At 71.8% G+C, this 326,891-nt stretch carries 296 protein-coding genes, 3 tRNA genes, 4 pseudogenes and 1 riboswitch; of the genes and pseudogenes, 177 read left to right on the top strand and 126 right to left on the bottom strand.

The features are described 5' to 3' along the window. Positions 1-143: 143 nt before the first annotated feature. The 4 genes from ACFYM0_RS24645 to ACFYM0_RS24630 all read right to left on the bottom strand — a co-directional run bounded on the left by ACFYM0_RS24645 (position 144) and on the right by ACFYM0_RS24630 (position 5,290). The gene (locus ACFYM0_RS24645) at positions 144-1,400 is read right to left on the bottom strand and encodes a sensor histidine kinase (RefSeq protein ID WP_388504885.1); all 1,257 of its coding nucleotides are present in this window, start codon (positions 1,398-1,400) and stop codon (positions 144-146) included. Positions 1,401-1,416: 16 nt separating this feature from the next. Beyond that, positions 1,417-2,154, bottom strand: a complete 738-nt coding sequence (locus tag ACFYM0_RS24640) for a hypothetical protein (protein WP_388504882.1) — start codon at positions 2,152-2,154, stop codon at positions 1,417-1,419. 175 nt (positions 2,155-2,329) lie between these two features. Next, a complete protein-coding gene (locus ACFYM0_RS24635) occupies positions 2,330-4,369 on the bottom strand; it encodes an FUSC family protein (RefSeq protein ID WP_388504879.1) in 2,040 nt (679 codons plus the stop codon). Between the two features lie 93 nt (positions 4,370-4,462). Then, a complete protein-coding gene (locus ACFYM0_RS24630; RefSeq protein WP_388504877.1) occupies positions 4,463-5,290 on the bottom strand; it encodes a hypothetical protein in 828 nt (275 codons plus the stop codon). 121 nt (positions 5,291-5,411) lie between these two features. Between ACFYM0_RS24630 and ACFYM0_RS24625 the strand changes: the two genes are divergently transcribed. The 3 genes from ACFYM0_RS24625 to ACFYM0_RS24615 all read left to right on the top strand — a co-directional run bounded on the left by ACFYM0_RS24625 (position 5,412) and on the right by ACFYM0_RS24615 (position 6,810). Further along, positions 5,412-5,885, top strand: coding sequence for an RrF2 family transcriptional regulator (locus ACFYM0_RS24625; RefSeq protein WP_388504875.1), 474 nt, complete (start codon positions 5,412-5,414; stop codon positions 5,883-5,885). 33 nt (positions 5,886-5,918) lie between these two features. Beyond that, positions 5,919-6,326 (top strand): RidA family protein, encoded by a 408-nt coding sequence (locus ACFYM0_RS24620; protein ID WP_388504873.1) that lies wholly within the window; start codon positions 5,919-5,921, stop codon positions 6,324-6,326. A 70-nt stretch (positions 6,327-6,396) separates the two neighbouring features. Next, complete coding sequence (locus tag ACFYM0_RS24615) at positions 6,397-6,810, top strand: hypothetical protein (protein ID WP_388504871.1); 414 nt, start codon at positions 6,397-6,399, stop codon at positions 6,808-6,810. 275 nt (positions 6,811-7,085) lie between these two features. Here the strand turns inward: ACFYM0_RS24615 and ACFYM0_RS24610 are convergent, their stop codons facing one another. The 5 genes from ACFYM0_RS24610 to ACFYM0_RS24590 form a co-directional block, all read right to left on the bottom strand. Further along, the gene (locus ACFYM0_RS24610) at positions 7,086-7,244 is read right to left on the bottom strand and encodes a hypothetical protein (protein ID WP_388504869.1); all 159 of its coding nucleotides are present in this window, start codon (positions 7,242-7,244) and stop codon (positions 7,086-7,088) included. A gap of 150 nt (positions 7,245-7,394) precedes the next feature. Beyond that, positions 7,395-7,775, bottom strand: coding sequence for a hypothetical protein (locus tag ACFYM0_RS24605; protein ID WP_388504867.1), 381 nt, complete (start codon positions 7,773-7,775; stop codon positions 7,395-7,397). 133 nt (positions 7,776-7,908) lie between these two features. Then, entirely contained in the window at positions 7,909-8,592 is a 684-nt protein-coding gene (locus tag ACFYM0_RS24600; RefSeq protein WP_388504865.1) for a hypothetical protein, read from the bottom strand. Between the two features lie 585 nt (positions 8,593-9,177). After that, complete coding sequence (locus tag ACFYM0_RS24595) at positions 9,178-10,077, bottom strand: hypothetical protein (RefSeq protein WP_388504863.1); 900 nt, start codon at positions 10,075-10,077, stop codon at positions 9,178-9,180. A gap of 35 nt (positions 10,078-10,112) precedes the next feature. Further along, positions 10,113-11,375 (bottom strand): 3-oxoacyl-[acyl-carrier-protein] synthase III C-terminal domain-containing protein, encoded by a 1,263-nt coding sequence (locus tag ACFYM0_RS24590; protein ID WP_388504860.1) that lies wholly within the window; start codon positions 11,373-11,375, stop codon positions 10,113-10,115. Between the two features lie 128 nt (positions 11,376-11,503). On the opposite strand from ACFYM0_RS24590, the gene ACFYM0_RS24585 reads away from it, so the two are divergent. Beyond that, entirely contained in the window at positions 11,504-13,042 is a 1,539-nt protein-coding gene (locus tag ACFYM0_RS24585; RefSeq protein ID WP_388504857.1) for a hypothetical protein, read from the top strand. A gap of 57 nt (positions 13,043-13,099) precedes the next feature. Here the strand turns inward: ACFYM0_RS24585 and ACFYM0_RS24580 are convergent, their stop codons facing one another. Together ACFYM0_RS24580 and ACFYM0_RS24575 are read right to left on the bottom strand one after the other, a co-directional pair. Then, the gene (locus tag ACFYM0_RS24580) at positions 13,100-13,654 is read right to left on the bottom strand and encodes a GNAT family N-acetyltransferase (RefSeq protein WP_388504855.1); all 555 of its coding nucleotides are present in this window, start codon (positions 13,652-13,654) and stop codon (positions 13,100-13,102) included. 43 nt (positions 13,655-13,697) lie between these two features. Then, positions 13,698-14,639, bottom strand: coding sequence for an SMP-30/gluconolactonase/LRE family protein (locus ACFYM0_RS24575; RefSeq protein ID WP_388504852.1), 942 nt, complete (start codon positions 14,637-14,639; stop codon positions 13,698-13,700). A 305-nt stretch (positions 14,640-14,944) separates the two neighbouring features. On the opposite strand from ACFYM0_RS24575, the gene ACFYM0_RS24570 reads away from it, so the two are divergent. Then, a complete protein-coding gene (locus ACFYM0_RS24570; RefSeq protein ID WP_388504849.1) occupies positions 14,945-15,328 on the top strand; it encodes a Ser-Thr-rich GPI-anchored membrane family protein in 384 nt (127 codons plus the stop codon). 85 nt (positions 15,329-15,413) lie between these two features. Here the strand turns inward: ACFYM0_RS24570 and kdpC are convergent, their stop codons facing one another. Genes kdpC through kdpF form a run of 4 tightly spaced genes read right to left on the bottom strand, consistent with a single transcriptional unit; the run spans position 15,414 to position 19,968 of the window. Next, positions 15,414-16,046, bottom strand: a complete 633-nt coding sequence (gene kdpC, locus ACFYM0_RS24565) for a potassium-transporting ATPase subunit KdpC (protein ID WP_388504847.1) — start codon at positions 16,044-16,046, stop codon at positions 15,414-15,416. 51 nt (positions 16,047-16,097) lie between these two features. Then, positions 16,098-18,197: a potassium-transporting ATPase subunit KdpB gene (gene kdpB / locus ACFYM0_RS24560; protein WP_388504844.1), complete on the bottom strand. Its 2,100-nt coding sequence runs from the start codon at positions 18,195-18,197 to the stop codon at positions 16,098-16,100. Beyond that, positions 18,194-19,873: a potassium-transporting ATPase subunit KdpA gene (kdpA, locus tag ACFYM0_RS24555; RefSeq protein ID WP_388504842.1), complete on the bottom strand. Its 1,680-nt coding sequence runs from the start codon at positions 19,871-19,873 to the stop codon at positions 18,194-18,196. Before kdpA ends, kdpB begins: the two co-directional genes overlap by 4 nt. 5 nt (positions 19,874-19,878) lie before the next feature. Continuing rightward, entirely contained in the window at positions 19,879-19,968 is a 90-nt protein-coding gene (gene kdpF / locus ACFYM0_RS24550) for a K(+)-transporting ATPase subunit F (protein WP_388504839.1), read from the bottom strand. A 409-nt stretch (positions 19,969-20,377) separates the two neighbouring features. On the opposite strand from kdpF, the gene ACFYM0_RS24545 reads away from it, so the two are divergent. The 3 genes from ACFYM0_RS24545 to pucL all read left to right on the top strand — a co-directional run bounded on the left by ACFYM0_RS24545 (position 20,378) and on the right by pucL (position 23,763). Continuing rightward, positions 20,378-21,145: an SDR family NAD(P)-dependent oxidoreductase gene (locus tag ACFYM0_RS24545; RefSeq protein ID WP_388504837.1), complete on the top strand. Its 768-nt coding sequence runs from the start codon at positions 20,378-20,380 to the stop codon at positions 21,143-21,145. 65 nt (positions 21,146-21,210) lie between these two features. After that, positions 21,211-22,590, top strand: coding sequence for an aspartate aminotransferase family protein (locus ACFYM0_RS24540; protein WP_388504835.1), 1,380 nt, complete (start codon positions 21,211-21,213; stop codon positions 22,588-22,590). 255 nt (positions 22,591-22,845) lie between these two features. Then, a complete protein-coding gene (gene pucL / locus ACFYM0_RS24535; protein ID WP_243330865.1) occupies positions 22,846-23,763 on the top strand; it encodes a factor-independent urate hydroxylase in 918 nt (305 codons plus the stop codon). A gap of 63 nt (positions 23,764-23,826) precedes the next feature. On the opposite strand, the gene ACFYM0_RS24530 is transcribed toward pucL, so the two are convergent. Beyond that, the gene (locus tag ACFYM0_RS24530) at positions 23,827-24,300 is read right to left on the bottom strand and encodes a histidine phosphatase family protein (protein ID WP_388504832.1); all 474 of its coding nucleotides are present in this window, start codon (positions 24,298-24,300) and stop codon (positions 23,827-23,829) included. A 121-nt stretch (positions 24,301-24,421) separates the two neighbouring features. On the opposite strand from ACFYM0_RS24530, the gene ACFYM0_RS24525 reads away from it, so the two are divergent. The 5 genes from ACFYM0_RS24525 to ACFYM0_RS24505 all read left to right on the top strand — a co-directional run bounded on the left by ACFYM0_RS24525 (position 24,422) and on the right by ACFYM0_RS24505 (position 28,965). Next, positions 24,422-25,708: a phytase gene (locus tag ACFYM0_RS24525; RefSeq protein WP_388504829.1), complete on the top strand. Its 1,287-nt coding sequence runs from the start codon at positions 24,422-24,424 to the stop codon at positions 25,706-25,708. Between the two features lie 55 nt (positions 25,709-25,763). After that, a riboswitch (cobalamin riboswitch) is annotated at positions 25,764-25,900 on the top strand. Positions 25,901-25,938: 38 nt separating this feature from the next. Beyond that, positions 25,939-26,157: a CbtB-domain containing protein gene (locus ACFYM0_RS24520; RefSeq protein WP_266879623.1), complete on the top strand. Its 219-nt coding sequence runs from the start codon at positions 25,939-25,941 to the stop codon at positions 26,155-26,157. Positions 26,158-26,187: 30 nt separating this feature from the next. Beyond that, on the top strand, positions 26,188-26,940 hold the full coding sequence (locus ACFYM0_RS24515; RefSeq protein WP_388504828.1) for a CbtA family protein: 753 nt from the start codon (positions 26,188-26,190) through the stop codon (positions 26,938-26,940). 40 nt (positions 26,941-26,980) lie between these two features. Next, the gene (locus tag ACFYM0_RS24510) at positions 26,981-27,334 is read left to right on the top strand and encodes a hypothetical protein (protein ID WP_388504825.1); all 354 of its coding nucleotides are present in this window, start codon (positions 26,981-26,983) and stop codon (positions 27,332-27,334) included. Between the two features lie 110 nt (positions 27,335-27,444). After that, a complete protein-coding gene (locus ACFYM0_RS24505; RefSeq protein WP_388504822.1) occupies positions 27,445-28,965 on the top strand; it encodes an alpha/beta hydrolase in 1,521 nt (506 codons plus the stop codon). Here ACFYM0_RS24505 and ACFYM0_RS24500 read toward each other — a convergent pair. Then, a complete protein-coding gene (locus tag ACFYM0_RS24500) occupies positions 28,919-29,557 on the bottom strand; it encodes a TetR/AcrR family transcriptional regulator (RefSeq protein ID WP_388504821.1) in 639 nt (212 codons plus the stop codon). The two genes, ACFYM0_RS24505 and ACFYM0_RS24500, sit on opposite strands and share 47 nt — an antisense overlap. 132 nt (positions 29,558-29,689) lie before the next feature. Here ACFYM0_RS24500 and ACFYM0_RS24495 point away from each other — a divergent pair, with 132 nt between their 5' ends. Further along, positions 29,690-30,634 (top strand): alpha/beta fold hydrolase, encoded by a 945-nt coding sequence (locus tag ACFYM0_RS24495; protein WP_388504818.1) that lies wholly within the window; start codon positions 29,690-29,692, stop codon positions 30,632-30,634. Between the two features lie 17 nt (positions 30,635-30,651). On the opposite strand, the gene ACFYM0_RS24490 is transcribed toward ACFYM0_RS24495, so the two are convergent. Further along, a complete protein-coding gene (locus tag ACFYM0_RS24490; RefSeq protein WP_388504817.1) occupies positions 30,652-31,725 on the bottom strand; it encodes a GlxA family transcriptional regulator in 1,074 nt (357 codons plus the stop codon). A gap of 164 nt (positions 31,726-31,889) precedes the next feature. Between ACFYM0_RS24490 and ACFYM0_RS24485 the strand changes: the two genes are divergently transcribed. The 3 genes from ACFYM0_RS24485 to ACFYM0_RS24475 all read left to right on the top strand — a co-directional run bounded on the left by ACFYM0_RS24485 (position 31,890) and on the right by ACFYM0_RS24475 (position 35,041). Beyond that, complete coding sequence (locus ACFYM0_RS24485; RefSeq protein WP_388504814.1) at positions 31,890-32,516, top strand: TetR/AcrR family transcriptional regulator; 627 nt, start codon at positions 31,890-31,892, stop codon at positions 32,514-32,516. 12 nt (positions 32,517-32,528) lie between these two features. After that, positions 32,529-33,101, top strand: coding sequence for a GNAT family N-acetyltransferase (locus ACFYM0_RS24480; protein ID WP_388504811.1), 573 nt, complete (start codon positions 32,529-32,531; stop codon positions 33,099-33,101). Positions 33,102-33,211: 110 nt separating this feature from the next. Beyond that, positions 33,212-35,041, top strand: a complete 1,830-nt coding sequence (locus tag ACFYM0_RS24475; protein ID WP_388504810.1) for an alkyl/aryl-sulfatase — start codon at positions 33,212-33,214, stop codon at positions 35,039-35,041. A gap of 18 nt (positions 35,042-35,059) precedes the next feature. Here ACFYM0_RS24475 and ACFYM0_RS24470 read toward each other — a convergent pair whose 3' ends face one another. Next, positions 35,060-35,605, bottom strand: coding sequence for a hypothetical protein (locus tag ACFYM0_RS24470; RefSeq protein ID WP_388504807.1), 546 nt, complete (start codon positions 35,603-35,605; stop codon positions 35,060-35,062). 362 nt (positions 35,606-35,967) lie between these two features. Here ACFYM0_RS24470 and ACFYM0_RS24465 point away from each other — a divergent pair, with 362 nt between their 5' ends. Next, on the top strand, positions 35,968-37,338 hold the full coding sequence (locus ACFYM0_RS24465; protein ID WP_388504804.1) for an FAD-binding oxidoreductase: 1,371 nt from the start codon (positions 35,968-35,970) through the stop codon (positions 37,336-37,338). Positions 37,339-37,459: 121 nt separating this feature from the next. Here ACFYM0_RS24465 and ACFYM0_RS24460 read toward each other — a convergent pair whose 3' ends face one another. The 7 genes from ACFYM0_RS24460 to ACFYM0_RS24430 all read right to left on the bottom strand — a co-directional run bounded on the left by ACFYM0_RS24460 (position 37,460) and on the right by ACFYM0_RS24430 (position 44,487). Beyond that, complete coding sequence (locus tag ACFYM0_RS24460; protein WP_385367191.1) at positions 37,460-37,798, bottom strand: MerR family transcriptional regulator; 339 nt, start codon at positions 37,796-37,798, stop codon at positions 37,460-37,462. An 868-nt stretch (positions 37,799-38,666) separates the two neighbouring features. After that, on the bottom strand, positions 38,667-39,821 hold the full coding sequence (locus tag ACFYM0_RS24455) for a N(5)-(carboxyethyl)ornithine synthase (RefSeq protein WP_388504801.1): 1,155 nt from the start codon (positions 39,819-39,821) through the stop codon (positions 38,667-38,669). Between the two features lie 281 nt (positions 39,822-40,102). Then, entirely contained in the window at positions 40,103-40,414 is a 312-nt protein-coding gene (locus ACFYM0_RS24450; protein ID WP_388504799.1) for an SCO5918 family protein, read from the bottom strand. A 52-nt stretch (positions 40,415-40,466) separates the two neighbouring features. After that, a complete protein-coding gene (locus tag ACFYM0_RS24445) occupies positions 40,467-40,640 on the bottom strand; it encodes a hypothetical protein (protein ID WP_388504797.1) in 174 nt (57 codons plus the stop codon). 43 nt (positions 40,641-40,683) lie between these two features. After that, entirely contained in the window at positions 40,684-42,207 is a 1,524-nt protein-coding gene (locus ACFYM0_RS24440; protein ID WP_388504794.1) for a DEAD/DEAH box helicase, read from the bottom strand. A gap of 308 nt (positions 42,208-42,515) precedes the next feature. After that, the gene (locus tag ACFYM0_RS24435; protein ID WP_388504792.1) at positions 42,516-42,719 is read right to left on the bottom strand and encodes a cold-shock protein; all 204 of its coding nucleotides are present in this window, start codon (positions 42,717-42,719) and stop codon (positions 42,516-42,518) included. A 313-nt stretch (positions 42,720-43,032) separates the two neighbouring features. After that, on the bottom strand, positions 43,033-44,487 hold the full coding sequence (locus ACFYM0_RS24430) for a helix-turn-helix domain-containing protein (protein WP_388504790.1): 1,455 nt from the start codon (positions 44,485-44,487) through the stop codon (positions 43,033-43,035). Positions 44,488-44,815: 328 nt separating this feature from the next. Here ACFYM0_RS24430 and ACFYM0_RS24425 point away from each other — a divergent pair, with 328 nt between their 5' ends. Continuing rightward, complete coding sequence (locus tag ACFYM0_RS24425; RefSeq protein ID WP_388504787.1) at positions 44,816-45,535, top strand: DUF4232 domain-containing protein; 720 nt, start codon at positions 44,816-44,818, stop codon at positions 45,533-45,535. A 7-nt stretch (positions 45,536-45,542) separates the two neighbouring features. Here the strand turns inward: ACFYM0_RS24425 and sigJ are convergent, their stop codons facing one another. After that, positions 45,543-46,508, bottom strand: coding sequence for an RNA polymerase sigma factor SigJ (gene sigJ, locus ACFYM0_RS24420; protein ID WP_388504784.1), 966 nt, complete (start codon positions 46,506-46,508; stop codon positions 45,543-45,545). Between the two features lie 171 nt (positions 46,509-46,679). On the opposite strand from sigJ, the gene ACFYM0_RS24415 reads away from it, so the two are divergent. The 3 genes from ACFYM0_RS24415 (at position 46,680) to ACFYM0_RS24405 (ending at position 49,976) form a co-directional block, all read left to right on the top strand. Further along, entirely contained in the window at positions 46,680-47,084 is a 405-nt protein-coding gene (locus ACFYM0_RS24415; RefSeq protein WP_388504783.1) for a hypothetical protein, read from the top strand. Positions 47,085-47,286: 202 nt separating this feature from the next. Continuing rightward, positions 47,287-48,288, top strand: coding sequence for a hypothetical protein (locus ACFYM0_RS24410; protein ID WP_388504782.1), 1,002 nt, complete (start codon positions 47,287-47,289; stop codon positions 48,286-48,288). A 728-nt stretch (positions 48,289-49,016) separates the two neighbouring features. Beyond that, complete coding sequence (locus ACFYM0_RS24405) at positions 49,017-49,976, top strand: helix-turn-helix domain-containing protein (protein WP_388504780.1); 960 nt, start codon at positions 49,017-49,019, stop codon at positions 49,974-49,976. 306 nt (positions 49,977-50,282) lie between these two features. Here ACFYM0_RS24405 and ACFYM0_RS24400 read toward each other — a convergent pair whose 3' ends face one another. Next, the gene (locus ACFYM0_RS24400; protein WP_388504778.1) at positions 50,283-51,866 is read right to left on the bottom strand and encodes an ice-binding family protein; all 1,584 of its coding nucleotides are present in this window, start codon (positions 51,864-51,866) and stop codon (positions 50,283-50,285) included. 639 nt (positions 51,867-52,505) lie between these two features. Beyond that, complete coding sequence (locus ACFYM0_RS24395; protein ID WP_388504776.1) at positions 52,506-52,724, bottom strand: hypothetical protein; 219 nt, start codon at positions 52,722-52,724, stop codon at positions 52,506-52,508. Between the two features lie 256 nt (positions 52,725-52,980). Between ACFYM0_RS24395 and ACFYM0_RS24390 the strand changes: the two genes are divergently transcribed. Next, positions 52,981-53,208 carry a hypothetical protein gene (locus ACFYM0_RS24390; RefSeq protein WP_388504918.1) on the top strand — a complete coding sequence of 76 codons (228 nt, stop codon included), beginning with the start codon at positions 52,981-52,983 and terminating at the stop codon, positions 53,206-53,208. An 809-nt stretch (positions 53,209-54,017) separates the two neighbouring features. On the opposite strand, the gene ACFYM0_RS24385 is transcribed toward ACFYM0_RS24390, so the two are convergent. The 4 genes from ACFYM0_RS24385 to ACFYM0_RS24370 form a co-directional block, all read right to left on the bottom strand. Further along, on the bottom strand, positions 54,018-54,710 hold the full coding sequence (locus ACFYM0_RS24385) for a response regulator (RefSeq protein WP_388504773.1): 693 nt from the start codon (positions 54,708-54,710) through the stop codon (positions 54,018-54,020). Further along, positions 54,707-55,882: a sensor histidine kinase gene (locus tag ACFYM0_RS24380; RefSeq protein ID WP_388504770.1), complete on the bottom strand. Its 1,176-nt coding sequence runs from the start codon at positions 55,880-55,882 to the stop codon at positions 54,707-54,709. Before ACFYM0_RS24380 ends, ACFYM0_RS24385 begins: the two co-directional genes overlap by 4 nt. Before the next feature lie 17 nt (positions 55,883-55,899). Continuing rightward, a complete protein-coding gene (locus ACFYM0_RS24375) occupies positions 55,900-56,676 on the bottom strand; it encodes a hypothetical protein (RefSeq protein ID WP_388504767.1) in 777 nt (258 codons plus the stop codon). Between the two features lie 216 nt (positions 56,677-56,892). After that, positions 56,893-56,963 (bottom strand) — tRNA-Gly (locus tag ACFYM0_RS24370). 454 nt (positions 56,964-57,417) lie between these two features. Between ACFYM0_RS24370 and dcd the strand changes: the two genes are divergently transcribed. Together dcd and ACFYM0_RS24360 are read left to right on the top strand one after the other, a co-directional pair. Further along, positions 57,418-58,005: a dCTP deaminase gene (dcd, locus tag ACFYM0_RS24365; RefSeq protein ID WP_053675430.1), complete on the top strand. Its 588-nt coding sequence runs from the start codon at positions 57,418-57,420 to the stop codon at positions 58,003-58,005. Next, complete coding sequence (locus ACFYM0_RS24360; protein WP_388504764.1) at positions 58,002-58,514, top strand: phosphoribosyltransferase; 513 nt, start codon at positions 58,002-58,004, stop codon at positions 58,512-58,514. Before dcd ends, ACFYM0_RS24360 begins: the two co-directional genes overlap by 4 nt. A gap of 111 nt (positions 58,515-58,625) precedes the next feature. On the opposite strand, the gene ACFYM0_RS24355 is transcribed toward ACFYM0_RS24360, so the two are convergent. Beyond that, positions 58,626-59,552, bottom strand: coding sequence for a Yip1 family protein (locus ACFYM0_RS24355; protein WP_388504761.1), 927 nt, complete (start codon positions 59,550-59,552; stop codon positions 58,626-58,628). Between the two features lie 256 nt (positions 59,553-59,808). Here ACFYM0_RS24355 and ACFYM0_RS24350 point away from each other — a divergent pair, with 256 nt between their 5' ends. After that, positions 59,809-60,870, top strand: coding sequence for a hypothetical protein (locus ACFYM0_RS24350; RefSeq protein ID WP_388504758.1), 1,062 nt, complete (start codon positions 59,809-59,811; stop codon positions 60,868-60,870). 96 nt (positions 60,871-60,966) lie between these two features. Here the strand turns inward: ACFYM0_RS24350 and ACFYM0_RS24345 are convergent, their stop codons facing one another. Both ACFYM0_RS24345 and ACFYM0_RS24340 read right to left on the bottom strand, forming a co-directional pair. Then, a complete protein-coding gene (locus ACFYM0_RS24345; RefSeq protein ID WP_388504755.1) occupies positions 60,967-63,432 on the bottom strand; it encodes a heterodisulfide reductase-related iron-sulfur binding cluster in 2,466 nt (821 codons plus the stop codon). A 288-nt stretch (positions 63,433-63,720) separates the two neighbouring features. Then, complete coding sequence (locus tag ACFYM0_RS24340; RefSeq protein WP_388504753.1) at positions 63,721-64,263, bottom strand: sugar transferase; 543 nt, start codon at positions 64,261-64,263, stop codon at positions 63,721-63,723. A gap of 235 nt (positions 64,264-64,498) precedes the next feature. Between ACFYM0_RS24340 and dnaK the strand changes: the two genes are divergently transcribed. The 4 genes from dnaK to ACFYM0_RS24320 all read left to right on the top strand — a co-directional run bounded on the left by dnaK (position 64,499) and on the right by ACFYM0_RS24320 (position 68,728). Further along, entirely contained in the window at positions 64,499-66,349 is a 1,851-nt protein-coding gene (gene dnaK / locus ACFYM0_RS24335) for a molecular chaperone DnaK (protein ID WP_388504750.1), read from the top strand. Next, a complete protein-coding gene (gene grpE / locus ACFYM0_RS24330; RefSeq protein ID WP_388504747.1) occupies positions 66,349-67,023 on the top strand; it encodes a nucleotide exchange factor GrpE in 675 nt (224 codons plus the stop codon). Before dnaK ends, grpE begins: the two co-directional genes overlap by 1 nt. Before the next feature lie 63 nt (positions 67,024-67,086). Then, on the top strand, positions 67,087-68,274 hold the full coding sequence (dnaJ, locus tag ACFYM0_RS24325; protein WP_388504745.1) for a molecular chaperone DnaJ: 1,188 nt from the start codon (positions 67,087-67,089) through the stop codon (positions 68,272-68,274). Position 68,275: 1 nt separating this feature from the next. Further along, positions 68,276-68,728, top strand: coding sequence for a heat shock protein transcriptional repressor HspR (locus tag ACFYM0_RS24320; protein WP_388504742.1), 453 nt, complete (start codon positions 68,276-68,278; stop codon positions 68,726-68,728). Between the two features lie 177 nt (positions 68,729-68,905). Here the strand turns inward: ACFYM0_RS24320 and ACFYM0_RS24315 are convergent, their stop codons facing one another. Further along, positions 68,906-69,949, bottom strand: a complete 1,044-nt coding sequence (locus ACFYM0_RS24315; protein WP_388504739.1) for a helix-turn-helix transcriptional regulator — start codon at positions 69,947-69,949, stop codon at positions 68,906-68,908. Positions 69,950-70,231: 282 nt separating this feature from the next. On the opposite strand from ACFYM0_RS24315, the gene ACFYM0_RS24310 reads away from it, so the two are divergent. After that, positions 70,232-70,543, top strand: coding sequence for a (2Fe-2S)-binding protein (locus ACFYM0_RS24310; protein ID WP_388504736.1), 312 nt, complete (start codon positions 70,232-70,234; stop codon positions 70,541-70,543). 168 nt (positions 70,544-70,711) lie between these two features. On the opposite strand, the gene ACFYM0_RS24305 is transcribed toward ACFYM0_RS24310, so the two are convergent. Beyond that, positions 70,712-71,158 carry a pyridoxamine 5'-phosphate oxidase family protein gene (locus tag ACFYM0_RS24305; RefSeq protein WP_388504735.1) on the bottom strand — a complete coding sequence of 149 codons (447 nt, stop codon included), beginning with the start codon at positions 71,156-71,158 and terminating at the stop codon, positions 70,712-70,714. Positions 71,159-71,268: 110 nt separating this feature from the next. Here ACFYM0_RS24305 and clpB point away from each other — a divergent pair, with 110 nt between their 5' ends. Beyond that, entirely contained in the window at positions 71,269-73,854 is a 2,586-nt protein-coding gene (gene clpB, locus ACFYM0_RS24300) for an ATP-dependent chaperone ClpB (RefSeq protein ID WP_388504733.1), read from the top strand. A 235-nt stretch (positions 73,855-74,089) separates the two neighbouring features. Then, complete coding sequence (locus ACFYM0_RS24295; RefSeq protein ID WP_327254071.1) at positions 74,090-74,647, top strand: YbjN domain-containing protein; 558 nt, start codon at positions 74,090-74,092, stop codon at positions 74,645-74,647. A gap of 25 nt (positions 74,648-74,672) precedes the next feature. On the opposite strand, the gene ACFYM0_RS24290 is transcribed toward ACFYM0_RS24295, so the two are convergent. Continuing rightward, on the bottom strand, positions 74,673-75,851 hold the full coding sequence (locus ACFYM0_RS24290) for a mannosyltransferase family protein (RefSeq protein WP_388504731.1): 1,179 nt from the start codon (positions 75,849-75,851) through the stop codon (positions 74,673-74,675). A 134-nt stretch (positions 75,852-75,985) separates the two neighbouring features. Continuing rightward, a complete protein-coding gene (locus ACFYM0_RS24285; protein WP_388504730.1) occupies positions 75,986-77,170 on the bottom strand; it encodes a pyridoxal phosphate-dependent aminotransferase in 1,185 nt (394 codons plus the stop codon). Positions 77,171-77,308: 138 nt separating this feature from the next. On the opposite strand from ACFYM0_RS24285, the gene ACFYM0_RS24280 reads away from it, so the two are divergent. The 16 genes from ACFYM0_RS24280 (at position 77,309) to ACFYM0_RS24205 (ending at position 93,379) form a co-directional block, all read left to right on the top strand. Next, on the top strand, positions 77,309-77,554 hold the full coding sequence (locus tag ACFYM0_RS24280; protein WP_388504728.1) for a hypothetical protein: 246 nt from the start codon (positions 77,309-77,311) through the stop codon (positions 77,552-77,554). Between the two features lie 376 nt (positions 77,555-77,930). After that, positions 77,931-78,512, top strand: a complete 582-nt coding sequence (locus ACFYM0_RS24275; RefSeq protein WP_388504725.1) for a DUF2617 family protein — start codon at positions 77,931-77,933, stop codon at positions 78,510-78,512. 169 nt (positions 78,513-78,681) lie between these two features. Continuing rightward, complete coding sequence (locus tag ACFYM0_RS24270) at positions 78,682-80,355, top strand: polyamine aminopropyltransferase (RefSeq protein WP_388504723.1); 1,674 nt, start codon at positions 78,682-78,684, stop codon at positions 80,353-80,355. 87 nt (positions 80,356-80,442) lie between these two features. Beyond that, positions 80,443-81,339 carry a CoxG family protein gene (locus tag ACFYM0_RS24265; protein WP_388504721.1) on the top strand — a complete coding sequence of 299 codons (897 nt, stop codon included), beginning with the start codon at positions 80,443-80,445 and terminating at the stop codon, positions 81,337-81,339. 66 nt (positions 81,340-81,405) lie between these two features. After that, entirely contained in the window at positions 81,406-82,194 is a 789-nt protein-coding gene (locus ACFYM0_RS24260) for an aldose 1-epimerase (RefSeq protein ID WP_388504719.1), read from the top strand. A 21-nt stretch (positions 82,195-82,215) separates the two neighbouring features. Further along, positions 82,216-82,755: an orotate phosphoribosyltransferase gene (gene pyrE, locus ACFYM0_RS24255; protein WP_388504717.1), complete on the top strand. Its 540-nt coding sequence runs from the start codon at positions 82,216-82,218 to the stop codon at positions 82,753-82,755. Positions 82,756-83,009: 254 nt separating this feature from the next. Next, positions 83,010-84,032 carry a class II fructose-bisphosphate aldolase gene (fbaA, locus tag ACFYM0_RS24250; RefSeq protein ID WP_112446238.1) on the top strand — a complete coding sequence of 341 codons (1,023 nt, stop codon included), beginning with the start codon at positions 83,010-83,012 and terminating at the stop codon, positions 84,030-84,032. Positions 84,033-84,137: 105 nt separating this feature from the next. After that, on the top strand, positions 84,138-84,551 hold the full coding sequence (locus tag ACFYM0_RS24245) for a DUF3151 domain-containing protein (RefSeq protein ID WP_388504715.1): 414 nt from the start codon (positions 84,138-84,140) through the stop codon (positions 84,549-84,551). Positions 84,552-84,792: 241 nt separating this feature from the next. Continuing rightward, positions 84,793-85,641: a tryptophan 2,3-dioxygenase family protein gene (locus ACFYM0_RS24240; RefSeq protein WP_388504713.1), complete on the top strand. Its 849-nt coding sequence runs from the start codon at positions 84,793-84,795 to the stop codon at positions 85,639-85,641. Beyond that, positions 85,634-86,857, top strand: coding sequence for a kynureninase (gene kynU, locus ACFYM0_RS24235; RefSeq protein WP_388504712.1), 1,224 nt, complete (start codon positions 85,634-85,636; stop codon positions 86,855-86,857). The genes ACFYM0_RS24240 and kynU overlap by 8 nt, the downstream gene beginning before the upstream one ends. A gap of 170 nt (positions 86,858-87,027) precedes the next feature. Continuing rightward, positions 87,028-87,924, top strand: coding sequence for an alpha/beta hydrolase family protein (locus ACFYM0_RS24230; protein WP_388504709.1), 897 nt, complete (start codon positions 87,028-87,030; stop codon positions 87,922-87,924). 355 nt (positions 87,925-88,279) lie between these two features. Then, positions 88,280-89,551, top strand: coding sequence for a hypothetical protein (locus ACFYM0_RS24225; RefSeq protein ID WP_388504706.1), 1,272 nt, complete (start codon positions 88,280-88,282; stop codon positions 89,549-89,551). 98 nt (positions 89,552-89,649) lie between these two features. Further along, on the top strand, positions 89,650-90,921 hold the full coding sequence (locus tag ACFYM0_RS24220; protein WP_388504703.1) for a hypothetical protein: 1,272 nt from the start codon (positions 89,650-89,652) through the stop codon (positions 90,919-90,921). Positions 90,922-91,093: 172 nt separating this feature from the next. Next, positions 91,094-91,597, top strand: coding sequence for a hypothetical protein (locus ACFYM0_RS24215; RefSeq protein ID WP_388504700.1), 504 nt, complete (start codon positions 91,094-91,096; stop codon positions 91,595-91,597). A gap of 88 nt (positions 91,598-91,685) precedes the next feature. Beyond that, entirely contained in the window at positions 91,686-92,240 is a 555-nt protein-coding gene (locus tag ACFYM0_RS24210) for a hypothetical protein (protein WP_388504697.1), read from the top strand. After that, positions 92,237-93,379, top strand: coding sequence for an MAB_1171c family putative transporter (locus ACFYM0_RS24205; RefSeq protein ID WP_388504695.1), 1,143 nt, complete (start codon positions 92,237-92,239; stop codon positions 93,377-93,379). Before ACFYM0_RS24210 ends, ACFYM0_RS24205 begins: the two co-directional genes overlap by 4 nt. A 98-nt stretch (positions 93,380-93,477) precedes the next feature. Here the strand turns inward: ACFYM0_RS24205 and ACFYM0_RS24200 are convergent, their stop codons facing one another. After that, entirely contained in the window at positions 93,478-94,761 is a 1,284-nt protein-coding gene (locus ACFYM0_RS24200; RefSeq protein WP_327254123.1) for an adenylosuccinate synthase, read from the bottom strand. A 184-nt stretch (positions 94,762-94,945) separates the two neighbouring features. On the opposite strand from ACFYM0_RS24200, the gene ACFYM0_RS24195 reads away from it, so the two are divergent. Continuing rightward, entirely contained in the window at positions 94,946-95,929 is a 984-nt protein-coding gene (locus ACFYM0_RS24195; protein ID WP_388504692.1) for a diacylglycerol kinase, read from the top strand. Between the two features lie 23 nt (positions 95,930-95,952). Continuing rightward, a complete protein-coding gene (locus ACFYM0_RS24190; protein ID WP_388504690.1) occupies positions 95,953-96,675 on the top strand; it encodes a hypothetical protein in 723 nt (240 codons plus the stop codon). Positions 96,676-96,747: 72 nt separating this feature from the next. Here ACFYM0_RS24190 and ACFYM0_RS24185 read toward each other — a convergent pair whose 3' ends face one another. Together ACFYM0_RS24185 and ACFYM0_RS24180 are read right to left on the bottom strand one after the other, a co-directional pair. Continuing rightward, positions 96,748-96,891 carry a hypothetical protein gene (locus ACFYM0_RS24185; RefSeq protein ID WP_388504687.1) on the bottom strand — a complete coding sequence of 48 codons (144 nt, stop codon included), beginning with the start codon at positions 96,889-96,891 and terminating at the stop codon, positions 96,748-96,750. 30 nt (positions 96,892-96,921) lie between these two features. Beyond that, positions 96,922-97,449 (bottom strand): GbsR/MarR family transcriptional regulator, encoded by a 528-nt coding sequence (locus tag ACFYM0_RS24180; RefSeq protein ID WP_388504685.1) that lies wholly within the window; start codon positions 97,447-97,449, stop codon positions 96,922-96,924. Positions 97,450-97,512: 63 nt separating this feature from the next. Here ACFYM0_RS24180 and ACFYM0_RS24175 point away from each other — a divergent pair, with 63 nt between their 5' ends. Together ACFYM0_RS24175 and ACFYM0_RS24170 are read left to right on the top strand one after the other, a co-directional pair. After that, positions 97,513-98,427 (top strand): ATP-binding cassette domain-containing protein, encoded by a 915-nt coding sequence (locus tag ACFYM0_RS24175; protein ID WP_388504683.1) that lies wholly within the window; start codon positions 97,513-97,515, stop codon positions 98,425-98,427. Further along, positions 98,424-100,010 (top strand): ABC transporter permease, encoded by a 1,587-nt coding sequence (locus ACFYM0_RS24170; RefSeq protein WP_388504681.1) that lies wholly within the window; start codon positions 98,424-98,426, stop codon positions 100,008-100,010. The genes ACFYM0_RS24175 and ACFYM0_RS24170 overlap by 4 nt, the downstream gene beginning before the upstream one ends. Before the next feature lie 70 nt (positions 100,011-100,080). Here ACFYM0_RS24170 and ACFYM0_RS24165 read toward each other — a convergent pair whose 3' ends face one another. From ACFYM0_RS24165 to ACFYM0_RS24130, 8 genes are all read right to left on the bottom strand, one after another. Then, positions 100,081-100,749 (bottom strand): response regulator, encoded by a 669-nt coding sequence (locus ACFYM0_RS24165; protein ID WP_388504678.1) that lies wholly within the window; start codon positions 100,747-100,749, stop codon positions 100,081-100,083. After that, entirely contained in the window at positions 100,746-102,071 is a 1,326-nt protein-coding gene (locus tag ACFYM0_RS24160; protein WP_388504675.1) for a sensor histidine kinase, read from the bottom strand. The genes ACFYM0_RS24165 and ACFYM0_RS24160 overlap by 4 nt, the downstream gene beginning before the upstream one ends. An 89-nt stretch (positions 102,072-102,160) precedes the next feature. Beyond that, on the bottom strand, positions 102,161-102,835 hold the full coding sequence (locus tag ACFYM0_RS24155) for a response regulator (RefSeq protein ID WP_388504673.1): 675 nt from the start codon (positions 102,833-102,835) through the stop codon (positions 102,161-102,163). Further along, complete coding sequence (locus ACFYM0_RS24150) at positions 102,832-104,205, bottom strand: sensor histidine kinase (RefSeq protein WP_388504670.1); 1,374 nt, start codon at positions 104,203-104,205, stop codon at positions 102,832-102,834. The genes ACFYM0_RS24155 and ACFYM0_RS24150 overlap by 4 nt, the downstream gene beginning before the upstream one ends. Continuing rightward, a complete protein-coding gene (locus tag ACFYM0_RS24145; RefSeq protein ID WP_388504915.1) occupies positions 104,198-105,538 on the bottom strand; it encodes an acyltransferase in 1,341 nt (446 codons plus the stop codon). Before ACFYM0_RS24145 ends, ACFYM0_RS24150 begins: the two co-directional genes overlap by 8 nt. Beyond that, positions 105,531-106,529: an alpha/beta hydrolase gene (locus ACFYM0_RS24140; RefSeq protein ID WP_388504667.1), complete on the bottom strand. Its 999-nt coding sequence runs from the start codon at positions 106,527-106,529 to the stop codon at positions 105,531-105,533. The genes ACFYM0_RS24145 and ACFYM0_RS24140 overlap by 8 nt, the downstream gene beginning before the upstream one ends. 187 nt (positions 106,530-106,716) lie before the next feature. Further along, the gene (locus ACFYM0_RS24135; RefSeq protein WP_388504664.1) at positions 106,717-107,166 is read right to left on the bottom strand and encodes a nuclear transport factor 2 family protein; all 450 of its coding nucleotides are present in this window, start codon (positions 107,164-107,166) and stop codon (positions 106,717-106,719) included. A 70-nt stretch (positions 107,167-107,236) separates the two neighbouring features. After that, positions 107,237-108,946, bottom strand: coding sequence for a serine/threonine-protein kinase (locus tag ACFYM0_RS24130; RefSeq protein ID WP_388504661.1), 1,710 nt, complete (start codon positions 108,944-108,946; stop codon positions 107,237-107,239). A 238-nt stretch (positions 108,947-109,184) separates the two neighbouring features. Between ACFYM0_RS24130 and ACFYM0_RS24125 the strand changes: the two are divergent. Continuing rightward, a pseudogene (locus tag ACFYM0_RS24125) lies at positions 109,185-109,502 on the top strand (GNAT family N-acetyltransferase); the annotation flags it as partial. On the opposite strand, the gene ACFYM0_RS24120 reads toward ACFYM0_RS24125, so the two are convergent. Beyond that, positions 109,499-109,915, bottom strand: a complete 417-nt coding sequence (locus ACFYM0_RS24120; RefSeq protein ID WP_388504660.1) for a MarR family winged helix-turn-helix transcriptional regulator — start codon at positions 109,913-109,915, stop codon at positions 109,499-109,501. The pseudogene ACFYM0_RS24125 and the gene ACFYM0_RS24120 sit on opposite strands and share 4 nt — an antisense overlap. A 196-nt stretch (positions 109,916-110,111) precedes the next feature. After that, positions 110,112-110,792: a type 1 glutamine amidotransferase family protein gene (locus ACFYM0_RS24115; protein WP_388504658.1), complete on the bottom strand. Its 681-nt coding sequence runs from the start codon at positions 110,790-110,792 to the stop codon at positions 110,112-110,114. 166 nt (positions 110,793-110,958) lie between these two features. Between ACFYM0_RS24115 and ACFYM0_RS24110 the strand changes: the two genes are divergently transcribed. From ACFYM0_RS24110 to ACFYM0_RS24095, 4 genes are all read left to right on the top strand, one after another. After that, on the top strand, positions 110,959-112,311 hold the full coding sequence (locus tag ACFYM0_RS24110) for an aspartate aminotransferase family protein (RefSeq protein WP_388504656.1): 1,353 nt from the start codon (positions 110,959-110,961) through the stop codon (positions 112,309-112,311). A 298-nt stretch (positions 112,312-112,609) separates the two neighbouring features. Then, positions 112,610-113,290, top strand: coding sequence for a GntR family transcriptional regulator (locus ACFYM0_RS24105; protein ID WP_388504653.1), 681 nt, complete (start codon positions 112,610-112,612; stop codon positions 113,288-113,290). Beyond that, positions 113,287-115,833, top strand: coding sequence for a glycosyltransferase family 2 protein (locus tag ACFYM0_RS24100; protein WP_388504651.1), 2,547 nt, complete (start codon positions 113,287-113,289; stop codon positions 115,831-115,833). The genes ACFYM0_RS24105 and ACFYM0_RS24100 overlap by 4 nt, the downstream gene beginning before the upstream one ends. A gap of 119 nt (positions 115,834-115,952) precedes the next feature. Further along, complete coding sequence (locus tag ACFYM0_RS24095) at positions 115,953-116,603, top strand: hypothetical protein (RefSeq protein WP_250744899.1); 651 nt, start codon at positions 115,953-115,955, stop codon at positions 116,601-116,603. 59 nt (positions 116,604-116,662) lie between these two features. Here the strand turns inward: ACFYM0_RS24095 and ACFYM0_RS24090 are convergent, their stop codons facing one another. Continuing rightward, a complete protein-coding gene (locus ACFYM0_RS24090) occupies positions 116,663-117,388 on the bottom strand; it encodes an SLATT domain-containing protein (protein ID WP_388504648.1) in 726 nt (241 codons plus the stop codon). Positions 117,389-117,656: 268 nt separating this feature from the next. On the opposite strand from ACFYM0_RS24090, the gene ACFYM0_RS24085 reads away from it, so the two are divergent. From ACFYM0_RS24085 to ACFYM0_RS24055, 7 genes are all read left to right on the top strand, one after another. Next, entirely contained in the window at positions 117,657-118,001 is a 345-nt protein-coding gene (locus tag ACFYM0_RS24085) for a YbaB/EbfC family nucleoid-associated protein (protein ID WP_112450812.1), read from the top strand. A gap of 90 nt (positions 118,002-118,091) precedes the next feature. After that, the gene (gene recR, locus ACFYM0_RS24080; protein WP_243330636.1) at positions 118,092-118,691 is read left to right on the top strand and encodes a recombination mediator RecR; all 600 of its coding nucleotides are present in this window, start codon (positions 118,092-118,094) and stop codon (positions 118,689-118,691) included. Then, positions 118,684-119,331, top strand: coding sequence for a DUF5063 domain-containing protein (locus ACFYM0_RS24075; RefSeq protein WP_327254142.1), 648 nt, complete (start codon positions 118,684-118,686; stop codon positions 119,329-119,331). The genes recR and ACFYM0_RS24075 overlap by 8 nt, the downstream gene beginning before the upstream one ends. Positions 119,332-119,452: 121 nt before the next feature. Continuing rightward, positions 119,453-120,730, top strand: a complete 1,278-nt coding sequence (locus tag ACFYM0_RS24070; RefSeq protein WP_266906273.1) for an aspartate kinase — start codon at positions 119,453-119,455, stop codon at positions 120,728-120,730. After that, on the top strand, positions 120,727-121,815 hold the full coding sequence (locus tag ACFYM0_RS24065; RefSeq protein ID WP_388504644.1) for an aspartate-semialdehyde dehydrogenase: 1,089 nt from the start codon (positions 120,727-120,729) through the stop codon (positions 121,813-121,815). Before ACFYM0_RS24070 ends, ACFYM0_RS24065 begins: the two co-directional genes overlap by 4 nt. A gap of 256 nt (positions 121,816-122,071) precedes the next feature. Beyond that, on the top strand, positions 122,072-122,791 hold the full coding sequence (locus ACFYM0_RS24060; RefSeq protein ID WP_388504641.1) for a SigE family RNA polymerase sigma factor: 720 nt from the start codon (positions 122,072-122,074) through the stop codon (positions 122,789-122,791). Continuing rightward, the gene (locus tag ACFYM0_RS24055; RefSeq protein ID WP_388504639.1) at positions 122,788-124,107 is read left to right on the top strand and encodes a hypothetical protein; all 1,320 of its coding nucleotides are present in this window, start codon (positions 122,788-122,790) and stop codon (positions 124,105-124,107) included. The genes ACFYM0_RS24060 and ACFYM0_RS24055 overlap by 4 nt, the downstream gene beginning before the upstream one ends. A 69-nt stretch (positions 124,108-124,176) precedes the next feature. On the opposite strand, the gene ACFYM0_RS24050 is transcribed toward ACFYM0_RS24055, so the two are convergent. Next, positions 124,177-124,977 carry an SURF1 family protein gene (locus tag ACFYM0_RS24050; RefSeq protein WP_388504637.1) on the bottom strand — a complete coding sequence of 267 codons (801 nt, stop codon included), beginning with the start codon at positions 124,975-124,977 and terminating at the stop codon, positions 124,177-124,179. A 43-nt stretch (positions 124,978-125,020) separates the two neighbouring features. Then, complete coding sequence (locus ACFYM0_RS24045; protein ID WP_388504635.1) at positions 125,021-126,883, bottom strand: prolyl oligopeptidase family serine peptidase; 1,863 nt, start codon at positions 126,881-126,883, stop codon at positions 125,021-125,023. Positions 126,884-126,994: 111 nt separating this feature from the next. Between ACFYM0_RS24045 and ACFYM0_RS24040 the strand changes: the two genes are divergently transcribed. The 3 genes from ACFYM0_RS24040 to ACFYM0_RS24030 are packed head-to-tail and all read left to right on the top strand — an operon-like array spanning position 126,995 to position 129,092. Beyond that, on the top strand, positions 126,995-127,162 hold the full coding sequence (locus ACFYM0_RS24040) for a hypothetical protein (RefSeq protein WP_266906264.1): 168 nt from the start codon (positions 126,995-126,997) through the stop codon (positions 127,160-127,162). Positions 127,163-127,178: 16 nt separating this feature from the next. Then, entirely contained in the window at positions 127,179-128,486 is a 1,308-nt protein-coding gene (codA, locus tag ACFYM0_RS24035; RefSeq protein ID WP_388504632.1) for a cytosine deaminase, read from the top strand. A 6-nt stretch (positions 128,487-128,492) separates the two neighbouring features. Further along, positions 128,493-129,092 carry an HD domain-containing protein gene (locus ACFYM0_RS24030; RefSeq protein WP_388504630.1) on the top strand — a complete coding sequence of 200 codons (600 nt, stop codon included), beginning with the start codon at positions 128,493-128,495 and terminating at the stop codon, positions 129,090-129,092. On the opposite strand, the gene ACFYM0_RS24025 is transcribed toward ACFYM0_RS24030, so the two are convergent. Together ACFYM0_RS24025 and ACFYM0_RS24020 are read right to left on the bottom strand one after the other, a co-directional pair. Continuing rightward, positions 129,089-129,535 (bottom strand): DoxX family membrane protein, encoded by a 447-nt coding sequence (locus ACFYM0_RS24025; RefSeq protein ID WP_388504628.1) that lies wholly within the window; start codon positions 129,533-129,535, stop codon positions 129,089-129,091. The genes ACFYM0_RS24030 and ACFYM0_RS24025 overlap by 4 nt on opposite strands. Positions 129,536-129,646: 111 nt before the next feature. Then, a complete protein-coding gene (locus ACFYM0_RS24020; protein ID WP_388504626.1) occupies positions 129,647-130,795 on the bottom strand; it encodes a sulfite oxidase in 1,149 nt (382 codons plus the stop codon). Between the two features lie 102 nt (positions 130,796-130,897). Here ACFYM0_RS24020 and ACFYM0_RS24015 point away from each other — a divergent pair, with 102 nt between their 5' ends. Then, positions 130,898-131,287 carry an SHOCT domain-containing protein gene (locus ACFYM0_RS24015; protein WP_388504624.1) on the top strand — a complete coding sequence of 130 codons (390 nt, stop codon included), beginning with the start codon at positions 130,898-130,900 and terminating at the stop codon, positions 131,285-131,287. Positions 131,288-131,370: 83 nt separating this feature from the next. Here the strand turns inward: ACFYM0_RS24015 and ACFYM0_RS24010 are convergent, their stop codons facing one another. Together ACFYM0_RS24010 and ACFYM0_RS24005 are read right to left on the bottom strand one after the other, a co-directional pair. Beyond that, the gene (locus ACFYM0_RS24010) at positions 131,371-132,018 is read right to left on the bottom strand and encodes a sigma-70 family RNA polymerase sigma factor (RefSeq protein ID WP_388504621.1); all 648 of its coding nucleotides are present in this window, start codon (positions 132,016-132,018) and stop codon (positions 131,371-131,373) included. Positions 132,019-132,350: 332 nt separating this feature from the next. Continuing rightward, the gene (locus ACFYM0_RS24005) at positions 132,351-133,196 is read right to left on the bottom strand and encodes a hypothetical protein (RefSeq protein WP_388504618.1); all 846 of its coding nucleotides are present in this window, start codon (positions 133,194-133,196) and stop codon (positions 132,351-132,353) included. A gap of 366 nt (positions 133,197-133,562) precedes the next feature. Between ACFYM0_RS24005 and ACFYM0_RS24000 the strand changes: the two genes are divergently transcribed. Together ACFYM0_RS24000 and ACFYM0_RS23995 are read left to right on the top strand one after the other, a co-directional pair. Further along, on the top strand, positions 133,563-134,672 hold the full coding sequence (locus tag ACFYM0_RS24000; RefSeq protein WP_388504912.1) for an MFS transporter: 1,110 nt from the start codon (positions 133,563-133,565) through the stop codon (positions 134,670-134,672). Next, positions 134,669-135,847 carry a sugar ABC transporter permease gene (locus ACFYM0_RS23995; RefSeq protein ID WP_388504616.1) on the top strand — a complete coding sequence of 393 codons (1,179 nt, stop codon included), beginning with the start codon at positions 134,669-134,671 and terminating at the stop codon, positions 135,845-135,847. The genes ACFYM0_RS24000 and ACFYM0_RS23995 overlap by 4 nt, the downstream gene beginning before the upstream one ends. Before the next feature lie 86 nt (positions 135,848-135,933). Here ACFYM0_RS23995 and ACFYM0_RS23990 read toward each other — a convergent pair whose 3' ends face one another. Continuing rightward, entirely contained in the window at positions 135,934-137,160 is a 1,227-nt protein-coding gene (locus tag ACFYM0_RS23990; protein WP_388504615.1) for an acyl-CoA dehydrogenase family protein, read from the bottom strand. A gap of 160 nt (positions 137,161-137,320) precedes the next feature. Between ACFYM0_RS23990 and ACFYM0_RS23985 the strand changes: the two genes are divergently transcribed. Further along, positions 137,321-139,189, top strand: coding sequence for a CoA transferase (locus ACFYM0_RS23985; protein WP_388504614.1), 1,869 nt, complete (start codon positions 137,321-137,323; stop codon positions 139,187-139,189). Next, the gene (locus tag ACFYM0_RS23980; protein ID WP_388504611.1) at positions 139,186-140,910 is read left to right on the top strand and encodes a class I adenylate-forming enzyme family protein; all 1,725 of its coding nucleotides are present in this window, start codon (positions 139,186-139,188) and stop codon (positions 140,908-140,910) included. Before ACFYM0_RS23985 ends, ACFYM0_RS23980 begins: the two co-directional genes overlap by 4 nt. A gap of 87 nt (positions 140,911-140,997) precedes the next feature. On the opposite strand, the gene ACFYM0_RS23975 is transcribed toward ACFYM0_RS23980, so the two are convergent. From ACFYM0_RS23975 to ACFYM0_RS23965, 3 genes are read right to left on the bottom strand one after another with little or no spacing between them, the layout of a single operon-like run. Further along, positions 140,998-141,828, bottom strand: coding sequence for an ABC transporter substrate-binding protein (locus tag ACFYM0_RS23975; RefSeq protein ID WP_388504609.1), 831 nt, complete (start codon positions 141,826-141,828; stop codon positions 140,998-141,000). Beyond that, positions 141,783-142,658 carry a metal ABC transporter permease gene (locus ACFYM0_RS23970; protein WP_327254157.1) on the bottom strand — a complete coding sequence of 292 codons (876 nt, stop codon included), beginning with the start codon at positions 142,656-142,658 and terminating at the stop codon, positions 141,783-141,785. Before ACFYM0_RS23970 ends, ACFYM0_RS23975 begins: the two co-directional genes overlap by 46 nt. Beyond that, positions 142,655-143,278, bottom strand: a complete 624-nt coding sequence (locus ACFYM0_RS23965) for a metal ABC transporter ATP-binding protein (protein ID WP_388504608.1) — start codon at positions 143,276-143,278, stop codon at positions 142,655-142,657. The genes ACFYM0_RS23970 and ACFYM0_RS23965 overlap by 4 nt, the downstream gene beginning before the upstream one ends. 304 nt (positions 143,279-143,582) lie before the next feature. Between ACFYM0_RS23965 and ACFYM0_RS23960 the strand changes: the two genes are divergently transcribed. The 6 genes from ACFYM0_RS23960 (at position 143,583) to ACFYM0_RS23935 (ending at position 148,559) form a co-directional block, all read left to right on the top strand. Then, the gene (locus ACFYM0_RS23960; protein WP_388504606.1) at positions 143,583-143,762 is read left to right on the top strand and encodes a hypothetical protein; all 180 of its coding nucleotides are present in this window, start codon (positions 143,583-143,585) and stop codon (positions 143,760-143,762) included. Positions 143,763-144,084: 322 nt separating this feature from the next. After that, a complete protein-coding gene (locus ACFYM0_RS23955; protein WP_388504910.1) occupies positions 144,085-144,564 on the top strand; it encodes a DM13 domain-containing protein in 480 nt (159 codons plus the stop codon). Between the two features lie 84 nt (positions 144,565-144,648). After that, positions 144,649-145,701 carry a PucR family transcriptional regulator gene (locus ACFYM0_RS23950; protein WP_388504604.1) on the top strand — a complete coding sequence of 351 codons (1,053 nt, stop codon included), beginning with the start codon at positions 144,649-144,651 and terminating at the stop codon, positions 145,699-145,701. 120 nt (positions 145,702-145,821) lie between these two features. Further along, positions 145,822-146,331 (top strand): hypothetical protein, encoded by a 510-nt coding sequence (locus ACFYM0_RS23945; RefSeq protein ID WP_388504601.1) that lies wholly within the window; start codon positions 145,822-145,824, stop codon positions 146,329-146,331. A 155-nt stretch (positions 146,332-146,486) separates the two neighbouring features. Continuing rightward, the gene (locus ACFYM0_RS23940) at positions 146,487-147,950 is read left to right on the top strand and encodes a flotillin family protein (protein ID WP_388504599.1); all 1,464 of its coding nucleotides are present in this window, start codon (positions 146,487-146,489) and stop codon (positions 147,948-147,950) included. A gap of 99 nt (positions 147,951-148,049) precedes the next feature. Beyond that, positions 148,050-148,559, top strand: coding sequence for an SRPBCC domain-containing protein (locus tag ACFYM0_RS23935; protein WP_388504597.1), 510 nt, complete (start codon positions 148,050-148,052; stop codon positions 148,557-148,559). Positions 148,560-148,572: 13 nt separating this feature from the next. On the opposite strand, the gene ACFYM0_RS23930 is transcribed toward ACFYM0_RS23935, so the two are convergent. The 4 genes from ACFYM0_RS23930 to ACFYM0_RS23915 all read right to left on the bottom strand — a co-directional run bounded on the left by ACFYM0_RS23930 (position 148,573) and on the right by ACFYM0_RS23915 (position 151,969). Then, positions 148,573-150,060: a SulP family inorganic anion transporter gene (locus tag ACFYM0_RS23930; RefSeq protein ID WP_388504594.1), complete on the bottom strand. Its 1,488-nt coding sequence runs from the start codon at positions 150,058-150,060 to the stop codon at positions 148,573-148,575. Between the two features lie 130 nt (positions 150,061-150,190). Continuing rightward, positions 150,191-150,264: transfer RNA gene (locus ACFYM0_RS23925), tRNA-Pro, on the bottom strand. A gap of 40 nt (positions 150,265-150,304) precedes the next feature. Continuing rightward, positions 150,305-150,994, bottom strand: a complete 690-nt coding sequence (locus ACFYM0_RS23920) for a Pr6Pr family membrane protein (protein ID WP_388504592.1) — start codon at positions 150,992-150,994, stop codon at positions 150,305-150,307. A gap of 36 nt (positions 150,995-151,030) precedes the next feature. Further along, positions 151,031-151,969 (bottom strand): metallophosphoesterase, encoded by a 939-nt coding sequence (locus ACFYM0_RS23915; protein WP_388504590.1) that lies wholly within the window; start codon positions 151,967-151,969, stop codon positions 151,031-151,033. A 79-nt stretch (positions 151,970-152,048) separates the two neighbouring features. On the opposite strand from ACFYM0_RS23915, the gene ACFYM0_RS23910 reads away from it, so the two are divergent. Next, the gene (locus tag ACFYM0_RS23910) at positions 152,049-152,510 is read left to right on the top strand and encodes a GatB/YqeY domain-containing protein (RefSeq protein WP_388504588.1); all 462 of its coding nucleotides are present in this window, start codon (positions 152,049-152,051) and stop codon (positions 152,508-152,510) included. 174 nt (positions 152,511-152,684) lie between these two features. Here ACFYM0_RS23910 and ACFYM0_RS23905 read toward each other — a convergent pair whose 3' ends face one another. Then, positions 152,685-154,964, bottom strand: coding sequence for a transglycosylase domain-containing protein (locus tag ACFYM0_RS23905; protein WP_388504585.1), 2,280 nt, complete (start codon positions 154,962-154,964; stop codon positions 152,685-152,687). A gap of 386 nt (positions 154,965-155,350) precedes the next feature. Here ACFYM0_RS23905 and ACFYM0_RS23900 point away from each other — a divergent pair, with 386 nt between their 5' ends. Beyond that, positions 155,351-155,701 carry a WhiB family transcriptional regulator gene (locus ACFYM0_RS23900; RefSeq protein ID WP_327254199.1) on the top strand — a complete coding sequence of 117 codons (351 nt, stop codon included), beginning with the start codon at positions 155,351-155,353 and terminating at the stop codon, positions 155,699-155,701. A gap of 29 nt (positions 155,702-155,730) precedes the next feature. On the opposite strand, the gene ACFYM0_RS23895 is transcribed toward ACFYM0_RS23900, so the two are convergent. After that, positions 155,731-157,098, bottom strand: a complete 1,368-nt coding sequence (locus ACFYM0_RS23895; protein ID WP_388504582.1) for an ArsA family ATPase — start codon at positions 157,096-157,098, stop codon at positions 155,731-155,733. Beyond that, entirely contained in the window at positions 157,095-158,075 is a 981-nt protein-coding gene (locus tag ACFYM0_RS23890) for an ArsA-related P-loop ATPase (protein ID WP_388504579.1), read from the bottom strand. The genes ACFYM0_RS23895 and ACFYM0_RS23890 overlap by 4 nt, the downstream gene beginning before the upstream one ends. Before the next feature lie 76 nt (positions 158,076-158,151). Between ACFYM0_RS23890 and ACFYM0_RS23885 the strand changes: the two genes are divergently transcribed. The 4 genes from ACFYM0_RS23885 to ACFYM0_RS23870 all read left to right on the top strand — a co-directional run bounded on the left by ACFYM0_RS23885 (position 158,152) and on the right by ACFYM0_RS23870 (position 160,881). Continuing rightward, the gene (locus ACFYM0_RS23885) at positions 158,152-158,316 is read left to right on the top strand and encodes a DUF4177 domain-containing protein (RefSeq protein ID WP_112447450.1); all 165 of its coding nucleotides are present in this window, start codon (positions 158,152-158,154) and stop codon (positions 158,314-158,316) included. After that, on the top strand, positions 158,313-158,786 hold the full coding sequence (locus ACFYM0_RS23880; protein ID WP_266906135.1) for a RidA family protein: 474 nt from the start codon (positions 158,313-158,315) through the stop codon (positions 158,784-158,786). Before ACFYM0_RS23885 ends, ACFYM0_RS23880 begins: the two co-directional genes overlap by 4 nt. A 296-nt stretch (positions 158,787-159,082) precedes the next feature. Continuing rightward, positions 159,083-160,039, top strand: a complete 957-nt coding sequence (locus ACFYM0_RS23875) for an NUDIX hydrolase (RefSeq protein WP_388504575.1) — start codon at positions 159,083-159,085, stop codon at positions 160,037-160,039. Further along, positions 160,036-160,881, top strand: coding sequence for an MBL fold metallo-hydrolase (locus ACFYM0_RS23870; protein ID WP_388504572.1), 846 nt, complete (start codon positions 160,036-160,038; stop codon positions 160,879-160,881). The genes ACFYM0_RS23875 and ACFYM0_RS23870 overlap by 4 nt, the downstream gene beginning before the upstream one ends. Positions 160,882-160,897: 16 nt before the next feature. Here the strand turns inward: ACFYM0_RS23870 and ACFYM0_RS23865 are convergent, their stop codons facing one another. Together ACFYM0_RS23865 and ACFYM0_RS23860 are read right to left on the bottom strand one after the other, a co-directional pair. Further along, positions 160,898-161,707 carry a nucleotidyltransferase domain-containing protein gene (locus tag ACFYM0_RS23865; RefSeq protein WP_388504571.1) on the bottom strand — a complete coding sequence of 270 codons (810 nt, stop codon included), beginning with the start codon at positions 161,705-161,707 and terminating at the stop codon, positions 160,898-160,900. 205 nt (positions 161,708-161,912) lie between these two features. Beyond that, on the bottom strand, positions 161,913-162,587 hold the full coding sequence (locus tag ACFYM0_RS23860; RefSeq protein ID WP_003981529.1) for a Crp/Fnr family transcriptional regulator: 675 nt from the start codon (positions 162,585-162,587) through the stop codon (positions 161,913-161,915). Positions 162,588-162,984: 397 nt separating this feature from the next. Here ACFYM0_RS23860 and nth point away from each other — a divergent pair, with 397 nt between their 5' ends. From nth to ACFYM0_RS23845, 3 genes are all read left to right on the top strand, one after another. Further along, positions 162,985-163,794 (top strand): endonuclease III, encoded by an 810-nt coding sequence (gene nth / locus ACFYM0_RS23855; protein ID WP_388504567.1) that lies wholly within the window; start codon positions 162,985-162,987, stop codon positions 163,792-163,794. A 177-nt stretch (positions 163,795-163,971) separates the two neighbouring features. Continuing rightward, entirely contained in the window at positions 163,972-164,736 is a 765-nt protein-coding gene (locus tag ACFYM0_RS23850) for an NUDIX hydrolase (protein WP_388504565.1), read from the top strand. A 13-nt stretch (positions 164,737-164,749) separates the two neighbouring features. Then, positions 164,750-165,952, top strand: coding sequence for a MarP family serine protease (locus ACFYM0_RS23845; protein WP_388504908.1), 1,203 nt, complete (start codon positions 164,750-164,752; stop codon positions 165,950-165,952). Between the two features lie 374 nt (positions 165,953-166,326). Here the strand turns inward: ACFYM0_RS23845 and ACFYM0_RS23840 are convergent, their stop codons facing one another. From ACFYM0_RS23840 to ACFYM0_RS23820, 5 genes are all read right to left on the bottom strand, one after another. Beyond that, complete coding sequence (locus ACFYM0_RS23840) at positions 166,327-167,295, bottom strand: alpha/beta fold hydrolase (RefSeq protein WP_388504562.1); 969 nt, start codon at positions 167,293-167,295, stop codon at positions 166,327-166,329. Then, positions 167,292-167,750 (bottom strand): phage holin family protein, encoded by a 459-nt coding sequence (locus tag ACFYM0_RS23835; protein ID WP_388504560.1) that lies wholly within the window; start codon positions 167,748-167,750, stop codon positions 167,292-167,294. Before ACFYM0_RS23835 ends, ACFYM0_RS23840 begins: the two co-directional genes overlap by 4 nt. Positions 167,751-167,803: 53 nt before the next feature. After that, positions 167,804-169,249 (bottom strand): Na+/H+ antiporter NhaA, encoded by a 1,446-nt coding sequence (gene nhaA / locus ACFYM0_RS23830; RefSeq protein ID WP_388504557.1) that lies wholly within the window; start codon positions 169,247-169,249, stop codon positions 167,804-167,806. Positions 169,250-169,455: 206 nt separating this feature from the next. Beyond that, on the bottom strand, positions 169,456-171,411 hold the full coding sequence (gene acs, locus ACFYM0_RS23825; RefSeq protein WP_388504554.1) for an acetate--CoA ligase: 1,956 nt from the start codon (positions 171,409-171,411) through the stop codon (positions 169,456-169,458). Between the two features lie 270 nt (positions 171,412-171,681). Further along, entirely contained in the window at positions 171,682-174,063 is a 2,382-nt protein-coding gene (locus tag ACFYM0_RS23820; RefSeq protein ID WP_388504551.1) for a SulP family inorganic anion transporter, read from the bottom strand. A 237-nt stretch (positions 174,064-174,300) separates the two neighbouring features. Between ACFYM0_RS23820 and ACFYM0_RS23815 the strand changes: the two genes are divergently transcribed. Continuing rightward, a complete protein-coding gene (locus ACFYM0_RS23815; protein ID WP_388504549.1) occupies positions 174,301-175,650 on the top strand; it encodes a hypothetical protein in 1,350 nt (449 codons plus the stop codon). Here ACFYM0_RS23815 and ACFYM0_RS23810 read toward each other — a convergent pair. Then, positions 175,604-176,614 carry an ATP-binding protein gene (locus ACFYM0_RS23810; RefSeq protein WP_388504547.1) on the bottom strand — a complete coding sequence of 337 codons (1,011 nt, stop codon included), beginning with the start codon at positions 176,612-176,614 and terminating at the stop codon, positions 175,604-175,606. The two genes, ACFYM0_RS23815 and ACFYM0_RS23810, sit on opposite strands and share 47 nt — an antisense overlap. A gap of 109 nt (positions 176,615-176,723) precedes the next feature. On the opposite strand from ACFYM0_RS23810, the gene ACFYM0_RS23805 reads away from it, so the two are divergent. Further along, complete coding sequence (locus ACFYM0_RS23805) at positions 176,724-177,611, top strand: oxidoreductase (RefSeq protein WP_388504546.1); 888 nt, start codon at positions 176,724-176,726, stop codon at positions 177,609-177,611. A gap of 455 nt (positions 177,612-178,066) precedes the next feature. On the opposite strand, the gene ACFYM0_RS23800 is transcribed toward ACFYM0_RS23805, so the two are convergent. Beyond that, the gene (locus ACFYM0_RS23800) at positions 178,067-178,936 is read right to left on the bottom strand and encodes an HAD family hydrolase (protein WP_388504543.1); all 870 of its coding nucleotides are present in this window, start codon (positions 178,934-178,936) and stop codon (positions 178,067-178,069) included. Between the two features lie 491 nt (positions 178,937-179,427). Between ACFYM0_RS23800 and ssd the strand changes: the two genes are divergently transcribed. The 7 genes from ssd (at position 179,428) to ACFYM0_RS23765 (ending at position 184,465) form a co-directional block, all read left to right on the top strand. Next, positions 179,428-180,615, top strand: coding sequence for a septum site-determining protein Ssd (ssd, locus tag ACFYM0_RS23795; protein ID WP_388504905.1), 1,188 nt, complete (start codon positions 179,428-179,430; stop codon positions 180,613-180,615). Then, positions 180,612-181,760, top strand: a complete 1,149-nt coding sequence (locus ACFYM0_RS23790; RefSeq protein ID WP_388504541.1) for a TadA family conjugal transfer-associated ATPase — start codon at positions 180,612-180,614, stop codon at positions 181,758-181,760. The genes ssd and ACFYM0_RS23790 overlap by 4 nt, the downstream gene beginning before the upstream one ends. Then, entirely contained in the window at positions 181,757-182,641 is an 885-nt protein-coding gene (locus ACFYM0_RS23785) for a type II secretion system F family protein (RefSeq protein WP_388504538.1), read from the top strand. The genes ACFYM0_RS23790 and ACFYM0_RS23785 overlap by 4 nt, the downstream gene beginning before the upstream one ends. Continuing rightward, the gene (locus tag ACFYM0_RS23780; protein WP_388504536.1) at positions 182,641-183,417 is read left to right on the top strand and encodes a type II secretion system F family protein; all 777 of its coding nucleotides are present in this window, start codon (positions 182,641-182,643) and stop codon (positions 183,415-183,417) included. Before ACFYM0_RS23785 ends, ACFYM0_RS23780 begins: the two co-directional genes overlap by 1 nt. 145 nt (positions 183,418-183,562) lie before the next feature. Then, a complete protein-coding gene (locus ACFYM0_RS23775; protein ID WP_388504904.1) occupies positions 183,563-183,754 on the top strand; it encodes a DUF4244 domain-containing protein in 192 nt (63 codons plus the stop codon). Continuing rightward, the gene (locus tag ACFYM0_RS23770; RefSeq protein ID WP_388504533.1) at positions 183,741-184,106 is read left to right on the top strand and encodes a TadE family type IV pilus minor pilin; all 366 of its coding nucleotides are present in this window, start codon (positions 183,741-183,743) and stop codon (positions 184,104-184,106) included. The genes ACFYM0_RS23775 and ACFYM0_RS23770 overlap by 14 nt, the downstream gene beginning before the upstream one ends. After that, positions 184,103-184,465: an Rv3654c family TadE-like protein gene (locus ACFYM0_RS23765; RefSeq protein ID WP_388504531.1), complete on the top strand. Its 363-nt coding sequence runs from the start codon at positions 184,103-184,105 to the stop codon at positions 184,463-184,465. Before ACFYM0_RS23770 ends, ACFYM0_RS23765 begins: the two co-directional genes overlap by 4 nt. 427 nt (positions 184,466-184,892) lie before the next feature. Here the strand turns inward: ACFYM0_RS23765 and ACFYM0_RS23760 are convergent, their stop codons facing one another. Then, positions 184,893-187,370 carry a DEAD/DEAH box helicase gene (locus tag ACFYM0_RS23760; protein WP_388504529.1) on the bottom strand — a complete coding sequence of 826 codons (2,478 nt, stop codon included), beginning with the start codon at positions 187,368-187,370 and terminating at the stop codon, positions 184,893-184,895. An 81-nt stretch (positions 187,371-187,451) separates the two neighbouring features. Here ACFYM0_RS23760 and bldG point away from each other — a divergent pair, with 81 nt between their 5' ends. The 12 genes from bldG to ACFYM0_RS23700 all read left to right on the top strand — a co-directional run bounded on the left by bldG (position 187,452) and on the right by ACFYM0_RS23700 (position 205,586). Beyond that, entirely contained in the window at positions 187,452-187,793 is a 342-nt protein-coding gene (gene bldG / locus ACFYM0_RS23755) for an anti-sigma factor antagonist BldG (protein WP_243339893.1), read from the top strand. 101 nt (positions 187,794-187,894) lie between these two features. Then, complete coding sequence (locus ACFYM0_RS23750) at positions 187,895-188,335, top strand: ATP-binding protein (protein WP_388504526.1); 441 nt, start codon at positions 187,895-187,897, stop codon at positions 188,333-188,335. Positions 188,336-189,087: 752 nt separating this feature from the next. Then, on the top strand, positions 189,088-191,505 hold the full coding sequence (locus ACFYM0_RS23745) for a sodium-translocating pyrophosphatase (RefSeq protein ID WP_388504523.1): 2,418 nt from the start codon (positions 189,088-189,090) through the stop codon (positions 191,503-191,505). A gap of 175 nt (positions 191,506-191,680) precedes the next feature. Further along, positions 191,681-192,247: a small secreted protein gene (locus ACFYM0_RS23740; RefSeq protein WP_388504520.1), complete on the top strand. Its 567-nt coding sequence runs from the start codon at positions 191,681-191,683 to the stop codon at positions 192,245-192,247. Positions 192,248-192,551: 304 nt separating this feature from the next. Beyond that, positions 192,552-194,123, top strand: a complete 1,572-nt coding sequence (locus ACFYM0_RS23735; RefSeq protein ID WP_388504518.1) for a methyltransferase — start codon at positions 192,552-192,554, stop codon at positions 194,121-194,123. Positions 194,124-194,305: 182 nt separating this feature from the next. Next, positions 194,306-194,503, top strand: coding sequence for a hypothetical protein (locus tag ACFYM0_RS23730; protein ID WP_327254223.1), 198 nt, complete (start codon positions 194,306-194,308; stop codon positions 194,501-194,503). A 479-nt stretch (positions 194,504-194,982) separates the two neighbouring features. After that, a complete protein-coding gene (gene topA, locus ACFYM0_RS23725) occupies positions 194,983-197,799 on the top strand; it encodes a type I DNA topoisomerase (RefSeq protein WP_388504515.1) in 2,817 nt (938 codons plus the stop codon). A gap of 292 nt (positions 197,800-198,091) precedes the next feature. Continuing rightward, positions 198,092-201,343 carry a dTMP kinase gene (gene tmk, locus ACFYM0_RS23720; protein ID WP_388504513.1) on the top strand — a complete coding sequence of 1,084 codons (3,252 nt, stop codon included), beginning with the start codon at positions 198,092-198,094 and terminating at the stop codon, positions 201,341-201,343. Between the two features lie 160 nt (positions 201,344-201,503). After that, positions 201,504-202,715 (top strand): DNA polymerase III subunit delta', encoded by a 1,212-nt coding sequence (locus ACFYM0_RS23715; RefSeq protein ID WP_388504510.1) that lies wholly within the window; start codon positions 201,504-201,506, stop codon positions 202,713-202,715. A 182-nt stretch (positions 202,716-202,897) separates the two neighbouring features. Next, positions 202,898-204,469 (top strand): alpha/beta fold hydrolase, encoded by a 1,572-nt coding sequence (locus ACFYM0_RS23710; RefSeq protein ID WP_388504508.1) that lies wholly within the window; start codon positions 202,898-202,900, stop codon positions 204,467-204,469. 117 nt (positions 204,470-204,586) lie between these two features. After that, a tRNA-Thr gene (locus tag ACFYM0_RS23705) sits at positions 204,587-204,660 on the top strand. 359 nt (positions 204,661-205,019) lie between these two features. After that, positions 205,020-205,586, top strand: a complete 567-nt coding sequence (locus ACFYM0_RS23700; protein WP_388504506.1) for a Uma2 family endonuclease — start codon at positions 205,020-205,022, stop codon at positions 205,584-205,586. Between the two features lie 204 nt (positions 205,587-205,790). On the opposite strand, the gene ACFYM0_RS23695 is transcribed toward ACFYM0_RS23700, so the two are convergent. From ACFYM0_RS23695 to ACFYM0_RS23655, 9 genes are all read right to left on the bottom strand, one after another. Beyond that, the gene (locus ACFYM0_RS23695) at positions 205,791-206,021 is read right to left on the bottom strand and encodes a hypothetical protein (RefSeq protein WP_388504503.1); all 231 of its coding nucleotides are present in this window, start codon (positions 206,019-206,021) and stop codon (positions 205,791-205,793) included. A 7-nt stretch (positions 206,022-206,028) separates the two neighbouring features. Further along, the gene (locus ACFYM0_RS23690; RefSeq protein WP_388504500.1) at positions 206,029-206,502 is read right to left on the bottom strand and encodes a hypothetical protein; all 474 of its coding nucleotides are present in this window, start codon (positions 206,500-206,502) and stop codon (positions 206,029-206,031) included. A gap of 333 nt (positions 206,503-206,835) precedes the next feature. Continuing rightward, entirely contained in the window at positions 206,836-208,572 is a 1,737-nt protein-coding gene (locus ACFYM0_RS23685; protein ID WP_388504497.1) for a type IV secretory system conjugative DNA transfer family protein, read from the bottom strand. Positions 208,573-208,740: 168 nt separating this feature from the next. Further along, positions 208,741-210,807: a peptidoglycan DD-metalloendopeptidase family protein gene (locus ACFYM0_RS23680; protein ID WP_388504495.1), complete on the bottom strand. Its 2,067-nt coding sequence runs from the start codon at positions 210,805-210,807 to the stop codon at positions 208,741-208,743. Positions 210,808-210,813: 6 nt separating this feature from the next. Next, positions 210,814-211,494: a hypothetical protein gene (locus tag ACFYM0_RS23675; RefSeq protein WP_388504492.1), complete on the bottom strand. Its 681-nt coding sequence runs from the start codon at positions 211,492-211,494 to the stop codon at positions 210,814-210,816. A 192-nt stretch (positions 211,495-211,686) separates the two neighbouring features. Then, a complete protein-coding gene (locus tag ACFYM0_RS23670) occupies positions 211,687-212,421 on the bottom strand; it encodes a DUF4913 domain-containing protein (RefSeq protein ID WP_388504489.1) in 735 nt (244 codons plus the stop codon). A gap of 30 nt (positions 212,422-212,451) precedes the next feature. Continuing rightward, positions 212,452-213,486, bottom strand: a complete 1,035-nt coding sequence (locus tag ACFYM0_RS23665; protein WP_388504486.1) for a hypothetical protein — start codon at positions 213,484-213,486, stop codon at positions 212,452-212,454. Then, positions 213,483-214,106: a hypothetical protein gene (locus ACFYM0_RS23660; protein ID WP_388504484.1), complete on the bottom strand. Its 624-nt coding sequence runs from the start codon at positions 214,104-214,106 to the stop codon at positions 213,483-213,485. Before ACFYM0_RS23660 ends, ACFYM0_RS23665 begins: the two co-directional genes overlap by 4 nt. Before the next feature lie 48 nt (positions 214,107-214,154). Further along, entirely contained in the window at positions 214,155-214,544 is a 390-nt protein-coding gene (locus ACFYM0_RS23655) for a hypothetical protein (protein WP_388504482.1), read from the bottom strand. A 357-nt stretch (positions 214,545-214,901) separates the two neighbouring features. Here ACFYM0_RS23655 and ACFYM0_RS23650 point away from each other — a divergent pair, with 357 nt between their 5' ends. The 14 genes and pseudogenes from ACFYM0_RS23650 to ACFYM0_RS23585 all read left to right on the top strand — a co-directional run bounded on the left by ACFYM0_RS23650 (position 214,902) and on the right by ACFYM0_RS23585 (position 228,993). Then, complete coding sequence (locus ACFYM0_RS23650; RefSeq protein ID WP_388504479.1) at positions 214,902-216,581, top strand: conjugal transfer protein; 1,680 nt, start codon at positions 214,902-214,904, stop codon at positions 216,579-216,581. Between the two features lie 77 nt (positions 216,582-216,658). Further along, positions 216,659-216,928 carry a hypothetical protein gene (locus tag ACFYM0_RS23645; RefSeq protein WP_388504477.1) on the top strand — a complete coding sequence of 90 codons (270 nt, stop codon included), beginning with the start codon at positions 216,659-216,661 and terminating at the stop codon, positions 216,926-216,928. Positions 216,929-217,012: 84 nt separating this feature from the next. Then, positions 217,013-217,576, top strand: coding sequence for a hypothetical protein (locus tag ACFYM0_RS23640; RefSeq protein WP_388504475.1), 564 nt, complete (start codon positions 217,013-217,015; stop codon positions 217,574-217,576). Positions 217,577-217,583: 7 nt separating this feature from the next. Then, positions 217,584-220,571 carry an ATP-binding protein gene (locus tag ACFYM0_RS23635; protein ID WP_388504472.1) on the top strand — a complete coding sequence of 996 codons (2,988 nt, stop codon included), beginning with the start codon at positions 217,584-217,586 and terminating at the stop codon, positions 220,569-220,571. 59 nt (positions 220,572-220,630) lie between these two features. Further along, on the top strand, positions 220,631-221,221 hold the full coding sequence (locus ACFYM0_RS23630) for a hypothetical protein (RefSeq protein WP_388504469.1): 591 nt from the start codon (positions 220,631-220,633) through the stop codon (positions 221,219-221,221). Positions 221,222-221,269: 48 nt separating this feature from the next. Beyond that, positions 221,270-221,830 (top strand): hypothetical protein, encoded by a 561-nt coding sequence (locus ACFYM0_RS23625; RefSeq protein WP_388504467.1) that lies wholly within the window; start codon positions 221,270-221,272, stop codon positions 221,828-221,830. Positions 221,831-221,888: 58 nt separating this feature from the next. After that, positions 221,889-224,234 (top strand): hypothetical protein, encoded by a 2,346-nt coding sequence (locus tag ACFYM0_RS23620; RefSeq protein WP_388504464.1) that lies wholly within the window; start codon positions 221,889-221,891, stop codon positions 224,232-224,234. 11 nt (positions 224,235-224,245) lie between these two features. Then, on the top strand, positions 224,246-224,869 hold the full coding sequence (locus tag ACFYM0_RS23615) for a hypothetical protein (protein ID WP_388504461.1): 624 nt from the start codon (positions 224,246-224,248) through the stop codon (positions 224,867-224,869). A 29-nt stretch (positions 224,870-224,898) separates the two neighbouring features. After that, complete coding sequence (locus ACFYM0_RS23610) at positions 224,899-225,525, top strand: hypothetical protein (protein WP_388504458.1); 627 nt, start codon at positions 224,899-224,901, stop codon at positions 225,523-225,525. Next, entirely contained in the window at positions 225,522-226,553 is a 1,032-nt protein-coding gene (locus tag ACFYM0_RS23605; RefSeq protein ID WP_388504456.1) for a hypothetical protein, read from the top strand. Before ACFYM0_RS23610 ends, ACFYM0_RS23605 begins: the two co-directional genes overlap by 4 nt. Next, on the top strand, positions 226,550-227,182 hold the full coding sequence (locus ACFYM0_RS23600; RefSeq protein WP_388504453.1) for a hypothetical protein: 633 nt from the start codon (positions 226,550-226,552) through the stop codon (positions 227,180-227,182). Before ACFYM0_RS23605 ends, ACFYM0_RS23600 begins: the two co-directional genes overlap by 4 nt. A 127-nt stretch (positions 227,183-227,309) precedes the next feature. Continuing rightward, positions 227,310-227,585, top strand: a pseudogene (locus tag ACFYM0_RS23595) (hypothetical protein); the annotation flags it as partial. 282 nt (positions 227,586-227,867) lie between these two features. Then, positions 227,868-228,740, top strand: a complete 873-nt coding sequence (locus ACFYM0_RS23590) for a hypothetical protein (RefSeq protein ID WP_388504921.1) — start codon at positions 227,868-227,870, stop codon at positions 228,738-228,740. A 13-nt stretch (positions 228,741-228,753) separates the two neighbouring features. Then, entirely contained in the window at positions 228,754-228,993 is a 240-nt protein-coding gene (locus ACFYM0_RS23585) for a hypothetical protein (protein WP_327254251.1), read from the top strand. Positions 228,994-229,030: 37 nt separating this feature from the next. Here ACFYM0_RS23585 and ACFYM0_RS23580 read toward each other — a convergent pair whose 3' ends face one another. Next, positions 229,031-230,581: a DHA2 family efflux MFS transporter permease subunit gene (locus ACFYM0_RS23580; protein WP_388504450.1), complete on the bottom strand. Its 1,551-nt coding sequence runs from the start codon at positions 230,579-230,581 to the stop codon at positions 229,031-229,033. A 13-nt stretch (positions 230,582-230,594) separates the two neighbouring features. Next, on the bottom strand, positions 230,595-231,227 hold the full coding sequence (locus ACFYM0_RS23575) for an NADPH-dependent FMN reductase (RefSeq protein ID WP_388504448.1): 633 nt from the start codon (positions 231,225-231,227) through the stop codon (positions 230,595-230,597). Positions 231,228-231,396: 169 nt separating this feature from the next. Between ACFYM0_RS23575 and ACFYM0_RS23570 the strand changes: the two genes are divergently transcribed. The 5 genes from ACFYM0_RS23570 to ACFYM0_RS23550 all read left to right on the top strand — a co-directional run bounded on the left by ACFYM0_RS23570 (position 231,397) and on the right by ACFYM0_RS23550 (position 235,944). Continuing rightward, positions 231,397-232,050, top strand: coding sequence for a TetR/AcrR family transcriptional regulator (locus ACFYM0_RS23570; RefSeq protein ID WP_388504446.1), 654 nt, complete (start codon positions 231,397-231,399; stop codon positions 232,048-232,050). A 133-nt stretch (positions 232,051-232,183) separates the two neighbouring features. Then, on the top strand, positions 232,184-233,347 hold the full coding sequence (locus ACFYM0_RS23565) for a serine hydrolase domain-containing protein (RefSeq protein WP_388504902.1): 1,164 nt from the start codon (positions 232,184-232,186) through the stop codon (positions 233,345-233,347). Positions 233,348-233,439: 92 nt separating this feature from the next. Then, positions 233,440-233,973 carry a GNAT family N-acetyltransferase gene (locus tag ACFYM0_RS23560; protein ID WP_388504444.1) on the top strand — a complete coding sequence of 178 codons (534 nt, stop codon included), beginning with the start codon at positions 233,440-233,442 and terminating at the stop codon, positions 233,971-233,973. Positions 233,974-234,038: 65 nt separating this feature from the next. Next, positions 234,039-234,548 carry a SigE family RNA polymerase sigma factor gene (locus ACFYM0_RS23555; protein ID WP_388504443.1) on the top strand — a complete coding sequence of 170 codons (510 nt, stop codon included), beginning with the start codon at positions 234,039-234,041 and terminating at the stop codon, positions 234,546-234,548. 115 nt (positions 234,549-234,663) lie between these two features. After that, entirely contained in the window at positions 234,664-235,944 is a 1,281-nt protein-coding gene (locus ACFYM0_RS23550; RefSeq protein ID WP_388504441.1) for a hypothetical protein, read from the top strand. A gap of 3 nt (positions 235,945-235,947) precedes the next feature. On the opposite strand, the gene ACFYM0_RS23545 is transcribed toward ACFYM0_RS23550, so the two are convergent. Then, positions 235,948-237,606, bottom strand: a complete 1,659-nt coding sequence (locus ACFYM0_RS23545; RefSeq protein WP_388504440.1) for a bifunctional 3'-5' exonuclease/DNA polymerase — start codon at positions 237,604-237,606, stop codon at positions 235,948-235,950. A gap of 218 nt (positions 237,607-237,824) precedes the next feature. Between ACFYM0_RS23545 and ACFYM0_RS23540 the strand changes: the two genes are divergently transcribed. Beyond that, positions 237,825-239,003 carry a DUF2786 domain-containing protein gene (locus ACFYM0_RS23540; RefSeq protein WP_388504438.1) on the top strand — a complete coding sequence of 393 codons (1,179 nt, stop codon included), beginning with the start codon at positions 237,825-237,827 and terminating at the stop codon, positions 239,001-239,003. A gap of 39 nt (positions 239,004-239,042) precedes the next feature. On the opposite strand, the gene tatA is transcribed toward ACFYM0_RS23540, so the two are convergent. Then, on the bottom strand, positions 239,043-239,228 hold the full coding sequence (gene tatA, locus ACFYM0_RS23535) for a Sec-independent protein translocase subunit TatA (RefSeq protein WP_388504435.1): 186 nt from the start codon (positions 239,226-239,228) through the stop codon (positions 239,043-239,045). Between the two features lie 375 nt (positions 239,229-239,603). Between tatA and ACFYM0_RS23530 the strand changes: the two genes are divergently transcribed. Next, positions 239,604-241,709, top strand: coding sequence for an FUSC family protein (locus tag ACFYM0_RS23530; RefSeq protein WP_388504432.1), 2,106 nt, complete (start codon positions 239,604-239,606; stop codon positions 241,707-241,709). 104 nt (positions 241,710-241,813) lie between these two features. Continuing rightward, the gene (locus ACFYM0_RS23525) at positions 241,814-242,050 is read left to right on the top strand and encodes a DUF397 domain-containing protein (RefSeq protein ID WP_215011402.1); all 237 of its coding nucleotides are present in this window, start codon (positions 241,814-241,816) and stop codon (positions 242,048-242,050) included. A 120-nt stretch (positions 242,051-242,170) separates the two neighbouring features. Here the strand turns inward: ACFYM0_RS23525 and ACFYM0_RS23520 are convergent, their stop codons facing one another. Further along, positions 242,171-242,680, bottom strand: a complete 510-nt coding sequence (locus ACFYM0_RS23520) for an ATP-binding protein (protein ID WP_388504429.1) — start codon at positions 242,678-242,680, stop codon at positions 242,171-242,173. Positions 242,681-243,012: 332 nt separating this feature from the next. Between ACFYM0_RS23520 and ACFYM0_RS23515 the strand changes: the two genes are divergently transcribed. The 7 genes and pseudogenes from ACFYM0_RS23515 to ACFYM0_RS23485 form a co-directional block, all read left to right on the top strand. After that, the gene (locus tag ACFYM0_RS23515; protein WP_388504426.1) at positions 243,013-243,873 is read left to right on the top strand and encodes a helix-turn-helix domain-containing protein; all 861 of its coding nucleotides are present in this window, start codon (positions 243,013-243,015) and stop codon (positions 243,871-243,873) included. A gap of 101 nt (positions 243,874-243,974) precedes the next feature. Continuing rightward, positions 243,975-245,432 (top strand): aldehyde dehydrogenase family protein, encoded by a 1,458-nt coding sequence (locus ACFYM0_RS23510; protein ID WP_388504423.1) that lies wholly within the window; start codon positions 243,975-243,977, stop codon positions 245,430-245,432. 60 nt (positions 245,433-245,492) lie between these two features. Next, positions 245,493-247,562 (top strand): annotated as a pseudogene (mrdA, locus tag ACFYM0_RS23505) (penicillin-binding protein 2); the annotation flags it as partial. Positions 247,563-247,669: 107 nt separating this feature from the next. Then, positions 247,670-248,224, top strand: coding sequence for a DinB family protein (locus ACFYM0_RS23500; RefSeq protein ID WP_388504421.1), 555 nt, complete (start codon positions 247,670-247,672; stop codon positions 248,222-248,224). Positions 248,225-248,316: 92 nt separating this feature from the next. Continuing rightward, positions 248,317-248,916 carry a PadR family transcriptional regulator gene (locus ACFYM0_RS23495; protein ID WP_388504419.1) on the top strand — a complete coding sequence of 200 codons (600 nt, stop codon included), beginning with the start codon at positions 248,317-248,319 and terminating at the stop codon, positions 248,914-248,916. 82 nt (positions 248,917-248,998) lie between these two features. Further along, complete coding sequence (locus ACFYM0_RS23490; RefSeq protein WP_388504417.1) at positions 248,999-249,751, top strand: MerR family transcriptional regulator; 753 nt, start codon at positions 248,999-249,001, stop codon at positions 249,749-249,751. An 85-nt stretch (positions 249,752-249,836) separates the two neighbouring features. After that, positions 249,837-250,502, top strand: a pseudogene (locus ACFYM0_RS23485) (DedA family protein); the annotation flags it as partial. Positions 250,503-250,636: 134 nt separating this feature from the next. Here ACFYM0_RS23485 and ACFYM0_RS23480 read toward each other — a convergent pair. Further along, entirely contained in the window at positions 250,637-252,349 is a 1,713-nt protein-coding gene (locus ACFYM0_RS23480; RefSeq protein ID WP_388504900.1) for a threonine/serine exporter family protein, read from the bottom strand. Between the two features lie 210 nt (positions 252,350-252,559). Next, positions 252,560-253,054, bottom strand: a complete 495-nt coding sequence (locus ACFYM0_RS23475) for an inorganic diphosphatase (RefSeq protein ID WP_030756147.1) — start codon at positions 253,052-253,054, stop codon at positions 252,560-252,562. Between the two features lie 181 nt (positions 253,055-253,235). On the opposite strand from ACFYM0_RS23475, the gene dacB reads away from it, so the two are divergent. The 6 genes from dacB to folE all read left to right on the top strand — a co-directional run bounded on the left by dacB (position 253,236) and on the right by folE (position 260,790). Continuing rightward, complete coding sequence (gene dacB, locus ACFYM0_RS23470) at positions 253,236-254,669, top strand: D-alanyl-D-alanine carboxypeptidase/D-alanyl-D-alanine-endopeptidase (protein ID WP_388504415.1); 1,434 nt, start codon at positions 253,236-253,238, stop codon at positions 254,667-254,669. A 48-nt stretch (positions 254,670-254,717) separates the two neighbouring features. Further along, complete coding sequence (locus tag ACFYM0_RS23465) at positions 254,718-255,869, top strand: zinc-dependent metalloprotease (protein WP_388504414.1); 1,152 nt, start codon at positions 254,718-254,720, stop codon at positions 255,867-255,869. Between the two features lie 234 nt (positions 255,870-256,103). Next, positions 256,104-257,228 (top strand): tRNA lysidine(34) synthetase TilS, encoded by a 1,125-nt coding sequence (tilS, locus tag ACFYM0_RS23460; protein WP_388504412.1) that lies wholly within the window; start codon positions 256,104-256,106, stop codon positions 257,226-257,228. Positions 257,229-257,294: 66 nt separating this feature from the next. Further along, positions 257,295-257,855, top strand: coding sequence for a hypoxanthine phosphoribosyltransferase (gene hpt / locus ACFYM0_RS23455; RefSeq protein ID WP_243339812.1), 561 nt, complete (start codon positions 257,295-257,297; stop codon positions 257,853-257,855). A gap of 182 nt (positions 257,856-258,037) precedes the next feature. After that, entirely contained in the window at positions 258,038-260,071 is a 2,034-nt protein-coding gene (ftsH, locus tag ACFYM0_RS23450; RefSeq protein WP_388504408.1) for an ATP-dependent zinc metalloprotease FtsH, read from the top strand. A gap of 110 nt (positions 260,072-260,181) precedes the next feature. Next, positions 260,182-260,790, top strand: coding sequence for a GTP cyclohydrolase I FolE (gene folE, locus ACFYM0_RS23445; RefSeq protein WP_274548881.1), 609 nt, complete (start codon positions 260,182-260,184; stop codon positions 260,788-260,790). 285 nt (positions 260,791-261,075) lie between these two features. Here folE and ACFYM0_RS23440 read toward each other — a convergent pair whose 3' ends face one another. The 6 genes from ACFYM0_RS23440 to ACFYM0_RS23415 form a co-directional block, all read right to left on the bottom strand. After that, positions 261,076-261,561: a DUF3180 domain-containing protein gene (locus ACFYM0_RS23440; protein WP_388504406.1), complete on the bottom strand. Its 486-nt coding sequence runs from the start codon at positions 261,559-261,561 to the stop codon at positions 261,076-261,078. Between the two features lie 93 nt (positions 261,562-261,654). Next, positions 261,655-262,251, bottom strand: a complete 597-nt coding sequence (gene folK, locus ACFYM0_RS23435; protein ID WP_388504897.1) for a 2-amino-4-hydroxy-6-hydroxymethyldihydropteridine diphosphokinase — start codon at positions 262,249-262,251, stop codon at positions 261,655-261,657. 8 nt (positions 262,252-262,259) lie between these two features. Next, entirely contained in the window at positions 262,260-262,619 is a 360-nt protein-coding gene (gene folB, locus ACFYM0_RS23430; protein WP_030010912.1) for a dihydroneopterin aldolase, read from the bottom strand. A gap of 141 nt (positions 262,620-262,760) precedes the next feature. Beyond that, positions 262,761-263,204, bottom strand: a complete 444-nt coding sequence (locus tag ACFYM0_RS23425) for a nuclear transport factor 2 family protein (RefSeq protein WP_388504403.1) — start codon at positions 263,202-263,204, stop codon at positions 262,761-262,763. Beyond that, complete coding sequence (gene folP, locus ACFYM0_RS23420; protein WP_388504400.1) at positions 263,201-264,106, bottom strand: dihydropteroate synthase; 906 nt, start codon at positions 264,104-264,106, stop codon at positions 263,201-263,203. Before folP ends, ACFYM0_RS23425 begins: the two co-directional genes overlap by 4 nt. 184 nt (positions 264,107-264,290) lie before the next feature. Then, complete coding sequence (locus tag ACFYM0_RS23415; RefSeq protein WP_388504397.1) at positions 264,291-266,150, bottom strand: phosphatidylglycerol lysyltransferase domain-containing protein; 1,860 nt, start codon at positions 266,148-266,150, stop codon at positions 264,291-264,293. Positions 266,151-266,302: 152 nt separating this feature from the next. Here ACFYM0_RS23415 and ACFYM0_RS23410 point away from each other — a divergent pair, with 152 nt between their 5' ends. Continuing rightward, the gene (locus ACFYM0_RS23410) at positions 266,303-267,409 is read left to right on the top strand and encodes an alpha/beta hydrolase-fold protein (RefSeq protein WP_388504394.1); all 1,107 of its coding nucleotides are present in this window, start codon (positions 266,303-266,305) and stop codon (positions 267,407-267,409) included. Between the two features lie 20 nt (positions 267,410-267,429). On the opposite strand, the gene ACFYM0_RS23405 is transcribed toward ACFYM0_RS23410, so the two are convergent. Continuing rightward, a complete protein-coding gene (locus ACFYM0_RS23405; RefSeq protein WP_388504391.1) occupies positions 267,430-268,401 on the bottom strand; it encodes an ABC transporter ATP-binding protein in 972 nt (323 codons plus the stop codon). 133 nt (positions 268,402-268,534) lie between these two features. Here ACFYM0_RS23405 and ACFYM0_RS23400 point away from each other — a divergent pair, with 133 nt between their 5' ends. The 4 genes from ACFYM0_RS23400 (at position 268,535) to ACFYM0_RS23385 (ending at position 272,199) form a co-directional block, all read left to right on the top strand. Next, positions 268,535-269,269, top strand: a complete 735-nt coding sequence (locus ACFYM0_RS23400) for an ABC transporter permease (RefSeq protein WP_388504390.1) — start codon at positions 268,535-268,537, stop codon at positions 269,267-269,269. Further along, positions 269,269-269,934 (top strand): ABC transporter permease, encoded by a 666-nt coding sequence (locus tag ACFYM0_RS23395; protein WP_388504387.1) that lies wholly within the window; start codon positions 269,269-269,271, stop codon positions 269,932-269,934. The genes ACFYM0_RS23400 and ACFYM0_RS23395 overlap by 1 nt, the downstream gene beginning before the upstream one ends. A gap of 59 nt (positions 269,935-269,993) precedes the next feature. Continuing rightward, positions 269,994-270,986, top strand: a complete 993-nt coding sequence (locus ACFYM0_RS23390) for an ABC transporter substrate-binding protein (RefSeq protein ID WP_388504385.1) — start codon at positions 269,994-269,996, stop codon at positions 270,984-270,986. A 97-nt stretch (positions 270,987-271,083) separates the two neighbouring features. Beyond that, a complete protein-coding gene (locus ACFYM0_RS23385; protein WP_388504382.1) occupies positions 271,084-272,199 on the top strand; it encodes a hypothetical protein in 1,116 nt (371 codons plus the stop codon). Positions 272,200-272,231: 32 nt separating this feature from the next. Here the strand turns inward: ACFYM0_RS23385 and ACFYM0_RS23380 are convergent, their stop codons facing one another. Genes ACFYM0_RS23380 through ACFYM0_RS23370 form a run of 3 tightly spaced genes read right to left on the bottom strand, consistent with a single transcriptional unit; the run spans position 272,232 to position 274,577 of the window. Further along, positions 272,232-272,447 (bottom strand): hypothetical protein, encoded by a 216-nt coding sequence (locus ACFYM0_RS23380; RefSeq protein WP_388504380.1) that lies wholly within the window; start codon positions 272,445-272,447, stop codon positions 272,232-272,234. Positions 272,448-272,499: 52 nt separating this feature from the next. After that, complete coding sequence (locus ACFYM0_RS23375; protein ID WP_388504378.1) at positions 272,500-273,408, bottom strand: arylamine N-acetyltransferase; 909 nt, start codon at positions 273,406-273,408, stop codon at positions 272,500-272,502. Between the two features lie 26 nt (positions 273,409-273,434). Next, complete coding sequence (locus tag ACFYM0_RS23370; protein ID WP_327305297.1) at positions 273,435-274,577, bottom strand: NADH-quinone oxidoreductase subunit D; 1,143 nt, start codon at positions 274,575-274,577, stop codon at positions 273,435-273,437. A gap of 124 nt (positions 274,578-274,701) precedes the next feature. Between ACFYM0_RS23370 and ACFYM0_RS23365 the strand changes: the two genes are divergently transcribed. Together ACFYM0_RS23365 and ACFYM0_RS23360 are read left to right on the top strand one after the other, a co-directional pair. Then, on the top strand, positions 274,702-275,193 hold the full coding sequence (locus ACFYM0_RS23365) for a PH domain-containing protein (RefSeq protein WP_388504375.1): 492 nt from the start codon (positions 274,702-274,704) through the stop codon (positions 275,191-275,193). Then, positions 275,190-276,536 carry a PH domain-containing protein gene (locus tag ACFYM0_RS23360; RefSeq protein WP_388504372.1) on the top strand — a complete coding sequence of 449 codons (1,347 nt, stop codon included), beginning with the start codon at positions 275,190-275,192 and terminating at the stop codon, positions 276,534-276,536. The genes ACFYM0_RS23365 and ACFYM0_RS23360 overlap by 4 nt, the downstream gene beginning before the upstream one ends. Before the next feature lie 82 nt (positions 276,537-276,618). On the opposite strand, the gene ACFYM0_RS23355 is transcribed toward ACFYM0_RS23360, so the two are convergent. Next, the gene (locus ACFYM0_RS23355) at positions 276,619-277,314 is read right to left on the bottom strand and encodes a response regulator transcription factor (protein WP_266880250.1); all 696 of its coding nucleotides are present in this window, start codon (positions 277,312-277,314) and stop codon (positions 276,619-276,621) included. 2 nt (positions 277,315-277,316) lie between these two features. Beyond that, positions 277,317-278,516, bottom strand: a complete 1,200-nt coding sequence (locus tag ACFYM0_RS23350; protein WP_388504368.1) for a sensor histidine kinase — start codon at positions 278,514-278,516, stop codon at positions 277,317-277,319. 106 nt (positions 278,517-278,622) lie between these two features. Here ACFYM0_RS23350 and ACFYM0_RS23345 point away from each other — a divergent pair, with 106 nt between their 5' ends. Further along, complete coding sequence (locus ACFYM0_RS23345; protein WP_388504365.1) at positions 278,623-279,633, top strand: SAM-dependent methyltransferase; 1,011 nt, start codon at positions 278,623-278,625, stop codon at positions 279,631-279,633. Positions 279,634-279,730: 97 nt separating this feature from the next. Here the strand turns inward: ACFYM0_RS23345 and ACFYM0_RS23340 are convergent, their stop codons facing one another. Together ACFYM0_RS23340 and ACFYM0_RS23335 are read right to left on the bottom strand one after the other, a co-directional pair. After that, on the bottom strand, positions 279,731-281,281 hold the full coding sequence (locus tag ACFYM0_RS23340) for a M28 family metallopeptidase (RefSeq protein ID WP_388504362.1): 1,551 nt from the start codon (positions 281,279-281,281) through the stop codon (positions 279,731-279,733). Between the two features lie 305 nt (positions 281,282-281,586). After that, positions 281,587-282,711, bottom strand: a complete 1,125-nt coding sequence (locus ACFYM0_RS23335; RefSeq protein ID WP_388504361.1) for a DUF5937 family protein — start codon at positions 282,709-282,711, stop codon at positions 281,587-281,589. 356 nt (positions 282,712-283,067) lie between these two features. Here ACFYM0_RS23335 and ACFYM0_RS23330 point away from each other — a divergent pair, with 356 nt between their 5' ends. Then, the gene (locus tag ACFYM0_RS23330; protein WP_388504359.1) at positions 283,068-283,277 is read left to right on the top strand and encodes a hypothetical protein; all 210 of its coding nucleotides are present in this window, start codon (positions 283,068-283,070) and stop codon (positions 283,275-283,277) included. 76 nt (positions 283,278-283,353) lie between these two features. Here ACFYM0_RS23330 and ACFYM0_RS23325 read toward each other — a convergent pair whose 3' ends face one another. After that, a complete protein-coding gene (locus ACFYM0_RS23325) occupies positions 283,354-284,460 on the bottom strand; it encodes a threonine aldolase family protein (protein ID WP_388504895.1) in 1,107 nt (368 codons plus the stop codon). 428 nt (positions 284,461-284,888) lie between these two features. On the opposite strand from ACFYM0_RS23325, the gene ACFYM0_RS23320 reads away from it, so the two are divergent. The 11 genes from ACFYM0_RS23320 (at position 284,889) to ACFYM0_RS23270 (ending at position 293,492) form a co-directional block, all read left to right on the top strand. Continuing rightward, positions 284,889-285,896 carry a Rossmann-like and DUF2520 domain-containing protein gene (locus ACFYM0_RS23320; protein ID WP_388504357.1) on the top strand — a complete coding sequence of 336 codons (1,008 nt, stop codon included), beginning with the start codon at positions 284,889-284,891 and terminating at the stop codon, positions 285,894-285,896. Beyond that, positions 285,893-286,915 carry a pantoate--beta-alanine ligase gene (gene panC / locus ACFYM0_RS23315; protein ID WP_388504356.1) on the top strand — a complete coding sequence of 341 codons (1,023 nt, stop codon included), beginning with the start codon at positions 285,893-285,895 and terminating at the stop codon, positions 286,913-286,915. Before ACFYM0_RS23320 ends, panC begins: the two co-directional genes overlap by 4 nt. Continuing rightward, positions 286,912-288,708: an L-aspartate oxidase gene (locus ACFYM0_RS23310; RefSeq protein WP_388504353.1), complete on the top strand. Its 1,797-nt coding sequence runs from the start codon at positions 286,912-286,914 to the stop codon at positions 288,706-288,708. The genes panC and ACFYM0_RS23310 overlap by 4 nt, the downstream gene beginning before the upstream one ends. A gap of 50 nt (positions 288,709-288,758) precedes the next feature. Next, positions 288,759-289,709: a carboxylating nicotinate-nucleotide diphosphorylase gene (gene nadC / locus ACFYM0_RS23305; protein ID WP_388504892.1), complete on the top strand. Its 951-nt coding sequence runs from the start codon at positions 288,759-288,761 to the stop codon at positions 289,707-289,709. A 3-nt stretch (positions 289,710-289,712) separates the two neighbouring features. Further along, positions 289,713-290,522 (top strand): type III pantothenate kinase, encoded by an 810-nt coding sequence (locus ACFYM0_RS23300; protein WP_388504352.1) that lies wholly within the window; start codon positions 289,713-289,715, stop codon positions 290,520-290,522. Positions 290,523-290,779: 257 nt separating this feature from the next. Then, positions 290,780-290,965 (top strand): DUF397 domain-containing protein, encoded by a 186-nt coding sequence (locus ACFYM0_RS23295; protein ID WP_327254297.1) that lies wholly within the window; start codon positions 290,780-290,782, stop codon positions 290,963-290,965. 72 nt (positions 290,966-291,037) lie between these two features. Continuing rightward, positions 291,038-291,661, top strand: a complete 624-nt coding sequence (locus ACFYM0_RS23290) for a hypothetical protein (protein WP_388504349.1) — start codon at positions 291,038-291,040, stop codon at positions 291,659-291,661. Between the two features lie 13 nt (positions 291,662-291,674). Next, positions 291,675-291,848, top strand: coding sequence for a hypothetical protein (locus ACFYM0_RS23285; RefSeq protein ID WP_327254299.1), 174 nt, complete (start codon positions 291,675-291,677; stop codon positions 291,846-291,848). A gap of 134 nt (positions 291,849-291,982) precedes the next feature. Continuing rightward, entirely contained in the window at positions 291,983-292,447 is a 465-nt protein-coding gene (locus ACFYM0_RS23280; protein WP_388504347.1) for a BlaI/MecI/CopY family transcriptional regulator, read from the top strand. 9 nt (positions 292,448-292,456) lie between these two features. Continuing rightward, entirely contained in the window at positions 292,457-292,987 is a 531-nt protein-coding gene (locus ACFYM0_RS23275; RefSeq protein WP_388504346.1) for an amino-acid N-acetyltransferase, read from the top strand. Between the two features lie 166 nt (positions 292,988-293,153). Then, a complete protein-coding gene (locus ACFYM0_RS23270; protein WP_250752815.1) occupies positions 293,154-293,492 on the top strand; it encodes an Lsr2 family protein in 339 nt (112 codons plus the stop codon). Here the strand turns inward: ACFYM0_RS23270 and ACFYM0_RS23265 are convergent. Then, a complete protein-coding gene (locus ACFYM0_RS23265; RefSeq protein WP_388504343.1) occupies positions 293,474-294,142 on the bottom strand; it encodes an SCO3374 family protein in 669 nt (222 codons plus the stop codon). The genes ACFYM0_RS23270 and ACFYM0_RS23265 overlap by 19 nt on opposite strands. Positions 294,143-294,629: 487 nt before the next feature. Between ACFYM0_RS23265 and ACFYM0_RS23260 the strand changes: the two genes are divergently transcribed. Then, complete coding sequence (locus ACFYM0_RS23260) at positions 294,630-297,155, top strand: ATP-dependent Clp protease ATP-binding subunit (protein ID WP_388504340.1); 2,526 nt, start codon at positions 294,630-294,632, stop codon at positions 297,153-297,155. 86 nt (positions 297,156-297,241) lie between these two features. Here ACFYM0_RS23260 and ACFYM0_RS23255 read toward each other — a convergent pair whose 3' ends face one another. Next, positions 297,242-300,229 carry an NACHT domain-containing protein gene (locus ACFYM0_RS23255; RefSeq protein ID WP_388504337.1) on the bottom strand — a complete coding sequence of 996 codons (2,988 nt, stop codon included), beginning with the start codon at positions 300,227-300,229 and terminating at the stop codon, positions 297,242-297,244. 387 nt (positions 300,230-300,616) lie between these two features. On the opposite strand from ACFYM0_RS23255, the gene ACFYM0_RS23250 reads away from it, so the two are divergent. Continuing rightward, positions 300,617-301,225 (top strand): M23 family metallopeptidase, encoded by a 609-nt coding sequence (locus tag ACFYM0_RS23250; RefSeq protein WP_388504334.1) that lies wholly within the window; start codon positions 300,617-300,619, stop codon positions 301,223-301,225. Between the two features lie 16 nt (positions 301,226-301,241). On the opposite strand, the gene ACFYM0_RS23245 is transcribed toward ACFYM0_RS23250, so the two are convergent. The 7 genes from ACFYM0_RS23245 to ACFYM0_RS23215 form a co-directional block, all read right to left on the bottom strand. Continuing rightward, a complete protein-coding gene (locus ACFYM0_RS23245) occupies positions 301,242-302,504 on the bottom strand; it encodes a LamG-like jellyroll fold domain-containing protein (RefSeq protein ID WP_388504332.1) in 1,263 nt (420 codons plus the stop codon). Between the two features lie 85 nt (positions 302,505-302,589). Beyond that, positions 302,590-303,903 carry a two-component system sensor histidine kinase CseC gene (cseC, locus tag ACFYM0_RS23240; RefSeq protein WP_388504328.1) on the bottom strand — a complete coding sequence of 438 codons (1,314 nt, stop codon included), beginning with the start codon at positions 303,901-303,903 and terminating at the stop codon, positions 302,590-302,592. 49 nt (positions 303,904-303,952) lie between these two features. Continuing rightward, positions 303,953-304,657, bottom strand: a complete 705-nt coding sequence (cseB, locus tag ACFYM0_RS23235) for a two-component system response regulator CseB (RefSeq protein WP_388504325.1) — start codon at positions 304,655-304,657, stop codon at positions 303,953-303,955. Between the two features lie 49 nt (positions 304,658-304,706). Next, a complete protein-coding gene (locus ACFYM0_RS23230; protein WP_388504890.1) occupies positions 304,707-305,363 on the bottom strand; it encodes a hypothetical protein in 657 nt (218 codons plus the stop codon). A 38-nt stretch (positions 305,364-305,401) separates the two neighbouring features. Next, positions 305,402-305,962, bottom strand: coding sequence for a SigE family RNA polymerase sigma factor (locus ACFYM0_RS23225; protein ID WP_053678383.1), 561 nt, complete (start codon positions 305,960-305,962; stop codon positions 305,402-305,404). Between the two features lie 179 nt (positions 305,963-306,141). After that, on the bottom strand, positions 306,142-307,071 hold the full coding sequence (locus tag ACFYM0_RS23220; protein ID WP_388504322.1) for an A/G-specific adenine glycosylase: 930 nt from the start codon (positions 307,069-307,071) through the stop codon (positions 306,142-306,144). A gap of 74 nt (positions 307,072-307,145) precedes the next feature. Beyond that, positions 307,146-307,754: a phosphatase PAP2 family protein gene (locus ACFYM0_RS23215; RefSeq protein WP_388504320.1), complete on the bottom strand. Its 609-nt coding sequence runs from the start codon at positions 307,752-307,754 to the stop codon at positions 307,146-307,148. Positions 307,755-307,913: 159 nt separating this feature from the next. On the opposite strand from ACFYM0_RS23215, the gene ACFYM0_RS23210 reads away from it, so the two are divergent. Then, entirely contained in the window at positions 307,914-308,744 is an 831-nt protein-coding gene (locus tag ACFYM0_RS23210) for a hypothetical protein (RefSeq protein ID WP_388504317.1), read from the top strand. A 78-nt stretch (positions 308,745-308,822) separates the two neighbouring features. Here ACFYM0_RS23210 and disA read toward each other — a convergent pair whose 3' ends face one another. Both disA and radA read right to left on the bottom strand, forming a co-directional pair. Continuing rightward, positions 308,823-309,947 carry a DNA integrity scanning diadenylate cyclase DisA gene (gene disA / locus ACFYM0_RS23205; RefSeq protein WP_274548915.1) on the bottom strand — a complete coding sequence of 375 codons (1,125 nt, stop codon included), beginning with the start codon at positions 309,945-309,947 and terminating at the stop codon, positions 308,823-308,825. A 155-nt stretch (positions 309,948-310,102) separates the two neighbouring features. After that, entirely contained in the window at positions 310,103-311,518 is a 1,416-nt protein-coding gene (gene radA, locus ACFYM0_RS23200; RefSeq protein ID WP_388504313.1) for a DNA repair protein RadA, read from the bottom strand. A gap of 251 nt (positions 311,519-311,769) precedes the next feature. Here radA and ACFYM0_RS23195 point away from each other — a divergent pair, with 251 nt between their 5' ends. Next, entirely contained in the window at positions 311,770-313,632 is a 1,863-nt protein-coding gene (locus ACFYM0_RS23195) for a hypothetical protein (protein ID WP_388504310.1), read from the top strand. Between the two features lie 9 nt (positions 313,633-313,641). Here the strand turns inward: ACFYM0_RS23195 and ACFYM0_RS23190 are convergent, their stop codons facing one another. Next, positions 313,642-314,469 (bottom strand): hypothetical protein, encoded by an 828-nt coding sequence (locus ACFYM0_RS23190; protein ID WP_388504309.1) that lies wholly within the window; start codon positions 314,467-314,469, stop codon positions 313,642-313,644. Positions 314,470-314,532: 63 nt separating this feature from the next. On the opposite strand from ACFYM0_RS23190, the gene ACFYM0_RS23185 reads away from it, so the two are divergent. The 4 genes from ACFYM0_RS23185 to ilvD all read left to right on the top strand — a co-directional run bounded on the left by ACFYM0_RS23185 (position 314,533) and on the right by ilvD (position 319,234). Next, complete coding sequence (locus tag ACFYM0_RS23185; protein WP_388504307.1) at positions 314,533-315,480, top strand: Ppx/GppA family phosphatase; 948 nt, start codon at positions 314,533-314,535, stop codon at positions 315,478-315,480. Positions 315,481-315,623: 143 nt separating this feature from the next. Further along, on the top strand, positions 315,624-316,457 hold the full coding sequence (locus ACFYM0_RS23180; RefSeq protein ID WP_388504304.1) for a sugar phosphate isomerase/epimerase family protein: 834 nt from the start codon (positions 315,624-315,626) through the stop codon (positions 316,455-316,457). Further along, entirely contained in the window at positions 316,454-317,179 is a 726-nt protein-coding gene (locus ACFYM0_RS23175; RefSeq protein ID WP_388504301.1) for a TetR family transcriptional regulator, read from the top strand. Before ACFYM0_RS23180 ends, ACFYM0_RS23175 begins: the two co-directional genes overlap by 4 nt. Positions 317,180-317,380: 201 nt before the next feature. Next, positions 317,381-319,234, top strand: a complete 1,854-nt coding sequence (ilvD, locus tag ACFYM0_RS23170; protein WP_388504299.1) for a dihydroxy-acid dehydratase — start codon at positions 317,381-317,383, stop codon at positions 319,232-319,234. Between the two features lie 99 nt (positions 319,235-319,333). Here the strand turns inward: ilvD and ACFYM0_RS23165 are convergent, their stop codons facing one another. After that, entirely contained in the window at positions 319,334-321,469 is a 2,136-nt protein-coding gene (locus tag ACFYM0_RS23165) for a serine/threonine-protein kinase (RefSeq protein WP_388504296.1), read from the bottom strand. A 104-nt stretch (positions 321,470-321,573) separates the two neighbouring features. Here ACFYM0_RS23165 and ACFYM0_RS23160 point away from each other — a divergent pair, with 104 nt between their 5' ends. The 5 genes from ACFYM0_RS23160 (at position 321,574) to proC (ending at position 325,068) form a co-directional block, all read left to right on the top strand. Next, positions 321,574-321,876 (top strand): peptidase, encoded by a 303-nt coding sequence (locus ACFYM0_RS23160; protein WP_388504294.1) that lies wholly within the window; start codon positions 321,574-321,576, stop codon positions 321,874-321,876. A gap of 81 nt (positions 321,877-321,957) precedes the next feature. Continuing rightward, the gene (locus ACFYM0_RS23155) at positions 321,958-322,491 is read left to right on the top strand and encodes a hypothetical protein (protein WP_388504888.1); all 534 of its coding nucleotides are present in this window, start codon (positions 321,958-321,960) and stop codon (positions 322,489-322,491) included. Positions 322,492-322,587: 96 nt separating this feature from the next. Continuing rightward, positions 322,588-323,409 (top strand): ABC transporter ATP-binding protein, encoded by an 822-nt coding sequence (locus ACFYM0_RS23150; RefSeq protein WP_388504292.1) that lies wholly within the window; start codon positions 322,588-322,590, stop codon positions 323,407-323,409. Further along, positions 323,406-324,143 carry an ABC transporter permease gene (locus ACFYM0_RS23145; RefSeq protein WP_388504289.1) on the top strand — a complete coding sequence of 246 codons (738 nt, stop codon included), beginning with the start codon at positions 323,406-323,408 and terminating at the stop codon, positions 324,141-324,143. Before ACFYM0_RS23150 ends, ACFYM0_RS23145 begins: the two co-directional genes overlap by 4 nt. Positions 324,144-324,258: 115 nt before the next feature. Continuing rightward, the gene (gene proC, locus ACFYM0_RS23140; RefSeq protein ID WP_327254323.1) at positions 324,259-325,068 is read left to right on the top strand and encodes a pyrroline-5-carboxylate reductase; all 810 of its coding nucleotides are present in this window, start codon (positions 324,259-324,261) and stop codon (positions 325,066-325,068) included. Positions 325,069-325,133: 65 nt separating this feature from the next. On the opposite strand, the gene trpS is transcribed toward proC, so the two are convergent. Beyond that, positions 325,134-326,141, bottom strand: coding sequence for a tryptophan--tRNA ligase (trpS, locus tag ACFYM0_RS23135; protein WP_388504286.1), 1,008 nt, complete (start codon positions 326,139-326,141; stop codon positions 325,134-325,136). Positions 326,142-326,891 lie beyond the last annotated feature (750 nt).

The following is a 326,891-nucleotide window of genomic DNA, read 5'->3' as shown; positions in this document are numbered from 1 at the left end:
GCGGCGGGGCGGGCGGGGCGGCCGCCCGCCACTCACCCCACCTCGGGGGGGTGTGCGGGCGGCCCGGCGCCGGGGGGGGGGGGGGGTGGCCCGGGGGGGGGGGGGGGGGTTTTCCCCCCCACACCCCCCCCCCCCGCCCCCGCTCAACTTCCGTCCGGCAGGCGCCCGACCGGCAGTAGGAGCGTGGTCACGGCGCCCCCGTCGGGGGCGTTGGAGAAGCGGAGTTCGATCTCCAGTACCTCCGCCTGCCCGGCGGCGATGGTCAGGCCGAGCCCGTGGCCCCGTCCGCGCCCCGGATCCCCGGTGCGGAAGCGCCTCGGGCCCTGTTCGATCAGCTCGGCGGGATAGCCGGGCCCGTGGTCGCGTACGGTCACCAGCGGGCCGGTGACGGTCACTTCGACCGGCGGCAGCCCGTGTTTGTGGGCGTTGACCAGCAGGTTGGCCAGGATCCGGTCCAGCCGGCGCCGGTCGGTGAGCACCACCGCGTCCCGCTCGACCCGTACCGTGACCGGCAGCCGGGTGCTCGCCGCAGCCCGCTCCACCGCGCGGCCGAGTTCCACCCTGGCCAGGTCGGCCCGTTCGACGCCCGAGTCCAGCCGGGAGATCTCCAGCAGGTCCTCGGTGAGCAGGTGCAGGGCCCTCAGCCGGTCGTTGATCATCTCCTTGGGCCGCCCCTCGGGCAGCAGCGCGGCCGCGGCCAGGGAGCCCGTGAGCGGGGTGCGCAGCTCGTGCGCGACGTCCGCCGTGAACCGCTTCTCCGCCTCCAGCCGGGCCTGGAGCGAGGCCGCCATGGAGTCGAGGGCCTGTGCCACGTCCCGCACCTCGTCCCGGGAGCGGGGGCGCGACCCTTCCCCTCCGGCCGGGAAGCCGACGCGTGCGTCGAGGTCCCCGGCGCTGATCCGGCGGGCCACGGCGGCCGTGGTGGCGAGCCGCCGGCTGATGCGGTTGGCGAGGAAGAGGCCGGCGAGGGCCACCACCCCGGCGGCGAGGACGGCGGAGACCAGGATGGCGGCGTCGGTCTCCCGGAGCCGGGTGCGGGTGCTCTCGTAGGGGACCCAGACGGCGAGGGGCTTGCCGTCGGCGGGTCCGGCCGCCCACATGACGGGTTTGCCGTCCTGGGTGCCGGTCATGCTGCCCGTCAGTCCGCGGGCGACGAGCTCGCGCAGCGGGGCCGGGAGGCCGGGCGGGTCGAGGGCGCTGTTCCCGTCGCCGTGCGCGGTGCCGTACTCGTACTGGCTCAGGGCGTAGTCCAGCTCCCGGTCCACGTCCTTGCGGACCTCGCCGACGAGCTGGCGGGCGACCACGTTGTGCACGAGGATGCCGAGCACGGCCGCGACGGCGCAGCACACCGCCGTGGTGGTCATGGCGATCTTCCACCGCAGGCTGCTCGTGCGACGCATCGGGATCCCGGCCTCCTCAGCCGGTGCCGGTGCCGGTGCCGGTGCCCGGGAGAGGGCAGGGGGAGGTGTCGCCCTGGTTCGGGCACTCGTCCAGGGTGAGCTGGGAGAGGTTCATGATCCCGGCCTCCGGGTCCCATACGTAGTCGGAGATGGAGACCTTCTTCGGGTTCGAAGTCGGCTCGCGCACTGCCAAGTGCTCGGCGGCCACTTCCACGCCTTCCAGCACCCCGCGCCGGGACAGGATGCGGGCGATGGTTCCGTCGTCCTGGACGGTGTAGACGCGCAGTTCGCTGACCCGGCCGTCGATGTCCAGGGCGGTGATCAGCTCTTCCGTGCCGTTGCCCGTCACATCGGCCAGTACCGCGGGCCGGACGGGGCAGTCGGGTCCGCCGTCCACAGCCTGTGTACAGAGCGCGATGCGCTGGATCGCCCGGGGGTCGACGAGCCGGCCGGTGCCGGCGTCGGCGGTGTTGGCGGCGGTGATGTCGGCCCGTACGACGTCCACGGCGTTCACGCCCCGCATGGACAGCCCGGGGACCTTGGCGAGACCGGGGACGACGGTGGCCGTGCCGGGCTGCTGGCCGGGGGCCGGCGGGTCGGGGCGGATGTCCTTCCACAGGGTGCGGGGGGCGCGGGCCGTGCCCAGGTCGCCGTCGCTCTGGAGGCCCTCGACGTCGGCGCAGCCCGTCGTGGCCGCCAGGGTGGCCGTGGCGGCCGTGAAGAGGATCGCCCGGCTGCGCCGGCGGAGGCTCATGCCCCGATGCTCCCCCGTGGGACCGGGGCGGGCCCGGGGGCAGAGCCATTGGAGGGACGGCGCGACGCCGCCGAGGGGCTCCGCCCCCGGACTCCTGCGCCTCGAGCGCCGGCGGGGCTGGATTCGGGCGAGCCCGGCGGGCGGCGTGGGCCAGGCAAGATCCGAAAGAGACGGCCTAGTCGTGGGTGGGGTGGGCGAGGGCTCTGGCCGCCGCGAGTTCCTGGCGGACCGGGGAGAGGACGGAGGTTTCGTCCACCTCGGGGGGCGGGGTGGGGCGGAGCAGGGTGGGGGAGTCGACCCGGCGGACGCCGTGGGCCAGGGCCCGGAGGTCTGCCGCGATCCCCTCGACCTCGTGGGGGCCCGGGGGCTGCGCACCGTGGTTGACCCGGACCCGGGCGGCCGTCGTCGCGTCGACGATCCGCTCCACGGCGACCACCAGCGGCCACCACGCGGCGGCCCGTTCCCCGGTCGGCGGCGGCTCGGTCAGCGCCCGCTGGAACTCGCTGCGCACGCCGGACAGCTCCCGGTAGATGCGGCGGCGGGCCTGGAGCCGGGCGGTGCGGGCCGCCCGGAGTCCGGCTTCGGTGTCGGGGTCGCCGCCGAAGGCGCGCTCCACGTACCGGGCGGCGTCGTCCACCGCGTCGGCGAGCCGGTCGCCGATCCGGGTGTGCCAGCTCTCCGGCCAGAGCATGTACCCGGCGACCAGGGTGATGGCGCAGCCGATCAGGCTGTCGAGCAGCCGCGGCCGGACCAGGTCGAAGCCCTGGTGGTTGAGCAGGTCGGAGAGGAGCAGGATGACCGGGGTGATCGCCGCGGTCTGGAAGGCGTAGCCCTTGACCGAGAAGACGGGGATGAGGGCCGCCAGGACCACCATGACGGGCACGTCCCACCACCCCCGGGGCACCTCCGAAAGCACGGCGGCCGCGACGACGAGCCCGCCGGCGGTGCCCAGCGCGCGCAGCACGGCCCGGGAGAACACCGAACCGAAGTCGGGCTTGAGGACGAAGGTGACGGTCAGCGCGACCCAGTAGGAGCGCTCGATCTCCACCACCGATACGAGGGACTGCGCCAGCCCGATGCACAGCGCGAGCCGCAGCCCGTACCGCCAGGAGGCCTCGGAGAACATCATGTCGCGGACCACCCTGCGGGCCCGGACCCGCAGTGCGGCGGGCCGGCCGAGGCGGTCGTCCACGTTGTGCATGTCAGGCTCGGCCAGCGGAACGATGGTCGCGGCGTGCCTCAGGGCCGCGTCGATGGCCCGCTCGGACTGGCCGTCCGGCGCGGGCAGGTCGAGTACGGGGGTGTCCGTGCGGCCCTCCTCGACCGCCGTCGCCAGTTTCCGTACGGCCTCCGGGATCGCGGGGGACAGCGGTCTGCGGCGCAGGTGCGCGGCGGGCGCGGCCTCGACGAGCGGGATCAGTACGTTCAGCTGGGCCAGCATCCGCACCAGCGAGGGGCTGTGGCCGTGCACCCGGGCCCGGCGGCCCAGTACCAGGTCGTAGGCGTGGTTCAGGGCCTGGGTGACCTGCTGGCGGCGCGCCTCGTACGCGGGTCCGGGGCCGCCCGCGGCTTCCAGGGAGTCGGCCAGGGCCCGGTAGGCGGCGGCGACGGCTGCTCGCTCCGGTTGCCGGCCGCGCAGCGGCCAGCCCAGCAGGGTCAGCAGGAGGACGAACAGCCCGCCGGCGCTCAGCAGCAGCGGAGCCGTCCACCAGGGACTGGGCATGGGCAGGCCGGCGCCGACGACGGCGTTCAGCAGGAGCAGCAGCCCGGAGACGGAGGCCACCGTGCCGATGGAGGAGATCATCCCGGAGACCAGGGCGATCAGGGTGAGGACGCCGACCGCGACCCAGCCGTGCCCGAAGACCAGGGTGCCCAGCGCCACGCCCACGGCCCCGAAGAACTGGGGCACGGCGATGTTCAGGATCCGCATCCGGTAGGCGTCCGCGGTGTCGCCGATGACCCCGGACAGGGCGCCCATCGAGACGAGAGCGCCGTACTCGGGCTCGTCGACGGCGAAACCGACCGCCAGCGGCAGGGCCAGGGCCACGGCAGCGCGCAGCGCGGCGGCCCAGGGGACCGGTGCGGAACTCGGCCGGAGACCCTTCAGCAGCCAGGCGGGCGGCGCCAGCGGACCGAACCGTCCGGCTGCCGGCCCGGCCCGGTCCGTCCGCCCGGCCCGCCCGGACGGTATGTCTTCGGTGCGTTCGGTGCTCATTCCCGCTTCCGTGCCGCCGCTCGTGAATCGGTTCTTCTGCGCTGTTCTACGGATTGTTCTACGGATTTGCGCGTCAATCCGCCCGTTCCGAGCTTATGGGGTGCGGCGCAGTCGGCCCGTCAGCCAGGCGGCCAGCGCGGCGGCCAGCCCGACGGCCAGCACCACCCAGACGGTGGTCCGAAGGAACGCGGTGAGGGCGTCGTACACGGCTTCGGCGGCGGCCCGGTCGATGTCGGCCGGCAGGTCGTCCAGGGTGAGGCGGCGGCACAGGACCACGGCCGCCCACAGCAGGACGGCTCCGACGGCCAGCCCCAGCCCGGTGGCCAGGACGGCCCGGCGGCGCCGGACGGCGACGGCGATGGCCGTCGCGGCCAGCAGCACGGTGAGCACGGGGAGCCAGACCCCGGCGATCTGCAGCATGCGGAAGCCCTTCCGGAGCGCGCCGAGGTTGTCGTACTCCATGACCTTCACCGAGAGGTGGGTCACGGGGATGCGGTCGGCGAACGGCACCCCGTTCTCGACGAGGTCGTCCTTGACCCGGGCGATCACGGGCGCGAGGTCGATGGTCACGGCGTTGCCGTCACCGGTGGTCAGTGCCTGGAAGAAGGCGCCGTGGGCGGCGCGGTTCGCGGCGTCCCAGGCGGTTCGGTAGGCCGGGGTGGAGACGAAGGAGCGCAGGGCCTCGCCGAGCAGGGCGTCGACCCCGCCCTGGAAGGGGCCGGCGTCGAGCTGCCCGGAGAGGGCCCGGCCGGCCTGGGTGACGACGAGGTTCTGCACGGCGGGATCCGAGGCGAGCGGGGACATGGCCGCGGTGTAGCGGTCGGCGCTGCCCAGTTCGTGATCGGCCCAGTACGCGACGGCGCTCGCGGGCACCAGCAGGGCCACGAGCGCGATGAGTACCGCCGAGAGGAAGGTCCGCACGTCACCAGGGAAAGGGGGCCGGGCGTGCGGCGCGAGCCGGGTTGCTGCGGCCGGGTGGTGGGAGAGGGGAGGGTCTCCCTTGCCCACCTTAATCTGGACATCTAATATCCAGATTATGAAAATGAGCGAGGGCGTCGAATGGGCCCTGCACAGCTGCATCAACCTGGCCTGGAGCGGTGACGGCCGGGCGGTCTCGGCGGCGCGGCTGGCGGCCTGGCACGAACTGCCCGCCGCGTACCTCAACAAGCAGCTGCAGGCCCTGGCCCGGGCGGGCATCGTCACCTCCACGCCCGGCCCGCGGGGCGGCTTCCGCCTCGCGCGCCCGCTCGACTCCGTCTCGCTCATGGACGTGGTCGCCGCCGTCGAAGGGCCGGACGAGGCCTTCCGGTGCGCGGAGATCCGCCGGCAGGGCCCCGGCGCCGGCGAGGAGCCGCCCGCGGCCGACTGCGCCATCGCGCACGCGATGGGCCGGGCCGAACTGGCCTGGCGCCGCGCGCTGGCCGCCCAGACCCTCGACGAGATCCGGCAGGAGGCCGAACGGCAGGCCCCAGGGTCCCCCGAGCAGCTCCGCGCCTGGCTCGCCGCCGCCCGCTGACCCACCCTTCGGACAAAGCCCCAGGAGCTCGGAATGACGCGCAGCATCACCAACCCGGCAGAACTCCACGACCCCACCGGCTACGGCTACAGCCACGTCGTCTCCGCGCCCGGAGAGCAGGTCTTCATAGCGGGCCAGTACGGCTCCGACCCGACCGGCCACGTCGTCTCCGACGCGTTCGACGCCCAGGTCGGGCAGGCCTTCGCCAACCTCCGCACCGCCCTGGAGGCCGTGGGCCTGGGCCTGGGCGACGTCGTCCGCATCGGGACGTACGTCGTCGGGCACGACCAGGAGAAGCTGGAGGTGCTGCTGGAGCACCTGCACGCCGCCTGGGGCACCGAACTGCCCGCGCAGACGCTGATCGGGGTGGCCGCGCTCGCCCTGCCGGACATGCTCTTCGAGATCGACGCGGTGGCGGTCCGGGCGCCTTCGGCGGCCTAGGGCCGGACTGCTCCGGTTGCCGGTCCCGGGTTGCGGGTGTGCCCTGGAGGATGGGAGAGAGGAGCCCGTCATGGCACATGCGGCACCCACCGCCCCCCGGGGGCACCGGCAGCCGGCGTCCGGTACGGCGGCCCACACGAGCAGGTCGGCCCTCGTACGACCGTTGCTCATGGGACTGGTCTACGGCGTCTACGCCGCCTTCATGAAGCGTCAGATGGGGCCCGTCGACGCGGGAAACGTCTTCTACGGGATCCTGTGCGGCGCGATCTTCGCCGCCTGCCTGGTGGCGCTGGCCCGGATCGGCCCGCGGCTGGCGCAGGAGCCGCACGCCGCGGCGTACGGGATCTTCGCGGGCATCTCCTTCGGCTACCTGTACAGCCTGGCCGGCGAGTCCATCCTGAAGAGCTCGGGCCTGGGTCTGCTCGTCGGTGCGGGGGTCGGCGTGGCCGCCTTCTACCGCTACCACACGCGCAACGCCTCGTAGGAGTAGGAGCCGTCCGAGCCCGACGGAGCCCCGGCCACCCGCCGTGCGCGGGGGGTCGGGGCTCCGGCGTACGTCATGGGGGACAACTCGGCTGGACCGGTACTTTCGGCGGTGCAAATACGGACAAAAGACCGAGGTGGGTGGGCGGGTGGTGGCCGAGACTGAATGAGGCGCCGGTTCCCGTGCCCCGTGGTCGAACCTCACGTGACCACTCTCCGTTGCCGAGGGCGCGGGAACCGGTGCCTCCTCATGTCGGGACGCCCCTGCGCGACGCCCTACGCGGCCGTGTCGTCTCCGGCCGGGGCCTCGGCGGCGGTCTGGGCGGTCTTGGCGGACTCGGGTTCCTGCTGGCGTGCGGGCGGGGCCGGCGGGGAGAAGCGGGCGGCCTCGGCGCGGAGCATGGCGTTCAGGGCGAGGTACGGGTCGAAGGGCATGGCGGAACCTCACGGTGTTCGGGGGTGTGGGGGGACGCGCGCCAGGGGTGCTCGGGTGCCCGGTGTGCCCGGTGTGCCCGGTGTGCCCGGTGGGCCGGCCTTGTAGGCCGTGCCGGGCGCGCGGTGCTGCTGCTCGGCCTCTCGGCCCCGTCAGCAGCGCAGGACCACACTCCGTACCGCCCGCAGGGATGCCGCGGATGCGATCGCCCCCGTCGGGTCCGGGACCGGCTCCTTGGGGCCGGACCGGGCAGGTTTCACGTGAAACACCGGCCGCTGTAGTCCCCGTACGCCGGGGACGCCGCGCGCGGGCACCCGTACCGCCACACGTACTTCGGGATCGCCGGCCGGATCGGCCGGTGCCTCGGTGGGTTCGGAGGGGGCGGTGGGCGCGGGCCGGGGGCCTTCGGCCGTCGCGGTGGACGGACCGGCGCCGCCGATGCCGAACAGGCACAGCAGCACGACGCAGAGCACCGTCAGGGCCGTCATCAGGGCCCTGTCCGGTGCCGTCGGCGCACGTCGCGTCCCGCTCATGCGGAGGGTGTGCCCCGACACGCGGGCGGACTCTCCGCCGGGACCGCAGCGTCCCTCGACCGGGGGACGAAGACACCCCCCACGGACCGTCAGGTGGCCGCAGGGGGTGTCCGCCTTCAGGGGCCGCCGCCGGTCAGCGCGGGGTGCGGCGGTGGCCGGTGAGGCGGGCCAAGACGGCTGTTTCACCGCTGACCAGCCGGAGTTGGGCCCGGCCGGACGGTCCGCCCCGCCCGGAGATCCCGGGAGAGACCCTGGTCACGGTGAACACGGCCGTACGCCGGTCGGCGCGCGTGACCTCGATCGTCTGCCCGCGCCGGAGTTCGCCGAGCCGGGGGAGGTCTCCGGAGACCACGGCGGTGCCGGCCGCGCCCGGGGCCGGGCCCGCGGAGTCCCACACGGCGTCGTCCGGGGCGGGGGGCTTGGCGTCGGCGGCCCCGGGTTCGAGGTCCGCCGCGTACGGCCCGCCGGGCCCGGCGTCCCTCGCGCCCGGCGGGGTACCGCCCGTCAGCGGTACGTCCGTCAGCGGTACGTCCGTTCCGAGGGCCGGGATGAGCAGCCGCAGCGGCGGCGAGGCCGGAAGGGCCGTGACCCCCGACCGTCCGGGCCGCCGGGAGCCCTTGCCGGTGGTGTGTCCGCCCGAATGCTCCAGCTGCCGGGCCAGCCGGCGCGGGCCGGACAGCCCCAGGACCCGTGAGGGCAGGGCGTCGCCCGCGGTCGGGGCGGTAGGCCGGCCGCCTTCGGTGGTGCGCAACACCCCGAGTCCGGTGCACAGCAGAGTCACCGTCAGTACGCCGACCACCCACTTGGCGCGGGGCATGGGAATCCCTCCTGGTCCGGCTCGGGCGGCCGGTCCCGAGAGCAGTGGACCCCTCCCCACCCCCCGGCGGGGCGCGTAACACGGACAACTGACGGCAAGTCATCGCCGTACGGACCTCCCTCGGGCACGTCTTCGCAGATGGCGGGCGGTGGGCCGGGGCCGGACCGGGTGTGGGGGGTGTGCGCCCGAACGGGTGAGAACGTCAAGGGCGGACCTTGGGCGTGTCGGATCGGCGGCACGTTCTGCCACATGCGAAAACCTGTCAAGCGGACCGATGTGCCGGGCCGTCGGCCTGAGTTGCGAGGGCGGCACGGGCCGCTTGTCCTTGGATCATGAATGATCCATACGCATATGCCCTGGCCATGGGTTCCCCTCACCTTCCGGACTTTCCCACCCGGTCCGCTTCGGACTGCCCCGCCGAAGCCCCGGCCGCTGCCACTGCCCCTACCGCGGTCCCTGCGTCGTCTCCTGCCCCCTTCGGAGGTGTCGGGCCGGTGCCCGGGAAGCGTTCCGAGGCGGCCTCCCGCAGGGCGTCCGCCAGGCCGTCCACCACGCGCCGCTCCCGCCAGGGGCGCTCCACCGCGCTCACACCCGCTCCGCTGTCCGGACGGGCTGCCGGACGGGCTGCCGGGCGGGCTGCCGGGCGGGAGACAGGACGGGCGCCGCAGCCCGGGTGAGGTACCCGGTGCCGAGCGGCGGGCCGTCCAGTTCGGTCGTGGCGGCCGCGGGCTGGAGCCCCGACAGGCGCCGCAGCAGGCCCGGGGCCAGTTCGGGGCCGACCGCCCGGCTCAGCGCCGAGGCTTCGGTGGGGTGTGCGTGCACCCAGCCGATGTGGCGCAGCCCCGACCAGCCCGGTTCCTCGGCGGCCTCCGCCAGGGCGCGGGCGGCGGGGGCCAGCGGCAGCAGGCTGACCGTGGCCGGAGCAGCCGGCTCCGGAGCCCCCGCCGGATCCGGCCGGACGGACTCGGCGACCGCGAGCCGGGTGAAGGCGGGCCGGGGCAGCTCCCCGTGGTCGGCGAGGTCGCTGACGGTCGGGGCCAGGCAGTGCACCCCGGCGGGGAACCCGTCCCGTACGGCCGCGGCGGAGACCGTACGCCCGGCCGGACCGGCGTCTCCGACGGTGACCAGATGGAATGCCGTACGCCTCCCCCCTCCGGAGGCGAGGGGCAGCAGCGCGGCCGCGGTGGCGGCGGGCTGCTCCACGCACCAGACGGCGTCGAAGGGTTCCGTCGGGGCGGAGGGCACCGGAGACGCGGGTGTGGAGCCGGCCAGGACGTCGGCGCCCCGGCGTGCGTCGAGCCGGGCCGCGAGGAGGTCCACGTACTCGGGATACAGCCCGATCAGCGCGAGCTGACGGGCCAGCAGGAGCCTGCTCTGCCGTACGTCGGTGGCGGTGAGCAGGGTCAGGTGGTGGCCGCGGCCGAGGAGTTCGGCGGCGAGCCGGATGCCGGTGGGGCTGGCGGCCCCGGCGAGGGCGATGTGCACGGCGGACTCGTTTCGAAGGAGGTGGGCGCGTGCGTCTACGTGGTGGCGGTGCTTCCGGGGGCTCCGGGCCCGACGGCCTGGACGGCCCGGGCGGTCTCGGTGGCCCCGGCGGTCTCGGCGGCGGCCGGGACGGGCGGCAGCGGTGCGGTGACGGTGACCTCGCCCGGGATCGCGACCCGTGCGAGGAAGGCGCCGCGCTCGGGACCGGCGCCGATGACGGAGAAGCAGACGGTGTCGCCCGCGCCGACCAGGCCGTTGATCACATCGGTGTAGAAGAGCACCGGTGTGGCGGAGGTGACGAGGTTGCCGAGTTCGCGGGCGTGCGCGGGGGCCTTGCGGGTGTCCAGGCCGGCGAGCCGGTGGTAGTCCTCGACCAGGGCCGGGCCGGCCTGGTGCGTGTAGATCCGCCGGACCTCGTCCACGAAGCCGGGACGGTGGGCGTCCATGGTCTCCTGGTTCAGCATCATGCCGCGCGAATAATAGCGGGCCAGTTCCGGTCCGTTGAGTCCGAATGCGGAGAGCTCGACGGATCCGGGAAAGCCCGGCGGGTGGGCGGCCCCGCCGCCGGGGTAGTGGATGAGCGGATCGCTGAATCCGGGCTCGCCCCCGAAATCGAGGGAATCGCGCGAATAGAAACCGAGCCCGCCCTCGAAGCTTTCGTCCCGCTCGAATACGAGCGCGGTCGCGGCATCGGAGAACAGCGCGCCGGAACACCACAGGGTGTGCGCGAAGGGATGCTCTCCGTCCGCCCCGCTGTACTGGGAAATGATGCCGTTCTCGTCGATTCCGATGGGACTCGCGGCGTTGTACGAGATCACCAGCGCGCGGCGGGCCCCCGACCGGGCCAGGTGCGCGGCGACGCGGGAGAGCCCGCCGCAGCCGGCGCCGAGCTGGAAGGGGGGCACGCTGTCCGGGATGCGCAGGCGGCGCAGCAGGTTGAAGGCGTCCTGGTCGAGCATGATCTCGTACGGGGTGCACGTGGCGACGAAGACGGCGTCGATGTCCGCCGGCTCGGCGAGGGCGGAGCGCAGGGCAGCGCGCGCGACGTCGACGACGGTGTCCAGCGAGGCGAAACGCTCACGGTCCCAGCTCTTGGAGGTGACCCCGAGTATGCGCTCGATGTCCGCGCCGCTGATTTCCTTCCCGGCCCGCTTCCGGTGCGGGATGTGCGCGAGCCGGGCCCATTCCTCGACGGAGATGACCTCGCCGATCTGGGCGCCGGCACCGGAAATCCGATAGGGGAACGGGTACGCGTACGCGGCGGGTGCGGGGGGATTGGCCGTTTCCGAGGCAGACATGCTTCTCCGGTCCGTGGAATCCGATGGGAACGGCTCCAGCCAACACCAGGGAGCGGACGGGGAGAAGGGAATGCGGGGGGTGCAGGGGTGAAAGCGTTGAATACGGATTTTCGTCGGGGGTGGTCCTCGTGAACGGGCCGCGGGTGGCCAATGCCCGGCTGGGGGACCTGCTGGCGGAGGCCGGGTGGAGCGGGGCGGAGCTGGCGCGGGCCGTCAACGCGCTCGGGACCCTGCACGGGCTGGCCCTGCGCTACGACCGGACGGCCGTCGCGCACTGGCTGTCGGGCACCCGGCCGCGCCGGCTCGTGCCCGAGCTGATAGCGGCGGCGCTGACGGAGCGGTGCGGGCGGCTGGTCACGGTGACCGAGGCCGGCCTCGGCACGGGCTCGGCGGGACCCGGCGTACGGCCGGGCCCGGGGGCGGGGGCGGCGGCCGAAGACGGGGGTGGGGGGCTGCTCCGGCTCGCGCTGCAGGCCAGGGCGGACGTGGACCCGCACGGCAGGCCGCCACTGCTGCGCAGCCCGTACCAGCCGGTGCCGGTACCGACCCCGGTGTGGGACCGGGAGCCGGCGCAGGGCGGCGGCGAGGCCGCCGCGGGCACGCCTCCGCGCACGCGAACGCCCCTGCGTACGCACACGGGCGCGGACACCCGCACGGTCGCGGACACCGCCGCGGGCACCGACACCCGCACGGGCATCGCGGAGCTCGCCGCGCGGCGGCATCTAGCGGCCCACGCCGAGCAGTTGAGGGCCCTCGCGGGGAGCTTCTCGGGTCTCTACCTCGCCCATGGCGGCGTCCACACCCGTGCTGCCCTGGCCGCCTGGCTGGCCCAGGACGCAGGAGCCTTCGCGGCCCGCCACACGGACGGTCCGGGCCCCGCCGTACGCGGACGGGGAGCACCGGGCCGCGGCCGCGGGGCGCCTGGCGTGTGGCGGGGGTACGCCCAACTCGCGCACCTACTCGCGGAGATGACGGCCGACTCCGGGTACCACGGGCTCGCGCAGGAGTACCACGGCATCGCCCTCGGACTGGCCCGGCAGGCCGGCGACCGGCGGATGTACGCGATCACCCTGCGCGCGATGAGCGCGCACGCCGGCCGGCTCGGGCAGCCCGCGCACGCGGTACGGCTGGCCCGGACGGCGGTGGAGACCGCGCCCGCCGACGGGGAGCCCGGCACGCTGGCGTTCCTCCTGGTCCAGCGCGCGGCCGCGCACGCCCATGCCGGTCAACGGGCCGCCGCCGCCGCGGATCTGGCCGCGGCCGACCGCTTGCACGTGAGGCACGCGGCGAAGCCGCCCGACGGGCCCTTCGACTCGTACGCCCGGGCCGATCTCGACTTCGCGCGGGCCCGGACCCACCTCGCGCTCGGCGAGTTCCCGGCCGCGGCCGACGCCCTGGAGCGGTCCCTGCGCGGCCGCGCGGCCGACCAGCACCGGGCCACCGCGCTCACGCACGCCGCGCTCGCCGAAACCCTGCTGCGCCTCGGATACCTCACCCGGGCCTGCGAGCACTGGCGGGCGTTCCTCACGGCGGCCCCGGCGGTGCAGTCGCGTGCCGTACGCGAGGCACTCGCCCGGCTGCTGCGCGATTTGACCCCGTACCGGCGGGCGCGGGAGGCGGTCCCGACCGTGGCGATGGCCCGGGCGCTGGCGGAACGGCTGCCGTGAACGCGCCGGGATGGTCGGCGGCAGCAGCCCGCTCGGTGCGTGCCGGCGGCTGCCCGCTCAGTGCGTGGCAACGGCCGCCCGGCGGTAGCGGAGTTCGGGAACCGGGGAGCCGTCCGCGTACTCGACGAGTTCACCGCCGTCGGGGTGGAAGCCGGCGACCTCGTAGAACCGGCGCGCCCGGGCGTTGCCTTCGACCACCCAGAGCCGTAGCGCGGGGTAGGGCGCCCGGCGCAGCACCTCGGTCAGCAGGGCGCGGCCGACGCCGGTGCCGATGACGTCGGGCCGCGCGTACAGGGCGTACAGCTCGCCCTCGTCCGGGGCCGTTCCCTCGGGATCCGTGCTCGTGGCGGGTCCGAAGGCGGCCCATCCGACGACTGCCCCGTCGGGGCCCTCGGCCACGAGGTTGGTCACGGCGCTGGCCGGATCGGCGAAGGCCGCGCGCCGCTGCTCGGCCTGCGCGGCGACGCTCATCCCGTCCAGGTAGGACTGCGGCATCAGCCCGACGTAGGCGTAGCGCCATGCGCTGGTGCGCACGGCGGCTACGGCGTCTATGTCGGGCTCGGTCATCTCGCGTATGCGAAGGCGGGGCTCACCCGCGGCTGTGTCGTCCATGCCGGGAGTGTGCCAGCGCGGTCACGAGCCCGGCACCGGGATTTCAGGGCCGGCCGGGGCCGTCCAGCCACGGCCTGCGCCCCGGCCCGGTCGGGTGGGTGCCGGTGACGCCCATGACCGCCGAGTAGAGGCTGGTCTCGGCGGTGATGAAGAGCCGGTTGCGCTTGGCCCCGCCCCAGGCGATGTTGGACACCGTCTCGGGGACGCGGAGCCGCCCGATCAGTGTGCCGTCGGGGTCGTAGCAGTGCACGCCGTCGCTCATGGCGGCCGCCCAGAGCCGGCCGCCGTCGTCGAAGCGGAGGTTGTCGAAGCGGGCCCCCGGTCGGGCCGCCGCATCGGCGAACACCTTGCCGTCGCCGAGGGTGCCGTCCTCGCGCACGTCGAAGACCCGGATGAGGCCGCCACGGGTGTCGGAGACGAGGAGCTGCCGCTCGTCGGGGGAGAAGACGAGACCGTTCGGGGCCTCGAAACAGTCGGCGACCAGGCGGACTTCACCGGTGCCGGGATCGATGCGGTAGACGTTGTTGGAGCCGATCTCGCTCTCGGCGACGTAGCCCTCGTAGTCGCTGGTGATGCCGAAGTCGGGGTCGGAGAACCAGATCGAGCCGTCGGACCGGACCGCGGCGTCGTTCGGGCTGTTCAGGCGCTTGCCCTGCCAGCGGTCGGCCAGCACCGTGATCGTGCCGTCGTGCTCGGTCCGCGTCACCCGGCGGTTGCCCTGCTCGCAGGTGATCAGCCGGCCCTGCCGGTCGAGGGTGTTGCCGTTGGTGTGCCCGGCGCTCCGCCGGAAGACGGCGACGGCCCCGGTCTCCTCGTCCCACCGCAGCATCCGGTCGTTGGGGATGTCGCTCCAGACCACCTGCCGCCACGCGGGGACGTAGACGGGCCCCTCGGCCCAGCGGCAGCCGGTGTGGAGGACTTCCAGCGCGTCGTCCCCGTTCATGCACCGTCCGGTCCTGAACCGGTCGTCGAAATTTTCGTACATGAGATTCCCCCTCATCCCGAACGTTCCGAATCTCGTTCGGCCCAAAAGCAACACTGCAAGATCTAGTATGGCCAACACAAGATCATTCCGAAGAGAGAGGCGTGGATCACAGTGGCCGCAGCCCCGTCGGGTCGAGGTGGGACCGGCCAAAAGGACGAGGCGGGACGAGCTGCCCGGCAGCGACCCTTGAAAGAGGACCGAACCCCGGACCGGATCCCCGGACCGACCCCCCCGGACCGGACCCACCACGGACCCACCACGGAGACCGCCGCGCAGCCGGCCACGCACCCAGCGAAGGAGCCCCCATGTCGATCGCCGCCCCCTCCCTGAAGTCCCTCGCCCGGCGGGTCTGGCAGGGCCTGAACCGCCCCGAGGTCGCGGTCCTCTCGGCGTCGGAGAACCTCCTGGTGCACACCCCCGGGCCGGACGCGGTCTGGCCCCGCGGCAGCAGGCAGGCCGTGGCCTGGTACCTGGTGGGCCCCGCGGGCGACGTGGTGGACATCGAGCTCGTCACGATGGACGGCACGCAGTCCCGGACGAAGGCCGTCCTCGCGACCGGCATCGCGACCCACCGCACCGGCGTCACGGTCACGGTCCCCGCCCTGGCCCCGGGCCGCTACCTCGTCCTGGTCACGTCCGCCGCGGGCGCGCTCGACTCCTACAGCCAGCCGGTCACCCTCACCGCCTGACCCGGCCTGACCCGACCTGACCCGTACCTGACCCGGCCTGACCCGTGCCTGAACCGGCCGGGTCAGGCACGGTACGTTCCCGCCCTCACCGCTTCAGGTCACGCAGGGCCGTGTTCAGTTCCAGGACGTTGACGCGCGGTTCGCCCATGAAGCCGAGGGTGCGGCCCTCGGTGTGGGCCTTCACCAGCTTCGCGACCTCCGCCACCGGGAGCCCGTTGCGCTGTGCGACGCGGGCCGTCTGGAGTTCCGCGTAGGCCGGGGAGATGTCCGGGTCCAGGCCGGAGCCCGAGGAGGTCACGGCGTCCGCGGGGATCTGGGCGGGCCGCGGGGCGTAGCCCGGGACGGTGTTGTCGAGCAGCACCTTGGCCTTGGCCTCCTGCACCGACTTCAGCAGGTCAGGGCTGTCCGCCGCCTTGTTGGTGGCGCCGGAGACCAGCAGTTCGTACTGGGTGTTGACGGTGTTCTTGCCGAGTCCCGCCGCCGGACGGCCCTGGAACCAGCGCAGGTCGTCCCCGTACGACTGGCCGATCAGGGAGGAGCCGACGACCTTGCCGCTCGCGTCCTGGACCTCGGAGCCGTTGGCCTTGTGGCCGAAGGCGGCCTGGGCGATGCCGGTGACGGCGAGCGGGTAGAGGACGCCGCACAGCACGGTGAGGACGAGGAGGGCGCGCAGCCCGGCGCCGAGGAGGCGGGCGGTGTTGCCTACGGAGTTGTTCATGGGGATCAGCAGGTTCCTAATGTGACGCGGCCCGAATTCAGCGCGGCTGGTTCAGCGCAGGCCGGGGATGAGGGAGACGACCATGTCGATGAGCTTGATGCCGATGAACGGGGCGACCAGGCCGCCGAGTCCGTAGAGCGTGAGGTTTCGGCGGAGCATCTTGTCGGCGCTGGTGGGCCGGTACTGGACGCCCTTCAGGGCGAGCGGGACCAGGGCGATGATCACCAGCGCGTTGAAGATGACGGCGGAGAGGATCGCGGAGTCGGGGGAGTGCAGGCCCATGATGTTGAGCTTGTCCAGCCCCGGGTAGACCGCGGCGAACATGGCCGGGATGATCGCGAAGTACTTCGCGACGTCGTTGGCGATGGAGAAGGTGGTCAGCGCGCCGCGGGTGATCAGCAGCTGCTTGCCGATCTCCACGATCTCGATGAGCTTGGTGGGGTTGGAGTCCAGGTCCACCATGTTCCCGGCCTCCTTGGCGGCCGAAGTGCCCGTGTTCATCGCGACGCCGACGTCCGCCTGAGCCAGAGCCGGGGCGTCGTTCGTACCGTCGCCCGTCATGGCGACGAGCTTTCCGCCTGCCTGCTCGCGCTTGATGAGGGCCATCTTGTCCTCGGGGGTGGCCTCGGCGAGGAAGTCGTCGACACCCGCCTCCTCGGCGATGGCCTTGGCGGTCAGCGGGTTGTCGCCGGTGATCATGATGGTCTTGATGCCCATGCGCCGCAGCTCGTCGAAGCGTTCGCGCATGCCTTCCTTGACCACGTCCTTGAGGTGGATGACGCCGAGGACCCGGGCGCCCTTCTCGTCCTCCAGCGCGACGAGCAGCGGGGTGCCGCCGGCGCCGGAGATCTCGTCGACCTTGGCCCGCGCGTCAGGGGCGACCGTACCGCCCTGTTCGCCGACCCAGGCGATGATCGAACCGGCCGCCCCCTTCCGGACCTTGCGGCCGTCCACGTCCACGCCCGACATGCGGGTCTGCGCGGTGAAGGGGATCCATTCGGCGCCGACCAGTTCGCCCTGGTGGCGTTCGCGCAGGCCGTACTTCTCCTTCGCGAGGACCACGATGGAACGGCCCTCGGGGGTCTCGTCCGCGAGCGACGACAGCTGGGCGGCATCGGCCAGCTCGGCGGCGACGGCGCCGGTGACGGGGACGAACTCGGAGGCCTGTCGGTTGCCGAGGGTGATGGTGCCGGTCTTGTCGAGGAGCAGGGTCGAGACGTCGCCGGCCGCTTCCACCGCACGCCCCGACATGGCCAGGACGTTGCGCTGGACCAGGCGGTCCATGCCCGCGATGCCGATGGCGGAGAGCAGGGCGCCGATGGTGGTCGGGATGAGGCAGACCAGCAGCGCGGTCAGCACGATCATCGACTGCTTGGCGTGCGCGTACATCGCGAACGGCTGGAGGGTGACGACGGCGAGCAGGAAGACGATGGTGAGCGAGGCGAGCAGGATGTTGAGCGCGATCTCGTTGGGCGTCTTCTGCCGGGAGGCGCCCTCGACCAGGTTGATCATGCGGTCGATGAAGGTCTCGCCCGGCTTCGTCGTGATCTTGATGACGATCCGGTCCGACAGCACCTTCGTGCCACCGGTGACCGCGCTGCGGTCGCCGCCCGACTCGCGGATGACCGGGGCCGATTCGCCGGTGATGGCGGACTCGTCGACCGAGGCCACGCCTTCGACCACGTCACCGTCGCCGGGGATGACGTCTCCGGCCTCGCAGACCACGAGGTCGCCGATCCGCAGGTCCGTGCCCGGGACCTGTTCCTCGACGGCGCCGTTCAGGCGGCGGGCCACGGTGTCGGTCTTGGCCTTGCGCAGGGTGTCGGCCTGGGCCTTCCCGCGGCCCTCCGCCACCGCTTCGGCGAGGTTGGCGAAGATGGTGGTCAGCCACAGCCAGACGGTGATCGCCCAGCCGAAGAGGTTGCCCGGGTCGGAGATCGCCAGCGCGGTGGTCAGTACGGAACCGATCAGCACCACGAACATGACCGGGGACTTGACCATCACCCGGGGGTCGAGCTTGCGCACCGCGTCCGGGAAGGACTTCAGCAGCTGCTTCGGGTCGAAGATGCCGCCGCCGATCTTGGCCTTTTCGGGCTTGTGACCGCTGGGCAGGTCCCCGTGCGGGGCTCGGGTGGGGGTGGCGGTGCTCATGAGGCGAGCCCTTCGGCGAGCGGGCCCAGCGCCAGGGCCGGGAAGTAGGTGAGGCCCGTGACGATGATGATCGTGCCGACGAGCAGGAAGGTGAACAGCGGCTTCTCGGTGCGCAGGGTGCCCGCCGTCGCCGGGACCGGCTGCTGTTCGGCGAGCGAGCCGGCCAGGGCCAGGACGAACACCATCGGCAGGAAGCGGCCGAGGAGCATCGCCAGTCCGGTGGTGGTGTTGAACCACTGGGTGTTGGCGTTCAGGCCCGCGAAGGCCGAGCCGTTGTTGTTGCCGGCCGAGGTGTAGGCGTAGAGGACTTCGGAGAAGCCGTGCGCGCCGCCGTTGGACATGGAGTGCCCGGGGGTGGGCAGGGCCATCGCCAGGGCCGTGAAGCCGAGCACCACGGCCGGGGTGATGAGGATGTAGCAGGCCGCGAACTTGATCTGGCGGGTGCCGATCTTCTTGCCCAGGTACTCGGGGGTGCGGCCGACCATCAGGCCGGCGATGAACACCGCGATGATCGCCATGATCAGCATGCCGTAGAGGCCGGAGCCGACGCCGCCGGGCGCGATCTCGCCGAGCTGCATGCCCAGCAGCTGGATCCCGCCGCCGAGGCCGGTGTAAGAGGAGTGGAAGGAGTTGACCGCGCCGGTCGAGGTCAGCGTCGTGGCGACCGAGAAGATCGCGGACGCGCCGATCCCGAAGCGGGCCTCCTTGCCCTCCATCGCACCGCCCGCGGCCTGGAGGGCCGGGCCGTGGTGGCCGAATTCCGTCCACATCATCAGGGCGGTGAAGCCGAGCCAGATGGTGACCATCGTGGCGAGGATCGCGTAGCCCTGGCGGACCGAGCCGATCATCCGGCCGAAGGTGCGGGTCAGTGCGAAGGGGACGAGGAGGATCAGGAAGATCTCGAAGAGGTTCGAGAAGGGGGTCGGGTTCTCGAAGGGGTGGGCGGAGTTGGCGTTGAAATAGCCGCCGCCGTTGGTGCCCAGTTCCTTGATGGCCTCCTGAGAGGCGACCGCCCCGCCGTTCCACTGCTGCCCGGCTCCCAAGCCGTGCCCGTTGACGAACTGCCCGACCTCGTGGATGCCGGAGAAGTTCTGGATGACTCCGCAGGCCACCAGCACGACGGCGGCGATCACCGCGAGCGGGAGCAGGATGCGGACGGTGCCGCGCACCAGGTCGGACCAGAAGTTGCCGAGTTCGCCGGTGCGGGAGCGTGCGAAGCCCCGTACCAGGGCCACCGCCACGGCCATGCCGACGGCGGCGGAGAGGAAGTTCTGTACCGCGAGGCCGCCGGTCTGCACGAGCGGACCCATGGCCTGCTCACCGGCGTACGACTGCCAGTTCGTGTTCGACACGAAGGAGGCGGCCGTATTGAAGGCCTGGTCCGGCTTGATGGAGACGAAGCCGAGGGAGCCGGGCAGGTGGCCCTGCAGGCGCTGGAGCAGGTAGAGGAAGAGGACGCTCACCGCCGAGAAGGCGAGGACCGAGCGCAGGTACGCCGGCCAGCGCATCTCGGCGTTCGGGTTGGCTCCGACCGCCTTGTAGATCCACTTCTCGGGGGCGTAGTGCTTCTTCGAGGAGTAGACGCGGGCCATGTGGTCGCCCAGGGGGCGATAGGCGAGGGCGAGGGCCAGCACGAGCGCGAGCAGCTGGAGCACCCCGGCGAGGACGGGACTCATCGACGCTAGAACCTCTCCGGGAAGACGAGGGCGACGACGAGGTAACCCAACAGGGAGACGGCGACCAGCAGGCCGACGACGTTTTCGGCGTTCACAGCTTGGCCACCCCCTTGGCGACGAGTACCACCAGCGCGAAGACCGCGATCGTGGTGACGACGAAGGCCAGATCGGCCATCGTGAGCTCCTGGAGGGTTCGTGGGCGGGCGTTTTCAGGACATCTCTTCGGACACCTCTGAGTGGAACGCCTTTTCGGCCCCTCACAGGCTTCCTTGACGGGGCCCATACGCCCGTGGGTGCGGCCTTGACGGGTCCCTAACGCGGAGGGGTGTGGCGTGGGCTCAGGCTAAGCGCGTGTACACCGATATGCCCGCTATGTGGCTATTGGTGCACCATGGGCGGAAGATCGAATTCCGTATCCTGGAAATATAGTTCCGCCATGCGGTATCTGCGTTATGCTCCGGCCGTCCGCACGCCGAAACCGCAACCCCTGCCAGGAGGAACGCCATGTCCGAGGACCGCGCCGAAAGCCGTGTCGCCCTGATCACCGGCTCCTCTTCCGGAATCGGCGCCGGCATCGCCCGCAGGCTGGCCGCGGCCAGCATCCGCGTGGTCCTGAACTCGGCGCGCAGCGAGGACGCGGGCAAGGCGCTCGCCGCGGAACTGCCCGAGGCGGTCTACGTACGGGGCGACGTCGCGGACGCCGACGACGCGCGGCGGATCGTCCGGACGGCGATCGACGCGTACGGACGGCTCGACATCCTGGTCAACAACGCGGGCGTCACCCGCTTCATCCCCCTGGGCGACCTGGACGCCGCCGACGCCGACGCCTGGCGGGAGATCTTCGAGGTCAATGTCGTCGGGACCTGGCAGATGATCACCGCCGCCACCCCCCACCTGCGGGCGTCCGGGGCGAGGGGCTCCGGCGCGGGCTCGATCGTCAACATCTCCTCGGTGTCCGCGACCCGGGCACTGGGAAGCTCCGTCCCGTACGCCGTCAGCAAGGCCGCGGTCAACCACATGACCCGGCTGCTGGCCTCCCAGCTCGGACCCGCCGTCCGGGTGAACGCGATCGCGCCCGGCCTGATCGACACCCCCTGGTACGAGGGCGAGGACCAGGTCTGGGAGAGCTCGCGGGAGTGGATCACGGAGAACACCCCGCTGCGCCGCGTGGGCACCCCCGAGGACGTGGCCGAGGCCGTGCTCTACCTGGTCGACGCCGCTTACACGACCGGCGACGTGCTCACCGTCGACGGCGGCCGGCACGTGGTCTGAGGCGCCCCGCTCTCTTCCGGGCCATCCCCACCGGATTCCACATCGTGGACAACTACCCTCGGAATATGAACGCAGAAGCCGACGCACGCGACGCCGCCGCACTGGCCACCTCCGCAAAGGCCACGGTGAAGGACAACGACCGCAAGCACGTCTTCCACTCCTGGTCGGCCCAGGAGCTCATCGACCCGCTCGCCGTCGCGGGCGCCGAAGGCTCCTACTTCTGGGACCACGACGGCAACCGCTTCCTCGACTTCTCCAGCGCCCTCGTCTACACGAACATCGGCTACCAGCACCCGAAGGTGGCCGCGGCCATCGCCGAGCAGGCCGGCAAGCTCTGCACCGTCGCGCCCGGCTTCGCCGTCGACGTGCGCTCCGAGGCCGCCCGGCTGATCGCCGAGCGCACCCCGGGCGACCTCGACAAGATCTTCTTCACCAACGCGGGCGCCGAGGCCGTGGAGAACGCCGTCCGCATGGCCCGGGTGCACACCGGCCGCGCCAAGGTGCTCTCCGCCTACCGCTCGTACCACGGCGCCACCTCCACCGCGATCAACCTCACCGGGGACGCGCGCCGCTTCGGCAACGACACCGCCACCGCCGGCGTCGTGCACTTCTGGGGCCCCTTCGCCTACCGCTCGCCCTTCTACGCGGCCACCCCCGCCGAGGAGTGCGAGCGCGCGCTGCGCCACCTGGAAGACACCATCGTCTTCGAGGGCCCGCAGTCCATCGCCGCGATCATCCTGGAGACCGTCGGCGGCGCCCCCGGCGTACTCGTGCACCCCGACGGCTACCTGGCCGGGGTCCGCGCGCTCTGCGACCGCTTCGGCATCGTCTTCATCCTCGACGAGATCATGGTCGGCTTCGGCCGCACCGGTAAGTGGTTCGCCTCCGAGCACTGGGACGTCACCCCCGACCTCATCTGCTTCGCCAAGGGCGTGACCAGCGGATACGTCCCCCTCGGCGGGGTCGCCATCTCGGCCGCCATCGCGGAGACCTTCGCCCGCCGGCCCTACCCGGGCGGCCTGACGTACTCCGGGCACGTGCTGGCATGCGCCGCCGCCGTCGCGACGATCAACGTCATGGAGGAGGAGGGCACCGTCGAGCAGTCCGCCCGTACCGGCGCGGAGCTGCTCGGGCCGGGCCTCGCCGCCATCGCCGAACGCCACCCGTCCGTCGGGGAGGTCCGCGGGCTCGGCACGTTCTGGGCCCTGGAGCTCGTACGGAACAAGGAGACGCGCGAGCCGCTGGTCCCGTACAACGCCGCCGGCGCCGACAACGCGCCGATGGCCGAGTTCGGGGCGGCCCTGAAGAAGGCCGGGCTGTGGCCGCTGCTCGCCGGAAACCGCATCCACGTCGCGCCGCCCTGCAACGTGTCGGCCGAGGACGTGGAGAAGGGGCTGCGGATCATCGACGAGGCTCTGACGGTGGCCGACGCGCACACCATCTGACCTGCGCAGATCGTACGGTTGCCCAAGCCGTGGGTGCCTGTTCTCGGAGGATCCGCTCTCTTACGAACGGCATGCGGACGTGCTGGAATCAACAGGCACCTACGGACCGGGATGCACGTCAGTCCCGGGGCGGTCCACGCGAGGAATCGGCGTGACCGAACGGCGGGGGGCGGGCTGCGCGTCCGCCGGACGCCGGGCGTACGGGATCCAGACCACCGGACTCCGTGTTCCCGAGTACCCGAAGGAAGACAGCGCATGAGCAAGCACATCCTCGCCCAGAACCAGTACGGCAAGGCCGAGAACCGCATCGTCAAGGTCACCCGCAAGGGCAGCGACGGTTCCTGGCACGAGATCCGCGACCTCAACGTCTCCGTCGCGCTGCGCGGCGAGTTCCGCGACGTCCACCTCACCGGTGACAACGCCAACTGCCTGCCGACCGACACCACCAAGAACACGGTGTACGCCTTCTCCAAGGAGCACGGCGTCGCCTCCCCCGAGGCCTTCGGCATCCTGCTCGCCAAGCACTTCGTCTCCTCCCAGGCCCCGATCCGCGAGGCACAGATCCGCGTCGAGGAGTACGCCTGGGAGCGGATCCCGGTCCCGACGCGCAAGGAGCAGCACTCGTTCGCCCTCAAGGGCACCGAGGTGCGCACCGCGCAGATCACGTACAGCGAGACCACCGGTCTCCAGGTGATCTCGGGTCTGAAGGACCTGACCGTGATGAACTCGACCAACTCCGAGTTCCACGGCTTCATCAAGGACAAGTACACGACGCTGCAGGAGGCGTACGACCGCATCCTGGCGACCAAGGTCACCGCGCGCTGGGCGCACTCGGCGCTCGCCGCCGACGACGCCGAGTACGACTGGGACCAGTCGTACAAGAAGGTCCGCAAGAACATGCTGGAAGCCTTCGCGGAGACCTACTCGTACTCCCTGCAGCAGACCCTGAACCAGATGGCCGAGCGCGTGCTCGACAACTGCCCCAAGGTCAACGAGGTGCGCCTCAACCTCCCCAACAAGCACCACTTCCTCGTCGACCTGGAGCCCTTCGGCCTCAAGAACGACAACGAGGTCTACTTCGCGGCCGACCGCATGTACGGCCTCATCGAGGGCACCGTGCACCGCGACGGCGTGCAGCCGGTGATCGCGACGAGCGACTGGATCGTGGCGTAACGCCCGCTCCGCACCTTCGGTGTTCGGCCCGGACCGCGTCGCGGGGTCCGGGCCGTTCCGCGTTCACCCCGCGTCCGGGTCCGGGGACTCCTCCGGCTGCCCCACGAGCAGGTTCCAGCGCCCGGAGCGCCCCGTCAGCGCCGTCACCGACCCCGGCCGCACGTCGAGCCGCCAGAAGGCCGCCGCTGGCAGCTCCAGGGCCCACACCACGGCCGCCCGTACGACTCCCTGCCCGGCCACCGCCCGGTGCGTCCCCGGCGCCAGCGCGCCCAGGTGTACGCCGACCCGCGCGATCAGCGCCTCCACCGACTCCCCGCCGCCCGGGGGCGCGTACGAGGTGTCGGTCATCCACCGCCGCAGCCCCTCGGGGTCCTGCCCGGCGACTTCGTCCATGCTCCGCCCGGCCCAGGCGCCGTGATCCTGTCCGCGCAGCCCCTCGTGCCCCGGGCGCGGATCCCCGTAGGGGAAGCGGTGCAGGCGCGCCGCTTCGTCGAGTGGGGGTGTCACGAGCCGGACTCGTACGATGGTGGGGTGCACCGCTTGAGTGTCCCGGGGTTTCGCATCGCGTTCAACCATCGGACATCCAATGAGCGCGGACATGACAATCAACCCGGCGAGCGTCTTCCCCTCAGGGCAAAACCCTTGTAAAGGAAGAACATTGACCATACGTTCGGCCGCCCGCGCCTCCGTACTCGTGCTGTGCACAGCACTCGCCGCGTCCGTCGCGCTCCCGGCACAAGCCTCCTCGATCAGCACCGTCCGGCCCAAGGCCGAGACCGCGCCGCTGTACGACGACGAGGCCGGCGGCGACGCCAACGCCGACGACCCGGCGATCTGGCGCAACGCCGCCGACCCGGGCCGCAGCCTGGTGATCGCGACCGCCAAGCAGGGCGGCCTGCGGGTCTACGACCTGGAGGCCCGGCAGGTGCAGTCGCTGCCCGCCCCGGCCGGACCCGGCGCCGACGACGCACCCGGCCGCTTCAACAACGTCGACCTGGTCAACGGCCTGCGTCTGGGCGGCGGGCGCGCCGATGTCGCGGTGGTCAGCGACCGGGGCAACGACCGGCTGCGGATCTACCGCATCGACCGGAACCGGCCCGGCGGCCCGCTCACCGACGTCACCGACCCGGCGGCGCGCCCGGTCTTCTCCGCCGGCCAGACCGAGATCAACGAGCAGAAGACCGCGTACGGCCTGGCCACCTGGACGGACCGCAAGACCGGCCGGTCCTACGCGGTGGTCAGCCAGCGCAACCGGACCCGGATCGCCTTGCTGGAGCTGGTCGCCACCCCCGCCGGCACGGTCGACTACCGCGAGGTGCGCACGCTCGACCTGCCGTCCTCCTTCCGCCTGCCGAACGGCGCCGCCTGGACGCCCTGTCTCGAGCCGGGCGAGCTGCCGCAGGTCGAGGGCATGGTCGTCGATCCCGCGGACGGCACCCTGTACGCGGGGCAGGAGGACGTGGGCATCTGGCGCATCGACGCGGGCCTCACCGGCACGCCGAAGCTGATCGACAAGGTGCGCGAGTACGGCGTGCCCGGCACCTACGACGAGGAGACCGAGGAGTGCACGCCCGGCGCCGATCCCGGCTACGGCGGCAAGCGCCTGAAGGCCGACGTCGAGGGCCTGACCCTGGTCACCGAAGCTGACGGGGACGGCTACCTGCTCGCCTCCAGCCAGGGCGACGACACCTTCGTCGCCTACGACCGCGAGCGCGAGGACCACAACGAGTTCGAGGGCGCCTTCCGCGTCACCGCGGCCTCCGCCACCCTCGACGGCTCCGAGGTCTGCGACGGCGCCGCCGCCCTCAACGCCCCCCTCGGTACGCGCTACCCCCGCGGCCTGCTCGTCGTCCAGGACGGCCAGGAGACCCCCGGAGACGGCGACCGCGAGGCGACCGGCTTCAAGTTCGTCGACCTGGGACAGGTGGTCGACGCCATCGACTGATGGGAAGACCGGTGAGATGGGACGGAGCCCTCCTGCAGGGACGCTGTAAGGCCGCCATAAAGAGCGGTACGGTGGCGGACGACAAGACGACGGTATGACGGAAGTCCGGTTGAGAATCCGGCACGGTCGCGCCACTGTGAAGCCTCCCGGAGGGGGAGGTAAGTCAGACCCGCCACCGTCGTCGAAAGCACCACTGACCGGGACGCGTGTTCCCTCTGGAGGCTCCTGCCATGGCCAACTCCGCCGTGCCCACGACTGCCACCCCCCTGGCCGTCGCACCCATCTCCCTCACCGCTCTGGCCCCCTGGGCGCTGTTCGCCGGTGTCCTGATGCTGGTCCTGCTCTACCTCGTCGGCGCCGAGCAGGGCGCCACCGCGATCTTCGAAGGCGACACCATCCACGAGTGGATGCACGACGGTCGCCACCTCCTCGGCTTCCCCTGCCACTGATCCACCGATCCGCAAGGGACCGAAAACTCCATGAACACCATTTCCCCCCGCGTGCTCCTCGTCCGGGGCATGCTCGCCGGCCTGCTGGCGGGCATCGCCGCGTTCCTCGTCGCGTACCTCCTGGGCGAGTCCCAGGTCGACGCGGCGATCGCCATCGAGGAAGCCGGAGCCCACGACCACGGTGACGCCGAGGCGGCCCCGGTCAGCCGGGCGCTCCAGGCCACGGCCGGCCTGGGCACCGGAACCCTGCTCTACGGCATCGCGCTCGGCGGCATCGCCGCGCTCGTCTACTGCTATGCCCTGGGCCGGATCGGCCGCTTCGGCCCCCGGGCCACGGCGCTGCTGGTGTCCGGTGGTCTGTTCGTCACCGTCTCCCTGGTGCCGTTCTTCAAGTACCCCGCCAATCCGCCGGCCGTCGGAGACCCCGAGACCACGGTCCAGCGGACCACCCTCTACGTCCTGATGCTCGCGCTCGGCCTGCTGCTCGCGGCGGCCGCGCTGATCCTGGGCCGGCGTCTCGCGCCGGGCCTGGGCAACTGGAACGCCTCGATCGTCGCCTCGCTCGCCTTCGTGGTGGCCGTCGGCATCGCCTACGCGCTGCTGCCGGGCATCAACGAGGTGCCGGAAGGCTTCCCGGCGGCGCTCGTCTGGCAGTTCCGGCTCGCCTCGCTCGCCATCCAGGCCGCGATGTGGAGCACTTTCGGCCTGGCTTTCGGATTTCTTGCCGAACGGGCCCTTGTCCCCGCCCTCGCTCCCAAGGAGGCTGTACAGCCTGCGAGTTGACGTCTTGCGTGCAGGTGACTGAAAGGCTGGTGACGGCGCGGTGACGACGGCGACCCGAGAGCTCGGGGACCACCGAAGACCCAAAGGCCGCCGGGAGGGATCGCGCCTCCCGCGCCGCCCCCACCTGCCGGGCCTGCCGAACCGGCAGCAGTGGCGGGAGATGCGGGAGTGGCGGGGCTGGACGGGCGCCGCCCCGTTCTGGCTCAACGCGGTGCTCCTGCTGCTGACCCCGTTCACCACCGTCACCCTGCTCGCGCAGGTCGGCATCATCGCGGGCCTCACCGCCATCGGCGGCCTGGCCCGCCACCTCTGGTCGGGTGACTACGGCCATGCGGCCATCCACTCCGCCGCCGTACTCATGGGTGCGGCGGCGGTGGCGGTCGTGGTGGTCTGACCGGGGGGCGGACGGAGAGCCGGGCGGAGGGTCGGGCGGGGGCTAGCCCCCCGAACGGCCTTCCCGGCTACCGGATGTAGCGCCGGAGGATGCTCAACCATCCTCGTTGCATGACCACTTACCGCAGCAAGACCGGACTCGTCGCCCTCTGCGTCACGGCCGTGGCGGCCACGCTGACCGCCACCACCGGGGCCTCGGCCACGGCTGCCTCCCGCGGCGCCGTGACGCCCGCCCCGCCCGCCCTGGCCTGGACGGCGTGCACCCACACGGGCCACCTCGACGGGCAGCAGTGCGCGAAGCTGTCCGTCCCCCTGGACTACGCCGCCCCGGCCGGCCCGCAGGTCGAGCTCGCCGTCTCCCGGCTGCCCAGCACCCGCCCCGCAGCCCGGCGCGGGACGCTGGCCGTGGTCCCCGGCGGGCCCGGCAGCTCGGGTGTGCAGCGGCTCTCGCAGAAGGGGGCGGCGCTGGCCGGGCAGTTGGCCGGCGCGTACGACATCGTCGCGCTCGACCCGCGCGGAGTGGGCGGCAGCGTCACCGCCGCGTGCGGCCTGGACGCGGCCGACCGGCGCCTGACGACCCTGCGTTCCTGGCCCGGCGCCGACGGGGGGATCGCGGAGAACGCCGACCGCTCCCGCCGGGTGGCCGAGGCCTGCGCCGCGAACGGCGGCGCCGAGCTGCGCAGTTTCACCACCGCCAACCAGGCCCGCGACATGGACCGCTTCCGGGAGGCCCTCGGCGAGCGGAAGCTGTCGGTCTGGGCCGTCTCCTACGGGACCTACGTGACGGCGGTGTACGCGCAGAAGTTCCCGCAGCGCACCGACCGCCTGGTGCTGGACAGCAGCGGTGACCCCGATCCGACGCGGGTCGAGCGGGGCTGGCTCGCGAACATGGCGCAGGGCGCCGAGGACCGCTTCCCCGACTTCGCGTCCTGGGCGGCGGACCCGGCGCGGGCGGGGGAGGGGCTTCGGCTCGCCGAGCACCCGCAGGACGTACGCCCGTTGTTCCTGGCGCTGGCCGCGGAACTGGACCGTGCCCCGAAGCCCTCGAGCGTGCCCGGCCTGCCGCTGACCGGCACGATGCTGCGCCAGGCCATGCAGCTCGCCCTGTACGGCGACGCCCAGTTCCCCGCCTTCGCCCGCCTCGTCCGCGAGGCCCAGGACCCCAAGGCGGTCCCGCAACTGCCCCAGGAGCTCGCCGCGGTGCTGCCGGACTCGGACGCGGCGCTGATGGTGGGGGTCATCTGCAACGACGTGGCCTGGCCGAAGGACGTCTCCGGGTACGAGCGGGCGGTGGCCGCGGACCGGGCCGCGCACCCCTTGACGGCCGGGATGCCGGCGAACATCACCCCGTGCGCCTTCTGGAAGGACGCCCCCGCCGAACGCCCCACCCGCATCACCGGCCGGGGCCCCTCGAACATCCTGATGGTGCAGAACCTCCGCGACCCGGCGACCCCGTACGCCGCCTCCCTGAAGATGCGCGAAGCCCTCGGTTCGCGCGCCCGGCTGCTGACCGTCGACCACGGCGGTCACGGCGTCTACCTGGGCAACGGCAACGCCTGCTCCGACCGCACGGTCACCGGGTACCTCACGACGGGGGAGCGTCCGGCCCGGGACTCCTCGTGCCCGTCCTGAAGATCCGGTCCAGGTGGTGGCGCAGCACCGCGACGGCCGACTCGGGGCCCCGCTGGCCCACCAGGATGCTGGTGCCCATGGTCGCCGCCATGGCGAGCAGGCTGATCGCCTCGATGCGCGCGTCGACCTCCGGGTCGGCCAGGCCGGATTCCTGGGCCTGGCCGATCAGCCCGGCCACCGCGTTCTCGGCGGCATCGGGGTTGTCGATGAAGGGCTGGGCGGCGAGCGCCTCGTCGGTCACGGACAGGACCGAGTAGGAGCTGTAGAGCAGGTGGAAGGTGCGGCTCTCCTCGTCGGTCGGCAGGGAGGCCAGCAGCAGCGCCTCGATCGTCGCGCGCGGGCCGGGGGCGGGGCCGGCGGCGGCGAGACGGGCGCCCACCCGTGCGGTGAAGCGGTCGGTCAGGTGCTGGAGCCCGTAGAAGAGCAGCTTCTCCTTGGTCTGGAAGTAGTACTGGACCAGGCGCAGGGAGACCCCGGCCTCGGCTGCCACGTCGCGCATGCCGACCGCGTGCAGCCCGCGCCGTCCGGCGACGCGGATGAGTGCTTCGGCGATCTGGGTGCGCCGTTCCTCGTGGTCCACGCGTTTCGGCATGTGCTGGTGTCTCCGCCCGTCGGTGCCGGTGGGTGATGAGCCCGCGGCTCGTTTTCATGGTACCGCCGTATCAACATCATGGTACGGTCGTATCACGAAGAACGGATCCCCGGTCCTCCAGGAGGTGCCCCCGTGCCCGACAACAAGCCCCGTGTACGCCGCGACATCGGCCACTACGTGAGCGACGAGCTGCGCGACCGCTACTTCGCCGCCTGCGACGCCCTCTACGCGAAGGGAGCGCCCGCCCGCTCCGAGACGGACGTGGAGACGAGCTTCGGGACCACGCACGTCTACCGGTACGGCCCCGCGAATCCGGCGGCGGAATCCCGTACGCCGATCGTCCTGATCCACGGTTCGGGCGGCTGCTCGGCCCAGTGGTACCCCAACACCGTCGCCCTCAGCGCCGACCGGCCCGTCTACGCGCTGGACACCCCCGGCGACCCGGGCCGCAGCGTGCAGCGCGAGGTGATGTGGCAGCCCGAGCGCGCGGCCCAGTGGATGGACGAGGCCCTCGACGCGCTGGGCCTGGACCACGTCCACCTGGTCGGCTCCTCCTACGGCGGCTGGCTCGTCATCAACCAGGTGCACCTGCGCCCCGGCCGGCTCGCCTCGGTCACCGCCCTGGACCCGGGCGGCCTGGAGAAGGTGGGGCTGCGCTTCTTCGTGTGGATCTTCGCCAGCCTCTTCGCGACCTTCGCCCCCAAGGCGCTGCGCCCGACCCTGGCCAAGTGGCTGGAGCAGCCGGTCCTGGTCGTCCCCGAACTGCGGGCCTGGATCCAGGCGGGCGTCCGCGCCTTCCGGATCCGCCGCCCGGCCCCGCTGCCGCTGTCGGACGCGGAACTGGGCTCGATCCGCACGCCGTTCTACCTGATCATGGGCAAGCGGAGCCTGCTGGTGCACCCGAAGCGCCAGCTGGAGCGGGTGCCGCGGCTGATCCCCGGCGCCCGTGCCGAGATCGTCTCCGCGACCGGGCACGGCCCCCAGATCGACCACCCCGAGCTGGTCAACGCCCGGATGCTCAGCTTCTTCGAGGACGTCGACTCCCTCGACCCGGCCGCCCGCGGGGCGGCCGCGTAGCGCGGGCGTGGCGCCGCTCAGCCCGTCCGGAAGCGGAGCCGGTACTCCGTCGGCGTGGTGCCGAGCGTGCGGCGGAACGCCCGTACCAGGGTGTCGGCACTGCCGAACCCGCAGGCGGAGGCGATCCGTTCGAGCGTGGCATCGGTGGTCTCGAGCCGGCTCCGCGCCAGCTCCACACGGGCCGACTCGATGTAGGCGGCCGGGGTCGTGCCCAGCTCGGACTTGAAGATCCGGGCCAACTGCCGCTCGCTGACGTGCGCGTACGCGGCGATGTCGGCCAGGCTGAGCCGGCCGCCGAGGCGGCGCCGGATGAAGTGCCGCAGGTCCTCGCCGCGCCGCGTCGCGGAGACGGGCTCCAGCGGGACGCTGAACTGGCTCTGCCCGCTCGGCCGCTTCAGGTACATCACCAGCTGCCGGGCCACGCGCAGGGCGACCCCCTCGCCGAAGTCCTCGGCCACCAGGGCGAGCGAGAGGTCCAGGCAAGCGCTGATCCCGGCGCCGGTCCACACCTCGCCCTCCCGGATGAAGATCGGGTCGGCGTCCACCTCGACCGCCGGATGGTCGGCTGCGAGCTGCTCCGCGGTGGACCAGTGCGTGGTGGCCCGCTTGCCGTCGAGCAGCCCGGCCGCGGCCAGCAGGTGCGCCCCCACGCAGACGGACGCGACCCGGCGCGTGCGCCCGGCGAGCGTCCGCACCCAGTCGACGACCTCCGGGTCGGTGAGGGCGCGGACGCGGCGCTCGGCGTCCAGCTCGACCGCGCCGGGCACCAGCAGCGTGTCGATGCTCCGCGTGGCGGCCTCGGAGAAGGTCAGGTCCGGCAGGATGCGCACCCCGGCCGAGGTGGTGACGGGGTCGGGCGTCCGGGCGGCCAGGACGACCCGGTAGCCGGCCGCGTCGTCCGTCTCCCGGGGGACTAGGGAGAACACCTCCGGCGGCCCGGTGACGTCCAGCAGGTCGACGCCCTCGAAGAGGACGATCACGATCAGCCGTGTGACGGGCCCCCGGGGCGCGGAATCGAGGTCCAGCCGGTGTCCATGGCGCTCCGCCGTCTCCGTTGTTTTCGTGGTCTTCGTGGTCTTCGTGGTCTCCATGACGCGTCTCCGTGGGGTTTCCGGGTCCTTCTCGGTGGCGCTCACAAGCAGATGTGCGCAACGCTAACATAATCAGTAAGCGTTGATTACGATGCCTCGTAGTTGCCTGGTCCTGCAACGCCACCCACCAGGTCGGAACTGTTAGCGCTGCTACCATCGACGCCATGTCAACGGCCCGAGAGCGCATTCTGGAAGCCACCGCTGAGCTCCTCGCCACCAAGGAGGCACCGGCGATCTCCACCCGGGCCATCTGCGACCGGGCCAAGGTCGGCATGCCCGAGATCTACCGCCAGTTCGGTGACAAAGAGGGGCTGCTCACCGCGGTGGCCGACCTCGGCTTCGAGCGCTTCCTCGCCAACAAGCGCCGCAATCCGCGGACCGACGACCCGGTGGCGGACCTGCGCGCGGCCTGGGACAGTCACGTGGCGTTCGCGCTCGGCAACCCGCACCTCTACCGGCTGATGTTCACCCCGGCGGGAGAGGCCAGACCGCAGGCGATCGGGGAAGCGCAGGCCCTGCTCCTGACGGCCGTCGAGCGGTGCCGCGACGCCGGCCGGCTGCGGACGACCCCGGCGCTGGCCGGCCAGTCGATCCTCTCCGCGAACGTGGGCGTGTGCCTGATGGCGCTGTCCTTCCCCGGGCTGTACGGGGGCCTGGACGTCTCCCGGTCGGTACGGGACGCGGTGATCGGCAAGGTCACCGGCGACGAGCGGGAGGATACGAGGATCGGCGCCGCGACCGTCCTCGCCCAGGCTCTGGTCGACACCCTCACCGGAGCGACCCCGCCGTGACATCGTGGCCCCATGGCCATCGAAATCCGCCCGGCTTCGGTCTTCGGGGACGTCCGTACGCTGGTCGGCCCGAAGTCGCCCGAGGCCAACGTCTGCTGGTGCCTGAGCTATCGGATCCCGTCCAAGCTCAACAACGAGCTCCGCGGACCGGCCCGCGGCGAGTACGTCGCCCGACTGTGCCGGGCCGGGACCCCTCCGGGAGTGCTCGCCTACGACGGTGACGAGCCGGTCGGCTGGGCCGCCGTCGCACCCCGCTCGGACACCTCCTTCGCGCGCAGCCGGAAGATCCCGTACGTCGACGACCTGCCGGTCTGGTCGCTGTGGTGCGTCCGCGTACGCCCCGGTCACCGGAAGAAGGGGATCTCGCACGCCCTCATCGCCGGGGCGGTCGAGTTCGCCCGGTCCCACGGCGCGCCGGCGATCGAGGCGTACCCGCTCGACAGTGGTGGTGCCAGGGTCGACCTGACGATGGCCTACGCCGGGATCCGGAAGAACTTCGAACGTGCCGGGTTCACCCACGCCGCCGACACCACCTCGGTGCTGGCCGGTCATCCCCGGGTCCTGATGCGGCTCGACCTGCGGTGAGGGACGCTCCTTCGGGCCAATCCCCCAAAAGATCTCAAAGTGCACCCAACCGGGTCTGATGTTGAGATGGGGCGATGCCCGGCGTCGACCCCCGCGGAATGGAGCGAGAGATGGCCAGCCTCCCCGTTGAGACCCTCCCCTTTGATGACGTGACCGACTTCGAGAACGCCGACCGCGGATTCATCGGCGCACTCGTGCCCGCCGTGGTCAAGGGCGCCGAGGGCCGCACCGTGTGGGACAACGACGCGTACTCCTTCCTGAAGGCCGACTGCCCCGACACCGCGAACCCCAGCCTGTGGCGGCAGGCGCAGCTCAGCTCCAAACAGGGCCTCTACGAGGTCGCCGACGGCGTCTACCAGGTACGGGGCCTCGACCTCTCGAACATGACCCTCGTCGAGGGGGACCGCGGGGTCATCGTCATCGACCCGCTCATATCCGCCGAGACGGCGGCCGCCGCGCTCGGGCTGTACCGGGAGCACCGGGGGGACCGCCCGGTCACCGGAATGATCTACACGCACTCGCACGGCGACCACTTCGGCGGCGCCCGCGGCGTGCTCCCGCGCGGCACCGAGGAGGGCGTGCCGATCCTCGCCCCCGAGGGATTCCTGGAGCACGCGGTCAGCGAGAACGTCTACGCCGGAAACGCCATGACCCGCCGCGCCGTCTTCATGTACGGGGACCGGCTGCCCAAGGCCCCCGACGGCCAGATCGGCGCCGGCCTGGGCATGACCACCTCCACCGGCACCGTCACCCTCATCCCGCCCACTGTGGACATCACCTCGACGGGACAGGAGGAGACGGTCGACGGCGTGCGGATCGTCTTCCAGCTCACCCCCGGCACCGAGGCGCCGGCCGAGATGAACTTCCTCTTCCCGGACAAGCGGGCGCTGTGCCTGGCGGAGAACGCCACGCACAACATGCACAACATCCTGACCCTGCGGGGCGCCGTCGTCCGCGACTCCCGGATCTGGTCGCGCTACCTCGACGAGGCGATCGAGTACTTCGGCGACGACTACGACGTGGCCTTCGCCTCCCACCACTGGCCCACCTGGGGCCGGGAGAACGTCGTCGCGTTCCTCTCCGCCCAGCGCGACCTGTACGCGTACATGCACGACCAGACCCTGCGCCTGCTCAACGACGGCCTCACGGGACCCGAGATCGCCGAGGAGCTGCGACTGCCGCCCGCCCTGGAGAACTCCTGGCACGCGCGCGGCTACTACGGCTCGCTCTCCCACAACGTCAAGGCGATCTACCAGCGTTACCTCGGCTGGTTCAACGGCAACGCCGCGACCCTGTGGGAGCACCCTCCCGTCGAACTCGCCAAGCGGTACGTCGACTCCCTGGGCGGCCCCGGGGAGACCCTGGCCAAGGCCCGCGCCTACGCCGACTCCGGCGACCTCCGCTTCGCGGCCACCCTCCTGAACCACCTGATCTTCGCCGAGCCCGGCCGTACGGACGCCAAGGAGACCCTCGCCGGCGTCTACGACAAGCTCGGCCACGGCGCGGAGAACGGCCCCTGGCGGAACTTCTACCTCACCTCCGCCATGGAGCTGCGCCAGGGCGAGAACGCCGCCCTGCTCGACATGGCCAACCCCGAGATGGCGGTGGCCCTGACCACCGACATGCTCATCGACTCGGTCGCCGTCCGGATCGACGGCCCCCGGGCCTGGGACGAGGACCTCACCATCGACCTCGTCCTCACCGACGAGGGCGGCCACCACCGCCTCACCCTCCACCACGGCGCCCTCACCCACCGCACGGTCACCGATCCCCGCACCCCGGCGGGCCTGACCCTCACGCTCACCAAGCCCCAACTCCTGGCCGTCCTCGCGGGCCGGACCCCGGACGGCATTTCCACGAAGGGATCCCCGGAGCTGCTCGCCCGCCTGTTCTCCTACGTGACGAAGCCCGACACCGCCTTCCCGATCGTCACGCCGTGACGCCGTGACGGGACGGGGTCAGGCCGCGCGGCAGAGGTTCCCGGGGGCGGCCGTGGCCGAGGCGCGGGCCACGGCCACGGCCACGGCCGCGGGTACGGGGCGGGCGGTGCGGACGGTACGGACGGCGGACGCGCTCTGCGAGCGGTGCTGCGCGAAGACGACGAGGCGCAGCACCGCGAACCGCGCGGCACCGGCGAGCGCGGAGGCGGACAGGTAGACGACCTGTTCGCGCACGGCACTGGGCGACGCCTCGATCTGCCGCAGGACGAGCATCGCCGCGCAGGTCACCGCGTACGCGGCCGCAGCGGATCCCGCCGACTGCGCGTGCTGGCGCCAGGTCGCCCGCCCGCCCGCGCCGAAGGTGAAGCGGGCGTGCAGCTCGGTGGCGAAGAGCGTGGAGACCACGGTGATCAGGGCGTTGGCCAGGATCCAGGGGATCCAGGTGGAGAGGCCCGCGACGGCGAAGCTGGAGGCGACCCCCACCCCTCCGCCGCAGAGCACGAAACGGGAGAAGGCGGTGAAGGCGCCGGATGCCGGCTGCTTCCGGCTCTGCACTGTCTCCATGATCCAACCCCTCCGATGGTGACTCCGTGAACGTGCGGGCTCCGGGCGCCGACGGCGAGGTGCGCCGGCGTGGTGCCATGATGGCACATCTGTGGCGCCACTGCGATGGTTTTAGTGACGCCACTAGCGCGGCTGGTGGCGTCATGGATGGAGCCTGAAGCTCACGGGGTCCTACGGTCCAGGGGTTCGCTTCAATGTGTATACGAGCGTATAAATCCGGGCTGTGGCACACAGGCCGGTCGCCCCCCGGCCGCGTAAGGGGGCTACCCCCAGCACGCGGAGCGCCGGGGGCACCACGGATCTCGAGTTGAGGCCTCGCGCCATCGGCGTAGCGTGAAAGAGGGCCGAGAGGAGCGAACGCGATGGGCAAGCTCTCGATCGAGCAGTTGCGCGAACGTGTCCGAGGGGCGGTCACCACCCCTGACGACGATGCCTACGACGAGGCGCGCAAGGTCTACAACGCCATGATCGACAGGCGTCCGGCTGCCGTAGTGCGCTGCGTCAACGCGGGCGACGTCATGGCCGCGGTCGACTTCGCACGGGAGAACGGGCTCGATCTCGCCGTGCGCGGCGGCGGGCACAGTGTGCCCGGCTTCGGCACCTGCGACGGCGGAGTCGTGGCCGACCTTTCCGGGATGCGCGGTGTGCGCGTCGACCCCGTACGACGGACGGCACGTGCCGAAGGCGGCGCGACCTGGGGTGACTTCAACGCCGCGACGCACGCCTTCGGTCTGGCGACGACCGGGGGAATCATCTCGACGACGGGGGTCGGCGGACTCACGCTCGGTGGCGGCATCGGCTATCTCTCCCGCGGACTCGGGCTGAGCTGCGACAACCTGGTCTCCGCCGATGTGGTGACCGCGGACGGCCGGTTGCTCGTCGCGAGCGAGGAGGAGAACGACGACCTCTTCTGGGCCCTCAGGGGCGGCGGCGGCAACTTCGGCGCGGTGACCTCCTTCGAGTTCCGGCTCAGCCCCGTCGACCAGATCTACGGCGGGCCGATCCTCTTCGAAGCGCAGGACGCCGCCACCGTGCTGCGCTCCTTCAGCGAATACATCGCCGGTGCGCCGGAGGAACTCGGCGCGTTCCCGGCCTTCCAGCTGGCCCCGCCCCTCCCGTTCATCCCGGAGAACCGGCACGGCGAGCCCTTCGTCCTGATCGTCTCGTGCTGGGCTGGGCCGCTGGACGAGGGCCCGCGCGCCCTCCAGGCCTTCCACGACTTCGCCCCGGTGGTCGCCGAGCACGTCGGGCCCATGCCGTATCCCGCGCTCAACAGCGCCTTCGACGCGCTGGTGCCGCCCGGCCTCCAGCACTACTGGAAGGCCAACTTCGTGACCGAGCTCAGCGACGCCGCGATCGCGGCGCACGTGCAGCACGGGCCACGGTTGCCGGCCCTGAACTCGACGGTCCACATCTACCCCATCGACGGTGCCTGCCACCGGGTCGCACCGGAGGCGACGGCCTTCGCCTACCGCGACGCCTCGTTCGCCACCGTCATCGCCGGCATGTGGCCCGACGCATCCGCGAACGAGGCCAACACCGCATGGGTGCGCGACTACTACGAAGCGACCGCCCCGCACTCGGAGGCGGGCGGATACATCAACTTCATGGCCGACGACGACCAGAGCCGGATCAGGGCCAACTACAAGACCAACTACGACCGCCTCGTCGAGGTCAAGCGGAAGTACGACGCAGGAAACCTCTTCCACCTGAACCAGAACATCAAGCCCTAGGGCTTGGCGATCTGGACAACAAACAAGCCCCAGGTCTCTGACCTGGGGCTTTGTGGAGTTTCTGCTCGGGGTGGTTCCGGTCGCGGGATGTAGCGTCCCGGACGGACACCTTCGCCTCAGGTCAGGCCGAATCCGACGGGGTGGACGCTTCTGCGGCGCGGCGATATTCGGCGTTGATGCGCTGGGCTTCCTCGAGCTGGTCTTCGAGGATGACGATGCGGCAGGCCGACTCGATGGGTGTGCCCTGGTCGACGAGTTCGCGGGCTCGGGCAGCGATGCGCAGCTGGTAGCGGGAGTAGCGGCGGTGTCCGCCGGCGGAGCGCAGCGGGGTGATGAGACGGGCTTCGCCGAGTGCCCGGAGGAATCCCTGCGTGGTGCCGAGCATGTCCGCGGCCCGGCCCATGGTGTAGGCGGGGTAGTCGTCGTCGTCGAGACGGCCGAACGAGTCGTCTGCTGTCATTGAACCTCTCTCGTGGAACGCGTGGAGGGGCCCTGGCGCCTATGGCACCAGGGCCCCGAAGGAACTACTACACCATCTGTCGGCCCTGATACTGCGCCGACCCTGTGATTCCGCCGACCCGGCCGAGATGCTGCCGGGGGTGCGGGGATCGCGGTTGCTTGACCGGAGACCACCTCGCTATCGATGTCCTGCGGTACCCGGGCTCAGACTTCCACCCGGGCGATCCTGATGGTGCTCGGCTCCTCCGTTCTTCCCTCGGTGATCAATTGCTTGCTCACTGCTGTTCTTCGGCAGCCAGCCCCGTTGCCCGTCGTGCGTCTGCTCTGGCTTGGAACCCCACTGCCGAACTTCCCGGTGCGCGCGTCCGCAGCCGACGCCTTCACCGAGGTGCTGCTCTCAATGACTTCACTGCTGGGTACTGCGACTTCACTGCTGGGTACTGCGTACTGCATTCACGGGTACTGCCACTGCGTTGACTGCTGTCCTGCTCTCGGCGGCCCCTGATCACCGCGGGCCACCCGGTCCGGTCGTCAGTCCCGTCGCCGTACCGCAAACGCTCTGGCTTCGACACTCCACGACCGCACCGCACTGCTGAACTGCGATAGCTCGTACTGCGGGTACCGCTGCCCGGCAGTTCGTCTCTGCCAGGCCCTGCTGTCTCTCTGGGTTACGAGAGAAACCATAACCACGCCGCGGCCCAATGTCTACCGCAGCCGCGATAGATTTTCGTTCGGCCGGCGAAGAGGTAATCGGTATCGTCCGCTCCCGGACGTGAGGCCCCGGAGGCGGTGACAGGCCGCCGCCATGCCGTCGCCCCTGGTCGGCGGTGACCCGGCGTGGGTGCGCCGCCGACCAGGGTGGCACCGGTTCAGAGCAGGGCGTGCGGGTACTGGGCGGCGCGCTGCTGGAAGGCCAGGACTGCCGGATTCTGGACGGTGCCGCCGCGGATTTCGATCGCCCGGCGAATGGTGGGGTCGCCGTCCCAGCCGGCCGGCCCTTCGAGGACCGACCGCAGGAACGGGATCAGCGCCTCGCTGTTCTCCCAGGTGGCGGCGTCCCACAGGTAGGAGGGGCTGTGATCCACCGCGTAGTAGTGGACCTGGTCGCCGACGGTGAACATCGGCGCGTCGAAGGTGGTGGCCCGGGCCCAGGCGAAACCCATGCCCTCGTCGCAGGAGACGTCGATGACGAGGGTGCCGGGCGCGAGCTTCGGCAGGTCCTCCTGTATCAGGAACATCAACGGAGCCGCGGTGTCCTGGAGCACGCAGTTGACGATGATGTCGTGCCCGGCGAGGAAGTCGGCCAGTGGCTCCGGGCCGTCTTCGGTGAGCACGATGCTGCGCCGCGGGTCGAGGGTGTCGTCGGCCGCGTCGTGGTCGAAGTGCACGATCCGTGCCGAGTGGATCGGTGAGCTGACGGCGGTGGTGCCGCGGGCGGTCAGGACATCCACGTCGTGAACGCCCAGCGCGCTGAGGGCGGTTACCGCTCCGCGTGCGGTGGCACCGAAGCCGATCACCACCGCACGCCGCCGGCGCCCGTAGTCACCGGTCGCCCCGGTCAGCTGCATGGCGTGCAGCACCGACGAGTAGCCGGCCAACTCGTTGTTCTTGTGGAAGACGTGCAGGCTGAACCCGCCGTCCCGGGTCCAGTGGTTCATCGCCTCGAAGGCGATCACCGTGAGCCTGCGGTCGATGGCGGCCTGCGTGACCTTCTCGTCCTGCACGCAGTGCGGCCACCCCCACAGCACCTGCCCCTCCCGCAGGTCCTCCAGGTCTTCGTGCAGCGGTTTGGCCAGCAGGATGACGTCGCACTCCGTGATCAGTTCCTCGCGTGAGCGGAAACCGGCTACCCACGGAGCGAGCTGACCGTCCGAAACGCCGAAGTGATCGCCGTAACCGGTCTGCAGGTAGATGCTGGGCTGAAGGTCGGCGTCGATGCGTTCGAAGTGCGCCGGGTGGATCGGCAGACGGTGTTCGTTCTCTTTACGGGTCTGCGACAGGATTCCGAGCTTGAGCTGCTGCAAAATGCCCCTTTGATTACTACCTGTCTAGCACACGCCGGAGTGCAAGGGGGATCTCGTCGGCAGCCTGGCCACGAGGGAAGCCATGGCCGTGCCACCGCCCAATGTCTACTCCGACCACGACAGGTTTTTATGTGGTCGAGGATGAGGTAATCGGCGCCACTGGCCGGGTGCCACTGGCCGGGTGCCACGTACGAAGCCCCGTACGAGGGAGGGCCCGACCGGTGTGTGCCGGTCGGGCCCTCCCTCGCCGTTCGGGTGCCGGCTCGCGCCGGTCGAATCGGTCAGACCGCCACGGGGGCGCCGAGCATCGCGGACGCGTGCTGGAGCGGACTGAGGGCGCGCGCGGGCGCGGCGGCCCGGGGGAATCCGCGGCAGGTGAAGCCGAGTTGCGTCATGGCCCGCAGGACTTCACCGACGCTGAAGTCACGCCTGTCCTGGCGGGTGATGACCTGGCCGACCTGCTTCACGGGGTAGACGCGGCGGCCGATGATCACGGAGTCGCCGACGACCTCCTCGGGCTTGATGCCCTTCATCGAATCCAGGACGCCGCTCTTGGTCAGCTCGAACGGGAAGCGGGCGATGACACAGCGCATGGTGCCTCACAGGAAGAAGGAGAGGTGGGCGGTTCTGTCGTGGTGAGGCGGGTCAGTGCGCGAGGGCGAGGACGCCCGGAGCGCTGCCCTGTTCGTCGACCACGGGCGGGGGGTCGTGCCGGCGGTGGCTCATCGTGCGTTCCGCCTCGGCCATGACGGCCAAGGCCACCTCGACCGTCGGGTTGGCTCGGGCGGAGCGGGGCTGCATCCGGACCAGCGTCACCACGCGCCTCCTGCAGAGATGGGTCAGTCTTCTGATCACGTGGTGGTCAGGCCGCCGCGTCGAAGGCGGACTGCCGCGCGCTCGCGCGCCGGGCGGCCGACATGGGCCCGCGCCGCCCGCGGGAGGAGCCGCCGCTGCGCTTGGGCCGCTCGGAGACCGGCGCGGTGATGGTGACGGGGATCCCGGAGGGGGCCTGGGCGCCGGTGATCCGGTTGAGGGCCTCGTCACCAGAGCGGACCTGGGTGGTCTGCGGGCTGATCCCGGCGGCTTGCATGAGACGGGTCATCTCACGGCGCTGGTTGGGTGTGACCAGGGTGACGACGCTGCCGGACTCGCCTGCGCGGGCGGTGCGGCCGCCGCGGTGGAGGTAGTCCTTGGGGTCGGTCGGCGGGTCCACGTTCACGACGAGGTCGAGGTTGTCGACGTGGATTCCGCGGGCGGCCACGTTCGTGGCGACCAGGACGGTGACGTGCCCGGTCTTGAACTGGGCCAGGGTCCGGGTCCGCTGCGGCTGGGACTTCCCGCCGTGCAGGGCCGAGGCGCGGACCCCGCTGTCGAGGAGGTCCTGGGTGAGGCGGTCCACGGCGTGCTTGGTGTCCAGGAACATGATCACGCGGCCGTCGCGGGCGGCGATCTCCGTCGTCGTCCGCTGCTTGTCGGCGCCGTGGACGTAAAGGACGTGGTGCTCCATCGTGGTCACCGCGCCCTGCGAGGGGTCGACGGAGTGCACGACGGGGTCGGTCAGGTAGCGGCGGACCAGCAGGTCGACGTTGCGGTCGAGGGTGGCGGAGAACAGCATCCGCTGGCCCTCGGGACGCACCTGGTCGAGGAGCGCCGTGACCTGCGGCATGAAGCCCATGTCCGCCATCTGGTCGGCCTCGTCGAGGACGGTGATCGCGACCTGGTTCAGCCGGCAGTCGCCGCGGTCGATGAGGTCCTTCAGGCGTCCGGGGGTGGCCACCACGACGTCGGCGCCGCCGCGCAGGGCGTGGGCCTGGCGGCCGATGGGCATGCCGCCGACGACGGTGGCGAGGCGGAGCCTGACCGCACGGGCGTACGGGGTGAGGGCGTCGGTCACCTGCTGGGCCAGTTCGCGCGTGGGTACGAGGATCAGTGCGAGCGGCTGGTGGGGCTCGGCGCGCTGCCCGGCGGTGCGGGCCAGCAGGGCGAGGCCGAAGGCCAGGGTCTTTCCGGAGCCGGTCCGGCCACGGCCGAGGACGTCCCGGCCCGCGAGGGTGTTGGGCAGGGTGGCGCCCTGGATCGGGAAGGGCACGCTCACGCCCTGCGCTCCGAGGGCGGCGAGCAGTTCGGCGGGCATGTCGAGGTCGGCGAAGGCTTCGACGGCGGGCAGCGCGGGAGTGATCGTCTTCGGCGGCGCGAACTCGCCCTGCACCGCGGCGGGCCGGCGGCCCGAGCCGCCTGAGCGGCTCGGACCTGCGGAACGGCTTCGAGCCGGGGAGCCGAATCGGTTGCCCCGCTCCGAACCGGCGCCGTTGCCGTTGCCGAAAGCGGGGCCGCCGGTGCGGCTCCGGGTACGGGACGAGCGCTCGTTCTTGCGTGTGGGGTTCATGCGTGACCTTCCTTGATACGGCACGTATCAAGGAATTCCCGCAGCAGAAGAGCAGCGCGGGGAATTGCGAGAACGGACCGAATGGAATGCGGAGGCGGATCCGGCCCGCGAGAAAAATGCGCGGATACGGGCGCTGAAATGAGGGTGGCGTCGGACGGACGCGAAACCGGAGAAATGAGCTCGGGTGTGGCTCCGATGGGGGAGCATTCCGTGCCGGGTCCCGCGGGTGGACGCACCGCGGGAGATGTGTGCAGCTGGGGCCCGCACCCCGAGGGATGCGGGCCCCAGCTGCCGAACGCGAGTCCGCGTCAGGCGAGAACGATGTTCTCTGCCGTCGGGCCCTTCTGGCCCTGCGCGATGTCGAAGGTGACCTTCTGGCCTTCGGTCAGCTCGCGGAAGCCCTGGGCGGCGATGTTCGAGAAGTGGGCAAAGACGTCGTCGCCGCCACCGTCCTGCTCGATGAAGCCGAAACCCTTTGCCGCGTTGAACCACTTCACGGTGCCAGCAGCCATGTCATATCTCCTTAGGGGCAGTACACCGGCGCCCGCACTGTGCGGAGACCGTGTCGCCGCGATGATGCCCCGCCCGGAAACTGACCGGAAATATGAAGCACCACCATGCGACGCGGAGGTCGACTGGAGACGCCTTAAGTTTTTGGGTACCAAAACTGCAACTGAGATCGACAGTAGCACGCCGCAGTGGATTGTATGGGCCGAATATATTTAGCCCCTGTGCCGCGGTAAGAAACCTCCTCGCGATGCCGGTCAAATCCTCAGACCGCCGGGACAGATATTGATTCACCCCGAGTGCAGTGTTGTGGGTCTTTCATTCCGTGTACGGCAGCCAGGCGTTCTTGTTCTCGTTGTACCAGTAGCTGTGGCCGGCGTTCAGGGCGACCGTGCGGAACGGCCGGCCGTGGTCGTCGATGCGGGTGGTGCCCTGGCGGTCGCCGCTGCTCCAGGCCAGCTCCAGGTACCAGCTGACGTCCTGACCGAGCGTGGCGGCGTCGATGTTCAGCACCTGGGGGTCGGTGGCGGAGACCTTGTACGGGAAGTCGGTCGAGGCCGTCGGCCGCTCGCCCTCCTTGCCGGGTACGGGCCTGGCCCTTGGGGAGGCGTCGTCCAGGTCCACGGCGAAGGACGCCGGCACCAGCGCGCCGCCGCAACCGGAGCCCATCGTGTACGCGTTCAAGCCGGGAGCCTTGCGGCCGCTCACGACATGCACGTACAGCGCGTGCAGGACCGCGGCCTTGCCCTCGGTGCCCTGGACGGTCAGCTGCATGCGCAGGTGCCCCGCCGGGACGGCGTGCAGGGCCCGGGCCCACCCTTCGGTCGCCTGCCCGGCGGGGGGCGGGGGGACCGTGTCGGGTGCCTTGTCCAGGGCGAACCACTGGTCGCAGGGGCTGTCCCAGTTGTCGGGCAGGACGTTGACCGTGAACGGGGCGGTGGGCGAGCCCCCCTCCTCCGCGGTGGACCGCGAGGTGGACGCGGACGGTGCCGAGGTGGAACCGGACGGTGCCGAGGGGGACGACGGTCCGGGGCTGGACGGGACCGCGGAACCGGCTGTGGGCGTGGGTGACGACGACCCGCCGGACGGCAGGGCCGGGCCCGCCGCCCGCTCGCGCGAGGACTGCTGGGCGGCGCCGCGGCGCGTGTCCCCGTGACCCGTGTCTCCCATGGCGGAGACGGCGGCGGCCGTCCCCGCCACCGCGGCGGTGGCCACGGCGGCCGCAACGGCGAGCAGCAGCCGAGGACGCCGGGCCCGCGGCACGGAAGCCCGGTCGGGGGTGGGCGCCGGGGTGGACCCGGCTGCCGGCGCCGGGGTGTCTGCGGACGCCGGGGTGTCTGCGGACGCCGGGGCGTCCGCGGGGTCGGTCTCCGCCCGCGGCCGGCCCGCCTCAGCCTCCCCGGCCACCACCACCGATGCGGGCGGCACCACCGATGCGGGCGGCACCTCCGGCGCGACGTCATCGCCCTGCGGCGCCGCGGAGATCGCCGCCCCCGACGCCGAGGCCTGCCCCTCCGTCACCCCCTGCCGCCGCTCCAGCAGCGCCAGCAGCCACTGCCGGTGCAGCGCGAGCAGTTCGTCGGCCGAGGCACCGCAGACTCGGGCGAACCGCTCCACTGGGGCGTATTCCGTGGGCACCGCCGCGCCGCTGCAATAGCGGTGCAGCGTCGAGTTGCTGGAGTGCAGACGCTTCGCGAGCGTTCCGTAGCTGCGCCCCGAGCGCTCTTTGAACCCGCGCATCAGCTCCGCGAACCGCTCCGTCTCCGTGGCCATTCCACCCTCCCCCTCATCCCGGAACACGTTCCAGGCTCGCCCGATCGCCCAGGTGAGAGGGGTCGGGAGCGTTCCAGGGTTCCTACTATCCCGCTCCGGACGCCATTGGAACGAAACCGGCCCCACAGTTGCGTCATCAGCCCGCCGGTCCGCAGATCGGATCGGCGGTCGGATGCGACGGTCGCAACGGGAGGGCCCCGCCCGCCCCACCGACCGCCCTCGGCCGCCTGCAGCAGCAGCCGACCGGAACAGCAGCCCCACCCAACGTCTCGTCAGACGGGAAGCGGAAGCCTCCGTCTGACGACCGCACCGACACGGAGAGTTCCCCATGCGCACCTACCGACTCCGCACCACCGCCCTGGCCACCGTCACCGCCGGCCTCGCTCTGGCCCTGACCGCCTGCGGCGGCTCGGACAGCGCCGGCGGCCCGACCGCGAACTCCGCCGCGGCCAAGAGCGCGGACAAGCAGGTCTCGACCGGGACGGTGACGCCGTCCGGGGAGGGCGCCTCCGCCGCCCCGTCCGCCGGCAAGGTCACGGGAACCGGCACGGCCACCGCCACCCCGGCGAAGGCCGGTTCGAGCGGCAAGAACAAGGGGGACACCACCGGCGACTCCTACGCCTACACCCACCCCTGCTCGGCGCGGAACCTGACCGTCAAGGTCACGTCTCCGGCGGGCGCTCCGGCCACCGTCCGCATCATCACCGTGACCAACAACGGTTCCACCTCCTGCGGGCTGGACTACTTCCCCACCGTCGGCTTCAGCGCCAAGGGCAGCGCGCTCGGTATCCAGGCCACTGCCCCCGGTGGTCTGGGCGGCGCCCCGGCGTACCCGGTGCGCCCCGGCGCCACCGCGTACGCGGCCGTGAACCTCAACCCGTCGGGTGGCAACGGCCCCGTGGCCGACGAGGTCAACGTCCTGGCCGACAAGGAGCACATGCCGAACGCGGACGGCGTCAGCCTCAAGCTGGCCAAGCCGGGCACCGTCGCCAACCCGAAGGTCGGCCTGTACCGCACCAACACCCGCGACGCGCTGAGCGCCTTCTGAACGGAGTTCACTGCGCCGGGTGGCTGTGTCCGTTCTCGGTCCACGGACGGAGCTTCTCCGGGTTGCGGACCGCCCAGATGCGAGTGATGCGGCCGCCGGTGAGGCTGAACGCCGCAACGGTGACGGTGACGCCGGCCTGTTGGGCGACCAGGCCGGGCCGGCCGTTGACCGTCCGCTCCAGGAGCGTCAGCCCAGGGGCCTTGTCGGCGATGTGGATCAGGTACTGGGCGATGCGCTCACTGCCCTCGACCGGGCGCAGGACGGTGCCGACCAGGCCGCCGCCGTCGGCGGTCATCGTGGCGTCGGGGTCGAGAAGGTCGACGAGGGCCTTGATGTCCTTGGCCTCCCACGCCTCCTTGAAACCCCGCACCAGACCGGCCTGTCCGCTCGTCGCGGCCGCCGGAGCCTGCCCGGCGCCAATACGCCGACGGGCCGAGGACGCCAGCTGCCGGCAGGCCGCGGGCGTCCGGCCGACGATCTCGGCGACCTCGGCGAAGGGGTACCGGAAGACGTCGTGCAGGATGAACGCCACGCGTTCGGCCGGCGTCATCGACTCCAGCACGACGAGGAAGGCCATGCTCACCGACTCGTCCAGGGTGACCCGGTCGGCGGGGTCGGCCGGATCGGTCCCGCCGCCGCTCGCCGGGCCGCTGAACCACTCCGTACGGTCGGGCAGCGGCTCGGGTATCCATGCGCCGACGTAACGCTCGCGACGGGCCCGGGCCGATCCGAGCATGTCCAGGCAGATGCGGCTGGCCACCGTCGTCAGCCAGGCACCGGGAGACTCGATGGCCTCCTGCCGTTGGCGCGACATCGCGTACCAGCGGGTGTAGGTCTCCTGCACGGCGTCCTCGGCCTCGGCCAGCGAACCGAGCAGCCGGTAGGCGAGATTGATCAGCTGTCGCCGCTCGTCGACGACAGCTCTCAGACCCGGTTCGGACCGTTCGTGCCCTGGCTCGGATGGGGTGCTCATGGTCACGACCGCTCCCTGGTTCTTCTCGTCCGATTCCGCTCTCGACACTTCGACGAAACACCGCACCGGAGTGTGAGGCCGGCGCTTGGCCTCACATTTCGAGGAGCTGCGTCGTCGGACCGACGAGACACCACCGATCCACCGCCGCGAGGCAGAAGAGGGGACCGCGTCATGGCCACACAGACGACGGCAGTACGGGGCAGGGTCACTTTCCCGCAGGTCGCGATAGCCCTGCAGACGTTGGCCCTCTTCTTCCAGGCGGTCACCGCCGGCATGTTGCTGTCCTCGTCCCTCGGCCATGCACTGCACGACGCCGGATCGAAGGTGATGTACGGCGCGTCGATGCTGTACGTGCTCGCCGCGATCCTGGCGTGGCGGCCGGGCGGCGGGTCACCCCGCCCCATCCTGTACGCGTCCGGCTTCCTCGTACTCGCTTCGGCGCAGGTGGTGCTCGGCATCGCGCACATGCCGTCGCTCCATGTCCCCCTGGGCATCCTGATGTTCGGCCTGAGCGTGTTGGCGCTGGGCCGGGTTCTGTCCACCCGCCTGCCGGAGCGCACCGGCACCCGGTTGTAAACGAAGCAGGCCCAGGTCGCTGACCTGGGCCTGCTTGCAAGAGCGTGCCAGTGCCTGTCATCCGTGGTCGGTCGTCATCCGCACTGCCGACTGCCTGTCGTTACCCCTGAGGTAATCGTCTTCGCCGGCGCCCTCGAAGAAGCTTGATCCATCGAAGCGATCAAACGATCAAACGATCAAGCGCTCACGAACGGGGAACGACATGAACATGCGGCGGTACACGCGCACCGGAGCGTTCGCGGCGGCCACTCTCCTCGCAGGCCTCACCATCGGTGCCGGGCCGGCCACCGCCACCGCGGAGGGCGGCGAGTGCGCCGCGGTCCGCGAGAAGGTGGACCGGCTCGAAGGGCGGATCACCCCGAACGCCTGCGCCTTCATGAAGCGGCAGATCGTCTTCGGCGAGGCCCCCAGTCTCCAGACCTACCTGGACATCTTCGACGAGGAGGCCAGCCTCTGGGAGGCCGGCGGCAAGCCCCAGCGCGGCCACGAAGTGATCGGCGCCTCGATCAGGACCTCACTCCGCCTTGTGCCGGACCTCCGCTACCGCGGCACGAACGTGGTCGCCGACGGCGCCGTGATGATGTTCGGCCAGCAGAACACGGTCACCCTCAAGGGCCACAAGGTCAGCTACCCGCAGATCGCCCGCAACGTCCTCGGCGATGACGGCAAGACCATCCAGGCCCGCCGCTACTACGACCGCTACGAGCTGGTCCAGGTCTTGCCCGAGTCTCAGCGGCCCCGCCCCCTCTTCGCCGGCATCGCCGACCCGCTCCGCCCCGGCCCGCGCGGAGCGGCCCCCGACCGGTTCCACACCCAGGAGATCCCGGCCCGCCTCGCCGCCTGGAACAGCGGGGACGCTGCCGCGCTGGCAGCCCGTACCGGCAACGCCGGGCTGGCCGGGCCCGGCCTGGACCGGGCGCTGACCACCCAGGACGGCAAGACCGCCTACCTGCGGCGGCTGTTCGAGAACGCCGACGTCGAGTTCAGGGCGGGCCAGGTCGCCTTCGGCCGCACCACCACCTACATCGAGTGGCACGGCACGATGACCGACCCCAGCGGCACCGACGCCAAGGGCACCGACATCCCCTTCGGGATCGTCGAGCGCATTGGCCCGAAGGGCGAGTGGGAGCTCTACTTCGACACCCTGCCGGTGATCGCGGACGAGGACGAGATCCGCGGCCTGTTCAAGGCGCTCGCGAGCTAGGTCGTGCACCGGCCGCTCCCTGAGCCGGCCTCCGGCCCACCGGGAAGCCCAGGAGCCCCCCCCCGCGAAGCCGGCGGCGACTCGGCGAGCAATCCGGAGCGCCACCAGGGCAGTTATGGCAAGCAAATGGCGCGCGGGCCGGAATAGGTCTAGACAACGACGAAGCCCCAGGTCGCTGACCTGGGGCTTCGCAGAAGAGCGGATGACGGGAATCGAACCCGCGCTACAAGCTTGGGAATCTATGGCGCCCGAGCGATCCATATGGCTCCTGACCTGCTAGAACAGCCTGCCGAATGCGCTGTCGCGAGGGTCCGCCCGTACCCGTATTGACCGCTGCGCACCGCCCCGAAGGGCATGCGCGGGGCGCGGCCCTTCCGGCGCTGCGTGAAGATCGATTCGCCGAGGCAGCCGTTTGCCGGTCTCCCGGAAGGCGGAGAGCGTCAGGTCGGAGCAGTCGCAGCGCTGGCATATTACGCAGAAACCTGCATCTGATGGCGGCCCCTTCGGGGTGATTCCGATTCTTCAAGTCACTGCGAGACGGTGTTCCGATTCCTCTTATTTTGAACCGGAAAATATGGGCAACCGGCTGAGGTTGAATGCGAGTTCAGTTCGATCTCCGCCCGGCGCAATCACCGTGCGCGACACGGGGTCAAGGCGGATCCGGCAGCCCCGACCATGGCAGTCTGTTCGCTAGTGCAAGGCCTATTTGGAGCGGAGGTAAGTGTCTTGTGGGCGTCACTGTGAATCCCACCGTGAGCAGGCGCCGGCTGGGGTCGGAGCTGCGCAGGCTTCGGGAGATCAGCGGAATGACGACGCAGCAGGTGGCGGAACGCCTGCTGATCTCCCAGCCCAAGATCAGCCTGCTGGAGAACGGTCACCGCCTCATCAAGCCGCGCGACGTGCGCGATCTCTGCGGGCTGTACGGAGTCCAGGACCAGCAGCGCGTTGACTACTTGATGCAGCTGGCCACGGAATCGGGTCAGCAGGGCTGGTGGAACTCCTACGGCGACATCTCGTACGGCGCCTACATCGGCCTGGAGGCCGCGGCGGCCACCATCCGTTTCTACGAGCCGATGGTGATCCCCGGCCTGCTGCAGACTCCTGCCTACGCCGAGGCGGTCATCGCAGGAACGATCCCTCTCGCCAATGCGGAACAGGCCGCCACGCGTCTCCAGGTGCGGCTGCGGCGCCAGAGCCGGCTGGGCGTCGCGCGCAACCCGCTGCGCTTATGGGCCGTACTGGACGAATCGGCACTGCGGCGCGTCGTGGGCAGCCGCGAGGTCATGCGCGAACAGCTGGACCATCTGATCCACCTCAGCGCCCAGCCACACATCACCCTGCAGGTGCTCCCTCACGACGTGGGTGCGCACCCGGGTGTCTCGGGACAGTTCTCGCTGCTCGAATTTTCCGAGGCCACCGATGTGAGCGTGGTGTATCTGGAAAGGTTCACCAGCGACCTCTATCTGGAGAAACGATCCGACGTTCTTCTCTACAGCGATATGTATGCGCACCTGCAGGCCCAGGCGCTGAGCCCGGTCAGTACCCGGCGTTTCATCGACGAAGTCGTCAAGACGTACGGTCGCAGGGAGTTCTTGGCCGACGCCTGCCCTTTGCCCCTGTCGAACCGTGACCGCCGGCCAAGGCAGGGAGTGCAGCACCTGCAGGCACCCTGTCCCTCGACGTCCTGACAGCCGGCCCGTCCGTAAACCCCGCCGCCGGCTGACTCCTCACCGCCAACTCCCTTCCCTGTGCGGCTGTTCCGAGCAGCCGGATCTTGGTCCCCCGGGGCGGTAGGGGTTACGGCGTTCCGGACGCCGCGGTATCCGAGCGCCACTGAGCCCCTGGACGACGAGTCCAGGGGCTCAGTGGCGGAACGGCTGACAGGACGTCCTATGGGCTTGATCGAGCTTCAGCCCCGCCCTTGGGCTCGGTGGTCATGCCGAGCGCTCGAGACCGATGACTCAGGTGCGTGAGGCGGTCACGTACGCGATGGGCTAGTCCTGTCGAGTCGCCGTACGCCGGACTCTCTTCATGGTGAAGAGGACCGAGCCTCCGATGAATGCGAGCGCGGCCGCGGAGGCAGTCATGATGCCGGGCCCGTTGCTTGCGTGGTTCGCGGCGAGTACCGGCGACGCTCCCTCAGGCCGCTGGCGGGTGGCGGCGCTCACGGGGGTGAAGTTGACGCTCTTGGCCGTGTGGCCGGGAGCCAAGGGGCCCAGAACATCGTGGAGGTTGCCCGGCAGGGAGCTGGTCCATGGGGGCTTGCCGTTGCCATTGCCGTGGTCGCCGTCACCATGACCGGGGCCGCCGTGGTCGTGGCCGTCCTCGTCCTCGTCCTCGTCGTCGTGACCGTGGCCGGGCCCGCCCTCGTCGTGGTCGTGGTGCCCGTGGCCGTGCTCGCCGTGGTCACCCTTCCCGCCCTTGTCGCCGCGAGGCCCCTTGGGTCCTGCGGGTCCGGCAGGCCCGGCAGGCCCGGCGGGTCCTGCGGGTCCTGCGGGCCCGGCAGGCCCTGCGGGTCCGGATGCGCCGACGGGTCCGGGGCTGCCGGGGGTACCGGGTGAGCCGTTGGGGCCGGGGGCGCCCGTCGGACCGGGACTGCCGATCGGTCCGGGGCTGCCTGTGGGGCCGGGAGCGCCGGGGCTGCCGGGGGTACCGGGTGAGCCGTTGGGGCCGGGGGCGCCCGTCGGACCGGGACTGCCGATCGGTCCGGGGCTGCCAGTGGGGCCAGGAGCGCCGGTCGGGCCGGGCGAACCCGTCGGGCCGGGCGAACCCGTCGGGCCGGGCGAACCCGTCGGGCCGGGAGGCCCAGGTGGGCCAACGGCGCAAGCCGCCCTCGTAATGGTGTTGTTGTCCAGCGTGACCGCGCCATTGCGCGCCAGGGCGCGGCCTTCGATCACGGCGCCGGTGTTCACCGAGATGGATTCCAGGGCCAGGATGTTGCCCTTGAACTGGGAGGTCGTGTCGATGGTGGCGGAGCTGCCCACCTGCCAGAACACGTTGCAGGCATTTGCTCCGTTGATGAAGGACACGACACTCGCCGGAGCCGTGATCAGGGTCGATGCGATGCGGAAGATGAAGACGGAGGCGGGGTCGTTCTGGCCGTCGAGAGTGACGGTCCCGGTGATTCCCACGGTCGGGGACGAGTAGACGCCGGGAGCCAGCGTGAGTCCGCCGACTTCGGCGGAAGCGAGCACCGTTCCGGGGCCCCGGCCTGCCGCGTCGTTGTAGGCGGTGACGAGGTCGGTCTTCGCCTGAAGGGCGGCGGCATTGGGGGCAATGCGCTGCACTCCGTTGACGATGCCGGGCGGAAAGCCGGTCACCGATGTGCCCGGATGGAGCCCCAGGTCGCCGTTGATGATGGTGGGGGTGTTCGTGTTGGTGACCGTCGAACCGGCCAGAACCGCGTAATTGGTGGCGGTCCCCAGTCCCACGGGGGCTTCCGCGGCGTGGGCGAAGCTCGGTACCAGGCTGGCCGCTGCGAAGACCGCGGCGGGGAGCAGGAAGCCGCCTCCCCGTTTGAGCAGGCTGTGCCGGGGCCGTCTGTTGGGTGGAGCTGACCGCATCGCGTCCAATGCCATGGCAGGACCTTTCTTGTTGATTCGGTTCTCCGGCCTCCCGCAGGAGGATTCCGAGCGCCCGCGACGATGCCTGCAGGGCTGCAACCCCGGACCGGCCCTCCGCGCGGGCTCACCCTGAGCGGGGGCCGCAGAACGACTCCCTGCCGGAGATGTGATGCACCGTCATGCGGGAGTATTCACGCATATTGCACCGCAATAGACCGCAAATCGGAAAAAGGGTCTGCATGGGTGACTCGACGTCAGAGAGGCGGACCGCGCGCCGCACGCCCGCGCGAATCCGGTGGGTCGTCAAAATGGAGAACCTGCCGGCGTCCCCTACCGCCGCATCGCTGAACCGATGGGCATCTTGTGGCCGGCCGCGGTCTACGGCGAGCACGGCAAGGCGGGCGTTGCCGCCCCAGGCCGTTCGGGGCAGTGATACAGGGCGACTACGAGAAGATCTGGGATCCGGTCGACCGGGCCTGCGAACGCCCCGGCTGCTGAGACGTCTCCGGGTGCGGTGATCAACACCGATGAGCCGTGATGTCAGCGCGTGCGGCTGCGAGCCTCAAGGCCGACGTGGGGCGGGACGCGACAGAGCCCGGCCGGGGTGACTGCGGACCGGCCGGGCCCTGCGTGTGTGGGGGAGCGTTGCTTTGCTCAGAGGTTCTCGTCGTGCAGGTCCTCTTCGCGCAGCAGGTCGTCCTCGCGGCGGCGCGAGGTCTCCTTCTGGCCCTGCTTCTGGTTCTGCCCCTGCTTCTGGCCCTGGTCGCGGGACGGCTTGCCCGGCTGGGCGTGCGCGGGGTCTCCGGGGCGATGGTGCTCCTGCGCCTCGCGGCCTTTGCCCGGCTCCTGGCGCTTGTCCTGCTTACCGTCCATGACGTCGACTCCTCTTGGCGTGTGGGGTAAGAATTCCTCTCGGATCACGCTGACACGCAGCGTGACGGTCTGCATCACGTCGACTGCGAAGCGAGGCACACGGGTGACGCCGGTCCCCGATGTGGCGGCGCCGGGAGGCGGGGCACCCCTTCAGTGCCGAAGATGGGCGCGATCCCCCGGCCCCTGCTGTCAGGAGCCCGTCTCATGCTGGAGCGCACGCTGCGCAAGGACCGCACGGAGATCACCTTTGTCCTCTGTGCCCGTCGACACCCCACCCGGCCCGGTGAGCGTGGTGGGCGACTTCAACGACTGGCAGCCCGCTGCCCACACCCTGCGGCCGCGCAAAGACGGAAAACGGGCCGTCACGGTCCAGCTGCCGAGCAAGGGCACGCATTCCTTCCGGTACCTGGCCGCCGGTGACTACTGGTCCAACGACGAGAGCGCCGGCGACCAGGACGGCCCCAACAGCCGTCTGCACACCTGATGGACCCATCGGCGTGACCCGGGTGTGGATTCGAGTTGTTGCTCGGCGTGCTCGAGCCAAGTCCCTTACCAGCGCGCGAAGTCATGCCCGGTGGACACGATCCCGCCATCCATCGGTCTCAGGTCTTCCCCGATGGAGCCTCGGGGCGGGCCTGTCATCACGATCAGTGACGCATAGCCGCAGCCCTGCTCGCTGAGGAACACCGCGCCGTCCTCCTGGGCATCGTTCGGTTCCTCGTATCGAGCGTCCCGGGCCTCGTGCGCGCGCCGGAGCGCATCGTCGGCCGTGAGGTGTCCTTCGCGAACTCCTGTGCCTCGAGCGCGGCGAGCTCGCTCTGCAGGGCCTCGGTCATGAAGGGCCGTCCGGCGAACTCGGCCGTGGTCGGCTGTGCGACGGAGGTGAGCTCATACCGGACTGAGGCGAGAGCCATGGCCCTGCGCCAATGAGAGCCAAGGCATCTGGCACGGGCCTGGCGCGGGACTATTGGAAAGGTCTAGACAATACGAAGGCCCCAGGTCGCTGACCTGGGGCTTCGTAGAAGAGCGGATGACGGGAATCGAACCCGCGCTATAAGCTTGGGAATCTATGCCGCGCAAGACATTCGTATGACGTCTGACCTGCGCAGATAGCCCGCCGAACACCCTTTCGCGAGGGGCTGCCCGTACCCGTATCGACCGCTGTTCACCGCTCGGAAGGGCACGGATAGGGCACGGGCCGGCCGCACGGAGAGCCGCAGTGTTCTGGTCCTGCTCGCCGAGTGGATGTTCAGGCGGCAGCGTTCTGGTACCTGCGTGGGTCAGGGCCGTCTCTCAGCGCGCTCCCAGGCCACCGTCGGAGGCCGACACGACTCCGGACTCGTACGCCGCTATCACCAGCTGGGCGCGGTCGCGGGCGCCCAGCTTGGCCAGGAGGCGGCCGATGTGGGTCTTCACCGTGCCCATGCTCAGGTGCAGACGCGCCGCGATCTCGTCATTCGACAGGCCCCGCGCGATCAGCTCGAGGACCTCGCGCTCCCGCTCCGTCACTCCCGTCAGCGGGGCGGGACCCCGGCTCGGGGCCGGGTCACGCCTGCTGGTGAAGTCCTCGATCAAGCGGCGCGTGACGGACGGAGCCAGCAGGGAGTCACCGGCGGCGACGACCCGGATGGCGGCCAGAACCTCTGCCGGAGGGGCGTCCTTGAGGAGGAAGCCGGAGGCACCGGCCCGTAGGGCCGCGTAGACGTACTCGTCGAGGTCGAACGTGGTCAGGATCAGCACCCGTACCCCGGCGGTCTCCGGGGAGCCGCAGATCTGCCGGGTTGCCTCGATGCCGTCCATGACGGGCATCCGAACGTCCATCAGGACCACGTCCGGTCGGTGCAGGCGGGCCAGTTCGATGGCTTCGGTCCCGTCACCCGCCTCTCCGACGGCGGTGAGACCGGGCTCGTTGTCGACGAGGATCCGGAAGGAGCCCCGCAGCAACACCTGGTCGTCGACGACGAGTACCCGGGTCGCGTCGGTCATTCGGTCCTCCTCGCGCCGTCCCGGGGCAGGCGGGCGGAGACCATGAAGCCACCCTCGGTACGAGGGCCCGCGCTGAATGTCCCGCCGTACGTCATCGCTCGCTCCCGCATGCCCACCAGGCCGTGCCCGCCCGGCGGCGCGCGGTCGGGGCCGCGGACGCCGTCGTCCGTGACATCGATGCGCACCTCGCGGGGGTCCGCCTCGACCGTCACCCGGCAGCGTGCGGGAGCCGCGTGCTTCACCGCGTTGGTGAGGGACTCCTGGACGATCCGGTGAACGGCCAACGAGATTCCGGCGGGCAGACCTTCGTCCGGGACCCGGACCGCGAGCTCCACCGCCACGCCGGCCCGTCGGGCCTGATCGGCCAGTAGGGGGAGGGCGTCGATGCCGGGCGTCGGGCCCAGCGGTACGTCGACGGCGCCGGCGTCGGCGCGCAGCACGCCAAGGGCGCGTCGCATGTCGGTCATGGCGGCGCGGCTGGTCTGCTCGATGACACGCAGGGCGTCCACAGCCTCCTCCGGGCGGTGCTGGGCGACGTGACCGGCGACGCCCGCTTTCACGGCGATCAGGCTGAGGCTGTGCGACACGATGTCATGCAACTCGCGTGCGATCCTCAGACGCTCCTCGACGATGGCACGTTCGGTGTGGCGGGCGGCGTGGTCCGCTTCCCGGGCCCTGCGGGCGCGCACCGCGAAGCCCGCCGCCCAGCCGCCGCCCAGGACCAGCCAGACGATGGCGGCGACACCGGCCGCCCCGCTCCAGCTCTCGGCCGGGGTGACCACGGCCTCCCCGGTGAGCACGGCAGCCGCCGAAGCGGCGAGTGTGGCGGCCAGCACCGGTACGGAGTGGCGCGGGGCCCGGGTGAGGGCGACCGCGTAGAGGGTGAGGCCGACCGCGAGGTACGGCTCGCGCGTGATGTCCAGGAGGGTGGCGGCGACGGCTCCGGCAACGGCCGTCAGCGCGGCCGGCACGGGCCACCGCCGGCGGCCCGCGACCGGGAGGCCGACCGCTGCGGCCACGAGCAGGCCCGCCCACACCGGTCCGGTGTAGGCGGGCTGGGTGACGCTGCCGGACATCCGGGCGAAGCCGGCGTACGTGGCAGCGATCAGGATCGCGGCTGTCGCGTCGAGTGCGAGGAGACGGCTGTCGTGCGGTCGCCGGAGGAGACGCATGGCCCGACCGTACATCGTCAACCAACCCGACCGGCAACGGTCATGACCGCGAGGGCCGTGATCACCGCGGCGGTCCAGCACAGTACGGCGGCCCGGCGCGGTGCCGGGCCGTCGCGAAGGACGGTGACACCCAGCGGGACGAGGGCGACGCAGAGTCCGGCGACAGCCACGACCGACAGCGGAGTGGTGCCCTTGAGCACGCCGAGCGGCAGCGCGGCGGCCGCCGCGAGGGCGAGGGCGCGTACCCGGCCGAGTATCCGGGCCCGCCAGGCGCCGATGGCGAGGAGCAGCCAGCCGCCCATGATCGCAAGGTTGAGGGCGCTGAAGATGTGGAAGGCGCCGTACGTCTCGCCTACGAACCGGGTTGCGGCCTCGGCGCCTTGTCGGTCGGCGAGCTGGAAGGCGAGGTGGTCCACGCCGACGTGGAAGGTCCGGGCGAAGAGCCCGAGGACGCCGAAGATCCCGCCCCACAGGGCCAGTCCGGGGCTGCGGTGGCCGATGCGGGAGGCGAGTGCGGCCAGGGCGGGCCAGAGCAGGACGGTTCCGGCGGCGAAGGCGCCGTAGGAGGCCGCGATCAGGCCGGGGTGCTCGACGCGGGCGGCGAGCTGCTCGGGGTAGAAGAAGTGGAACGGAAGTCTCAACAGGACTCCGGTGCCCAGGAGTAGCGGCCCGGCGACCAGCGAGACCCCGCCCGCCCAACGCCCGGGAAAGCCCGACCACTCCATCGGCAGCAGCCGGGCCTTCGCCGGGACGGCGGTGTCGTCTACGAGGGGTGTGCTCCGTATGGTCGTCATGCCGTGAACGATCCCGCCCGCAAGGGACCCGCCGCGTCGGAGCACGGTCCGCTTCCCGGCATCGGCCCCAGGTCCGACGATGCCCTTCTCCCCAGCCCCGGTGTCAGACCACGGTCCGACACCGGGCGGGACACTGGTGCGCTAGTGGTGCACGACTCCTGAATAGGTCTAGACAACGACGAAGCCCCAGGTCGCTGACCTGGGGCTTCGCAGAAGAGCGGATGACGGGAATCGAACCCGCGCTATAAGCTTGGGAAGCTCATGTTCTACCATTAAACTACATCCGCGCAGTGATCCAGTTGCCTGGAGCGCTATCGTTTCTCACCCTACCCCATGATCGACCCCTGGTGAATTCGCCCTGGGGGTGGTGTCGCGTGCGGGGTGCACGGAGGGTCGTGGGGGCGGGAGTTGGGGCGTACCTTGTGCGTGCGGAGCGGCGGCTGGAGTGGGTCTTGTTCATCCCCTAATGTGGCGATTCATCGCAGTACGGCTGGTTGGGGAAAGGGACTCGATGGAGCACACCGTCGTCCGTTGTGCCGAAGGGCACGTATTCAGCACCGCTTCGTTCCCGCTGCAGCACCTCGGTGCCGGCCGGATCGGGCCGGGACGGCTGCTGCGGTGTCCGCGCTGTGCGCGGCTGCGGCATGCCGTGCCCGTGGGAGCGGCGCCGAAGCGGTAGACACCGGCGCGCGGGTTCCGCCTCGATTGGGGCGGCCCGCGCGCTCTGCGTATCCTCGGGACGTGCTTCTCTCTGATAAAGACATCCGGGCCGAGATCGACAGCGGACGGGTTCGCATCGACCCCTTCGACGAGTCGATGGTGCAGCCCTCCAGCATCGATGTACGTCTCGACCGGTTCTTCCGGGTCTTCGAGAATCACCGCTACGCCCACATCGACCCCGCCACCGAGCAGAGCGATCTGACCCGGATGGTCGAGCCGGACGGTGACGAGGCGTTCATCCTTCACCCGGGCGAGTTCGTGCTCGCCTCGACCTACGAGGTCATCTCGCTGCCCGACGACATCGCCTCCAGACTGGAGGGGAAGTCCAGTCTCGGCCGGCTGGGGCTGGTGACCCATTCGACCGCCGGGTTCATCGACCCGGGGTTCTCCGGGCACGTGACGCTGGAGCTGTCGAACCTCGCCACGCTGCCGATCAAGCTCTGGCCGGGTATGAAGATCGGGCAGCTGTGCCTGTTCCGGCTCAGCTCGCCCGCGGAGTTCCCGTACGGGAGCGAGCGGTACGGATCGCGGTACCAGGGCCAGCGCGGCCCGACGGCTTCGCGGTCCTTCCAGAACTTCCACCGGACCCAGGTGAGGCACGAGGCATGAGTGACGGAGTGAGTGACGGAGTGCGCGAGAACCTCGACTACGAGGGATTCGGCCGGGCCGTGCGCGAGCTGGCGCAGACCATCGCCGACGACGGCTACGAGCCCGACATCATCCTGAGCATCGCCCGGGGCGGCGTCTTCGTCGCCGGGGGGCTGGCGTACGCCCTCGACTGCAAGAACATCCATCTGGTGAACGTGGAGTTCTACACCGGGGTGGGGACCACCTTGGAGATGCCGGTCATGCTGGCGCCCGTGCCCGAGGCGATCGACTTCACCGCCAAGAAGGTGCTGATCGCCGACGACGTCGCCGATACGGGCAAGACGCTCAAGCTCGTCCACGACTTCTGTCTCGGGCACGTCGCCGAGGTCCGGTCCGCCGTGATCTACGAGAAGTCCCACTCGCTCGTGAAGTGCGAGTACGTGTGGAAGAAGACCGACGAGTGGGTCAACTTCCCCTGGTCGGTCGAACCGCCCGTCGTGAGGCGTGAGGGACAGGTTCTCGACGCCTGAGGCCCTGTCGGCCCGTCGTTCAGTCGTCCCGTTGTGTGAGGAGGGGCCCGCCGCACGGTTCTCGTGCGACGGGCCCCTCCTTGCGTGCGCGTGTGCGCCTGTGCGCGTCCGCTAGATCGTGCCCAGCTTGATGATCGACAGCAGTGCGATCAGCTGGATCGCCGACGCGCCCAGGGCCTTCGGCCACGGCAGGTCGTGCGACTTGCTGATCAGGGCGGTGAACAGCGCGCCGGCCGCCACCCAAGTGGCCCAGCCCAGGATCTGGACGAGCATGTTGTCGCCGCCCAGGAACATGGCGAACAGCAGGCGCGGTACGTCCGTCAGGCTCATGACCAGCATCGACAGGCCCACCGTGGGCTGCCAGGATCCGTCGCCGCCCAGCTGGCGGGCCAGCGTGTGGGTGACGGCGCCGAGGACCAGGCCGCAGATCACGAAGGCCACGCCCGCAGAGAGCACGATGGGGAAGGCGTTGGGGAGGGTGGCGTTGATGACGTCGTTGCGGGTGTCGTCGAGGCCGAAGACGGCGAGGAGGCCGTAGAGGAAGGTCACGATCAGCGCCGGCCCCCAGACGGCGTAGTCGCGCATCTGCAGGAAGGTCTGGCCCGGGCGCGTCACGATGCCGCGGAGCAGTTCCTTCCACGGCAGCCGCGGACCGGTGGGGGCGGCGGCCTGGGCCCCGCCCGCCTGGTAGGTCCCGCCCTGGGTGTACGGGTACGGGTCCTCGCCGATGGAGAAGGCCTGGGTGTAGCCCGGGGAGTCGCCCGGGCCGCCGGCTCCCTGGCCCGGACCCGGGCCGGGGGGATGGCCGTAGCCGTATCCCTGGCCCTGGCCGGCGTTGCCGCCGTGCGGGTCGAAGTATTCGGGCTCGCCGTGGCCCCCGGGAGCGGCCTGCTGCGGCCACTGCTGGGGGGCGTAGGGCTGCTGGCCGTACGGCGGCGGCGCCTGGGGCGCCTGCTGCTGACCGTACGGCTGCTGCCGCGGGGGTTGTTGCGGGGTGCGGTTGTTGTCCCGGCCGCGTCCGATCCTGAATCCAGCCACGTGATCGAAAGTACCCGCTCCCGGGCGACCGGGTGGCCGGGCCGGGGGAAGAAGCCCCCTTTGCGGCTGAGCTGTGACATCCCCTAGGGGGTACCTGGAGGGGCTTCTCGGGGTGGTTTCCGGGTGGGTTACGTGGCTGCGCGGCAGTCTGCTGATTCCTGTTACATCTCCGACGGAATACGGACATACCGGCTCCGTAGCTTCGTAGACGTAGCCACCGCCACGAAGCACGAACGAGCACGAGAAGAGCCCCGTCATGCGTAGTCCGCACCGTCGTACCACCCTCCGTACCGCCGCAGTCGTGGCCGGTGCGGCCGCCGTCCTCGCCCTTCCGGTGGGGTCCGCATTCGCGGATTCCCCGGCAGTACCGGACCCGCAGGACCTGCCCGGCGTCGAGCAGCCGTCCGTGGACCCGCAGCAGCCGCAGGTGGATCCGCAGCAGCCGCAGGTGGACCCGAGCGTCCAGCCCACCACGCCGCCGACCGTCCCGCCGACCACGCCGCCCGTGAATCCTTCGGTCCGGGACTACGTCACGACCGTGAAGCTGGCCGACGGTTCGGTCGCGAAGATCTACAAGTTCGGCGACGGCCATTTCGAGGCCGACATCTTCGCGGGTGGCACCAAGCTGGACACTCTGGTCAGCAAGGGCGGCCGGCCGGCCTACGGCCAGAACAACGGGCTGCACGTGGTCCTCCAGCCGAACGGCACCGTCACCTCGTGGGTCGAGGGCGCGACCAAGCCGGTCGAGAAGCCGGTCGAGAAACCGAAGCCGACCCCGAAGCCGGTCGAGAAGCAGGAGAACTCCGTTCAGGTCGCCATGCCCGACGGGCGCAACGCGCGGCTGATCGACGGCCCGAACGGCAAGCGCGTCGAGCTGTCGATGCCGAACGGGAACGTCTTCGGGACGATCGACCTGAAGCACCCGAGCGCGACGAACGACGGCTGGACGTACAAGCTCGTCCGGGACGGGAAGCGCGTGAAGTTCGTCGTCATCGACGGCAAGAGCGGTGGCAACAGCTGGGTCTACGACTTCACCAGCGGCAAGCTGATCGAGACGTACAAGGTCGCCAAGAGCGGCACCAAGCCCGTCAAGCCCGTCAAGCCGGTCGAGAAGGTCGAGAAGGTCGAGAAGAAGGCCGTGGAGCGGGTCGTGCCCAAGGGTGGAGTGAAGGCGGGCGCCGAAGGCATGGTCCCGGTGGCGGCGGAGACCGACACGCAGACCCCGCTGCTGCTGGCCGCCGGCGGGGGCATGGCCGCGGTGGGTGCGGCCGGGCTGGGCTTCGCGATGCTGCGCCGCAGCCGGAGCGAGCGGTCCTGACCGCGCTCCGCCCCGGACCCCGACCCCGTACGCCGGAACGGCCCGCCCCCACGGGGGACGGGCCGTTCCGGCGTTCAGCGTTCGGTGCTGCGCGGCCTACTTCGCCTCGGCGTCGCTCTCCGGCTCCGCCGGGGTCTTCGCCTTCGGCTCGGGCGCCTCGGCCTCGGCCGCGGGCTCCGCCGCCGGCTCCGCCGGGGTGTCGGCCTTCGGCTCGGACGCCTCCACCTCAGCCGCCGGCTCCGGCTCCTTCACCGGCTCCTTGGCCGGCTCCGGCTCCTTCACCGGCTCCTTGGCCGGCTCCGCCTCAACCACCGGCTCCGGCTCCGCCTCGACCTCGGGCTCGGCGACGGGCTCCGGCGTCTTCACCGAGTCCAGCAGCAGCTGCGCCACGTCCACCACCGTGACGTGTTCCTTCGCCTGGCCGTCGTTCTTCTTGCCGTTCACCGAGTCGGTGAGCATGACGAGGCAGAAGGGGCAGGCGGTGGAGACGATGTCCGGGTTCAGGGACAGGGCTTCCTCGACGCGCTCGTTGTTGATGCGCTTGCCGATCCGCTCCTCCATCCACATCCGCGCGCCACCCGCGCCACAGCAGAAGCCCCGCTCCTTGTGGCGGTGCATCTCCTGCTGGCGCAGGCCCGGCACGGCCGACATGATCTCGCGCGGCGGCGTGTAGACCTTGTTGTGCCGGCCCAGGTAGCACGGGTCGTGGTACGTGATCAGCCCGTCGACCGGGGTGACCGGCGTGAGCCGGCCCTCGTCGATCAGGTGCTGGAGCAGCTGCGTGTGGTGGATGACCTCGTACTCACCGCCCAGCTGCGGGTACTCGTTCGCGATGGTGTTGAAGCAGTGCGGGCAGGTGGAGACGATCCGCTTCGCCGACTTCGGCTTCTTGGTCTCCGGGTCCTCGTCATCCTCGCCGAACGCCATGTTCAGCATCGCGACGTTCTCCTGGGCCAGCTGCTGGAACAGCGGCTCGTTGCCCAGGCGGCGCGGGGAGTCACCCGTGCACTTCTCGTCGCCGCCCATGATCGCGAACTTGACGCCCGCGATGTTCAGCAGCTCGGCGAAGGCCTTCGTGGTCTTCTTCGCCCGGTCCTCGAGGGCACCGGCGCAGCCGACCCAGTAGAGGTAGTCGAACTCGGAGAGGTCCTCCGCGTCCTTGCCGATGATCGGGACCTCGAAGTCCACCTCCTTGGTCCACTCGACGCGCTGCTTCTTGGCCAGACCCCAGGGGTTGCCCTTCTTCTCCAGGTTCTTGAGCATCGTCCCGGCTTCGCTCGGGAAGGCGCTCTCGATCATCACCTGGTAGCGCCGCATGTCGACGATGTGGTCGATGTGCTCGATGTCCACCGGGCACTGCTCGACGCACGCGCCGCAGCTCGTGCAGGACCACAGGACGTCGGGGTCGATGACCCCGTTCTCCTCGGCCGTGCCGATCAGCGGGCGCTCGGCCTCGGCGAGGGCCGCGGCCGGGACGTTGGCCAGCTGCTCCGGCGTGGCCTTCTCGTTGCCCTCCATGTCCTTGCCGCCGCCGGCCAGCAGGTACGGGGCCTTGGCGTGCGCGTGGTCGCGCAGCGACATGATCAGGAGCTTGGGGGAGAGGGGCTTGCCCGTGTTCCAGGCGGGGCACTGCGACTGGCAGCGGCCGCACTCGGTGCACGTGGAGAAGTCGAGGATGCCCTTCCACGAGAACTGCTCGACCTGCGAGACGCCGAAGACGTCGTCCTCGCCCGGGTCTTCGAAGTCGATGACCTTGCCGCCGCTGGTCATGGGCTGGAGCGCGCCCAGCGCGACCGCGCCGTCGGCGTTGCGCTTGAACCAGATGTTCGGGAAGCCGAGGAAGCGGTGCCAGGCCACACCCATGTTGGTGTTCAGCGAAACGACGATCATCCAGATCAGCGAGGTGCCGATCTTGATCATCGCGGTGAGGTAGATGGCGTTCTGCAGCGCGCCGAGCGACATGCCCTTGAAGGCCAGCACCAGCGGGTACGAGACGAAGTACGCCGGCTCGTACGAGTCCACGTGGTGGATCGCGCCCTCGAGGCCGCGCAGGCACAGGATCGCGAGGCCGATGGTCAGGATGATGTACTCGACGAAGTACGCCTGCCAGGCCTTCGAGCCCGCGAAGCGCGACTTGCGGCCGGCCCGCGAGGGCAGCGAGGCGAGACGGATCCCCATCAGGACGAGGATGCCGAGCACGGTCATCAGGCCGATGAACTCGATGTAGAGCTCGAAGGGCAGGAAGCCGCCGACGATCGGCAGCACCCAGTCGGCCTGGAAGAGCTGGCCGTACGCCTGCAGCAGCGTCGGCGGCAGGGTCAGGAAGCCGATCGCGACGAACCAGTGCGCGAAGCCGACGAGGCCCCAGCGGTTCATCCGGCTGTGGCCGAGGAACTCCCGGGCCAGGGTGATCGTTCGGGATTTCGGGTCGTCCGTACGGCTGCCGGCCGGTACGGGCTGTCCGAGCTTCACGAAGCGGTAGATCTGCGCCACGGCTCGGGCGAGCAGCGCGACGCCGACCACGGTCAGGACCAGCGACACGATGATCGCGGCGAGTTGCATGGGAAGGCTCCTCGGGCGGCACTTACTAAGCGGTAACTTATCCAGTCAAGGCTTGAGGTTACCCAGTCCCGACGCCGCAATGTAGCCGAGCGCGCGGTGATCTGCGTCGCTCGCCCCCGCCGCGACGGGCCGCGTCCCCGCCGGGTCCTCGCCCGAGTCCCCGCCGGGTCCTCGCCCGCGTCCCCGCCGGGTCCTCGCCCGAGTCCCCGCCGGGTCCTCGCCCGAGTCCCCGCCGGGTCCTCGCCGAGTCCGCGCCGCGTCCCGCCGAGTCCCCGCCCGGTTCCCGCCTCAGAGCCGCCCGTGCCGCCAGGCCGCCCGCGGGGTCTGCGCGAGGATCGCCAGGTCCATCCCGAGCCAGTGGTTCTCCACATAGTGCCGGTCCAGCAGGTCCATCTCCTCCCACGGCAGGTCCGAACGTGCGCTCACCTGCCACAGTCCGGTCATCCCGGGCCGTACGAGGAGCCGCTCGGGCCGGTCCGACGCGCTGTTTCCGGGTCGCGGCCCGACCAGCGACATCTCGCCCCGCACGACGTTGAGCAGTTGCGGCAGCCGGTCCAGCGAGCACCGCTCCAGCGCCGCCCCGACCCGGCCCTTCCCCGCGCGCAGCCGCCAGGCCCGGTAAGGCCGCCCGGCCAGGCCCGCCGCCGGTTCGCTTACGAGGACGCCCGCGCCCTGGGTCGCGTACAGCAGGGCGGCGGTCAGCAGCAGCGGTACGAGCAGCACCCCGATCAGGAACGCCGCTCCGGCGAGGTCGAGCACCCGCTTGGCCGAAGGCCTGGCCGGCCATGGCCATGGCCCTGGCCGGGCGGGGAGGCGTAGCAGCAGAGGCATGCCTGCACCGTGCCGTACGGCTCCGGCGGCGGGGCGGTGCCGCGCGGCCGTGGTGCCCCGTTCGGGTGCGGCCCCGCCGGATCTTGCCCGTGGGCGCCCGGTCGCCCGGGCGGCGCGGCGGTTGCGCGTAAGCGCAGCCTAAAGGTTGAGCCCCCTCGACTCACCTCTGTTGACACCCGCCGAGCGGTGCGGCACTCTTGAGTCTGTTCCACTCAAGTCAGCTGGAGGAATCAAAATGGCACGTGCGGTCGGCATCGACCTGGGCACCACTAACTCCGTCGTCAGCGTTCTGGAAGGCGGAGAGCCCACCGTCATCACCAACGCCGAAGGCGCCAGGACCACGCCGTCCGTCGTCGCCTTCGCCAAGAACGGCGAGGTCCTCGTCGGCGAGGTGGCCAAGCGCCAGGCGGTCACGAACGTGGACCGGACCATCCGCTCCGTCAAGCGCCACATGGGCACTGACTGGAAGATCAACCTGGATGGCAAGGACTTCAACCCGCAGCAGATGAGCGCCTTCATCCTGCAGAAGCTGAAGCGCGACGCCGAGGCGTACCTGGGCGAGAAGGTCACGGACGCGGTCATCACCGTCCCGGCCTACTTCAACGACTCCGAGCGTCAGGCGACGAAGGAGGCCGGCGAGATCGCGGGCCTGAACGTCCTGCGTATTGTCAACGAGCCGACGGCCGCCGCCCTGGCCTACGGCCTCGACAAGGACGACCAGACCATTCTCGTCTTCGACCTCGGTGGCGGCACCTTCGACGTGTCCCTCCTGGAGATCGGCGACGGCGTCGTCGAGGTGAAGGCCACCAACGGTGACAACCACCTCGGTGGCGACGACTGGGACCAGCGCGTCGTCGACTACCTGGTGAAGCAGTTCCAGAACGGCCACGGCGTCGACCTGTCCAAGGACAAGATGGCGCTCCAGCGTCTGCGCGAGGCCGCCGAGAAGGCGAAGATCGAGCTGTCCTCCTCCACGGAGACCTCGATCAACCTGCCCTACATCACGGCTTCCGCCGAGGGCCCGCTGCACCTGGACGAGAAGCTCACGCGCTCGCAGTTCCAGCAGCTCACCGCGGACCTGCTCGACCGCTGCAAGGCCCCGTTCCACAACGTCATCAAGGACGCGGGCATCAACCTGTCCGAGATCGACCACGTGGTCCTGGTCGGCGGCTCCACCCGCATGCCGGCCGTCGCCGAGCTCGTCAAGGAGCTCACCGGCGGTCAGGACGCCAACAAGGGCGTCAACCCGGACGAGGTCGTCGCCCTCGGCGCGACCCTCCAGGCGGGCGTTCTCAAGGGTGAGGTCAAGGACGTCCTGCTCCTCGACGTGACCCCGCTGTCCCTGGGTATCGAAACCAAGGGCGGCATCATGACCAAGCTCATCGAGCGCAACACCACGATCCCGACCAAGCGGTCCGAGATCTTCACGACGGCCGAGGACAACCAGCCGTCCGTGCAGATCCAGGTCTACCAGGGCGAGCGCGAGATCGCGGCGTACAACAAGAAGCTCGGCATGTTCGAGCTGACCGGCCTGCCGCCGGCCCCGCGTGGCGTCCCGCAGATCGAGGTCTCCTTCGACATCGACGCGAACGGCATCATGCACGTCACTGCCAAGGACCTGGGCACTGGCAAGGAGCAGAAGATGACCGTCACCGGCGGCTCTTCCCTCGCCAAGGACGAGGTCGACCGCATGCGCCAGGAGGCGGAGCAGTACGCGGACGAGGACTCCCGCCGCAAGGAGGCGGCCGAGTCCCGCAACCAGGGCGAGCAGCTCGTCTACCAGACGGAGAAGTTCGTCAAGGACAACGAGGACAAGGTCCCGGCCGACGTCAAGGAAGAGGTCGAGGCCTCCATCGCCGAGCTGAAGGAAAAGCTCAAGGGCGAGGACGCCGCCGAGATCCGCACCGCGACCGAGAAGCTCGGTGCCGTCAGCCAGAAGCTCGGCCAGGCGATCTACGCCGACGCCCAGGCCGCCCAGGCCGCCGGTGGCGCGCCGACCGGTGACGCCGGCCAGGCCGACGCCAACGACGACGTCGTCGACGCCGAGATCGTCGACGACGAGAAGCCGAAGGGTGGCGCTGCCTGATGTCGGAGGAGACCCCGGGCTTCGACGAGAAGCCCGAAGTCCCCGCCGACGCCGCGCCTGACGACGCCGCCGAGCCGAAGGCCGCAGCTTCCTCCAAGGAGGAGGCCGCGGCCCCGGCCGGGGACTCCGGAGCAGCACAGGATGTCGCTCTCCTGGCCCAGCTGGACCAGGCCCGTACCGCGCTCGGCGAGCGCACCGCGGACCTCCAGCGGCTCCAGGCGGAGTACCAGAACTACCGCCGCCGGGTGGAGCGGGACCGGATCGCCGTCAAGGAGATCGCGGTCGCGTCCCTCCTGACGGAGCTCCTCCCGACCCTGGACGACATCGGCCGGGCGCGGGAACATGGCGAACTGGTCGGCGGCTTCAAGTCGGTGGCCGAATCGCTGGAGACCGCCGCGGCCAAGATGGGCCTGCAGCAGTTCGGCAAGGAGGGCGAGCCCTTCGACCCGACGATCCACGAGGCACTGATGCACTCGTACGCGCCGGACGTCACCGAGGACACCTGCGTGGCGATCCTGCAGCCGGGGTACCGCATCGGCGAGCGTACGATCCGTCCCGCGCGGGTCGCGGTGGCCGAGCCCCAGCCGGGCACGGCGCCGAAGTCCGAGGCGGCGGAGGGCGCGTCCGCGGCCGACTCGTCGGACGAGGACGCGGATGCCCCCGACAAGGGCTGACGCTGAGCCGCCCTTTGCACGACATGCAGGACAAGAAGTAGCGCGAGAGGAGGGACACCGGGGATGAGCACGAAGGACTTCGTCGAGAAGGACTACTACAAGGTCCTCGGTGTCCCGAAGGACGCCACCGAGGCCGAGATCAAGAAGGCGTACCGGAAGCTCGCCCGCGAGTTCCACCCGGACGCCAACAAGGGCGACTCCTCGGCCGAGGAGCGCTTCAAGGAGATCTCCGAGGCGAACGACATCCTCGGCGACCCGAAGAAGCGCAAGGAATACGACGAGGCCCGCGCCCTGTTCGGGAACGGCGGCTTCCGCCCCGGTCCCGGCGGGGGCGGCGGCTCGTTCAACTTCGACCTCGGCGACCTCTTCGGAGGCCAGCCGCAGGGCGGGGCGGGCGGCGGCTTCGGCGGCGGCGGCCTGGGCGACGTCTTCGGCGGCCTGTTCAACCGCGGCGGCGCCGGTGCGGGTGCGGGCACCCGTACCCAGCCGCGCCGCGGGCAGGACATCGAATCGGAGGTCACCCTCTCCTTCACGGAGGCGGTGGACGGGGCCACGGTCCCGCTCCGGATGTCCTCGCAGGCTCCCTGCAAGGCCTGTTCGGGCACCGGCGACAAGAACGGCACGCCCCGCGTGTGCCCGACCTGCGTCGGCACCGGTCAGGTCTCGCGCGGCAGCGGCGGCGGCTTCTCGCTGACCGACCCCTGCGCGGACTGCAAGGGCCGCGGCCTCATCGCCGAGACCCCGTGCGACATCTGCAAGGGCAGCGGGCGGGCCCGCAGTTCCCGGACCATGCAGGTCCGGATCCCGGCGGGGGTCTCCGACTCCCAGCGGATCCGGCTGCGCGGCAAGGGAGCTCCGGGCGAGCGCGGCGGCCCGGCCGGTGACCTGTACGTGGTCGTGCACGTGGACGCGCACCCGGTCTTCGGCCGCAAGGACGACAACCTCACGGTGACCGTTCCGGTGACCTTCGCGGAGGCGGCGCTGGGAGCCGACATCAAGGTCCCGACCTTGAACGGCCCCTCGGTGACGCTGAAGCTGCCCCCGGGCACCCCGGCCGGCCGCACGATGCGGGCCCGCGGCAAGGGAGCGGTCCGCAAGGACGGCACCCGCGGCGACCTGCTGGTGACGGTGGAGGTGGCGGTCCCGACCGAGCTGAACGACAAGGCCCGCGAGGCCATGGAGCTGTACCGCGAGGCGACGGAGTCCGAGGACCCGCGTTCCGCGTTGTTCGAGTCCGCGAAGGGAGCATGACATGGACGGCCGCCGCAGGAGCCACTACCAGCTCACCGATGAGACCCCGGTCTACGTGATCTCGGTGGCCGCCCAGCTCTCGGGCCTGCATCCGCAGACCCTGCGCCAGTACGACCGCCTCGGCCTGGTCTCCCCGGGCCGTACGGCCGGGCGCGGCCGGCGCTACTCGGCCCGTGACATCGAACTGCTCCGCACGGTGCAGGCGCTGTCCCAGGAAGAGGGCATCAACCTGGCCGGCATCAAGCGGATCATCGAGCTGGAGAACCAGGTCGCCGCGCTCCAGCAGCGCGTGGCCGAGCTCTCGACGGCCGTCGACGGAGCCGCGGCCGTCCTCCGGCAGCGCGAGGCCCAGGTGCACGCCTCGTACCGGCGCGACCTGGTCCCGTACCAGGCTCCGCAGCCGGGCAGTGCCCTGGTCGTCTGGCGGCCGGCGCCGAAGCGCCCGCTGGACTGAGCGGGCCCCGGCAGGACCCGTACGCCGGTACGCCGGCGGGACGCCCCCTTGTGCGCGGGCCCCGCCCGGACCCTTCCCGAAGGGCCTGGGCGGGGCCTTTGCGCGTGTCCGCCGGCCGTATCCGTCCCCACCCGCTCCCACCACCCGTCCGCGCCCCTCAGCGTCACCGAGCGTCCGTCAGCGCGGCTCCAGCGGCCCCTCGGCGTCTCCGGGGCCCGAGTCGTGCAGGATGCCGGATTCGGCGATGAGGTAGCCCAGTTGGGCCCTGCTGCCGCTGCCCAGGGCGGTGGCCAGTTTGGCGATGTGCGCGCGGCAGGTCCGCACGTTCATGCCCAGCCGCCGGGCGATGGCCTCGTCGACGTGCCCCTCGATGAGGAGGTGGGCGATGGTGCGCTGCACTCCGGAGATCCCGTCCGGGCTGTGCGTGTACGTGACCTTGTCGTTCAGCGGCACGGCCCTGCGCCACAGCTGCTCGAAGACCTTGATGAGGTACTCGATCAGCCCGGGGTGCCGCAGTTCCAGGGCCACCCGCCGGTCGTGACTCGCGGGGATGAAGGCCACCGTCCGGTCGAAGATCATGAGACGCTCGATCAGCTCTTCCAGCGTGCGGATCTCCACCTTGCCCGTGGAGATCCTGTCCACGTAGGCGAGCGTGCCCTGGCTGTGCCGCACGGTGTGCTGGTAGAGCGTGCGGATCTTCACCCCGCGGTCGATCATCGGCGAGGCCCGCTCCAGGGACTGGCTGAGACTGAAAGTCGGCCGGGCGCCGCCCGGCTGGACGGTCAGGGCCTCGGTGTGACACTCGGCGGTGGCCAGGTCGATGGCGGCGTTGATCTGGTCGAGTCCCTCCAGCACCGTGATGGCGTGGGTGTTGGCGGGGCTCTGGGCGCTGAGGGCGAGGAACGGCTCGAAAGCGTCGGTGAGATCCACGGCGGTTCGCCTGCGGTCCTGGATCTCGCGCTCGATCGGGTGGAGCCGTTGGGCGAGTGCGACGGACGGGGGAACCGCGCGCAGCTGGTTCGCGTCGTCCGGGTCGGGGCGCAGCAGAGCGAATTCGAGCAGGCAGGGGGCGTTCTTGACTTCGCCGCGGGCGACGCGGCCGGCGCTCAGGGCCGCTGCGTACAGTCGGGTTCCCTCGGCGCACATCTCCGTGACGGGGTGGTGATGCGTCGGGTTTGTTGTGCTTTGCGGCAAATCTCCACCCCCCAGGGTCCTGAACATGTAAGAACATGATGCATCGTCCCTGTGGCACTGACGTGCCTGAATGAGCCATCGTCTGTCAGTGCGGGGGAGAAGATTCCATCAAGTGAGGACGAAGCCGACCATGTATAAGAGAATGCTTCGCTCGGCGCTTGCCGTTGTTTTCTCCGTCGTCGCGATCTTTGGGGCAGTCGCCGCCGTCAACGGGGACACGGGAAGCGCTGGTACCAGTGCGATTGCACCGGCCGAGAAGAAGGTCGGGAACGACTTCGGCTGGGAAACCATCCCTGCGCGGGTTTCCTGATGACCCCCGACGACCACGGATTCCGCCGTGAAATGGCATCGGCCTACCGCTCCGGCTGGCAGTTCATCGATCTCACGAGTGCCATTCCTTACGCCGGTGACTCGCTGAAGGTCACCCTCTTCGGCCAGCCCATCATCGTGGTGCGGGAAGAGGACGAGGACGTCCGCGCCTACCGCTGTCTGCGTCGTCCCCGGGGCGCGCCGCAGCCCGTCCGCTGCGAGATCCGGTACGGCATGGTCTTCGTCAATCTGGACCAGCGTGATCACCAACTTTTCGAGCCCGACTCCGCCGCCACCCCCCGCAGTGCCTGAAGCGATTCCCCTGTCGTCGCAGATCGCTCAGGCACTACCCCCACACAGCGACGCCATCGTGGACCTGACCACGATGGCGTCGCTGTGATGTCCGTGTCCAGTGGTTGAACCGGACATCATCGAACGGGCCACGGCCGGACCGGACATCGCCGGACCGGGCGCCGCCGGCTACGCGCGCCCCATGGCCCGGTCCAGGGCGATCTCCACGACCACCCGGTCCGGGTTCGGCGAGGGCGTGCGCCCGTACCGCTCCGCGTAGCGCCGTACCGCCTCCGCGACCGCGGCCTCGTCCGTACGGACCACCGCGCGGCCCTCCAGGGTCGCCCAGCGTCGCCCCTCCAGCTGGCACACCGCCACCCGGGCCCCGCCCTGCGGGCCGCCCTGCGACGCCAGCACGTTGCGGACCTTCTTGCTGTTCTTGTTGCTGATCACCCGTGCCAGGCCGGCTTCCGGGTCGTAGGTCACGCCCACCGGGACCACGTGCGGGCTGCCGTCGGGACGGTGCGTGGTCAGCGTGCAGATGTGCCGCTCCCGCCAGAAGGCGAGGTACTCCGGCGTCGGGTTGAGTACGTCTTGGGTCGGGCGGGCCGTGCCGGCCGGGATGGGAGTCGACATGCGCGAAGGGTACGTCGCGCCACCTTGAGTGGAATAGACTCAACTTTGTGCAGGTTGCTCATGTAAAGCACACGCAGTAGGGAACCGAAGCAGGAAGGGAGAAGCCGCCCGTGGATGCGGAGCTGACCAACAGGAGCCGGGACGCGCTGAACGCGGCCACGACCAGGGCCGTCAAGGACGGGCACGCGGATCTGACGCCCGCGCACCTGCTGCTGGCGCTGCTCGCCGGCGAGGACAACGAGAACATCACCGATCTGCTCGCCGCGACCGACGCCGACCAGGCCGCCGTACGCGCCGGGGCGGACCGTCTGCTGGCCGCGCTGCCCAGCGTCACGGGCTCCACGGTCGCGCCCCCGCAGCCCACCCGCGAGCTGCTCGCCGTACTGGCGGAGGCCGACGCGCAGGCCGGGAAGCTCGGCGACGAGTACCTCTCCACCGAACACCTACTCATCGCCATCGCCGCCAAGGGCGGCGCGGCCGGTGAGCTCCTTTCCGCACAGGGCGCGACCGCGAAGAAGCTGCGCGAGGCCTTCGAGAACGCAAGAGGAGGGCGGCGGGTGACCACCCCCGACCCCGAGGGCCAGTACAAGGCCCTGGAGAAGTTCGGCACCGATTTCACGGCGGCCGCCCGCGAGGGCAAGCTCGACCCGGTCATCGGCCGTGACCACGAGATCCGCCGCGTCGTCCAGGTGCTCTCGCGCCGTACGAAGAACAACCCGGTGCTCATCGGCGAGCCCGGCGTCGGCAAGACCGCCGTCGTCGAGGGCCTGGCCCAGCGCATCGTCAAGGGTGACGTCCCCGAGTCCCTGAAGAACAAGCGGCTGGTCTCCCTGGACCTCGGCGCGATGGTGGCCGGTGCCAAGTACCGCGGCGAGTTCGAGGAGCGGCTCAAGACCGTCCTCGCGGAGATCAAGTCCAGCGACGGCCAGATCATCACCTTCATCGACGAGCTGCACACGGTCGTCGGAGCGGGCGCCGGCGGGGACTCCTCCATGGACGCGGGCAACATGCTCAAGCCCATGCTGGCCCGCGGCGAGCTGCGCATGGTCGGCGCGACCACCCTCGACGAGTACCGCGAGCGGATCGAGAAGGACCCGGCGCTGGAGCGCCGCTTCCAGCAGGTGCTGGTGGCGGAGCCGAGCGTCGAGGACACCATCGCGATCCTGCGCGGGCTCAAGGGCCGCTACGAGGCCCACCACAAGGTCGTCATCAACGACAGCGCGCTCGTCGCCGCGGCCACCCTCTCCGACCGCTACATCACCTCCCGGTTCCTGCCCGACAAGGCCATCGACCTCGTCGACGAGTCCATGTCCCGGCTCCGCATGGAGATCGACTCCTCCCCGCTGGAGATCGACGAGCTCCAGCGCTCGGTCGACCGCCTGCGCATGGAGGAGCTGGCCCTGAACAACGAGTCCGACGCGGCCTCGCGCGAACGCCTCGACAAGATCCGCAAGGACCTCGCGGACAAGGAGGAGGACCTGCGGGGCCTCACCGCCCGCTGGGAGAAGGAGAAGCAGTCCCTCAACCGGGTCGGCGAGCTCAAGGAGCGCCTGGACGACCTGCGCGGCCAGGCCGAGCGCGCCCAGCGCGACGGGGACTTCGACACCGCCTCCAAGCTCCTCTACGGAGAGATTCCGGCCCTGGAGCACGAGCTCGCGGAGGCCACCGAGGCCGAGGCCGAGGTCTCCAGGGACACCATGGTCAAGGACGAGGTCGGCCCGGACGACATCGCGGACGTGGTCGGCGCCTGGACGGGCATTCCGGCCGGCCGCCTCCTGGAGGGCGAGACCCAGAAGCTCCTGCGCATGGAGGAGGAGCTGGGCCGCCGCCTGATCGGCCAGGGCGAGGCCGTGCGCGCCGTCTCCGACGCCGTGCGCCGCACCCGCGCGGGCATCGCGGACCCGGACCGGCCGACCGGCTCGTTCCTCTTCCTCGGGCCGACCGGCGTGGGCAAGACGGAGCTGGCCAAGGCCCTCGCGGACTTCCTCTTCGACGACGAGCGGGCCATGATCCGCATCGACATGTCGGAGTACGGCGAGAAGCACAGCGTGGCCCGCCTCGTCGGCGCGCCGCCCGGCTACGTGGGCTACGAGGAGGGCGGCCAGCTGACGGAGGCCGTCCGCAGGCGCCCGTACTCCGTCGTCCTCCTGGACGAGGTCGAGAAGGCCCACCCCGAGGTCTTCGACGTCCTGCTCCAGGTCCTCGACGACGGCCGCCTCACGGACGGCCAGGGCCGCACCGTGGACTTCCGCAACACCATCCTGATCCTGACCTCGAACCTGGGGTCGCAGTTCCTCATGGATCCGTCCACAGCTGTGGACGAGAAGAAGGCCCGGGTCCTGGACGTGGTGCGGGCCACCTTCAAGCCGGAGTTCCTCAACCGCCTCGACGACCTGGTGGTCTTCTCCGCCCTGAGCGGGGCCGAGCTGGCCCACATCGCCGAGCTCCAGATCGGCCGCCTCGCCAAGCGGCTCGCCGAACGCCGCCTGGCCCTGGACGTCACTCCCGAGGCCCTGGCCTGGCTGGCGGACAAGGGCAACGACCCGGCGTACGGCGCCCGCCCCCTGCGCCGCCTGATCCAGACGGCCATCGGCGACCGCCTGGCCAAGGAGATCCTCTCGGGCGAGATCCGCGACGGCGACACCGTCCGCGTCTCCGTGGCGGGCGACGGCCTGCTGGTGGGCAAGGCGCTGTAGCCACCCGGTCCCGAGCCACCCGGTCCCGTCACCGGCCACCCGGTCCCGTCACCCGGAGTGACAAGGCGCGGCAATCCGCCGCAATACCGCCTCAGCCGGGTCCCGGAATCCCCGGGGCCCGGCTTACCCGGGCCATACTCCTGTCCGCCCTGCGCGGATCGGGCCCTTCCGGGGTGGACACGGGGTGGGCGCGATGGGGGAGGATGGCCGCATCCGCACGAAGGGAAGTCACACGGTGAGCATCGACCCGGCCTCGATTCCGAACTTCGGAGGGCAGCAGCCCGATCCGCAGGCCACAGGACCGGCGGGCCCCGTCGTCCCCGACCAGGATCTGGTCAAGCAGCTCCTGGAGCAGATGGAGCTCAAGTACGTCGTCGACGACGAGGGCGACCTCGCGGCGCCGTGGGAGGACTTCCGCACGTACTTCATGTTCCGCGGTGAGGACGAGCAGCAGGTCTTCTCCGTGCGGACGTTCTACGACCGCCCGCACAAGATCGAAGAGAAGGCTCAGCTCCTCGAGTCGATCGACGACTGGAACCGCCGCACGCTGTGGCCCAAGGTCTACAGCCACACGCACGACGACGGCTCCGTCCGCCTGATCGGCGAGGCGCAGATGCTGATCGGCACCGGCGTGAACCTGGAGCACTTCGTGTCCTCCACGGTCAGCTGGGTCCGCGCGTCGATCGAGTTCGACAAGTGGCTCGTCGAGCAGTTCGGCCTGGAGAAGGAAGTCGACTCCGCCGACGAGAAGGCCGACGGCGAAGGCGAAGACGGCGACAGCGAGACCAACTAGGTCCTCGCGGTCCGCGTCCCACCCCTCACGGCGCCACTCCGGACACGAGCAGCAGGTACGGCCCGTATCCGTACGAGAGCCCGGCCAGCACCACGGTCACCACGACCGCGGTGCGCGGCCGGGCTTTCGCCATGAGGGCCACGGCCGGCAGCAGCAGCGGGAACGCGGGCAGCAGGAAGCGCGGCTTCGATTCGAAGAAGCCCGCGCCGCCGTAAGTCATCACCAGCAGCACGCCCGTGTACACGAGCAGCGGCAGCGGGATCCTCCGATCGGCCGCCAGTAGTCCGGCGAGCACCAGCGCGGACGTCAGCAGGACCACCGTCACGGTCGTGGCGAGCTCCACCTGCCCGATGCCGGACAGCGCGTGCCGCGCGGAGCGCAGCGCCCCCGCGCCGAAGTCGAAGCGCGAGCCCCAGCCGCTCTGGACGGCGAAGTAGCCTCCGAGCGGATCCCCCCGGCGCACGCCGACGAGCAGGACGTACGAGGCCCAGCCCGCGGGAGCGGCCAGCCCCGCGGCCCACACCGCCGCGGGCGCGCGGCCCCGGCGCCGGCAGATCTCGTACGCGGCGGCCGCCGTCACGGCCGCGGCGACCGCGATGCCGGTGGGCCGGGTCAGCCCCGCGAGGACGGCGAGCCCCGCCGCCCAGCCCCAGCGGCCGCGCAGCAGGGCGTACAGGGCCCAGGCGGCGAAGGCCGCCAGCAGGGGCTCGGTGTAGGCCAGGGTCAGCATCAGGGCGTGCGGCAGTACGGCCCACAGCGCGACGAGCAGCACCCCGGCGCGGGCCCCCAGCAGGTGCTCCCCGACCCGGTACACCCCGACGGCGGCCGCGCCCGCCGCGATCCAGGCCACGGCCAGCGCGGCGACGGTGAGGGAGCCGGGCAGCAGGGCGGAGGCGCAGCGGATCAGGGTGGGGTAGAGCGGGAAGAACGCGGAATCGCTCTGTACGGACCCGATGCCGGGATAGATCTGGGTCCGCCCGTACCCGTACTCGGCGATCCGCAGGTACCAGACGGAGTCCCAGGACTCCCCGAGCACCCGTACGGGGCTGCGCCCGGTCCACCAGGCCGCCACGGCGACCGCCAGCACCCCGGCCCCGCGCAGGGCCGCGTACACCCCGAGCGCAAGGACGGAGCCCGGGATCCGGCCGGACCGGCTGGTGCGCCGCGCGGGCCGTGCGCCGTTCGACAGCGTTTCCGTCGCCATGCGTCCCGTCCTTCTGGGGCTCCCGGTCGGGGTCGCCACGATGGAGGAACACTACGACGCCAGGGCCGCCGGGCCTCCGGGGATCGACCCCGGCCCGTCGCGTCCGACGTCCGCGTCCCGCGTCCGCGCCCGGCTCAGAGCCGCCGCAGCCGCTCCACCGCCTCCTCCAGGACGTCGGTGCGCTTGCAGAAGGCCCAGCGGACGTGGCTGGCCCCGGCGGCCTTGTCGTCGTAGAAGACCTGGTTCGGGATGGCCACCACTCCGCAGCGTTCCGGCAGGGCCCGGCAGAAGGCGAGGCCGTCGCGCTCGCCGAGCGGGGTGATGTCGGTGGTGACGAAGTAGGTGCCCTGCGGGCGGAAGACCTCGAAGCCGGCCGCCGCGAGGCCGTCGGAGAGGAGGTCGCGCTTGGCGGCCAGGTCCGCGCGGAAGGAGTCGTAGTACGCGTCCGGGAGGTCGAGGGCCTCGGCGATCGCGTACTGGAACGGGCCCGAGGACACGTACGTCAGGAACTGCTTCGCCGAGCGGACCGCCGTGACCAGCTCGGGCGTCCCCGTCACCCAGCCGACCTTCCAGCCCGTGAAGGAGAAGGCCTTGCCGGCGGAGGAGATGGTGACCGTGCGCTCGCGCATGCCCGGCAGGCTCGCCAGCGGCGTGTGGGCACCCTCGAAGACCAGGTGCTCGTACACCTCGTCCGTGATGACCAGCAGGTCGCGGGAGACGGCCAGCTCCGCGACCGCGGCCAGCTCGGCGGGGGTCAGGACGGTGCCCGTCGGATTGTGCGGTGTGTTCAGGAGCAGGAGGCGGGTGCGGGGGGTGACCGCGGCCCTCAGCGCGTCCACGTCGAGGCGGAAATCGGGGGCGCGCAGGGTCAGCGGCACCCGGACGGCCCCGGCCATCGCGATGCAGGCGGCGTAGGAGTCGTAGAAGGGTTCCAGGGCGATGACCTCGTCACCCGGTTCCAGCAGGGCCAGGAGCGAGGCCGCGATGGCCTCGGTGGCTCCGGCGGTGACGAGCACCTCGGTGTCGGGGTCGTGAGCGAGGCCGTAGAAGCGCTGCTGGTGGGCGGCGATCGCCGTACGCAGCTCCGGGACGCCGGGGCCCGGCGGGTACTGGTTGCCCCGGCCGTCCCGGATCGCGCGCGCCGCGGCCTCGGCGATCTCGGCGGGGCCGTCGGTGTCGGGAAAACCCTGGCCGAGGTTGATCGCCCCGGTGGCGGTGGCCAGGGCGGACATCTCCGCGAAGATCGTCGTGCCGAAGGCCGCCAGCTTGCGGTTGAGGAAGGGGCGGGCGGGGCCGTTGCTGCGTTCGGGATCGCTCATGGGCGCAATCCTGCGGGGAAGCTCTGGACTTGCTCAAGTGTGCTTTGGGCCGCGTAGGCCGCGGGCATCCCCCCAGCACGCGGGACGACAGGGGATCCCGCACCCCGGGGAACCGGGGGAGCTGAGAGGGGTCGGGGGATGATCCTCGGAATCGTGATCTTCGTGGTGGTGGTCGTGGCGATCGTCGTGATGGCGGTCAAGGCCGGACGTGGGGGCGGCGGGGGCCGGGGCGGCGGCAGCGGGGACGCGGGCTGGTGGGCCGGGAGCGGCTCAGCAGGTTCCTCCTCCTCGTGCGGCTCCTCCTCGTCCAGCTGTGGTTCGTCCTCCTCCAGCTGTGGTTCGTCCTCCTCGTCCTGCGGCGGCGGAGGATGCGGTTCCAGCTGACTCGGGGGAGCATGGATCCGTGGACGATGGCTTCCGCCTCCGGACCGCCTTCGTACCGCTTCCCGCATAGGTGAGGCGCCCGCCGGGCACAACTTCCGTCGGGCGTCTTCTTGTTCGGACGTCACGGCCGCGCATTACGGCGTACGGGCGGCATGTCGTTGAACACGTGAACTGTGTAGCCCCCGAGGGGATGTAAACCCCTGCAACTTGGGTAAAAACGCTGTGAGTGCCGTGCCTTTCATGATTCCCTCGGTTGAGTAGACCAGTCCTCGGACCTCCCTGGACTTCCTGTGGACCCGTGCCGGTGTCCCCCCACCCGTTGACTACCGCTGGCGGGCCCCGGCCCATCTCCCTCGCGCGTTTGCGGAGCCGACTCATGCTCACGACCCTCCAGACCACCTATACCGACACGCGTGCCGCCGATCTCGCCTGGGCCCTGGGTCGGGAGCGGCTGCCCGCCCTGGCCGTACTGAACCTCGAACTGGGTGGCGCGAAAGTGGAGTTGCGCCTGCTCGGGGCCTCCCATCAGGTACTCCTGGAGGAGGGCGACGTGCTCTGCTCCGAAACCGTCGCCTGTATGCCCGGCAGCAGCACCCCGCTTCCGCTCGGCGTGGCCAAGCGCGTCGGCGACTGGGAGTACGAGTTCGCCGCGCGGGTCGAGAACCTCTCGCGCGGCTCCTTCGCCGGGCGGGCGCAGGAGCTGCTCGCGCTGGTCGCGGACCACCCGAACGGGCTCGCCGGGACCTTCCCCGGCAGCCCGCACGCCTTCACCGCCATGCTCGCGCAGCGCTACGAGGGCCAGGTGCGCTGGCGGACCTGGCACGCGTACCCGCAGGAAGGGCAGTTGGTGGCCACCCGGACCCGGGTCGGCGTACGGGCGGCCGGTCCGACGGGTGCGGGTACGGGCGCGGTGGCCGCCGCCGCGGAGGCGACCATGGAGTCGCCGGTGCTGATCTAGACCGCCGGCGCCGATCCGGGGTGCCCGGGGTGCCCGGGGTGCCCGGGGTGCCCGGGGGGTGCGGAGTAGCGGAGTTGCCGGACGGTTACGCCAACTGCCCGAACCAGTGCGCCACTTACACCCATGTGGGTGACCGGATGCGAGCAGGCGGTGACGTACGGTTCGCTTCATGATCGACCGTTCCACCCCGCGCGGGGTGCTTCGCACCCGGTGGCGCCGCCCCCCGGCTCCGGAGCCGCGCGGTGTGGGCCGCGTCCAGGCCGTCCTGCCGGTACGGCCCAGGACCGGCCGACTCCTCGTCCTGGCCACCGTGTTCGTCTGCGCCGCCTGCGGGCTCGTATACGAACTCGAGCTGCTCGCCCTCGGCTCGTACCTCATCGGCGACTCCGTCACCCAGGCCTCGGTCGTGCTGTCCGTCATGGTCTTCGCCATGGGCGTCGGATCCCTGCTCGCCAAGGCCCTGCGCGCCCGCCCCGCCTTCGGCTTCGCCCTCGTGGAGGCGGGCCTCGCCCTGCTCGGCGGGCTCTCCGCCATAGCGCTCTACGCCAGCTTCGCCTGGCTAGGGGAGTCCCGGCCCGCGCTCGTCGCCTTCTCCTTCGCCATCGGCGTGCTCATCGGCGCCGAGATCCCGCTCCTGATGGTCCTCATCCAGCGCATCCGCAGACAGGACGCGGGCGGCGCCGTCGCCGACCTGTTCGCCGCCGACTACGTCGGCGCCCTCGTCGGCGGCCTCGCCTTCCCCTTCCTGCTGCTGCCCGTCCTCGGCCAGCTCACCGGGGCCATGTTCACCGGCACCGTCAACGTCATCGCCGGCGGCGGCCTCGTCCTGTGGCTGTTCCGCCGGGACCTGAGCCGCCGTGCCCGCTGGCTGCTCATCGGCGTCAACGTCACCGTCCTCACCGTCCTGGGCTGCGCCACCGTCCTCGCCGACGACTTCGAACGCGTCGCCCGCCGCGCCGTCTACGGCGGCGAGGTCCGCGTCGCCGTCCAGACCGGAGTCCAGGAACTCGTCCTCACCGGCCCTCCGACCGGATCCCCGCGCTCCCTCGAGCTCTTCCTCGACGGCCGCCTGCGGGTCAGCGGCTACGACGAGTACCGCTACCACGAGGCCCTCGTGCACCCCGCGATGACCGGTCCGCACACCCGCGTCCTGGTCCTCGGCGGCGGAGACGGCCTCGCCGCCCGCGAGGTGCTGCGCTACCGCGACGTCGCCTCCGTCACCGTCGTCGAGCTGGACCCCGGAGTCGTACGGCTCGCCCGGACGGACCCGATGCTCTCCGCGCTGAACGGGCGGGCGTACGAGGATCCGCGCCTCGGCGTCGTCACCGAGGACGCCTTCCGCTGGCTGCGCGCACCCGCCTCCCGGGACCGCTTCGACGTCATCGTCTCCGACCTGCCGGACCCCGGGATCACCCCCAGCACGAAGCTGTACTCGCAGGAGTTCTACGGGCTGGCCGCGCGGGCCCTGCGCCCCGGCGGGCGGTTCGCCGTCCACGCGGGGCCGCCCGGCACCAGGCCCCGTACCTACTGGACCGTCGAGGCCACCCTGCGCGCGGCCGGCCTGCGCACCGCCCCCTACAGCGCGGGCGGCCGCCTCTCGGGCTTCGCCGCCGGCCCCGACCGGGTGCTCGGCGCGGCCTCCGCCTCCGCCGCGGCGCTCCCGCAGGACTGGGGCTTCGTCCTGGCGGCCCGCGAGGACGTGCCCCGGCTGCGGGTGGACCGGGAGACGCCCGCCCTGCGCTCCCTGTCCACGCGGTCCCTGGCCGACGCGGCCCGGGACACGGAGCGCACCCGGGTGGCGGGGCTCCCGCCGTCGACGCTGCCGCACCCGAGGTACTCGTAGCCGGGGCAGGTGTGCCGGGGTACGCGTGCCGGGTACGCGTGGCCGGGGTACTCGTGGCCGGGCGGTCGCGTCGGTAGGCTCGTCCGCATGGAGCATCAGGTGTTCGTACCGGTCCCCTCCGCCGACGTCCGCGCCGTGCTGCGCGACCCCGCCCGGCTGGCGCGATGCGTGCCGGGGCTCCAGCAGGACGCCGATACCGAGGCCGGGCCGCTGTCCGGCCGGCTGAAGGTGCGGGTCGGTGGGCACACCGTCACCTACCGCGGCACCCTCTCCGTCACCGAGCAGGACCCGGACCGCTTCACCCTCGCCGGAGAAGGCGCCGAAGTGCGGGGGAGCGGGACCGTCAAGCTCTCCCTCGCACTGCGCCTGACCGGGGCGGACGGGGGCACCCGGCTGGAGTTCACCGCCGAGTCCGCCGCCGACGGCCGCGCCGCCGCCTTCGCCCCCGGCGCGGCCGCCACGGCCGCACACCGGCTCCTGGACCGCGCCGCCGGGCACCTCGCGGCCCTCGCGGGCGACGGCGCCACCGGGCCCGACGCCGCGGGGCCGGCCGACGCGGCAGCGGCGGCCGGCGGGGACCCGGAGCACTTCGACACCGATGCCGATACCGACGCCGGTGTCGGTATCGGCCCGGACCCGGACTCCGGCCCGGGGTTCACCGAGGTCACCGCGTCCGTGTTCGACACCGAGGTCCCGCCCCCGTCCCTGGACCCGTTCCTGGAGGGCACCTTCGAAGGCATGGCCGACCTCGGTGACCTCGGTGGACCGCCGCGCCCGCCGGCCGAGGCCGCGCACGCCCGCCGCACGATGATCGGCCGCAGCGCGGAGGAGGTCGACCACGCGCCCCCGCGCGGCCGCTACGCCCCGGTCCCGGCCCCCACCTCCGCCTCCGCGAACGCCAACCTCCGCTGGATCGCCCCGGCCGCCGCCGTGGCCGTGGCCTCGGCGGTCCTCCTGGGCCGCGCCCTGCGCCGCCGCCGCTGACCCGGGGAACTCGCCCGCTTCCCGGCGCGGACCTGATCACCCCGTCGGGCTGACTAAGGTCATGGCATGAGTACGCAACTGCGCGCCGGCGGCGCCGAGGTGACCATCGACCAGGAGAACGGCTGCCGGATCAGCAGTCTGCGCATCGACGGGACGGAACTGCTGCGGCAGGGGGACCACTACGGGTCCTTCCCCATGGTCCCGTGGTGCGGCCGGACCAGGGACGGGCAGTTCCAGGACGGGGCGACCCTGCACCAGCTTCCGCTCAACCATCCCCCGCACGCCATCCACGGCTTCGGCCGCGACGCCGCCTGGCGCCGCGCCCGGGCCACTGCCGCCGAGGCCGCCTTCACGTACCCGCTCGCCGACCCGTGGCCCTACGAGGGCCTGGTCACCCAGATCTTCGAGCTCGGCGAGAACGCACTGACCCTGACGCTGGGCATCGAGACCTACCAGGACTCCTTCCCGGCGCAGGCCGGCTGGCACCCCTGGTTCCTGCGCAACCTCGGCGGGGGCGGGTCCGACGTACGCATCGACTTCGAGGCCGCCTGGCAGGAGGAGCGCGGAGCCGACCACCTCCCCACCGGCAACCGCATCGACCCCAAGCCGGGCCCCTGGGACGACTGCTTCGGCATGCCGTACGGGGTCGACGTCACCCTCACGTGGCCCGACGCCCTGGAGCTGAAGGTCACCAGCCGCTCCGAATGGGTGGTCGTCTACGACGAGCAGCCCGAGGCCGTCTGCGTGGAACCGCAGTCGGGCCCGCCGAACGGACTGAACACCCTGCCGCAGTTGGTCACCCCCGTGGACCCGCTGGAGATCTCCACGACGTGGACGTGGCGGCGGCTCGGTTAGTGCCCAATTAAGCTCGGGGCCATGAGTGACGTACGCGATGCGCTTCTGCAGCAGATCAAGGACAAGGCCGTCGTGCACGGCAAGGTGATCCTCTCCTCCGGCCGCGAGGCCGACTACTACATCGACCTCCGCCGGATCACGCTGGACGGCGAAGCCGCCCCGCTGGTCGGCCAGGTCATGCTGGACCTCACCGCCGACCTGGAGTTCGACTGCGTCGGCGGCCTGACCCTGGGCGCCGACCCGGTGGCCACCTCGATGCTGCACGCCTCCGCCGCGCGCGGGGCGCGCCTGGACGCCTTCGTCGTCCGCAAGGCGCAGAAGGCGCACGGCATGCAGCGCCGTATCGAGGGCACCGACGTGAAGGGCAGGCGCTGCCTGGTCGTCGAGGACACCTCGACCACCGGCGGTTCCCCGCTGACCGCCGTCGAGGCGGTCCGCGAGGCCGGCGGCGAGGTCGTCGCCGTCGCGACGATCGTCGACCGCGGCGCGGCCGGCGCCATCGCGGCCGCCGGCCTGCCCTACCTCACGGGCTACCAGCTCGATGACCTCGGTTTGTCCTAACCCTCGGACAGTGGGTCGTGCTTCCGCACAACTGGTGACTTAGGTCCCCGGAAGTCCGGAAGTGGGCTCTGACCTGCGGCTTTCCGGCCGGGGGGAGTGTTTCACGTGAAACACTCCCCCCGGATCGGCCCGCGCGGCACCGCCACGGAGGTGGAGTGGGGGCGCGAGTCTGGAAAGATGGGGACGACGGCAACGTCGCCCCCAGGTCAGGGCCCGCAATAAGCACACTCCCCGCACATCCAAGGAGCGGACAGATGCCCATCGCAACCCCCGAGGTCTACAACGAGATGCTCGACCGGGCGAAGGCAGGCAAGTTTGCCTACCCGGCGATCAACGTGACCTCGACCCAGACCCTGCACGCTGCACTGCGCGGCTTCGCGGAGGCCGAGAGCGACGGCATCATCCAGATCTCCACCGGTGGTGCGGAGTTCCTGGGTGGCCAGTACAACAAGGACATGGTCACCGGCGCCGCCGCCCTGGCCGAGTTCGCGCACATCGTGGCCGCCAAGTACGACATCACCGTCGCGCTGCACACGGACCACTGCCCCAAGGACAAGCTGGACACCTACGTCCGCCCGCTGATCGAGATCTCGGCCGAGCGCGTGGCCCGCGGCCTCAACCCGCTCTTCCAGTCGCACATGTGGGACGGTTCCGCCGAGACCCTGGCCGACAACCTGGCCATCGGCCAGGAGCTGCTCGCCAAGGCCGCTGCCGCGAAGATCATCCTCGAGGTCGAGATCACCCCGACCGGTGGTGAGGAAGACGGCGTCAGCCACGAGATCAACGACGAGCTCTACACCACCGTCGACGACGCGCTGCGCACCGCCGAGGCCCTGGGCCTGGGCGAGAAGGGCCGCTACCTGCTGGCCGCCTCCTTCGGCAACGTGCACGGTGTCTACAAGCCGGGCAACGTCGTCCTGCGCCCCGAGCTCCTCAAGGACCTCCAGGCCGGCGTCGGTGAGAAGTACGGCAAGTCCTCCCCGTTCGACTTCGTCTTCCACGGCGGCTCGGGCTCCACGGCCGAGGAGATCGCCACCGCGCTGGAGAACGGCGTCGTGAAGATGAACCTCGACACCGACACCCAGTACGCCTTCACCCGTCCGGTCGTGGACCACATGTTCCGCAACTACGACGCGGTCCTGAAGGTCGACGGCGAGGTCGGCACCAAGTCGAAGTACGACCCCCGCACGTGGGGCAAGGCCGCCGAGGCCGGCATGGCCGCGCGCGTCACCGAGGCCTGCGCGAACCTGCGCTCCACGGGCACCAAGCTCAAGTAGCAGCGGCTCACGCGGCAGCGGCTTTCCCGGGAGGGCCCGGCTCCACCGTCCACGGACGGCGGGGCCGGGCCCTTCCCGTAGGCCCGCATCCCCCAGACTGTGGGCATGTCTCTTCACCAGAACCTCCTCGGGGGCCCCGCCCCCACCCACCTCCCCGACGAGCCGGGCATCGCGGCCATCGCCGCGGGCACCCCCGCCGTCGAGGTGGCCGCCGCGCACCCGACCTCCTCCCTCGCCTGGGCCCTCCTCGCCGACGAGGCCTTCGCGGCCGGCCGCACGGTCGAGTCGTACGCGTACGCCCGTACGGGCTACCACCGCGGCCTGGACGCGCTGCGCCGTGCCGGCTGGAAGGGCCACGGCCCGGTGCCGTGGGAGCACGAGCCGAACCGCGGCTTCCTGCGCGCCCTGAACGCCCTGGCCCGCGCGGCCGGTGCGATCGACGAGAAGGAGGAGTACGAGCGCTGCTCGACCTTCCTGCGCGACTCCTCCGAGACGGCCGCGGACGTCCTCGCGGTCTGAGGCCCACGGTCTGAGGTCTGAGGGCTCTAAGGGCTCTGAGGCCCAGGCCCGACGCCTTCGGCGCCCGTTCCCGGGCGGGTTCCCGCATGGGGCCCGCCCGGTCGCGGAAGGTGACGTGCGCCACTGACTATTGAAGCCCTGCGGCACGACGGTCTTATGATGCGGACAGGGGACCGGAGCTCCACTCACCTCACCGGAAGGAGCGGACCGCTACCCGGAAGCACGTATCGAGGAGACAGCGATGTCGCACGCCCTTGATGCCTCCGGAGACGGCGGTTCGGACACTCCGAACCTCGACTTCGCCGGCACGACCCCCTACGAGGACTACGTCCAGGCGGACGTCCTCACCCACCTCCAGCACCTCCGCTCGGACGACCCGGGCGAGATGGTCTTCCTGGTCACCACCCAGGTCATGGAGCTGTGGTTCACGGTCATCGTCCACGAGTGGGAGACCGCCTCGAAGGCGCTCCGCGAGGACCAGCTCCCCGTCGCGATGGACGCGCTGAAACGATCCCTCCGCGAGCTGGAGGCCCTCAACGCCTCCTGGCGCCCCCTCGCCCAGCTGACCCCGGGCCAGTTCAACGCGTACCGCGCCGCCCTCGGCGAGGGCTCGGGCTTCCAGTCGGCGATGTACCGCCGGATGGAGTTCCTGCTCGGCGACAAGGCCGCCTCCATGCTGGTCCCGCACCGCGGCGCCCCGCGCGTCCACGCGGAGCTGGAGAAGGCCCTCCAGGAGCCCAGCCTCTACGACGAGGTGCTGAGCCTCCTCGCCCGCCGCGGCCTCCCCGTCCCGCAGTCGGTCCTCGACCGCGACCTCTCGCAGCGCTACGAGCCCTCTCCCGAGGTCGAGGCCGTCTGGACGGCCCTGTACGCGGCCCCGGACGCCCACCTGGACCTGCACCGCCTCGGCGAGGTCCTCACCGACGTCGCCGAGCTGGTCTGGCGCTGGCGCAACGACCACCTGGTCGCCACCCGCCGCGCGATGGGCGCGAAGACGGGCACGGGCGGCTCGGCCGGCGTGACCTGGCTGGAGAAGCGCGCCCAGAAGAACGTCTTCCCGGAGCTGTGGACGGCGCGCAGCCATGTCTGAGCGGACCGCCGGCCCGGGCCCGGACCTCGACCTGGCGGCCCGCGCCGAAGCCCTGGACGCGGCCGACCCCCTCGGCAAGCTCCGCGACCGCTTCGCCCTTCCCGAGGGCGTGGTCTACCTCGACGGCAACAGCCTCGGCGCGCTCCCCGCAGGGGTGGCCGCCCGGCTCGCCGAGGTCGTCACGGAGCAGTGGGGCACTCGCCTGATCCGCTCCTGGACCGAGGGCGAAGCCAATTGGTGGAATGCCCCCGAGCGCATCGGCGACCGGATAGCCCCGCTGGTCGGCGCCGCCGCCGGCCAGGTGGTCGTCGGCGACTCCACCAGCGTCAACCTCTTCAAGGCCCTGGTCGGCGCCGCCCGGCTGGCCGCGCCCGGCCGGACCGAGCTGCTCGTGGACGCCGCCACCTTCCCCACCGACGGCTACATCGCCGAATCGGCGGCCCGGATGACGGGCCTGCGCGTCGTCCCGGTCGACCCGGCCGCCGCTGCGGGGGCGATGGGCCCGGACACCGCCGTGGTCCTCCTCAACCACGCCGACTACCGCACCGGCCGCCTGCACGACCTGCCCGCCCTCACCGCGGCCGCGCACGCCGCCGGGGCGCTCGTCGTCTGGGACCTGTGCCACACGGCCGGGGCGCTGCCCGTGGGCCTCGACGCGCACGCGGTGGACCTCGCGGTCGGCTGTACGTACAAGTACCTCAACGGAGGCCCCGGCGCCCCCGCGTACCTGTACGTCGCCGCCCGCCACCAGTCCGCCTTCGACTCCCCGCTGCCGGGGTGGAACGGTCACGCGGACCCGTTCGCGATGATTTCCTCCTACGAGGCCGCGCAGGGCGTGGCGCGGGCCCGCGTCGGCACCCCGGACATCCTGTCCATGCTCGCGCTGGAGGCCGCCCTGGACGCCTGGGACGGTGTCGCGGTCGAGGACGTCCGTGCGAAGTCCCTCGCGCTGACCGACTTCTTCCTCGACTGCGTGGCGGCGTACGTCCCGGCGGGCAAGGTCGAGCTGGTCACCCCCACCGGGCACGAACAGCGCGCCAGCCAGGTGTCGCTGCGCACCGAGAACGCGGACGCGGTCATGCGCGAGCTGATCTCGCGGGGAGTGATCGGGGACTTCCGCGCCCCCGATGTCCTGCGCTTCGGATTCACTCCGCTGTACGTCGGCTTCGCGGACGCGGAACGTGCGGCACGCGCACTGGGTCACATTTTCGGGTGAACCGGTAGCGAAACGTCACATCACCGCGCGGGCGGGGCTACGGCCCCGCCCGCGCCGGTATCCGCTCCGCCCGCCACGGAGGGGACCGTTCCGGCCTGATACGGTCCCGCTCTGCCGGAACACCGGAACACCAGTCCCCCTTGTCCCATGCGTTACCGGAGGTTGAGCCGATGACGGACCCCGCAGTCGAACGGGACGCCGCCGAGGCCGCCTCGGCCTTCTCCCATCCGCCCGTAGTCCCCGACTCGACGGCCGCCTACGGTGAACACCCCGACCAGATCGTCGACTTCTACGCCCCGCGCGGGGAACGGGCGCAGCCGGGCGTCGCGCGTTCCGCCCCGCTGGTCGTCGTCCTGCACGGCGGGGCCTGGCGCGGCCCGTACGACCGGCAGCACATCACCCCTTTCGCGGACTTCCTGGCCCGCCGGGGTTTCGCCGTCGCCAACATCGAGTACCGACGGGGGAGTTCGTTGCCCCACCAGGACGCCGAGGGCCCCGTGGCGGGCCGCTGGCCCGAGACCTTCGACGACGTGGCCGCCGCCCTCGACGCCCTGCCCGGCCTGGCCGCCGACAGCCTGCCGGAGGCGGACCCGCGCCGCACGGTCCTGACCGGCCACTCGGCCGGAGGCCACCTCGCACTGTGGGCAGCGGCCCGCCACGTGCTCCCGTACGACGCCCCGGCCGGCTGGAGGCTGCCCTCGCCGCCGCTGCTGCGCGGCGTGGTGGCGCTGGCCCCGATCGCGGACTTCACGGTCGCGGAGGAGCTCGGGGTGTGCGGGGGCGCCTCGGCGCAACTCCTGGGCGGGGCGTCCGGCTTCGCCGCGCGCCGCCCGTACGCCGACCCGGCGGCGCTGCTCCCGACGGGCATCGCCACGGCGGTGGTCCAGGGGCGGAGCGACATCGTGGTCCCGGAGGCGGTGTCCGAGGCCTACGTGGCGGCGGCCGCGCTGGCGGGGGAGATGGTGGGGCTGACCCTGCTGGACGCGGTCGGCCACTTCCCGCTCATCGACCCGGCGGCGGACGCCTGCGCGGTGGTGGCGGAGGAGATCTCGCAGCTGGCCTGGTAGCGCCCGGCGACCCGGTGTCGGAGCCTCCGCTCTCTCCATCGATTCAATTTAAAGTGAAAGATCGAGCCAAAGACTCGAGCGTTCCACGGCATGCGAATCGCCAGGAGTCGTCTCGGCGAATCCCGCTATTTCAGGGCGAGTTGGCGCCAGGTTGGGGCGTGATCGCGCCACTCAAGCCTGCGGGCATTTTCAATAAAGATTGACAGTCGTTGGGCCTCGTAGGGATGCTTCCCCCATCTGAACCAGCGTCACTCCAGCACCTCGGGCTCGCTCCCGCCGTCATGCCTACCAGGCGGACGAGCCCGGCGGGCCGGACGTGACGCACGTCATGCATCCGTCTCATGGGGGGACTTTCATGTCGAACACGCATGCCCTGACCCGCGCACTGGCCGCCACGGCCGTCGCCGGTCTGGCGGTCGGCCTTCTGGTCACCGCACCGGCCCACGCGGGCGAGCCCTCGAAGGGCCTGTCCGCCGTCTCCGTCGCGGACGGCGGCGACCAAGGTCCGTCGGTGGCGTACCAGCTCGCCGCCGGACCTCAGATCAAGCGCAGCGAGGTGATCAGGCGGGCCGCGTCCTGGGTCGGGCGGGGGCTCGTTTACGACGGGGGCGGCACCTACGAGGGGTACCGGAGGGACTGCTCGGGCTATGCCTCGATGGCCTGGAGCCTCGGCAAGCCCGGCCTGGACACCACCAGTTACGTCCCCAGCGGCGTCGCTTCCTGGATAGACAAGAGCGACCTCAAGCCCGGTGACGCCCTGCTCAACGATGCGGCCGGGGCTCTGGGCCACATCGCCATCTTCGCCGGCTGGACCGACTCCTCGAAGACCTCGTACGACGCCTACGAGTTCACCAAGTCGGGCGTGCAGCACAAGGCGATTCCCTACCCGTACTTCTCGGGTCACGGCACCTTCAGGCCGGTCCGCAACAACAGCATCGTCGACGATGCGGTCGCTTCCGGTCCGGACAACGTCGGTGTCTTCCGGCCGTCGACGGGTGAGTTCCATCTCCGTTATGACAATGGTTCGTTGGCGAAGGTGGCGTGGGGTCAGAGTGGTGACCTGCCGGTTTCGGCGAACTGGGACGGTGCCGGTCCGGACAATGTCGGTGTCTTCCGGCCGTCGACGGGTGAGTTCCACCTGCGTTATGACAATGGTTCGTTGGCGAAGGTGGCGTGGGGTCAGAGTGGTGACCTGCCGGTTTCGGCGAACTGGGACGGTGCCGGTCCGGACAACGTCGGTGTCTTCCGGCCGTCGACGGGTGAGTTCCATCTCCGGATGGACAACGGGAGTCTGACGAAGATCGCCTGGGGTCAGAGCGGCGATCAGCCCGTCTCGGGGAACTGGGACGGCGGTGCGGCGGCGAACGTCGGTGTCTTCCGGCCGTCGACGGGTGAGTTCCATCTCCGGATGGACAACGGGAGTCTGACGAAGATCGCCTGGGGTCAGAGCGGTGACCTGCCGGTCACCGCGAACTGGGACGGTGCCGGTCCCGACAACATCGGGATCTTCCGGCCCTCGACCGGTGAGTTCCACCTGCGGATGGACAACGGAAGCCTGACCAAGGTCGCCTGGGGCGCGCAGGGCGACCTCCCCGTCTCCGCCAACTGGGACGCCAACGCCGGGTGACCTCATCCCCGGAGGGGCGCGGCGACAGGCCGCGCCCCTCCGGGGAGCTCATGTGACGACACCTCATTGCCACCCGACCGGAAGCAGGACATCTCACCGTGAACCGCACCGTACGTCACCACTTCTCGGCCGTCGCCGCCACCGTGGCCCTCGCCGCCGGCGTCCTCGCCACGGCTCCGAGCGCCCTGGCGGTCGAGGGGGACGACCTCTCCGATCCGGCCACCGTCTTCTCCACAGCGAAGTACTCCTGTGGCACGGAGACCGCCTCCGACCAGGCCGTTGCCAGTCAGCTCAACGGTCAGCTCACCGGAACCCTGCGCGGGAGCCTCACCTCCTACCGGGTTTCGTGCGCCCGCGCGATCGTCAAGGCCGTCGAGGCCCGCGGCCTTCCGCATCGGGCCGCCGTGCTCGCCGTGACCACCGCCATAGTCGAGACCACTTTGGTGAACTATCCGAGTGGGGACCTCGACAGCGTCGGTCTGTTCCAGCAGCGGGACTCCTGGGGTTCCTTCGAGCAGCGCATGGATCCGACCTGGGCGACCAATGCCTTCCTCAACCAGTTGCTCAAGGTGAGCAACTGGCAGACCAGGCCGATAGGCGAGGTCTGCCAGGAGGTCCAGAGGTCCGCGTTCCCCGACCGCTACCAGGTGCAGGCCCCCGATGGCCAGCGCATCGTCGATGCCCTGTTCGGCACGCCCCATGCCGGTCCGGACAATGTCGGTGTCTTCCGGCCGTCGACGGGTGAGTTCCATCTCCGTTATGACAATGGTTCGTTGGCGAAGGTGGCGTGGGGTCAGAGTGGTGACCTGCCGGTTTCGGCGAACTGGGACGGTGCCGGTCCGGACAATGTCGGTGTCTTCCGGCCGTCGACGGGTGAGTTCCACCTGCGTTATGACAATGGTTCGTTGGCGAAGGTGGCGTGGGGTCAGAGTGGTGACCTGCCGGTTTCGGCGAACTGGGACGGTGCCGGTCCGGACAATGTCGGTGTCTTCCGGCCCTCGACGGGTGAGTTCCATCTCCGGATGGACAACGGGAGTCTGACGAAGATTGCCTGGGGTCAGAGCGGCGATCAGCCCGTCTCGGGGAACTGGGACGGCGGTGCGGCGGCGAACGTCGGGATCTTCCGGCCGTCGACGGGTGAGTTCCATCTCCGGATGGACAACGGGAGTCTGACGAAGATCGCCTGGGGTCAGAGCGGTGACCTGCCGGTCACCGCGAACTGGGACGGTGCCGGTCCCGACAACATCGGGATCTTCCGGCCCTCGACCGGTGAGTTCCACCTGCGGATGGACAACGGAAGCCTGACCAAGGTCGCCTGGGGCGCGCAGGGCGACCTCCCCGTCTCCGCCAACTGGGACGCCGGAAGCTAGGAAGGCGGCCCGGTAGCGGGCGGCCTGTCGGTCCGGCTCTCGAGCGGCCGGCTCGGAACTGCTGCAGGGCCCGGGAGGTACAGCGCTCCCGGGCCCAAGGCCTCGTAGCAGGCTTCGGGTATACCTTTCCCGACGGCTAGAGTGCCCACCAGCCGGTTTGAGGAGGCAGGTCATGACCGACGAGGACGCAGTACCGCCCGAGGTCCAGGCATCGCAGGACGGACCCGGCGGAGAGGCGGAACTGCTCGGTCAGCGCGTCGAGTACCTCCTCACGTACGTGCAGCCGCTCGGCAGGCGCTACACGCTCCAGGAGGTCGTCGACGGCATCAAGGAAGCCGCCGGTACGAACGACCCGAAGCTGTCCGTCGGCCGGCTGTGGGCGCTGGCCAAGGGCAAGGTGGCCAATCCCACCATCGGCACGCTCCGCGTCCTCGGGGAGTTCTTCGGCGTGCCGCTCGCCTATTTCATCGACGACGAAGTGGCTGCGCGGGTATCGGCACAGCTCGCTCTGGTGGCGGCCATGCGCGCCAACGACGTGCGTTCGGTGGCCCTGCGCGCGGCCGCCGTCGCGACGATGTCCACGCAAGGCATCGAGGCGGTGCGTTCCCTCGTCGAGCAGGGACGCGTCATGGGCGACGGCCCGGCGGGCGCGGGGAGCCCGATCCCCAAGGCCTGAGGGCCTCCACCCCAGTACAGTCGGCCCGGGGAGATCACGCGGGGCCGCCGGGCGGCCGCGTGTTCGGCCGATACGGCGGGGCGGGGACATGCGACGCGATGAATGGCGACAACTGCGGGCGCGATACGAGCAGGTGGTGCAGCCCTACGACCTTCCGCACCCCTTCGAGGTCGAAGACCTCTGCGCCGCCGTGGCCGCTGAACGAGGACGCCCGCTGACCCTGCTTCCGATGCCCGCCGGCTTGGCCGACGGCTCCGGAATATGCGGGATGTGGGTGTCCATGGGCGCCGCGGACCTCGTCTACTACACCCCTGTCGCGAGTCGGCCCCACCAAACGCACATCATCCTGCACGAGCTGGCCCACATCCTCCTGGATCACCGGGAGCCGAGCCTTCCGCACCCCGAGATGCTGGCGCAGCTCTTCCCCGACCTGGACCCCGAGATGGTCACCCGGCTCCTGGGCCGCGGCCGTACCAAGGCCACCACCCGCCAGGAGCAGGAGGCGGAGCTGCTTGCTTCCGTCATGTGGCAGCGCTTCAGCGCGACCCCCGTCGCCGTTGCGACGGCGACTTCGGACACGGCGGACACCCTCAACCGGGTGCTCGGAGCGTTCACCGGACGCAGCGGGCAGGTGTCCACATGAGGCTGTTCGACATCGTCGTCGTCCCGCCCCTGTGGCTGTTCGCCCTGTGGAAGCTTCCGCATCTGAAGTCGGCGTCCAGGCGCGACCGCGTCCTGTGGACGATGTGGATGCTGTGGGCCGTGCTCTTCACCATCGGAGTGCCGGCGGTGCGAACGGTTCTCGACGCGGCCGTGGGCATGGAGGGCTTCGCCAAGCTGCCGGTGCACATGCTGGGCCTGTGCGCGATGACGGCGTTCGTCGAATTCATTCGGGAGGCGACCGGTGCCCGGCGGAACTCGAAGGCGTGGCTGCGCTGGGTTCTGCTGGGGCTCGCGGAGGCCGGACTGGTCACCGCGTTCTTCGCGTCGCCGCTCCCGGAGGGTGATGCCGACCTGGTGACTCGGACGGATCTGCCCCAGATGCAGGTGTACTGGGCGATCTTCCTCGCCTACATCGGCCACGGGGTGGTCAGGAAGATCCACCTGTGCTGGCGCTACGGCCGCCAGGCCTCGCCCGGCCCGTCGCGCACCTCGATGAACCTGCTGGGGCTGGCCAGTTGTTTCGGTCTGCTCTACGTCGTCCACCGACTGGTGTACCTCGTGGCGGCCGTGGCCGGAGCGACCAGTACGGCCGGATTCTTCGCCACCTCGCAGACACTGCTGGCCTGCACTCTCGTGCTGTTCCTCGCGAGCATGGCCTATCCCTCTCTGGCCGGAGCGGCAAAGCGCCACCGGTTGCGCAAGGACCGCCGGGTCCTGCGCCCCCTGTGGGAACTGCTCACGGCCGTGACGCCCGAAGTGGTCCTGCCGTTGCCCGAAGTGCTCAGCCGGGACCACGAGTTCGTACGGTACCGGTACGTCATAGAGATCCGGGACGCCGCGCTGGCGGTGTCGGGCCACGTGCGGCCGGAGCAGGAGGCACGCGTACAGGAGGAGCTGACCGGCACGGGGCTGGCGGGAAGCGCGCTGGACGCGGCCTCGGAAGCGGCCCTGGTGCTGTTCGCCGTGGAGAGTGAACGAGCGGGGGCGGCGCCGTCGGCCGCGGAACACCCGCTGCTGCGGGAGGGGCCGGACATCGACGCGGAGATGGCCTGGATGCGGAGGGTGGCGGCGGCCATGTCGACTCCCGCCGTCGAGGCGGCCGTCGGCCGTCTGCGGTGAGCACGCCTGCACCCGGGCGGGCATCTCCTTGCGGACCTCGGGTACGCCGAAGGGGCGGCCGGTTCGGGCCGCCCCTTCGGGCTTGGTGCGGGTACCGCCTAGAGGAACGAGTTGATCTCGATCGTCTCGGTGCGGCCGGGGCCGACGCCGATCGCGGAGATCGGGGCGCCCGACATCTCCTCGAGGGCCTTGACGTACGCCTGGGCGTTCTTCGGGAGGTCCGCGAAGGTCTTGGCCTTGGTGATGTCCTCGGACCAGCCGGGGAGGTTCTCGTAGATCGGCTTCGCGTGGTGGAAGTCCGACTGCGAGTAGGGGAGCTCCTCGACGCGCTTGCCGTCGATCTCGTACGCGACGCAGACCGGGATCTCTTCCCAGCCGGTCAGCACGTCCAGCTTGGTGAGGAAGAAGTCCGTCAGGCCGTTGACGCGGGTCGCGTAGCGGGCGATCGGGGCGTCGAACCAGCCGCAGCGGCGGTCGCGGCCGGTGGTCACGCCGCGCTCGCCGCCGATGCGGCGCAGGGCCTCGCCGTCCGCGTCGAACAGCTCGGTCGGGAACGGGCCGGAGCCGACGCGGGTCGTGTACGCCTTCAGGATGCCGATGACGCGGCTGATCTTCGTCGGGCCGACGCCCGCACCGGTGCAGGCGCCACCGGCGGTCGGGTTCGAGGAGGTGACGAAGGGGTACGTGCCGTGGTCGACGTCGAGCAGCGTGCCCTGGCCGCCCTCGAAGAGCACGACCTTGTCCTCGTCGAGCGCGTTGTTGATGATCAGGGTGGTGTCGGCGACGTACGGCTTGATCTGCTCCGCGTACTGGAGCATCTCTTCGACGATCTGGGCCGGGTCGATCGCGCGGCGGTTGTACAGCTTCGCGAGGAGCTGGTTCTTGCCCTCCAGCGCCGCTTCGACCTTCTGGGTGAGGATCGACTCGTCGTAGAGGTCCTGCACGCGGATGCCGATGCGGTTGATCTTGTCCGCGTAGGTCGGACCGATGCCGCGGCCGGTCGTACCGATCTTGCGCTTGCCGAGGAAGCGCTCGCCGACCTTGTCGAGGGTGACGTTGTACGGCGTGATCAGGTGCGCGTTGCCGCTGAGCAGCAGCTTTGAGGTGTCGATGCCGCGCTCGTTCAGGCCGCGCAGCTCGGAGAGCAGGACGGCCGGGTCGACGACGACACCGTTGCCGATGACCGGGGTGCATCCGGGGGAGAGGATGCCGGAAGGGAGAAGGTGCAGTGCGTACTTCTGGTCGCCTACGACGACCGTGTGGCCGGCGTTGTTGCCGCCCTGGTAACGCACTACATAGTCAACGGATCCACCGAGCAGGTCGGTGGCCTTTCCCTTGCCCTCGTCACCCCACTGAGCTCCGAGCAGCACAAGAGCGGGCACAGGCGTACACCTCTTCCGGATGGGGCATGTCCAAGGTCAGGGGGCGTACGACGATGTACACCGCAGGCTGAGCCGTCGGACCGGTACCCCGGAATAGACGAAGGCCCTGGCGCAATAGCGCAAGGGCCTCTTGCACAAAGATGCTACCCGAGGAAGGACCGAGGTGTCGGCTCCAGAGCCCACCATGAGCCATGCGGGCGCGCCGGTAGGCGGCCTGCTCGTGCTCGTCGACCCGGTCGCCCGCCGTCTTGACGGCGAGTCCGTGCGAATCGCGAAAGATGTGCTGTCAGCGGGAGCGGCAGCGAAAATTTGTCTCCCGGACTCGCAGGAGGAGTTTGCGCGGGCCCTCGCCCGCCGGGGTCATCGGCAGCCGGTGATCGTGGGCGACGACCGCGCGCTCGTCCGGGCCGTCGGGCTTCTGCACCGGGAGCGGGCGCTGTCCGAGGGGGCCGTTTCGCTGATTCCGGTGGGGCCCGCGGGGTCGCTGGTACTGGCGCTGCAGCTCGGCGTGCCGCTGTCGGCCGTGTCGGCCGCGCGGGCGGTCCTGGACGGGGCCGTCGGCATGCGGGACCTGCTGGTCGACGACAGCGACGGGGTGGTGCTGGGCGGGATCGGCATCCCGCCGCCGCCCGCAGGGGCGGCGGCGGGGTCCCGGCCGGGGTCCGGTGGCGTGCCGCGGCCGGCCGGGCCGTCGGTGTGGAACGCGTACCGCTCGCTGGTCCGTACGTTCGCCCGCCCGCCCGCCGGTGCTTCCTCCGCGGGCGGATCCGGCGGGGGCCACCGGCTGCGGGTGGAGGCCGACGGGGTGGTCCTGGCGGATGTGGACCGGATGGTGGAGGGCGTCACCGTGTCGGCCCGGGAGGGCGACGGGCTGGCGGACGTACTGGTCCGGATGGGGGCGGTCACGGCGGTGGGCCTCGGCTCCGGGTCCGGGTCCGGCGCCGGCCCCGGAGCCGGCTCGGACTCCGGTGCCGGTTCCGACGCCGGCCCTGGTTCAGGGTCCGGTTCCGGTTCCGGCCGGGTGGTGCGGGTGCGGGCGTCGGCCGTGACGGTGTCCGGGGAGGATTTCCGCTACCGGTCGGACGTCGGCATCACCGGGCCGGTCCGCCGCCGTACGTGGACCTTGCACCCGGGGGCGTGGGGGCTGACACTGCCGCTGCAGCGCTGACGAGGGGGAGGGAGGGCGGGGCCGTGGCGGAGACCGTGGACGTGGGTGAGGCACCCGGGCCCGTACCCGAGCCCGTAGCCGTAGCCGTAGCCATGCCCGTCCCGGGTCCGGCGGATGATCCGGGCGGTGCCGGGCCGCCCGGGGAGGCGGCCGTCCGGGACGCGCTCGGTGACTGGCGGCAGGATGCCTTGCTGCTCTGTCTGCTGCCGGTGCTCTGCTGGCCCGCGCTGATCGGAGCCCTCGTCACCAGGCCCGCACCGTTGCGGGTGGTGTTGTTCGGGCTGCTGGGCCTGCCGCTGCTCGTCGGACTCCGGGAGCTGTACGTGGTCCGGCGCGTGCGGGGCCTCCTGCGCGCCCCGGGGCTGCGCTGGACCCCGTACGACGTGCGGGTGCTGCGCGGCCGCGGGCTGCCGCCGCTGCTCGCCCTGGGCGGCGACGGCGCAGGCCGGGTGCTGACCCTGGGGCCCCTGGGGCGGCGGGTGCTGGCGCCCCAGGGGCCCCGGACGCCCCGGGACCGGCGCCGCGGCGGACCGGGCGCCCTCCCGCTCCCGCTCCCGCTCCCGCTCCCGCTCCCGGGCGCGGGCGCGGAGCCGGACGCCTCCGGCCCGCCGACGGAGCGGCTCGTGTGGCTGGTCGGGGATCCGGGGCCCGGGGCCGTGGTGTGGGCGCCGCGCGCCCGGGAGCTGGGCCGGGCGCGCAGGCTGCGGCGGCGGGGCGGGCTCAGGCGGAGGCGGCCGCCTCGATGAGGTCGCAGACCGGGCCGGGCAGGGAGGCGCGGCAGGCGTGGCTCGCGTCGAGCTCGACGGTCTTGCGGGGGTTCATGCGGGCGGCCATGCGGCGCTCGTTGTCGGGTGGATCATGCGGTCCGCGGCGGAGACCCGGTACCAGGACGGCTTCGCGCGCCAGGCGGGCGCGGTGATGGCGTCGCCGAAGGCGGAGGCGAGCGGAGCCTTCTGGGTCACGCGCCTGACCAGGGCGGCCGGCAGACCCTGTCACGGCAGGTTCAGGGTCGCGCGGTGCGTGCGCCAGCGGTCCATCAGGCCCAGGAGTTCCGCCTGCATGAACTCGAAGAACGCCGCTGTCTCGGCGATCCGGGTGCCCGCGGGGGAGTCGGGGCCGAGGCTGGCCGCGCCGTCGCGGAGGGTCTTCTCCCAGAGGGTCAGGATCTGGTCCCGGCGGGTGAAGGTCTCGTACCAGAGCTCGTTGTGCAGGACGTAGCGGTCGCGTCGCGATCCCGGTTCGCGCTCCCGGCTGACCATGTTGACCTGGGACAGGTAGGAGACGGCTCCCGATACCGCCGCGGGGCTGATCCGCAGGGCCTCGCCCAGTTCCGCCGAGGTCATCGCGCCGCCGTCGCTCGCGAGCAGCCGGGCGAAGACGCGCGCCGCCATCCGCTGCATCCCCGCCTCGGTCAGCTGCGCGGCGAACCGCTCGACGAAGCGGGAGACCGCTTCCTCGTCCCGGGTGTCCGCATCGCTCTTCACGTCGTCGTTCCCGGAGTCGTTCACGTCTTCAGCCACCCTCCCGACTTTACGCGATTCCCGACCTTCACAAAATTGTGAAAGAAGCGTACGTTCGGAATCATGACGAAGGCAATCAGCGTCGCCGGACTCCACAAAGCGTTCGGCCGCACCCACGCACTGGACGGCCTCGATCTCGAGGTCACCACCGGAGAGGTGCACGGATTCCTCGGCCCCAACGGCGCCGGCAAATCCACCGCGATCCGGGTGCTGCTCGGCCTGCTGCGCGCCGACTCCGGCCTCGCCCGGCTGCTCGGCGGCGATCCGTGGGCCGACGCCGTCGAACTGCACCGCCGCATCGCCTACGTACCCGGCGACGTCACCCTCTGGCGCAACCTCTCCGGCGGGGAGGTCATCGACCTCTACGGACGCCTGCGCGGCGGCCGCGCGGGCCTCGACCGGGCGCGCCGAGCCGAGCTGATCGAGCGGTTCGAACTCGACCCGGCCAAGAAGGGCCGTACGTACTCCAAGGGCAACCGGCAGAAGGTCGCCCTCGTCGCCGCCTTCGCCGCCGACGTGGAACTGCTCATCCTCGACGAGCCCACCTCCGGCCTCGACCCGCTGATGGAGGAGGTCTTCCGCAGCTGCGTCTCCGAGGCCCGGGCCGCCGGCCGCACCATCCTGCTCAGCTCGCACATCCTCAGCGAGGTCGAGACCCTCTGCGACCGGGTCAGCATCATCCGCAAGGGCCGGACGGTCGAGACCGGCAGCCTCGCCGAACTGCGCCACCTCACCCGTACGTCGATCAGCGCCGAGCTCGCCGGACCGCCCAACGGGCTCGCGCACCTGCCGGGCGTCCACGACGTGGAAGTACGGGGCCGGAAGATCCGCCTCCAGGCCGACACGGACAAGCTGGACGCCGTACTGCGGTCGCTGGCCGCCTCGGGGGTGCGGTCCCTGACCGCGACCCCGCCGACCCTCGAAGAGCTCTTCCTGCGCCACTACGCCCGGGACGACGAGGCGGGAGAGCTGCGATGAAGCACCGCCAACTGGCCGGGACCGGAACCCTGCTGCGCCTCGCCCTGCGCCGCGACCGCGTCATGATGCCGGTCTGGATCCTGGCCGTGGCCGCCCTCGTGCTCAGCCTGCCCGCCTCACTCGAATCGGTGTACGGGACCCCGGCCGAACGGGCCCGCCTGCTCTCCACCCTGAGCGCGAACGGCTCGCTCCGAGCCCTCTACGGCCCCGCCTTCGGAGATTCGGTCGGCGCGCTGACCGCCTGGCGCGGCGGGGTCTTCGCCGGACTGCTCGCGGGGGTCATGAGCCTGACCATCGTGATCCGGCACACCCGCGAGGAGGAAGAGACAGGCCGTCAGGAGCTGTTGTCGGCAGCGATGGTGGGGCGCAGGGCCCCGCTGACGGCGGCGCTGCTGGCGGCCCTCGCCGCCAACGCGCTGGTCGCCCTCCTCATCGCGGCCGGGCTCGCCGGACGGGGCACGGGCGGAGCGCTCGCCCTCGGTCTCGGGATCGGCGCCACCGGGATGCTCTTCGCGTCCGCGGCCGCCGTCACGGCGCAGCTCACCGAGGGCGCGCGGCTCGCCAAGGGCCTGGCAGGGGCGCTGCTCGGCGCGGCCTTCCTCCTGCGCGCCGCCGGCGACGCGGGCTCGGCGGACGGTTCCTCGGCGCTGACCTGGATCTCGCCGCTGGGCTGGCTGGAGCACCTACGGGCCTTCGCGGCCGAACGCTGGCCGGTGCTCGTCCTGTTCGCGGCGGCCTTCGCCCTCCAGACGGCCGCGGCCTACGCGCTCGCCGGCCGCCGCGACCTCGGCATGAGCTTCCTGACGGTCCGCCCGGGCCCGGCCGAGGGACGGCTTGCCGGTGCGGGGGCGCTGGCGTGGCGGCTGCAGCGGGGCGGGCTGCTCGGCTGGAGCCTCGGATTCCTGGTGGCCGGAGCGGTCTTCGGGGGAATGGCGGACGGGGCCACCGAGCTGGTCGGCGACAACGCCAGGACCCGGGAGATCGTCGAACGGATGGGCGGCGCGGGCGGCCGGGCCGGCCTCACCGACGCCTTCCTGGCGACGATGGCCGGGATGCTCGGACTGGTGGCGGCCCTCTTCATCGTGTCGTCGGTACTGCGCCTGGGCGCCGAGGAGTCGGGGCAGCGCGCGGAACCCGTGCTCGCGAACGCCGTCGGCCGCCTGCGCTGGGCCGCCGGCCATCTGGCCGTAGCCTTCGGCGGCTCGGCGCTGATCCTGCTGCTGGGCGGGCTCGGCCTGGGCCTCGGCCATGGCGCGGGCCTCGCGCAGACCGTCGGGGGCGCTCTCGTGCAGCTCCCCGCGGTGTGGGTGATCGGGGCCGTCGCGGCCCTCCTGTACGGCGCGGTCCCCGGCCGCGCGTCGGCCGCCTGGGCGGTGGCAGGGGCCGTGCTGGCCCTCGGCTGGATCGGCCCCGCGCTGAACCTCCCCCGGGCGGTCCTCGACCTGTCCCCCTTCGCGCACCTGCCCCGGATCCCCGGCTCCGAGGCCCTGACCTGGGCCCCTCCTCTGATGCTGACCGCGCTGGCGGCGGCTCTCCTGGCCGCTGCCCTGACCGCCCTGCGCCGCCGGGACCTGATGGCCTGAGCCCCGATGTCCCTTGATCCACTATCTTCCGAAAAGTTGTCCACAGCTGTGGACAACTTTTCGGAGCGGCCTAAGCGGGGGTCACCAGCCGCGTCTCGTACGCGAACACCGCCGCCTGTGTGCGGTCCCGCAGTCCCAGCTTCACCAGGATCCGGCTCACGTGCGTCTTGATCGTGGACTCGGCGATGATCAGGCGATCGGCTATCTCCGCGTTGGACAGCCCCTGGGCGATCAGCACCAGCACCTCGGTCTCCCGCTCCGTCAGCTCCGTCAGTTCCGTGACCCCCGCGGAACCCACCTGCGGCCGGGTGTCCGACAACTTCGAGAACTCCGTGATCAGCCGCTTGGTCACGGAAGGGGCCAGCAGGGCTTCCCCGGCAGCCACCACCCTCACCCCATCGGCCAGTTGACGGGCGGAGGCGTCCTTGAGGAGGAACCCGGAGGCGCCGGCCCGCAGTGCCTGGTACACGTACTCGTCGAGGTCGAAGGTCGTCAGGACCAGCACCTTCGCGTCCGTGTCGGCGGCCACGATCTCCCGGGTCGCCTCCAGGCCGTTCATCTCCGGCATCCGGATGTCCATCAGCACCACATCCGGCTTCAGCGCCGCCACTTGGGCGATGGCCTCCCGCCCGTTCACCGCCTCCCCGGCCACTTCGATGCCGTCCATCGCGTTCAGCAGGACGGAGAATCCCTCACGGACCATCATCTGATCGTCGACGATGAGCACTCGGATCGTCATGCCGGATCCTTCGCCGTTTCCGGGCGGCTGCCGGCCACGGGTATGAACACCGCCACCTCGAACCCTCCGGAGGACCGCTCCCCGGCGGTCATCTCACCTTCCAGCATGGCCACCCGCTCGCGCATCCCGGTGATCCCCTGCCCTGCCCCCGGCGAGGGCCGCACATCTTCGGTGCCGGCCTCGTTGACGATGCGCAGGCCCAGCCCGCCCAGCACGTACGAGATCTCGACCCCGGCGGAGGCGCCCGGCGCGTGCCGCAGAGAGTTGCTCAGGGCCTCCTGGATGATCCGGTAGGCGGAAAGCTCCACCCCCGGAGGCAGCTCGCGCACCGCGCCCGTCACCGTCTTGTCCACGCTCAGCCCGGCCTCCCGCACATTGGCCAGCAGACCGTCCAGCGAGGCCAGCGTCGGCTGCGGGGCGTCCGGCGCCTCGTAGTCCGCGGAGCGGACGACGCCCAGCACCCGGCGCAGCTCGGTCAGGGCCGCCACCGCGTTCTCCCGGATGGTGACGAACGCGGCCTCCAGCTCCGGCGGCGGATTCTTCACCCGGTAGGGCGCGGCCTCTGCCTGGATGGCCACCACCGACATGTGGTGGGCCACCACGTCGTGGAGCTCCCGTGCGATCGTGGTCCGCTCCTCCAGCAGGGTCCGCCGGTCCCGCTCCACGGCGGTGACCTCCTGCTGCGCGGTGACCTCCTGCTCCGCCTGCTTGCGGATCGTGCGGATGCTCACGGCCAGCAGCGCGATCGCCGAGGCGAAGGCCATCGGCCCGATGTTGAGGGTCTGGCCCCGGCCGAGCACGATGGATATCCCGCTGCCGAGCAGCACGGTCAGTAGCCACATCCAGCCCGCGGTCCGAGGCCTGGTCCGCATGGCCACCAGGGTCACCGTCGCCAGGTACGAGGCGAACGTGACGGGAATCCAGGGCCAGTTGGGATCCCATTGATTGGGGAGCGAGAAGATCAGGGTGACCGCCATGGCCGCCCAGAACGCCGCGACCGGCCGGACCAGGGTCAGCACCACCGGGAGACCCGCCAGCAGCCCCATCACCAGGGAGACGGCCTGGGGCAGCCCGCTCGTGACGGTGGCGAAGACCACGATGAAGAAGGCCACCGTGCAGACGACCGCGTGCGGCAGCTGTGCGGCCTCCACCCGTATCCGCTGCGGGAGTCGCCGGATCAGCGGCCCGTCCGTGCGCATCGGGGGCAGTGGGCGGTAGGCGAAGGCGTCGGTGATCAGAGCCTGGCGAAGGCTCTGGATGAGGCCCGAAGCCAGCCGGATCTCTGGTGTCCGGGGGGTCGCCCCGGGGGTCGTCTCGGTCATGCTCCCCACGGTAGGTGGGCCCTGGCCTGGTCCGCGTCGCCGCTGAAGGGGATTTCCCGGGGTCCCCCTCAAGTACTACCGGGGCCGCTTCAGTAGCCCGTCGGACGGATCAGGCCCGTCTCGTACGCGAACACCGCCGCCTGTGTGCGGTCCCGCAGGCCCAGCTTCACCAGGATCCGGCCCACGTGCGTCTTCACCGTCTGCTCGGCCAGGATCAGGTGATCGGCGATCTCCGCGTTCGACATGCCCTGGGCGACCAGCGACAGGACCTCCGTCTCCCGCTCCGTCAGCTCGTCGATCCGCGCCTTCGAGGGCGCCCTCGGAGCTCCCAGCCGGGAGAACTCGGTGATCAGCCGCTTCGTGATGTTCGGCGCGAGGAGGGCCTCCCCGGCCGCGATCACGCGGACCGCCTCCGCCAGCTGATCGGCGGAGGCGTCCTTGAGGAGGAACCCCGAGGCGCCGGCGCGCAGCGCCTCGTACACGTACTCGTCGAGGTCGAAGGTGGTGAGCACGAGCACCTTCACCGCGGAGCCCGGGGCGGCGGTGATGAGGGAGGTGGCCTCGATACCGCCCATCCCGGGCATCCGGATGTCCATCAGCACCACGTCCGGGGCCAGCTCGGCGACCTTGGCCACGGCCTCGGCACCGTCTACGGCCTGACCGACCACCTCGATGTCGGGCTGGGCGTCGAGGAGCACGGTGAAGCCCTGGCGGACCATCATCTGGTCGTCGGCGATCATCACCTTGATCGGGGCAGCAGTCATGACTCCTTCTTCGTCTTCTTCGTCGTCTCGGCAGCGGGGGAAGGACCGCCGCCCGGGGACACGGGATCCATCGGCAGCACGGCGCTCACCTCGTACCCTCCGTCGGGGCGGGGGCCGGCGGCCAGCTCGCCCCCCAGCATGCCCGCTCGCTCCCGCATCCCCAGCAGCCCGTGCCCCGCTCCCATGGTCGGCGGGGCCGGCCGGGTGGGCGCGCTGTTGGCGACGCACAGGTGCACATCGCGGGGTCCGTAGGCGATGCCGACCTCCACACGGGAGCCGGGCGCGTGGCGCAGGCAGTTGCTCAGGGCCTCCTGAACGATCCGGTAGGCGGTGAGCTCCACCCCCGGGGACAACGGGCGGCGGATGCCCGCGATCTCGGTGGTGACATCGAGCCCGGCGGCCCGCACGTTGTCCACGAGGCCGTCCAGTTCGGCCAGGGTGGGCTGTGGATGGTGCGGACCGCCGTCCTCGTCGGGTTGCTCGGAACGCAGCACCCCCAGGACGCGGCGCAACTCCGTCAGCGCTTCCACGGCGTTCGCACGGATCCCGGCCAGGTTCTCTTTGAGCTCCTCCGACGGGTTCTCCACGAGGAAGGGGGCCACCTGTGCCTGGATGGAGATCACCGACATGTGGTGCGCGACGACGTCGTGCAGCTCGCGGGCGATCCGGCTGCGCTCCTCCAGCAGGGTGCGCCGGGCGCGCTCCTCCTCGGTGAGGGTCTCCTGCCGGACGAGCTGCGTGCGGGTCAGCCGGGTCGCGCGCAGGGCGTAGCCGAGGAGCCCGGTGAAGGCGAAGAGGAGGACGGCCCCGGGGGTGCCGGTGCCGCTGTTCTCGGGCCTGAAGAAGGCCTCGGCCAGACCGGTGGCGCCGACGACGACGGTCACCGCCCCGACGGTCACCCGGGGCGGCACCCGCAGGGACACCAGTAGCAGCACCGGGGCGAAGGCGAACATCCCGGCCGGCATCCACGGCCAGCTCTGGCCCTGCCCGACGTGGCCGTGAATCTGCCCGGCGACCAAGCCCGCCGCGGTCAGGCCGAGCCAGTACCCGGCCATCGGCCACCGCATCGCGATCACGATGGACCCGCCGACCATGGTCGCCAGCAGGGACCGGACGGAGCCGTGGACCTCGTAGTGATTGCTGAGCTGCTCCGTGGTGACGGCGAAGAAGGCGGCCGCCAGATAGAGGAGCACCACGTGCGGGAGCCAGGCCAGCCAGCGCGGTTTCGACATCCTCGGCAGGGGATCGGCCTTCAGGTCCAGGAGCCCCCGGGCCACGCCCGCCACCACGGCCGAGGCGGCGTTCTGGGCCGGGCCCGGGGCCGGGGTCGGGGGCTCGCTCTGCTCGTTCACATCGTCCAGCCTAGGCATGGAGGGTCTCCTTGGCGGGAGCCAGCGGGCCGGTGACTGTGCTTTCACCGGCCGGAGTTGAACCGGTGAGGGCGTTGGGGGAAGCGTTCCCCGGGGCCGGGGCCGGGGCCGGGGCAGTGGCAGTGGCAGTGGCAGTGGCAGTGGACGAGGCGACGATCCGGGAGGGGGTGGCCGGAGTCCCGGAGGATCCGCGCCGGGTCCGGCCGCCGGGGCGGCTGCCGACCTGTTCGTAGGTGTGGAAGGCGGCCCAGCAGACCGCCAGCGCGGCAGCGAACGCGGGGAGCCACAGCAGCCGGACGGCTATCCACTGCGCGGAGGCGGGCACGGTGTGCAGGCCGGGCAGATCGGTGGAGACCAGCAGCCCCAGCGCGGTGACGGCCATCATCGCGGTCTGGTGCCACAGGAAGATCGTCATGGCGGACAGGTTCACCAGCGCCACCTTCGCCCAGGCCCGCGGCCGGCTCATCACCCGGGTCAGCGGCCCCCGGAGCAGCAGTGCCAGCCCGCACTGGGCCAGGCCGAACGCCACGGCGGCCAGCGTCGGCGGGTTCAGATTCGAGATCGCGGCCCCGGGGACACCGACCATCGAGGCCGGGTACCCGCCCCAGAGGATCAGTGCGGCCGTGGCGGCGATCCCGCCGCCCAGCAGGAGGGCGGCCCCAGTGCGCCGGGCGAAGGCGCCCCGGGACCAGGCCGCGCCCAGGGTGTAGGGCACCAGCCAGCCGGCGGCCACATTGACCCAGCCGATCCATTCAGGCCCGCCGAACCCGAAGCGCCAGACATCGACCGAGGCCACCACGGCCAGCGGCCACAGCGGGCTCAGCCGGGCGACGAGCGGGGTCGCGGCGGTGAGTGCGGCGAAGACGAGGAGGAACCACAGGGGCGACAGGACGAGCTTGAGCAGGGTCCGGACGGTGTCCGTCCCGACGCCGCCGAGCAGCATGCCACCGGCGGCGACGCTCCAGAGGACCAGAACGGCGGCGACCGGCCGGAACAGCCTGCCGAGACGCTGGCGGACCCACGGCCCGTACGGGACTCCGCGGTCGCGCGCCGACGCGTACCCCTGGGCCGCGACATGGCCGCCGACCAGGAAGAAGACGGCCAGGGTCTGGAACACCCAGGAGACCGGGGCCAGTCCGCTCATGTGGGCCAGCGGGCTGGTGGTGCTGAGGCTGCCGTCGGCGCTGGTCAGCGCGGTGACCAGCCAGTGGCCCAGTACCACGCCGAGGATGGCGAAGGCCCGGAGCGCGTCCACGGCCCGGTCCCGGTGGGCCGGGGTTCCTGCGTCGATGCGGTCCGCGAGAACGGACCAGCGGGTCTGCGGTTCACGCACGCGCACGGGAGACCTCCGGAGCAGCGGGGGCGGACGGGGAGGAGCCGAGCACGATCCCGGCCAGGCCGTTCAGGGACTCGCTGCCCGGCTTGAGGTAGTCGCTGTGGCCGCCGGAGCCCGCCGCGAAGGGCAGGGCCCCGAAGGCCGGGTCCACGGGATCGGCGCCGAACCCGATCCCGCCCACGCGGACGTGCGGGACACCGGAGATCCAGTCGTCGCCGCCCCGGCCGGCCCAGACCCGGGCCCGGGTCGGCAGGTCCGCGGCGGATTCGGCTCCCGTGCCCGGACTGCCGAACAGTGCGATGTCGGTGACCTCGGGGCCCGTCTCCGTACGGGCGCAGACGACGGACCCGTAGGAGTGACACAGGAGCGAGAGGCGGGCCTCCGGGGCGGCCAGCCGGGCCAACCGGGGGAGGAAGGAGCCCAGTTCGGCGGCGGCCTCGTCGGCGCGGCCGGTGGTCAGGACGGCCGGGCTGACCGTGCCGGGGGTGTCGTACCCGAGCCAGGCGACCACGGCGGAGCGGGGGTGCTCGGCGCGTAGGCGCTGCTGAAGGGCGACGGCCCCGGCGCGGAACCTCTGGTAGGTGTCCAGCGTCGTGTCCGACCCGGGGACCAGGACCGCCACCCGGTCGGCGGTCTCCAGGTCGCCGAACACCTCTATCGCCCGGCCCTTGCCGCGCCCGTCGAAGACGAGGAACCGGGCGTCGCCGCCCGCCTCCATCGCCCGGAGCTTCGCCGCACGGCCGGCACGCCCGGCGTTCTCCGCGGTACGGGCCGCCTCGGCGAGGTCGGCGAGATGGGCTGCGTACCGGTCGGGGAGGGCGGCGCCCTCCCCGAGGACCGAGGGGGCCGGCGCGGGGACATCGGGGGAAGCGGCGGCGGAAACGGGGAACACCACGGCCGCGGCGACGAGTCCGGCCAGCAGCGTGCGGCGCAGACGGCCGCTGCTGCGGCCGTCGGGGCGTGCGGTGGGTCGGGGTCGGCGGCTCATGGATCCGGTCCTTCACTCGTGCCAGAGGGGGCGTTGGTGCGTTGCGTTGTTCTCTGGTCACGAAGTTAGGAATCGGGAGCCCTCGTCGGCGTCCCACTGGGGAGCCCACTTCCCAGGTAGCTCTCAGGTATGACAGGGCTTACTCAGGGGGCAGGCAGGCCCCGCCCGTTGGGTGCGGCTCGCTCGCTCAGTCCACCGCCAGGAACTCGGCGAGCGGATCCACGAGCGGATCCACGAGCGGATCCACGAGCGGATCCACGAGCGGTTCGACGAAACCGGCACGCCAGCGCGGTGCCGGGTCCTGGCCGGGGCTGGTCCAGTACTCCCGGGCACCGGCCACCTGCCCGTTCCGTACGGTCCACAGGGAGACGGCGCGGTAGACGACGTGGTCCTGGGGTATCTCCACCTCGGTCACGACGAGATCGCCGTCCGCGAGGATCCGGAGCACGTCGACGGATCTCTCGTCCGCGTAGTCGTCGTCGCTGATGACGGCGATGAAGTTGGCGCGACCGACGATGCGTTCGCTGCTCACGGGCCATTCGATCACCGCGTCCTCGGCGATCAGCAGGGCCACTCCGTCCCAGTCGCGTGCCTCGATCCGCTCCCACAGTCGTGCCACTACCCTCAACGGCTCCATGTGCCGCAGTGTGCGGGGGCGCCGCGGAATGCAACAAGCTTTGCTTACAGGCTTATTGACATCGACATAATCAGCGCCGCCGGTACGTGAGCGGGAGGGCGGTGCTGCCGTCGAGCTCCCGCACCAGGTTCCCGTTGGGAAGCAGCCGCAGTGTGCTCCGCCCGCCCGGCGAACAGGACGGCGGGGCGCCGGAGATCACCGTGGACGGGTCGAGCCCGACGCTGTCGGTGGTGGCGGAGCGCAGCGGCGCGGTCCAGGCGCAGCTGAGTCCGGGGGCCCGGAGGGTCAGGGACATCACGGGGGAGCCGGTCGTTCCGGGGGCGAGGGTGAGCTGCCAGCTTTGGTCGCCGTAGGTGGTCCGCCAGGTGCCGGCGTAGGCCTCGGGGAGCGTGGCCGGCGTGACGGAGGGGGAGGGAGTGGTGCCGGCACCGGTCGCGTCCCCGGTGCTCCGCGGGCCGGAGGAGCCGGCCGGGGCGGCGCCGGGGCGGGAGCGGGTCGAACCGTCGCCGGATCCGCTCATGACGGTGTACACCGTGCCGCCCGCCGCGACGGCGACGACCGCGGCGACGGCGACGAGCAGGGCCGTCGAGAAGGCTGCGGGCCGGGAGCGGGCGCCGGCGAAGGGGCTGGTACCCGGGACCGGGTCCGCGTCCGGGTCCGGGTCCGGGTCCGTCCCGGGCACCGGAGTGAGCGTCGGGGCGGGCGCGGGGCTCGGCGCGGACCGGCCCGGTTCCTCCGTGGTGCGCTGGGCGGGCACGACCGCGCGCTCGGGCCGGTCCGGGCCGGCGTCCACGCGGTCCAGCAGGGCTATGGCGTGCTGCCCGAGCCGCACGACGAGGGGTGCGGGCAGCCAGGACCCCGGGGTGTCCTTCCGGCCCGCTGCGAGCCGGTCGAGGATTTCGGCGGGGGCGGGCCGGGCGGTCGGGTCCTTGTGCAGGCAGTCGCGTACGAGGTCACGCAGGTCGGCCGGTACGCCGGCCAAGTCCGGTTCCGCTTCGGTGACGCGCAGCAGGAGCGCGGCGATGCCTCCGGGCTGGTCCGGGTCCCCGAAGGGCAGCCGGCCGGTGGCGGCGTAGGCGAGGACCGAGCCGAGGCCGAACACGTCGCAGGCCGGGGTCACGGGGGTGCCTTTGATCTGTTCGGGGGCGAGGAAGCCGGGGGAGCCGAGGAGTTCGCCGGTCTGCGTGAGGGCGGGGTCGGCGGTGGCACCCAGGGCCCGGGCGATGCCGAAGTCGATGACGCGGGGGCCGTCGGCGGTGAGCAGGATGTTGCCGGGCTTCAGGTCCCGGTGGACGAGTCCGGCCCGGTGGATGTCCTGGAGGGCGTACGAGAGCCCCTCGCCCAGAACCCGTACGGAGCCGGCCGGCAACGGTCCGAAGTCGCGGCCCACGGCTTGGCGCAGGCTCGGCCCGGCGATGTAGGCGGTGGCCAGCCAGGGGATCTCCGCGTCGGGGTCGGCGTCGAGGACGGCGACGGTCCAGTCCCCGCCGACGAGGCGGACGGCGTCGGCCTCGCGGCGGAAGCGGGTGCGGAAGTCGGGGTGGGCGGCCAGGTGGGGGTGGATCAGCTTCACGGCGGCGGTGCGGGTGCCCGCGCGGGGGCGGGTCCGGGTGCCGGTGCGGGTGGCCGCGCCGGGGGAGGTGCCGGTGCCGGTGACCGTGCCGGGGTCGTGCTCTTCGGCGCGGCCGAGGTAGACCTGGCCCATTCCGCCGGTTCCGAGGCGTGCGAGCAGGCGGTACGGACCGATGTGTTCGGCATCGCGCGAGTGCAGTTGTTCCATGACAGGTGGTCCTCCCCCTGGGACTCGCCGGAGCCCGACAATAGTGGGGCGGGGCGCGATGCCGGTTGCGGGGGCGGGGGCGGGATTGCCGCGCGCCGGCCATGGAGGCGGGGCTGCCGGAATCCAGGACACACCCGGTACAGGAATTGCACCAGGCGTACGGGCAGCGCGTGTTGGCACGCTGGATCGAAGCGGGACCGCTCCGCGGGGTGCCGGCCGGGGCGGCGGGACGATCCGGGGGCCCGTGTCGGAGATCGGCTGGATGGTCCTGCCCGAACACCAGGGGCGCGGACTGGCCAAACGGGCCGTCCGCATCCTGCTGGAACAGGCTCGGGACGAGGACCGTTGGGGACTCGTGCACGCATTTCCCGCGACGGGCAACGGCGCTTCGAACGGCATCTGCCGCTCTCTCGGCTTCCGCTTCGTCGCCGCACGCGATGTCACGTTCGCGGACCGGGTCCTGTCGGCCAACCACTGGGTCATCGACCCGCGCGCCACCCCGCCGGGACTGCGTCCGCCCGCCCCCGCACGGCAACCCCCGGCAGGGCCCGCCTAGGCCGGGGTGTCCGGTGGGGGTGGCAGGGTGTCCAGAGCGGCCGTCAGGCGTTCCAGGACCCGTACCGTTTCGGCGAAGCCGTCTTCCCCGAGGGCCTCCGCGAGACGGGTGGCCAGGGATGCGTGACCCGGGCCGATCCTGGCGACGGCGGCGCGGCCGGTGTCCGTGGGGCGCAGCAGCTTCGCCCGGCGGTGGGCCGGGTTCGGGACGTACTCGGCGAGGCCCTTGGCGGCCAGCAGATCGGCGATGCGCTGCACGCTCTGCCGGGTGATGCCCATGGCCCGGGCGATGCCGGCGACGGGCAGCGGCTCGCGGAGCACGGCCCCGAGCACCTGCCACGAGGCCGCGGTCAGTCCGGCCGGGCGGGCCAGCTCCTCCGATACGGAGAGGAACTGGCCGTTGAGCCGGAACACCCCGAGGGCGGTGCGGCTCAGGAGGTCCTGCCGGGTACGGAGGGGGTTCTCCCGCGGGCCTCTGCCGCGCGCCGCCGGAGCCGCGCCGACCGCCTGCGGATGTTCTCCGACGGCCCGCGGACGTTCTCCGGCCGACGGCCCCGACGGCCCCGACGGCCCCGACGGCCCCGTACCCCGGGGGCGGGGCGGGGGCTGGTCAGGCATTGCTCGGGTCCGCCGCCATCAGGACCGGGTACGCGCTCGCGTCCGAGTCGTGGAACAGGCGGTACCAGGCGTCGAGCACGTGCGGCTCGTACACCCCGAGACGGGCGAAGACCTCGCGGGCGAACGCCACCGGTTCCGTGGGGCCCGCCGTGATCAGGTCGCCGTCGGTGACAGCGTCGGCCTCGACGTAGCGCTCGGCGCCCCCGTAGCCGGGCTGGCCGCCGAGGTAGAAGGGGGCCGCGCTGGTGTGCGTACGTCCGTCCAGGACTCCGGCGCGGGCCAGGCCTGCCGTGGCTCCGCAGATCGCGGCGACCGGGACGCCCGCCGCCAGGAACTCCTCGGCCTTCGCCGCGAAGGGAGCCAGCTGGTCGCCCGTGTCCCACAGTGCGGCGCCGGTCAGGATCAGGAGGGCGGACTCCTCGGGGCGCAGGTCCGCCAGGGCCAGGTCGGGCTGGATGCGGAGGCCGCCCATCGTGGTGACGGGCCGTCCGGCGGTGGCGCCGACCGTGCGGACCTCGTAGCCGTGCTGGGTCAGGTGCGCGGTGGTGTGGCCCGTCTCCCAGTCGGCGTAGGTGTCGTACACCGCCACGTGGACCGTGGGGCGGGGCTCCGCCTGCGCCCGGTCCTCCGCCTGCGTCTTCGCGTGCGTCGTCTGCGTCTGGGTCTCGCTCATCGTGCTCGCCCTCCGGTGTCGCCGTCGCCGTGCGTCTATGACAGTAGGCTGCCATCATGACAGCGTGCTGTCAATACTTCCCCAGACAGACTGCCGAGACCCGCCCCCCACCCGCATACAGACCGCCGATATCCCTCCCCACCTGCGCACTTCTACGGTTGCGGCCATGACCCCTCACGTCACCCCGGGCGCCACCGTCAAGGCCGCCGACCGCGCTCACGTCTTCCACTCCTGGTCCGCCCAGGCCCTGATCGACCCGCTCGCCGTGGCCAAAGCCGAGGGGTCGCACTTCTGGGACTACGACGGCAAGCGCTACCTCGACTTCTCCTCCCAGCTGGTCAACACCAACATCGGCCACCAGCACCCCAAGGTCGTCGCCGCGATCCAGGAGCAGGCCGCCAGGCTCTGCACCCTGGCCCCGGGCTTCGCCGTCGACGTCCGCTCCGAGGCCGCACGCCTCATCGCGCAGCGGACCCCCGGCGACCTCGACAAGATCTTCTTCACCAACGGCGGCGCCGAGGCCGTGGAGAACGCCGTCCGCATGGCCCGGCTGCACACCGGCCGGCAGAAGGTGATGTCCACCTACCGCTCGTACCACGGCGCCACCTCCGCCGCGATCAACCTGACCGGCGACCCGCGCCGCTGGCCCTCGGACACGGCCGCCGCGGGCGTCGTGCACTTCTGGGGACCGTTCCTCTATCGCTCGCCCTTCCACGGGACCACCGAGGCCGAGGAGTGCGCGCGCGCCCTCACGCACCTCGCCGACACCATCGCCTTCGAGGGCCCGGCGACGATCGCCGCGATCATCCTGGAGTCGGTCCCCGGCACGGCCGGGATCATGACCCCGCCCCCCGGCTACCTGGCCGGCGTGCGCGAGCTCTGCGACCGCTACGGGATCGTCTTCATCCTGGACGAGGTCATGTCGGGATTCGGCCGGACCGGCAAGTGGTTCGCCGCCGAGCACTTCGACGTCACCCCCGACCTGATCACCTTCGCCAAGGGCGTCAACAGCGGCTACGTCCCGCTCGGCGGCGTCGCGATCTCCGGCGCGATCGCCGAGACCTTCGCCACGCGCCCCTACCCGGGCGGGCTGACCTACTCCGGTCACCCCCTCGCCTGCGCCGCCGCCGTCGCGACGATGAACGCCATGGAGGAGGAGGGCATCGTCGAGCACTCCGCCCACCTCGGCGAGAACGTGATCGGCCCGGCCCTCGCCGAGCTCGCGGAGCGCCACCCCTCGGTCGGGGAGGTACGGGGTCTGGGCACCTTCTGGGCCCTGGAACTCGTACGGAACAAGGAGACGCGCGAGCCGCTCGTTCCCTACAACGCCGCGGGAGCCGACAACGCGCCGATGGCCGAGTTCGCCGCGGCCTGCAAGGCGTCCGGGCTGTGGCCGTTCGTCAACATGAACCGCACCCACGTCGTCCCGCCGTGCAACATCACGGAAGCGGACGCGAAGGAAGGCCTGGCCCTGCTGGACGACGCGCTGACCGTCGCCGACCGGCACGTTTCGGCCTGACCGAGGTCTCGCCGACGCCTGCCGGGACGCGAGCGGGCGTGACGCGCACCCCCGGGACCGAGGCCGGGGGTGCGGGCCCGGACGGGCCTCGCACAGCCTCTGAACAGGCTGGGAGCAGCGACGACGACCCTGCGCGGGTGCCCAGAGCGGGCCCCGCGCAGGGGTGAATGATCAAGAGGAGAAGCGCCGTCCGTCCGGATAACGGGCACTAAATCCACATAGCGGCCACAAACCGATCGGTTTCGGCCGTGCTGCCTGGCCTAAGGTGTCCGAAGCCCACAGATGGAGACGGACCCCTATGCCAGGCAGCGGCGCTGTCACCCGCAACACACTTCGCCAGCAGATCGCGGACGCGCTGCGTGACGAGGTGCTCGCGGGGCGTCTGGCGGCAGGGAGCGAATTCACCGTCAAACAGATCGCGGAGCAGTACGAAGTCTCCGCGACCCCCGTCCGCGAGGCCCTCGTCGATCTCTCCGCACAAGGCCTGCTCGACTCCGTCCAGCACCGCGGCTTCCGCGTCCGAGTCTTCTCCGTGGATGATTTCCGGGGCATGATCGAGGCTCGTACGTTGATCGTGGAAGGCATCTTCCGCAGGCTCGTGGAACGCGGCACCGCCCCCGGCTCCGGGGAACGGCTGGTCTCGGTGCGCCGCCGGGCGGAGGAGGCGCAGCGGGCAGCGCTGAACGGCTCGCTCGACGTGCTGATCGGCTACGACCTGCGCTTCTGGAGGGAGCTGAGCGGGCTGGTCGGCAACATCTACATCTCCGAGTTCCTGCACCGGATCCGGGTGCAGTGCTGGGTTTTCGCCGTGCCCCACCTGAAAGCGGAGCCGGACCTGCGCTCCGGCTTGTGGGCCGGCCACAACGAACTGATGGACGCGGTGACCCGCGCGGACGCCGAGGAGGTACGACGCCTCGTGCACGCGTACAACCAGCACGGTCTCGACTGGGCCGCGGGCCTGAAGGCGGCCGGCGCGTGAGCGGCGAGAGCGCCGCGAGCGCCGGCCAGGAGAACGTGAGTGCCGACCGGGGGAACGTGAGCGCCGGCCAGGACGAGCGGGCCCCCGCCGGTACGCGCTGGCTCGGTACCGTCGGGCTGTCCGTCGTCATCCCCGCTCCCGTCCCGGAGCAGACCCTCGCCACCCTGCGCGCACACCTCGACGCCCACTGCGGCACGGGACCCGGCGCCTGGGAACTCATCGTGGTCGCCGGTGACGCGGCCGCCGCCGCGGAACCCCGGATCCGGCTGATCCGCGTCGGTGACGGCGACGGCGACCGCCATGACGGCGACAGCCGGGCCGCCGGCGGCAAGGGCGCCGCCCTCCGCGCCGGAGTGCTCGCCTCCACGGGCGACCGGGTGCTGCTCACCGATGCCGCGCTCAGCACCCCGCTCGACGAGCTGGCCCGCCTCGAGGAAGTCCTGGACCCGGGCACGGGCGGCGACCAGGGCACGGACCGCCACCCCGGCACGGACGGCCACCCCGGCACGGACGGCGCACCCCCCGCCGTGGTCCTCGGCCGCTCCCGGAACCGCCTGGTCCGTACCCTCGGCATCCCCGGCATACCGGGATTCCGCGCCGACACGTGCGCCTTCGCCCTCTTCGACGGCGACCGCGCCCGCGCCGCCTTCGGCGCCTCCACCCTCGACGGACCGGCCATCGACGCCGAGGTCCTGCGCTGGGTCCGCCGCCAGGGCTGGCACGTGGCGGAGGTCGAACTCCCCGTGCACCGCGGCCACACCCGGACGGCCGTCGCGAGCGCCCCGCGCCCCGACCGCCGCCGCGCCCTCGGCGACCTGTTCCGCCTCAACGCCGGCGGCCTCGCCGTGGCCGCCGCCTTCATCGCGCTCTCCCTCTACGTCTTCCACGGCCTGTGGGCGGACCTCGACGGCGCCTACCTCGCGGACGCGCTCCAGGACCAGAACCAGTGGGAGTGGTTCGTCGGCGTCACCACCGACAACATCACCCACCTCCGCAACCCGCTCTTCACCCTCTCCCAGGGCATGCCCGACGGCGTGAACCTGATGGCCAACGCCACGATGCTCGGCCTGAACGTGCCGATGATCCCGGTCACGCTGCTCTTCGGCGAGACCGTCACCTTCGCGCTGGTCCTCACGCTCGGCATGGCCGCCAGTGCCTGGACCTGGTACTGGCTGATCCGCCGCCGGTTCGTGCGCAGCCGCTGGGCGGCCGCCGCGGGCGGGGCGCTCGCGGCCTTCGCGCCGCCGATGGTCTCGCACGCGAACGGCCACCCGAACTTCGTCGTCCTCTTCATGATCCCGCTGATCATCGACCGGGCCCTGCGCCTGTGCGAGGGCCCCCGCGAAGGTCGCGGTGTGACGCGTGACGGGGTACTGCTCGGGCTCTTCGCGACGTACCAGATCTTCATCGGCGAGGAACCGCTGCTCATCGCCGCGCTCGGCATGCTGGTCTTCTGCCTGGCCTACCTCCTCGTGGACCCCCGCCGCGCCCTCGCGGCGGCGCGGCCGCTCGGTTCCGGTCTGGTCGTGGCGCTCGCCGTGTGCCTGCCGCTGGTGGCCGTCCCGCTGTACTGGCAGTTCTTCGGCCCGCAGAGCTACCACTCGGTCCTGCACGGGGACAATGCCGGGAACAGCCCGCGCGCCCTGATCGAGTTCGCCTCGCGCTCGCTCTTCGGCGACCCCGAGACGGCCGGCAAGCTCTCGCTGAACACCACCGAGCAGAACGCCTTCTACGGCTGGCCCCTGCTCGCCTTCGGCGTGGCCGTGTGCGTGTGGCTGTGGCGGAGCAAGGCCGTACGGGCCCTCGCGCTCACCGGCTTCGTCGCGCTCCTGCTGTCCCTCGGTCCGTGGGTGCCCGTACCCCGTACGGAGATCGTGCTGCCGGGCCCGTGGCGCCTGATGATCAAGCTGCCGCTCTTCGAGTCGGTGATCGAGGGGCGCGTGGCGATGGTGTGCGCCCCCATCCTGGCCATCCTGCTCGCCCTCGCGCTCGACCGGATCCTCCGGCTGCCCGCGCGCGAGCTGCGCACGCTGGGCCTGCTGGGCGCGGCGGCCGCGCTGATCCCGGTCCTGCCGCTGCCGCTGAACGTGCGGGACCGCGCGCCGGTGCCCGCGTTCATCACCTCCGGGGACTGGAAGCGCTACGTCAAAGACGGGGAGGCACTCGTTCCGGTACCGCTGCCGGACCCGGGACAGGCGGACGCGCTGCACTGGCAAGTGGAGGCGGACTTCGGCTTCCGGCTGGCCGGCGGCTACTTCAACGGCCCGTGGGGACCCGACCGGATCGGCATCTACGGGGCCACCCCGCGGCACCTCTCGAACCTCCTGCGCGACGTCCGCTACGGCGCGCAGCCGCCCGAGGTCGACGCCTCCTGGCGGGGACAGGCCCGCCAGGACCTTGAGTACTGGAAGGCCGGCGCGGTCGTCCTGCCCCGTCAGGACCGGGACACGGAACTGCGGGGACTGATCACAGGGCTGCTGGGCCGGGAGCCGGAGCAGGTGCGCGACGTGTGGGTCTGGAGGGTGGGCCCGGGCGAGCCGTAGCCGCTGATCCGGCACGGATCCGGGGCGGTTCGCCTCCCAAGGTTCTACTCACCCCTTCGCTGAGCGTGTCCGGCGCACTACGCTGGCCCGATCGGCGACAACGACTGATCGGAGGCCGAGTGGCCTGTGACCTGTGGCTGGTCCCCCTTGTCGACGTGCTGTGCCACAGCCCCGACAACCCCTTCGCGGAAGAGATCGCCTCGTACGACAAGGCGCTGGGTGAGGCCGGACTGCCGTCCGTGCCGGTGTTCGCGTACATGCCGGGGCTGTCCGGGGACGTCGCCCCGGTGGCCGGTTTCGACTACGACGCCCTGCACTTCCTGCGGAGGGCGTACCTGCTCCAGATCTGCGGGCTGCCGGTGACCCCGGTGGACGAGCTGGGCGGCGACTACGAGCAACTGCTGGAGATGTTCGAACCGACGGCGCAGCAGTCGCACCTGGTGTGGCACTACGACCACGCGGGGGCCTATGTCCCGGTGGACTTCGCGTACCCGCTGGCCAACGAGGAGCTGCTGGCCGGGGGCGGGCCGCTGGGGTCCGCGCAGGGGCTGCTGCGCGAGCTGGCGCTGGTCGCTCCCGCGATCGGGATAGACCCCCGGAATCCGCCGCTGGCTCCGGCGCCCCCGGGCCGGCCGACGTCGCTGGAGGAGCCCGCCGGGCCGATCCCGTACGACGACAGCCCCTTCGCGCGGGAGCGGCACGTATGGCTGGGCCTGCACGCGGCGGCCACCCGGAGCCTCGGCCAGGGCTCGATGATCATCTTCAGCTGACGCGGTCCCCACGCACGGGACGGGGCCGGCTCCGCACGGTGGAGCCGGCCCCGTCCCGTTCAGCGCGGCTGCTCCGGCGGTCTCTGGCGGGGCATGTTCGGGCGGGTGCCCGGGGGGAGCGGGAAGCGGGCCGGCGGGACGTACGCGTCCGAACGCGATCCGCCCGCGCCCAGGGACTGCATGACCAGCGGGGCAGGGCCGGAACTGAACTCGACCATCCACTCCGCGGTCTCCGACCGCACGAGCTCGGTCACGTCCTCCGAGAACCGGCGCAGCACGGTCAGACATCGCTCCGCGGCCTCGCTGGCGGTGCCCTCCGTCGGGCCCAGGATCTCGCGCACGTTCTCCGTGGCCCAGTCGAACTGCAGGGTCTGCAGTCGTCGCTGCACGGCCTGCGCCGTCGCCACGTCCCGCATCCAGCCCGAGGTCAGGCCGAAGAACCGGTCGCAGCCCAGGCAGGCCGCGCCCAGGAGCAGTGCGAGATAGCCGTACGAGGCCGCCCCGGGCACGGAGCCGGTCAGCTCCAGCAGCGGCATCGCGGCGCCCGTGACCGCGCCGGCGGCGGCCCCGATCCGCAGGATCCGGGCACCCCGGCGCTTCCACGCCCGGTCCGACAGGTACCACTCGGCGGTGCGCAGCGCGTCGGCCTCGACCCGTCGGTAGAGCTCGTCGAGCCGCTCGGCGGGCTCGCCCCAGTCCCCGAGAGGGAACGGCCGGCCGGTAAGGTCGCCGTCCTCTGCGGGATCCCGGGGTGGCCCCTCGGGCTGCATCTCCGGCTGACTCACCCGGGCACTCCCTCTGCCTGCGCTGAACGTGTGGTGGTGCGCGTGTGCGCAATGGTGCGCATGCTCTTCCTACCTTCGAATGAGACGCGGTGGGCGCCGATTCCCGGGATTTCCGCCCGCAAGGAGGGTGCCATCAGGTACGCGCACGCCCCGTCTCTCACTCGAAAGAGTTGGTCCTCACGGCGTAGGGCGCGGCGCCCGGGGAGCACGTAGGCTCGGATTGACCAAGCCGCCGGCGCTTGGCCCGACGCTACGGAGTGAGTGACCTGTGATTCCCGGTGGTGGTCAGCCCAACATGCAGCAGCTGCTCCAGCAGGCCCAGAAGATGCAGCAGGACCTTGCCGTGGCGCAGGAGGAGCTGGCGCAGGCCGAGGTGGAGGGCCAGGCCGGCGGCGGCCTGGTGAAGGCGACCGTCACCGGTTCCGGTGAACTGCGCGCGCTGGTGATCGACCCGAAGGCCGTGGACCCCGAGGACACCGAGACGCTCGCGGACCTGGTGGTCGCGGCGGTCCAGGCGGCCAACGAGAATGCGCAGGCGCTCCAGCAGCAGAAGCTGGGCCCGCTGGCGCAGGGGCTGGGCGGCGGCAGCGGTATCCCCGGTCTGCCCTTCTAGGCCCCGTCTCCAAGTCCGTCCGGCTCGCCCCGCCCGTCCCGCCAGAACTCTTCAGACCACTTCAGTCCAGAACCGAAAGAAGGCATTCCGTTGTACGAAGGCGTGGTCCAGGACCTGATCGACGAACTGGGCAGGCTGCCCGGCGTCGGGCCCAAGAGCGCGCAGCGGATCGCCTTCCACATCCTGCAGGCCGAGCCCACCGATGTCCGCCGCCTCGCGCACGCGCTGCTGGAGGTCAAGGACAAGGTCCGGTTCTGTGCGGTGTGCGGGAACGTGGCGCAGGAGGAGCGGTGCAACATCTGCCGCGATCCGCGCCGCGATCTGACGGTCATCTGTGTGGTCGAGGAGTCGAAGGACGTCGTCGCGATCGAGCGGACCCGCGAGTTCCGGGGCCGGTACCACGTCCTCGGCGGCGCGATCAGCCCGATCGAGGGCGTCGGCCCGGACGATCTGCGCATCCGGGAGCTGCTGGCGCGGCTCGCGGACGGTTCGGTCACCGAGCTGATCATCGCGACCGACCCGAACCTGGAGGGCGAGGCGACCGCCACCTACCTCGCCCGCATGATGAAGCCCATGGGCCTGAAGGTCACCCGCCTGGCCAGCGGGCTCCCCGTCGGGGGAGATCTGGAGTACGCGGACGAGGTCACGCTCGGGCGGGCCTTTGAAGGAAGGCGACTTCTCGATGTCTGACGCAACACTGCACGCCCTGGGACAGGATCCGGACGACTTCGCGGCTTCGATCGCGGATCAGATCGAGTCCTTCATCGTCGCGGTCACCGAGGTGGCCAAGGGCGAGGACCCGGACAGCGCGGTGCCCTTCCTCCTGCTGGAGGTGTCCCAGCTGCTGCTGGCGGGCGGCCGGCTCGGCGCCTACCAGGACGTCCTGCCCGACGAACGCTACGAGCCCGACCTGGGCCCGGAGCCGGACGTGGACGACCTGCGCGAGCGGTTCGCGGTGATGCTGGAGCCGGTCGACGTCTACTCGGAGGTCTTCGACCCCTACGAGCCGCGCAAGGCCCCGGTCCCGCACCGGATCTCCGACGACCTGGCGGACGTCGTCGCCGACCTGCGGCACGGCCTCATCCACCACCAGTCGGGCCGGATCACCGAGGCGCTGTGGTGGTGGCAGTTCTCGTACTTCACCAACTGGGGACCGACGGCATCGGCCACGCTGCGCGCCCTCCAGTCACTGATCGCACACGTCCGCCTCGACCAGCCGCTGGCCGCGCTGGACGGCCTGGACACGGACGAGGACCTCGCGGAGGACGAGCTCGCGGAGCAGGCCGGGCAGGTCATGGCCGAGGAGCTCGGCGGGCTCGGCCGGAAGTAAACGCCCCGGTGGGGGAACGTTTGCTGTGATCTTTTCGTCTCATGATGTGGTACGAGGCGGTCGTATTGCGGCCGCTCGTTAGACTGCACCAGCAATGAGACGGACTGAGCGAGGAGCGCACGTGGGCCTTGTCGTGCAGAAGTACGGAGGCTCCTCCGTAGCCGATGCCGAAGGCATCAAGCGTGTTGCCAAGCGGATCGTGGATGCCAAGAAGAACGGCCACCAAGTGGTCGTCGTGGTTTCCGCGATGGGCGACACGACGGACGAGCTGATCGATCTCGCCGAGCAGGTGTCCCCGATGCCTGCCGGACGCGAATTCGACATGCTGCTGACCGCCGGAGAGCGGATCTCCATGGCCCTGCTGGCCATGGCGATCAAAAACCTGGGCCACGAGGCCCAGTCGTTCACCGGTAGCCAGGCAGGCGTCATCACCGACTCGGTCCACAACAAAGCGCGCATCATCGATGTCACGCCGGGCCGTATCCGCACCGCGCTGGACGAGGGCAACATCGCCATCGTCGCCGGCTTCCAGGGTGTGTCGGCGGACAGCAAGGACATCACCACCCTCGGCCGGGGCGGCTCGGACACGACCGCCGTCGCGCTCGCCGCGGCGCTGGACGCCGAGGTCTGCGAGATCTACACCGACGTCGACGGCGTCTTCACCGCGGACCCCCGCGTCGTGAAGAAGGCCAAGAAGATCGACTGGATCAACTCCGAGGACATGCTGGAGCTCGCGGCCTCCGGCTCCAAGGTGCTGCTGCACCGCTGCGTCGAGTACGCGCGCCGCTACAACATCCCGATCCACGTCCGCTCGTCCTTCTCGGGACTGCCGGGCACGTGGGTCAGCAACGAGAATCCGCAAGGGGACGAGCCGGTGGAGCACGCCATCATCTCCGGAGTCGCTCACGACGTCTCCGAAGCCAAGATCACGGTCGTCGGCGTCCCGGACAAGCCGGGTGAGGCCGCGGCCATCTTCCGCGCCATCGCGGACGCCGAGATCAACATCGACATGATCGTGCAGAACGTGTCCGCCGCCTCCACGGGGCTGACGGACATCTCCTTCACCCTCCCCAAGGCCGAGGGCCACAAGGCCATCGACGCCCTTGAGAAGGCGAAGGGCACCATCGGCTTCGAGTCCCTGCGCTACGACGACCAGATCGGCAAGATCTCCCTGGTCGGCGCGGGCATGAAGACCAACCCGGGCGTCACCGCCTCGTTCTTCCAGGCGCTGTCCGACGCGGGCGTGAACATCGAGCTCATCTCCACCTCGGAGATCCGCATCTCGGTCGTGACCCGCCAGGACGACGTCAACGAGGCCGTCCGCGCCGTGCACACGGCCTTCGGACTCGACAACGACAGCGGCGACGAAGCCGTCGTCTACGGCGGCACGGGACGTTGAACCCGCCCGCGGCCCGGTCCGCCCCGGCACTCGCCGTGGTCGGGGCGACCGGAGCCGTCGGCTCCGTCCTGCTCCAGATGCTGTCCCAGCGGGCCGACGTCTGGGGCGACGTACGCCTGATCGCCTCCCCGCGCTCGGCCGGCCGCAGGCTGACCGTGCGCGGTACGGAGACCGAGGTGCTCGCCCTCACCGAAGACGCCTTCGACGGCCTCGGGGCGGGCGACATCGCGCTCTTCCTGACTCCGGCCGAGGTCTCGGCCCGGTGGGCCCCCGTCGTCACCGCGCGCGGGGCCGTCGTGGTGGACCAGTCCGCGGCCTTCCGCGAGGACCCCGACGTACCGCTCGTGATGCCCGAGGTGAACGGGCACGCGGCCCGGATCCGGCCGCGCGGGATCGTCGCCGGACCCGACTGCGTGACCGCCGCGATGATCGCGGCGCTGGGCGCGCTGCACGCCGAGTACGCACTGACCGAGCTGGCCGTCTCCTCCTACCAGGCCGCGAGCGCGGCCGGCCGGGCCGGCTCGGAGGCGCTGCGCCGCCAGCTGTCGCTCGTCGCCGGCAGCACCCTGGGGGAGCACCCCGGGGACGTGCGCCGGGCCGTGGGTGAGGACACCGGGCCCTTCGCGGGTCCGCTCGTGCTCAACGTGGTGCCGTGGTCCGGGGAACTGTGCGAGGACGGCTGGTCCTCGCACGAGCTGGCCGTACGGGCGCAAGTGCGCCGGATCCTGGACCTGGCGGAGCTGCCGGTGTCCGTGACCTGCGTACAGGTACCGGTACTGACCGGCCACTCGCTGACCGTACGGGCCCGTTTCGAGGGCGCCGTCGAGGCCGTGCACGCCCGGGAGATCCTGGAATCGGCTCCCGGTGTGGTCCTGGTGGACGATCCCGCCGCGGGGGAGTTCCCGACCCCTTCGGATGCCGCGGGGACGGATCCGGCCTGGGTGGGACGGGTGCGGCGCTCGCTGGACGACCCGCGTGCGCTGGAGTTCTTCGTCTGCGCGGACAACCTCCGTCAGGGTGCGGCGTTGAATGCCACACAAACTGCGGAGCTCATCGCGGCTGGTTTTAGCTCCTTCAGTTTGTAGGATCATCGTTAAGACCTTGATCGAGGTGACGGCCCGACGGCTGTCGTCGTACGACGACGCGCCCGGGTGTGCGGCTACGCAAGAAGACGATGAGAATCCCGCCGATGAATCTGCCGTGCGCGTACAACCCTGCCAGGGGGACGCGAGTCCAACTGGCGTGGCAGAAGCATTGCTCGAACTCCCCGTCCTTGCGGCGCGCACCGGGACGCCCCCGATCCCGTCGCGTCTGCGATCCCGCGCGCCCGGTGGGTTCCCGGTGATCGTTCCCGTTCCGCCCGCCTCGACGGCGCCCGGAGCTCCCCTGCTGCCCGGGGTGCCCGCCGCGCCGGGCGTCCGCACGTCCGGACCGGCCGCGGACGGCCGGGTGCCCGGACCCCGCGACAGCGCGGAGGACATCGGGAGCACGAAGCCGGCCGAGCCGGTTGCGGTGGCCGAGCCGGTTGCGGTGGCAGAGGCGGCCGAGGTGGCCGAGGTGGTCGAGGGGACCACCGTCGACCACCTCACGGAGACCTACCAGGCCCACTACCGCTCGCTCCTGGGCCTCGCCGCGCTGCTCCTCGACGACACCGCCTCCTGCGAGGACGTCGTCCAGGAGGCCTTCATCCGCGTCCACTCGGCCCGCAAGAAGGTCCGGGACCGGGAAAAGACCCTGGCCTACCTGCGCCAGACCGTCGTCAACCTTTCGCGCTCCGCCCTGCGCCGCCGCATCCTCGGTCTGAAACTTCTGTCGAAGCCGATGCCGGACATGGCGAGCGCCGAGGAAGGCGCGTACGACCTGCTGGAACGGGACGATCTCATCAAGGCGATGCGCGGGCTCCAGCGACGCCAGCGCGAGGTGCTGTCGCTGCGCTACTTCTCGGACATGACGGAAGTACAGGTCGCCGAGACGCTCGGCATATCGCTCGGCTCGGTCAAGGCGTACGGATCGCGGGGCATTGCCGCGCTGCGGGTGGCGATGGAGGCTGCGCAGTCATGAGTGAGGACCGCAAGACGAACGAAGGCGAAGACCGGGAGCTGCCCGGCCCGGCCGGCGGATCCGTCTCCGGGGGACCGGAGGCCCTGCGGGAGCTCGTGTTCGGCACGCCGAAGAAGCCGGACACGCCGAAGAAGCCGGACCTGACGGCCCCGGCGGCCCCGGCGGACACCGAGGGGGGCGCCATTGAGCCCGCCGCCAAGCCCGCAGCCCCCAAGCTCTCCGTCGTCAAGCCCGCCGCGGCCGAGCCCGCCGCCTCCGGACCTGTGGGTGAGGAGGACGAGCTGCGCGTTCTGCTGCGCGGGGTCGTCGGTGGGCTCGAGCCCTCCGGCGACGCGCTGGAGCGGCTGCGGCACGCCGTCCCCGCCCGCCGGGTCCGCAACCACAGGATCCTCGTCGCCGCGGCGGCGGCCGTGGTGGTGCTGGGCGGCTCGGTGCCGGTGGGCCTCTACATGACCTCCGGGGCGGGCGGAAACTCCGGCCGTTCCCTCACGGCGGGGCACGGCCAGTCGGGCGACAGCTCGAAGGACGGGTCAGGCCTGCACCAGAACGGCTCCGCCCGTCCGAAGCCGAAGAGGTCCTCCGACAAGGACAAGGACAAGGACAGGGACAAGGACAAGGACGGGGAGAACGGCGCCAGCGCCTCGCCGACCCCGCCCGGCGGGTTCCCGAGCACCGGCGGGCCGGACATCACCCCGCCCCGCGCGACCCCCGGAAGCGGCGCCACCGGCAGTGTCGGGGGTGGCGCGCTGCCCCCGCCCGCGTCCTCGGAGGTGCCCAACTGCACCCAGAGCCAGGTCGGGGTGTCGGGCAGTACCCGGGCCCCGTCCGCCGGCGGCAAGGTCTACGGCAGCTTCAAGGTCACCAACGTGTCCTCGAAGGGGTGCACCGTCCGCGGTCCGGAGAGCCTGACGGCCGGCCCGGCGAGCGAGGGCGGAGCCGGGGTGGCGGTCGTCAACCACGTCACGGGCGATGCGGCGACCGGGCTGCTCCCCGACCCGTCGGTGGAGACCCTGAAGCTGGTGCTCTCGCCGAACGCGTCGTACGAGGTCCGCTTCGCGTGGGTGCCGCCGGAGGGCGGCTGCCCCGGTGCGGACGGCACCGGGGAGTCCGGCACGCCGGAGGGCGGTTCCGGGGACACCCAGGATGCCGGAGCGGGCACCGACACGGGCCAGGTCCAGGCGGAGACTCCGCCGCTCGGTGCCGTGGTGTCCCACACGCCCAACACGTCGGGTCCGGACGGTCCGACGACGCAGACGACCATCGCCGAGGCGTGCGGCGGAACGGTATACCGGACCGGCGTCATCCCGCTCGGCTGAGCCCGGGACGGGACCGGGCCCGCAACCGGGCCCGGACCGGGCCCCGGACGCCGGACCGCGCCCCGGACGCTACGGCCGATCGGAGCCCGCACCGGCCGGGGCCGGCTCCGCCGGGGTCTCGGCGACGAGGCCCGCCTCCGCATCGCGCAGGGTCTCCACCTCGCGCCGGTACAGCCGGAACCACATGAAGAGCACGAACGCGGCGAAGACGAACCACTCGCCGGTGTAGCCGAGGTTCTGGAAGGCCTTCAGGTCGAGCCCGGTGTTGACCGGAGCCCGCGCCGGTACCGGGGTCATCCCGTCGGCGGGCGTCTGCACGGTCAGCCAGGCGTCGTACAGGCCGTAGGGCACGATGTTGACGAGCGAGGCGGCCCCGATCACGCCGAGTTGCCCGGCCGGCAGCCCGCCGGCGGAGTAGACGCCCTTGCTGGTGGAGTTCTCCGAGGCCTGGAGCGCGCCCGTCACCTCGACCCGTCCGGCCGGCGGGGCCGGGGCCCGGCCCGCGTCGGCGGTGCCGGGCAGCCAGCCGCGGACCACGGGTACGGCCTTGCCGGTGTCGGTCTTGAGCAGGGTCAGGACGTAGAAGCCGGACTTCCCGTCGAGCCGCCGCTCGGGGACGAGCAGCTGGTCGGCGTACTCCCCGGAGACCGTGGCGAGCCGTCCGGAGGTCCGCTTGTCCACCGGGAGCAGCGACTCCAGCGGCGCGGCCGCCTGTTCGGCGGGGCGTGCGCTGGTCGCCTCCTTGTGGGTGTCGACACGGTCCTCGAACCGGCCGAGCTGCCAGGTCCCCATGAACAGGCAGAAGGGAACGCCGAGCGCGACGAAGACGTTGATCCCCCACCAGCGCGGGGTCAGGAGAAACCGGTGCACCCCACCACCGTACGGGGGGTGCACCGGTCCGCCGTTGCCGGGGCTAGGCCGGCTCTTTCGGATCTTGCCCGGATCCGAAAGAGACGACCTGGCGCGGCAGGTGCTTCAGCGCGAAGTCGATCTCCATCCGGACCTGCTTGATCCGCTCCTCCACGACGAGCGAGCCGTGCCCGGCGTCGTAGCGGTACACCTCGTGCTCGGCCCCGCGCGCCGCCAGCCGGTCCACGTAGTTCTCGATCTGCCGGATGGGGCAGCGCGGGTCGTTGAGGCCCGCCGCGATGTGCACGGGCGCCTTCACCGCGTCCACGTAGGTCAGCGGCGAAGAGGCCTCGAATCGCTCCGGGACCTCCTCGGGGGTGCCGCCGAAGAGGGTGCGGTCCAGGGACTTCAGCGCCTCCATCTCGTCGTGGTACGCCGTCACGTAGTCGGCGACCGGTACGGCCGCCAGCCCCACCGCCCAGACGTCCGGGTGCCTGCCGAGGCCCAGCAGGGTCAGGTAGCCGCCCCAGGAGCCGCCGGACAGCACGAGGCGCGCCGGGTCCGCGAGCCCGGAGTCCACCGCCCATTCCCGTACCGCTTCGACGTCCTCCAGCTCGATCAGGCCGACCCGGTGCTTCAGGGCGTCGGTCCACTCGCGTCCGTAGCCGGTCGAACCGCGGTAGTTGACGCGGACGACCGCGAACCCGTGGTCGAGCCAGGCCGCCGGGGTCGCGGCGAAGGCGTCGCTGTCGTGCCAGGTGGGCCCGCCGTGGATCTCGAAGACGGTGGGGAAGGGCCCGTCGCCGTGGCCGACGGGCCGCTGGGCGAGGGCGTGGATCCGCCCGCCGGGGCCTTCCACCCACACGTCCTCGACCGGTACGGAGCCGGGCGGCCGGAAACCGGGAGGGTCGAGCACGACCCCGCCCGCGGTCGAGCGGATGACGGAGGGCTCGGCCGCGGAGGACCACTGGTACTCCACCGACCCGTCGGGCCGCGCCGTCGCACCCGCCACCGTCCCCGGCGGGGTGTCCAGCCGTACGAGCTCCCGCGCGGCCAGGTCGTAGCGGAAGAGCTCGCTGCGCGCCTCGAAGCCGTGCTCGATCAGCAGCGCGGACCCGTCGGGGTACCACTCGGCGCCGACGTCGCCCGGAAGGTCGACGGCCAGGCCCTCCTCGGTGCCCGCGGCCACGTCCCACACCATCGGCTCCCACCGGCCGCGCCGCTGGTGGCCGACCAGGAGCCGGGTGTCTCCCGCGACGGGCGCGAAGCCGAGCACCATCAGGCCCAGCTCCTCGGTGCCGTCCTCGGAGTCGTCCAGCTCGGCGACGGTGGCGCCGTCCAGGGTGATCACCCTCAGGGCTGAGTGCATCGCGTCGCCGTGCTCGGTGTGCTCGACGGCGAGCAGGGTCCCGTCCCGGGACAGGTCGCCGACGCCGGCCGACTCACGGTGCCGGTAGACGACGGCCGGCTCCGACCCGTCGGGCCGGACCACGTGGATCGTGGTCCCGTCCTCGTCGGTGGAGCGCCCCACGACGGCCGTCCCGTCCCGTCCGATGGCCAGCCCGGCGGGGTACGAGGCCTCCAGCCCGGGGGTGGCCGGCTCGTCGGGGCCACCCGCGAAGGGCTGGCGGACCCAGGTGCCGAACTCGTCTCCGTCGGTGTCGGAGAACCACCAGACCCACTCGCCGTCGGGGGAGAGGGTGCCGTCGGTGGTCCCGTTGGGCCGGTCGGTGGCCTGCCGCTGGGAGCCGGTGGCGCGGTCCCAGGCGTACAGCTCGTAGGTCCCGGTGGCGTTGGAGACGAAGAGGGAGCGGTCGGGTGCGTCCTCGGCCCATTCGGGCAGCCCCACGCGCGGGGCCCGGAAGCGCTTCTCCCAGTCGGGCACGGCGGCGTTCGTGTCGGCGGTGGCGTCAGTCATGCACCCCATGTAACCGGATCGGCCGCGGCCCGGCCCCCGAGATGCCGACGGGGCCGAACGGGCGCAGGGTGGTGTGCGTACGCGGTCCCGCGTACGAGGCCGGGCAGAGGAGTGGCGGTCATGGCGAAGAAGGCGCGTACGGGCAAGCCGTCCCACCACGATTCGGAGCGTGCGATGGCCAAGAACACGGCGGCCGAGGCGCGTGCCAAAGCCGCCGTCCGCGATGTGCAGTCGGTCTCCGCGAAGACCCGGGGCATGCAGCAGAAGGCCCAGGCCAAGCGGGGTTGAGCCGTAGGCTGACGCGATGCGGATGATCGTCCGGGGCGCCCGGCTGCTGCACAGCGAAGGCCTGCACGACGTCGAGGTCGCGGAGGACGGGCGGATCGCGCGCGTGCTCCCGTACGACGACCAGAAGGAGCCCCCGGCGACGGGGGTGCTGATCGAGGCGCACGGAGGCCTGCTCAGCGCGCCCTTCGTCGAGCCGCACATCCACCTGGACACGGCCCTGACGGCCGGAGATCCGCGCCCCAACGTCTCCGGGACCCTCTGGGAGGGCATCGCCTGCTGGAGCGAGCGCAAGAAGACCCTGACCCGTGAGGACGTCGTCGCGCGGGCCACCGAGGTGCTGCGCTGGCAGGCGGCGCAGGGCGTGCTGCACGTGCGCACGCACTGCGACGTCACCGACCCGGCGCTGACCGCGCTCGACGCGCTGCTGGAGGTGCGCGACCGGGTCCGGGACGTGATCACCCTGCAGATCGTCGCCTTCCCGCAGGAGGGCATCGTCTCCTTCCCCGGCGGCGAGGCGCTGCTGCGCGAGGCGGTCCGGCGCGGGGCCGACGTGGTCGGCGCGATCCCGCACTTCGAGGACACCCGGGAGGACGGGGTGGCCTCGCTGGCCGTGGCCTTCAGGCTCGCCGAGGAGCAGGGGCTGCGGGTGGACGCGCACTGCGACGAGATCGACGACGAACAGTCCCGGTTCGTGGAGGTGCTGGCCGCGCACGCCCTGCGCTCGGGGCTGCGCGGGCACGTGACGGCCTCCCACACGACGGCGATGGGTTCCTACGGCGGCGCGTACAGCTTCAAACTCCAGCGCCTGCTGGCGCGGTCCGGGATCAACCTCGTCTCGAACCCCTTCGCCAACCTCAACCTCCAGGGCCGCTTCGACGCCTACCCCAAGCGGCGCGGCCTCACGCAGGTCAAGGAGATGCTGGCGGCGGGGGTCAACGTGGCCTTCGGCCACGACGACGTGATGGACCCCTGGAACGCGCTCGGCACCGGAAACCCGCTGCAGACCGCCCTCGTCGGGATCTACGCCGCCCAGCTCACGGGAGCGGACGAGATCCCGGTGGCCTTCGAGATGGTGACCGAGCGCGCGGCGCGCGTCCTGGGCCTGTCGCCCTCGGAGTACGGGGTCCGCCAGGGCAACCCGGCCTCCTTCGTGCTGCTGCCGGCCGAATCCCCCACCGAGGCCGTCCGCCGCCAGGTCCGCCCCCGCTACGTGGTCTCGCGCGGCACGGTCCTCGCGGAGACCCCGGTGGCTCCGCCCCGTCTGCTGGCCTGGCCGGGGGAGGAGGGGCCCTCGGAGGTGGACTTCCGTCCCCGTCTACGCTGACCGTCCATGACCTTTGTGACATGGACTCTTGACACTCCGTCCGGCCGGGCCGCGCTGGAGATCGCCTCCGAGTACGCGGACGCGGCGCTGCTGAACCACTCCGTCCGGTCGTACGCCTTCGGGGCCGAGTACGCGGACCGGCACGGGCTCTCGTACGACCGCGAACTCTTCTACGTCAGCGCGCTGGTGCACGACCTCGGGCTGACCGTGCCCTTCGACAGCCACACCCTGCCCTTCGAGGAGGCGGGCGGCCACGTCGCGCGCGTGCTGACGGCGGGGCTGGGCTGGCCGGCGGCGCGGCGGGCGCGCGCCGAGGAGATCATCGTGCGGCACATGCGCGATGACGTCACGGCCGCCGAGGACGTGGAGAGCCACCTGCTCCAGATCGGTACCACCGCGGACGTCTCCGGGGTCGGCGTCGGTGACGCCGACCCCGTCTTCACGGCCGCGCTGCTCGCGGAGTACCCGCGCCTCGGCTTCGGCGACGCCTTCTTCGCCCTGGTGGCCGACCAGGCCGCGCGCAAGCCGCAGTGCGCGGCGGCGGCCTACGTGGCGAGCGGCGCGAAGGAGCGCATCGCGGCGAACCCGCTCGACCGGCGGGGCTAGAAGATCCCCAGGGCGTTGTCCAGGGACCAGACCTGCCAGCCCATCGCGAAGAAGGCGACCCCGGAGATCAGGGCCATCATCAGGTTCTGCCCCTGCTCGCCCCAGTCGTGGATCATCAGGATCAGGTAGACCAAGTTGAGCAGCAGTCCGGCGAGCAGGGCTATCGGGGTGAGGAACCCGACGATGAGGCCCAGGCCCAGGGCCAGTTCGGCGTAGGCGACGAGGTAGGCCATGAAACGCGGGTAGGGCTTCACGACGATGTCGAAGCCGCGCGTGACGAACCCCCAGCGGTGCTTCTCGGCGACGCCGGCCGCCCAGCGGATGCCGCCTCCGCCGAACCAGTCCTTCTTGTCCTTGTGCCGCCAGCTCTCCAGCCACCACAGCCCGAGCCCGATCCGCAGAACGGCGACCCATTCGGGCCCGCCGAGCCAGATGGTCTGCATCCTCGGTTCCTTCCCTCGTTCTCTCGCAATGATCTGACGATGTGTCAGTTTCGGGGGAAGGGGAGGGGCGTGGCAAGGGGTTGGCCGACAGAAGGGGGCGGCCGCCGGGGTTCAGCGGCAGACGACGGAGACCGCCTGGACCTGGTTGTTGCCGAAGCCCCCGCGGTTCCACGGCTGCCGGAGCGGCTGCGTGCGCCCCGAGGCGTCGGTGGCCCGGACCAGGAGGGTGTGGGTGCCCGGGACCGCCGTCCAGTCGGCGTGCCAGCCCTGCCATGCGTACGGGTGCCCGCCTCGCGGCAGCACCTCGGCGTCGACCCAGCCGCCGCCCCCGTCGGGGCCCCCGTCAGGATCCCCGCCGGTGCTCAACTCCACGCGCACGACCGCCCCGTAGCCCGACCAGGCGCGCCCGGCGAGCCGCACGGGACCGGGGCGGACGACCCGGGTGCGGGACATGAAGTCGGGGAAGCCGGGCGGGATCAGCAGGGCGCGCGGGGCGATCCGGGTGACGGGCTCTCCGGCTTCCTCGGCAGCCTGCTTGTACCGGTAGGCCGTGGCCTGCTGGTAGCCGCCGAACGGCGTGTCGACGAGCTCGATGTCGCGCAGCCACTTCACGTGCGCCATCCCGTACCAGCCCGGGACGATCAGCCGCAGCGGATGCCCGTGCTGGGGCGGCAGGAGCCCGCCGTTCATCGTGTGGGCGAGCAGCACGTCCTCGCCGACGGGCAGTGGCAGGCTGCGCCGGTAGTCCTGCTCGACGCCCCGCTCCACCCCGTGGTCGGCGCCCGTGAACACGGCCTCCACGGCGCCCGGAGCCGCCCCGGCCTCCGCGAGCACCGTGCGCAGCGGCACCCCCGTCCAGTCGGCCGTCCCCACCGCTTCCACCAGCCAGGGCTGGCTGACCGGCCGCGGGGAGAGCCGGGCGCGCCCGTTGCCGGCGCACTCCATGGTGACCCGGCGGGTCACCGAGGGCAGGGACCGGAGGTCGCGCAGGTCCAGCTCCAGGGGGGTGCGGACGTGGCCGCGGAGGGTGAGCCGCCAGGTGTCGGCGTCGGTGTCCGAGCCGGTGCCCGTGCCCGTGTCGGGGATGTCGTAGTGCACGAGTACGTAGTGCAGCCCGGCCGGGGTGACCTCGTAGCGCAGGGCCTCCAGCGGGAGCCCGTGGTTGCGCGCGGCGAGCGACAGCTCGTCCTGGCCGATGCCCTCCCCGGGGGCGGCGATCCGGCCAGGGGGGCTGATCCCGGTGAGGGGGCGCTCCTCCATGGGCTCATGGTCCCGCGGTGGGACCGGACCGGCTACTCCGCGTGCGGATCGGATCGGTGGGCGGTATGAATTGATCTGTCCCTTATGTGATCGGAGTGACGCGTGGACGACTATCCACTGCTCAACCTGTTCTGGACCATGCTCTGGCTCTTCCTGTGGGTCATGTGGTTTTTCCTGCTGTTCAAGGTGATCACCGACATCTTCAGGGACCACGAGCTGCACGGCTGGGGCAAGGCCGGCTGGCTGATCCTGGTGCTCCTGCTGCCCTACCTCGGCGTCCTCGTCTACCTGATCGTCCGCGGCAAGAGCATGAGCCGGCGCGACGTGAAGCAGGCGCAGGACAACGAGAAGGCCTTCCAGGACTACGTCCAGAAGGCCGCGGGTCCCCGCAGCAGCCCGGCGGAGGAACTCGCGAAGCTGTCCTCCCTCAAGGAGAAGGGGCACCTGACCCAGGAGGAGTTCGACAAGGCCAAGGAGAAGCTCCTGGCCTGAGGGCCGTCCTTCCTGCCCGCCGAACGGGGGCCCGACCGCGATCTCGCGGTCGGGCCCCCGTTCTGCCGTTCGGCCGTTCCGGGTCAGGCCGCGGTGGGGTCCGCGTCCTCCAGCAGGCCGATCAGGGACGAGCGGGCCCGGGCCACGCGGGATCGTACGGTCCCTATCGGGCAGCCGAGCATGAGCGCCGCCTCCGCGTACGGGAGACCCATGAGCTGGGTGAGGACGAAGACCTCGCGGCGTTCGGCCGGGATCGCCGCCAGTAGCTCCGCGAGCGCGACGCCGTCCTCGAAGCCGGGTACGCCGCGGGGCTGGCTCTGCTCGGCCGCGGTCTGCCAGTCGTCTCTGTCGGCGATCTTGGGGCGGGCCGCCTTGTGGCGCAGGCTGTCCACCACGGTGCGCCGCGCGATGGAGAGCAGCCAGGTGCGCGCGGAGGAGCGGCCCTCGAAGCGGTGCAGGCTGCCGAGGGCGCGCAGGAAGGTCTCCTGGGTCAGGTCCTCGGCGGACTGCGGGTCGGCACTGAGGTAGGCGACGTAGCGGAGCACGTCGCGGTGCAGGGCGCGCACGAACCGGTCCACCGCGACGGGATCGCCTTCGCGGGCGGCCAGCGCGAGGAGGGTGACGGCCTCGTCGGGACCGGCGGTGCGGCGGGTGGGGGCGCCGGTGGCCGTGGGGATGGCGGCGGTGGGGGTGGCGGTGGTGGTCGGGCGGGTGAGCAGTGCAGTGGTCATCGCCTGGTGTCCTTCTGGGAATCCGGCCGGATTCGATGCCGCGGTGCGGGCGGCGAGGGCGGCGAGGGCGGCGAAGGCAGCGTGGGCGGTGTGGGCGAGGACGGCGCGGGCGCGTGCGCAGCGCCGTGCCGTGCCCGCGGTTGCAGGGGTGGCCGAAGCGACCGAGCGACCGCGAGGACCGCACTGCCCGGCGTGCCGAGAGCCCTGAGCGCGGGCATCGCGAGGCCGGTGAACGGGTGTACGGCCTGCCGGACGGCAAGACCGATGCCCGAGGCGCGGTACGGGTACGGGTACGGGTGCTGGGTGCCCGTGGCGCGTCGGGGAGCCGGCTGTCAGACGACAGCGATCCCGTGAGGTGGACCCCGTGAGGTGAGGGCGTCGGCGAGCAGCAGCCTGCGGGGCGTCCGGACCCGGTGGTCGCGGGGAAGGCGGACGCGGGGCCGGTGCGGGGGCTCGGGGAGCCGGAAGAGGAGTTGCAGTGGTACGAGGAACCGGGCGGCGACGGCGCGCAGGACCCGGAAGGCCCCGCGTTCCCCGTACGCGAGCCAGAGTCCGCAGGCCAGGGCTGCCAGGAGGTGGCCCGCGAGCATGCCCGCCGGTGACACGGAACCCATGGCGTGCGCGGCCGGCATCGGCAGGGCGGCCGCCGCCGTCGAGGCGGAGTCGTCGGCCATTGCGTGCAGGGCGTGCGTCGCGTGCATGCCGTGCGTCCCGGCCATGCCGTGCAGGTCCTGCACGGCCTGTCGGGTGGTGCTCCCGGTGCCCGGCGGCCCGGTTGCCTGCGGACGGAGCACGGAGGGGGCGCAGAGGAGGTACTGGATCCAGCGGCGGCCCAGTGAGGTCAGGGAAGCCAGGGACGGAAGCGAGGTCAGGGAGGTCAGGGAGGCTAAGGACGTGCCCGGTTCCCGCGGCCGCGTCGCCGCCGCGGCCTGGGCGAGCGAGAACCCGCCGTGCAGGGCGGCCTGGACGCCGACGGTCGCGGCGACGACGGCCGCGAGGCCGCGCTCCCGCCCGGCGAGGACCCAGCCGGCCGCCGAGGTCGCGGCGAAGGCCGCGGCCATCCCCCACCAAGGGACGGAGGTTTCCGACATGAGGATGTGCCCGAGGGCCGAGAGCAGCACGCAGGTGGCCGCGAACATCGCGGCCCGTACGGCTCGGCAACATCGACCCGGTGTCATGGCGGGGTCATCGTTGCACCGGCCGGGCGGGGGGCGACAGAGGGCATCAGGTTTTCTCATCCGGAATTCGAGTCCTGTTTGCGCTGTGGCGCACGCCACAACAGGCGCTGGGAACCCGGGCGTTCACTGATCCGACTGCTGTCCCGGAAGTGACGGCCGCAGACCGAGGGCGAACAGCGGGAACGGGGTGGGCGAGCGGTGGCGGACAGGAGCCGGCCGGTGAAGACGCCCGGGACACCGGGGACGCCGGGGACGGCCGAGGGCCTGACCGGTGGCGGAACGGGCGCCGGAACGGGCGCCGGAACGGGCGTGAGCGCGGGCGTGGGCGACGAGGCGGGCGGGCTCACGGCTCTGCTCACGGGGGCCATGGCCTTCTCGATGCTCCAGCTCTTCCTCCTCGGCGCACTGGGTCCGCGTCTGGTGGGGGAGTTGGGGGTCTCGCCCTCCGTGCTCGGCTGGACCACCACGGTCGGGTTCGGTACGGCGGCCGTGCTGTCTCCGCTCGGCGGCAGGCTGGTGGACCGGATCGGGCCGCGCCGTTCCCTCGTCCTGCTGCTGTCGGTGTCCGCGGCGGCGCTCGCGCTGATCGGCGCCGCGCCCGGCCCCGGCTTCCTGCTCGCCGCCGTCGCGCTGGGCGGACTGCCCCAGGCCCTGGCCAATCCGGCGACCAACAAGGCGATCCTCGCCGCCGTGCCCTCCGGCCGCCGGGGGCCGGTGACCGGCATGAAGCAGTCGGGCGTCCAGCTGGGCGCCTTCGCCGCCGGGCTGCCGCTCACCGCACTGGCCGGCGGGATCGGCTGGCGCGGGGCGGTGTGGACGGCCGCCGCCACCGCAGCGCTGACGGCCCTGTGGGCGCTGCGCGCCCTGCCCGCCGATCCGCGGGCGGCCCCGGCCGGGCCCCGTGCCCCGCTCGTCCCGCGGGGTGCCATCGCCTGGTTGGCGGTGTTCTCCCTTTTCCTGGGCTGCGGGATCGCCTCGGTCAACACGTACGTCGCCCTCTTCGGCGCGCAACGGCTCGGCATGGGCCCCACCGCGGCGGGCGCGCTGGTCGCGGTGCTCGGCGTCGCGGGCATCGCCGGGCGGGTCGGCTGGTCGAAGGCCGCCCGGCCGGGGCGCGCCGAGTGGCTGCCGGGAGGGCTCGCCGCCGGCGCGGTGGGGGCGGCCGCCCTGCTGGTCGCGGCGCCGGGCGCGGGTCCGCTGGTGTGGGTGGCCGCGGTGGCCGTGGGGGTGTTCGCGGTGGCGGCCAACGCCGTCTCGATGGTCTTGGTGATGCAACGCTCCGCCCCCGGCCGGGCCGGGCAGGACTCCGCCCTGGTGGCCGCCGGCTTCTTCACCGGCTTCGCCGTCGGCCCCCTCCTCTTCGGCCCCCTCGCGAACGCCGGCCGCTACGGGACGGGCTGGCTGCTGGTGGCGGCCGAGTTCGCGGTGGCGTGCGCGGTCGGGGTGGCCTGGGTGGTGCGGGGGCGGGGACGGTGACCGCGGGCAGTGGCCATGACGGGGAGGCGAGCGAGTGGGGGAGCGAGAGCCCGTTGACGGGTGTGCGGGTGGTGGACGGGTGGGCGGCGCAGGCGTTGGCGGAGGTCCTCGAGCAGGTGGCCGTCACGGCGGCCGATGTCGCCGAGGGCCGGTTCCCGCTGTACGCGGAACCGGACACGGGGCGGTGGACGACGACCGGCCGGGGTTCCTGGGCCGGGGGGTTCTGGGCGGGGCTGCTCTGGCTGAGGGCCCGCCACACGGGATCCGAAGGAGACCGGACCGCCGCCTCCGCCTGCACCGCACGGCTGGCCGGCTGGGTGGACGCCGACACGTCCACGCGCGGGCTGATCCTCTGGTACGGGACGGCCCTGGCCGCCGGGGACACCGGGCCCACTGGGGCCGGTGGGGCTGCCGGTGACACCGGCGCCGAGCAGCTGCGGGCGCGGGCGGCCGCCGCCTGTCTGGCCGCGATGGACGAGGAACTCGGGCTGCTGCCCTGGGGATCGGCGTTCGGCGGCCCCCGGCTGCTGGCCCGGGTGGACGGCCTGGCGGGCACAGTTCCCCTGCTCGCCGCCGTCAGCCCCGCGGCAGCGGCCTCGCACCTCCAGCGCCACCTGACCCTGTGCCTCCCCGGCTCCGGGACGGAGGCCTGCCGCGCCCGCGACCTCGTACCGGCCTGGTCCTACGAGGCGGAGCGGGGCTGGCTGGCCTGCGCGGAGCCGGCGCCGGGCTGGAGCCGGGGCCCGGCCTGGCTGCTGCTCGCGCTGGCCGACGTACTGCACCGGCCCGCCGTCACCGCGTGGCTGCCGGGGCACCCGCGGGCACGGGCGGAACGCCTTGCCGCCGCATGGACGGGCCCGGGGACACCCCTCGTACCGCCCGCCGATGCGACCCGCCCGGACGGGCCGGCGGACACCTCCGCCGCGGCCGTCACGGCTGTCGCGCTCCTGAAGCTGTCCCTGCTTCCCGGACCGCGGTCCGCGCGGTACGCGCACCGCGCGGTGGAGATCCTGAAGCACCTCGTCGACCACCACCTCTCCCGCGGCCGACTGCTGAACGGCTGCTACGACGCCGGCAAAGGGCTCGCCGTCCGCCACGAACTGGTGTGGGGCGACTTCTTCCTGGCGCTGGGACTGGCCGGACTCGCCGGGCTGGCAGACCTCCGCACCGTCTGACCGCCCCGCGAAGCAGGACCGGCCACCCTCCGGTGCCGACGTCCACGGCCGACGTCCACGAGAACCCGACGGCGCCCGGCCCGGGATCACGACCGCACATGCCCGTCACCTGCCGGGGGGACGCCTCCGTACCCTCCGAGCACCCTCCGGGCCACCCCCGTGATGTGCAGTTCGTCCGGGCCGTCCAGGATGCGCGCCGCGCGGCCCGAGCGGTAGAGGGCGGGCAGGGGGGTGTCGGGGCCGAGGCCCGCCGCGCCGTGGATCTGGATGGCCGCGTCGGTCACCTGCTGGAGCATGCGGGCCGCGGCCACCTTCGCCAGGCCCACCTCCACGTGCGCGTCCCGCCCGGCGCTGATCCGGGCCACGGCTTCGTGGACGAGCGGCCGGGTGCCGCGCAGTGCCAGGAGCGACTCGAAGACGTGGCTCTGCACCAGCTGGTGGTTTCCGAGCGGACCGCGCGACCCGGTACGGGAGTTCACTCGCTCGCACATGAGGTCGAACGCGCGCTGCGCCTGGCCGAGCCAGCGCAGGCAGCGCAGGGTGCGGCCCAGTTGGAGCCGTTCCCCGGCGATGGCCAGGGCCCGGCCGCGTTCGCCGAGGAGGTGGTCGGCCTCCACGCGCACCCGGTCGAACTCGATCTCCCACTGGCCGGCCGCGCCCAGCACCGGCAGTTCCCGTACGACCCGGAAGCCCGGCGCGGAGGTGGGGACGACGAGCAGCGACAGACCCGTTCGGTCTCCCGGCTGCCCGTCGGTGCGGGCCAGGACGGTGACCAGATCGGCCCCGGCGGCGTGCGAGGTGAACCACTTGCGGCCGCTCACGGTCCAGCTCCCGTCCGTCTGTTCCACCGCGCGCGTGGAGGTGAGGAACGGGTCGGTGCCCGGGGTGTCCGGGTCGGTCATCGCGTAACAGGCGCGCAGTTCGCCGGACGTCAGCCGGCCCGGGTACAGCGCGCGCACCCGTTCGCCGCCGTGCCGCCACAGCATCGTCGCGTCCAGCAGCGGCGCCGACCCGAGCGCGGCCGGTCCGTGGTCGCTCGCCCCCTCGGCCTCGGCGAGCCGTGCGTAGCGCGCCAGATCCAGGCCCTGGCCGCCCAGTTCCGCGGGGAGCGGCAGTGCCCACAGGCCCGCCTCCTTCGCCCCGGTCCGCAGCTCCCGCAGGGCCGCCGCCGCGGCGGGGCCGCCGGCGTCCAGCACGGGCTCGCGGGGCATCACCCGCTCCCGTACGAACTCCGCCACCCGTGTCCGCAACTCCGCGTCGTAACCGGCTTGTTCGCGCGGTTCGTCGGGCGTGCTCCCTCCGCTTTCCGTCACTCGGTTCTCCACCACTTTCCTCCAGCCCGCCGGGAACCCGTGGGAACGCCAGTCCGACTGCCTTCCCGTGGAACTGGTCGGGCGGGCCCGCCCCTTGGTTCCCGCGTACGGGATCACCTGCGGCGCCGGCCGATCGCCGGGCCCGGAGAAGAGGAGAGGCATGGCGTCACCCGCCGTCACCCAGACCGCCCGGCCGCTCGACGGGCTGCGCTTCACCACCTCGGGACCGCCCGCGCTCACCGGCCCGGTCGCCGAGCACCTGAGGGCGCTGGGAGCCGTCCCCGCGGATCCCGGGCCGGCCCAGGGGGGCGACACCGGTACGGCCCGCGTCACCGTGGCGGATGCCGCCTTCGGGGACGCCGCGGGCCGGGCCTCCGGGACCGGCCCGCCCGCCCGGGCGACCGCTGTCATCGCCTGGCAATCGCCCCTGCCTCCCGCGTCGGCCACCCCCGACGTCACCGACGAGGCCACCGCCCAGGCCGCGACCGGCATCATGGCGGTCCACGGCCGCCGCGACGGCCTGCCGCGGGGGCTCGCCGTCGACTACGCCACCGCCGCGACGGCCGTCCTCACCACGCAGGGACTGCTCGCCGCCCTGCTGGCCCGGGCCAGGGGCTGCGAGGGCGCCGCCGCGCAGCCGCACACGTACGTGGACCGGGCCGGGCTGCTGGTCGTGTCCCAGTACCTCGCCGCGAGCGGCGCCGACGAGGGCGAAGCCGCCGAACTGGCTCCCGGCGGGCCGCCCTTCACCGCGGCTGACGGCACGCTCTTCGAGCTGGAAACCCTGGATCCGGGTGCCTGGGCCGGGTTCTGGCGGGCCCTGGAGGCCCCCTCCGACGCGGTACGGGCCGGCTGGCGGCCCTTCCAGTTCCGGTACGCCACCGCGTGCGCACCCTTCCCCGAAGCACTGCACGCCACCACCCGGGCCCACGGATGGCAGCGCATCCGCGACGCCGCGGCCGTCTCGGGGGCCGAGGTCTGCCGACTGCGGAGCCTGGCCGAGCGGGCCGCCGAACAGGACGGAGCCGCCCCCTGGACCCTGGCCCCGTACGGCCCGGGCGGCCGTGCCCGCCCGAAGGCGCCGCCCTCCGCCCCCGGCCCCCTCGCCGGCATGACCGTCCTGGAGGCGGGCCGCCGGGTCCAGGCGCCGCTCGCCGCCCATCTGCTGGGGCTGCTCGGCGCCGAGGTGATCCGGATCGAGCCGCCGGGCGGTGACCCGCTGCGCGGCATGCCGCCCGCCTGCGCGGGCATCTCGGCCCGCTGGCTGGCCCTGAACCGGGGCAAGCGTGCCGTGGAGATCGACATCAAGTCGCCCGCCGACCGGCTGCGGCTGGCCGGGCTGGCGGCCGGCGCCGACGTGTTCCTCCACAACTGGGCCCCGGGGAAGGCCGCCGAGCTGGGCCTGGACTCCGACGACCTCGCGCGGGCGAACCCCGGGCTCGTCTACGCGTACACCGGCGGCTGGGGCACGGGCCGGATCGCCGATCCCCCGATGGGCACGGACTTCATGGTCCAGGCCCGCACCGGCGTCGGCGAGGCCGCCCGTCCCGAGGGCGAGGTGCCCGCGCCCTCCCTGATGACCCTGCTCGACGTGCTGGGCGGGCTGCTCGGCACCGAGGCCGTCCTCGCGGGGCTGCTGCTGCGCGAGCGCACCGGACGCGGGGTCCGCGTGGACTCCTCGCTGCTCGGCGCCGCCGATCTGCTCACCGCCCCGGCCCTGCGCCGCCTCCGGCGCGGGGAACACGGCCGCCGGCCCGCGGGGTTCCGTACGCCCCTGCGCGCCGCGGACGGCTGGATCGCCCCGGCCGACGCGGATGCCCGCGCGGTGGCGGCCGTCGTCGGCGGTGCGCAGGGGTTCGCGGAGCTGTCCACCGAGGACGCCCTACGGGCGCTGCGGGCCCGCGGCCTGGCCGCGACCGCGGTCACCACCGACCTTGCCGACCTGCACCACGACCCGCGCTTCGCCGGCTCGATCAGCCGCGACGCGCATGGTGCCCCCGCCGTTCCCGACCCCTGGAGCTTCGTATGACCGTCGCACTGCACGATCTGCTGCCCGTGGGCCTGCGCCGCTCGTGGGCGGTCGACGGAACCTGTCCCGACCTCGACCTCTACAGCCTGTTCCGGGCCCGCCAGATCGCCGACCTGCACCACACCGCGGTCATCGACGCCAAGGGCAAGCTCTGCTACACCGCGCTCGACCGCAAGGTCCGATGTCTGGCAACCGGCCTCGCGGAGCTCGGCGTACGGCCCGGCGACGTGGTCGGCGTCCAGCTCCCCAACGGCCGCAACGCGGTCATCGCGGACCTGGCCCTGGCCGCCCTCGGAGCGGTGGCCCTGCCCTTCCCCGTGGGCCGGGGCGGCCAGGAGGCCCGATGCCTGCTGCGCCGGGCCGAGGCCGTGGCGGTGATCGCCGCCGTGGAGCACCGGGGCCTGCGGCACGCCGCCGAACTGCGGGACCTGGCCCCCGAACTGCCCGCGCTGCGCCACGTCATCGCGGTCGGAGGACCCTCGGGCACGGGCGCCGGCCCGGCACAGCCCGAAGGAACGATTCGGCTCGCGGACCTGCTGCGCTCCGATCCGGCCGCCTTCGTACCCGCCCGGCCCCACCCCGACAGCGCCGCCCGCATCCTGGTGTCCTCGGGCTCGGAGGCGGAGCCGAAGATGATCGCGTACTCCCACAACGCCCTGGCCGGCGGCCGCGGCAACTTCCTCGCGTCGCTGATGCCCGACGGGACGCCGCCGCGCTGCCTGTTCCTCGTACCGCTCGCGTCCGCCTTCGGTTCCAGCGGCACCGCGGTCACCCTCGCCCGGCACGGCGGAACCCTGATCGTCCTCGACCACTTCACGCCCGAGGCGGCCCTCGCGGCGGTGCGCGAGCACCGGCCCACCCACGTCCTCGGGGTGCCCACGATGATCCGCATGATGCTCGACCGCCTGGAGACGGAGGCGGAGGAGGCCGGGGGCGACGCCGTCCCGCTTCCCACCCCCACCGCCCTCATCCTCGGCGGCGCCCCGCTCGACGAGACCACGGCCGAGAGCGCGAGCCGCGCCTTCGGCTGCCCGGTCGTCAACCTCTACGGCTCGGCCGACGGGGTCAACTGCCACACCGGACTGGGCGCGGCCGTCCCGGAATCCGAGGGCACGGGCATCGCCGCGGGCCGTCCCGACCCCCGCGTCGCCGAGATCCGCATCACCGACACCGAAACGCACGAGCGGCTCCCCGACGGTGCGATCGGGGAGATCATCGCGTGCGGCCCCATGACCCCCATGTGCTACGTCGCCTCCCCCGACCTGGACGCCCGGTACCGCACGCCCGAGGGCTGGGTCCGTACCGGCGACCTCGGCTTCATCGACGAGGACGGGGTCCTGCACGTCGTCGGCCGCCTCAAGGACATCGTCATCCGCGGCGGCGCCAACATCAGCCCCGCCGAGGTGGAACGGGAGCTCTCCTGCGATCCCCTCGTCCGTGACGTCGTCTGTGTCGGGATCCCCGACGAGGTGATGGGCGAGCGCCTCGCCGCCTGCGTCGTCCCCCGCGGCACGCGCCTCCCCACCCTCGAATCCCTGGCCGGACACCTCACCCTCCGCGGCCTGGAGCGCCGCAAGCACCCCGAACACCTGCTGCTGCTGGCGGAGCTCCCGCTCACCCCGGCCGGCAAACCCGACCGGGCGGCGCTGCGCGCACGGGCCCGCGCAGCCGCCGCGACCGCCGCTCTCGCCGTCGAGACGCCCGCCGGGGTGGGCGCGTAGGCGAGGGCCCGCGCGCGGACGGGGGCGGGGCGGCCCCGAGTGGACCGCCCCGCCCCCGTCTGCGCACCGCCCTGCTTTGCCCTGCCCTCAGGCCGTTTTGGCCATCGCCTTCTTCAGCTCGGCCCCCGCGTTGCGGTAGACCGGCAGCAAGTCCAGGTCGGTGCCGGGGTAGTTGACGATCTGCACCTGTCGCGCGCCGGAGTCGGGCAGGACGGTACCGGTCGACATGTGCGCGTTGTCCAGTACCAGCGCCGGCTTCTTCGCCGACAGCTCGGCCAGCTGCGCCGGGGTCACCGCCTCGGGACCGTAGGTGCCCACCGTGGTGGCGCCCGCCAGCTTCGCGGACCAGGCGGTGAACACCTGGCTCACGACCGACGGGCTCTTCCCGCCGGGCCAGGCGGCCTGGACGTCCTTCGCGACCCGCCCGTACTCGGCGTCGAAGTCCGCCGTCCACTTCGCGGCGGCAGCCTGCGTGCCGAACAGCACGCCCAGCCGGGTGACTTCGGCCTTGACCTTGTCCGCGTCGTTGTCGAGGTTCACCTCCACCAGCTCCGCCTTCGATCCGGCGGCCTCCTTGATCTTCGCGGCGTACGGCTCGAACGGCGCGTACAGCACGAAGTCGGCCCCGGCCACGGCGGCGAGGTCGGAGGGCTTGGGGTCGTAGTCCGGCGCGTGGTGCACGGACTGCGGCACGATCACCTTGACGTCCTGAGCGCCCGCGGCCTTGGCGAAGGCGCCCTCCCAGGTGGTCGTCACGACGACGACCGGCTTGCCGCCCGTGGCGGTGTCACCGCCACGCCCACTGGCGGCGGTGTCGGTGTCGCTGTCGCCGCAGCCGGTCACCAGGGCCAGTGCCAGGCCCAGTGCCGTACTCAGTGCGAGGAGGGAAGTGCTGCGGACGCGGGTTCGCGGCGCCATGAGCGGATTCTCCGTTCGGGTACGAGGTGCACCGCGAGGACGAGCGCCCCCGCGGTCAGGACGAGGACGGGCCCGGGGGGCCAGTCCAGCCGGAGGGCGATGAGGAAGCCGGTCAGGTTCACGAAGACGCCGATGGCCACCGCCCACCCGGTGATCGATTTCAGGGAGGTGCCCAGCCGGCGCGCGGCCAGTGCGGGCAGCAGGGTCAGTGCGTCGACCAGCAGGGCGCCGGTGAGTTTGATGGCCCCGGCGACCGCGACCGCGACGAGCACGAGCAGGACGGTGGTCAGCGCCCGCACCGGCACGCCCGAACACTGCGCCAGCTCGCGGTCGTACAGCAGCAGCGCCACCTCGCGCCGCCGCCACCAGAACAGGCCGGGCACGAGGACGGCCAGCACGCCGAGCACCACGAGATCGGCGCCGCCGACGGACAGGATCGAGCCCCACAGCAGCGCGAACGCGCCCGAGGCGTTGACCCCGGAGACCGCGAGGAGCAGCAGCGCGGCGGCGATCGCCAGGCTCATCAGCAGCCCCATCGCCCCGGAGAGCCCGTCCGGCGTCCGGGCCAGCGGTGCGACCCCGGCTCCGGCCAGGGCGCAGGCCACCAGCGCGCACAGCATGGGGTCCAGCCCGGTGAGCAGCCCGACGGCGATGCCCAGCAGCGCGACGTGCATCATCGCGAAGCGCACCGGCATGATGTCCAGCCCGACGATGACCACACCGATCACGGGCAGCCCGACGGCGGCCAGCAGCAGGGCGAAGCCCGCCCGCTGGACGGGGGCCAGTTGCAGCAGGGTGCCGAGGTCGGCGGCCGCGAGGGTGGCGCTCACCGGACCTCCCGCAGCCGGCCGGCGGCCATTTCCAGGACCCGGTCGCAGCGTTCCGCGAGCGCCCGGTCGTGCGTGACGACGACGAGCGTCACGGGCAGCGCGGCCAGGACGTCGGCGGCCTCGTCCTGGCCCGCGAAGTCCAGGGCGGCGGTCGGCTCGTCGGCGAGCAGGACGCCGGCCCCCGCGGCCACGCAGCCGATCGCCCGGGCCAGGTACATCCGCTGCAACTGCCCGCCGGACAAGGTGTGCAGTGGCCGCCCGGTCAGCGGCCCCACCCCCAGCCGGTCGGCGGCCTCGGCAGCCGCGCGGTGGTCCCCGCTGCTCGCGAGGAGTTCGCCGCCCAGGAGCGGGAAGCGTCCGGCGGCGGGCTTCTGCGGGATCCACGCGCACGCCCGCCGCCGCCAGGCCGGGTCGCCCGTCCGGCCGCCGACCAGGATCTTCCCGCTCACCTGCGGGTGCAGTCCGAGTACGGCGCGCAGCAGGGTGGTCTTGCCCGATCCGTTGGTGCCGGTCAGCGCGACGCGCTCGCCGGCGGCGATCTCCAGGTCGACGCCGGTCACGGCCTCGACCCGCCCGTGCCGGCAGCCCACCCCCTCCATCCGCACGTCCAGCCCGCCCATTCCACGCCCCTCCGCTGTCACCGGCCCGTCTCCGCCGTCTCCGCCGTCTCCGCCGTCTCCGCCGTCTCCGCGTGGAGTTGGTCGGCCGACGGGGGCCCTGAGTTCCGGCGATCCGTGATCTGTCGGCAGCGGCCGGGCGCGGGGGCAGGACCGGTGGCGGGTTCGCGCCGTCCGGCCGGGCGGGACCGGCCATTCCGCGGGGGCGTTCCGATTTCTACAAGCGTCCCGGTCCGCCTCGGGCCATGATCACGCCGCCACCTCCCGTGGTGATCGACAGGCCTGTGATGGAAGGGAGCCGAGCGCCATGTCCGAGAACGTCCGCACCCCTCGCAGTGCTGACCTCCGCAGTGCCGACCTCCGCAGCGCCGCCCGCCGGAGCACGCTCCGGCTCGGCGTCCGCTGCCCGTGGGACGCCACGGACCGCCCGGCCCTGGGCGGCAAGACCGCGAACCAGGTCTTCACGACGAAACCGCGCACCCCCTGAGCCGACTGACCGGCCGACCCGCGGGCCCGACCTGACGGGCCCGACTTGACGGGCACGGCCCCACCCGGCCGGATGACGTAAGCCTTTCGTCATCCGGCCGGGCCTGGTCGCAGCCCGCGCCCGCGCGTTCAATGCCCATGACGGCCTGACGGGCCGAACGCGAGGAAGGGCAAGCCCAGTGACGCAGAACGCGACGCCGAACCAGCCGCAGCACCCGGCGCCGAACGAGCCGCCGAACGAGCCGCGGAGCGAGCCGCGGACCTCGGCGAAGAAGCGGGGCGGCCGCCGGCTCCCGGCCTTCCTCGCCCTCCCGGCGGCCCTCCTGCTGGGCTTCGGCCTGTACTGGTTCCAGCCGTGGAAGCTCTGGCAGGACGCCACGGTCCACGAGTCCCTCCCGGCGGCGGCCCCCTCCGCGGCCGCGCCGGCGCCCACCCGCTCGCCCGCCACCCCGCGGACCCTCGCCCAGGGCACGCTGATCAGCCACGAGCACACCACCACGGGCACCGCGAAGCTCATCCGGCTCCCGGACGGCTCCCACACCCTGCGCCTGGAGAACCTCGACACCAGCAACGGCCCCGACCTGCGGGTCTGGCTGACGGACGCCCCGGTGAAGGAGGGCACGGCGGGCTGGCGGGTGTTCGACGACGGCAAGTACGTCAGCCTGGGCAAGCTCAAGGGCAACAAGGGCGACCAGAACTACGCGATCCCGGCCGGTGTGAACCCGTCCGACTACGGCAGCATCACCATCTGGTGCGACCGCTTCGACGTCTCCTTCGGCGCGGCGGCCCTCACGAGCGTGTGACCCGCGACCGCGCGGAGACCGCCATGTCACGCTTGTCCCCGTACCAAGGACGCGTCACGGGCGCGTCGGGATCGGGGGCACACCGTGGCGGGACCACAGGCACCGGAGAGTCGTCTCCCGGGATACGCCGACCTGCTCGTCGACGCCTGCGCCACGGGACGCCGCCTGACCCGCGAGGAGCTGGAGGCGCGCCGCGAGGAGGGGGAACGGGCGGCGGAGGCCGGGCTCCCGCTCCGCGCCCTGATCCGCGAGCACCTGGCCGCGGCGCAGCTCGTACGTCCCCTCCCCGCATCCGGCCCGCTCCTGGCGGCCGTCGAGCAGGCGGTGGACGCCTTCGTCGAGGGCTACGAACGAGCCCAGCACCAGGCCGTCCGCCAGGAGGAGGCGGCGCGCCGGGAGTTCATCGACGACCTCCTCTACGGCGGCAGCGACCTGGGCCGGCTGGCGGAGCGCGCCGGGCGCTTCGGGCTGCGCCTCTCGCAGTCGCACGGCGTCGCCGTGGCCACCGGCCCCGAGACGTACGGTGACGGCTACCCCATGGCACGCGGCATCGAGTCGGCGGTCCTCGCCCGGTTCCCGGGCCGGCAGATCCTGCTGACCACGAAGGACGGCCGGCTGATCTGTGTGGCCCCGGGGGACCAGCCCGAGGTCTTGGAGTACTTCGCGAAGCGGGCGCACGCGGCCACCGACGGCGGCCGGGTCGGGATCGGCCGCTCGCACCCGGGCGCGGGCGGGGTCGTCCACTCCTACGAGGAGGCCCTGAACGCACTCGACCTGGCCCGGCGGATGGACCTGGACGGACCGGTGCTGCACGCCGTCGACCTGCTCGTCTTCCCGGTGCTGACCCGGGACCGCCAGGCCATGGCCGATCTGGTCGAGAGCACCCTCGGCCCCCTGCGCACCTCCCGCGGCGGCGCCCGGCCGCTCCTCGACACGCTCACCGCGTACTTCGACAGCGGCTGCGTCTCCACCGAGGCGGCCCGGCGCCTCTCGCTCAGCGTGCGCGCGCTGACGTACCGGCTGGACCGCATCCACACCCTCACCCGGGCCGACCCGGCCGACCCGCTGAACCGCTACACGCTCCAGACGGCGGTGATCGGTGCCCGCCTGCTGGGCTGGCCGGGCGGCGACGCGTGACCTGAGTCCGTGCGTCAAAGAACCGTAAAGATTGCCGACGGCAGGCAATGCGCGGAGCGCGCCTCAAATGACACGATGCGGATGTCCGGCGGAAATGCCACTGGGGCGGGGAGGTGTTGCATGGGCTTGTTTCTTGGTCTCGGCATTGCGGGCATCGTGCTGCTGGCCTTCTCCCTGCTCCTCGACGGCGTGCTGGAGGGCATCTTCGACGGCGCGATCGGCGCACTGTTCGACGGCTGGCTGTCCCTTCCGGTGCTCGCGGGCTTCGTTTCGATGCTCGGGTTCACCGGGGCGATCGTGCTCGGGACCACGGGGTTCGGGCCGGGCCCGGCGACCGCCGCGGGCGCCCTCGCGGGAGCCTGCGCGGGCTGGGCGACGTACCGCCTGAGCCGCGCCCTGATGCGGGACCGCGGCGGGGCCGCCCCGCACCAGGACTCCCTCATCGGCTCGACCGGGACCGTGGTCACCGCGATCCCGGCGGCCGGCTACGGCGAGGTCCTCCTGCGCCTGGCCGGCCAGCCCGCGAAGTACGCGGCCACCGCCGAGGGCCCGCTGGCCCGCGGCGCGGAGGTGTGGGTGACGGCGACTCCGTCGTCGACCTCCGTCAGCGTCCGCGCCGTGGAGCACTGAACAACCGGTCCCGACCCGTCCACCGAACCCGACCCGTCCACCGGACCCGTCGATCCCACTCGTCGATCCCACCCGTCACCGATGGCCGTCGCCGATGGCCGTCACCCGCACCCACCACCGATCTGCCCCCACGGGGGAGGCAGGGGAGATCCGTCATGAGTCCAGTCGTCACCGCGGTCGTGGGAGTCTTCGTACTCCTCGTCCTGCTCGCCCTGGTCGTCGTCACGCGCTACAAGGTCGCCGGGCCCAGTGAGGCGTTCCTGATCACCGGCCGGCGCGGCAAGAGCTCCACCGACCCGGAGACCGGGCGGATATCCACCGACAACAGCGGCCAGAAGGTCGTGGTCGGCGGCGGAGTCTTCGTCGTCCCCTTCGTGCAGCAGCGCTACACCCTGGACCTCTCCAGCCGCCACATCCCCGTCGCCGTACGCGGCGCGGTCACCCTGCGCGGCATCAAGGCCAACCTCGAAGGCGTCGCGATCGTCAAGGTCGGCGGCAACGAGGACGCCATCCGGGCCGCGGCACAGCGTTTCCTCCAGCAGCAGGACGGCATCGTCGGCTTCACCCAGGAAGTCCTCTCGGGCGCCCTGCGCGCGATCGTCGGCCGCATGTCCGTGGAGGACATCATCCGTGACCGTGCCGCCTTCGCGGGGCAGGTCGCCGAGGAGGCGGAGGCCAGCCTGTCCGGGCAGGGCCTGGTCCTGGACGCCTTCCAGATCCAGGACATCACCACCGAGGGCTCCTACCTCGAAGACCTCGGCCGTCCCGAGGCCGCCCGCGCCAAGCAGGAAGCCGACATCGCCGAGGCCAACTCCCGCCGCGCCGCCGAGCAGGCCCGCCTGAAGGCGGAGGAGGAGATCGCGGTCGCCGAGCGCACCCTCTACCTGCGCCAGGCGGAGATCAAGGCCGAGACCGACGCGGCCGCGGCCCAGGCCAATGCCGCCGGCCCGCTCGCCGAGGCCGATCGCCAGCAGCAGATCCTCGCCGAGCAGGAGAAGGTGGCCGAGCGGCAGGCCGCCCTGACCGACCGCCAGCTCGACACCCAGGTCCGCAAGCCCGCCGACGCCCGCCGCTACGAGGCCGAGCAGGAGGCGGAGGCCAAGCGCGTGGCCCGCGTCAAGCAGGCCGAAGCCGAACGCCTCGCCGCGATCGCCGCCGCCCAGGGCGAGGCCGAGCGCGCCCGCCTGACGGGTGAGGGCGAGAAGCAGCACCGCTCCGCCCTGGCCGAGGCCGTCCGCCTGGAAGGCGAGGCGGAGGCCGCGGCCATCCTGGCCAAGGGCTCGGCCGAGGCCGAGGCCATGCGGAAGAAGGCCGAGGCCTTCGAGCGGTACGGAGACGCGGCCATGATCCAGATGATGGTCGAGGCGCTCCCGCAGGTCGTGGCCAAGGCCGCGGAACCCCTCTCCGCCATCGACAAGATGACCGTCATCTCCACGGACGGCGCGAGCAAGCTCTCCCGCACGGTCACCGACAACGTCGCCCAGGGCATGGAGCTCCTGAGCTCCACCACCGGCGTCGACTTGGCCCAGCTCCTGAAGGGCCTCACCGCGGCCGCCCCGAAGGCCTCCGCCACACCGGACGCGCCGGCCCCGAACGGAAAGATCGAGATCACCGGCTGACCCCTGGCGAGCCGACCCCTTGGTGAAACGCCCGTGAGGCCCGCTGCCGAGCAGCGGGCCTCACGGCCGCGGCCACCTCGTCGCGGAAGAATGGCCCGCATGACGCCCCCCGAGACTCCCGCGACCGGGACTCCCGCGACTCCCGCGAATCCCGAGACCCCGATGGACACCGTCACACTGGAGCGCCGCATCGCGGCCCGCCCCGAAACCCTCTTCGCCTTCCTCACCGACCGGGAGAAGTGGCTGTCCTGGATGGGTGCCGACGGTACGTTCGCGTTCGAGCCCGGAGGCTCGTACCGCATCCGCGTCACCGGGGAGGACATGGCATCCGGCCGCTTCCTGACGGTCCACCCGCCCGAGCGGCTCGTCTTCACCTGGGGCTGGGAAGAGGGCGGTACGCCCGTCGGGGCGGCCTCCACCACGGTGGAGATCACCCTCGAACCCACGGCCCGGGGCACCCTGCTCCACCTGATCCACAGCGGCCTGCCCACCTCGGAGGCGTGCGAGGCGTACGCGGAGGGCTGGCAGCACTACGTCGACCGCCTCGCACTCCGAGCCGAAGGCGGCGACCCCGGCCCGGACCCGTGGACGCGGCACCCCGCGAGCTGACCGCCACGGCCCGTCAGGAACCCGCGCGCAGCTCGCCGGTGAGGGATCCGTGCATCCGGGCGCTGTCCTCGTTCAGCCCCGTGATCTCCACGCTCTTGCCGCGCCGGCGATACCTCTCCTCGATGGCGTCGAGCGCCGCGACGGAGGACGCGTCCCAGACGTGCGCGCCGGAGAGGTCGATGACGACCGTGCCGGGGTCGCCCGCATAGTCGAACAGCCCGACCAGATCGTTGGACGAGGCGAAGAACAGCGCGCCGGTCACCGAGTACACCACCATGCCCCCGTCGGGGTCGGTGACGGCGGTGACGTCCACGAGGTGCGCCACCCGTTTGGCGAAGACGACCATCGCGGTGACCGACCCGGCGACGACGCCGACGGCGAGGTTGTGGGTGGCGACCACGCAGGCCACGGTCAGCACCATGACGGTGATCTCGCCGGCCGGCATGCGCTTCAGCGTCTTCGGGGCGATGGAGTGCCAGTCGAAGGTCGCGAAGCAGACCATCACCATGACGGCGACGAGCGCCGCCATCGGAATCTCGGAGACCGCCGGCCCGAAGACGATGCACAGCACCATGAGGAACACGCCGGCGAGGAAGGTCGACAGCCGCGTCCGGGCCCCCGACACCTTCACGTTGATCATCGTCTGGCCGATCATGGCGCAGCCGCCCATGCCGCCGAAGAACCCGGTGACGATGTTCGCGACGCCCTGGCCCACGGACTCGCGGGTCTTGCTCGACCGGGTGTCGGTGATCTCGTCGACGAGCTTCGCCGTCATCAGCGACTCCATCAGCCCGACCACCGCCATGGCCAGCGCGTACGGGGCGACGAGCGTCAGCGTGTCCAGGGTGAACGGCACGTCCGGCAGACCGGGGACGGGCAGCGAGGACGGCAGCGCCCCCTTGTCCCCGACGGTCGGTACGGCGATCCCCGCGGCGACCGTGATGCCGGTGAGGATGACGATGGCCACGAGCGGCGCCGGCACCACCTTCGTGACCTTCGGGAAGAACACCATCAGCGCCAGCCCGCCGGCGAGCAGCGGGTAGACGGCCCACGGCACGTTCCGCAGCTCCGGGACCTGGGCCATGAAGACGAGGATGGCGAGGGAGTTGACGAAGCCGACCATCACCGACCGCGGCACGAACCGGATCAGCTTCGCCACCCCGAGCGCCCCGAGCACGATCTGGAAGACCCCGCCGAGGATCACCGCCGCGACCAGGTACCCCAGCCCGTGCTCACGGTTGAGCGGCGCGATCACGAGCGCGACGGCCCCCGTCGCGGCGGAGATCATCGCCGGCCGGCCGCCGACGACCGAGATCACCACGGCCATCGTGAACGAGGAGAACAGCCCGATCGCCGGATCCACCCCGGCGATGACCGAGAAGGAGATCGCCTCGGGTATCAGCGCCAGCGCGACGACCAGACCACCCAGCACCTCGGTCCGCACCAGCTTCGGCGACAACCGCGCGGGCCGCGCGGACAGGGGAGCAGGAAAGGAAGACACGGGCACGGACCTCAGGTTCGGCGAGAACACCCCACCCCCCGGCGAGCGGGTGCGCGGAGAACAGTCTCCGCAGACGCAGGAAGGGCCTGACCCACTAAGTGGATCAAGCCCTTGACCTGGTCTTACGAAGTCGGGGTGGCGGGATTTGAACCCACGACCTCTTCGTCCCGAACGAAGCGCGCTGCCAAGCTGCGCTACACCCCGATGTCCACCCTTGCAGCGCTTGCTGCCCTGGCGACATCGATTACTTTAGCGGACCCTCGGCCGGAGACGAAATCCGGTTTTCGCGTGGCGGGCGGTAGCGGTCCGCGATGACCAGGGCGAGGCCGACGGCGTAGAAGACGAGGCCGAGGACCACCGCGTTCAGGGCGACCCTCGCGTAGCCGTACTGGGCGGCGTCGATGAAGGGGTAGGTGTAGCGGCTCGGGACGTCGGGGGAGAGGAGGGCACCGCGGATCAGCGCGAAGACCACGTAGAGCAGGGGGTACGCCAGCCACTGCGCGGCGTAGCGCGGGCGCAGGGTGCGCGGGGCCGTGAGGAAGAGGAAGTCCAGGACGGCGCCGATGGGGGTGACCGTGTGGAGGAGCTGGTTGGCGACGGACTTCGCGCCCGACAGCTTGTCCAGGGAGTCGAGCACGTTGAAGGGGCTCGACGGGTTGGCCAGGACCAGGTGGAAGACCAGCCCGGTGATCAGGATGAAGAGGAGGACCCCGCCCCGCCAGAAGGGGGCCACGTCCGGCTCGCGCCGGTGGAGGCGGTGGGCCGAGAGCCCGAAGGTCACCGCGACCAGGATGTTGGTCCAGATCGTGAAGAAGCTCAGGACCACGGGCACGCTGCCGTACGCGCACTCGATGACCAGGCCGGTGCCGGCCGCGGCCGCGATCAGCGCGCGGAAGGCGACGGTCGGCAGGCGGAGTGCGGCGGGTGTGATCATCCTGTCAACGTACCCGCAGGACCGGGCCGGACCGCGTCAGGCCTTCGGGGTCAGAGTCAGCAGTGTCGCTTCGGGCGGGCACGCGAAGCGCACCGGGGTGAAGCGGTTGGTCCCGCAGCCCGCCGACACGTGGAGGTACGCGCGCTGCCCCTGCGTCTCGTGCGTCGAGAGGCCCTTCACCCGCTTGGTGTCCAGGTCGCAGTTGGTGACGAGCGCCCCGTAGAAGGGGATGCACAGCTGCCCGCCGTGCGTGTGGCCGGCCAGGATCAGCGGGTACCGGTCCGCGGTGAAGGATTCGAGGACGCGCAGGTACGGGGCGTGGACCACGGCCATCGAGAAGTCCGCGTCGGCCTCCGGCCCGCCCGCGACCTTCGCGTACCGGTCGCGCTTGATGTGCGGGTCGTCCAGGCCGGTGAAGGCCAGCTCCAGCCCGTCGAGCTTGAGCCGGCCCCGGGTGTTGGTGAGGTTCAGCCAGCCGGCCGCGTCGAAGGCGTCCCGCATTCCCTCCCACGGGTTGTGGACGGCCCCGACGACCGGCGCGTTGCCGTTCAGCCCGTGCCGGCCCTGCGTCTTCTCCAGCAGGTAGCGGCCGGGGTTGCGCAGCCGGGGCCCGTAGTAGTCGTTCGAGCCGAAGACGTACACGCCGGGGAATTCCATCAGCGGGCCGAGCGCGTCGAGCACTTCCGGCACGCCTTCCGTGTCGGAGAGGTTGTCGCCCGTGTTCACCACGAAGTCGGGGCGAAGCCCGGCGAGGGACTGCAGCCAGGCGCGCTTCTTGCGCTGCCCGCCGACCATGTGGATGTCCGAGACCTGCAGGACGCGCAACGGGCGCATCCCCTGCGGGAGCACGGGAACCGTGACCCGGCGCAGGCGGAAGGAACGGGCTTCGAAACCGGCGGCATAGGCCAGACCGGCGGCCCCCGCCGCGGCGATCCCGGCGGTGACCTTCAGGGGTACTCCGTAACGCGCACGCATGCCCACATGTTCGCAGACCCGGCAAGCACGCCGGGAAACCGGCGGGCGCCCGGGCCCCCGTACCTGGCAGACTCGGGGCATGACCACGCTCAAGGCCAAGCTGCAGGAAGACCTCACCACCGCCATCCGCGCGCGCAACGAGCTCGCCTCGTCCACGCTGCGCCTGACCCTCTCCGCCATCACCAACCAGGAAGTCGCGGGCAAGGAAGCCCGGGTGCTCTCCGACGAGGAAGTCCTCAAGGTGATCGCCAAGGAGGCGAAGAAGCGCCGCGAGGCCGCGGACGCCTTCGCGCAGGGTGGCCGTCCCGAGCAGGCCGCGCGGGAGACCGCCGAGGGCGAGTTCCTCGACACCTACCTCCCCCAGCAGCTCGGCGAGGCGGAGCTCGATGCGATCGTGGCGCAGGCCGTCGAGGAGGCCAAGGCGGCGGGCGCCGAGGGGCCGCGGGCCATGGGCGCCGTGATGAAGATCGTGAACCCGAAGGTCGCGGGTCTGGCGGAGGGCGGGCGCGTCGCCGCCGCCGTCAAGAAGCACCTGTCCTAGCCGTTCCGGTACGCGGGCCCCGCAAGGCAAACAGGGAGGGCCCCCACCGATCCGGATGCGGATCTGGTGGGGGCCCTCCCCCGCTTTTCCCTACGAGGAGTTCCTGTGGGGGTTCCTGTGGGGTTCCCTACGCGGGTTCCCCACGCGGGTTCCCCACGGCTTCGCCGGCGGGTCCTAGTCGCGACCGCCGATGACGCCCGGCGGGAGGGTGATCCCGCCGAGCGGGTCGGTCCCGCCCGTGCCGCCGTCCGTCCCGCCGCTGTTCCCGCCGGAGTTCCCTCCGGACGTCTGCCCGCCGGGCCGCCCGTCACCGGGCTTGCCGTCCCCCCGACCGGGCTTGCCGGGCTTGTTGGGCTTGCCGCTGGGCTTGCCGCCGGGGGAGGGGCTCGGGGTGTCGGGGATGTTCACCGTGACGAAGCTCGGGGCCTCGCGGCCGGAGAGCGCGCCGGAGACCGCCTGCTTCCAGATCGGGCCGGGCAGGCCACCACCGAAGACCTTGTCGTAGTACTGGCCGCCGATGGTGATGTTCTCCATCGACACCTGCTTGGCGCCGCCGGAGCCGACCCAGGTCGCGCCGGACATGTTCGGGGTGTAGCCGACGAACCAGGCGTTGTAGCGGCTGTCGGTGGTACCCGTCTTGCCCGCGTTCTCCCGGTCCTTCAGGCCCGACTGCTGGCCCGTACCGGAGTCGACCACGCCGAGCAGCAGCGTGTTGATGGTGTCGGCGGTCCGCTCGGTCATCGCACGGCCGCACTTGGACTTCGGGACCGTCAGCGCCTTGCCGTGCGAGTCGGTGATCGACTCGATGGTGACCGGGGTGCAGTACACGCCGCGGTTGGCGAAGGTGGCGTAGGCGTTGGCCATGGTCAGCGGGGACATGCCCTGACTGCCGAGCGCGATGGCGGGGACCTCGGGGAGCTTGACGCCGTCGGCCTGGATCACGCCGAGCTTGGTGGTCATCTCGGTCACGGGGCACAGGCCCACCTCGGAGATCATCTCCACGAAGTAGGTGTTGACCGACTTGGCCATCGCCTCCTTCATCCCGTACGGGCCGACCTCGGACTCGGTCTCGTTCTCCACCTTCGCCCGGTCGGTGTTGACCCAGGGCTTGTCGCCGCAGGTCCGCACGGGGCTCGGGTAGTCCATGTCGTACGGGGACTGGTACATCTTCGTCGGCGGCAGTCCGCCTTCGAGGGCCGCGGCCGCGACGAACGGCTTGAAGGTGGAGCCGGTCGGGAAGCCGAAGTTCGAGCCGCCCATCTTCTTGTCCACCGAGAAGTTGATCTGGGTCTCGTTCTTGCCGAAGCCGTACGGCTTGGACTGCCCCATGGCGAGGACCCGCCCGGTGCCGGGCTGGACGAGGGTGACGGCCGTGGCGACCTTGTCGTCCTGGTCCACGTGGTCCTTGATGGACTCGTTGACGGAGTCCTGCGACTGCGGGTCCAGGGTCGTACGGACGGTCAGGCCGCCCTGGTTCCAGACCTTGGCCCGGTCCTCGCGGGTCTTCCCGAAGGCGGTGTCGTCGAGGAAGGTGTTGCGCACGAAGTCGCAGAAGAAGCCCGCGCCCTTGACGGCGGTGATGCAGCCGTTCTTCGGCTTGGTCACCTTCAGCGCGACCGGCTTCGCCTTCGCGGCGTCCGCCTCGGCCTGAGAAATATCCCTTATGTCCGCCATGCGCTGAAGGACGACGTTGCGTCGCTTCATCGCCTCCTGCGAGTCGTTCAGCGGGTCGTACCGGCTCGGCGACTGCACCACGCCCGCCAGGAGCGCCGACTCGTCCAGGGTCAGGTCCTTGGCGGACTTGCTGAAGTAGCGCCGGGCGGCGGATTCGATTCCGTACGCCTGCTGCCCGAAGTACGTGATGTTGAGGTAGTTCTCGAGGATCTTCTTCTTCCCGAGCTCCTCCTCGACCTGGATCGAGTACTTCAGCTCGCGGATCTTGCGTCCGAGGCTCTTCTCCTGGGCCTCGCGCACCTTCGTCTCGTCGTCGCCGGCCTCTTCGACGAAGACGTTCTTCACGTACTGCTGCGTCAGCGTCGACGCGCCCTGGGCCGCGCCGCCCTCCTGGGCATTGCGGTTGACCGCACGCAGGATGCCCTTGAGGTCGATCGCCCCGTGTTCGTAGAAGCGGGAGTCCTCGATCGCGACGATGGCCTTCTGCATGTACGGGGACATGGCCGTGATCGGGACCACCTGCCGGTCACGTGAATAGACCGTGGCGATCAGGCCACCCTCGGAGTCCAGAATCGTGGTGCGCTGACTCAACGGTGGTGTCTTCAGATTGGCCGGGATCTCATCGAACCCCTCGACCGTGCCCTTGGCCGCGAGCCCCAGGGCGCCGGCGCCCGGGATCGCGATCCCCGCGAGTACAACTCCGGAGAGAACGGACACACCGAGGAACTTGGCGGCCTGCTGTGGCCCCGTGAGCCCGCCGCCCGAGCGCTTCTTTCCCATAGAGGGCAGCCTACGTTCTCATTCGCCGGACACGCGCGAATGCCTTGGCCTAAGCTGTCCTCAACTGTCACAGCAGTGCGGTGGGACATCAACCCCCCGGCTTGTTTTTCACCCTTCCCGAATGGGGTGGACGCATGTCCGAATCTAGCCTCCTGTGATCAGCGTGCCCCGTCGATTTCACCCAAATCGCCGGAATGGTCGGGCATGTCGCAGGATCACTCCGTCGGGTGATCTGCCGCTTACCCATAGTCCGTTCGGACCATTCAAGATTGGGCCCGTCGGGGGTGTTGCACTGTGCCCACCTTCCGTAACGTCCTCAACTGGCAGCGGTGAATATGCCGCTACCGCCGTGGGGGAGCCTCGATTCGGGAGAGGACGGCGCCGGGATGGGCTGGGTTACCGACTGGAGTGCGCAGGCAGCCTGCCGCACTACCGATCCGGATGAACTGTTCGTTCAAGGAGCGGCACAGAACAGGGCCAAGGCGGTGTGCACCGGATGTCCGGTGCGGACCGAGTGCCTGGCCGACGCGCTCGACAACCGTGTCGAGTTCGGAGTGTGGGGCGGAATGACCGAGCGGGAACGACGTGCGCTGTTGCGCCGGCGTCCCACCGTCACCTCGTGGCGGCGACTGCTCGAAACCGCACGCACGGAGTACGAGCGCAGTACGGGCATCCTCACCATGGATGCCGATGAGGAGATCGACGTTCCGTACGAGGCGTACCTGGCAGCCGGGTAGACCACCCGGGCGCCAAGTCGTAGGAACGCCTAAGCTCCGGCCGGAACCCCGGCCGCGAGTCGCTCTCCGATGGCCCGCAGCCCGGCGAGGTCGTGTACGTCGCCGGGCAGGGCAGCCACTTCGGCCACCGCCACTTCGGGGTGCAGCGAGGTGAAGCGGTCACGCGTGCGCTGTTCGCGCGCGATGACCTGCATGCGCTCCGCGTGCAGGCGGAGCAGTCCTGCCGTGATCACATCCACGTCGGCGTCCGCGCCGGCGTGTGCGTCGGCCTCCACGGCGACGTCCTGGTCGACGTCTACGGCGTCGGTGCCGGTCTCTCGCGCGGTGCGGGGGGCGGTGTCGGAGTCGGAGGCGGAGGCGGAGCCGGGGTCCGTAGAGTCACGAAGTCCAGCTTTCCCGGACTCCTGATCCACAATGCGGCCTTCTTCAAGATTCTCCGCAGCGGCCAACGCCCGCTCCGCCGACAGCTGTTCGGCGCCGCTGCCGTGCACCCGGTTCAGTACGAGCCCGGCCAGCGGCATCCGCTCGGCGGCCAGCCGCTCCACGAAGTACGCGGCCTCGCGCAGCGCGTCCGGTTCGGGCGCGGAGACCACGAGGAACGCCGTGCCGGGAGCCTGGAGGAGCTGGAAGGTCGCGTCCGCACGGGTGCGGAACCCTCCGAACATGGTGTCCATGGCGGCCACGAAGGTCTGTACGTCCTTCAGCAGCGAGGCACCCATCAGCTTGCTCAGCGTGCCCGTCATCATCGACATGCCGACATTGAGGAACTTCATCCCCGCCCGGCCGCCCACCTTCGCCGGAGCCATCAGCACCCGGATGAACTTCCCGTCCAGGAAGGACCCCAGGCGCCCCGGCGCGTCCAGGAAGTCCAGCGCGGAGCGGCTCGGCGGGGTGTCCACCACGATCAGGTCCCAGTCGTCCCGGGCCCGCAGCTGCCCCAGCTTCTCCATCGCCATGTACTCCTGCGTGCCCGCGAAGCCGGCCGACAGGGACTGGTAGAAGGGGTTCGCGAGGATGGCCTCGGCGCGTTCGGGGTCGGAGTGGCCCTCGACGATCTCGTCGAAGGTCCGCTTCATGTCGAGCATCATGGCGTGCAGTTCACCGCCGGCGGCGCCCTGGACGTCCTTCACCCTGCGCGGGGTGTTGTCGAGCGAGTCGATCCCCATCGACTGGGCCAGCCTGCGCGCCGGGTCGATGGTCAGGACCACCACCTTGCGCCCGCGCTCGGCCGCCCGTACCCCGAGCGCCGCCGCGGTCGTGGTCTTGCCGACGCCGCCCGCACCGCAGCACACGATGATCCGGGTCTGCGGATCGTCCAGCAGCCGGTCGACGTCCAGCCGCGGGGGAGCGTCCATCTTCGCCTCCATCTTCGCTTCCACCGTCCCGGCCTCGCTCATTCCTCGCCCACCTGCTTGCGCAGCTCCGCGGCGAGCCCGTAGAGCCCGGCCAGGTCCATCCCCGAGCCGAGCAGGGGGAGTTCGTACGTCGGCACGTCCAGCCCCGCCAGTACGGCGCGCTGGGCGCGCTCCAGCTCCACCCGGCTCGCGTGCTCCGAGGCCTGCGCGAGCAGCGGGTCCACCAGCCGTTCGGCCAGCCCGCCGCGCCGGGCGCTGCCGAGGCCGGCCCGGGACAGCGCCCGGGAGACGTCCGAGCGCCGCTCGCCGGCGGCGGCGCGCAGGGCGTCCTCGTCGAGGTGGTGCGGCCGGACCATGTTGACGACGACCCGCCCCACCGGCAGGCCCGCCTGCTGGAGTTCCGCGATCCCGTCGGCGGTCTCCTGCACGGGCATCTCCTCCAGCAGGGTGACCAGGTGCACGGCCGTCTCGGGGGACTTGAGCACCTTCATGACGGCCTGCGCCTGGTTGTGGATCGGCCCGAACCGGGCCAGGCCCGCCACCTCGTCGTTGACGTTCAGGAAGCGGGTGATCCGGCCGGTCGGCGGAGCGTCCATGATCACGTGGTCGTAGACGAACCGGCCGGACTTGTCCTTGCGGCGGACCGCCTCGCACGCCTTGCCCGTCAGGAGCACGTCCCGCAGCCCGGGCGCGATGGTCGTCGCGAAGTCGATGGCGCCGAGCTTCTTGAGGGCCCGGCCGGCCGAGCCGAGCTTGTAGAACATCTGGAGGTAGTCCAGGAGCGCCCGCTCCGCGTCGATGGCGAGCGCGTAGACCTCCCCGCCGCCCGAGGCGACGGCGATCTTCCGGTCCTCGTAGGGGAGCGCCTCCGCCCCGAAGACCTGGGCGAGGCCCTGCCTGCCCTCGACCTCCACGAGAAGAGTCCGCTTGCCCTCGCGTGCGAGGGCGAGCGCGAGTGCCGCGGCGACCGTGGTCTTGCCGGTGCCGCCCTTGCCGCTGACCACCTGGAGCCTGCTCACAGGGCCCGAGCCTAATTCCTCCCGTGCGGCGGCGGTGGTGGCGGGGCCCCGCACGGCAGGCACTACGCTCGCTCCCATGACCAAGAAGTTCGAATACGCGACCGTCCCGCTGCTGGTCCACGCCACCAAGCAGATCCTGGACACCTGGGGCGAGGACGGCTGGGAGCTCGTCCAGGTCGTCCCCGGGCCGAACAACCCCGAGCAGCTCGTGGCCTACCTGAAGCGGGAGAAGGCGGCATGAGCGGAGTCGTCGAGGCGAAGCTGGCCGAACTCGGCCTGACCCTCCCCGAGGTCGTCCCGCCGCTGGCCACGTACCAGCCGGCCGTGCGGTCGGGTGCCTACGTGTACACCGCGGGTCAGCTCCCGATGGTCAAGGGCAACCTGCCGGTCACCGGCAAGGTCGGCGCCGAGGTCTCGGCGGAGCAGGCCAAGGAGCTGGCCGCGACCTGTGCGCTGAACGCCCTGGCCGCGGTGAAGTCCGTCATCGGCGACCTCGACAAGATCGCGCGCGTCGTGAAGGTGGTCGGCTTCATCGCCTCCGCCCCCGACTTCACGGCCCAGCCGGGCGTGTTGAACGGCGCGAGCGAGCTGCTGGGCGCCGTCCTCGGCGACAAGGGCGTCCACGCCCGCAGCGCGGTCGGCGTGGCGGTCCTCCCGCTGGACGCCCCGGTCGAGATCGAGATCCAGGTCGAGCTGGTCCCGGGAGCCTGATCCCAGCGTTCTCACGCCGGCGGGGCTGGATGCATCCAGCCCCGCCGGCGTTTGCTTTTCAGCCGTCCGGCGTTTGAGGACCGGGGTCTGGGGCGGAGCCCCAGGGTCTTCACGGGTCCGGGCAGCGCCCGGGGGACGGTGGAAGGGCGGTAGGGGACTCCGCCCCGCGCAGCGGCAAGGGTTGCAGCGGGGACTCCGCCCCGCGCAGCGGCCCACCCGCAGCCGGACAGGCCCCGCGCAGCGGTGTGCGGAGGCCGCCCCTCGAACATCGGCCCGGATGCCCGTAGCATCCCGCCATGCCGAATGGTCAGTACGGTCAGCAAGAGACCTCCGCCGGAGGTCAGTGGTACCCCCCGGAGTGGCCCGACCGGATCCGCGCCCTCGCGGACGGCGCCCTCACCCCGGTGGAACCGAGGCGCGCCGCCACCGTGATGCTGCTGCGCGACACCCCCGACGGCCCCGCCGTGCACATGCTGCGCCGCCGCGCCGAGATGGCCTTCGCCGGAGGCGCCTACGCGTATCCCGGCGGCGGTGTGGACCCCCGCGACGAGGACCACCTCATCGGCTGGGCCGGCCCGAGCCGCGCCGAGTGGGCCGAGCGGATGGGCACCGACCCCGCCACCGCCCAGGCGATCGTCTGCGGAGCCGTCCGCGAGACCTTCGAGGAGGCCGGGGTCCTGCTCGCGGGCGAGTCCGCGGACACCGTCGTCGGCGACACCACCGGCGAGGACTGGGAGGCCGCCCGCGCGGCCCTGGTCGCCCGTGAGCTGTCCTTCGCCGAGTTCCTCGACCGCCGTGGCCTCGTCCTGCGCTCCGACCTGCTCGGCGCGTGGGCCCGCTGGATCACCCCGGAGTTCGAGCCGCGCCGCTACGACACCTGGTTCTTCGTCGCGGCCCTCCCCGAAGGCCAGCGCACCCGCAACGCCTCCACCGAGGCCGACCGCACGGTCTGGATCCGCCCCGCCGACGCCGCCGCCGGCTACGACAAGGGCGAGCTGCTGATGATGCCGCCCACCATCACCACCCTGCGCTCCCTGGAGCCGTACGGGAGCCCCGCCGAGGCCCTCGCCGCGGCCGGCGCCCAGGACCTGACCCCGGTCCTCGCCAAGGCCACCCTCACGGACGGGGAGCTCGTGCTCAGCTGGCCGGGCCACGACGAGTTCACCAAGCGCGTCCGCCTCACAGGTGCCGCCCCCGCGGGGCCGGGCCACGCGGAGCCCGGCCCCGCGAACCCGGGGGGAGCCCCCGCATGACCGATGCCGCCGCCCTGCCCGGCCAGCCCCGCGGGCTGGTCGTCTCCGGGCCCGCCACCGCCCGCGCGGTGAACGTCCTGGCCCCGAACGCCTCCGCGATGACCCTCGACGGCACCAACACCTGGCTCGTCTCCGAGCCCGGCTCCGACCTGGCCGTGGTGATCGACCCCGGCCCGCTGGACGACGTACACCTGTGCGCGGTGATCGCCGCCGCCGAGCGGGCGGGCAAGCGGGTCGCGCTCACCCTCCTCACCCACGGACACCCCGACCACGCGGAGGGCGCGGCCCGCTTCGCCGAGCTGACCCGGACGAAGGTCCGCGCCCTGGACCCGGCCCTGCGCCTGGGAGACGAGGGTCTGGCCGCCGGGGACGTCATCCGCACGGGCGGTCTGGAACTGCGCGTGGTGCCGACGCCCGGCCACACCGCGGACTCGCTCTGCTTCCACCTGCCGGCCGACCGAGCGGTCCTGACCGGTGACACGATCCTGGGGCGCGGCACCACCGTCGTCGCGCACCCCGACGGGCGGCTCGGCGACTACCTGGACTCCCTGCGCCGGCTGCGTTCGCTGACGGTCGACGACGGGGTCCACACGGTGCTCCCGGGGCACGGGCCGGTCCTGGACGACGCGCAGGGCGCGGTGGAGTTCTACCTCGCCCACCGGGCCCACCGCCTCGCGCAGATCGAGACGGCGGTCGAGAACGGCCTGACCACCCCCGAGGCGGTCGTCGCCCACGTCTACGCCGATGTGGACCGGTCGCTGTGGCCGGCCGCGGAGTGGTCCGTACGCGCGCAGCTGGAGTACCTGAAGGAGCACGGGCTGATCCCCGGGGCTCCCGAGTGAGCGGGCAGGGGGCGGGCTAGCCCGCCGGGCGGGGAGTCTTCTTCCCGTGCCGGGCCGTGTACTCGTCCGCGAGCCACGGCCCGAGGTCCTCGACGTAGGCGCGCAGCACGGCCGGGTCGGCGACCGGGTCCAGTGCGGCGGCGGCCGCGGCGCGCATCTGGTCGGCGCGCTCCGGGTAGTACTGCCCGAACGCCTCCGCCGACTCGGTGAGGTCGCTGGTCCAGCCGCCCCACCGAGGCATGACGAGGGTGAACCCGGTCCGTACGAGGTGCCGGGAGACGCCCCGGCACAGCTTCCGGTACTCCTCGGGCGTGGCCGCCTCGCGGATCCGCTCGCGCACCTTGGGCAGCAGCTCGGCGAGGTCGCCGTTGGTCTCGCGGGCGAGCAGGCCGTCCGGCCGGTAGCGGGGCAGGTGCTCGGCCAGGTCCGCGCCGAGCAGCGGGGTGCACAGGCAGGCGAGGAACCAGCCCAGGTCGTAACGTTCCTGCTCGCTCAGCAGCCGGTCCTTGCCGTACAGCAGGATCCCGACCCCTTCGATCTCCGCGAACTCCTCGTCGAGGCCGCGCGCCAGAGCCTCGGTGGTGTCGCGGTCCTCCTCGCCGGGCGCGTGGTGCAGGGCGATCAGCAGGTCGAGGTCGGACCGCCCGGGCCGGGCCGTCCCGCGCGGCACGGACCCGTACAGGTAGGCGCTGTGCAGCCGTCGCCCGTACGCCTCCCCGATCCGCTTCCGCGCGGCGGCGACGAGTCCCCGGAACTCGGCCTGCACTTGCCCGAGCGAGCCTTCGCGCTCGAAGTACCCGTACGCGTCGAGGCCTCTGTGCTCCATGGGTCCACTGTGCCTCGCCGCAGGCTCCGGGCCTCCTGACAAAACGCCGGGGTTCCTCCCCTCGGGACCGATGCGCAGCCAAAATCAGCCCCGCCGGCGTTTGGGGCGCGGGGGCGCGGGGGCAGAGCCCCGGAACGGCGCCGCAGGTACACGAAAAGGGGCCCCGCCCGACCGGGCAGGACCCCTCGACCAGCCAAGACCAGCGTCAGCGCGACCGCTTCGCCAGCCGCTCCACGTCCAGCAGGATCACCGCGCGGGCCTCGAGGCGGAGCCATCCGCGTCCCGCGAAGTCGGCCAGTGCCTTGTTCACGGTCTCGCGCGAGGCGCCGACGAGCTGGGCCAGCTCCTCCTGCGTGAGGTCGTGCACCACGTGGATGCCTTCCTCCGACTGCACGCCGAAGCGGCGCGACAGGTCGAGGAGCGCACGGGCGACGCGGCCCGGAACGTCGGAGAAGACCAGGTCGGACATCTGGTCGTTGGTCTTGCGCAGGCGCCGCGCGACGGCGCGCAGCAGCGCGGTCGCCACCTCGGGCCGGGCGTTCAGCCAGGGCTGGAGGTCTCCGTGACCCAGACCCAGCAGCTTGACCTCGGTCAGCGCCGTGGCGGTGGCGGTGCGCGGGCCCGGGTCGAACAGCGACAGCTCGCCGATCAGCTCTCCGGGGCCGAGGACGGCCAGCATGTTCTCGCGGCCGTCGGGGGAGGTGCGGTGAAGCTTCACCTTGCCCTCGGTGACGACGTAGAGCCGGTCACCGGGGTCGCCCTCGTGGAACAGGGCGTCACCACGTGCGAGGGTCACCTCGCCCATGGAGGCGCGGAGCTCCGCGGCCTGCTCGTCATCGAGCGCCGCGAAGAGCGGGGCACGCCGCAGTACGTCGTCCACGAGTCTCTCTCCTATGTCGACCAGCCGGGGGATCGCTCCCCCATTTTGCCGGACGGCTCAAACAGTGCGATCAATCACGTTCATCACAAGGATGCCGGACGTACGGGTGTGCTGTGCGGCGAGAGGCCGATCGGGGTGGTGTTACCTGAGGTCCGGGGCGGCCGTCGCCGCCGTGTCCCGGACCTGCGGGGTGTCCAACAGGCCGGTGAGAGCACAGGCCAAGGGGTCCGGGGGAGTGACGGCGACAGTAAATTCAGCCGTGGGCGAACACGGCCTGGTGGGAGCCCTCCCGGAGCAGTCACCCCCGCTTCAGGGCAAAACTTCGGCCAAGAAACCCCCGCCGGGCGGAGCTCACGTCCGGCCACGGGCGGAGGGCCGCGCGGCGTAGCCTTCGGGGATGGCAGAGAGCAAGGTCAAGAAGGCCGGGACGAAGCCGGAGAGCCATCTGGCGATGGTGCGGCGAGCACGCAGGATCAACCGCGAGCTGGCGGAGGTCTACCCGTACGCGCACCCGGAGCTCGACTTCCGCAACCCCTTCGAGCTGCTGGTCGCCACCGTCCTGTCCGCGCAGACCACCGACCTGCGCGTGAATCAGACGACCCCGGCCCTTTTCGCCGCGTACCCGACCCCCGAGGACATGGCCGGAGCCGATCCGGAGGCGCTGGAGGAGATCATCCGGCCGACCGGGTTCTTCCGGGCGAAGGCCAAGTCCCTGCTCGGCCTCTCACAGTCCCTGCGCGACAACTTCGGCGGTGAGGTGCCGGGCCGGATCGAGGACCTGGTGACGCTGCCCGGGGTGGGCCGCAAGACGGCGAACGTGGTCCTCGGCAATGCCTTCGGCGTCCCCGGCATCACGGTCGACACCCACTTCGGGCGCCTGGTGCGGCGCTGGAAGTGGACCGAGCAGGAGGACCCGGAGAAGGTCGAGGCGGAGATCTGCGCGATCTTCCCGAAGAGCGAGTGGACGATGCTCTCGCACCGCGTCGTCTTCCACGGCCGCCGGATCTGCCATTCCCGCAAGCCCGCCTGCGGGGCCTGCCCGATCGCACCGCTCTGCCCGGCCTACGGGGAGGGCGAGACCGACCCGGAGAAGGCCGCGAAGCTCCTGAAGTACGAGAAGGGCGGCCAGCCCGGCCAGCGCCTGACCCCGCCCCCGGACTACCCGGGCCTCCCGGCGCTACCGCTGGGCGGCTCCTCCGCCCCGTGAGCAGCCCCGCGGCCTCTTCGAGCGCAGCCGCGTCCCGTCCGGCCCCGGCCAGATCCAGCCCCTCCGGCGTTTGAGGAGCGGGGGGTCCGGGGGCCGGCCCCTGGCAACGGACCCGCAGTGCCAGGAACGAATCGCTACCCGCACCGCGTTTGGCGGTGTGGGGGAACACGGACAGGGGTGCCTATGACAGAGGCCACGCAGAACCGCCAGGCGGGCACCGCCGCGCAGGAAGTTCCGTACGGCGGCCCGTACGACACCCGGAGCGGCCGGCGCGGAAGCACCGAGCTCCGTACCCAAGGCCTGCCCGACTGGCTGGACCCCGTCGTCGGGGCGGCCCGGACGGTGCGGCCCACCCAGCTCAGCCGGTTCCTGCCGCCGGAGGACGGCCGCGGCCGCCAGTCCGCCGTACTGATCCTCTTCGGCGAGGGCCCCCGCGGCCCCGAGCTGCTGCTGATGGAGCGCGCCGGCACCCTGCGCTCGCACCCCGGCCAGCCCTCCTTCCCCGGCGGCGCCCTCGACCCCGAGGACGGCGACCCGCACACCACCGGCCCGCTGCGCGCCGCGCTGCGCGAGGCCGAGGAGGAGACCGGTCTGGATCCGGCCGGGGTCCAGCTCTTCGGGGTGCTGCCCCGCCTCTACATTCCGGTCAGCGAGTTCGTCGTGACCCCGGTGCTCGGCTGGTGGCGCGCCCCCAGCCCGGTCGGCGTGGTCGACCCGGCCGAGACCGCCCGCGTCTTCACGGTGCCCGTGGCCGATCTCACGGACCCCGAGCACCGTGTCACCGTCGTGCACCCCGGCGGCTTCCAGGGCCCGGCCTTCACCGTGGAATCGGCTCTGGTCTGGGGTTTCACCGCCGGGGTGATCGACCGGATCCTGCACTTCGCCGGCTGGGAGCGCCCCTGGGACCGGTCCCGGGAAGTCCCGCTCGACTGGCGCGCATGAGACGGTGACCTCTGTGAACGTGCTGGACATCTTGTTGCTGCTCGCCGCCGTGTGGTTCGCGATCGTCGGCTACCGCCAGGGGTTCGTCGTCGGCATCCTGTCGGTGATCGGCTTCCTCGGCGGTGGTCTCGTCGCCGTGTCCTTGCTGCCCCTGATCTGGGACCGGGTCACCGACAACGGCACCCAGGTGTCCACCACCGTCGTCGTCATCGCCGTGGTCGTGATCATCATCTGTGCCTCGATCGGCCAGGCGCTGACCACCCACCTGGGCAACAAGCTCCGGCGCCACATCACGTGGTCGCCGGCGCGCGCGCTCGACGCGACGGGCGGCGCCCTGGTGAACGTGGTCGCGATGCTGCTGGTGGCCTGGCTGATCGGGTCCGCGCTCGCCGGTACGTCACTTCCCACGCTGGGCAAGGAAGTCCGCAACTCCAAGGTGCTCCTCGGTGTCTCCCGGGTGCTCCCGGCGCAGGCGAACACCTGGTTCTCGGACTTCAGCTCCACACTGGCCCGCAACGGCTTCCCGCAGGTCTTCAGCCCGTTCTCCAACGAGCCGATCACCGAGGTCAAGCCGCCGGACCCGCTGCTCGCGCGCAGCCCCGTGGCCGAGTACGCCAAGCAGTCGATCGTGAAGGTCGTCGGCACGGCGCCCGCGTGCAGCAAGGTGCTGGAGGGCACCGGCTTCGTCTTCGCGCCGGGCAAGGTGATGACCAACGCGCACGTCGTCGGCGGGGTCGCCGAACCGACCGTGCAGGTCGGTGGGGAGGGCAAGCTCTACGACGGCAAGGTCGTGCTCTACGACTGGGAGCGCGACATCGCCGTCCTGGACGTGCCCAAGCTGAAGGCGCCGGCGCTGGAGTTCACCGACAAGGACGCGGTGAGCGGCAGCGACGCCATCGTCGCGGGCTTCCCGGAGAACGGCGCCTACGACGTCCGCTCGGCCCGCATCCGTGGCCGGATCAACGCCAACGGCCCGGACATCTACCACCGGGGAACCGTGCGACGGGACGTCTACTCCCTGTTCGCGACGGTCCGCCAGGGCAACTCCGGCGGTCCGCTGCTGACGCCCGAGGGCAAGGTGTACGGAGTCGTCTTCGCGAAGTCCCTCGACGACCCCAACACCGGTTACGCCCTGACCACGGACGAGATCCGCGAGGACATCCGGATCGGCGAGACGGCGAACCAGCGGGTCGGCAGCCAGGGCTGCGCCCTCTGAGCCCACAGGAGCCTTGAGGGGCCCCGTGGCCCTGTCGGACCCCGGAACCCCTGCCCTGGCCCCTGTCTACGTACGCTGGTGCCTGAGCCGGGCGGAGACCCAGCGGGCCCGCCGGCGCAGGATGCGCGGAATCCCGAGTCGGGGGTCGTCGTGGCCTTCGCGGCCCTGCCCCCTGTGCGTGCCCGGCGTGACCGTCGAGCGGCGTTCGTGTGCGGTGTCACCGTAGTCGTGCGTCCAGCCCATACTCCGAGCTGTGCCCGGGGCCCAAGGTCGGTAATCGCGTTCGGGGCGGCCAATTGGCCTATGCGTCAGGCAATTGAATGCTTGTCATATAAGCGACGGTCCGACTCGGTGGTCCGGCCCAGCGGTCCGGCTCAGCGGTCCGGCTCGGGATCCTTCAGCCAGTTGACCAGCTCGGTCGAGAACGCCGTCGGGTCCTCCTCGTGCGGGAAGTGCCCGAGCCCGTCGAAGAGCCGCCAGCGGTACGGGGCTTCGACGTACTGCCCGGACCCCGCCGCACTCCGCGTGCGCATCACCGGATCGAGCGAGCCGTGCAGGTGCAGCGTCGGCACCCGCACCGGCCGCTTCATGCGCCGGTTGAACTGCAGGCCGTCGGGCCGGGCCATGGACCGCATCATCCAGCGGTACGGCTCGACCGAGCAGTGCGCGGTGGAGGGGATGCACATCGCACGCTGGTACACCGCGACGTCGTCCTCCTCGGGGAGCCGGGGACCCGACCAGTCGCGGATCAGTTCGCCGACGAGCGCTCCGTCGTCGGCGACGAGCTGACGCTCCGGCACGAACGGCCGCTGGAAGCCCCAGATGTGCGAACTGGCGCGGGTCTGTCCGAAGTCGGACAGCATCGCGGAGCGCCACCGGCGCGGGTGCGGCATCGAGGACACCACCAGCCGGCGCACCAGCTTCGGCCGCATGACCGCCGCCGTCCAGGCGAGGTAGCCGCCCAGGTCATGCCCGACGAGGGCGGCGTCGGGCTCGCCGAGGGACCGTACGACCCCGGTGATGTCGAGCGCCAGGTTGGCCGGGTCGTAGCCGCGCGGGGTGCGGTCGCTGCCGCCCACCCCGCGCAGGTCCATCGCGACTGCCCGGTAGCCCGCGTCGGCCAGCGCGGTCATCTGGTGCCGCCACGTCCACCAGAACTGCGGGAAACCGTGCAGGAGCAGCACCAGCGGTCCGTCACCCAGCTCGGCGACGTGGAACCGCGCCCCGTTGGCCGCGACGTCCCGGTGCGTCACTTCTCGCCCGCCGGGGATGGCGATCCGGACCGCCGTGGCGGCGGTGGGGGGCGTACCGAACGTGCCGGAATCGGACGAGGGGGCTGTCATGAAGACGAGCGTGCCACACCCACGGCGTTGTCACTGACCGACCGGGCGTGGGGCTTGACGGTACCGACGAGGGCCGCGGTCTCCTTGACGGAGGCGATGGTCTTCACCGGCGGCTTGATCTTCTTGAACTTCGCCATGGCGATCAGACCGATCACGCCCGCGAGCAGCCAGAACGCCACACCGACGATCAGGAGGGACCAGGCCAGGCCGAGCCCGAGGTTGTGGATCCCGTACGCCGCGGCGAAGCTCAGCACCGGCAGCGAGAAGAGCAGGAGCACGCCCGCGACGATGGCGGCGCCGCTGCCGATGCCCGCGCGCTTGACGTCCTGCTTGATCTCCACCTTGGCGAGGGCGATCTCGTCGTGCACCAGGGCGGACATCTCGGCGGTGGCCGAGGCGACCAGCTGGCCGAGTGTGCGCTCGGCTCCTGGGGCCCCTTGGTCCACTGCGCTCATCGCTCTCTCCCTCTGTCGTCCGACTGCGACGGCTGTCCTGTCGTCAGGTCAGATCATGCCGGACGGCCGCCGTCGGCGCTGGACCCGCCCGGAGCTTCGGCCGCGGCGCCCTGCGCACCGGCGGCGGCCTCCTCGGCCCTGCGCAGGTGCTCCGCGGCCTTGGCTTCGTAGATCTTCGCCATCCGCAGGTGGTAGTCCGGCTTGTCCTGCTCGTAGATGTCGGGGATGCCGTCGAGGTCCTCGTCGCGCTCCTCGTCCTCGGTGAGCGCCTTGTACTTCCGGTTGCGCATCTTCAGCAGGATGCCCGCGAAGACCGCGGCGATCAGCGAGCCGATCAGGACGGCGGCCTTGACCTCGTCGGCGAGGACCAGGTCGTCGGTGAAGGCGAGCTCGCCGATCAGCAGCGAGACGGTGAAGCCGATGCCGGCGAGCGAGGCGACGGCGAACACGTCCGGCCAGGCGAGGTCGTCATTGAGCTCGGCCTTGGTGAAGCGGGCGGCGAGCCAGGTGCCGCCGAAGATGCCGAACGTCTTGCCGACGACGAGGCCGAGCACCACGCCGAGGGTCTCGGGCCGGGTGAAGACCTGGCCGATGGCCTCGTCGGAGAGGGACACGCCGGCCGAGAAGAGGGCGAAGAGCGGTACGGCGAGACCGGCCGAGACGGGACGGACCAGGTGCTCGATGTGCTCGCCGGGGGAGTGCTCCTCGCCCTCCTTGCGGTGGCAGCGCAGCATCAGACCCATGGCGACACCGGCGATGGTGGCGTGGACGCCGCTGTTGTACATCAGGCCCCAGATGACCAGGGCGAGCGGGACGTAGACGTACCAGCCGCGCACGTTCACGCGGAGCAGGAACCAGAAGAGGACCAGGCCGGCGACCGCGCCGCCGAGCGCCAGGAAGTTGATCTCGCTGGTGAAGAACACCGCGATGATCATGATGGCGAACAGGTCGTCGACGACGGCCAGGGTCAGCAGGAACGCGCGCAGCGCGGACGGCAGGGAGGTGCCGATGACGGCGAGGACGGCGAGCGCGAAGGCGATGTCGGTGGCGGTCGGGACCGCCCAGCCGTCCGTGGAGCCGTTGCCGAGCACGTTGGTCAGTACGTAGACCAGCGCGGGCACGGCCATGCCGCAGATCGCGGCGATCACCGGGAGCGCGGCCGCCTTGGCGTCGCGCAGGTCGCCCGCGACGAGCTCGCGCTTGAGCTCGATGCCGGCGACGAAGAAGAAGACGGCGAGCAGGCCGTCGGCCGCCCAGTGCTGGAGCGAAAGGTCCAGGCCGAGGGAGGCGGGCCCGATGTGGAAGGAGCGGACGCTGTCGTAGCTCGCCGAGATGGCGGGCACGTTCGCCCAGATGAGGGCGGCGATCGCGGCCGCGAGGAGGAGGACGCCGCCGACCGTCTCGGCGCGCAGGGCGTCGGCCACGAAGCGGCGCTCGGGCAGCGAGAGGCGTCCGAGGAGCTTGCGGTTCTGGCTGTCGGTGGGGGTGGGCGCGGCCACGGGTGGGACCTCCGGGGTGGGTTGGACGGCATGGCGAAGCACGTTGCCGACCAGACTTCCCGGCGCACCCTGTGGAGTAATTTTTTACGCTCTTAACACTTTACAGGGTGTACGCATGGGCGTATCCGGTGATCGTCACTTTATGCGCGAAAGGGGCATCCGGCGCGGCGCGCCGAATGCCCCTCCCTCACGTGCCGTACGGGGTGTCAGTCCTCGCTGCCGGCTGCCGGCAGCTTGCTCTGGATCAGGTCCATGACCGAGGAGTCCGCGAGCGTGGTGACGTCACCGACCGCGCGGTTCTCGGCCACGTCGCGCAGCAGGCGGCGCATGATCTTGCCCGAGCGGGTCTTCGGCAGCTCCTGCACCGGCAGGATCCGCTTCGGCTTGGCGATCGGGCCGAGCGTGGCACCCACGTGGTTGCGCAGCTCGCCGACCAGCGTGTCCGTCTCGGAGGCGCTGCCGCGCAGGATGACGAAGGCCACGATGGCCTGGCCGGTGGTCTCGTCGTTCGCGCCGACGACCGCCGCTTCGGCGACCGAGGGGTGCGAGACGAGAGCCGACTCCACCTCGGTGGTCGAGATGTTGTGGCCGGAGACGAGCATGACGTCGTCGACGCGGCCGAGGAGCCAGATGTCGCCGTCCTCGTCCTTCTTGGCGCCGTCGCCCGCGAAGTACTTGCCCTCGAAGCGCGACCAGTACGTGTCGATGTACCGCTGGTCGTCGCCCCAGATGGTGCGCAGCATCGACGGCCACGGCTCGGTGAGGACCAGGTAGCCGCCTCCGCCGTTCGGGACCTCGTTCGCCTCGTCGTCCACGACGGTGGCGGCGATTCCGGGCAGTGCGCGCTGCGCCGAGCCGGGCTTGGTCTGGGTGACGCCGGGCAGCGGGGAGATCATCATCGCGCCGGTCTCGGTCTGCCACCACGTGTCCACGATCGGGCAGCGGTCGCCGCCGATGTGCTTGCGGTACCAGATCCAGGCCTCGGGGTTGATCGGCTCGCCGACCGAGCCCAGCACGCGCAGGCTCGACAGGTCGAACTTCGCGGGGATGTCGTCGCCCCACTTCATGAAGGTACGGATCGCGGTCGGCGCGGTGTAGAGGATGGTGACGCCGTACTTCTGCACGACCTCCCAGAACCGGCCCTGGTGCGGGGTGTCCGGCGTGCCCTCGTACATCACCTGGGTGGCGCCGTTGGCGAGCGGCCCGTAGACGATGTAGGAGTGCCCGGTCACCCAGCCGATGTCGGCGGTGCACCAGTAGACGTCGCTCTCCGGCTTCAGGTCGAACACCGCGTGGTGGGTGTACGAGGCCTGCGTGAGGTAGCCGCCGGAGGTGTGCAGGATGCCCTTGGGCTTACCCGTGGTCCCCGAGGTGTAGAGGATGAAGAGCGGGTGCTCGGCGTCGAAGGCCTGCGGCGCGTGCTCCGTGCTCTGGCGCTCGACGATCTCGTGCCACCAGACGTCCCGGCCCTCGGTGAAGGCGGTGTCCTGGCCGGTGCGGCGCACCACGAGGACGTGCTCGACCTGCGGGCACTTGGCGACGGCCTCGTCGATGGCGGGCTTCAGGGCGGAGGGCTTGCCCCGGCGGTAGCCGCCGTCGGAGGTGATGACCAGCTTCGCGTCGGCGTCCTGGATGCGGGAGGCGACGGCGTCGGCGGAGAAACCGCCGAAGACGACCGAGTGCGCGGCGCCGACGCGGGCGCACGCGAGCATCGCGACGACCGCCTCGGGGATCATCGGCAGGTAGACGGCGACCCGGTCGCCGGCCTGTACGCCCAGCTCGGTCAGGGCGTTCGCGGCCCGGGAGACCTCGTCCTTGAGCTCGGCGTAGGTGATCGAGCGGCTGTCGCCGGGCTCGCCCTCGAAGTGGATGGCCACGCGGTCGCCGTTGCCGGCCTCGACGTGGCGGTCCACGCAGTTGTACGCGACGTTCAGCTTGCCGTCCGCGAACCACTTCGCGAAGGGCGGGTTGCTCCAGTCGAGCGTTTCGGTGGGCTCGGTGTCCCAGCTCAGCCGCCGCGCCTGCTCGGCCCAGAAGCCCAGCCGGTCCGCATCGGCCTGTGCGTACGCAGCCTCAGTCACATTGGCGGCGGCGGCCAGATCGGCGGGCGGTGCGAACCGCCGCTCCTCCTTGAGCAGATTGGCCAGGCTTTCATTGCTCACGACGCATCTCCCTTTCCCAGGGTGTCCGTTGTGTCCCCGGTTGTGTCCCCGGGCATAGCTCATCAGTCAATGGCCCGGGTGACAAGAGGTTGCCGGGAATTGGTGTAGACCTATTACCCGGCCGGGCCCACGCACGAGTGGCCCCCTCCCGCTACAGGGTGCGGGAAGGGGCCACTCAGTGGCACGGATACGGGAGGGTATCGGTTCAAAGCTCCCGCTCGGAGGGCTGCTACCCGTTCAGCCGGTCGGCCGGGTGGCTCGGTTGGCCGTTCAGCCGCGCAGCGCGCCCGCGCCGACGGTGTCGAAGACCCGGCAGTCGAAGAAGTCCTCCCCCTCCGACAGCAGGTACGCCTGCGCCTCGCCGACGTGGAAGTACATCCCGTGCAGTTCCAGCGTGCCCTCGGCGAGTCGCCGGGCCACCGATTCGTGGGCCCTCAGGTGCTCCAGCTGCTGCACCACATTGGTCAGGCACAGCTGCTCCACGGCATCGGCCGGCAGCCTCCCGGAGATCCGCGCCCAGGCGTGATGGCGGCTGGCCATCCGCTCCAGGCTCGGCAGCCCGTGCCGCAGCCACCGCCGCAGCGGGGTCATCGGCACCCCGGGCGCGGAGCTGAGCAGTGCCTGCATGGCCCCGCACCCCGAATGCCCGCAGACCGTGATGCTGTCCACCTGGAGGACGTCCACGGCGTACTCGATGGCCGCCGCGACCGAATCGTCCGTGGACTCGGCCCCCGGGAGCGGGACGAGATTGCCGACGTTGCGCACCGTGAACAGGTCTCCGGGGCCGCTGGCAGTGATCATGCTCGTCACCAGGCGGGAGTCCGCACAGGTGAGGAAGAGCTGAGAGGGCCGCTGCCCTTCGCGGGCCAGCCGGGCCAGCTCCTCGCGGACGTGCGGTGCCGTGTCCCGCTGGAAGGCGCTGATCCCGTTGGCCAGTTGACCGGCGCCGCGCCCACGGGGCCCGGCCTGTGGCACGGGGGCCGGGGTGGGAGCGGGGGGCGCGGCCGGGCTCTCGGCCGCCGCCGGGTCCGTACGGGCCACCGTGCCCCGGTGGTCGCAGTGGTTCTGCCACGGGGTCCAGGGCCGGCAGCACTGGTGGTCCCCGCGCTGCGCACTCCGCTCGGCCCGCTGGGCCTGCTCGGCTTCGGCGATCCTGGCCCCCGACCGGCCGGTGACCTCCAGCGAGCCACCGTGGGCCAGGTGGGAGTCCTGCCAGTCCTGGAGGGTCTCGTAGGCGGCGTGGTCCATGAACGAGCCGTCCAGCTCGATGACGGCGTGCCCGTGGTGCGGGATCTGGTTCAGCACCCGGCTCAGTCGCGGCACCGCGAGGAACGTCAACTGCCCGCGGGCCCACACCCGGTGGACCCCGCTGTCGAGCTGTTCGACGGTGATCCGGGTCCGGGCCAGGCGGTGCAGGGCCAGGGCGACGGCCATCGCGATGCCGATGGCGACGCCCTCGAGGACTCCGCCGAGCACCACGGCCACGATGGTCGTGGCGTAGACGAGGATCTCGCGGTGCCGGGTGACGGTGCGCAGGTGCGTGGCGCTCACCATCTGCACGCCCACCGCCATCACCAGCGCGGCGAGCGCGGCGAGCGGGATCAGGTCGAGGGCGGGGACGAGCAGTCCGGCGGCGAGCAGGATCCACAGCCCGTGCAGCATGACCGAACGGCGGCTGACGGCACCGGCCTTGACGTTCGCCATGCTGCGGACGGCGCCGCCCGCGACGGGCAGTCCGCCCAGCGCCCCGGAGACGATGTTCGCCGCGCCCTGGCCGCGCAGTTCGCGGTTGAGGTCGGCCCGCGCGGGACGCCCTTGCGTGCCCCGCTGGGTGGCGATGAGCTTGTCGGTGGCCACTGCCGAGAGCAGGGATTCCACACTGCCGACCAGGGTGATGGTCAGGACGGCGGCGATGATGCCGAGGACCGGGCCCTCGGGCAGTTCGGGCAGCGCGTGGCTGCGCCAGGACGGCAGGTCCACGCGGGGCAGGGTGAGCCCGGCGAGGGCGGCGCAGGCCGTGGCGACGACCACGGCGGCCAGCGCGGCGGGCACCTTGCGCAGGTTCCGTCCGGCGCGTCCCGGCAGTCGCGGCCAGCAGAGCAGGACGGCCAGGGTGAGCACGCTGACGCCGAGCGCGGCGGGATGCAGATCGGCCAACTGGTCGGGAAGTCCGCGGACATTGGCCAGGGCGGAGCTCTGCGGGGTGCCGCCGAGCACGATGTGCAGCTGTGCCAGCGCGATGGTCACGCCGACACCTGCGAGCATCCCGTGGACGATCGCCGGGCTCACCATCAGCGCGGACCGGGCGGTCCGCAGCGCGGCCAGCCCGAGCTGACACAGCCCGGCGAGCACCGTGATGGCACAGGTGGTGCGCCAGCCGTAGTGCTGGATCAACTCGGCGGTGACGACGGTGAGTCCCGTCGCGGGACCGCTGACCTGGAGCGGTGTTCCGCCGAGCCGTGCGGCCACGATCCCGCCGGCCGCCGCGGCGACGAGCCCCGCCTGTAGCGGAGCGCCGGTGGCCAGGGCGATGCCGAGGGAGAGCGGCAGGGAGATCAGGAAGACGGCTACGGAGGCGGAGAGGTCGGCCTGGAGGCCGGCCGGGAGGCCTTTGGTGGGGGGAGGGGAAGTGGGGGAGGGGGTGGCTGGCATAGGTCCCGTCTCCTCGAGGGGGAGGGGTGAAGCGGCGGGATTCTCAACACTCGGTAAATGAACGGTAATGGAGAGTAAAGCCCTGTGGTGAGTAATGCGGGCAAACGGCCTAGGAATTAGCGCTGACGGGTGATTAAGCATTTAGTCCGGCTTGTCACACCTTCCTTAAAACGGACCGCATGGGACGTTGCGGCGCGGAAGTCCTGCGACGGAACTGCGAGGGAAGAGGTGCGGCGGATGACTGCCACCACGAAGAGGCCCGCCACGAAGAAGGCCGCCAAGAAGAGGATCGCCGGCGGTCTCGTCGCCACGGCGCTGGTCCTGGGAGTGGCCGGGTGCAGCACCTCGGAGCCCGCCGGCCGTCCGGCCCCGGGAGGTCAGGCGGCCAAGAAGGGCGCGCCCGCGCCGGAAGGCCCGGCTCCGGGCAGTGTCAAGCGGCTCATCGGGGACGGCTCGACCTCGTACACCGGCCTGCAGCCGAACGTACGGAAGGCGGAGAAGCTGAAGCCCGGCGAAAAGCCGCCGCAGTTCGTCGTCTATTCGTGGGACGGGGCGGGAGAGGACAGCCAGAAGCTCTTCTCGCATTTCCGCGAGGTGGGCAAGAAGTACAACGCCCGTATGACGTACTTCCTCAGCGGCGTGTACATGCTCCCGGAGGAGAAGCGTTCCCTCTACACCGCACCCCAGCACTCCGCGGGCCGCTCCGACATCGGCTTCGGCGACCCCCAGGGCATCAAGGACACCGCTCTCCAGGTGCGCGAGGCCTGGCTGGAGGGCAACGAGATCGGCACCCACTTCAACGGCCACTTCTGCGGACCCGAGGGCGGCGTCGGGACCTGGTCCGTGGACGAGTGGAAGAGCGAGATCAACCAGGCCAAGTCCTTCGTCAAGAACTGGAAGACGAACTCGCCCGCCCTCAAGGGCATGGAGGCGCTCCCGTTCGACTACGACAAGGAGATGATCGGGGCCCGCACCCCGTGCCTCGAAGGCCAGAAGAACTTCATGCTGGCGGCGAAGGAGATGGGCGGCTTCCGCTACGACTCCAGCGGCATCAGCAAGCAGATCTGGCCGAAGAAGACCGACGGCCTCTGGGACATCCCGCTTCAGCTGGTCCCCATGCCGGGCCGCGCCTTCGAAACGCTCAGCATGGACTACAACTACCTGGTCAACCAGTCCGGGACGACCACGCAGGGCGATCCCTCCCAGCACGCCTACTGGGGTGAGCAGATGCGAGACGGCCTGGTCAAGGCCTTCGAGCGGACCTACCAGGGCAACCGTGCGCCGCTGATCATCGGCAACCACTTCGAATCCTGGAACGGCGGCACCTACATGCGTGCCGTCGAGGACTCCATCAAGACCATGTGCACGCAGAAGGAGGTCCGCTGCGTGCCCTTCCGGGAGCTGGTGGACTGGCTGGACGCCCAGGACCCGAAGGCCCTGGAGTGGATGCGCACCCTCGACGTCGGCGAGGCGCCGAAGGCGGGCTGGAACACCTTCCTGACGGCGGGGCCGCCGGCCAAGCCGGCCGCCCCCGCCGGGGTCAAGCCGGCTGCGGAGCCGGCAGAAGCGAGTCAGAGCGAGGAGTGAGCAGCTCCCGTAGGACGAAACCGGGGTCGACCTGATCAGCCAGGTCGACCCCGGTCTTCGCGTTGCCCCAGCTCTCCGCGTTGCGCAGGTGGAAGTGGACCATCTGCTCGGTGTACCGCTCCCAGTCGCGGTGCGCGTAGGAGTCGTCCGCGGCGTCCTGGAGCGCCTGCAGGGCCAGCCGGTTGGTGGCCTCCAGCAGCTCGAAGGCGGCAGGTCGGCCCTTCTCCATCGCCCGCACCCAGTCCGACTGCCCGACGGTGACCAGCAGGTCCTCGCCGGCCTCGTCCTGGAGGAACTCGATGTCCTCCGGACCCTGCACCTTGTTGCCGACGACCTTGAGCGTGATCCCGAAGTCCCGCGCGTACTCCTTGTACTGGCGGTAGACGGAGATGCCCTTGCGGGTCGGTTCGGCGACCAGGAAGGTCACGTCGAAGCGGGTGAACATGCCGGAGGCGAAGGAGTCCGAACCGGCCGTCATGTCGACGACGACGTACTCGTCCGGGCCGTCGGCGAGGTGGTTGAGGCACAGCTCGACCGCGCCGACCTTGGAGTGGTAGCAGGCCACGCCCAGGTCGGACTCGGTGAACGGGCCCGTCGCCATCAGCCGCACGGGCTCGCCGTCGAGGGTGAGGGTGCGCGCGCAGGCGTCGTAGACGGGGTTGTCCTCGTCGACCCGCAACAGCCGGGAGCCGGTGCCGGGCGGAGTCGTTTTGATCATGGTGTCGGCGGAGGCGATGCGCGGGTTGGATCCCCGCAGATAGTCCTTGATCAGAGGCAGGTGCGCGCCCAGCGCGGGCAGCGAGGCCGCGTCGTCCTCGCTGAGTCCGAGCGCGGTGCCCAGGTGCTGGTTGATGTCGGCGTCCACCGCGACGACACGGGCTTCATTGGAGGCGAGGTGGCGGATGAAAAGGGAGGACAGCGTGGTCTTGCCGCTGCCGCCCTTCCCCACGAAAGCGATCTTCATGTTCACGAAGGGTAGTGGGTCGGTGGCTTTGTGTTGTATGCCTGAGTGAAGAAGACCACTCCAAGGAGGGGTCGGTGCTATGGGGGAGCAGTGCGTAGGCTCCTTACTTATGAGTAGCGCCTCTGCTTCCGCCGCCTCTTCGGCCCCTTCCGCTTCTTCCGCCGCCGCGGCCTCTTCCGGAGCCGCCGCCGACCCGCTCGCTCCCCTGTCCGGTCTGCCGGGCGTCGCCGAGTCCGTGGATTCCGTACGCAAGGCCGTGGACCGGGTCTACGGCCACCGCGTCATGCGCCGCCGCGCCGGGGAGATCACCTCGGAGGCCGCGCTGCGCGGGGCCCGCGGGAGCGCGGCGCTGTCCGGGGCCGACTGGGCGCTGGAGGAGGTCCGCCGCCGGAGCGACTTCGGCTCGGAGCCCGAGGCGCGCACGGTGGGTGCCGCCCTGCGCCTGACGGCGGAGGCGGGCCAGCTGCTGAGCATCTGGCGCCAGTCGCCGCTACGGGTCCTGGCGCGGCTCCACCTGGTGGCCTCGGGCTCCACGGCCGACGGCGACGTGGTCGGCAGGCCCCGCCTGGCCGGTGAGCCGGTGGACGAGCCCCTGATCGACCTGCCCCTGCCCGACGCGCAGGAGGTGGCGGGCCGGCTGGACGGGCTCTCCCGCCTGATCATCGCGGGCGGATCCGCTCCGGCACTGATCACGGCGGCGGTGGTGCACGGCGAGCTGCTCGCGCTGCGTCCGTTCGGTTCGTACAACGGCCTGGTGGCGCGGACGGCGGAGCGGATCGTACTCATCAACAGCGGCCTGGACCCGAAGGCGATCTGTCCGGCGGAGGTCGGTCACGCGGAGCAGGGCAAGGAGGCCTACGTGGAGGCCTTCAAGGGCTACGTCTCGGGAACGGCGGAGGGGATGTCGGCCTGGATCGCGCACTGCGGCCGGGCGATCGAGCTCGGGGTCCGCGAGTCGACGGCGGTCTGTGAGGCGCTCCAGCGCGGCGCGGCCTGACGGGTCCGGGTGGGGCCGGGCGGGTCCGGGCGGGGCCTTCGCGGGTCCGGGCAGGGCCTCACGGGGGCCTCTTCGCGGGTCCGGGCACGGCCTCACGGGGCCTGGCGGGCCCCGGACATGGGTTGCGGCGACACCGTACTGCTCTGGTGTCGCCGCTGGCATTTACGCCCAGTTACCAAGCGTCCTCGATGATTGCCCATCAGGTCGGGATCTTTGCCCGTTCCCTGGTGCGGCTGGCCCGTAATCGACGGGTCGACGTCGCGTGGGTGCTCGGCGTTCATGCTTCGGTCCGTGGGCCTTACTGCGTTTTAAAGATGATCCTCTCGGATGTTCTTTGGTCTCGCGGGCCGTTGCTTCATTTGTACTCCGCTTCGGAGTGGAGCGAAACCCCTGGCCGCATTTCTTTGCTTTCCGGTGCGATTCCTGATGTATCGGACATCCGGTGTTCTTGCAGGTCAGTGGGGTGCCGTGGCGGCCAGGGCGCGCCGCCGGCTCGCGTACCAGACCAGTCCGGCGGTGGCCGCGGCAGCGCCCACCGCGGCTGCGGCGACCAGCGCCGGCCGTGCCGGCATCGACAGCCCCGGGAGCCGCTGCTTCAGCCGTACAGGCCGGTTGAAGACCAGTACCGGCCACTCGCGCGCCACCGCCTCCCGCCGCAGTGCCCGGTCGGGGTTGACCGCGTGCGGGTGCCCGACCGTCTCCAGCATCGGGATGTCGGTGACCGAGTCGCTGTACGCGTAGCAGCGCGAGAGGTCGTACCCCTCGGACTCCGCGAGTTCCCGTACGGCCTCCGCCTTGGTGGGGCCGTAGGCGTAGTACTCGATCTCGCCGGTGAAGCAGCCGTCCTCGCCGACGACCATCCGCGTGGCGACGACCCGGTCGGCGCCGAGCATCTCGCCGATGGGCTCGACGACCTCGGCTCCGGAGGTGGACACGATCACCACGTCGCGGCCCGCGGTGTGGTGGGCCTCGATGAGGGAGGCGGCCTCGTCGTAGATCAGTGGGTCGATGAGGTCGTGCAAGGTCTCGGCGACGATCTCCCGGACCTGCTGCACGTTCCACCCCTTGCAGAGGGCGGACAGGTACTCCCGCATCCGTTCCATCTGATCGTGGTCGGCGCCGCCGGCCAGATAGATGAACTGCGTGTAGGCGGTGCGCAGCACGGCCCTTCGGTTGATCAGGCCGCCCTGGTAGAAGGACTTGCTGAACGTCAGAGTGCTCGACTTCGCAATGACCGTCTTGTCCAGGTCGAAGAAGGCTGCGGTGCGAGGCAAGGAGTGCGGCAAGGGCTGATTTTCCACGACCCGAGCATATGCGCCCACCATTCGGCGTAAAGTGCGGCGCGTGGGTTTGCCTGAGAAGGCTCTCGGGTACACCATGGAAGTCACGGATCGTTCGCGACCGTGCTAACCCGGTCTGGCTCCTCCCCCCCCGAGTCGGACCGTGGGGACGACCCCCGCTCTCCCCCCCGGCGGGGGTCGTCGCATGTCCGGACGCGGTTTGCGTCCCTGCTTTCGACCCCAAGTGATCATTCCTGGGTCCTCCTCGTCTGTGAGGGGCCCGCGCGTCGAAGGCCCTCACCCCATCGAACTCGTCACGCTGCGTAGTGGTTCCGGCGCGCTCCGGAACTCACCTGTAGGGGTGAGCGGGTTATTCACAATGGGGCGGCTGTCCACGGTTTTAGAGCAAGATCCACTTCTTTTCCCTGATCCCGTCACGGTGATTCCGGCCGCGAAGTCCGCGGCGCTGGATTTGCGGTGAGAAGGAGGCGGAGATCGTGGCTGGATCGAAGTCGTGTGAAGTCCGGGATCTCGCGGTGGCGGGCGGGGACAGGCCGAATCCCGGGGCCGGCGGGCCTTTGGCCGCCGGTGGACGGCCGCTGATCATCACCGAGGACCCCCTGCTGCTCGACGACCTGCTGCGGCTGTGCGCCGCCGCGGGCGCCGAGCCGCATGTGCACCACGCGGTGCCGGAGCAAAGCGGAGCCGATCGTGAGAGTGGCGACGGGAGCGACGGGAGCGGCGGAGGTGCCGCTGGTGTCACGGGGGTGGCGGGGGTCGGCTGGGAATCTGCGCCCCTCGTGCTGGTCGGCGACGACGCCGCCCGGCGGGTGCGCGGCGCACCCCGGCGGGACGGGGTCTTCCTCGTCGGCCGGGATCTGGACGACCCCCACGTCTGGCAGCGGGCGGTGGAGATCGGCGCCGAGGAGGTGCTGACCCTCCCCGACGCCGAGAGCAGGCTCGTCGACAGGATCGCCGACGTGGTGGAAGGCGCCGGGCGGCCCGCCCTCACGGTCGGGGTGATCGGGGGCAGCGGCGGAGCCGGAGCCTCGACCCTCGCCTGCGCCCTGGCCCTGAGGGCGGCCCGGGCCGGCGAGCGGACCATCCTCATCGACGGCGACCCCCTCGGCGGCGGTATGGACGTCCTCCTCGGAGGCGAAGCCGCCGAAGGGCTGCGCTGGCCCGACTTCGCCGCCTCGCGCGGCCGGGTCGGCGCCGGAGCCCTGGCCGAATCCCTGCCCGAGCTGCACGCCCTGAGGGTGCTCAGCTGGGACCGCGGGGACCGGGTGGTGGTGCCGCCCGCCGCCATGCGCTCGGTGGTGGCCGCGGCGCGGCGCCGGGGCGGGGTCGTCGTGGTCGACCTGCCGCGCCGCGTCGACGAAGCGGTGGCGGAGGTGCTCGCGCAGCTGGACCTGGTGCTGATGGTGGTGCGGGGCGAGTTGCGGGCGGTGGCCGCCGCCGGCCGGGTGTCCGCCGGAGTCCGCATGGTGGCCCGCGACGTTCGCGTGGTCGTACGGGGACCCGCGCCCGGCGGACTCGACGCGGAGGCCGTCGCCGGACTGCTGGGGGTGCCGCTGGCCGGGGAAGTACCGGTCGAGGTCGGGCTCCCGGGCCGGGTGGCCGAGGGGGAGCCCCCGGGAGCGCACGGTCGGGGCGCCCTCGCCCGCTTCTGCGACGGCTTCTGGCAGCGCGCGCTCGGCTCCGCCCAGGGGGTGTCGGCATGAGCGCCGTGCTCCTCGACGCGGTGCGCCAGCGGCTCGCCGAGAGCGGGGCGGAGCCGACCCCGGCGCGGGTGGCGGCGGCCCTGCGGGCCCAGGGCCGGCTGCTGGGCGACGCGGAGGTGCTCGGCGTCGCCGCGGAACTGAGGTCCGAACTGGTGGGCGCGGGCCCGCTGGAGGCGCTCCTCGCCGACCCCGAGGTCACCGACGTCCTGGTGGCCGCCCCCGACCGGGTGTGGGTGGACCGCGGCGGCGGGCTGGAGCTGACCGGGGTGACCTTCGCCGACGCCGCCGCGGTGCGCAGGCTCGCCCAGCGGCTCGCCGCCGTCGCCGGACGCCGCCTCGACGACGCCCGGCCCTGGGTGGACGCCCGGATGCCCGACGGCACCCGCTTGCACGCCGTACTGCCTCCGGTGGCCGTCGGCTCGGCGTGCCTGTCCCTGCGGGTGGTGCGGCCGCGCGCCTTCACGCTGGAGGAGCTGGTCGAGGCGGGCACGCTGCCGCCCGGCGGGCAGCGGCTGCTGCGGGACATGGTGCGGGCCCGGCTGTCCTTCCTGGTCTCGGGCGGGACGGGCACCGGCAAGACCACCCTGCTCAGCGCCCTGCTCGGGCTGGTCGGCCCCGGGGAGCGGATCGTGCTCGCCGAGGACTCGGCCGAGCTGCGGCCCGACCATCCGCACGTGGTCCGGCTGGAGACCCGGCCGGCCAACCAGGAGGGTGCCGGCCAGGTCACCCTCGCCGACCTGGTCCGCCAGGCCCTGCGGATGAGGCCCGACCGGCTCGTCGTCGGCGAAGTCCGCGGCGCCGAGGTCGCGGACCTGCTGGCCGCCCTCAACACGGGACACGAAGGCGGCTGTGGCACGGTCCACGCGAATGCCGCCGCCCACGTGCCGGCCCGGCTGGAAGCCCTCGGTACGGCCGCCGGACTCGACCGGGCCGCCCTTCACAGCCAGTTGGCGGCGGCCCTGACGCTGGTGGTCCACCTCGTACGGGACCGGGCCGGCCGGCGCCGGGTCGCCGAGGTGCACGTCCTGGAGCGGGACCCGGCCGGGCTCGTGGTCACCGTGCCAGCGCTGCGCTGGGGCGCCCGGGGGTTCGTACGGGACCGGGGCTGGGAGCGGCTGCGCCCGCTGCTCGCGGGTGCCCGGTGAGCGCCGGGGCGGTGGTGCCGCTGCCGGTGATCGCCGGGGTGCTGTGCGCCGGAGCGGCCGCCTGGGCGCTGGCCGGGGCCGACCGGGTGCCCCGGCGGGCCAGGGCGGTACTGGCCGGGGCGGGGCCACCGGTACCGGCCGGACCGGCGCCCTGGGAACACCTGGTGGCCGCAGTCAGGCTCCGGGCCACGCGCAGCCGGGAGTGGACCTGCCTCGGGGCCGGGCTGGTGCTCGCACTGCTGGGCGGGTCGGTGATCCCGATGGTCGCCGGGGCGGCCGCCGTGCCGCTGGTCCGCCGGTGGCTGCGGGCCAGGGAGCGGGCGCGGGCCCGGACGGCGCGGGCCGCCGAAGTGGTGGCCCTGTGCGGAGCGGTGGCGGGCGAGCTGCGCGCCGGTGCGCAGCCCGGCCGGGCGCTGACCGAGGCGATGCGCCGCACGGTGTCCGGCCCCGGCGGGCCGGGAGCCGCGGAGGCCGGCGTCCTGGCGGCCGCTGCCTTCGGCGGGGACGTGGCCGCAGCACTGCGGCAGGCGGCCCGGGAGCCCGGCGCGGAGGGGCTGGCGGCGATGGCGGCCTGCTGGCGGGTCTCGGTGGACGGCGGCGCCGGGCTGGCCGCCGGACTGGACCGGCTGGAAGGGGCCTTGCGGGCCGAGCGGGACCGGGAGGAATCACTGCGCGCCCAGCTCGCGGGAGCGAGATCGACGACGGCGGTGCTCGCCCTGCTCCCGGCGGTCGGTCTGCTCATCGGTACCGGGCTGGGGGCCGATCCGCTGCGGGTGCTCCTGCACACGCCGGTGGGGTGGGGCTGCCTGCTCGCGGGCTCGGCACTGGAGGCGCTGGGGCTGCTGTGGTGCCGGCGCATCGTAAGGGTGGGGGAGCGGTGATGGACGGCTTCGCGATCCACAGGCTGGGGATGGCCCTGTGCCTCGCGGCGGCGGCGCTGTGGGCGGCCTCGGCGGTGGCGGCGCGCATCGGGGAGCGGGCGGCCCGGCGACGGCTCACCCGGATGCTCGCGGCGGAGGCGGCGCACAGGCGGCCGCCCGCCGGGCCCCGGCTGCGGGTGGCGGTGACGGCCTGGGCCGGGCCCGCCGGAGCACTGGCGGCGGCCTGGCTGCTGATCGGGGGGCTCGCTGGAGCGGCGGCAGGCTGCGCGGCGGGCTTCGCGGTCCGCAGGTGGCTCGCGCGACGGCGGCCGGCCACAGGGGTCGACCACGGGGAGGCGGAGCGTCAGCTTCCGTTCGCAGCCGACCTGTTGGCCGCGTGTCTGGCGGCCGGGGCCGGGCCGGTGGACGCCGCCGAGGCGGTGGGGGAATCGCTGGGCGGCCCGGTGGGGGACCGGCTGGCGATGGCCGGAGCGGAGCTGCGCCTCGGCGGCGAACCGGGCGCCGCGTGGGGGAGGTTGGCGGAGATACCGGGAGCGCGCGCCCTGGCCGAATGCCTCGAGCGCTCCGCACGCACGGGGGCGCCCGCCGCGGAACCGGTGTCCCGGCTCGCGTCGACGCTCCGGGCAGACCGCGCCCGCCGGGCGGGAGCCCGGGCGCAGCGGGCGGCGGTCCTCGTCACCGCGCCGGTGGGCTTGTGCTTCCTCCCCGCCTTCCTCGCGCTGGGAGTGGCGCCGGTGGTGATCGGAATGGCCTCCGGCCTCCTCTCCGCCGGCTGAGGGGCCGGCTGAGGGGCTGACTGACGGGCCGATCGAATTGGCCACCTGAAATGACCATCTGACATCTGAGATCTGAGATCACGTCAAAAAGCTGAATCAACGGGAGGTTGTCATGTCGATCATCTGGATTCGCGTGCGGGCGGCAATGACGGGGCTGGCGGGGCGGGCGGGACTGAAGGGCCGCGGGGGCGACGCGGGAATGTCCACATCCGAATACGCCATGGGCACGATCGCGGCGTGTGCGTTCGCGGCCGTTCTGTACAAGGTGGTGACGAGTGAACTGGTCTCGACGGCACTTCAGTCGACCATCGGAAAGGCGCTCGATGCGCCGTTCTGACCGCGGTTCTGACCGCGGATATGTGACGGCGGAGGCGGCCCTGGTGATTCCGGCGCTGGTGCTGTTCGCGGCGCTGCTGGTGTGGGCGCTGATGGCGGCGGCCGCGCAGATCCGGTGTGTGGACGCCGCTCGGGCCGGTGCCCGGTCGGCGGCCCGCTCGGAGCCGGCGGGCGCGGCGGTCGCGGCAGCCGAGGCGGCCGCCCCGCCCGGGGCGCGGGTGGAGCTCTCGCGGGCGGGTGACCTGTGGCGGGTCCGCGTCACGGCTCCCGCTCCGGGACCGGCCGCGCTGCCGGTCCGGCTCACCGCCCTGGCCGCCGCCCTGGCCGAGGACACCGTGGGGCCGCCGCCGTGACCGGGAGGTGTGCGGGCGCGCGGGACCGGGGGTCGGCCACGGTGTGGGCGGTCGTGGTGGCGACCGTGCTGGTGGCGGTGTTCGGCGGGGTGCTCCTGCTCGGGCAGGCGGTGGTCTCCCGGCACCGTGCTGCGGCCGCGGCCGACCTGGCCGCCCTCGCGGCGGCGGCGAGCTGGGCCCACGGCCCGGAGGCCGCCTGCGCCACGGCGATACGGGTGGCGGTGGCGCAGGGCGCGCGGGTCACCGAGTGCGGGGTGACGGGCGAGGTCGCGGAGGTCACCGCCCGCGCCCCGACGGGCCCCTTCGGGCCGGAGCTGCGCTCTCGCGCGGGCCCGCCGTTGCCCGGGGAGCCCCGTTGAGGGGGCCTCCACGGGACCGGGTCCCCCGGGGCGGTGGCGGGCGGGCTGCAGGGCTGCGGGGCTGCGGGGCTGCGGGGCTGCGGGGCTGCGGGGCTGCAGGGCTGCACGGCTGCGGGGCCACGGATGTCCGGGTGGCCCGTCCGGGTGGGCCGTCTGGGAGAGGGCCCGGGAATACGAGCGCGGTCGAGGGGAGGTACGGGGGAGTGGTCCGGGCCGGCTGCCACTTGTCCCAGTGACCAGTGACCAGTGACCAGTGACCGGCCACCGGCCACCTGACACTGTCCGGGTGGCCCTAGGGGCGATATCAAGCCAATCGCCGACGATCCCGCGAAGCCGGTGCCCCGGCCGCGCCGGCTGCGACCGGGGCGGCGGCTCCGGCCCGGGGTTCGCCCGGAGGGGCCCGGCCCGTCCGGGGGACCTGAGGGGCTCAGGGCGTCTCTGACGGTGACGGTGCCGGTGCCGGGGATTCCGAGAGGAGGTGGGTGAGCAGGCGGACGGCGCCGCGCTTGTGCAGGGGGTCGTTGCCGTTGCCGCACTTGGGGGACTGGATGCAGGAGGGGCAGCCGGCCTCGCACTCGCAGGCGGCGATCGCGTCCCGGGTCGCCGTCAGCCAGGCGCGGGCCGTGTGGAAGGCGCGCTCGGCGAAGCCCGCTCCGCCCGGGTGGCCGTCGTAGACGAAGACCGTCGGGAGGAGGGTGTCGGGATGCAGCGGGACGGAAACCCCGCCGATGTCCCAGCGGTCGCAGGTGGCGAAGAGCGGGAGCAGGCCGATCGAGGCGTGCTCGGCGGCGTGCAGGGCGCCGCCGAGGATCTCCGGGTTGATCCGGGCCTCGTCCAGCTGTTCCTCGGTGACCGTCCACCACACGGCCCGGGTGCGCAGGGTGCGGGGCGGCAGGTCCAGTTTGGCCTCGCCGAGCACCTCGCCGGTGATCAGTTTGCGGCGCAGGTACGAGACGACCTGGTTGGTGACCTCCACGGAGCCGAAGCAGAGCCTGCCCCGCCCCCAGGCGATCTCCGTCTCGGTTTCCAGGACCGAGATGGCGGTCGTGTCGCGGGCCGTGGTGGAGAACGGCGGGCTGGCCTCCTCGACCAGCGCGACGGAGTCCGCCAGGTCCAGGTGCTTCACGAGGTACGTGCGGCCCTGGTGGAGGTGGACCGCCCCGTCGTGGACGGCGGTGTGGGAGGCCTCCTCGTCGACCGTGCCCAGCAGCCGGCCCGTGGCGGCTTCGACGATCTGGACCGGGCGTCCGCCGCCGCCCCGGATGTCGGTGAGGTCCGAGGCCCGTTCCCGGCGGGTCCAGTGCCAGGCCGTGGCCCGGCGGCGCAGCAGTTTCGCCGCTTCGAGCTGGGGGAGGAGATCGCGTGCCGCCGGGCCGAAGAGGTCGAGGTCGGGCTCCGTGAGGGGTAGCTCGGCCGCGGCCGCGCACAGGTGCGGGGCCAGGACGTACGGGTTGTCGGGGTCCAGGACCGTGGCCTCCACCGGCTGCCGGAAGAGGGCCTCGGGGTGGTGGACCAGGTAGGTGTCCAGCGGGTCGTCGCGGGCGATCAGGACGGCCAGCGCGCCCTGGCCCGAGCGTCCGGCCCGGCCGGCCTGCTGCCACAGGGAGGCGCGGGTGCCCGGGTAGCCGGTGATCAGGACGGCGTCGAGGCCGGAGACGTCCACGCCCAGCTCCAGGGCGGTCGTCGCGGCCAGGCCGAGCAGGTCGCCGGAGTGCAGGGCCCGCTCCAGGGCCCGGCGCTCCTCGGGCAGGTAGCCGCCGCGGTAGGCCGCGACCCGCCCGGGCAGCGAGCGGTCGACGGCGGCGAGCTTCTCCTGGGCGATCACGGCGATCAGCTCGGCACCGCGCCGGGAGCGGACGAAGGCGACCGTGCGGACGCCCTGGACGACCAGGTCGGTGAGGAGATCGGCGGTCTCGGCGGTGGCCGTACGCCGTACGGGAGCCCCCCGCTCGCCCTTGAGGTCGGTCAGGGGCGGCTCCCACAGGGCGAAGACGACCTCGCCCCGCGGGGAGGCGTCGTCGGAGACCTCCACCACCGGCAGGCCGGTCAGCCGGGACGCGGCGGTGGCCGGGTCGCTCGCGGTGGCCGAGGCCAGCAGGAACACGGGATCGGAGCCGTAGCGGGCGCACAGCCGGCGCAGTCTCCGCAGGACCTGGGCGACGTGGGAGCCGAAGACGCCCCGGTAGGTGTGGCACTCGTCGATGACCACGTAGCGCAGGGCCCGCAGGAAGGAGGACCAGCGCGGGTGGGCCGGGAGGATCCCCCGGTGCAGCATGTCGGGGTTGGTGAGGACGTAGTTCGCGTACTGGCGCACCCACTCGCGCTCCTCGACCGGGGTGTCCCCGTCGTACACGGCGGGCCGGACGGCGTTGCCGAGGGGGCCTGCCAGTTCCCGTACGGCGCGGCGCTGGTCGGCGGCCAGGGCCTTGGTCGGGGCCAGGTACAGGGCGGTCGCGCCCCGGCCGTTGGGAGCTTCGGCGCCGTCGGCGAGGGCGGAGAGCACGGGCGCGAGGTAGGCCAGCGACTTGCCCGAGGCGGTTCCCGTGGCGACGACGACGGACTCCCCGTCGAGGGCGTGCTCGGCGGCCGCGGCCTGGTGTTCCCACGGATGGTCGATCCCGGCGGCCTGAATCGCGGCTACGACATCGGTTCGGATGCGATCGGGCCAGACCGCATGACGACCCTCCCGAGGGGGCAAGTGCTCCGTATGGGTGATGCGCGCAGCCCGGGAAGGCCCCCGTGACAGCCGGTCCAGGACCGTGCCGGGGGTGGGTCTGACGTCCTCGGGTGCCGTGGGCGGACCGGGACGGTGAGTGTTGGCCATTGGAACCGAGTGTGTCACCGGCGTGCGGGACAATGGTCCGAAGGCGTCGTGCGCGCCTGCCGGTAAGTGATTGAATGCCATCGCGGCAGCCAATCCCTCGCCCACCTTCGGGTGGGGAGGCCCCTGGGGGGCGCCGCTCGATAGCAAGGTGCTGGAGGATCCGTGGACCTGTCCCTGTCGACTCGCACTGTCGGCGACCGTACGGTCGTGGAGGTCGGTGGCGAGATTGATGTGTATACCGCGCCCAAGCTGCGCGAGCAGTTGGTCGAGTTGGTGAACGACGGCAGCTACCACCTGGTTGTCGACATGGAGCGAGTGGACTTCCTCGACTCCACCGGACTTGGTGTGCTCGTGGGAGGCCTCAAGCGCGTCCGCGCGCACGAGGGCTCGCTGCGTCTGGTCTGCAACCAGGAGCGCATCCTGAAGATCTTCCGAATCACCGGTCTGACCAAGGTGTTTCCGATCCACAACTCGGTGGAAGACGCCGTCAACGCCACCGACTGACGGCGCTCGGCGGCGAAACGGCCGAAGATGGAGCGGGGGGTACCGGGCCACAAGCGGTCCGGGCCCCTGTAAGGCACGCCCGTAGTCCGAGGGGGACGCGCATGGCCACCGTTGAACTGCGCTTCAGCGCCCAGCCCGAACACGTCCGGACGGCCCGCCTGGTCGCGGCCGCCGTGGCGCGGCGGGCCGGTGTGGAGGAAGCCGTCCTCGACGAGGTCCGCCTCGCCGTGGGCGAGGCCTGTTCGCGTGCCGTCGGACTACATCGCAGCAACGGGCTGACCGCGCCCGTCCGGGTGGTGCTGACCGAGGAGGAGAAGGTGTTCTCCATCGAGGTCAGCGACGAAGTACCCGGACCGGCCGGCGGCCCGTCTGCCGCCGTGCCCGGAATCGACGCCGTCCTGGACCCCGACACCGAGGGCGAGGACGAGATGGGCCTTGCCGTGATCAGCGGCCTGGTCGACGACGTCGACGTCATCAGCGGGGAAAACGGCGGGACCATCCGGATGAGCTGGCCCGTTTCGGGAACCTCCGAACTGTCGTAGCCGGCCGTAGTCCGGCCGCGGCTGCAGTCGGGCCGGGGTCCGGCTCCGGCCGCCGTCCGAGTGCGGCTCCGGTCTGGGGCCGAGTTCGGCTCCGGTCTGGGTCCGAGTTCGGCTCCGGCCTGGGTTCGGCCTGCCCATCGCTTCGTGCCCGCCGGGTGGCCTCGTGCCGCCCGGCGGGTTTTCGTGCTGCCCCGGGGGGCCGTGTCCCGCTCGGGGGCTTCGTGCTGCCCTGCGGTGGGCCGGCCGGCCCCGGGGGTGCCCGTCCCTTGTGGACGCCGCTTGGCGGGTTCTCGTGGTGACCGGCGGGTTCTCGTCCCGGCCGGGGGGTTTCGTGGTTCCCGGTCTGTTTCCTGTCCCGGCCGGCCCTCGCGGCGGTCGCTTCCCGGAGGCGTGCCGTCCGGCGACGGGGGACCGGGCGGGTGCCGGTAAGGCGTCGGAGCACCGGGGGCGGGGGCACCGATGATGTTCCGCCGCGCGTGCCGACGTATCTTCTGATCTTATTCAAGGCCCTGCCGAGCAGGGCCTTTCGGGTAACCGTAGATCCATTTCGTGATCGTTCTCCAGCGGTTTTGCAGATCGGTGATCAGGCGTCAATGCTTTTGCCCCGTTACCGCTTTCGAGGGTAATGGAGTGACCAGATCTATTGGTGAGGAGCAAGTGCGAGCCAATTCCGTTTCCTGCGTACTGTTTTGATCGGGTCCCGCTCCCTACAATCCGTCCACATCTTGAGCTCATCACGTCAAGGAGGACGAATGACGGGGCTCTTCACCCCTATCGCGCCCGGTCGCACCACTGACCTGGCATCCGCAGTACTCACCGATGACAACCGGCTCATCGTGATCGTCATTGCGGCCGTTGCCATCGCCGCGCTCGTCGTCGCGCAGATCCTGGTCCGCCAGGTCCTCGCCGCCGACGAGGGAACCGACAAGATGAAGGAGATCGCCGCCGCCGTCCAGGAAGGCGCCAACGCCTACCTCGGCCGGCAGCTCCGCACGCTCGGCGTCTTCGCTGTCGTCGTGTTCTTCCTGCTGTTCCTGCTCCCCGCCGACGACTGGACGCAGCGGGCGGGACGTTCCGCCTTCTTCCTCGTCGGCGCCATCTTCTCGGCCGCCACCGGCTACATCGGCATGCGCCTCGCGGTCCGTGCCAACGTCCGCGTCGCCGCCGCCGCGCGCGAGGCCACCCCCGCCGAGGGCGAGCCCGCCAAGGACCTGACCGAGGTCTCCCACAAGGCCATGCGGATCGCGTTCCGCACCGGCGGCGTGGTGGGCATGTTCACCGTCGGTCTCGGCCTGCTCGGCGCGTCCTGCGTCGTGCTCGTCTACGCCGCCGACGCCCCCAAGGTCCTGGAGGGCTTCGGCCTCGGTGCCGCGCTCATCGCGATGTTCATGCGTGTCGGAGGCGGCATCTTCACCAAGGCCGCCGACGTCGGCGCCGACCTGGTCGGCAAGGTCGAGCAGGGCATTCCGGAGGACGACCCGCGCAATGCCGCGACCATCGCCGACAACGTGGGCGACAACGTCGGAGACTGCGCGGGAATGGCCGCCGACCTCTTCGAGTCGTACGCCGTCACCCTCGTGGCGGCCCTCATCCTCGGCAAGGCCGCCTTCGGCGACCTGGGCCTGGCCTTCCCGCTGATCGTCCCCGCCATCGGGGTCGTCACCGCGATGATCGGCATCTTCGCGGTCTCCCCGCGGCGTACCGACCGCAGCGGAATGACCGCCATCAACCGCGGCTTCTTCATCTCCGCGGCCATCTCGCTGGTCCTCGTCGCGATCGCCGTCTACGCGTACCTGCCGGGCACCTACAAGGAGCTCGTCGGCGTCGACGACGCCGCGATCTCCGGGCACTCCGGCGACCCGCGGATCCTGGCGCTGGTCGCCGTCGCCATCGGCATCGTGCTCGCGGCCCTGATCCAGCAGCTCACCGGCTACTTCACCGAGACCAACCGCCGTCCCGTCCGGGACATCGGCAAGTCCTCCCTGACGGGCGCCGCCACGGTCGTGCTCGCCGGCATCTCGGTCGGTCTGGAGTCCGCCGTCTACACGGCGCTGCTCATCGGCCTCGGCGTGTACGGGGCGTTCCTGCTCGGCGGCACCTCGATCATGCTGGCGCTCTTCGCCGTGGCACTGGCCGGCACCGGTCTGCTCACCACGGTCGGCGTCATCGTCGCCATGGACACCTTCGGTCCGGTCTCCGACAACGCCCAGGGCATCGCGGAGATGTCCGGGGACGTCGAGGGCGCCGGCGCGCAGGTGCTGACGGACCTGGACGCGGTGGGCAACACCACCAAGGCCATCACCAAGGGCATCGCGATCGCCACGGCCGTGCTCGCCGCGGCCGCGCTCTTCGGCTCGTACAACGACGCCATCGCGAACGCGGTCAAGGAGGTCGGAGCCAAGACGGCCGGGGAGATGAACCTCAGCCTGGACATCGCGCAGCCCAACAACCTGGTCGGGCTGATCCTGGGCGCGGCCGTCGTGTTCCTGTTCTCCGGCCTCGCCATCAACGCCGTGTCCCGCTCGGCGGGTGCGGTGGTCTACGAGGTGCGCCGCCAGTTCCGGGAGCACCCCGGGATCATGGACTACACCGAGAAGCCCGAGTACGGGCGCGTCGTGGACATCTGCACCAAGGACGCGCTGCGCGAACTCGCCACGCCCGGGCTGCTCGCCGTCCTCACGCCGATCGCCGTCGGGTTCACGCTCGGCGTCGGAGCCCTTGGTTCCTTCCTCGCCGGCGCGATCGGCACGGGCACCCTGATGGCGGTCTTCCTCGCCAACTCCGGTGGCGCGTGGGACAACGCGAAGAAGCTCGTCGAGGACGGGCACCACGGCGGCAAGGGCAGCGCGGCCCACGAGGCCGTGGTCATCGGCGACACCGTCGGCGACCCGTTCAAGGACACCGCCGGTCCCGCCATCAACCCGCTGCTCAAGGTCATGAACCTGGTGGCGCTGCTGATCGCCCCCGCGATCGTGCAGTTCAGCTACGGGGCGGACGCCAGTCCGACGGTACGGGCCATCGTCGCGGTCCTCGCGATCGGCGTCATCGTCGGTGCGGTGTACATCTCCAAGCGCCGCGGCATCGCCGTGGGCGACGACGGGACGGGCGAGGGCGCGACCGCCGAGCGGGTGGGCCAGCAGGCCGACCCGGCGGCGGCCGTCTCTTCCTGAGACGGCCGACGCGGGCCTGAACCGGCCCGATCCGGCTCGACCCGGGGCTCGACTCGACCGTACGCCCGAATGGCGGACGGGGGGCGCGGACTGACGCGCCGTCCGTCCGCCTTTGCGTTTCCCGGATGGTGGACGTGTATCTTCCGGGCCGAGAGCCTTCGAAGGGACCAATCCGGTGAACAAGAAGCTTGCGGCCGCGGTATCGGGCGCTGCGGTGCTGATGCTCGTCCTGTCCGGCTGCGGCGGGGACGACGGCGACAAGAAGACCGACGCCTGGGCCAAGAAGGTCTGCGACAGCTGGCAGCCCGAGCTCGAGAAGATCGAGAAGGCGAACGCCGACATCAAGCGGGTGGCGACCGAGAGCAGCAAGCCCGAGGAGGTCCAGTCGACCGACTCGGCGGCCTTCGGGACCATGGCCGAGTCGTACAAGGCGATGGGTACGGCCCTCACGAACGCGGGAGTTCCGCCCGTCAAGGACGGGGAGAAGACCCAGGCCGCCGCGGTCATGGGCTTCGAGTCGACGTCGGCGGGCTACACCGCCCTCAAGACGAAGATGGACGCCCTTGACGCCAAGGACCAGGGCAAGTTCGCCGAGGGCCTCAAGGAGGTCGCGGGCGGCCTGGAGGAGGCGACCAAGGGTGGCAAGGAAGCCCTCGACCAGCTCAAGGCGGGCGGCCTGGACAAGTCGATGAACGGTCAGAAGGGCTGCCAGGTGACGACTCCGTCGCCGGCGCAGTCCTAGACCTCGTCCTCGTCGGCCTCGTCCTCGTCCTCGTCCTCGTCCCGGTAACGGTCGAGGACGACGAGGGCGAGGACGCGAGGGCGGCCGCCTGGCCGGCGACTCCGCACACACCGGGGCGGCCGGGATCCTTCGGGACCCGGCCGCCCCGGCATGTCCGGGTCGGGTCCGGCCGTACGGAACTGCGCCCGGCCGGGGCCCGTCCCGGGGTGCGGACCCCGGGCAGGAGCTCGCGGGGGGCGACGGGCGCCCACGCCGAAGGCCGTGTGGCGCGGGCATTGGCGGCGGCAGCGGCCACAATGGGCGGGTGAGTACCACCAGCCTTCCCCCCGGTCTGCCCGCCCGCCTCCCCTCGTCGGCCCGCGCGGCCGAGCTGCGCGCCGCGTTGCTCGCCGCGGGCTTCACCGCCGACGGGCTGCTCGACCTGCTCGGTGCCCCGGCGTACGCCGCGCTGGCCCGCAGCGAGACGGTCCCCGCCCTGCGCGCCACGCGGAGCCGCGGCGACGGGCCGCTCGCGAGCCTGACCCGGCTCTTCCTGCTGCGCCAGCCGGTGCCGTACGTACACGCCGCGGCCGCCCTGCCCGTGGACGCGGCGGTGGCCGACGGCTGGCTGCGGCGCGAGGGCGATGAGGTGCACGCCACCGTGGACGTGCGCCCGTACGGCGGTCCGGACGGCGAGGACTGGTTCATCGTCTCCGACCTCGGCTGCGCCGTCGGCGGGGCCGGCGGGATCGGCCATCGCGAGGAGGGCGTGGTCCTCGGCGTCGGCGGTGCCTCCACGACGCTGGCCGGGATCACCGTCCGCACGCCGGTCGGTTCGGCCCTCGACGTGGGTGCCGGATCCGGGATCCAGGCGCTGCACGCCGCGCAGCACGCGACCCGGGTCACGGCGACCGATGTCAACCCGCGGGCCCTGGAGTTCACCCGGTTGACGCTGGCGCTGTCGGGGGCCCCCGAGGCGGAACTGCTGACCGGGTCGCTGTTCGAGCCGGTCGGCGCGGCCACGTACGACCTGATCGTGTCGAATCCGCCCTTCGTGATCTCCCCGGGGGCCCGGCTGACGTACCGGGACGGCGGGATGGGCGGCGACGACCTGTGCCGGACCCTGGTCCAGGAGGCCGGAGCCCGGCTCAACCCGGGCGGATTCGCTCAGTTCCTGGGCAACTGGCAGCACGTGGACGGCGAGGACTGGCACGACCGGGTACGGGCCTGGGTGCCACGCGGCTGCGATGCCTGGATCGTGCAGCGTGACGTGCAGGACGTGACGCAGTACGCGGAGTTGTGGCTGCGCGACGCGGGCGATCACCGCACCGACCCCGCCGAGTACGAACAGCGGTACGAGGACTGGCTGGACGAGTTCGAAGCCCGCAAGACCAAGGCCGTCGGCTTCGGCTGGATCACGCTGCGGCGCAGCGACGCGGCCGAGCCCTCGATCGTGGTCGAGGAGTGGCCGCACTCGGTGGAACAGCCGCTCGGGGAGGCCGTCCTCGAGCACTTCGCGCGCCAGGACTACCTGCGCGACCACGATGACGCGGCCCTGCTCGCGGGCTACTTCCGGCTGACCGAGGAGGTCGTGCAGGAGCAGGTCGGCGCGCCCGGCGCGGAGGATCCGGAACACGTCGTGCTCCGGCAGAACCGGGGCATGCGGCGCGCCACCAAGGTCGACACGGTCGGGGCCGGCTTCGCCGGGGTGTGTGACGGATCACTGAGCGCGGGGCGGATTCTGGACGCCATCGCCCAGTTGGTCGAGGAGGACCCGGTGGTCCTGCGGGACCGGACGCCCGAGGCGATCCGGATGCTGGTGGAGCAGGGGTTCCTGGAGCCGCTGACCGGGGCGGACGCCGGAGCGGAAGCCGGGGCGGGAGCCCCGGGGGAGTAGGGGCGGAGGCTGCCGTGCGCCGGTGTGCGCCGTCGTGCGCCGGTGCGCCCCGTGCGGGCCCCGGGCAGGTCGGAGCCGGGATGTAACCCCAGGTTCGCCTGCTGTCTCCCCCCGGCTGAAATCCTCCGCTCAGCGGGATCCGGGGGGATCCCGGGAGCGGCCCGGGGGATGAGGTGAACGGCATGGAGCACGGTCCGGCGATCTTCGCGGCGGCCGTGTTCCTGCTGTTCGGGGCCGCTCTGCTGGCTTGGACGGGGGCGCGTGCCCTACGCGGCGCGCCGGTGGCCGAGGGCGTGCGCCCCGTCGTGGCCGTACCGGTGGCCCTGCTCGCCGGCGGGGTGTCGCTGGCCCTCGGGGTCTGGTGCCTCGGACGGCTCTGAGGGCGGGGCTCGCTGAGGCGAAGCTCACGGGACGGGGTGCCCGCGGCACCCGTGCCCCTCGGCATTCGGGGGCCTCGGCGGGCGGCTCCCCGGGGGCCCGGGCGGTGTCTTCCCTGATGGTGGGGGGTGCCTCGGTCCGGCGGGGGCGGGGCTTGGGGGGCGAGGCCGCGGAATCGGCCGGATGTCGCCCACGTCCGGCGGCGCGCCGGGTTTCCTCCGCTCGTCCGGAATGTGCGCAGGATCGTAAAGAACGACGTGAAGCGGGGTGCCGGGGCGGGGCCAGACGGCCCTTCGGCCACCCTGCCCGGTGAGTGCGGAGGGCCTGCCGCGGCATCCGGGCGGCAGAAATGGCACTTGTCGGGTTACCGTTCGAGTGGCCGTTGCGGGCTTCTGCCGTTTGACACGGGGGCGGGTTGTACCGTCACACTCCGCAGCGTCGCCGTACTGCGACCGAGTGCCGACCGGAGAGAAGAGCCAAGTTGTCCCCGACTAGCGAGACCGCAAAGGGCGGCCGCCGACTCGTCATCGTCGAGTCCCCTGCCAAGGCGAAGACGATCAAGGGCTACCTCGGCCCCGGATACGTCGTCGAGGCGAGCGTCGGGCACATCCGCGACCTCCCCAGCGGCGCGGCCGAGGTTCCCGACAAGTACACGGGCGAGGTCCGTCGCCTCGGTGTGGACGTCGAGCACGACTTCGCGCCGATCTACGTCGTCAACGCCGACAAGAAGGCCCAGGTCAGGAAGCTCAAGGAGCTGCTGGCCGAGTCCGACGAACTCTTCCTCGCCACCGATGAGGACCGCGAGGGCGAAGCCATCGCGTGGCACCTGCAGGAAGTCCTCAAGCCCAAGGTCCCCGTCCACCGGATGGTCTTCCACGAGATCACCAAGGACGCGATCCGCGACGCCGTCGCCAACCCGCGCGAGCTCAACCAGCGCATGGTCGACGCCCAGGAGACCCGCCGCATCCTCGACCGCCTCTACGGCTACGAGGTCTCGCCGGTCCTGTGGAAGAAGGTCATGCCGAAGCTGTCGGCGGGCCGCGTCCAGTCGGTGGCCACCCGCATGGTGGTCGAGAAGGAGCGCGAGCGCATCGCCTTCCGCTCGGCCGAGTACTGGGACCTGACCGGCACCTTCGCCACCGGCCGCGCCGGTGACGCCTCCGACCCGTCCACGCTGGTCGCCCGCCTGAACACGGTGGACGGCAAGCGCGTCGCACAGGGCCGCGACTTCGGTTCCACCGGGCAGCTCAAGAGCGAGGTGCTGCACCTCGACGAGGCGAACGCGCGGGCGCTGGCCGCCGCGCTGGCCGAGACCTCGTTCGCCGTCCGGTCGGTGGAGTCCAAGCCGTACCGCCGCTCCCCGTACGCCCCGTTCCGCACGACGACGCTCCAGCAGGAGGCCTCGCGCAAGCTCGGCTTCGGTGCGAAGGCGACGATGCAGGTGGCGCAGAAGCTGTACGAGAACGGCTTCATCACCTACATGCGTACCGACTCCACGACGCTGTCCGACACCGCGGTGTCGGCGGCGCGGGCGCAGGTCACCCAGCTCTACGGGGCCGAGTACCTGCCGGAGAAGCCCCGCGTCTACGCGGGCAAGGTCAAGAACGCGCAGGAGGCGCACGAGGCGATCCGTCCTTCGGGTGATCGTTTCCGCACCCCGGCCGAGACCGGTCTGACCGGCGACCAGTTCCGCCTGTACGAGCTCATCTGGAAGCGCACCGTCGCCTCGCAGATGAAGGACGCGGTCGGCAACTCGGTGACCGTGAAGATCGGCGGCCGGTCGGCCGACGGCCGCGACGCGGAATTCTCGGCCTCCGGCAAGACGATCACCTTCCACGGGTTCATGAAGGCCTACGTCGAGGGCGCGGACGACCCGAACGCCGAGCTCGACGACCGTGAGAAGCGCCTCCCGCAGGTCGGCGAGGGCGACGCGCTGTCGGCCGAGGAGATCACGGTCGACGGCCACTCGACCAAGCCGCCGGCCCGCTACACCGAGGCCTCGCTGGTCAAGGAGCTGGAAGAGCGGGAGATCGGCCGCCCGTCGACGTACGCGTCGATCATCGGCACGATCCTGGACCGCGGGTACGTCTTCAAGAAGGGCACGGCGCTCGTGCCGTCCTTCCTGTCGTTCGCCGTGGTCAACCTGCTGGAGACGCACTTCGGCCGGCTCGTCGACTACGACTTCACCGCCAAGATGGAGGACGACCTCGACCGCATCGCGCGGGGCGAGGCCCAGTCCGTCCCGTGGCTGAAGCGGTTCTACTTCGGCGCGGAGGACGCCACCGAGGTCGTGCCGGCCGACGGCGACGCGCTCGGCGGTCTGAAGGAGCTGGTGACCGACCTGGGCGCGATCGACGCCCGGGAGATCTCCTCCTTCCCCGTCGGCGAGGGCATCGTGCTGCGCGTCGGCCGCTACGGGCCGTACGTGGAGCGCGGCGAGAAGGACGCCGAAGGCCACCAGCGGGCGGACGTGCCCGAGGAGCTGGCCCCGGACGAGCTGACGGTCGAGTACGCGGAGGAGCTGTTCGCGAAGCCGAGCGGCGAGTTCGAGCTCGGCAAGGACCCGATCAGCGGGAACGAAATCGTCGCGAAGGACGGTCGCTACGGGCCGTACGTGACGGAGATCCTGCCCGAGGGCACTCCGAAGACGGGCAAGAACGCGGTGAAGCCGCGGACGGCCTCCCTGTTCCAGTCGATGAGCCTGGACACGGTCACCCTCGAGGACGCGCTGCGCCTGATGTCCCTTCCCCGGGTCGTGGGCGTGGACGCCGAGGGCGCGGAGATCACCGCGCAGAACGGCCGCTACGGCCCGTACCTGAAGAAGGGCACGGACTCGCGGTCGCTGGAGACCGAGGACCAGCTCTTCGCGATCACCCTGGAGCAGGCGCTCGCGATCTACGCGCAGCCGAAGCAGCGGGGGCGCGCGGCCGCGAAGCCGCCGCTGAAGGAGCTGGGCACCGACCCGGTGAGCGAGAAGCCGGTGGTCGTCAAGGACGGCCGGTTCGGTCCGTACGTGACGGACGGCGAAACGAACGCGACGCTGCGGCGGGACGACGACGTCGAGACGATCACGCCGGAGCGGGGCTACGAGCTGCTCGCGGAGAAGCGCGCCAAGGGCCCGGTGAAGAAGACGGCCAAGAAGGCGCCCGCGAAGAAGGCCCCGGCGAAGAAGGCGACGGCGACGAAGACCGCTGCCGCCAAGAAGACGACGACGGCCAAGAAGACGACGGCGGCGAAGAAGACCACCGCCAAGAAGACGGCCGCGAAGAAGACGGCGGCCGCCGCAGCGGACGAGTAGGCGCCTGGTAGTCACCGAGTGGTCACCTAGTAGTCACGACAGGGCCCGTGCGCATCGCACGGGCCCTGCGTGTCTTTCCGGCCGTCGGGTGTTGGAGGACCGGGGTCTGTGGCGGAGCCCCGGAAGCGGTTCAGGGCTGCGCCCCGGGAACGGTGGAAGGGCGGGTAGGGGACAGCCCCCGGCGTAGCGGCACCGGCCCTCGGGCACGCCCCCGGAGAGGTGGGTCGGGGGTCACACCGGGCCTTGTCCACAGGGCTCCGCGCCCGCCCAGTGCAGCGGATAGGCTGGGCGGATGACGCGAGCCGAGCAGCCGACGGTCGTGACCGCCACCACCGACACCGCCCCCACCTACGACGAAGCCCTCGCCGCGGACTCCCGCGAGCGGGCGGTGCGCGCCCTGCTGCGCACCCCAGGGCTGCGCCGGCTGTGGAGCGCGCAGTTGGTGAGCGGCATCGGCGATGCCCTCGCCCTGCTGGTCTTGGTGCTGCTGGTCTTCCAGACGGCCGTGGAGCAGGAGCCCTTCGGCGGTGGCTACACCGGCTGGGCCCTCGCCGTCGCCGCCGTCTTCGGCGTCCGCGTGCTGTCCACCGTCCTCTTCGGCGCGGTCCTCCTGGGCCCCCTGGCCAAGCTCACCGCCCCCGGCGGCAAGCTGGACCGCCGCTGGACGATGATCGGCGCCGACGGGCTCCGGCTCGGCCTCTTCGTCGTGGCCCCGCTGTGGCTCGACTGGATCGGCCCGAACGCGCTGACCGCCCTGCTCGCCACCGTCTTCGTCTCCGGCGCCGCCGAGCGGCTGTGGGTGCTGGCCAAGGACAGCGCCGCGCCCGGCCTGCTGCCGGCGCCGCCGCCGGAGGGGGCGACCGTACGGCCGCTGCCCGACCACCTCGACGCACTGCGCAGGCTGAACCTGCGTACCGGCTTCGCCGCCCTGCCGATCGCCGCGGCCGCGCTGCTCGCCGCGACCCTGATCGGCAAGGCCCTCGGCCTCGGCATCGGCTGGTTCACCGAGAACCAGGCGGCTCTCGGCTCGTACGTGGCCTCCGGCCTCTTCGCGGCGTCCGTGTCGCTGCTGCTCCCGCTGGTGCTGCCCGGCACGAAGACCCCGCGTCCGCGCTCCCCGCTGGAGGGCCTGCGCGCCCCCAAGGCGGGGGACCGGCCGGAGAAGGGGCGTACGGGGGCCATCCCGCTGCTGGTCCTCGTCTGCGCCGCCGTCGCCGGAGCCGTCGCCTCGGCCGCCGCCGTGGCCGTTCTGCAGGCCACCGACCTGGGGGGCGGAGCAGCCGCGTTCTCGCTGCTCGTCCTGGCCCTGCTCGGCGGCACCGCCCTCGGCATCCGTGCCACCCAGGCCGGCAAGGTCCTCCCCGCGCTGTCCCGGCGCCGTCTGCTGGCGCTGTCCGTCGCCGTGGCCGGGCTGGCGCTGCTGCTGACCGGGCTGGTTCCGGACACCTCGACGGTGGTGTTCCTCTCGCTGCTCGCCGGCAGCGCCGCGGGCGTCGCCGCGAACACCGGGCACACGCTGCTCGACCAGGAGACCGAGGAGTTCCGCAGGGCCCGGGTCACCGAGCACCTGCAGGCCGTCGTCCGGGTCTCCGTGGCCGTCGGGGCCGTGGCCGCCCCGCTGCTGGCCGCCCTGATCGGACCGCACCGGCTGGCCGCCGGCGAGGTCGTCTTCGCGCACGGCGGCGCGGCCTTCACGCTGATGCTGGTCGGCGCCCTTCTGCTGCCGGTCGCCGTCATCGTCCTGGCCAAGGCCGACGACCGCAGCGGCGTACCGCTGCGCCGCGACCTGCGCGAGGCGCTGCGCGGCGGGGAGCCGGTGCAGGCCGCGTCCGACGCCGGGTTCTTCATCGCCCTGGAGGGCGGCGACGGCGCCGGCAAGTCCACCCAGGTGGAGGCGATGGCCGACTGGATACGGGCGAAGGGTCACGAGGTCGTGGTCACGCGCGAGCCCGGGGCCACCCCGGTCGGCAAGCGACTGCGATCGATCCTGCTCGACGTGTCCTCCGCCGGCCTGTCGAACCGCGCCGAGGCCCTGCTGTACGCGGCCGACCGCGCCGAGCACGTGGACACCGTCGTACGGCCCGCCCTGGAGCGCGGCGCGGTGGTCATCACCGACCGCTACATCGACTCCTCGGTGGCCTACCAGGGCGCCGGCCGGGACCTCTCCCCGACCGAGATCGCCCGCATCTCGCGCTGGGCCACGAGCGGTCTCGTCCCGAACCTGACCGTGCTGCTCGACGTGTCGCCGGAGACGGCCCGCGAGCGGTTCACCGAGGCGCCGGACCGGCTGGAATCGGAGCCGGCGGAGTTCCACCAGCGGGTGCGGGCCGGATTCCTGACCCTGGCCGCGGCCGACCCCGGGCGCTACCTGGTGGTCGACGCGGGCCAGGACCCGGAGTCGGTCAGCACCGTCGTGCGCCACAGGCTGGACCGGATGCTCCCGCTGTCGGAGGCCGAGGTGGCCGCGCAGGCGGAGGCCCGCCGGCTCGCCATCGAGGAGGCCGCGCGCAAGGCCGAGGAAGAGGCGGCCCGCAAGGCCGAGGAAGCGCGGCTGCTGGCCGAGGAAGAGGCCCGCAAGGCCCGCGAGGCGGAAGAGGCCCGCCTCGCGGCCGAGGCCGAGGCCGCCCGCAAGGAGCGCGAGGAGCGGCTGCGCGCCGAGGAGGAGGCCCGCGAGCGGGCCGAGGCCGAGCGGTTGAGGCTGGAGGCCGAGGAGAAGGCCCGTGCGGTGGAGGCCGAGCGGCTGCGCAAGCAGGCGGAGGAGGAGGCCCGGCTGCACGCCGAGGCCGAGGAGCGCCGGCTGGAGAAGCAGCGGCGGGCCGAGGAGGCCCTGCTGAAGGCCGAGGAGGCCCGGCGGCTGGCCGAGGCCTCGGCGGCGGAGACGGCGGCGAAGTCCGCGGCGGCCGCGGCTGCTGCTGCCTCGGCGTCCGTGGCTGCACCGGCGGCTCCCGCGGCTCCGGGGGCTTCCGCTCCCCAGGCAGATCTGCGCAAGGATTCGCGCCACGACGAGGCCGTGACGATCGAGACTCCGATCGTCAGGCGGGTCGTGCAGCCGGACGACGTCACCCAGACGGTCCCGGTCCCGAAGGCCGATCCGGCGGCGCGTCCCGCGGACGAGACCGCAGTGCTGCCGCCCGTCCGTGCGACGGGTCCGGCGGACGAGACGGCGGTCCTGCCGCCCGTACGGCCCACGGGCTCGGGTGCGGGCGAGCGCGCGGGCTCGGGCGAGGGCCCGGGCGAGGGCTCGGGTGGGGCTGCGGCGACGCGGCCGGCTGCGCCCAGGGCCTCGTACTCCGCGTCGCGGCCGACGGCCCAGCGACCTGAGGAGAACCCGGCCGACCGGGTCCCGCCGGGCATCTTCCGCGACTCGGGCAACGACGCGACCCGTGAACTGCCGCTCCTCGCCGAGGACGGCCGGCCGCGCCGGCCCCGCTCGGACTGGGCGGAAGAGACTCCGCTGGACGATCTGCCGACCCTGGCGGACGAGCTGCTGGGACGGCGCCGGGACGACGAGGACGAGCAGGGCCGGGGGCCGCGCCGCCGCTGACGGTGGTGGCGGCGGTGATCGGAGTGACGGTGGTCGCGCCGTGACGGCGTGACGGCGGTGGTCGTCGTCGGGGCCGGCTGACGGGGATTGTCAGTGGGAGCCGCCACACTGGGTGAGCAGACGGCACGGACGGTACGCGAGGCGAAAGGTGGTGGGCGGGATGCCCGTATGGGACGACCTGGTGGGACAGGAGCGGGTCCAGACGCAGCTGGCCGCCGCCGCGGTCGACGCCGACGGCCTGGTCACCGCCATCGAGGCGGGGACCCCGCCGCCGGCCGCCTCGAAGATGACGCACGCCTGGCTGTTCACCGGCCCGCCGGGCTCCGGGCGGTCCACCGCCGCCCGCGCCTTCGCGGCCGCGCTCCAGTGCACCAGCCCGGACCGCGCCCTCGGAGGCGAGCCGGGCTGCGGGTTCTGCGACGGCTGCCACACCACCGTGATCGGTACCCACGCCGACGTGGAGATCGTCCGTACCGATCAGCTGTCCATCGGCGTGAAGGACACCCGGGCGCTGGTGCGCCGGGCGCAGCTCTCCCCGGCCGTCGGCCGCTGGCAGGTCATCGTCCTGGAGGACGCCGACCGGCTGACGGAGGGTGCCGGAAACGTACTGCTCAAGGCCGTGGAGGAGCCCGCTCCGCGGACCGTGTGGCTGCTGTGCGCCCCCTCGCTGGAGGACGTGCTGCCCACCATCCGCTCCCGCTGCCGGCACCTTTCGCTGCGCACCCCGCCGGTGTCCGCGGTCGCGGAGGTGCTCGTGCGGCGAGACGGCATCGAGCCGGACGTCGCGCAGGCCGCCGCCCGCGCGACCCAGGGGCACATCGGCCGGGCCCGCCGGCTCGCCACCGACGGGGCGGCCCGCTCACGGCGTGCCACCGTCCTGAAGCTGCCGATGCGTGTGAGTGACGTGGGCGACTGCCTGAAGGCGGCGCAGGAGCTGGTGGACGCCGCCGCCGAGGACGCCAAGCAGGTCGCTGAAGAGGTGGACACCAAGGAGACCGAGGAGCTGCGGGCCGCGCTCGGCGCCGGAGCGGGTACCGGCGGGCGGATGCCGCGCGGTACGGCGGGCGTGATGAAGGAGCTGGAGGACCGGCAGAAGCGCCGGCGCACGCGCACGCAGCGCGACAGCCTCGACCTGGCACTGACCGACCTCACCGGCTTCTACCGGGACGTGCTGGCCCTCCAGTTCGGCTCCTCGCTGGCCATCGCGAACGAGGAAATACGCCTGGACCTGGACCGGATCGCCCGGGAGTCGGGCCCGGAGCGCACGCTGCGGCGCATCGAGGCGATCATCGCGTGCCGGCAGGCGCTGGACCGCAACGTCGCCCCGCTGCTCGCGGTCGAGGCGATGACGATGTCGCTGCGTGCGGGCTGACGCGCGCGACTCTCCCCGGTTCGGCGACTCCGGTTGACCGCCTCACCCGTTCGAGGGGTCCGTGTGGCGGGCCGCGGATGCCGCCGGTCCGTGCGGGGCGGCGCCCCGGCCCCGGGCGGCCGCCCGCCGCCCGCCGCGGGTGCCACCGCCCCGGGCAGGGCCGCAGGCCGTAGGCTCCGGGAATGGACACCAGTCGCCTGCTGCGCACCACCGGGACCGTGATCGCCGCTGCGGGGCTACTGCTCTCCGGGTGCACCTCGGGCGGTTCGGGAACACCCCGCGCCGCCGCGTCGTCCGGTGGGGCCTCCGAGGCTCCGTCGGCCGAGCCGACGGCCGTCCCGGCCGCGCTGCGCCCGTACTACGACCAGAAGCTGAGCTGGCGCGAGTGCGGTGTGCCCGGCTTCGACTGCAGCACCCTGAAGGTCCCGCTGGACTACGAGAACCCCGCGGGCGGGGACATCGACATCGCGGTGGCCCGCCGCAAGGCCACCGACCCCTCCAAGCGGCTCGGGTCGCTGGTGGTGAACCCGGGCGGCCCGGGCGGCTCCGGCATCGGGTACCTCCAGGCGTACGCGGGCATCGGATACCCGGCCCCGGTCCGCGCCGCGTACGACATGGTCTCCTTCGACCCGCGCGGGGTGGACCGCAGCAGCCCCGTGGAATGCCTGAACGGCCCGGCCATGGACAAGTACACGCAGGTGGACCAGACGCCGGACACGCCGGCGGAGCGGGCCCTGCTGGTGGCCGCCTTCAAGGAGTTCGCGGCCGCCTGCCAGGCGCACTCCCGGCGGATCCTGCCGCACGTGTCCACGGTCGACGCCGCCCGCGACATGGACGTCCTGCGTGCGGCGCTGGGCGACGAGAAGCTGACGTACGTCGGAGCCTCGTACGGCACCTTCCTCGGGGCGATGTACGCCAACCTCTTCCCGGGCCGGACGGGCCGGCTGGTCCTGGACGGGGCGATGGACCCCTCGCGGCCCGCGGTCGAACTGAACCGGGACCAGACGGAGGGCTTCGAGACCGCCTTCCGCGCCTTCGCCGCGGACTGCGCCAAGCAGACCGACTGTCCGCTCGGCCAGGGCAGCCCGGAGCAGATCGCGGAACGTCTGGAGGAGTTCTTCCGCAAGGTCGACGCCCAGCCGGTCCCCACGACCGACCGGGCGCGTCCCACGCTCGGCGAGTCGCTGGCGACGACCGGGGTGATCGCCGCCCTGTACGACGAGAACGCCTGGCCGCAGCTGCGCGAGGCGCTCAGGGCCGCGATGGACGGTGACGACGGCAACGGGCTGCTGTCCCTCGCCGACAGTTACTACGAGCGCGGGCAGGACGGCAAGTACGCCAACCTCATGTCGGCGAACGCCGCCGTCAACTGCCTGGACCAGCCCCCGGCCTTCGCCGGCCCCGAGGCGGTCGAGAAGGCGCTGCCGTCCTTCGAGAAGGCCTCACCGGTCTTCGGCGCGGGCCTGGCCTGGGCCTCGCTGAACTGCACGTACTGGCCGACGAAGGCCACCGGTACGGCGGGGGTGCTGCAGGCGAAGGGCGCGCCGCCGATCGTGGTGGTCGGCACCACCCGCGACCCCGCGACCCCGTACAAGTGGGCCGAGGCCCTGGCGCGCCAGCTCGACTCGGGCGTCCTGCTGACCTACGACGGCGACGGCCACACCGCGTACGGCCGGGGCAGCGACTGCATCGACTCGGCGATCAACCAGTACCTCCTGGAAGGCACCGCTCCGAAGGACGGAAAGAAGTGCTGACCCCCACCGAAGCACCCGCCCCGGGCCCTTGTTCGGGGCACCCCGTTTAACCCTGTAGACTTTGCTCCGCTGCTGATGAGAGGCTCCCACCAGGGAAATTCTTGTCTTCCCAGCGGTGCCGCCTTAGCTCAGCTGGCCAGAGCAACGCACTCGTAATGCGTAGGTCTCGGGTTCGAATCCCGAAGGCGGCTCTGTAGAACCCCCAGGACTCACTCGCCGTGACCTGGGGGTTTTGCTATTTTCAGGGTCCGCCAGTGCATGCTGTCGGTCGGGGTTCGAGAGCCAGTGCGTGAGCAGCGCGGCTGTCCGACCTTGCGGGCGGCCTTCCCGGCGTCCCCGGGCCTCTTGGCCGGCATGCGAGCCTTGTCCCCCTCGGCCCTGGTACTCGATCGCGGTCCTCTCCTGGACCTGCCGGCCCCTGGGCCGGACGAGAGTCCGGAGGGCGCCGTCTCTGTCAGCTGTACCGGCGTCCAGAGTGCCGGCCGAGCTGAGACAGTACGCTGAACTCGGCGGGATCGGGCCCGCTCGCATGGTCTCCGGGAGGTGCGTCATGACTGCCGAGACGGCAGCCCCTGCGTGGATGCACGAGCAGATCACGGCGGAGCGGTACGACTCCTGGTCCGAGGAGCAGTGTGCGGGGATCGAGGTCGTGGACGGGATGGTTGTGGTGAGTCCCAGTGCGTCCAAGCGCCACAATCGACTCGCTCGGATCTTGGCGAACGTCTTGGAGGCAGCCGCCGGGCCGGACTGGAACGCCGATACCGACTTCGACGTCCGACTTCAGGACGTCCCGCTCACCAATCGTCGTCCGGATGTCGTTGTGTACCGCGCGGACACGATCGACATCACGCCCACTCGTCCCGAGCACGTGCTGCTGGTCGTAGAGGTTGTCTCACCGGGATCGGAGACAACCGATCGGATCGTGAAAACGGACCAGTATGCCAAGGCCGGCATCGCCTTCTACTGGCGGGTCGAGCAGGCCGCGACCGGTGTCCCCTTGGTGTACACCTATGTTCTCGACCCCGCGACCAGGGCCTACCGAAACGGGGACGTGTTCACCGGTGTCGTCAAGGTATCGGCTCCCTTCCCGGTGGAGTTCGACCTCGGCCAGATCTGACCTCATTGCTGAGTGCCCGCCGCCCTTCGGCGCGTTGTCGTCGGCCGAGGGTCAGCCCCACTTGCGAGATCGATGCGTGAGCGGACTGGTTGGCATGAGGTGGATGGGGTGGCACGCGGGGCCGTGCCCGCAACTGACTGACCTGGAGCTCTTGCTATTTCTGGGATCGGGCCGAGGCCCTCGACCCTCGACCACATGCCCGGGCTATTTGAGGCTCGGATGCTTCTGTGTGAGTCGCTTGAGCCAGGCCCAGCGGGCGAGCCCGCCGACGGCGAGGGAGGCGATGATCGCGCCCCAGTCGATGACGTGCGGGAGGCCGGGGAAGAAGGCGAAGAAGGCGAAGGATCCGGCGGTGGCGGCGAGGAAGGCCGCGATGCCGGCGCGGCGGCGTTCGGCTTCCCGGTCGGGGGCTTCGGGGGGTGGCTCGGTGGTCATGTGCGGCTCACTTCGTGATGTGGTGGCACTGGCTGACCCGGCGCACGCCGTTGACGTGGAGGTGTGCGCATGCCCTGCCGTAGCGGGGCAGCGTCTGGGGCGCGTTGTCACGCATCGGGTGGATCTCGCACTCGGTGCGTCGTGCCGCGGGAGGTGCGGTAGGTCTTGTTGTCGGTGTCCGCGTAGGTGAAGTCGATGCGCCAGTTGCAGAAGCCGGCGTTGAGGGCGCCGACGAACCCGCAGTCGACGCCGGCGTTCTGGTAAGTGATCTTCTTGCCGTCGCCTTGCCGTCGCCGCGGACGATATGGGTGAACATGCAACCCGTGGGAACCTTCATGGTGACGCCGCCGACTTGGTAGTCGAAGCCGGTGACGGGCGTTGAGCCGATGGCGCCGGCGTGCGCCTCGGCGGGCGGTAAGCCGATCAGCGTGGCCGCTGTGGCGAGAGCGGCAATGATCCGGGCTGTGAAGAGCTTGCCCATCGGTGTCCCCTTCCGGCGGAATGCGTCTGCCGAACGGAACGCCCGTCGTCGGCCCGAGGTTCTGCCCGGCGGGGCAGTCCGCTGTGAAGGGTGATCAGCGGATTGGCATGCCGGCCACCCGTAACCGGCGTTCCTGGATGGTGGGTTCGTGCGAGGGGCGCCGGGTGAGTGGACGGGTGGCGCGGGGTGGATCGGTGGCACGCAGGGGACGGGGCGGGCCCGGCTGACCTGGGGAAACAGGGTTCCGTGGTACGGCCCCTGGCCCGCAAGGATGACCTTGCGGGCTGGGCCGGACGGCCCGTCGTGGCCGTCCGGTTGGGGTGTCGTGTGGGGTTAGGGGCGGGCGCCCGGGTCGTGTTTGGTGAGGGAGGCCTTGACCGCGCGGGCGTACGGGCCTTCCCACCAGGGGATCGTTTCCACCAGGACCGGCTTGGTGCCGGAGGCCAGGACGAGGGCCCGGCCGGGGGGCATCGCGCCGAGGTCAGAGACCTTCAGGACGCGGTCGCGGCGTACGGACTCGTTCATGGTGCGGTTGCCGGACCAGCCGCCGGTCTCCGATTCGCGGGTCGTGGTGAACTCGCGCAGTTCGTACTCGCCCGCCAGCTCGGACAGGTCGCCGAGGAAGCGGGTGTCGGAGACGCCGCCGCCGTAGACCCGTACGTTCGCGGCGGACCAGAGCTTCTCCATGCCGCGCTCGCCCCACACCTCGATGCCCTGGGCCCAGGACTGGAGGATCGTCATCAGGATGATGCCGCGTGATCCGTAGTGCGAGTAGAGGTCGGGCAGGGCGCGCCAGCGGCAGACGTTCGCCGCCTCGTCCAGGACGCCGACCAGCGGGCGCGCCAGCCGGCCGCCGCGCTGGGTCGTGGCGTACTCCTCGGCGGCCTCGACGACGGCCACGGTCAGGGCGGTCACCAGCGGGCCCGCCGAGTCGCTGCCCTCGCGGGAGAGCGAGTAGAGGGTGGAGTCGCTGCGGACGAACTCGCGGGGGTCGAACTCCGGACGGTCGTCGGCGGCGGAGGCCGGCGTCACCCACCGGTTGACCTCGGGGTTGATGAGGCAGGACGCCATCTGCTGGGCGACGCCGTAGATGCCGCTGCGCTGCTTGTCGGGGGCGGTGATCACGCCGGCCAGGGCGTCGGCCGGCATGATCTGTCCCGCGCCGCGCAGGATGCGCTCGGGGGTGTCGTCCTTCGGGTTGGCCAGCCAGGTGTAGATCTGCGTGATCGAGGACTTGGCCGTGGCCGCCGCGAGCAGGAGGTTGGCCAGCAGGTCCTGTCCCGCCGGGTCGAAGAACGCGTCCGTGGAGGCGTCGGCGTCCCGCGAGCCCGACGCGAAGTGGTCGGCCAGCTTGCGGGCCTTGGCGACGTCGGTCACGTACGACAGCGGATTCCACCACCATGCGGGCGGCTCCTGGGCCACCTGCTGCGGGTCGAAGACCCACACCGGACCGCGCGCTTCGCGGGGGCCGCGGGTCGCGTCGACGATGTCCCGCTTGTTGGAGGTGACGAGCACCGCGCCGGGGGCGTCGAGGATCGCGGGGATGGCGCGCCGGGTCGTCTTGCCGGTGCGCGGGCCCCAGATGTCGATGTGCATGTCCTCGAAGGAGCCGAACAACGGCTGCCGTCCCCGCAGGGAGCGGCCGATGAAGACGCCGGGCACGCTGCTCTGCACGCCGAGTCGCTCGGCGGTCGCGGCGGCGCCCTTCATGGTGAGCTTTCCGAGCTCCTCGCCCTGGGCGAGGTGGCGGGCCGCGCCGTCGACGTCGGGCTTGTTGCGCATGCGCTGGCGGATCCGGTACACGGCGACGCCGGCGCCGGCGAGGAGGAGCGCCTCGCCGGCCGCGACGGCGTTCGCCGCACCGCCCGGCCACGTGTAGTCGCCCTTGACCAAGGACACGGCGAAGGAGAAGGGGTTGCCCGGCGGGTCCGGTTCACCCTCGAAGGAGGCACCGGCGAGGGCGGCGAGCCACGCTCCGCAGAGGAGGAGCAGGACCGAGCCGACGAGCACGACGATCTCGATCGTCCAGTCCTCGTCGGAGCGCGGCTTCTTCTGCTGTTGGGCGGTCATGGTCAGGTCTTTCCTTCCGCAGGAGCGGGCGCGGCACGGAAGACGACGAGGCCTTTCCCGTCCCGGAGGATCCCGTATCCGTTGCTGGTGAATTCCGGGATGCCGTCGCACGGGGAGAGGGTGGCGCCGACGGCGCCGCCCTTCCGCTCCGGGCAACGTGCTTCTGCTCTAGGCATGTTCATCGTTACCGGCCTCGGCGGGATCGGTGCCCGGAGGGATCGGTACCCGGTACACGGCGGTGATCGGGTCCTGCACGTCCCAGGTGCTGAACTCGACGTTCTTGCCGGGGCGCGGGGCGTGGAGGATCTTCTTGCCGGCCGGGTCCCACACGATGCCCACGTGCTCGGAACCCCTCCTGCTGGGGTTGAAGAAGATCAGGTCGCCGGGCTGCGCCTGGCTCAGGTCGATCTTGTACGCACGGAGCCGGTCCTCCTGCACGTAGGTGGTCGCACCGACGTCGATCTTGCCGCCGCTGGCCTGGTAGTAGATCCACTGCGTGTAGCTGGAGCAGTCGAAGGACACCGGGTTGTCGCCCTGGAGCCGTGGGGCGCCCCAGACGTACGGCTGGCCGATGCCGCGCTGGGCCCAGCGGAGCGCCGCGCGCACCACCGGGTCGTTGGCCTGCGGCAGTACGCCGGTCACGCCGGCACCGTCCGGGGGAACGCCGGTGCCCTTGCCGTTCGCGGCGCATTCGGCGTGCGAGGCGTCCTTGCCCTTGCCGTCGCCGCCGGGAACGGTGCCGTAGTCGGGGTCGCCCGAGATCTTGCCCTGCAGCCAGCCCTGGGGGTCGATCATGCCGGGGCCGTTGTCCTGGCCGGGGACGAAGGGGTTGTCGACGCCCGGTATCCGCACCTCCCAGTGCAGGTGCGGGCCGGTGACGTTGCCGGTGGCGCCGACCGTGCCGATCTGGTCGCCGCGCTTGACGGTGCTGCCCACCGAGACCGAGATGGTGGTCTGGTGCGCGTACAGGGTGACGACGCCGTTCGCGTGCTCGATGTTGGTCTCGTTGCCGTACGAGCCGCCGTTGCCCGCCTTGATCACCTTGCCGTCGGCAGGGGCGTAGATCGGGACGCCGCTGTCGGCGACCAGGTCGAGCCCCGTGTGGTAGCCGAGGCTCCAGTGGGGGCCGCTCGCGTGGTACTGGGTGCCGACCTTGTAGGTGCCTTCCTTCATCGGCCACTGCCAGTTCTTGCCGTCCGGGGGCGGGGGAGCGGCCGGCCGGATCAGCGGACGCGAGAACGCGACCGGCTCCATGCTGCCCGCCGTGCCCTGACTCGCCGGCGCGTCGCCGCCGTAGGGCGGGGTGGACCAGGAGCGGGGCGGGGACGCGACGATGCTCAGCGCCTCGTTCGGCTGGGCGTCGTTGCCGACCGGCTCGGGGATGTCCGAATGCCGGCCGAGCGTGGGGAAGTTGGGGTTCTTCTCGACGGTCGTCTTCAAGTGGGCGTACCAGCCCTCGATCAGGCTCTTCTCACCGGTGAGGTTGCCGCGGTAGCGGGCCGCCTGCGTGAGGACCACCCGGGGGTAGATGGTGTTGTCCTTGGTCGAGCCCGAGTAGGACAGCAGGGCGTCCCAGGGCTGCGTCTCGGCCTTCTTCGCGTGCAGGAAGTTGGCGGCGGCGAAGGACGCGTCGTCGATGTTGTAGAGGTCCTTGGTGCCGTCGCCGTTCCCGTCGGCGCCGTAGTCCGTCCAGGCATCGTTGCCGAACTGGAGCAGGCCCATGTAGCCCGCGCTGTTCTTGCCTCCCGGCGCGGCGGACGGGTCCTGGCCGAACTTGGTCTCCTGGTACATCTGCCCGACGATCAGCGTCCAGTCGAGCCCCTCGTAGCGGGCCGCGGCCCGCATCGCGGCCAGGATCATCCGCGGGGGTATCTCGTTGCGGGCCGTCTCGCTGGGCATGTAGACCTTGCCGGCGGGCATGATCGGGTTGGTGGCCGCCTGGTCGCCGGTGTTGCCACCGCCCGCGTTCTCACCGTAGTTGCCGCAGGCCGCCTGCGCGGCGCCGCTGCCGATGCCCCCCAGCAGGCCGCTGATCATGACGACGGCGAGGAAGCCCGCACCGCCGATCGGCAGCAGGCTGCCGGCGCCGGCGATCAGCAGCCACTTGCCGCCGCCGCCCTTCTTGCCACCGCCGTTGCCGCCCCCCTGGCCTCCCGCCAACTGGGCGGCCATCTTTGCGGTTTTGGCCACCTTGGCGGCCTTCGATGCGGCTGCCAGTACGGCAGGAGCCACCATCGCGCGTCACTCCCCCGATTTGTCGGATGCGCCCACGTTGCCGAGACCGTGCAGATCGAACGCGGAGACCTTCCACTTCCCGCCGTCCTTGCGGGAGCTGACCAGCCAGGAGTTGTTCTCCGTGCGGGTCTGCTTGCCGTTCTCGGAACGGACCGAGGTCAGCGAGACCACGCTGGACACCATCCGGCCGCTGCCGCGGGCGAGGTCGTCCGCGATCAGCGCGTCGCGGACCACGGTCGCCTTGCCCACGGAGGTGCAGCGGGCGGCCCGGCAGGTGGCCCAGTCCTTGCCCGTGGGAAGCGCGGTCTGCCGGGTCATCTGATCGTCGGCGACGGTCAGCTCCAGCAGCGGCTGCGCCCAGGTGCCGGTCTGATCGGTGTACTTGTACGTGCCCAGGCCGGCCATGTAGGCGGCCATCGCCTGGTGGGCCTCGGCCAGTTCCTCCGGCGTGACGATGGGCGGTACGGCGCCGGAGGCGCCCGTCGGCTGCACGCCGGAACTCCCGCCGCCGGTCGCGCCGGTGTTCGTGTCCTGTTCGGCCGTCGCGGCGGGCTTGCCGTCGGACGGGTCCTTGGCGTCGGCCTCTCCATCGAAGACGGTGAACACCACCAGGGCGCCGATCAGCAGAAGACCCATCACCACCAGGGCCAGTGCCGCACTTCGCTTGTTCTCGGCAGGTGACTCCACCGTCCCGGGCCTCCCTCAGTCAGGTCGCCCGGACACGGTAGGGGGAGGGACGTGCAATGGCGCTCGCCTTTTCCTCGCGAGGAAAGGCGGGGAAAAGGCGAGGAAAGAACAGGGCGTTCGGGGTGGGTCGAGTCGGCGAAGTCCGTGCGGGGAATCGGTGAAGAGACCGGCGGGACTCTTCACCGATCCCGCTCAGACGGACGAGGCCCCGGGGTCGTACGGATCGACGGGCAGTGGATCGAAGGGATAGGCCGTGTGCCCGTCCTTCGGCGAACAGGACGCGAACGGGCCCATGTCCGGATCCAGCAGCACCCGCAGGTGCGGGTCGGCGTGGTGGAGCCACCAGGTGGACATGCCCAGCGCCGGGTCGTGACGCAGGTGTTCCCAGGCCAGCCAGAGCGCGGAAAGCCGGGCGCCGGCCTCGGGGTGCTCCCACCAGCGCGGACACCAGGTGGCGGACGCTCCGTTCAGGCGGCGCCGCACCATTTGGGCGAGGTAGTCGGAGACGAAGACGAAGACGTCGGCGAAGTAGAACTCCACCTCGCCGTCGGCCGGCGTCTGCTCGCCCTGTGGTGTGTCCGGCTGGGCGCCCTGTTGTGCGCCCTGCTGGTCGGCGGCAAGGAGGGGGAACGCCTCGCACAGCTGGGCCAGAGCGTCGTCCCGGCGTCGCAGCTCGGCCAGCACCAGCTCGCGGAGTTCGGCCTCGACCGCCTGGCAGGCTGCCGTGTCGCCGCTCTCGCGGGCGGCCGCCGCGCGCCACTGCCAGTCCTCCAGTTGCCTGGAGCGCTGACTCTCCTCATGGGCCGAACGGGCTCCGGCCAGGAAGAGCGTCAGCTTCATGTGCATGCCGTCCCAGGCTTTGGTCGTGGCGAAGAAGACCGCCTTCTCCGCCACGTCCCGGGCGATCCGCTCATGTTCGCTGTTCAAGTGAGGTGCCTCTCGCACGGGGTTGGACGGTTAGCGCTCGACGCCGGACTGCGCCGGTGCGACGGACGGGAGTGCGGCCGCCGGGTTGATCACACCGTGGCCGGTGGGGCCGCGGGGGGCCGTCGCGCGGGCGGCGGGTCGGCCGCCCATGCCGGGCAGGAACGCGTTGCCCGTCTGCGCTGTCTGAGCTGTCTGAGCTGCCTGAAGGGACTGCTTCGCGGCGGTACGGGCGGACAGTTCGGGGTAGGTGTTGGCCGAGGCCAGCTGCCACATCGCGGCTTCGTGTGCCATCCGCTGGTTGTCGGGGACGTCGATGGCGGCGAGCTTCGCGGCGAGGTCCTTCGGGGACTTCTCGGGGTCGTAGTCCTCCTTGCGCAGCTGGCAGCGGACGGGGTCGTCCGCCAGCAGCGCATCGATCCCGGCGGGAATGTGCTCATGGCGGGGCATCGGTGTCGCGAACTTGATGCCTTCCTTGCCGACCTTGGAGTTCTCGAGCAGCGCCGGCATCTCGGTCTTGCCGAGTACCGAGTCCTCGGTGATGTCCGCGGCCAAGGCGATGACCAGGCCTTCGGTCGCCTCGGCATACCTGGCAGAGAGCGTGTCCCACGCCTTGCCGTGAGCGGCGCCGAGTTCGTCGGCATCGATGCCGAAGTGTTCGACCATGGCTTCCATCACGTTGGCGTTGCCCAGGAAGTACGAGTTCAACTGGTGCCCCGCCGGAGTGTCCTCCAGTACCTGAAGACCGCGTGACTCTCCGAATGCCCGCGCCAGAAAGCGGTGCGGTACGGGGCCGTCGGCTCCCTCGGGCTGGGACTCGTAGGACCAGAACGCCCGGTCGGGACCCCGTTCCTCATTGGTGACGGACGTGTTCTCCGAGAGGTCTTTGACGAAAGCCGGCAGATCCAGTCGGGAGCGGCCCGCCTGAGCCGACTGGCAGTCACTGAAGATCCGCCCTGCCAGTTCGAGCCCGGCCTCCATGGTGCGGGGCTCCGCCGCGGCATGCTCCTGCTGGAAGGCGATCGCCCTGGCTATCTCCTGAGGGGTCGCAGGAGCATCGGGCCTCACATGTGCCTCCGTGAGCCCTCAGGGGCGTGCACGCTCAGCCGGATCTGCGCGCTGCCCGGTGTGTCCGTGGTCCAGGCCGCGAAAGAGACGGACTGCCTGAGGACGATGACGGCCTGTCCGGGGTTCACTCCCGTCGGGTTCCAGTACGCCATCCGGTACGGGGTCCGGGTCTTGACGCGATATCCGCCGTCGGGCCAGAAGTCCGGCTCCGGCGGTTCCGGGAAGTCCTGCGCGTCCCACGGGCCGCTCCAGGCCGCCGGTCCCAGCACGTCCTCGGCCGCCTTCAGGAATGCCGGCCACTCCTTGGACGCGTGGGAGAGGAGGCCGGGGTTCTCGGATGCCTCGTCGACCTTGGTGCGCCAAGCCCAGTGGGTGAGGCGATAGACCGGATGCCAGTTGGAATTCGACTCCAGGGTCCACCTGCCCCCGCCGGGGGTGCTCACGACCAGGTTGCGGTCGGCCGTCTGCGGTTCCCAGCCGTACCTCGCGCACCACTCGCGGCACTCCGACGAGCCACCCTGCGGCGGGCCCTCCCACACGGAGGCCCAGTCCACGTCGCGCAGGCCTTCCAGCTCGGCGGCCAGGTCCTGGGCACTGCGGCCCGACGTCTCCGTCAGCATCCTCGTCAGCTCCTCGCTCGGTACACCTGGGGGCATCGTGGCAGAGGGTCAGGACAGGACGATCCCGAGGATCAGCAGCCCGACCACCACCGCACCCATGATGAAGCGGATCGTCGGGTCCTCCCGCTCCCACAGCTCGTGGACCACGGTCCAGCCGGTCATCCGGGCCGCGCGGCCTTCGTGGATGCTGGTGCCGTGGGCCGGGTCCTGCCGGTCGCCGTCGGGGCCGTCGGCCGCCTCTTCCTCGTCCGTGTCGGGTATGCCGGTCGTCCCCTGCTGGGCCTGCGCCACCATGACCAGCCCCTCCAGGAGCTCGGGCATCGTGTGCGGCGTGAGGGGATAGGCGACCGTGCCGTACGGGGTTTGCAGGCAGAGCTTCGACTGCCAGGGGTTGCCGGGCTCGTAGCCGTCGATCCAGGCTTCCTGGGCTTCGGTCACGGGGGGAACGGGGGGAACGGGGGCGAACGTTCCGTCGGCGGGCGCCGGCGCAGGGGACACGTTCTGCTGAGGGAGGGCGTTGTGGTCGCTCAACTCTCGTCCTTCGCACGATCGGGGACGGTTCAGCGCCCGTCACCCGGACGCAACCCGTCATTCTGGCCGAGCGCCGGGAGCGCGGTCCCTGTGGGGCCCGGGATTTCCTCACGAGGATTCCCCGAAGTCTTCCCCGGCTTTCCTCGTCTTTTCCCGGCGGGGAAAAGGGGAGAGGGGATGGTCCCGCGGTTTGCCACACTGCCGTGCGCACCTGGCCTCACCAGGGGCCCGCCGGGCGGTCGACGGCGGAGGGGGATCGGACGCGTGGGAGAGACGGACTCGATGACGGACCACAACAGCTCTGCTGGCGGGGTCGGCGGGGGCCAGCCTTCCGGGCAGCAGGGGCAGTTCGGCCCCGCAGGGCAGCAGGCGCAGCAGGCACAGGCACAGCAGTTTCCCCATCAGGGACCCAATCCGTACGGCCAGCCGGACAGCGCCGCCGCGCCGATGCAGCAGCCCTCGGATGCCGCGCGGGCGCAGTTGGCCGCCGCCTGGGTGCGCGCCGCCCGGCCCGGGACCGTACCGCCGGGCGAGGCCGCCGTACCGGTCCTGCCGCCGCGCGTGAACCCTCCGGCCGGGGGCTCGAAGAAGGACCAGCGCAAGGCCGCCCAGGACGCGAAGCGGGCGGAGCGCAAGGCCGCGTACGAGCAGAAGAAGGCCGAGCGCGAGAACCGCAAGCAGGGGCGCGGCGGCAAGGGCTCCGCTTCCGCGTCTGCACCCGCATCCGTGCCGGCGCCGTCGACGGGTTCGCCGACGGCTGCCGGGCCCGGTCCGGCCGCTGGGACCGCGGGCGCCACTTCGCCGCAGGCCCAGGCCCAGGCCCGGGTGCGCGCCGGAGCCGGCGCGGGCTTCGACGTGCCGCGCCCGGGTGGGCGGCTGCCGGCCCAGGGCCGGCGCACCCATGTGGCCCTCCGTGCGACCCTCCTGATCACCACGTGCGCCTTCGCGCTGGGTTCCTGCGGTGTCGCGGGCCTGGTCATCGGCAAGTCGTCCGTCGCGGTGCAGAGCGCCGCCCTGGACGACGAGGACGTGCAGCGGTACCGGCTGACCGCGTTCCCGACGCAGGCGGCGGCGACCTTCGCCGAGGAGTACGTGACGCTGTGCATGACGTACTCCGCGCAGTCGGCCGACAAGCGCCGCGACGCACTGAGCCGCTACGCCTCGTCAGGTGTGGACCGTGACTGTGGTGTGAGCGGTCAGGGCAGCCAGACCGTGCGCCAGGCCAAGTGGGACGGGACCGTCGAGGAGCTCCCCGAGTACGGGGAGAACGGGCGCTACCTGAGCATCCAGGTCAAGCTGTCCAACGGTCGCACCACCCGAGTCTCCGTGCCGGTGTACGTGAAGGACCTGGCCACCGGGACGGGGCTGCGCGTCGCGGGCAACCTGGGCGAGATGCCGCTGCCTTCGCGCGGCAGCGTTCCCGTCGTCAAGCAGGACGAGGAGGTCGTCGACCGGCCGCTCTCCGACCAGCTCAAGTCACAGGTCCTGCCCGGTTACTTCAAGGCCTGGGCGGCTTCCGACGCGACGGGGCTGACCCGGTTCACGACCACCGACGCGTCCCTGGCGGCGATCTCGGGCCTGGCCGGGGCGCTCGCCTCGCCCGACGTCCGGGAGGTCGTCGCGCTCGCGCCGGCAGGCAGTGAGAGCGGCAAGACCGTCCAGTACGGGCCGAGTCAGGCCGTACAGGCCCGGGTGACGGTCGTCTGGGGCGGTGCCGAGGCCTCCGGGTCGAAGGGGAACCCCGGCCCGACCGTGCAGCGCTCGTACCGGCTGACCGTGGTGAACACCGCCCAGGGCTGGTTCATCAAGGACATCCGTGGCGGCGTCCTCGACCCGACGGGCGGCACCGCGGACGCCGGAGCGGGCGTGCCCGCCTCGCCGGTGCCCGAGGAGAGCGCCCCGGCCGCCGGCGACGGCACCCCCGGTCCGGGCAAAACGCCCTGACCTTCCCGACCGTCCCGACCCGACCCGCGATCCATCGACGTATCCCGTCCCGCGCACCCAAGTGAAAGGACCTCGCCATGTACCTGGCGGCTACCACCCTCAAGGACATGTTCGGAGAGATCCAGGAGATCCTCCTGGGCATCGGCACCACGGTGGCCATCTGCTCCCTGCTCATCCTCGGCATCCGGATGCTGCTGTCGATGAAGCGCGGCGACGGCATGCGCGAGGCCTTCCAGGGCTTCGGCATGATCGCGCTGGCGGCCCTGATCATCGGTGGCGCGACCGGTCTCGCCGGTCTGCTCATCTCCCTGGGCGAGCAGATCGGTGGCGGCGGCGCCAAGAACTGAAGCCGGGAGCGGCCGGGACGTCGTTCCGGCACGCACCCGTAATTCACGGCCCGCATTTACGTCATCAGAGAGGGGGATCGGCTGATGGCAGGGAACGCATCCGACGGACCCGAACCGATGGTCGCCTACGACCACACGGATCTGCTCAACCGGCCCAAGCGCATCTGGAACTGGGGCAACATCCCGCTTCCCGGTCTGCTGCTGCCGGCCCTGGGCGCGGCCTTCGGCTTCGCGGTCCTGTGGCTGGTGGCCCTGCTCTCGCTCTCCGCCTTCCTGCCCTTCCTGGGCCTGTCGATGCTGACGTCGGTGCTCTACATCGGCCCGCCGGTCGGCGTCTATTTCGTCTGGGGCCGGCCGCTGCCCTCCGCCCTCACCCTCAGCCAGCAGCTGGTGGTCTGGGGCGACTACTGGTTCCAGCCCAAGCGTCTGCAGGGGCTGGCCGCCGACCGTGAACCCGAGGAACTGCACTGGCAGGTGATCCTCTGGCAGCCGGGCTCGCAGCGCTGGCACCGGCAGTACGAGGAGGCCCTCGTGACGGCGGCCCGGAACGGCTCGTCGTACGCCGCGCAGCCGTCCGAAGCGCAGCCGTACGCGGCGCACCCCGCAGCCGCACACACCCCCACCGCACACTCCGAGACCGCAGGATGACTCCTTCATGATCATGATGATCCTTCTGGGCGGGGCGGTCGCCTTCTTCGTGATCGCCATGGTCATTACCGCCGCAGGTTCCAAGAAGTCCCAGGGAAACCAGGGCTCCGGCGGCCAGGGCTCCGGCGGTACGCGGAACTCGGGCGGCTCCCGGAACCAGGCCAAGTCCACGTCCACGCGCCGCGAGGAGATGCGGCTGCCCTACCGCTACGCCGACGACCTGATCTTCATCCACGGCGAGTCGGTGTGGACCGGGATCGTTCTGCCCACCGCCATCGACGAGTACCTCAACGCCACCGAGCTCCAGGCGATGGCCGAGGGCCCCGCCCGCGGGCTGCTCAACCTCGCCCGCGGCGACCGCAACGTCGAGTGCCACTACCGCAAGGTGTACCGGCCGATCACCGCCCTCGAATGGGCCGACCAGCTCAACACCATCGCCTGGGATCCGACCGAGAACTACAAGGCGTACAACCTCCGCAAGGCGGAGTACCAGGAACGCATCGGGGCGACGCGCGAGCGCAACATCCTGCTGGTCAAGCTGGGCTCGCTGGCGCGCGGTTCGAGCGGCAGCGGCGTGCTCCCCGGCGGCGACGACCCGTTCGAGGAGCCGGGTCTGACCCGCGCCCTGCGCGGCACCGCCGACAAGGCGGCCGCGGGCGCCACCGGCGTGCACGACGAGTACCTGTCGCCGGGCGTACTGGCCCAGTGGAGCCAGGTCGCACGCGAGGTGCACGAGAGCCTCGAGGGCCTGAACGGCGCGCCGCTGGACCGCGAGGAGCTGGTCTGGCTGATCCGCAAGCCGCTCCACGGCGACCTTGCGGTGCCGCCCGAGCCGGTGCTCGGATCCCGTTCCTGGGGCCCGGACCAGTTCGACCTGGTCGTCGACTTCTCCGGCGAGAACCACAAGACGCACATCGTGCTCCACCAGTACGACGAGGTCACCGGCGAGCAGCACACCAGCTATACGACGACGCTGGTGGCCGCCAGCTGGCCCACCGAGACCCGCTTCCGGCAGTCCACCGCCTGGGCGCGCTACGCCTCGCAGCACGTGGACTTCCCGGTCGAGATCGACATGCGGTTCACCCTGATCCCGTACCTGAAGTTCAAGGACCGGGCGAAGAAGATCAGCGGCAACCTCGTCGACGAGATGAACGACATGGCCAACTCGGGCCGTTCGCCCGGCACCCAGCTGGCCAACCAGGTCACCCGCGCCCAGCACCTCCTCGACGACGTCGAGGAGCACAAGATGCCGGGCATGGAGGCGCAGATCCGCTTCACCATCTCCGCACCGGACATCGCCGAGCTGGAACGCCGCCGCCGCATCCTCGAAATGCAGTTCAAGCAGGACCTGAAGGTCACCCTGCTGCGGCCCACCCGCCAGCAGTGGCGGCTGCTCCAGTCCCAGCTGCCGGGCGACGCCCCCAAGCTGCCCGTCGCGCCGTACCTGCGGCTGCAGGAGGTCGAGCAGCTCGGCGCCGGGCTGCCCACCGCGGGCACCGAGCTCGGCGACAACCCCGAACACCGGTCGGGCAAGCAGCTCGGCTGGGTGGGCAACCTCGTGGGCTGGGCCGGGAAGATGCCCGTCCACTACTCCCTGCACGTCGGGCCCGCCCGCAACGACGGCGGTGGCCTCGCCATCGTCGGCGCGTCCGGCGGCGGCAAGTCCTCGCTCGCGCTCCAGAAATTCTACGAGGAGTCGGAGTCGGGCGTGCGCTGCCTGGTCATCGACCCGAAGACCGACTTCGCCCAGCTCTGCTACTACCTGGGCTTCGGCTCCCAGGTGAACGACCCGGAGTTCGCGCACGACGCCGACTCGGGCATCCTCGGTACCGAGCGGAGCCGCTTCCAGCCGGTCAACCCGGAGTTCTGGGCGGAGACCGAGGTGGTCGACCTCCTCAAGGGCCAGGCCGGCGTGCTCGACCCGTGGGTGGTCGCACGCGACGTGCCCTCGGGCCGGCTGCTCGCCGAGTCGATGCTGCGCGGGTTCCTCGGCGACGAGGACTACCAGCGCGTGCGCCTGCCCGTCATCGAGGGGATGGCCACGGTCGTCGGCCGGTACAACTCCGCGATGCGGCAGGCCACCGAACACGGCCTGACCGCCCGGGAGACCGAGCAGAAGGTGCCGCGGCCGACGCTGTGGCAGGTCGTCGACGAGGTCGTGCAGGCGTACGACCACGCGGTCTCCTCGGGCGACCGCGAGGCGATCAAGGAGCTCAAGCTCGCCCAGATGCTCCTCACCGAGCTGAGGACCCTGCCGTACGCGCGACTCGCCTTCGCCGAACACCCGCAGACGCTGTCCGCGATGCGAAAGCGCCGGACGGTCATCACCCTGCGCGGTTTCCAGTCCCCGTCCTCCTCGGACCCGCGCAACTGGAACCCGGCCGAACGCCTTGCCGCGACCGCGCTGATGGCGGTCGTGGAACTGGGCAGCCAGATGCTCGACGTCGGCTACGAGAAGAACCCGGTGACGGGCGAGATCGGCCTGCGGCCCAAGGCCCTCTTCGTCGACGAGGCGTACGTCGTCACCGCCACCGAGAGCGGCCGCGACCTGATGCGGCGCGCGCTCAAGCAGGGCCGCTCGTACCTCGCGGTCACCGTCCTGATCACCCAGCAGGCCATCGACCTCGTCCAGATCGAGGACTCCGAAGCCCGCAGCGGTGGTGCCAACCAGATCCACACGGTCTTCGCCTTCAAGCAGAAGTCCGCGCAGGAAGCCTCCCTGGTGGCCCCGCTGCTCGGCCGGCCCGAGGACGACGCCAAGGTCGTCTCGGCCCTGCAGGAGCTCCGTACGGGTGTCTGCCTGCAGCGCGACGTCGACAAGCGGGTCGGCACGGTGGCCGTGGACCTGGTCTTCAAGGAGATCCTCGCCGCCACGGACACCAACGGCACGACCCGCCCCGGCAGGCAGTCGATCGACCCGCCGCTCAGCGTCTGGGACTGGACCTTCATGCAGGAGGCGACCGCGGCGGCAGAGGCCGCGGCCTCCGCGTCGTGATGCCGGCCCGTACCGATTCCTCTTCCGAACGCCGTACCAGCCGTACCCAAGGAGACACCATGCGCTTGTCCAGGACCCTCGCGGCTACGGCAACGGCCGTACTCGTGCTGGCGGCCCTGACCGGCTGCGGGGGCGACGCCGGCGAGAGCGGCGAGGACCTCGGCGGTGGCGCCGGGATCAGCGGCGGCGCTCCGAAGGACGACGGCGCTCCGAAGGACGGCGCCGACCTGCCGTCGGCCGGCGACATGGCGTCCATCGAGAAGTTCATCAATCAGCATGCCCAGTGCAACAACCTGCAGCCCTTCGACGAGGACGGGTCGGGGCTCTTCGAGGAGGAGGCCAAGGATCCTGCCTTCGCCATCAAGGAGCGCGCCGTCTGCCACGACGGCAGTCACAACGTGATCACGCTGCTGGTGATTTCCGACATGGCGAAGTTCCAGGCCGCGAACCGCGACGGCGAGAAGTTCGAAGTCATCGTAGGAAAGAACTTCGCGGTCGTGCCGGAGGGTGACAACACCGTCACCGCACTGGTGGCCGCCAAGATGCTGCTGCTGACCTGTGACCCGAACGACTACCAGATCCCCAGCGGTTACAAGCAGCTCAAGGGTCTGGCCGAGGGCTGCGTCATGACGGACTACGTTCGCTCGTAGTCACCCACTCCCCACAGCCCCCTTCCCGGACCTTCCGAAGGAACCTTCATGCGCCTGTTCAAGACCCTCACCGTCACCACTACCGCCCTCCTCGCGCTGACGGCCCTGACCGCCTGCGGCGGGGACGGCGACGAGGCGGCCACGGGGACCGGCGGCAAGAGCCTGCCGAAGGCGAACGACGTCGCCTCGATGGAGCGTTTCGTCAACCAGTACGCCGTGTGCAAGGACCTGGAGACCGAGGCCTCGGCCGGCGGGGCGGCCCGCGAGGCCTTTGCGGATCTGCCCGAGGGATCCAAGGGCGGTGTGAAGGAGCGGGCATTCTGCGAGGCCGAGAGGGGCGAGCCGATCGTCATGCTGGCCGTCTCCGACATGAAGAAGTTCGTGGCGGGGCTCAAGGCGAAGAAGGAAGAAGGGAAGGACGGGGTGGCCCTGGTCGGGGCGGACTTCGCCGTCCTTCCCAGCGATGGTGAGACCTCGACCGCGCTGAAGAACGCAGGGCTGATCATCGCGTCGTGCGATGCCGACTACAACAGCAAGATCCCGAGCGGGTACTTCAAGCGTGAGAGCACCGCCGAGGGCTGCATCATGACGGACTACCTCCCGGTGTAGCCCACACCTCTTCCTCACCACTCGTCCGTTGCGGAAATCCAGAAGGAAGCTGATGTCCGTGCGCCGTAGCGCCAAGTCACGTGGAGATGTCTCCGCCCGACGCTCGCCCCGTCAACAGGTGAAGGCGGCCGGGCGTGCGGTGCGGGTCGGCGCGTTCCTGACGTTCGCGCTGCTCGCCCTGACCATGGCGATGCCCAACTCGGCGAACGCCATCAGCTTCGCCTGCGAATTCACGGGCAGCGACAGCTACCAGATGGACAATCCCGGCCAGATCGAATCCATCATTCCGGCCGTCAAGCAGTGGGAAGACAAGCGCGGCAAGAACCTCAACGACACGACGGGCTTCACCGGCGGCCCCCCCGACATGCCGCTGGAGGCCAAGAACTACACGATGTACGAGCTCGCCGGCGTGCGCGGGCTCAACTGGTCCATGACCATGCGAGGTGTTGGAGATGCCTCCCAGGACGGGGGGATTGCGGGGACGAACTTCAACGGCGCCGACAGCTGCTCCATCATGAATTACATCAACAATGGCCTGGCGGACACGGTCTTCGACTTCACCAAGATGCTGACCCGCTCGGCCATCTCCATCAAGGAGTACGCCTCCAACCCCAGCCCGCTCTCCGGTCTGTACAAGGGGCGCGACAGTGCCGTGGAGACGCTCAAGCTGAAGCTCTTCATACCTGCAGTACCCGTCATGATCTCACTCACGGGTATCTGGGTGTTCGGCAAATGGCGCAAGAACGAGATGCGAGAGGCCTGGTCGGGCGTTGCCTGGGCCTCTTTGACCACCGTCGCCGTCGTGGTCATGCTCACCGGTAGTAACTACAACAAGTTCATCGACACGGCGGATTCGGGCATCGCTCAGGCCAATGCCCTGCTCAGTGAGGCAGTCCTGGGTGGCCTTTCCGGGACGATGCCGCCCCCTTGTGACCTGCCCGAGGATGCGCGCAACCGCGGTGTACGGGTCAACAGCTGTGCCATGTACGACACCCTGCTCTTCCGTCCGTGGGCTCTGGGGCAGTTTGGCGAGCCCGGCACCAACTGCATCTTCAAGAACAAGGATGGCGGTGCCCGGGAGGACTGCGTACCGAAGGGCAAAAGCAAGTGTGACTGGGGCGCCCCCGGAAGTGCCCGCTGCGAGGATCTCCGAGTGCGCCAGTTGGTGTCGCAGGCCCGTACCAACAAAGAGATCGAAAAGTCGCTCGACAAGTACAACGACAGCTGGATTCCCATCCGATACGAGATGGCGGGTGGCAAGGGCAAGAACCACAAGCCCGAGGACGGGGACAGATTCATCTATCCGGTCTCCTTCGAGGAGTGGGCCGGCCACAACGCCGGTGACCGGCTCGCGATCTCCTTCTACTCCCTGGTCGCCGCCCTGATCGTCGGCATCATGGTGATCGTGCTCAGTGCGCTCACGCTGCTGTGGCACGCCGTGACTCTGATCATGATCATCATGCTGCCGCTGATCGCCACGCTGGGCATTCATCCGTCCCAGCAGAAGCTGCTCAAGGGCTGGCTGGAGACCTTCATTCACAGCTTCGTGCTGCGTGCAGGTTTCGGTGTCGTCCTCACCGTGCTGCTGGTGCTGTACCAGATGATCCTGCCTGCCCGGATATCCCTCGGTATGCAGTTGCTGATGCTCCTGCTGGTCACGATCGCCGTAGTGATGATGCTGAAGAAGCTGCTCTCGGGCAGTTACAGCCCGAAGATCGCGGGCGCCGAAGACGCGCTGGGCGTCGGGGACATGGCGAACACGCTGACCAGCAAGCTGGGCGCGCAGGGCGGCCGCGTCGCCGCCGGTGCCGCCTCGGGTGTCGCCTCCGGGACGGCGAGGACGGCGAAGTTCGCGGGCCGGGTGGCCGGCCGGGGCGCCGGCAACGTCGGCCGGGGCATGGACAATGCCGTACTCAAGGGACGCCTGCAGAAGGGTGGCTGGGTCGCCCCGAGCAACACCAAGCGGAAGCAGCGCAAGTCCGCGGCAATGGGGGCGGAGATCCAGCAGAACCAGTACGACGAGATGGTGAAGAAGAGGGACGAGGCTCCGGAAGGCACACCGTCCCCGGACCAGGGATCCCAGCAGCCCCGTCGTCGCAGTGGACGGGTCAGCGCGTCCACCCAGCCGGCGCCGCAGCAGGGAGCCCCTGCCGCACCGGCCCCCGCCGCACCGTCCGCGCCCGCGCCCGCGCCCGCACCGCAGGCCCCCGGGCCCGCGCCGCTGCCGGCTCCGCGTTCCGGAGGCCGGGTCAGCGGTGACGACGCGGCTCCGCCGCGGCAGCAGCCCGCGCGGAGTGCGGACCCGCGCATGCCGCAGTCGCCGCCGCCGACCGCGCCCCGCCAGCCGACCCCTCCCCGCCAGCCTCCGCCGCCCCGTGACGGCGACGGTCGGATATCCCGCTAGGAGGACTGCCCGTGGCACGCCTGATCACCGACCACCCGCCGCGGGAGCTCGCCGCCGAACTGGGCGCGCTCCTGCGGGTGGACTGGCGCACCGTATGGGACGGGATCCCGGCGGGCGAGGCTGAGCGCCGGGAGTGGTGCGAGGCCTTCGGGTGGCAGCCGCTCTGGGCCGAGTCGGGGCTGTGGGTCCGTACGCGGCGGGGCGGTCGCCTGCACCTGGCCGCCTCGGCCGCTCCCGGGCGGCCCGTGACCCGCGCCTCGTACACGGTCTGGAAGGCCCGCGAGGACGCGGCGTCCGGGGACGCCGGGCTCGTGGCGGTCGCCCTCGACCGCTACGAGGCCCACCTCGCCCGGATGACGACCCTGTTGGGCCCTCCTGGCTGGCAGGGCTCCTGGGACAGTCCCGACTTCCCGCCGCCGCCCGCTCCCGGCCGCTGGGGCGACGCCGAGGACCGGCTGGAGCACCAGGCCCCGTACCGGCTCGCCCAGTGGAGCTACGCCAACCCGCTCGCCCCGGTGTTCGTGCTCGACCTGGACTGCCGGTCGGGCCGGGGTGCGGGCAGTGGGACGATCTCTCTCAGTTGCCATGGACCGGCCGACCCCGAAGCGGTGGCCGGCCCCGGCTGGCTGCTGTGACGTACGAGACGCGAGAAAGAGACAGGGACATGGGCACGACCTTCGAACCGCCGGTGAACCGGACCCCGCAGGAGCTGGTCACCGAGCTGCGCGGGCTGTCGGGCGTGCACTGGGAGACCGTGTGGAACGGCCCGCCGCTCGCCGGGCAGGGCCTGGACATGTGGTGCGCGCAGTTCGGGTGGACGCCGACCCAGTTCGAGTACGTGCTCAACGTGGTGACGGACACGGGTGGCGAGCTGACGCTTCACGCGCAGGGCGGGAGCTGGGCGCCCGTGCAGAACCTTTCCCACTGGGTGTGGGGCGCGTCGGCGGACAGCCCGGAAGGCAACCCGCAGGTGCTTGCCGAGGCCGATCGGGCCTGGCCGGTCTACCAGGGCGCCGTGTCCTCGGTGCTGGGCGAGCCGGCCTGGGAAGGCACCTGGGACTCCGCTTTCTTCCCGGATGAGCTCGATGACTATGTCGTCCCGAAGCCGGAGACCCGGTTCCGGGAGAAGCGCCCCTATCGGATCGCCTACTGGGAGCTTGCGGCTCCGGGCGGAGCCCTCGTCAGCCTGACCGTCACTCCCGGCATGGGTACCGCGGACGGGTCCGACGACGGGGCCGTCAACATGGCACTCCGGGTCTATCCCCGTCCCCTGAAGGCCGGGCGACGGTGAGCCCGGAACCGATACCGAAGTACATCGAACAGGGAGCCCTGCGCCGGGCGAACGCCCGGTACCAGGCGACCCTGGAGGCGAGGCGTGACCCCGAGTCCGTGGTGGAGCGCATCAAAGCCGCCGCCGAGGCGAAGCAGATGAAGCCGAAGGCTTACATCGACAGCCTGGTCAAGGACAAGGAGAAGCTGGTCGCGCCCGAGGGCACACACCCGATCAGTGCCTTCTGGTCCTTCGGCATCGAGCACCCGGAGGCGCCGCCGAACAACAAGGGCGTCCATTTCCTGGACCAGCGCTTCATCGCGGAGGAGTGGGCGGCCCAGCGGAACAAGGCCAATCCCGGAGTCGCGCAGACACTGGAGACCACCGAGGGCGGTCGTGAACTCGACGACATGTTCCTCTGGGAAGACGCGGTCATCGGGGCGCTCGGTGGTGCGCAGAAGGGCTTCAATCCGGGGTACGCCAGGGAGTGCTGGGGCCGGATCTCCACGTCCTACGCCGAGGTGGCCGAGGGGCGGGCGGTCGTCTTCGGGCAGACCGCTCACACGCTGTCGATCCTCCACCAGGAGGAACTGCGCACCCTCTGCGCCAATGAGAAGGTCGGGCTGGACAACATCCACTTCGCCTACGAGGCACCTCGGGACTGGCCGGTGGAGACCCGTGCGGAGGCCGGTACCGACGCGGTACGCGCTGCCGCACAGTTCAACGACCCGACGCTTCCCCGGTACATCGACCCGAAGGCGTTCGCCGCCGACGCCCCCGAGGCCCGCAAGGCGAAGATCGACAAGGTGTTGACCGCCGCCACACCGGCGCAGGAGGCCGGGGCCCAGGCCGAGGCCGTCGCGGCGCCGGTGGGGCAGGCCCCGCCCAAGAGCGTCCGTACTCCGCTCTGGCAGGTGGGCTTCAAGTCCACGCCCACCGCCGCCCGGCCCGCGTCCCGCGGCCCGTCCGCCGGTACCGGGACCGGCGCAGGCGCCGCCCCCGACCTCGCACCCCGCCCCCTCACCACAGGAATGGACGGCATGGCATGACCTCTCGTCCCTCGCGAGCCGGCAGCGCCGCCCGTGGCTCCCTCCGTCGTTTCCTGGGTCAGGAGAAGAGCGACGACTGGGCCGTGCGCCTGCTCCCGCGCGTCGTCCTCGGGCTGGCCGCCGGTTACACCCTCTTCGTGCTCGCCTCGGCCGGCATGTCCTCCTTCCTCACGGTGTGCGCGGTGCTCGCCCTGGTCGCGACCGGTTGGCTGCTGCGCCGCCGCGGGCAGTTGCTGCTGGCGCTCGCCTCGACGGTCATCACCGCGGCGGTCACCGGCTACTTCGCGGCCGCGGGCGACATCGCGCGGGGCCAGGCGAGCGGACTGCTGAGCGGGCAGGCCGTGTTCGGGTACTGGGCGCTCGCCGGGATGGCGCTGCTCGGAGCCTGGATGGCCAAGGACCACCCCGGCCGCCGCGGCGTCACCGTGGTTGCCGCAGACCTGGTTCTCCTCGTGACGTCCGGAGTGGGAACGGTCTTTCCGGCGCTCTCCGTTCCCCTCGGGTTCCTCGGCCTGGTGCTGGTGCTGACGGCGCGTGGGGGCGGAATCGCGGCGGTCCGTGGCTGGTTCGCACGGGTGAAGGGCATCGGATCGCGACGCACCGCATCGACCGGGGACACGGACGGTTAGTTGATCGATGGACCGTCGCCCTCGGGGGCGGCGCGTGCACAAACTGCCGGATGAGACAACTTTGCCGTTGCCAACTCACGTGTTCTAGTGTCCCCTTGCGTCATGGTCGCCTCGGGGGAGATCGCATATGGTCACGACAGCAACAAAAATGCCGCCCATACCCATACAGAGAGCGGCTTCGGTTACCGCGCTGCCCTGCCAGCGGCGGCCGGACATCTTCGGTCAGCCCCTGCTCAGGAACCCGCCCGAAGGCGTGAGCGGGATCCCGGTACAGGCGCGCAGGCGCCAGGCCCTCGCCCACGCGGCGCGCCAGCTCTGCTCCTCATGCCCCCTCTGGGCGGAATGCCTGCGGGACTCCGTCGCCCAGTCGGATCCCGGTGGCTACGCGGCAGCGACCACCCGGCAGGACCGGCGGTGGATCCGCCGTCAGATAGGAATCGGTGACGCGCAGGGGCGGCTCGCTTCCCGGCCGTACCCTGGGGACCGACTCGTGGAAGTCGATGTCGTACTCGACGCGTTCGACGCGCTCCAGGAGCACCGGGCGACCCGGCCCGCCCTTTCGAGGGCAGGGGCGGTCACGGGCAAGGGCTCGGGGGCCGACCCCCGTAGTGACACGGCACACCGCGTCGCGGCAAGTGGACAGCCGCACGTCGTTCAACAGCACCTCAACACACGCGAGGCATCGATGGCGGCCCCGGCAGGCGAACGGATCACCTTCTCGCTCGATGATCCGGTCCAGGGCATACAGAAGGCACTTCTGGGCCCGCTGGTTCACTCCACGCTGCCCACCCTCGAAGCCACCGGGCACGTCGCCGCACTCCTGGTCCGCACGCCCTCCTCCGGGCTCGCGCCCGAGCTCCTCGAGGGCTTCCGGCGAACGCGCCGGTGCATGGAGGCGTGGCGCGCGGCGTCCGGGGACGAGGCCACGAAGCGTCCGGCGGTCAGCGGACTCACGGGATCGGTGAGCGTCGAGCTCGCGACCACGGACCCGCTCTCCGCGCTGCGCCAGGACGTCTTCGAACCCTTGCTGCACCGGCTTGCAGAATCGATTCGGCGAATGGAAGCGCTCACGGCGGTGCTGATAGCCGCCCCGGACGACACCACCCTGTCCTTCGGCGCCCCGGGCATCAGCGCCCCGCACGGGCCGGAACTGGCGGACCTGCACGCGGCGCTGTGCGAACTCGGCTCCCACATCGAGGAGTACGCCGCCCTCGCGCCGCGGAACCGGATCCACCCCGCCGCGCGCGACACCGCGCAGCACGAGACGCACCTGCGGTCCGTACCGGCCGCCGCTTCCGGGACGGCGCACCCGCCCGCCGCGTGGACCACGCCGAGTCTGCGGCGGGCCGTCGAGCAGGTGGTGACCTCCTTCCCGGGTCCCTTCACCGGCCGGGACGTCCTGCTGGCGCTGCCCCCGGGGGCGTACCAGGATCCGGCGAAGTCGGTCAGCAACGTCCTGTGCGCCATGGCCAAGTCGGGTCGTCTGCTCCGCATGTCCCGCGGCACCTACGCCGTGTCCTCAGTCCTGCCCACCGGCGTCCTCGCCGCCAGTTCCTGAAGGGGACCGCACCGTGCATCCCAGCCAGCCGGCCGCCGAAGTCCGCGTCTTCTCCCAGAACGCGGCCCTGATCGACGGCGTCCCCGTGACGGCCCCGCCCTTCGTCGACATCCAGGAGGTCGTCATCGCGATCCTCCAGCAGCGTGCCCAGCAGATCGGCGGGCCGGCCCCCGCGACGATCAGTGACGACCGCTACGGCGGTGCGATCAGCATCCTGATCCACCCGGACGGCACCACGGAGTCGCTGGCCTGACGGTCAGGAGTGCCTGACGGTCAGGAGTGCCTGACCGTCAGGTGTGGCGTGTGGGGAGGAAGGAAGCGGGGATCAGGGCCAGGGTGACGAGGGCCGCCGCGATCGCGTACGTGGTGCGGAAGCCCGCCGAGGTCGTGCCCGCGCTGCTCAGGGTGACGGACAGGAGGGCGGTCCCGACCGAGCCGCCGATCTGCGAGTTGATGCTGATGAAGGTGGTCGCCGCGCTCAGGTGGAGGCGGGGGAGGTCCCGGCTCGTGGTGGTCATCGTGGGCATCATGACCATGCCGGCGCCGAGGCCCATGACGAGCGAAGCGCTGACGAACCGCCAGGGCGCCACGTCCGGTGAGCCCGCCTGGAGGGCGATCAGGGTCATGCCCAGCGCGGCCAGCGAGATCCCGGTCCGGATCAGGCGGCGCGGGGAGACCTTGTCGACGCGGCGGGAGGCGACCTGCATGACCAGCCCGATGGTGAGCCCGGTCGGTGCGCCCAGCAGCCCGGCCGCCGTCGCGCTCATGCCGCGGCCCTCCTGCCAGTACATCGGTGCGAGCAGCATGGATCCGAAGTAGCCGCAGGTGAAGAGGGCGAGCGTGGTGATGCCTGCCCGGAAGGTGCGGTCGCGCAGGAGCCTCAGGTCGAGGAGGGGCTCGCGGACGGTCATGGCCCGGCGGGTGAAGGCGGCGACGAGTGCGGCGCCGGCCAGGGTGGGGAGCAGGGCGTCGGGTGCGGTGAAGGTGCCGCCTTCCCCGCCGCGGGCCAGGCCGTAGAGGAGCAGGGCGAGGCCCGGGGAGAGCATGAGCAGGCCGGGTACGTCGAGCCGGGGCGGGGAAGCCGGGGCGCTCGGGGTGTCGGGGCGCAGCAGTTTCGCGGCGAGGAACAGCGCGACGACGCCGATGGGCAGGTTGACCAGGAAGATCCACTGCCAGGACGCCGAGTCGACCAGCCAGCCGCCGAGCACGGGTCCGGCCACCGGCCCGACGACGATGGGCAGCCCGAGCAGGGCCATCACCCGGCCGAGCCGGGCCGGGTCCGCCGTGCGCATCACCATGGCCATGCCGACGGGGACGAGCAGCCCCCCGCCGAGGCCCTGTACCGCGCGGAAGGCGATCAGGCTGCCCGCGCTCCAGGCGCAGGCGGCGAGGAGCGATCCGAGCGTGAACAGGGTGAGGGCGCCGAGGTAGGTGCGTTTGGCGCCGAAGCGGCCCGTCGCCCAGGCCGAGGCCGGGATGACGGCGGCCAGTGCGAGCGTGTAGGCGGTGGCGGTCCACTGGATCGTCGCGAGGGGTGCGTGGAAGGCCTCGGAGAGGCGGTGCAGGGCGACGTTGACGATCGTCATGTCGAGCACGGACATGATCGAGCCGGCGACGACGACCGCCAGGGTGCGCCGGAGCAGTGCGGGGGATGCGGCGGCGGGGGATGCGGAAGCGGGCGGGGCGGAAGCGGGGGATGCGGAAGCGGGCGGGGCGGAGGCGGGGGAGCCGGCGGCCGGGGAGCCGGCGGCGTCAGCGGCGAGTGCGGGGTCCGCGGCGGGTACGGGGTCCGTGGGCGTCGCCGGCTGTCCGGGGCCGCCGGGTCCCTGCGTCGTACGCATCCTCCTGCCGCCCTCAGCCCTGGTACGGGCGGCTCGCGCGGGCGTCGCGCAGCGTGCGGCCCCACCAGGCCAGCTGGCCGACCATGCCCTTGACCGCGCCCTCGGCGACGGCGGTGTCGCGCGGTACGCCGTCCCGGCCGATCCCGGACCAGGGCCCGTGCAGGCTGACGGAGTCGCGCACGGTCACGGCGTGCAGCTCGGCGAAGACCAGCCGGAGCGCCTCGACGGCCCGCAGGCCGCCGCCGATGCCGCCGTAGGAGACGAAGCCGGCCGGCTTGGCGCGCCACTCTTCGCGGTGCCAGTCGATGAGATTCTTCAGGGCGGCCGGGTAGCTGTGGTTGTACTCGGGGGTGACGATGACGAAGGCCTCGGCGGCGGCCAGCCGCGGGCTGACCTCCGCGAGGGCGGCGGCCGTCTGCGGGTCCGGGGAGCCGCCCCAGCCGGGCATGACCAGGGGCAGGTCGACGTCGGCGAGGTCGATGAGGTCGAGGTCGAGGCCGCCGAGGGCGCTCGCTTCGCCGAGGAACCAGTCGGCGACGGCGGGGCCCTGCCGGCCCTGGCGGACGCTGCCGATGATGACGGCGACGCGCAGCGGCGCGTCCTCGTCGGGGGCGTAGGCGGGGGTGGAAGCGTGGGCGGCGGGCATGGCGGGGTCCCCTCGTCGGTGGGGCGGCCGTTCGGGGCGGCCGCCTTTCCGGTAAATTACAACGAGCGTTGTAAAAACTGCAACGGTCGTTGTACTTCTTCTGTACTTCCCGGTCGTGGTCTTGTACTTCGCTTGTAGTTTTCTTGTACTTCCCGGGTGTGGAGGCGAAATGAGCAGCGGAACCAATGCCAGGAAGCTGGAGAAGCAGCTCGCCATCGCGAGCGCGTCCCGCGGGGTCTTCGGCCGCGAGGGCTACGCCCGGGCCACGGTCGACGGGCTCGCCGCCGCCGCCGGCATCTCGACCCGCACGCTCTACAACCACTTCCCGGGCGGCAAGGCGATGCTCTTCGCCGCCGTCGTCACCTCGACCTCGGGACAGGTGCGCGACGCCCAGATCGCCCAGATCGAAGCCGCCCTGAACCCCGGACGCCCGCCCCGCCCCGAGGACCTGGAGCGCGACCTGGTCGCCTTCGCCCACCGGATCGTCGGGCTCATGACCGACTACGCCGACCACTTCGCGCTCGTCCGCCACATCCGGGCCGAAGCCGACCACGTGCCGCGCGAGGTGCTGGAGGCCTGGGTGAACGCCGGACCCGGGCCGGTGTCCCGCGCGCTCGCCGACGCGATGGCGGGCCTCGAGGCCGCCGGGCTGATCGACGTGCGCGGCGACGCGATGCTGGCGGGCGCCCACTTCATGGCGCTGACCTCGCACTCCCTCTCCCAGCTCTCGCACCACGAGGTCGTGCCCCTCTCCGAGGAGCGGACCGACCGGCTGATCGCGGGCGGAGTGGCCGCGTTCCTGCGGGCCTATCGGGCCGAATGAGCCGGCCGTACACGGTGCCGGGGCACCCGCCCCGCCCCCGGTCGCCCGGCAACCGCCCCGGGGCTACGTTGGACGGGTGAGCACGACACGGTTGCGCAGGGCGGCTGTGGGAGCAGCCGCCGTGGGGCTCCTCATGGTGCCCGTGGGGGCCGGTGTCGGGTACGCCGTGGACGTGCCGACACCCCCGGCGGCGAGCGGTTCGGCCGTCTCCGACGAGTTTCCGCAGCTCACCCCCGCCGTGGCGCGGCAGTTGGACGACGCCATCCGGAAGGTGATGGACGAGGCGAAGGTGCCCGGGGTGCAGGTGGCCTTGTCGGCGCCGGGCAAGGGGACGTACGTACGGGCCTTCGGCGTGGCCGACAAGGCCACCGGTGCGCCCATGACCGACCGCCTCGACATGCGGATCGGCAGCGAGACCAAGACCTTCACCGTGACGGCGATGCTGAAGCTGGTCGACGAGGGCAAGATCGGGCTGGACGACCCCATAGGCAAGTACGTCGACGGCGTGCCGAACGGCGACCGCATCACGCTGCGCGAACTGGCGGGCATGCGCAGCGGGCTGTTCAACTACTCGGCCGACGAGGACTTCTTCAAGGCGCTGACCAGCGACCCCGACCGGCCCTTCACCCCGCAAGAACTGCTCGCGTACTCCTTCAAGCACCCGGTGCTCTTCGAGCCGAACGCGGAGTTCTACTACTGCAACACCAACCTGATCCTGATCGGGCTCGTCGTGGAGAAGGTCAGCGGGCAGACGCTCGCCGACTACATCACCGAGGAGGTCGTCGAGCCCGCCGGGCTGAAGAACACCCTCTTCCCGACCGGCGCCGAGTTCCCGACCCCGCACGCCCAGGGCTACACGAACCAGACGGCCTCGGGGAAGACCGAGGACGCGGCCGACTGGAACCCCTCCTGGGGCTGGGCCGCCGGAGCGATGATCTCCGACCTCACGGACCTGCGGCAGTGGGCCAAGGTGCTGGCCACCGGTGAGCTGCTCACCCCCGCGACCCAGGCCGAGCGCCTCGACGTCGTACCGGCCCTCCCGGGCACCGGCTACGGACTGGGGATCTTCAACGTCCAGGGGTGGATCGGGCACAACGGCTCGCTGCCCGGCTACCAGTCGCTGACCGTCTACGACCCGCAGTCGAAGGCCACCCTGGTGGTGATGCTGAACACCGACATCTCCGCGAAGGGAGAGGAGCCGAGCACCCTGTTCGGCGAGGCGATCACCAAGATCGTGACCCCGCAGCACGTCTTCACCCTGCCCGCCCAGCCCGTCACCGGGGACGCGGACCACTGACCATCGGCGCCGTAGCGTAGGGCGACGGCGCTGGATTGGGACCCCCCGCGCACAATGGGATCGGCGCGTGGGAGTGGACGAGGGAGAGCTGCATGAACGGTCGGACGACGCAGGGTGAAGTCCTGGGGGCGGGATCCGCCGACAAGGGGGACAAGGTGGTCCTGCGCGAGGCGGGCGAGGCGGATCTGGACACCGCCGCCGAGCTCTTCCGCGGCTACCTGGAGTTCTACGAGGTGGAGGTCGAGGACCCGGAGCGGCCGCGCGCCTTCCTGGCGGAGCGGCTGGCGGGCGGGGATTCCTTCATCCTGCTCGCCGAGGTCCCCGGTGCGGGCACGGTCGGCTTCACGCAGGTCTACCCGATGTTCTCCTCGCTCGCCATGAAGCCCGCGTGGCTGCTGGGCGACCTGTACGTGGCCCCCGCCGGCCGCCGTACCGGCGCGGGCCGCGCGCTGCTGCGCGAGGTGCTGCGCCGGGCGCGGGAGGCCGGGGTCTCGGGCGTGCAGCTGGAGACGGCGTACGACAACCTCGTCGCGCAGGGGCTGTACGAGGCGGAGGGGTTCGTCCGGGAGGAGTTCCACATGTACTTCCACGACCTCTCCGAGACGGGCTCCTCCGCATCGGTTTGAGATCGGATGAAACATTCCCGGCCCCCGTCGCGTCATTGGTGTGAGACGGACGCGAGGGGGAGCGTATGGGGTACGGACGCAGAGATGGGTTCCGTGAGTTCGCGGCGGGCAGGTCGGCGCATTTGTACCGGTCGGCCTGTCTGCTGACGAGCGGTGACACCCACCTCGCCGAGGATCTCGTACAGGAGACCCTCGGGCGGATGTACCTCCTCTGGGGGCGCGTCTCCCGGATAGACAATCCGGCGGCGTACGCGCAAACCGTGCTGGTGCGTGCCTTCCTGACGCACCAGCGCCGCCGGTCGGCGGGGGAGCGCCCGGTCGGGGAGTTCCCCGATGCGGGCGCACCGGCCGGCGGCGATCCCGCGCTGCGGCTGACCCTGCTGGAGGCGCTGGGGCGGCTCGCGCCGAAGGACCGGGCGGTCCTGGTGCTGCGGTACTGGGAGGACCGCAGCGTCGAGGAGACCGCCGACGCGATGAACGTCAGCTCGGCGGCGGTGCGGACCCGCAGCTCGCGAGCGCTGACCCGGCTGCGGGAGCAACTGGGCGGCTCGCTCGCGGAGTTCGCGGGGCGCTGATCGCCTCACACCCCCCGACCCGTGCCCCTCGCCCTCCTCTGCGCGCATCCCTTCTTCCCTTCTCGTTCCGCTCTTCTCATTCCACGATCCCTTTAAACGGAAGGTCTGATTCCGCATGCCCTTTGAAGATGAGCTCGGTGAAGCCCTCCGGCGTACGGGTGACGGCTTCACGGCCGAAGGACGGGACCTCGTGGACGCCGGGGAGCGGCGCGGCCGGCGGATGCTGGCCCGCCGCCGGTTCGCCGTGGCCGGCGGCTCGGTGCTCGCCCTGGCGCTGATCGGCACTGCCGGGGCCTACGCGAACGGGATGCTCTGGTCGGGCGGCGGGGACGGCCGGGCGGACGTGGCGTCCTCGCCGGAGCCGCCCGCACCGCAGCGGCCGCCGGCCTCGAGCGGGGACCGTATCGGCACCGGAGCCGTGACGGCCGATCAGATGACCGCAGTGCTCAAGCAGTTGCTGCCGCAGGGCGGGCTGAGCGACATCGAGGCCAGGGGCACGGGCGACCAGCCGGGGCCGATGGTGACCGGCGTCTTCGACGACGGCGAGGGCAAGGGAAGGCTCGGCTTCAGCCTCAGCCGGGTGGACCCGACGGGACCGATGGCCGACGACATGGTGAAGTGCCCCTCCAAGGCCACGTTGAACTACGACAGCTGTTCCTCCAAGAAGCTTGAGGACGGTTCGAGGCTGCTGCTCTTCAAGGGCTACGAGTACCCCGACCGCCGCGTGGACACGAAGTGCTGGCGGGCCACGGTGGTCACCCCGCAGGGGTTCCTCATCGACGCCCAGGAGTGGAACGCGGCGGCGGAGAAGGACGCGCCCATCACCCGGCCGACGCCGCCGCTGACGCTCGCGCAGCTCCAGGCGCTCGTGACCTCCCCGTTGTGGCATCCGGCCCTGAACGACCTCCCGGCCGCGCCGGCCGAGTCACCCCAGTCACCCCCGTCGCAGCCCGGCCACTCGGGCATGAAGGCGGTGGTCGTCCTGGAAGACCTGCTGGGCAAGGACGACATCCCGGTCGTGAGCCGGGACGAGGACGGGGCCGACCTGGGCTACCTGGTGCTGGACGAGGGCAAGGGCAAGTCGCTGGTCAGCCTCCAGATCCAGCCGGACAGCGCCAAGCACCCGGGGATGTGGGCCGATCTGTTCACCTCCGCCGAGACCCTGCCGAACGGAACGAAGCTCCTGACCCGGCAGCAGGCCGGCGAGAAGGGCGGGGCCGGCGTGGTCTGGTGGAGCGCGGAAGCGCTGCTCCCGAACGGCACCCGCGTGATCGTGTCCGCCTTCAACGCCGAGAGCCAGATGACGGCGGCCACCCGCAAGGAGCCGGTGCTGACCCTGGCGCGGATGAAGGAGCTCGCGACGAGCCCGAAGGTGGCCATGGAGTACGGGAGGTAGAGGCTACTTCGCGTCCGCGTAGCACTCCACGACGGCCGTGGTGAACGGGAAGCGGACCGGGGTCTCGCCGAAGGTGATGCGGCCGGCCAGCTCGCCCGCCTCGCGGATCGCCGCGGCCACGGCCTGCGCCTCCTCCTCGGGGCAGTGGACGATGACCTCGTCGTGCTGGAAGAAGACCAGCTCGGCCCGCATCCCCGCCTCCGCGAGGGACCGGCGCAGGGCGGCGAGCAGGAGCAGCGCCCAGTCCGCGGCGCTGCCCTGCACGACGAAGTTGCGGGTGAAGCGGCCGCGCGCCCGCGCGTCGGTGGAGGCGTAGCCGGGGACCCAGCCGTCGGGGGCCTCCTCTGCCTCCTCCGGATCGGCCGCCGGCGGGCAGGTACGGCCCAGCCAGGTCCGTACGAGCCGCCCCTCCTCGCCCGCCTTCGCGGCGTCGTCCACGTACGCCACGGCCCGGGGGAAGCGGCGGCGCAGCGCGGCCAGGTTCTTCAGGCCGTCCCCGGAGGTCTGCCCGTAGACCGCGCCGAGGACGGCGATCTTCGCCATGTCGCGGTCGCCGGAGAAGCCCTGGCGGGAGATGGAGGTGTAGAGGTCCTCGGGGCGGCCGGCGACCTCCATGAAGGCGGGGTCGCGGGAGATCGCGGCGAGCACCCGGGGCTCCATCTGGTCGGCGTCGGCCACCACGAGCCGCCAGCCGGGATCGGCGACGACGGCCCGGCGGATGACCTTGGGGATCTGCAGGGCCCCGCCGCCGTTGGTGACCCAGCGGCCGGTGTGGGTGCCGCCGGGGATGAACTCGGGTCGGAAGCGGCCGTCGTGGACCCAGTCCGCGAGCCAGGACCAGCCGTGGGCGGTGTAGATCCGGTACAGCTTCTTGAAGGCGATGAGGGGCTCCACGGCGGGGTGGTCCAGCTCCTGGATCTCCCAGCGGCGGGTGGACTTGAGCTTGATCCCGGCCTCCGCGAAGGCCTTGATGACGTCGGCGGCCAGCTCGGGCCGGACGCGCCGGCCGAACGCGGCCGAGACCTCGTCGGCGAGCTCGGCGAGCCGGCGGGGCTGGCCGCGGCCCGCGTACCGCTCGCCGAGCAGCTCGGTGAGCAGGGCCCGGTGGACGTCGGCCCGCCAGGGCAGGCCCGCGCGGTTCATCTCGGCGGCCACGAGGAAGGCCGCCGACTCGGAGGCCACGAGCAGCCGCATCCGGTCGGGGTGCGCGGTGGCCTCGAGCCGTTTCGCCTGGTCGGCGTGGACGGCGACGAGGGCGTCGAGCGGTACGGGGGCCGGCTGGGGGTCGAAGAGGGAGTGCTGGCTTGCGGGCTCCGCCGCGCGCTGCGGGGGATCGGGCGGTACGGGGGCGTTCGTAAGGCGGGCCCAGGCGGCGGCCGCCGAGCGGGGTTCGCCGAGGCGGCCCTCGTGGGCGAGCAGGAGCAGCTCGGCGTCCTCGATGTCGTGGCAGCGGTCCACGCGGATGCCGGCGGCGAGCAGTCGGGGGTAGACGGCTTGCGTGGAGCGCCAGACCCAGCGGGTGGTGGCGGGGGCCGCGCGGATGGCGTCCGCGGGGTCGGTGACCGTGACGCGGGCTCCGCCCGCGGGCCCGTCCAGGGGGGAGGCGTGCCAGCGGCCGTCGCCGTCCTCGGCCAGGGCCCACCGAGGGGCGTGCTCGCTCATGAGTGCGAGTGTCCCACCGGGGTCCGACAGCGCCCGTGCGCGGCGCGCTCGCACAGGCGTGCGCCGGTGGGCGGGCGAGCGCCGCTGGGCGGGCGAAGTCCCCCATCCGCCCTTCGCCCCTTCCCCGGGCCTTGCCCGGACCCCGGTCCTCAAGCCGCCGGACGGCCGGGCCCGGCTCCGCCCGGAGGGTGCGGCGGGCGGCATGCCAAGCTGAAGAGGTGAGAGACATCGTCGACCGGGCCTGCGAGGCCGCGCTGTACAACCAGGACGACGCCGGGCTGGACGCCGGGGCGTCGGTGCTCGTCGCCGAGGGGGACCGGTGGGGCGCGGTCGGGCAGGCGCTGCTCGCGCGCGGGGAGGAGTACGTGCGCCAGGCCTGGGAGCGCGGGTGGCGGCCCGCCGACGTGCTGCGGCTCGTACGCCGGGACCTGGAGCAGGCACACCTGCGGATCACCGAGGACCTCATCGCCGCCGAGGCCCGGCGGTACGCGCGGCTGCCCGAGCGGTGGACCGAGGCCGAGGTCTGGTGGGGGGACGACCCCCGGTACGGGGAGCGGCTGGTCCAGCGGGAGCGCACCGACCGCTTCAGCCTGGCCGGGGCCGTCCTGGAGGTGTTCCGGCTGCTGATCCGGCTGCCGTCGATCGAGCCGGTCGGGCCGCTGCCGGGAGACCCCGCCGACGTACTCGAACACGCGCACATCGAGCCCCGCATGCTCGGCCGGATCAGGGCGCTGCTCGCGAAGGCCGAGGCGACGACCTTCCCGGAGGAGGCGGAGGCGCTCAGCGCCAAGGCGCAGGAGCTCATGGCCCGGCACACCGTGGACGCCGCCCTGCTCGCGGTGAAGTCCGGCACGGCGCAGATACCCGGCGCCTGCCGGATCGGCGTCGAGGCCCCGTACGAGGAGGCCAAGGCGGTGCTGCTCGACGCGGTGGCGAGCGCGAACCGCTGCCGGTCCGTGTGGAACAGCGCCTACGAGTTCTCCACCGTCGTCGGCTTCGAGAGCGACCTGGAGGCGGTCGAGCTGCTCTACACCTCGCTGCTGGTGCAGGGCACCGCCGCGATGACCCGCGCGGAGGCCGGGCAGCGGGCGGGCGGGCGCAAGCGCACCAAGACCTTCCGGCAGTCCTTCCTCCTGGCCTACGCGAGCCGGCTCGGCCAGCGTCTCGCGGAGACGGCGGAGCACACGGTGGCCGACACCGTGGCCGAGGCCCCCGACAACCTGCCGGCCCTGGTCGCCCGGGACGTGGCCGTCACCTCGCGGGCCGAGGAGATGTTCCCCCGGACCACGACGACCCGGCTGCGCGGAGCGACCGACCTCGCGGGCTGGGAGGACGGCACGGCCGCCGCCGACCGGGCCCACATGGCGGACGGCCGTCGCGCGTCCTTGCGGGGCTGAGCCCGGAAGCCCGGAAGCCCGGAAGCCGGGAAGCCCCGATCAGCGCTCGGTGGGGGCCGGCGCGGCGGGGTCCTCCTCGCGCAGCGCACGGGCCTCCGCCTTCAGGATGCGGGCGGACCTGCCCAGCCCGCGGGCCATCTCGGGGAGCTTCTTCGAGCCGAACACCATCAGGCAGACGAGCACGATGATGGCGACGTGCCAGGGTTCCAGGGCGTTCCTGAGCATGTGTGCGTCCGCCTTCCGGTGGGTGCCGGCAGCCTGCCGGGACGGTGCCGGAATCGGCCCGTCCGGGCCGATGATCGACGCTGTCGGCCGACGGCGCCATAGATCACGCCAAGCCTGAAGAACACCTGAAGCCCGGGCGACGCGCCCCGGCCGCCCGGATCCCGGTCCCCCAACGCCGGACGGGCCGGAAGATTCCAGCCTCGCCGGCGTTTGAGGCGCGGGGTCTGGGGCGGGCTCTGGGGCGGAGCCCCAGGGAACGGTGGAAGGGCGGGTCGGGGACTTTCGCCCCGCGCAGCGGCGAGCCCGGTCCCGACGCGCGGGCGTCCTCGTGCCGGGCTCCCGGGTTCCGCCCCCGGCGGGGCTACGCTCGGAGCCATGAGCTGGGTCCGGGCGCTGAAGGACACCGCCCGGTCCGGACTGCGGGTCGAGCGGACCCGGCTGCAACCCCTCGTCGCGCTGCGCGCCGCCGTCGGCCTGGCCGTCGTCATCGGCGCGGGCCTGGCCTTCCTGGGGCCCGGCTCCGCCGCCAGCTCCGCCTTCGGCGCGTACATGGCGGCCGTGGCCACCTTCCAGAAGAGCTGGCGGCCCCGGCCCGTGCTCGCGCTCGCCGCCGGGCTGACCCTGGCCGTGTCCACCTTCATCGGCTACCTCGTCGGGTCCTCGCACACCCTGGCCTTCGTGCTGCTGCTCGCCGTCTGGAGCTTCGCCGCGGGCCTGATGTGGGCGGCCGGCCCCACCGCCGGGATCATCGCCTCCGGCAACGTCGCGATCATGCTGGTCACCGTCACCCTGCCCACCTCCGTGCCGCAGGCCGCCGGGCACGCCGCGATGATCGCCGCCGGCGGGGTGGTGCAGGCCCTGCTGATCCTCCTCTTCCCCATCCGGCGGTGGGGCGCCCAGCGCGACGCGCTGGCCGACGCCCTCGCCGCCGAGGCCGACTACGCGCGCCGTCTGCGCCAGGACCCGGTCGCCTCCTTCGACCCGCAGCCGCTGATGCGGGCGCGCGACGCCGCGACGGTGACGGTGCGCCAGGCCCGCCGCCGCCCCGCCGAGCTGCACGGCGCGCGGGGGCTAGCGGAGCGGATCCGTCCGGTGCTGGCCCTGCTGGCAGACCCGGCCGTCGGGGCCCCGGCCGAGGGCCCGGCGCGGGACCGGGCGCGGGAACTGCTCGCCGCCGCCGGGTCGGTGCTGGACGCCGCCGCGTCCGCGATCCGGCGCGGCGAGGCCGTACGGCTGCCCGGGCCGGCCCTCGCGGTGCTCAAGGACCCCGGCACCGCCGACCTGCTCCGGGGCCCCGCGCTGCGCGCCGCGCGCAGGCTCGCCGCCCTGCTGGACGACGTACTCGACACCGCCGAGCCGGGCTCCGGGCGCACCGCCGATCCCGGGGAGTCGATGCTGCGGCCCACCCTGCCGGCGCTCGCGCCGATGGTGCTGGCCGCCGTACGGGCCGAGCTGCGCCCGGGGTCGCCGATCCTGCGGCACGCCGTGCGGGTCACCGCCGTGGCCTGCGCGGGCTACGGCATCGGCCACGTGCTGCCGTTCGGCCACGCCTACTGGGCTCCGATGGCCTCCGTCATGGTCATGCGGCCCGATTTCACACAGACCTACACCCGCGCCGTCGCCCGCTTCGGCGGCACCCTGGTCGGCGTCGCCCTCGCGACGGCCGTGGTCCAGCTCGCACACCCGGGGATGTACGTGTCCGGGCTGCTCGCCGTCGTCAGCGCGGGCCTGATGTACACCTTCATGCGCACCGGGTACGCCGTCGCGATGGTCTTCGTCTCCGCCTACGTGGTCTTCCTGCTCGGCATGGGCGGCCTGCGCTGGGACCAGACGGTGCCGGACCGCGTCGCCCTCACCCTGGTCGGCGGGGTCCTCGCGATGATCTCCTACGCCGTCTACCCGGCCTGGGAGACCCCGCGGCTGCGGACCCGGCTGGCGGACTGGGTGGCGGCCAACGGGCGGTACGCGGCAGCCGTGCTCGGGCAGTACGCCGACCCGGCCGGAGCCCGGCGCGAGGACGTGCGGGCGGCCCTGCTGGAGGTGCGCGACGCCCGGGTCGCCTGGCAGGAGGCGGTGGACCGGGCCTCGGGGGAGCCGGTGCGCCACCGCGGGATCTCCCGGGATGCCGCCGAGGACGCGGGCCGGGCCCTGGCCGCGATGGGCCGCCACGCGATGCTGCTGGAGGCGCACTTCCCGGACCGGTCCCGGCCTCCGGTCCCGGGCGCGGCCGAGCTGGCCCGGGCGCTGCGCGCGGGGACGGAGGCGGGTGCGAAGGCGGTGCGGGAGCGCCGGGTGCCCGACTGGGAGGGGGTCCGCGCGGCCCTGGCCGACGGGGGAACCCCCGACCCGGGCGTGCTGCGCGGGGCGGCGCGGCAGCTGCTGGACTCCCTGGAGGAGGTCTCCGACGCGCTGCGGACCCCACCCCGGAACCCACCCCGAACCCCATCCCGCCCCGAGCCGGAGGAAGGTCGTCACCCTTAGTGGTGCCTTGCCCTCCGTTCGTGCACGTGCATCTGCCCATGCAGGCGTTCATGAACACAGCTATGATCCGGTGCAGTTGACATCTGCACTATCGGGGGCTTCCTGTGGACCACGCGTACAACGGGATGGCAGCTGCAGAGCTTGACGGGGTGACCTGGCAGAAGAGCAGACACAGCAACTCGCAAGGTTCCTGTGTGGAGTTCGCGAAACTGCCCGGAGGCGACGTTGCCATGCGCAACTCGCGGTTTCCGGACGGACCGGCACTCGTGTACACGCCGGCCGAGATAGAAGCGCTGCTGCTGGGTGTCAAGGACGGCGAGTTCGACCACCTGATCGGCTGAAGACCAGCCGAAGATCAGCCATGCACGTGCAGCGGCCGGGATTGATCGCCATGATCAATCCCGGCCGCTTGTCGCATATGCGGTGATCGTGCGGTGGCCGTGCGGTGGCCCCGCGGTGATTCAGTCCTGGAGCGTGAACAGCGCCCAGACCACCTTGCCGGTCAGCCGCCCCGCGAGCGGGTGCCAGCCCCAGCTGTCGCTGTAGGAGTCGACGAGGAAGAGCCCGCGCCCCGACTCCAGGTCACAGTTGCGCTCCGTCGCCTCCGGCGCGAAGCTCCCGCCGGGCCGGTCCTCGCTGGGGTCCCGCACCGCGCACACCAGCCGGGTGCTCCACCGCATCAGGTGCAGGCGCACCGGCGGCTCGCTCTCGCCCGCGGCCGGCCGGGAGTCGTCCGGGAGGGCATGGCGCAGCGCGTTGGTGACGAGTTCGGAGACGACCAGTGCCACGTCGTCGAACCGGTCGTCGAGACCCCACTGGGCAAGGGTGGAACGCGTGAAGGTGCGTGCACCGCGCACCGCTTCGAAGCGGGCGGGCAGGGCGCAGGACGCGGACCCGGAGACAGCCGTGGGGTCGACCGGGGGAAGCCCCTGCCGTAACGGCTCGAGCATGGTCGATCCATTCGTCCCCATGCGAGGCACTCCCGGGATTCGAAAGAACTGCGGGGCACGCAGGTGCGCGGGACCATGGTTCCGAATGGCGGAGCCGGATGCAAGGGCAGATGCACGTGCACGCGCCGGACCTGTCCGACCCCGTGACGGTTCTTGCCCATTTCTTCCTACGCATACTTACGGACTTCTTTTACGGCGAGGCCAAATCCGTTACAGAACGAGTACGGGCGGATGCGTTTTGGTGGCAGACTGCGGGCTTTGAGGGGCACGGGGGCCCCTGCGACGCAGCCTGACGCGGCCGCACGCGCGTTCGGTGTACGTATCCATCCACGGCATGGGGAGGGGCAGGACTCGTGACCGCAGAAGCCAGTGGTTCTGTGGTGCGCCGCATCCTCCTGGGCTCCCAGCTCAGGCGACTCCGAGAATCCCGCGGCATCACCCGTGAGGCGGCCGGTTACTCGATCCGCGCATCCGAATCGAAGATCAGCCGCTTGGAGTTGGGAAGGGTGAGCTTCAAGGCCAGAGACGTAGAGGATCTCCTCACGCTCTACGGAGTCACGGACGGCGCGGAGCGGGAGTCCCTCCTGGGACTGGTCCGCGAGGCCAACGTGGCCGGCTGGTGGCACAGCTACGGCGATGTCCTGCCGGGCTGGTTCCAGACGTACGTGGGTCTGGAAGGCGCCGCCTCCCTCATCCGCATCTATGAAGTCCAGTTCGTGCACGGCCTGTTGCAGACCGAGGCCTACGCCCAGGCCGTGGTCAGCCGCGGCATGCCCGGCGCCGGCCGCGCCGAGATCGACCGCCGGGTCGCGCTGCGCCTGGAGCGCCAGAAGGTACTGGTCTCCGAGAACGCCCCCGTCTTCCACGCCGTCCTCGACGAGGCCGCGCTGCGCCGCCCGTACGGCGACCGGGACGTGATGCGCGGTCAGTTGGAGCACCTCATCGAGATCTCGCAGCGGCCGAACGTGCACCTGCAGGTCATGCCCTTCTCCTTCGGCGGTCACGCCGGCGAGAGCGGTGCCTTCACCCTGCTGCGCTTCCCCGAGTCCGACCTCCAGGACGTCGTCTATCTGGAACAGCTCACCAGCGCCCTCTACCTCGACAAAGACGAGGAAGTGGGGCAGTACGAGCGGGCGATGCTGCGCCTCCAGAGCGACTGCCCGGACCCCGACAAGACCCGCGATCTCCTCCGTGGTCTGCTCCAACTGTCTTGATTCGCACGTACTATGACGCCTGATCAGAGCATGACGATGACCCGGATGACCCCCGGGTCTCCGGTGCAGCGCAAGGAAGCGCGTTCGACGTAAGGGATGGCATGTCCATATTCGAGGACCTGGCTCACCAGTACATCGACGGCGAATGGCTGGCCGGAACCGGGTCGTGGGACATCATCGACGTCAACCCGTACAACGGGGAGAAGCTCGCGGCCATCACCGTGGCCACCGTCGAGCAGGTCGACCAGGCCTACCGGGCCGCCGAGCTGGCCCAGAAGGAATGGGCCGCCACCAGCCCCTACACCAGACGAGCCGTCCTGGAACGCGCCCTGCGGATCACCGAGGAGCGCGAGAAGGAGATCGTCGAGGCGATGATCGACGAGCTCGGCGGGACCCGTCCCAAGGCCGAGTACGAGGTCCACCTCGCCATGGAGTTCATCCGCGAGGCCATGCAGCTGGCCGTCCGGCCCGAGGGCCGCATCCTGCCCTCGCCGGTCGAGGGCAAGGAGAACCGGGTCCAGCGGCTGCCCGTCGGGGTCGTCGCCGTGATCAGCCCCTTCAACTTCCCCTTCCTGGTCACCCTGAAGTCGGTCGCCCCGGCCCTGGCGCTGGGCAACGCCGTGGTCATCAAGCCGAACCAGAACGCGCCCGTCGTCGGCGGCGGGGTCATCGCCAAGATCTTCGAGGAGGCAGGCCTCCCGGCCGGCCTGCTCAACGTCCTGGTCACCGACATAGCCGAAATAGGCGATGCGCTCCTGACCCACCCCGTCCCCAAGGTCATCTCCTTCGCCGGGTCCGACCGGGTCGGCCGGCACGTCGGCGCGGTCGCCGCGCGCCACTTCAAGCGGACCGTCCTGGAACTGAGCGGCAACAGCGCGCTGGTCGTCCTCGACGACGCCGACCTCGACTACGCGGTGGACGCCGCCGTCTTCAGCCGCTTCGTCTACCAGGGCCAGGTCTGCATGGCCGCCAACCGGATCCTGGTCGACGCCTCGGTGGCCGAGGAGTTCACCGAGAAGTTCACCACCCGCGTGCGGGCCCTGGTCACCGGCGACCCGCACGACGCCGACACCCACATCGGCCCCCTGATCAACTCCTTCCAGGCCGACGCCCTCACCGCGCTCGTCGACCGCGCCGTCGAATCCGGCGCGCAGGCGCTCGTACGGGGCTCTACGCGCGGCAACCTGGTCGAGCCGACCGTGCTCGCCGGACTCCCCGAGGACTCCCCGCTGCTCGGCCAGGAGATCTTCGGCCCCGTAGCCCTCCTCGTCGTCTTCGACGGCGAGGACGAGGCGGTCCGCCTCACCAACGCGACCCCGTACGGACTCAGCGGCGCCGTCCACACCCGTGACGTGGAGCGAGGGGTCCGCTTCGCGCAGCGCATCGAGACCGGCATGATCCACGTCAACGACTCCACCATCGGCGACGAGCCGCTCGCGGCGTTCGGCGGGGAGAAGGCCTCCGGCATGGGCCGGCTCAACGGCGAGGCCACCATCGAGGCCTTCACCACCCAGAAATGGATCTCGGTCCAGCACGGCCGGACGCAGTTCCCTTTCTAGCTCCGCGGGGGATCTAGACTCGGGCGGGTCAGGCGAGGACCAGTCCGGGGGAGAGCCGAGTTGAGCAACATACCGGAGACCGGGCGCACACCCCGGGTCCAGAACCGGCTCGTCATGATCCAGATCGTGGTGTTCTCGCTGCTGCTGACCCTCGGCGGGCGTCTGTGGTACCTGCAGATACGCAACGGGCAGGAGTACACGGACGAGGCGAAGAACAACCACACCCAGCAGGTGGTCCAGCCCGCCGTGCGCGGCTCGATCCTCGATTCCCGCGGGATCCCGCTCGCCGACAACGAGACCCGCATGGTGGTCTCCGCCAGCCGCACCGAGCTCTCCAAGATGAAGGACCGCGGCAAGGGCGTCCTCACCGAGCTCGCCGGGGTGCTGGGCCTCGACCCCGAGGACGTGGTCGACGGCGTCCGGCTGTGCGACGCCAAGACCCCCAAGCCCTGCTGGAACGGCTCCCCGTACCAGCCGATCCCCATCACCGACGAAGCGACGACCGACCAGGTCCTGGAGATACGGGAGCACGCCGAGCGGTTCCCCGGCATCACGGCCGAGCCCACCGCCCTGCGCCGCTATGCCGGCCCCGACGGCGCCAACACCTCCCAGGTGCTCGGCTACCTCTCCCCGGTGACCGACGAGGAGATCACCAAGGCGAAGGGATCCGACTCCCCGTACCTGCGCTCCGACCAGGTGGGCCGCAGCGGCCTGGAGCGCACCTACGACAAGGACCTGCGGGGCAAGGCGGGCATCACCCGCTACGAGGTGGACAACCTCGGCCGGATCATCGGCCAGGGCACGAGCGACAAGCCGCAGCCGGGCGCCAACATCGTGACCTCGATCGACTCGCGCGTGCAGGCCGTGGCCGAGCGCGAGCTGAACAACGCGATGATCGAGGCCCGCAAGGGCATCGACAAGAACAACACGGGCCGCCACTACGAGGCCGACTCGGGCGCCGTCGTGGTCATGGAGGCCAAGACCGGCCGGGTCGTCGCGATGGCGTCCAACCCGACCTACGACCCGAACGCCTGGGTCGGCGGGATCTCCGCGAAGGACTACGCCTCCCTCACCGACAAGGAATCGAACTACCCGCTGCTGAACCGCGCCATCCAGGGCCAGGCGGCCCCCGGCTCGATCTTCAAGGTGGTCTCCTCGACGGCCGCGGTCAACGCCGGCTACCCCTTCAACAGGCTCTACGGCTGCCCGAGCTCCTACTCGGTCGGCAGCCAGGTCTTCACCAACTTCGAGTCCCAGGGCTACGGCGACATCACCATCGGCAAGGCCCTGGAAGTCTCCTGCGACACCGTCTACTACGCCATCGCCGACAAGGAGTGGAAGAAGGACGGCGGCATCAAGCCCAAGGCCAAGCCCGGCGACTGGTTCTTCAAGACCGCCCACGAGTTCGGCCTCGGCAAGCGCACCGGCATCGACCTGCCCAGCGAGGTCCCGGGCCGGGTCCCGGACCGCCAGTGGAAGAAGGACTTCTTCGAGGCGAACAAGTCCGCCTGGTGCCGCGACGGCAAGAAGAACGGTTCGTACGCCGAGAAGATCGCCTACGAGAACTGCCGCCAGGGCAATCAGCTCCGGGAGGGCGACGCGATCAACTACTCCATCGGCCAGGGCGACACCCTCGTCACCCCGATCCAGATGGCCTCCGTCTACGCCGCCATCGCCAACGGCGGCACCCTGCACCAGCCCAGCATCGGCAAGGCCGTGGTCAGTGCCGACGGCACCTCGGTGAAGGAGATCGCCCCGAAGGAACAGGGCAAGCTCCCGATGAACGCCAAGCTGCGCAAGGACATCGACGGGGCCCTCGCCGCCGTGGCCACCACCGGCAGCGCGGCCTGGCGGTTCGGCGGCTGGCCGCAGAAGCAGATCCCGATGCACGCGAAGACCGGTACGGCCGAGGTCCAGGGGAAGCAGACCACCTCGTGGTTCGCCTCCTACACCGAGGACTACGCGATCGTCATGACCATCTCCCAGGGCGGCACCGGCTCCGGGGCCTCGGGACCGGCCGTCCGCAACATCTACGAGGCGATGTACGGCCTGGACGAGAAGGGCGCCCAGGACCTGAAGAAGGCCCTGCTCCCCAAGCCGCGGACCGAACTCCCCCCGGTCCGGCAGGAAAACCAGTGATTCAAGCGATCGGCGCGATTGCGGACAGGAACTGACCGCAAGGGTTCGTAGTGTGGTTCTTGTCAGCAGGAGCCACACCACGAAGGCGGTAGGTCAGCATGGTCACTCACGTCCCGGCCGAGTCGTACGGCGACGAGCGCGGCGCGCTCCTGAGCTTTGTCGAAGCCCAGCGCGGGGCCCTGCGCCGCTCGGTCCTCGGCCTGAGCCCCGAGCAGGCCGCGAGCCGGCCCAGCGCGAGCGAGCTGTCCCTGGGCGGCCTGCTCAAGCACGTCGCCGAGTGCGAGCTGAACTGGCTGCGCATGGCGCAGCAGCGGGTCAACGAGAAGGAGCGGACCCAGGAGACCTGGGGCGACAGCTTCAAGCTCGTCGACGGCGAGTCCGTCGAGGAGATCCTCGCCTTCTGGGACGGGGTCTCGGCGGAGCTCGCGGAGTTCATCGCCTCGGTCCCGAGCCTGGACGACACCTTCCCGCTGCCCCCGGCGCCCTGGTTCCCCAAGGACGGCAAGGTCTCGATGCGCTGGCTGCTCCTGCACCTGGTCGAGGAGGACGCCCGGCACGCCGGTCACGCCGACGTCATCCGCGAGTCCCTCGACGGCAAGACGGCCTTCGAGCTGGTGGCCCTGGCCTCCGGCCGGAGCTGGTCCGCGGAGTAAGCGGAGCTGGTCCGCGGAGTAGCGGAGAAAGCGCCGTGAGCGGGGGAGGCAGGGGAGGCGGGGGCTCCCGGCGGGCTCGATAGCCTGGCCCCATGTCAGCGATCCGCCTCCTCGTCCTCGGCGCAGTCCGCCAGCACGGGCGGGCCCACGGCTACCAGGTCCGGGCCGATCTGGAGTTCTGGGGCGCCCACGAGTGGTCGAACACCAAACCCGGGTCGATCTACCACGCGCTGAAGCAGATGGCGAAGCAGGGCGTACTGCTGGCCCACGAGGTGGCCCCGTCCGCGGCGGGCGGCCCGCCGCGGACCGAGTACGAGCTGACGGAGGCGGGCCGCGCGGAGTACTTCAAGCTGCTCCGCGAGGCCCTGTCCTCCTACGACCAGCGGGCCGACGTCCTCGCCTCGGCCCTCGGCTTCATGGTCGACCTGCCCCGGGCCGAGGCCCTGTCCCTGCTGCGGGAGCGCCTGGGCCGGCTGGCCGCCTGGCGCTCCGCCGTCACGGACCACTACGTCCCCGAGGAGGGCCCCGAGCCGCTGGGCCACATCGGCGAGATCATGCACCGCTGGATCCACTCGGCGGACGCCGAGGCGGACTGGACCGGGGGCCTGATCGCCCGGATCGAGGCCGGCGCGTACTCCTTCGCCGACGACCCGGGCGACGCCTTCGAAGGGGTCCTCGCCCCTTCCTCCTGAACTCCCGGCCCGCCGCGCTTGCACCTCACGCGGCGTGAGGGACCAGGCTGGGCCGCGTACCCGAGAAGAGGAGCGGAAAGCGATGGGCTACTCCGTGGGCCAGGTCGCCGGATTCGCCGGAGTCACGGTGCGCACGCTGCACCACTACGACGAGATCGGGCTGCTCTCCCCGAGCGGCCGCAGCCGTGCGGGACACCGGCGGTACGACGACGCCGATCTCGACCGGCTGCAGCGAGTCCTGTTCTACCGGGAGCTCGGCTTTCCGCTCGAAGAGGTCGCGGTCCTGCTGGACGACCCGGAATCGGACCCGGGGGAGCACCTGCGCCGGCAGCACGCCCTCCTGACCGGCCGGATCGCCCGGCTCCAGCAGATGGCCGCGGCCGTCGAGCACGCCATGGAGGCGAAGAAGATGGGCATCAACCTCACGCCCGAGGAGAAGTTCGAGGTCTTCGGGGATTTCGATCCCGAGGAGCACGCCGAGGAGGCCGAGCGCCGCTGGGGCGACACGTACCGGGAGTCCGCCCGCCGGACCGCCTCCCACACCAAGGAGGACTGGCTGCGGATCCAGGCCCTGGCCGAGGACATCAACCGGCGGTTCGCCGCCCTGCTGGACTCCGGGACGTCCGCGGAGTCCGAGGAGGCCATGGACCTGGCCGAGGAGCACCGCGGCTGGATCAACGGCAGCTATTACTTCTGCACGTACGAGATCCACACGGGTCTCGGGGAGATGTACGTCGCGGACGAGCGGTTCACGGCGTACTACGAGGCCGTCCGGCCCGGGCTGGCGGTGTACGTACGGGACGCCATCCTGGCCAACGCCGTCCGCAAGGCGTAGCGCCGATCCCTGGAACCAGGCGGGGGTGGTGTGCGTTCATAATTGGACGGACACCCCCCACCTGATCCAGGAGAGCCCGGAACCCGTGAACACGCTTGCGCTCGGTCCTGAGTGGATCTCCCCGGAGTACCTGATCGGCCATTTCGGCCTGATCGGCATCCTGGTCATCGTTTTCGCGGAATCCGGTCTCTTCGCCTTCCTGCCCGGAGACTCCCTGCTCTTCACGGCGGGCCTGTTCGTCGCGAGCGGCACCATCAGCCAGCCGCTGTGGCTGGTGTGCACCCTGATCGTGGCCGCCGCGATCATCGGTGACCAGGTCGGATACATGATCGGCAAGGTCTTCGGCCCGAAGATCTTCAACAAGCCGAACTCCAAGCTCTTCAAGCGCGAGAACCTCGACGCGGCGCACGAGTTCATGGAGAAGCACGGCCCCAAGGCCATCGTGCTCGCGCGGTTCGTGCCGATCATCCGCACCTTCGCGCCGATGGTCGCGGGCGCGACCGCGATGAAGTACCGCACCTTCCTGACGTTCAACGTCATCGGCGGAGTCCTGTGGGGCGCGGGCGTCACGGTCCTGGGGTATCAGCTCGGCCAGTTCGAGGTCATCAAGAACAACGTCGAGCCGATCTTCATCGGCATCGTCCTGATCTCGGTCATCCCGGTGATCTTCGAGGTGCTCAAGTCCCGCAAGCAGAAGAAGGCGGCGGCGCAGGCCGGCGGCGCCGAGTCCGGGGCCGGCGAGGACCCCCAGGCCCCGGGCCAGCAGCGCAGCGGCCGCCACGCGAAGCGCTAGGGCTGCTCCGCTCCACGCCTCGTACGATGCCCCGCCGACCAGGATGTCCCGGTCGGCGGGGCATCGGCGTTCCGGCGGGGCATCGACAGGCCCTAGAACCCGCGGGTGCGCTTCGCCGCGCCGCGCTTGGCCGCGCTGGCCGCGCCGGGGATGCGCATGAACAGGCGGGAGGTCTCGGAGCCGAGGTTGACGCCGATCGCGATGGCCAGCGCGATGGCGGCGGCGTTCGTCAGCGAGCCCAGCCCCTCGTTCAGCCGGTTCTCGGCGATCAGCAGGAGCCCGTAGTACGTGGCCGAGCCGGGCAGCAGCGGGCCGATGGCGGCCGTGACGAAGGGGAGGGCCGAGGAGAACCGGTGCCGGGCGAGGAGCTGTCCGAAGAGGCCGACCAGGCCGGCGGCGATCGCGGTGGACGGCACCGGCGGCATCTTGGCGGCGTAGTGCAGGGCCCCGTAGATCACCCAGGCGATCCCGCCGTTCAGCGTCACGAACCACACGGTGGAACGTTCCTGCTGAAGCAGGATCGCGAATGTGAACACCAGAACCATCGAGGCGGCGATCTGCAGCAGCGGCCGCTGCTCGATCTGCAGGACGTCCTCCGGCTGCGGATTGGAGCCGAACTGCACGCCGACGTAGAGCACCACCAGGACGCCCATGATGATGCCGATGAACAGGTACATCACCTCCAGCAGCCGGGCGGAGGCGGTGATGTAGTAGCCGGTCAGACCGTCCTGCACGGCTGCCACCAGGGCCCGCCCCGGCAGCAGGGCGAACAGCCCACCGGTGATCACGGCCGAGGAGCGCAGGTCGATGTCGGTCATCTTCAGGGCCACGCCCATCGCGGCCGGCGGCATCGCCGCGACCACGAACTGGTAGAACTCCGGCAGCCCGCGCCCGGCACACAGCCAGGCCAGCCGGTCGCCGAGCACCGCCCCGAGTGCGGCTGCGAAGAACACCAGCACGCCACCGCCGACCAGCGTGGAGGCCGCGCCGGCGAGCAGGCCGGCGGCGCCGGTGAGCACCCAGCCGGGGTACGGGTGCCGGTTGCGGCGGATCTCGGCGAGCCGGCGGTAGGCGTCCTCCAGCGAGATCTCGACCTCGTGCGCGGTGATGTCGTTGACGAGGCCGAACACGGCCGAGAGCCGGGTGTAGTCCGTGCCGCGGCGGCGGACCGTGCGGTTCGCCGACACGGGGTCGTCCACCAGGGAGGGCTGGTGGGTGATCGACAGCAGGGTGAAGGTGACGGTGGGCTCACAGCGGTCCAGGCCGTAGCTGCGGGCCACCGCGAACATCGCGGCCTCCACGTCCTCGGCGCCCTCGCCGCCCGAGAGCAGCAGCTCGCCGATGCGCAGCGTCAGGTCGAGCACGCGCCCCACGGCGGGCCCGGTCTCCACGGCCAGCCGCTGCGAGGGCTCCGGCACCGGCCGGACGTCCACCGGCATGCGCAGCACCGTGCGCATGCGGTCCTGCCAGGGGGACTCCTTCAACCGGGTGACCGGGAAGCCCGGAGGGCCGGTGTAGGCCGGCGGGGAGTGGGCGGCGCTGTAGGTGTGCGGCGTGGCGAACGCGGACGCGGGGCCATCGGGGTCCACGGCCACCGACGCGAGCCCGTCGGGGACGGCGAACTCCGAGGTCGGCTGGTCCTCCTCGGTCGCCTCGGGGTCCACCCCGACCCCGTCCGGCACGGAAAACGCGCTGCGCGCCTCGTCCGACTTCGGCTTCCGGTCCTCGGTCCCGGATCCTTCGCCTTCCGCCACGCGTCCTCCAGTCCCCGACCCAGCCGGTATCAGTATGCGGAACCGTTTCATCCACGGCGAAACAGGCATCTGCCCCGCAGCTGAACTTTCAGCCACGCCCACGATCTTTCCGCCCCGCCCCCGTGCGACGCACCCGGACCCCTGCCCGTACCCGGAGACGTACCCGGACACGACAACGGGCGGCACCCCCTTCAAGGGGTACCGCCCGCGGTGTCAAAGGGGCCGGAGGGGCCTCAGGCCCGCCCCGTCACCGAGCGGAGCTCAGTGGTGGCCGCCCTGCGCCTCGAGGCGCTTGAACGAGGCCTCGATCTCGGCCTCGGCCTCGGTGCGGCCGACCCAGTTCGCGCCCTCGACCGACTTGCCCGGCTCCAGGTCCTTGTAGACCTCGAAGAAGTGCTGGATCTCCAGGCGGTCGAACTCGGACACGTGGTGGATGTCGCGCAGGTGCTCCACACGCGGGTCGGAGGCCGGCACGCACAGCAGCTTGGCGTCGCCGCCCGCCTCGTCCGTCATGTTGAACATGCCGATCGCGCGGCACTTGATCAGGCAGCCCGGGAAGGTCGGCTCGTCAAGGATGACCAGCGCGTCCAGCGGGTCGCCGTCCTCGCCGAGGGTGTTCTCGACGAAGCCGTAGTCGGCCGGGTAGCTGGTCGAGGTGAAGAGACGACGGTCCAGACGGATCCGGCCGGTCTCGTGGTCCACCTCGTACTTGTTCCGCGAACCCTTGGGGATCTCGATGGTGACGTCGAACTCCACGTCCTGCTCCTCCATGATCAGCTTCAGCAGCTTGATTGCTTCGAGACTGCGTTGATTCGCCTGCGTGCGTGGCCGACCCGGCCCTGCCGGGTGGGGTGCCATGCTCGCGGCAAGACGCAATGGTTAAGTGTCCCTCACGCATATGTGTGATCGCGAAAGGGGCTGGTCCGAGGTGCCATTGGTGGTCAAGACCTGGCAGCTCATCGCGGTGTCGGCCGTCGCCGGCCTCGCCCTGTCGGCCGCGACGGTGGCCGCCGCGGGTCCCTGGGACTCCGGCCAGCGTAAGGCCGAGCGGGACAAGGCCGCCTCCTGGGGCCGTACGGGTGGCGCAGATCACGGCACGGACCCCGCCGCGGCGCTCCCGCAGGCCGCCCCCAGCGCCCCCGGAGTGCTCGCCGGCGTACGCCCGGCCGGAGCCGGCGGCGACCCGGCCGCAGCCGCGGAGCCCGGCGCGCTCGCCGCCGCCCTGCGGCCGCTGCTCGCCGACCCCGCCCTCGGCACCGTCCGCAGCGCCTCCGTGATCGACACCGCCACCGGGAAGGTCCTCTACGAAGCCGGGGCCCGGCAGCCCATGACCCCCGCCTCCACCGTCAAGATCGCCACCGCCGCGGCCTCCCTCGCGGCCCTCGGCCCCGACCACCGGATCCGCACCACCGTGACCCCGGGCTCCGCACCCGGCCGGATCGTCCTCGTCGGCGGCGGCGACCCCTCGCTCACCGCCAGGAAGAAGGCGCCCGCCGGCTCCGGCGGCAGCCTCGTCGCCCTCGCCGCGGACACCGCCCAGGCCCTCAAGGCCTCCGGGACCGACTCCGTGGCCCTCGGCTACGACGACTCGCTCTACACCGGCCCCGTCCTCCACCCGATCGGCGAGAACCCCAACCTCGCGCCCGTCACGGCCCTGACCGCCGACGAAGGACGCCCCGACGCCTCCTTCTCCGGCCCCGTCAAGCGCAGCCCCGACCCCTCCCGCGACACCGCACGGGCCTTCGCCGCCCTGCTCAAGGAACGCGGGGTCAAGGTCACCGGCGAACCGGCCAGGGCCAAGGCCGCCACCGGGGCCGTCCCGCTCGCCACCACCTTCTCGCCGCCGCTCGCCGGGCTCGTCGAGCGGATGCTGACCCACAGCGACAACGACATCGCCGAGGCCCTGGCCCGCCAGACCGCCCTCGCCTCCGGAGCACCGGCCGGCTTCGACGGCGTCGCCCAGGCAGTCGGCGCCAGACTCGCCGCCCTCGGCGTCGACACCGCCGGCTCCCGCTTCGCCGACGGCAGCGGCCTCAACCGCGCCGACAAGGTCAGCGCCGGCCTGCTCACCGCCCTGCTCGCCAAGGCCGCCGATCCGCAGCACCCCGAACTGCGGCCCGTCCTCACCGGACTGCCCGTCGCCGGATTCACCGGCACCCTGCGCACCCGCAACTCCGGCGGCTCCCCGGCGGCCGGCCTGCTGCGGGCCAAGACGGGCACCCTGAGCGGCGTGAACTCCCTCGCCGGCACCGTCGTCGACCCCACCGGCCGACTGCTCGCCTTCGCGTTCCTGACCGCGAACACCCCGGAGCCCGGCGCCGCCGAGAAGGGCCTCGACAAGCTCGCGGCAGCCGTGGCCACGACTTCCTAGGCACGTCCGGGGATCCCGTCCGCGCGCAGGTCCACGTACGGTTGACGCATGACGAGCTTCGGTGGTGCGGAGATGGTCGACTGGAACCTCGCGGTGGCGACCGCCACCAGGCTCGTGCGGCCCGGCCCGGAGGTGAGCCGGGACGAGGCGCGGGCCGTCGTCGCGGAGCTGCGCAGGCACGCCAAAACCTCCGAACGGCACGTACGCGAGTTCACGCGGATGATGCCCGAAGGCATGACCCCCGCCGACACCCCCGTCCTCGTCGTGGACCGGGCCGGCTGGGTCAAGGCCAACGTGGCCGGCTTCCGCGAGCTCCTGTCCCCCCTCCTCGGAAAGATGCAGGACCGCCGCGCCGGCACCCCCGGCGGCGCCGTGCTCGGCGCGGTCGGCGGCAAGGTCACCGGCGTCGAGCTGGGCATGCTGCTCAGCTTCCTGGCCTCCCGCGTGCTCGGCCAGTACGAGACCTTCGCGCCCGCGGGCCTCGACCTCCCGGGCTCCGCCACCGGCGGCCGGCTGCTGCTCGTCGCGCCCAACATCGTCCACGTCGAGCGGGAGCTGGAGGTGGACCCGCACGACTTCCGGCTCTGGGTCTGCCTGCACGAGGAGACGCACCGTACCCAGTTCACGGCCGTCCCGTGGCTCCGCGAACACCTGGAGGGCGAAATCCAGACGTTCCTCGGCGCCACCGAAGTGGACCCGATGACCGTTTTGGAGCGACTCCGCGAGGCCGCCCAGTCCTTCGCCGGCGCCCGCCCCGACGCCGAAGGCGGAGACGAGGGCCGCTCCCTCGTCGAGCTCGTCCAGACCCCCGAACAGCGCGAGGTGCTGGCCCGGCTCACCGCCGTCATGTCCCTGCTGGAGGGCCACGCCGACTTCGTCATGGACGGGGTCGGCCCAGAGGTCGTCCCCTCGGTCGCCGAGATCCGCGAGAAGTTCCAGCAGCGCAGGGCCAGCGGCGCCGGCCGGCTCGACGCCGCCCTGCGCAAACTCCTCGGCCTCGACGCCAAACTGCGCCAGTACCGCGACGGGGAACGCTTCGTGCGCGCCGTCGTCGGCCAGGTCGGCATGGACGGCTTCAACCGGGTCTGGACCTCCCCGAACACACTGCCGACCAAGTCCGAGATCGCCAGCCCCGCGGACTGGGTGGCCCGGGTCCACCGCAAGGGGAGCGAGCAGAGCGAGGCAAGCGAAGAGGTGTGACCGGAGAGGCGTGAAGATGTCCCTCTGGGGGAAGCAGCGTCACCCGTCCGAGGGACCGTGGGGCGTGGAAGGGCGTGCGATGCTCGGGGAACGGCTCGGTTCTGTCACCATCGACGCACTCTGAGTGACAACCCCACCCGCGGGGGAGAGCCGGTCAGCACTCCGGCACACCACCTCCCCCAACGCCTCCCCAGCGCCTCCGAGGCATCCGAACTCCACCGAAGGGCACCGGACATGGGTCCCCATCCTGCGGTCGCGGCGATACGCCTGGCGGTCCGCCGCGCACTCCACGACGTCCTCACCGACCTCACCGAACTCAACAGCCGGCCCGTCACCACCCCCGCACCCCGGGTCGGCCGCCCCGGCCGCACCGTCGGCTCCTCGGCCGGTGCCGCCCCCCACGACCCCCTCCCCGACACCGCCCCGCTCGTCCTCGTGGCGTGCTCCGGCGGCGCGGACTCCATGGCGCTCGCCTCCGCCCTCGCCTTCGAGGCCCCCAAACTCGGAATCCGGGCCGGTGGCATCACCGTCGACCACGGCCTCCAGGACGGCTCCGCCCTGCGCGCCGCCGAGGTCGTCTCCCGCATGACCGCGCTGCGCCTCGACCCCGTCGAGTCCGTCGCCGTGCGCGTCGGCCGCGAGGGAGGCCCCGAAGCCGCCGCCCGCGACGCCCGCTACGCGGCCCTGGACGAGGCCGCCGACCGGCTGGGCGCCGTCGCCGTGCTGCTCGGCCACACCCGCGACGATCAAGCCGAAACCGTCCTGCTGGGCCTCGCCCGCGGCTCCGGCATCCGCTCGCTCTCCGGCATGGCGGAAGTCTCCGGAGGCCCCGGAGAACCCGGCGCACGGGGCCGCAGCCACCGCTACCGCAGGCCCTTCCTCCAGGTCGACCGGCAGACCGCCCGCAAGGCCTGCATGGTCCAGTCCCTGGCCGTCTGGGACGACCCGCACAACATCGACCCCGCCTACACCCGCTCCCGGCTGCGCCACGAGGGGCTGCCCGCCCTGGAGAAGGCCCTCGGCAAGGGGGTCGTGGAGGCGCTCGCCCGCACCGCCCAGCTCTCCCGCGACGACGCCGACGCCCTGGACGCCTGGGCCGCCGAGGCCGAGAGCGGCGTACGGGACGAGGACGGCCGCCTGGAGTGCGCCAAGCTGTACGCACTGCCCCCCGCGGTCCGCCGCCGCGTGCTGCGCCGGGCCGTCGTCGCCGCCGGTTCTCCCGCAGGCTCCCTCTTCGCCCGCCACATCGAGGAAGTCGACCGGCTCATCACCGGATGGCGCGGTCAGGGAGCCATCAACCTGCCCGGCCGGGTCGAGGCCCAGCGGCAGGGTGGCAGACTGGTCATCCGGCAGGGCTGATTGGTGCTGAAACACGGCTGAGACCTCCGGGGTCACCCCCCGGAGCCCCAGCCGACAACGAAAGTGATGCGGGTGGACGAGAAGGACATGGGCAACGACCTCCAGTCGGTGCTCATCACCAAGGAAGAGATCGACGCGAAGCTGGCAGAGCTGGCCGCGAAGATCGACGCGGAGTACGCGGGCAAGGACCTGCTCATCGTCGGCGTCCTCAAGGGCGCGGTGATGGTCATGGCGGACCTGGCACGCGCCTTGTCCACCCCGCTCACCATGGACTGGATGGCGGTGTCCTCGTACGGCGCCGGGACCCAGTCCTCGGGCGTGGTGCGGATCCTCAAGGACCTGGACACCGACATCAAGGACAAGCACGTCCTGATCGTCGAGGACATCATCGACTCGGGCCTGACCCTGTCCTGGCTGCTGTCGAACCTCGGCTCCCGCCAGCCGGCCTCCCTGGAGGTCGTCACGCTGCTGCGCAAGCCCGACGCCGCCAAGGTCGCGATCGACGTGAAGTGGGTCGGCTTCGACATCCCGAACGAGTTCGTCGTCGGCTACGGCCTCGACTACGCCGAGAAGTACCGCAACCTGCCGTTCGTCGGCACCCTCGCTCCCCACGTCTACGGCGGCTGATCCAGCGCCCGACAGGGGAACCCTGGAGCGTTTCCCGCCGTTGGAGCATGGAAAGGCGGGTCTGTCAGCCGTCCCATGAGGCCGCGGGTGACAATGCAGGGGTACATTCCGAAGAACAGTCTTTACTCACAGCAGCATTTACCTACGGGCAGGAGGGACGGGGTGCCTAGCGCCCCGTATGGATGGACGTGAAGCGATACTTCCGTGGGCCGGTTATGTGGATCGTGCTGGCCGTCCTCGCCGTGGTCGTGTTGATGAACGTCGTCGGCTCCGGCGGCGGCTACAAGTCGGTGGAGACCAGCGAGGTCATCAAGGCGATCAACAGTGGCCAGGTGGACAGCGCCAAGCTCACCACCGGTGACAGCCAGATGATCAAGATCGAGCTGAAGAAGGACCAGAAGCTCGGCGACAACGACGGCACCAAGTTCCAGGCCAACTACATCGGGGACCAGGGCGTACAACTCGCCCAGAACCTCCAGACCAAGTACGAAGCCGGTCAGATCCCTGACGGATACTCCGTCACGCCGGACAAGACCAGCCCGTTCCTGAGCGTGCTGCTCTCGCTGCTGCCGTTCGTCCTCATCGTCGTCGTCTTCCTGTTCCTGATGAACCAGATGCAGGGCGGTGGTTCCCGGGTCATGCAGTTCGGGAAGTCCAAGGCCAAGCTCATCACCAAGGACACCCCGAAGACGACGTTCGCCGATGTCGCGGGCTCGGACGAGGCCGTCGAGGAACTCCACGAGATCAAGGAGTTCCTCCAGGAGCCGGCGAAGTTCCAGGCCGTCGGCGCCAAGATCCCCAAGGGCGTGCTGCTGTACGGCCCGCCCGGCACCGGAAAGACCCTGCTCGCGCGTGCCGTCGCGGGCGAGGCCGGTGTCCCCTTCTACTCGATCTCCGGATCCGACTTCGTCGAGATGTTCGTCGGTGTCGGTGCCTCGCGTGTCCGTGACCTGTTCGAGCAGGCCAAGGCCAACGCCCCGGCGATCGTCTTCGTCGACGAGATCGACGCCGTCGGCCGGCACCGCGGTGCGGGCCTCGGCGGCGGTCACGACGAGCGCGAGCAGACCCTCAACCAGCTGCTCGTCGAGATGGACGGCTTCGACGTGAAGGGCGGGGTCATCCTGATCGCCGCCACGAACCGTCCCGACATCCTCGACCCGGCCCTCCTGCGCCCCGGCCGCTTCGACCGCCAGATCGCGGTCGACCGTCCGGACATGCAGGGCCGTCTGGAGATCCTCAAGGTTCACCAGAAGGGCAAGCCGGTCGCCCCGGACGTCGACCTGGGTGCGGTCGCCCGTCGTACGCCCGGCTTCACGGGTGCCGATCTCGCCAACGTCCTGAACGAGGCCGCGCTGCTCACGGCCCGCTCGGACCAGAAGCTGATCGACAACCACGCGCTGGACGAGGCGATCGACCGCGTCGTGGCGGGTCCGCAGAAGCGGACCCGGATCATGTCGGACCGGGAAAAGAAGATCACCGCGTACCACGAGGGCGGCCACGCCCTGGTCGCGGCGGCTTCCCCGAACTCCGACCCGGTCCACAAGATCACGATTCTGTCCCGCGGCCGGGCCCTGGGTTACACCATGGTCCTGCCCGACGAGGACAAGTACTCGACCACGCGCAACGAGATGCTCGACCAGCTGGCGTACATGCTGGGTGGGCGCGCGGCCGAGGAACTGGTCTTCCACGACCCGACCACGGGCGCCGCGAACGACATCGAGAAGGCCACGGCAACGGCCCGCGCGATGGTCACCCAGTACGGCATGACTGAGCGTCTCGGCGCGATCAAGTTCGGCGGGGACAACACCGAGCCGTTCCTGGGCCGCGAGATGTCGCACCCGAGGGACTACTCGGAAGAGGTCGCCGCGCTGGTCGACGAAGAGGTCAAGAAGCTCATCGAGACGGCGCACAACGAGGCCTGGGAAATCCTGGTCGAGAACCGCGACGTCCTCGACAACCTCGTCCTCGCCCTCCTCGAGAAGGAGACGCTCAACAAGGAGCAGATCGCCGAGGTCTTCTCGACGATCGTGAAGCGCCCGGCCCGCCCGGCGTGGACCGGCTCCTCGCACCGCACGCCGTCCACCCGTCCGCCGGTGCTCTCTCCCAAGGAGCTCCAGCTGACGAACGCGGCGAACGGCACGTCGGCCTCGGCCGCACAGGCCGTATCGGTGGAGAAGGCCCCGGAGCCCTCCCCGGAGGAGCACCCGGAGGCCTAGTACCTCCCGGAATGGATGCCGCGCCCCCCAGGTTCTAGCCTGGGGGGCGCGGCACTTTCATCTGGTCATACTTGTTTGGCCGCGACTGCACAGACAGGAACGAGGAAAACATGACCGACCCAGTGACCCTGACCGGTGGCGAGGGCACGATCGGCGAGTTCGACGAGAAGCGCGCCGAGGCGGCGGTCCGCGAGCTCCTGTTCGCGGTCGGCGAGGATCCGGACCGCGAGGGGCTCCTGGAGACCCCGGGCCGCGTGGCACGGGCGTACAGGGAGATTCTGGCAGGTCTGTGGCAGAAGCCCGAGGACGTGCTGACGACGGTGTTCGACCTGGGACACGATGAGCTGGTCCTGGTAAAGGACATTGAAATCGTATCTTTGTGCGAGCATCACCTGCTGCCGTTCCACGGCGTCGCTCACGTCGGCTACATTCCGGCGGAGAACGGCAAGATCACGGGCTTGTCGAAGCTGGCCCGGCTCGTGGATGTCTACGCCCGCCGCCCGCAGGTGCAGGAACGTCTCACGACGCAGATAGCCGACTCGCTGATGGAGATCCTCGATGCGCGCGGCGCCATCGTGGTGGTCGAAGCCGAGCACATGTGCATGTCGGTCCGCGGAATCCGCAAGCCCGGAGCCAAGACCACCACATCCGCGGTCCGCGGGCAGCTCCGTGCCACGGCCACCCGAGCCGAGGCGATGAGTCTCATCCTGGCACGCTAGCCGGGTTGTCAGTGCTGTCCGCTACGGTCCCCCTCCACGAATGCGCGGAGGGGGACCGATGCTTGGGCCTACCAAGCAGGCAGACGGTCAATGCAGTGGGCGGACGCCTTCGAGCATGCGATGTTCGACCGGGAACCCGGTTATGGACGCTCCGGGACGGACGCACCGAGCAGACCGAGGTCGTCGACGTGGTCGTGGGGCAAACGCGTGCCCTCGTCGACGTGAGCACGGACCACGCGACCTCGCCGTGACCCCGGACCATCTCGTCAGGATGCCCTGGGAGGCCTAGGCGGTGGCGGTGGCCTTGCCCGGGTCCTCGTCGTCCGGGAGCTTCAGGACGTGTTCCAGGAAGAGGGCCGCCGCTACGACCGCCGCCCCCGCCAGGACCGAGAAGCCGGCGTACCAGGTCTGGTCGCGGCGGGCCGGGACGTCCATGGCGTTGGTCAGGAGGAAGACGCCCACGCCGCCGTAGGCGCCCGCGACCAGGGCCGCCACCAGGGCGCTGGCCTGGCCGAAGACCACCGCGCGGGCCGCCATCAGCGGCTCCACGCCCTTGGCTCCGGGCACCCGCTCGCGCTGGGCCTTCAGGCGCGAGCGCAGGGACAGGGCCGTCGCCAGCAGGACCACCGCGATGGCGCCGAGCACGATGGGTGCGGCCACCGGGACGCCGGGGAGCGTGCCGTACGCGTTCCACAGCCGGGCTCCGGCCCAGGACAGCACCGCGGCGATCGCGAAAATGCCCGCCAGGACCGCCGGCCTCAGTTGCTTCACGTACGCCTCTCCCGCCATTCCCCAGCGCCCGCTCTCCGTGCGTGCGTATCCGGTGATCCTAAGTGGTCGACGGGCCCGCCCCGCGGGCGCGGCTCATTCGGGGAGGCGCAGTTCCAGGTCCGTGCGCTGGGTGAGACCCGCGAGGCCGACCGAGGCCAGGAGCGCGGCGACGGGGCCCTGGCCCGGGATCTGCGCTTCGGGGTCGATGTCGTTCCAGGGGGCCAGCACGAAGGCGCGCTGGTGGGCGCGCGGGTGCGGGAGGGTGAGGTCGGGCTCGGCGGAGACCACGTCGGCGTAGGCGATGATGTCGACGTCGATCGTGCGGGGTCCCCAGCGCTCCTCGCGGACGCGGTCGAAGGCCTCTTCGATGGCGTGGCCGCGCTCCAGCAGCGAGCCGGGGGGCAGGGTGGTCTTCACCGAGATGACGGCGTTGAGGTACGAGGGCTGCGAGCCCGGCTCCACGCCCCACGGCTCCGTCTCGTAGACGGGGGAGACGGCCTTGACCCGCAGGCCCGGGGTGTCGCCGAGGGCGTCGATGGCGCCCTGGAGGGTCTCCAGGCGGTTGCCCAGGTTCGCGCCGAGTGCGACGACGGCCCACTTGGGGTTGGACAGCGTGACGTCCGCCGCGTCGACGGCTTCGACCACGGAGGCGGGTACGGGCTGGACCGTGGGGTCGCTCTGGGCGTTCATTCCGTTGTTCACGCGCGGCTCCGGGTGATCGTGATGGTCACGTCGTCGAAGGGGACGGTGATCGGCGCGTCCGGTTTGTGGACGACGACCTCCACCTGGGCGACCGCCTCGTGCTTGAGGCACTGCTGGGCGATCCGCTCGGCGAGGGTCTCGATCAGGTCCACGGGCTCGCCCTGGACCACGTCGACGACTTCCTCCGCGACTACCCCGTAGTGCACGGTCTTAGCCAGGTCGTCGCCCGCCGCCGCGGGACGGGTGTCGAGGTGGAGCACCAGGTCGACGATGAAGGTCTGGCCTTCCTCGCGTTCCCGGGGGAAGACGCCATGGTGCCCGCGAGCCTTGAGGCCGCGCAGCGCGACACGATCCACGCGAATCACTCCTGCTTTTCGTAGGTGCTTCCGGTCCGGGACTCCCCGGATCCATGGCCTAAGCCGAGTGCGGTCGGCGTCGTCCATCTTCGAATTTACCTGCGAAATACCCCGGCCCCCGACAGCACCCTGACCGAGGGGCTAGGAGGGCTCCTCCTCTTCGTCCTCGTCGGAGTCCGTGAGGACGGGAGAACCGTGGTGCGCCCAGAGCCGCCAGCCCTCCGGTGTGCGTCGGAACACATTCGTGGCGACGACGAGCTGACCGACGAGCGGGCCCAGTTCTCCGCCGTCCTCGGCGGGTCCGCCGCTGAGGATGTTCTCGGTGCAGGTCACCAGGGCGGTGTCGCCTATGACGGTGACCTTGGTGTCGGTCAGGAAGAACTGGATGTACTCGGTGTGCGACATGATCAGCGCGTAGGAGCGCAGCACTTCGCCGCGTCCCGACAGCACCGGCCAGCCCGGGTGCACGCAGGAGATCTCGTCTTCGAGCCAGAGCGCCGACAGCGTGTCGAAGTCCCCCCGCTCCATGGCCTCGTAGAAGGCCGTGTTGACCTCTTCGACGGATTCGATGTCGGTACGGCTCACCGTGCCCCTTCCTCGTCGCTGCGGGTCGTACGCAGTGCCCCTTCCACGGCGCGGGCCACCCGAACCGCGTCGGCGCTCGCCCGTACCTCGTGGACCCGTACGGCCCAGGCGCCCCGGGAGGCGGCGATGGCGGTGACGGCGGCCGTCGCGGCGTCGCGTTCGCGGGCGGGCGGTGGGGAGGCGTCGTCGGCGCCGGCCAGCACCCGGCCGAGGAAACGCTTCCGCGAGGCGGCCACCAGCAGCGGGAAACCGAGGGCGCGCAGCTCGGCGAGGTGGGCGACCAGGGCCAGGTCGTGTTCGGCGTTCTTGGCGAAGCCCAGACCGGGGTCGACCAGGAGCCGTTCGGGGGCGATGCCGCCGGTGACGACGGCGTCGATGCGGGTACGGAGTTCCGCGGTGACCTCGGCGAGGACGTCCTCGTAGACGGCGAGACTGTTCATGCCGTCGCTGAAACCGCGCCAGTGCATGACGACGAAGGGCACTTCGGCGGCGGCGACGGCCGGGATCATGCCGGGGTCGGCGAGGCCGCCGCTGACGTCGTTGACCAGGGTGGCGCCGGCGGCCACGGCCCGGGCGGCGACGGAGGCGCGCATGGTGTCGACGGAGACGACGACCCCTTCGGAGGCGAGACCGCGGACGACGGGGACGACCCGGCGCAGTTCCTCCTCCTCGTCGACGCGGGAGGCGCCGGGGCGGGTGGACTCGCCGCCGACGTCCACGAGGTCGGCGCCCTGGGCGACGAGGTCGAGGCCGCGTTTGACAGCGGCGGTGGTGTCGAACCAGCGGCCGCCGTCGGAGAAGGAGTCGGGGGTGACGTTGACCACGCCCATGACCGCGCAGCGGTCCCAGTCGGGGAGGCCTGTCACCAGGCCCCTGGGGGCGGGGCCGCGGTTCGTGTTCATGCTTCCCAGGGTAGGGCCCGTGTCCTGGCCCCTGCCCTGGCCGGGCGGTGGGGGCGGAGGGTGCCGCTGCGCGGGGCTGCTCCCGGCCCCGCCCTTCCTCCGTTCCCCCCCCGGGGGGCCCGCCCCGGACCCCCCCGCGCCTCGAACTCCCGGCGGGGCCGGGTGGGGCCCCGCCGGGAGGGCGTCAGGCGGCCCGGATCTCGCGTTCCGCCTGGACGGGGACGACGGCCGGGGCCTGTACGCGGTGGTGGGCGCAGGTGCGGACCGGCTTGGGGCGCCTGCGGCCGGCGAACAGGCGGGGCAGGGCCAGCGTGACGAAGCCCTCCGCCTGCATCGCGGCGAAGCCGATGCGGGGCAGGTCCCGGGTGGTGCGGAAGACCACGAAGCGGGGCTCCCAGCGGGGGCGGAACTTCGCGTTGAACTTGTACAGCGACTCGATCTGGAACCAGCGCGAGAGGAACACCAGCAGGCTGCGCCACATCCGCAGGACCGGGCCGGCGCCGATCTTCTCGCCGCGGGCCAGGGCCGAGCGGAACATCGCGAAGTTCAGGGAGACCTTCTCGATGCCCAGTGCCGGGGAGGCCTCCAGGGAGGCGACGATCAGCAGTTCGTTCATGCCGGGGTCGGCGGCGCGGTCGCGGCGCATCAGCTCCAGCGACATGCCGTCCTTGCCCCACGGGACGAAGTGCAGGACGGCTTTGAGGTCGCCGAAGGGGGAGGTGTCGCCCTCCTCGACGCGGTGCGCGGTGGCGATGTAGCAGTCGCCGTCGCCGGGGTCGCCGACGCGGCCCAGCGCCATGGAGAAGCCGCGTTCGGTGTCGGTGCCGCGCCAGGCGTCGGCGGCGCCGCGGACCTGCTCCAGCTCGGTCCCGGTCAGCTCGCTGACCCGGCGGACCTTGGTGGTGTAGCCGTTGCGCTCGATGCGCTTCACCATCTGCCGGACGTTGCGCATCGCCCGGCCCGAGAGCGAGAAGTCTTTGACGTCGACGATCGCCTCGTCCCCGAGCTCCAGGGCGTCGAGACCGGTCTCGCGGGTCCAGACCTCGCCGCCGGTTTCGCTGCAGCCCATGACGGCGGGGGTCCAGGAGTGGGTCTTGGCCTCCTCCATGAACCGTTCGATGGCGCCGGGCCAGGCCTCGACGTCGCCGACCGGGTCGCCGGAGGCGAGCATCACGCCGGAGACGACGCGGTAGGTGACGGCGGCCTTGCCGCTGGGGGAGAAGACGACGGCCTTGTCGCGGCGGAGCGCGAAGTGGCCGAGCGAGTCGCGGCCGCCGTGCCGGGCGAGCAGCTCGCGGAGCTTGACCTCGTCGTCGGCGGTGAGCCGGGCGGCCGGGTGCTCGGGGCGGAAGGCCAGGTAGATGGTGGTGACGGCGGTCAGCATGCCGAGGGCGCCCAGGGAGTAGCCGACGGTCCAGGACACCCGGCCGGCGTAGTCGACGGGGCCCTCGAAGCCGAAGAGCCCGTAGACGACGTGGCTGATCTGCTCGTAAACACCCGGATTGCCTACAACGCGGCCGGGGTGCGAGTTGACGATGACCAGACCGAGGCCGATGGAGCCCGCGCTCATCAGCACGAAGTTGGCGAGCGCCTTCCACCGGCTGCGCGGGTCGGGCAGTGCCTTGAATTCACTCTGGTGGCGCAGCAGGAGTGCCAGGAGCACCGCCGAGATGACCAGGCCGATGACCGAGTGACGGTACGTGAACTGCGCTACGGCGCCCGCCGGCAGCAGCACCACCGCGGCCCGCCAGGCACGGCGCTTGCGGCGCTTGAGCCCGTGGGCGAGCAGCAGGAGCAGGACGCCGGCGCTGAGGGCCAGGGCGGCCGCGAAGGGGCCGACGGAGCCGGGCAGCACCTCGGTGACCGCGTGGATGCGGCTGTGCCGGAAGCGCGGGAAGACTCCCGCCGCGATGTCCAGCAAGCCGACGACCGTGACGGCGGTGCCGACGATTCCGGGGACGGTCTCCGGTCGTGGGCCTCGGAGGATTCGGCTGACAGGCTTCGGAACCTGTCCCGACTTATCGCCATCTATCCTGCTAGACATCGCTTCCCGTTGCTCCGCGAGAGATCATGTGGCCGAAGGCCGCTGGAGCCTCCGCTGGGTGGTGCGTCCACTAGGACGACATCGGAGGGGAGCGGGTTCACTCTTCCTCGAGAAAAAAACTAGTCCTGCCATAGAAAGTCGACTGACTGCTCATGGGTCTCACCAGTAATACGGTTCTGGCGCTGGCCATCCTTGCCGGTGTGCTGCTGTTCGCGGCCACGGTGTGGTTCTGGCCGAAGCTCTCGGGCCGCTCCTGGCGCGCGGTCCTCGGCCGGATCGGCCTCCTGCTGGCGACGCAGCTGGCGCTGTTCGCGGCGATCGGCCTCGGCGCGAACAAGTCGTTCCTGTTCTACGGGTCCTGGGCCGACCTCTTCGGCCAGGAGACCTCGATCGGCAAGGTCGTCGACCATTCGATGAGCAGTGCCGACATCAAGGTCGTCGACAAGCAGCAGCTGGACGTGCCCGGTGGCGCCAAGCCGCCGGTCGGCGGGCAGATCCTGAAAGTCGCGATAACCGGCCAGAAGTCGAAGATAACGACGACCGGCTTCGTGTGGCTGCCGCCGGAGTACTTCCAGCCGCAGCACAAGGACCGGAACTTCCCGGCCTCCATCGTCCTCACGGGCTACCCGGGCATGGCGGAGAACCTGATCAAAGGGCTGGACTACCCGATGACGGCCTTCAGGCAGGCCAAGACGGGCAAGATGAAGCCGATGATCCTGGTCATGCTCCGTCCGACCCCGGGTTCGCGCGACACCGAGTGCGTGGACATACCCGGTGGCCCGCAGACCGAGACCTTCTACGGCCAGGACCTTCCGCAGGCCGTCCAGAACACCTTCCGGGTCGGCAAGAAGCCCGAGAACATGGGCTTCATCGGCAATTCCACGGGCGGTTACTGCGCGCTGAAGATCGCCGCGCACTACCCGAAGACCTTCGGTGCCGCCGCGGGCCTGTCCGCGTACTACGAGGCCGCGGACGACCCGACGACCGGTGACCTCTTCCACGGGGACGCGAAGCTGAAGGCGCGCGCGAACGTGCTGGAGTCGGTGAAGGCGAAGCAGCCGTCCGGTACGTCGTTCCTGGTCACCAGCAGCGAGAAGGGCGAGCCGAACCTCGCCGGCACGAAGAAGTTCATCACGCTGGTCAAGGGCCCGGACCGGGTCTCCTCGATCATCCTCGACAGCGGCGGCCACAACTTCAACACCTGGCGCCGCGAGATCCCGCCGATGCTGGTGTGGATGAGCGGCAGGATCCAGGCGTAGGAAGACCCGGGCGTCCCGGCTCAGGCCTCCTGCAGCCGGGCCCGGCGCAGGGCCCGGTGCACCCCCTCCGGGGTGAGCACGCCGATCAGCTCGCCGGAGTCGGGATCCGTGACCCCGATCCGCCCCGAGTCCTCCTGGAGCAGCAGCGCGAGCGCCTCGCGCAGACTGGCCCCCAGCGCCACTTCGGCGGTGGGGGCCTTTCCGCCGTCGGAGGCCGGGTCGGCCAGGTCGGCCTGCGCCACGGCGGTGACCGAGAGGCGCTTCAGCCCGCGGTCGGAGCCGACGAAGCCGGCCACGTAGTCGGTCGCCGGAGCCCCCAGCACCTGCGCCGGGCGGGCGAACTGCTCGATGGTGCCCGCTCCGTAGACGGCGATGCGGTCCCCGAGCCGGACCGCCTCCTCCAGGTCGTGCGTGACCAGCAGGATCGTCTTGCGCACGGTCTTCTGGAGCGTCAGGAACTCGTTCTGCAGCCGCTCGCGCACCACCGGGTCCACCGCGCCGAACGGCTCGTCCATCAGCAGCACCGGCGGGTCCGCGGCGAGCGCCCGGGCCACGCCGACGCGCTGGCGCTGCCCGCCGGAGAGCTGCTCCGGGTAGCGGCCGCCGTAGACGGCCGGGTCCAGCCCGACCAGTTCGAGGAGTTCCGCGGCCCGCGCGCGGGCCTTGGCCTTCGGGGTGCCGATGAGCTGCGGCACGGTGGCCGTGTTCTCCAGCACCGTCTTGTGCGGGAACAGCCCGACTTGCTGGATGACGTAGCCGATGCGGCGGCGCAGTTCGACGGGGTCGGCGGCGGCGATGTCCTCGCCGTTCAGGAGGATCCGGCCGGAGGTCGGCTCGATCAGCCGGTTGACCATCTTCATGGTGGTCGTCTTGCCGCAGCCGGACGGGCCCACCAGAGTGACCAGTTCTCCCTCGGCGACCTCGAAGGACAGGTCGGCGACGGCCGTGGTCCCGTCGGGGTAGCGCTTGGTCACTTGCTCGAATCGGATCACCCGGCCATCTTTCCCTACCCGAGGGGTCCGTTTGTGAAGGGCGTGTTGCCCGTGTGCGAAGGATTCCGGCCATTGTGGGTGCCGGGGGTTATGGTCGCTCCTACGTACGGTCTGTGACGGGGGGTGAGGAGCGATGGCCGGGCAGAACTGCCTGGTGGCGAACGACTGGATCTGCTGGGACTACGTCACGTCCCGCTCCCAGGAGCTCACCGACGCCACCCTCGAACACGTGTGGATCACGGGCGTGTCGGTGCTGATCGGCATCGCCGTGTCCGTCCCGCTCGCGCTGCTGGCCCGCCGGGGCCGCCGCTGGGCGGCCCCCGTCCTCGGCATCACCACCCTGCTCTACACGGTCCCCTCGCTCGCCATGTTCTCGCTGCTGCTGCCGGTCTTCGGGCTCTCGGCGACGCTGGTGGTGACCGGGCTGGTGCTGTATTCGCTGACCATCCTCGTGCGCAACGTGCTGGCCGGTCTCGAAGCCGTGCCCGAGGACGTACGGGAAGCCGCGCGCGGGATGGGGTACGGCCCGGGCCGGCTGCTGTGGCAGGTCGAGCTGCCGCTGGCGCTGCCCGCCCTGCTGGCCGGCGTACGGATCGCGACCGTCTCCACCGTGGCGCTGACGACCGTGGGCTCCATCGTGGGCAAGGGCGGCCTCGGCAACCTCATCGCACCCGCCGTGAACAGCTCCTTCAAGGCGCAGGTGCTCACCGCCTCGGTGCTGTGCGTCCTCCTCGCGCTCGTCGCGGACCTGCTTCTGCTCGGCCTCCAGCGGCTGCTGACCCCCTGGACCCGTGCCACCCGGGCGCCGCGCGCGAGCCGTGCCGCTCGCGCCGCCAGTGGAGCCGACGTCAGCGCGGGAGCCGTCTGATGGGAGTGCTGGGACAGGCCTGGGACTGGCTGGCCGACGGGGCCAACTGGTCCGGGGAGAGCGGGGTCTGGAACCGGCTCGGCGAGCACGTGTACGTCAGCGGGATCGCCCTGGCGCTGGCCTGCGCGGTCGCCCTGCCGGTCGGACTGCTGCTGGGCCACCTGGGCAAGGGCGGCGGCCTCGCCGTGAACGTCTCCAACATCGGGCGGGCCGTCCCGGTCTTCGCGGTGCTGGCGCTGTTCATGGTCTCCCCGCTGCGCAACGCCGGGTACCTGCCCACCATCGCCGCGCTGGTGCTCTTCGCCATCCCGCCCCTGCTGACCAACGCCTACGTCGGCATGCGCGAGGTCGACCGCGCGGTGGTGGAGGCCGCACGGGGCATGGGCATGTCCGGCCGCCAGCTCTTCTGGCGGGTGGAACTGCCGCTCGCGCGCGGACTGGTGATGACGGGGCTGCGTTCGGGAGCCGTCCAGGTCATCGCCACGGCCACCATCGCCGCCATGGTCGGCCAGGGCGGCCTCGGCCGGATCATCACCGCCGGTTTCAACACGTACAACACCCCGCAGGTCGTCGCGGGCGCCCTGCTGGTCGCGGCGCTGGCCCTGCTCGTGGAGGGCGCGCTGGTGGCGGCCGACCGGCTGCTGCCGGGTGCGGCCACCCGCTGAGCGGTGCCCCGAACACGCCGGCCCACCCCTTGTTGTCCCACCCCTTGAAGGAGATCGACATGAGCAAGTCCACACGCGCCCTCGGCGCGGCCCTGGGCGCGGTCGCCCTGACCGCATCGCTCGCCGCGTGCGGCGGCGACAGCCTGGAGAAGACCAAGGACGGGGGCTCCTCCGCCGCCGCCTCCGGGGCGTCCGAGGGTGGCAAGGGCGGCAAGCTGGTGATCGGTGCGGCCGGCTTCACCGAGTCGAACGTGCTGGCCGAGCTCTACGCGCAGGTCCTGAAGGACGCCGGCTACAGCACCTCGATCACCACGGTCAGCAACCGAGAGCTGTACGAACCTTCGCTGGAGAAGGGCGAGATCGACGTCGTCCCGGAGTACGCGGCGACCCTCGCGGAGTTCCTCAACGCCAAGGTGAACGGCTCCAAGGCGCCGACGGACAAGCCGGTCGCGTCGAGCGACGTGACGGCGACGGTGGCGGCCCTGGAGAAGCTGGCGGGCCCGCTGGGGCTGAAGGCGCTGCCCGCGGGCTCGGCGGTCGACCAGAACGCCTTCGCGGTGAGCAAGGAATTCGCCACGAAGAACAATCTCAAGACCCTTTCCGATCTGGGCAAGTCCGGTCTGAAGGTGAAGATCGCTGCCGGTGACGAATGCGCGGTGCGGCCCTTCTGCGCACCCGGATTGAAGACCACATACGGAATCGATGTTTCCGGTATCGACCCCAAGGGCGTCGGAACCCCGCAGGCCAAGCAGGCGGTGAAGGACGGCGCCGACCAGCTCGTCCTCACCACCACCACGGACGCCACCCTCGACAGCTTCGGCCTGGTCCTCCTGGAGGACGACAAGAAGCTCCAGAACGCCGACAACGTGCTCCCGGTGGTCAACGCCAAGGACGCCGGCGCCCCCGAGATCGCGGCCGCCCTCGACAAGGTCACCAAGGCGCTCACCACGGCCGACCTGGTCGAGCTGAACCGCAAGATCGACGCCGAGCGCGCCAAGCCGGCCGATGTGGCGAAGGCCTATCTGGAGTCCAAGGGCCTTCTGAAGAAGTAGGAGTTGCGCCTTTCGTGCGGGACGTGCGGTAACTGCTCGGAAACAGATTCCCGGGCGGCTACCCCACACCCTGTCCACTCCCTGTAAATTTCAGGCCATGCCCCGTGGACGCCACCGCAATCCCGAACCCCTTCACCGGCTGCTCACGCCGACGGCCGTCGCCGGTGTGTCCATAGCCGGCGCCGGCGCCGCCTGGCTGCTCGCGGAACCGATGGCGCTGCGCCTGCTCGTGGCCCTCACCGCGGCCGCCGGCCTGGCCGGCGCCGTCGTCATGCGCGCGTGGGACCTGTCGGCCGGCCGCCGGGTCAGCGAGCTCGGGCGCGAGCGGGTCAAGGACGAGTGGCGCACGGACGAGCGGATAGCCGAGCTCGAATCCGACCTCGAAGAGGCCCGGGTGCTGCGCGGCAAGCTCGACGCCAAACTGCGCGCCAAGCGGGTCGAACTCGCGGGCCTGCGCGGGGAGCACGCGTCGCTGCTGCGCCGGTACGCCACCGCGGAGACCGAGCGGGCGAGCGCCCTGGAGGGACGCCGGCTGCTGGCCATCGAGGCCGCGGCCGCTCCCGCCGCCCCGGGTCCCAAGGAACTTCCCGCCGTCTCCGAGGAGCGCACCAGCGCCGGCGCCGCCACCTCGGTGGGCTTCGCCCGCGCCCACGCCGCGCTCGTGGCGCTGGCCGACAAGACGGCCAGGGCCGCCGGGTCCGCCCCGGAGCCCCCGAGCGGGCCGGCGGCTCTCCCCGCCTCCCCGGCGGCGCGTGCCCTCCCGGCGGCTCCGGCCGTCCCCGCCGCCCCCGTGCAGGCCGCCCCCGCGAAGCCCGCGGGGCCGGAGTCGCACTCCCGCCCCGCGCTGACCGGCCCGGTGCCGGCGGGCCCGGCGGCCGCCGTCCCCGCACGCCGGCTCGCGGCCGCGGTGGCCCCGTACGCGGCGCAGCGCCGCCCGACCTCGCGCGTCGAGGGCGGCTTCGACTTCTTCGGTACGAAGACGGCCGCGCAGGCGCGCGCGGTCATAGAGTCCGTCCAGAACGAGGACCTCGCCGATGTCGTCGGCGCGGAGGCCCTCGCCGTCCACAAGGCGGAGTCCGCGCGGGGCGGGGCGGAGCCGGAGTTCAAGGCGCCCACCGACGAGCACCGCGCCGTGGGCCAGGTCATCGACCTCACGGCCCACGACGAGACCGAGCCGATCGACGTGGTCCGGCTCCGCACCGCCATCTCCTAGCGCAGCGGGGCCGGCCGGATCGCCCAGGGGCGCTAGAACAGGGGCAGTTGCCCCGGCAGCGGGGACAAGGTGAAGCCGTCCAGCGTCGCGGCGGCGGCACCGAGGGTCACGCGGGCGCGGGAGCCGGGGCAGGAGACGAGGTCCCCGCGTCCCCGGCCCGCGGGCGGGTCGTGGCGGGCGATCCGACCGGCGGTGACGGCGCAGTCGCGGCCGCAGGAGGGGCAGGCCCGGCGGGGTGAAAGGGACATCCCCCAAGTCTGCCCTGCCCCGCGGACATCGGCCCGCCCGGCCGCTCCCGGGTCAGTGCCCCCGGGCGGCCGTCCAGTTGTCGTGGGCCCGGGCCACCCGGGTCCACAGGGCCGCGCGGTCGGCCGGGGTCAAGTCGTCGAGTGCGCGGCCGAAGACGCCTTCCAGCACGGCGTAGAACTCTTCCGGGCCGTCCAGCACGCGCTCCGTGTTCCCGTGCACCGGGTCGATCCGGCTCAGCACCCGTCCCCGCAGGGTGTCGATGCCGTCCGCGTCGCGCCGCAGGGCCGCGAAGGTCCGTACGAAACCGGAGTCCTCGGAGGTCGACAGCCGGAGGTGCTCGGCCTCGAAGGCGGCCGCCGCGGCCGGTCCGGCGGGCTCCGCGCGGAAGTTCGCGAGGGGGGCGGAACTGCCCGGGTTGCGGTAGAGCCAGCCCGTTCCGGGCAGCCGCTCCAGGGAGTAGGCGAAGGCCCCCTGGCGGTGGGAGCCTTCGCGCAGCGGCAGCGGCTCGTACGGGCCGTCGCCGAGCCCGGCGTCCACGTAGTAGACGCGGGTCCCGCCGTCCGCCGCCTCCGGCACGCGGACGGTGAGCGCCAGGTGGTCTCCGCTCACGCCCCGTGCGGCGTCTTCGGCCTGCGATTCCTTGTAGACGCCGCCGACATGGCGGGTGACCTCGTAGCCGAGGTGGTCCAGGAGCGCCGCGAAGGCCCCGTTGAGGTGGAAGCAGTAGCCGCCGCGGCCGGCCGCGAAGCGGCGTGCCGTCAGCTCGGGGTCGATGCCGGGGGCGCGGCCGAGCTGGATGTCGACGTTCTCGTACGGGACGCGCTCCAGGTGCGCCCGCTGGAGGGCGAACAGCCCCTCCACGGACGGCGCGCCGGTCTCCTCGATGCCGAGTCGCCGCAGGTAGGCGGCGTATATGGCGTCCACGTCGGGGTGCGGGTCTGCTGTGGTACCGGAGGTCATGCGGGCAGCCTAGGCTGCGGGCCCGGCTACTTGTCGATGTCGCCGACGACGAAGAACAGCGAGCCGAGGATCGAGACCATGTCCGCGACGAGCTGCCCGGGCAGCAGTACCGCCAGCGCCTGGATGTTGTTGTACGAAGCCGAGCGCAGCTTGAGCCGGTACGGGGTCTTCTCGCCCTTGGAGACCAGGTAGTAGCCGTTGATGCCGAGGGGGTTCTCGGTCCACGCGTAGGTCTCGCCCTCGGGCGCCTTCAGCACCTTCGGGAGCCGCTGGTTGATCGGGCCGGGCGCCAGCTCCGCCATCCGGTCCAGGCAGGCGACCGCGATGTCCAGGGCGTTGTGGGTCTGCTCCAGCAGCACCTCGAAGCGGGCCAGGCAGTCGCCCTCGGTGCGGGTGACGACCTTCAGGACGTCCTGGAGCTCGCCGTAGGCGAGGTACGGCTCGTCGCGGCGCAGGTCGAAGTCGACGCCCGAGGCGCGGGCGATCGGGCCGGAGACCCCGTACGCGTGGACGGCCTCGGCGGACAGGACGCCCACGCCGCGGGTGCGGGCGCGGAAGATCTCGTTGCCCCGCACCAGGTCGTCGTAGACGTGCATGCGCGTGCTGACGTCGGCGATGGCGGCGCGGGCCCGGCCCAGCCAGCCGGCCGGGAGGTCCTCCTTGAGGCCGCCGACCCGGTTGAACATGTAGTGCATGCGGCCGCCGGAGATCTCCTCCATGACGGCCTGGAGCTCCTCGCGCTCGCGGAACGCGTGGAAGATCGGGGTGATGCCGCCCAGCTCCAGGGGGTACGAGCCGAGGAACATCAGGTGGTTCAGGACCCGGTTCAGCTCGGCGAGCAGGGTCCGCATCCACACGGCCCGCTCGGGCACCTCCATGCCGAGCATCCGCTCGACCGCCATGACCACGCCCAGCTCGTTGGAGAACGCGGACAGCCAGTCGTGGCGGTTCGCGAGCATCACGATCTGGCGGTAGTCGCGGGCCTCGAAGAGCTTCTCGGCGCCCCGGTGCATGTAGCCGACCACCGGCTCGGCGCTCACGATGCGCTCGCCGTCCAGGACGAGGCGCAGGCGCAGCACGCCGTGCGTGGAAGGGTGCTGGGGGCCGATGTTGAGCACCATGTCGGTGCTCTCCGCCGCGCCGCCGATGCCGACCGTGGTCTCCGTCATGGCGGCATTGTCTCAGCCGCCGGGGGTGACCCGTGGCTCGGTCCGGAATCCGGATCGGGGAGCGGCGGCCGGCAGGTGGTGCGGGCCCGGCCCGGAGAGCGGGTCACCGGCCTAGGGTGGGGGGATGGACACGGGGACAGAGGGTGGGACGGGGCTGCCCGAGTGGGTGGGCCTGCCGGGAGGACTGCTGTCGCTGCGCAGGCTGGTGCTGGCGCTGTGGATGTCCCTCTTCACGGTGGTGACGGCCGTCGTCCTGGGGATGACGGCCGGCCCGGGGTGGGCGGCAGTCGGCGGGTTCTGGCTGCTGGTGCTGGCCTGGGGCTGGGTGATGCTCGGACGGAACTGGCGGTCCTGGCGGTACGCGGAGCGCCCGGACGACCTGCTGATCAGCCGGGGCGTGATGTGGCGGGAGCAGACCGTGGTGCCGTACGGGCGGATGCAGCTGGTGGAGGTGACCTCGGGCCCGCTGGAGCGCCGCTTCGGGCTGGCCTCCGTACAGCTCCACACGGCCGCGGCGGCGACCGACGCCAAGATCCCCGGCCTCGCGCCCGAGGAGGCGGAACGGCTGCGCGACCGGCTGACCGAGCTCGGCGAGGCAAGGTCGGCGGGGCTGTGACTCCTCAGGTGGGCGCGGGAGCAGGGACTGGGACAGGAGCGGGGGCCGGGCCCGGCCAGGAGCGGCGGCTGCATTTCCTCACCCCGCTGCGCCGTGCCTGGGTGCCGATCGCCGCGACCATCGGCATCGTCGCCCAGCAGGGCGCGAACCTCGCCGAGTGGGTGACGTCCGTTTCCACCCTCCTGCGGGTCCTCGCGCTGCTCGCGCTGGTCCTCGTCTTCGGCCTGTACGGCTTCCTCAGCTGGTGGTTCACCCACTACGCCGTCACCGACTCCGAACTGCGCATCCGCAGCGGGCTCCTCTTCCGCCGCACCGCGCACATCCGCCTCGACCGGATCCAGGCGGTCGACGTCACCCGCCCCCTGCTGGCCCGTGTCGCGGGGGTCGCCAAGCTGCGGCTCGACGTCATCGGCACCGAGGCCAAGGACGAGCTGGCCTTCCTCTCGGAGCAGGACGCCGTCTCGCTCCGCGCCGAGCTGCTGGCCCGCGCGGCCGGTTTCACCCCGGCCGAGGCCCCGCTCCTGGGCGAGGCCCCCGACCGGGAGCTGCTGCGCGTGGGGCCGCGCGATCTGGCGGTGTCCCTGCTGCTCACCCTGACCACCTGGGCGATCCTCGCCGGCGGGATCGTGGGTCCCTCGCTGGTGTGGTGGTTCAGCTCGAACCCGTGGGTGGCCATCGTCGCCCTGCTTCCGGTCCTGGGCGCGATGTGGGCGGCCAGCGCCGGCCGGTTCCTCGCCGAGTACGACTGGCGGGTCGCCGAGTCCCCGGACGGGCTCCGGCTCGACCACGGCATGCTCGACCGCGCCCACGAGACGGTGCCGCCGGGCCGGGTGCAGACCGTACGGATCGTCGAGCCGCTGTTGTGGCGCCGGCGCGGCTGGGTCCGGGTGGAGCTGGAGGTGGCCGGCTCGAAGAACGACGTCCTGGTGCCGGTGGCCACCCGGGCCGACGCCCACGCCGTCGTAGCCCGGGTGCTGCCCGGCGTCGACCTCGGAGGCCTTGTCTTCGAGCCCTCGCCCCGGAGCGGATCGCGCTGGGTGGTCCCGGTGTGGTGGAAGGGGTACGGCCTGGCGGTCTCCGCGGACGTGTTCGCCGCCCGCCACGGCCGCCTGTGCCGGCGTACGGAGATCGTCCCGCACGCCAAGGTGCAGAGCGTGCGCCGCTCCCAGGGCCCCTGGCAGCGCGCCCGCGGCCTGGCCGACGTCCACGTGGACACCGGCGCGAACGGTACGGTCACGGCCCGCCTGCGCGGTGCGGCCCAGGCCGCCGAACTGCTCCACGCCCAGGCGGCCCGCTCCCGCACGTCCCGGGCCGCGGCCCGCCCGGACCGCTGGATGACCTGATCGCCGGACGGCCTGATCGCCGGACGGCCCGATCGCCGGACGGTCCGATCGCCGGATGGCCCCGGGCCGGGCGGGCCCGGTGCTAGGCCGCCCCGCCGCCGCCCGCGCGGACCAGCCCGGTCTCGTACGCCAGGACCACGACCTGTACCCGGTCGCGCAGGTCCAGCTTGGTCAGGATGCGGCCTACGTGGGTCTTGACGGTGGCCTCCGACAGGACCAGGCGGGCGGCGATCTCGCCGTTCGACAGGCCCTGGGCGACCAGCAGCATGACCTCGCGCTCGCGCTCCGTCAGGCGCTCGACGTCCTTGTTCCGGGGTTCCGCCGAGGTCGACGGCAGCATCGGCGCGAACCGGTCCAGCAGCCGGCGCGTGGTGGAGGGGGCGACGACCGCGTCGCCGCTGTGCACCGAGCGGATCGCGGCCAGCAGCTCACCCGGCGGGACGTCCTTGAGCATGAACCCGCTCGCGCCCGCCTTCAGGCCCGAGAAGGCGTACTCGTCGAGGTCGAAGGTGGTCAGGATGATGACCTTGGGGTGTTCCTCGGGCTCGCAGATGCGGCGCGTCGCCTCGACCCCGTCGAGGCGGGGCATGCGGACGTCCATCAGCACCACGTCCACCTTGGTGGCCCGCAGCACCTCCAGTGCCTCCAGGCCGTCGCCGGCCTCGGCGACGACCTCCATGTCGGGCTGTGCGGCGAGCACCATCCGGAAACCGGTGCGCAGCAGTACTTGGTCGTCGACCAGCATCACGCGGATGGAGGGGCCGGTGGGGAAGGACATGGTCACCTTTTCTTCAGGGGGAGCAGAGCGCTGATCCGGAAGCCGCCACCGGGCCGGGGGCCCGCGTCGAGGGTGCCTCCGACCATACCGATGCGTTCGCGCATGCCGATCAGCCCGTGTCCGGCGCCGTCCGCGCCGCCGTCCGTGTAGAGCTCGCGGGCCGCGCCCCGGCCGTCGTCCTCGACGAGCAGGCCGAGCCCGTCGTCGAAGTAGACGAGCCGCACGCTGGCCTTCGCGGTGGGGCCGCCGTGCTTGCGCGTGTTCGTCAGCGCCTCCTGGACGATCCGGTACGCCGTCAGCTCCACGCCGCTGGGCAGCTTGCGCGGGGCGCCCTCGACCTCGAAGTCCACGGCGAGCCCGGCCGCCCGTACCTGCTCGACCAGGACCTCGATCTGCTCCACGTCGGGCTGCGGCACGTAGTCCTCGGACTCCTGCGGCTCGCCGGTGCGCAGTACGCCCAGCAGCCGGCGCATCTCGGCGAGGGCCAGGCGCCCGGTGCCGGAGATCGTCTGCAGGGCCTCCTTGGCCTGCTCGGGGGCCGCGTCCATGACGTAGGCGGCGCCGTCGGCCTGGACCACCATCACCGAGACGTTGTGCGCGACGACGTCGTGCAGCTCGCGGGCGATCCGGGCCCGCTCGGCGGCCACGGCCACCTTGGCCTGGGCGGCGCGCTCCTGTTCCAGGCGCTGGTTGCGTTCGACGAGCTGGGCGTAATAGGCCCGGCGGGTGCGCAGGGAGTCGCCCATCACCCAGGCGAGGGCGAAGGGGACCATCAGGAAGGCGACGAAGAGCACGCTGTCGGTGGTGGAGGCGTTCTTGTCCACCCCCATGCGCAGGAAGTACAGCGGGGACGCGAGCAGCCCCCAGCCGAGGGCGGTGCGCGAGACCCAGCGCGGCACGTCGGCGGCGGCGACGGTGAAGAGGATGACGAGCATCGCGGAGTCGTAGAAACTCACCTGCGCGCCGATGGCCAGCTGGTAGAGGCCGGTGGCGACGGTGAGCCAGAACGCCGGCGCGGTCCGCCTGCGGCGCAGTCCCACGGCGGTGCTCAGTGCGACCACGCAGGGGGTGGCGAGCAGTGCGGAGCCGGTGCCCTGGTGCTCCGAGGCGACGATGGCCATCGAGAACCCGAAGAAGAGGACAGCCCAGAAGCTGTCGACGCCCGTCGGGTGTCTGCGGAGGAAATCGTAGAGGCGCTGCACGTAACCCAGAGTAGGGACAGCAGATAGGTGCTGGAGTCAACCAGAGGGGCGATCCGTCCGGGACGCGAGTACTACCGGAGGTGGAGGCGACCATAACCTTTCAGCGATGAGCACTCAGGGTGAAGGCACGGTACAGGCGGGTCCGGTGCGCTGGCGTACGGCGATGGAGCGGGCCCTGTACGGCCCCGACGGCTTCTACGTCCGCCCCGGCGGGTCCGGCCCCGCGGGGCATTTCCGCACCTCCGTGCACGCCTCGCCGCTCTACGCGCGGGCCGTGGCCCGGCTGCTCCTGTGGGTGGACGGGGAGCTCGGCCTTCCGGAGGAGCTGGACCTGGTCGACGTAGGGGCCGGGCGCGGGGAGCTGCTGGCCGGGGTGCTGGCGGCGCTGCCGCCGGAGACGGCCGCGCGGGTGCGGCCGTACGGGGTGGAGCGCGCGGGGCGTCCCGCCGGGCTCGACGGGCGCATCCGGTGGGTGAGCGAGCCGCCCCGGGGGACCCGGGGGCTGCTCTTCGCCAACGAGTGGCTCGACAACGTACCGCTGGACCTCGCCGAGGACGGGCGCTACGTGGAGGTCGCGCGGGACGGTACGGAGAGCCGGGGCGGCCCCTTGGACGGGCCGGACCGGGCCTGGCTGGAGCGGTGGTGGCCGCAGGCGGACGCGGAGACGGGCGCGGAGGCGGGCTCGGGCCGCGCGGAGATCGGGCGGCCGCGCGACGAGGCCTGGGCGGCGGCCGTCGCCACGCTGGAGCGGGGGCTCGCGGTCGCGGTGGACTACGCCCACACCCGGGACGCCCGGCCGCCCTTCGGGACGCTGACGGGCTTTCGCGCCGGGCGGGAGACCGCGCCCGTCCCGGACGGGAGCTGCGACGTCACCGCGCACGTGGCGCTCGACGCGTGCGCCGGGCCGGGGGCGGTGCTGCTGACGCAGCGGGACGCGCTGTCGGCCCTCGGCGTCTCGGGGGCCCGGCCTCCGCTGGCCCTGGCCTCCGCCGATCCGGTGGCGTACGTCCGGGCGCTGTCGGGGGCGGGGGAGGCGGCGGAACTCACCGCGCGGGGCGGGCTGGGCGACTTCGGCTGGCTGGTCCAGCCGGTCGGCGTGGGGCCCTGGCCGGGGTAGGCACGGGGCTCCGGCCCGGCCCGGGGAACGGAGGAAGGGCGGGTCGGGAACCCGGCACCGCGCAGCGGCTGTACCGGCCCCGGCCCGCCCTCACCGGTTACTCCGTGGCGTGGTCGTGGCCCTCGTGGAGGCCACCACCGCTGCCCCCGCCGTTGGACGGTTCCGAGACGACGGGCCGGCCCAGCGGTGCCAGGTCGTAGGCGTAGTGCCCCACCGCGTCCGCGATGACGTCGACGTTGATGTCGAGCGCCTTCTGGTCGATGTTCGCGATCGTGTCGCCCTTGCCGTGGTAGTTCACGTCGTACGCGACCCCGGCCTGCCCGCCGAACTTCGCCGCCTGCTCGGGCGTCTTGATGCCCTCGGCGCCCGTGAACGTACCGCCCGAGGGGATGCCGACCGCGATGAACGGGCCGTAGTCCGAGCGGCCCGAGAAGTCGGTGCCCTCGCGCGGGATGTTCTTGGAGTCGAGGAAGTCGTTGATCCCCTTCTCCAGCTGGGCCGAGCCCTCGGGACCGGGGCCCGAGCCGACCTTGTCCGAGTCGTCGCCGTCGTAGACGAAGTACGCGGCGTTCGGCGAGGCGATCATGTCGAAGTTCAAGTAGAGCTTGATCTTCTTCTTCTGGTCCTCCGTCAGCCCGTCGACGTACGCCTCGGAGCCGAGCAGGCCGAACTCCTCAGCCGACCACCAGGCGAACTTGACCTTGTTCTTGATCTTCGTCTGGCTGCTCGCGAGCCGCTGCGCGACCTGGAGGATGCCGGCCGAGCCCGAGCCGTTGTCGTTGATGCCGGGGCCCGCCGCGACGGAGTCGAGGTGCGCACCGAGGAAGACGGTGTTGTTCTCGTCGCCGCCCCGCGTCTCCGCGATGACGTTGTACGTCTTGCGGTTCTCCCGGAACTCGCGGATGTCGAGGGTGACCTCGACCGGTCCCGCGGCGGCGTCGGCGGCGAGCCGCTCGCCCTCGGCCAGCGTGACGCCGCCGGTCGGGATCTTGCCGGCGTCCGCGGCGCCTATGGTGCCGTTCAGGGCGCCCGCGGCGTTGTTGTAGATCACCGCGCCGACCGCACCGGCGTCCGCCGCGTTCTGCTGCTTGACCGCGAAGGCGCAGCCGCCGCGCTTGATCAGCGCGACCTTGCCGGTGAAGGCGCCCGCGGCGAAGTCGGCGGCCTCGCAGCCGTTCGTGCCGTCGGCGTCGACCGGGGCGGCGGCGATCTGGGCCGTCACGCCGTTCGCCGGGCCGCTGGCGGTGTACGTCATCAGCTTGATCGGGACGTCGCGGCCGGCCGGGCCGTTGACCTTCAGGGTCTCGGCGACCGTCTCGACGTACACGAAGTCGAACTCGTTCTTGGTGACCTTGTACCCGGCCGCGCGCATGACGATTTCGACGTACTGGGCCGACTGGACGTGGCCCTTGGAACCCGCCACGCGGGTGCCCTTGTTGTAGTCGGCGAGGGCCTGGAAGACCTTCAGGTGGTTGTTGGCACCCTTGCCGGTGGAGTCCTTGACCAGCTTTCGGGCCAGCGCGTCACCCCGGGCGGCGTCGCTCTGCGGGCTGCCGGTGGCTCCGGCGGGTCCGGCGAGGAGCAGCGGGGAGACGAGGGCCGCGGCTGCCAGGGCGGCGGTGGCTGCTGCTATACGGCGTGAGGGCATGAAAGTCCTTCCACGGCAGATGCGCGTGCGCATGCGTATGGCGTTCGGCATGGGGCATGGGGCTTTGGGCGTACGGCGTGTGGGCTGCGGCGTTTGGGCCAGGGCGTGCAGGGGTGCGGGTACGCGGATGCAGACGCAGGTCAGGTGCGTTGCGCCGAGTGGGGGAGCGGTGGACGCACGTTAGGCATCAAGTGGCGGTCATGGCCAGACTTTTCACTGATTCCGGTTTGTGAAATCCGTATATCGGAGCATCTGAGCCGTCGAAAACAAGCCAGTGCCCGCTCTTCGCTCCCGCAGGGGCCCGGCTACCGCAGGATGCCCTCGATGAAGTCGGTGCCGATCCGTGCGACCGCCGCCAGGTCCAGCTGGTGCTGGACGTACCGACCTTGGCGGCGGGTCTGGGTCAGCCCGGCCTTCTTCAGCACCGCCAGATGGCGGGAGACCTCCGGGGCGGTGATCCCGTGCGCGGCCGCCAACTCGCCGGTCGTGTACGGAGCACGCGCCAGATTGCGGCACAGCATCATCCGCATCGGATGGGCCAGTGCCTCCATGCGCCGCTGCAGCAGCTCCACCGACCCCGGGGAGGAGGCCAGTTCGGGAGAACCGAGCGGGTAGTGGATCACGGGGCGCCAGCCGGGGGCGTGCAGTACCAGCAAATGGGGCCAGCCGAAGTTCGTGGGCACGAAGAGCAGGCCGTCACCTATTCGGGGATCGGTCGCGGTCGTGGACCCGTGGACCATCTTGTCCACCGTGACCGTGGTCAGCCGCTCGTCGACGCTCAACGCCGAGGAGACCTCCTTCAGCACCGCCGGCAGCCCCTTGCGCCGCAGCACCTCCGTCTTGTGCCGGGCGTCCGCGCTCTGCCGGGGCTCGACCCGGCGCCAGGTCTCCGCGAAGAAGGCCTCGTCGCAGTCCTCCAGCAGCCGGCGCAGCCAGACCCGGACACCGGCGGTGTCGTCGAGCACCCGAACGGCGAAGGCCAGCTGCTGCGGCCCGCGCGCGGATGCCGTCTCCAGAGCCTTGGCCCGGGCGAGCGGATCCGAGAGCGGGGACGGCCCGCCGCCGTCGTTGTAGAGGGCCAGCCGGCAGTGCTCCAGGGCGGCCGTCACGAACCGCTCGTCGTCCAGCCGGTCCAGTACGTCGAGCTCGCCGGCCAGGGTGGCGGCGGGCAGCCCCGAACCGCCGGGCATCCCGGCGAAGGCCATGAACAGGTCGGCGAAGGAGCTGCGCCACATGAAATCGCCCTCCAGCAGCCGGTCCGCGAGGTCCGGGTCGAGGGCGGCCGCGGTGGTGGAGGTCCAGGAGGCGAGCCCGGGGTGATGGCCAGGCTGGGAGAGCGCGTGCAACGCCATGCAGAGCTCTGCGAGAGGGGAGGGCGCGAAGCCGATCCGCTCCGCGGGGAGCCCGGTGATGTCGATGGTGACGCTCATCGGATCATTCTGCCGCCGCGATGCGGATGCGGCGGCCAGGCCACGCGGTGCGGCGCGGTTGCCGGGGACCGGCCCCCGGCCCCCGGGCCCCGGACCCCTGCGCCTCAAACGCCGGCGGGGCCGGTGCGGAGCCCCAGGGGGCCGGGCGCAGCCCGGGACCCCGCTTTCGGCCCGTCCGGCTTTCGGGACCGGGTCAGGGCCGGGCCCTGGGAACGGTGGAAGGGCGGGTAGGGGACTCGGGACTCCGCCCCGCGCAGCGGCCACACCGCCGTCCCCGCGGGGCCGATTGACGACGTCGGTTGACGACGTCGGTCAATCAGCGCGCGGGGCCCCGCGGACAGGGCCAGGGTGGATGCATGACCGCGATCGAGCAGTACCTCGTCGACACCTACCGGGCGTCACAGCACGGCACCCCGATGCCCCCGCCGCCGGGCCGCGACGACGTTGCCGTCCTGCGCGCGGTCCGCACCTACGAACAGTTCCGGGCCGTCCTCGACGGAGCCCCGGCCGGCCACCCCTGGCGCTCGGCGCTCCACCGCGTGCTGACCCGCCGCCCGACCGCCTGACGGCCCGGCGAGCGGCCCCAGCCCCCCTCCCACACGACCCCGGCGGTGCAGGAACCGTCCGGCCGGGCTGGGCCGTCTAGAGGCGGGCCACGAAGTTCGCCACTGCCGTGGTGACTTCGGTGTCCGTCCAGGACAGGCCCGGGCGGGTGACTTCGACCTCCGTCACCGAGAGGCCCGGCGGGCCGTCGGGGGACCAGCGGCGGAAGAGGACCGTGCCCGTCTCCTCGGCCAGCCGGACGCCCGCCTCCGTGAGACGGTCCGCGTCGTAGGGGAGCCACACCTGGAACTGGTGGGTGTGCGGGACCTCCGGGTGGACCCGGAACCAGGGCACTTCCGGAGCCGCGGCGAGCGCCGAGGAGAGCGCGGACGCCACCGCCCGCGCCTTGGCCACGTAGGAGGGCAGCTCCGGCAGCTCCCGTTCCAGCCCGGCCAGGGCGGACAGCGCGGCCGGGAACTGGCGGAAGATCTGGCCCCCGTACCGGTGCCGCCACACCCTCGCCTCCGCCACGAGCGACGCGGATCCGGCGAGAGCGGCGCCGCTGAGGCCCCCGAGGGACTTGTAGAAGGAGACGTACACCGAGTCCGCCAGCGCCGCGATCTCCGGCAGCGAACGGCCGAAGTGGACCGTCGACTCCCACAGCCGGGCCCCGTCGAAGTGGACCACCGCGTCCCGTTCCCGGGCGGTGTCCACCAGGGCCGACAGCTCGTCCCAGGTCGGGAGCAGGAAGCCCGCGTCCCGCAGCGGGAGCTCCAGCATCAGCGTCCCGAACGGCTCCGGCAGCTCGGCGAGCTCGGACGCGGTCGGCTGGCGCGGTTCGCCCGTCGGGTAGACGGTCCGCAGCCCCGAGACGACGGACAGCGCGCCGCCCTCCCACCGCTCCGGATGGCTCATGGGGTGCAGGGCGACCACCGGGTTGCCGGTCCGGCCCGCCCAGCAGCGCAGCGCGATCTGCTGGGCCATGGTCCCGGTCGGGAAGAACGCCGCGTCCTCGGTGCCGAGCAGCTCCGCGACCCGCCGTTCCAGCCGCTCCACGACCCCGTTGCCGTAGATGTCGCCCGGCTCGTCGGGGTCCGGGGCCAGCCCGCCCAGCTCCGCCAGCAGCTCCCCGACCGTGGCCTCCCGCAGACTGCCCGACAGCTTGCGCGGGGCCGCCCGCCCGGCGACCACCATCCTCGCCGCCATGTCTTCGGCCGCCTGCGCCGCGTCCTCGTCCGTCACCCGGCCGGCCGCGCGCTCCCCGGCCGCGTCCGTGCCGCGCCGTGGGGCAGGGCCCGGGCCCGCGGCGCGTTCGGCTGCCGCGTCCGGGTCCGCGATCCGCTCCGTGCCCGCGGCCCGCTCGGCTGCCGCGTCCGGGTCCGCGATCCGGTGCACGCCCGTGCCCGTGCCCCTGACCGGGCCCGAGCCCGTGCCCGTGCCCCTGACCGGGCCCGTGCCCCTGACCGGGCCCGAGCCCGGGCCCGGGCCCGAGCCCGGGCCCGGGCCCGGCTCCGTCCTCGTACCCGACCCGGGCTCCGGGCCGCGCTCCGAGCCCGGCCCCGCGGGCGCCGTCCGCTCCGTGTCCTGGTTCATGCCCCGATCATCGCCGACCGGCCCACACACCAGGAGCTAGCATGGCGACGTATCGTCCGGTACCCCCCGCGGACCGGAACGGAACGGAAGGCCTCCCCCGCGTGAACACAGCCCCCCAGGCGGAGCGCCCCGCCCGGCTCTCCGTCGGTGTCGTCGGAGCCGGCAGGGTCGGCCCGGCGCTGGCCCGCGCCCTGCAGCAGACCGGGCACCGGCCCGTCGCCGTGTCCGGTGTCTCCGACGCCTCGCGCCGCCGTGCCGCGCGGATGCTGCCCGACGTGCCCGTCGTCTCCCCGGCGCAGGTCCTCCAGGCCTCCGACCTCGTGCTGCTGACCGTCCCCGACGACGCCCTGCCGTCCCTGGTGGAGGGCCTCGCCGAGACCGGCGCGGTCCGTCCCGGACAGCTCCTCGTGCACACCTCCGGGCGGTACGGGGTCTCCGTGCTGGACCCCGCGCGCCGTGCGGGCGCGCTCCCGCTGGCCCTGCACCCCGCGATGACCTTCACCGGCACCGAGGTCGACGTGCAGCGCCTCGCGGGCTGCTCCTTCGGGGTGACGGCCCCCGACGAGCTGCGGCTCGCCGCCGAGGCCCTGGTCATCGAGATGGGCGGGGAGCCCGAGTGGATCGCCGAGGCGAACCGCCCGCTCTACCACGCGGCCCTCGCGCTCGGTGCGAACCACCTGGTGACCCTGGTCGCCCAGTCGATGGAACTGCTGGCCAAGGCGGGCGTCGAGCACCCGAACCGGATGCTCGGCCCGCTCCTCGGCGCGGCCCTGGACAACGCCCTGCGCTCCGGTGACGCGGCCCTGACCGGCCCGGTGGCCCGCGGTGATGCCGGTACCGTCGCCGCGCACGTCTCGGAGCTGCGCAAGCACGCGCCGGGCACGGTGGCCGGATACCTCGCGATGGCCCGTACGACCGCCGACCGCGCCCTCGCGCACGGTCTGCTCAAGCCCGAACTGGCCGAGGACCTCCTCGGCGTACTCGCCGACGGCGCGACCGGCAGCGATCCCGGCCCCCGCTCCGAGGGACGCGAAGGCGGCGAACTGTGATTCTCCTCGACACCGCGGACGCACTGCACCGCCTGCCCCGCGCCGCTGTCCGCGCGGGGACCGGGGCCGAGGCCGGCCGCCGGGCCGTCGTCATGACCATGGGCGCCCTCCACGAGGGCCACGCCACCCTGGTCCGCACCGCCCGGGCGCACGTCGGCCCCACCGGCCAGGTCGTGGTCACGGTCTTCGTCAACCCCCTCCAGTTCGGGGCGAACGAGGACCTCGACCGCTACCCCCGCACCCTCGACGCCGACCTGCGCATCGCCGAAGAGGCCGGCGCCGACGCCGTGTTCGCCCCGGCCGTCGACGAGGTCTATCCCGGCGGCGACCCGCAGGTCCGGATCACCGCCGGCCCGATGGGCGGCCGCCTCGAAGGCGCCACCCGCCCCGGCCACTTCGACGGCATGCTGACCGTCGTCGCCAAGCTGCTCCACCTCACCCGCCCCGACCTGGCCTTCTTCGGCCAGAAGGACGCGCAGCAACTGGCGCTGATCCGGCGCATGGTGACCGACCTGAACTTCCCCGTCGAGGTGGTCGGCGTACCGACCGTGCGCGAGCCGGACGGGCTCGCCCTGTCCTCCCGCAACCGCTACCTCTCCGCCAAGGAGCGCGGCGCCGCCCTCGCCCTCTCCCGCGCCCTGTTCGCCGGCCGCGACCGGCTCGCCGCGCAGGCCGCGCTGCGCGCCCGCGCCGAGGCGCAGGCACCGCCGGCCGGCGACGAGCGGGCCACCGGCCTGGCCCGGCTGGGCGAGATCCGCGCCTCCGCCGACGCGCACGCCGTCGCGGCGGCGGGCGCCGGGCTGCCGGAGGCCGTACGGGCCGCCGCGCGGCACGTCCTGGAGGAGGCGGGCCGGCACGATCCGCCGCTGGTACTGGACTACCTGGCGCTGGTGGACCCACAGGACTTCACCGAGGCCGGCCACGGCTTCACCGGTCAGGCCGTGCTGGCCGTCGCCGCGAAAGTGGGCGCGACCCGGCTGATCGACAACATCCCATTGGAGTTCGGAGCGCAACCGTGAGCACCCCAGGCAGAGGCCCCGCAGCAGCGGGCACCAGCACCGGCATACGGCTCCACGCCCCGGCGCCCGGCTGGTCCGTGGACGCCGATGTCGTGGTCGTCGGATCCGGAGTCGCCGGACTGACCGCCGCACTGCGCTGCGCCGCCGCGGGCCGCCGTACCGTCGTGGTCACCAAGGCCCGGCTCGACGACGGCTCCACCCGCTGGGCCCAGGGCGGCATCGCCGCCGCCCTCGGCGACGGGGACACCCCCGAGCAGCACCTCGACGACACCCTCGTGGCCGGCGCCGGCCTGTGTGACGAGGCGGCCGTCCGGCTCCTGGTCACCGAGGGCCCCGACGCCGTACGCCGTCTCATCGCGACCGGCGCCGTCTTCGACACCTCCGCCGAGACCGGCGAGATCGAGCTGACCCGGGAGGGCGGCCACCACCGCCGCCGCATCGCGCACGCGGGCGGGGACGCCACCGGCGCCGAGATCTCCCGGGCCCTCGTCGAGGCCGTCCAGGCCGCCGGCATCGAGACCGTCGAGAACGCCCTCGTCCTGGACCTGCTCCTGGACGCCGAGGGCCGTACCGCCGGCGTCACCCTGCACGTCATGGGCGAGGGCCAGCACGACGGGGTCGGCGCCGTCCACGCGCCCGCCGTGATCCTGGCGACCGGCGGCATGGGCCAGGTCTTCTCCGCCACCACCAACCCGTCGGTCTCCACCGGCGACGGGGTGGCCCTCGCCCTGCGCGCAGGCGCCGAGGTGTCGGACCTCGAATTCGTGCAGTTCCACCCCACCGTGCTCTTCCTCGGCGCCGACGCCGAGGGCCAGCAGCCCCTGGTGTCGGAGGCCGTCCGCGGCGAGGGCGCGTACCTCGTCGACGCCGACGGGGTCCGCTTCATGACCGGCCAGCACGAGCTCGCCGAGCTCGCCCCCCGCGACATCGTCGCCAAGGGCATCATGCGCCGGATGCAGGAGCAGGGCACCGAGCACATGTACCTCGACGCCCGGCACTTCGGCGCCGAGATGTGGGAGCAGCGCTTCCCGACCATCCTCGCCGCATGCCGCTCGCACGGCATCGACCCGGTCACCGAGCCCATCCCGGTGGCTCCGGCCGCGCACTACGCCTCCGGCGGCGTACGGACCGACCTGCACGGGCGCACCACCGTCCCGGGGCTGTACGCCTGCGGCGAGGTCGCCTGCACCGGAGTGCACGGAGCGAACCGGCTGGCCTCCAACTCCCTGCTGGAGGGCCTGGTCTTCGCCGAGCGCATCGCCGACGACATCATCGGGAACCCGCCCGTCGGCACCGGCCCCGGCATCCCCGTCCCGGCCACCGGCCCCCTCCAGCCCGCCGAGGCGCGCTACGAGATCCAGCGCATCATGACCGACGGCGCGGGCGTGCTCCGCTCCGCCGAGTCCCTGCGCCGGGCCGCCGCCGCGCTCGAAGCCCTGTACGCGACGGCGCTGACGGAGCTGGAGACCCGCGGCAAGACGGCCGTCCCCGGCACCGAGACCTGGGAGGCCACCAACCTCCTGTGCGTGGCCCGGGTGCTGGTCGCCGCCGCCCAGCGGCGTGCGGAGACCCGCGGCTGCCACTGGCGCGAGGACCATCCCGACCGGGACGACACGGACTGGCGGCGCCACCTGGTGGTGCGCCTGTCGGAGACCGAGCGGCGGGCCCTGGTCGTCACCCCCACGGACTCGGCGGACTTCCCGTCCGTGCGGGTCCCCTTGAGCAGCCACAGCAGTAACAGCCTTAACAGCAGCAGCAACAGCACCCGCAGCACCGACAGCCTGGAGCCGTAACCGTGAGCACGCACGAGCACGACCACACCCACCCGCACGAGGAGCTCCCGATCCTCGACCAGAGCGAGGGCGGCGGCTGCGGCGACGACTGCGCCTGCGGCGAGGGCGAGGAGACCGGCCTGGACCCGGCGCTCGCCGAGCTGCTGGAAGAAGCCGGCCTGGACCCCATCGAGGTCGAGGACATCGCGCACATGGCGCTCTCCGAGGACCTCGACGGCGGGGTCGACGTCACCACCGTCGCCACGGTCCCCGAAGAGGCCGAGGCCATCGCCGACTTCGTCGCCCGCGAGGACGGCGTCGTGGCCGGCCTGCGCATCGCCGAGGCCGTGTTCTCGGTCGTCTGCACCGAGTCCTTCGAGGTCGATCGGCACGCGGAGGACGGCGACAGCGTCAAGGCCGGCGACGTGCTCCTGTCGGTCCGCTCGCGCACCCGCGACCTGCTGACCGCCGAGCGCAGCGCCCTCAACATCGTGTGCCGCCTGTCGGGCGTCGCGACGGCCACCCGCCGCTGGGCCGAGGTCCTGGAGGGCACCGGCGCCAAGGTCCGCGACACCCGCAAGACCACCCCGGGCCTGCGCTCCCTGGAGAAGTACGCGGTGCGCTGCGGCGGCGGGGTCAACCACCGCATGTCGCTGTCGGACGCGGCGCTGGTCAAGGACAACCACGTGGTCGCGGCCGGCGGGGTCGTCCAGGCCTTCACCGCGGTGCGGGAGGCCTTCCCGGAGGTCCCGATCGAGGTCGAGGTCGACACCCTGGAGCAGGTCGGCGAGGTCCTGGAGGCCGGTGCCGACCTGATCCTGCTCGACAACTTCACCGTGGAGCAGACCGCGAACGCCGTCGCCCTGGTCGCCGGACGCGCCACCCTGGAGTCCTCGGGCCGCCTCACCCTGGACACGGCCCGCGCCTACGCCGAGACCGGCGTCGACTTCCTCGCCGTCGGTGCGCTGACCCACTCCTCCCCGATCCTGGACATCGGCCTCGATCTGCGCGAGGCGGTGTAACCGGTGCTCCTCACCATCGACGTGGGCAACTCCCATACGGTCCTTGGCCTGTTCGACGGTGACGAGATCGTCGAGCACTGGCGCGTCTCGACCGACCCGCGCCGCACGGCCGACGAGATGGCCGTGCTGATGCAGGGCCTGATGGGCATGCACCCGATGCTCGGCAACGAGCTGGGCGACGGCATCCACGGCATCGCGATCTGCTCCACGGTGCCGGCGGTCCTGCACGAGCTCCGCGAAGTGACCCGGCGCTACTACGGCGACGTTCCGGCGGTGATCGTGGAGCCCGGCACCAAGACGGGCGTACCGATCCTGATGGACAACCCGAAGGAGGTCGGCGCGGACCGCATCGTCAACGCGGTCGCCGCGGCCGAGCTCTACGGCGGCCCCGCGATCGTCGTCGACTTCGGCACGGCGACGACCTTCGACGCGGTCTCCGCCAAGGGGGAGTACGTCGGAGGCGTGATCTCCCCGGGCATCGAGATCTCCATGGAGGCCCTCGGAGTCCGGGGCGCCCAGCTCCGCAAGATCGAGCTGGCCCGCCCGCGCAACGTCATCGGCAAGTCCACGGTCGAGGCGATGCAGTCGGGCGTGGTCTACGGGTTCGCCGGCCAGGTCGACGGGATCGTGACCCGCATGGCCAAGGAGCTGGCCGGCCCGAACGGCGTCCCGGACGACGTCCGCGTCATCGCCACGGGCGGCCTGGCCCCGATCGTCCTCGGCGAGGCCGAGGCCATCGACGACCACGAGCCCTGGCTCACCCTGATCGGTCTCCGACTGGTCTACGAGCGCAACGCGCCCGCCTTCGGCTGACCGGCCCGGGCCGCCCGCCCGATCGCCCCGACGGCCCCGACGGCCCCCGCCCTCCCCCCCCGGGAGGCCGGGGGCCGCTTGCATCCCCCGGCGGCCACGCCCCCCGGGCCGCCCGGCCCTTACCTCGCCCTGACGCCCGCCATGACAATTTCCCCGGAAATGGCCGGACCGCGGCCATCGCGGGGATACCTTCGCCCCACGACATGTACCGGGAGCCCGTCCCCGGCGCCACAGCGCCTGTGACCGGAGGAGACGTCATGACCGCTCGGCCCGCCTGGCAGAAGTCCTCGTTCTGCGGCGAGGGGGACAACTGCGTGTACGTCAGCGCCGCCCCCGGCACCCTGGTCCGCGTGGCGGACCGCGCCGACCCGGCCCACCTGGTCCTCGCCACCACCCAGGCCGCCTGGGCGGATTTCCTGCGCGTGGTCAAGCAGTCGGACTAGGCCCCTTCCCGACACGCGCCCTGTACGTGTCCACTCAAGGGATTTTGTCCGATTAGCGCGTATCTTCGGCCCATGCCCACGCCCTACGGATCCCGCGGCGGCATGGCGTTCGGCGCCGATGAGCTGCACGTGCTCAGGCGCTCGCTCGCCCACGCCCTTCAGTCCTCGACGGCCCCACTGACGGCCGTCGAGGTCCAGGACTGCCTGCGCCTCGCGGCGTCGGTGGACGACGCGGTGCAGGAGGCGGGGAGGCTCAGAGCGTTCCTCCTGGCCGACCTGGCGCGGTACAGAGCCGCGCTGCCCGGCAGTCTCTCCGGCTACCTGGAGCTGCTGCAGGACGCCCTGGCCGCCGGCTACGAACCGGTGCCGGACGACCTCGCGGCCCTCCGGGCGCTGCGCGCCAACCCGGTCGCCGCCGCGCTGCTGGAGCGGGCCCAGACCATCGCGGAGCGCTCCGTACGCCGCAGGCTGTCCACGGCGCCCGCACCGCGCACCCGGCTGCTGACCCTCGCGGGCGGCACCGACACGGGCGGCACCGGCAAGGGCGGCGGCGGGAAGGAGAACGACCCCGCGCGCCCGAAGCCCGAACCGCGCCCCGACGACCGTCCCGGACGCCCCATCCCGACCCCGGGCGAGGTCTTCCCGCCGCGCCGCAAGCCCAGCCCGCCCCCGGAGGCCGGGCGCGCGGCGGGGTAGCTAGGCTGGGGGCATGGACTACGTTTCCGCGCTCGTGCCCCCCTTCGTGATGGCCGTGTTCTTCATCGCGCTCGTCGTGACGATCGTGAAGAGCCAGGGCGGTGCCAACAAGGGCAAGGAGGACGCGGCGGTGGACGCCGTGCTCGCCCGCGCCGAGGCCGCCCAGCAGTCCCAGCCACAGAAGTAGGCCCCCTCGACGAGGGACGGGCGTACGGCTCCCCAGCCGTGCGCCCCTCACTTCGTTGGGGGACCCCGGATTTAGTTGCGCCTTGCCGCCCGGATAGCCGCGCAATCCACCACAACCCGCACTATCGTGCTGCTGTGCCTCGCCCCTTGGGAGAACTCGAAGACGCAGTCATGACGCGGGTGTGGCAGTGGAACCGCCCGGTCACCGTTCGCGAAGTCCTGGAAGACCTGCAGCAGGAACGGTCCATCGCGTACACCACGGTCATGACCGTTATGGACAATCTTCATCAGAAGGGCTGGGTCCGCCGCGAGGCGGAAGGCCGCGCCTATCGATATACGGCGGTCTCCACCCGGGCCGCTTACTCGGCCGCACTGATGAACGAAGCCTGGTCGACGAGCGACAACCCCGCGGCCGCCCTCGTGGCCTTCTTCGGCATGATGTCGGCGGAACAGCGCGAGGCGCTCAGGGACGCCGTGCGCATCGTGCAGCCCGCGGAACCCGAAGGGTCCGCGGAGGCGGCCGACTCCCCGCCGTCCCCGCCGGCGGCGCCCGATGCCGGAGGCGACTCGGCGGAGCCGAGCACCGAGTCGGGGCGATAACGTCCGGGCATGGCTGAGTTTTCCGCTGCACATGCAAAAACAGTGACGATCCGCCGCGCGCGCACCGGCGATGTTCCCGCGCTGCGCCGCCTGCTCGACCAGTACGTTCAGCAGCGGATCCTGCTGGACAAAGCGCCGGTGGTCCTTTATGAGGACATCCAGGAGTTCTGGGTCGCCGAACGCGACTCCGATGGCCAGGTGGTCGGCTGCGGTGCGCTCCACGTGATGTGGGAAGACCTGGCCGAAGTCCGCACTCTTGCGGTCGACCGCGACTTGAAGGGCGCGGGAGTCGGTCATCTGGTGCTCGACAAGTTGCTGGAGACCGCCCGGAGGGTGGGTGTCAGCCGGGTTTTCTGCCTCACCTTCGAAGTGGACTTCTTCGCGAAGCACGGCTTCACCGAGATCGGCGAGACCCCGGTCGAGACCGATGTGTACATGGAGCTGCTGCGTTCCTATGACGAGGGTGTCGCCGAGTTCCTCGGTCTCGAACGAGTGAAGCCGAACACCTTGGGCAACAGCCGGATGCTTCTGCACCTCTGATCGATCACCGCGGGGATTTCACGGGAGCCCCGGCTCCGTGGCCTATGTCCGAATCGCGCACGTTTCCCCGGCCGTTGCGGACCCGAACCCGTGACGGGGGGTTTGTGTTTTCCAGGCAAAAGCGGTTTCCTTTCCGCGTACTGCTTTTCGATGAAAGGAAATCCCGGTGGCACAGAAGGTTCAGGTCCTTCTTGTCGACGACCTCGACGGCGGCGAGGCGGACGAGACGGTGACGTTCGCTCTGGATGGCAAGACCTACGAGATCGACCTCACCACCGCCAACGCTGAAAAGCTCCGCGGCCTCCTCGACCCGTTCACCAAGGGCGGTCGCCGCACCGGTGGCCGTGCCGCGGCGGGTCGTACCAAGGGCGGCCGCGCCGCCGCGACGTCCGGCAACCCGGACACGGCCGAGATCCGCGCCTGGGCCAAGGCCCAGGGCATGAGCGTCAACGATCGCGGCCGCGTTCCGCAGGAGATCCGCGAGGCCTACGAGAACCGCGGCTGACCTCCGGTCACCACCGCGGTGCCGATGCGATGCGCGGAGGCCGTACGCCGCCGCAGCCGCGCCCGGTGGCATTCCGTTGCCGCCGCCGCGACCAGGCGTACGAGACCGGGCCCGGCGGCGTCCTCGCCACGACCGGGCCCGGAAGGCCTGTCCGCCCCCGGCAGGGCGGGCAGCAGTGCCTCACACCCCTGCTCGGGGGGCCGCAGCCACACGGCGGCCCCCTGAGGGCTTTCTCCGGGCCCCACCAGGTGTCCCGGCGGAGTCGGAGCGGTGATCCGGCCACCCGCACCCAGGGCGGCGAGATCCAGGGCCACCCCGCCCCACTCCAGCCAGTCGAGCAGCCCCTCCAGCTCGTCGGCGCTCCCCGGGGCCACCAGGAACCGCATCCTGCGTCCCATGAGCGCCACCGGCCCCGTGACGCCGCTGCAGGGACCGCGCAGCACCGCGGCACCGGCATCGGCCGGCAGCTCCAGTACGTCGAACCGCACCCCGGTCACCAGCTGCGCGGGCGGTCCGCCGGCCACGGGCCAGCCGAGCACGCGGGCGTACCAGTCCGCCGGCGCACCGGTGGCTCCGGTCGCTTCGGTCGCGGGCGTCCCGATCGGGGCGCGGGGGAGCGGGACGGTGGCGGGCGGCGCGGTGAGGGCCATGTCCGGAGCAACTGCGGAAACGCTCGGGAGTTACGCGCGAGGGGACACGTGAAGTGACGCAGGGCACCCGTGCCAATGCGGAACGTAAACGTCCGACTCCTCGGAGTCTCACATTCAGGACGGAAGCGTGTTCGCCCGTAGCGGAGGGATCGGTCGTCCAGCGACGTGAACCGTCCGCTCATACGGGTAAGACATTCCTAGTGGATCGGGGCGACACGCAGATTTGCAGGGTCCGAGACCGGCTTCCGTTCGCCATCGGCGTACACGTGTGACGGGTATCTGCCTGGCCTGCGGGAACATCGTCTCGCACCATCGGGTTGGAGCAGTTGTCGGCACTTACAGCCGGGTTTTCCCACGGACGTGAGGGTGAGCCGCGGACGGATGTCGGCAGTTGGAATGAGCTGTCCCGCCCCGCGGGACTAGCATGCGGAAGGACAGGGCGGGGACCGACCCCGAACTGCCCGACCGCTCTGAGGAGCGATAAACGATGTTCGAGAGGTTCACCGACCGCGCGCGGCGGGTTGTCGTCCTGGCTCAGGAAGAAGCCCGGATGCTCAACCACAACTACATCGGCACCGAGCACATCCTCCTGGGCTTGATCCACGAGGGTGAGGGTGTCGCCGCTAAGGCCTTGGAGAGCCTCGGGATTTCGCTCGAGGCTGTTCGCCAGCAGGTTGAGGAGATCATCGGACAGGGGCAGCAGGCCCCTTCCGGCCACATCCCCTTCACCCCGCGGGCGAAGAAGGTCCTGGAGCTTTCGCTCCGAGAGGCCCTCCAGCTCGGCCACAACTACATCGGCACCGAGCACATCCTGCTCGGCCTCATTCGCGAGGGCGAGGGCGTCGCCGCCCAGGTCCTGGTGAAGCTGGGCGCCGATCTCAACCGAGTCCGGCAGCAGGTCATCCAGCTGCTCTCCGGCTACTCCGGCGGAGGCAAGGAGTCGGCCACGGCCGGCGGCCCGGCCGAGGGCACGCCCTCGACCTCGCTCGTTCTGGACCAGTTCGGCCGCAACCTGACACAGGCAGCTCGCGAATCCAAGCTCGACCCGGTCATCGGGCGCGAGAAGGAGATCGAGCGGGTCATGCAGGTGCTGTCCCGCCGGACCAAGAACAACCCGGTCCTCATCGGCGAGCCCGGCGTCGGCAAGACCGCCGTCGTCGAGGGCCTGGCCCAGGCGATCGTCAAGGGCGAGGTCCCCGAGACCCTCAAGGACAAGCACCTCTACACGCTTGACCTGGGTGCCCTGGTCGCCGGTTCCCGCTACCGCGGTGACTTCGAAGAGCGCCTCAAGAAGGTGCTCAAGGAGATCCGCACCCGCGGCGACATCATCCTGTTCATCGACGAGCTCCACACCCTCGTGGGTGCGGGTGCCGCCGAGGGCGCGATCGACGCCGCCAGCATCCTGAAGCCCATGCTGGCCCGTGGTGAGCTCCAGACCATCGGTGCCACGACGCTGGACGAGTACCGCAAGCACCTTGAGAAGGACGCCGCTCTCGAGCGCCGCTTCCAGCCGATCCAGGTGGCGGAGCCTTCCCTCCAGCACACCATCGAGATCCTCAAGGGCCTGCGCGACCGCTACGAGGCCCACCACCGCGTCTCCATCACGGACGAGGCCCTCGTGCAGGCGGCCACCCTGGCCGACCGGTACATCTCGGACCGCTTCCTCCCGGACAAGGCGATCGACCTGATCGACGAGGCCGGCTCCCGGATGCGCATCCGCCGGATGACCGCGCCGCCGGACCTCCGCGAGTTCGACGAGAAGATCGCGAACGTGCGTCGCGACAAGGAGTCGGCCATCGACTCCCAGGACTTCGAGAAGGCGGCTTCCCTCCGTGATTCGGAGAAGCAGCTGCTGGCGGCGAAGGCCAAGCGCGAGAAGGAATGGAAGGCCGGCGACATGGACGTCGTCGCCGAGGTCGACGGCGAGCTCATCGCCGAAGTCCTGGCGACCGCGACCGGCATTCCGGTGTTCAAGCTGACCGAGGAGGAGTCCTCGAGGCTCCTGCGCATGGAGGACGAGCTCCACCGTCGCGTCATCGGCCAGAAGGACGCCATCAAGGCGCTCTCCCAGGCGATCCGCCGTACCCGTGCGGGTCTGAAGGACCCGAAGCGTCCCGGTGGCTCGTTCATCTTCGCCGGCCCGTCCGGTGTCGGTAAGACCGAGCTCTCCAAGACGCTCGCCGAATTCCTCTTCGGCGACGAGGACGCGCTGATCTCCCTCGACATGTCGGAGTTCAGCGAGAAGCACACGGTTTCCCGTCTCTTCGGTTCGCCCCCCGGCTACGTGGGCTACGAAGAGGGCGGCCAGCTGACCGAGAAGGTCCGCCGGAAGCCGTTCTCCGTCGTCCTCTTCGACGAGGTCGAGAAGGCCCACCCGGATATCTTCAATTCCCTTCTCCAGATCCTGGAAGACGGTCGCCTGACCGACTCCCAGGGCCGGGTCGTGGACTTCAAGAACACGGTCATCATCATGACGACCAACCTGGGCACGCGGGACATCTCGAAGGGCTTCAACCTCGGCTTCGCGGCCCAGGGAGACACCAAGACCGGATACGACCGGATGAAGGCGAAGGTCAACGAAGAGCTCAAGCAGCACTTCCGGCCCGAGTTCCTCAACCGCGTCGACGACACGGTCGTCTTCCACCAGCTCACCGAGGAAGACATCGTCCAGATCGTCGACCTGATGATCGCGAAGGTGGACGACCGCCTGAAGGACCGCGACATGGGCATCGAGCTCAGCGCGGACGCGAAGGCACTGCTCGCCAAGCGCGGCTACGACCCGATCATGGGTGCCCGCCCGCTGCGCCGCACGATCCAGCGCGAGATCGAGGACATCCTGTCGGAGAAGATCCTCTTCGGCGAGCTGCGCCCCGGTCACATCGTGGTCGTCGGCAAGGAGGGTGAGGGCGACGAAGCCAAGTTCACCTTCCGCGGTGAGGAGAAGACTCCGATCTCGGACCTTCCCCCCATCGAGGCGACGGGCTCCGGCCCGGACCTCACCAAGGGTGCGTAAGCGCTAGCCGCTCACAGCGGTACGAAGGGGCGGCCCCGGGACCGAAAGGTTCCGGGGCCGCCCCTTCGCCGTGGGGCCGACCGGGTTCAGGTGTCGTACGTCTGCGGCACCAGTGTCAGCTCCGCTTCCGGGAAGCGGTGGGCCACCCGTGCCCTCAGCCCCGGGTCCCACGCCTCGTCCTCGTCGTAGAGCCTGACGGTCCTGATCGAGGGCAGGCCCGCGCACGCGGCCAGACCGGCCATCGCCCTGGTGTGCACGGCGATCTCCCGGAGGTTCCCGAGCGCCGCGAGCTCCGCCCACGCGCCTTTCCCGCCGGGGCGCCAGTCGAAGCCGAGCCACAGCCGCCGCAATCCGGTCAGGCGGCCCAGGCCGGTCAGGTCCGGGTCCGCGTCGTCCAGTTCGAGCTCTTCCAGGCGGCCTTCGGGGGAGACGTCGGCGAAGGACCACGGACCGTGACCCGAGTGCAGCTTCAGCGTGCGCAGCCGGGGCCAGCCCGCGAGGGCCGGACCGAGGGGGACGTCGTTGCCGAGGTACAGGGACACCTCCTCCAGGGGCAGCCCGTGCAGCGCGCTCAGGTCCCGCAGGTCGGGCCAGGCGTTGATGGTGAGCCGCCGGAGCGAGGTGTGGCCGCGCAGGAACGCGGCGTCGCTTCCGCCCTCGAAGTACCACAGGGTCAGGCCCGCCACCGGCTGACGGGCCAGGAAGCGGGTCAGGGCAGCCCGGGACACCTGGCTGCCGACGAACAGGCCGGGCGGGCCGGTGAAGCCCGTCAGTGCCGCGAGGGCGGCATCGGATCCGACGGCGAGGCCGTCGGGCGGCGGGACCATGCGCGCGAGCACCTCGGTCGCGTACTGCCCGGTGTCGAACCGTTTCCAGACCGTGTTCAGCGTCTTGCGGATTTCCTCGTCGGGGTGGCTGCAATAGCCGGCGAGGTAACCGACGGCCGCCTCGGATCCGGTCTCCGCCGCCGCTATCACCGAGAGGCGGGCGGCGCGGACCGACTCCCCGCCGGACGCGAGCAGCTCCAGGACCAGCGGCCCGAGCCGGCCCAGCGTACGCGCGGCTTCCTCGTCCCTCGGAGGGATGAGCCGCAGGGCCGCCTTGTGGACGTCCTGGCGCAGCCCGGGGTCCAGTTCGGCCGCGTACTCCAGTGACGCGAGGGCCAGCAGCACCGACCGGTCGGAGTCGCGGACCAGCAGGTCGCCGATGATCGCCTCGCGGTCGTGGGGGCGGCCCTGGGCGACCGCCATGCGGATGACGTCCTCCCACTGGTCGTCGTCCGCGTGCCGGGTCAGCTCGCCGAGGCCGCCCTCGTCCAGTGCGGCCCGGGCCCCGAGGAAGTCCTGGAAGGTGCGGTGGACGAACTCCAGGGTGTCCTCCGTGGGCGCGCGCAGCAGTCCCGTGCGGTCCAGGAAGTGCCGCAGGACGGCCGGGGCGTCACCGAGTACCCGGGCGGCCGGTACGGCGGGCAGCGCGGCGGCGATGAGCTCCTCGGCCCGCTTCCGGGAGATCTGTGTGCGGCCGTTGCGGATCAGCCAGTAGGCGAGCCGCTGGAGGAGCTGGAGCTGGGGCTCCTCGGAGAGTTCCGGCAGGCGCAGCTGCCGCTCGCGGTCGCGGCGGTGCAGCAGCATCGACAGGGCGGCCGTGTAGAGCTCCTTGCGGCCCGACGGCAGGAAGCCCCGGCGCTCGCGGTGCAGGGCGCAGATCAGCCCGCACAGCAGCGGGTTGGTGGCGAGGCGGGCCAGTTCCGGCTTGGTGGCCAGGGAGGTCAGCAGCTGGTCCCGGAGGTCCTCGCCCGCCTCGGCCGCCGCGTGCCAGCGGGTGACGAAGTCGGCCACGGCCGCCCGGTTCATGGGAACGAGCGCCAGCTCGGTGAACTCCTCTGCGGCGAGCCAGTCCTGGCGTACCGCCGAGGGCCGGGAGGTGACCAGCCACCGGTTGTCGGGGTAGGCGGCGAAGAGCTCGACGAGCCAGTCGCGGGCGCTGGCCCGATCGGTCTCCGGGATCTCGTCGATGCCGTCGACCAGGATCAGGCCGCGCCCCGCGCGCAGGACCCGGTCCTCCCAGCCCTCCGGAGCCTGTCCCTTGAGCGCGGTGGCGGCCAGGAAGTCCGCGGCGGCGGGCAGCGGGTCCCCGTGCCTGGTCAGGTTCCGCAGGGGCAGCACGTACGGGATGACGTGGTCGTGGGATCCCTCCTGGGCGGCCGAGACGGCCAGCTGCTGAATCAGCGTGGTCTTGCCCGAGCCGGCCTCGCCGCGCAGCAGGACGCGGTAGCTGCGGGGCGGCGCCCCGTCCGCGGTGTGGGCGGGGTCCCACGGCTGGGCCGTCGACCAGGGGAGGGCCCGGCCGGCGAGGCCGTCGCGGTCGAGGGGACTGAGGACGACCTCGAGGGCCACGTACGCCATGTCCAGCGGCCAGCGCGCCGAGCCGGGCGGCAGATCGAGCCCGAAGATCGTCAAGGTGCTGTGCCGTTTGGCGAGGTACTCCAGGTACCTGGCTTCGAACTCCGCGTCCCGGCCGTCCTGGCGGGGGATCCGGGCGAGCAGGGCGTCGATCTTGGCGATCACCACGCCCTGCCGGTGAGCCTGCTCGACCAGGGCTGCCGGGATGTAGGTGGAGCGGGTCGTGAAGAAGTGCAGGATGTGCAGGCAGGTGGTTTCCAGCAGCCGGTCGTGGAAGAGCTCGGCGTCCCGCCCCAGGCCCGTGTTCGGCGCCGCCTTGCGCAGTTCGGCGGCGAAGGCCTGCGCGCCCATCTCGACCGCTTGGGCGTCCTGGAGGGCCAGGGTCCCGAGGGAGTACAGGGTGGCGGCCAGCGCGGCCGCGACGCCCGCCTCCTCGCCCGGCGGCAGCGGCCGCTCGCCGGGGGCCCGTAACGCCTCCGCGACGAGCTTGTCGGCCACCCGGCGCAGGTCGTAGCGGGACAGTACGCGCTGCTCGCGCACGGAGGCGTACGAGGAGATGCGCACGGGCCGGTCGACGAGCCCGGCGCCCGCCCCCTCACCGCGGAAGAGCTTCTTCACGAGGGGGGTCACTACCCCCGAGGCCAGCCGGATTCCCACCACGGATGCGTCCACGACCGGGAGCGTAGCTCCGGTGTGACGCCGGTCGCAGGGCTTTGGTCCCGGCGGGGATCGGCCGGAGGTCCCGCGCCGGTGACAAGCCGCACAGGGCAAATCGGACCTACTAGGAGCATTCGTAGAGATCGACGTCCGATTTGCCCCACCGCCGGCCCAGTGGTGGGGCGGTCAACAGGGCTGACAGCTCCCTCCGCACCTACGACCCGGGGTAGTAACGGGGACGTTTGGGGAAGCCGGGGTGCCCGGGTTACCAAGGATGGGCAAGCAAGCCCGGCACCTGCTCAGCGTGCCGGGTCCTTTCTTGCCCGCAGCACTCCGCAGCACTCCGCAGCACCCCGCAGTTCCCGCAGCACCGTCCCCGTCCCCGGCCCGGAGGTTTCCTTCATGTCCGCGAAGCGCGTCAGCATCCGTCGTACCCGTATCGCCATCGGCGCCACCGCCCTCGGCGCGGCCCTGGCCCTCGGTGCCGGAACGACCGCCGCCTTCGCCGACGAGGCGCCCCAGGCCGAGCTCACCGGCACCGTCCAGCTGGTCGCCGAGCAGGCCGCCGCCCAGGCCGCGAAGCCGGCCGCCGCCCTGTGGGAGAAGCCGGTGTCGAAGTACACGCTCTCCGCGACCTTCGGCAAGGGCGGCACCATGTGGTCGCACAAGCACTCCGGCCAGGACTTCGCCGTCCCGGTCGGCACCCCGGTCGACGCCGTCTCGGCGGGCACCGTCGTCAAGGCCGGTTCGAACGGCGGCGGCGACGGCCCGGCCTACGGCAACGCCATCGTGATCAAGCACGCGAACAACACGTACTCGCAGTACGCCCACCTCTCGAAGATCCAGGTGAAGATCGGCGAGAAGGTCGCCAAGGGCGAGCGGATCGCCCTCTCCGGCAACACCGGAAACTCGAGCGGCCCGCACCTCCACTTCGAGATCCGGACCACCCCGAACTACGGCTCGGCCGTGAACCCGGTGTCCTTCCTGCGGACGGTCGGCGTCACCATCTGATCGGCCGATCAGGCGATCAGCCGATGACCCAGGCGTGAGTCGCCGTGGCACGTGCCCCGGCGTCCAGCTCGCCCTTGCGGTAGGCGGCGGCCTGGTCGTCGGAGAAGGGTGATTCGTAGATCCGGATCTGGTTCATCGCACCCTTGAACGCGCCGGCCCACGCGTCCTGGTGGCGGGCCCGGCCCAGCTGCAAGGGTCCGCCGTTCTGCCAGATCCCCGGGACGGGGGCCTCGCCGGCCTTCTTGCCGTCCACGTAGAAGCGGATCATCTTGTTCTCGGCGTCGTGCACGGCCGTCAGCACCGCCCAGGTCTTGACCGTCCTCTTGTCCGCGGAGGAGACCGTCACCACCGTGGGCGTGTCGCCCTTCTCGTTGGTCCGCACGCGGAACACCCAGGCCTGCTTGCCGCCCACGTCGTCGGCGCCGAGCTCGAAGGCGAACGAGTCCCCGGTGCCCTGACTCATCACGATGTGCGCGCCCTTCGCATTGGACGCGTTGTTGACGCGGGCCGAGAGGGTGAAGCTCTTGGTGGTGTCCACGCCCGGCTCGATGGCCTGGGCGTAGGAGTTGGGATTGCCCTTGAGGGTGAGCTCGTAGCGCGTCTTCGCCTTGGGCACCGTGGCCTCGGGGCCCATGCGGATGCTGGTCTTGCCGACGCTGTCCCTGAGCAGGGAGACGTCGCTCGCGACGGTGGGGGAGTAGGCCTTCGGCGGAGCGGCTTCGGGGTCGGGAGACCCGGATCCGGACGGGGACGCGGACGCCGAGGGGGCGTTGTCGGCCACGTCCTTCGTGCCCGGCTTGCCGCCCTTCAGCAGGTAGAACGTTCCGCCGCCGGCGAGCAGCAGGAGGACGGTCACCGCTCCGACCACCGTCAACAGCCGCTTCTTGCGCCGCTCGGAGGCCGACCGGTCGGCCATCGCCTCCCAGTCGGGCTGGTCACCGAAGGCCACGGGCGGCAGGTTCAGGTCCGGTCCGTTCGGGCCGGGGCCGTTCGGGCCGCCCTCCTCGGGGAACGGCATCGGCGGGCCGAAGCTGCCGGACACGGCCGGTCCCGGCGGGTAGCCGTACCCGCCGGCCGGCGGGTAGCCGTAGCCGCCGCCCGGGGGGTAGCCGTAGCCGCCTCCGGGCGCGGTCTGGTCGTGCTGGTCCTGCTGTTCGGGCCGGCCGGGCGGGAACCCGTAGCCGCCCGGCGCGGGTATCCCCGGCGGGAACCCGTAGCCGCCGCTCTCCGGGGCGGGCTCGGGCTGGGGGCTGTGCGGGCGATCCGTACCGTCAGTCATGGTTCGGATGCTAAAACATCGACGTCCGCAATCGAACAGCACAGGGTCGCGATACGACACCGAACCGATCGCGGACGGTACGTTCTCAGCCCTCCCGGCGGAGGACCGGGAAGCTCCCCGTCGCCGTCGGCGCGTGCTCCGGCAGCCACAGCACCGCCACCGCCCCCGCCGCCGAGCCGCCGTGGACGAAGCCGCCGGGGCCCGCCACGTTGCGGAACGTCAGCCGGGCGCCCAGCACCCGCGCCTGTCCCTCCGCGATGGTCAGCCCCAGCCCGTGTCCCACCCCGGCCCGGTCCGTGGACCCGGTCCGGAACCGGCTCGGGCCCTCCCGCAGCAGGGCCTCGGGGAAGCCCGGCCCGTGGTCCCGGACCCGTACGACCCGGCCCTCGACATCGACCTGGACCGGCGCCTTCCCGTACCGCGCGGCATTGGCGAGGAGGTTGCCGAGGATCCGCTCCAGGCGGCGCGGGTCGGTGCTGACGATCTCGTCCGCGACGATCCGAACGCTCGCCTCCGGCATCAGCGAGCTGACCCGGCGGTGCACGAACTCGCCCAGCGCCACCTCCTGGAGCTCCGCCCGCTCGGACGCGCTGTCCAGCCGGGCCACCTCCAGCACGTCCTCGACCAGCGCCCGCAGCGCCTGCGCGCGGTCCCGCACGAGCTCGGTCGGCCGGCCCGGAGGCAGCAGTTCCGCGGCCGTGAGCAGGCCGGTCACCGGGGTGCGCAGCTCGTGCGCGATATCGGCGGTCACCCGCCGCTCCGCTTCCAGCCGCTGCTGGAGCGCGTCCGCCATCGCGTCGACCGCCCGCGCGAGGTCGTCGGTCTCGTCGCGTACGACGCCCCCGACCGCGTCCCGCACCCGTACCTCGGGGTCCCCGTGCGCCACGCGCTGAGCGGCGGCTGCGGCCTTGCGCAGCCGGCGCGAGATCTGGCCGCCGATCAGCACGCCGAGCGCCGACCCGCCGACCACCACGGCCAGGGAGCCGATGACCAGGGCCCGGTCCAGGTCGCGCACCATGTTGGCGCTCTCCCGGAACTGCGTGTGCAGCGACAGCACCTGCCCGTTGCCGAGCGGTACGGCCGCCCACACCTCGGGGAGCCCGCGCGGGTTGTCCTGGATGTAGGTGCCGCGCCGTCCGGACCGGGCCTTCTCGCGCAGCTCACCGGGCAGGTCCGGGTCGTTGAGCTTGGCGCCCATGGGGGGCTTGCGGCCGGCCTCGGCGTTGCGGGAGATGAACTGCACGCGGTCGAGCTGCACCTCCCGCGCGCTCTCCAGCATCGAGACGCGGGCAGCGCTGTGCACCACCAGGCTCAGCGCGATGGCGGTCAGGGCGCCCACCGACGCGATGGCGAGCGTGATCTTCCAGCGGATCCCGGTCCGCAGGGTGAACCGCTTCATTCAGATTTCATTCCCGCGCTCGTCCCCCGTGCTCGTTCTCCTCAAGGCATCAGGCCTTGAGCTTGTATCCGAATCCCCGGACCGTTTCGATCCGGTCCTGGCCGATCTTGGTGCGCAGCCGCTGGACGTGGACGTCCACGACGCGGGTGTCGCCGCCCCAGTCGTAGTCCCAGACCCGCTCCAGCAGCCGGTCGCGCGAGAGCACGGTGCCGGGAGAGGTGGAGAACTCCAGCAGCAGCCGCATCTCGGTGGGGGTCAGTGCCACCGAGGCGCCCGCCTTGCGGACCTCCATGCCCTCCGTGTCGACCTCCAGGTCGCCGAAGAGCAGTACCCCGCGCTCGGCGGAGGCGTCCTCCTCGGACCCGCCGCCCTGCGGGCCGCCGGCGTGGCCGAAGCGGCGCAGCACCGCGCGGATGCGGGCGACGAGGACCGAGCCGTCGAAGGGCTTGGTGACGTAGTCGTCGGCACCCGCCTCCAGGCCCAGCACCACGTCGATGGAGTCGGCGCGCGCCGACAGCATGATGACGGGGACGGTGGACTCGTCGCGGATGCGGCGGCACAGGCTCACGCCGTCCATCCCCGGCACCATCACGTCGAGCAGTGCGATGTCGGGCCGGTCCGCCCGGAAGGACTCCAGACCGGACAGCCCGTCGGGCATGGCCGTGACCACGAACCCGTCGCGTTCCAGCGCCAGGGTCGTGGCCTCACGGATGACGTCGTCGTCCTCCACGAACAGCACATGGGTCTCGGCCATCGGGAGCCTCGCCTCGCCTCGGTACTCGTTGCCCGCTTCTTCGGGTTGCTCAGTTCTTGGGGCTGACGGCCGGGGCGGGAGCGGTCCCGCCGTCGACCACGCTGCTGTAGTCGGTGTGCACCCGGTCCTGTTCGGTGAACCGCTCCCCGTTCCAGCGGTACGTGATCAGGTCCTCGCCCGAGGGATAGGAGAGCGCGTCGCTCTTCCCGTAGACCGGCTTGGTGACGACCAGGTCGCCCCGGTCGATCTCGGCGTAGACGGGCGGCTGCTCGTCCGAGAACACATTCTCGTACGAGCCCCCGTCCGCGCGGTACACGAAGGACCCGCGGCCCAGCGCGTCGGCGCAGGACAGGACGTTGACCACGATGTCGACCTCCGGGCCGCCGGTGATCTTCCCGTAGCTGACGTCCACCGGGTACTCGTTGCCCGAGCACGGCTTCAGGTCGCGCTTGATCTCGGAGCCGACCTTGGGGTCGGCCTTGAGCAGGGCGATCGGGTCGACCTTGGCGGCCGGCTTGCCGGAGGCCTGGGGGGTGAGGAGCGTCGAGTCGCCCGCGTCGTGTTCGGAGGGCGCCGAGGAGGGGGCCGCGGTCTTGGCGACCGACTCGGTACGGGCCGGGCCGCCGTCCCGCAGTCCCGTACCCCCCGAAGAGCAGCCGACCGCGAACAGCACGGTGCCGACGAGGACGACCGTCCCCGCCGACATCAGTACCACCGAGCTCTTGCCGCTCAGTCTTGGGCCAATCAGGCCGCGCACCGCTCACGCCCCTCGTACCGGATGGTGTGGTCACCGCGCTCCAGCGCGCGCATGTCCAGGTCCCGGCTCTCCAGTTCCTGCCGGAGGCGGGCCAGTGCGCGGTGCAGAGTGCTCTTCACGGTTCCCGCCGACATGCCGAGCGCCGCGGCCGTCTCCTCGGTGCTCATCTGCTCCCAGTGTCGCAGCACCACCACACTGCGCTGCTTGGGCGCGAGCACCTTGAGGATGTCCATGAGCAGGGCGCGGTCGGCGCGCTGGTCCGAACCGTCCTCGACGGAGGCGTCGGGGAGCTGCTCGGTGGGAACCTCGTCGAGCTTGCGGGCCCGCCACCATTCGGTACGGGTGTTGATCATGACACGGCGCAGGTAGGCGTCGGCAAGGGACTTGTCGGCGATTCCGTCCCAGCGGCCGTAGGTGCGGACGAGCGCGGTCTGCAGGAGGTCCTGTGCGTCGGTCGGGTCCGGAACCAGGCGACGGGCACTGCGCAGCAGCGCGTCCTGCCGGGTGCGTACGTACTCTTCGAATTCGAGTACCTCGCCGTGCGCCATCTCAGACCGCCTCCGTTCCGACCAACCGCTCTTCCGCTGCCTTGCGGATTCGACGGTACGGAGGCGTTGTCACGGCCCTGTGCGGGTCAGCCTTCGGTGGGCGCACGGACACCCATAGGTTGTGTAACAGCGCCCGTGAGCTGCGGTTTCTCCGGACAAGCGGAATCCCTGAGTCAGCCTCAGGGGGTGGGGGGCGAGGTATCGGCGGCGGGCTTCGCGGGGGCGGCCGGAAGCCGGTACATGAGGCCCGGCAGCGGCTCCACGAGCCCGTCCGACACCAGCCCGTCGAGCGCGCGGGCCCGCTGTACGGGCTCCTCCCAGACGGTGTCGAGGAGGGACTGCGGCACGGCGCCGACCGCCTCGCGCAGCACCGCGAGGAGTTTGCCGCGCACCTGCCGGTCCGTCCCGGCGTACGTCTGTCCGCGCCGCGGCGGTCCCTCGTGGGCGGGCTTCCCGGCCAGCCGCCACGCGCACAGCCCGGCCACCGGACAGCTCCCGCAGTCCGGGCTCTTGGCCGTGCAGACCAGCGCCCCGAGCTCCATGGAGGCCGCGGCCCAGCGGGCCGCGGTGTCGTCGTCCTCGGGCAGCAGGGCCCGGGCCAGGCGGCGCTCGGCCGCGGTCGTGGCGTTCGGCGGGTACTCGACCCCCGTCGCGGTGCGCGCGAAGACCCGGCGCACATTGGTGTCGAGGACCGCGTGCCGCTGCCCGTACGCGAAGGAGGCCACGGCGGCCGCCGTGTACTCGCCGATCCCGGGCAGGGCCAGCAGCTGTGCGTGCTCGCGCGGTACGTCGCCCCCGTGCCGCTCCGTTATGGCGACGGCCGCGCCGTGCAGGCGCAGGGCCCGGCGCGGATAGCCGAGGCGGCCCCAGGCGCGGACGGCCTCACCCGGGGCGTCGGCGGCGAGGTCGGCGGGACGGGGCCAGCGGGCGAGCCACTGCTCGTAGACCGGCAGGACCCGGTTGACGGGGGTCTGCTGGAGCATGAACTCGCTGACCATCACCCCCCAGGGGCCGGCCTCGGGGCGGCGCCAGGGCAGGTCGCGGGCGTGTGCTTCGAACCACGCGATGACGGGGGCGTGCAGCGCGGTGGTGGGAATGGTTGCAGTCATGGCAGACGGCATCCTGGCACGTTTCGGGCCCGCGGGGTGTCGTGTCGATCCCCGGCACCCGGCCGGGGAGGGTGTCAGCGGGCGGGGTCGGCGCCGGTGATCAGGACGGCGGTGCGGCCGCCGTTCGTCCGTACGGCGGCGACGACCCTGGTCGCCGGGCCGGCGAGCGCGAGGCCGGCGAGCGCGGCGAGGCTCGCGCCCAGCAGCAGGCCCATGGCCACGTCGTGCGGGTAGTGGACGCCGACGAAGACGCGGGAGAAGGCCATCAGCAGGGCCAGCGGAACGGTCAGCAGCACGAGTGCGCGGACGGCGAGCGCCAGCGCCACGGCCGCGGCGCCCGCGATGGTGGCGTGGTTGCTGGGGAAGGACCAGTCGCCGGTGGCCGGGCACTTGACCAGGGAGGCCGCCGCCCCGGCCACGGCCCGGCAGGGGCGCTCCTCGTCGACGCTGGACTTCACCAGCTCGGAGGCGACGTAGGCCAGGGCGGTGACGAAGGGGGCGAGCACCGCGAGCGCCACCGTGCGGGGGTCGCGGGCGCCGCGTGATCGCCACCACACGGCTATAAAGAGGGCGCCGAAGACGAGCAGCCCGTACTCGGTCCAGAACTCGAATGCCGATTGCACCCAGGCGGGGGTCGAGTGGGCGAAATCGGTCACGTCGAGGTAGAGGCCGGAGCTGTCCATGGTGACCGAAGGTACCGAAACCGGAATAACGTCCTCATCAGTCTCCAGGCCGATTTCCGGCGCCCCCGATCACCCCGCAGGATGATCATCGGCAAAACAAGCCGAGTGTGCGGCATGTGGGGCACTGATCGCGCCGGGAACTCTCGTAAGGTTCCGTCCGTGGGATCTCTGCGCAATCCGGTCGGGCCGCTCCCCTCCTCCATCTACTGGCGACGGAGGGCTGTGCTGGCGTCCGTTGCCGCGCTCCTCGCGATGCTCGCCGTATGGACCGTCAGTTCCGGTGCGGGCAAGTCGAGTACCAACGGCAAGGGCCAGGGCGGCTCCGGTCCCGTCACCCAAATCACCCCCGGGCCCTCGGGTTCCGGTCCGGCGATCAGTCAGGCCCCCGGCGGGCGCGGCGAGTCGGGCTCGGGCGGCTCCGGCGGCGCGAGCTCCGGCACCGGCACGGGCTCCGACCCGGGCGCGAGCCCCGGCACGGGCAAGAACGGCGAACCGGGCGCCGAGCCCGGCACCTCGGACCAGGGCGGGGCGAACGGCTCCGGCGGCTCCGGCGCGGGCCAGGTCGTCCCGGCGGACTCCCCGGTGCCCACGTGCGCGCCCAGTGCGCTGCAGTGGGAGGTCAAGAGCGTGAAGAACGAGTACGAGGCGGGCGAGAAGCCGCGCCTCGAGCTCATCGCGCGCAACATCTCGGGCACCACCTGCAAGGTCGACCTCGGCCCGAAGCAGGCGGTACTGACGATCACTCAGGCGGGCAACGCCAAGTCGGTCTGGTCCTCGGCGGACTGCCCGGCGGGTGCGGGCAACGTCTTCTACCGGGTGCCCTCGCAGGGCGAGACCAAGCAAGACCTGGAGTGGGACCGCCACTTCAGCGAGGCCACCCAGTGCCAGTCGCCTCCGGCGGGTGCGGCGGCGGCGGACACCTACGTGGTCGAGGTCAAGTCCCCCGGGATGCCGGTGGCTCGCACCTCGTTCGTCCTGAAGCCGGAGTAACGGGGGCGCGGGCCCGTCGCCGGGGGCTCCGCCCCCGGCAGCGGCGCGCGACCGCACCCCCCGGAGCAGGGCCGGAGCCTAGACGTACCGCTCCAGGATGGAGGACTCCGCCAGCCGCGAGAGGCCTTCGCGCACGCTGCGCGCCCGCGCCTCGCCGACCCCGTCGACCGTCTGCAGGTCGTCCACCGAGGCGGCCAAGAGCTTCTGCAGCCCGCCGAAGTGCTCGACCAGCCGCTCGATGATCGCCCCCGGCAGCCGCGGCACCTTCGCCAGCAGCCGGTACCCGCGCGGGGACACCGCGGAGTCCAGGGTTTCCGGCGAGCCCGTGTACCCGAGGGCCTTCGCCACGATCGCCAGCTCCAGCAGCTCCGGATGCGTCAGCGCGTCCAGCGCCGGCAGCGCCTCCTCGACCGTGCGGGAACGCTTCGCCGTCGGCTCCGGCACGTAGTCCCGGATGACGAGCTCCCGCTCCTGCTCGATCCCGACCGTCAGCTCGTCGAGCTGGAGCGAGAGCAGCCGGCCGTCCGTGCCGAGCTCCACCACGTACTCCGCGATCTCCGTCGCGATGCGCCGCACCATCTCCAGCCGCTGCGCCACCGCCGTGACATCGCGGACCGTCACCAGGTCCTCGATCTCCAGCGCGGACAGCGTCCCGGCGACCTCGTCCAGGCGGAGCTTGTACCGCTCCAGCGTGGCCAGCGCCTGGTTCGCCCGCGACAGGATCGCCCCGGACTCCTCCAGCACGCGCCGCTCGCCGTCCACGTACAGCGCGATCAGCCGCATCGACTGCGAGACCGACACCACCGGGAAACCGCACTGCTTGGAGACCCGGTCCGCGGTCCGGTGCCGGGTACCCGTCTCCTCCGTGTGGATCGACGCGTCGGGCACCAGCTGGACGCCCGCCCGCAGGATCTTGGTGATGTCCTTGTCCAGGATCAGCGCGCCGTCGAGCTTGCACAGCTCACGCAGCCGGGTCGCGGTGAACTCCACGTCGAGGACGAAACCGCCCGTGCACATGGCCTCGACCGACTTGTCCATACCGAGGACGATGAGCCCTCCGGTGTTGCCGCGAACGATCCGTTCGAGCCCGTCACGCAGGGGCTGACCAGGTGCGACCGCGCTCAGCGAGGCGCGCATCATGGCCTCCTGCTTGGAGCTCGCGCCCGACTTTCCGGATGCTGCTGCCCCGTCCTTGGCTGCCACTGCACTCCTCCGGTCGCGGGATGTACCGCCTGCGTACGGCCGGGCGGACCATCCCGAAGTCTACCGGCGCGGCCCCGGCGCCCGTCGTGCCTTGGCCCGGCAGGGCCGCAGAGCACCCCTTCCGGGTCCGCTGACCTGCTGTTCTCCGGCCAGTGCTACTCGGTGGGGCGCTCCTTCGCCGGTGTACGCGACCGCCCGCGCGGCAGGACCCGCAGGGCGTCGCCCATGTCGGCGACCTCGGTCACCTTCATGCCCGCCGGCACCTTCCCCGGGTCCACCGGCACCAGCGCGTGCGTGAAGCCCAGCCGGAACGCCTCCGCGAGCCGCCGCTGCACTCCCGTCACGCGCCGGACCTCGCCCGCGAGCCCGACCTCCCCGATGGCGACCAGGTTCTTCGGGAGCGGTACGTCGCTCGCGGCCGAGGCCAGGGCCAGCGCGACGGCCAGGTCGGCGGCCGGCTCGGTGAGCTTCACCCCGCCCACGGTGGCGGTGTAGATGTCCCGCTTGCCGAGCGCCGTGATCCGCCCGCGCTGCTCCAGCACCGCCAGCATCATCGAGACGCGCGAGGTCTCCAGCCCGGAGGTGGTCCGTCGGGGCGAGGGGATCTGCGAGTCCACCGTGAGCGCCTGCACCTCGGCGACCAGCGGGCGCTTGCCCTCGAGGGTCACCGTCAGGCAGGTGCCGGGGACGGCCTCGGCGCGGCGGGTCAGGAACAGCCCGCTCGGGTCGGCGAGTCCGTTGATGCCCTCGTCGGTGAGCTCGAAGCAGCCGACCTCGTCCGTGGTGCCGTAGCGGTTCTTCACCCCGCGCACGAGGCGCAGTCGCGCGTGCCGGTCGCCCTCGAAGCTCAGTACGACGTCGACCAGGTGCTCCAGCAGGCGGGGACCGGCGATCGCCCCGTCCTTGGTGACGTGGCCGACCAGCAGCGTGGACATGCCGCGCTCCTTGGAGGCCCGGATCAGCGCCCCGGCGACCTCGCGGACCTGAGCCATGCCGCCGGGCGCGCCGTCGATCTCGGGGGAGGCGACCGTCTGCACGGAGTCCATGATCAGCAGCGAGGGCTTCACGGCGTCGAGGTGTCCGAGCACGGCGGACAGGTCGGTCTCGGCGGCCAGGTAGAGGTGCTCGCTGAGCGCGTTGATCCGGTCGGCCCGCAGCCGCACCTGGCTCGCCGACTCCTCGCCCGTGACGTACAGCGTGCGGTGCTCGTCGGAGGCGGCCTTCGCCGCGACGTCGAGCAGCAGCGTGGACTTGCCGACGCCCGGCTCGCCCGCGAGCAGGACGACCGCGCCGGGGACCAGCCCGCCGCCCAGCACCCGGTCCAGCTCGCTCACGCCCGTGCTGCGGGCGGTCGCCGTCCGCACGTCGACCTGTCCGATCGGCACGGCGGCCGTGGTGACCCGGCCGGCCGCGGTGGTCCGCACGGCGGGGGCGCCGCCGAGCTCCTCGACGGTGCCCCAGGCCTGGCACTCGGGGCACCGGCCGAGCCACTTGGCGGTGGAGTACCCGCACTCGGTACAACGGTAGGACGGCCGGTCCTTGGCGGATGAACGAGATGTACGGGCAGCCATGCGGCCCACGGTAGCCGCCGCCACCGACAGTCCTTTCAGGGCGGCCTCCGGGGCGGTCCCGCAGTGGTCTCGCCGTGGTCTCGCGGCGGTCCCGCCGCGGTGCCGCCGCGGTCCACCGTCCGTCCCGGCGTGTACGCCGTGGCGTGCACCGTCAGGGGCCCCGTCAGCGCAACGCCGATCTGTTCACCCGTAAGGGCTAAAACTGGTGAAGGCTTCCGGAGCGCCACCGGCGCGCCGCCTACGGTCGCCAAGTGACCAGCAGCAACCAGGGACACCCCGCTCCGCGCACCGGCGCACACCGGGCGCACGGGCGCACGCCCCCCGAGGCGACCAGGGTGGAGCAGCCGCCACCGTTCCGGTACGAGCCCTACCTGGACGGGCTGTTCACGTACTGCCTCTCGGTCCTGTGCGACCACGACACCGCCACCGACGTGCTCGGCGACGTCCTCGCCGTCGCCGACCGCCATCCCGGCCGCTGCCCCGACGAGGGGGACCGGCGGGCCTGGCTGTACGCCCTCGCGCGCTGGGCCTGCCTGCGCAGGCTGGCCGAGCGGCGGCGTACGCGCTACGGGTACGGGGGAGCGCATTCCGCCCGGCGTGCACCGGAGCACACCGTCGCCGGCCGTGCGCCGGATTCCGCGACGGCGAGCGCCGACGCGAACGCGGCAGCGAACGCTGCGGCGGCCGGCCGGCCGGGCGCTGCGGTGGGTCCTGTGGGTCCTGTGGGTCCGGTGGATCCCGCCGGCCACGGCAGCCCCGCCGGCCCAGCAGGCCACGCCGGTCTCGACGTGTACGCCTACCGCCGCACCGAGCTCGCCCGCCTCGCCTGGCCGGAAGCCGCCGGAACCACCCCCGAGCAGCGGGAGGCACTCGAACTCGCCGTCCGCCACCGCCTCGGCGTCCCCGAACTCGCCGCCGTCCTCGGTACGCCCCCGGCCGCCGCCCGCGAGCTGCTCTCCGGCGCCGCCTGCGAGGTGGAGCGCACCCGGGCCGCCCTCGCCGTCGTGGAGACGGGCAACTGCCCGACCGTGTCCCGGCTCACCGGGGACGACGGGGAGGGCGGGGGAGACGGGAACCTCCTCCTCTCCTCCTCCCTACGCGCCGAGCTCGTCCGCCACGTCGACGACTGCCCGCGCTGCCGCCGCGTCGCCGAACGCGTCGGCGCAGGAGGCCCCTGGCCCGGCTCGGGCGGCATCAACACCGCGGCCCTCCCGCTGGTCCCGGCCCCGCGCACCGCCGTGCACGCCGCGATGCTCCGCTCCGGCGGCCGCCGGGGCGCCGGGACCGGCCCGCGCTTCGACCGGACCGGCTTCCCGATGGACCCCAAGGACCGGGCCGCCCGCCGCGAGCGGCTGCGCACCCGCGCCGTGACCACCACGGTCGTCGCCACCGTCGTCGCGGCCCCGGTGCTGGCGCTGTGGGCTGCCTACCGGGGAGCCCCGAGCACCGGGGAACCGGTGGGCAACGGCTCCACGCGCATCTCGGCGAGCGAGGCGGAGCTCCCGCAGGCCCGTACCGACGGCCGCCCGCTGACGGCCTACGAGAACGCGGGCAACGCCGCCGTCACCACCGACGGCCCCGGCTTCGCCCCGTCCGGAGCCGCCCCCGACGTCTCCGTCGAGGTCATCAGCAGCGGCGCGCCACCGAGCTCCACCCCGGGCGCCCCGGGCCGGCTCACCGCGGCCGCCTCCACCCACGGAACGACCACCCTGCTCACCCTCACCGCTTCGGGCGGCGCACCGGTCGACTGGCGGCTGTGGTCCGACGCCCCGTGGCTCCGCGCCAGTACGACCTCGGGCCGGCTGGCACCAGGAGAATCGGTCACCCTACGGATCACCGTGGACTCCGGAGCCCAGCCCGTGGGGGCCTGGAGCGCCCGGGTCGGGGTGGACCCGGGCGGCGCGGTGATCTCCATCCGGGGCCGGGGCCGCCCGGCACCCACCCCGCCCGCCCCGGAGCCCACACCGACCCCGACCCCGACTCCGACACCCACCCCGACTCCGACGCCGACCCCCACGCCGACGCCCACCCCCACTCCGACTCCGACCCCGACGCCGAGCCCCTCGGACGGAGGCACACCGGAGCCGGAGCCGACCCCGGCGCCGGCCCCGTAGCGCCGCGGCCTACGGCGCGGGCGTGGGGTCGGCCGGGTGCGGGGCCATCGGCAGCAGCGAGGAGAGCCGCGCCTCGCAGAGCCGTACGAGCTCGTCGTACCCCTCCTTGCCCATCAGCTCCGTCAGCTCGGCGCGGTACGACTCGTACACCGGCTTGCCGGCGCCGTGCGCGGAGGTGGCCGAGGTGCACCACCAGTGCAGGTCGTGGCCGCCCGGCCCCCAGCCGCGCCGGTCGTACTCGCCGATCGACACCTGCAGGACGCGGGTGTCGTCGGGCCGGTCGATCCAGTCGTAGGTCCGCCGGATGGGGAGCTGCCAGCACACGTCCGGCTTGGTCTCCAGCGGCTCCTGGCCGCCGCGCACCGCCAGGATGTGCAGGGAACAGCCCGCCCCCGCAGGGAAACCGGGCCGGTTCAGGAAGATGCAGGCACCGTCCCAGCGACGGGTCTGCTTCTCCCCGTCGTCGTCGTGCTGCGTCCACCCGGTCTCGCTGCCGACGTCGTGGAACTGCCACAGCTCCGGCGTCAGCCGCGCCACGTTCTCGGCGACCCGCTTCTCGTCGTCCTCGTCGGAGAAGTGCGCGCCGAGCGTGCAGCAGCCGTCGTCCGCGCGGCCCGCTTGAATGCCCTGGCAGCCGCTGCCGAAGATGCAGGTCCAGCGGGAAGTGAGCCAGGTCAGGTCGCAGCGGAAGACCTGCTCCTCGTCGGCGGGGTCGGGGAACTCCACCCAGGCCCGCGGGAAATCGAGCCCCTTCTCGTCCGCCCGGGCGGACTTGGCACCCTTGGCGGCCTTGCCGACCTTGGTCTTGGACTTGTTGGCCTTCTTCGTATTTGGCACAAACCCCAGCCTAAGCGCCCCTTACTCCACCCCTACGCCTTTGGACCAGTAGCGTTTCCCCTCATGAGACTCGGTGTCCTTGATGTGGGTTCGAACACGATCCATCTGCTGGTGGTGGACGCGCACCCCGGTGCCCGCCCCCTGCCCGCGCACTCGCACAAGGTGGAGCTGCGGCTGGCGGAGCTGCTCGACGAACACGGCGCGGTGACCCCCGAGGGCGTCGAGCGGCTGGTTTCCGTCATCGGGGACGCGGTGCAGGCCGCCGAGGACAAGGGGTGCGAGGACGTGCTCCCCTTCGCGACGAGCGCGGTACGGGAGGCCACGAACGCCGACGAGGTCCTCGCCCGGGTCAGGGCAGAGACGGGCGTGGACCTCCCCGTCCTCAGCGGCGACGACGAGGCCCGCCTGACGTTCCTCGCGGCGAGGCGCTGGTTCGGCTGGTCGGCGGGCAAGCTCCTGCTCCTCGACATCGGCGGAGGCTCGCTCGAGATCGCGTACGGCATCGACGAGGACCCGGACGCGGCCGTCTCGCTCCCCCTGGGCGCCGGACGACTGACGGCGGGCTGGCTCCCGGGCGACCCGCCGGACCCGGCGGACGTCCGGGCCCTGCGCCGCCACGTACGGGCCCAGATCGCGCGCACGGTCGGCGAGTTCAGCCGCTTCGGCCAGCCGGACCGGGTCGTGGCCACGTCGAAGACCTTCAAGCAGCTGGCCCGGATCGCGGGCGCGGCCCGCTCCGCGGAAGGCCTCTACATCCAGCGGGACCTGACCCGCAAATCCCTGGAGGAGTGGGTCCCGAGACTGGCGGCGATGACCACCGCCCAGCGCTCCGCCCTCCCCGGCGTCTCGGAGGGCCGCTCCAACCAACTCCTCGCCGGAGCACTGGTGGCGGAGGGCGCGATGGACCTGCTGGGCGTGGAGTCCCTGGAAGTCTGTCCCTGGGCCCTGCGGGAAGGCGTCATCCTCCGCCGCCTGGACCACCTCGGAAGGTCCACCCCCGTCGGGGTGTGAGGCACGGGGCCGTCGGCCGCCGCCGGGTGCGGCGCCTCCGTACGGGGGGCCGGCCCCCGCCCACCACCGGGGCCCGGCCCGTCCTCATGCCCCCGTCCACCAGGACGGGCCCGCCCCCACCACGACCCCGATACCCTGTCCCCGTGGCAAAACCAGTCCGGATCCCGACCGCGAAAGTCGCCCTCTCCACCGCCTCCGTCTACCCGGAGTCGACGGCGACCGCCTTCGAGATCGCCGCGCGCCTCGGCTACGACGGCGTCGAGGTCATGGTCTGGACGGACCCCGTCAGCCAGGACATCGACGCCCTGCGCCGCCTCTCCGATCACCACCGGGTCCCGATCCTGGCGATCCACGCCCCCTGCCTCCTCATCACGCAGCGCGTGTGGTCCACCGACCCGTGGACCAAACTCCAGCGCGCCCAGGCGGCAGCCGAGAAGCTCGGCGCGAGCACGGTCGTCGTGCATCCCCCGTTCCGCTGGCAGCGCCAGTACTCCCGCGACTTCGTGACGGGCATCTGGCGGATGGCGGACGAGACCGACGTCCGCTTCGCCGTCGAGAACATGTACCCCTGGCGCTACCGCGACCGCGAGATGCTCGCCTACGCGCCCGAGTGGGACGTCACCAAGGACGATTACCGTCACTTCACGGTCGACCTCTCGCACACCGCGACCGCCCGCACCGACGCGACCGCGATGATCGACCGGATGGGCGACCGCCTCGCCCACATCCACCTCGCCGACGGAAACGGTTCCGCGAAGGACGAGCACCTCGTCCCCGGCCGCGGCACCCAGCCCTGCGCCGAACTGCTGGAGCGGCTCGCCGCCACCTCCTTCGACGGGCACGTCGTCATCGAGGTCAACACCCGCCGCGCGATGTCCTCCGCCGAGCGCGAGGCCGACCTCGCCGAGGCCCTGGCCTTCACCCGCCTCCACCTCGCGACGGCCCCCGGCCCGGTATCGGGAACCCGGCACCCGTGACCGAGCCCCTTCCGGACCCGGCACCGGAACCCAAGCCGGAACCCGCGCCGGAGCTCAACCCGGACCCCGCACCCGCGCCCGCACCCGCACCCGCGCCCGCACCCGCGCCCGCCCCGGCGAAGCCCCGCCGCGGACCCGGCCGCCCCCGCCAGGACGAGGCCGACGACGGCCCCGGCACCCAGGAGCGCATCCGCCTCGCGGCCCGCGCCGAGTTCGCCGCGCGTGGCTACGACAAGACCTCGGTCCGCGGGATCGCCAAGGCCGCCGGGGTGGATCCGGCCCTGGTGCACCACTACTTCGGCAGCAAGGACGACCTCTTCGCCGCCGCGATCGAGCTCAGCATGGAGCCCGCCCTCGTCCTCCCCAAGATCATCGGTGCGGGCCCCGACGGCATCGGCGAACGCCTGGCCCGCTATTTCCTCGGCGTCTGGGAGAACCCGGTCACCCGGACCCCGCTGCTCGCCGTGATCCGCTCGGCGCTCACCCACGAGGCCGCCGCGAAGGTGCTCCGCCGGCTGATCCTGCACCGCCTGCTGGAGCGGATCGCGGCCGACCTCAACGTCCCCGACCCGACCTTCCGCGCCGAGCTCGCCGCCTCCCACATGGTCGGCATCGCGATCCTGCGCTACGTCGTCCAGGTCGAGCCCCTCGCATCGGCGGACCCGGAGACCATCATCGACCTGGTGGCCCCCACCCTCCAGCGCTACCTCACCGAGGAATGACCGAGGAATGACGGCACCGAGGATGGAAACATCCGCGCGCGCAGCCCCGTAGGCTCCGGACCGTGCCCAATTGCTGAGCCGCCCGTCCCGGGATCCGGACGGCCTGTCCGGATCCCGGGCAGGGGGCGTAGCCTCGTAACCGAGCCATATCCACAGTCGCGGCAGGCGCTCGCGTCACCGCACACATGGGGAGAGAACCCGATGCCCGAGCTGAGGTCCCGCACCGTCACCCACGGCCGCAACATGGCAGGCGCACGTGCCCTGATGCGCGCCTCGGGCGTAGCGAGCGCGGACATCGGGAAGCCGATCATCGCGGTCGCCAACTCCTTCACCGAGTTCGTCCCGGGCCACACCCACCTGGCCCCGGTCGGCCGCATCGTCTCCGACGCGATCCTGGCCGCCGGCGCCGTCCCCCGCGAGTTCAACACCATCGCGGTCGACGACGGCATCGCCATGGGCCACGGCGGCATGCTGTACTCCCTGCCCTCCCGCGACCTGATCGCGGACTCGGTCGAGTACATGGTCGAGGCGCACTGCGCCGACGCGCTGATCTGCATCTCCAACTGCGACAAGATCACCCCCGGCATGCTGATGGCCGCCATGCGCCTCAACATCCCGGTCGTCTTCGTCTCCGGCGGCCCGATGGAGGCCGGTCAGGCCACCCTCGTCGACGGCACCGTCCGCAAGCTCGACCTGATCGACGCCATGGTCGACGCCTCGAACGACAGCGTCTCCGACGAAGACGTGCTGCGCATCGAGGAGAACGCCTGTCCCACCTGCGGCAGCTGTTCGGGCATGTTCACCGCCAACTCGATGAACTGCCTCGCCGAGGCCATCGGCCTGGCCCTCCCCGGCAACGGCTCGGTCCTCGCGACGCACACCGCCCGCCGCGCCCTGTACGAGGACGCCGGCCGCACGATCGTCGAGATCACCAAGCGCTACTACGAGCAGGACGACGAGTCGGTCCTGCCCCGCAACATCGCGACCCGCCAGGCCTTCGAGAACGCCATGGCCCTCGACATCGCCATGGGCGGCTCCACCAACACGATCCTGCACCTCCTCGCCGCCGCGCAGGAAGCCGGTCTGAAGTACGACCTCACGGACATCGACGAGATCTCCCGCCGGGTCCCGTGCCTCGCCAAGGTCGCGCCGAACGTGGCGCCCGGCGGCACGTACTACATGGAGGACATCCACCGGGCCGGCGGCATCCCCGCCCTGCTCGGCGAGCTGCACCGCGGCGGCCTGCTGAACAAGGACGTCACCACGGTCCACTCCGCCAACCTGGAGGAGTGGCTCGCGAAGTGGGACGCCCGCTCCGGCACGGCCCCGGACGAGGTCATGGAGCTGTGGCACGCGGGCCCCGGCTGCCAGCGCTCCGCCTCCGCCTTCTCCCAGTCCGAGCGCTGGGACACCCTCGACCTCGACGCCGAGGGCGGCTGCATCCGCTCGGTCCAGCACGCGTACTCCAAGGACGGCGGCCTCGCCGTCCTGCGCGGCAACATCGCGCTCGACGGCTGCGTCGTGAAGACCGCCGGCGTCGACGAGTCGATCTGGACCTTCGAGGGCCCGGCCGTGGTCTGCGAATCGCAGGACGAGGCCGTCGACAAGATCCTCCGCAAGGAGATCAAGGCCGGCGACGTGGTCGTCATCCGCTACGAGGGCCCGCGCGGCGGTCCCGGCATGCAGGAGATGCTCTACCCGACGTCCTTCCTCAAGGGCCGCGGCCTCGGCAAGGTCTGCGCCCTGGTCACGGACGGCCGCTTCTCCGGCGGCACCTCGGGCCTCTCCATCGGCCACGCCTCCCCGGAGGCGGCCGCGGGCGGCACCATCGCGGTCGTCGAGGACGGCGACCTGATCCGCATCGACATCCCGAACCGCTCGATCGAGCTCGTGGTGGACGAAGCCACGCTGGCCGCCCGCCACGAGGCCCTGGGCGGCGTCTACGCCCCGAAGAACCGCGAGCGCAAGGTCTCCGCGGCCCTGCGCGCCTACGCGGCGATGGCCACCAGCGCCGACAAGGGCGCGGTCCGCGACGTCAGCCTCCTGGAGCGCTGACCCCGCACCCGCCGGCCCCGGCCCCGTCCGACACCCTCGGGCGGGGCCGTCCGCGTTCCACCCCGGCCCGCCGCCCCTGCGGGCGAGGCCACCTTGGTGTCACCACCGGGCGGGATCCCCCGCCGCCACCGCGAAGACGCTCCCGTCCGGAGCCGAGGCGTACACCCGCCCGTCCCCGACGACGGGCTCGGGCAGACTCGCGGCGAAGGTGTCCTTCCCGGCGCGGATCCGGGGCTTGGTCTGCCCCAGGAGCCGTCCCGCGGCCGCGTCGACGGCGAGCAGCCGCCCGTCCGAAGCGCTCAGGTAGACCTTGCCGTCGGCGAACACCGGCCGGGAGGCCCGGGTCACGCCCGTCTCCAGCCGCCATTCCTCCCGGGCCGTGCCGATCGCCGCCAGCGCGCCCGTGGCCCCGAAGGCGTACACGACCCCGTCCGGCCCCACCGTCGCCTGTGCCTCGTACAGCGGCGAGGTCAGCCGCACGCGCCGTACGGCATGCGTGGCCAGGTCCACCCGTACGACCGCGTCCGTCCTGGTCCGTACGTCGCTGTCCAGCAGGTACATCCCGCCGCCCGCGGTCCCCACGGGACGGAGCAGCCCCGCGGAGCGGATCTGCCAGCGGTGCGCCCCGTTCGCCGGGTCCACGGCCGAGAGCTGCGTCGCCCTGCCGTTCTCGTCGGGCGTCGACACGTACAGCGTGGCCGGCTCCGCCGACTCCGCCCGGCCGCTCCACCACACGGAACCGACCCTGCCGATCTTCTTCGTCCACCGAGGGGCGCCGGTCGCGGCATCCAGCGAGGTGACGGTTCCGTCCGCCGCCGTGATCAGCACATGGCCGCCTACGGACAGGGCGAGAGCGCCCATGGGCAGGGTCCGCTTCCAGCGCTCCGCGCCCGTCGCGGGATCCAGTGCCCGCAGCAGTTCGCTGCCGCTTCCCGGTGCCACCGCGAGGACCAGCCCACCCCCGTGGAGCGGCGCGCCGTCGGCCGCGGGCCGGGAGTCCGCCACGGCCGCCCGTACGGACCACACCGCCGACCCGTCGACGGGGCTGAGCCGCATCGCGGCCGACCCGGGCCCCGAGCAGTACAGGGCCGAAGCCTGCCAGGAGCATGCCGCGGCGTACGCGCCCAGCGGCACCGACCACGGCAGGACCCGCTGCGGTGCGGGTGCCCCCGTGGCGGCAGCCGGTTTCGGAGGCTCGTCGCCGGCAGCGGACCACAGAAGGCCGCCCGCCGCGCCACCCGCCAGGAGCAGCCCGACCGCCGCCGCGACGGCCACCCGGGTCCGCCGTCCGTGGCCCGGGGCGGACGGGTCGGGGGCGGACTCGTCAGGGGTGGCGATCCGTTCCCGCCGGTGCGTGGCCTCCTCGTCGGGCACCGGCTGCCTCGGCCGCGGGATGAAGGCCTGCGTGTCCAGATCCGTCGGGTACGCCACCGCCCGCAGCGCCACGATCAGCGCGTCCGCGCTCGGCCGCTCCGCAGGATCCTTGGCCAGGCACTGCGCGACCAGCGGGACGAGCCGCTCCGGCAGACCGGTCAGGTCGGGCTCGCTGTGCACCACCTGGTACGCCACGAGGTAATGGCTGTCCGAGTCGAAGGGACCCCGCCCGGTCGCCGCGTACACGAGCACCGCACCCAGGGCGAACACGTCGGCCGCGGTGCCGACCTCGCGCGGCCGCTGGAACTGCTCGGGCGCCATGAACGGCGGGGTCCCGATGAGCTTCCCGGTCTCGGTCCGCAGATCGCTGTCGGCCGGCCGCGAGATGCCGAAGTCGATGACCCGGACCCCGTCCGAGGCCATCAGCACGTTGCTGGGCTTCAGATCCCGGTGCACGACCCCCGCCCGGTGGATGTCCCGCAGGGCCTCCGCCAGTCCGGCGGCGAGCCGCGCCAGCTCCCGGGCCTCCAGCACCTGGTCCCGTACCCGCTCGGAGAGCGTGGGGGCGTCGATGAACAGCGTCGCCATCCAGGGCCGCTCGGCATCGGGATCCGCGTCGACGACGGGCGCGGTGAACGCTCCGCTCACCCGGCGGGCGGCCGCGACCTCCTGCCGGAACCGGGCCCGGAACTCCGGGTCCACGGCGTGCTGCGGATGCACGATCTTGACGGCGAGTTTCAGCCCCGACTCGGAGGTGGCCAGGTGGACGACGCCCATGCCGCCCGAACCGAGCACGGACTCAAGCCGGTACTGCCCGGCGTACTCCGGAAAACCCGCGTAGTCCGTCCGCGCTGAACGCACCGCTCACCACCCCCGCCGGAGCCTAGTCGATGGTCCGTGCGAATCTCCAAGGTCCTGCTACCCTGCGCGAGTTCCGCAGGGCGCCATCCAAGGGGGAGCTTCCGATGTCCGTTGAGAGCGATTCAAGCCAAGTCGAGAGCCTGACCTCGGGGTCGGGATTCCCGACGTTCCCGGTCGCGCCCGGCTACCGCGTGAACGTCCGCAGGGGCCCCGGCACCAATTACGGGATCGTCCGGGTCCTGCCGCTCGGCGCGTACGTATCGATCCACTGCCAGTGCGAGGGAACGAACGTCTCGGGCCCGTACGGCACCTCGAACATCTGGGACTGCATCGGCAACGGCGAGTTCGTCGCCGACACCTATGTGAAGACGGGCAGCGACGGCTACGTCGCCACCCGCTGCGCCTGAGGTCCATCCGGCCCATCCTCGGGTCCGCCACCCGGCCCGACCCGTGAGACAGCCCGGGTCCCGCCCGCCCGGCGGGGGATAATCGCTGGTGTGAGCGACGACCAGCGAGACCAGACCCCCGCCGAGCCGGCCCCCGCGGTGCCCACCGGCCCCGAGCCCGAGCCGATCCGGTTCTTCGGCACCACCTGGGTGAACCACGACGGCGGCTACGGCGCACGCCGTGTCGGCGCGGCCGCCGGCGCGCTGGTCCTCGCCGTCCTCAGCGCCTTCCTGCTCCGGTTCTCCTACGAGGGCCTGGAGATCGGCAACGTCGGCGCCTTCCTCAGCATCTCGGTCGTCGTCCTCTTCGCGATCGCCAGCTCCATCGCCTTCGTCAAGACCTGGGAGTCCTTCAGCCGCCGGCCGGCCCCGTCCTCCGACGAGACCGCCCTCAAGGGGCTGAAGGCGATCGGTTTCATCGGCAGCCTCATCGCCTACTTCCTGCGCTGCTTCGTCGAGGCCCCCGGCGAGACGCTGCGCCGCACCGAGTACGAGCGCGCCTCGGCCGAATTCATCCGCAGGCGCGGTTCCCGCACCGGCAACCCGGCCGCGCGCCGCCCCAAGCGCAAGAAGTAACCCGGCCCCCGGCCTCCGGCCCCGCGGGCTACCAGCCCCGGCCTCCTTGCCCCGTGAGCCTTGCGTCGCGGCACAGCCGGGAGCATTATTCATCACATGATGAATAACCAAGCGGCCGCCGCCGTCCACGCCGACGGCCTCACCGTCCGCCGCGGCACCGGCCGCAGCCCCCGCACCGTCCTCGACGCCCTCTCCTTCGACGTCCCGCGCGGCCGCATCACCGGCCTCCTCGGCCCCTCCGGCTGCGGAAAGTCCACCCTGATGCGCGCCGTCGTCGGCACTCAGGCCCACGTCACCGGCACCCTCGACGTCCTCGGCCACCCCGCCGGCCACCCCGGACTCCGCTCCCGCATCGGCTACGTCACGCAGGCGCCCTCCGTCTACGACGACCTCACCGTCCGGCAGAACCTCGACTACTTCGCGGCGATCCTCGACCCCGGCCGCGTCGCCGCCGAGCGCCGCCGCGAGACCGTCACCCGGGCCATCGCCGATGTGGACCTCACCACCCACACCACCGCCCTCGCCGGAAACCTCTCCGGCGGCCAGCGCAGCCGGGTCTCCCTCGCGGTCGCGCTCCTGGGCAGCCCCGAGCTCCTCGTCCTCGACGAGCCGACCGTCGGCCTCGACCCGGTCCTGCGCCGCGACCTGTGGAACCTCTTCCACGAGATCACCACCACCCGCGGCGCCACCCTCCTCGTCTCCTCCCACGTCATGGACGAAGCCGAGCGCTGTCACGATCTCCTCCTGATGCGCGAAGGCCGCATCCTCGCGCAGGACACCCCCGACGCCCTGCTCGCCCGTACCCGCACCGACACCGTCGAAGAGGCCTTCCTCCACCTCGTCGACGCCGCCAACGCCGAGGCCAAGGCCGCCACCGCCCCGGCCTCCGCCACCGCCCCCCACGGGAGCACCCGATGAGCACCGCCCGCACCCTCGCCACGGCCGCCCGCGTCCTGCGCCAGCTCCGGCACGACCCGCGCTCCATCGCGCTGATGCTGCTGGTCCCCGTACTGATGCTGGTCCTGCTCCGCTACGTCTTCGACGGCAGCCCGCGGACGTTCAACGGCATCGGCGCGTCCCTCCTCGGGATCTTCCCCCTCATCACGATGTTCCTGATCACCTCCATCGCGACCCTGCGGGAGCGCACCTCCGGCACCCTCGAACGCCTCCTCGCCATGCCGCTCGGCAAGGGCGACCTCATCGCCGGCTACGCCCTCGCCTTCGGCGCCATGGCGGTCGTCCAGTCCCTGCTCGCCACCGGCGTCGCCCTCTGGGCCCTCGGCCTCGACGTCATCGGTTCCCCGTGGCTGCTCCTGCTCGTCGCGCTCCTCGACGCCCTGCTCGGCACGGCCCTCGGCCTCTTCGTCTCCGCCTTCGCGGCGTCCGAGTTCCAGGCCGTCCAGTTCATGCCGGCCGTGATCTTCCCCCAGCTCCTGCTGTGCGGCCTCTTCGCCGCCCGCAACACCATGCAGCCCGTCCTGGAAGCGATCTCGAACGCCCTGCCCATGTCCTACGCCGTCGACGGCATGAGCCAGGTCCTCGCCCACACCGACATGACCGCCGACTTCGTCCGCGACGCCGTCATCGTCGCCGGATGCGCCCTCCTGGTCCTCGCCCTCGGCGCCGCCACCCTCCGCCGCCGGACCCCCTGACCGCAGTCCGGCTGACCGCAGTCCGGACACGACACCGCCGCTCCCCGCCCGGGTGCAAGGATGAGGACGCAAACCATGCATGCGTGCACGAACAGTTCGGCGAGGTGAATCGGGCATGACCCAGACAGTCGCAGTCCTCGGTACCGGCAAGATCGGCGAGGCCCTGCTCAGCGGGATGATCCGCGGCGGCCGGCCCGCCTCCAAGCTCCTCGTCACCGCCCGCCGCCCGGAGCGCGCCGAGGAGCTGCGCACCCGCTACGGCGTCGAGGCCGTCACCAACGCCGAAGCCGCCAAGCGCGCCGACACCCTGATCCTCACCGTGAAGCCGCAGGACATGGGCAAGCTCCTCGAGGAGCTCGCCCCGCACCTCCCGGCGGACCGACTGGTCATCAGCGGCGCGGCCGGCATCCCGACCTCCTTCTTCGAGGAGCGCCTCGCCCAGGGCACCCCCGTCGTCCGCGTCATGACGAACACCCCCGCCCTCGTCGACGAGGCCATGTCCGTCATCTCGGCAGGCAGCCACGCCACCGCCGCGCACCTCGCGCACACGGAGGAGATCTTCGGCGGTGTCGGCAAGACCCTGCGCGTCCCGGAATCCCAGCAGGACGCGGCCACCGCCCTCTCCGGCTCCGGCCCCGCCTACTTCTACTACCTCGTCGAGGCCATGACCGACGCCGGCATCCTCCTCGGACTGCCCCGCGCCCAGGCACACGACCTCATCGTCCAGGCCGCCGTCGGCGCCGCCGTCATGCTCCGCGACAGCGGCGAACACCCGGTCAAGCTCCGCGAAGCCGTGACCTCCCCCGCCGGCACCACCATCAACGCGATCGTGGAGCTGGAGAAGCACGGCGTACGAGCGGCCCTGATCGCCGCCCTCGAAGCGGCCCGCGACCGCAGCCGCGAACTCGCCTCCGGCAACAGCTGACACCCGCCGGCCGTTACGGGGCTGCGCGCGCAGCCCCGTAACGACGGCCCGCCCCTCACCTCTCCTCAGGGCTCCAGCAGCCCGATGGCCCGGTACGCCGAGTCGACCACGGGCCGCGCGATCGCCCGGGCCCGCCCGGCACCCGCGCGCAGCACCGCCTCCACGGTCCCGGGGTCGGCCGCCAGCTCCGCGTGCCGGACGCGGACCGGCCGCAGCAGCTCCACCACGGCGTCGGCCACGTCCCGCTTGAGCGCCCCGTACCCGGTGTACCCGTCGGCGAGCGCGGCCGGATCACCCCCGGTGCAGGCCGCGAGGATGTCCAGCAGGTTCGCGACCCCGGGACGCGCTGCCGGGTCGTAGACGACCCCGTCATCGGCGCCGCCCCCGCTGTCGGTGACGGCCCGCATCACCTTCTTCCGCACCGCCTCGGGCTCGTCGAGGATGAACACCACCCCGGGCCCCGCGTCCCCCGACTTCCCCATCTTCGACCGCGGGTCCTGCAGGTCCATGACCCGCGCCGCCACCACCGGATGCGTGGCCCTGGGCACGGTGAAGGTGTACCCGTACCGCTGGTTGAACCGCACCGCCAGATCCCGGGTCAGCTCGACGTGCTGCCGCTGGTCCTCCCCGACCGGCACCTCACCGGTCCGGTACGCCAGGATGTCGGCGGCCATCAGTACGGGATAGGTGAGCAGCGACAGCCGTACGCCGTCCCCCGAGGCCTGGGCCTTCGCCGCCTTCTCCTTGTACTGCACCATCCGGCGCAGCTCCCCGTCCGAAGCCGTGCACTCCAGCAGGTACGAGAGCCGGGCGTGCTCGTCCACGTGGCTCTGCACGAACAGCGTGCACTTTTCGGGAGTCAGCCCGGCGGCGAGCAACAGCGTCGCCGCCTGCCGACTGAGCCGGCGCACCCGGGCCGGATCGTGCTCGACGGTCAGCGCGTGCAGATCGACCACGCAGAACAGCGCCTCGTCGGGCTCCTGCTCGGCGGCGACCCACTGCCGTACGGCCCCCAAGTAGTTCCCCAGCGTCAGATGCCCCGTCGGCTTGACCCCGCTGAAGATCCTCGTCATGTCCTTGCTCCCTGCTCGTGTCGGTGTGGGCGTCGACGCCACCGCGTCGGGCGACCGAGCCACTCCCGGGAGGGGAGAAACAGAAACGGCCGCCGAGATCGGCGGCCGTCGAGCGCGTGCGTGCTCGCGTGGATGGTCGGCCGCCGTCAGGCGGCCCACCAGCGAAGGTCGAGCGTGAGCGCACGCGTAGTCATGGGGAGAGGCTAGACCCTGAGGGATGAGGAGGGCGTGAGGTTTCCGGAATCCGCGGGGCGGGCCGGCCTGAGGGTCAGCCGGGGGTTGACACACCTGTGCCCGATCCGTAAGGTTCTTCGAGTTGTCCGAAGTGAGCAACCGACCCCGGTCGGTCCCCGGACAGCCATCCCGCACTACACATTCGAACGAACGACTTACTTTGTCGTCCCGTTTTCATGCGTATTTGCGAATGAGGAATCCGCGTCCACGGACGCAGTCGCCGATTAGGTTCGGCGGCAAGGAATCCGCTACTGTCTCACTCGTCGCAAGGGCCCAACAGCCCGAACGGCAAATCCCGTTGACTGGGAGTCAGGCCCGAAAGGATCTGATAGAGTCGAACTCGCCGGAAAGGGAAACGCGAAAGCGAAGAACTGGAAAGCGGAAAACGAGCGAGACAGACTCTGATAGAGTCTGAAACGCAAGAACAGAACAGAACGAAGCCCGGAGGAAAGCCCGAGAGGGTGAGTACAAAGGAAGCGTCCGTTCCTTGAGAACTCAACAGCGTGCCAAAAATCA

The sequence above is a fragment of the Streptomyces sp. NPDC006487 genome (assembly GCF_042870555.1).
Classification (GTDB): Bacteria; Actinomycetota; Actinomycetes; order Streptomycetales; family Streptomycetaceae; genus Streptomyces.
The sequence above is the reverse complement of the archived record's forward strand: the minus strand, read 5'-3'. Positions and strand labels throughout refer to the sequence as shown.

What these genes read in the sequence shown, in the direction of transcription:
- ACFYM0_RS24645 (WP_388504885.1), bottom strand. Translation starts at nt 1,400, where the DNA reads ATGCGTCGCACGAGCAGCCTGCGGTGGAAGATCGCCATGACCACCACG.
- ACFYM0_RS24640 (WP_388504882.1), bottom strand. Translation starts at nt 2,154, where the DNA reads ATGAGCCTCCGCCGGCGCAGCCGGGCGATCCTCTTCACGGCCGCCACG.
- ACFYM0_RS24635 (WP_388504879.1), bottom strand. Translation starts at nt 4,369, where the DNA reads ATGAGCACCGAACGCACCGAAGACATACCGTCCGGGCGGGCCGGGCGG.
- ACFYM0_RS24625 (WP_388504875.1), top strand. Translation starts at nt 5,412, where the DNA reads ATGAGCGAGGGCGTCGAATGGGCCCTGCACAGCTGCATCAACCTGGCC.
- ACFYM0_RS24620 (WP_388504873.1), top strand. Translation starts at nt 5,919, where the DNA reads ATGACGCGCAGCATCACCAACCCGGCAGAACTCCACGACCCCACCGGC.
- ACFYM0_RS24615 (WP_388504871.1), top strand. Translation starts at nt 6,397, where the DNA reads ATGGCACATGCGGCACCCACCGCCCCCCGGGGGCACCGGCAGCCGGCG.
- ACFYM0_RS24610 (WP_388504869.1), bottom strand. Translation starts at nt 7,244, where the DNA reads ATGCCCTTCGACCCGTACCTCGCCCTGAACGCCATGCTCCGCGCCGAG.
- ACFYM0_RS24605 (WP_388504867.1), bottom strand. Translation starts at nt 7,775, where the DNA reads ATGAGCGGGACGCGACGTGCGCCGACGGCACCGGACAGGGCCCTGATG.
- ACFYM0_RS24600 (WP_388504865.1), bottom strand. Translation starts at nt 8,592, where the DNA reads ATGCCCCGCGCCAAGTGGGTGGTCGGCGTACTGACGGTGACTCTGCTG.
- ACFYM0_RS24590 (WP_388504860.1), bottom strand. Translation starts at nt 11,375, where the DNA reads ATGTCTGCCTCGGAAACGGCCAATCCCCCCGCACCCGCCGCGTACGCG.
- ACFYM0_RS24580 (WP_388504855.1), bottom strand. Translation starts at nt 13,654, where the DNA reads ATGGACGACACAGCCGCGGGTGAGCCCCGCCTTCGCATACGCGAGATG.
- ACFYM0_RS24575 (WP_388504852.1), bottom strand. Translation starts at nt 14,639, where the DNA reads ATGTACGAAAATTTCGACGACCGGTTCAGGACCGGACGGTGCATGAAC.
- ACFYM0_RS24570 (WP_388504849.1), top strand. Translation starts at nt 14,945, where the DNA reads ATGTCGATCGCCGCCCCCTCCCTGAAGTCCCTCGCCCGGCGGGTCTGG.
- kdpC (WP_388504847.1), bottom strand. Translation starts at nt 16,046, where the DNA reads ATGAACAACTCCGTAGGCAACACCGCCCGCCTCCTCGGCGCCGGGCTG.
- kdpB (WP_388504844.1), bottom strand. Translation starts at nt 18,197, where the DNA reads ATGAGCACCGCCACCCCCACCCGAGCCCCGCACGGGGACCTGCCCAGC.
- kdpA (WP_388504842.1), bottom strand. Translation starts at nt 19,873, where the DNA reads ATGAGTCCCGTCCTCGCCGGGGTGCTCCAGCTGCTCGCGCTCGTGCTG.
- ACFYM0_RS24545 (WP_388504837.1), top strand. Translation starts at nt 20,378, where the DNA reads ATGTCCGAGGACCGCGCCGAAAGCCGTGTCGCCCTGATCACCGGCTCC.
- ACFYM0_RS24540 (WP_388504835.1), top strand. Translation starts at nt 21,211, where the DNA reads ATGAACGCAGAAGCCGACGCACGCGACGCCGCCGCACTGGCCACCTCC.
- pucL (WP_243330865.1), top strand. Translation starts at nt 22,846, where the DNA reads ATGAGCAAGCACATCCTCGCCCAGAACCAGTACGGCAAGGCCGAGAAC.
- ACFYM0_RS24520 (WP_266879623.1), top strand. Translation starts at nt 25,939, where the DNA reads ATGGCCAACTCCGCCGTGCCCACGACTGCCACCCCCCTGGCCGTCGCA.
- ACFYM0_RS24515 (WP_388504828.1), top strand. Translation starts at nt 26,188, where the DNA reads ATGAACACCATTTCCCCCCGCGTGCTCCTCGTCCGGGGCATGCTCGCC.
- ACFYM0_RS24505 (WP_388504822.1), top strand. Translation starts at nt 27,445, where the DNA reads ATGACCACTTACCGCAGCAAGACCGGACTCGTCGCCCTCTGCGTCACG.
- ACFYM0_RS24500 (WP_388504821.1), bottom strand. Translation starts at nt 29,557, where the DNA reads ATGCCGAAACGCGTGGACCACGAGGAACGGCGCACCCAGATCGCCGAA.
- ACFYM0_RS24490 (WP_388504817.1), bottom strand. Translation starts at nt 31,725, where the DNA reads ATGGAGACCACGAAGACCACGAAGACCACGAAAACAACGGAGACGGCG.
- ACFYM0_RS24485 (WP_388504814.1), top strand. Translation starts at nt 31,890, where the DNA reads ATGTCAACGGCCCGAGAGCGCATTCTGGAAGCCACCGCTGAGCTCCTC.
- ACFYM0_RS24480 (WP_388504811.1), top strand. Translation starts at nt 32,529, where the DNA reads ATGGCCATCGAAATCCGCCCGGCTTCGGTCTTCGGGGACGTCCGTACG.
- ACFYM0_RS24475 (WP_388504810.1), top strand. Translation starts at nt 33,212, where the DNA reads ATGGCCAGCCTCCCCGTTGAGACCCTCCCCTTTGATGACGTGACCGAC.
- ACFYM0_RS24470 (WP_388504807.1), bottom strand. Translation starts at nt 35,605, where the DNA reads ATGGAGACAGTGCAGAGCCGGAAGCAGCCGGCATCCGGCGCCTTCACC.
- ACFYM0_RS24465 (WP_388504804.1), top strand. Translation starts at nt 35,968, where the DNA reads ATGGGCAAGCTCTCGATCGAGCAGTTGCGCGAACGTGTCCGAGGGGCG.
- ACFYM0_RS24460 (WP_385367191.1), bottom strand. Translation starts at nt 37,798, where the DNA reads ATGACAGCAGACGACTCGTTCGGCCGTCTCGACGACGACGACTACCCC.
- ACFYM0_RS24450 (WP_388504799.1), bottom strand. Translation starts at nt 40,414, where the DNA reads ATGCGCTGTGTCATCGCCCGCTTCCCGTTCGAGCTGACCAAGAGCGGC.
- ACFYM0_RS24440 (WP_388504794.1), bottom strand. Translation starts at nt 42,207, where the DNA reads ATGAACCCCACACGCAAGAACGAGCGCTCGTCCCGTACCCGGAGCCGC.
- ACFYM0_RS24435 (WP_388504792.1), bottom strand. Translation starts at nt 42,719, where the DNA reads ATGGCTGCTGGCACCGTGAAGTGGTTCAACGCGGCAAAGGGTTTCGGC.
- ACFYM0_RS24430 (WP_388504790.1), bottom strand. Translation starts at nt 44,487, where the DNA reads ATGGCCACGGAGACGGAGCGGTTCGCGGAGCTGATGCGCGGGTTCAAA.
- ACFYM0_RS24425 (WP_388504787.1), top strand. Translation starts at nt 44,816, where the DNA reads ATGCGCACCTACCGACTCCGCACCACCGCCCTGGCCACCGTCACCGCC.
- sigJ (WP_388504784.1), bottom strand. Translation starts at nt 46,508, where the DNA reads ATGAGCACCCCATCCGAGCCAGGGCACGAACGGTCCGAACCGGGTCTG.
- ACFYM0_RS24415 (WP_388504783.1), top strand. Translation starts at nt 46,680, where the DNA reads ATGGCCACACAGACGACGGCAGTACGGGGCAGGGTCACTTTCCCGCAG.
- ACFYM0_RS24410 (WP_388504782.1), top strand. Translation starts at nt 47,287, where the DNA reads ATGAACATGCGGCGGTACACGCGCACCGGAGCGTTCGCGGCGGCCACT.
- ACFYM0_RS24400 (WP_388504778.1), bottom strand. Translation starts at nt 51,866, where the DNA reads ATGGCATTGGACGCGATGCGGTCAGCTCCACCCAACAGACGGCCCCGG.
- ACFYM0_RS24395 (WP_388504776.1), bottom strand. Translation starts at nt 52,724, where the DNA reads ATGGACGGTAAGCAGGACAAGCGCCAGGAGCCGGGCAAAGGCCGCGAG.
- ACFYM0_RS24385 (WP_388504773.1), bottom strand. Translation starts at nt 54,710, where the DNA reads ATGACCGACGCGACCCGGGTACTCGTCGTCGACGACCAGGTGTTGCTG.
- ACFYM0_RS24380 (WP_388504770.1), bottom strand. Translation starts at nt 55,882, where the DNA reads ATGCGTCTCCTCCGGCGACCGCACGACAGCCGTCTCCTCGCACTCGAC.
- ACFYM0_RS24375 (WP_388504767.1), bottom strand. Translation starts at nt 56,676, where the DNA reads ATGACGACCATACGGAGCACACCCCTCGTAGACGACACCGCCGTCCCG.
- ACFYM0_RS24360 (WP_388504764.1), top strand. Translation starts at nt 58,002, where the DNA reads ATGAGTGACGGAGTGAGTGACGGAGTGCGCGAGAACCTCGACTACGAG.
- ACFYM0_RS24350 (WP_388504758.1), top strand. Translation starts at nt 59,809, where the DNA reads ATGCGTAGTCCGCACCGTCGTACCACCCTCCGTACCGCCGCAGTCGTG.
- ACFYM0_RS24345 (WP_388504755.1), bottom strand. Translation starts at nt 63,432, where the DNA reads ATGCAACTCGCCGCGATCATCGTGTCGCTGGTCCTGACCGTGGTCGGC.
- ACFYM0_RS24340 (WP_388504753.1), bottom strand. Translation starts at nt 64,263, where the DNA reads ATGCCTCTGCTGCTACGCCTCCCCGCCCGGCCAGGGCCATGGCCATGG.
- dnaK (WP_388504750.1), top strand. Translation starts at nt 64,499, where the DNA reads ATGGCACGTGCGGTCGGCATCGACCTGGGCACCACTAACTCCGTCGTC.
- grpE (WP_388504747.1), top strand. Translation starts at nt 66,349, where the DNA reads ATGTCGGAGGAGACCCCGGGCTTCGACGAGAAGCCCGAAGTCCCCGCC.
- dnaJ (WP_388504745.1), top strand. Translation starts at nt 67,087, where the DNA reads ATGAGCACGAAGGACTTCGTCGAGAAGGACTACTACAAGGTCCTCGGT.
- ACFYM0_RS24320 (WP_388504742.1), top strand. Translation starts at nt 68,276, where the DNA reads ATGGACGGCCGCCGCAGGAGCCACTACCAGCTCACCGATGAGACCCCG.
- ACFYM0_RS24315 (WP_388504739.1), bottom strand. Translation starts at nt 69,949, where the DNA reads ATGTTCAGGACCCTGGGGGGTGGAGATTTGCCGCAAAGCACAACAAAC.
- ACFYM0_RS24310 (WP_388504736.1), top strand. Translation starts at nt 70,232, where the DNA reads ATGACCCCCGACGACCACGGATTCCGCCGTGAAATGGCATCGGCCTAC.
- ACFYM0_RS24305 (WP_388504735.1), bottom strand. Translation starts at nt 71,158, where the DNA reads ATGTCGACTCCCATCCCGGCCGGCACGGCCCGCCCGACCCAAGACGTA.
- ACFYM0_RS24290 (WP_388504731.1), bottom strand. Translation starts at nt 75,851, where the DNA reads ATGGCGACGGAAACGCTGTCGAACGGCGCACGGCCCGCGCGGCGCACC.
- ACFYM0_RS24285 (WP_388504730.1), bottom strand. Translation starts at nt 77,170, where the DNA reads ATGAGCGATCCCGAACGCAGCAACGGCCCCGCCCGCCCCTTCCTCAAC.
- ACFYM0_RS24280 (WP_388504728.1), top strand. Translation starts at nt 77,309, where the DNA reads ATGATCCTCGGAATCGTGATCTTCGTGGTGGTGGTCGTGGCGATCGTC.
- ACFYM0_RS24275 (WP_388504725.1), top strand. Translation starts at nt 77,931, where the DNA reads ATGCTCACGACCCTCCAGACCACCTATACCGACACGCGTGCCGCCGAT.
- ACFYM0_RS24270 (WP_388504723.1), top strand. Translation starts at nt 78,682, where the DNA reads ATGATCGACCGTTCCACCCCGCGCGGGGTGCTTCGCACCCGGTGGCGC.
- ACFYM0_RS24265 (WP_388504721.1), top strand. Translation starts at nt 80,443, where the DNA reads ATGGAGCATCAGGTGTTCGTACCGGTCCCCTCCGCCGACGTCCGCGCC.
- ACFYM0_RS24260 (WP_388504719.1), top strand. Translation starts at nt 81,406, where the DNA reads ATGAGTACGCAACTGCGCGCCGGCGGCGCCGAGGTGACCATCGACCAG.
- pyrE (WP_388504717.1), top strand. Translation starts at nt 82,216, where the DNA reads ATGAGTGACGTACGCGATGCGCTTCTGCAGCAGATCAAGGACAAGGCC.
- fbaA (WP_112446238.1), top strand. Translation starts at nt 83,010, where the DNA reads ATGCCCATCGCAACCCCCGAGGTCTACAACGAGATGCTCGACCGGGCG.
- ACFYM0_RS24245 (WP_388504715.1), top strand. Translation starts at nt 84,138, where the DNA reads ATGTCTCTTCACCAGAACCTCCTCGGGGGCCCCGCCCCCACCCACCTC.
- ACFYM0_RS24240 (WP_388504713.1), top strand. Translation starts at nt 84,793, where the DNA reads ATGTCGCACGCCCTTGATGCCTCCGGAGACGGCGGTTCGGACACTCCG.
- kynU (WP_388504712.1), top strand. Translation starts at nt 85,634, where the DNA reads ATGTCTGAGCGGACCGCCGGCCCGGGCCCGGACCTCGACCTGGCGGCC.
- ACFYM0_RS24230 (WP_388504709.1), top strand. Translation starts at nt 87,028, where the DNA reads ATGACGGACCCCGCAGTCGAACGGGACGCCGCCGAGGCCGCCTCGGCC.
- ACFYM0_RS24225 (WP_388504706.1), top strand. Translation starts at nt 88,280, where the DNA reads ATGTCGAACACGCATGCCCTGACCCGCGCACTGGCCGCCACGGCCGTC.
- ACFYM0_RS24215 (WP_388504700.1), top strand. Translation starts at nt 91,094, where the DNA reads ATGACCGACGAGGACGCAGTACCGCCCGAGGTCCAGGCATCGCAGGAC.
- ACFYM0_RS24210 (WP_388504697.1), top strand. Translation starts at nt 91,686, where the DNA reads ATGCGACGCGATGAATGGCGACAACTGCGGGCGCGATACGAGCAGGTG.
- ACFYM0_RS24205 (WP_388504695.1), top strand. Translation starts at nt 92,237, where the DNA reads ATGAGGCTGTTCGACATCGTCGTCGTCCCGCCCCTGTGGCTGTTCGCC.
- ACFYM0_RS24195 (WP_388504692.1), top strand. Translation starts at nt 94,946, where the DNA reads ATGAGCCATGCGGGCGCGCCGGTAGGCGGCCTGCTCGTGCTCGTCGAC.
- ACFYM0_RS24175 (WP_388504683.1), top strand. Translation starts at nt 97,513, where the DNA reads ATGACGAAGGCAATCAGCGTCGCCGGACTCCACAAAGCGTTCGGCCGC.
- ACFYM0_RS24170 (WP_388504681.1), top strand. Translation starts at nt 98,424, where the DNA reads ATGAAGCACCGCCAACTGGCCGGGACCGGAACCCTGCTGCGCCTCGCC.
- ACFYM0_RS24165 (WP_388504678.1), bottom strand. Translation starts at nt 100,749, where the DNA reads ATGACGATCCGAGTGCTCATCGTCGACGATCAGATGATGGTCCGTGAG.
- ACFYM0_RS24160 (WP_388504675.1), bottom strand. Translation starts at nt 102,071, where the DNA reads ATGACCGAGACGACCCCCGGGGCGACCCCCCGGACACCAGAGATCCGG.
- ACFYM0_RS24155 (WP_388504673.1), bottom strand. Translation starts at nt 102,835, where the DNA reads ATGACTGCTGCCCCGATCAAGGTGATGATCGCCGACGACCAGATGATG.
- ACFYM0_RS24150 (WP_388504670.1), bottom strand. Translation starts at nt 104,205, where the DNA reads ATGCCTAGGCTGGACGATGTGAACGAGCAGAGCGAGCCCCCGACCCCG.
- ACFYM0_RS24140 (WP_388504667.1), bottom strand. Translation starts at nt 106,529, where the DNA reads ATGAGCCGCCGACCCCGACCCACCGCACGCCCCGACGGCCGCAGCAGC.
- ACFYM0_RS24135 (WP_388504664.1), bottom strand. Translation starts at nt 107,166, where the DNA reads ATGGAGCCGTTGAGGGTAGTGGCACGACTGTGGGAGCGGATCGAGGCA.
- ACFYM0_RS24130 (WP_388504661.1), bottom strand. Translation starts at nt 108,946, where the DNA reads ATGGAACAACTGCACTCGCGCGATGCCGAACACATCGGTCCGTACCGC.
- ACFYM0_RS24115 (WP_388504658.1), bottom strand. Translation starts at nt 110,792, where the DNA reads ATGAGCGAGACCCAGACGCAGACGACGCACGCGAAGACGCAGGCGGAG.
- ACFYM0_RS24110 (WP_388504656.1), top strand. Translation starts at nt 110,959, where the DNA reads ATGACCCCTCACGTCACCCCGGGCGCCACCGTCAAGGCCGCCGACCGC.
- ACFYM0_RS24105 (WP_388504653.1), top strand. Translation starts at nt 112,610, where the DNA reads ATGCCAGGCAGCGGCGCTGTCACCCGCAACACACTTCGCCAGCAGATC.
- ACFYM0_RS24075 (WP_327254142.1), top strand. Translation starts at nt 118,684, where the DNA reads ATGTCTGACGCAACACTGCACGCCCTGGGACAGGATCCGGACGACTTC.
- ACFYM0_RS24055 (WP_388504639.1), top strand. Translation starts at nt 122,788, where the DNA reads ATGAGTGAGGACCGCAAGACGAACGAAGGCGAAGACCGGGAGCTGCCC.
- ACFYM0_RS24045 (WP_388504635.1), bottom strand. Translation starts at nt 126,883, where the DNA reads ATGGGGTGCATGACTGACGCCACCGCCGACACGAACGCCGCCGTGCCC.
- ACFYM0_RS24040 (WP_266906264.1), top strand. Translation starts at nt 126,995, where the DNA reads ATGGCGAAGAAGGCGCGTACGGGCAAGCCGTCCCACCACGATTCGGAG.
- codA (WP_388504632.1), top strand. Translation starts at nt 127,179, where the DNA reads ATGCGGATGATCGTCCGGGGCGCCCGGCTGCTGCACAGCGAAGGCCTG.
- ACFYM0_RS24030 (WP_388504630.1), top strand. Translation starts at nt 128,493, where the DNA reads ATGACCTTTGTGACATGGACTCTTGACACTCCGTCCGGCCGGGCCGCG.
- ACFYM0_RS24025 (WP_388504628.1), bottom strand. Translation starts at nt 129,535, where the DNA reads ATGCAGACCATCTGGCTCGGCGGGCCCGAATGGGTCGCCGTTCTGCGG.
- ACFYM0_RS24020 (WP_388504626.1), bottom strand. Translation starts at nt 130,795, where the DNA reads ATGGAGGAGCGCCCCCTCACCGGGATCAGCCCCCCTGGCCGGATCGCC.
- ACFYM0_RS24010 (WP_388504621.1), bottom strand. Translation starts at nt 132,018, where the DNA reads ATGACCACTGCACTGCTCACCCGCCCGACCACCACCGCCACCCCCACC.
- ACFYM0_RS24005 (WP_388504618.1), bottom strand. Translation starts at nt 133,196, where the DNA reads ATGACACCGGGTCGATGTTGCCGAGCCGTACGGGCCGCGATGTTCGCG.
- ACFYM0_RS24000 (WP_388504912.1), top strand. Translation starts at nt 133,563, where the DNA reads ATGGCCTTCTCGATGCTCCAGCTCTTCCTCCTCGGCGCACTGGGTCCG.
- ACFYM0_RS23985 (WP_388504614.1), top strand. Translation starts at nt 137,321, where the DNA reads ATGGCGTCACCCGCCGTCACCCAGACCGCCCGGCCGCTCGACGGGCTG.
- ACFYM0_RS23980 (WP_388504611.1), top strand. Translation starts at nt 139,186, where the DNA reads ATGACCGTCGCACTGCACGATCTGCTGCCCGTGGGCCTGCGCCGCTCG.
- ACFYM0_RS23975 (WP_388504609.1), bottom strand. Translation starts at nt 141,828, where the DNA reads ATGGCGCCGCGAACCCGCGTCCGCAGCACTTCCCTCCTCGCACTGAGT.
- ACFYM0_RS23965 (WP_388504608.1), bottom strand. Translation starts at nt 143,278, where the DNA reads ATGGGCGGGCTGGACGTGCGGATGGAGGGGGTGGGCTGCCGGCACGGG.
- ACFYM0_RS23960 (WP_388504606.1), top strand. Translation starts at nt 143,583, where the DNA reads ATGTCCGAGAACGTCCGCACCCCTCGCAGTGCTGACCTCCGCAGTGCC.
- ACFYM0_RS23945 (WP_388504601.1), top strand. Translation starts at nt 145,822, where the DNA reads ATGGGCTTGTTTCTTGGTCTCGGCATTGCGGGCATCGTGCTGCTGGCC.
- ACFYM0_RS23940 (WP_388504599.1), top strand. Translation starts at nt 146,487, where the DNA reads ATGAGTCCAGTCGTCACCGCGGTCGTGGGAGTCTTCGTACTCCTCGTC.
- ACFYM0_RS23935 (WP_388504597.1), top strand. Translation starts at nt 148,050, where the DNA reads ATGACGCCCCCCGAGACTCCCGCGACCGGGACTCCCGCGACTCCCGCG.
- ACFYM0_RS23920 (WP_388504592.1), bottom strand. Translation starts at nt 150,994, where the DNA reads ATGATCACACCCGCCGCACTCCGCCTGCCGACCGTCGCCTTCCGCGCG.
- ACFYM0_RS23915 (WP_388504590.1), bottom strand. Translation starts at nt 151,969, where the DNA reads ATGCGTGCGCGTTACGGAGTACCCCTGAAGGTCACCGCCGGGATCGCC.
- ACFYM0_RS23910 (WP_388504588.1), top strand. Translation starts at nt 152,049, where the DNA reads ATGACCACGCTCAAGGCCAAGCTGCAGGAAGACCTCACCACCGCCATC.
- ACFYM0_RS23905 (WP_388504585.1), bottom strand. Translation starts at nt 154,964, where the DNA reads ATGGGAAAGAAGCGCTCGGGCGGCGGGCTCACGGGGCCACAGCAGGCC.
- ACFYM0_RS23900 (WP_327254199.1), top strand. Translation starts at nt 155,351, where the DNA reads ATGGGCTGGGTTACCGACTGGAGTGCGCAGGCAGCCTGCCGCACTACC.
- ACFYM0_RS23895 (WP_388504582.1), bottom strand. Translation starts at nt 157,098, where the DNA reads ATGAGCGAGGCCGGGACGGTGGAAGCGAAGATGGAGGCGAAGATGGAC.
- ACFYM0_RS23885 (WP_112447450.1), top strand. Translation starts at nt 158,152, where the DNA reads ATGACCAAGAAGTTCGAATACGCGACCGTCCCGCTGCTGGTCCACGCC.
- ACFYM0_RS23880 (WP_266906135.1), top strand. Translation starts at nt 158,313, where the DNA reads ATGAGCGGAGTCGTCGAGGCGAAGCTGGCCGAACTCGGCCTGACCCTC.
- ACFYM0_RS23875 (WP_388504575.1), top strand. Translation starts at nt 159,083, where the DNA reads ATGCCGAATGGTCAGTACGGTCAGCAAGAGACCTCCGCCGGAGGTCAG.
- ACFYM0_RS23870 (WP_388504572.1), top strand. Translation starts at nt 160,036, where the DNA reads ATGACCGATGCCGCCGCCCTGCCCGGCCAGCCCCGCGGGCTGGTCGTC.
- ACFYM0_RS23865 (WP_388504571.1), bottom strand. Translation starts at nt 161,707, where the DNA reads ATGGAGCACAGAGGCCTCGACGCGTACGGGTACTTCGAGCGCGAAGGC.
- nth (WP_388504567.1), top strand. Translation starts at nt 162,985, where the DNA reads ATGGCAGAGAGCAAGGTCAAGAAGGCCGGGACGAAGCCGGAGAGCCAT.
- ACFYM0_RS23840 (WP_388504562.1), bottom strand. Translation starts at nt 167,295, where the DNA reads ATGACAGCCCCCTCGTCCGATTCCGGCACGTTCGGTACGCCCCCCACC.
- ACFYM0_RS23835 (WP_388504560.1), bottom strand. Translation starts at nt 167,750, where the DNA reads ATGAGCGCAGTGGACCAAGGGGCCCCAGGAGCCGAGCGCACACTCGGC.
- ACFYM0_RS23820 (WP_388504551.1), bottom strand. Translation starts at nt 174,063, where the DNA reads ATGCCAGCCACCCCCTCCCCCACTTCCCCTCCCCCCACCAAAGGCCTC.
- ACFYM0_RS23815 (WP_388504549.1), top strand. Translation starts at nt 174,301, where the DNA reads ATGACTGCCACCACGAAGAGGCCCGCCACGAAGAAGGCCGCCAAGAAG.
- ACFYM0_RS23810 (WP_388504547.1), bottom strand. Translation starts at nt 176,614, where the DNA reads ATGAAGATCGCTTTCGTGGGGAAGGGCGGCAGCGGCAAGACCACGCTG.
- ACFYM0_RS23805 (WP_388504546.1), top strand. Translation starts at nt 176,724, where the DNA reads ATGAGTAGCGCCTCTGCTTCCGCCGCCTCTTCGGCCCCTTCCGCTTCT.
- ACFYM0_RS23800 (WP_388504543.1), bottom strand. Translation starts at nt 178,936, where the DNA reads ATGGTGGGCGCATATGCTCGGGTCGTGGAAAATCAGCCCTTGCCGCAC.
- ACFYM0_RS23790 (WP_388504541.1), top strand. Translation starts at nt 180,612, where the DNA reads ATGAGCGCCGTGCTCCTCGACGCGGTGCGCCAGCGGCTCGCCGAGAGC.
- ACFYM0_RS23780 (WP_388504536.1), top strand. Translation starts at nt 182,641, where the DNA reads ATGGACGGCTTCGCGATCCACAGGCTGGGGATGGCCCTGTGCCTCGCG.
- ACFYM0_RS23775 (WP_388504904.1), top strand. Translation starts at nt 183,563, where the DNA reads ATGACGGGGCTGGCGGGGCGGGCGGGACTGAAGGGCCGCGGGGGCGAC.
- ACFYM0_RS23770 (WP_388504533.1), top strand. Translation starts at nt 183,741, where the DNA reads ATGCGCCGTTCTGACCGCGGTTCTGACCGCGGATATGTGACGGCGGAG.
- ACFYM0_RS23760 (WP_388504529.1), bottom strand. Translation starts at nt 187,370, where the DNA reads ATGGCATTCAATCACTTACCGGCAGGCGCGCACGACGCCTTCGGACCA.
- ACFYM0_RS23750 (WP_388504526.1), top strand. Translation starts at nt 187,895, where the DNA reads ATGGCCACCGTTGAACTGCGCTTCAGCGCCCAGCCCGAACACGTCCGG.
- ACFYM0_RS23745 (WP_388504523.1), top strand. Translation starts at nt 189,088, where the DNA reads ATGACGGGGCTCTTCACCCCTATCGCGCCCGGTCGCACCACTGACCTG.
- ACFYM0_RS23730 (WP_327254223.1), top strand. Translation starts at nt 194,306, where the DNA reads ATGGAGCACGGTCCGGCGATCTTCGCGGCGGCCGTGTTCCTGCTGTTC.
- tmk (WP_388504513.1), top strand. Translation starts at nt 198,092, where the DNA reads ATGACGCGAGCCGAGCAGCCGACGGTCGTGACCGCCACCACCGACACC.
- ACFYM0_RS23715 (WP_388504510.1), top strand. Translation starts at nt 201,504, where the DNA reads ATGCCCGTATGGGACGACCTGGTGGGACAGGAGCGGGTCCAGACGCAG.
- ACFYM0_RS23710 (WP_388504508.1), top strand. Translation starts at nt 202,898, where the DNA reads ATGGACACCAGTCGCCTGCTGCGCACCACCGGGACCGTGATCGCCGCT.
- ACFYM0_RS23700 (WP_388504506.1), top strand. Translation starts at nt 205,020, where the DNA reads ATGACTGCCGAGACGGCAGCCCCTGCGTGGATGCACGAGCAGATCACG.
- ACFYM0_RS23695 (WP_388504503.1), bottom strand. Translation starts at nt 206,021, where the DNA reads ATGACCACCGAGCCACCCCCCGAAGCCCCCGACCGGGAAGCCGAACGC.
- ACFYM0_RS23690 (WP_388504500.1), bottom strand. Translation starts at nt 206,502, where the DNA reads ATGGGCAAGCTCTTCACAGCCCGGATCATTGCCGCTCTCGCCACAGCG.
- ACFYM0_RS23685 (WP_388504497.1), bottom strand. Translation starts at nt 208,572, where the DNA reads ATGACCGCCCAACAGCAGAAGAAGCCGCGCTCCGACGAGGACTGGACG.
- ACFYM0_RS23680 (WP_388504495.1), bottom strand. Translation starts at nt 210,807, where the DNA reads ATGGTGGCTCCTGCCGTACTGGCAGCCGCATCGAAGGCCGCCAAGGTG.
- ACFYM0_RS23660 (WP_388504484.1), bottom strand. Translation starts at nt 214,106, where the DNA reads ATGCTGACGGAGACGTCGGGCCGCAGTGCCCAGGACCTGGCCGCCGAG.
- ACFYM0_RS23645 (WP_388504477.1), top strand. Translation starts at nt 216,659, where the DNA reads ATGTACCTGGCGGCTACCACCCTCAAGGACATGTTCGGAGAGATCCAG.
- ACFYM0_RS23640 (WP_388504475.1), top strand. Translation starts at nt 217,013, where the DNA reads ATGGCAGGGAACGCATCCGACGGACCCGAACCGATGGTCGCCTACGAC.
- ACFYM0_RS23635 (WP_388504472.1), top strand. Translation starts at nt 217,584, where the DNA reads ATGATCATGATGATCCTTCTGGGCGGGGCGGTCGCCTTCTTCGTGATC.
- ACFYM0_RS23630 (WP_388504469.1), top strand. Translation starts at nt 220,631, where the DNA reads ATGCGCTTGTCCAGGACCCTCGCGGCTACGGCAACGGCCGTACTCGTG.
- ACFYM0_RS23625 (WP_388504467.1), top strand. Translation starts at nt 221,270, where the DNA reads ATGCGCCTGTTCAAGACCCTCACCGTCACCACTACCGCCCTCCTCGCG.
- ACFYM0_RS23610 (WP_388504458.1), top strand. Translation starts at nt 224,899, where the DNA reads ATGGGCACGACCTTCGAACCGCCGGTGAACCGGACCCCGCAGGAGCTG.
- ACFYM0_RS23600 (WP_388504453.1), top strand. Translation starts at nt 226,550, where the DNA reads ATGACCTCTCGTCCCTCGCGAGCCGGCAGCGCCGCCCGTGGCTCCCTC.
- ACFYM0_RS23590 (WP_388504921.1), top strand. Translation starts at nt 227,868, where the DNA reads ATGGCGGCCCCGGCAGGCGAACGGATCACCTTCTCGCTCGATGATCCG.
- ACFYM0_RS23580 (WP_388504450.1), bottom strand. Translation starts at nt 230,581, where the DNA reads ATGCGTACGACGCAGGGACCCGGCGGCCCCGGACAGCCGGCGACGCCC.
- ACFYM0_RS23575 (WP_388504448.1), bottom strand. Translation starts at nt 231,227, where the DNA reads ATGCCCGCCGCCCACGCTTCCACCCCCGCCTACGCCCCCGACGAGGAC.
- ACFYM0_RS23570 (WP_388504446.1), top strand. Translation starts at nt 231,397, where the DNA reads ATGAGCAGCGGAACCAATGCCAGGAAGCTGGAGAAGCAGCTCGCCATC.
- ACFYM0_RS23565 (WP_388504902.1), top strand. Translation starts at nt 232,184, where the DNA reads ATGGTGCCCGTGGGGGCCGGTGTCGGGTACGCCGTGGACGTGCCGACA.
- ACFYM0_RS23560 (WP_388504444.1), top strand. Translation starts at nt 233,440, where the DNA reads ATGAACGGTCGGACGACGCAGGGTGAAGTCCTGGGGGCGGGATCCGCC.
- ACFYM0_RS23555 (WP_388504443.1), top strand. Translation starts at nt 234,039, where the DNA reads ATGGGGTACGGACGCAGAGATGGGTTCCGTGAGTTCGCGGCGGGCAGG.
- ACFYM0_RS23550 (WP_388504441.1), top strand. Translation starts at nt 234,664, where the DNA reads ATGCCCTTTGAAGATGAGCTCGGTGAAGCCCTCCGGCGTACGGGTGAC.
- ACFYM0_RS23545 (WP_388504440.1), bottom strand. Translation starts at nt 237,606, where the DNA reads ATGAGCGAGCACGCCCCTCGGTGGGCCCTGGCCGAGGACGGCGACGGC.
- tatA (WP_388504435.1), bottom strand. Translation starts at nt 239,228, where the DNA reads ATGCTCAGGAACGCCCTGGAACCCTGGCACGTCGCCATCATCGTGCTC.
- ACFYM0_RS23530 (WP_388504432.1), top strand. Translation starts at nt 239,604, where the DNA reads ATGAGCTGGGTCCGGGCGCTGAAGGACACCGCCCGGTCCGGACTGCGG.
- ACFYM0_RS23520 (WP_388504429.1), bottom strand. Translation starts at nt 242,680, where the DNA reads ATGGGGACGAATGGATCGACCATGCTCGAGCCGTTACGGCAGGGGCTT.
- ACFYM0_RS23510 (WP_388504423.1), top strand. Translation starts at nt 243,975, where the DNA reads ATGTCCATATTCGAGGACCTGGCTCACCAGTACATCGACGGCGAATGG.
- ACFYM0_RS23500 (WP_388504421.1), top strand. Translation starts at nt 247,670, where the DNA reads ATGGTCACTCACGTCCCGGCCGAGTCGTACGGCGACGAGCGCGGCGCG.
- ACFYM0_RS23495 (WP_388504419.1), top strand. Translation starts at nt 248,317, where the DNA reads ATGTCAGCGATCCGCCTCCTCGTCCTCGGCGCAGTCCGCCAGCACGGG.
- ACFYM0_RS23490 (WP_388504417.1), top strand. Translation starts at nt 248,999, where the DNA reads ATGGGCTACTCCGTGGGCCAGGTCGCCGGATTCGCCGGAGTCACGGTG.
- ACFYM0_RS23480 (WP_388504900.1), bottom strand. Translation starts at nt 252,349, where the DNA reads ATGAAACGGTTCCGCATACTGATACCGGCTGGGTCGGGGACTGGAGGA.
- ACFYM0_RS23465 (WP_388504414.1), top strand. Translation starts at nt 254,718, where the DNA reads ATGACGAGCTTCGGTGGTGCGGAGATGGTCGACTGGAACCTCGCGGTG.
- tilS (WP_388504412.1), top strand. Translation starts at nt 256,104, where the DNA reads ATGGGTCCCCATCCTGCGGTCGCGGCGATACGCCTGGCGGTCCGCCGC.
- hpt (WP_243339812.1), top strand. Translation starts at nt 257,295, where the DNA reads ATGCGGGTGGACGAGAAGGACATGGGCAACGACCTCCAGTCGGTGCTC.
- ftsH (WP_388504408.1), top strand. Translation starts at nt 258,038, where the DNA reads ATGGACGTGAAGCGATACTTCCGTGGGCCGGTTATGTGGATCGTGCTG.
- folE (WP_274548881.1), top strand. Translation starts at nt 260,182, where the DNA reads ATGACCGACCCAGTGACCCTGACCGGTGGCGAGGGCACGATCGGCGAG.
- folK (WP_388504897.1), bottom strand. Translation starts at nt 262,251, where the DNA reads ATGAACGCCCAGAGCGACCCCACGGTCCAGCCCGTACCCGCCTCCGTG.
- folP (WP_388504400.1), bottom strand. Translation starts at nt 264,106, where the DNA reads ATGAACACGAACCGCGGCCCCGCCCCCAGGGGCCTGGTGACAGGCCTC.
- ACFYM0_RS23415 (WP_388504397.1), bottom strand. Translation starts at nt 266,150, where the DNA reads ATGTCTAGCAGGATAGATGGCGATAAGTCGGGACAGGTTCCGAAGCCT.
- ACFYM0_RS23410 (WP_388504394.1), top strand. Translation starts at nt 266,303, where the DNA reads ATGGGTCTCACCAGTAATACGGTTCTGGCGCTGGCCATCCTTGCCGGT.
- ACFYM0_RS23400 (WP_388504390.1), top strand. Translation starts at nt 268,535, where the DNA reads ATGGCCGGGCAGAACTGCCTGGTGGCGAACGACTGGATCTGCTGGGAC.
- ACFYM0_RS23395 (WP_388504387.1), top strand. Translation starts at nt 269,269, where the DNA reads ATGGGAGTGCTGGGACAGGCCTGGGACTGGCTGGCCGACGGGGCCAAC.
- ACFYM0_RS23390 (WP_388504385.1), top strand. Translation starts at nt 269,994, where the DNA reads ATGAGCAAGTCCACACGCGCCCTCGGCGCGGCCCTGGGCGCGGTCGCC.
- ACFYM0_RS23385 (WP_388504382.1), top strand. Translation starts at nt 271,084, where the DNA reads ATGCCCCGTGGACGCCACCGCAATCCCGAACCCCTTCACCGGCTGCTC.
- ACFYM0_RS23380 (WP_388504380.1), bottom strand. Translation starts at nt 272,447, where the DNA reads ATGTCCCTTTCACCCCGCCGGGCCTGCCCCTCCTGCGGCCGCGACTGC.
- ACFYM0_RS23375 (WP_388504378.1), bottom strand. Translation starts at nt 273,408, where the DNA reads ATGACCTCCGGTACCACAGCAGACCCGCACCCCGACGTGGACGCCATA.
- ACFYM0_RS23370 (WP_327305297.1), bottom strand. Translation starts at nt 274,577, where the DNA reads ATGACGGAGACCACGGTCGGCATCGGCGGCGCGGCGGAGAGCACCGAC.
- ACFYM0_RS23365 (WP_388504375.1), top strand. Translation starts at nt 274,702, where the DNA reads ATGGACACGGGGACAGAGGGTGGGACGGGGCTGCCCGAGTGGGTGGGC.
- ACFYM0_RS23355 (WP_266880250.1), bottom strand. Translation starts at nt 277,314, where the DNA reads ATGTCCTTCCCCACCGGCCCCTCCATCCGCGTGATGCTGGTCGACGAC.
- ACFYM0_RS23345 (WP_388504365.1), top strand. Translation starts at nt 278,623, where the DNA reads ATGAGCACTCAGGGTGAAGGCACGGTACAGGCGGGTCCGGTGCGCTGG.
- ACFYM0_RS23340 (WP_388504362.1), bottom strand. Translation starts at nt 281,281, where the DNA reads ATGCCCTCACGCCGTATAGCAGCAGCCACCGCCGCCCTGGCAGCCGCG.
- ACFYM0_RS23335 (WP_388504361.1), bottom strand. Translation starts at nt 282,711, where the DNA reads ATGAGCGTCACCATCGACATCACCGGGCTCCCCGCGGAGCGGATCGGC.
- ACFYM0_RS23330 (WP_388504359.1), top strand. Translation starts at nt 283,068, where the DNA reads ATGACCGCGATCGAGCAGTACCTCGTCGACACCTACCGGGCGTCACAG.
- ACFYM0_RS23325 (WP_388504895.1), bottom strand. Translation starts at nt 284,460, where the DNA reads ATGGCGGCGAGGATGGTGGTCGCCGGGCGGGCGGCCCCGCGCAAGCTG.
- ACFYM0_RS23320 (WP_388504357.1), top strand. Translation starts at nt 284,889, where the DNA reads ATGGCGACGTATCGTCCGGTACCCCCCGCGGACCGGAACGGAACGGAA.
- ACFYM0_RS23295 (WP_327254297.1), top strand. Translation starts at nt 290,780, where the DNA reads ATGACCGCTCGGCCCGCCTGGCAGAAGTCCTCGTTCTGCGGCGAGGGG.
- ACFYM0_RS23290 (WP_388504349.1), top strand. Translation starts at nt 291,038, where the DNA reads ATGCCCACGCCCTACGGATCCCGCGGCGGCATGGCGTTCGGCGCCGAT.
- ACFYM0_RS23285 (WP_327254299.1), top strand. Translation starts at nt 291,675, where the DNA reads ATGGACTACGTTTCCGCGCTCGTGCCCCCCTTCGTGATGGCCGTGTTC.
- ACFYM0_RS23275 (WP_388504346.1), top strand. Translation starts at nt 292,457, where the DNA reads ATGGCTGAGTTTTCCGCTGCACATGCAAAAACAGTGACGATCCGCCGC.
- ACFYM0_RS23265 (WP_388504343.1), bottom strand. Translation starts at nt 294,142, where the DNA reads ATGGCCCTCACCGCGCCGCCCGCCACCGTCCCGCTCCCCCGCGCCCCG.
- ACFYM0_RS23260 (WP_388504340.1), top strand. Translation starts at nt 294,630, where the DNA reads ATGTTCGAGAGGTTCACCGACCGCGCGCGGCGGGTTGTCGTCCTGGCT.
- ACFYM0_RS23250 (WP_388504334.1), top strand. Translation starts at nt 300,617, where the DNA reads ATGTCCGCGAAGCGCGTCAGCATCCGTCGTACCCGTATCGCCATCGGC.
- ACFYM0_RS23245 (WP_388504332.1), bottom strand. Translation starts at nt 302,504, where the DNA reads ATGACTGACGGTACGGATCGCCCGCACAGCCCCCAGCCCGAGCCCGCC.
- cseC (WP_388504328.1), bottom strand. Translation starts at nt 303,903, where the DNA reads ATGAAGCGGTTCACCCTGCGGACCGGGATCCGCTGGAAGATCACGCTC.
- cseB (WP_388504325.1), bottom strand. Translation starts at nt 304,657, where the DNA reads ATGGCCGAGACCCATGTGCTGTTCGTGGAGGACGACGACGTCATCCGT.
- ACFYM0_RS23230 (WP_388504890.1), bottom strand. Translation starts at nt 305,363, where the DNA reads ATGTCGGCGGGGACGGTCGTCCTCGTCGGCACCGTGCTGTTCGCGGTC.
- ACFYM0_RS23225 (WP_053678383.1), bottom strand. Translation starts at nt 305,962, where the DNA reads ATGGCGCACGGCGAGGTACTCGAATTCGAAGAGTACGTACGCACCCGG.
- ACFYM0_RS23220 (WP_388504322.1), bottom strand. Translation starts at nt 307,071, where the DNA reads ATGACTGCAACCATTCCCACCACCGCGCTGCACGCCCCCGTCATCGCG.
- ACFYM0_RS23215 (WP_388504320.1), bottom strand. Translation starts at nt 307,754, where the DNA reads ATGGACAGCTCCGGCCTCTACCTCGACGTGACCGATTTCGCCCACTCG.
- radA (WP_388504313.1), bottom strand. Translation starts at nt 311,518, where the DNA reads ATGGCTGCCCGTACATCTCGTTCATCCGCCAAGGACCGGCCGTCCTAC.
- ACFYM0_RS23185 (WP_388504307.1), top strand. Translation starts at nt 314,533, where the DNA reads ATGAGACTCGGTGTCCTTGATGTGGGTTCGAACACGATCCATCTGCTG.
- ilvD (WP_388504299.1), top strand. Translation starts at nt 317,381, where the DNA reads ATGCCCGAGCTGAGGTCCCGCACCGTCACCCACGGCCGCAACATGGCA.
- ACFYM0_RS23160 (WP_388504294.1), top strand. Translation starts at nt 321,574, where the DNA reads ATGTCCGTTGAGAGCGATTCAAGCCAAGTCGAGAGCCTGACCTCGGGG.
- ACFYM0_RS23150 (WP_388504292.1), top strand. Translation starts at nt 322,588, where the DNA reads ATGATGAATAACCAAGCGGCCGCCGCCGTCCACGCCGACGGCCTCACC.
- ACFYM0_RS23145 (WP_388504289.1), top strand. Translation starts at nt 323,406, where the DNA reads ATGAGCACCGCCCGCACCCTCGCCACGGCCGCCCGCGTCCTGCGCCAG.
- proC (WP_327254323.1), top strand. Translation starts at nt 324,259, where the DNA reads ATGACCCAGACAGTCGCAGTCCTCGGTACCGGCAAGATCGGCGAGGCC.
- trpS (WP_388504286.1), bottom strand. Translation starts at nt 326,141, where the DNA reads ATGACGAGGATCTTCAGCGGGGTCAAGCCGACGGGGCATCTGACGCTG.